This window comes from Acinetobacter sp. ANC_7513 (genome assembly GCF_056779915.1).
The window spans coordinates 115,344-576,716 of sequence record NZ_JBWYIW010000001.1 but is presented as its reverse complement, the minus strand read 5'-3'; the positions used below and the strand labels follow the sequence as shown (position 1 = coordinate 576,716).

Below are 461,373 nucleotides of genomic sequence, written 5' to 3'. Positions count from 1 at the left end.
CTCAATCTCAATACCACGTAAGCAAGCAGCGGTATCTGTCGTAAAGAATGGATTACCAGTACCCGCCACAAACACACAAACTTCACCATTATTTAAATGACGAATCGCATCACGGCTAGAATATGATTCTACAACTGTACCGATTGGTAATGCTGACATTAAACGGGTTTTAATATTACGACGTACCAATGCATCTCGTAGCGCCAAACCGTTCATCACAGTTGCTAGCATACCCATTTGATCACCTGTTACGCGACCAACCAACCCATCTTGCTGTAATTGGCTACCACGATAAAGGTTACCACCACCCACAACGATACCAACCTGCACACCTAGACCAACCAAGTGAGCAATAGATAAAGACATTTGATCAAGCACTTGTGCATCGATACCCATATCTTTATTGCCTGCTAGCGCTTCACCCGAAAGTTTTAGCAGAATACGACCAAAGCGTGGTTTTTTAGAATCTAACATTACAAACTCCAATATCCGAATTCATTTATAAGTATTTCTTCAAACAATTATGCGGTTTTAATTTCAATCAATTCTGCATAAAGGTCGTATTCATCCGCATCAGTGATTTTAACAACCAGTAAATCACCTGCTTTAATCATGCTCTTATCAATATCTTCCACAAAGACATTTCCATCAATTTCAGGGGCATCTGCATAAGAACGCGCCACTGCAACTGGAAACTCTTCTTCTAGATCATCAACCAGCACAGTCATGGTTTGACCAATACGCTTTTGTAGTTTTGCAGCAGAAATTTCTTGCTGAACCTGCATAAAGCGTTCGTAGCGTTCCTGTTTAATTTCTTCAGGCACATGATCTGGCAGATCATTTGCAGTTGCACCTTCAACTGGAGAGTATGTAAAACAACCAACGCGATCGAGCTGAGCTTCTTTCAACCAATCTAGAAGTTGCACGAAATCTTCTTCAGTTTCACCCGGGAAGCCAACAACAAATGTAGAACGAATGACTAAATCAGGACACTTTTCACGCCAAACTTTTAAACGCTCTAGCGTGTTTTCACTATGCGCTGGACGCTTCATCAGTTTTAAAATTTTAGGGCTAGCGTGTTGGAATGGAATATCTAAGTAAGGCAAGATCTTACCCTGTGCCATCAAATCGATAACCGCATCAACATGTGGATATGGGTAGACATAATGCAGACGCACCCAAATACCCAATTGACCTAATGCTTCACACATATCATAGAACTTAGTTTTTACAGGCTGACCATTCCAAAAATCAAGCTTGTATTTTGTATCTACACCATATGCCGAAGTATCTTGAGAAATAACCAAGATTTCCTTTACACCAGATCGTTTTAAAGCCGCCGCTTCTTCTAATACAGAACCAACTGGGCGAGATACCAGATCGCCACGCATACTTGGAATAATACAGAAGGTACAACGGTGGTTACAGCCTTCAGATATTTTCAAATATGCATAATGTTTTGGTGTTAATCGAATACCTTGTTCTGGCACAAGATCAATAAACGGATTATGTTTAGGAGGTTCAGGAACATATTGATGCACAGCTTCCATTACTTCTTGATAAGCTGCTGCACCAGTCACTTTAAGTACGTTTGGATGCATTTGACGAATTTTTTCTTCATCTTTACCCAAACAACCTGTTACGATGACGCGACCGTTCGCACTCATCGCCTCGCCAATCGCGTCTAATGACTCTTGTACTGCAGATTCAATAAAACCACAGGTATTAACAACAACTAAATCAGCACCGTCATAATCCGACGCTACATCATAACCTTCAGTTTTTAACTGAGTAAGAATTCGCTCGGAATCTACCAATGCCTTAGGACAACCTAAAGAAACAAAACCGACTTTGGGGGATTTCATGAATCTGCGCTCCACTAGAATCCGCGTATTGTATGTCTTTTCAATTCATAAAAACAGTTGAAAACCCCACTCTTTGCATAACGCACCAAAATATTCCTATAAATTTTAAAAAATATTGCAATCGCACCAATATGATGCATTATTAAATAAACCCAACTTTGCATGAATATTTTGCAATCGCTTCGCGCTTTTTTTCTTAATAAATGAGTTCATTTTAGTTGTATTTAACGATTTCAAACAAAGTTGGCTCATATTTTGCTTTATTTGAGGACGTTAAAATTAAATAACTCCCTCTTTGTGAGCAGTGATGGAAAAACTCATAGATGCAATTGCTCTATTTTAAGACAGGATTTTGAGGTTAATGAATCAACAACCAACGATTGATTACCGTTTACTCGTAGACAACTTGAGCACTGCGATACTTTTAGTCGATAGTGAATTAAATATTTTTTATTTAAATTCCTCATGTGAAGCACTCTTTGATATCAGCTTATTAAGAGCATCAGGTCAATCTGTGCTCAGTATTTTACAATCTCCAGGTGATTCATTTAACACAGAAGAAGCACTCACGAATACATTACTCACGGGGCAAGCTTATACCCGCCGTGAAGCGACTATTATTGTGAACTTTAAAGATGTACATGTTGACTATTCTGTTGCCCAACTTAACACTGGCAAAAGTTATCACCCCCTCCTTCTGATTGAACTCAATCCAATTGATCGAATGTTGAAAATTTCTAAAGAAGAAAATTTTATTCAACAACATCAGGTCGCACGCCAATTAATCAGAGGTGTCGCGCATGAGATTAAGAATCCATTAGGGGGCATACGTGGCGCAACTCAATTATTGGCACGTAGTTTAAATGATCCTGAATATAAAGAATTTACGGACATTATTATTAGTGAAGTAGATCGCCTGAGAAATCTTGCTGACACAATGCTCGGTTCTCGGCAGTTACCAAGCTATGAACCTGTAAATATTCACGAGCCTTTGGAACGCGTTCGTTCTCTGATTGTGAACCAAACAAAAAAGAAAATTAAAATTACTCGTGATTATGATCTTTCTTTACCTGATGTTGAAGCAGATCGGGATCAACTTATTCAAGTGATGTTGAACATCAGTGTAAATGCTATTCAGGCCATGACTGAAAATAAAGAGTTTTTTCAAGACACTCAACCTGAATTAACCCTGCGTACACGTATTCATCGCCTTGTCACGATTAACGGAACTTTACATCGCTCAACTGTTCGAATTGATATCGAAGATAACGGCCCTGGCGTTCCAGAGGAAATTTTAGAGTCCGTATTTTATCCATTAGTCACAGGACGCGCTAAAGGAACAGGCTTAGGTCTGAGCATCGCACAAAATATTATGCATCAACACAATGGAATGATTGAATGCCAATCTGTTCCAGGCAAAACCGTATTTAGTCTTTATATACCTTGGGAGTTAAACCATGTCGCGAAATAAAATTTGGGTAATAGATGACGATCGCGCCATGCGTTGGGTTCTAGAAAAAACATTTAAAGAAGAAGGTTTAGATGTTACCAGTTTCGAAGAAGCTCAATCTGCACTGGATCAGTTACTTGATGATACACCTGATGTAATTTTGACAGATATACGGATGCCAGGAATTGATGGTCTTACCTTTCTCGCTAAAGTCAAAGGTCATTATCCTGATCTACCTGTGATCATCATGACGGCACATTCGGATCTAGAGTCAGCAGTATCAAGCTATCAAACGGGTGCTTTTGAATATTTACCAAAACCATTTGATATTGATGAGGCTTTAGCACTTGTCAATCGTGCCATCATGCACATTAATAAGCTCCAACAACAAGAATCTGCGAAATCATCCGTACAGCCAATTCAATCAACTGAGATCATTGGAGAATCTCCTGCAATGCAGGAAGTCTTCCGAGCAATTGGACGTTTGTCGCAATCACACATTACGGTATTAATTAATGGTGAGTCAGGTACAGGTAAAGAGTTAGTCGCTCATGCATTGCATCGTCATTCACCACGTAGCAGCAAGCCATTTATTGCGCTTAATATGGCTGCCATTCCGAAAGATTTGATTGAAACTGAATTATTTGGTCATGAAAAAGGTGCATTCACTGGCGCTAATACTCAGCGACAAGGTCGTTTTGAGCAAGCCAATGGCGGTACATTATTCCTCGATGAAATTGGGGACATGCCATTCGAAACCCAAACGCGTTTATTGCGTGTTTTAGCTGATGGCGAGTTTTATCGCGTCGGTGGACACATTCCAGTGCGTGTTGATGTCCGCATTGTCGCTGCGACTCACCAAGATCTAGAAAAATTAGTACATGATGGACGCTTCCGTGAGGATCTTTATCATCGTCTGAATGTAATTCGTATTCATATTCCTAAACTTGCTCACCGCTCGGAAGACATTCCGATGCTCGCACAACACTTTCTCGCACGAGCAGGTAAAGAACTTGGTGTAAGTCCAAAGATTTTACGTACAGAAACTATTGAATACATGAAACAGTTACCTTGGCAAGGTAATGTACGTCAACTTGAAAACACATGTCGCTGGCTGACAGTGATGATTACTGGAAGAGAGGTTTACCCAGAAGATCTTCCTTCTGAGTTAAAACAACTACCAATCCAAAAATCTGATGATCCAAATCATCCACACAATCAAGCAGATCGTATCGCTATTCAGCATTGGGATGAGTTGCTTAGTCAGTGGGCTGTACAAAAACTCAAAAATGGCGAAATGAAATTATTGGATATCGCCACGCCTATGTTTGAACGCACCTTAATTAATGCTGCACTACAACAAACTCGAGGAAGAAAACGCCATGCTGCTGAGCTTTTAGGTTGGGGTCGCAATACCTTGACTCGTAAGCTAAAAGAATTAGGAATGGATACTGCTGAAGATGATGAAGATGAAGTTGTAAGCACTACTGCCGAGTAAACTTCTAGATTTAGGTTAATCAACACATTTGATTAACCTATTCTTCATCATAATTCTAAAATTTTAAATCATGCTCAATATAAAATACAAAAAGATGAGTCCAAATGAACAATAATCACTTAAAGCATAAAACTTATCTAGGTATCATCTTCTGCCTTATTTCTTCACCCTCCTTTGCCACAGTCGGCGGTCCGGAGACAATAGAAGTACTAGGTTCAGATATTAAAGATCAGAAAATATATTATTTACGCCATTACCATGATGAATCTGGTCGACTACCAACACTTTATTATTATTTGCTCAACAGCAGAAACCCACATAAAGCGATTGAGGTTCAATCCATTTATACCCCATTAAATAGCCGAAATCACATTACTGAAACTCAGCATACGCTTCGCAAAATTCAAAGTATTCAAGCTCGCCTTGTCAAACCAGCGCCATTAAGCCCTAAGACTGCTAACCTAAAATTAAATAAACAAAGAGAACAGACTGGAAATTTTTGGTTAAACGTGCCTGAAATTAAAGTAAGTAAATTCCAATCTCAGGTACAACTCAGCCAAAGTTCTAAACCTTCAATGTATAAAAGCCAACAATTCGAGAATATTCGATATCATCGTAACTTACCTCAGATCAAAAAACTTTACGCATTTCCTCACACTTTCCCCAATTATCGCGTTGCAGTTATTAGTTATATGGGTATTCCTACTGAAACAGGCTACGAAAAACAAGATGCCATTTTACTCTGCTCAACAAAATAAAAAGCTCCCGAAAGAGCTTTTTATTATGCTTTTCAAGCACGCTGTTCAATTGGTACAACTTTGCGTAATTCAGGTCCTGTGTAATCTGCACTTGGTCGAATAATACGGTTGTCCGCACGCTGCTCCATCACATGTGCCGCCCATCCTGTTACACGAGACATCACAAAAATTGGCGTGAATAGCTTCGTTGGTATACCCATAAAGTGATAAGCAGAAGCATGGAAGAAATCAGCATTACAGAATAATTTTTTCTCTCGCCACATGACTTCTTCACAACGTACTGATACTGGATATAAAACAGTATCTCCTACATCCTTAGCCAAGCGCTCAGACCATACCTTAATAATCCCATTACGTGGATCATTGTCTTTGTAAATTGCATGACCAAAGCCCATGATTTTTTCTTTGCGTTCGAGCATACCCAGCATTTCGCGCTCAGCTTCTTCAGGAGATTTCCATTGCTCAATCATATCCATTGCCGCTTCATTTGCACCGCCATGCAGTGGACCACGCAAAGAACCAATCGCACCTGTAATACACGAATGTAAATCTGATAACGTCGAAGCACACACACGTGCCGTAAATGTTGAAGCATTAAATTCATGTTCTGCATAGAGAATTAAAGAAACATTCATGACGTGTTCATGCAATTCATTAGGTTTTTCGCCACGCAATAAATGCAAGAATTGAGCACCAATTGAGTCGTCATCAGTATTTTCTTCGATACGAACACCATCATGGCTATATCGATACCAATAACAAATAATGGCTGGCAATGTTGCCAAAATACGATCAGCTATATCTTGCTGTTCACCAAAGGACTGTTCTGTTTCTAAGTTACCCAACATAGAAACACCTGTACGCATAACATCCATAGGATGTGAATCTGCTGGGATACGTTCAAGCACTTCTTTTAATGCTTGCGGTAACGCTCTCAGTGATTTTAGTTTTGCTTTATAGTCCGCAAGTTGTTGCGCCGTAGGTAGTTCACCAAAGAAAATTAAATATGCAACTTCTTCAAATTGGCAATTTTCCGCCAAATCCTGAACATCATAACCACGATATGTTAAGCCTGCACCACTTTTCCCAACGGTTGAAAGTGCTGTTTTACCTGCGACTTGTCCACGCAATCCTGCGCCAGTCAATACTTTTCCTTCAGCCATTTTTTTATTTCTCCTGAGTGAATAGCTTATCTAGTGTGTTTTCGAAAGTATGATAATCAAGGAACTCGTATAATTCTTTTCGTTGTTGCATTTTATCAATAACATTCACTTGCGTGCCGTCTTTACGGATTGAATGCATCACTTCTAATGCTGCTTTCTGCATCGCACGTGTCGCAGACAATGGGTATAACACCATTGAAATCCCCTGTTCTGCTAGCTCTTCGGTAGTATAATAAGGGGTATCACCAAATTCAGTGATATTCGCTAGCACAGGCACACCAACAGCATCACAGACTGTTTTATACATCGTTATGTCAGTCATCGCTTCCGCAAAAATAGCATCAGCTCCAGCTTCAACACATGCACATGCACGATCAATGACGGCTTGAAGCCCTTCTTTTTGCAGCGCATCCGTACGTGCCATGACCACGAAATTAGAATCAGTTTTTGCATCAACAGCAGACTTAATACGGTCTACCATTTCTTGTTGTGACACAATTTCTTTATTCGGACGATGTCCGCAGCGTTTTTGCGCAACTTGGTCTTCAATATGAACAGCAGCAGCTCCAGCAGCGATCATTTGCTTGATACTTCGTGCGATATTAAATGCACCGCCCCAACCTGTATCAATATCCACAAGCAAAGGCGTATCTACACGTTCAGTGATACGACGAACATCTTCAAGCACATTATCTAAACTCGTCATTCCCAAATCAGGAAGACCATAGGAATAGTTTGCAACACCTGCGCCTGATAGATAAATTGCTTTATAGCCAACTTGTTTTGCCATCATTGCTGCATATGCATTTACAGTTCCGATGATTTGTAATGGCTTTTCCACTTCTAATGCTTGTCTAAATCTTAAGCCTGCAGACGATTGTTCTGTCATATTCCTTTCCACAGTGTTTACTATAATTATCGAGTTTTTAGTATATCTATAAATTTAGTTTGATATATGACCGTTTAGTATTTTTGCTCTAAAACTTTAGTCATATAAAAATGAATTATCATTCATTTTTTGATTTTGTTATTATTTTGAGTGTCAGGCGTTAAGTGCTTTAATTTGTTATACTCCATCTTCAATTTCATTTTTCGCTATTGTTACTGCATGCAACATCCATTTCCGCATATTGAAACTTCTGGTTGTGATATGCCCCATACTCGCCGTGGTCAAGAACGACGTTTAGCATTATTGCTAAGCGCCAATACGCTATTCTTGGAACGTGGCTACGATGCTGTGTCTTTGGATGATATTGTTCAACATGCTGGAGGCTCCAAAGCATCTATTTATAAATATTTTGGCGGCAAAGAAGGCCTTTTTACTGCTATATGTGATTATCGGCGTGAACTCTTTTTTAAAGATATCTGTGTTGCATATGATCCAGATCATGGCGATTTTAGATCTTATCTGATACATACACTACTTAACTTTCATCGCCACATTAAAAAAGAAGATCATACTGCCTTTATGCGCCTCGTGATTGAGCAATCCCAAAAAAATCCAGAACTTGCTCTTTATTTGCACGAAAAAGGCCCTAAACATATCCAGTTAGCGATCGCAAATGCATTAGAAAATGCGCATAAACTTGGTGTGTTAAAATGTGAAAATCCTTTATTTTCTGCTCAATTATATTTTGGAATCTTAAGAAATTTAGAATGGAAAATTTTAATGGGGATACCAGTACTTGAAACCGATCAAGAAACCATCGAATACATCAGCTATTCTGTCGATCGCTTCCTAGATGGGCACCAAAAAGTCTAGTTTTTTTGCAATTCTCTTTACATATAGTATATTAGTCGATTCTCGTTTTTTTTCATCAACCAACAATTATTGGTCGTCTCATTCACTATTTTGACGAAACAATGATTGTGGAGTAACCATGGCTCTACGACATTTTCTTACTTTACGTGACCTTTCAACTGCAGAATTAAATCGCATTATTGATCGTGCTATAGAATTAAAACGCATGCAGCATAATCATGAAGTCTACCAACCCTTTGTTGGTAAAGTAATGGGAATGATTTTTGAAAAATCGAGCACACGTACCCGTGTTTCTTTTGAAGCTGGTATGACCCAATTTGGTGGTAGCGCAATTTTCCTCTCGTCCCGGGATACGCAATTAGGTCGCGGCGAACCGATTGAAGATTCAGCTCGCGTTATTTCAAGCATGCTTGATATTGTGATGATTCGTACTTTTGGCCACGATATTGTCACACGTTTTGCAGAATATTCTAAAGTCCCAGTTATTAATGCACTGACCGATGATCACCACCCTTGCCAATTGCTTGCTGATGTTCAAACATTCGTAGAACACCGTGGCGCTATCCAAGGCAAAACCGTTGCGTGGATTGGTGATGGTAATAATATGTGTAACTCATATATCGAAGCTGCACATATGTGGGGCTTTAAACTTAAGATTGCATCACCAAAAGGTTATGAACCAAAACCTGAATTTCTCTCTGAATTCGCACACTGCGCCGAAGTTGTAGACTCTGCTGAAGATGCTGCAGTGAATGCCGACCTTATCGTTACTGATGTTTGGGCCAGCATGGGACAAGAAGAAGAGCAAAAAATTCGTGAAAAAGCTTTTGCTGATTTTCAAGTCAATGAACGTCTAATGGATCTTGCTCATCCAGACTGTTTATTTATGCACTGTTTACCTGCCCATCGCGGTGAAGAAATTTCAGAAAATATGCTCGATCACAAAAGTGCTGTGGTATGGGATGAAGCTGAAAACCGCCTTCACGCTCAAAAAGCACTTGTTGAGTTCCTCATCAATGAAAGCTTAAAAAAAGATTAATTTCATCCACTAAAAAAGCACCCTCGGGTGCTTTTTTATTTTCTAAATCTTAATGATCATCTTTTAAATATTTAGGTTCTTTGGGAAGTTGCCAACTACAAAAGAAACATACGATTAAAATAATGATCACGTAAATAAAAAATGAATTTTCAATTCCTGCGGCCTTAAACTGCAAGGCAACAGAAGGTGCAGAACCACCAAATACGGCATTACCTATCGCATAAGAGAAACCTACACCCAACGCACGTACATGCGGAGGAAACATTTCAGCTTTTACAATACCGCCAATAGAGGTATACAAACTAAGCAATAGCATCAGGAAAATCAGTAGCATCGCGACAATGAATGGAGTTTCGCTAAAATATCTCATCCCGATTGCCATGACTGGATAGATAAATATAGCCATCAGACTACTAAATAACAGCATAGAATTTCTGCGACCAATACGATCTGACAATGCACCAAAGAATGGTTGCGCCACCATGAGTACAAAAATGCAGGCTGTCATCATCAACCCTACCGTTTTAGGATCTATTCCAATATTGGTAAGGTAAGTTTTTGAGTAAACTGTAATCACATAGAAACTAAGAGAGCCTGCTGAAGTATAACCAACCACCAAAAGGAAAGTTTTCCAGTGATTTTTAAAAAGCTCACGAAGTGTACCAGAATCTTCTTTATCACTTTCATCACTGGATAAAGTCTCTTCTAATCTACTTCTCGCTAATAAAGATAAAATTGCTGCAACACCACCAATAATAAATGGAATTCGCCATCCCCCATCATAAAGCTGCTGTTCAGACATAAAAGCTAAGAATATTACACCCAATAAACTTGCAAGGAGTTGACCACCCGTGAGCGTTACGTATTGAAATGATGAAAAAAAGCCACGTTGACCTTTTAAACCCAATTCACTCATATAAGTCGCCACAGCACCATATTCACCACCAACGGATAAGCCTTGAAGCAATCGAACCATTAATAATAAAAACGGTGCAGCCATACCCACTTGCTCATACGTTGGTAACGCTGCAAACATGAAAGAACTTATAGCCATCAATATAATTGAGATGACCATTGATTTTTTTCGACCGTGTTTATCTGCAATTCGACCAAAAAGCCAACTACCGATAGGTCGCATAAAAAAGCTTGCTGCAAATACACCCCACACATAGATGGCTTGGGTAGAACTATCCATATCTGGCGCAGTTAAAGCTTGGGTAAAATATACAGCAAATACTGCATATATATAAAAATCAAACCATTCAACTAAATTACCAGAAGCTGCACCAATAATTCCTTTGATACGGCTGGTTTTTTCTTGCTTGGAATATGTTGTAGACAAATGAAAAATCCTTATTCTAATTACATTGTTTATTGTCGAATAATGATGAAACTCTGAAGTATTTCAAAATTATAGGCGGAAAATATATGCCTATTTCATGCCAATTTAAAAAGCCTTTATGTAAATTTTATTAAATAGGCTTCTAAATTTTTCTCAAAAATATTCAAGGTCGATTTATTATTAATTTAATTAAACAGACTTTCTCCTATAACAACTCACCGAATTAAGCCTTGTGGCTGTAAAATGATAATCAGCGCCCCGAAAACAACCACTCCGCCACCAATGATATCCCATTTAGTAAGATCCATTTGATCCACAAACTTTAACCACAACAATGCCGAACAAATATAAATACCTCCATATGCAGCATATATTCGACCTGATGCTGCTGGATGCAAAGTCAATAACCACACAAAAGCAGCGAGTGCGACAAAAGTGGGTAGCCACAACCAATGCGCACGCCCTTGATTTAGGATCAAATATGGAAAGTAACACCCTAATATTTCCATCAGTGCAGTCAGAAAAAATAAAGCTGTCGTAGATATTACTTTTGTAACTTGTATGTCCATACTTTCACCCAAAAATTAAAGCCCGTTTAAATAAACGGGCTTTAATACAATTAATAACACACTATGCTGGTTCAGCTGCAGAATCTTCAAATACTTCCAACTTTAATCCAACAGCTTTGCCATCTTCTTTTTTAACTGTTACTGCTACATTACCGCCGTTTTCAGCCAGCTCACCAAATAAAATCATTTCAGCAAGCGGCTTTTTCAAATGCTCTTGAATCAAACGCTGCATTGGACGAGCACCCATCAGACGATCATAACCATTTTCACTTAACCAATCTCGTGCAGACTGATCTACTTCTAAAACAACTTTTTTGTCATCAAGTTGAGCTTGAAGTTCTGTAAGGAATTTATCTACTACAGAATCGATTACTGTCGTAGGTAGAGCTTTAAATTGAATAACCCCATCTAAGCGGTTTCTAAACTCTGGTGTAAATGCCTTCTTCATTGCTTCCTGATTATCACGACTATTATCTTGCTCTGTAAAACCAATACTTGTACGGGAAATACTTTCAGCGCCAATATTCGTTGTTAACACTATAATGACATTTCTGAAGTCTGACTTACGACCATTATTATCAGTTAATGAACCATGATCCATGACTTGCAGCAATAAATTAAACACATCAGGATGTGCCTTTTCAATCTCATCCAATAACAATACACAATGTGGATTTTTATGTATTGCGTCAGTCAGTAAGCCACCTTGATCAAAACCAACATAACCTGGAGGTGCACCAATTAAACGTGAAACCGCATGGCGTTCCATATATTCAGACATATCAAATCTGACTAGTTCAACACCGAGTAGTTTTGCAAGTTGTTTTGTTACCTCAGTTTTACCTACACCAGTAGGTCCTGCAAATACAAAACTACCAACTGGCTTATCTGGTGCTTTAAGCCCAGCTCGTGACAATTTAATTGCAGAGGATAATGCGGTAATCGCCTCATCTTGACCAAATACAACTCGTTTAAGATCACGCTCTAAGTGCTCAAGTACAGATTTATCATCTTTAGACACAGTTTTAGGTGGAATTCGTGCAATTTTCGAAACAATATCTTCAATATTTTCAACTGTAATCAAAGTGTTATCTTGATCAGCTCTCAAACGTCGTTGTGCCCCTGCTTCATCTATTACGTCAATCGCTTTATCTGGGAGGAAGCGATCATTGATAAATTTAGCCGATAACTCAACTGCAGAAACAAGAGCTGCATCATCATATTGAACTTTATGAAATTCTTCAAATTTAGACTTGAGTCCACGAAGAATATCAATTGTTTCATTAATTGATGGCTCATTAACATCAATTTTTTGGAAACGGCGTGATAATGCATGATCTTTTTCAAAAACTTGACGATATTCTTGAAACGTTGTTGAGCCAATGCAACGTAAAGTACCATTTGCCAATGCAGGTTTGATTAAATTCGATGCATCCATAGTGCTACCCATACTTGAGCCTGCACCAATGATCATATGAATTTCATCAATAAATAAAATTGCTTCGGGCTTCTTCTTTAGGGCATTTAACAATTGCTTTAATCGTTTCTCAAAGTCACCACGGTATTTTGTACCTGCAACAAGTGCACCGATATCTAAACTATAGATTTCCGCATTCAGCAGTGGCTTTGGTGCTTTATTGTTAACAATCAGCCAAGCCAAACCTTCTGCTATGGATGTTTTACCCACACCTGGATCACCCACCAAAAGCGGATTGTTTTTACGACGTCGACATAGAATTTGAGCTGCACGCTCAATTTCTTTTTCACGACCAATCAAAGGATCGGTTTTACCCTTTAAAGCTTCTGCATTGAGATTTAGGGTATAAAGTTCTAATGGACCTGCATTTGCTGAGGCTGAGTTTTCACCATCTAAGTCATCCGTTTCTTCTTCAGCTGGAACATCTTCCTTACGCGCACCGTGTGAAAGATATTGAGTTAAAGTAAGACGATTGATTTGGTGGCGTTTTAGCAAATAAACCGCAAATGAATCTCTTTCTGAGTACATTGCAACCAGTACATCTGCACCTTCAACTGTCCGATCTCCACCACTAGACTGAACATGGAAAATTGCACGTTGCAATATACGATCAAAGCTTTCTGTAGGATGAGGCGCTTGCTCAGCATTATCGCCTAATTTAGGCGTATGTTGCTCTACATACTCTTCAAGTTCTTTACGCAAACTGACAATTTCTGCACCGCAGGCTTTTAGTGCATTCACTGCAGAATCATTATCTAAAAGTGCGAGTAACAAATGTTCAACTGTAAGAAACTCATGTCTCTTTTGACGAGCCATGCTAACAGCCAAACGCAGTGATACTTCTAATTGACGACTGAGCATGTGATCCCCTTATTCTTGTGGCTCGATCTGGCAAAGCAATGGATGACTTTGAGAGCGCGCATAATTGTTGACTTGATTCGCCTTGGTTTCAGCAATGTCTCTAGGATAGACACCTGCGATACCTTTCCCTTGATAATGTACTGTTAGCATTACTTCGGTAGCTTGGTCAAGATTCAATGCAAAGTATTGTTGTAAAATTTCAATTACAAAATCCATTGGCGTGTAATCATCATTCAACAATACCACATTGTATAAGGGAGGTCGCTTAAATTGCGGTGGTGCTGTTGCTACAGCTAAATCGCCATCGGCTTCATCATTTTGTGCATCACTCAATCGTGGATTGAAGTGCCAATCCACCAATCCAGATTGTTGAAATGATAATTTAATGTCATTGAGACATTTATGACGTTTATTACTTCGCATAGCACTCTATAATCTATTATTGAGAATTTGCCGCAGCTTGCGGTACTTCAGCTGCAAATGCAGCAGTTGATTCGATTGCTTCACCACGTTGCCAACTAAAGCGCTTGGTTTGAGCACTTGAGCCTTTTACACGGATTTCAATAAATTGGGGCGTAAAGCCTTTTGGCATCGTCCAACGACCAGTTAATCGCTGATAATGGTCGAAATTGAATGATTTTTCTGAAATTGGAACAACCAAGACTTCCGTACCTTGAATTAATCTGATTTCAATTTCACCAGATGCTTTACGTTTATTCGGACTGACTTGAACTAAATCAACCTGATATTCATATACATTTTCTGGAAGCGACTTAACAGCTAAATTTTGCACTGTTAAACTTAATCCACCACGTTGTCTCAGCACTTCTCGGAAAATCGCGCTCTGACCTTCAATTTGAAGTTTTTCAGCATTGGCTTGATTTAATGCAGCATACATATCATTTGAGTTAGTTACAGCAACATCACGTTCTTGAACTGAGGTATTTAATTTCTTATTCAGCTCAGATAATTCTTTTTTTTGTTTTTCGACAACTTCAACCAATTGTTCCGCGTCAGCATCATAACCAACTACAGTTAGACCTTGACGATGACCAACCGTATAGCCCAGAAGTAAACTGCCTGCACATAAGATGATTCCACCCGCCATAAGGGGTTTATTCGATTGAAAAAAACCGATATTTTTTTCATCTTTATGCTGTGACGTATTATTTGATTCTGAGTTTTGCATCGTCATCTCTAATTTATAAAATCAAAACACACATTTAACTGCAAAGTTAAATGTGTGTGAAGTCAAAAAAGGTTTTTTATGGTAATAAACCAATCACGTTAAGGCCTGCATTCTCCGCAAATCCAAACATTAAATTCATGTTTTGAACAGCTTGTCCTGCTGCACCTTTCACCAAGTTATCTTGGGCAACTAAAATGACTAACTTTGTTGGTTGTGGTTTATACAACGCAATACGTAAATCATTTGATCCACGAACAGAACGAGTTTCTGGTGAACTTCCTGCCGGCATAACATCAACAAACTGCTCGTTTTGGTAGAACTGTTCGTAAATTACTTGCAAATCGGCTTGCTGACCTGCTTCTGTTAAGTCGATATATATTGTAGATAACATGCCACGAATCATCGGCACCAAATGCGGAACAAAAAGGATATTGTCAAATACACCTTTCTGTCCCGATATATTTTCAAGCGCTTCAACAATTTCAGGATGATGGCGATGCCCTGCTACACCGTAGGCTTTGAAGTTATCAGCATTTTCAGTATAGATCATGCCTAAACTTGCTTTGCGTCCAGCTCCAGATACACCAGATTTTGCATCAATAATAATACTTTCAGGTTTTACCAATACTTCTGAAGATCTCAGTACAGGCGCCAAACCAATTTGAACTGTCGTTGGATAACAACCAGGATTACCAATCACTTGAGCTTGTTTAATTTTTTCACGATTGAGCTCAGAAAGCCCATACACTGAATTTTTAAGTAGATCTGGACAAGCATGCTCCATACCGTACCATTTTTCAAATTGCGCTAAATCCTGCAAACGAAAGTCAGCGGCTAAATCGATTACTTTTGTATTCGCTGCTACTAATTCTTCAGCGTGTTTCATCGCTACACCATGTGGTGTCGCAAAAAACACAACATCGCAAGACTTTAATAAATCTAAGCTTAAATCTGAAAACTCTAGATCGGTATGACCACGTAAACTTGGAAACATATCATCGACACGACGACCAGCCTCAGTACGAGAAGTCAGTGCTTTCACTTGAACATTTGGGTGTCGCAGCAAAAGACGCAAAAGTTCAACGCCTGTATATCCTGTACCACCAACAATACCAACTGAAATCACGATATCTACCTCTAAATGACTGTATTCGTTACAGGCAGTAGTATGACAGGAACTTGTGACTTTCTGAACCCTTTCATATGGGAATGCTGTTATTTTATAAGTTTAATAATTTAGATGGCTCTGTTAAGCATCTAATAAAGTCTATCATGTGACTTCATTGATTTACCTGCCAACTCAAATAGCATAAATACAGTGCAAATATAGACCCTGGGAGAGCAAGAAATACGATCGGATCCTGTTTCACAACAAAAGGAATTACTCCCCATACCGAACATAACCCTCCACTCACGGAAAGCAATTTAGAAATCTTTTTTTTGATTTATCTATAAAATTGCCATGATCAATAATATCAACCACGCTATAGCCCCGCCAAAAAGCGATAAATAGTTCGTCCAATGAAAGTGAATAGGATTACTCGGGTTCAGTAGAATATACATGAGGATGCTATAAAGCATTAAAGCAGGTACAGACAAAATTAGAATCAAAAAAACACACACCAATTCGTCTTATGAGCATATTAGAGACAAACTAACCAAACAGAGCAATCATGATAGCCAAAATTTAGAATACCAGTCGCCAGATCAGACTAATTGACTAGCGCTAAACAATTGATTTTTTAATATCGACAAAGCAATCCCAGCATAATAATTAATTATGCATCCACCAATATGGCAACGGTGTTATTTTTAATTTTTTTCGGTTAAGTTTAAAATCTGGATCATACTTCGCCACTTCCGCCCAAAACTGAGCACTATGATTAAAATGCTTTGTATGTGCTAATTCATGCACACAAACATAGCGTGTTATTTCCTGAGGAAAAAGCACCAAAGCACTATTCAACATAATGTCATGACGTGCTGTACAACTTCCCCACCGCGTTTTTGGCTGACAAATCTTACAGCCATGATAAGCTAAACCACACTGATCAGATACTTGAGCCAGATATACAGGCAGATGCTGTTTAGCATAATCAATAACAAAGGCTTTTAAATATTGTTGAGGCTGACGATCACTCACACTCAGCTCATTCATCACTGAATCAAACTTATAGTTTAATTTCTGCTGAATATATTGAATTTTAATAGAATTTTCTAAATTAAATAACTGTAAAGATAAAGGTAAAACGCGATCAATCTGTTGAATTTTACTTTGTTGTGCCTGCCAAGTTTGAACGATCCAAGCTTCTGAATCTTGAACAAACTGTTGTATTTGTTTATGGGTACAAAACCATGGCGCAGTCACACGAATTGACGTTCCATCTATACGTAGACGTAGTCTTTTCGATCGAATACTTTTGGTGATTTCAATATCAGGAAGGTCGGATAAAGTCATTGTTATTCTTTAATTATTAAATCCCCATCTCCCCCTTTAAGAAAGGGGGAAGAAAAGCCCCTCTATTTAAAAAGAGGGAGTTTAGGGAGACTAGCTCGTCAAGGAGTTAAAATTAAATCGCTGTACGCTCTTCAATACCGTTGTTGGTCGCAACAATCGCAATGTCTGCTTTATTCAAAGCAAAGATACCGTTGCATACCACACCAGGGATATCATTCAATGTTTTTTCAAGCTCAAGTGCATTTAAGATATTTAAGTTATGCACGTCTAAAATCACGTTACCATTGTCGGTCACTACACCTTCACGGTACGCTGGGTCGCCACCTAAAGAGACAATTTTACGAGCAACAGCAGAACGTGCCATTGGAATCACTTCAACAGGAAGTGGAAAATCACGCCCCAACTGATCTACCCATTTAGAATCATCTACGATACAGACGAATTTTTTTGCAATCGATGCCACGATTTTTTCACGTGTCAATGCCGCACCACCACCTTTGATCATGTGCATATGACGATCAATCTCATCTGCACCATCTACATATGCATCAAGACCACCCACTGAGTTCATATCTACCACTTCAATACCCAGCTTCTTCAAACGCTGCGCAGTCGCTTCCGAACTTGCAACTGCAGCTTCTAATTGAAGTTCAGGAAGTAAATCAATCAAAAAGTTAACAGTACTGCCTGTGCCTACGCCTAAAATGCCCCCTTTCGGTAAGTGTTTTAAAGCTGCTTGTGCTGCTGCTTGTTTTTTCTCATCTTGGGTTGCATATAGACTCATGACTTCACTCAACTAATTTGGACTTTTGCAGTTATTTTAAACCGCTAAGCCTTATGGTTTGTTACAATAAGCGCCTATTTTAAACTGTTAGATGGAAAATTAACATGCTGTCTCGTTTGGTTCGACAAATTTTACAAGCAACGGTATACGACGTTGCTATCGAAACCCCACTCGAAGCGGCACCACGAATTAGTGAACGTCTTAACAATAATATTCGTTTTAAACGTGAAGACCTACAACCCGTATTCTCCTTCAAACTCCGCGGTGCCTATAACAGAATCAGCCAACTTCCTAAAGCTCAACTAGAACGAGGTGTCATTACCGCTTCTGCTGGTAACCATGCTCAAGGTGTAGCACTCTCAGGAAAAAAATTAGGAATTCGCGCGATTATTGTGATGCCTAAGACAACACCAGACATTAAAGTCCAAGCTGTAAAGCGTTTGGGTGGTGAAGTCGTACTTCATGGTGATTCTTTTGACATCGCAAATAAATACGCAATTCAACGTGCGCAAGAAGAAGGAATGACTTTTATTCCGCCTTATGACGATGAACTCGTTATGGCTGGTCAAGGTACAATTGCCAATGAAATTTTACGTCAATGGCGAGATGTGGATTATGTATTTGTTGCCGTTGGTGGTGGAGGTTTGATTGCAGGTGTTGCTGCTTACCTTGGTGATGTAGCACCGCATGTCAAAGTTATTCCTGTGGAATATGACGAGTCAGCTTGTTTAAAAGCTGCTTTAGAAGCAAATGAACGTGTGATTCTTCCTTCAGTTGGTTTATTCGCCGATGGTACAGCCGTGGCGCAAATCGGTGAAAAACCTTTTGAAGTGATTCGTCTGCAAAAATCTGACAATTCAGGTCCAATCGTAGAACCAGAAGTTGTTCTTGTGAATACTGATGAAATATGCGCAGCAATTAAAGACACCTATGATGAATGCCGTAGTATTGTTGAGCCCTCAGGTGCGATGGCACTTGCTGGTATTAAAAAATATGTGGCTGAGCACGGCTTAGAAGGTAAAAACATCGTTTCAATTGTATGCGGTGCAAATATGAACTTTGACCGTTTACGTTATATTGCAGAACGAACTGAATTAGGTGAACGTAAAGAAGCTATTTTTGCCGTCACGATTCCTGAACAAAAAGGTGCATTCCTCAATTTCTGTCGTGCCCTTCAAGGTCGAAATATTACTGAATTCAACTACCGTGCAAGTAGTGCGACTGCAGCGCAGGTATTTGTTGGAATTAGTTTAAAAAGCGGCGAAAAAGAACGTCAAGAAATATTCGAGACATTAAAGTTTCAGTACGATGTGGATGACTTATCTGATGATGAAGTTGCCAAATTACATATTCGCTACCTGATCGGTGGTCATGCTGATATTGAAAATGAACGTTTATTCCGCGTTGAATTTCCTGAACGTCCAGGTGCATTATTAACATTCTTGGAACGTCTTGGTCCAATGCATAACATTACCCTGTTCCATTATCGTAATCATGGTGCGGCTGAAGGTCGTGTATTGGTTGGACTCGAAGCTGAAGATGCACAACAAAACCCTGATGGTTTAGTTGAAACATTAGAAAGTATCAATTATCCATACCAAGAAATTACCAATAATCTTGGTTATCAACGTTTCCTCAAATAAAATCAATACAGCCTGTCATTTTGACAGGCTTTTTTAATTCAATAATTGATATACAATTAAAATCGAAAGATAGAAAAAACGATCACTTTAAAATTTTAGATATTAAGATAAATCATGCAAATATGGTTCAGTTTTGTAGTAATTCCTTTTCTCATGTGGATCATCTTTTCCGCACTTCTGTTTATTTCGAAATATCTATATCCTGAAGTTACCACCTTAAGCAAATCCCTCGAAGTTTTTATTTTTTTAGGTTATGCAGCACTACCCTATATCATGTTGGGATTAGCACCTATTTATCGTTATCGTATGACGTTGATATATATGATGGCAATTGTGCTCATGACAAGTTTCGTTCATGCTAACTTTATGATCGATCATATTCATTTAACTTATATTTACTTAGCACTTTCATGGACATTGATTTCAATTACGATTTACTATTTTTATAGTGATCACAAATAATCCTCAATAAATGAATTGAATCAACTCAGATCAACAAGATAAACTCACTCAAAGCGAAATTAAAATCAAATCATTACTTTCTGATCTTTAAAATTTTAGGATATTCAATGGCGCTATTTGCAGTAATTGGCTTAGGCAGCTTTGGTGGTACAGTTGCATTAGAACTCACTCAATTAAAACATGATGTGATTGGAATCGATACTGAAAAAAAATACGTTGAAAATATCTCTGATAACATCAGTCATGCTGTCATCGCCGATGCCACAGATGAACATGTACTTCGAGAACTGAATGTACAGAATTGCGATGCCGTCGTTGTCGCAATTGGAGAAGATATTGAGGCCAGTATTCTATGTGTCCTCAACCTTAAAAATTTAGGCGTAGAAAAAATCCTAGTAAAAGCAAAATCGAAAGCCCATCATATGATTTTGACGCATCTCGGTATTGGTCAAATTATTCATCCAGAAGAAGACATGGGTATTCGCGTTGCACAATCATTAAGCTACCCAATGGTTAGACGCTATATGGCGTTGAATGATGACCGTTATATTGTCAAAGTGGAAGTGAGTGAAAAACTACAAGGTGTAGAATTTAAAGATATCATGGAGCACAGCGACGGCGTACAAACATTACTATTACAACGTGGCACACATGTAATTTATGACATCGCACCTGGTACATTGCTGCAAAAAAATGACATTTTAATTGTTGAAGGTCCTGTCAATCTTCTACGTAAACTCTCATCGAGATTTATTTCGAAATGATGAAATTTTATGATCAATTGATCAATAAAAAAACGCAAAGTATTAATTTGAGTCCACCAAGTTTGCTTGCTTTGGGCTTTCTCAGTTTTATTATCATTGGAACATTACTGCTAAAACTTCCCTTTGCACACGAAGGAAATGTCTCTTGGCTAGAAGCCTTATTTACCGCCACGTCTGCTGTGACAATTACGGGACTTTCTGTGGTCAATATTGGCGAGGCATATACGACTTTTGGTCAATTCATCATTATGCTACTCATCCAATGTGGTGGCTTAGGATTCATGACTTTCGCAATTTTGGCTGCTTTGAGCCTTTCCACTAAACTTGGTTTAAAGCAACAAGTGATGGCTCAAGAAACAATTGGTCAAACCAGTTTAGCAAGGGCCTCGTTCACTGTTAAAGCCGTCTTATTGTATTCTCTATTTTTCGAAGGGATTGGAACATTCATCCTGACATTTACGTGGCTTCAATACTACGATTTTAGTGATGCCCTGTTTTATGCAGCCTTTTACAGTATCTCAGCATTTAATAATGGTGGTTTCTCTCTTTTTCCAGACAGTTTAATGAGTTTTTCAGGCCAATATGCTGTAACTCTGACCATCAGCATGTTGTATATCATTGGTGGAATAGGTTTTGTGGTACTTATGGATATCAAACGCGCTCATAAGTGGAAAAAACTCTCAACCAACAGCAAACTGATTCTTTCTACTATCGCGGGACTCAATCTATTTGCCTTTATTATGATTTGGTGTTTAGAAGCAAATAATCCATTGACCCTCGCCCCAATGTCAATTGGAGACCAAGCATTAAATGCTTGGTTTCATGCCACAGTACCGCGATCCTCTGGATTTAATAGTATTGATATGGCCAGTATGAGTGATCCAGCAACCTTGGTGACTATGCTATTAATGTTTATTGGAGGCGGATCTTTAAGTACTGCTGGTGGTATTAAAGTAGGTACATTTATTATTGTAGTATTAAGTGTGATCACGTTTTTGAGACGAGCTGACGAAGTCACTGTTTTTAAACACTCGATTCCTGCAACTGTCACCTATAAAGCTCTTGCGGTCATTAGCATAACTGCTATGCTCATTTTCATTGGTTTCTTTACGCTGTTAATTTTAGAGCCTAATAAACGTTTTCTAGATTTACTATTTGAAGCTGTTTCCGCGGCTTGTACAGTCGGATTATCTAGAGGTATTACTTCAGAATTACAACCTGCAAGTTTATATATGCTCATGATACTGATGTTTGCAGGTCGTCTCGGTCCTTTGACATTGGCTTATTTAATTGCAACCCCTAAAAAAAGCAGGTTGAGTCATCCTAATGCTGAAATCCAAGTGGGTTAGATAGAATTCACTTGGATCTAAGGTGAAGTTGATCGATAAAACACGAACCAATCCAAAAATAGATCAGATGTTTATAGCCATAAGTGCGTTTTATGATAGCCATGATTTCTTTACTCAAAGCATTGAACTTATCATGAATTAACACAAACTTAGAACTTTGCAATCAATAACTCAATACAAAGAAATTAAAAGACTCAAGGTAACCCCAAGTCTTTTCACCATATGCGTGTGATTAAAAAAATTATGATTGGAAACCAATATAACGATTGAGGTTTTCGACACCCAATGCAACTTTATAAATTTTAAACTGAGCTAAATCAGAACGTGTAATCTCAGTAAACACATCCGAGTTTTCATCATCTGCATGAATTTCATCTACTGTGCGAGGCATAGTTGCTTCAAATTCATCTGAAATAAATTCAAATCCCAAGTCCATAGCAATAAACAATGTATGATCACAAGGTTGAATATATTGCTCTTCATTCCAGTCGATAACAGCGTGTTGACAATGCGGGCACTGTACATTTTCTTGAGGATCTTGAAGTTCAATTGTTGTATAAGCCATGTCAACCTTAAGTATTACGTGCTATAAAACATAAGTTTAACCATTGCTTTTAGATTTTTAAATAGCCCTCTTTATTCATTACTACATATAACAACCTTAGATTTTAGAGAAAACACAGCAACTCAATTGACTATTCAGAACAATAATGTATTTTTTAACAAAACGTCGCATATATGGAATGAATCCATGCTTTCAGATTTAGATGATTTTTATTGCTTTGCCCTTGTTGTCGAACATGGTGGTTTTAGCGCTGCCGAGCGAGCAACTGACATTCCCAAATCAAAATTGAGTCGACGTGTTTATAATTTAGAAGAAAATCTCGGTGTAAGGCTTATTCAACGTAGTTCACGTCATTTTGCTGTCACTGATATTGGGATGAACATTTATCGCCATGCGCAAGTAATGATGAATGCTGCCCAATCTGCTCATGATTTGGTAGATCATTTAAGTGAACAACCAAGAGGCTTAATTCGTGTCAGTTTACCCGTATCAATTGCCCAGCATGAAATGACCAAAATACTGCCAAATTTCCTTAAGCAGTATCCTGAAATCAAAGTTCAATTGATGGTTACTAATCGACGTGTCGATATCATCAATGAAGGAATTGATTTAGCGCTTCGTGTTCGCTCAAGTTTGGATGATGACCCAAGTTTGGTCATTCGAAAATTTGAAAATATTGAACAACATCTTTTCGCCAGCCAGGCTTATCTCAATGAATTTGGATCTATCAAAAAACCTGAAGAACTCTCAAATCATCGAATATTAAGTATGGTTGATGAACATACTGATCAACAACTCGTACTACATGATTCAAACAACAAATCGATTAAAGTCAAAGTGAGTCCAGTCGTGATGGGCTCTGACTTACTTATGCTTGCACAACTTGCAAGTGACAATTGTGGGGTAGCATTACTCCCAGACAGTATTGTTGAAGATTATATTAAAGATGGGCGTCTTGTTAAGGTTCTGCCTAACTGGAATGCACCACACGGTATTTTTCATGTGGTTTACCCTTCTCGCCGTGGTTTATTACCAGCTGTACGTGTGTTCATCGACTACTTAGTTGAGCACCTCACCAAAAGATAGTCACAACAGCACAAAGATTTAGAAGAATGTTGGCTTATTATTTGCTACCATTCACTCTGCTTTGTGCTAGTTTTTTTAGATTTTTATGACTTCTATTTATCAACAACAACTTGATGCAAAAATTGAACGTATCCGCAATCAATTTGCTGAATATCAACCACCTGAACTAGAAGTTTTTTCATCTCCTGAAAAACATTTCCGTATGCGAGCTGAGTTCCGTATTTGGCATACAGAAGATGATATGTTTTATGCCATGTTTGAACGCGCGGAAGATGGTATTCAAAAGAAAGTTGTACGTGTTGATGAGTTTCCAATTGCGGATAAATCTATTAATGATTTAATGCCAGTTCTCCTGTCTGAACTAAAATCAAATGCAGTGCTCTCTAAGCGTCTGTTTGAAGTACATTTTCTTTCTACGTTGAACGGTGAAATGCTGGTTTCATTGATTTATCGTTGTCCGCTTGATCAAGACTGGGAACAACTAGCAAAAAATTTATCTTCAAAACTCAATATTAAGATTATTGGTCGCAGCCGTGGTCAAAAAATTGTATTGACGGATGAATATGTAGTTGAAGAATTACAAGTATTTGACCGTAAATTCAAATATAAGCAAATTGAAAGTAGCTTCACACAACCAAATGCACAAGTTTGTCAAAAAATGCTGGAGTGGGCATGTAATGCAGCTCAAACCAGTGATAAAGATCTTTTAGAGCTTTATTGCGGTAATGGTAATTTTACCCTTCCATTATCGCTAAAGTTTAATCGCGTTCTAGCAACAGAACTGGCTAAATCATCAGTTTATGCAGCGCAATGGAATATTGAGCAAAATCAAATTAATAATATTCAAGTTGCTCGCCTTTCAGCTGAAGATTTTACCTTAGCATTCAATGCAGAACGTAAGTTTAGACGTTTACAAGAAGCCAATATTGATATTCAAAGTTATGACTTCGATACTGTATTTGTAGATCCACCTCGTGCAGGCATTGATGATGATACCTTGAAGCTACTTCAACACTTTAACCGTATTATTTATATTTCATGCAATCCAGATACTTTGCACGACAATTTAAAGATGTTATCGGGAACTCATAAAATCACTAAATTTGCGCTGTTCGATCAATTTCCTTATACCCACCATGTCGAGTCAGGCGTTCTTTTAGAGAAAATTTAAACAATTTATTTCTTACTAAATGGACAGTTCTTACACTGTCCATTTTTTATTCTTTTTGAATTTCACTTAGAAATCATATAAATAAAGAAATATTTAATTTTTCAATGTCATAATTTCGTTAAACTTTATGTTTATCATCGAAATATTTATTTTAAAATGTGCCTTAAATCACGGTTACAAACTTGCATTAAATTTTAAATCGACTATATTTCGACCTATCTTTGGTTGCAAATGAAGGCTCTATGAGTTTTTGGCAAAAGCTGTTTTCATCAGATTCGCAGCAGAACGAGCATAAAAATCAAATTGCTTGTGTTGAAAATGATTGTTCATGTAAGACTAACGATCAGTTGATCGAGGCTTTACAAAAGGCATCAGATGAAGATGTAATCCGCGGAATCAAAAAAGTTCTTATTTCGCGTGGCTATTCAAAAAAAGATCTTACTGATTTATTGAGTAACAAAATCACCCTTCAGTAAAGAAAAAAAGCACTGCATAGACAGTGCTTTTTTTATGATAAATTTTCTGTTCAATTTAAAAATGTTCAATTAAGATAAACTCATAGGATAATTAAAAATACATTTGGGGATTCAATGAAAAATATTCTATTCATTATTTTAGGGGCGACTTTCATATCGCTTAGTGGTTGTAATAAGCTACCTTCAGCATGTGAGGAAGTTTGGGGCAACATTGAAAAATTAGCGAAAGAGAGCGGTATTCCTCAAACTGCCATAGATCGTCAAAAAATCGAGTTTGAAGAGCAAATTAAACAGCTTCCTAAAGAAGATGCAATTAAAAATTGTGAAGCACAAAATGCTTTCTTCTCATAACTTCATTTGACTTGAATAAAAAATTTAGGCACCTTTTTTAGGGTGCTTATATTGTATTTATACCTCATTATTTATTTCCAATTCGGTTATACTGTGGACTCTCTTTCAATAAATGTACATCTGTAAAGTTATTGGAATATTTTATAAATGCGGCATAAACACGTCAAAACATTCCCTCTTGGTGCTCACTTAATTGTTAAGCATTTTGGTTATTCACATCATGGTATTTATGTGGGTAAGGGTCGTGTTATTCATTATTCAGGTTTTGCTCATCTCTTTAAAAAACATCCGATCGAAATTACATCTCTGCAAAAATTTGCACATGGCAAAAAAATTACGATTCGGCATTATAGCACCCCCAAATATTCAGGTCGTGCTGTCGTAAGACGAATGCGCTCTCGAATGCATGAAAATAACTATCATCTCATTATTAATAATTGTGAACACTTATGTTCTTGGGCGATCACGGGCATCGAAAGTAGTCCACAAGTCATCAAAATGATGAATAGACTCACCACTATTGGTTATATCAGCTCACTCATGAGCTACTTAAATAGTCTTCTTTTAACTTTAGCAACCACCTGTTTTGCTTTGGTATTTTATATTAAAAAAAAGTTAAATGATCAGCGCAAACTGAAAGGCCCTGTGTATATCGCTTTACAGCAACATCAGAAACTAAAGCAAAAAAAAGCCCCGCTTAAGCAGGGTTTCGAGGAAAACAAAGTTTCAAATTAACCTTTCGGTTGAATTAAATATGCGCTTGAAAATCCAAATAGTCAAATATATATTTGAAATATAATGTTATTTTAGTTTTTATTTATAAATTATTAAATTATTAAATTATTCTTAAATACTCACCTTTATCTAATCATGTGAATTTAATCACAAAAATTATTTATTAACCTAAATTTGAATAAAAAAAAGCCTGAATCAATCAGGCTTTTTTTGATATTACCAAACTTTATTTTGCAGGCTTAAAACTATCTTTTAAATCCAAAATACGGTTAAAGACAGGTTTTTCAACAGTATGATCAAATTGATCAGCGACAAAATAACCTTCACGTTCGAATTGGAATCGATCTTCAGGTTTCGCTTGAGCTAAAGCAGGCTCAATTACCGCTTGAACAATTTTTAGAGAATCTGGATTTAAATTCGCTAAGAAATCATCGTCCGCATCAGGTGCGGCTTCAGTAAATAGACGATCATAAATACGAACTTCAGCAGGAATCCCTTTATTTGCAGATACCCAATGAATAACACCTTTGACTTTACGACCTTCTGGATTCTTACCTAAAGTATGCGGATCGATAGAGCATTTAAGTTCAACAACTTCGCCATTTTCATCCTTAATCACTTCATCACATTTAATCACATAAGCATGACGTAAACGGACTTCACCACCAGGAATTAAGCGTTTAAAACCTTTAGGCGGCTCTTCCTCAAAATCTTTACGATCAATATACAATTCAGAAGTCAGTGGAATTACACGATCACCCATATCAACATTTGGATGGCGTGCATGGGTTAAATCCATATCCTCTGGAAGGTTGGTCAATGTCACTTTAAGAGGATTCAATACCGCCATACCACGTGCAGCAGTATTTTCTAATGATTGACGAATGCAGAATTCAAGCATTGCAACATCGACAATACCATCAGTTTTAGATACGCCCACACGCTTGCAGAAATCACGTAAGCCTTCTGGAGTAAAGCCACGACGACGCATTCCCACGACTGTAGGCATACGTGGATCATTCCAACCATTAACGTAACCACCTTCGACCAGCTTACGTAATTTACGTTTTGAGGTGATGGTGTAATCAATATTCAAACGGCTTGATTCGTACTGGCGTGGAACTGCTGGAGAATTTACCTTAGCGACAACCCAATCATAGAACGGGCGATGGTCTTGGAATTCAAGCGTACATAACGAGTGCGTAATGCCTTCAATCGCATCAGACAAAGGATGAGCATAGTCATACATTGGATAGATTTTCCACGTATCGCCTGTTTGATGATGCTCAGAATGTAAAACACGGTAAAGAATTGGATCACGCATATGTACGTTCGGTGATGCCATATCAATCTTGGCACGAAGTACTGCTTGGCCTTCTCCAAGCTCACCATTACGCATTTGTTCAAAACGTGCTAAGTTTTCTTCAACCGTTGCATCACGTTGCGGAGAATTTTTACCTGGTTCTACAAAATTTCCACGATTAAGCTTAATTTCTTCAGGAGATTGCAAATCGACATATGCATCACCTTGTTTAATTAATTGAATCGCCCATTGATACAATTGATCAAAGTAACTTGATGCGTAGCGTGGTTCACCATTCCAGTCGAAACCGAGCCATTTAACATCGTTCGCAATACCATCTACATATTCTTGTTCTTCTGCATCTGGATTTGTATCGTCAAAACGAAGATTACATAAACCAGAAAATTCTTCTGCAATACCAAAATTCAGGCAAATCGCTTTAACATGTCCAATGTGTAAATAACCATTAGGCTCTGGTGGAAAGCGCGTCACGACTTTATCTGTACGCCCTGCTGCAAGATCTTCTGTAATTACTTGACGTACAAAGTCTAAGCCCGGTTGTTGTTCTTGCTGCGCAGCATCGACTGATGGATTGTTAGTCGTCGGGGTATTTGGCAGGGATGAAACAACATCATTCGGCTTCATAGTTGATAAATCACTTCTATAAGATAAAATAGGATAATTAAAACGCTATCTTCATATTATTAACAAAGAAAATAACGTTTTTGCTTGCCTTGTAGTTTACAGTTTGCTTATGCTTCTCTCAACCACAAACCCATGGCTTTTTGTCCATGATCAGGAGATTATAGAATGAGTTTTCCTCAAGTCGAATTAAACACCAATAAAGGACGTATTGTTCTAGAGCTTAACTCTGAAAAAGCACCTAAAACTGTTGCTAACTTTTTAGAGTACGTTCGTGATGGTTTTTATGATGGCGTAATTTTCCACCGTGTAATTGACGGTTTCATGATCCAAGGCGGTGGCATGGATGAAAACTTCAAAGAAAAAGCAACTCGCGATTCTATTGAAAATGAAGCTGACAACGGTTTAAGCAATGACGAAGGTACGATTGCCATGGCACGTACTCAAGCTCCTCACTCAGCATCTGCACAATTCTTCATTAACGTGAAAAACAATGCTTTCCTTAACCATACGGGTAAAACAGCTCAAGGCTGGGGTTATGCAGTATTTGGTAAAGTTGTAGAAGGTATGGACGTTGTTAATGAAATCAAAGGCGTTCGCACTGGTAACCGTGGCTACCACGCTGACGTTCCACTAGAAAACGTTGTGATCGAATCTGCTAAAATTATCTCTGAATAAAAAACCTACCCCTTAACTTATTAAGTTTTCAAGCACTGCTTTAAAACGAATATCATGTTCAAGGGATTTTTCCCCATCTAAAGTTGATGGGGATGTAGGCAAATAAGGAATATTAAGTGACCTATCTGTTTATTTCAGATTTACACCTGTCACCTGAACACCCTCGACTCGTTCGAGGGTTTTTAGATTTATTAGATCATTATCAAGACCAGCAAACCCAACTCTATATTTTAGGTGATTGGTTTAATGCATGGATTGGTGATGACTATACAGCTCCTTGGCTCGATGAAATCGTTGAACGCTTAAAAAGATTTACTGCTCAGGGAAATCAAGTTTTATTTTCTGTCGGCAATCGTGATTTTGCGCTGAATCAAATTTTTTTAAATAAATTTGGTGGCATCTTATTGTCCGAAGTCTCTAACTTAAAAATAAATGACGTCCAAATTCGTATAGAACATGGTGATTCACTGTGTACAGACGATGTCGCCTATCAACGTTTTAAAAAAATAATCAGAAATCCACTCATCATTTGGATACTGCGGAATACCCCACTTTCTTTTCGTACTCAACTTGCAAATGGATTTAGAAAAAAAAGCCACGAATCAAAAGAATTTAAATCTTATGATGTCATGGATGTAAATCAAGATGCTGTCCACGATGCATTGAAAGAAGTTGATTTACTAATTCATGGTCATACGCATCGCCCTCAAATCCATATCTCTCAAGATAAAAGAAGAATTGTTTTAGGCGACTGGCGTTTGGATCAAGCTCAAATTTTGGAAATTAATCAATCGAAATTCTCTAAGCAGTCAATCAATGATCTGACACTGAAAACATGGTCTTATTAGTTCCTCTATTTTTATAATGATCTCATCAACCTTTAAATTGAAATTTCACTCAATGTTTGAATATTAATCAGTATGTTTTGCTTTAAGTTTTTTTGCATATGATAATAACGACTCAATTCAATTCGTGAGTTTGTCATGTCTAATTTCAGCAATATTACTGTTCAACACCATGAAGATGATAAAGTGTCATTATTAATCGATGGTAAAGCAATCTCTGAACGTTATGATGTACGGCTAGATGCCACAATTATTGATGAACTCAAAAATCTTGCTGATGGCGCCGCATTGACAATCTTTGAACAATTTATATTTTCCCATCAAGATCTCAACTTTGAGCATTCATATCAATATGTGACTAACATCGTAAACCATAATAACGATTACGAATTGATCACCCACCTTGTCTACAAAATTAAGGCCGCAGACCAAGCACCGATCGAACATAATATCAGCAAGAATGGTCAACCTATGACTGAAGAAGATGTGCGCGCATTTATCAACCAACAAATTGCAATGTCATTAGAAAAATATACTGATTTAAAATATGCCTATTGATTTAAAGACAAGTCAGATTTTTCATATCATTTAGCATCAACTATAGAAAATATTTAAGTTCAGAGTCATTTAAAATTATTAGATGAATATATTGTGAATAATCGGAGGATAATATGGATTTGTTAAACATCTCCCAATCTCGCTACACCACCAAAGCATACGATTCTTCAAAAAAGATCCCTCAAGAAAAGTTTGAAAAATTATTGGAATCTTTAAGGCTCGCACCTTCATCTATCAATATTCAACCGTGGCATTTCTTTGTCATCGAAACTGATGAAGCCAAACAGCGCATTGCTAAAGCACTGGTTGGTAAGTATGTTTATAATGCACCCAAAGTCCTTGAATCTTCACACACAATTCTGTTTTGTACGCATAAAGACATTACAGACTCTCATCTAGATCGATTATTAAATCAAGATGAAATCAGTGGTCGTTTTAAAGATGACCAAGCAAAACAAGCTCAAAAAGATACGCGCTTAGGCTATGTTGATTATTATCGCAACGAAAAAGGCGATATCCAGCGCTGGTCTGAAAATCAAACTTTTATTGCACTTGGGCAAACCTTATTTGCTGCAGGTTTAGAAGGTATCGATGCCACTCCAATTGGAGGATTCGATGAAAAAATTATCGCTGAAGAGTTAAATCTTGACGCAAAAGGCCTGATTCCATCAGTGCTATTGGCACTTGGTTATCGAAGTGAAAAAGATTTTAATGCCAAATTACCTAAATCTCGTTTGAATGCAGATCAAGTTTTCACTCGACTATAAATGTATTTGCCACAATAGTTTTCACGCTATTGTGGCTTTTCATTAAGCCGCTATTTTCTGTGAAATTTCTAAACTGATCATTGCAGCAGTTGCAGCTGACAGCGTCCAACCCAGATGCCCATGACCGGTATTATAAAAGACTCTCGGATGCTTCCCTTGTCTTACCACTGGCATCATATTCGGCATCATCGGTCTTAATCCAGCCCAAGGGACACAATGCTCAGTTGAAATATCAAAATTACGATTCACCCAATGAACCAAAGGTTGTATGCGATCCATACGGATGTCTCGGTTATAGCCATTAAATTCTGCAGTACCAGCAATTCTTAAACGATCTCGACCTAATCTCGACGTCACAATTTTTGCACTTTCATCCAATAAACTTACCCATGGTGCATGTTGTTGGCTATGTTCATCATTCAACTGAACTGTAATCGAGTACCCTTTCACTGGATAAACATTGACACGATCTCCAGCCTGTTGTGCTAAATGATAGCTTCCAACCCCACCACAAATGACCATTGCATCAGCTTGAATAAATCCATCGGGTATATCTCTACTTTTAGGATCACAAGCGCGATATTTAGCTGAAACTTGTTCTGTTGAATGATCCAGATTTAAATCTTCAACTTCTACACCGTATAAAAATTTCCCACCTTTATTCGCCACCACTTGGGCTAAATGCGTGGTGTATTTGTGTATATCTCCTGTGGCATCGTCAGGACAATAAAAACCACCGTAATATTCTCCCTTCAAACTTGGTTCAATACTGTGAATTTCTCCATTTGTAACAGCGTGACGCTCTAATCCACCTTTGCATAACAAATCATTCACTCTTATTGCGACATCATAATCCTGCTGATTATGATAAAAGTGCAAAATTCCACGCTTTTCCAAATCGAATTGAATATTTTCTTTCTGTGCAATTTCGAATAGCCGTTTTCTTGCCAATAATGCCAGCCTTACCGTTTCTTGTGTGTTGGCTTCGTAATGCTTGATATTACCCATAAATTCAATCAGCCAAGCGTATTTATGCAAATCAAAAGATGGGTTGAGTAATAATGGTGCATCTTTTTGGGTCATCCACTTGATACCCTTCAGTACCGTTGCTTTCTGATTCCACACCTCTGCATTACATGCAGAGAGTTGACCTCCATTCGCAAATGAAGTCTCCATTGCTGGGTATAAGTTTTTATCCAAAATCGTGACTTGATAACCAAGTTCTAACAATTCGTAGGCAGTGGTTATTCCTGTAATGCCAGCACCAATCACCATAATATGTGACATAAAAGCTCCTTGAAAATTTTATATTTTCAATGCCCCATCTGTCACGGTACCTGAGAGCTTCGGAAATCTTCATAACATATGATTATTTCCATCCCCTTCGGTGAGTCTAAACATCATTAGACTTCTCTCCAGATGATTGAGAATAATTACAGTCCTTTTGCCTGAGAGATTCCGGGGTCGTTGCTCCTTCGGCGGATCTACAGAAGACCTCTCTCCTGCAATATTCGTTTAATTCTTATTCAGCAATTAATATGCCATAGTTAATTTTTTTATACATCTACGAAAATCAATTTTAAAAAATATTTTTATACAAATGGATCACCAAGTTTAAGACAACAGCTAAGACAGGAATTTTTAGCTTGGGAAACGTTACAAAGATCATTGTTTAGCTCAAATTTTCTCTACCATCGATAAAAATTTAGTTATTACAAAAAAATGAGGAAATAAGTTAATTATTTTAGAGTTACTCTCTCAAATAGCATAGATCAACTTCCATCTACACTTTCATCTTCTTCAGCATAAAAGTGTAATGACTGATTAGAGCAATCATTGAAGCTCAAAGTTTCAATAGATGTGAGAGTAAGCAGAATGTGAGTTGAAAATTTGCTGTCAACCCTAGATGTTTTAGCGATGAGTATGTATAGACATTACAATGCCCATACCTGCAAGCGTTGCAATGACTGCCGTACCACCATAACTCATGAGTGGCAATGGATCACCCGTTACTGGAAGTATTCCACTCACCATTCCACTGTTCAAAAACACAAAGAAAAAGAAAGTTAAACCTGCCGCACCGGCATAAAGACGTCCAAAATTATGGAAGCTGTTCATGGAAATAATCAAACAACGAATAATGATCGCAGCAAAAATAACAAATAATACGAACACACCAAAAAAGCCAAATTCCTCTGCATAAGCAGACATAATAAAGTCTGTATGATGTTCGGGGAGATAACCTAAATGAGACTGTGTTCCTTCATTAAAACCTTTACCAAATAGTCCACCAGAACCAATCGCAATTTTAGACTGAATGATATTCCACCCTGCACCTAGCGGATCTGATTCAGGATCAAATAAAGTTAAAATTCGCTTTTTTTGGTATTCCTGTAGAAAGAAATTCCATAATAATGGTGCAACCACTGCAAACCCAGCGACCACAGCCCCAATCAAACGCCAAGAAATACCACTTAAAAAAATGACAAAAATTCCGGGAATAATTAATCCAATGTTTAAGTCAGGCTGTAATGCGACTAAAACAAAAGGAATCATCATCAGAAATAATGCAAAGAGAATATGCATAAATTTGGGTGGTAAAGTCCGCAGACTGAAAAACCAAGCCATCATGAGTGGCATCGTAAATTTCATAAATTCACTGGGCTGCACACTCCCTAATCCAGGAATAGAAATCCAGCGTTTTGCGCCTAAGCGGACATCACCAATTAGCAATACCAAAAGCAGAAGCACAATCGAAAATGCATACAGATAAGGACTGACAATTTGATAAACTTTTGGAGGAATTTGTGCACAAATAAACAGCAAAATAAAACCGATACCAAAACTGGTCGCCTGACGAATCACCATGCTTGAATCATGATTGGTTGCACTATAAACAACCATGAGTCCAAAAGCTGCGTTTAATATCAAAAAACCAAGTAACCATGGATCTAAATGTAATTTAGTCCAACGTGACGAATCATGTTTGATTGTTCGTCCATCTCTCAAGGCATGACGCAAAAAACGGTACTGTTGTGAAGGTATCATTGGCTGAATTGCATATTCTAAGTGGCGTTATTATAAGACAATGTTTTGGCTATTTAAGCAAAGTCCCAAACATAAAACTAAATTATTTCGAGTCAGACTGTGACTGAAGAATCAGACGAGCAAGTTCTAAATCTTCAGGATAAGTAATTTTAATATTATCAGATCGTCCAATCACCACATCTACTGGATGATGAGCATATTCAAGCGCACTCGCTTCATCCGTGATTGTGATCTTGTAAGTTAATGCATGTTCAATCGAGGTTTTTAGCAATTTAATGGTCGACAATTGTGGAGTTTGTGCTTGCCACAATGCACTTCGATCAACAGTTTTTTCAATGGCACTCGACTGATCTACTCTTTTTAAAGTATCACGTACAGGCGTTGCTAAAATTGCGCTATGCTTAGATTCGATAACATGGCGAATCAAAGATTCTAAATTACTCAAGCTCACACAAGGTCGAGCAGCATCATGCACAAACACCAGATCATTTTCATCTGCAATATTGGTTAAATAATTTAAACCATTAAGTACAGAATCAACCCTCTCCTGACCACCTAAGCAGAAATGAAGGATTTCTGATTTAGCAAATTGAAGTGTCTGAGCAAATTGGTCATGCTCTGAGATTGCCAACACATAGCCAGCAATAGGCAATTGAGCAATACGTTCTACAGTATGCTCAAGTACAGTTTTATTCTGGATAATTTGATATTGCTTTAACGCTGATTTGGAAAATCGACTACCAGAACCTGCTGCCGGAATAATAGCCCATAATTTACGGTTGTTCAGATTCAGGTTGTCTAGACTCATTGGTTCTTAAATCTACGTTAGCATTTGGGTCGATGTAAATCGGCTTGTAATTCGTACTGATTGTACTCATTTGAATAAACGTTTCATGAGGCTTAATTAAGCCAAGATCTAAACGTGCATGTTCTTCAATCGCCTCTACACCATTTTTTAGATCATATACTTCAGCAGCCAGAATACGATTACGCTCTTTTAACTCTTCATTTGTTTCAGCTTGTTGATTCATTTGCTGAAGTAGCGCCTGATGAGGGAAATATCCTCCTTCACCGAGCCAAAAGCGATATTGAAAGATGGCAATTAAAATTATTGCCACCAGCAAAATCACTTTACTTGAAGTAGTTTTAAAGACGTCTAACATTATATTTGAGGCTTAGTTAACATCATGAAATTAGAGCACTAATATACCCTAAAACAAAGAAAGGTAGTATGTGTAACTGTGTTAAATATGCAAATGTTAAACAAATTCACATTGATTGATTTCTTTTAAAAATATGTACTGTTAAATATCAAAAGTTATTGAATATTCTAGAGTCATTATATTTACACTTTTTATTTCATAGCTTAATAACAAAAAAAACCACTCTTTACAGAGTGGTTTTTTGAAATTCAAAATAATCTAAACGATTAATTTAAACCTTTAAACTCAGCTTTACCGCGGTAAATAGCATTCGTTAATTCTTCAATACGAAGTAATTGGTTGTATTTCGCTACACGGTCAGAACGGCAAAGTGAACCAGTTTTGATTTGACCAGCACCAGTACCTACTGCAAGATCCGCAATTGTAGAATCTTCAGTTTCGCCAGAACGGTGAGAAATCACTGTAGAGTAACCATTTGCTTTAGCAAGATAGATCGCATCTAAAGTTTCAGTCAACGTACCGATTTGGTTATACTTAATCAGGATAGAGTTACCAACTTTTTCGTTGATACCACGTTGAAGGATTTTAGGATTTGTAACAAACAAATCATCACCAACCAATTGAATCTTGTCACCAAGAATCGAAGTTAGGTAAGACCAACCTTCCCAATCAGATTCATCTAAACCATCTTCAATAGAGATAATTGGATATTGGTTTACAAGACCAGCAAGGTAGTCAGAGAATTGGTTGTTTGTGAATGCTTTATTGCCTTCACCAGCAAGGATGTACTGACCATCTTTGTAGAATTCTGAAGATGCACAGTCAAGCGCAAGCATAATGTCAGAACCCGCTTTGTAGCCAGTTTTTTCAATCGCTTCAAGGATAACTGTGATTGCTTCTTCGTTTGAACGTAAGTTCGGCGCGAAACCACCTTCATCTCCAACAGCAGTATTTAAACCTTGTTTCTTTAAAACTGATTTTAAAGAATGGAAAATTTCTGCGCCTGCGCGAAGTGCTTCAGAGAATGAAGTGAAGCCAACTGGTTCAATCATGAACTCTTGGATATCAACGTTGTTGTCCGCATGTGAACCACCGTTTAAGATGTTCATCATTGGAACAGGCATTGTTAAAATGCTGTTGTTACGAAGGTCTGCGATGTATTGGAAAAGAGGAATTTTCTTTTCGTCAGCAGCAGCACGCGCAGCAGCCAAAGACACTGCCAAAGTTGCGTTCGCACCTAATTTTTCTTTGTTTTCAGTTCCGTCTAAAGCGATCATCGTATTATCGATGTCTTTTTGTTCGAATACTGATTTACCCACTAACGCGTCACGGATTAACGTGTTTACGTTGTTCACAGCAGTTTTAACACCTTTACCTAAGTAACGTGCTTTATCGCCATCACGAAGTTCTAAAGCTTCACGAGAACCAGTTGAAGCACCAGATGGTGCACATGCACGGCCAACTACGCCAGATGCTAAGATAACGTCTGCTTCGATGGTTGGGTTACCACGAGAGTCCAAAATTTCACGTGCACGAATGTCAACGATTTGGCTCATGAACAATTCCTCAGTTGATTAATAAAACGATGCGTCTAACGCTGCATCAGTGTGTATCTAATTTTTTGAAACCTTTAACCAAGGTATCCAATTCTTTAAGCTGAGCTAAGAATGGCTCAAGTTGAGACATTCGAAGAGCGCAAGGTCCATCACATTTTGCTTTTTCTGGATCAGGATGTCCTTCCAGAAAAAGACCTGCTAGACCTGTAGCCATACCCGCACGCGCTAATGTCGTAATTTGTGCGCGACGACCACCTGCTGAATCTGCACGACCACCTGGGGTTTGAAGTGCATGTGTCACATCAAAGAAGACTGGCACATTCATTTCTTTCATGATGTCGAAACCAAGCATATCGACAACTAAGTTGTTGTAACCAAATGCTGAGCCACGCTCACATAAAATCAGCTTGTCATTCCCGGCTTCCAAACATTTATGCAGGATATGACGCATTTCATGCGGTGCTAAGAATTGCGCTTTTTTGATATTGATAATGGCTTGAGTTTTTGCCATTGCCTCAACAAGATCTGTTTGACGGCTGAGGAAAGCAGGTAATTGAATGATGTCAGCCACTTCAGCCACAGGTGCTGCTTGATATGGTTCATGAACATCTGTAATGATGGGTACATTAAAATGTTTTTTAATGTCAGCTAACCACTCAATTCCTTTTTCAAGACCAGGTCCGCGGAAAGAATTTAAGCTCGAACGATTTGCTTTATCAAAGCTTGCTTTGAAAACATATGGAATATCCAAACGTTTGCAAATATCAACATAAGTTTCTGCAATTTCAAAAGCTAAATCTTTTGATTCAAGTACATTCATTCCGCCGAATAATACAAATGGCAAATGATTTGCCATTTGTATATCGCCTAAACGTACAATTTCTTGTGCTTTTAATTGTGACATTTAAACTTCCTAGTTATGTCCTAAGACATTCATTATTTCGATTTTTGATACTGTTTTTTAGCAGCATCAATAAAACCAGCAAATAATGGATGACCATCACGTGGAGAACTTGTAAATTCCGGGTGGAATTGTACAGCAATAAACCAAGGATGTTGAGGAATTTCAACAGTTTCAACTAAACGTTGGATTGGTGAATAACCAGAAATTTTCATACCTTTTTCTTCTAAAGTAGGAATATAACGATTATTCATTTCGTAACGATGGCGATGACGTTCAATAATTTCTACTGAACCATACACTTCTGCAGTTTTAGTGCCTTCAACCAATTCTGATTTTTGAGCGCCAAGACGCATTGTTCCACCAAGATCAGAATCTACAGAACGTTGTTGTACTTCACCACGTTCGTCTAACCATTCCGTAATCAAACCAATTAAAGGCGATTTAGTTGAACGGTTAAATTCAGTTGAAGTTGCATCTACAATACCAGCAACATTACGTGCGTATTCAATGACCGCAAGTTGCATACCCAAGCAAATACCAAGGAATGGAATTCCATTCTCACGTGCGAATTTAATCGCTTGCATCTTACCTTCAGTACCGCGCTCGCCAAAACCACCAGGAACTAAGATTGCGTCAGCATCTTTCAACACTTCTGCTACATCTTGGCTTTCAAGTTCTTCGGCATTGACATAATCAATTTGAACTTTAACGCGGTTTTGGATACCCGCATGTAAAAGTGCTTCGTTCACAGATTTATAAGCATCTGGAAGTTCAACATATTTACCCACCATCGCAACACGAACAGTGTACTCAGGGTTTAATAATGCTTCTACGACATTATCCCAATCTGAAAGATCGGCTTCTGGTAAATCGTTATAACCAAAACGCTCGCAAATTAAATCATCAACGTCTTGTTCATAGAACGTACGTGGAATTTCGTAAATTGTGCGTGCATCTTTACACACCACAACTGCACGAGCTTCTACGTTCGTGAACAACGCAATTTTACGCTTTGTATCAGCATCAACATCGTGTTCAGTACGACAGATCAAAATATCTGGTTGAATACCGATTGAGAGTAATTCTTTCACCGAGTGCTGAGTTGGTTTTGTTTTCAACTCTGCAGCTGACTTGATATATGGCAACAACGTTAAATGCATCAGCATTGTGCGTTTGTGACCAAGTTCAACCATTAACTGACGAACAGATTCCATGAATGGGAGAGATTCAATGTCACCTACTGTACCGCCAATCTCAACAATAGCAACGTCATAGCCTTCGCCAGCGCGAAGAACACGTTCTTTAATATTGTCTGTAATGTGTGGAATAACTTGAACTGTTCCACCAAGGTAATCACCGCGACGCTCTTTATTTAAAACGTCTTGGTACACGCGACCAGATGTAAAGTTATTAAGCTTGGTCATTTTCGCACGACGCAAGAAACGTTCGTAATAACCCAAGTCTAAGTCAGTTTCCGCACCATCCTCTGTGACAAAAACTTCACCATGTTGGAACGGGCTCATCGTCCCTGGATCGACATTAATGTATGGATCCATTTTCACCATGGTTACTTTTAATCCACGGGCTTCTAAAAGTGCAGCAACTGAAGCAGCTGAAATACCTTTACCTAGTGATGAAACAACACCACCAGTAACGAAAATAAAATGGGTCATTGGGTTTCTCGTACAATCGAGCCTAAATCGGCCTGCAATGTTGCGCAATTTTACTTTACTCTGTACCTATAAAGCAAAGTCAATCCGCATCAATTCAAAGAACAATAAACAATTGGTTATTCTATCATCATTTCCAATAAAGATTCACGCACACTTTCAGTGATTTTCATCTGTTAATTTGCTGTTATACTACGTTAGTCGATCTAGCTAGTTTGTTTTGAGCAACTATGAATAAAAAACTTTTAATCGCTGGTGCAATCTTATCTGCACTCCTCGTTACTGCATGTGTAAAAAAAGAAGCGCCTAAGGAAGAAGAACAGGAACAAACTGTTGAAACAACTGAACAGGCAGAACAAATTGAGAACATTGAGATTTCTGAACCAGAAATCGAACCTGAGCCACCAACTCAAGTTGAAATTGAGCATCAGGAAACAAACAATACGTCAGCGACTATTCGTCGTGAATACCGCGATGCTCCTGCACAAACGAATCCTGCCCCAGCACCAGCTGTTGAAAATGTAGAACGCCCTACACCTTCTCCAAGTGCATCAACAGGTGGTTCTCAATCTGAAGATGATGCTGTTGCCGCTGCTATTGCTGCTGCTACCCCTGCTTTAGAAAACTAATTTTCGAATTTAAAAAAACCGAGTGACAAGACTCGGTTTTTTTATGTCAACATGAATGAAAGTCAAATTGTTATTCATTTATAAAAAACAAAAATTGTCAGGCTTTCTCTAATTCTAAAAAAAATTCTGCAATTAATTTGTGTGCCCAAGATTCTGGATTTTTATTACCTTCATAGAAACAGCAATGGCTTCCTTTTTTTGTGGTCACTACTGCCATGTTCGGCATATGTTGAATCACTTCTTTATAAGGCTCTAAATTGCGGATATGGCATACTGGATCGTCTTCCGAATTTAAAATCATCAACGGCACTCTAATCTTCTCAAAGACATAGATGGGATTTGTCGCTTTACAATATGCGTCATAATTTTCAAATCCAGCGAACTGATAATATTTTTTTTCAAAATCAAATAAATCTTTAGCAACACTCAGTTGCTTAAAACTTTCTAAATTTCGCCAATGTTGCTCATATGGTTTTAAAAAATGTGCATTTAACTTTTTTGCCATCAAACGGCTATAAAAAGGATGAACATTTGAAAAACCAGTTTCCGTATTGTATCCAGGACAAAGTGCGAAAGCCGCTTGAATCGGTGTGGAACTTTCTTCCTCCCCTAAATATCTGACCAATAATCCAGTTCCTGCTGAAGACCCAACTGCATACAATTTAGAATATGGCAAGCGCTGTTGAATATGTTCAATCTGCTCTCTTAGATCTTGCGTGTTTCCAAAAAGATTAATTTTAGGAACTGAAAGTGGTAGACCTGCATGCCCTCGTCTTAAACACAATGCGATACGCCAACCAGTTACTTGATGTAAGTCTCTGACCAATTCTCTCATACTGGCTGGACTTCCAGTAATGGTATGTAGCACTAAAATAGTAGGTGTTTCCGCAGGCAGATGCATACCATACCAAGCAATACCCGTCGTTCCCCCAGCAGACATTGTTAACTGTTCAATGAAGTCATATTCTAATTTTACGGTTTTCTTTCGAATTTTATCAAAATATACCAAGTGAGCATGCGTATTCGAGAGCCACGGCGTTGGTCTATATTTATAATGCAGACGTTTCAAGTTTGAAATCACATGCGCTAACTCACCTTGCGGATTAAAATAGATTGAAGGTATAGCTGCACCAGTAAAATGATCAAGTTGGGTTTGAGTGAATTCCTGCACCCACTTGAAACGCTGATTAAGATTCATACAGACTCCGAATTTACTTACTCCAACTCATAAGCCAAAAACATGCCTAATTTATTTTGGTAGAAATTGAGCCATACGTTGGCCCATTTGCAACGCCAAAGCTTCTAAACCACTTTTAGGCCGAATCATCACCTCAAAGTCAATAATTTGACCTTGCTCATTAAACTGGATCATATCAATCCCTTTTAATGTTTTTTCACCCACATTTGCGGAAAATTCAAGCACAACACTGAGCCCATCTGCTGTGTAGAACTCACGGTGATAACGAAAATTTTCAAAGATCTCAATCACATTGGTCAAAATAAAAGTAACAACTTGTTTGCCTGGATAAGGCTTAAATGCGACGGGTGATTTAAATACGACTTCTTCAGACAAAAGCTCTTTCAATAGACTTAAATCATGCGTTTCAAGCATGTGGTGCCAACGTTGAATAGATTTTTGTGTGGTTTCGAGTGTCATTTTTATGTCCTTTTTGTTGTATCAGTTCAACCTTTTAGAAGAAAAGGGAGAATACTACGTCAAGGAGAGGTCTCATTTAATTAAGTACCCTCTCCAAATCCTCTTCTTGCACTTTCATCTAGAATACAAGAGAGAAATTTTATGGCTTAAATTTTGGCAGCCAATTCAGCGCCTTGACGAATCGCACGTTTTGCATCCAGCTCACCCGCTTCTTTCGCCCCACCAATTAAATGAACTTTTTTACCTGCCTGCTCAAGTTGATCAAACATAGCCGTATATGATTCTTGACCTGCACAAATCACCACATGATCCACGTCTAAGACGGTTGTTTGTTCGTTGATTGTGATATGTAAACCTTGGTCATCAATCTTGTTATACGTTGCACCTGGAACCATTTTTACATCGCGATTTTTTAATCCAGTACGATGAATCCAACCCGTCGTTTTACCCAAGCCTGCACCAACTGAAGTCGCTTTACGTTGTAATAAGTAGATTTCACGTGATGGCTGTTCAACTTGAGCAGGTTTTAAACCTCCTACATTAGAATATGATGTATCAATTCCCCATTCATCATAAAATTTTTGAGGATTCAAGCTTCCACTTTCCCCCTCATGGGTTAGATACTCAGCAGTATCAAAACCAATACCACCAGCACCAATAATCGCAACACGCTGTCCGACTGGTTTTTTCTCTCTTAAAACTTCGATATAAGACAACACTTTTGGATGATCAATTCCTTCAATATCTAAATGTCGAGGTGTCACACCTGTAGCGACGACAATTTCATCAAACTGATCTGTATTGAGCTCTTCAAAAGTTACAGTATGATTAAGTTTTAATTGAATTAAAGGTTGCAGCTCAATTTTTCGCTTAAAGTAACGCAATGTCTCATAAAACTCCTCCTTTCCTGGAATCGTTTTTGCAATATTAAATTGCCCCCCAATTTGATCGGCTGCTTCAAAGATGGTGACTTGATGACCACGGTCAGCTGCATAAGTAGCAAAACTCAATCCTGCAGGACCTGCACCAATGACAGCAATTTTTTTAGGCGTATGGGTTTCTTTAAAAATGAGTTCAGTTTCATGGCATGCACGTGGGTTAACCAAGCATGACGCAATTCTGAGTGAAAAAATATGATCCAAACACGCTTGGTTACAGCCAATACACGTGTTGATTTCGTCACTTCTACCCTGTTCAGCTTTTAGTACAAATTCTGCATCTGCAAGCATTGGGCGAGCCATAGAAATCATATCTGCATGACCTGAAGCTAACACGTGTTCAGCCATTTCAGGGGTATTGATACGATTTGAGGTAATCAATGGAATATTAACTTCACCTTTTAGCTTTTCTGTCACCCATGTAAATGCTGCTCGAGGTACTTTCGTTGCAATCGTGGGTATACGCGCTTCATGCCAACCAATCCCTGTATTAATGATAGTCGCTCCGGCTTTCTCAATTTCTTTTGCAAGATGGATGACCTCCTCAAGCGTTGAACCGCCCTCAACCAAGTCGAGCATCGAAAGTCTATAAATGATAATAAAGTTTTCACCCACCTCTGCACGGGTACGTTTTACAATTTCAATCGGCAAACGAATGCGGTTTTCATAACTCCCACCCCATTCGTCATCACGGTGATTGGTACGTGCTGCGATAAATTCATTGATGAGGTAACCTTCAGACCCCATAATCTCAACACCATCATAACCTGCATATTGAGCCAGCTTTGCACAGTTAGCAAAATCGTCAATGGTTTGATGAACTTCAGCCGAGCTTAAAGCATGAGGTTTAACTGGATTAATTGGTGCCTGAATTGCTGATGGTGCAACGTTTTCAGGCTGATATGAATATCGACCAGTATGCAAAATCTGCATTGCAATCTTACCACCAGCATCATGTACCGCTTGCGTAATGATTTTATGTTTCTCAGCTTCAGCAATCGAGTCTAATTTTGACCCTCCAGCAAAAGTCACACCAGCATCGTTGGGTGAAATTCCCCCCGTCACGATAAGACCGACCTGTCCTTGAGCACGCTCAGCATAAAATGCGGCCATACGTTCATAGCCACCTTCAACCTCTTCTAAACCTACGTGCATTGAACCCATCAATACGCGATTTTTTAAAGTGGTAAAACCTAAATCTAGTGGTGCAAGTAAGTTTGGATAATTTGACATTCTGACCTCATGGCTCGCGTTTGCTTGCTATTATTGTGTGCTTCATGCAACTTGTTGCATAAATATATATTCTAATTTTGCATTTTATGCAACATGTTGCATAATAAAGTTGATTCAACATTTTACGATATATGATTTATGTCTTTAGCACATGTTTTGTTGACCAGTCTCATCGAAAAACCAAGTACAGGTATTGAACTTGCGCGTCGCTTTGACCGTTCTATGGGATTCTTTTGGAATGCAACTCATCAACAAATCTATCGTGAACTCAATGCTATGCAAAAAAAAGGTTGGATTTCGACTATTGATGAAGGTGATTCCAACTCGAGAAAGAAAAAATATAAAGTTGATGCTCTAGGTCGAACTGAACTTGCCAATTGGATGGTACAGCATAGTGAGCCTGCCCAACTCAGAGAAGAATTGATGGTGCGTTTAAGAGCTGAAGCACAACTAGGTGGTAATAATGTGCTGACAGAATTGGAGTCTCATTTAGAAATTCATAAAAATAAGTTAAAAATATACCAAGCGATTTACGACAAAGATTTTGCCAATAAAAATAATGATGATCGTACACTCTATATTCATAAAATGATTCTTCAATTAGGCATTGAATTAGAGCAAGGTTGGATCAGTTGGTTAGAACGTGTAATTCCACAATTGAAAATAATGAATACAAAATAAAGGATATATCTATGCCATTTTATACCATGCAAGATGACGAAAAATTATATGTTCGTGAAATAGGTCAAGGTGAACCTGTTTTGGTGCTATCTGGTTTAGGAATGCAAAGTTGGCAATGGATTCCTTTTTTTGCATTTAATTTAAAGAAATATAAATTTATTATTCCTGACTGGCGTGGTTTTGGTGGGTCTAAGCATTGTAAAATTCCAGATGCTGATGCTATTTCAAGTCACTGGAACGATATTCAGGCATTGATCAGTCAACGCCCTAGACAACAATATAAAGTGATTGCTTATTCTATGGGGGCAACTACTGCCATGCATGGTATGCAATATGGTCAATTTGCTGATCAAATCCAAGCATACTTGCATATTGATCAAACCCCTAAAATACCTTCTGATGAAACTTGGAGTTTCGGGCTATTGGGCGATCGCTATCCAGAGTTCAAAAAGCTACTCATCGAACTTTCTTCTTTTTTACATCAACATGAAAATTATCAAAACCTGAGTGAATTACCTACTCACTTAAGCCGCGAATTAGTCGAGCTTTGGGTTAAATTTTTATCTTTACAAGATAATCATCAATTGAGCGCTAAAATTTTTAAAACAACACTCAATCAACCGAAAATTCAAAAGTTAATCCTCCCTATGCAACGTCTCGACTATATGCGTTGGTACATTGACAACTATCTAAACCATAAAGAAGATTACAGAGCCGCGATCTCAAAGTTAGAATGTCCAGCAACTTTTTTTATCGGCGCTAAATCCGCACTCTATCCAGCGCAAGGGCAAAAGCTCATTGCTGAATCGGTTAAAAATCATCGTATCGTACTGTTTGAGCGCTCAGGGCATACGCCTTTGATCAATGAACCCATTAAATTCGCACAAGAAATTTCTAAATTTCTGAATCAAACTATATAAGCTCTAATGAATATTTGAATATTAAGTTGATCCAGACGTCATACGTGGGCATAAAATCAATAGGATGGAGATTGGATGAATCAGTCTAAAAAAAAGCTTGTGATTTTTTCGGGTGCTGGTATGAGTGCTGAAAGTGGTATCAATACATTTCGAGATAGCGATGGACTTTGGGAAAACCATCGCATAGAGGATGTCGCAACGCCCGAAGCTTGGCGTAACAATCCTGTTTTAGTACAGCGCTTTTACAATGAACGGCGAAAAAAAATTTTAGCATCTGAACCTAATGCAGCACATCTTGCGATTGCAGCACTTGAACAACATTATGATGTACATGTGATCACGCAGAATATTGATGACTTACATGAACGCGCTGGAAGCAAAAAAGTACTACATCTTCATGGAAATATAAGACTGGCCAAAACCTCAGGGCCAGATGCTCAATTCGCAGACAAATTTTACACAATTGAAGGTACTGAACTGGATATTTCTCGTGACTTCTGTGACGCTGGATATCCGCTTCGTCCACATGTCGTATGGTTTGGTGAATCCGTTCCCGCTTTTGAAGAAGCAGAAGTGATTTGCCAGCAAGCTGAAATCTTTGTTGTGATTGGAACAAGCTTAGCTGTTTATCCTGTTGCAAGCTTAGTACACAGTATTTCACCAAGCTGTGATGCGTATTATATCGACCCTAAAGCCGATCTCGGCCGTGTGCCACAACACTATACATGTATCTCAAAATCAGCAACCGAAGGAATGCAAGATTTGGCTAAACTTCTTTCTTCAGTTCAGCCAAATTGAGGCATGGGCTTATTTGAGTTTATCAAAATAAGGTTTTAACCATCGATATAACCAGAAGCCAATTAAGACAATCAAATAAAAAGGCCAAATCATTAATAAAAACACCAAAAGATCGAGCACAAATTGCCAGCCATATTTGATGCTATTCCAAGCACGCTGAATAAAGTGATCACCATTTAATCGCGCCACTGCATCAATATCAATATCAACCCTTTCTCGGACCAGTGTTGGTTGATTCAGTTGTAAACTGATCGTACTGAATTTAACACGATCTTGAACTTCGAGTTGAGTGAGCCGTGTGATTTCATTCAAATGAGCTGGTCGTGCTTGACTTGAAATAGTCTGTGCTTGATTCATTTTTTCTTGAAGAAGCTTCAATTCAAAACGTTGTGCACTATAGCGTTGCTGATTCAGAAAAAACATTAAAGGTAAAAGTTGATTAACAACATGTGGGGCACGCTCACTCGGTACACGTAGCACCATAAAAGATATAGGTTCAACTTTTTCAAATACTTTTACTTTACCTTCTGAAATATTCTGACGTTTAAGATCAACCACATTGAAATCAATATCTTTTCTTTCAATAAATCCGCCTGCTTCAAGGGTTATTTTTTCAATCTCTAAACTGCTTTTCACCACATCTTTAACGGTAAAGTTAACTTGCGCCTCTCGAACCATACGACGAGTAAGTTCAACCGGATTAACCTCTTGATTTAATATGACCTCAGGTTTTTGCTCCTGGACGGGCAAAGTATTTGGTTCAGCCGCTTCTTGCATATCAACTTACGTATCAGCAGTGTTTTCTTGAACTGCTTCAGCAGAGTGTTCCTCTATTTTTTTTGAACAGGATGCCAGCAACATCGAACACAGCAGCGTGCTTATTACTATTCTTTTCATTCACTTTCTCTAAATTATAATGTTTGTATTGATGGCTCAAAATTTTAATTATTATAAACATTCAATTAAGAAATTATACTTAAAAGTTTCAATGAAAATGGCATACCTCATTGAATGAAATATGCCATCAATTCATATTCAATTGATTTTCAGATTCTATCTACTCTATTAGCTTACTTTGTCCATGTTCATATCATCGACAACATGACCCGCGATCTCAGACACTAAATTTTCAAAAGAGAAAATTTGATTTAACTGCTCTTGCGTCAAAAGATTCTGCTCAATGACAACTTGCTGAATGGTTTTATTTTCTGCAAGACAAACCTTCCCAATTTCATCACATTTGGCATGACCTAGAATCGGATCTAATAATGTGACGATACCAACACTTCGCATCACTGCATCGTAACAAGTCTGTTCATTTGCAGTAATACCTTGGATACATTTGTTTTCTAGTGTTTGCATTGCTTGAATTAATAAATTGGTTGATTCATTCATGGTCAGTGCAATTACAGGTTCCATGACATTTAATTGTAATTGCCCCGCTTCAGCTGCCATGGTCACTGTCAAATCATTACCAATGACTTTAAAAGCAATTTGGTTCACTACTTCAGGAATAACTGGATTGATTTTCGCAGGCATAATGGATGAGCCGGCTTGTAATTCAGGTAATCTAATTTCAGCTAATCCCGTACGAGGCCCTGAACTTAATAAGCGCAGGTCATTACAAATTTTTGAGAGCTTGACGGCTAAACGCTTTAAAGTGCTTGATAGAATAATAAATACGCCACAGTCACTGGTGGCTTCAACATAGTCTTCAGCACCTTGTAATTTCAATCCAGTAATTTGAGAAAGCGTTTGAACCACTTCTAGTGCATATCCATGAGGTGTGTTCACACCCGTTCCAATCGCAGTCGCACCCAAATTTATTTCTAGCAGTAAATGACGCATCTTTTGGATGAGACGATAGTCTTCTTTTAATAGCGTCGCAAATGCACGAAACTCTTGTCCGAGTGTCATGGGTACAGCATCTTGGAGTTGAGTTCGCCCCATTTTAATTACGTGTTGAAATTCAGATGCTTTGATCTCAATAGCAGCGATTAATGAGCGAACTTGAGACAATAAATCTTCTAAACTGTAATATGTTGCTAATCTCAATGCAGTTGGATAAACATCATTCGTCGATTGCGATTTATTCACATGGTCGTTTGGATGAATTACATCATATTGACCTTTAGGCAAGCCGAGATACTCGAGTGCAAGGTTAGCCACCACTTCATTACTATTCATATTAATAGAAGTTCCAGCCCCACCCTGATAAATATCAATTGGAAATGATGATTTCCAACTTTCAGGCTGCTCAATCAGTTGATCACAAGCCCATTGAATCGCTTGGCTGACATCTTGACTCAATTTGGAAAATTTTAAATTTGTCTGTGCTGATGCTTTTTTTACCTGTGCCAATGCACGAATAAAATGTATGTTTTCACCTATTTGTTGATGCGAAATCTGAAAATTCTCCATCGCACGCAGGGTATGAATCCCATAGTAACGATCGAAAGGAACCGCTTTTTCACCGAGCAGATCATGCTCTATTCTTGTTTTATCAAATTGAACCGTAGACACTTTTATTACTCAACAATAATGCACCATTATCGTGCAATATCGATGATAGGCTTCATGCTTATTTTCACTATTGATTTAATACTTCTTTATGCAATAAAAAATTACAACTTCGCTGTTTAAGTGACAAATGTAACTTTATGTTAAAAATAATCATTTATAGAATTGTTTTAACCCTCAAAGTAAACTTTTCTGAAAAAATAGTCTTTGTAACCAAAATTACATTCAGTTTCACTAAACAACTATAAATCTCACTCAAATGTAACAGAGCGTAATTTTCAAAACGTGCTTGAATCAGCTCCTCGAATAATTCGATTAAAAATTCATCTCGGAAAGATGGTCATTTAGGACAGACAAAGGATGGCATAGCAATGAGCCAATTAAATCCTACGCTAATCACATTTATTTTTTATATTGTGGCGATGCTTGGCATTGGGCTTTATGCCTACAAAGCCACGAATAATTTTGATGATTATATTTTAGGTGGTCGGAGTTTAGGCAGTGTCGTCACTGCATTATCCGCAGGTGCATCAGATATGAGTGGCTGGTTACTCATGGGCCTACCTGGTGCAATTTATCTCTCAGGTTTATCCGAAGCTTGGATTGCCATTGGTTTAATTATCGGTGCTTGGTTGAACTGGCTGTTGGTCGCGGGTCGTCTACGTGTTCACACCGAAATACAACATAACGCATTGACTCTCCCCGACTATTTCACCAGCCGCTTTGGTGATCGGAAAAAAGTTCTTCGTATCATCTCAGCTTTTGTAATTTTGATTTTCTTTGCAATTTATTGTGCCTCTGGCATGGTCGCAGGTGCACGTTTATTTGAAAGCCTATTTGGTTGGGATTACAACACAGCCCTATGGATTGGAGCAGTGGCAACGATTAGTTATGTCTGTATTGGCGGTTTCTTAGCCATCAGTTGGACAGATACATTCCAAGCAGGCTTGATGATCTTTGCGCTTTTACTTGCTCCAGTAATGACCTATTTAGCCATTGGTGAAAATGCTCAGCAAGTTAGTGTCATTGTGGAATCCGCACGCCCATTAGCGAATAATTTACTTTCAGATCTCAGCACTGTAGCAATTTTATCTTCAATGGCATGGGGACTTGGCTACTTTGGTCAACCACATATTCTTGTGCGCTTTATGGCAGCAGATTCCGTGAAGTCTATTCCAGCAGCACGTCGAATTGGAATGACATGGATGATTCTATGTCTTGGTGGTGCAGTCGCTGTCGGTTATTTCGGAATCGCTTACTTTGATACGTTTCCTCAACTCGGTGCTGCAGTCAATGCAAATCCTGAAACTGTTTTTATGGAATTAACTAAAATTTTATTTAATCCATGGGTTGCAGGAGTGATTCTCGCCGCGATTCTTGCAGCAGTGATGAGTACCCTCAGTTGCCAGCTATTGGTATGCTCTACCACGCTTACAGAAGACTTATACAAAGCATTTATTCGTAAATCTGCATCACAAACCGAGCTGGTTTGGGTAGGTCGTTTGATGGTATTAATCGTTGCGATTATGGCGATCTTCCTTGCAATGAATCCGGGCAGCAAGGTACTCGGTTTAGTTGCTTATGCGTGGGCTGGCTTTGGTGCAGCATTTGGACCACTGATTATCCTTTCTCTCTTCTGGAAGCGAATGACCATCAATGGCGCATTGGCAGGTATGATTGTTGGTGCTGTTACCGTCATTGTATGGAAAAACACCATGGCTGATACAGGCGTCTATGAAATCATTCCTGGGTTTATTTTATCTTGGGTGAGTATTATGGTGGTGAGTTTATTAGGCCGCCCGCCAGCGCAAGATGTGACTGACCGTTTTGATGAAGCTCAACAGAAATATGAAATTGAAATGCAAGAAATCAAAAATGGAAGGTAATGAGAAATAAAAAATTAAGGGGCTTATAGCCCCTTTCTTATACATTTACTTTTTAAATGTTTGCTTAAGTTGCACTTGCGACGATTCCTTAATAACTTCCATCACTGGATAGCTACGGGTTTCTTTGATGCCTGGCAGTTGCCATAAAACCTGTCCAGAAATCTTGCGAAACTCTTCCATGTTGGCGCAACGGATTTTAACCACAAAATCAAACCCTCCGCTGATCATGTGACATTCAACAATCTCAGGGTAACTTCTGACTGCATCAGAAAATTCTTCTAATACATTTGGAGTTGTTTTATCTAATAAAATTTCGACAAATACCACAAAACTTCGATTCAGCAGATCTGGATTTAACTTGGCTTCATAACCTGTAATATATCCATCTTTGGTTAGTTTTTGTACTCGAGCAAGCGCTGCTGTGGGAGAAAGATTGACCATTTCAGCAAGTTTTATATTTGATAGACGCCCATCTTTTTGCAAGATATCTAAAATTTTTAAATCTGTACGATCCAAGGTCATCATTTGAGTCTGCATGCGAATTATTCTCTAAATTTAACTCTAATTATAGTGAGTTATGCACCATATTTTCTGTAATCATAAATTAAATAAACCTTAAAGATAAATCTATTTCATTGTCACAGGACGCTGGCGTATATCTCATGGAACAACTTAGCTCACCCCTTTCTCGCCCATTAGACATTCAAGACATTACTGAATTTAAAGATAAATCAGATCTAGAATTAGAAATAAATCGTGCATGGCGCCGTGATGAATCTGAATGTGTCGAAACACTTCTCGAAGAGACCGAGATTGATCAAGAAATTTCAGACAAAATTTATCAATTAGCCTTCAATTTAGCGCATTCATTACGTGAACGTAAAGGGTCAGCGGGCAAAGCAGGCATTGTACAGGGTTTATTACAAGAATTTTCATTATCTTCACAAGAAGGTATTGCGCTCATGTGTTTAGCTGAAGCGCTCTTACGTATCCCTGATAAAGCAACACGTGACTTATTGATCAAAGACAAAATCAACCAAGGCAATTGGAAAGATCATTTAGGTCAAAGCAGCCTAATGTTTGTAAACGCGGCAGCATGGGGCTTAATGTTGACCGGTAAGTTAATGGAAACACCTAAAGCAAATAGTTTATCTGGTCTACTCACAGGCATCTTGGCACGAAGTGGCCGTGGCATTATTCGCAAAGCCGTTGATGTTGCTATGCGTATGATGGGTGAACAGTTTGTGACAGGTGAAACCATTGATGAGGCGTTAAATAATGCCGAACGATTAGAAGAACAAGGCTTTCGTTACTCATATGATATGTTAGGTGAAGCAGCGCTTACAGATCATGATGCAGAGCGCTATTATCAAGATTATACAAATGCGATTCATGCGATTGGTAAGGCATCGTCTGACAAAGATGTTTACGAAGGCCCTGGTATATCAATCAAACTTTCAGCACTTCATTCACGTTATCAACGCTCCCAAATTGACCGTGTACACGATGAGCTTTATCACAAAGTCTTTAATCTAGCGGTTCTAGCGAAACAATATGATATTGGTCTAAATATCGATGCTGAAGAAACTGATCGTCTGGAAATTTCATTGGAACTTCTTGAACGCTTATGTTTCGAACCAAAATTGAATGGCTGGAAAGGCATTGGATTTGTGATTCAAGCTTATCAAAAAAGATGTTTTTACGTGGTCGATTACATCATTGATTTAGCTAAGCGTAGTCAAAAACGTTTAATGATTCGTTTAGTCAAAGGCGCCTATTGGGACAGTGAAATTAAGAAAGCACAAGTTGAAGGCATGACCGATTATCCTGTCTTTACTCGAAAAGTGCACACAGATTTATCTTATATTGCATGTGCTCGCAAACTTTTAGCCGAACCAGACTTTATTTATCCACAATTCGCAACACATAATGCACAAACCTTAGCCACTATTTATCATTTGGCAAATCCTGAACAATATTATAAGGGACAATACGAATTCCAATGTTTACATGGCATGGGTGAACCACTTTATGAACAAGTCGTCGGTTCTAAAGCAGATGATAAACTTGGCGTACCTTGCCGAATTTATGCACCTGTCGGAAATCACGAAACCCTTTTGGCTTATTTGGTTAGACGATTGCTTGAAAATGGGGCAAACACGTCTTTTGTAAATCGTATTGCTGATAAAACACTCAAAATTGATGACTTGATTGAAAATCCACATCAAACCATTGATGTCACAAGTCGAATCGAAGGCAAAGTTGGATTAAAGCACCCTGCTATTCCATATCCGAAACATTTATATGCTGATCATCGCCCTAACTCTCTTGGAATTGATCTTGCAAATGACCAAGACCTTGAACATTTGAATCATACTTATCAACAATGGTCTAAAGTTCAAATTAAAGCCACCCCAATGGGTCTGAGATTAGATGAATCCGTACACGATACAGAGTCAATGGCAATTCTCAATCCTGCGAACCATCAAGATATTGTCGGTGAAGTGACGGAGACTCATGCCATGCAAGTGGAAATGGCGTTAGTTAATGCGACTGAAGCACAGCAGGATTGGCAAAATTTAGAAAAAGATCAACGTGCAGAATATTTAATTACAGCATCCAATGTGATGGAGTCTCGACTTGAAGAGCTAATGGTTCTGCTCAGTCGCGAAAGCGGTAAAACATTTGCCAATGCGATTGCTGAAGTACGCGAAGCAGTAGATTTCTTACGCTACTACGCAGCACAAGTGAAAGATCTAGAACACAAAGCCGTTATTCAACCCTTAGGTACAGTACTGTGTATTAGTCCTTGGAACTTCCCATTGGCAATTTTTACAGGTCAAATCGCGGCGGCACTTGTAACAGGGAATACTGTAATCGCCAAACCAGCGGAGCAAACTCCTTTAATTGCCTCAATTGCAGTTCAGATCCTTTGGGAATCTGGCGTACCACAATCTGTCTTACAGCTCTTGCCAGGACGTGGTGAAACAGTGGGTGCACAACTCAGTAGTGATCATCGTATTCAAGGTATTATGTTTACAGGGTCAACTGAGGTTGCGAAAATTTTGCAGAAAACCGTTGCAAAACGACTGAATCAATTTGGTCAATCAATACCTCTCATTGCAGAAACTGGCGGTCAAAATGCCATGATCGTAGATTCTTCTGCCCTGACTGAACAGGTGGTATTAGATGTTGTCAGCTCAGCATTTGATAGTGCAGGTCAGCGTTGTTCAGCACTGCGAATTTTATGTGTTCAAGAAGATAATGCACATACCGTGATCAAAATGCTCAAAGGTGCAATGAAGCAATTGCGTGTCGGCATTCCAAGTTTATTGAAAACTGATATTGGACCTGTAATTGATCGAGAAGCAAAACAAACCATTGATCAACATATTAATAAAATGAAATCTCTGGGTTATCCCGTTCAACAACTCATGTGGGATGAAGATGACTCTCATCTCAAGCAAGGGACATTTGTTAAACCGACTTTAGTTGAGTTACCACATTTAGATGATCTTGAACGTGAAGTTTTTGGTCCAGTACTGCATGTCATTACTTATAAATATGGCGAACTTGATCGACTTATTGATCAAATCAATGCCAAAGGCTATGGTTTGACTATGGGCTTACACACGCGTATCGATGAAACCATACAAACCGTAATTTCAAAAGCAGAAGTTGGAAATCTCTATATTAACCGCAACATTGTAGGTGCTGTTGTCGGTGTACAACCCTTCGGTGGAGAAGGTTTATCTGGTACAGGTCCCAAAGCTGGTGGACCGATGTATATTTATCGGTTAATGCATGAATGTACACATAAAAAAATTGAACAACCTTATGCAACGAGCAAAGGCGTTGAATTGACTGAACATCAAAACTTATTGAATCAATATAAAGATTGGGTCAATAAGTCATTTCCTCATTATCAAATGAAGGTGTTGCAACCAAGTTGTGTCGGACATAGCTATGAATTACAAGGACCAACAGGTGAAAGCAATCAATATGTTGTGTTACCGAGACATCGTGTTTTAAGCTTGGCAGATCAAGAAATAGATCAGATTCATCAACTTCATGCCATTCTCGCGGTTGGCTCTCAGCCAACTGTTCTAGGTGAGAATACGTTTGTTTTAAAATACTTACAGTCTATGCCTAAAGAGGTCGCTCAACGTATCGCCATTATTGCTGATATTGAGACAGGTAGTTTTGATGCAATTCTACATCATGGCACCAAAAATCAACTGTTAAAATTGCAAGATAAAGTGGCTCAGCGACAAGGTCCGATCATCGGAATAACACATCTAGAGCCTGGTAATTATGACATTCCTTTAGAACGCTTCTTTATTGAACGTGCAATTAGTATTAATACCGCAGCTGCAGGTGGTAATGCGAGTCTAATGACCATGCAAGCTTGATTCTGTTGAGTCAAAAAAACCAGTGCATTGCACTGGTTTTTTATTTGTGATTTAAACAGCAAGCATACTATTTAAAGTTTCAGATACATTTTTAGATTTCACGATAGGTTTCAATGCTTCGAGTTTCGCTTTGACTTCGGCTTGTTGAGGATGGGCTAACGTGTACCAACGTGATAAAAGTTGTAACAAACGTGAGCCTACAATCGGATTCTTTTCATCCAAATATTGAGCCAACTGAATAATATGATCTACCCCAAAACTCCAAGTATTGACAGGGTTTGAATTTAAACCACCAGTTACAGCACGGATTCGATTAGGTACTTTAAGATCGTAATCAGCATGTGATGTCAGTTTTTGAATCGTTTCTGCTGTCGCTTTCGGATGAGCTGCTTGGATCATAAACCACTGATCCATTGATAGAGCCTCATCTTTAAAACGCGTATAGAAATCTTCTAAAATCTCAACAGCTTGCGGTGCATCATTCCACACCAACACTTTTAAAGCACCTAAACGTTCAGACATATTACGTGTTTGACGATACTGTTGCTCAGCTAAATCAAATGCAGCCTCATCTCCTTGACGCGCAATAAATGAAAGCATGATGTTCTTTAAAGCACGTGTACCCATAGCTTGGGAAAAATCTGACTGTATTGCTGGATCTAATGATAAATAAGTCTCTTTAGCAAAATCAACTAAACGGCGAGACAAAGTATCTAATAGAGCATTACGCTTTTCATAGATCGCTGTCGGTTGATAATCGTGGTCAATACGACTACCCAAATAACCTTCACTCGGAACATCAAATAAACGTGAAGCTAACAGCGGATCTTGCTGAATTACTCTAGGTAGCGTTTTTAACATCGCTTCAATATATATGTCAGCAGGTTGGTCATTTAATAAGATGCGCTCAAGCAATGTTTGCGTCGCTTGCCACTGATTAAAGCCATTGGTTTCGTACTGTAATAAGAACGCAAGCTGTTCATCAGTATAATTAAACTCTAAATTCACAGGTGCAGAGAAATTTCGTAATAGTGAAATTACAGGCACCTTCGCCACGTTTTTAAACTCGATCGTTGCTTCATCAGTCGTGAATAAGTAAACACCATCTTTGACTTGATCTTCAACTAAAGCTGAGCATTCAAGTTGAAGTTGCTCACCAGTGTGTTCATCAAACAAAGCCAAAGCGACAGGAATTGGAACCGCTTTTAAGTTTGGATATTTTGGATGTGGTTTTAAACTTTGCTTAAAGTTTAAACGATAAGTTTTCTGCTCAGCATCATACTCACCTTTGGCTTCAAGCTTAGGTGTACCCGGTTGGTTATACCAAGTTAAAAATCCTGATAAATCCACACCAGAACCTGCTGATAATGCAGCAACCCAATCTTCCACAGTCACAGCTTGACCATCATGGCGACGGAAATACTCATCCGTTCCTTTACGGAATTTTTCTTTACCTAATAAAGTCGCCATCATTCGGTTAATTTCTGCACCTTTTTCATACACAGTCGCTGTATAGAAGTTATTAATTTCTACGAAATGATCTGGACGTGGAGGATGAGACAATGGGCCTGAATCCTCAGGGAATTGATGCGCTTTAAGCACTGCCACATCATCAATTCGTTGAACAGCAGCAGACTGCAAATCCTCAGAAAAAGATTGATCACGGAAAACGGTTAAACCTTCTTTCAGACAAAGTTGGAACCAGTCTCGGCAAGTAATACGATTACCCGTCCAGTTATGGAAATATTCATGAGCGATAACAGATTGAACACGCATAATCGCAGCATCAGTCGTGTATTCTTCATCAGCTAAAACACATGATGTGTTAAAAATATTGAGCCCTTTGTTTTCCATTGCACCCATATTGAATGCACTGGTCGCGACAATCATATAATTGTCTAAATCATAAGGTAATCCATAGTGCTCTTCATCCCAACGCATAGAATGTTTAAGTGCTTCCATGGCAATATGGCACTTAGGAATATCTTTTTCTTCAGCATAAATTTCTAGAGCTACATCACGACCTTCAGAAGTGACGTAACGATCTTTTAATACCGCTAAGTCTCCAATGACACATGCAAAGAGATAGGCTGGTTTCTTGGTTGGATCTTGCCAAATGGTATAATGACGTCCTTCGCCCACTTCACCCGCTTCAATTAAATTACCATTCGCCAGTAGGACTGGAAATTTCTTATCCGCTTCGACACGTGTTGTGAAAACAGACAGCACATCTGGACGGTCTGGATAGAACGTAATTTTACGAAAGCCTTCTGGCTCGTTTTGAGTTACAAACAGATCAGATGCTGCTTGGTATAAACCTTCAAGTTGTGTGTTTGATTCAGGATGAATTTCAACGACTGTAACGATGCATGCATCATCAGGTGCATCTTTAATCACTAACTGTTCATCATCTAGATGATATTGCGAAGAATCTAACTCTTGACCATTCAGTGTAATTGACTTCAACTCAAGCTCACTACCAAGCAATACCAAATCACCTTCAGTCTGACGTTGCATTTTTAGTGTGCCTGTCACCATCGTATGATCGTCATAGACTTGGATATTTAAATCAATCGAATCCACGACAAATGCTGGCTTCTGATAATCTTTCAAAAAAATCGTTTGATCTGCTTCGATCACTGGATTTGCCGCGATATTCATAACTCGTCCTATAAGCTGTTCTTTACAGCGATTATGCTTTTATGTGAAGTCAATTGATCATAGGTCAAAATTGACGAATTGTCTGTGTTTGACGCTCTATTTAATATGGGTCTATTCATGTTTTTTTCAATTTAATTTATTTGTAGTAACAACAGTTTGCTTCTTTATTACCCGTTTCAAATATCTTGTCTAAGTACGATAGAAATGTAACAAAAATTCACTTCTTTATTTTCAAGCATAATTATTGCTTCAGTTTAAGAGCGGTAATCATCAAAAAACTTATAAATCATAAATGAGGTGAAATATGCTCATCAGGGACCACATAGTCAGAGTAGAAAACATCAAAACCATGCAGATGATGGATGCTGCTAAAATTGATCATCGTGTGATTGCAGCATTTTTAACCAGCGAGGGAATGCCTATTGAAACATCAGAAGTCACAGCTGTATTGAAAAACTATGATGCACTCGGAATCAAGAGATTATCTCAAAAGAAATCTCAGGTACTGATCCAAGCTAAAATGCAACATTTTTCCGATTCAGAGCTCCCTTGCCCTTTAACCTATTAAATCCTCCATCTAGGTCGATCTAACACTTGAGGAAATGATTTTCCGGTTCGATCTATTCATATATTTCACATAAGCAGGCATTCACCTGCTTATTTTATTGATCGCAACACCAGTCAGATTTGTTTTCAATACTGACTCAATCAAGCGATGTTGAACAATCGTGTGTATAATTCTTTCATCTTGAAATTAAAGTGCTGCCATGTTGCAAATTCTCCAAAAAAATGCTGATGAAAGTAGTTTCTGTCCACTTTGTCAGGCCAGTATGTACTTTATTGAAGCAGAAGAATTTGATAGAGAAATCCTATTCCATCAATGCTCTCACTGCCATCATCAAGTCTTTCAAGATGAAAACCGCAACTGCCATTGTGAGCGCTGCATAGCAAAACGAAAGAAAATGATGCAAGAAACTCGCATTCAAGAACAACGTAAGATTGCATCGAAGAATAAGGACATACAAGAACTCGATTTGCATCAACTGAGCTTTATGCACAAGTTGTTTTTACTCTCAATATTAGATCAACAAGTCCATGAGCATACCCAACATCAAGAATTCATTGATTGGGAAAATATTAAATATCACACCATTACCCCAAGTTATTTATTTCAGAATTATTTGATGAAACAACTTTTGAAAGACAATATTCTTGTCCCGCGTGACTTTTCGAGCGAACTCAGTCAATACTATATTAATGTCCGTCTTGACGGCTATTCCGAGCCGAGCTTGTTTAGTATTACTCAAGCGTTACGTCAGCTCTTTTATGAAAATCTGAGTCAAGGTGTACCATTTAAAAATAGTGATGAAGTCAAAAGTGCACTCTACACTCTGTTGTACCAAGAAATTATTCAATTTGCGCAATACTACTGTCGTACTTGGGGCGTTCAAATTGCTGGAAATCAGAGTTTTCAAACCTTTTGTTTTAGATTATTAGACTCTCTTGCTGTGGGCCAAATCTATTATTTAGTTCAAACTGCGCTTGAGTATTTACACCATCAGAAAGCACTCCAAGCCCGTAATGAAAATTTTATCAATACCAACCTTTTAAAGAAGACTTTACAGCAATATCGTGAACGTTCTTTAGCTGAAAAATGGGAAACCTCAACACTGCCAAGGCTACCTAACTTGCCTTTAAGTAAAATGAGCGAAATCTTATTTTTTCATTTTCTAGGCTATGATGAATCAATCTTTTTTCAACCTGTTTGGCGATCGTGGAGTAAAATCGAGCCACGTTTAAATTTCTACTCACAAAAACGTTGTATGAATTGTGGCTCGAATGAACTTTCTGTGGATTATGACGCAGATGACTATGTCAGTTTAATTTGTCGTAATTGTAATCACCAAGACCACTATTTTACACGCTAGCGAACGACTATGAATCATCCAGAAAACTTGATAGCAAATGCTCCAAAAGATATTGTGGTTCAAACCCAAGAGATTCTTAAACAGGTCATTGAAGCATGGCATCTGTTAAAAACCACTCAACCTTTAGTGCATTGTATGACCAATCAGGTTGCTGCCAACTATGTCGCAAATGTACTGTTAGCTGCTGGTGCCTCACCTGCCATGATTGATAATCCTTTTGAAGCTGAAAGTTTCGTGAGTATTAGTCAAGCTTTAAGTATCAATTTAGGGACTCCTCATACAGAACAAGTTGCCGCAATGAAAATTGCCACAGAAACTGCTCACAAAAAAAATATACCTTGGGTATTAGATCCTGTTGGCTATAGTGCTGTTTTGCCATGGCGTACTGAAATTACAAATGATTTATTGCGGTTTAAACCCACCATTATCCGAGGTAATGCTTCAGAAATTGGGAGCTTAGCAGGACAACAAAATCAATCTAAGGGTGTAGACAGTACCCTCGATAGCGCTGCCGTAGTAGAACAGGCAAAAACTTTATTAGATTACTCTGAATGTATCGCAATTTCTGGCGAATCTGATTTTATTCTTTCTAAGTCTTATGGATGTATGGTTAAGATTAATGGAGGTTCACATTTACAGCCAAAAGTTACCGCTACAGGATGCGCCTTAGGTGCATTAATTGCTGCTTATGCTGGCGTAACAAACCCAACCATTGCATGTATTGCTGCCCATGTACACTTTGCCATCGCAGGTAAGCTCGCTTATACGCAGGCTCAAACTGTCGGAAGTTTTAATGTCGCTTTCATCGATGAACTCTATAGCTATTCGGCTGAAAAAATTCAAAACAGTGCAGATATCGAAATACTGACTTTTGCTGCATAACGATAGGCTGAAGATCACTTCAGCCTTTTTAGTCTTACTTCTGAACTCTACCTTTACGATAATGCTCTTTTGGCATTTCCGCTAACTCAATGATCAATTGAACCGTTAAGCCTTGAGCATGATAACCATTAAAGCTATGAAGATACTCATTTAAGCGATCTGAAATAAGATTCTTTTGCTCTTCATTACGCCCCGTCATGATCCCTAAACGAACATGAATATAGGCTTGAGGCTCTTCGCCAAAACCAATCAGGAAATCACTATTAGCACGAATACGTGATTTGATATCAGAAGGATGCCCCACTAGACCTGTATCAAATAAAGCGTGGTTTAAGCCTAAAAGTAACGCTTGCGCATCTAAATTTTGGATATTATCCGAATACTCAACGATCATCTGTGGCATCTTAATTCCCTTTGCTTGTGTGTTAAAAAATCAATTTCAAATGCGTAACTCATTATTCAATGAATAATAAGGCTAATCTCACTTGGTCATAGCCCATACGCGGATTGGTATTTTCCACGATCGGACGCAACTTGATCGCACCATCTTCACCGAAATGTTCAGGACTCTGTCTTTTAAGTAATTTTTTATAGATTTTACGTACTTGTTCAACGACTTCATCCCCAGGATGAGCAACCGAGATATCTAAGCCCTGCTCACGATGGAGTTTGCCTAAGTGGTTAATAATGGTTGCTGGCGTTAAACCACGCTCAACCGCAATATCCTGAATTTCATAACCATTTTCAAAGAGTTCGCGAGTTTCATCGAGAGTCGCGGTGGCATAATTGGCTTTGCCTGCATTTTTGGCAATTTTTTTCTCATTACGACTAATCTCAAGCTCATTGAGTGTGCCACCACAGTGCCGAATAAATGCCTTATGTTGCGCTTCTAAATCAGCATCACCAAAATGCGCTTCTGCTTCATCAGAGAGTTCTTGAAATCTTCGGTCGGCTTTAATTGCTAAACTGTCTAATTCTAATGCTTGCTCATTGAAGCCGAGCAACCTCAGACCATCAATAGATTTCAAACGAGATAAGGCGACATAGCCCTGACCCTTTTCAAAGGTATTCGCCAAATTGATTTCCGCCGCCGATAAAGTCATCCCTTGAGACTTATGAATAGTAATCGCCCAAGCTAACCGCAAAGGAACTTGGGAAAAACTCGCGATTGTCTTTCCTGCATCATTATCAACAGACCAGGTTTCAGGTTCGACCACCAGAACAGTGCCGTCTGTTAATTTCACTTTAGGTAATACCCCGTGATCATCTACTTCTTCAAAGCCAATGACTTCACCAAGGCTGCCATTGATATAACCCACATCAAAATTGTTTTTTACAAACATGACTTTGGCATGTTTCTTTAAGGTCAATTCTTCTGGTGCACGAACGGAAGATTTTAATGTCTCAATTAATTTTTCATTACCATCCATTTGTGCACAAAATTGATGACCATCCCCATCAATCTCATTTAAATGACGGTAATTAATGGCATCAACATCCATATTATGGGTATACAAACGTGTAAATGTTTCACCAATATCTTGCTCACGCGTTTGTTGTAAAGCTTGAATATGCTCAGCTTGAATATTTTGCGCACGGATTGCATTCAAAATATCATTTAAGACTGAGTCATCTTGTCGATGTTGTTCGGTTAAATAACAAACACGAAATTTCGCCTCTACCCAAGCTTGTGACATAAAACAGAATTTATCTCGATTTTTTTCGTCATTGCGTCCGACTGGTGGTAACTGGAAGAAATCTCCAGCGGCAATCACCTGTATGCCACCAAATGCTTCATCAGACTCTTTAAAAAACTTGAGCACTTGATTAACTAAATTAAGCTGCTTCGCATGTAGCATCGAAATTTCATCAATGATCAACACCTGCGCATTTTCTAAATGCTCTTTGAGATATTTACGCTCTTTCATGCGCTTTAGATCATCATCTGATAAAAAATCTTTGATCCCGATCCCCGCCCACGTATGAATGGTCATCCCATTCATGTGTGTGGCTGCAATGCCTGTAGATGCGGTAATGGCGACTGAAACTTTTCGTGCCTTAAGATAATTAATATATTGATTAAGCGTATACGTTTTTCCTGCACCTGCAGAACCTGTCAAAAAGACATTTTCTCCTGCTTTCATTAACTTCAGTGCAGTTTCTTGTTTCATATGTGCTTAACCTAATTTGAACGCTCATAGCCTAACGACATTTCATAAAAAAGTTAAGCCAAAAATCAGCCTTGTGATCATGTTAACGCGTGAATACGTCAATTTAAGGCGCATCAGTTGTTGATTTGTTCAGGATCTCCAAAATTCCAAATCAACATTTCATTGACTTGATGTACAAACTCTTTGGCTTCCCTCACAACCTTTAGATCAGCAACTTCGTTATTGGGCAAACGCAGTTGGTCAAAATGAAGCTGATCGAATTTAAAAAAACAACCGAGTGTCAAATGCTGTGAGGGATCATGTAAATTTGACATATGGAACGCCACATATTCACCATCAATAATTCTTTGGGTATAAGATAAAGCCAGACAATGTTTATAATTTACAGACTCTTGAATAATTTGCTCTAATTCATTCAACTCCACAAATTTCCAATTCTCTGTATACATGACTGCTTGAGGTGATACTCGTTTCCAATGACTTTCAGCATGTCTCAATTTCAAAGTCGTCAATGTATCCACATAATGTAAATGCTGATGCCAACGTATTGCTTGCTGATACCATGCGGGCCATGTCATATTTTTCGAAATAGTTCTATCTTGTTGGAAAAAATCAATGAGATAATCTGCGACATAAGAGTCAAAAATACTATTGCTTCGGTTATATTGAGAGTTTGGATGTTTAAAGCGCTGCCTAAACTCATCTAGATTGATATGATACTGCTGCATCAAGAAATGAAAATGCGTTTGATGTTGTGTTGAGGGCTCAATAAATTTTATGATTTCATCAGGTAGATCTTTAACTAAGTCATTTAAAAACAACATATAAGACTGCATCACTTGAGAAATACGTTTAAAGACATATTTCACTGAACTCAATCCTTGCTGATCCAATGACCATAACAAGTCCAACCATTCATTAAGATATAAAATAGAAGCCGTGAGAGGTTGTGATTTTTTAGAATATTGAACATTTAGCGGCTCATGCTCAGCAGATAGTTCAAACCATGATTGTTGCTGTGAAATACGTAGACACTCAGAAATAAATAAACGACCGATAACCTGTTCAAAATATTGAATCGAGAGTTGTATGACATGCGGATGTACTTTAGAGCAATCCACAAAACTTAAAGCGGTGACGGCCAATCGAATATTGGGATCTTTTAAATTTTCACTTACCCAGTCGATGACAAGATAATCTTGTTTAAATAACCAATTCACTGCTCTTTTGTGTATAAACAGTGGCGACTGTTGCGCTATATCTTCTACCCAATACTGCACATCTTTATTTAAAAAATTTTGTTTATTGAAAATATCTTGATACTGCCAATACCCTCGTTTGATCCAACGTGTAAAACCTAATAAATGCGGTGTTTGCTCGTTATGCTGTTTGAGTAAATTGAAATCAGGCTCTAAGTCTACCAATTGAGATAAGCTAAATTGTTCTTCGAAAGAAATTTGTGCCATACGATATAACCGTTTTGGCAACATTAATTCTGCTGAAGTGCTTAACCGATCGTATACTGGAATCAATTTTTGCACTGCAAGAAAATTATCTCCCATGACTGAATTGACCAAACACAGATGTTTAAAATTTAGTTCAACTTCCAGAGGTATTTCAGCACCAAATCGACTGAAATTCAGCAAATGAGGTTCATCATAATACTCACTTTGCATCATGATTCGATCTAACTGCATCGCTTGCTGATCGGTCAAATTATAGAGGGACTGTTCAACACGATTTTCTCCATCGACCCATTTAAAGACTTCTTCAACCAGCATTTGACGAAATAACTGCACTTTCGTTTTTAAATATAAAGAATGATGTGAGGCCTTATGATTAAAGATAAAACTAAAATCATTGAACATAAAATCCGCAATTTTTTGAATCTCGACATTTGAGTGGGATGTATAAAATTGAATTTTATAATCATCGATACACTCAACTGTGAGCAGTCCATCTGCGATCACTAAGCTATTATTTTCCTGATCAATTACGAATAAATTTTCAGGCGTAATCGTCCATAGATATAACCACTGATCCTGAAATACGGCTTTGAGTGTATCGCAATGATCAATTAATGCCTGTGCAGTATATTGATGACGTTGCTTTGGATTTTGCGGAGGACACGCCAGCATACAGTTTGCCTAAATAAGAAAGACTGGAAGAATTTTAAAAATAACAACGATATAACTATATTATTCTATCTTAAAATGAGTTGTGCTATTCAGATTCTGTAACTTTTGTATGAGTCAGATAAGCAGTTCGTATCATGCAACAATTATATGAAAATTTCTTGAAAGTAGGTTTGACTCACTGCTCTGACTGTATTAAAACAATCTCATACTAAGAACTTTAGAGACAATAATGAAAACAGTGGTGATTACAGGTGCAAATACAGGAATTGGATTAGCGACAGCAAAAAAATTTGTTGAAGATGGTCATCATGTCGTACTTGCCTGTCGTAATTTGGATAAAGCTCAGAAAGCTAAAGCAGAAATCAGCACCAAAGGTCATGGTCAAATTGATATTTTAGAATTAGATTTAAATGATTTAAATCAAGTCAAATCTGCAGCACAAACTTTAAAAGAAAAATATTCACAGATTGATATTTTGGTCAACAATGCAGGTCTAATCACGCCTAAATTAGAAGAAACGGCTAATGGTTTTGAAAAACAAATAGGTGTCAATTATCTAGGACATTTTGTGTGGACAATACAATTGTTACCTTTACTTCAAAACGCGCCTTCAGGCCGTATCATTCATCTTGCATCCATGATGCATGTTCTGGGTAAAATTGACACACATCAATTTAAATTTCATTCTGTTAAAAAATATAACGGTGTACTCAGCTATGGAAATAGTAAATTAGCAAATTTACTATTTAGTCATGCCTTAGCTGAAAAGCTCAAAGGCACATCTATCACCAGTAATGCAATTCATCCAGGTGGTGTGGATTCCGAAATTTATCGCGAGCTTCCTAACTATCAATATCGCGCTTTAAAATTGTTCTTAATCTCACCCAACAAACCAGCAAATCTTATTCATCAAATTGCGTTATCACCTGAATGGTCTAAGAAAACAGGTCAATACAAAAGTTTGCAAACACCAGCTTTTCAATCTGCACATGCGAAGAATCGTAGTTTAGCTCAGCGATTGTTTGACGAGACAGAACAACTTTTAAAAGAATATTTATAGTCAATATAAACAATTTTGAATCAGGGAATGAATCAATAGATGATCGAAAAAATGAGTGCTGAGACCACGCTACAATACCAACCCGACATTTTAGGTGAAAAATTTGAGCAACATATTTTCAAATTTTCGCCTGATTATGATGGTGAGGTTATTGCAACATTAGTACGTCGTCCATCAGATATTCCATCAACTAAAGCTGTACTGTATATCCATGGCTTTATTGATTATTTCTTTCAACAAGAAATGGCGAAAAAATTTAATGCCCAAGGTTTTCAGTTTTACGCCATTGACCTTAGAAAATACGGTAGATCACTACTTCCGCATCAAAAACCTTATTTTGTGAAAGACCTAACCGAATATGATGAAGATATTCATGCCGCATTGAATACAATTCAAAGTGAAGGAAATGAATCGGTATTATTATGCGGTCATTCTACAGGCGGTTTAACTGCCACTTATTTTTCAATTCGACACCCTGATCATCCATTGATTAAAGCAATCTGGGCCAACAGCCCATTTTATGATTTCAATATGAATGTATTAAAAAAGAAATATGCGCTTCCAATGATTGCAAAATTAGCTCAGCAATTTCCGTTGATGCAATTACCAAGTGAATTAAATAAGTTTTACGTGAAGAGTTTGCACGAAAATTTGAACGGTGAATGGAGTTTTGATCTCAAGCTTAAACCTAAAACCTACACCAAAGTGTATTTGAGTTTTATTGGTGCTGTTGTGAAAGCACAACAGAAAATTCAATCTGGTCCTAAAATTTCAGTTCCGCTCCTTGTTATGCACTCAAGTCGCACGACCAATCCGAAGAAATACAATATTGATGTTCAGACCTCTGATGTGATTTTAGATGTAAAAACCATCGAAAAATATGCAAAAGGATTACAAGGTGATGTCACTGTAATGACAATTAAAGATGGCCTGCATGATTTGGTTCTTTCAAAAAAGCTGGTTCGTCAGCAAGTGTATGACCAACTCTTCGCTTGGCTTGCTTCAAAAAATCTCTAAATTCTGTTCATCTAAGACCTCATTTTACTGGTCTTGATTGTTAATGTGTATTGATCAAGCTGAATGGACTTTCTCTTGGTCATACAATATTTCTATTCTTCAACCTTCCCATCTCTTCACAGACCTTTGCGACCAATCTCCTTTTCACCCATTTGAAATATTATTTCTTGCTTTCTGTTTCTTGTTTTGAGCCATGGAGAAATTGGGTTGGTATTTGGTAGGTACACATCTTCTCAAGCGTGTCCAATACTGCAAACACGGTAAATATCGCCGAACACAACAATAAATGGTAAAAGGAATCTCACCATGGCTTTTAAAAATATTGCAGACCAAACAAACGGGTTTTATATCCCTTGTGTTTCACTTTTCGGACCAGGTAGTGCTAAAGAAGTTGGAAGCAAAGCTCAAAATTTGGGCGCTAAAAAAGCACTGATTGTGACTGATGCAGGTTTATACAAATTTGGTGTCGCAGATATCATCGCTGGCTATTTAAAAGAAGCGCAAGTGGAGAGCTACATATTTGCAGGTGCTGAGCCTAATCCGACTGATATTAATGTTCACGATGGTGTGGAAGCCTACAATAATAATGCTTGTGATTTTATTATTTCTTTAGGTGGTGGCTCTTCACATGATTGTGCTAAAGGTATTGGTTTAGTGACTGCAGGTGGTGGGCACATTCGCGACTATGAAGGAATCGATAAAAGTACCGTTCCGATGACACCTCTTATTGCAATCAACACAACTGCAGGAACTGCTTCGGAAATGACGCGTTTCTGTATTATTACCAATACAGAAACTCATGTAAAAATGGCAATCGTCGATTGGCGTTGCACTCCACTCATTGCCATAGATGATCCTAAACTGATGATCGCAAAACCTGCAGCATTGACAGCTGCAACAGGTATGGATGCGCTTACTCATGCAGTCGAAGCCTATGTTTCAACAGCAGCAAATCCAATTACAGATGCCTGTGCTGAAAAAGCCATCAGCATGATCAGTCAATGGCTGAGTCCTGCGGTTGCTAATGGTGAGAATATTGAAGCACGTGATGCAATGAGTTATGCACAATATTTGGCAGGCATGGCATTTAATAACGCCTCTTTAGGTTATGTACATGCCATGGCTCACCAATTAGGCGGTTTTTATAATCTTCCGCATGGTGTGTGTAACGCGATTTTACTCCCACATGTCTGTGAGTTCAACTTAATTGCCTGCCCTGATCGTTATGCCAAAATAGCTGAATTAATGGGTGTAAATATTGAAGGATTAACCATTAATGAAGCTGCATATGCAGCAATTGATGCGATAAAAATCCTCTCTCAATCTATTGGCATTCCAACAGGATTAAAAGAGCTTTCGGTTAAAGAGGAAGATTTAGAAGTGATGGCTCAAAATGCACAAAAAGATGCCTGCATGCTCACTAACCCACGTAAAGCAGATCTCCAACAAGTCATCAACATTTTTAAAGCTGCAATGTAAACTTTTGAGTTGCTAGATCTAAAAGAGAATCTGGATACACTTCAGATTCTCTTTTTTACTCTTTGATTCTCAATCGAATCTGATAGTGCATTACATCAGGAACGGCGGCGTTAAATTTTTGTAGGTATAAATAAATGAGGATAAAATACGTTAACAATACGAAGAATATGCTTTAGGCCGTTGTGTTTTACTTTAATTCGGCTCAATTACGATAGTGCTGTAAAAGTTGTTGCGTTGAATAATCTTGCGGTGACAACTCCATTAAACGCTCCATTGCATCAACTGCATCAGGATTTCGTGCAATGTATTTTAAAAGCACTTCAACATCACAATAGTTAAAAATTGCTTCACTCAAACGCGAATCTAAACAATTTCGCCAAGAACATAAGAATGGGCTTTCTGTTTTTGCGAGCATTACACCATTGACCTGCTGTAAAGCTTTATCAATAAATCCAACGTCTAAAGCATTTTCGATTCGGAGGAAATCAGCCTCAATATGAGCCAGTAATTTATAGGGTCTTGAGCCTAACATTCCACCCAATAAATCCCGAAGCTGCGACATTTCAGCTTTTAAAGTTCCCATGCTTACCTTTCGCTCCCCATACAAAGCTTGATGAAGCGAATCTAAGCTAAGCCCTTGAGGACATAATGCCAATATTGTCAAAATTTCAATCTGTCTAGGTGTAACCACCAAGGTACGTCCGTTAAATATGACTTGAGGAATTCCAAAGGTACGAATAAATAAATGTTGGCGTTGATAATTCAGTAATGCTGATTGTATTAAAGATGCACAACGTTCTGCTGCGAGTAGTCCAAAACTATTGTGATGATCCCATGTCGTTGATAAATCTAATACACCAATGAGTTGCTTCGAAAATGGATCAACAATTGGTGCTGCATAGCACACCCAATCATGAATAGACTCCATATAGTGTTCATTTGAAAACACACAACTTGATTTTTCAGTTTTCAAGGTTAATGCTAAAGCATTGGTTCCAACCACTTCCTCCCGCCATTGACCGCCTTCAATAAAGTGAACACGTTCTGCAGCCTTACGCATTTGTTGACTAGCTTCCGTCCAAATAATGGTGCTGTTGATATCGCCTACCGCAAGTACCATAGATGATTGTTGTGCAACATGTTTTAACTCTTGTTCACATATTTTCAATGCTTGATTTAGGCTGTTACTTTCAACAGTACTCGTTGTGATCAACGGCGCTACCATTCGCTCTTTCGGAATTTCTGCCAACTTCGATCTTTGCCAAGACTTTAAAATATGCTGACCAAGTTGTTTCGCCTGTACAGTTGAAAGACTGATTTTCTCTCTAAGTGTTTCTATTTGTTGTCTTTGCTTGATAAGAGTCTGCATTGAGTTCATTCCTTATTATCTCAACATTTCCCAATATGCATATGTTGTACTTATTATAGTTATAGTATTTGTTGATCAGTTGTAAACCTTCATCATTCCAACCTTTTTCCAACCTTATTGTGGTTATGTTAACTCATCAATAATAGAAGATATCTAATACCAAAGACGAAGATATTTTCCATAACTTTACAGCACAACCAAAGGATGGACACTATGCGCTACGCTGATCCCAATCAACCAGATTCTAAAGTTCAATTTAAAGCACAATACGAAAATTTCATTGGTGGGAAATGGGTTCCTCCAGTAAAAGGTGAGTATTTTGATAATCTTTCTCCCGTAGATGGGAAAGTTTTTACTCGAGTTCCCCGTTCTTCAGTCGAGGATATTGAACTCGCTTTGGACGCAGCTCATGCCGCTAAAACTGAATGGAACAAAACGTCTGCAACAACTCGCTCTAACATTTTATTAAAAATAGCAGATCGCTTAGAAGAGAATCTAGAATTACTTGCTGTGGCAGAAACATGGGACAATGGTAAACCTATCCGTGAAACCTTAGCTGCAGATATTCCACTGTGTATTGACCATTTCCGCTATTTTGCTGGCTGTATCCGCGCACAAGAAGGTGGTATTTCAGAAATCGATGAAGATACTATCGCTTACCATTTTCATGAGCCGTTGGGGGTCGTTGGACAGATTATTCCATGGAACTTTCCGATTTTAATGGCGGCGTGGAAACTTGCGCCTGCATTAGCAGCGGGGAACTGTATTGTCTTAAAACCAGCTGAGCAAACTCCTGTCAGTATTCTAGTTTTAGTTGAACTGATACAAGATATTTTACCACCAGGTGTGCTGAATATCGTCAATGGTTATGGTGTTGAAGTAGGACGCCCTCTTGCCACAAATCCACGTATTTCAAAAATTGCATTTACTGGCTCAACTGCGGTTGGTCAATTAATTATGCAATATGCCACCGAAAACATTATTCCAGTGACATTAGAACTGGGTGGCAAATCTCCAAATATTTTCTTCGAAGACATCATGGATAAGGATGATGAATATCTAGATAAAGCGCTTGAAGGTTTTGCCATGTTTGCCCTGAATCAGGGAGAAATTTGTACTTGTCCATCACGCGCTTTAGTCCAGGAAAGTATTGCTGATAAATTCTTAGAGATGGCTGTAGAGCGCGTGAAGCGAATTAAAACAGGACATCCACTTGATACAGAAACCATGATTGGTGCTCAAGCCTCGCAAGAGCAACAAGATAAAATTTTAGGTTGTATTGCGACAGGTCGTGAAGAAGGTGCTCAAATTCTTACAGGTGGTCAAGCACGTGAAGAAATTGGACAAGGTTTTTATATTGAGCCGACGATTTTCAAAGGCAATAACAGCATGAAAACATTCCAAGAAGAAATTTTTGGACCAGTTTTGGCTGTGACAACATTTAAAGATTTCGACGATGCTATCAAAATTGCCAATGACACCATTTATGGATTAGGTGCTGGTGTTTGGTCACGATCAGCGCATACTTCATATCGTGCAGGACGTGCAATTCAATCAGGTCGAGTCTGGACAAATTGCTACCATATCTACCCTGCTCATGCTGCTTTTGGTGGTTATAAAAAATCAGGGATTGGTCGTGAAAATCATAAAATGATGCTGGATCATTACCAACAAACTAAAAATTTATTGGTGAGTTACTCTACTAAACCAATGGGTTTCTTCTAAAACAAAAGCTAAAGAAGCGGCAGATTGCCGCTTCTTTTCTGCTACAGGAGTTTAATGGATTAGCTGGCTTGTAGACTTTTCATATCAATCACAAAACGATATTTCACATCACTTTGAAGCATTCGCTCAAATGCCTCATTAATATTTTGCATATCAATGACTTCAACATCTGACACGATATTGTGCTGACCACAAAAATCAAGTAGTTCTTGAGTTTCTTGAATCCCACCGATCACCGATCCAGCGATTGATTTTCTTCCCATAATCATGGGTACGGAATTGCTGCTAAATTCTCCTAGATAGCCTACCAATACTAGTGTCCCACTCAATGCAAGTGTCGGAATATAAGGCTTTAGATCATGATCATAAGGCACAGTATCAATAATTAAATCAAACTGATTTTTCACTGATTTCATTTGTGTTGGATCTGTTGATAACACGACATGATCTGCACCTAAATCACGTGCATCCTGTTCTTTATTTGCTGATCGTGTAAATAAAGTCACTTCTGCACCAAGCGCATGAGCAAGTTTAATCGCCATATGACCTAAACCACCGAGTCCAACAACAGCCACTTTAGAGCCTTTACCGACATTCCAATGTTTTAACGGCGACCATGTCGTGATCCCTGCACATAAGATGGGTGCAATGGATTGAGTATCTAAATTTTCAGGTACTTTCAATACAAAATCTTGGCTCGCAATGATCGTTTGTGCGTAGCCACCATAAGTAGGTGTTTGATCATGGCGATCTAAACTACCATACGTTTGTGTATTGCCAGCTTCACAATATTGCTCCAAACCTTGGTGACAAGCTGAACAAGTACGACATGAATCTACCATACACCCGATTCCGACGAGATCTCCAACCTTAAACTTCGTTACCGATGCTCCGATGCTTTTTACGCGACCAATTACTTCATGACCAGGTACAATTGGGTAACGACTAAAACCCCAATCATTACGCGCTTGATGTAAGTCAGAATGACATACACCGCAGTATTCAATATCAATAATGACATCATCGGGGCGAGCTTGACGTTGCTGAAACGTATATGGAACCAATGGACTTTTAGAATCAAGCGCTGCGTAAGCTAAAACATTATGGATCATCGTGACTCCCTCAAGCTGTTAATTTCGTACTCTCTTATTCGTTATATCACATCAATATTTTTAATAAATTTAGCTGAGTCTCAATTTAATTTCTTTTTCACTTATTTTTGTAATTCGCGCTCTACAAAATGCAAGCGATCTTGCCCCCAGTACATATTTTCCCGCAAAAAAAATGTAGGTGCTCCGAACACCCCTCGTTGTACGGCATTGTTTGTTTCATCAATCAATTTTTGTTTTACCACCGGATCTTGGCTTAAATCCAAAAGTTGCTGACCGTCGATTGCATCACCTTGAAATAAATTTATCAGAACTTCTGGATCGGCTAAATTCAAGGGCTTTCTAAACATCGCATCAAAAAGCTTGGTCAAAATCACTTCAAAATATTCATCATGATAGATTTTCACTGCCGTTAATATACGCATTAAAGTCAATGTATTCATTGGAAAATATGGATTCATCTGCATCGGGATCTGATAATAATCTGACCAACGATTTAAGTCTTGCATTGAATAGATCCCTTTAACAGGCACCTCAATTGGACTCTTGTTACCAGTCGATTTAAAAATTCCACCCAATAAAATTGGTGTGTAATCAATCAATGCATTATATTTTTTGGTGATTTCTTGTAGCTTATAAAAAGCCAAATAACTAAATGGACTGCCAAGATCGAAATAAAATTCAACTTTTTGTTGTTGTGTAGTCATGTCTTATCCTTATTAAATATGATTACCACTGTTCAGACCATGGTCGCAAATCCAATTCATGTGTCCAAGCATCTCGTGGTTGATGAGCAATATGCCAATAGTTATCAGCTATATGTTGAGGATTCAAAATACCGTCATGCTGTTTTTTTTCATACAAATGAGGGAAAGTATCTTTAATAAAATCAGTATCAATCGCCCCATCAATAATGATGTGCGCAACATGAATATTATGAGGCCCTAACTCTTTTGCCATACTTTGGGCTAAGGCTCTTAACGCATGTTTAGCGCTAGCAAAAGCGCTGAAATATGCTGAACCACGGATGCTTGCTGTTGCACCAGTGAAAATGATAGTGCCGCGCTGCCTTGCTACCATATGTTTAGCGACTTCACGACCATTTAAAAAAGCACTAAAACAAGCCATTTCCCAGATTTTAAAATATTTACGTGCTGTTTCTTCTAGAATGCTACACGGCACATTTGCTCCAATATTAAAAACCAATACTTCAATCTGACCAATGTCACGTTCAATTGTGTCAATCAGTTGAATCACTTGATCTTCTTTTCTTGCATCTGAAGCAAATCCATAAGCTTTACCACCGTGTGCTTCAATCTCTCGGATGACAGGTGCAAGCTTGTCTGCATTGCGTCGAGTCATACAAGCAGTATATCCACCTCGTGCAAAGCGTTTTGCGATCTCACTGCCTGTGGCATCTCCTGCACCAATGATCAGTGCGACCTTGTTATGTGTTGATTTTTCTTCTGAATAATTAATTTTTGACTGCTGATCGCTCATCATTGCTCCATTAAATAACGCTCGTTATTATAACGATCACTATGTTATAGTTTTGATGCACAGTCAATGGTTATTGAATATTCAATATGAGATATAAAGCAGGATATAAAGAAGAAAAACGTCGTGATATTTTAAAAACCAGTGGTGAACTTGCAAAAAAACAAGGTTTTAACAATACTGGGGTTGATGGTTTTATGCACGCTGCAAATATGACCAGCGGTGCTTTCTATTCTCACTTTTCTTCAAAAAATGACTTATTTAAAGCCTTAATCGAATCTGAAATTGGAGCAAGTATTCAACAGTGGGAAATGAATCCTCATCAAGATCCAGAATCTTGGTTAGATTTTGAAATGAACCGATATCTTTCTCTATTACACGTTCAACACCCAGAAAAAGGCTGTGTTTTACCCTCGCTTGCTGCTGAAGTTTCACGCGCTGATGCTGACATTAAACAATGTTTTGAAAACGAACTTCAGCGTGGTTACAAACTATTTGCGCAGCATGCTCCAGAACCTGATTTCGCTTGGGCAATACTCTGTCAAATGGTGGGCTCCGTACTATTAGCGCGTGGAGTTCAAGATGAACGCTTAAAAAAAGATATTCTCAATTCTAGTCTAGCGATGCTTAAGAAATTATTAAAAAAAGAGATTGCGAAATAAATCGTTTTATATTGTTTTATGGACGAAACCTTAGTCCCAAAAGCTCTATAATTTCCTTATCATTCTTTTAAGAACGTCACATCATGAGAAAGCTTCCTGAAACAGTATATGCAATACAGCATTTAGCCTTTGAAGATCTAGGTTCTTTTGAGGAGACACTATATCAACTGGGTTATCGGGTCAGATATTTTGATGCAGGTGTGGATGATCTTTCAGTAGCCTTAAAGTACGAAGGTCTGACCATTATTTTGGGTGGACCGATTGGTGTTTATGAGACAGAAGATTACCCTTTCCTACAAACAGAAATAGACTTACTTAAAGAAAGATTAAAACTTCAACGCCCTACGCTTGGCATCTGTCTAGGTGCTCAACTCATTTCAAAAGCCTTGGGCGGTGCAGTATATGTTGGCCACACTAAAGAAATTGGCTGGAGTACAGTAGATATTATAAATGAACAAGACAACGTTCTAAATTCTTTAAATGGTGTACCAGTTTTGCATTGGCATGGTGATACCTTTGATCTTCCCGCGCAATCGAAACTTCTGGCGAGCACTCAAATTTATAAAAATCAGGCTTTTCAAGTTGGATCTAATATTTTAGCACTCCAGTTCCATCCTGAAGTGACCTCAGATAGTTTAGAGAAATGGTTGATTGGTCATACTTGCGAATTGCGTAAAGCGGGTATAGATATTACTCAATTACGTGCAGATAACCATCGTTATGCTGAAAAACTTGAATCTGTGGCAGGCTCAATCTTAAGCCGTTTTATTGAACAGATTAAATGATTTTGATTTGATTGCCTTCAACCCAACTGTAGATCAGGATATTGGATTGTGCTATACCTAAATTCAATATCCAAAAATTATAATGAAGATATAAATGTCACCACTGTTCAGTTTAGCCATCATTCATTTCTTTGCACTTATTAGTCCTGGACCAGATTTTTTATTTGTCACGCAAAGTGCGGTTCGACAGTCTCGCATACATGCACTTTTTGCAGCATTAGGAATTTCTCTTAGTATTTTAGTTTGGGCAATTTGTGCTATGAGTGGATTACACTATCTATTCCAAAAAATGGCTTGGCTCCAAACAATTATGATGATTTTAGGAGGGGTTTATCTCATTTATTTAGGCATTCAACTCTTTAAATCAGGGCTAACGAAATTAGAACCTGCTTCAGCTTACGTTACAAAAGCCATAGTCAAGAAAAAATATAGTTCTTTACTCATTCAAGGCTTTCTCACCAATATGGCAAATCCTAAAGCATTAGTTTACTTCAGTAGTGTTTTTGCGCTTGCGATGAATAGTGATGTAACTCTGATACAGCAGAGTTCACTGTTAATATTAATTTTTATTGAAAGCTTGATTTGGTTTGCGATAGTTGCTTTTATTTTTTCTGCTAAACAAGTAAACATAATATATCAAAAAATCAGCAAGAAGATTGATCTTATAACAGGTAGTATTTTTATCAGTTTTGGATGTTTCTTAATTTTTAATCGTGATTAAAAAAGCACCCGTAGGTGCTTTCTAAAATGTACTTTTTTGAAGAATATTATTTCTTATCAGTTGCGACTGAAGCTTCTGTTGTAATATTCACCGTGATTTTGTCGCCTACATTAGGCACATATGCGCCTACACCGAATGCAGAACGGTCAAATGAAGTCGTTGCATTGAAACCAATAGACTGCGCTTTCGTCATAGGATGTTCAGCTTGTTTATTCAAAACAGCATCTAGTACGACAGGCTTAGTAACATTTTTAATCGTTAGATCACCTGTGATCTTATACTTGTTCTTACCATTTGGTTGAACTTTAGTACTTTTAAAAGTGATATTCGGATATTTTTCAGCATCAAAGAAATCTGGTTTCAATAAATGTTCATCTAATGCTCTGACATTTGTATTGATACTTGAAAGTGGAATTGTGACATTCACCGCTGAATTCGCAGGCTTTTCATTGTCTACTTTGATCGTTCCTTGGATATCGCTAAAATTACCTGATGGTGTAGAAAAGCCAAAATGATCCCAAGTAAATACTGTCGCTGTATGAGTTGGATCAATTTTATACTCAACTGGTTTAGCAAATGAAACTGTTGCTACAGAAAGCACTACGGCACTTAACGCTATTGTTTTAAAGTTCATCAATTTTTCCTCAAATTTTTTAAAACATTTATGAAATGGATAGTGAATAATGTATAGCATTCTGAAATTCTTGCATCAGTACAGATAGAACAGTTTGTTGCAAGATTAGAACGCACCTTAAGAAGGTGTCACTTTCATCAAATCAATTTGATCAGATTATGACTATCACTTGTGTATAGATCATGTTTTTCATCTTTAAGCTTTCTCCTAATAAGCAGTTAACATCAACACATATCTTAAATATGAGATTAAATTAAACATTTATACAATATACTAATATTTTGTCTCATTTATAATACTAAAATTACCACTTTGAACTGGAGAATAATGATGAGTGAACAACAACAAGCGATTGATAAAGCGCTTAAAACTAAAGCACCTAAAGATGTCGTATTGGCTTTTTTATATAATACTGATAAATCAAGAGTAGCGATTGCTTCAGAAAAGTTAGTGGCTGAAGATGCCATTTATACTTCGCTAAATTTTAATAATCCTGAACTTAAACAAATTGAACCTTGGGCTGGTACTTCTACAGGTCGTGATGTCTACATTTATACTTTTTCTAATGTCGGAACTTATTGGACGATCGATGATTTTCAAATCACAGATATTTTAGCTGAAGATGAAACAGTGGCTGTATTCGGTCAATTTACTTATACATCTGTTTACGCTAAGCGCACTTTTACTTCACCTTTTTCAATTAAAGCAATAGTTAAAGATGGCTTAATCACGTATTTCCAGTTTATGGAAGATACTTATGCTTCAGCAGCATCTTTCAGAGTAAGTGGTGAATGGACAATTCAACAAAATGCTGATCCAAAATTAAATTTTACCGTGTCAGAAACTACGGCTAATTAACTGTAAAATAATAAAAATAGGATAATAAAAAAGCCTCATAAGAGGCTTTTTTATGACTGTTAAAGCTTTTCAATCAGAATACGATCAATCTGTTTTAATCCTGAAGTTTTTTCACGATTTTTTCGACGTACTTTAATGATTTTCTCTTCAGCCATATCTTGTAGCAATAATTCTACTGCTACCATCGCTTCAAGTGGTAAGTCTTCACCAATCCACTTTTGCTCACCCGCATCCATTAAAGTAATTTCATCACTAATTTGCTCATACAAACTCATTGCGCTACTCACTTCTAATTTGAAATTTAGGGAATGAATCTATCTATCTAGATACATAAAAATAAAAAGACGCCCCACAGTTGGGACGCCTTTTAAAACACTTAATTCTAAGAATTAAGCAGTAATTTCTTTCACTGCTGCGACAACTGCTTCAGTCGTAATACCAAAGTGTTGGAACAAATCTTTCGCTGGTGCAGATTCACCATACGTAGTCATACCAATCACACGACCATCAAGACCTACAAATTTCCACCAGTAGTCAACATGCGCCGCTTCAACCGCTACACGCGCACGGATATTAGATGGAAGAACTGACTCACGGTAAGCAGCATCTTGCTTAACAAATTCTTCAGCACATGGCATAGACACAACACGCACACCTTCAAGCTGTGCATAAGCTTCCATTGCCAATGCAACTTCCGAACCTGTTGCAATGATAATCGCTTTCAATTCGCCTTTTTCTTTAGCCAATACATAACCACCTTTCGCAACATCAGCAATTTGTGCTTCTGTGCGTGTTTGGAATGCTAAGTTTTGACGAGAGAAGATCAACGCAGTTGGACCTTCAGAACGTGTTAACGCAGATTTCCAAGAAATTGCTGCTTCAACTGTGTCACATGGGCGCCATGTGTTGAGGTTTGGTGTACCACGTAAAGATGCGATTTGTTCAATTGGTTGGTGTGTTGGACCATCTTCACCCAAACCAATAGAATCGTGTGTGTAAACATGAATCACACGTTGTTTCATCAATGCAGACATACGTACTGCGTTACGTGCATATTCCATAAACATGAGGAATGTTGCTACGTAAGGAATGAACCCACCGTGAAGTGCAACACCGTTTGCGATTGCAGTCATACCGAACTCACGTACGCCATAGTGTACGTAGTTACCTGCAGCATTGTCTTGAACGCCTTGTGCGCCTTTCCAAAGTGTTAAGTTAGAACCTGCTAAGTCAGCAGAACCACCTAAGATTTCAGACAGCATTGGGGCAAATGCTTGGATTGCATTTTGGCTTGCTTTACGTGTTGCGATGGTTTCAGCTTTTGCGTTTACTTCAGCAATATACGCATCCGCTTTTGCAACGAAGTCAGCAGGTAATTCACCGCTTAAACGACGTTTAAGATCAGCCGCTTCAGTTGGATATTTTGCTTCATATTGTGCAAATACTTCGTTCCAAGCTGCTTCTGCTTGTTGACCTTTTTCTTTCGCGTCCCATGCAGCATAAACGTCAGCAGGAATTTCGAATGGACCTTCAGTCCAACCCAACGCTTCACGTGCTAATGCGATTTCGTCGTTACCCAGTGGTGCACCATGGCAATCTTCTTTACCTTGTTTGTTTGGTGAACCTAAACCAATAATCGTTTTACAGATAATGATTGTTGGTTTCTTCGTTTCAGCTTTCGCTTCTAAAGTTGCCGCACGTAATGCATCTGCATCGTGACCATCAACTTTCAATACTTGCCAGCCATAAGCTAAGAAGCGTTGTTCTGTATCGTCAGAGAACCAACCTTCTACTTCACCATCAATTGAAATACCATTGTCGTCATAGTAAGCAATTAATTTACCTAGCCCCAAAGTACCTGCCAATGAACATGCTTCATGAGAAACACCTTCCATTAAACAGCCGTCACCTAAGAAACAGTAAGTGAAATGATCAACGACTTTAATGTCTTCTTTGTTGAATTGCGCTGCTAAGGTTTTTTCAGCCAAAGCAAAACCAACAGCATTCGCGATACCCTGACCCAATGGACCAGTGGTTGTTTCGATACCAGGTGCATAACCTAATTCTGGGTGACCCGGTGTTTTTGAGTGCAATTGACGGAATGCTTTTAAATCTTCAATTGAAAGATCATAGCCAGTCAAATGTAATAATGCATATTGAAGCATTGAGCCATGACCATTTGATAATACAAAACGGTCGCGGTTAGCCCACTGAGGGTTTGTCGGATTGTGATTTAAGAATTGACGCCATACAACATCAGCAATATCAGCCATCCCCATTGGTGCACCTGGATGTCCAGAATTTGCTTTTTGCACAGCATCCATTGCAAGTACACGAATTGCGTTAGCAATGCGACGTTCATTCAGCGGGGTTGTCATAGATCAGTGTCCGATAAATTAAAGATGGGAAATGAATAAAATTCAAAAACTGGGTGTATTGTCTTAAAAAAATCAAACAGCGTAAAGCCCAGAAACGTATATTTCAGCCCTAAAGCGAAAAAATTCATACAATGCGAGTCGGTTTTATCAATATTCAATTCAATCCAATATTTTTTAGTGGCTTGGCCTTTTTTTAAAGTACTGATGTTGAATCATGTATTCACATTCTTTCGTACCCACTTAAGCTGTTTTTTATTTCAGCTCAGTCTTAAAAAGAATAAGTCTTATACAAAAGTTTTCACTTATCAATTTAACAGATGATGATATCAATTAAAAAAACACAAAAATGACATAAATTCATGCTTTTTAGTCAGGTTAAGCTAGTCCTTAACGTTAAGTCGATGTACCATATTGCGTCTTTAGAAATAACTGTGATAGGACTTATGCGCGAGTACGCTGTATTTACTTCAGAATCTGTAAGCGAAGGCCATCCAGATAAAATGGCTGACCAAATCAGTGATGCTATTTTGGATGCAATCTTAAAAGAAGACCCATATGCGCGGGTTGCTTGTGAAACGCTTGTAAAAACAGGTGCTGTTGTTCTTGCAGGTGAAATCACAACAACTGCAAATGTAGACTTTGAAGCAATTGTACGCCAAACCGTAAATGGCATTGGATACCATCATTCTGATTTAGGTTTCGATGGTTCAACTTGTGCTGTCATCAACATGATTGGCAAACAATCTCCTGAAATTGCTCAAGGTGTAGATCGTCAAAAACCTGAAGATCAAGGTGCTGGCGATCAGGGTTTAATGTTTGGCTACGCGAGTCGCGAAACAGATGTTTTAATGCCTGCTCCTATTTCGTATGCGCACCGTCTTATGGAAAAACAAGCAGAACTTCGTCGTAACGGAAGTTTGCCATGGTTACGTCCAGATGCGAAAAGCCAAGTGACTTTTGCATACGAAAATGGCGTACCTGTTCGTTTAGATGCGGTCGTATTATCGACTCAACACGATCCTGAGATTTCACAGACTGATTTAAAAGAAGCTGTCATTGAAGAAATCGTGAAAAAAGTAATTCCAGCAGATATGTTCCATGCGGATACCAAATTCCACATCAACCCTACTGGTATGTTTGTGATTGGTGGTCCAGTCGGTGACTGTGGTTTAACAGGTCGTAAAATCATTGTAGATACATATGGTGGTATGGCTCGTCACGGTGGTGGTGCTTTCTCTGGTAAAGATCCATCTAAAGTAGACCGCTCTGCTGCTTATGCTGGTCGATATGTTGCAAAAAATATTGTTGCCGCTGGTCTAGCCGATAAATGTGAAATTCAAGTGTCTTATGCGATTGGTGTTGCTGAACCAACATCTATCTCAATCAATACATTCAATACTGCTAAGGTTTCTGAAGAATTGATTATTGCATTGGTACGAGAGCATTTCGATTTACGTCCATATGGTATTACACGTATGTTGAATCTCATTCAACCGATGTATAAGCAAACTGCTGCATATGGTCACTTTGGTCGTGAAGGTTCTGATACTGCATTCACTTGGGAAAAGACAGACAAGGTTGAAGCGCTTAAAGCATCAGCTGGTTTGTAATTTCCAAATAAAAAAGCCCACATTGATGTGGGCTTTTTTATAGATTCAATTTGCTTTATCACTTTGATGAAGCGTGTCCAAAAACGACTGCTTCACAGGGACATTTTGGTTATCTTGTAAATATAAATGGGCCACTTTAAACACAATGGCTGCGGCTAAACACGCAATGATACAAAATATCCAAAAACCATAAGGTGTTCTGATATTTTGTGATCCGCATTCAGAACACACTTTGTCTGTCGAAGCAACCACCTTGTCGCAACACGCACAATGATACTGATACAGCATACTCATCCTCCCGATTTGACTGTCTTTTTATTTTTATCTACATCACCTTAGAGGCTAATATTTATACTATATAAGCCTTCACCAATAATCAACCTCAGATGTAGCTATAAAACAGCAACCATCTATGTCTTCATTCAATATCTTGTATTATCAGATATCTATATGAATTTTTTTTGACAACCTGCTCTATCATTCTTTTTTCTTCTAGAGATTATCCATATTTTATTCACGCACTCGCCCATCATATCCGCATGGAAATCATAAATTGAAGTAAAATAAACGTAGTTAAAAAATGATGATATGACGATGGTTCAATTAATTAAGAAAGGCGGCTTGAGAGAAAGAGCAAACAGAAGTCGCTCTTATCAAGGTTCTGAAAATACTGAAGCAACTTTGCGACCAAGACGTTATCAGCAAGACACGCTCGTTCTGACTCAAACAGAAGAGTTAGATCAGGATTCAGTTAAGCAAAATAAGCGCATCTATCCACAACCCGACTGCAAAGATCAAAAATAGACCACCCGATGCCATATCTATGTAATGCCCTGAACGCTGGTAGAGCTGTTTAATTTTAGGTCGTGCTAAAACGACCATCAAAAACGTAAAGGTTAAAAACGTTTGAATCGGAATAATGACTGCCAGTTGTATTTTCAACATCTCTGGTGCTGAAGCAGTTAAGGCAAGTGAAAATACACTACTAAAATAAATCAGTGTTTTAGGATTGGATAGGTTTGTAAACAACCCCATCAGAAAGTATTTTTCAGCTTTTAAAGGTAACTGATTTTCATCAATTGCATCAAGTTTGAAAGACTTATAGGTTTGCCAACCACCCTTTAGCATCGCCCAGCCCATTTTTGCCAAAAATAAACCACCGACTAACATTAAGACTTGTTGAATCCATGGGAATTGGGCAATCAAAAGTGCAAAACCTGATAAGGTTAAAATCACCCAAAATAAAATTCCAATAGAAATACCTAAAATAACTTTCAACGTGTTTGCGATTGTGGTTGACGCTGCGCATTTGGCAATCAACAAAATATCAGGTCCAGGACTCAATTGAGCAACAAGATGTAGGACACAGATGGTAAGTAATAGAGACATAAATCAAAAATGAATAAAAATTGTTTGAATTATACTGTTTTTTAGGAAAATCGAGATACAAAAATAAAAAAACCAGACATTACATCTGGTTTTGAACATGCGCAATTTACTTTTGATTAACGTCTTTCATTTCAATTTTCTTTGCTTCAGGTGTAATTTCTCTTGCTTCACCATCAATGATAGTAGAGTCATTTGAACCACGACCGTGCTGCTGGCTTTGCATTTCTTGCATTTGGCGCATTAAATCTGCAAATGGATTCTGACCATTTGCTTGACCACCCATGCCGCCCATATCTCCCATCATACCACCCATCATTTTTTCCATCATGGCTTGCTGACGCTTCATCATGGTTTTCATCATCACCGCTTTAAATGCTGTTTGAACAGGTGGAATTAGAATAAGTAAGGCGAATAGATCGGAAATTAACCCCGGAATCAAAAGGAAAATACCCGCAATAATTTTAGGTAAGTTATTGGTCAAATTCGGATCAGCACTCATATGACCTTGTTGCATTTGCTGCATCTGTGGCATTAAACCTGATGCATGAGAACGAACCATATTTAAACCAATAAAGAATGCAGCAATAAACCAGAAGAATACATACCACATACTTCCGACTAGATCACCCACACCGACCCATACGAAGATTTCAAGGACTATACCGATTAAAACAATAAGAGCTAATTTCATGAAATGTAATCTAATCTCAAAAATTTAAATATAGGGTCGTAATCATCTGCTCAATCTGTATCAAGCTTTTTTCATACGCTTATGTAACAATATGGGCATTATTTTATTTTTAAAGTCATGGAATGTCATTAATTATCGGAATTGATCCTGGTTCACGTCTAACAGGTTACGGTATTATTCAAAAAGAGGGGCAAAAACTCACTTTTGTTGATGCTGGAACAATTCGCACTGAAACACCTGACATGCCTGAGCGTCTAAAACGAATTTTTTCAGGCATTGAAAGAATCGTTAAATTTCATGGTCCTACCGAAGCTGCTGTGGAACAGGTATTTATGGCGGTCAATCCTGACTCTGCCTTAAAACTTGGTCAAGCACGCGGTGCAGCTATAGCGGCATTGGTCAATTTAGATCTACAAGTGGCTGAATATACTGCGCGTCAAATTAAACAATCTGTTGTTGGCTATGGCGCTGCTGATAAAGAACAGGTTCAAATGATGGTTATGCGCATACTTAATTTAAGTATTAAACCACAAGCCGATGCTGCAGATGCACTTGCCGCAGCAATTTGCCATGCACATGCCTCTGGCAGTATGAGTAAATTGGCTGTTTTAAATGCTTTAGGTGGAATGGCACGTGGACGAAGCCGCAGCAGTAGTCGTCGACGTTAAAAGTCTCTCGACACTCAATGCACTTATTGGCGAATTTGAAAGTTATCGAAATCACGCTCTTTGATGTCAATTAAGTCTTCATAGAAGATTTGCTTAACTTTACTATTATGAGGCCCTGCCATGGCCAGTTTGATCATGTCATTTACATCTTTATATGTGCCAACAATGATAGCTTCCACATCCCCATTATCCATATTTTTAACGTAACCAGTTAAATGCAACTTTAAGGCTTGTTCCATAAACCAGCGACGAAATCCGACCCCTTGAACAAGACCTTGTATCGTTAATTTTAAATATCGCATATCTATCCCTGAATTTTATTTTAGATTTACTATTTGATAAATCGCTTGAGCCATATTCTGAGCTAACAAACCACGTTCACCCTGTTGAGCCAATACATCACCTGCCATGGCATGTAAGTTAACAATTTCATGAAGTTGAATAGAATTAGACAATTGTCCTTTAAGACTAGCAATCATTCCTGCAAGGATATCCCCCATTCCACCTGTACCCATTCCTGGATTACCTTGGGTGCAAATCCAAATAGTTTGCTGCGCGTCAATCGTTAAACTTCCTGCACCTTTTAATACCCATTCACCAGCATACAGTGTTTGTAATCGTTTAATTGCTTTGATGCGGTCATGCTCAACTTCCGCCACGCTAGAGTGTAAAAGTTTTGCAGCCTCACCAGGATGTGGCGTTGCGTAAGTTCTCTCATTGAGTCGAATGGGCTTTTCAGATAAGAACCACAATGCATCAGCATCGAGTACAGTAGGTTTGTTCGTAGAGGACAGAATACTCATCCATTGATCATATTGCTCAGCTGCCCAATCATCACGTCCCAACCCCACTCCAAAACAAATCGAATCGACTTGCTGTAGCAAATTTTTTCGTTGTGATGGATCGAAACGATTAATATCCTGCACCATTACATTGGGAGATCGTGACAAAATTGCTGAATGATGTTTAGCATCACACACGATCGTGACTTTACCCGCCCCAGCGGCAAATGCAGCTTCAGCCGCCATAATCACCGCACCTCCCATTTGTGCATGACCGCCAATCACGAGCACATGCCCATACGTTCCTTTATGTCCTGTAGAGTGTCGTCGCGGCAAAATTGTTTTGACTGGGCTTAATCGGGCCACAGGTTTTAAATCTGAGTCACATGGTAAAATGGGAATGAGTTTTAGATGTCCTATAAAATCCTGTGCACGCCCTACAAATTGCCCTACCTTATATGCGAGTGCGGTAAGCGTATGCTGAGCATGAATAGCCATTGGTAATGGTTGACCTGTATTTGCATCTAAACCGCTCGGCATATCAATCGCAATTTTGACGCCGTCTTGCTCATTAATATGATGGATAATTCTCTGCCAGTCTTCACTTAAAGTACGATTAATTCCAATTCCAAACAATGCATCAATATAGACATCATAACCCTTACAATGGTTCAGATCGGTGAACGGCTTAAGTGGTATGGATTGACTCATTTTATAAGCACTCTGCAAGGAGTCAGCCGAGTGATGATCGACTTGTGAAAAAGAAAAAATATCGATTTCTAGATTTTGGTTGAATGAACAATGTCGTGATAAAGAGTGCTGTGCTAAATAGTACGTAACAAGATAACCATCCCCTGCATTATTTCCTTTGCCGCAGCAGACTGCGATACGGATTTTCTTTTTTTCAATACCTTGAAGAATTGTGATGATTTCTTGTGCCATCATCCAAGCAACTTGCTGCATAAGACCAAAAGCACTATTTTGATCGTCAAACCAGCGCTGTTCCCAAGCTTGTATCTCACTGCTGTGATAAACTTGTTGATGCATTATCGTTCCTTTTTTTATTTATGACTCAATCTCTCTCATCTATACCAGCTCGTATTCCAACACAGCAATTTGATCCTCATGCGCTTAAAGCTTGGATTAAATCTCAAGCATTGGAACTGGGCTTCGCTGATTGTGTCATTGCCCGACCTGATGCTCAAGATGAATTACCTCGATTAAAAGCATATTTAGATCAAGGATTTCATGGTGACATGAAGTTCCTCGAAGAAAATTTGGAAAAACGTGCTAATCCAACACTGTTGGTTCCCCATACAAAAAGTATTATCTGCGTCAGAATGAATTATTTGGTTGAACGACCTCAACCTCGAACAGTACCAGATTTCCCCAATTCTGCCGTTATTGCGCGATATGCACGCGGACGGGATTACCATAAAACCATGCGCGGTAAATTAAAAACACTTTCAAACCTTATTCGTGAAAAAGTCGGTCCGTTTGAATCAAGACCTTTCGCCGATTCAGCCCCTATTTTTGAAAAATCACTCGCTGAATCTGCAGGTATGGGTTGGACAGGTAAACATACCCTGCTCATCCACAAAAAATCGGGTTCCTTTTTTGTACTCGGTGAACTGTTTAGTTCTCTTGAATTACCCTTTGACGAGCCTGCCAGTGCACATTGCGGCTCATGTACAGCATGTATTGATATTTGTCCAACGCAGGCGATTGTAGCGCCATATCAATTAGATGCCCGTAAATGTATTGCCTATCTGACCATTGAATACCAAGGGGTGATTCCTGAAGAACTACGCCGTGGCATAGGTAATCGCGTATTTGGATGTGATGATTGCCAGCTGATTTGTCCTTGGAATAGTTTCGCACAAACTACAACGGTTGCTGATTTCCATCCCCGTCATGGGCTGGATCGTCTTTCTTTAATTGAATTATGGCAATGGGACGAAGCAACATTCTTAGCCAACACAGAAGGCAGTCCACTGCGTAGAACAGGCTATGAAAGCTTTATGCGGAATATTGCGATTGGAATCGGGAATGCACCGTATCATCCAAACAATATTGAGCAATTGATACTAAAAAGAAATCAGTCTAGTGAGATTGTGCAAATCCATATTGACTGGGCAGTACAAGAACAACAATCAAAAAGAAATAATTAATTGTACTTTTCCAAGATGACTTGACAGCGCAAAAACACCGTTTTGAGCATGATCTGAAATTTTAAGTACACGTTAGCAACAAGTTCTCAGCATCAAGTTCCCAAAAAATAATTTTGCGGCGAAAAATGCATAAAAATAGTTAAGTTTGTAACTAAATCAACAATGATTAATTTCTATTGAGTTGGCGAATTTGATAATTTTTTTGAGTCATTATTGTCATATTTTACGATTTTGCATTGTTAAAATTACAGTATGATCAAATAAGTAGCTTTTTAATTGATGGATAAATTATGCAAGTACGCAATGATTGGACGCGTGAAGAAATACAAAAACTCTATGAACAACCCTTCATGGACTTAGTTTTCGAAGCACAACGCGTGCATCGTCAATACTTTGATGCAAATACCATTCAGGTCAGCACATTACTATCGATCAAAACGGGTAAATGTCCAGAAGATTGTAAATACTGTTCTCAATCTGCACGTTATGATTCCAAACTTGAAGCTGAAAAAAGAATTGCTGTTGAAAAAGTAATTCATGAAGCCAAAGAAGCTCTCGCTTCTGGATCATCTCGTTTTTGTATGGGTGCTGCATGGCGAAATCCTCATGAACGCGATATGCCCTATGTACTTGAAATGGTACGTGAGGTAAAAGCCCTAGGACTTGAAACCTGTATGACCTTAGGGATGCTTAATCAATCACAAGCGGAACGTTTAAAAGAAGCGGGGTTAGATTATTACAACCACAATTTAGATACCTCTCGTGAGTACTATCCAAATGTGATTACCACACGCACTTATGATGATCGTTTAAATACTTTAGACTTTGTGCGCCAAGCAGGCATGAAAGTGTGTAGCGGTGGAATTGTTGGCTTAGGTGAAGATACTCAAGATCGTATTGGTCTATTACATGAACTTGCGACCTTAGCTATTCATCCAGAATCGGTACCAATCAACATGCTTGTGCCGATCGAAGGCACACCCTTAGCAGATGTTGAAAAACTCGATGTGACTGAATGGATTCGCACCATTGCCGTAGCGCGCATTATCATGCCAAAAAGTTATATAAGACTTTCAGCGGGTCGTGAATCTCTTTCTGATTCTGATCAAGCTTTAGCGTTTATAGCAGGTGCTAACTCTTTGTTCTCAGGTGAAAAGCTTTTAACGACACCTAATGCTGGTGAAGGCAAAGATAAGCAGTTATTCGATAAGTTAGGTCTAAAAGCCGAAAAAGCGAAGCCGACTGTATCAGAGCTGACTATAGATGCAATGGCAAGTTAACTTATAAGATTCGCTCAATCAAAAACCGAAGCTTTGCTTCGGTTTTTTATGATGTGATCAATATGCCATAACAGGCATTAAGATACTGTCCCGGCTTAATTTCATCTGTTCCATTGGCATGGTGTACCGTTATTTTTTGACTAAATGCATCAAACTCAAAGCGATCATAACTATCTTGGTGGTGCATCAACCAATAAATCGTATCTACGACATGATCATCACAAATATAAGTATTCGATTTAAAATCTTTACTCATTTAATTTAAATCCTTTTTTTCAATCACAATATTATTATATCTCAATTCATGTTATTGAATATCATTTTCTATATTTAAGATAATATCTAAATTTCCTTTAATCCAATATATTATATTTACATATCACAATAAATCGATTTCCACACATTTTATAAGCGCTATTATTTTATTTTAATTTAGAATAAAGACTGATTATTATGAGTATTATTGATTTAAAACCTCAAACTGCATTGCAACACCGCCCCAGCGCACTGACCACACAAATTAATGCTGTATGGGGACAAGGACCTTCTTCACGTTATGAAAGCCTCGCCTCGTTATTCAGACCTACATTTGAAAAAATCAAAGCTTCGCGATCTGAACGCGAAAAAAAACGAGTTTTAGCTTTTGAACAGATTCAATGGTTAAAAGACATCGGTTTTACGAAACTTCGCTTACCCAGTTCGCAAGGGGGATTTGATGCAACGATTCCAGAATTATTTAATCTATTAATCGAACTTGCCGAAGCTGATGCAAATTTACCGCAGGCACTTCGCGTACATTTTGGCTTTGTGGAAGATTTACTGCTCAGCCGCGACCCACAGTTTAAATCTGTATGGCTTCCTAGAGTGGCTCAAGGTCAAATTATTGGAAGCGCATGGTCTGAAGGTGGAAATGAGTCCATTCATGAATTTAAAACCAGACTTTCAAAAGATGCTGAGGGACGTACGGTATTGAATGGAAAAAAATTTTATACCACAGGAAGCTTGTATGCAGACTGGATTGATGTGGGTATTACTGATTTGTATGGAGAATCAGCCAGTATTCTAATCCCTCGACATGCTGAAGGTGTTGAGATTGTGGATGACTGGAATGGTTTTGGTCAAATTCTTACAGCAAGCGGTACTACTAAGTTCAATCATGTTGTTGTGAATCAACAAGATGTCATCGGAGACCAACAGCGCTTTAAATATTCAGCAGCATTCTATCAACTGATTCAATTGGCAATTATTTCAGGGCTTACAAGAGCAGCAAGCTATGAAGTATCAGCTGAGGTTTATAAACGTGAAAGAAATTATACGCATGCCAATGCTTCCTTCGTCCGTAATGATGCTCAAATCCTACAAGTGGTGGGTCAAATTCGCGGTGTCGCCTACACCACTGCAGCAATTATTGAAAAAAATGCACAGGCTATACAACGTGCTTTTGAAGCTGGGTTGAATGATAATGAACAACTCGAAGCAGATCAAAATGCCATAGCAGAATTAGAGGTTGCTCAATCTCAAACCATTATCACCACACTTGCATTAAATGCTTCGACCATTATTTTTGATGCTCTAGGAGCATCAGCCACTGATAAAAACTTAGCTTTAGATCGTTTCTGGCGAAATATTCGTACGCTCGCATCACACAACCCAAGAATTTATAAAGATCGAATTGTCGGAGACTTTAGCGTAAATGGTGCATTACCCCCTTATCAATGGCGTATCGGTAAAGTTGATGAATCAGGGCTTCTGCAAACAGATAAGGCTTCTTGAGCTCGCTTTAAATCGTTAAGACACTATTTTTTAGTGTCTTTTTTTAGTGTCTTTTTTTAGTGTTTTTTAAAGTGATCTATCTAAATCGCTTAGGCTATTAGAGCTCTTATTTACGAAGCTAGAAAAAAGGTCCTTAACAGGACCTTCTTAGCAGCATCATAGAAATTACATCAATTAAGCCACTTGAGCTTTCAAGTGTTTCGCCAAAGGACTATTACCAATTTGCCATACAAATGGCAATTCAGTTTGATTCACGACAAAAGCCCCCACCACTTTCTCCTTATAAATAATCGGATTATGTGAGGATACGACACGTGCATTACGCCAGAAACGATCTAACTGCTTCGATGAAGCGCTGGCCGAAGCGCCCAAACTATTGAATAGTTTAGTTGTTAAATCAAGTACAAGATCTGAAATGACGACCTGCCCTTGAGCAGATTCTAGTTCTGCAATTTGGTTAATCTCATGATCTTTTTCAGATGAAGCATTAAAGTGACTTAAATATGCATCATCCAGTGCTGCAGCTGTTTTTAAAGTAATGGCTTGACTGGCAAATGCTTGGGAAGATGCCTTACCAATCACTTGTAGAATCTGAGCATCATCACGGACAAGATCAGCATTCCCGTGGCTAAAGATTCGAGTACGCTTACGCACTTCCTCACTAAAGGTCTCAACCGCAGAAAATGCGATGCCGGTCAGTGTTGCTAGATGTACAACTTGATAAAAAGCTGTTTGATATTTAAAACGCTGATCAAAAGGATAAATATGATCTCGTTCGATCGCCACTTGGTTGATTTTTAGAGTCCCGCTTCCAGTGGTTTTTTGACCAAATCCATCCCAATCATCATGTACTTTAATTCCATTAGCTTTAGTTGAGACCGCTGCAATCACATGCTGATCAGTGGTCTCATCATAGGCAAAAAGATCAATCCAATCGGCAAAAATAGTACCTGTAGAATAGAACTTTTCTCCTGAAACTTCATATTCGCCTTGTTGATTTTGTTTCACTCGGGTAATGACGTCGCCTATCTCAACATTACCGACTTCTGTCCAAGCGTTTCCTGCGATTTCACCATTTACGAATCGCTTAAACCAAAACGCTTGTGATTGATCTCTATGGGCCACTAAACGGTCTTCGACAAATGCAAAATGTCCACGTAAAGCTTGCACAATATTTGAATCCGCTGTCGCCAACTCGATTAAGATTTGGAAAAGTTGCTGTTGGGTAAAACCTGCACCGCCATATTTTTTTGGTACACGTAATGCACCAAAACCTACATCGTTTAACCATTTAATTTGTTCATGAGGCAAATCACGATCGGTTTCTCGTTGAACGGCCCCTTCTGCAATCCGCTTAAAAATCGGTCGAAACTTTGCTGCAACCTCTTCATAGTTGGCACCAAGTGAAAGTTCTTCATTCTGATTTAATATAGTCATAATAAATTTCTCCTTAGCTCCATGGATGACGTGGTGGTGGGACATCATTTAGAAAATAATTTCCTACAATGTTGTATTTCCAACGCACGGGATCATGCAAAGTGTGTGTTCTGGCATTGCGCCAATAACGATCTAAATTTAATTCTGATAAGGTCGAACGCGTGCCAGAAAGCTCAAATAATTTATTCGCTGCTAAAATCGCAATGTCAGTCGTTAAGACTTTTGCTTCAGCCACGAGCAATGTTGCTTCATTAATATGATCTTCGGTCGGTTCAGCAAGTGCTAAATCAATCGCTAATCCTGCCAAATCCAGAACGGCTTCAGCAGCACGCAGCTTAATTTTCAATTCACCAATATTGGCAATGGTATATGGATCTGAACTTGCTTTATCTAAACCTGAATCAATCCATGGACGTGCAAAGTTACGAACGTAATGAATCGTTTCTTGAATCGCACCACGTGCAATCCCAGCATCTACAGCAGCTTGAATAAATTGAGAAATTGCTCCAGCTGCTGTCGGTCTTACAAAAGCTTGATAAATTGGAACGATATATTTTGCATCTACTTTAACGTTGTTTAATTCGACTGATCCACTGACCGTTGTACGCTGACCAAACCCACTCCAATCATTGGTAATTTTTACACCTTCTGTCCCTTGTGGCACGATTGCAGCAAATGGTTTTCCTTCAGCATCAATCGCAACAACTGGAATGCGGTGTGCCAGTAAAGCTCCAGTCGCAAAGAATTTTTGTCCATTCACAATCCCATTACCAAAAGCATCAAATTCTATTTTTGTGGTGAGATCGGCAACCGTCTTAGACCCTTTTTCTGAGAAAGCATTCCCCAAACGCTCTCCACCCAGTACGGCTTTAAAAAAGAATTGTTTTTGTTCTTCGGTGGCATCTAAACGGATATGCTCGAGAAACACCCAATGATTTTGTGCGATTTGACCTAGTGATGGATCAGCGCTAGAAATGGTTTTTACAACTTCAGCTAGAGTCTTGTAACTCACTCCTGAACCTCCATATTGCTTTGGAATGTTAATTGCCCAAAGCCCTGATTGAGAATACTTGTTTATTTCACTCAAAGGTAAACGGCGTTCATGATCACGAATGGAGGCTTCCTTTGCAAAATCTTCAGCGAGCTGTTGTGCGATTTGAATCGCTTCTTCATCTGTCTTAATCACATGCGCTGGCTGATGAATTTGGTAGAATTCTTTTGAAATTTCAGCCTCATGCAATTTTATATCTATTTGTGCAGTCATTTTATTCTCTTCAAAAAAATTGAATAAAATTAAACTAGCACTAATTATTTTAATTTTTTATACGATTATTTTATTTACTAATCTAATTTCAAACAAAATAAATCATTTATTTTTTTATTATGTATATTGCAGTTTTTCTCATTAAATAATAAGTATGACATTTCATATAATCAGAATATAAACATTTAATTATTTTATATTTTCATTATGACTAAACATATACGATTTAATGCTTTTGAAATGAATTGCATTGCACATCAGTCCCCAGGCTTATGGCGTCATCCGCTCGATCGCTCTACGGAATATAAAGATTTGGAATATTGGACTGATTTAGCAAAAATATTAGAAAAAGGTATTTTTGACGGTATTTTTCTTGCAGATGTTTTGGGTATTTATGATGTGTATCATCAATCGGCTCAACATGCTTTAAATGGTGCTGTTCAAGTTCCTGTGAATGATCCAATTCAAATTGTTCCAGCAATGGCAGCAGTCACCCAACATTTAGGCTTTGGCGTAACCACCTCTATTTCATTCGAACATCCTTATCCCTTCGCACGACGTATGAGCACGTTGGATCATCTCACCAAAGGTCGCGCGGGTTGGAATATTGTGACTTCATATCTAGAAAGCGGATCCAAAAACTTAGGTTTAAAAACCCAAGTAAGTCACGACAATCGTTATGATATTGCAGACGAGTATCTGGAAGTTCTATATAAACTCTGGGAAGGCTCTTGGGAAAATGATGCGGTACGACGCGACAAAGCTGCTGGTATTTTTGCGGATCACACCAAAGTTCATCCAATCCTTCATGAAGGTACATATTTTAGCGTGCCAGGTATTCATATCTGTGAACCTTCTCCGCAACGCACACCTGTATTATACCAAGCTGGTGCATCAAAGCGTGGACAGAAATTTGCCAGTCAAAATGCAGAGTGCGTATTTATATCTGCACCAACGAAAGTTGCTGTAAAAAAGTTAGCACAAGGAATTCGTCAGAATCTTATTGAGGAAGGTAAAGATCCAAATGCAGTTCTAATTTATACGATGCTTGCGATTGTGGTCGATGAAACTGATGAGAAAGCGCAGGCTAAATTTGCAGAGTATCAATCTTACGGTAGTTATGATGGTGGATTGACACTCGCTTCAGGGTGGTCTGGTGTAGATTTTTCACAATTCAAAGCTACAGACCAGGTTGAATATATTCATACCAATGCCATTCAATCTATGTTGCAATCATACGTAGAAGCAGATCCAGACAAAGTTTGGACCATAGAAGAAATTGCAAAATGGACCAGTGTTGGTGGAAATGGACCCGTGATTGTCGGCTCACCAAGCACAGTTGCCGATCGTCTTCAAGAATGGGTGGATGAAACTGGCATTGATGGATTCAATTTGGCTTATATTTTGGCACATCAATCTTTTGAAGACGTGGTCGAATACGTCGTTCCTGAGTTACAACGTCGCGGTGTTTACCCTACTGAATATACCAAGGGGACGCTTAGAGAAAAGTTGTTTGGTCATGGACCATTACTTCCAGATGATCATCGTGGTGCTCAATACCGTAAGTCATCAACGAATGGGCTGCACACCACAACCAAAAACGCATCACTTGAATCTGTGTAGATCCATTTAAATTCTCTAAATCTAAAAAAAGCCCCTTTCGGGGGCTTTTTTAATGCTGATGTTCTAGTTCATGGTGATATGCATCATCTTCTATCTGCAAGGTCATTTCAGTAATATGATGATCATGACTTAACATTTCAAAAGCTTGTTGATGTAAACGTTTAGGATCGACATTCGGTGCAACCAAATGAACTGTGAGCATGACTTTTTTGGACGTGATCGCCCAAACTTTTAATTGGTGAATGTCCTTAACTCCTTCAAGCGATAATAAATCTGTACGGAGCTTTTCAATATCAATCTCATCAGGTACACCTTCAAGTAAGATATTTACACTTTGCTTGGCGAGAATCCAAGCACGTGGTAAGACCCAAAATCCGATCAGGACTGCGATAATCGTGTCAATAAGTACCCAGCCTGTAAAATAAATAATCACAGCACCGATGATCACACCTACAGAACCAAGTGCATCACTTAATACTTCTAGATATGCACCTTTGACATTGAGGCTATCTTTACTACTCGAAAAAAGCATCTTCATCGAAATTAAATTAATGATTAAGCCAATGACGGCGACTATCATCATTCCAACACTCTGAATTTCAGGAGGATTACTTAATCGATGAATCGCTTCTATCAAAATATAAATTGCAACGATAAATAACATCACCGCATTAAATAGAGCTGCCAAAATTTCAAATCGCTGGTAACCAAAAGTTCGCTTATTGTCTGCAGGCTTTTGACCAATCTTAATTGCAACCAACGCGATGGCTAGAGCAGCAGCATCAGTAAACATATGTGCAGCATCTGACAGCAAAGCTAAACTTTGAGTAATAAATGCAGCAACAACTTCAATAATTAAAAATGTCGTGGTTAAGGCTAAAGCAAAAGTTAGTTTCTTTGCGTTATCTTTACTGACTTCCACATGACTGTGATCATGATTATGCGAACTACCCATTTTATACTCCTCATCAGAAGCCTCACTTAAAATAAAGTGAGGCTTCTGATTCATATACATAATGTTATTGTTTAATTTATTGTTTTGCTTTTGCTTGATTCATCCACCTATACAATACAGGTAAAAGTAGTAGCGTCAGTATGGTGGATGAAATAATTCCACCGATAACCACTGTCGCAAGCGGTCGCTGTACTTCAGCACCCGTACCCGTAGCAAGCGCCATTGGAACAAATCCTAAAGACGCCACAAAAGCAGTCATCAGCACAGGACGTAATCGCAACATTGCACCTTGCCAAATGGCATCTTTTAAACTGTATTCACTTCTTAGCTCCTTAATAAAGGTCAACATAACCAGTCCATTCAGAACAGCGACACCTGATAAAGCGATAAAACCAATACCCGCAGACATTGAGATGGGAATATCACGTAACCATAAAAATAAGACTCCCCCCGTGAGAGCAAAGGGTACGCCCGTGAATACCAATAAACTTTCTCTTATATTTTTGAATACAGCCATCAGCAGGATAAAAATCGTAATCAAAGCCAATGGAATCACGATAGTCATTCTAGCTTTGGCAGATGCCAAATTCTCAAACTGTCCACCATATTCAATCCAATAGCCACTCGGTAATGCATATGTCGTGAGGCTAGATTGCAACTCTTGGACAAATGAACCCAGATCTCGCCCTTCAACATTTGCCGTCACAATAATCCTACGCTTGCCATTTTCACGACTCACCTGATTCATACCATCAATATTTGAAACTGTAGCCACATCTACCAGTCTTACTGTCCCACCATTGGGGAGTTGTATAGGTAATTGTGCAATCCCTATGACTGTCCGATCTTGATCAGTAAGTCGAATAACAAAATCAAAACGGCGGTCGCCTTGTAGAATTTCACCGACTTGTTGACCACCGATACTTGAAGCGACTAAATTTTGTATTTCACGAACCGAAAGACCATATTGCGCTGCTAAAGAACGATTTACGTCTATATTTAATAAGGGTAAACCTGAAGTCTGTTCTACTTTGACTGCGGTACTGCCACTGATTTTTTGCACAATCTTGGCAATTTTGGCAGCTTCATCGTTTAACACCTGCATATCATCGCCAAAAATTTTTATACCTATGTCACTGCGGACTCCAGAAATGAGCTCATTAAAACGCAATTCAATGGGTTGAGAAAATTCACTATTGTTGCCAGGCAAAGTATCCAAAAAAGTTTCAATACGTGACCTTAAATCATCTAAGCTTTCTTTGGGATTCGGCCACTCTTGACGAGGTTTCAACATAATGAATCCATCTGAGATATTGGGTGGCATCACATCTGTTGCCACTTCAGCAGTACCCGTTCGTGCGAAAACATTTTTAATTTCTGGAAAATTTTGAAGCAAAAGTTTCTCAGTCATTTCCTGCATTCTTAATGATTCTTCTAAGCTGGTACTGGGTGAACGCATTTGTTGAATAGCAAAATCACCTTCGCTTAATTGCGGTGCGAATTCACTTCCTAGACGTGTCGCCAACAACCCTGTTAAAACCAAAATACTAACTGCGAGTGTTAACATGACCATTCGATATAAATAAGTCATGTCTAATGCTTTTAGATATTTTTTCTTTAACCATAACATCCATCTACTTTCATTTTCTTTTACTTCACCTGTTACAAATAAAGCCACTGCAGCAGGAACAAAAGTGATGGATAAAATGATCGCAGCAATAAGAGCTAATACTACGGTGAGTGCCATAGGGTGAAACATTTTTGCTTCAACACCACTTAAAGCAAATATGGGCAAGTACACCACTAAAATAATCGTTTGACCAAAAATTAAAGGACGGCGCGCTTGACGAGCAGCAAGGAATACTTCTTTAAATCTCTCTGAACGTGTTAAAGGTCGTCTTAACTGTTCTTGGGCATGAGCTAATCGGCGAATACAGTTTTCGACAATCACTACCGCCCCATCTACAATAATTCCGAAATCTAGCGCACCTAAACTCATAAGGTTGGCACTAATTTTCTGCTGTGCCATACCTGATAATGTAAATAACATCGAAAGTGGAATCACGCATGCTGTAATTAAAGCTGCTCGAATATTTCCCAAGAAAATGAATAAAATCACAATCACCAAAATCGCCCCTTCGACTAAGTTCTTTTGAACTGTCTTAATGGCTTTCTCGACTAAGGTGGTACGATCGTAAACAGTTTCAATTTTTACGCCTTCGGGCAGTGTGGTTTGAATTTCTTGAATTTTTTGATCAACAGCTTGTGCAACACTACGGCTGTTTTCACCCATCATCATCATGGCGATGCCGAGTACGGTTTCTTCTCCATTATAGGTAGCTCCACCTGTTCTAAGGTCATGCCCGATCGACACTGAAGCAATATCTGAAACACGGACAGGATTTCCATTTAAGGTAACCACCGTTGTATTTTCAATATCCTGTATCGTATTCAGTGTTCCAGGAACTCGTACTGTCAGTTGTTGACCTCCATCTTCAATAAATCCTGCTCCACGATTTTCATTGTTCTCAGTAAGAACTTGTTGAAGTTGCGTCAAACTGACTTGTAGTTGTTGCATACGATTCAAGTCTGGCGAAACAACATATGTTTTATTGAATCCTCCAATGCTATTCACCTCAGCAACGCCTTTTACGCGTTGCAATTGTGGACGCACGATCCAATCTTGAATTTCGCGTAAATCCATTGCTGTGTATGAAGAACCATCAGGTTTTTTAGCCTTTGGCTCAGCTTTTAGTACCCATTGATAAATTTCACCCAGCCCCGTAGATACTGGAGACATGGTAGGTGCGATATCATCAGGTAATTCGGATTGAACCTCTTGCACACGCTGATTAATTTGTTGACGTGCCCAGTAAATATCAGTTCCATCTTTGAAGACAATAGTGACCTGAGATAAACCATACCTAGAGATCGAACGGGTTAATTCAAGATCTGGTATCCCCGCCATGGCATTTTCAATTGGATACGTAATGCGTTGCTCAACTTCGAGCGCAGTAAATCCATTGGCTTGGGTATTAATTTGAACCTGTGTATTGGTAATGTCTGGAACTGCATCAATTGGCAATTTTTGATAACTATAAACTCCAACAGCAATCCAAGCACAGGCAAATAGCATGATCCAAATCGCATGTTGAATTGAAAACTGAATAATTCGCTCAAATAGCCCTTCAGCCTTCGGCATGTCATGATTAGTGCCCATGGTCAGCTTCTCCTTTTTCTAACTCCGATTTCAGTAAGAAGCTGCCTTGATTGACATATTTTTGCCCCGTTTGAAGACCAGACTTAATTTCTGCCCATTGACCATCTGAAGACATTTCACCTACTTCAATGGGTTGCGCTTTAAAGTGGAGTTTTCCATTTTTTTGTTCTGTAACAATAAATACTGCTGATTTACCTTCGATTTGTTGCACTGCATTTTTTGCAACGCGTAATACATTCGATGCATCAGGACTTTGAAGTTCAACATTTACCATCAAATTTGGTCTTAACTCACTTGCCTTTCCTTGAACTTTAGCGCGAACAATCAAGCGACCAGTCTGCGCATCTGCTTGCGACGTTAACGATTGCACAACTGCTGTATAAGTCTGACCTGACTGTAAAGATTTGAATTGAATATTTTGTTGTGTACCAATTTGATTACTCGCATCTGCAGGTAGCACAAATTCGAGCCATAAATCTTTTAATTGTTCGATGATGAAAATCTGATCTGCAAGTTGCACATTTTCACCTACCACGATGTCTTTTTGGCTGATCACGCCCGAGATAGGCGAACGAATGGTAAAACGACCATTCGAACCTGCTGAAGCTCCCAAAGCTTGTAAACGTGCATTGGCACTTTGCACTGTGATTTGTGCTTGACGATATGCATTTTCAGCACGTTGCAAATCCTGTTTTGCGGAGATCCCCTGCGACCACATCCGTTGTTCACGTTGCAAATCTTGGCGTGCCAAATCTAAATTGGATTGCGCCATTCTCAAATTCGCTTGTTGGTCAATGAGCTCTGGGACACTTAATACTGCAAGTACTTGACCTTTAGTTACTTCTTGTCCCAGTGCTACATTCACTTGTTCAACATGACCAGCAAAATTAGGGGAAATATGCGCTTGTTGATCTGTATTTACCATCAATTTTGCAGGCAAGTTTGTGTATCGCGGAATTGCACCTAATTGAGCTGATTCTATTTTTATACTATGTTCGACTAGCTGTTTAGATGTGAGTTCAATCTCACCTTCTTCTGCATGATCAGCTTCTGCGCCATTCGACGTTTCAGCTTGCTCTTCACTCTCAACAATTGCTGTTTTCTTATTATCTTTGAAAAAAATCCAAATCCCGATAACTACCGTCACCCCAATAATCAGGGCGATGAGGAATGCTTGGTTTATTTTTCCTTGTTGTATAGATCTCATTTTATTCTGCCCCTATATTGATGAAATTTTCTGACTGTGACACAGCCTCTTTGAGTAATTGGGTATAGGCATCCGAACGACTAATTTGTTCATAACTGGTACCAATACTTAATGCCTCAGCAGCAAGTGCGGTTTGCCATGCCTCTCTTAAGAGCTGAATTTGACTGAGCCGAATATTTTGTAATTGTGTCGTTGCTTGTTGCACCTCAGTGATTGAAAGTTTTCCATTTTTAAAACCGAGCAAAGAGCGCGTCTGTACTTTTTCAGACAAGCCTTTTTGTCTCAGTACAGCGTCATACTGTAGTTTTAAGCCACGCACCTGATGAAATGAGTTTGCAATCTCTAAAATTTGTTGTTTGAGTTCTCTTTGTTGTTGACGCTCAAGTAGAGATTGCTGACGTTGGGCAAGCGGAATTTGGTATTGCTGACGATTAAAAATATTGAACGGAATATCGACACCCACAGATAAACTAGTATCGTTTGTCTCATTGGGCGCTTTTGTTCGCGTCATCCCTACATTCAAATTTGGATTTGGTTTTGCTTTTACTTTAAGTTGCTCAATTCGTTGATTAGCCTGCACAACATTGAGTGCATAAAGCTTTTCTAAATAACCTACAGAAATATAATTTTGAACATTCTGTTCAACTTGGTCAGGCCAATAAATCCGATTTGAATCAACCTTCACCTCTGCTTCAGTTTCTCCCCAGAGATTAGAAAGATTACGTTTTGCAATTTCTTTATTTAAAATGGCTTGCTGATAATTACGTTCATTTTCTGCCGCTTCAATCTGCACTCGTTCATACTCAACCAAGGCTATGCTTCCTGCCTGATATCGTTTTTTAGCGCTGTCTAAAGTTTCACGACTGACTTGCAGTTGAGACTTTTGAATTTGTGCTTCAGATTGCGAAATTAAAAACTGTGACCAAGCATACTTCACGATTAATTGGCTTTGTGCTTCCCACAACTTTTCTTGCAATTCATTTTGTTGCCCAGCCAAACGCGCTATATTTTTTTGAATCCGTCTTTGACCAAAAATGTCGATCGGCTGACTAATACCAAGGCTCAATTCTTGATCTTGACTCGAACCAAAACCATCTCGAGAGAGATTGATGGACGGGTTTTGCCAAAGTTCACTTTGCTTGACAGCAAGTTCTGACATTTGTTGTCGTTGCTGCCAAATATGTTCTGATTGTTGATATTGAGACACTTGAACGAGTGCTTGTTCAAGCGAATTGACTGTCATTGCTTGAGCATTTGCACCCAAACTAAGCGAACCTAAAACCAGCCATAATCGAATGGAATGTTTTAATTTAAAAGACATGTGAATTTCCCACTAATTTAAAAATAAGTGGTGGGAAATTTTTAGGCTACCCCACCAATAGCGGGGTTAATTCAGGAGGCGGAGGGATTTTACCTAAATGAGGCGATTGATAGGCATTAATCCAAAGAAAGTGATTTTGGTAAATCTTTTCGATGTGTTGTGATGAAGGCAAATTCTCGTTTACAGCAAGAATAAACTGAGACATTGACGGCAGATGATCTTGATGATCCAAAACATCGATTTGCGCTTTTTCTTCTAGCGTCACGCTTTGATCATCACCAAGCACGAAGCCTTTTTCAATTTGGGACTTCGGACTTTGATTTGAAAGATCGGCTTGGCAAAGTACAGGTTGATGATGACCAAAGTGAAAACTTTGTGTCGATGTTGAGTCGCTTTCATGAACACAAAAAGCCGCCGCCACATTCCAAAGGCTTTGGAACATGAACATACATGCTAAGAATGTCACAAATTTAGCCGATCTCATTTAAGCAGGCTCTCATCTTTTCTATCTGCATTTAAAACGTGATAGTGATCACCATCAAGTGAAGAGTTGTAATTCTCCATCATATTTTAATGATCGAAACCTTGATATTGAAAGAATGTACATAAGAAAAATGAATGAAAACTTAAAAATTTAGCGCTTTTAAAGCACGCTTCGAAAATGGCATCGATTTTGCAACCTAATCATACGAATTTTATTTTTTGTATTACTGAGGTGGCAACGATGAGCTATGTTGCACGAGAATTGAGTCAAAAGCATAAATTTTTGCTTGGTTTTGGATCGTTTTTAATTCCAATTTTAATCTGGTGTGCAGTGAGTTATTTGCCTTTTATTTGGCATCCCCAAGTTCAAATCACAGATTCTGGTAGCACAACATTTTTACAACTCGATAGCCGTGTCAGTAGAGAAGTTTATTATGCTGAAGCGCAATTGGCAGTCGATCAAGGACTGCCACCACCTCGGGGAATTTTGGTCAATCCCATTTACCTACCCGCACCAGATGAAGTCGCTACAGCCTTAGTGACCGCATTTACAACACCACCCGCTCAAGCGAATGCACCATGGTTTCATGAAAGTTTATGGCACAGCATTAAACTGGTGTTTACCGCATTTTTTATTTCTTCTTTGATTGGTATTCCTTTGGGTATTCTTTGCGGTTTTTCTCATAAAATTTCTCAATTAACTGAACCTTTTGTAGAGTTCTTTCGCTATCTGCCTGCACCAGCCTTTGGCGCTCTTGCTGTTGCGATTTTGGGCATTAATGACGCACCTAAAATTGCCATTATTGTGATTGGTACCTTATTCCAACAAATTCTGATTATTGCCAATACCACCCGTCTGGTCGACCGCAGTCTTATTGAAGCTGGATTCACCTTAGGAACCAACAAAATCAAAAGTTTATTTTATGTAGTCATCCCTGCTGCACTCCCAGAAATTTATCGAAACCTTCGTGTACTTTTAGGTTGGGCTTGGACCTATTTAATCGTTGCAGAACTCATAGGAAGTACATCCGGTATCACGTGGTTCATCACTCAACAAGCTCGCTATCAAAACTTTGACAATGTTTTCGCCGCAATTTTGATTATCGGTTTGATTGGTCTGATTTGCGACGTGATTTTAATGAAACTTGGACAGCAATTATTTAAATGGAAAACGGGAGTTCGCTAATGTCTTCAGCACTTCAACCCTCAGATTTTGATGCCCGCGCTTACTTTGACAAAATTTACGCTCGTCCCGTCATTTTAGAAGCAAAAAATCTCACCCAAAAGTTTAGCCACGGAAAAACTGAGCGCACCATTTTAAATGCTTTAGATTTAAAAATTCATAAACGTGAATTTATCTGTGTTATTGGTCCTTCAGGATGCGGTAAATCTACCTTTAGCCGTATTGTGGCAGGTCTTGATCCATATACCAGTGGTGAATTACTGGTAGACGGTGAAACCATCACAGGACCGAGTCCAGAGCGTGGCATGGTTTTCCAAGGCTACACACTGTTTCCATGGAAAACGGTAAAAGAAAATGTCATGTTTGGTCCACTCATGCGAGGTGCCAGCAATGCTACAGCTGAGGCGCAAGCCCGTGAATGGATCAACATTATCGGACTTGAAAAATTTGAGCAGCAATACCCTCATGAACTTTCTGGAGGGATGAAACAACGCGTTGCCATCGCTCGCGCGCTCGTGAATCAGCCAAAAATTCTCTTAATGGATGAACCCTTTGGGGCTTTAGATCCTCATACGCGTCAAAAAATGCAAAAGCATCTGATCGATCTTTGGGCCAATATTGATATCACGATTATTTTTGTGACACACGATATGGACGAGGCGATTTTACTGGCCGATCGGATTGTGGCATTGAAGGCCAATCCTGGCGAAATTAAGGAAATCATTGAGGTTGATCTACCAAGACCACGTCAGCATGAATTGATGCTCACTGAAAAATTTAAATCGTTAAGACAACGTGTAGATGCTTTGGTACATGCTGAAGAAGATGAACTTGATCCAGCACTCGCCGACTTACCTAAAATTCCAAGAATGACCAAGGTCAGTCATTCTAAATAAGTCGCTATATCCTGATCACACAAACGGTCAGGATAAAGCATACAACATCAATCCTTTTGACCACACCATTTTAAATGCAGCCTTGGTTTAATCACGACATCATTTCATCACGTTCAATTCGCCCATCTACCAATTGAATGGTTCGATCACATGTAGCGGATAATCGTGGATCATGGGTCACTAACAATACCGCACAATTTTGTTGCTCATTTACTTCACGAAACAGCTCAAAGACTTCGCTCGCTGTTTGACTGTCTAGATTACCTGTAGGTTCATCAGCGAGGAGTAAAGCAGGCTGAGTGATTAAAGCTCTGGCGATTGCGACACGTTGTTGCTGCCCACCAGAAAGTTGACTGGCTTTTCGTTGTGCAAATTGACTCAATCCTACCGCTTTTAACAAATCATGTGCTCGATCCAAAGCTTGTTGATTGGGTTTGCCATGCGCCAACATTAGAGGCATCAAAACATTCTCAATAACGGTGAACGCTTGAATCAAATGATGAAACTGAAACACAAATCCAATGCTCTTCCCACGCAATTCCGTTCTTTGTTGATCTTCCATTTGACTGGTTGGTTGACCAAGTAAATAAATTTCACCACTGGTGGGTTGATCCAGCAAACCTAAAATATTTAATAACGTACTTTTACCTGAACCAGAAGGTCCAACTAACGCAGCAAAATCTTGACGATGTATGGCAAAATCAATCCCATGCAGCACTTCAATTTCATTGGGTTGTCCAATGTTATAAGACTTTTTCAAAGCCTCTAAACGTAGTACTTCATCATGATTAGACATGACGGATTGCCTCCACAGGATCTAAACGCGCTGCACGACGGGCAGGAATCGCCGCTGCAATTAAACCGCTCAATGTTGCAAGTAATAAAGCGGATCCAATCAAATAAGGTGAAATTGGAATGTAGAATAACCCTGGGCCAAATTCATTAAATGACCAAACCAATGCATAACTGGTCAGGATTCCAACAATAGAACCAAGTAAGCCGAAAATCGCACCTTGAATGAGAAAGATTATCAAAATCTGTTCTCGGCTCGCACCTGTCGCACGCAAGATTCCGATCTCACGTGTACGCTGTACCACTGTAATGGAGAGTACGCTGGCGATCGCAAATGCAACAGATATTCCAACAAATATAATAATCATATTGGTTGAAAGACTTTGCGCTGAAATCGCATTCATCAATTGCGCATTACTTTCAATCCAACTTTCAGCTTTTAATCCAGTGAGACGATGAATTTGCGTTGCGACCTGATCTGCGGAGAAAATATCAGAAATACGAAGATCAATAATGGTAACCCCACCCGGCAAACCCAATAAAGACTGTGCCCGCTTTAGATCGATATACATATAGCGTGAGTCTAGTTCTTTGACCCCGAGTTCAAAAATACCCGTTACATTCATGACGGCGTTAATATCTTGACCGTTATCAACGCGAATTTTACTGCCTACGCGCACACCAAGGTCTTTGGCCAACTCACTTCCGATGAGTACATCATCTGCTTTTAAACGAAGCTGACCAGTTTTTAGATACTCTTGCAAAGGTACAATACGTTGATACCGTGGTAAATCAATCCCCATAATCGCAACTGACTGAATCGCTTCCCCCCGTTTTACCAGTGCAGGCCCTGAAACCATGGGAGAAACGGCATTGAGCGTCTTGATATTGTCTAGATTTTCAAGAACTTCTTGCCAGTTATTGATCGACTTGAGTCTTTGAGCCCTTTGATCTTCATGGATGATGTGTGCTACGCCCTCAGGCACTTTAACGACGCGATTGACCTCATCTGGTGCATGTAAACTAATATGTGCCTGAGTACCCAACGTACGCTCAATCAAATTGGACTGAAGCCCCTGAATTAATGCACTAATAAAGACAATAACGGCAACACCAATAGCAACACCACCAATAATCATCAGTGTTTGACTGCGACCCTCGCGTAAAAACCCAACAGCGATGAGCCAATTGGTCCATAAACGCTTCATCTTCAAAGTGCTTGTACCTGCTTAGTTCTGACACGCTGATCCGCTTTTACTTGATCAGGCTTTATAACGACCTGATCATTGTGATCCAACCCTGATAAGATTTCAGACATGGCAGTCCCACGCAACCCTAATTTTACAGATTGACGTTGGACCTTGCCCTCTCTTACCACCATAACTTCAGCTTGCGTGGTTGAAGGGTCAATAAGCGCGTCATTGGCTATTACTTTGGTTTTATTTCGACGTGCTGTTTCGACATTCACTGAGACTGTCATATCTTGCTTCAAAAAATTGGGTACAGAGTTCACCGCCAATTTGACTTCAACCGTACCACGTTGAGGATCAATATTAGGTGCAATAAAGTTAACTTCAGCTGGAAATGCTTGCTCTGGATAAGCATCTGCAATCACTACCGCTTTTTGACCCAATTTAAGATAAGGTAAATTTTGCTCATCCACCGCCACTTTAATTTGCGTTGGACTATCAACTGCGACTGTAAAGAGCACCTTTCCAGGTTGAATCGCATCCCCTTTTTCGACTTCACGCGTCAAGATCGTACCCGATACTTGTGCCCGAATTTCACTTTTTGCCAATTGGGCACGTAGTGCATTTAATCTTTCACTTAAGGTTTTTTCTTCCACTTGACCTGGAGCAAGGCTTTGCGCCTTCAGTTTTGCCGCAGATAATTGATTTCTCGCTAAGCGTTCAGCTTCTAAGGCTTGTTCTTTTTCCTCTACAGAAAGCACTCCCGGTTCCGTTTGCTGACGACGTCTTGCTTCGCGACTGGCTTGTTGTAATTGGAATTCTGCCGTTTTCAATTCAACCTGCGCTTGTGGATAGCGAATTTTCCGCAATTCCTCTAGCGCAACTTCTGCTTCACGGACTTGTGCTTTTAAATCATCAGATTGAATAATTAACAGTACATCTCCTGCTGCTATTCGTTGACCTTCTTGCACGCGTCGCTCAATCACCACACCCGAAATTTCACTTCCAATTTCACTACGTGCTACATTTTCAGCACGACCTGAAGCGACCACTGTTTGAATCAGTGGTTTTTCTTCGATTAGGTAAGTTTCGACTACAGGACCTTGCCACCAACGGAAAATGAAATATATCCCACCCATCGAAATGAGCAGAATGAGAATCCACCATTTTCGTTGTTTTAAAATACGCAAAGCTTTATCTCCCAATAGGCCTACTTCGGTTTATATTGTCGAGTACAGTAAGCTCTTAAAATATCTGGTGAGCGCTTGTGAAGATGCTTGGTATTCCGCCCCGCAACACGTTTACGCCACATTTCAAAACTACTTTTTTTTAATTGTTGTCGCATCAATCGAATGACTGCACTTTCGTTTAATCCGTATTCCAGCAGAATGGCTTCGAAGGGTGTCCGATCTTCCCATGCCATTTCAATGATTCTAGAAATATCAGCTGTTGTATACAACGCACATGATCCTTTTTTATACGCATTAAACCTCGATGTTAATTGTTCATTCGTGAAAAATATGTGATTTTTTGTTGATTTATAGACACTTCATACACGCTAACGCATTCATTGTATAAAACGATTGATTTTATGATTTTAATCCGTTTCCTAGTTTTTCCATTTTTATCTATTCTTAATCCATACAAGGTAGGCAACTCTGTTGCTCTACCGACCAATCATTCAGTCCAACTTTGTGCCCAGTGCAAGCCCCTCTGCACTGGGCTTTTTTTTATTTAAATGATTCAACCAATTTTGGATAAATCAGCCCATCAATATCTAGTTTTACCGTATAAACTCCATTTTCAAGATTAAACTTATTGACATGATAAGTTGATCCATAAATAGAATCTAAAGTTGAAGAGCGTTTAAATACCTTTTGATTTGCCTCAAGATCCAACAAATGTGTGCCTTGAATAAATTGTTCATATTGCTCAGGTTCAACACCAACACGCTTAGACATAATCATCAAAGCATCGTTTCTCGTCCCAGGGTCTTGAATAAATTTGACGGTTCGATCCCATACTTGAAGCACTTTTTTCCACTCTGCTTGATGCCTAGATAAATGCGTCATATTTACCGTCAACGTATCATAGATCAATCCTGGTTTATCTTGAGAACTATAGATGATTTTGGACCCAGCTACGCTTTTTAAAGCTTGATTTGCTACAGGTTGCCATACAGCGATGGCATCCACATCTGGGCTGCTAAACACTTGGGGTAATTCGTTGGTTGCTGCATTAATCAGTTTGATTTCATTGGCTGATATATTTTGATCTGAAAGTGCGGTATTCAATAAATTATGATCGACCAGCCCTTTTTCGACTGCAATCGTTTTACCCTTAAGATCTGCCACACTATGAATGCCCTCTTTTGCAAGAATGACATCATTCCCTGATGAATAATCAGTTGCTAAAATCATAATGCCCCGCGTTCCACTTGAGGCAATGACCAAATTATCCCCATGAGAAACAGAAACCGCATCCAATTGGTTTGCTGCAAAAGCATTCATAGAGGCTGAATAATCAAACCATTTAAACTCTACGTTTAATCCAGCTTCTTTAAACCACCCTTTCTCAATAGCAACTTGCCATGCCACCCATCCTGGCCAATCACTGTAACCAATACGAATCGGTTGCATTGATTTTTCGGCTTGAGCATGTTGACTTGGTTCTGGAATTTTTGCGGTTTTATCACAACCCACGAATAACAGTGCAGTTCCAATGACTCCCCAGACCATCGTTTTCATTGCACCACCTCACCAATGCTCGTGCACTTAAATTTAGTATTGGTAAAATTTGAGGCTTGAATATAATCACGCCATCCACCAAAGTGACTGATATCAAGTGCATCTGCTAAAGCATGGTTTTCACATATAAAGCCTTTCACCCATGTTCCATCAATGAGTTGGACATTGCCAATACCAAGTGGTGCTGGGACTTCAGCAACAATGTCACCGAACAATGCTCTTGGTACATCCCACACTTCCACTTCAATAGAATGACCTGATGTATCTCGTTGTAGCCCCGGCTTGGGTGGCTGAGTATTTTTTAAAGCAAATAGTTTGTAATACGGCGCAGTACGCGTTTTTTTAACCAAGGTGGCTTGTCTGCTCGTTAACTGAAAATTCAGCGGCATGCCTGTAAGATGTGCTCCCACCACTGCTAATTTAATGGTGTGCTCAGATCCTATTGATTTATGAATTTGATAGCCTTGCTTTGACGTTGCTAAATTTAATCCTGAAGTCGCTTGCCATTGCTGACCGAAGTGTGCCAAAGCTTGATCCATCCAAGCGCCAGCAACTAAAGTGATACCACTTGGCAAACCATCATCACGGATGACATTTGGGAGTGCCAATGCTGATAAATCAGCAAAATTAACAAAATTGGTATAAGCCCCCATATGCGAATTCTTTTGGATCGGATCTGCTTCAACATCTGCAATGCGATAAATCGTAGGAGCTGTTGGCACCATCAACGCATCATAATTTTTTAATTGAAGATTGATCTGCCTAGCCCATTCTGCACGCTGATACTCATCTTGCATCACGTCTACAGCATTGAATTGATCAGCTTGATCAATAATTTGCTTAATTACCGGATGACATTGCTCACGTCGAACTTTGTGTTCGACGGCATGCGTACGCTCCGCAACCCATGAGCGGTTATACAATGCAGCAGCCAATTGATTAAATACTGTGAAATCAATCTCTTCAACTTGAAATCCGAGCGATTTCATTCGAGCAATGGCTGTTTGAAATGCTTGCTCACTTTGAGTATCACCATAAAATTCTAAGTGATCTGGGATTGCAATCTTGCCCTTCGAAAATTGTGTCGGGACTGTTCTCGGATGCTGTCTTGAATAAGCATCGGTCGCATCATAACCTTGGATCAATTGCGCTACCGTCCAAGCATCATCCACTTGAGTTGCAAAAATTGAGATCACATCAATACTTCGACATGCAGGGATTAAACCTGTGGCTGAAAACCAGCCTTTGGTTGGTTTGAGTCCGACAATATTATTGAAACCCGCGGGAACTCTGCCAGAACCTGCTGTATCAGTACCGAGGGCGAATGGTACATACCCATTTGCTACTGCAACCGCTGAGCCAGAGCTTGATCCACCGCTGATATAATCCGGATTGAAACTGTTTTTTACTGCCCCATAGGGTGAACGTACGCCAACCAATCCCGTGGCAAATTGATCTAGATTGGTCTTGCCCACCACGATTGCACCAGCAGATTTAAGCTTAGCCACTACGGTTGCATCTTGCGTTGCTAAATAAGCCGCATCTGGGCACGCCGCAGTGGTATAAAATCCAGCAACATCAATATTGTCTTTGACAGCAAATGGCACGCCATATAACGGAAGATCAGCGATATCCTGATGGACCAATGCATCAATCTGCGCCTGTATTTGCTCAGCACTGGCTATTGAAATCCAAGCGTGATCATCATTGGAGAATTCAGCAACATAACGCTTCAAATCATTCAGTTGAATAGTTTGATTTGCATAAGCCTGTTGCCAATCTTGTATAGTCCATAATGTCTGCACGACGGTGCTCCTTATACGTGTTCCAAATTTTGAGGAATAGGTGGCATGACTGCATCCATCAGTTCTAAATGCCCCTTAATTACCCCTTTTAATGCTTTAAATTGCTCACTTATGGCTTTTAGGTCACTGCTGACCCCTTGCATCAACATCACCTGCATGACTTTGTCATCATCTAATTGGATATGTAGTGAACTAATCACCTGAGTCAAAAACTGTTGCTGTAAATCAATAAGTTGTGTTCTTAATGGCTTTAAACTGACGTCATACAATAAGGTTAAAGTACCGACCATGACTTCATTGCGGCTAACAAGGTCATTGATCAAATGGTGGTTAATCATGTCAACAATGGCTTGAGATCGGCTTTCATAATGTTGATCTACAATTTTTTGATCCATAGCCTGCAATGTATTTTCAGGTAAAGTGATGCTGATCCGCGCCAGCTTCTGTTTAGGCACGTTTGAGCTCCTTAGGTTTTTGAGATTGTTGTAGGTGTAAACCCGCACGGACACTCATCAGTTCAATGAAGAATTGAAGGATGGGATGCTTCGATTGTTTGGATTGATTTGTCGTCATCTGCAGCACCTCTAGGTATTACAAAAAAAAGAATTGGTAATACTTAGTAAATGCAGAAAACGTGCCAAAACTTTTCTTGAGATATATAAAAGAGAGCTAGAAAAAAAGTCGTCGGAAAGATTCAAAAATGTGCATGAATCAAAATTGTGCACTTGATTTGTTCAATGTTCAGAAATGCAAAAAGACCGCCTTTCTGGAGATAGACGGTCAAGTCGAATGGTTATTATTTTGTCTTCTTGTTCTAATGAAATACTTTACTGGATATCAGTGACGAACTCCTCACGCGGAATACGGAATTTCTTCAATCCAATTAACCAATCTTTTTCAGGATTACGGCGACCTAGTGCCAATAGCACCACAGACTTTAAGCCTTTTTCTTTTAAACCTAATAATTCATCCAGACCGTCTTTATCAAAACCTTCCATTGGCGTTGCATCTACACCTAACTCAGCTGCTGCCGCAATTGCCATACCAAAACCAATATGAGCTTGTTTTGCAGTATGGTGGTATTGCTGCTCTTCAGTAAACGTCGAGAACAGGTTCTTTAAGTTTTGCACCACATCCATGGTCGTATCTAAAGGTAAATGACGCTCACGATTCATTGCGTTATAGCGTTCATCGATACGCTCGTCTGGAATCGTATCCCAAACCGTAAATACCAAAAGATGCGATGACTGGGTAATTTGTGGTTGATTCAATGCAACTGGTGAAATTTTCTCCTTAAGTTCTTGGTTGCTGATCGAGATAATATGGAACGGTTGTAAGCCCGCTGAGGTCGGTGCTAAACGCGCAGCTTCAAGAATTTGATCGACTAATTCTTGCGGTAGTTTTTCACCAGTCATTTGTTTGGTTGCATAACGCCACTGTAAAGCTTCTAATAATTTCATGTATTTACCTATAATGTTTAAATGTGAATATTTTTAATTCTTTAAGCGTATAAACTCGCCAACATTGATTTGAGTGATTGGCTTGGACGACCTAAAAGTTGTTCTAAATCTTGGCTTTGAACTTCATACTGTTGATGTTTAATATCTACAACTGTGCCATGTGTGAGATAGATCAGAAATTCGGGCAAACCGATTCTTTTTAAGAACTGCTGATAGGCTTCTTCAGTAAGATCGTGATATTCAACTGGTATTGTTTTGAGTTGACTCAGCTCATCAGCAATATTTTGATAGCTATAAGTTTGGCTGCCGACTAACTCATAGACCTTATTCTCATGATCATTTTGAATTAAGGCATTTGCTATTGCTTCTCCTAACTCTGCTCTTAACACATAAGGTACTTTCCCCGCACCTCCACAGAGCTGGATGCCTGTATCGATAACTCCTTCACCGATAATTTGTGGAATCGCTTCTGCATACATGGTGTTGCGTAGGAGTGTATATTTCAGTCCGCTTGCTTTGAGGTAATCTTCAGTTTGAAAATGACTGATCATCAAATCCTTCACTGCTGAATTTTCAATATTTTGAATGGATAAACCTGTGTAATACACATGTTGAACACCTGCTTCACGCGCAGTATCAATGACATTCTTATGTTGTTCAAAGCGATTCATTTCCATCGTTGAAATGAGAAGTAACTTGTCGATACCCTGAAAGGCTTTGATCAAACTTTCAGGTTGATTGAAATCTCCTTCACGCACTTCAATATGTTCGTTGACATAAGGTTTGGCTTTTTCTAAGTTTCTCGCCAATACAGCAAATTCATTGTTTTGTAGCTGTTGCTTTAATTGTTGCACTACACTTCGCCCTAAATGGCCAGTAGCACCAGTAACTAAAATCATTCAATAACCTTGGATTATTTTTGCAATGATGTAATTTATAGGCGAGTTAAAAAACGAGATCACTATACTGTTGTATAGTGAATTTAGGATTTCATTTGACTAAATTTTATGACGAGATGGGAGGATAGATGGCTGATTTTATGAAAGTGAATGCTGAAACATTAAGCGAAGATGACCAATGTAATTTGATGTTTATTGTAGCGCTTAAAAATGCCATGAACGTCATTAATGGCAAATGGAAACTTGCGATTGTTGCAACCATGATTAAACAGCCACGCCGTTTTAATGAGATTGAACGTCTGCTGCAAGGCATTACACCAAGAATGATTTCTAAAGAGCTCAAAGAACTTGAATTGAACAATGTTGTTGAAAAAATTGAGTCTGTTGATGAAATTACGGGTAAAACGACCTCAATGTATGATCTGACGCCATCAGGTCGTAAGCTTGAAAAATTGATGGTGCAAATGGCGGTTTGGGGACAAGAGCATAGAGAAGCGTGATAGCCTAATTTTCTTTTAAAAGCATAGTATTACTGATAAATTAGCCTCTATATTTAGGGGGCTATATGACAGAAAAACTATATTATTGGGCGGAAAATTTTGAGAATTACACATCAGACAATGATAGAGAAACTGGCTATGATGAAGTTATAGAAATCAAACGACTTAACTTCTTTATTGGTAAAAATAATGCAGGTAAAAGCAGATTTTTACGTGAATTATATAAAACACCTCAAGGCCAGCAAATTTATACTTCTCTTCAATTTAGAAACTTACAGGGTTTCAAAAAAAAGCTTATTCAAAGTAAAAAATATGGTCAAGCAGACACTTACTATATGCATTTTTTGAATGCTGTAAATGAAATTAAGCCCTCGAATATCGGTTCTGCAAAATCCAACTTTTCTAACGCACTTAATTACTTATCAAAATTCGGTCAATTGTCTGGTCTTCTTTCAAATAATAATACACCCCAAGCTGAAGCTTATTTTAGTAAAGAAATTGAGCAAAATTTAAATCCTATTTTTACTAATACCAAATTTTACATCCCTATTCTACGAGGAATGCGCCCAGTAACAGATTTGGACGAAAAATATCCTTATATCGAACGTGCTCAAAAAGACTATTTCAAGTATCAGAATAAATTTAATAAGGAGAACATAATTACTGGGGAGCGCTTATATTATGAGCTTAAAGTCCACTTATTAGGTGAGCCTAAGCAACGTGAGCTGATACAAGCCTATCAAGAAAAATTAAGCCAATATTTTTTCGATAATGAACCTGTAACCTTAATTCCTAAATTTGGTAAAGACGAACTAGGAAGTGAAATTGATGTTGTACATATTAAAATTGGGAAAGATGCTCAACGCCCTATATTTGAATTAGGTGATGGTTTACAACAAGCCATTATTTTGACTTATGAGGCATATATAAAAAGTAAAGATAAAGATGGAAATTTTGAAACTCATGCGTTTTTTATTGAAGAACCTGAACTCCACATGCATGCAGGTATGGTTCGTCAATTGATGAATTTCTACTTAAACGAAACACCACATTATTATTTCTTTACCACACATTCAAATCACTTACTTGATATGGCTGACGAATCTGACCAAGTCATGATTCAAAAATTTGTTAAACAACCTAAAAAAGATAGTTCAGGTGAATTTGAGTTTAAAATTTACCGCTGTGACCGAGATCGTGACTTACTTGCTTCTCTCGGTGTACGCCCTTCTTCGGTTTATTTGGCAAACTGTACAATTTGGGTCGAAGGGATTACAGATCGGCTCTATATCACTAAATATATGGAAAAATATTTATCAGAATTAGAAACATCTAATGAAGCTCTTTATAAAAAGTACCGCCGTTTTATGCCAAACTATCACTATACATTTGTGGAATATGCAGGAAGTAATTTAACTCATTGGTCTTTTGATGATAATTATGTAGATCACTTAGAGGATAAAGGATTAAGTGCTAAAGCAGTTGCCAGTGATATGCTTTTAATTGCAGATGGGGATATCCAAGGTAAAGCTGACCATGTGCAGAAATTAACTGAAGAATTAACCAAAGAAAATTTTTTCAAATTTAGCTGTAAAGAAATTGAGAACACTTTACCTAAAGAAGCTATCATCCGTGTTGCAAATGCTCGTTTTTCTCGTATGCATAGCAAAACGACTCGAGGTTTTACAATTGAAAAACTTAAAGAGTTAACTGATGAAAATTATTTCGATAGTATTGAGTGGGGAATTGGAAAACTTCTCGATAATCAAATTCGCAATTCTAGAACATTAGGTTCTAGAACTGTTTTTGCTGATGGTGAAGGTGTTGGGACAATAAATAACAAACCTGCTTTCTGTCGTGAAATCATCAAATATTTTGATGAAAATCCAAATTGGGAACTAACAGACAAAGCTAAAGATTTGTGTGAACGTATTTTTAAGCATATTGAAAAGTGTAATTCTTAAATCTTCCCTAACCCCTCTTTATGAAAGAGGGGAAATTCCCTCCTTTTTCAAAGGAGGGTCAGGGAGGATTATTTAAGCCACTGGCGCTAACGTAAATAGCACCTGCCCTGTTTTCACAGTTTGCCCTTTTTCAATGCTAATCGCTTCAACCTTCATACGTTCAGGCGCAATAATTGGAATCTCAATCTTCATCGCTTCAATCACGGCAAGCGTAGCGCCTTCTTCCACAATATCCCCTGACTGACATTCAATTTTCCAAATTGAACCCGGCATATGTGATTCCACCGCACAGCCCCCTTCAGGCACTTCCACGCCTTCACTATCATCCACAGTATCAAGGCTTTCAGACACGTATTCTGCAAGTCCTGCCTCATGCCAACGACGACGTTCTGCATCAAAGTTGGCTTGTTGCACAGACTTAAATGCCGAAATGGACTCTTGGTTTTCAGTTAAGAAGTCGTTGTACTCTTTTAAGTTTAATACGCCTTCTTCAATACGCAGTTTTAAGCGACCAGCTTTAAAGTCCTCACGCATCTGCATAAGTTCTTCTTCAGACACTTCATAGAATTTAATTTGGTCAAAGAAGCGTAATAACCACGGTTTACCTTGCTCAAAGTCAGCATTTTTACGGTAGCGTGACCACATTTGTGTAGTACGACCGACAAATTGATAGCCCCCCGGACCTTCCATGCCATAGATACACATGTAAGCACCACCAATACCCACAGCATTTTCAGGTGTCCATGTCCGTGCAGGGTTATATTTGGTGGTGACTAAACGCTGACGCGGATCAAGTGGCGTTGCGACAGGTGCACCGAGATACACATCGCCCAAGCCCATAACCAAATAACTTGCGTCATACACCACGTCTTTCACGGCTTGCTTGTCTTTTAAGCCATTAATACGACGGATAAATTCGATATTGTCCGGACACCATGGTGCATCAGGTCGCACAGTTTGCATATAGCGTTCGGTTGCCAATTGGGTTTGTGAGTCTTCCCAAGCGAGTGGTAAATACACCGTACGTGATGGCACTTGCATTTGCGTCACATCAGGCAGTTCAGCTTCAGCCACTTGCAATAAACGTAGCAAATCAATTTGATCGATTTTTAATGAGTCAAAATGAATTTGTAGCGAACGAATACCCGGGGTCAGGTCGATAATGCCGGCAATATTTTGCTTTTGTACCCATTGCATAAGCGCATGAATACGGAAACGTAAGTTTAGATCAAGCACCAACTCGCCATATTCCACCAACATGTAGTTGTTGCCGGCAGGACGATACACCACATCAGGTGCACCGTTTTCACCTTTTAAGGTATCGAGTACGGCATTTTTCAGAGTCGAAAGTTCAGGATAGAACGATTCATCAAATGCGACGGCTTGTATGTCTGACGCTTCTAGTTGTGCATGATATTTTTCATTCAAAAGTTTGGCTTGGTGATAGCTCACAGGCACAAATTTCACTTTGTCACCAGCTTTCAATTGACCCAATTTCCACAGCTCAGAATTAATTACCACCGCAGGACAGACGAAACCACCGAGACTTGGACCATCTGGACCGAGAATAATTGGCATATCACCGGTGAAGTCGATGGCACCAATGGCATAGGCGTTGTCATGAATGTTGGATGGATGCAGACCTGCTTCACCACCGTCGATACGTGCCCATTCAGGCTTTGGACCAATTAAACGGATACCGGTCCGGCTTGAATTAAAGTGAATCTCAAAAGTATTGGCAAAGAAGGTATCAATATCATTTTTAGTAAAGAAATCAGGTGCACCATGTGGGCCATACATCACTGCAATTTCCCATTCATGGCTAAATGAAGGCACTTGTTCAGGTGCGAGAGCTTTAATTTCATCGCTTGTGAATGCTGTAATTGGGAGCATATCGCCAATCAGTAAGTTACGCCCGGCATGACCACCAAACTGACCCAAGGTAAAAGTCGCTTGTGAGCCGAGATATTCAGGCACATTCAGACCACCTTTGATGCCGATATAAGTACGGCAACCTGTCGCGATTTTGCCACATTTTAAAATCTGACCTTTACGCACATTGACGGTTTGCCACATCGGAACTTGAGCACCATCTAGTGTTGATGGCATATCACCACCGGCAAGCACGATTTGGCTATCACAATGGAATTTTAGAGTTGGACCTTGTAACGTACATTCAAGCCCTGCGGTGTTATAGGCGTTGCCAAGTAATTGGTTTGCAACATTCAGTGATAATGGATCTATCGCACCTGAGGGTGGCACACCGACATCCCAATAGCCCAAACGCCCTGTGACATCTTGCACGGCGGTTTGAATGCCGGCTTGTAGCACTTCAATCTTTTGAGTTTTCCACTCAAAGGTATTGAGGAAACGTGTAGTTTGTGTACCCGCTTTAAATACCTCACAGTCGATGATGTTTTGTAGATATTCAAGATTGGTTTCAATCCCTGCAACTGAGGTTTTCGCCAAAGTATCGGTCATGGCTTGAATGGCAGCTTCACGATCGTCTGCGGTGACAATGATTTTAGCGATCATTGGATCATAGAATGACGATACGTTTGAGCCTGTTTCTACCCATGTTTCATTACGGGCATTAGCATCAAACTCAACATGTGTCAGTAAACCGGCACTGGGTTGGAAGTTTTTAATTGGATCTTCAGCGTATAAACGCACTTGAATCGAATGACCTTTGGATTCGAGTTTTTCAGTTGGCGCAGTCCAGTCACCGCTGGCCAATGTCACCATCCATTCGACCAAGTCCACACCAAAGACTTGCTCAGTCACGCCATGTTCGACTTGTAGACGGGTATTCACTTCCAAGAAATAGAATTCTTGGGTGTCGGTATCCATCACGAATTCAACCGTACCGGCAGAACGGTAGTTGACCGATTGCATCAGTTGAATGGCAACATTTTGGATGTAGGCACGTTGTTCATCATTAATATGCGGTGCAGGCGTTTCCTCAATTACTTTTTGGTTACGACGCTGTACTGAACAATCACGCTCACCGAGTGCGATCACCTGACCTTGACCATCGCCAAAAATTTGCACTTCGATATGACGGGCATTTTGCACAAATTTCTCTAAGTACAAACCGGCATCTTTAAAGTTGGCTTGGGCTAAATAAGACACGGTTGCATAAGCATCTTTCAGTTCAGCTTCATTCCAGACCAAGCGCATGCCGATCCCACCGCCACCGGCCGTACTTTTCAGCATCACAGGATAACCAATACGATTCGCTTCCGTTAAGGCTTCAGCTTCATCTGCAAGTAATTGACTACCCGGTAATAATGGCACATTGGCTTGAATCGCAAGCTCACGCGCCGTGTGTTTCAGACCAAAGGCACGCATCTGCGCAGAATTTGGTCCAATAAAAGCAATACCCTGTGATTCACATAGGTCGCAGAATTCAGCATTTTCAGACAAGAAGCCATAACCCGGATGAATGGCTTGTGCTCCGGTTTGTTTAGCAACCTCTAAGATTTTTTCAACGTTTAAGTAGCTTTGGCTGGCTGGTGCTTCACCGATATACACCGCTTCATCCGCTAAAGTCACATGCAGTGAATCACGATCGGCCTCTGAATAGACTGCAACTGATTGGATACCGAGTTTTTTAAGGGTACGAATGACACGACACGCAATTGCACCACGGTTGGCGATCAAAACTTTATTCAATCCATATTTTTTAGTCATGGTTATGCGTCCTCGCCTTCACGGATGATCAATTGAATTTTGGTTGGGTTATAGGCATTACAAGGATTATTCAGTTGTGGGCAGTTGGAGATCAGCACGATTAAATCCATTTCCGCTTTAATTTCCACATATTTACCCGGTGCAGAAATACCATCATCAAACTTTAGATGCCCCTCAGAGGTCACGGGCACATTCATAAAAAAGTTAATATTTGGACCGATGTGACGCACGTTTAAGCCGTGTTTTTTGGCAATTGGATGCTGAGACAGCGCAATCATGAAATTGTTACGGCAACTGTGCATTGGATATTTGTCATGTGCATAACGAACGGTGTTACTTTCACATGAACAAGCACCGCCTAAGGTGTCATGGCGACCGCAGTTATCATCATGAATGATGGCAATTTTGTTGCCAAAGTTGGTGTATAAAGCTGTACCTTTTTCTAAATAGATTTGTTGATTAATCGCTAAGGTATCAGTTGCGCTATAACGCTCTTCAGGGTTTGAAGCCGAGATAAACAGCGTATCCACCGCTTGGTTGCCTTCTAAATCCACAATACGGAAATATTGCCCTTTTTTGACTTCGCACATCCATGCTTCACCAGCAGGACATACTTCGCTTAAAACTGATTTTTCTAATTTTACGAGTGCAGTCATGTTGTATCCCCCTAATTAAGCACTGAGTGCGTAGTAACGATTGTTGTTTTGAAATGCACGCTGATTTTGCGGACATGAATCACGACATACATCGCTGTCGCTTAAAGGAAGTGCTTTGTATAAAGACAATTTAACATCGGCAGGTGCATATTCCCCACTGTTGTCTAAAGCATGCGGTGCGGATGATAAGAACACCAAGCAATCCATTTCAAAGCGGAGTTCGATCACTTGATTCGTATTGTCAGATGCCACATAGCTGAGATTGCCATGGTCATCCGGTTGCACTTTAGAAAACAGATTTAACGTACTGCTGAGGTCTGTTGCAGATAAACCAAACTTGGTCATTTCAAGCAGTAAAGAATCTTTACCGTTACGGTACATGTCGTTGCGTGCATCTTGAAACGTTTTTGAACCAAATTGTTGTTCAATTTGCTGTGCATTGCATGGTGCACAAAATGCATCATTCCAACCGTGGTCATCTTTGACAATGGAAATCATCGCGCGACCAAGGTCCGATGCAAGGATATGCCCAGTGCTTAAAAATGCCGTATGTTGCCCTTTTAAGCTGTCTGGCATGTTATACCGTTCGAGCTTGTCTTCGCTATTAACGCAGTACAGTGCCACATTGGCATTTTTACCTAAGGCTTTGAGTTGTAATACTGCGCCACGCTGAATGCGTGCTGACCAGTGGTGTCCACCCGGTAAACGTTCTGTCCAAAGGACTTGATCTTCGTGATAGTTTATTGTGCTCATATGCATCCATCCCAATCTTTTACGGTTTACCTCCCGGGCTTTTATCCCTCCGTGTAGCTTGAGCTTGCAACTTAAGCCGTGAACTCTCGGTCGCAGACCTACATGAAACTTCATGTATCGGAACCCTAGATCACTTTATGATTGAATAGATAGATGCAAAGGCTGTGCCAAAGTAATACTCTTTTGTGTTTTAGTATTACTGTCGCTTGATATATAACATTTCTCTTAGAGCTGATTGTATTGAACAGAACTTAATTCAAGTAAACCTGTTGAATCAGTCGGAGTAAAGAATACTCGGTAAGCACCGAAATTAACCTGCGTGCAATTTTCTTGTGCAAAGAAAAAAGCTAACACATGATTCTATTTTGTTTGTTATGAGCGGTTATTTTCTGATTGCTTAAGTAGGTTTAGACTCTGGTTGATATCACGCACAGTGATTAACTTAAAAATCATAACTAAGCTTCCAAGTGCTACGAACAAAAGAAATACAAGTAAAATGATTAAAGTCATCCCTGTGTTTAATGCGCTATCTGAGGTATAACGAGCTAAAAACCAAGTAAAATTTGAAAATATAAAAAAAGCTAAAGAACCGGTGACGGTATATAAGGCACCATACGCTAACCCTTTAAAGACTAATTCCCGATCTGAATAAATACATTGGATTTCTCCATTTTCAACTTTAAAAAACTTCCATGTAGTGCGAAGGGACTTCACTAAGTAAAAATAGTAATCTGCATATTTGCGTATAAGTATATCGGTTAAAAATGAAGGAATCTCGACACCGCCATTGAGTTGATCACTGGCAATTTTCTTCAAAAAAGGATCTATTGTTTTATTCGGGCTTACAGAGATAAATTCTCGAATGTAAAAAGATGCAGCCTCATATAAATTTTTATTTTCATTAAAACTTTTCAGACTCACAAAATACGTTTTTCGACCGTAAAAGACAGCGACGATACCTATAAGCGTCGTACAGATAATCGAAAATAAGCTGAGATAGTCTGAAACTGAAAAAGAAGGTATGAGTTGTATCATGGATATAATCTTAAATTTATAATGTATTGAGTTTTATAATTAAAAAACCACTTAGATAAATGACCAAAATAGTGGACAATGGACTGAGATCAAATCGTTTACTTTCTACAAACAGATGATGAGTCCTATGTCTCGATGTCAGACATCAATCTTAGTTAAAAAGTATAATCAAAAGCAAAAAATTCGTCTTCATACAAATAATAGCGACTATCTAATTTTCATCTTAACTTTGCTCATTATCAATATGAAGATTCATTCGAAGCTCAATCTTCACTTTATTCAGAATGATTAAACTTTCTTACATGTAATAAAGTTTTCTTGATTCTGAAAATTTAGCTAATTTTTTTATAAATGAATCGAAATAATCTTTTTCCTTATCTTCAGTTCGAAAACCTGCATATAAAGTACGCCTTAACCCCTCTGGTGCAACGCAATCTAGGCGACGTGAAGTGACCCACCCTTTGGTTTCATATTCGTTTACCACCCAATCTGGTAAAGCTGCGATTCCACGCCCACTTGCGACTAACTGAATCAGCATCTGGGTCAGATCTGTAGTTCGAATATTTTTTGGAAGAATATTTGCAGGAATGAACAACTTCGACATGATATCTAAACGATGTTTGTCTACTGGAAATGTAATCAGCGTTTCTTCAGCTAAATCTTGAACAGTAATGTTTTTTACACGTACCAAAGGATGTGTTGTAGATAAAACAAGTCGTGATTCATATTCAAATACTGGGAAATATTCAACTCCTTTTAATGCAATTGGGTCTGCAGTAATCAACAAATCAAATTCGCCATTTTGTAGCAATTCATGAGGATTTGCTTCAAACCCTGATGCAAAATCTAAATCAACATCAGGATATTGGTTTCGATACTGATTTAATATCGGCATGAGCCAATCAAAACAACTATGGCATTCTGAAGAAAATGTAATTCTACCAGTTTGCCCATGGATAATACGCGTGATATCGCTTTGAGCAATCTGAACTTGCGGTAAAATTTCATCCGCTAACTGCAACAGTCTTAAGCCAACATTAGAAAAAGTAATTGGTCTCGTCTTGCGGTTGACGACTTCAACCCCCATCCACTGATCAAGCTCACGTAACTGATGAGATACGGCTGAAGGTGTAATGCAGAGATCACTCGCTGCAGCGACTAAAGAGCCATGCTCTCTCAAAGCCAATAGCATTTTCAAATGTTTTAGTTCGATCATATGGGAAAAAACTCAAATCATGATCCCTCTAGGGACATATTAAAATCTTCGCTTTAGCCCACATTAAGTGAGCTATCTAGGCTGATAAGACATTTGGGTGAAATTAAATCAATCCTTTTACAAGGAAGATACTTCCTATGATAACCAACAAGACAGCGAAACATTTCTTTAACATTGCTGGCGATAAGGCATGTGCAGTTTTGGCACCAAATTTTGCTGTTATAAAACTCATCACACTAATGCCAATGAAAGCATAAATATGAACATACCCGATGGTATTCGGCACATTGATCTCAGCAGTCATACCAAAAACCATAAACCCTATAGCACCAGCTAGAGCTATTGGTAATCCACAAGCAGCAGATGTACCGACAGACTTTTGCATCACCACCCCATAACGATTCAGATATGGAACGGTCAGACTACCACCACCTATCCCAAAGAGTGCCGATGCAATCCCAATGACACTACCTGCTGCAACTTGCTGACTTGATGAAGGAAGAGCCATTGTTGAATTAACTGCTTTGTTCGCGCCTGTAAACATAGTATACGCCACCCAAATCAAAAATAAGCCGACCATGATTTGAAGATGTAATCCCGGTAACAAACCAGCAATTCCAGCACCTGCAAAACAGCCGATGGCCATGGGTGGAGCTAAATTTTTAAATACAGGCCATAGCACAGCACCATTTTTATGGTGTGCCATTAATGAGCTAATCGAAGTGACAACGATTGTTGCTAAAGATGTTCCTAGTGCCAGATGCATAATGACATCATGATCATAACCCATTTGGGTAAAGACAATAAAAAGTAGTGGCACAATAATCGTACCACCGCCTACACCAAACAGCCCAGCCGCAAAACCAGCAAATGCACCGATGATTAAAAATGTTATAAGTTCCACAATAGACTAACTTTTAAAAAGATGAAGGGATTAAGGGGTTGAGTTAAGCGTGTTCCAACTGACCCACTTGATGATAAGCACGGTTAAAGTACACCAAACTTTCTTCTTGATTACTTTGCTTTACTGCAGTCACACGGCATAAAAAAATACTATGTGTACCGACTTGTTGAATATTCTCAATCTCGCAATCAAAACTGACTAAAGCATCTTCTAAAATCGGCGACCCAGTTTTTAAATCAATCCAATCACCTAGTCTGAAGCGATCTTCTGAGCTGAGCTTGCTTGAAGCAAAAGCATTCGAAAGCTGTTCATGCTGAGTACTCAGTACGTTTACAGCTAAGATTTTATTTTCAACAAAATGTGCATGTGAACGAGAGGACTGATTCATACAGACTAATAGTGTTGGCGGAGTATCTGTGACACTACATACCGCAGATGCAGTAAAGCCATGCATCCCTGCTTCGCCTGAGGTTGTAATCACATTTACCGCAGTTGTAAGTAAAGACATTGCATTTCTAAAGTCTGTTGCTTCAATCATCTCTTTCATCTCAAATATACATATGACGTGTCGTACATTAGACAGAACAAATGATCTTGCGACGATTTGCCCTGATTAATGCAAGACTACGTTTGATTAAGCTTCTAGCTCTTTACGGACAATGGCAGCTCCAGCACTTAAAGCCTCAAGCTTGCCACGTGCCACTTGACGAGAGAGCGGCGTCATACCACAGTTCGTTGATGGATAAAGCTTATCCGCGTCCACAAATTGCAAAGCTTTACGCAGGGTATTCGCGACTTCTTCTGCGGTTTCAACTTGATTAGTTGCCACATCAATTGCACCGACCATGACTTTCTTACCACGAATCAATTCAATCAAATCCATTGGCACACGTGAGTTTTGGCATTCAAGCGAAATAATATCGAGCTTAGATTGTTGTAGCTTCGGAAATGACTCTTCGTATTGGCGCCATTCATTACCCAAAGTTTGTTTCCAATCGGTATTGGCTTTAATCCCGTAACCGTAGCAAATATGAACCGCAGTTTCACATTTTAAACCTTCAAGTGCACGCTCTAAGGTTGGTACCCCCCAATCATTTACTTCATCGAAGAATACATTAAACGCCGGTTCATCGAATTGGATAATATCCACGCCTACTGCTTCGAGCTCTAAAGCTTCTTGGTTTAAAATTTTGGCAAATTCCCAAGCCAATTTTTCACGGCTCTTGTAGTGACCATCAAATAAAGTATCAATCATGGTCATTGGACCAGGCAACGCCCATTTAATTGGCTGATTGGTTTGGCTACGCAAGAATTTCGCATCTTCTACAAATACCGATTGTTTACGAGAAACTTCGCCCACAACAGAAGGTACACTTGCATCATAACGATTACGAATACGCATGGTTTCACGCTTTTCGAAATCCACACCTTCAAGATGCTCAATAAATGTAGTGACGAAGTGCTGACGGGTTTGTTCACCATCACTCACGATATCAATACCAGCAGTGACTTGCTCATGTAATGATAATTTCAATGCATCACGTTTTGCCTCAAGAAGCTCTTCCCCTTCGAGTTTCCATGCAGACCATAGTTTTTCAGGCTCAGCTAACCAAGATGGTTTCGGTAAACTACCCGCAGTTGAAGTTGGGAGTAATAATTTCGGTGGTGTAAGTGCCATGTCTAATCTTCTTTCTCTAAATTCGTGAATCTGTATATCAATTGGATGTTTTAAGCAGCTGTTTCGACTTCGAAATTTTCAGCCCATTCATTTAAAATGTCTTGATAAGGCTTAATGAAATTTTCTTCTGTCCATTTACCTTGTTTGACTGCTAACTCAGCACGTTCTACACGGTCATACACCACACGTGTAAGTGAATAATCGCCATAGCTTAAACTTGGTTGATACACCACACCTGCAGGAGAATTGGTGTTGTAGATTTCAGGTCGATAGATGCGTTGGAAACTTTCCATGGTCGCAATCGCACTGATCAATTCAAAATCAGTGTAGTCTCGGACTAAATCGCCAGCAAAATAGAATGCGAGTGGTGCGTTACCACCTTCAGGTTTGAAATAACGTACACGTAAGCCCATTTTGGCAAAATATTCATCGGTACGTGAATATTCATCATTTTTGTATTCCACACCCAAAATAGGATGTACGTTGGTGGTACGGTAATAGGTTTTAGAGGTTGAAACACTTAAGCAAATTACTGGTTCTTTATTGAATTCTGCTTTAAATACTGCTGAATTCACCAAATGTTTATACAATTTGCCATGTAGATCACCAAAATCTTCAGGTTTTTCACCCACGCGACAACCCAACTGAGGCAATACCACACTGAAGTCATAATCACGCACATAAGATGAGAAGCTATTGCCAATCATACCTTCAATACGTTCACCTGTTTGGTGGTCAATCACCACACTTTTCAGTGTTTCAATAAATGGGAAAGTTTGTCCATTGCCTTCGATATCAATTTCTGCAGAAATGATGTCGATCTCAAGTGAATAGCGATCACCTTTAGGATTATCGACAGTCGCCAAGTTATTAAAACGGTTGTTGATCATCGCAAGTGTACGGCGCAGATTTTCCTGACGACTTTCACCACGAGCCAAATTAGCAAAGTTTGTAGTCAAACGTGTACTTTCTGCTGGCGTATAGTTTTCATCAAAACGGATACGTTTAATTGAACACTCAAATGCTGTACTCATGGAGATTGCCACCTAAAATTTTATAAAAAGCTAAATTTCTGAATGGCTGTATTTAAACGTGAATAATAAAGTGAGTAAAACGATATAAATTCAGCTTAAGATGAGAATCCCTCATGTTAAAGCATATTCGCTATTTCAAAGCGATTTAGAATAGATGAGCTAACTTATCCATGCAGTTAATGAGTAGATCACTGGTATACGGATGCGATTCCGTTCACTCAAATGGTGCTCAAGTGAATTTATCTCAACCTAACCTTAGAAAATATCAGCTTATTAGAGGTTTAATTATCAACTCAATCTTTAAAATATAGGGTTTAAATTTAAACCTATATAACCATGTCAAACAAACTTGAACGTCAAAAACTGTCTCTCCCAGCAGGTCACGACAAACTTCTACTTCATTCCTGCTGTGCACCATGCTCGGGTGAAGTGATGGAAACCCTGATTGAATCAGGCATCAACTTTTCGATCTTTTTTTATAACCCCAATATTCACCCTGTCAAAGAATATGAAATTCGTAAAGAAGAAAATATTCGCTTTGCCGAAAAACATAACATTCCTTTTATCGACTGTGATTACGATACAGACAATTGGTTTGCACGCGCCAAAGGTATGGAAAATGAACCTGAAAAAGGCATTCGTTGTACTATGTGTTTTGACATGCGTTTTGAACGTACAGCTTTATATGCAGCTGAAAATGGCTTCAGTCTAATAAGTAGTTCGCTTGGTATTTCCCGTTGGAAAGATATGAAGCAAATCAACGACTGTGGTCATCGTTCAGCTTCACATTATGAAGGGATAACTTATTGGGATTACAACTGGCGTAAGAATGGTGGTGCTGTGCGTATGCTCGAAATCAGCAAAAAAGAGGAGTTTTACCAACAGGAATATTGTGGTTGCGTCTATTCCTTACGTGATACTAATCGTTGGCGTATGAGCCAAGGGCGTGATCGCATCAAAATAGGTGTGAAATTCTATTCAAATGCTCTGGATGATCTAGACTGATTACTTCAGTATTTAGCTATAATCTATATAAATAATTAAGCTTATGGCTAAATTTCAAAATCGATGATCAGATTTTATAGTTCTTAACATATGAATGGTATTGTAAGTTTTTAACCACTCACGTTTAATCACGTCGAAACCTTGTAAACGCCAAAATTGCTCCGCTGCAGGTAAAAATGGATGTGTATGCAAATACAAGGTTTCTATGCCGTGTTGCTCGGCATGTGTAAATAATAACTGACACAGTTGCGTGGCAATGCCTTGTCGACGATATTCAGGCAGTACAAAAAGTTTGACCACCTCAACAGCACCTTCAGCAATATCCAAATCAAAACGTCCGTCATAGGCACGGTAAGCAATCGTTGCAATAATTTTGGCTTGATTTTTGACCACGATAAAACAGCCTAAAGGACTGTCCACATAGTACTGCTCAAACTGGGCAATATCTTTTGGAATACAAGCACCATACAGTTCTGGAAATAAAAGCTGCCGTGAATATAAAGCAAATTGAATGACAGATTGATCGGCGGATTGCAGTGTTTCATAGGTTAAATTCATTTTACAACCAAGAATGATCAGGGATAACAATGGTTTTATCTTGAATCATAGCTTCATGAAACTCGACATCGTAGACGCTTTTTAAAAATTTCGGATCGGTGAGACGCGCTTTTGAATCAGGACGAATCACTTCATGTTCACGCATAAAGAACAAATGATCGGCAAATAAAAATGCCAAATTCGGGTCATGCATAATAGCGATCACAGTAAAATTCTGTCGCGACAATTGACGTAGTTTTTTCATCAAATAAGATTGATAATAAACATCCAAATGATTAGTCGGCTCATCTAATAAAATCACTTTTGGTGCTTGTACCAAAATACGGGCAATCATCACCAATTGACGTTCCCCCCCTGACAGCTCGGTATAAGGACGCTCTTTTAAATGTTCGATATCGAGATCCATTAAAGCCTGATCAACCATGTCCCAATCTTGCTTGGATGGTCGAAATCGACTGAATGCAGCCCGACCTGTAATCACCACGTCTTTAACTAAAAATGGGAAAACCGTTTTATGGAACTGCGGTAAAAACCCAAGTAGCGCGGCCCTTTCCTTGCCTTTTATATGTTCTAAAGCCCGACCCGCATAAAGTACTTGCCCATCTGTGGTCTGTTCTAAACCTGCCATCAGCTTAAATAAGGTGGATTTGCCACAACCATTGCGACCTAAAATCACCGAGAACTGATGCGCTGAGAATTCAAGCTGAATATTTTTTAACACGTGTTTATGCCCATAGGCATAGTTCAACTGTTCAATATGAATCATGCCCAAGCCGTCCTTTGTGTTTTGATCAATAATAAAAAAAATGGCGCACCGAGGAGCATGGTGAAAATGCCGATTGGAATTTCAAAGCTCAGTATAACTCGTGAAAAATTATCAATCAGCAGTAAAAAACTACCGCCTAGAATCATGTTGGCAGGAATACTGTAGCGGTGGTCAGGGCCGACCAGCATGCGCACAATATGCGGCATAAATAGTCCGTATAGACTAATGATGCCTGCAGCAGCCACTGAAGTAGAGGTGCATAGCGTCACCAATACAATCAGTATGAGTTGCTCCCACTTCGGATTCACCCCCACAGCTTGTGCTTCATCAGCTCCCAATGCCATCAGATTCAAGCGCCAACGCATGGCGTATAAGCCCATTAAAGCCACCGTAATCGGCACAATCGCATATTGGACTTTCTGCCACGATGCCTGATGTAAATTCCCCATGGTCCACTGCACGATCGCTTGTAATTTAAAAGGATCACTTAAATATTGAATAATGGTCAGTCCTGCTAAAAACAGACCTGAAACAATCATGCCGGATAAAATCACCATCACCAATGAAGTTTGGCTTTCATGCTTTTGCTGGGCAAACACATAGGTTAATGCCACTGCACATACGCCAAAAATAAACGCCGATAAATTGGGCGATAACCAACTCAAAGATAATGCTAAAGCCGCACCAAAGGCGGCACCTGAAGAAATCCCGAGTACGTATGAATCTACTAAGGGATTGCGGAATAAAGCTTGTAAACCATTGCCGGCTGTTGCCAAAGCCGCCCCGACCATAAAGGTTAATAAGATGCGTGGTAGGCGAATATTGAAGACAATATTTTGCATCAAGCTAAATTGTTGCGCATCAAAATACGCTGTACCAAATATCCACTGGATAAACCATAGTGCATAATCCCCTGCGTTTAATGTTTGACTGGGGCCGAGCAACAGCGACACAAAAATCAGCAGAATCGGCAATGGATAAAACCAAGTGTATTTCCATGAGGTATGGCTCATGACATCAACTCCTTGGCAATTTTCTGACCATAGAGCTTCTGTAAAATCTTGAGTTGCAAAGCTTCAACTGCTAAGTCTGAGGTGTCAGGATAAATGTGATGATGTAGATAAATCGCAGTCACAATAATTTTGATGGTATGTGGGTTATAGATAAATGCAGGGCTGAGATTAAATACTTTCTGCTGTTGTACTGCTTTTAGACCTTGCAATTCTTTACGCTGATAAATCAGTTTGGGGTCGGTATTCCACAGCACAATATTGTCAGGATTCCACTCAATCAGTGTTTCAGGATTGACATTCGGTTGACTGGTCTCCGTTTTAACCACGTTGTAAGCCCCTGCCAATTCAATAAAATCATTGGTAATCGATTTGCGTCCTGAAGTTGAATAAATTCGCCCACCTGACCATGCGTAATATATTGATTGCTTATATTTTTGCTTTGAGGTTGTGAATGCCACTTCAGCCAGAAGCGCATCTGAAAATTCGAGAATTTCTTTAGCCCGTTGCTCAGCACCTGTAAGCTGTGCAATTTCATACAGCTCTTCTTTCACCTGATCGTAAGTGCCTGATTCCATCACATAGACCGCAATACCAAACTGTCTAAGCAATTGAATGGTTTGTGTTTGTCCACTGACTAAAATGACCAAATCCGGCTTTAACAGCATTAAGCTTTCAATATTAGTGGCATTTGAACCTTGCGAAGGTGTGGTAAGTTCTTTATTTGCAATACGCGGATCCATTTTTGAGTAGGCATCAAATAACAAAGGCTGTAAATACACCTCAGCAGGAATCCCCACGACCTTTGCACCCTGCCTTAACATATATAGCCCGTCTAAACCTGATTCAAACAAGGACACAATGCGCTGTGCTGGCTGAGCTAGGCAGACTTCGGTCTCTGAGCTATCAACCACACAGTGCGATGTTGGGCTTTGTATTTTTGCTGATATCGGTTGCTCTGTTGCCGTACAACCCAACAGTACACAGCTCAGTAAAAGGACAATAAATCTTTGCATTAGTATTGCCACTGTACCGATAACGCTGCTTTGATCGGCTCACCGGGTTGAATCCATACATGGCTATAACTGGATAGATAATATTCCTCGTTTAACAGATTATGAATATTCAGTTGATAGCGTAAATTTGGATTTGCTTGGTAATAAGCCCCAAGGTTCAATACGGTATAGGCAGGTAAGCTGAAACCATTAGCCGTATTGGTTGGGCTGTCTCCACTCCGTTGCCCGACATAATTGAGGTTGAAATTTAGACCTGCTGCATGTTGCGTATTTTGCCAAAGGTCATAACTTGCCATGACATGTGCACTATGTTTGGGTACGTTGCTCAGTGCTGAGCCTGCAGGCAACACATCATCTTTGCTGACTTTGGCGTCCATATAGGCGTAGCCTGCTGACACCAGCATCTGGTCATTGATACGATGGTTGAAGTCAATTTCAAGTCCCTTGCTTTTCACTTCACCGACTGCAGCTTCAAAGTTTGGGTCAATCGCATCCGTCATCAGAACATTTTTTTTGCCCATATCAAACAAGGCGATGCTAAGCATACTGTGATCTTGCCATTGGTATTTCGCGCCGATTTCATAGCTTTTCGCTGTTTCAGGTGCAAACGTCTCCCCTGTACGACCCATGCCATTATTCATGGAAAATGCTTCACCATAATTGCTATATACAGACAGTGCTGGTATAGGACGGTAATTAAGGCCTATGCGTGGGCTAAACTTTTGTGCTGTACTCTGATCCTTGAACTGCGTGCGATGGTTGATGAAGCGCTGTTCGACACGATCGAATCGACCTCCGAATAACACATTCCATTGGTCATTAAAAAAGACCTGATCTTGTACATTCACAGCCATGTACTGCTGACGTTCATCGGAATCGGTATGTAAAGGTAGTTCAGAGCTAAATTGCCCATAAGTGGGATTGTAAATGTTGATCCAATTTGGCTGAGCAGCCGAGTGATTAAGACGCAATTGACGTTGCATAAAGTCCAAACGCCCTGTTTCTGCACCGAGTACCCATTCATGCTGAACATGACCGAGTTGCAGTTGACCAAGTAATTCACTTTGGAGCAGCATATCCTCGGTCTGATAATCACGATGACGACGCTGACGCTCTAATGTTTCAAGGTCGGCCTGTAATTTGCGTGGTTCTGTTGAATAGCCGACCATTTGCGCATCTTTATAACTGATCGCAGCATTCATCTGCCATGCGTCATTGAGCTGATGCTTTAATCGTACTTGATAGAGATTGTCTTTGACGCGCATATCACCATCAGAAGGCTCACCCGTAAAGGTCTTTGGATCCATCAATAACTGGTTGTTGACAGCCGTGATACCACGGTCAAATGTGCCTAGATGCTGGGTAAATTCAGTATCTAAATCCACTTGGGTATTTTCAGATAATTTCCATGAGAATTGTGGCGCGACAAATAAACGTTGGCTACTGACATGATCACGGAAAGACTGGTTATCTTCCATTGCAGCGGCTATTCGATACGCCAACGCATCGCTGATTGGCGCGGTCTGTTCAAGACTTAAACGATATTCATCTTGTGTTGTCCCACGAAGATTAAGCGTTGTTTCAGACGTCCATTTTGGTTTTTTTGTGGTGACATTCAATGCCCCACCGACCTCACCACGTCCATACAGTGCGGCACTGGGACCTTTTAAAAAATCCAGTGATTCAATATTGACCATATCTTTAGGTGCAGAAATGCCACGATTGACACTCAGCCCATTACGAATGGCATCCACCCCCATATTGGGATTGCCTTGGAATCCTCGGAATGAATAGTTATCCCAAAAGCCCCCACCATAATTATTTTGATGCAATACCCCACTCACGATGCTGAGGGCTTGATCCATGCGCTGAATATCTTGCTGCTGGATAACGTCTTGCGACAAATGGCTTTTATTAAACGGGATATCCAATAGATCATGCTGAAATTTGGTAAGTGCTTGAGCGTGCTGTGTAGATTCTGAGGCTAAAGCTGTGCTGAGATAAATCGTATCTAGGGTTTTGACCTGATCTGTTGCAAACACCCCTTGATTGATGCCAGTTAAACCTATTAATAAAGTTACACGAGATCTCAAAAAAACTATCCTCATTTATACGCACAATATTGATGCGTTTACAAATATTGAATTCAAATTGGTGCACTATTCATTAAATCTATGCACTAAAACTAAGCAAATGTTGTTCTGGCATCGCTGGATTAGTTTTGTGTACATTCTTGTATACAAGATATGAATTAGAGGCAAAAAAAATGCCAATTTTTTAAAATTGGCATTTTTTTAATAATTTATCCTAAACAGTCGAAAATATTTTAAGAGTAATTTTCTTCACGTCCTCAATACTATGTAAGACATGATGTTCTGCTAAATGGATCGCCCCATCAGCATCACGAGCTAAAATACATCTAAGTATTGCAGCATGATCTTGATAAGCATGCTGGATATCGAATTCACGCATGGCGCCTAGACTGAGCACAATTCGGATTTTTTCACTGATTTCATGATGAATCTTGGCGATTTGACGATTTCCTGCAGCTCTAACCAAGGCACAATGAAAATCTTCACTTTGCAGCACCAATGCTTTGGTGTTCTGGTTATAGTCCTGTTCGTCTACAAGCCATAATCGCTTTAAATTCTGTAATTCTTCAGATTGCTCATGATCCATTACGCATAAACGTTTAACAGCCTCTTTTTCCAAGATCATACGTAAATCAAAGAGCTCCTGATAAAAGGTAAAATCTAAAGGCTTAATTTCCCAACCACTGCGGAAATGCACATTCACATAGCCTTCCTGTTCAAGACGATACAGTGCTTGCCGTGTTGGGGTACGGCTGACCTCATACTTTTCAGAAAGGTCCGTTTCAGTAAAACGTTGTCCAGGTTTGAGCTTAAAGCTAAAAATATCATCCTTTATTTGTTGATAAATCACATTAGCTAAATTGCCAGTGCCTGACTTAATGGGCGTTATGCTCATCCTTAATTCTCGTTTTACATCTATGTAATAAATAAATTATAGAGTCATCATGAGAATTTAAGAATCAGTAAATGTTGATATATAGGAAAATAGATTAAATTTTGGCTTGAAGATTTATACGATAATTTAAGCCCCTATATAACGTTAATTAATAATTGCATTTCAATACTATAAATCAACTCATACAAGAAATTGAACACACTTAAACTTTTCCCAAAAACCAATTTTTCCAAGAACTGGTTCCACGAACTTCAACGGGTACGGTTGCAATCAGGGTATCTTTTAAAACGTCAGTTTGTCCTACAGCTTTGGCTAATCGGGCTTTTACAGAGTGAATGCATTCACGATCTCCAAACTCACATCGATCAAATGTGGTGCCACCGCAAGGGCCATTTGCAAGTCCTTTAGGACATGTTTCAGGGCAAATATATAAAGTATCAGCCAATCTACATTGACCACAATTTTCGCAGCCCACAACCATATGTTTTGACTTAAATTCGCTTTTTAACAAAGTTTTTGATGCTAGCTCGTTATTCCAAAAGGACGCTTTAAAAATAAACCTACCTACACCTTTAGAGATTTTGGACTCAAAAAGGGCTTTATGCATGACATGCAAATGATGATATTTAATCAGCTGACCTAATGTCGGTTGACGTGCATCATGAGTTAATTCTGGAACAAACTCATTTCCAGTCTGAATCTGCCAAAGAGATTTCCAGCGTGCTTCTAGTTCCTCTAAATCATCATGTTGATATTGCTCAATATAATTTTGCAGAACCTTCTGTTCTTCTGAATTTTCGCATGCTGAAAGATGAACACCATTAAAACCTAAAAGCTTACACATCAATATTTGTATGGCACACCGCTTATACGCATTTTCAGCCAATCCATTCTGTTTTTCCTCAGCCAACACTCTCAACATATAAGGTGTAATCACAATACCAGTGACTTTATTTTTGACTATAAAATTGGCCCGTGCCAAGCTCAGTGGCATAACGCAAGCCAGTATTTTTTGTTTGTAATGGTAATGATTTAGAAAAGACTTTATCTCTTTTAAGGCATCCATGTCATACCCTAATTGAGTAATAATAAAATCTGCGCCGGCACTAACTTTTTTATGTAATTTTAAATATTGAGCATAATGCTCAGCCTCAGTATATTTAAAGGGATTAAATGCTACACCTATGTTAAATCCACCATAATTCTTTGCGGACATCACAGCATTAATCGATTCTAGATATCGAGTACGTTCAAATTGATCATCCCCATAACTATGCTCTTTAAGCTTATCACCAGTGATCAAAAGTAAATTTCTAATCTGAGCTGAACTAGCCTGATGAAGAAATAACTCGAAATCCTTAATATCACGACCTTTCCCTGAAAAATGCAAAACTTTATCTATTGATTTTGGATAATCCTGACTTGCTTCAAGGGGTGCCATATCGTGATCCGATTGGACACGATCGGCAATGGCTACAAAGGCTTGAAAGCCCGCTATATTACGTGTTATCTGTTGGCTTTTGGTTGAGGTTAAATACTCTACTAAAATACAGAATTTTTGAAGTTCTAAGTGTTGAAAAAAATTAAGCATGTGTCTTTATTGACCGAATTTTTTTAGACTGCAATCATTGTCTAAATCCAAATGAATAGATTTCATACACTTATTCAAAGATTTACTAAATTGGGTGTAACCCATATCCAAATTATCTATTAAATTTAAATAGCTTAGGAAAAATAGGCTTTTGAACAAGATTGTAGAACAACCATTAAATTTGATTAAATCAGGATATTCAATCTTTGAACTCTTTATGCCCTAAAGCTCATTATAAATAATTGCTGATTTAAGCTGTTACCATTTACTTACCAAAATTTAAAAAATAAAAAACCACTTACAATTAATGCATGTAAGTGGTCGTTTTATTTGGTCGGCCCAGACAGACTTGAACTGTCAACCAACGGATTATGAGTCCGTCAACCTATAATCAAAATATCGATAAGATATAAAAATAAAATTTATATTACCAGATACTTATAATTTCAATAAAATCCATTATTCACTATTTTTGTACATTAATATATATTGATTTTGCTTACTAGTTGCTTACCAGAGGCTTACTAGAATGAAATTAAAAAAACCCGCTATTGATAAAATTGATTGTTCAGACAAAACTAAATCTTGTAAACTTTCAATTTCGCATTATTAATCTTCAAAATAAAGATTAATTCTATCGATGACCCACTTAACTTTTTGATTATTTAAATATGAAAAATCATTTCTAAGCACTTCATCATCAAAACAAACATTATTGGATATAATTTTACCATCATCTAAATACCCTATAATTTCATACATTAAACTATCATCAATTTTAATAATATTTGATTCTTCCTCGGTATTTTCAACAATATACTCATCTAAAACAACTGGCTCTAAATCAACTAAATACTCTGCTCCAAAATTAACATCTTTATTCATATAAGGTACAAAAACCTCCAATTCTTGATCAAATAAACTTATATTTAAAATATGCTCAAGTTGATCATTCACTGGAAGTATTCTTACTAAGTATTTCATTTAATTTCCCTTATCACTTTATCATTTGGGTTACCGTTTATAGTGCGCCAAAAGTCTTTACCTGTTTGTGTATGTATTGTGGTTATTTCACCTTTAGGATTTGTTCCAACTAATGCAAATTTAGCATCACCTCTTGAATTATTTCCTAAAAATTCTACATACCCGATACGTTTTTCACCTCTATAATCATATTCTACCTTTTTTCCATTTTTTATAATATTCTGTCCAAAGTTTAAGTACTCCTCAGCAGAATTAACACCATATTGTTTGAACTCTTTGCCATGTTTAGAGTAATGTGATTGTAATAAGTTTTTATTGCTAAAATTAGTTAAGTATATTTTTTCATTATTTAGATATTTTGTAAAATTAGAGCTCTTATTTGCAAGCTGGCTATTTTCAATATTTTCTAATACTTTCTTAGCCTGTTTCGCATCATCAAATTTTGCTATCACTTTACCTGTAGCTTTACTTATTATTCCAACCCCTTTACCAACAGGAATTAATTCATATATTTCTGTAGGAACTATGATCATTGCTAGTTCTTTCGAATTATTTATAATTCGCTGACCAGTCCATTCACTACACTGTCCAGCAGAAATACCACTTTGTTTACAAAGCTCATTGTATTGTTCAGATTTTTTCTTGGCATAAGCACCAGCAATGGAAGCATTATTCTCCACCGCATTCTGAGCACTTTGACCACTTTGCACACTCGAAACCTCATCACCAATACTTTCACCTACGCCAGATGCAACCAAACCAGTAATCGCACTTACCGTTCCCTTTTCATCTGCGGTTAAATCTTTTGATTCTTTACCATACAGGTATTTAGCTAGTACAGGTGCTGATGCTTCTGCTCCACCCGCAGAAACTCCTGCAAGGAGTGCATCATTGCCACCTGCTGCTGCAACTGCCGCACTCAATACAGTATGCGCTAAAATATGCGCTGCACTTCCTTCACTATTATTGGATTTGAAATATTGCCCAATCTCATAGCTAAGCTTAGGACTCACTGTTGCGGCTGCTATACCTAAGCCACTGCTCGTTGGTACAGACAAGCCTGCTGAAATACTATCAACTAAGATACCTAAGGTTTGAAGTTGTTGCTGTTTCTTGTCGAACTCAGCTTGACTCAGTGTTCCTGCTTCCTTAGCTTTTTTAGCTTCATCTAACTTTTTATTAATTTCAGTACGTACTTCTTGGCGGTTCGCATCAAATTGTTTCGTCACATCAATCTGTAAATTAATTTCACTTTGAACTTGATCTCGATCAAAGTTATTTTGCAATGCGCCACTGTTTTCACGTGCTGTATCAGTTGTGACATGTGTGAGGATTTCTGACTTGATCTGCTCAGCAGAGTTTCCTGTCAGCTCTTCTTGACGAACTGTTTCTCTAATCGTGATATTAGACGTATTAATACCACTTTGCGTCACACTACTGTCTTTATCACTGTCCAAACCAAAACCAATCGACTTGCTTACACCTTGGATTGTGGAAGCATGTTGATCAATTTTTTCAGGCGCTGATATGACAGTACCGGGTTTACCCTGATCAGATTTAGTCGCATTTAATCCAGCACTCAGTGAAATCCCTTTAGCATCATATTCGCTGTTATTTTGAATATCAGATTTAGTGAGAGTCCCAGTATTTAGACTATTATTTTTTAAGTTTTCAGCTTTTTGCGTCGATGTGATCAAAGCACCTTTTAAATCAGTATTAGTCTTCACATTGATTTGGTAACCATCATCTCCAGCAAAGATCCCTGATTGCTCATTGACTGAGGCGTAATTGGCATCAACATTCGACTTACTAAAGCTACCCGATGCATTACCGCCATTGGTACCGACACTGAATTGCCCTGAAATATCTTGCTCTTTGCTCTTATAGGTCGCTTTATCTTGTAAGCTTTCAACATTCAGTTCATTGGCATCAATTTGTACACCTTTGCCTTGTACCTGACCACCAATAATATTGGTTGCATTACCGCTGCTAATTGTCGTTAAACTGTCTTTAGAACCGACATGACTATTGACATAGCTTGTATTAGTGCCATCACCTTTGCCTTTTCCAAGATTCCCTCCTGCTGTCACACCCAAACCTGTTTGGTTACTGATAGTTACACCGGCATTCCAACCTGAACTCTTGTTATTTGATTGTTCAATACTACTTTGTTCAGCGGCTTTGATGTTGACATCGTTATCTGCTACCAAGTGGGTACCTTTCAATCCAACAACATCAGAACCAAGGATATTAATGTTGGAATCTCCCCCTGCACCACTTGCTACAATGTTTGTTGTACCTCCAGCGCCCACTTTACTTTGAGCAGCTGTATTACTTTGTGTATGGCTTGTTTCTACACTCTTTTGTTCGCCATAGGTTAAACTCACCCCAACCTCTACCGATTGGTTCAAAGTAGCAGAGCCAGTAAGAACATCTTTTAATTTGCCTATGGACTGTCCTGCTTTGTAGGTATCGAAGCCTGCATTGGCTGCTGCCATTGCATTAACACGATCATTTTTACTTTGACCCACTTGTTTTGATGAATCTAAAACAGATTCAACTTGTTGCACGATTGGCACATTTACAGCAAGTGTTAAGCCTTTTTGTTCCATTTCACGCTTATAATCATTGGTATTTTGCTCGTTGGCTGCTTCTATATTGACACGTTGTGCCAAGATATTTACATCACCTTCTTGTGCTAATACTGTGCTCCCCGTTTGTTGATAGGTGTTACCAGCGATAATGTTTGTATGACCAGCTAAACTTCCAACTGATGAAGCATTGCTTGTGAATTGTTGATTGTTGTTATCTGTACTTTCTTTTATCTGACCTACAGTAACACCTATACCACCACTGCTAAATAGTCCTGATTTTTTCTTACTATAAAAACTCTCTTCAGTAGACTGAGTAAGTGCCGACTCCACTTTTATGTTATTTTTTGCGCTTAAATTGGTATCTTGATCTGCAATAACATGACTACCTTTTACAGAGATATCTTTTTCAGCATTTAAGTAAATATTCTCACCACCAATGACACTAGCTACAGCTTGTGTTTGTTCAGAGCTGTCCTTGAATATTCGAGTCGTTGTACTCGCAAAGCCTTTACTCTTCGTTTTTAAAGCATCATCAGCAACTTTTGTATATTCACCAGATTCAATATTGATATTTTGTGCTTGAGCAACAACATTCCCTGTTGCACTATTGACTTCAGATGCACGTAAATTAATATCATTTCCTGCATTAAGCTGAATATCGTTATTTGCCTGAATCTGACTACCAATTTCTCCAGACTCACTACGTTTAATATAATTATTTGAATCTTTAATATTTTGTTGTTTCTGACTGACTTGTGTCGTTCCCAAGTTAATATTATTTTTGGCATTAAGTTGTGTAATACCCTCTTCACTGGCATTTGAAATAACACCAGCATTGAGTTGTATATCTTTTCCTGCATTTAATGCAAGTATGCCTTGTCCACCTTTAGCTGTTACATAAACACCAGCTTGACGGTTTAAATGCGTGTTTGAACCCTGATCACTTTCTGTTGTATTGGTTTCAGTGACAATATTGATATTTTCACCAGCATCTAAGAATAACTTTTGCTTAGCATCAATGGTCCCACTTAAATTATTAATATCTTTCTTAGCTTTAGCCGAAAGCTGATCTGCTGTTAATCGTCCACCGAGGTTTTGGATACCATCTGCTTGAATCACTAATGCATTTCGACCTGCTATTGTACCGCTGTTAACAAGACTATTTTCAACATTCAGGGCGGTATTACTGCCTGCTAGTAATGCGCCATTGCCATTAATATCTCCATTCTGCAACCTTACATAGACCTGTGGAGCTAGTACAGTTTCAATACTTCCATCACTCAAAGTGATCTGCTTTTCCACCAACCAAATAATATCACTGGTTAATTTAGCAATTTGTTCTACACTTAAAGCTATCCCGACTTTAAGTTGCATTTCTTGTGCAGTTGTTACGCCATTCAGCATCAATTGCTGAAATTGTTCTTCACTGCTATTGAAACCATCTAAAAAGCGTCGACCAGTTAACTGACTCACTTGTTCAGTCGTGATTTTTTGTTCATAGTAACCATCGCCTAAACGTTTATGCAGATTTTGAGGTTCTAAACTCAATAATTTGAGCATATAATCACTGCCTAGCCATTTTTTATAATTTGTGAAAGCTGGATCAGTTTCTATTAAATATTCAGGATTAGCTGGATTAGTATTAAATAAACTACTACTTGGTAAAGACGTATTTACATCAATTGTGCGAACCGTAATATCATTTTCAAGTGTTGAATTTGTATTAAGTTGGGTATTAGGATTCGTCGTTGATAATCCCTGAACATGTTCTTGATAACTCAATACACCTAAATTTAACTCTGTAATCATTGGTGCAGGTCTATATGCAGAAGTATTTGACCCTGTTACATCCGTGCCTTTTTTATGATCTCTCCAAAAATTTGTTAAAGTTCCCTCATCACGTATAATTGTTTGACCTAATGTTTCATGATTGTCTAAATCACCAACCTTAACATCTAGTAATCCCCCAGCCAGTATTTGACTGTCCGAATTCAATAATACGTCACCCGTAATTTTAATATTTCCTCCAGCGAGGATTTGACCAGGGGCAGAATTTACAACTTGTGTTTGGTCTTTAATTTTTTCGTAATTATAGCGATGCCAATTTTCATGCCATTGACCATCTGGTGTCACAAGATGATCCGACTCATCATTGCCAATCTTCCAACCTAGTTCAGCTTGGCTACCTTCTAGATAGCGTTGATTCTGCCCCTGTGCTTCATATTCAACTATATATTGACGATCAACTTCTTTTATTTGAGTTTGGAAATGCTCATTGGTATTTCTCAACAATCGACTTGAAATCGTTAAGTCGGCACCTGCTTCAATTTTAGCACTGTTATTATTGATACTTTGTGCTTGTCCAACCGCATGTTTGTTTTCATCTAAAGTGCCAGCAATCACCATATTGCCTTCACTTGAGATCAATGCTTTTTCTTTATTGACAATATCTTGCGCTGCCAAATCTAATCGATCTCGTGCTGCAATCACAGCAGCTATTGTTTCATCAACAGTTTCTTCTTGGTTGAGCACTTTATTTGCAGCTACTGCAACATGGTCACCATAAATACGACCTGTGCCCATATTATTTAAAGTACTCGTCAGCTCAACTAATGTTTGACCATTACTGTTAATTTCACCACGGTTGGTTAAGTTTTCACTTTGAATAAGGGTACCGTTATTGGCAATGATTCTACCTGTATCTTTATTATCAATATCACTGGCTTTAAGTTCTAATTTTGATCCTGCTTGTAATTCTGTTGTATTTACCAAATTACCCACAGTCTCAATTTTTAAATTGTTTCCTGCTTCAATTTTATTTTTCGTCGTGAAGCTCTCTTTTAACTTCAGCTTTAAATCATTGCCTGCACTGAGTTGCCCATCAGCTGTAATTGATGTTGCATCAATCGCTACATTTTGATTCGCTAAAATTTTACCTGCTGTATTCTGAACATCATTCGCTTGAATCTCTAAGTCTTGTGATGAAAGAAGCTCACCTTCGTAATTATTTAAGTCACCTGTACGAATACTTAATGTTTTACCCGTAAGGATTTGTCCTTGTGTATTTTTAAGTTGTTCACTCTCAATACTCAGGTGCTGAACAACTTTAATTTTACCTGTAGTGTTATCAACATCTTTTGTTTTAGCTCTGGCATCTTGTGCTGTAATCACACCGTGATTATTCTTAAAATGCTGTCCCTGGACATTCAAAGTATTTAAGTTTAATGTCGCATCACTGTTATCCAAACCTTGATTGAGCGTTAAACTTACCCCACCATTTGCCGTGATTTTCCCTGCATCATTTTCAATGCTGTCTGCCTTAATTTTACCTTGGGCAAAACTCGCTGTAATAGACGAATTGGCTGAACTGGTACTACCGCCGCCTGTCGCAGTGCTTGGGGCTTCTGTTTCTGCACCTGAGCCACCTGTATTTCCACCACCTGTGCCTGTACTAGGGTTTGTTCCTGTGTCTTGATCAATTTCGGTATAACCAATTAAGCCTTTGTTTTTATTGTTAAGTGTTTTTGCATCAATCGCTAAGTCCTGTAAGCCTGTTTGAACAACTTTACCTGAACTGTTCTTCAGATCTTTTGTTTCTAGATCAACACGACCTGCATTGAGTTCGCCTTGGTTTTGAATGGTTTCTTTATTTCGAATATTCAATTCAGCAGAAGTTGCTATCAAACCAGTGTTATTCAGGTTTGTCGTTTGTATGCTTTGCTTACCCAAACTCGAAATACTGCCACTGTTATTTAACTCTGTAGCTTGAATATCTAATGTTGCTTGTTGAGGATCTTCTTTATGTTGTGCAACAACTGAACCACTGTTTTGTAGTTGTCCATCTGCACTAATTTTAATACTGCCAGCAGAAGCAAACACTTGCCCTGCATTATTAATACCCACACCTTTGTCTGTACTAATCAGGCTAATCTTCCCTGCGTACATTCCCCCTAAGCTACCTGTATCTATGGCAAATTTTGGTGTGTTGTTCGTTGTACCGCTGCTTGCATTACCTATACTTTTAATATTACTTTGTGCATCAATGTCATTTTGACCTGTGACTATTTGCAAGTCTTTTGCCCATACACCTGCATTAATTTGTGCTGCATGACTAAGTAAACGCGTGTAGTCTGCTGTACTGCTATCTAATCCTTGTCCTGTAATATTGATTAAACCATCGCGAACTTGAAAGCCTGTAACCGCACCATTATTTAGTAACGGATTACCCGTACTTAACGTAACTGCACCAGCATTGATGAATCCACCACCATCAACATTAATTCCAGATGGGTTGGCAATAATTACATCGGCTTTACGTCCACCCACTTCAATATAGCCATTAAGGTGACTGGCATTGGTTGAGTTAACTTGATTCACAATGACTTTAGCTTCACCGACTGCAAGCCAAGGGTTACCTTGGATATAACCACCCAATTGCGTTTGAGCATTTTGACGGCTGTTATTGAGGATCACCCCATTTTTATTCACATCAAATTGTTCGTAGTGATTCATTGAAACACCAGCTTGGCTTGGCGTTTGAATATTCACCTGGGTTGTACCATTAGCGCTGTTAATAATCGTCGGTCTTTGATTCCCTGCTGCATTTGGGTCTGCAATCACATTGGCTTCTGCTAAATCTGTGGTCATACCAATGCTTGCAACGCCCGTCAAAAGCATGATGGAAAATGATAGAACTTTTAAGCCTAAACTTTTTTCAGCTGTAGATTCTGTGTCTAGCTCTAAATGTGTGATGTTTGAATTACTTGTTTGTCCTTCTGCAGACACATTTTCTGCAACAACGACCATTTCACCACGTGTTTTACTGAAAATCGTTTTATAAAAGTTCTTATTCATTTTTCAATTACCTATTCTTTAATCTTTTAAATAAATTATTCAGCAAGTGCGTATTTGTTTTGCCAATCGTTAAAATCTTGCTCACTCATTAAATCGCCTTTGAATGTCATAACTCTTAAACCTGTCTCTCTACCTCTGTGATAAAGCGATCTCATACCATTTTTAGGAAACAGTTGTTGTGCGACTAGATTCTTCATTGTTTTACTACGGCCAAATGGACTAAACCAATCTATAATCCATAAACGATCACCACTGTTACTTTCATTGATTGACAACGGTAGACCTTGGCTTTGTATATATTTTTTTTCAGTTTCATTATTTAAAAATGCCCAACTGACATAGCCAATGACTCGACCATTTTCAACACACACAACAAATTGCTTATTCTGTATATAAGGCACAACTCTCGTCATTAAGTAACTTAAGGGTGCATCCTTTAAGCTGGGCACGTATTGCCATAACCACATCAATGAACCCAATACTTCAGCTTCACTCCAATGCTCATGAGGGTAATGTGATGGTGCAATTAAACTAATATTTCCAATTTTCATAATGGCCTCAACTAGAATGAGTAATTCACACTAAAACCATAGTTCATGTCATAATTTTGAAAGTACTCAGGCTTCTTAATCGGCTTACCTGCAAATACGTCATAATAGAAATTCCCACCGACTTTGAACTGTCCTCTGAAACCCATTGCACCACCAATTAAGGTTTTACCCAGTAGCAATTCTGCTGACTGTCCATCGACATGCCCTGCATCTAATGCAATATAAAATTGGTGTGCTGGGAAAATTGACATCGCTAAATCATTACGCCAGTAATAACCACGGTCAGCAGCTAAAGTCATGTTCCCGTCAAAACCACGTACTGTATAACGCCCACCAATTGACATACGATCTTGCATGGTTAATGGTGTATCGTTGTACTGTGCTCTGATTGAACTGGAGTAGTTATAGTTTTGTTTTTCAAATTGAAATGGGACATTTAGATTGGCATCTAATGTCCAAATTTTCATGCGTGAAGAACCTTCATCAAAGGCTTCTTCCGGGGCACGTAAAGCACTAAAAGCACCTGTCCCGCGTTTATACCCAAGACTCAAATCAAGTACCGATGATTTTATATATTCTCGATGATCTATATTGAATTGCCAGCCTGAAACATCACGTCTTTGAATGCTCACCTCTGCATCATCAATGAAGCTTTTTGATTCTCGATGCCAACCTTTAAAGCTTGCTGAAGTTTTTCTTTTCGCATCGCGATATAACAATCGTGTTACACCTAGATCTTGTGTTTTACTTTCACCATTGTAGTTATAGACGTTATTCGCTCCGGCAACGGCTTGGTCGTAGTTGTATTGGCTTGCATTAGCACTAATGAGCCAGTTTTTATACGGTACTGAGTAATGCAGTGCATAGTTATTAGTACCACTTTCTACAGTCGTACCATGCTGATCTGTGATTTTTTGTTGATCCGCTAAGTTGCGACCAACTGTGATATAAAATAAATCACTTCGGAATAAAGGGTTATCTAACGAGACTGTTATATTACCTTGATATTTACCTGTTTGGCGACTTCCTGCATCATCCGCACTTAGAGTCACACGGATTGGAATTTTTCTTTGTTTCCATTTGACGATGACATCACTCTGATTCGGTGCATCAGCAGGGACAATTTGAATATCAGCCTCTGTAGTAGGCACACGTTTTAAATTTTCTAAGCCTTGTTCTAAATCTCGTAGATTCAGCACATCACCATTTTTAATTGGGAATATGTTTTTCGCATATTGAATTCGGCCGGCGCGGGTATTATCTTCATCACTTAAATCGAGTTTGATTTCTCGAACCAAACCAGGAATAACAGTCAGTTCTAACGTACCCGTACTTAAGTTTTGCGGGGCTACCAAAATACGTGTTGTGGTATAGCCACGACCAATAATGATGTTTTGTGTTTTAGTCATGAGCAAATTAACAGCTTGCTCACCTATACACATGCCAGACTTAAATTCGAGTTCTTTTAAAGCTTGTGTTAAGTATTTACTAAACTTATCACTCATTTCACCATTTAGTTTTACTTCATTAATATCAAAACATTTTTCTTCTTTTATTTCGTGAAGTTTCAAGCTTTCTTTTTGGTGTACAGCATCTAAATTTACATCTGCCGAAGGTTGTATGATTTTTTCTAATTCTGCTTGGCGTTCTTGATTTCGTATAAGTCCATCAATCGCAGGGTCAAAATTTTGTGCATGTGCAGATGAAATAAATATCCCTCCACCAATACTTAGAAGTATCCCCTTGAACAATAATTTTTCTGTAAACATGTTGTCACTTTGTATTAAATTTGCGATAAATCTAACAATTAAAAGTTTATTTTACAACATCTGTAAACCCTTTGTTTAATAGATATTTATAATCAAATGATTCTTATAATAATTTTAAAGCTTTAATTGATTTTTATTCGTAATAGCATCATTTTAAAATATTCTTAGCTTAGAGGGGCTTTATTGCAGAAAGCTATTCTTAAGGGCTTCTTCAGCCATATAATTTTCAAATGAAGAAGCCTACACACAAAATCTACCGCACAACCAATTGGCCCGCATATAACCGAGCACTCATTAATCGCGGAAATATTGCCATTTGGTTTGATCCTACTACGCAATGGTATGCTCTATCAAAAGGCAAACAAGGACGAAATCAAACCTACTCCGACGCAGCCATCCAATTCAGCTTAATGATTAAATCCTTATTCCATCTGTCTTTACGTTTGGTCACTGGCTTTGTGCAAAGTCTGATTAAACTTTGCGGATTAAATTGGACAGCGCCAGATTACAGTACGCTTTGTAGAAGACAAAAGTATATTGATATTGCAATCAGCTACCAAAAAAGTAGCTATGGGCTGCATCTACTCATGGACTCTACAGGCTTGAAGTTTGTAGGTGAGGGTGAATGGAAACGCAAAAAACATGGACCTGAATATCGTCGCCAATGGCGTAAGCTACATATTGCTATAGATGCTGAAACTCTTCAAATACGAGCTATTCAGCTCACAACCAATAATATCAGTGATTCACAGGTACTTAGTGATTTACAGATCAGATTCCACAAGATGAGCAGATTGACTCTGTTTATACCGATAAAACTTATGACACCAAGCAATGCCGTCAGGCAATTGCAGATCGGCAAGCGCATGCGGTGATTCCACCTAGAAAAAATGCGAAACCATGGAAAGATACAAAGAGCAGCTCGCTAGAGCGAAATGAATTACTTCAAACAGTTAACCGTTTAGGTAGGACACTATGGAAAAAATGGTCAGGCTATCATCGCCGAAGTTTGGTTGAGACTAAAATGCAATGCATCAAATTATTAGGAGATAAACTAAGTGCAAGGAGCTTTGATAGCCAAGTCAATGAGGTTCATGCACGTGTAGTGGTCCTCAACAGATTTACGGAATTAGGTCGACCACTTACCCAAGTTACGCCTTAAATTTGGCTCAATTAGGGGCACTTTGCCTTTCAAATCTTTGTGCAACAAAGCCATTTAGGATACAAACAAGGATACACAGAGCGTGTTCCCATATGAAGTTATATGACGTTAAACAAAGCAATAAAAAACCCTTAACTCTTTTAGAATTAAGGGTTTGGATTTCATATGAATGCATATGATTATAAAATTTGGTGGGCCCACACAGACTTGAACTGTGGACCAACGGATTATGAGTCCGCTGCTCTAACCAACTGAGCTATAGGCCCTATAAATACTGATTTCTCAAGTATTTGAGAATCAGAATACTAGCCAATATCAAATTCAAAAACAAGGTTTTTCATTTTTTTATCTTCAGCTTGACCAAAATTTATTCATCGCAGTTTACAAATCACGTACGATCTTGATCATGTATAGAATTTCAGTCACAAATATGTGAAAAATTATGAATTTTTGGTAAGCGTCGAGGATGTAAAGTTTGCAGATAAAATCTAAATTTAGTAGTCAATTTTTCTATAATTTATTACTAAAGGGATTGAATTTTTTAAAATGAAGTAAGAAACTCTGCCATATAAAATTCAAATATCTCTGTGAATCATGAAAAAACACATTGCCGAAATGGCATTTAAACTTGCTGGTGTCAAATATCATGTTGAACCGAATGTTCTTGGTGATAAACAAGTCATTATCGGTTTTGAACATACCACGATGATGGATGCTGTACTCTCAATCGCACTGTTTCAAATCCATGATATCCCGATTCACACACTAATTAAAAAAGAACTATTCAAAGGACCTTTTAAGCCAATTCTAGAAGGGGTTGGTGGTATTCCAGTTGACCGTCACTCAAATAAAGATATCGTGGCGCAAATGGTTGAACTCTTCAACTCCAATGACAAATTTAATCTCGTGATTGCGCCTGAAGCGACTCGTGCGAAAAATGGTGAACAACGTAAACCGATCCGCACCGGTTTTTGGCATATCGCAAAAGCCGCAAACGTCCCTATCGTTTTCTTGTTTGTAAACCAAAAAACCAAACAAGGCGGAATTTTTGGCAAAATCATGCCATCAGAGTTGGATCATGATTTGAAATTGATTCAGGAACTTTATAAGGAACATACAGGTTTAGACATTATTATTCCTGGACCGAAGAATAAAGCCTGATCTTGATCAATTGCTAAAATAAGGGTCTTTATTAAAAAAAAGCCCTTATGGTAGAATTTCGCAGATTTGATTAGGCATAAGGCCAATCTACAAGGAGCATATTTCGCATGGCGGGTCATTCCAAGTGGGCCAATATTAAGCATCGTAAAGCTAAACAAGATGCTAGTCGTGGTAAAGTTTTCACAAAATATATTCGTGAAATTGTTACAGCTGCAAAACTCGGTGGTCCAGATGCAGCAAGCAACCCACGTCTTCGTGCAGTTGTTGAAAAAGCATTGTCCGTTAACATGACTCGTGATGTCATCAACCGTGCCATTCAGCGTGGTGCTGGTGGTGAAGACAATGATGATTTAAAAGAAGTCACATACGAAGGTTATGGTGTTGGTGGTGTAGCCGTTATTGTTGAGACAATGACTGATAACTTAAACCGTACCGTACCAGATGTTCGTCACTGCTTCTCTAAAACAGATGGTAACTTAGGTACTAACGGCTCTGTTGCTTTCCTTTTCACAAAACGTGGTGAAATTACTTTTGAAGATGTTTCTTTAGAAGACCAAATTATGGACGTTGCGTTGGAAGCTGGTGCAGAAGACATTGAAGTGACAGAAGATGAAATTCTTGTGATCACCACACCAGAGTCTTTTGGTACAGTGCAAGATGCTTTAGCGGCTGCAGGTTTAAAATCTGACAATGCAGAAGTGGTGATGAACCCTTCAACTAAAGCAGAAATCACAGATATCGATCAAGCGAAAAAAATCATGAAAATGATTGATATGCTTGAAGATTTAGATGATGTACAAAACGTATATACCAACGTTGAGTTCTCTGAAGAGGTTTTAGCGCAATTGGATGCTTAATCCATATTCAGAATTAAAGAAACGCACCTTCTGGTGCGTTTTTTTAATTGAAAGGCGTCTTTTTTTGCAAGCTTGAATTATGCTTTACTCAATAAACCATGACAGTTAAATACATCATATTCTTTAATGACAAAACTTGAATGCAATGCCACAACATGATCAATTTTACCAATGCGCTGTAACAAAATCTGGCTATAATTTTCCATATCACGAGCAACAACTTCTATAATAAAATCAGCAGATTGCCCTGTGACTAAAAAAGCATTGATCACTTCAGGAATACTTTTAAGTTCATCTAAAAATTTTGCAAAAGTATCTGAGTCATGCTTACTCAATGATACTTGTAACAACACATGTAAATTAAACCCCAATTTTTGATAGTTAATATCACGCTTTAAATTTGTCATGATATTGGTTTCGATGAGATGTTTAATACGACGGTGCACTGAACTTACAGACAGGTTAATACGCTCCGAAAGCTCGTTCAGATTCAAATCTTCATGCGTAAGAATTTCTAAAATTTGTTTATCGTAACGATCTAATTCCATCTTCTTCTCAATATTTTCATGGCACAAAATGATTATGCGTTATTTTTTCAAAAATATCGATTCAAATGAAAATAAATTAACTAATTAGACAACATAACAGAAAATATGCTCTGTTATATCCCGCGCCAATCTACCCGCGCATTTCGTTCATTGGCATAAATACGTTTAACATATTGTCCTATCGGCAAATCAAGCAATTGATTTTGATATTCCACAAATTCAGATGAAACTGGCTGATGATATTCTCTTTCCCAAGGTGTACCAGAAATCTCGAGTAGTGGAGCAAGCATTGAACAAACGGCGATATCTGCCAAACCTAAACGATCTCCTACCAAATATCGAGATTGATTGTGAATCAATTGATCATTTAACTGCAAAATAATTTCATGCATGTTTTCTTTAGCAAGTGAAACTTGTTCATCATCGAGTTGATAGCTGGTTGAAACTAAAGTTTTAATAAGTGGCTTACTGATCTTTTGAAATTTTCTCAGATATCCTTTTTCACCAATCATGATTTCTAGCGGCTCATCACTTTCAGATAAAGCTTGAGCAAGCCCCCACCGCCTCACTGATACGCCCAATTGATTGCTCAGGTCATTAATTTCAATTGCTTTTTTTCTTAACTTTAAATCTGATCTGAGCAATGAATGCTCTGGATAGACATCATCCAAATACAGGGCAATTTGGGTTGAATCTGCAATCCACTTTTCTTTATCACGTAATATCGGCAGAGAGTTTTGACCTGTTTTTAATTTTGCGAATGCACGATGTACGCCCGGAATCATATTTTGAGCAACATAATCCAATTCCTTATGATCAAGTAACCAGCGAGCTTTTTCACAAAAGTGAGATAAAGGAAACTGGTAAAGGATGCGCATAAAATCTCCGAAGTCTTGATCAATCATAGGATTTATTGTTTTGCTTACTTTATGCAACCCTATGCCAAAACACAATGTGATAATGCATCAATTGCAACTTAAATTGTTATTTTTGGAAATATGAATCCGTTAAATTATAAATGTTTAGCAAATCTTTATCTTTTTTATTGCAAAGTCTAAATGAATTCAACGTGTTTAAAGCACTGAAATTTATTAAAATTCATTATTAATCAAAATTTTAAGTTTTCTAATATTTTTCAATCGATATCTATATTTGTCTTAAGCATTTTTTTTGAATAGTTCAACGAAAACCAGCATTTAAAAAAAATATTCTATGGGCGTAGCGTATATCTCCTCAAAGAGGAATTGATCTATGTCTCGTTTAATTACTGAAAATGTTCATGTTATTGAAAATGATCAAGATGCCATTCATGCAGCCTATCATGTTGCTGATTATGCGCTCGAAGGTCGCAATCAGCGTGACCAACAACGAGCTTTACCATTTGCAGAAATTGAATTATTCAGCCAAAAAGGTTTAGGAGGCTTACGCATCCCCCACGTATATGGCGGTGCTGAAGTATCTCATCGTACCCTTGCCCAAGTATTTCGTATTCTAAATAAAGCGGATTCAAGTTTAGGGCAAATTCCACAAAATCAAATTGCATTGCTCAATATGATCAACATCATGGGAAGCGATGAACAAAAGCAATTTATTTTCAACGAAATTTTAAAAGGTAAGCGTCTTGCCAATGGGGGGCCAGAACGACATACCAAAGATACCAAGACTTTAGACACACACCTTGTTTTGGAGGATGGGAAATATCGAGTTTCAGGAAAAAAATTCTATTCTACAGGCAGTTCATTTGCACATTGGTTAGCCATCAAAGCCATACACCCTGAAGGTCACGTGGTTTTAATTTTAGTGAACCGTGAATCCACTGGTATCGAAGTCATCAATGACTGGGATGGATTTGGTCAACGTACCACTTCAAGTGGCACAGTGATTTTAGACCATGTTGAAGTTGATCCATTACTGATTTTTGATGAAAGAAAATTATTGGACGTCCCTAATTTTAGAGGCGCGTTTTCACAGCTGATGCAAGTGGCTATCGATGTTGGTATTGCTGAAGCAGCATTTGAGGACATGTTGTTTGCGATCCGTAAAGCACGCCCAATTGTGGATGCACAAGTTGAGCGTGCCAGTGATGAGTATTTCACCTTACAAGAAGTTGGCAAAGCTAATGTTTTGTTAGATGCCGCCATTCTTTTGCTTGATGAAGCAGCTGATTATTTAGATTCACTCAATGTAGTTGAACAACTCTCTGATGAACAGATTGCTGAAGCTTCGATCAAAGTTGCTGAAGCTAAAGTCTATGCCAATGATGCTGCACTGCATATCTCAGAAAAGTTGATTGAGCTCGGGGGAAGTCGCGCCAGCCTCAATGTCCATAATTTTGATCAACACTGGCGAAATGCACGTGTACATACCCTTCATGATCCTATTCGCTGGAAACTTCACGCGCTGGGTTCGTATTACTTAAACCATACTTTTCCTGCACGTCATGCCTGGATTTAAGGAGTCATCATGTCATCTTTACAAGCTTTAGAGATCCAAGAATCAGGCAGTTATAGACCAGCGCATATTATTCGCTCTGATGAAGAAGCATTAAAAGTCGCACACGAACTTGCAGAAAAGTTTAAGTACCGTGCATCTGAACGAGATTTAAATCGTGAGCTTCCTCATGAAGAAATCGAAGCGTACAGTCAATCTGGCTTATGGGCCATTACAGTACCTCAACAATATGGCGGTGCCGATGTTTCTATTCATACACTGACAAAAATTATCGCATTAATGAGTGGTGTTGATGGCTCTATCGGACAAATTCCACAAAATCATTTCTATGCACTTGAAATTTTGAGGAATACTGGGTCTGAGGCTCAAAAAAGACGTTTATTTACTGAAGTTTTACAAGGTGCTCGCTTTGGAAATGCCTTGGCTGAGTTTAAAACTAAAAATGCAGCACAACGCCATACCTCTTTAAGACAAGTCGAAAATGGTTATGTCCTCAATGGAGAAAAATTTTATTGCACTGGCAGTCTATTCGCTCACCGTATTCCAACCCTTGCTAGTGATGAACAAGAGCGCCAGTTTCTAGTCTTTGTTCCATATGATAGCGAAGGCTTAAGCCTATTAGATGACTGGAGTGGATTTGGTCAACGTACCACAGGCAGTGGGACGGTTAAATTTGAAAATGTACAGATTGACCCAGAGGATATAGTCCCTTTTGATTTGGCTTATTCAACTGCCACCATTTCAGGTCCATTTGCACAAATTATTCATGCCTCAATTGAAACAGGCATTGCTCGAGCTGCTTTTGAAGAAACATTAATACGCGTTCGTCAAGCACGCCCTTGGATAGATGCAAAAGTTGAACATGCCACTCAAGACCCTTTGACACTATACGAAATTGGTCGAATTGCAACAGACGTCAAGGCCACCGAGTTACTACTAAAACAAGCAGCGCAAGCGGTTCAAGATGCCAAAGTCTCCCCTTCAGAACATTCAGTTGCACATGCTTCTATTCAAGTGGCTAAAGCACGTGCACACAGTACCGAGACTGCACTAAAAGTCTCGTCAAAACTGATTGAACTGGCTGGTAGTCGTGGAAGTCAACGACAAGATAATCTTGACCGATACTGGAGAAACGCACGTGTTCATACCTTGCATGATCCAGCGCGTTGGAAATATTTCTTCATAGCCAATTATGTTTTAAATGGCGTATTCCCCCCAAGACGAGGTACGCTGTAATGACAAAAATTCAATCGAAACCTCAAAAACAGATCCTGTTCAATGCATTTGATATGAATTGTGTAGGTCATATCAACCATGGGCTTTGGACACACCCACGTGATCAATCCTACCGATTTAATGAATTAAGTTATTGGACAGAACTTGCTCAAACTTTAGAGGAAGGTCTTTTCGATGGATTATTCATTGCCGATATTACTGGCGTTTACGATGTCTATCAAAATGGCATTGATCTAACCTTGAAAGAATCAATTCAACTGCCGAGCCATGATCCAAGCACGCTGGTGTCTGCAATGGCAGCCGTCACACAGCATTTGGGTTTCGGTATTACAGTGAACTTAAGTTATGAATCTCCTTATCAATTTGCTCGTCGCTTCGCGAGTCTGGATCATCTGACCCAAGGACGTTTGGGATGGAATATCGTCACTGGCTATTTGGATAGCGCAGCGCGATTGGTCGGTCAGCAAGGACTGAAAGATCATGATTTACGTTATGAACAAGCTGAAGAATTTTTAGAACTCTGCTACAAATTTTGGGAAGGCTCTTGGGAAAATGATGCTGTCATCCAAGATAAGCTCAATCGCATTTTTACCGATCCGACTAAAGTACATACGATCCACCATCAAGGACAGTTCTATAACAGTCACGGCGTCTTCCAAGTCTCGCCTTCAGTGCAACGTACACCTGTGCTATATCAAGCAGGAGCATCACCTAAAGGACTACAGTTTGCCACTCGGCATGCAGAAGCCATGTTTATTGGTGGAGATACTGCTGAAAAAATTGCGCCGCAAACACAAAAGATTCGCCAATTAGCCCATTCACAAGGTCGTGATGGTACAGCAATTAAATTATTTGCGGGTATCACTGTCGTTACTGCTGAAACAGATCAACAAGCGCAAGAAAAACTGCAGGACTATATTCAATATGCAAGTCCTGAAGCAGGGATTGCGCATTTTTCAAGCTCAATCGGAACAGACTTAGGTCATCTAAAAGATGAGGATGCTATTCCATATAAAAAAACCAACAGCATCGTTTCTGTAAATGAGCGCTTTAAGGAAAACAAAGTCACTTTGGCAGATTTAAAAGCTCAGCATGTACTCGGTGGACGTTATCCCTTATTTGTTGGCAGTGGAGCAACAGTTGCTCAACAGCTAATCGAATTCATTGATATTTCTGGATTAGATGGTTTTAACCTTGCCCGTACAGTCGCTCCAGAGTCACATCAAGAGTTTATTCGTTATGTCATTCCTGAACTCCAACAACGTGGTCGCTATAAGACCGTCTATGCTGAGGGTAGCTTAAGGCACAAGCTATTCAATGCGGGAGATCATTTACCACTTTCACATCCTGCACATCATTTCCGATGTCCAAGCTCAACACAAGATATACAACAATCAAATTTAAATCCTATACACCAACATTCAGCTTAAGTTTTTAATATTTAGGGGTCTTTCTATGGCACAAGCTCAGTCTTCTCGACTTAAATGGATCGGCGTTGCAATCGCCATTATTGTGATTGCAGCATTTGCATGGTCCTTTTTGAAAAAAAATGATCAACAAGAAATTGTCATTGGTATTAGCCCACCTTTTGCAAAACCACTTCAAGCCGCAATTGAAGAAGCAAAAGCTCAAGGCATTCATGTACGTTTGGTAGAATTTTCAGATTGGAATACACCCAACATCACCCTAAATCATGGGGATATTGATGCAAATTATTTTCAGCATCAACCTTTCTTGAATAATGCATTAAAAGAAACCAACTTTAAGCTCAAACCCTTGGGCATCGGCTCAGGAACACATGTCGGTTTATATTCAAAAAAATATAAAGCGATTAGTGAAGTTGAAAATGGCGCTCGAGTTGTACTCCCAAATGATCCTGTGAATCAGGGTCGCGCCCTACTCCTCTTACAACACGCTGGATTAATACAGCTTAAGGATTCCAACAATCATTTATCCAACTTAAAAGATATTCAAACCAATCCAAAAAAATTGAACTTTATTGAAGTCGAAGGTCCGCAAACTGCGCGTGCCGTAGATGATGCAGACCTCGTATTTAGCTATCCAATGTACCTACGCTTAGCACAAACGATTGACCCGAATGATGCCTTAATTTTGGATGAAATTAACAACACGCTTTATGCCATCTTATTTGTTGTTCGCGATGACTTTGAACAAACTCAACCTGAAAAAGCAGCTCAACTGAAAAAATTTATCCAAATTTATCAAACCTCAGACAAAGTTAAACAAGCATTGAATGAGGATATTGGTGAAAAACTATGGTTCAAAGGCTGGAAATAAGGAGCGTTCATGTCTACTTCAACACAATCATCTAAATTCATCAAAATTGCAGTCATCATCGTCACAGTACTGGCGGCCTTAGTGGGATATCGCTATGTCAGTCAAAACTCAAATGATAAAGTGATTAAAATCGGCATTAGCCCACCCTATGCTGAATTACTGCAAAGTGTCGCTGAGGATGTAAAAGCTCAAGGAATCCATCTGGAGTTGATTGAGTTTTCAGACTGGCAAGCACCCAATGTCGCTGTGCAAAATGGTGATATTGACGCTAATTTCTTTCAACAAAGTGTTTTTCTAGCGAATGCAGTGCGTGAAACAGGCTATGACCTTGTGCCTTTTGCGAAAGGTTCAGGCAGTCATGTCGGACTTTATTCAAAGAAATATCAATCCCTACAAGACATACCTGATCAAGCGAAAGTAGTCGTACCGAATGATCCAGTCAATATGGCACGTGGTTTAAATTTGCTGGCTCGTGCAGGTTTAATTCACGTCAAAGATATTAATAATGAACTTACCAGCACCCGAGACATTATCAGTAATCCTAAAAAACTCAAGATTATTGAAGTTGAAGGCCCGCAAACCGCGCATGCTTACAATGAAGCTGACTTAATTATGGGTTTTCCTCATTATTTGAAAATGGCAAAAGTTGCTGATCCTACGTCTGCACTGTTATTAGATCCGATCAATAAAAAATTTGCGATTTTGTTTGTAACGCGTCGGGATTATCAAGATCAGGATGACAAATTAAAAACTGTGGTTGATACCTTCCAAAACTCTGCAAAAGTCCGTCAGATTCTAGACAAAGATTTTGGGCAAGGTTTGTGGTTTGAAGGCTGGAAATAAGGAGAATAATCATGGTGAGTTTTGGTTCACACATTGAATTTGCAGTACCCCATATTACGATTCGTCATTTAAATAAGTATTACGATGTACAAGGAAAACAAGTTCACGCACTCAAAAACATTAATTTGGATATTCCTGAAGGAAAAATTTTCGGCATTATCGGCAAAAGTGGTGCGGGCAAATCCTCATTGATTCGCACCTTAAATGGGTTAGAAACTATTTCTGATGGTAGTATTCATATACATCAACATGATCTAGGGCAACTTAATCACAATGAGTTAATCGTCCTACGCCAGCGTATTGGCATGATTTTTCAGCATTTTAATTTACTATCTGCCAAAACAGTTTGGGAAAATGTCGCGCTTCCATTGAAAATCGCAAAAGTGCCTGCTGCTGAGATTCAAACTCGTGTGGATGAGGTTTTAAATCTAGTCGGTCTGGCTGAAAAGCATCATCACTATCCATCACAATTATCGGGTGGGCAAAAACAACGTGTTGGGATTGCCCGTGCATTGGTCAGTAAACCTGAAATACTATTGTGCGATGAAGCAACATCGGCACTTGATCCAGAAAGCACATCTGTTGTTCTATCTTTACTGAAGGAAATTAATCAAAAATTAGGACTCACCATCGTTCTCATTACACATGAAATGCAGGTAATTCGTGAAATTTGCGATCAAGTGGTGGTTATTGATCAAGGTGAAATCGTTGAATCAGGGCAAGTTTGGTCAGTCTTCTCTCGTCCCCAGCAAAAAATCACGCAAGAACTCCTCAATTTGGAACAGCTTGATTTGCCATTCCAGTTACATCAAGAGCGAGCTACACATTTAACGCATACCATTTTGAAAATCAGCTATGCAACTGATTTGAAAAATCCTCCCAACTTAAATGATGTACTTTCTAAAATTACACTGCCTGTGCATTTATATCAAAGCCATGTAGACACTATTCAACATCATCTGGTTGGCTCACTCATCGTAGGTATTCCTCAATTAGATGTTGATGTGCATACGCTCCATCAGCAATTCCCCCATAAAACATCACAAATCGAGGTGCTTGGCTATGCACAACCAGCTCATTGATCTTTTAATTACAGGCACTATTGATACTTTATTAATGGTCGGTATTTCTGCATTTTTAGCACTTCTCATTGGCTTGCCTATGGCCGTGATCCTCGTCAACACCTCAGAAAATGGGATTTATCCATCAAAAAAAATCAATCATGCCTTGGGTTGGGTGGTAAATATTACGCGCTCTATTCCCTTCTTAATTTTAATGGTGGCACTCATTCCCTTCACTCGATTGATTGTGGGGACCAGTTATGGGGTATGGGCTGCGGTTGTACCTTTAACTATTGCAGCTACACCTTTTTTCGCACGTATTGCGGAAGTCAGTCTACGAGAGGTTGATCATGGACTCATAGAAGCCGCAGAAGCCATGGGCTGCAATCGCAAACAAATTATTTGGCATGTGCTTTTACCAGAAGCACTGCCTGGTATTGTTGCAGGTTTTACTGTCACGCTTGTAACCATGATCAATTCCTCTGCGATTGCGGGTGCTATTGGTGCGGGTGGTTTAGGTGACATCGCCTATCGATATGGCTACCAACGCTTCGATATGCAAATTATGTTGGCAGTGATCATTGTATTAGTCGTATTGGTGATGCTGATTCAAGCTTTAGGCGATCAATTGGCACATAGTTTGGACAAACGTAAAATCTAATTCACACCATTGAATTGAGTCTCATCTGTCTTTTCGAGAAACATCAAAGCCATGACCTGACTTTGTCATGGCTTTGATGTAAAATCACCGACAATTTTTAAATAACACTGTGTGAGTCTTTTCATGGGTTTTAATTGCGGTATTGTCGGCTTGCCGAACGTTGGTAAATCTACACTTTTCAATGCATTGACGAAAGCTGCTATTGCTGCAGAAAACTTCCCATTCTGTACCATTGAACCAAACACTGGCATCGTTCCTGTTCCAGATCCACGTTTAGATAAATTAACTGCTATTGTTAAACCTCAACGTGTTATTCCAACCACAATGGAATTTGTAGACATCGCAGGCTTAGTTGCTGGTGCTTCTAAAGGTGAAGGTTTAGGGAACCAATTCTTAGCCAACATTCGTGAAACTGATGCAATTGCACACGTAGTACGTTGTTTTGAAGACGAAAATGTTATTCACGTGAACGGCAAAATTGACCCACTTGATGACATTGCAACTATTAACACTGAGCTTGCTTTAGCAGATTTAGAAACAGTATCAAAAGCGGTTACACGTTTAGCAAAGTCTGCGAAAGGTGGTGATAAAGAAGCTGTTGCAACAAAAGCTGTACTAGAAAAAATTCAGCCATTACTTGATGAAGGTCGCCCTGCTCGCGCAGCTGATCTTGATGACGACGAGCGCAAATTAGTTCGTGGCTTTGGTTTATTAACCCTTAAACCAACAATGTATATTGCTAACGTTGCTGAAGATGGTTTTGAAAACAATCCGCACCTTGATGCTGTTAAAAAATTAGCGGCAGAAGAGAATGCTATTGTAGTTCCGCTTTGCAACCAAATCGAAGCTGAAATCTCTTTGCTTGAAGATGATGAGCGTGCTGAATTTTTAGAAGCGATGGGCATGGAAGAACCAGGTCTTAACGTGGTTATTCGTGCAGGTTATGGCTTACTTGGCCTACAAACTTATTTCACTGCAGGCGTTCAAGAAGTCCGTGCTTGGACTGTAAAAATTGGTGCGACCGCTCCTCAAGCTGCTGGTGTGATTCACACTGATTTTGAGAAAGGCTTTATTCGTGCAGAATGCATTGCCTATGACGATTTTGTTCAATACAACGGCGAAGCTGGCGCTAAAGAAGCTGGAAAATGGCGTCTTGAAGGTAAAACTTATGTCGTTCAAGATGGTGATGTTTTACATTTCCGTTTCAACGTTTAAGTCATTAAAAAAACAGCCGAAAGGCTGTTTTTTTTTTGCAAAGATTATTTAAAAGATTGAGATCATGGATTTTGAGTTGAAGTACTCGAGTGATTTACGTGTTTATGGTCCATGTCATAGCGTAATTGTTTAGCTCGAACCAATACTTTCTCTTCCAGTTTCTTACGTAAACCAATAAGAAATATAAATTCTGCTACCACAAATAAAGGACCTATAGCGAGTCCAACAAGATCATCCACAAAAGCTGGTTTTTTCTTTTCATAATAGTGCCCAATAAATTGAATAATCCATCCCACAATAAAAAATCCAGCACTTACCAATACCCAAGAGGATGTCGCTAAAGCTGCTACTTGTGTGGCTGGTTGATAAATTAAAGCAAATAGCACTGCCATTACCACACCAAAAATGAGATCCAAACTCAAGTAATAAATCACTGATGCGACGATCAATAACATTGCAAGATCAATGGAATATCCAGCAACTGTAAATTGCGCTTTGGCTGCAAAACACAAGATCGAAAATACAATCAAGGGAATTCCAATAAAATGCGAAAATACGTTTTTACGATCTAGGTGATAAGCTGCATATTGTCCAAGCAAGCTCTCTAAACGAGTCATGTTATCATTCCTTTTTCTGACTATTTCCTTCAATATATATAAATGTAAACCAATAAGTTGTCGACTAGACGACAAATAAACAGCATAAAAGGGATAATTTTGCTTTCAAATCAATACGTTTATCTTTTAAAAAATAATTGGTGGTTTAGCCAGTTTGATCATGAACTACAACAGCTGATGCTCGAACATGGACAGCTCATTGAATATGGCAAAGAACAACTGATATTTTCTAAAGCTGATCAATTTGATGGCATTTATGCCGTAATTAATGGTGCTGTTCGTTTAGCACATATTGACGTAGATGGTCGCGAGGCGGTGACAGTTATCGCAGATCCCATTATGTGGTTTGGTGAAATTTCGTTGATTGATCAACAACCCCGCTCTCATCATGCGATTACCAGTAAAAAATCCAAAATCCTCAAAATAAGTCGTGTAGGACTTGATCTAATTTTAGAACAATATCCAAAATTTTGGTTTTATCTGGCCCAATTGGTCAGTCATAAACTCCGTTATGCTTTCATGGAGTTGGTGTCTATTCAAACACAACCCCTTATTCAACGTTTAGCTCAAAGATTAATCTTTATCTTAAATGGATACGGTAATCTCAAAGAGATTGAAAAAAACACCATCAACCTATCTCAAGAACAATTGGCACAAATGTTGGTCTGCTCAAGACAGACCATTAATCAAGAACTACAACATTTAGAAAAAATTGGCGCAATTAAAATTGCATTTAAAAAAATTGAGGTGATTAATCTTAATCAACTTAAAGCTTTAGCCGATCAAACTTAATCGATTAAAGATGATGTGCTTCAGTAAAATCTGGATTAATCATTGTATTGGGGTCGCTAGGGTCACTTAAAATAATTTTGTATACGCCTTAGTGTTTCCTAATTCTGGTTGCTCAATTGCAGTTTTGCACTGCGCTTTATCGCGTTCATAATTGGCTTGACGCTGTGCGAGCTGGCCCTCATTTTCCACGATTGCACGTGCCCAAGCATCTATGGTTGTTAGCGCTTTACGACAAAGCGCATATTTCCCTTCAGTCACTGAGTCGGTCATTTTGACATTAATACGCCAATCCAATACCAATTGACGCACAGGCTCGCGTACTTGTGATGGTATAAGCGCTTTATTGGCTTGATACAGAATAGGATCAACCTGATTAATCAATTGCCAAGCATGATTTGCATATTCAGTTGCGTCATTAGTCAGCTTCGGTGCTTCTTTAATTTCAACCTTTTCATCGGCAGTTTCTGCCTGACCACCACAACCGGATAAAGTGAAGATGAGGAATGTAGTCAATGCAGCTAATTTAAAGGGAGATTGAATCGCAAACATGACATCGCTCTAATAAACTATTCGGCACTATGCTAGTAAATTCGGGTAGAATACTCAATCTCGTTTTATACCTTTTGTTCCAATCTCCAATTAGGTTTATCGTGACCCAATCAAGCTCCCCACACATGACACCGGCAGGTTTTTGGCAAGGTGCCAAAGACAGCCAAGCCATCATTTTCACCTATTTGCCTGTTTCATTCGCGTTTGGTGTATCGGCAACTCAATTTGGATTTACGGCGTGGGAAGCATTATTTTTATCCTGTTCGATGTATGCAGGTGCCAGTCAATTTTTGGTGGTTGCCTTACTCGGCAGTGGCACTTCTATCTGGATGACAGCCTTAACTGTAATAGCACTTGATATTCGACATTTGTTATATGGCCCTGCTTTACAAAACTTAATTCAAGATAAACTCAATCTGAAAAAAACAGCAATTTGGTCATGGGGCTTGACCGACGAAGTCTTTGCATCAGGCATGATTAAACTTTCGCAACGCCGTCAAGAATGGTCTGAATCTTGGATGTTAGGTCTGAGTCTGTTTAGCTGGTTGTCTTGGGCACTTGGATCTTTTCTCGGGGGCTTATTTGCAGATCAAGTCAGTCATCTCCCCCAATTTTTGCAAGCAGCGCTCGACTTTCTATTACCTGCACTTTTCTTGAGCTTTTTATTGGCTGCATTTGAGAAAAAACATACCTTTGTCGTGACCATCACCATTATTGTTTCTGCTATTTCGTGTTACTTTATCGATTTATCTGCAGCGATATTCATTGGCATAAGCTCTGGTATTTTGGCTGGTTTGTTTAAACATTATGTACTGAAGCAACATGATCCTTTGCACACAGGTGAACAATCATGAATCTAGAAATTATTTGTGTCGGTATTCTGGTCGGCATCGCGAATTTCGCCTCACGCTTTGGTCCTTTTTTTGTGATTCAGAAACTACAACAAGGTCGCCAGAAACGCGGTGCTCTTTGGCTTAAAATCGCCCTTGGATCTATCGGTATTGCAGCAATCAGTTCAATGCTCGTGGTCGCGACTTTACCGCCGCTCTTAGAAACACCCAATAAGAGCGTTGCCATGTTAATTGGTTTTATTGTGCTCTCGGGTTTGTATTTCAAATTTAAACAGATTGTACCTGCAACACTCACAGCGGCACTCACATACGGTTTGGTGTATACCTATTTCCCACTTTAAAACATTTCTCGCGTATTATTCATTCAGATTCTAAATTTATAAGCCTGATCCTCGGATAAGGCTTATAAATTTTTATCAATAAAAAAATTAAACGATATCAAAATAATTTCTTGCTTTTTCTTGTATTCATCGCGCTCAAGAGGTTTTAGTTCTGATATGCTAAAAGTCCATAATATCAAGCACGGATGAATCAAATGCTTATTACACTCGGTACTCCACTTCAATCTTCGGCGTTTAAAGTTCTATTATTGGGTTCAGGTGAGTTGGGTAAAGAGGTGGTAATATCATTACAACGATTAGGTGTAGAAGTACATGCAGCAGATCGCTATGACAATGCACCTGCCATGCAAGTTGCTCATCATTCCTACACTTTGAATATGGCGGACCCAAAAGAATTAAAAAAACTGATTGAACAAGTTCAACCTCATTTAATTGTTCCTGAGATTGAAGCCATTGCCACTGAAGTCTTAGTGGAAATCGAAGATGCTAAAACTGCCGTAGTTATTCCCTCTGCGAAAGCCGTGAATCTCACCATGAATCGTGAAGGAATTCGTCGCCTCGCAGCTGAGGAACTAGGGCTACCAACCTCGGCTTATCGTTTTGCCAATAGTTTGGAATCATTCCGTGCAGCATGTGATGATATTGGCTATCCAAATTTTGTAAAACCTGTGATGTCATCATCAGGTAAAGGACAATCACGCGTAAAATCTTTTGATGAAGTCGACGCTGCTTGGGAATATGCTCAAACAGGTGGTCGTGTCAATCAAGGTACTGTCATCGTAGAATCGCAAATTGATTTTGATTTCGAAATTACATTACTCACAGTACGGGCAAAAAATCCTGAAACAGGAGAAATCGAAACGCACTTCTGCGATCCTATTGGACACCGTCAAGATGCAGGTGACTATGTAGAAAGCTGGCAACCTCAACCTATGAGCACAGCTGCCCTTGATGAAGCAAAACGTATTGCCAATAAAGTCACAGTAGCGCTCGGCGGTTGCGGTATTTTTGGTGTGGAATTATTCGTTAAAGGTGATCAAGTTTGGTTCAGTGAAGTTTCTCCTCGTCCACATGACACTGGATTAGTCACACTTGCATCTCAATATCAAAGTGAATTTGAACTTCATGCCCGTGCGATTTTAGGTCTTCCAGTGAACACGCAACGTCACAGTGTTGCTGCAAGCGCTGTGATCTATGCAGGTGTTGATGATACGAATTTGTCATTTTCTGGCGTAAATCTTGCTATGCAAAATCCTAATGTCGATTTACGTCTTTTTGGTAAACCTGAAGGTTTTAAACGTCGCCGTATGGGGGTCGCAACTGCACGTGCTGAAACAACTGACATTGCACGCGAATTAGCGACTGAAGCAGCTTCAAAAGTAATTGTAAATCAAAACAAATAATTCATTAGGTAGGCCATCATTTCATGATCAATACGTCTCCATTAGCAAACTATGTTTCGAGTAATCACGACATCAAGGCAATTAATCAATGGCGCTCAGATGTTGAAAATCAATTACAACATGAGTTTGAAAATGGTAAGGCGATACGTGAAATCATCCTCACTCGATCTAACCTGATTGATGAGGCACTTAAATTCCTTTGGCAACATGCTGAGTTAGATCAAACCGATCTGGGCTTGTTCGCTGTAGGAGGTTATGGTCGTCGTGAAATGATGCCCTACTCTGATGTCGACATTCTGATCCTTTCAGAAGATGATCTTACACAAGAACAAGAAAATGCCATTACCATTTTTATTTCCTCTCTATGGGATGTTGGAAATTTTAAACCTGGCGTAAGTGTAAGAACCATTCAACAGTGCTTTGAACAGGCCATGAATGACTTAACGGTAGCAACATCTCTCATTGAGTCTCGTTTAATTATTGGCAATGAACACTTAGCGAAATGGCCTCGTCGTGTTGTTTCACAAACTTGGACGGATAAAACCTTCTTTGATGCCAAGATGGAAGAACAAGCCAAACGCTACGCTCAGCACAACAACACTGAAAGTAATTTAGAACCTGATATCAAAAATGCACCGGGCGGCATTCGAGACATTAACCAAATTGGTTGGATTGCAAAACGGCATTTCCGAGTAAATCGTATATACGATCTTGTACATTTAGGTTTCATTTCTGAGTTTGAACTTGGGGTGCTCGAAGATGCTGAGAATTTTCTCTGGGAAATTCGTCATCATTTACACCGCTTAACTAAGCGTGATGAAAACCGACTATTGTTTGATTACCAACGCGATATCGCAGCAAAATTTGGTTACCACAAAGTCGAAGGTGAACATATCAATTATCCAATTGAACAGTTCATGAAACGCTACTATCGAGCAGCTCAGCAGGTTTCAACCCTGAATGAAATGCTACTCGCCTATTTTAATGAATCAGTCATCACTCCTCGCTTACCCAACTATGAGCGTAAAATTGAAGAAGTGAATGAAAACTTCAAATTGGTGGATGGTAAACTCGCAGTTCAACACCATAAAATTTTTGCAGAGAAGCCTACAGCCATCCTTGAGATTTTCTATATCCTAGCAAATCGCCCTGATATTGATGGTATTCGAGCTCGTACACTTCGATTGCTTACTTTAGCTGCAAAACGCATTGATCAAGCGTATAGAGACAATCCAGTTAATCAAGCCTTGTTTATGGCGATCATCCGATCACCAAATAACTTATATGAAACATTGCTTGCGATGAAACGTTATGGTGTACTCGGCAACTATATTCCTGCATTTGGACAAATCATGGGCCTTATGCAATACGATTTATTCCATATCTATACTGTAGATGCACATACGCTCCTACTCTTACGAAATTTAAATCGTTTTAAAGCGCCAGAATTTGCTAAAGATTTTCCTGTCGTAAGTTCGGTATTCCAGCGTCTGGTGCGCCGAGACATCGTATTCCTCGCTGCTTTGTTCCATGATATCGCCAAAGGCCGTGGTGGAGACCATAGTGAATTGGGCGCGGTTGATGCCATTGAGTTCTGTAGCAAGCACGGTTTTACTGAGCGTGAGTGTAATCTTGTTGCGTGGTTGATCCAAAATCATCTATTGATGTCGATGACTGCGCAGAAAAAAGATATTTCTGATCCAGATGTTGTAAAAGATTTTGCCGAGAAGCTAGGTGATATGGAACACTTAGACTATCTGTATACGCTTACAGTGGCTGACATTAACGCAACCAATCCTAAGCTTTGGAACACATGGCGAGCATCGCTCATGCGTCAGTTATATACCAATGCTCGTGACGTTATTCGTAGTGGTTTGGGACGTCCTGTCGATTACCAAATGCTGATCGAAGATACCAAATTTGCAGCAAGTGAATTACTTGTCAATGATTATGCTTTAGAAGCTGTTGAAAAAGTTTGGCAAGAACTTGGTGACGAATACTTCCTCAAAGAAACTGCAGATGAAGTCGCATGGCATACACGTGCAATCCTAGATCATGGTGATAATTCAGCACCATTGGTGATGATGCGCGCGCACCGTAAATCAGCGCAAGATGCTGTGCAGATTTTTATTTACACTCAAGATCAACCTAATCTTTTTGCCACCACTGTTGCAGTTCTAGATCGTATGAATCTAGATGTACAAGATGCACGCATTATTACAGCAACTAAATCCTTCAGCTTAGACACCTACGTGGTGCTTGATCGTTTTGGCACATTAGTGACAGATCCAGAACGTGAAAATACGGTAAAAGAATCATTGGTGCACGCATTAACAGATTCACAAAATTATCCAGGTTTAATGCAACGCCGTATACCACGCCAACTTCGTCATTTTGATATCGAAAACACAATTGATATTACGTTGAACGAGGCGCTGCAGCAAAATATGGTCGAGATCTCTACCCTCGATCAGCCTGGATTACTTGCCCGTATCGGTGGCTTATTTATGATGCAAGGTCTCGATATCCATTCCGCGAAAATCGCCACCTTGGGTGAGCGCGCAGAAGATATTTTCTTTGTAACCAAAAAGAATGGCGAACCTATGAATTTAACTGAAGCTCAGGCTTTTGCTGAACAATTAAAAGCAGCATTAGATGAGGCTTCAAATCAGGTCTGTAATCATCATTAAAATTTAGATTTAACCCGACGGTAACTGTTTCATGAACTCTAGTTTAAACCTATTACATCCTTATCCATTTGAAAAGTTGAATAAACTTTTTCAGTTTGTAAAACCTGCAAATCTTCCGTTAATTCCATTGTCAATAGGTGAGCCAAAACATCCTGCACCTGAATTCGTAAAACAAGCTATTGTCGATAACTTCAATCATCTTTCGACATACCCAAACAGTAAAGGCTTACCAGAATTACGTGAAAGTATTGCGCAATGGCTCACACGCCGTTTCAAATTAAATGCTATTAGCGCAGAAGATCATATTTTACCTGTGACTGGCACACGTGAAGGAATTTTCTCATTCGTACAAGCGCTGATCAATCGTGATGAAGCGCCTTATGTAGTTATGCCGAATCCCTTTTATCAAATTTACGAAGGTGCAGCTTTACTCGCTGGCGCTCAACCCTATTTCATCAACTGTACTGAAGAAAATGGTTACCTTGGCGACTTCGATGCTGTCCCTGCGGAAGTATGGGAGAAGACAGCTTTGCTCTTTGTCTGCACCCCCGGAAATCCGACAGGTGCTGTGCTTTCAAAAGAAAAGTTCAAAAAATTAATTGCGCTCTCTGATCAATACAATTTTGTCATCGCATCTGATGAATGTTATTCAGAACTATGGTTTGATGAAGCACCAGTTGGCTTATTAGAAGTTTGTGCAGAATTAGGTCGTGATGACTATAAAAACTGTATCGTATTCCACTCTCTGTCTAAACGTTCTAATTTACCAGGTATGCGATCTGGCTTCGTTGCAGGTGATGCTAGTCTATTAAAACCTTATTTAAAATTCCGCACTTACCACGGTGCTGCAATGCCAGTACAACATCAATTGGCATCGATTGCTGCATGGAATGATGAGGCACATGTTGAAGAAAACCGTAAACAATACCGTGCTAAATTTGATTTATTCCAACAAGAATTAGGTCATTTGCTACCACTGAAAAAGCCTGATGCGGGTTTCTATTATTGGTTAAAGGTCGATAATGATGAAACTTTTGCCAAAATGCTGATGGAAAAAGCACATATCAAAGTCTTACCGGGTCGTTATTTATCTCGTGATACTGAACAAGGAAACCCAGGTGAAAGCCATGTTCGTCTTGCTCTCGTAGCAGATTTAGACCAATGTAAAGAAGTTGTTAAACGCTTAAAATCAATTCTCTAATCGTGCATGATCTTTAATTTTAAGCCCTCTTTTTAGAGGGCTTATTTTTTTTATTGATGATTCTAGGCATAGTTTGAGCGGAAATTGATATTTTCTAACAAACCTCTCTCTAACTCTCTCCCAAAGGGAGAGAGAACTAAAAAGAATGGATTGCCCATGATAAAGTTTGGATCACTCTCAAGTGTGAGTTGTATTATGCCTATGGGATTTAATAAATTAGTACTTTATGCATGATGGTAACCTTTTAATTTACTAGTTATTTTACTTTTTATAGAACCATTTTTATACAAGGCATATATGAGTAAGTGTTCAATGAGTAAATATACATCATTCGGATGTGGTGTATCTTTAATGTCATAATTCTTCTCTACCTTAATAAAGTTTATATATCTTATACATGGAGAACCATAATTTGAGCTTAAGTTACTTATAAATCCTTAGAACATGCTTTTCCGAGAAAATTTGAATGTTTAGATGCTTTATTTTTATATAAAATATATTCTTCTAATAGTTCCTTCCTTCTTTTTGCTGTAGTGCTTTTAGTTTCAATTTCGTTCTGTATTAATTCAAGTTTATTTAAATTATAAATATATTCTTTTGCTTCATTTGCAATAACCTCACTGCCTTTTGATTTCTCCATTCATTTGAAATACACCATGCAGTAGTAGATGCTATTCCAGCTCCTATTAAAGTAGTAATTGCTCCCCAATCCCAGTTACAAACTTGCATATTTTTTTCCTTTCGTACCTTTTATGCAGCAACAACACCATGCTAAACAGCTTTTCCAATTTCTTTATTTGTTAAACCTTTTATCCAACTCTTTGATTTTATCATGTTATTAAGTTTTAACTGTCTTAGCACAAGGCTTCTTCTCGCTTCTTTATAAACCTTGTTTATTACAATCTTAATCCTAGTTAAAAAAAAGCCATGAACATTCATGGCTTTTTAAAATAGTTCAAGACTGTAATTTGAAAATTACAAAGTCGCTAGAATATCTCTTAAAGTCCGATTTGGATTTTCTGATTTAGTAATCGGGCGACCAATCACCAAATGTGTAGAACCATCTAACATAGCTTGCTTAGGTGTAACAATACGTTTTTGATCATCCGCTGCAGAACCTTCTGGACGAATTCCCGGAGTGACGAGAGCAAAGTTCTGACCTAGAGTTTCACGTAACATTTTTGCTTCTTGCGCAGAACATACAACACCGTCCAAGCCACTTTCTTGAGTCAAAGTCGCTAGACGTTTCACATGTTCAAAAGGCTCGATATCCAAACCAAGATCACGTAGATCTTCTCGCCCCATTGAAGTTAATACAGTGACTGCAATCAACTGTGTTTGATAGTTACCTGCTTTTAATCTTTCTACACAAGTTTCCATCATTTTTCGTCCACCAGATGCGTGAACATTGACCATCCATACCCCTTGATCTGCAGCAGCGCAAACGGCTTGTGCTGTCGTATTTGGAATATCATGAAATTTTAAATCTAAAAATACTTCAAAACCTTGATCATGCAATGCTTTTACAACGGTCGGACCTTCATGTGTAAAAAGTTCTTTACCCACCTTTACACGACAAAGTTTAGGATCCAAATTTTCAGCAATTTTCAATGCGTCGTATTGGCTTTTTGCATCTAAAGCAACAATGATACTCAAGGTTGTTCTTCCGTCCATCTAAAGTTGCGTCATTATAAAGATGTTCAACTTAAGCTGCAAAATTAACTTTCAAAAACTCAGCTTAAAATTCAACAGTTTATTTTCAATAAAAAAAACCTCTAAAATAAATTTTAGAGGTTTTTTAAATATTTATAAATTACAGCGGATTTGAGTTACGCGGATCTGAATGCACATCTAGTACTGTCTTTTCATGACGTACATTTGCAGCAGCTTCAGCAGCAGCTAACTGAGCATTTTGGATTTGTTCTTTACGAAGATATTCAATATCTTTGCGAAGACGCTTAATTTCCCAACTATTTTGGAATACACGGAAAACTTGAACTCCGAGTAATAATCCAACGATGATCCCAAGTGCCAAAGTCAACAAAAGCAATAAACCTAATCTCATTGCCGGTACTTGAGTGAATAGAAGATCAACAGTCAGTTCTGTACCATTTTGCAGAACCAATGCCAATGCATATCCGAAGATTACAACTAACAGTGCAACTAATACGTAACGCATAACCACCCCTGAGTAATTTATTATTTTCCTGCTGATTCGTTTACAGCATCTCTTAGTGCTTTACCTGGTTTGAAATGAGGTACAGCTTTAGCAGCCACTTCAACTGACTTACCTGTTTTAGGATTACGCCCAACTCGCGGTTCGCGATGATGTAAAGCAAAACTTCCAAACCCACGAATTTCAATACGATTATCAGCTGATAATGACTCAATCATTTGATCGATCATAATTTTAACAGCTTCTTCGACCAATGGCTCAGCCAAATGAGGGTTTTTGATAGAAATACGTTCTATTAAGTCAGACTTATTAAGTGCTTCAGTAGTCATCTGCGACCTCTTTAATTATCAAGCTACTCTGTGCATAGCGAGATAATAACCTGTTTAAATACAAAACGGTAGCGCAGTAAGTCAATACTACGCTACCGTTTACAGTATTTGTGTAAAAAGTATTAGTTAAATTACATTAACAATACATTGAACACGAAAGACTTAGTGGTTCATTTGAGCTTTGATCAAATCACCAATTGTCTTAGGACCGTTGTCTTGACCTGCAGAAGCAGTTTTCAAGTTAGCAACAGCTTCTTTCTCTTCAGCTTCGTCTTTCGCTTTGATAGACAAGTTGATTGCGCGTGATTTGCGATCAACATTGATGATCTTAGCTTCAACTTCTTGACCAACTTCTAAGAATTTAGTTGCATCTTCAACGCGGTCACGGTTGATTTCTGAAGCTTTAAGAGAAGCTTCAACTTCGTCAGCCAACTTAATTGTTGCGCCACGAGCATCAACTGCAACTACAGTACCTTTAACAAGAGCACCACGTTCGTTAGCAGCTAAGAAATCGTTGAACGGATCGCTGTTCATTTGCTTGATACCAAGGCTGATACGGTTGCCTTCAGCGTCTACAGAAAGGATAACCGCTTCAACAGTGTCACCTTTCTTGTAACGACGAATCGCTTCTTCGCCTTGTTCATTCCAAGAAATGTCAGATAAGTGAACTAGACCATCGATACCGCCTGGTAAACCGATGAAGATACCGAAGTCAGTGATAGACTTGATTGTACCTGAAACTTTTTCACCTTTGTCGTGAGCCTTAGCAAACTCTTCCCATGGGTTAGCACGAGTTTGTTTGATACCAAGAGAAATACGACGACGCTCTTCATCAACTTCAAGAACCATAACATCAACTTCATCACCAATCTGAACAACTTTAGATGGGTGGATGTTTTTGTTTGTGTGGTCCATTTCTGAAACGTGTACTAAGCCTTCAACGCCTTCAGCGATTTCAGCGAAGCAACCGTAATCAGTTAAGTTAGTTACACGCGCTTTAACGATAGAACCTTTAGGGTAACGGTTCATGATCGCTAACCATGGATCTTCACCTAGTTGTTTAAGACCTAATGATACACGGTTACGCTCTTTGTCAAATTTAAGTACTTTAACAGTAACTTCTTGACCAACTTCAACAACTTCTGATGGATGTTTGATACGTTTCCAAGCCATGTCAGTGATGTGAAGAAGACCATCAATACCGCCAAGGTCAACGAAAGCACCGTAGTCAGTAAGGTTTTTGATTGTACCAGTAACTGTTTGACCTTCTTCAAGTTGAGAAAGAAGAGCTTCACGGTCAGCTGAAGATTCAGCTTCCATAACTGCACGACGTGATACAACAACGTTGTTACGTTTAGCGTCAAGTTTGATAACTTTGAATTCTAACTCTTTACCTTCAAGGTGAGTCGTGTCACGGATAGGACGAGTGTCTACCAAAGAACCTGGTAAGAATGCACGTACTGGACCGATGTCAACAGTGAAACCGCCTTTAACCTTACCAGAGATAACACCAGTAACGATCTCGCCGTCTTCAAAGATTTTTTCAAGTTTAGTCCAAGTTTCAGCACGTTTAGCTTTTTCACGTGATAAAACTGTTTGACCCATACCGTTGTCAAGCGCTTCAACAACTACGTCAACTGTGTCACCAACGTTAACTTCAAGTTCACGTTGTTCGTTTAAGAATTCAGAGCGAGCTACTACGCCTTCAGATTTAAGGCCAGTATCTACAGTTACCCAGTCAGAATCGATGCTAACAACGATACCTTGGATGACTGCACCCTTTTCAACGTTGAGGTTTAATTCGCTTGCTTCAAAGAGGGCTGCAAAAGATTCGGTCATGATATACCTAGAAAAGTCAGCGGTCTTGGATCAGACAAGGCCGGTTTAGTTAAGTATCGACATAGTCCATATAGAACTGATCAAGCTATGCTTCCACTAATATTCATTAATTTATCTTATTGCGCATCAATATATGCGGTCATCAGGTTAAATACAGCGTCAATGTCCAGATCTGAACTATCGATAATGTAAGCCCCTTCAGCCGGCTTAAGCGGCGCAACGGTTCTTTCCATATCACGCTTATCACGTGCTTGGATATTAGATAAAATGTCGCTTATTTTAACATTTTGCCCCATGGCCTGCAACTGCTTTACACGTCGCTCAGCACGCGACTCAGCAGAAGCCGTCAAATATATTTTTGCTTGGGCTTCTGGGAAGATTGAAGTCGCCATATCACGGCCATCGGCAACAAGACCTGGTGCTTGAGCAAATGCACGTTGTCTTTCGAATAATGCCTGTCTTAATTCAGGTACAACTGCAACCTTGGATGCAAACTCACCGACTTTTTCAGTGCGAATTTCATCCGTTACATCATGCCCGTTAAGTAAAATTTTTGTTTTTAAATGATCACTAACAAATTGAATATCGAGATGAGTCGCTATTTCTACGCATTTAACCAACACATCTGGATTGTGAATTGAATCAATTAAATTCAGCTGATGTAATGACAATCCCAACAAACGATACAAAGCTCCAGAATCTAGTAAATGAAACTGGTAATGCTGTGCCAATTTTGCTGCCAAAGTTCCTTTGCCTGAACCGCTTGGTCCATCGATCGTGATAATTTGAATTGTCATTACTTTACCAACTTCGCCTTAAAGGCGTTTTGCTAATTTCTTAAAACCAAGTGTAATAGCAAGTTTGAGTTGTGCAAGAATTAATTTGCTCACAAACGGTGCTCTTGCCTGTAATTCGATCGTGTATGTGACTAAAGTTTTAGCTGTTGAAAGCTCTTTAAATTCAATAATTCCAAGATGATGTTTGATTAATGGATTCTTGATAATTTTGTATTCAATACGCTTATTTGGCTCTAGTACAGTAATTTCTTCTTGAATTGGCTTTATTGGGCCTAATCCCATTTTTCGTACTGATCCAATCCCATCAGGACGACTCGGATCAGCTGCATCTTTAATGCGTACAACCTGAATCGGTGCAAATACATCATTATAAGTCGCATGTTTTGACAAAACTTCAAATACACGATCTATAGGCTGGTTAAATTCTTGTTTAACTTGGATTGAATTCATTTTTATTCCTTTTCATTGAGTCCGCTTCATACTGACAATACATTATGTCAATTTTTCCACAATCAACAATAGCAATCATTCCTGATTATTTTCTATTTTTTGTCGTACACGCTGTTGTTTTTTTTGTTCTCGTCTGAATTTAAAAAATTCTGAAAGTTGATGAGCACACGCTGATTGCATGCAGCCCCCTTCAAATTCAAATATATGGTTGTAGTAACCTTGATTATTCAATAGCTGTCGCGCACTGACTAGAGAACCCGCTTTCGGCTCTAAAGTACCAAATACAACACGGTGAACTCGAGCATGAATTAAAGCCCCCACACACATCGTGCATGGCTCAAGGGTTACATAAAGGGTTGCATCTTCTGGTAGACGATAGTTCTGAATTTGATTACATGCTTGGCGAAGTGCGACCACTTCAGCATGAGCAGTCGGGTCATGACTCTGGATGGGTTGATTATATCCTTCACCAATTACTTTTCCTTGACTCACAATCACAGCTCCAACAGGGATTTCTCCCAATTGAGCTGCAAATGCAGCCTGCTCATAGGCACGCTGCATCCATTTTAGATCTTCGGCATCAAATTGAATTTCAGTCAAAATTAAATAATACCGTACTGTTTTAACAAGTTATTCCAGCTCTCGATATTTGTAACTGGTGGGTGCGCACCTAAAATTCCTTTTAAGGACATAGATTCTGCAGGTGTCCATTCAGGAGATAAATCTTTATCCACTAAACGTGCACGTACGCCTTCAACAAAATCAGGATGTCTAATTTTCCAATCAGAAATTTGAGTTTCAAGTTCAAATACTTCTTGCCAAGGATGAACTTGACGCCCCCATTGCCATAACAACCAGGTAATCGCAGCTGTACTTGGTGATCCTTTTGCCAGATTTTCACTCGCTTGTCTTAGCCAATCACTTCGTGCATCACTTAAACCGATAATTGCTTCGTAGTCATTTTCAAAGTTTGCACCACGACAGACACTGTGAATCACGTCTAACGAGATTTGCAGTGGCCCTGGAGAAACTGGTCGATGCAAACTATTTAAAGTGTCATCTAATGCCCTAAAATCACCAGCAGGATAATGATCCCAATCGATATTGATCAACTTTTGTAAAACAACATCGCGCTGAGCATCACAAATATGAGTCGCCCAGCCAATACCATAAGCTCCTGCCGCAGTCATGATCGATCCAGTTAAACCTGTAAATAGACCAATTGGGCCACGATCTGCCAAGAAACGACTAGCACCAACATCTGGATATAAACCAATATTTACTTCTGGCATTGCAAGACGCGAATAAGGTGTAACGAGTCTGAATGGTGCAGCCATAAATAAACCAAGCCCACCACCCATCACATAACCTTCTCCCCAAACGACAATCGGCTTAGCGTAGTCATGCAACAAAAGATCTAGCGCGTATTCTTGTTCAAAAAATTTATTTGCCGCATCAACCTCATTATTGATGACCAACTGACGGAGTTTGCGTACATCCCCACCGGCACAAAAAGCTTTAGGGGTTGTTGAATCAAACCAGATCGCTTTAACCGCATCATCATGATGAAACTTTTCAAAAACAGCCAATAAAGCCGTCACAATAGATTCATCAAGTGCATGTAAGGATTTTGGACGATTTAATCGAACCACTCTCCATCCATTCTGTGCTTCTTCAACAATTAAGTCAGGATGATATTGATTCGTCTCAGGAGATATTGTCATGCTTCCAGCTGCCATTTAATTGGCTCAATGCCATTTTGTTTAAGATAATTATTTGTTTTTGAAAAAACTTTACACCCAAAAAAACCACCTCGGTTTGCTGCCAATGGTGATGGATGTGCTGCTTTTAAGACCAAATGCTTATTTTGGTCAATTCGTTGACCTTTCTTATGCGCGTACGCACCCCAAAGAATGAAAACGATCTTTTCACGTTGCTCATTTAGAACATCTATCGCAGCATCGGTGAAATCTTCCCAACCTTTCTTTTGGTGTGAAGTCGGCTGGCCCGCTTCAACAGTCAATACACTGTTCAGCAACAAGACACCCTCTTCAGCCCATTGGGTTAAATCACCATGCTTGGCAGGTGCTATTCCAAGGTCAGTGCTGAGTTCGTGATAGATATTACGCAAAGACGGCGGTAATGCAACACCCTTTTGCACTGAAAAACTCAATCCATGTGCTTGATTTGGACCGTGATAAGGATCTTGACCGAGAATCACGACCTTTACACGATCTAAGGGTGTGGTGTTGAAGGCATTAAAAATAAGAGAATTAGGTGGGTATATCACCTTATTCGCCTGTAATTCAGATTTGAGAAAAGCTTTCAGCTGATCCATTTTATCGCTGAGCAAAAACTCTGCTAAAGCATACTTCCAACCATCCTCTAACCGAACTTGATTCAGTTGACTTAATTCTTGTTCGGTGAGTTGCATTGTGTTCATCCCTAAATCAATCACAGCTTTAAAGTTTTACTTGTAAATCTACACTTGGGTTCTTAAAAGTTAAGCCTTGTTTCAATTGTTCGTACATTTTAGGATCAGACCATTCATTTTGAATTTGTTCTGAGAATACGATTTGATCAAGCGCCAATAAGCCCATCTGTTCATTTACGATATCTTCAGCAAAACTTTGCGCATAGCCTGTGTCAGTTTCATGCACGATCACTGAATAGACTTCAACATCACCTTCACCATTTTGCGTGACAGTTGATTTCAGTACTTGTTCTGCCAAATAAAAGAAAATTCGAGAAAATTGTTCAGCAGAAGGTGAAACGGGTAATGAAACCCAACGCGCACTAAAAGTTTTACATGCTTGAATATATTCAGCTGAATCTTCTTGCCAAAAACAAATCGCATGATCAAAACTATCATAAAGTTCTTTGATCACACCTTTCAGCAAACCAAAATCATAGACCATTTGACCATGGTCTAGCTTTGAGGCTCTCAATAATAATTCGACTTTATAGCTATGACCATGAATTGAACGCTTACAGCGGTCTGATGTGCAATTTCGCACAATATGCGCGTTTTCAAACTTAAATAATTTTCGAATTAACATATGTCAGAGCAATAAAAAATCATGGGTTAAAATAATTATAGTGCATATTCACACAACTCATCATTAATTTTAACGTTTTAAGCAATTGGCAAAACGTATTAAAAACAAAAAAAATATAAAGCCATCATTCAATTTGTTTAAATTAATAGTTTAGCAATTTAATCAATTGGTTTGAAGAGGTGCCAAACTTCTTGAGAAGACATAAACCTTATCTTCATCACGCATCAGATAACTCGAAAAATATCGCTTTCGATCAGATAGCATGATTTCAATATCTGCTCGATAGAATGCAGATTTAACATCAAAATTATTTTTTGCTGTGCTTTTTGCTTCTTCACTTAACTGACTTAGAGTGTTGAGTTCCCAGAGCTGATCTACGGACTCAAAAAACTCACCATTGGCTTTTTTCTGATCCAAATCACGCTGCACATTTTGCACATCCAAACTTGGGTCTATAGCAGCAATAATCATCGCTGGTGCTGTATTAATATTAATTTTAATTTCTTTTAAAGGAATCGCTGTAACATAAGGTTTTATCAATAAAAACTTATCACCTTCAAATCCTCGCACTTGCTTCAACTCTTCAACGCTATGAAAAGGACCATTCGCTGGCAAATAAGGACGCGTTAAACTTAAATAATAATTACTCTCTGCCCCCATCGCACCAATCGTCAAATCATCTTGATCTTGCCAATCAATTACCGCTTCATTCAATTCTTCTGGCAAACCAAGCTTTGTTAATAATCCCTTAAAGTAATTCACCGCATTATCATTCGGCACGCCATCATCTTTGACCAAACTGTTTAAATTAAACTTACCCGTTTCATCAACAATTCGCCCTGCGACATAACCACCATCAATTGGAAATGGTGGCATCGGTTGAGCCCAAGTTTCTTGAAGATTATCTGATTTTGAATTGGACTTAGCATCTTGAACCAATAATTCTAAGAAAAAAGCTTCAGCACTTTTTGCATAATACAGTGCTTGGTTTTGACGAATCACATAAGCCGTATTTTCACTGGTATTGTATTGACGATGGGCAATCGTCGCAGCAATGATAGTTGCCAAAGCGACTAACATTAAAATCGTAATCAGGGCGATTCCTTTTTGCTGCTTCATGCATTTTCCTAATGATTAACTAGATGCCGGTTTTAAATAGTCAGTATTAAGCAAACTAAAAATCCACTCATATTCAGTATCTTGTTGCTTAAATCTAATTCGCATACCTTTAGGCAATAGCCGAGCAACACCATCTTGAGCATCATTACTATTAGAACTTATTGTTGATGCTTCCGGCCACGAATTCAATTCATTCGGGTTTAAAAGCGTGATTTGAAAATCATCCACATTTTCTAGGATCGTACTGGATAAAGGTTGAGTTGTTTGAAGAACATTCAGATTGGGATACTTTAAACGATAAACTTTTCGATCTTGCGCATTATAACGATATTCTATTCTCTCAAATGGAGACAAACCCTGTTTCAGCGGGTCTGTGACCCCTGCCTTACTAAATTGTACAGACTGATCATCCAGTAAAAATGCAGGTTGGATTTGTCCTGCGATATTTGCAGTCAGCGGTACAATTTGCAAAGCATCTCTTTGCATTTGTAAATAACTATCTTGCAAACTGAGAAGTTGCTGTTCATGCACCGCATTGCGATCTTTGACTTTATTTAAATAATCAAAAATTTTCCATCCTAAAGCAGACAATACTGCAAAGATGGCTATGGCAACCAAAAGCTCTACCAAGGTAAAACCTTGTTGTTTACTCTTGATCATGAGTTGGATTGCTCTCTGATAGGATAGTTATAAAACACCATGGTGGTGACACCTGATTCAACTTTACCTAAATCATTGTTATATAGACTCACTTGCACTTCTATTTTCTGAACATCTGGGCTAATAGTCGCTTCTGATTTTTTATCAATTTGCCAACTTAACCCTTGAGAGGTAATTTGCTTCGATTGAGTTCCCTCTAACCATTCACCACTAATTTGCATTGCAGCGACTTCATTTTGTGCGACGAATTGTGCTTTTGTTCGTAAAATTGCATTCGCAGTCGCCTGTGTGTACTGCATAGCTACCTTCGTCAATGACATTGCTGCTACAGCGAAAATAGCCAAAGCCACCACAACCTCAATCAAGGTAAATCCTTTAAGCGCCCGCATCGATTTTACCCAAGTAATCTATTTGAATAAGATCACCAATTGCTTTTTGTTCATAATACATTTGAATTGTGACAGGTTTAACCTCGCCATTGCCCAACCAAATTAATTTCGGTGCATTATTATTCATCAAGTCTGCATTAGTTGCATTTTCAAAACTATAGTCGCTACTTTCGATCTGAAATGAAACCTTTGCAGGTAGCTCTCTCGCAGAAAACTCTGGCATTTCAACCCAAGTGGAAGGTTGACGATTATTATTCGATACAAGCGTCTGCTCTGGACGAGTTAAATCATTATATTTTTGAAATGTATAGCGAAACTGATCACCATTCCATTGTGGCACCAATGCAACCACTAACGATTGATCAACAGCCTCTCGATGAATACGTTTTAAATCTAATATTAAAGCCTCTCTAGCTTGCATTGCTTTACGTTGATCAATCCCACCAATATTCATCACCACCAATGCCGCCATGATGCTGATGATCACAATGACCACCATCAATTCGATTAAAGTAAATCCGCCTTGACGGTGATCTAGAGATTGCATATTAGGCCACTGATTCTGTCAAATTTATCTGTTTAGGCATCATCAATGCTTGATCAATTAAAGCAACCCTTAACGTATCTCGACAGCCTAAATAGCGTTGATAGAAACTCGAATTTAATATCGCAGCACCACCATGAGTAATCGACCAAATGGATGCTAGATAATCCCGAGAACTCATCTTACTTTGAATGGATGCTAGATGATTTTCTGTCATACGAATGATAATTCTGAGTCTACTTTTGCGGATCTGATACATTTCATTAAATAAATGATTAATACCCTGACCAGTTGTAGATAATCGTTCTTCAATTTGATGAAAGAGTACAGTACGTTCTGGATGATGCAAATGGTGCAACATAAAAAAAGCTAAATGTTCAGGAAAGCCTTTTTCAGTATCTCGAACCATTTCTAATAACATGCGCTCATTACGAATAATAAGCAACATGTACAATTCATCTTTACTTTGGAAGTGCTTATAGAGTGTTCCTTTTGCTAAATCTAACTCAGCGGCCAATGCATCCAATGTCATGCCCGCTTCGCCGTTTTCCAAAAGAAGTTGTTCTGCGACCTGAAATATTAATGCTTCTCTCGCTCTAAACTGAGCCTGACGATCCATCTTCACTCTATAAACTCTCTTCTTTCTATTTTCCGTATTAAATTTTTACTGCATTCGTAGAAGATTCTCGAAATTTTGCGTTGTAATAAAGGCAATCTCCTCGACTGACTTATCATATACATCACTTAATGCTTTGGCTACATATGGGACATACTTTGGTTCATTAGACTTTCCTCTATATGGCATTGGTGCTAAATAAGGGCTATCAGTCTCAATTAATAGTCGATCTAATGGAACTTGCTTGGCCACATCACGTAAATCCTGAGCATTTTTAAACGATACTATTCCTGAAAATGAAATGTAATAACCGCAATCTAGAACCGCTTTTGCCGTATCCCAATCCTCAGTAAAACAATGCAAAATTCCGTGTGTCGACTTTTCAGCTCTTATAATATCTATCGTATCCTTTTTAGATGAGCGTGTGTGTACGACCACTGGCTTTTTCACCATCTGTGAAGCTTGAATATGTCGTGCAAAACATTCTTTTTGTTCTTTAACAAATTCAGTACTGTGATAATAATCTAGACCCGTTTCACCAATTGCCCAGACCTTATCTATACTCGCCAATTCAACCAAAGTTTCAACAGTAGCACGCTGCATGACTGCTGGATCTTCACATGGATGCACCCCAACACTGTAACCCACTCCTTCGTGTCGAGCTGCAATTTCTGACAGAATAATATGATCATCCAAATCAACCGATATCCCCATCATTTTTGTGACACCAGCATCAATCGCTTGCTGAATTGCTAAATCGATATTTCCCTCGTAAGGTTCAAGATTAAGCATGTTTAAATGACAGTGTGTATCTACAAACACAAGGACACCTTTTAATTTTTTAAGTCAGAGCCTACATTGTAAAGCTTGCACGTGCTGTTGACATACTTCCAGCGAGTATTTTTTCTGCTTCCATCTTGTAATAGGCTCCTTTATCTCCAGTTAACTGCAATCCAAAACCTTGTGGTTTAATGCCCGATTGCTTATAGGAAATCCAAATCACCTTACCCGTAATTGGTATTTTTTGGGTTTGATTAGGAAGTGTTGCCAAGATAAAAATTTCTTCACCCATTTTGACTGGATGTTTGGTTGGAATAAATAATCCACCACCCTCAACAAAAGGCATATAACTGGATTGCAGAGTTTCGCGATCATTAATATTGACTTGTAATAAACCGCCCGGACGTGGCTGCATCTCTATCCCCTGTATTCAAACATGATTATTGAACATTCATTAATTTTATAAAAAGCTGATCAACAATTAAATTTGATTGAACATTCTGCTCAACCATTTGTTTTGCTTGATGCACATCATTATAAATATCAAATAATTGCTCTAATTGATATTGCTCAGCCAACAAACTAAAGTCTAAATCGCTATTTTTTACATTTTGTTCCATTTTATAGGCAACAAGATCAGCTAATAAGTACTCAAACATAACAATCAACTCGGAAAAGTTGAGTTGCTTATTCCATTTAGAGGCGTACTGCATTGGCATATTTTTTTGACTGACTAAATGATACCAATCATTTATAAACGCACTTCGCAGAGTTAACCATTCACTTGAGGCCAACTCAATAGCAGCTAAAGGCATATCATTCGAAAGGTTAAGCAACAGTGAGCTCAAAGTCTGCTGCTCTGCATTCAAATGTTCATTCAAATATGCATTGGCTTGATCATCAGTCAGCCGATCTAAGGCGTAATGTTGTAGGCGACTTCGTATAGTGGCAGGTAATTTTAAATAATGATCCGCCAAAAGAATAATCACAACACGCTCACCTGGTTCTTCAAGTGTTTTCAATAAAGCATTTGACGATGCGATATTGAGCGCTTCCGCCGGTTCAATCACAATAACCCGCCAACCATCGACGGTTTGTTGCACGAATGGCTGTAATTCACGAATTTTCTCAATTTTAATTTTAGCGTTTTGTTTCTTATTGTCCTCATCCGTCGTGACGTAAACATAATTTGGATGAGTATCTGATTTTAGCCACAAACAACTCGAACACTGACCACAAGGTTGATTTGGCTGCTTATCTAAACATAGCAGCCAAGTAACAAATTGCTGGGTAAAAGCTTCTTTACCACAGCCTTTTTTGCCATAAAAAAGTAATCCATGACCTACTTGAGGAAACCGCTGAGTCAGTGTGCTCCATACATTAAGTTGCCAAGGATAAACATGCTGAGTCTGAGTCATTGACTAATCTATACTATTGGAAATGAGAAATAGGCATTGCATTAAGACGGTCTAAATCTTGTTGCGTATCCACACCTGGTGGTAAGCACACCTCTGCCACATCAATTGCGATTCGATGACCATTTTCTAAAACACGCAGTTGCTCAAGGCTTTCTAAAACCTCAAGCTCACCCTGATCCCATGTCACGTACTCTTGCAGTAACTTCACTCTATAGGCATATAAACCAAGATGTCGGTAGGCTTTAGGATGTAGTATATGTGGTTGTTGCTTTGATCCATCACGATCATATGGAATGGTTGCACGACTGAAATAAAGCGCTTCATTGAACTTACTCATGACGACTTTGACAATACTATCGCGTTTAAACTCTTCTAATTCTTGGATCACTTCACACAAAGTGGACATTGAACATTCAGGCTTTTGCTCTAACAAAGAAGCAACCTGTTGGACTAACGAAGCAGGTAATAATGGTTCATCACCTTGCACATTTACAATAATATCTTCACTCGCCCAACCTTTGATTCGTGCAACTTCACTCAATCGGTCGGTTCCAGAAGGGTGTTCTGCACTGGTCAACACAACATCAATTTGTTCTGCCTTACAAAGATCAACAATTCTTTGATCATCAGTAGCAACACATAAATCATCAAACCCAGTCACTTTTCGCGCCTGATCTACCACACGTAAAATCATTTCACGCCCGTGTATTTTAAGTAGTGGTTTTCCAGGTAACCGCGAACTTGCAAAGCGAGCAGGTATTACAATATGTTTCATGGATATTCCTTATGTGTTTACGATACCGAGTTTTGCAAGCTGCTTATCCAGCAAATCATAACAAGCTGATGATAAAGCTGCTTCAACAGGAACCACCCAAATTTCACGACTAAATTCTGGATGTTGTTTTAACAAAGGGAGGAGTTTCACAGCATCTTTTTCAGTGGTGATGATTGGATTTGAATCTTCAAATTGTAAATCATCAATCTGATAATCATAATGATCAGGAAATTCATGACACTGAAAATGCTTTAAGCCCATACTTTCAAGGGTTTTATAAAAGCGTTGCGGGAACCCAATACCTACGACCGCATAATAATTCAAATCAGTGGCAAAATATTCAACTTGATCTTCGACTGGATTTAACAAGTACGGCGCTGCGACTTGTAATTGCATATACAGATCTGAACTTGGTTGTTCAGCATGCTCAATTACTGTACCACTGCATAACCGTGCTACTGGCTCACGCAAAAAGCCTTCTGGCAACAGTTTCTGATTACCCAAACCACGATTGTTATCCAGCACAATCCATTCTAATTGACGATCAAGTGCCCAATGTTGCAAACCATCATCACTAATGATCAAATCAAGTTGATGCTGAGAGAGAAGTAACTCTATACTTTTCTGTCGTTGCCCACCTACGACCATCGGCACGCCAGTCGATTGCACAATTAAACAGGGCTCATCACCCACTTCATTTGGCTCAGAATCGAGATTCACGCTTGCAGGAAAAGGACCTTTACCACCATAGCCTCGACTAATTACTCCAACTCGAATATTTTTTTGTTGAAGATATTTAACCAATTGAATTAATAACGGTGTTTTACCACTACCACCTACCGTTATATTGCCAATGACCATGACAGGAACTGGTGCAGTATAAATAGGTTTTATACCACGTTGATACAAGGCTTTGTTCAGGAAAAATCCTAATCGATAAAGCAATGACAGGGGTCGCAATACAATCAACCACTTGGATTGCTTATTCCAAGCGTTTTGAATGACCTGCGCAATAGACATGACTTATTCCTCAAAATTACGTTGATGCAGTTGGAAATATGCACCACGCAAATCGAGTAATTCCTGATGTGTTCCCTGCTCTAATATTCGACCTTTATCCATTACCACAATAAGATCTGCATTCTCAATCGTTGATAATCGATGTGCAATGACAATCGTTGTCCGATCCTGCATAGCTGCATCAAAAGCACGCTGAATAAAGTATTCAGACTCATTGTCTAATGCGCTTGTCGCTTCATCAAGAATTAAAATTGGAGCATTTTTTAAGATTGCGCGAGCAATTGCAATACGCTGTCTTTGTCCGCCAGATAAATTTAAACCTTGAGCACCTAATGGTGTGTCATAGCCTTGAGGCAGTGCCATAATAAAGTCATGGGCATAAGCAGCTTTCGCAGCAGCAATAATCTGCTCTTCCGAAGCATCTTGTAACTGACCATAAGCAATATTCTCACGAACAGTTCGGTTAAACAGCACGACTTGCTGATTGACCATAGCCACTTGTGAGCGTAACGCTGTAACTTCGATATCTTGAATATCATGGCCATCGAATTTGATTGACCCTGAACTTAATTCTTGAAAACGAACCAATAAGTTAACTAAAGAAGACTTACCAGCCCCCGAACGCCCCACCAACGCTACAGTCTGCCCAGCTTTAACATTTAAATTGAAATCATGGATGGCATGGAAACCATCGCTATATGTTAAATTTGCCTGATTAAATTCAATATTGCCTTTGAGTTGTGGTTTTAACTGCCCTTCATTTTTTTCTTCAGGCATATCCAATAACTCAAATACTGAATGTGCTGCAGCCATTCCTCGCTGTAATTTTTCATTGATATCGGTTAAAGCTTTAATCGGCTTACTCAACATACCGGCTGCAGTAATATACGCAACAAACTGACCCGCTGAAGTATCCTGTAATATCTCAGGTCTTAAAGCAATCCAAATCACAATACTTAAAGCGATCGCCATAATAAGTTGTACAACAGGACTATTTAATTGTTGTACTGCAACCATTTTTAAACCACGACGCAAGTTTTCGAGTGAGGTTTCTTTAAAACGAGTTTGCTCGTATGCCTGTCCACCAAACCCTTTAACAACCAGATTACCATTCACGGTTTCTTGCACTACATGGTTTACATCACCCATCGTATCTTGCACTTGAGTAGACAGCTTACGCATACGTTTAGCAGCTTTTCTAATCAACAAACCGATTAATGGCGCAAAAATCAAAATACATAAAGTCAAGCGCCAGTTGGAATAGAACAAATATCCTAACAGCGCAATGGTGATCAAACCTTGTTGTAATAAGGTTCTTAATGACTCCGTTGAGGCAGCTGTCAGCTGTTCAACGTTGTACATAATTTTGGCAGTAATATGACCACTAGTGTTATCTAAATAATATTGCGACGGCAATCGCATTAATTTAGCAAAAACTTCTTGGCGAATATTAAAAATTAGATTTCGAGAAATTACCGAAGTGTAGTATCCACCTAGAAATAGCCCCACTCCTCGTACAAACATCAAAACAACAACCAAAAATGGGAATAAGTTCGTGAAACTTCGATCCTGTTCTTGAATGGCATTGATAATATGCTCTAATAATTTCGCAACAGAAACTTCAGTCGCGGCATTCAGCACAAAACCAAATACAACAATCAATGCAATCGTCCAGTACTGTTTTAAGTAACTCAACAAACGCATATAAACTTTAAAATCTTGCTTCACTCACAACCTCTAATTGGTACGGTATCCTTAAACACCTAAACAGATTCAGCACGTATGCAATTTAATCATACATAATTCGAACATCGAATGCTAAAGTCTGCCCCACTCTAAAATCAATGACCTGATTGTATGGAATGATCAAAGTAAACCTTAGCTCAATTGGAGTATTGAGACCTAAATGACTTAAATCTCAAACTCATCTAAATAAATCACATTTACTGCTTTTAAATTAATTATTTTTCATCTAAACAGATATTTAGAATACCATCTAACTCATCAAGTGAATGGTAATGAATCACAAGCTTACCTTTACCTTGCTTATTGTGATCAATTTTAACATCTGCACTGAAACGTTCAGAAAGACGCTGAGTCAGTTGCTCTAAATCAGCTGAAATTGATGGTTTTGGCTTATCCTGTTTTGGTGCATTAAAATCACGCACTAACTGTTCTGTTTGACGAACAGAAAGGTTTTTTTCAATGACAATTTTTGCAATTTCAATTTGGTCTTTTGCACGCAAAGTCAATATTGCACGCGCATGCCCCATATCTAATTGACCTTGTTGGATATGGTCTTTAATCGGATCCGCTAAGCTTAATAAGCGCAATAAATTACTTACTGTAGTACGTGCCTTGCCCACCGTTTCAGCAATTTCTTGGTGACTTAATCCAAACTCTTCATGAAAACGTTGCAATGCCATAGCTTGATCAATTGGATTTAAATCTTGGCGTTGAATGTTTTCAATTAATGCCAACGCAATTGCAACTTGATCTGACAAATCACGAACAATTGCAGGAACTTCATTTAGTCCAGCGATTTGAGCTGCTCGCCAACGGCGCTCCCCTGCAATAATTTCATATTGATGCACATCATCCTCAATTGGACGAATGACAATCGGCTGCATGATGCCATGCTTTTTAATAGAAGATGCTAATTCCTGAAGGTCTTCTTCATGAATAAAACGTCGCGGCTGATAATTACCACGTTTAAGAAGTTTGACATCTACTTGTTTGAGCTGACCATGATCTAATGACTGTGCTTCTAATTGTAATTTTTCTTTTTGAATAGAGCCCAATAACGCATCTAAGCCACGACCCTTTGCTAAGCCTCTTTTCTTCACGGTCATGCTTTACTTCCTTTTTTCACTTTGGTTTTTTTTAACATTTCAGCAGCAAGATTCAAATAAGCCACTGCACCCTTAGAACTTTTTTCAAAATAAATAATCGGTAACCCATGTGCTGGCGCTTCCGCTAAACGCACATTTCGAGGAATAACCGTTTCGTATAATTTTTTACCAAAATACTGCTCCAACTCATCCGACACATCACGTGTCAGCGCATTTCGAGCATCGTACATGGTACGCAATACACCAATGATTTCTAAATCAGGATTTAACGCTTGTTGAATACGATCAATCGTTTGTGTTAAATCCGCCAAACCTTCCAAGGCATAATATTCACACTGCATTGGAATGATCACGCTTTTAACAGCAGCCAATGCATTTACCGTGATCAAACTTAAGCTTGGCGCACAATCCACAATGATGTAATCAAACTTATCTTCAATTTGTTGGATCGCATCACGCAGAATAAATTCACGACCGTCTTGCTCAGCAATGGCTAATTCAACACCTGCTAAATCACGATTGGAGCCAAGTACGCGATATCCAACTTCAGCTTTAGCGATGGCAGTTTCAATTGGCACTTCACCCAGTAAAACATCAGTTACTGAGTATAAGAGATCATTCTTTTGAATACCCGAACCCATTGTGGCATTGCCTTGAGAGTCCATATCAATCAACAATACTCGCTTTTTAAGCACTGCTAATGATGCAGCCAAATTTACAGCAGTCGTGGTTTTACCTACGCCACCTTTTTGGTTCGCAATAGCAATAATTTGAGCCATGGTAACCCCAATCCCTAGAATTTTTAAATTTGTTTAAGTAGCAATAAATGACGTTGTTCATCTAAACGAGGAACGTGAAGCTCAATAATTTCGCAACTCAACTCATCTTTATGGTTTTCAATTTCCTCAGCAGGAATTAAACCTTTCATAGAAGCAATAATACTGTTTTCATGCATAAAAGGACGAGAAGCAGTAATAAAATCTGTCAGTGAGGCGAAAGCACGACTGGTAATTACATCGAATTTACCCAGTTCATTAATACTCTCTTCATTCTCTACTCGAGTTTGAACTGCCACAACATTTTTTAGTTTTAGATCAGCAATAAACTGTTTGAGAAAACGAATTTTTTTTCCATTCGAATCCAGAAGCACACAGCTTCGCTCAGGTTGACATAGCGCGATGATCATCCCCGGCATACCACCACCGGTACCGATATCAAGCAATCGCCCTTGAGGCAAGTCTTTCAAGATGCTGAGGCTATCCAATAAATGCTTAACTAACATTTCTTTAGGATCACGAATCGCGGTCAAGTTGTACGCCTTATTCCACAATACAAGCGCATCTTGATATTTTAATAATAAACTCAACGCCTCATCACTGAGTGATAAACCTAGTTTTTGACTACCTTGTTGTAACTCATGAAAAAAAGGATGCATAAACAGTAAACATCTCAATAAAATTAATCAAAGTATACCGTTTTATGCATCGTGGAACACTATTTAACGCTTAGTGAATACTCAGTTAGTTAAATTGTCCTTCTCGAATGTGCTGATCCAACTGCATCAACCTTTCTGGAGTACCCACATCCACCCACATTTCTGCCATTTTTGCAGCAGAAATTCTGTGGTTGTGCATAGCATCTTTAAGCAAAGGTGCTAAAGGACGCTTGCCCCATTCTAGACCTTGAAATAAACGAGGATGAATCACCGCAATACCACTATAAGTCAGATTTTCGCCCTCTTTTTCTTGCTCAAAAGTATAAGCACGACCATCTAATAGTGTGAAATCACCTTGAGGATGTTGTAGCGGATTTGGCACAAGTACTAAGTGTGCTAGATCTTCTTGTAAATCAAGCTCAAGCAACTGAGCAAAATCAAACTGAGTCCACACATCCCCATTGACGAGAATAAATGGTTCTTCACCCAACAAGGGCAAAGCATTGATGATTCCACCAGCTGTTTCCAAACCCTCATCTTCACGCGTCCAGCGAATGTTCACACCAAACTGAGAACCATCGCCTAAAGCACCGATCAATTTGTCTGCCAGCCATGCCGAATTAATAATAATTTCACTAACACCAATCGACTTTAATTTTTCAATATGCCATACAATTAAAGGCTTTCCACCCACTTCCAACAGTGGCTTTGGTTTATAAAGCGTCAAGGGACGCATACGGTTACCCAGACCTGCTGCTAAAATCATGGCTTTCATGCAGCTACTACCTCATAGTGACCATACTTGGCTTCAAATGCATGAAGCACTTTATCTTCAACCCATTGAATAAATGGAGTGAGTTCAGCGTAAGGCTTCGACTCTTCGAGTAAATACCACATGACACGAGGCAGGTCTTTTAAATAGCCCGACTTTCCATCACGTTCAAACAATCGCACAAAAATACCTAAAATCTTTAAATGGCGTTGAATCGCCATGAAGTCGGCATCTTTAATAAAGCGCTCTAAATCACGATCAATTTTTGAATCATCTGGTAATAATTCATAGAAGGTTTTAAACCATTGTTTTACACGTGCTGGAGGCCATTGCACGTATGCATCACGTGTAATTGAAATCAAGTCGTAGGTATCCGCACCGATTACCGCATCTTGAAAATCAATTACGCCTTGTTCTTGTTCATCATTCAACAACATGAGATTACGACTGTGAAAGTCTCGATGAACAATCACTTGGGGTTGAGCTAAAGCCGCATTTGCCAATATCGCAAAAGTGCGCTTAATCAAACCTTGTTCATCAGCATTTAATCGAATATTTAATGATGGAAGCAACCAATCTGTGAATAACTCCATTTCACTGATTAATTTTTCGTAACTATATTCTGGAAACTGATCCACACCACGAATAGACTGTAATTGAATGAGTTGTTTAAAACTCTGTAAATAATGCTGATCTACCGTGTCATTGTTTAAATGGTTCGCTAAAAGCTCATCCCCAAAATCTTCAAGAAGCAACAACCCTTGCTCTAAATCCTTTGCAACAATATGTGGAACACGAACTCCATGACGATCAAAGAATTCGTCAATCGTCACAAAAGGTACACAATCTTCTTTTTCTGGAGGTGCATCCATTAACATAAATGATTTATTATTCAAGGTGATTCGCGCATAGCGACGGAAACTGGCATCGCCTGCTAAATATTTTATTTCGAACTGCTCTGATTGAAGTACAGATTGCACCCACGTATGTATCAATTGTTCACGTTGTGTATTCATTTGCTATAAATTCTAGTACAGGCTGAATATTTAAAGTGCTAAGTGTAGCCACTAATCCGTTTTTTCTCTATGATGCGACAATAATTAATTGCAATTTGCATACTTGGTTAATGATATAAATGAAGCATCAGTTTACTTTCAGCCCTTTGGCGACTGCTATTTTAACCTTATTGTGTGGTAGCACAGTCTCAAGTTATGCCGACTCTAAAGACAGTACAACTGAGGTGGACAATCAAGCACTTCAAACTGCAATTAAAGAAAGCTACCCTGGTCAGCGCTTCTTTGATCAATATTATGTCAATAAAAATTCAGCCGAAGCGCAACAACGTAGCACGTTCTCCCCAAGCTCGAAATTTTGTGCTCAAACTTGGTTGACACCAATCAGCCCTGATACTAAAGCAGTTGATCCTGAGCAAGCAACATCGATCATCACCGCTGATCGTGCATATTACAATCCAAATGGCGATTCAGAATTAGAAGGCAATGTCATCATCGATCAACAAGGTCGTATGGTTCGTGCGGATAAAATTAAAATTGACAATACTCAAACTCATGCCAAAGCTTCTGGCAATGTACAGTTGGCACAAGCGGGTTTATTGGCTCAAAGTGATCAAATTGACTACAATTTAAAAACCCAAACGGGACGCCTCAATAACAGCTTTTATATTTCAGAAGCGACACATGGGCATGGTCGTGCAGAAAATATTGAGCGCACCTCACCCAATATTTTACTCCTTCAGAATGCAACTTATAGCACGTGTCCACCTGAGCAAAGCCCAACATGGAAGATTCAAGCCAATTCGATTGAGTTAAATCAAGACACTGGGCGTGGCGTGACCAAAGGCACTAAACTATATATTAAAAACACACCAGTGCTGGCTGTGCCATATTTCAATTTCCCTATTGATGATCGTCGTACCACTGGCTTATTAAACCCAGGTTTTGGTTATACAAACGATGGTGGTTTAGAACTTGAAGCGCCAATTTATCTCAATTTAGCACCCAATTATGATGCGACTATCACTCCACGTTTCATTGGCGGTCGTGGATTGATGGCTGAGGGTGAGTTCAGATATCTGACTGAACAATATGGTGGCGGTCGTATTTGGGGTGGTTATTTAGCACAAGATCGTAAATATGATGATGAAGATCGTAAAGATTTACACCTCGTGCACAATTGGAAAATCAATGACCAATGGACGACCAACCTAGAATATAACTATGTTTCTGATAAAGACTTCTTTGCAGATCTAGATAGCAATCCGAATACAAGAACAGAGTTAAACCAACGCCGCGCTTGGGATCTTAATTACGCGAATGGAATTCCAGGGTTACGCGCGCAACTCAAAGTTGAAGACTTCCAGACGCTAGACCCTGATGTTGATGATGTTGATCGCCCCTATGCACGACTACCGCAATTGCTCGTCAATTATATCACTGGTAATCCGCAAGGACTGGAATATGAATTTAATAACGATACAGCATATTTCCAAAAAGATATTAATGACTTAAATGCTTCAGACAACTCAAATATGGACACCATTTATCAACCAAGTGGTACACGTCTTTATAATGAGTTTTCTGCTCGATATAACTTCCGCAATCAGTGGTCATTCTTTATACCACAAGCATCAGTTCGCTCTATAAATACTTTCTTTGATCAAAATACGATTGATCGTATCACTGAAGAACAAAGAAAAAACACCAAAGATAATGCAGTTATAGTTCCAGAGTTTACTTTAGATGCTGGTCTTATCTTTGAAAAAGATGGAAAATTCTTACAAACCATCACACCACGTGCATTCTATGCTTATGCACCACACAGAAATCAAAACAGTTCACCGAACTTTGACTCAACCGCAGCGTCCCTGAATTACGATCAACTCTTTAATCCACGTCGCTTTTATGGCCACGACCGCCTAGAAGATAATAACTTCTTATCACTCGGGGTAAGTTACAGCCTCTTTGATACAATCGGATTAGAACGTTTACGTGCCAGCATCGGACAAAGTTACTATTTTGAAGACCGTAAGGTGACTTTGAATAATAGTCAAAATGACCCATTTAATACTGAGCGTCAAACTGGTCCTGTGATCAGCATTGCCAGCCAGCTTTCTCAGAACTTTACTGTGAATGCAAACTCAATGTGGATGTCTAACGGAGATAATGCTCAACGTGATCTACAAGTGTATTACACAGGTGATCAAGGTAACCTATACAACTTTGGTTATTTTAATCGTAAGCGACTTGAAGATCGTCAAGACCACTATGACCAAGTTACAGCATCCTTTATACAACCTGTGAAAGGTAATTGGAATTTGATGGGTCATATGCAATATGATCTAGACAACAGTGTTGCACGCGAGTACCTTTTAGGTATTAATTATGAGTCGTGCTGCTGGGGTGTTTCGGTCTATGGTCGCTCTTATTACAATGACTTAGATGATGTTAATGCACCAGACACCAAACAAAAACGTGCTGTAATGGCAGAGTTTACACTTAAAGGACTTGGTGGCTTAAACAGTAAGTTAAGCTCTTTACTGGAAAATCGAATCTTGGGTTTCGATAAAGTTAAACAAAATTGGACGAATTAATGAAGATGCAAAATTTAAAACAACTCTTTAAAGCTTCAGCGTTAGCACTTGTTATTTCTGCATCAGTGTCAAGTTATGCAAACCCATCAGATCAAATCGTTGCTATTGTTGGCAAAAGCGCCATTTTAAAAAGTGACATTGCACAAGGTGTCGCTGAGCTACAACATCAGCTTAAAGCTCAAAAAAAGGATGTACCACCACTTCAGGTACTTGAAAATCAAGCTCTGAATAAACTTATCATCCAAAATGCGCAACTTGAACAAGTAAAACGCTATGGCATTCAAGTTGATGAAAAAACTTTAAATGATGCTGTACTTAATGTTGCTCGCCAGTCGAACAGTAATAGCCTAGAAGACTTCCAGCAAAAGCTTGACCGTATGGCTCCAGGCACTTATGAAAACCTACGTGCTAAAGTCGCTGATGATCTTGCTATTCAGCGCTTACGTCAACAACAAGTGATGTCACGCATCAAAATCAGCGACCAAGATGTTGAAAACTTCCTCAAATCACCGGAAGGTCAAGCTGCTGTGGGTACTCAAGCTCACGTGATTCACTTCAGAATTTCTGGTGAAGCCTCTCAACAAGAACTCACTCAAGTCGCGCAACAAGTTCAAGATGCACTTCAAGCTTCGAATGATGTAGATGCGATACAGAAACAATTTTCTACATCTACAATTAAAGTCGAAGGTGCAGATATGGGCTCGCGCTCAATCGCAGATATTCCAGAAGAACTTGCATCGAGTATCGCTTTAGTTTCACCAGGCAATACTACTGATTTAATTCAGGCTCGAGATGGCATCCACTTGTTGAAACTCTTAGAGCGCAAGTCAAATCAGAAAAAGACAATTGTGCCACAATACCAAACTCGCCATATTCTGATTAAGACTTCTGAAGTGGTGAGTCCTGAAAATGCCAAACACACTATTGACAGTATCTATAGCCGTGTAAAGGCAGGTGATGATTTTGCAGTCCTTGCTGCAACTTATTCTAATGATCCAGGTTCTGCACGTGATGGTGGTAGCTTAGGTTGGGTTTCACCAGGTATGATGGTGCCAGAGTTTGATCAAAAAATGCAGACTGCGAAAATTGGCGAAGTCAGTGAACCTTTTGAAACACAGTTTGGTTGGCATATTTTGCAAGTTACTGATGCACGTCAGCAAGACATGACTCAGGAACAGCAAAAACGCATAGCGCGCCAAATTCTTGGTGACCGTCAATTTGATGCAGAGTTAGATGGCTGGTTAAGAGAGCTTCGCGCAAGTACATACGTTGAAATTAAACAACCCAACCAAAACTAATTTTTTCTTAATTGAGAGCCTCCACTATGGGGGCTTTAATTTTAATTTTTAGGCTGTTCATATAAAAAAAGGCACCTTCATCAGGTGCCTTTTTGATTACTCAAAAATTAACGATTGTTATCGTCTTCTTGAGCATCATCAAATTTTGTTTCGCCATCAAAGTTTGGTGTAGAAGTGGCACCAAAGCCACCTTGACCACCGAAGCCACCTTGACCACCGAAGCCACCTTGACCGCCAAAACCTTGACCGCCACCGAAGCCACCTTGACCGCCAAAGCCACCTTGACCGCCAAAGCCACCTTGACCACCGAAGCCGCCTTGACCACCGAAGCCACCTTGACCACCGAAGCCACCTTGTTGACCACCGAAGCCGCCTTGAGCACCAGCAGGAGCGCCTGCAGGAGCACCAGCAGGACGTGGATTACGTGCAGGTACAACTGTTGAAATAGCGTGTTTGTAAACCATTTGGCTTACCGTGTTTTTTAATAATACAACGTATTGGTCAAATGATTCGATATGGCCTTGTAATTTAATACCGTTGACTAAAAAGATTGAAACTGGAATACGTTCCTTACGGAGAGAGTTTAAGAACGGATCTTGTAAAGTTTGACCTTTAGACATGTTATACTCCAAAAAATAAAATCAGCGCAAAAAAACTATCTTTATTTTTCAATTAAAATTTATAAAAAAGATAGTGAGTAAATTTTGCTTTATCCATATAAGTTTCGCAAGTCTTCTTGAGCTTGCTTTATCGTCAAAAAAGTTTGAAAACTGTGCGCTTCTTGCAAAGAACGTAACCAAGTGTATTGACGTTTAGCAAGTTGTCGTGTTGCAAACAAACACTTGTCTTCCATATCTTGCTTAGATTTGAGACTTCTATCACTATTTTTAAGAAAATCTAAAGCTTGGCGATATCCAACAGATCTCGCCGATGGCAAATTATCGTTTAAATCGTATTTTTCAATCAGATACTCCACCTCATTTAAAAAACCGATATCCCACATTATTTTTAGGCGCAGTTCAATTCTTTTGTGTAATTCTACACGATCAGGTAATAGCGCATAATTATTAAAATTGTAACGATATGGCTGTTTTTTAGGCTGTTCAGCTTGAAGCTCAGTGATAGGTCGACCTGTCAGACGATAGACCTCTAGCGCGCGTATAATGCGCTGACGATCACTCACTTTAAACTTCTCACCTGCCATAGGATCGACACGTTTTAACTCTTCGTAGACGCTGTCCCAACCGAATGCCATGGCTTCATTTTCAATTTGTTGACGTACCTTTTCATCAGCATTAGGGAGATTCGTTGCCAAGCCTTCCAACAGTGCTTTGTAGTACAACATCGTCCCACCCACCAAAATTGGGGTCTTACCGCGTGAATGTATTTCATCAATCAGCAGCGATGCATCTTCAACGAATTGAGCTGCCGAATAAACCTCGAGCGGTGTAATAATATCAATCAAGTGATGTGGATATCGTTCCTGCTCTTCTTTTGATGGCTTTGCCGAACCGATATCCATGTCCTTATAGATTAACGCAGAATCCACTGAAACAATTTCAAAATTACCGCGCTCATATAGCTCGCATGCCAAAGCAGTTTTCCCACTCGCAGTCGGCCCCATTAAGTTGATGACTGGCATTTGATTTGACATGTACAATTACTCTCCTCGAGCAAATAATTTATCTAATTGACTAAGTGGAAAAGCTCTCCAAGTCGGTCGTCCATGATTACATTGACTTGCAAACTCAGTTTGTTCCATCTGCCTCAACAGTGCATTCATTTCAGAAATACTTAACATTCGATGCGCACGCACTGCGCCATGACATGCCATCCCTGCCAAGATATGGTCTCTTTTTTGTTGTAAAGCACTGGCCTCATCATTGGGATCAAGATCATTCAAAAGTTCTGGGATTAATGCATTAAAATCAGCTTTGTGCAAAATAGCAGGCACACCTCGCACTATCACTTGCTCATCGCCATATTGATCAATTTCTAAACCAAGCCGCGCCAACTGAAGCTTAAGGTCTTCGATACGCGTGGCTTGCATGCGTGTAATTGAAATCACTTTTGGAATAAGCAACTGCTGTGATGTCCAAAATTCAGGTTTATCCCAAGCAGATTTCATTTGCTGCAACAAGATTCGCTCATGCGCAGCATGCATATCCACAATGATCAAACCTTCAGAATTTTGCGCCAGAATATAAATTCCATGAAGTTGTGCAATTGCAATCCCCAAGGGGAACTCATCAACTCTAGACGATGTTGATTCTATCTCAGCATCATGAGGAACTTCAAAATTAGATGACGTTTCTTTCAAAGGTGCCAAATAAGATTTGAGTGCATTACTGATATTAGAATTTGAATAAGGCTGGCTCGGCGCACTATATTGAACTGACTGAGGCTGTTTAACACTAAAATCTGTTAAATAGCCCTCATGACTCGATTCCTGCAACGTCTGGGACATAGGGGGCGATGCTGGAGCATTTTGATGCAGATTAAATTGCTCTTGATAACGTGGTAACTGTACTGATGGTGCGATGACATCTTGATCAAGCTTTAAAGCCTGGGCTAAATCCGCAGTCGCAGTTTGAAATTGCGACAAAGTTTCTTTGGCAAAATGACGTACAAATTCGTGTACTTCACGTTGATTCAAAAATCGAATTTCATGTTTAGTCGGATGCACATTCACATCAATAAATTCAGGATCAACTTCTAAGAACAACAAATAAGCTGCATGTTGATGCCCATGCAAGATGCCATCATAGGCCATTCGCAAAGCATGAGAGATTGTTTTATCTTTTACGATACGACCATTCACGTACACATACTGCAAATCACTTTGTGCTCGAGCATCAGAAGGATGACCTAACCATCCTGATAAGCGCATATTGACACTATCAGCATCGATCCAATACGCATTTTCCGTAAATTGTCGACCTAAAAGCTGCTGTACACGTTGAAATCTGAGTTGACCACTGTCTGCGACAGGCAAATTTAAACGAATAGCACCATTATGTTCCAGCACAATCCGAATATCGAAATGCGTTAAGGCTAAGCGCCGTACGATTTCTTCAATGTGACCAAATTCCGTATTTGGCTTTTTTAAAAACTTTCGTCTTGCTGGCACATTAAAAAATAAATCTTGTACACGTATGTGTGTGCCTTGCTGAGTAGCAACAGCTTGAATCTCTTGATGATCAAAGGCCGTGCCGTTTACTTCGACCTGATAACCAATTCCTGAATCATCACGACTACTGGTCAAGGTCAAGCGCGAAACAGCAGCAATGGAAGCCAAGGCTTCTCCGCGAAAACCTAAGCTCACAATTGCATGTAAATCTTCAGCAGTTTGAATTTTACTGGTCGCATGACGCATGACCGCAAGCGGAAGATCCTCAGGATGAATCCCTTTGCCATTATCGATAATCTCAATCAGCGTACTACCGCCTTGTTCGACTCGAATGATTAATTCAGTCGCATCTGCATCAATGGAGTTTTCTAGAAGTTCCTTCACCACTGATGCAGGACGTTCAATTACCTCTCCCGCAGCAATTTGGTTTGCTAATGCAGGAGATAAGGTTTGAATTCGATTCAAGCTAAGATCATGCGCCATAGATTTATTTAAAACTGTGTCTTTAATTTTGCGAGTAAAACTTCATCATTTGAAGAAATCGTGACATGACGCACTGATTCATCATCAGATTTCTCAATATTCAAGATAACATCTGCTTCTGGAATTTCGTCACCACCTTTAGAGGGCCATTCAAACAAGAATAGCGCATCAGCAATATCCAGATAATCACGAAGACCCATCAACTCAAGTTCATAAGGATCATTCAAACGATACAAATCAAAATGAAAGACATCCTGCTGATTGATTTTATAGGGTTCAACCAGTGTATAAGTCGGGCTTTTAACCGCACCACGATGACCTAAATTTTGCAGCCAATAACGCGTCAGGGTGGTTTTACCCGCACCCAAATCTCCAATGAGGTATATGACACCCTTTTCAATACACTGCCCTAAACATGCAGCTAATTTTTGAGTATCTGCTTCATCATTTAAGTTGAGTTGAAAAGAATATTGCATCTGGATCACATTAGACATCTGTTGAAGAGGTATAATAGCATGCTCCTGAACAGTGCCTATCTAGACTTGTTCAAAAACTCATTCATCTGATCATTTTTTTATTCTGTTGTCTTGTTATGCCAAAATCAAATTCAGAAAGTGCCCCAAGTTTTACGCCACCGATGATCAATGGTGTAACAGCCAGCAAAGTATTTCTTCCAAATCTACAAATCTCCCCAATTACGATTTATGATTTTCTCATTCAAGCCTTTTCTCATATAGACGCACTGGAGTGGCAACAACGTTTTCAAGATGGTCTTATTTATAATGCAGATGGCAACAAACTTTCAATCAACTCGGCGTATCAACCTAATTCTCATATTTTTTATTATCGTTTTTTAGCAAACGAAATTCATGTTCCGTTTAAGGAAAAAATTTTATACGAAAACGATGATCTGCTCGTGGTGGATAAACCTCATTTTTTAACCATGAGTCCGACAGGTCAATATGTTCAAGAAACCTTATTGGTGAGATTAAAGCAGCTCACTGATAATCCTCATCTCACACCGATTCATCGTTTAGACCGCGAAACAGCAGGTGTTGTTTTATTTTCAAAAAAAGTCGAAAGTCGCGGAGTCTATCAACAACTTTTTGCAGATCGAAAGGTATCCAAAACATATCAAGCCATCGCACCTTACTCAAAAGATTTAGTCTTTCCACAAACAGTCGAATTGCGCATGGAAAAGGGAAATCCATTTTATATAATGAAAGTATGTGAAGGCGTCACCAATTCTGTCACTGAAATTGACCTGATAGAACACAATTCACAGTGGGGACGATATATTTTGAAACCACTGACCGGTAAGCAACATCAACTCCGCGTTCACCTCAATGCGCTCAACATTCCAATCAAACATGATCCTTTTTATCCGGTAATCGCGCATAAAGCTGAGGATGATTTCAGTGCTCCGTTGCAATTACTTGCTGATGAGCTTCAATTTATTGATCCGATATTAAATATTGAAATGCACTTTAAAAGCACGCAAACACTGACATTGTAGGTTCATTGTAATGACAAATTTATATAATTTTCACGTTCAGACATTGAAATTACATTTACTTAGATTAAAATAAGCACTTAAATTTAGAGTCGTTTGGTTTTAATTCATGAGAAAAACAGAAGTTTATCAAGTCCGACTTGACTCACAAGAAAAAAAACAAGCCTTTGCAGTTTTTAAGCAATTGGGGATTACACCAGCGCAAGCAGTGCGTTTATTTTTCAAACAAGTTGTACTGACAAAGTCCATTCCTTTTGCAATCGAAAATCAAACGATCAACATGGATCAATTGTTGAAACTTAAAAAGCTTAAGCAAGAACATCAAGATTCCAACACTACAACTTCGAGTTTAGATGACGACGATTTTTTTGCAGAATTGAATGCACTTTTGGGTGAAAGCGATAAAGATTAATTTTTGACATAAGTTAACTTTGTCGTATTTTTAAACAATTTAATTTACAGCACTCTGCGCAAATATGTTTAGCTCTTCATCATAACAACATTAAAAATAATGATCTGAGGAGAGCTTAACAGTGATAGTACGGAAAGCCACAACAGAAGATCTCAATCAACTCGCTGTACTTTTTGATGAATACCGACAGTTTTATGGTGCATCATCCAATATTCAACAATCCTATGATTTTCTAAAACAGCGATTCGAAAACCAACAAAGTGTTATTTTTATTCACATCAAAAATGATGTAATCACTGGGTTCGTGATTCTTTATCTAGGTTTTTCGTCCCATGCTTGTTTAAGCTACTACATTTTAGATGATGTATATGTCACTCCAATTTATAGAAGACAAGGTTCAGCTAAACAACTCATTGACACTGCAATTTTGTTTGCACAATCCGAAAAAGCCAGTCGAATTTCATTAGAGACACAACGAAGTAACTTTCAATCTCACCAACTTTACGAAAAGATGGGCTTCGTCAAAGACAATGAATTCCAAACCTATCATTGCTTTCTATCTTAAGGCATTACATAACATATCGTCTTGAGAATAGAGTCTTTAGCATTGATGATTTAAATCTCAAGGAGTTGAGCATCAGGACTTTGATTTTTGGCAGCGAGTATTTGCTGTTCAGTGAGATAGCAATATTCACCTTCAGCAAGCTGATCTAATTTTAATTGTCCAATTTGCAGTCGATGCAATGATTCAACACGATTTCCCACAGCAGCAACCATACGCTTTACTTGATGATAAACGCCTTGATGCACTGTAAATTGTAGGTGTTGTTCGCTTATGAGTTGAATGTCTGTTGCTTGAAACAATCCTGTTTCATTGCGAAGCTCTACACCTTGACCCAATTGAATGATTTGCTGCTCAGTGACTAGATCTACTGTATGCATTTGATAAACTTTAGGAACATGTTTTTTAGGATGAGTCAGCGCTTGCAGAAATTGTCCATCATCTGTAAGTAGCAATATACCAGTCGTGTCTTGATCTAAACGTCCGACAGTTTGCACTCCCCTTTGCAACAATATGTCATCGATTAATTCAAACACGCTGAAGTGATGCGTCGCTTGATGCGAGCATTCATAGCCTACAGGTTTATTGAGTGCTATATAAACTTTTTCACGATAAGTATATTCATCGTTATACACGTGGAAGCTAAGACCTTGAAGCTTCAGTTTATATTTCGGGTCCGTGATCACAGTACCATCAATGACCACTGCACCAGCTTTAATTAATTGTTGACAATATTTTCGTGATCCAAAGCCTTGAGACTGTAACATTTTTTCCAGAACCATGAATCACTTCCATTACTTACAATATTCGTTGAAATTTAAAGGATGCCATCTGAATGCAGACTTTAAATCAGTTAAACTATTATAACTTTCAAGTACTGTCCTGATAAGCACTGGATCTTCTTTATGTCTCAATTAGACCTCAATTTAATCGTTCTAATCATTTTATTGGCATGTGGAATATTCAGTCAAAATACAGCTGTCACAATTGCAGTCGCAGTACTTATTGTATTTCGTATCACCCCTTTAAACGAGTATTTTCCATTGCTTCAACAGCATGGTTTAAACATCGGCATTATTATCCTCACCATTGGCGTACTCACGCCAATTGCCAGTGGCACCATTCCAGGTAAAGATATCCTCAAGTCATTCTTGAGCTTAAACTCAATTTTAGCCATTGGAATCGGATTATTGGTTGCATGGTTAGGTGGTCGTGGCGTAACGCTTATGGCGAATCAGCCAAATATTGTTGCTGGACTTCTGATTGGTACTGTAGCAGGTGTGGCTATTTTACGTGGTGTCCCTGTTGGACCTTTAATTGCAGCAGGAATACTTTCCATTATTATTGGCACTTCTTGAAACAGGTTGTTTTCACGACTGAACAGTCATTTCACAAACGCAACAGTCATTATTTGTTGGTTTGATCTTTTAGAACTGCAGTAAAGTATTTTGATTACGGATACTTGCACAGTTTAAATTATGCAAAAAATTAAAATTATTCGTCAGGATCAATACGAACTTGCTGCTACCTTTTTTCCTGCCGAGCATTCAAAGCGTCTTCCCGTCTTGGTGTGCCCTGCCACTGGAATTACTCAAAAGTTTTATCATCGATTTTGCGAATGGCTTAACCAACAAGGCTATGCCGTAATGGTGTTTGATTTTAGTGGTATTGGTGCTTCTCTTTATGGCCCATTGAAGCAATCCAAAGCAAGTATTGTGCAATGGGGACAGTTAGATATTCCCGCTGCGATTGATCAACTCTTACAACTTACCCATGCCAAGCAAGTTATTCTTGTCGGTCACAGCGCCGGCGGACAACTCATTGGGATTACCCCCAACCATGATAAAGTTGCAAAAGTCGTTGCAATTGCAGGTTCGACTGGGCATGTAAAAGGGCTCAAAGGTCGTACGAAACTACTTGCCCCTGTGATGTTTAAAGGTATTTTTCCTCTCGCACGTATGATGCTCGGTTACGGCCCTACCCAAGCCATTGGTATGGGGGAAAATCTACCGAAAGATGTTGCACGTGACTGGGCTCAATTTTGTAGTCAACCAGGCTATGTTATTAATGCAATTGGCAAAACGGTTACCCTAGATCAAGATTATCACAAAGAGATACGAATTCCTGTCACGGCCATTTGGGCAAGTGATGATGAGATTGCAACCGAAGCAAATGTTCAGGATTTACTTCGTTTGTATCCTAATGCACCTACTGAAGCGATCGAACTCAAACCCAAAGAGCTTGGCCATAAAGCGATTGGACACATGATGATGTTCAAACAGTCGCATCAAAATATTTGGCCGATGATCGAATCTCAACTGCATATATAAGTCTCCATAAGTAAAAAGCCGCCTTTAAGGCGGTTTTTTTAAACTTGCTCTATCCCAATATCCCAATGGAGAGCTGGATCACTATCGCATTTACAATATCGATGAAAAATGCACCTGTCAGTGGAATGAGTAAGAATGCTTTGTGTGAAGGACCATAGGTATTGGTTACTGCTTGAATATTGGCAATAGCCGTTGGCGTCGCACCCATACCAAAACCACAGTGACCTGCTGATAAAACTGCAGCATCGTAGTTACTCCCCATCACCTTAAATGTCACAAAAGCAGTGTATAAAATCAATACCAGCATTTGCACAATCAGAATCGTGACTAACGGACCTGCTAAATCTGCTAATAACCACAGTTGTAATGATAACAATGCCATAGATAAATAGAGCGATAACGATGCATTTCCAAACACATCAATCGCACGATCAAAGATATTTACTTTGAATACATGTTCAAGCAGATTTCTCAAAATCACACCTGAACCTAGCGCCCAAACAAAGGTTGGAAGCTCAAACCATTTACCCTGACTAAAATCTGTCATTAAGTTTGCCGTGAATATACAAAGTGCAAACATACCAAGGGTCGAAACCGCATTACTTGCAGTAATTAATCGTGTCTTTTTTGGATATTCAAATGGTGCAGATTTTAACTGATCATCCAATTGTGATTCGTTTTGATCATTGTCAATTTTGTCAGCCAGTTGATGACGTTTAATTAAAAATTTAGCAACTGGACCACCCACGATACCACCAATAATCAAACCAAAGGTCGCACTTGCCATACCTAATACAATAGCACCTTGAATGCCATGCTGGGTTTCAAGCACTTGCCCCCATGCACCTGCCGTGCCATGACCACCCGTTAAGGTGATTGAACCTACAATTAAACCAATGAGAGGATCTAAGCCTAAAACCGTCGCTAAACTCACCCCAACAATATTTTGAACGATCACAAATCCGATCACACAGAACAAAAATATAAATAGGGCTTTCCCGCCATCTTTTAATTTAACAAAATCTGCACCTAAGCCCACAGAGGTAAAGAACATCAGCATTAAAATGCTTTGAATTTGCGCATCAAATGTGGCACTGATATTAAAGAATTTAAATAAGATGAATGCTGTAATTGCTGCGACCAAACCGCCAATCACAGGTTCAGGTAAATTGTAGTTTTTAAAGAATTGGACTCGGTTGACAAGGTATCGCCCAATAAATAGAAAAAATACGGCAATCACGATGGTGCCAAAGGCATCAACTTCAAAATTCATTGTATTTCCCTAATATTTTAATTTTAATCAATTTTCACAAAGATTTTTGCTTTATTCAGCTACTGAAATGTAATTTTTCAATGATTTATAGGCAGTACATTTATTTGTACTGCACTGTTGGTTTATTGCGATTGTTTTCTTCTTTGTTCTCGAATTGATTCGCGAACTCGATCTGGCTCGACTACACCTAGGTGGTGCTGATTGTAATAGCGCTGCTTATCGTATTCAGACATGTTTACTGTTTCATCTTTATATTTCTGATAACGTGCGTCTTCTTCTGAATCAGAATTTTTAATCTCCACGCTTGAACATGCAATGAGCGATAGACTGATTAAACTTAAGGTAAGTAGCGTTTTCATTATATTCATGCTGTGTTCATTTTTTGCTTATTCTATTTATTTCACATTTTTAGATTGTTGCTGTCTGTTTTATTTATGGTTACGTGCTTGTAAGATTTTCGCAGTAGTCAATTTGAATTTATATTCGATTCAGCATGACGAATCTGTGTGAATATGTTTTAATGCAGGCAGTATGAGATGAGCCTTATATGAGTATCACGAGAGTGGTACGACTAGCCCCGTTAATTTAATGATTACGGGGCTTTTTCATGGGCTTTCTTTTTCGGTAGATGACGGTTTCTCCATATTTTTGAAACACCCACTCTTTGGCTTGTTGATCAGTGATGTTTTCAAACACATAGTAGTCATGATCCCATGCTTCTTGATGGAAAATGACCTTCTTCGTATAAGTTTCATTCTTTCCATTGGTGATACAAACAAAGCTGTCGCCTTGGTCTTTGACTTGTGTTCCGTTGAGAAAACCACCGATACAGAGGAAGCGGGATTGTGGGAGCATACTATTAAACCGAATTTCAATTTATCAATTATATTCTAAATACTTTTATAACTTGATTGCTTACTCACTCTAAAGCTATACTTTCTATGCAGTCTTTCTCAATGCTTGTTCAAGAATTGTCCTATAAAGACAAAATTGCGTGTAGTCTTTTCAAAAACTATATTCGTTTTAGTGTTACCCGTTGGGATTTACTGCATCTCTCCTCTTCTTTTTTCAAAAACTGAATAAAACCAAATTTTTTCACTTATTATTATCCCTTTCATATCTATAATCTTATCTCTTCTTAATATTACTTGTACTAAACTACTATCTCGGTAGGTGAAAGATACCAATGCTTTTAAACTTAAATAATCTCGAACCAAAATTAAACCATCACCTTTATGGTAGGAAATCTCAACTCTCTCCTAATCGCTGATAATCTTTTACGCTTCTAATCATCTTTCTCGCAACCGGTAATAACAACCAAGATGCTACTATCCTATTATTCGCACGTCCTTTACGTGTAATATGTTTCCACCCTACTCGATTAACTAAAATACGTCCCAATTTAGAATGAAAATGCTCATTAGTATTTAAAGCCCAATTTTTATAATAACTCCAAGCATCCTTTTTTAAATAAGTATTTCTACCTAGTGCTACTGGTAAACAATCATCATTTTTGATAAATAACTTATCTAACTTGTATTCATTAACCTTGTCACCACATAATTTATGAAATTCACTTTTAGTGTGTAAATTTAATTTATTTTTCTTAGGTACTCTTATTAAATTCTTATTAATCTGACAATAAGCATTATTATGTTTCAAATTAACCCAGTAACCGTCCAACGATTTATTATCAGGATTATCAAAATTATAATTATCAGCATCAATAAAAATTAAGATTGATGGTGAATCAACTTTATTCCATCTTTCACGATGAGATTCAATATAGTCTCTACCAACTTTAACTCCTATATGGTCTGGATCTTTATTTCTAAGAATTTTATAACCTCCTGTCCGACCACATTTTATTTGAACAAAAATCACACCTCCTGTTTCAACAACTTTACTTCTACCCTTTCGCATTATTATCATGCCATCAAAAGCATTATCATTTTTTGCAAAATAGTCTTGCCATCCACAGAATATACGATTCTCAATAAAATTAGTTACAGTTTGCACACCCAAATTATCTAAGATTTTATTGTCTATTCTCATAAAAAAAGCCCCACCTAAGTGGAGCTTTTATAAACTACCTTTGCTTAATTATCAATTAATTAAGACAATTGAGCAGCAGCAATTTTCTTGGTATCAACGTCTTTAGCAGCGTCTGTATAATCGTTCATTTGATCGAAGTTCAAGTACTTGTAGATATCCGCAGACATGCTGTCGATTTGAGCAGCATACTGTTGGTATTCTTCAGGAGTTGGCAACTTACCAAGTACCGCAGCAACAGATGCAAGCTCAGCAGAAGCCAAGTAAACGTTTGCACCTTGACCTAAACGGTTCGGGAAGTTACGAGTAGAAGTAGATACAACAGTTGTATTTGGAGCTACACGTGCTTGGTTACCCATACATAATGAACAACCTGGCATTTCTGTACGCGCGCCAGCTTTACCATAAGTATTGTAGAAACCTTCTTCCATCAATTGGCGTTCGTCCATACGAGTTGGAGGAGCTAACCAAAGACGAGTAGATAAAGAACCACCAGGTACTTTGTCTAAAAGTTTACCAGCTGCACGGAAGTGACCGATGTTCGTCATACAAGAACCGATGAATACTTCATCAATTTTGTCGCCTTGAACGTCAGAAAGAAGTTTTGCATCATCTGGATCGTTCGGGCAGCAAAGGATAGGTTCTTTGATGTCAGCAAGGTCGATTTCATACACTTTCGTGTATTCAGCGTCAGCATCAGCTTTAAGAAGTGATGGATTCGCTAACCATTTTTCCATGTTCTCAACACGGCGCGCCATAGTACGAGCATCGCCATAACCTTCAGAGATCATCCACTTCAACATCGTGATGTTTGAACGAAGGTATTCAGCAACTTTCTCTTCAGAAAGTGTGATCGCACAACCAGCAGCAGAACGTTCAGCAGAAGCATCAGAAAGCTCGAACGCTTGTTCAACAGTTAAGTCAGTTTCCATTTCTGATAAGTCGATCTCTAAGATACGACCAGAGAAGATGTTTTTCTTACCTTTCTTCTCTACAGTTAAGTCACCTTCTTTAATTGCGTAGTAAGGAATCGCATGTACTAGGTCACGTAAAGTGATACCAGGTTGCATTTTACCTTTGAACTTCACAAGAACTGATTCAGGCATATCAAGTGGCATAACACCAGTTGCTGCAGCGAACGCTACAAGACCAGAACCCGCTGGGAAAGAAATACCGATTGGGAAACGTGTATGTGAGTCACCACCAGTACCAACTGTATCTGGAAGAAGCATACGGTTTAACCAAGAGTGGATAATACCGTCACCTGGACGTAAAGAAACACCACCACGGTTCATGATGAAATCAGGAAGCGTGTGTTGCATTTGAACGTCAACTGGTTTTGGATACGCAGCAGTATGACAGAAAGATTGCATTACGAGGTCAGCAGAGAAACCTAAGCAAGCTAAGTCTTTCAATTCGTCACGCGTCATTGGACCTGTTGTATCTTGAGAACCAACAGTTGTCATCTTAGGTTCGCAGTAAGTACCTGGAAGTACACCTTGACCTTCTGGAAGACCACAAGCACGACCAACCATCTTCTGAGCAAGCGTGAAGCCTTTGCCAGTTGCAGCTGGTTGAACTGGAGTACGGAACAAGTCAGAAGCAGGAAGACCCAATTCTTCACGTGCTTTAGTAGTCAAGCCACGACCAATGATCAAGTTAATACGACCACCCGCACGTACTTCGTCTAGAAGTACTGGAGTTTTTAACTCAGCTTCAGCAATTTGAGCGCCATCTTTGAACGCTGTAACTTTTGCAGTCGCTTTGTCAATCTTCAACGTGATTTCGTCGCCCATGTTCATGTTTGCAACGTCGATCTCAACAGGTAACGCACCAGCGTCTTCCATAGTGTTGAAGAAAATCGGAGCAATCTTAGAACCTAAGCAGTAACCGCCTTCTTTCTTGTTTGGAATGTGAGCGATTTCGTCACCAAAGAACCAAAGCACGGAGTTTGTTGCAGATTTACGAGAAGAACCTGTACCAACAACGTCACCCACGTAAGCAACAGTATTGCCTTTCGCGATTAAGTCTTTGATTTGGCTTAATGGACCAACTTCACCTGGAACTTCGGGCTTAATACCATCACGTTCGTTTTTAAGCATCGCATTCGCGTGTAACGGAATGTCTGGACGGCTCCAAGCGTCTTGTGCAGGTGACAAGTCGTCAGTGTTAGTTTCGCCAGTAACTTTGAAAACTGTAAGTTTGATTTCTTCTGGAACATCTTTACGGCTAGTGAACCATTCAGCGTCAGCCCAAGATTGAAGAACAGCTTTCGCGTTTTCGTTACCTGCTTTTGCTTTATCAGCAACATCATGGAACGCATCGAAAACAAGAAGTGTTTTCTTAAGCGCTTCAGCAGCTAAAGCACCAAGCGCTGCGTCTTCTAATAATTCAACTAAAGGAGCAACGTTGTAACCACCAAGCATAGTACCTAGTAAGTAAACCGCACGCTCTTTAGAAACTAATGGAGAAGTCGCTTCACCTTTCGCCAAAGCAGCCAAGAAAGCAGCTTTCACGTAAGCAGCTTGGTCAACACCTGCTGGAACACGGTTTTCAAGCAAATCAACTAAGAATGCTTCTTCGCCAGCTGGTGGATTTTTTAATAATTCAACTAATGCAGCTGTTTGAGCGTCATCAAGTGGCTTCGGTGGGACTCCGAGTGCGGCACGTTCTTCAACGTGTTGGCGGTAAGCTTCTAGCACGGTGTTATTCCTCTTCTTTAAAAAATTACTTGCAATATCCTGCTTATAAAGCCTGCAAATAATATGGACTGCTAAATTTTACTAAAATTCCGGTTAAAAGTTAATGCAAGAAGAGTGTTTCTTTGTGATGACCATTATTTTCTTACTAAATGATCTCTCTTCTGATTACTCATTGTTCAATATGTTGTTTTATCGAACAATTCTGACATTAACATGAAGCTTTTACGGATCTGAAATAAATAAAAGGCAACAAGATGTTGCCTTTTAAATCCTTTTTTGACTATTCAACCTTAGTGGACAGTCGTGCGATCTAAATATTGTTGCAGACTTTCTCGTGTTCCTTCGAATCTGACCAATATTTCATCATCATGTAGCATGCGGTGTTCGGCACAGGCAAAACTAATGTGTACCTGATAAATTTTGGCATGTTCATTGATCATATTTTTAAGATAGACTCGATCCCCTAAACTTAGGACGTAATGGCTGCCATTAATTACAGCAACACCATTGGCATCTTCAAGCAGAAGATCGGCATTATTCAGGTATGCGACCACTTCCATTGTTTCGCTCCTTTTGTTTTATTTATCTTATTTTTATATAAGCTTTTCTATTTTAATGCTAATCAAAATTTGTAATTAATTTCGACAAAAAAGGGAAACTTACGCTTCCCTCTTATTTATGGTCAATCTTATCGAAGCACCTTAAAACTGTTTGTAGTCAGGCAGATTATCTTTATCGTAAGGAGTGGCTAAACACTCATCCGTTGCTTCTTTTTTGAATTTAGCCATTAATGCATCACGATCCACTTCTAATTGATTCGCAGGATAAGCATAAACCTTCTCAATTTGAGCATCTACAAATTTCTTCGTCGTCGGATCGGTCAGTTTAGAAGCATGTTCGACCGCTGCAGTCTTCTCGATACCATTTTGACGATCTAGCAAAATAGAGCGTGCAGCATTACCAATACTGGTACAGTAACCATGCCAGACTTCTTCAGGGGTTAGTGGCTTTTTTTCTTCACAAGCACTGAGCAAAACGGCTGAACCAAGTACAGCACCCAGAATCACGAATTTGTTCATACATCTCTCCTGTTGCGGCTATGATAATCGAGTTAAACCGAATAGGAAATCGTGTAATGACATTTCTCGTTCATTAGCCACAGCTTGAGCGAATAATTTTATTCTGATCATCCACGGTTACTGTAATACGATCATTTCGATAATCCATAGTAACCAGATCATTTGGTCCGACACGGCGAATAATTTTGGCTTTGGTTTTATTCAAAATCTGTTGATCATCAAGATTATGAATGCCGACTAATTTTTTCGCTTCTTCAGGCTTGCAAATATTTTGATGATGTCTAAATAGTTCCCATTCCTCTACCACAACACCATCTGGCAACTGGCAATAACCCACTTGACCATTTGCCTCATCGCGTATTTCTAATTTTCCACCTTGTTGAACACAAAATTTGCTTGCAGGATTAGCCATTCCAATTTTTGGAGTAAGTTGCTCAGTTTGAGTGGTTTGACAGCCCGCCATGAGTGTTGCCGCTATCATCGCGATGAATATTGCAATTGTTTTCATTTTTTAATTCTTTCTTGTCCGATAAATTTTAAGTCTAGCATTTTAACAATAGGGCTTAAATTTAATTTCGGTTTATACAGTGAATTAAAAAAGGCTTCGATTGAAGCCCTTTTACCTTTTAGAATCGCCAGTTGTAGAAAATATCAATGGCTTTTTCTAAAGACTGACTTGCTTCCAGATAGAGTCTTTGGTTCATCTGATATCGTAGTGTCAATTTATTGACTGGCGTAAAGACACCTACACCATATCGAATATATAAATCAGGGGTCAGATAACCTGTCACACTCACTTGAGTATCATCACCTGTTCCTTGCGCATCAAGAGCAAGACCACTTAACCCAAATGTCTGTCCAATTTGATTGGTCAAAGCACGTGTACCACCAAGCCCTAAGCTAATCCCCGCTGCAGCAATGGTATTGTTCACATCTGACTTAAAGCCTTCTGCTTGACTCAAGCTACTTGAACCTTCATTGATTCGACCTGTAATCAAGGCATTCATTGCTTCTTGTTCAGATAATCCCGCATCATTAAAGACTTGGATATTTGGACTGCTTGCAGTTCCAGTAACACGCACACCAACTGTACTGCCTGAAATGAGTTTACTTGCTTCAACCTCAAGGGTTGGGTTAGACAATGCACCATTGAAACGCGCAATTGCACGACTTAGTTCTAAAGACTGCCCATAAGCTTCAATGGTAACGCGTTTACTTACACCAATCGCACCATTGGCACGCATGGCAGTTTCTAATCCGCGTTGCGTTAAATAAATTCGCCCAAGCAATGGAATACGACTATTAAAGCCTTGGAAAATCACTTGGTTTCCTAAATTTAATTCTAAGTCAGCGCGGATATCCCATGGCTTTGCAGCCTTAAGTACCGCGAGTTGATTATCACCTTCACGTACCACTCGAACATCGGCTGATAAAGGCACTACGGACGCGCTCGATTCTGGCATTGAAATCAGCGCACGCGGCACTTCAACTTTACCATTCAAAGTTAACTGCTTACTGACAGGACGTGCATCTAAATCCATTTCAGTGTTCACAACAGCTGTGATTAATGGTGCTTGGCGAATAAATAAATTATCACCTTTGAGTTTTAAACGAATTCTAGGATCATTTTTCCAATCGATATCACCCGTTAACTTACCCACACCTCGACCACTATTGAAAGCGCCATCGATCGTCGCTTGGTTTTGACGAATAGATGAATACAGCTGAATATTCGTGAGATTAACAGGTAACGAAATCATGCTGATTGAACCATTTTTAAGTCGCATTTCGCCGTTAAATAACGGTTGAGTCAATGTCCCACTGATTTTACCCGCAAGGGATAAATTACCATCGATTTTACGCACATCCGAAATGAATGGTTTTAAAATTTTCAGTTGTACTTGACTCAGAGCAACTTCACCACGCATTGGTTTCGAATCAACAAATGGATTCACCACAACATTTGCATATCCAGTCCCAATATTCGGAGCTTTCAAATCAGCACGAAGTAATAATCCTTCACGAATACTTCGCGCAATAAGACTTACTTCATCGTAGTTCATTGTAGTGCTGATATCATCAGGATCGGCAGCTGCTAGACCGACAACACCATTACGCGTAACAAGTTTGGCATCGATTTTTGGTTGAATGCCTTGCCCCCAAGACGCTTTAGCATAACCATCCAATTTACCTGTAATTGCGAAACCTTCAGGCATAAATGCGGCAAAGTCACCAAGATCTAAATTCCGACTCATAAATGAAGCGCTACCTTTGGTCTTACTCACACGTAAGGGCTGATCAAAGCAAAGTTGGCTTTGATTACTGGTCCAGCAATGAGCACCCACAAATAATTCTGTTTTCGCAGTATTATAAATCACAGGGGCAGATTGGGCCTGTTTTAAATGCACCCGTGCAGAGTCAAAGTCACCTTTTTGAATTTGACCTAACCAATCATTCGCAGGATTAAATCCACCTGCCAGTTGCACATAAAATTTAGACAGCTTGTTCGAGGCTTGCACTTTCAATAAATGTGCTTTTCGTGTACCAGCAATTGAGACTTCAGCGTTTTGAATCTCACGATTGCCACTTCTTAAACTGTCCATTCTTGCAGTTAATGCAGTAGGCACTGTGTCTGAAGTTGGTAATTCCCCTTGGATGTTGAGTGATTTGATACTGACAAGATCATTGAAACCAAAGTTATTCACCCTCACATTCGCAGTTGCAGACAATCTCGGTTGAGACTGCACGTTAACAAAACCTTGCGCACGACCACGTAAACCAGGATAAAGCTCAAATAATGCAGGCGCGTCAATCTTAACGCGAAGATTCTGAGCATTCCCTTCGGCTTGAATCTGATTCTGCGCATACACAAAATACAAATTATTGGCTTCAAACTGTTGTGGTAGGAAACCTGTCTGATTCGAATTAAGAATAACAGCAAGATTACCTTTTGCTCTCAGCGGTTTTTTATTGATCATGCCAGCGAGATTGAGTCGATCAATATTAATTTTTTTCAAACGATCTGACCAAACACCATCCGTTTTGACATTACCTGAAATTTCCCCTTTAACACTTGAAACAAAATAATGAGGCTTAAAGCGTATTAAAGAAGCATTAATGTCCCATCCGATTCCATTGGCTAAATTGACTAAACCATTGGCATTGATCTGACCCGCAGCACCCTGATGTTTAAATTCGGAAATATTGATGCGCTGAGGTGTACCTGCTACACGTATTTTAAGCTGACCATCCCCTTGTGGCAGTTGGCTTGCATGTAATGCACCATCATAATTTACTGCGAAGCCTTTAAAGCCACCACCCGACTTTTCATCATGTAGAAGAATGGCTGCTGTACTTGAGCCAGTCAGCTTAATTGTTTCCGGTGGATTTTGATTGGCAAGTTGACCTGAAAGATTGATCTGATTTAACTGAATAATTTGCTGGTTAGGTCGAGCAAAGCCACTCGCTTGAATTTGTCCATTTAATAAATTTACAGGAGCAGCAGAACTGATGGTTTGCGGATTAAAGTCTTTTGCATTAAGCACCGCATTCCACTTCAACTGTCTTTGATCAGATGGTAATTCAACCTTGGCATTTGCTTGTAAAGATCCTTTTCCATCTGCTTGATAGATAAATGAAGGAACATGAAGATCATTCCCTTTAAGGTCTAATTGGGCATTGTATTTGCCAGCAGGTAAAGTTCCTTTTTCATTTGCACCAACTACGGTTGCCACATGAATATTTTGTTGACCTTCAACTAAAGCAAGTTTTACATCCCCAGATTCACTACTTAACCAACCAATGTACGGAACAGCACGATCAATATTTTTCCAAGCGACATCTAGCAACATCGGATTCGGTTTATTATTTTTTTGTTCAGCTTGATTAAGATTTAAATTCCATGTTTCATATTGGTCAAAATCAATAAGTGCTGTGAGAGCTAATCCCTTCTCTAACGACCCAGCTGAGGCGATTTTGGCATCCAAACGTTCTGGCAGAAAATCTTGCACTACTTGTGGAATCACTTTATCTTTTGGATTGATTTTATCTAAGCGACCTTGCACATCCCAAGTGACTTTATCCTTCCATCCTAAGACACCCGCAAGATTCAGCGCCCCATTCATCAATTGGCCATTGAGGTTTGAAATATTCAATTGATTGACGAGATCTGTATGCGCCAGCGCAGTATATTGTCCTTGAGGAATATTTTTACCAGAAATATCGGTATTAATATCCAAATTCAAACGTTGGATATCTCCAGAAAACTTAGCAACTCCTTGTTTAGATAAGAGCTCCTGCTCTAGCATTAAAGGCCAGTGATAATCTTTAAAGTTTAAAGCACCTTGCATTGGTACATTTTTTCGAACTGGATGTACCACTGCCCAACCTGTTAATAAATCAGGGGTACGTGTGGCAATGCCCGCTTGAATGGTATCTAAAGAGCCTTTTGCATGGACATAAATATCCTCAACGTTGATCGACTTTAAAGATGGGAGTCTTACAACCGCTTGCGCATCTAACGGATATTTACCTTTAAAATCCATCTGACCTGTTGCTTTTTTTACAGACAAATAACCCATATCAAACTGCGAATCTTCAAACTTAAGCTCAGTACCTGACCATAGTGCTTCGTTTAGGATAATGTCATTAAATTGTACTTTAGAACTTGAAGTCTGAATGACCAATTGATCGATATCGGCTTGATCAACACGTAAAACAAAAGGGAGTTTAATTTCACTAAACTTAAATGGCTCATCACTTGGCGGTGACTTGTTAATGACACGCAAATTTCGGACATCGGCACGATTCAAATGAATTTCTTTATCTAATATGGCACGCCAACCCAAAGTGACATCAGCTCTATCAATTTTCACATCAACTGATTTCAGCGTCACCAATACATTTTTTAGAATAATGCCTTGAAGTAAATTTCCACCTTCATATTCATACTGAATAATCTGTTGAGTGGACAAAGCACGGTCAAGTAAGAATTTACTGCCTTTGTCTGTTGAAAACATTACGGCAAGCGAAGCCACAAAAAAGATCAGAATAAATAAAATGATCAGCAATACACGGCGCAATAAACTTCGCTGTGGCGTCACGTTTTGATCAGGTTGTTGCTCAGGTTGCTGCTCGATGTCTTCAGCCATACTTATTCCAAAAAATGATTGAGTACTTTTATTATCTTAAATATTAAAGTTGCGGCCCGATAAAGAAATGTAGACGAATCGGTTTACCAGGATCAGATATCCCCGATGCCACATCTAGACGAATTGGACCAATTGGAGAGTTCCAGCGGATTCCTGCTCCTATGCTATATTCAGTATCATTGGTAAATTTTTCATCATAAGCATTACCAAAATCACTAAATAACGCGGCGCGCCAGCCTTCTTTAAATTGGTAATTGTACTCTAAAGTCCCAATCGCACGCGCTTGACCTCCGACTTTATATCCAAATTCCATAGGGGACAAACTCTTATAGTCAAAGCCTCGTAGACTTTGGTCACCCCCTTCAAAGAATCTCAAGTTATAGGGCACTTTTTGAAAATCTTCTGTGATGATATAACCGAGGTTTGCCCCACCAATGAATTGATGATCATTGTTACTGCCTAATGAATATAAAAATTTCCAGTTCGCATTTACAATCGCCATATCAGCATCGGATAGCAGGCTTTCACTCCCCAATTGGATTTTGTAGTTTTGTTTAAATCCTTTTGTCGGATTTAATCGATTATCACTGGTGACTTTAGTGGCTTCATAACCAAGTAATAAAGATTGCTGCTCATCATTACCCGTTGCAACGACGAACTCTGGAATTTCATCCCAATTGGTATCTGGGTCAAGTGTCTCAGGAATATCACCTTCAATCGTCATACGATCTAGACGATAACGCACACCAAAAATATGCTGCCAATCACGACGCGCACCTTTAATAATTCTGTCAGCTCCGGCAACGGCGGATTCCACAATGAGATTTAATCCATTCCCAATTTCATCACGATCTTCACGCTCGTAACCACCAACTAGACTGACATAATCATTTAATGGGTGTTTATATGGAATATTATAGCGACCATCAATCGATTGTCTGACTTGTGACAACTCCAAGTTTGCATCAAATGAATGACCACGTTCATTCACAATAGAACGGCGGTACTGACTTCGTAAGCGCACACCGGTATCAGTACCATAACCAATACCCGCTTCAACACTATTTAATTTATCCGCATTCAATGTCACGATGACAGGGATTTTTTTCTCTTCACGTGCTAAGGCTTGTAAACGCTCAGTTTCTTCCTGCTTGGCTTGCGCTTGATTATCAGCATCATTACGCTCTTGCAAAGTACGACGTTCATTTCCACCCGCAAATTGAGTTTCATCTGCTACATTCTGCGTGACTTCTTCTGATGAACTTGTTTGTTGTTCAGCCTTTTCTTGACCTGTTAATAAACTTCGATCGATTTTTTGCTCATCCACCAAAGCCTGCAAATCAGGTGCGAGTTCAAGCGGCTTAATAATTGGATCAGGTTTAACAGCGTCAACGAGGCTATAGTTAAAATAACGTGAATTGGTTAAGTTGTTGGCTAATACATTTACACGCCAAGCGGTAAAGTCTGCGCCTTCTTGCCAAGGAGCTAATGTTCTTAAAATATCTTCACGAATCGGTAATTTTTTTGATGGATCACTCATTCTAAACTGCACATCATCCAGCTTATAACGTTCACCTGTTTCCATCTTCAAATTTATATCTGCTTGATTTTGAGGGCGGGCCAACATGACATCGTGCATTCGCCAATAATAATCAAAGAAACCGTTGTTATTCGCCGCTTCAATGATTCGAGCTTTTGTCGCTTCGTATTTACCATGATCGAAAATATCACCCACCTCCAAATCAGGAAGCACTCGAATCACTTGCAATTGAGCAAGATTCTGCCCAGGCCCAGTAAATTCAATATTTTGTTCTCGCACCACTACTGGATTATGAGGTGTGACATTGACACGCACTCGGTTATCACTGACTTTTTCAAACTTAAATTCAGCATCGTAATAACCTACGGCTTGTGCAGCTTGGACAGTCATATTACGGAGTTGCGGGACGGCAGCATTGAAATCTGAAAATGACTCAACTGTGAATGATGATAACTTTGCTTTGATATTGTCCGCGAGTGGTTTAGGTGCGCCTGTAACATCTGCGGTAATACGTGGCACAGCAGCGGGCTGATTAAGACGTGGAGGACGTATTTTGTAGAAAATGCGTTTAAACACATTTACTTTTTCTGGTTCTTTATTTTCAGGTTCTTGGGTTTGAACGGATAATGAACGTCCTTCCACATTTTCAGACACCTCAATCTGACGATCAGACTGAATATTTTGCATCAACTGATCAATGTTGACTGGCGCTTTTGTTAACTCAGCTTCTGAAATGTAATTCGCAGGTAGATCTTGTACTTGAATGGCTGGAGTCGTCGTCAAACCTGATCTGAAATTTTGCGCTTGCTGCTTGGCTTCTTCAGCGACTGATAAAATTTCATTTGCAAGTCGGGGGTCCACACTCTCCTCAGGCAGCAACTCCAAATCATCAAATTCTATCGGCTTGAATTGCTCTTGTGGACTCAATTGCTCTTGCTGCTGAAGCATTTCATAACTATTAAAATCATCTTGCCCACTCAACTGATCTATTTTTTGATCAATACTTTCAATTTTTTCTTTTGACAATCCCTGTTGCTGCGCAACGTTTTCTATTTTTTGTTTATTATTTTCGATGGCTTGTACGGATGTCGCAGGCTCAAGCTCCTGACTTGAAACCACTGTATCGGCTGCAAATAACACAGGTGAAGAAAGAGCACCTAAAAAAACACTTGCATAGAACCATTTATTGATATCATTTGATATCCATGTGTGCTGTACACATTGGGAAAGTAATGATTTTTTAAATTGTGTTTTCGATGGCATACTGCGCTCTGAATACTTTATATTTTAAATAGAAAATACGGATTTTTCACTCAAGCTAACTGAATCAAATTTCTAGTATTTTCGAAATTTTTAGGATGAAAATATGATACATGATTTTCCGATATTGTTACTAAATCATCACATTTCTTAATAATTTTTAAAAAAGCTGAATTGTCATGCAAAAACAAGAGCATCTACTGAGTTCGCGCCGTTTTTTACCTATGTTTTTGACTCAATTTTTTGGAGCCTTAAACGATAATGTCTTTAAACAATCCTTATTGCTTGTCATTACCTATGGTTGGATTCAACAACAGACCGCAAGCGTAAGCACACTGAATAATCTAGCTGCACTTCTCTTTATTCTACCTTACTTCATTTTTTCAGCGACTGCAGGACAAATTGCAGACAAATACGAACGCTCTTTCTTGATTCGTAATATCAAATTGCTTGAAATCTTGATTATGCTGATTGGTACTGCTGGATTTTTACTCGGCAATTTATGGCTATTGTTATTAGCATTGTTCCTCATGGGTACTCACAGTACCTTCTTCGGACCGATTAAATACGCCATTCTCCCTGAAATATTAAAACCGAATGAATTGATGTCGGGTAATGCTTTATTTCAGTCAGGTACTTCCATTGCAATATTGATGGGGATGATCTTGGGTGGTGTAGTGATTTCAAACTCTGAAGGCAACTTAGTTTGGATCAGCCTGACGGTCTTGACCATCGCGATACTTGGTTATAGTTGTAGTCGCTTCATTATCAAACAAAAAGTCCGTGAAAATCATATCAATGTCGATTGGAATTTCTTTCGAACCAGTTTTCAAACCATACGTTATGCAAAAAGTTTACCCCTCATCTTTACCATTTTATTGGGTAATTCTTGGTATTGGTTTTACGGCGCGACTTATTTAACTCAAATTCCTCAAATGACTCAGCAAAATCTACACGCCAATGAAAATGTGGTCAGCCTCCTCCTTACCTTTTTTTCTGTGGGTATTGGTGTAGGTTCATTGCTATGCCGAAAAATTGGTGGCTCAGAGGTCAATATTAAAATGGTGCCTATTGGTGCAGTAGGCTTAACCGTTTTCGCCTTCTATTTAGCAGGAAGTTTAGCCTTTGTTCCTGAAAGGACTGGCGATTTTATTGGCATATCAGACATGTTTAATTCTGGTGTGATCTATTATCATGTGATGATTGCAGTTACATTATTAGGGATCAGTGGCGGTTTTTATATTGTTCCGCTATATGCCATGATGCAAGCCTATTCACCGTGTTCACATCGTGCTCGTGTAGTGGCTGCTAATAACATTATGAATGCAGTATTCATGGTGTCTTCTGCTATATTCTCCATTATTATTTTAAGTATCTTAAGTATTGATATTAAGATTCTATTCAGTATTACAGCGATATTGAGTGCTATGTACACGATTTGGTTATTAACACGCTTAAAACCAATGTTAAAAAATGCTCAAATTGATTTAGAGGATTAAGGTTATGCGTCACTACACAGGTCTAGATAAATTTATCCATTCATTTGATCAAGCACTGCGTAGTTTGGTTCCAGGCACCACCACCTCACAACGTGAAAATCCAGCAAGTCAAGCAGAGACTCATCTCGCAGTGAGTGAAGCAAGGCATGTTGCTGGACTCATGCGTGTTAATCACAGTGGTGAAGTCTGCGCTCAAGCGCTTTATCACGGTCAAGCATTGACAGCTAAATTACCTAATGTTCGTCGTGAAATGGAGCATGCCGCGATTGAAGAACAAGATCATTTAGCATGGTGTGAAGATCGTTTAAAAGAGTTAGATAGTCATACAAGTCTACTCAATCCTGTATGGTATGGTCTTTCTTTTGGTATGGGTGCGATTGCAGGTATTGCTGGTGACAAATACAGTTTAGGCTTCGTTGCAGAAACTGAACGCCAAGTGAGTCTGCATTTGCAACACCATCTTGACCAACTCCCACCGCATGATGAACGCTCTCGTCAAATTTTGACACAGATGAATCAGGATGAACTTCAGCATCGAGATACTGCACTAAATGCAGGTGGTGTAGAATTACCAGCTGCGGTCAAAATCGCAATGACGGGTATATCCAAACTCATGACCAAAACAAGTTATTATATTTAAAAAAAACGCGGCTCATGGGCCGCATTTTTTATAGATGATGGAATCGTCTAAACTTATTTAATTCACGCTCAGCATGATTAAAATTCAAATTTAACCGCAATTTATCCTGCTTTAAGGACTTTATTTTCTTAAGATACTCTTCCCTCTTTTCTTTGGTGATTTTGTCATCCAGTAAGTAGTCTCGATAAGTTTCAATTTCTTTATCTTTAGCATCTTTGTCTTTCTTAGAACGATAGTACTGATCGGCCACATTATAAAAGGGTGCTAATTGGGCATGTAACTCTGATGGACAAACCCTATACCCACCTCTTCCATCCAAAGCTCCATCGAAAATAACTTCGGGTTGACAATATGAACGAAGCCCAATTTGGTAACCTTGTTCATATAACTTGTGATCAGGTTCAATATTCACTTTTGAACAGGCTTTTTGATGTTTAACAATGCGATTCGAATAACCACTGCTTCCATCTTTTTCACCTATTTCCGACCATTGAGCAGTTCGACACTCTTGAGGGGAAAGCGTTGCACAACCTGAGAGGAACGCCAAAATTGCGCTTAACACAATAATTTTATACATCTTCTTGATATGGAGCTTATTTATTTTGAAGTGGCGTATTATAAAAATTAGTCCATTTAAAAGAAGCTGATTATTGTTACATCACAGCCTATTTCCGTATCAAAGACATATTTGATCAATGCTACCGATGGACTATTCGGCGAAACTCATCCTATTTTAGAAAATGAACCATCTAGTGACACTTGAGGAAAATGATGCGCTTCATGCTCAAATAATGGATTTTCCCAAATATCAAACATTGGAATTTTAACATCTAAGGCTAATGGCATTTTTTTTGGATTAAATTGCATATTTTGGAGCGTATTTCCCCATGCAATGAGATCTACATCCAAAGAAATATCATGTGACGGACGGACTCGACCAGAAGCTTTTTCCAGCGCTTTTAAAAGATTGGTAATTTCATTGACTTGCCGCTTTGATTCTAATAAACATGCAGCATTCCAATAATCTTGTCCAACACCATCTCGACAAGGTATGACATAGATAGGAGAACGCGTAATACATCCCAATGACGCAATTTGTTTTAATGCATTCACCAGATGATTGTGCGGTTGGCTATTACTCGCCAATGCTAGCGCATAAATCATTACGGTGTCTTTCAAGACGAATTCCTACTGAATTAGCTTGTGGAATAATAGCAGGCTTACGCACAGTAATTTGGATAGACTCAATTGCTGGATATTGTTCAAACAAAGCTTTGAGGACAATTTTTGCAGCAAATTCAATTAATTCAGGTTGAGCTTTTTGAATCGTCTGAGTAGCGATTTCACAAATTTCAGCATAATTTAAAGTATCAGCGAGAAGATCTGAATTTGATGCCTGCTCTAAATCAGTCGCAATATGAAGATCAAGCAATAATGGCTGAATGATTTGCCGTTCCCAGTCAAAACATCCGATGACTGTTTCAACTTTCAATCCTTCAATTAATATGGAATCCATCTTCAATCATGACCTTTTCGTAAACTATCAAACAGTGATAGCACGCTTGACGGGAGGCGATAAAAGCAAATCCTCTTCTATTGAGGATTTGCTGTGATATTTTAACACTTGTTTAAGATTTAATGTTTCAACAAAAGATTAGGATCGATTGTTTGTACCATTTGTAAGCGCTGATCTGCATAAATATCAGTGTACGGCGCAAGAATTCTCATAAAACGATCAAAATAAAGCATTTGTTTAAACAGCAATGCGAAATCCCGTGGAAAACGGATGCCATGACGCTCACCTACAGCCACCATATCCATCATGATGTCATTTAGGTCGGCTGGATTAGATGACAGAATTTGCTGAGGGTCAGCTGTGAGCACGCCACTGAATAATCGTTCTAAATCGTTTGCCAAAACTGTTGTATCAATTTGCGTATTGGTCATGCCCATTTTCAGCATATTTTCTGCCATCAATGGATAATTGGTATTTTGCAATGCATCCATGAAAGCAATACATGCCGTCCATACTTCAGGCTTTAATTGTCCCACAATACCAAAATCAATGAATCCAATGCGACCATCATCCAAAAGCATGAGGTTGCCAGCATGTAAATCTGCGTGGAAACTTTCACACATCATCAAACTACCAAACCATGTGTTCATGGCAGTAATCAAAACCTGTGATGGGTCTTTAGAAACTTGACGAACCACATCGAAATCCGTCAACGGCACGCCATAAAGACGCTGCATTGTCAGGACACGACGTGTTGAATATTGATGATATACCTTTGGTGCAGTCGCTTTAGTATTTTGAGTAATGTGCAGATAATTAACAAAATCATCAATATTTTTTGCTTCTTCAATAAAATCAACTTCACGAACCATACGTGTTTTGATTTCTTCAACAATATCCGCAAGTGAAGCAAATTTTACTTTAGGAACTGCCTTCTCTAGAATCTTGGTCGCCCAATGTAGGACATTTAAATCCGTATAAAGGATAGTTTCAACACCAGGTTTTTGGACTTTGATCACGACATCTTCGCCGCTCACCAATTTAGCAGCATGCACTTGTGCGATCGAAGCAGAAGCTAATGGCGTTTCATCAATAGATGCGAAAATTTCACCTAAATCGCGACCGTCAAACTCAGCATTCAAAACACTTTCAATATAGCTAAATGGGAGTTTAGGTGTCTGATCTAAACACCCTTGAAATTCCTCAACATATTCACGTGGAAATAATGAAGGCGTACTGGCAATAAACTGTCCCAACTTAATATACGTTGAACCAAGTGACTCGAAAGTTTCGCGCATTAATTTCGCATTACTCGGTTTTTCTGTCGCGTATTTAATCCCTGCTCGCGCAGCAATGACCGCAGTTTCACCTACACGGGCCACTGAGCGTAAACCATCTAACCAAATATTATTTTTCATAATGTCGATATTAAATTTCGATATGTTGAGTGTAGCAAATTAAATTGTCTTTGCGGATTGACTGATGTGACAGATTTGACATTCTTTATCCTTGTCAAAATTCAAAATTCGCTGTTGCATGTTCCTTCCATTCCATAGAAGGATCTTCTGTTTTAATGGTGTTAAATTTAACCCCAGATATAATAGCGCATGATGTGCTTGCATACTTGCCATCAGGTTAGGAGTTGTTGCTAAAACTCCTGAATCTGCACACCTTAAACTCTCATCTGCATGATCTTCTTTAGGAAAAAGACATTCATAACATGCTGATTCACCATCCACCATAAATAACTGCCCCTGCAAACCAATCGCAGATGCACTAATGAGTGGAACATTCGCATCCTTACACATTTGATTGACCAAATAACGGGTTTCAAAATTGTCACAACCATCTAACACAAGATCTTGCTGTGTAATCAGTGCGGCAGCATTATTAAAATCAAATTTAGTATTGATGTATTCAATCTTAATATAAGGATTAATTTGAGAAATTTTCTTGGCTAACACTTCAGCTTTGTAAAAACCCACATCATGATGATCAAAGGCAATTTGTCGCTGTAAATTACTAATTTCTACAGTATCAGCATCGATGAGTGTCAATTTACCCACGCCTGCTCTCGCCAATAACTCTGCAGTCAAACACCCTATTCCACCACAACCAATAATAAGCACATTGGACAGCTTTAATCTTTCTTGTGCATCAATATCCCAATCCTCTAGTAATATTTGTCTTGCGTACAACTGTAGCTCAACATCACTCAGTTCAATGCTATCACTCACCTAAACACCCTGATTACATGCTTGTATAAGCCTATGATACCGAATAAATAAGCAGTCTATTCATACAATTCTGAAGATAATTTTTACCCTAGAAGATCTGTACCTTATTGTTACAATTCGAATAGGTTTGTTTAATTTTTCTTATTTTATTTTGTACTATTAATAAACATAATCTCAATAATTGCTTCACTAGCAATTAATTTTAAAAACATCTAACTCCAATAAATGACAGTCATACTTATGAATAAAAAAATTTTTGCACTCGCTACATTATTAGTTTCGAGTTTATTCCTGACGGCATGTAAAGATGAAAAGATCACCAACATTACATACGTCAATCAAGGTTCGGATACCCAACCAGAATATATAGAAAGCACGCTTTATGATCTGGACGAAGAGAATGCTTCACCCAATCAAGACAATCGGCAAATGTTCTTGATTCTGCACTACACAGCAGTATCTAAAGACGAAACATTGGCTTTGTTTAAAGATCCTAATTTCCCTGCCAGTAGTCACTATTTTGTACCCGAATTACCAACCAATGGTAAATTTACTGTGTACCGTCTTGTGCCTGATGATAAAAGAGCTTGGCATGCTGGCACGAGTTCTTGGCAGACCAACAGTAGTTTGAATGCCTCAAGTATCGGCATTGAAATTGAAAATCTCGGTTTCCCTGCAGACGATGAACAACTCCCTTTGATGCAACGTCGATGGTATCCATTTTCATCAAAACAACAAATCGAAGTCCTTGCAGATATTATTTTAAAAATTACTAAAAAATACGAGATCAGACCCGACCGAATTTTGGGGCACAGTGATATTTCTCCAGGTCGTAAATTTGATCCAGGTCCACTATTTCCTTGGAAACGTTTATATGAAGACTATAACATTGGTGCTTGGTACGATAACGACACTGTAAATTATTATCGTACCTATCATCCTTGGAAGAATGATATTGCTTCGTTACAAAGCAAATTGGCATTATACGGTTATAACGTTCCTGTCACTGGTCAATATGATCAAGTCACTCAAAATGTTGTATCTGCATTTCAAATGCATTTTTATCCTGAGAAATATGATGGTATGGCGGATATTGAAACTGTAGCCCGCCTTGATGCATTACTTGAGAAGTATCGAAATGTAGCTCGTCCGGCGATTTCACCATAAAACATCTGAGATCAGTTTAGTCGTCTATTTAAGTGAAGACTAAACTGATTTTCATATATTATTTTGGCGCCATACGAATTGCGCCATCCAATCGAATCACTTCACCATTTAAATACGAATTTTCAAAGATATGTCCAACCAGTTTCGCAAATTCTTCAGGTTTAGCTAAACGTGGTGGGAATGGAACCATCTGTCCCAATGCATCCTGCACATTTTGCGGAAGACCTTTAAGCATCGGAGTTTCCATGATCCCAGGTGCAATAGTCATAACACGGATCTTTTCGCGTGCTAACTCACGCGCCAATGGCAAAGTCATACCAACAACAGCGCCCTTAGATGCAGAATATGCAGCCTGACCAATTTGACCATCAAAAGCAGCAACTGAAGCCGTGTTCACAATGACACCGCGTTCTTCCTCTTCCCCCGAAAGCGCATACTGTGACATTAATTGCGCAGCATATCGCAACATATTAAAGGTTCCACTGACGTTGATATTCAGTACTGTTTGGAACATATCTAAGGCATGCAGGCCATCACGACCAAGCACTTTAGCTGATGGTGCAATACCAGCACAGTTGATTAAACCATTTAATTGTCCATATTTTTCTTGTATGTGTGCAAAGAATGATTCAACTGCTTTTTCATCAGTAACATCTAGTTGAATAAATTCTGCACCAATTTCTTGACCAGTTTGCTCGCCCAAAGATGCATTCATATCAACAATTACGACTCGAGCACCCTGCTGTTGAAGATAAGCTGCTGTCGCCGCACCTAACCCAGAAGCGCCACCTGTAACAACAATCACTTTTCCTTGAATATTCATAAATCCCATTATCCATTTTTAGTTTTAGGTTGGCTTTAGGGTAATCTTCCTCCAATACGGATTCAATTTATTCAGTGACCAATTGGTCTAAATAATTCAAAATAGATATAATTTAATATTTATTTAATATAAAAATAAATCACCCATGACAATTTTTTTTGCCTTAATGACATGATTTAAAAACCATGCAGTCATCGATATTCTTTTGAATTCGGCTAATATTTAGACTATTTTAATCTTATTCATTTCGGCATTTTGCCATATCTCCTAAAGGTTCAATCATGTTTAAAATGATCGATGTCTTAGAGCAAAATTTTGCTCAAACTTTCACCCATGCACTTAATCAAGATTCAGATCAAATTTCAGAGCAGCTTCAAATGAGCATTCTGAATGCATCCGAAATAGATTTAAAAAATGCAATCAATCAATTCCTAGACACTCAAGATGCAAGTGAAACTGCACTTGCATTAGATATTTCAACTGATCGTCTTAATGAACTGAAATCTGGTATTGCGTTAAAAGATGCTTCCAAAATTTCGGACACTTTAAAGGTAGTAGCGCTATGCTTGGCTTTGGAGTCAGACTCATTAGACCTTCTTGAAGTGAGCGATATTTCAACTGAGTATTTCGTATAATGTAAGTATTGAGATCAAACTGATATGGTTTGGTCTCATTTTCACTCTTAGCCTTGCTATATTAAATTATGTGACCTTCATCTCATTGCATTCATTTATATAAAGTTCTGATAAATCACTATATTTTCACAAAACCACAATATTTATAAAATATTGATTTGATTTCAATGTGTTAACTCATAATTTTAACTTTATCAAAATTTGTTCTTTTAATATCTCATTTTCTTTTTTGTCACAAATCACCTGAAAGGCTATTTATATCGAAAATTTAGCGAATTAAATCAGGTACTTCAATGAAAAAATCGATATCTCCATTGAAATTAGGACTGTTGGGTTTAGTAATTAGTGTTGTTCATAGTGGAGCTAATGCTGCCCTCCCTAAGGAAATCAAACTGGATTATGCCTATTATGCTCCTACGAGCTTAGTGGTTAAAAATCAAAAGTTATTAGAAAAGGCTTTACCCAATACCAAAATCAAATGGGTATTTAGTCAAGGCAGTAATCGCTCCTTAGAATATCTCAATAGCGGCAGTGTTGATTTTGCTTCAACAGCTGGTCTTGCCGCTGTATTAAGTCGTGCCAATGGTAGCTCTGTTAAAACAGTTTATATCCAAAGCCAACCTGAATGGACAGCTTTAGTCGTGCCAAAAGACTCCCCGATTAAATCCTTAAAAGATCTAAAAGGTAAAAAAATTGCCGCAACAAAAGGAACTGACCCATTTTTATTGACGCTACAAGCTTTAGATACCGTTGGATTGAATAAAAAAGATGTACAGCTTGTTCATTTGCAACATCCAGATGGCAAAACAGCATTAGAGCGTAAGCAAGTGGATGCTTGGGCTGGCTTAGACCCTTTGATGGCATCAGCTCAAGTTCAGTCGGGTGCAAAACTGCTTTATCATAATGTAGGCTTTAATAGTTATAGCGTGTTAAGCGTCAAAGAGCCATTTACTCAATCTAGCCCAGAAGCAATTGAAGCCGTAATTAAAGCGTATGAGCAAGCACGTAAATGGGCAAAAGCCAATCCAGATAAACTGGCGCAGTTACTCGCCACTGAAGCTAAACTACCTTTAGAGGTTGCAAAACTTCAGCTTCAGCGTACTGACTTTAATCAAAACATTCCTACAGCCCAACACATTAATGCACTACAAAAATCCGGCAAAATCTTGACTGAAGAAGACTTAGTTCGTAAAGGAACAAATGTAAATCAAGTTGTTCAACAGTTATTTAATGCCTCATTCGCTCAAAAAGTGGTGACAAAATAATGGCGATCAGTGAAAAAGTGATTGAACATCGGAATATCGATGTCCATTCACAACTGTCGACAAAAGGGAATAAATGGTTGAAAGGTATTTTCCTCCCTGTATTACTGGTATTGCTGTGTGAAATTTTGGTTCGAGGTGGTGTAGTTGAACCTTATCTGCTACCTGCACCAAGTAGCTTATTAGTTTCCCTGCAAGAACTTGCTAAGAATGATTTAGGTCAACATATTTGGGCAAGTACATGGCGAGTGTTTTTAGGGTTTGCTATTGGTAGTGGCTTAGCACTATTTTTTGCAGTTTTGGTAGGACTCAATCACCATGCAGAAGAGTTTATTGAACCGACCTTTTCTGCAATTAAGTCAATTCCTAGTCTTGCGTGGATTCCTCTCCTTTTGTTATGGCTTGGTATTAATGAATCCTCAAAAATCACCCTTATTGCGATTGGTGCTTTTTTTCCAACCTATACCAATACTGTGGCTGGTATTCATGGTGTCGACCGAAAATTGATTGAGTTGGCTCAAGTGTATAGACTGAATCGCTGGCAACAAATCTACCAAATCGTTTTACCCGCAGCTTCTCCATCTATCCTTACAGGCTTGCGCAATAGTTTGAGTTTAGCTTGGATGTTCATGATTGCCGCTGAACTCATTGCAGCAACGCAAGGTATTGGATATTTATTAAGTGATGGACGTGAAACATCGCGTCCAGATATTGTGATCATTGCTATTATTTTATTGGCAATATTGGGAAAAATCACGGATACCATAATGAAAGTATTTGAATCAAAATTATTGTTATGGCGTGATGTCATCAAAAGATGAATCAATAAAAAAGCGACCTAAAGTCGCTTTTTTATTTCTAATGAGGCCATTGTGCTAAAGTCACGCGATCGTTACCACCATAATCTTTAACGGTTCTCACTTTCTTATAACCTGCTTGACGAAATAGATGCTGAACAGCGTCTGCTTGATCATATCCATGTTCAAGTACCACCCAACCTTCAACAGTCAGATGCTTCTTGGCTTGTAAAATAATTTGCTCAAGATCAGCTAAACCTTTTTTATCAGAGATTAATGCACGTTGAGGCTCGGTCGCCAAATTGTGCATATGTTCATCTGCTGGATCAATATAAGGCGGATTAGATACAATGACATCAAAAAATTGACGCCCAAACGGTTTTAACCAACTGCCTAGTACAAATTGAACCTGATCTAAGTCATGTTGCTCAGCATTAAATTTAGCGACTTCCAATGTAGGCTCATAAATATCGGTTGCTGTTAAAGACCAATTAGGACGTTCGGAAGCGAGTGACAATGCAATGGCGCCTGTCCCAGTTCCTAAATCTACAACGCGCGCATCCTCAGGCAACTCTAACTTTAAAACTGTCTCCACCAAAACTTCGGTGTCCGGTCTAGGCACCAAAGTATCGGACGTCACTTTTAAGTCCAATGTCCAAAAAGGTTGCGAACCTGTGACATAAGCTAAAGGCTCACCTGCTTCAATCCGAGCAATCGCCTCTCGATACGCCTGCTCTTGTTCTGCAGTGAGCTCTTTATCCTTCTTCATCACCAAATCGAATGAATCGATTTTAGTGATATGTTCGAGCAACCAAGCATTTTCTTGACGCTCATAACTTTCAGGCTCACCACGCAGTGCAAGCGCTTGTTGAATGTTCATTAACCACCATTCTGCTGTGCAAGCATTGCCAATTGATCCGCTTGATATTCACGATGTAAGCTATCTAAAAGCTCAGTCAAATCTCCCTCCATCACTGCATCCAACTTATATAAAGTTAAGTTAATACGATGATCAGTCATACGACCCTGAGGATAATTATAGGTACGAATACGTTCTGAACGATCACCTGAACCCACCAAATCACGGCGCATTTCAGATGTAGCAGCATCAGCTGCTGCACGTTTAGCATTCTCAAGACGAGATGCCAATAATGCCATTGCCTTTGCTTTGTTCTTATGTTGTGAACGCTCTTCCTGACATTCAACAACAGTACCTGTCGGAATATGCGTGATTCGTACAGCAGAATCCGTTTTATTGACGTGCTGACCACCCGCCCCAGATGCACGATAAGTATCAATACGCAAGTCTGAAGGGTTAATATCTACAGTCGTATCAACATCAATTTCAGGAAGAATTGCAACGGTACAAGCTGAAGTATGAACTCGCCCCTGTGATTCAGTTGCAGGAACGCGCTGAACTCGATGAGCACCGCTTTCAAATTTTAAGCGTCCGTAAACACCTTCACCATTAATTAAACAAATAATTTCTTTGTAACCGCCATGTTCACCTTCATTTTCAGAAAGGATTTCGACACGCCAACCCTGTGATTCAGCATATTTACTGTACATACGGAATAAATCACCAGAGAAAATCGCAGCTTCATCGCCACCTGTCCCTGCACGTACTTCCAGATATGCAGAGTTCGCATCATTTGGATCTTTCGGAATCATCAGAATATTCAATTCTGCCTCTAAAGATTCAATTAATGCTTTATTTTCTTTAATTTCTTCTTGAGCCATTTCCTTAAAGTCAGGATCTGACAACATTGCTTCAGCCGTTACAATATCTTCTTCCGCTTGGGTATATTTTTTCCAAACAGTGGTGATTTCAGTCAAATCATTGTGTTCACGTGACAAATTACGGAAACGCTTATTGTCGGAAATGACTTCAACATCAGCCAATAGCGCTTCTAATTCTTCATGACGATCACAAAGTTGGTCTAATCGTAAACGTAACGATTCTTTCATGTTAAATAAAATCTCTAATACTGGATTAACTTAAGGACTGCCTTAAATTAATATTTCTAAAATTGCGAGTAGTTTAACGACTCTGACATTCAATTAACATATTTATATAGAATGACTTTGCAAAACCATTTTTTAAATCCTTGTCACACCCAATTAATGGATAATCAATAATTAGCCCCATAACTGCCAAGTTTAAAAACTGTTTACTGAATCAACTCTCCATAGTTTCTTCTTAATCAGCCCAATAATGTATATTGAATGATCAGTTGTAATATAAAAACAACATTGTGCAACCAAAACGTAAAACTCTAGGTTAACTTCTACATATTTAGCGCTTCAATTCTTGTTACATTGTGCTCAACGAATTATTACTCGTCCACGAACAAGGACATGGAGTCACACATGAAATTAAATACCCTATTAATGTCAGCCACCTTAGCCACTGCATCAATGTTCACGGTATCTGCACATGCAGACAGTACAGCGCGTGTCGCTGCTGCGAGTGCTTTAGGTAGTGTAGCCGGTACAGCAATTGGTAAAAACATGGGTGGCACAACAGGTGCAACTTTAGGTGCAGCACTTGGTGGTGCTGGTGGTGCTGCTGTTGCTAGTAATAAACGTAACCGTACTGAATCTGCCATTGGAGGTGCATTAGGTGGCGGTGCGGGTTATACCGTAGGTAATAGTATGGGTGGAACCAATGGCGGTTATATCGGCTCTGCTTTAGGTGCTGCTGGTGGTGCTGCTCTTGGTAACAAAATTGCGAAAGACAAAGCATATGATTCACGTCAAGATCGTAAATGGAAAAAGAAAAAACATAGCCGCCGTTAATATAATCTGATTGTTAGTTTCCCCTTTGAATACTCTGTATTCACCTCGATGCGCCTTAGGGCGCATTTTTTTATTAACAAATTAATTATGGATAAATTAGGGAGAGAAAAATACAAACCAGCAACTTGCTCTCCAAAATGATTGCAGAAATTTGGATTAAATTAAAACCATCAAATATAAGACTTCGACAAGGAGTTCACCATGAAATTCAATTCAAAGTTATTTGCTGCTGCGATCGCAACTGCGGCCTTGAGTACAACAACTGCTTATGCTGATAGTTCGTCTAGAGTTGCCCTCACATCTGCTTTAGGTGGAGTCGTTGGTGCTGCGATTGGTCAACAAATGGGTGGCTCGACTGGAGCAATGATCGGATCAGCGATTGGTGGTGCTGGTGGCGCAGCTGCATCAGCGAATAAAAAAGATCGTAATGCTGCTGCAATTGGTGCAGCATTAGGTGGTGCTGGTGGTTACACCGTTGGTAATAATATGGGCGGAACAAATGCTGGTTATGCTGGGGCTGCATTAGGTTCAGCTGGTGGTTCAGTTTTAGGTAAAAAAGTGGCTGAAGATCGTCGCGAAGATGACTATAGAGATCGTTATGATCGCCGTGAAAGCGGTTATCGCAATTCAAACTATCGTTATAATGACCGTAATTACAGAAGTGACAATGGTCGTCATTTAGGCTGGTATAAAAACGGTAAACGCTAATTCCAAACTCTTAAAATTCAAGCGCTCAACCTAGAGCGCTTTTTTATTTACACTTATATCGTTTTTTTTCAATATACAAATACTCGAGTTCGTATTAACATCTTTATGAGTGTTCAAAAGAGTAGAAAGTTATGCGAAGCTTAAAAGATATCGAGTTTTCAGTATTGGAACTCGCTCCTGTACGTGATGATAAAACGATTGCTTTTTCACTACAGCATGCTTTGGAGTTAGCACAAAAAATCGAACAATTGGGTTTTAAACGACTGTGGCTTGCAGAGCACCATAATATGGATGGTATCGCTAGCTCAGCTACAGCTGTGTTATTAGGCTATATCCTTGCTAACACCTCCTCTTTAAAAGTAGGTTCTGGCGGAATCATGCTGCCTAATCATGCACCACTTGTTGTAGCAGAACAATTTGGAACACTAGCAACGCTTTATCCTGATCGAGTTGAGCTCGGACTAGGACGCGCACCAGGTACAGATCAATTGACCATGCGTGCCTTACGCCGAGGTCGTCAAGAGACTGAAGATCAATTTCCACAAGACGTGCTCGAAATTTTGAGCTATTTGGGGGAACCATCGCCACATCAGAGAATCAAAGCGACACCAGGTCAAGGAACACATGTTCCCGTATGGCTGTTAGGTTCTAGCTTATTTAGCGCACAATTGGCTGCTAAACTTGGCTTACCTTATTCTTTTGCTTCTCACTTTGCCCCTCGTATGCTGGGTCAAGCGATTCAACTTTACAGAGAAAACTTCGAACCTTCTGAATATTTGGATCGTCCTTATGTATCTATGGGCGTTCCAACTGTTGTAGCTGATACTGATGAAGAAGCTGAATACTTGGCTACTAGCGCTTATCAACGTGTATTAGGCTTAATGCGTGGGCAAAGCTTAAAACTCAAACCTCCAGTTAAATCAATGGATGGAATTTGGTCTGCTCCAGAAAAGATGTCAGTTGACAGTTTTTACGCAATGGCTCAAATCGGATCACCAGAAACAGTGAAACAAGGTCTTGAACAACTACTGGTGCCTTATGATGTAGATGAGTTTATTTTTACCTGTGATATCTACGATACAGACAAACGCATTCAAAACTTTGAGTATTTAATGCAAATTAAGCAAAATGCTTAGATCAAAAAAATCCTGAAATGATTGAGTAATGGTTTTGATTTCAAATCTATAATTAATTACTCTTTCATTTCTTGAGTTTGTCAAACAACTATTGGCAATAAATGACATCAAATGTCCCTAAAAGACTATTCCAATGAAAAAATTCTTTTAACCAACAATATTAGTTATTCATAATCAAATACTTAAAATTTGGCATTTTATATCAAACTAAAATAAGCACTTCTGCAAAACACATCACATTTTTAAGCGATAAAATTTCATGATTAAAAAATAAATACGGATGTATAACATGGCCTCTATCGACTTAGAAAAAATGTTGGATAAAGTAAAACATACTCAATGGACACTCTCGGATATTGCCTGGGATGCTCCTGGCAAAGAATTAGTCACCGCAGAACAGTGGCCCAAGCTTAAAGATTTTATGGCTGATCTAATGTGGATCGAACATGTAGGTGCTCGTGCATTTTCTGCGATGTCAAAAAAAGCACCGACAGATACGCTTCGCGAAATGTATGCCATTTTCCACGCTGAGGAACAGCGTCACGCCAATGCCGAAATGGCACTGATGAAAAGATGGGGTATGCTTGAAGGCGATATTCCTAAACCCAATAAAAATTTAAGACTGATCATCGAATGGCTCGACACTTATGCTGATGAAATGCCCTTCTATATTCTAGGTGCTGTCATTCCGATGCTAGAAGTCGCTCTTGATGGCGCACTTTGTACATTCCTATTGGATACTGTAGAAGACCCAGTTTGTCATCAAGCTTTTGAACTAATTAATGGTGATGAAGCTCGTCATTTAGGTGTTGGATTTAGTGTCATGGAAGATCAAGGCTACAATAAAACCTTTATTGAGCTTTCTAAAATGGCAGCGCGAGTTGTAGATCCACGTTTATTACTTGGTATTCTTGCCTACTTACCACTCATTAATAAAATGCGTGATAATGTGATTAAACTAGGCTTGCCAGAAGAAAAGCTCTATGCAGCGATGCACAAATTTGCTCGAATAGGTGGACGTACTGCAGAAGGTCGTCGTAATCCTTGGTATCAAATTATTAACTTCCATGCACGAAGTGCCATGAACCGACGTAATAAATGGTTTCATATCCCTGTCGACACTATGGTAAAAATGACTGATAAGATTCCAGAAAAATCTTTACCTAAAATCCCATCTTGGATATATGAATTAACTGCAGAACCAAAAGCAACCCACTAAAACAATAATTAGGTACAGAAATGAAAAAAAGGAATAAAGCCCACACGGATTCGTTCTTTCATAATGAAGCTGAGTATTTTTCCAACTTTAAAGGAAAAATTATCTCAGCTGAGGACATCAAACAAACCGATTTTTCAGGATTAAAGGTCGCGATTATTGGTGCCAATCAAATGTCAGTTTCACATTTAGATGTGGTTTGTCAAAATGCGCTATTCGTCAAAGTATTTCAAATGACACCTCATTTCGTTTTGCCACACACTGAAAAAGGGATTCAAAAAATTATTGCTCATCCCCTCATCGCTAAAAATAAACGATTATTTAATCAGCGAATTAAGACGACTTTGGCAATTCGATATTTAGATTCTCAGATTTCAGATACTTGGTTAAAAAGACAATTGATGCCAAATCCAGCTTCGTCGCAAAAAATATTTTTTAAATCCGATCATTATTACAACGCCTTACAGCGAGAAAACTGTAAATTGATCACATGGCCAGTCGTGAAAATTACTGAAAATGCCGTTCAAAGTATGGAAGGAATCGAACACTTAGTAGATATTATTATTACAACGTACGAATAGTGATCATCATTTTGTAGATAAATGCGATTCTAAATGACATTTTATGATGAAATTATAGACACTTGAATTATATAATTTTTGAATTTTATGATTATTTATGACGATTAATCGCTTAATAAAAAAGAAGCACAGCTAGTGCTTCTTTTTTTTAAATTAGATTTATAAATTTAACCAATCCGTCGTTTTAAGCCAGTCATTTGCAATACTCGTGTTGAAATTTCTTCGATCGACATTTCTGAAACATTTAGATATTTAATCCCTTCAGAAATATAAATACCTTCGATTGCACGCAATTCCATCTGGCATTGGCTAAAACTTGCATAACGACTGTTGGCTTTGCGTTCAGATCGAATTGCCACCAAACGATCAGCGTCAATCATTAATCCAAACAATTTATGCTTATGTGGACGTAAAACTGCTGGCAAACGGTTGTCATCCAAATCTTCTTCAGTTAACGGATAGTTCGCAACTCGAATACCAAATTGTAATGACAAATAAATTGAGGTCGGTGTTTTACCAGAACGCGAAACTCCAATCAAAATTAAATCCGCTTTATCATAGTGTCTTGTACGTGCGCCATCATCATTATCCAGCGCGAAATGTACAGCATCAATACGTGCCTTATAAGACTCAGAATCAGTCACAGCATGTGTTTGTCCGACTAAAGTTGTAGGGGCTGTTCCAAGCACCTCAGATAGCTTACTAATTAACCCTTCAAACACATCTAAATTAACCGCATTTGCCGTATTGATGATATCCCGAACATAGGGATCCACAAGAGTATCAAAGACAAGAGGTTGTTGGCCATCAGACTCTGCGCGCGCGTTAATCTCTGCAACGACGTTCATTGCGGCTTCTTCTGTAGTGATATACGGAATGATATGAATATCAAAATCGACATGAGGAAATTGAGCCAATAAAGAATGCCCGAGTGTTTCAGCCGTAATGGCAGTACCATCGGAAATAAAAAAAACACTTCGTTTAATATCTTTACTTTCTGCCATTAAATTAATCCTCAAATATTTGTCTAAGTACTATATAATCTTTATAGTAAACCGATCTTACATGACTGTCGCTTAGTAATGAAAGTTTGCTAAGTTTTCACAGAAAAATATCATGCCAAGATAGTGATTAATACTGCAAAAGTGGAGTAACAACTTTGGAAGCACGCGTAATCGGTCTGGAAAAATTAGGTAAACACGACGTAGAAATCGTGGGCGGTAAAAACTCATCTCTAGGCGAAATGATCAGCCATTTAGCAAATGCTGGTGTATCAGTTCCAGGTGGTTTTGCAACAACTGCTGCAGCTTACCGTGAATTCCTTGAGCAAAGTGGTCTAAATGCCAAAATTTCAGCCGAGCTCAAACAACTCAATGTTGACGACGTAAATGCACTTGCTGAAACTGGTGCTAAAATCCGTCAATGGATCGTTGATACTCCGCTTACTCCAGCACTTGAAAAAGAAGTTCGTGATGCATTCGCAACTCTTTCTAACGGCAACCCTGAGATCGCGGTTGCCGTTCGTTCATCTGCGACTGCAGAAGATTTACCAGACGCATCTTTTGCAGGACAACAAGAGACTTTCCTAAACATCCGCGGTATTGATAACGTCTTAATCGCGATTAAAGAAGTTTTTGCTTCACTTTATAACGACCGCGCAATCGCTTACCGTGTACACCAAAACTTCGATCATGACATCGTTGCTCTTTCTGCTGGTGTGCAACGTATGGTTCGTTCAGAGACTGGTGCTGCTGGTGTAATGTTTACACTGGACACTGAATCTGGTTTCCGTGACGTTGTATTTATTACTGCATCTTACGGTTTAGGTGAAATGGTCGTTCAAGGCGCTGTAAACCCTGATGAATTCTATTTATCTAAGCCACTTTTAAATGCGGGTAAACACGCAGTATTGCGTCGTAACCTTGGCTCTAAGCACCAAAAAATGATCTACGGTGAAGAAGGCTCTGCAGGTAAATCAGTTGTTGTTGTGGATGTTGAAAAAACTGAACGCCAACAATTTGCTTTAAATGATCAAGAATTACAAGAACTTGCTAAGCAGGCGTTAATCATTGAGCAACACTATGGTGCGCCAATGGATATCGAATGGGCGAAAGACGGTGATGATGGTCAAATTTACATCGTTCAAGCACGTCCTGAAACTGTGAAAAGCCGTGAGAATGTCGGCACAATGGAACGCTACCTATTAAAACAAAAAGGTACAGTTCTTTGTGAAGGTCGCTCAATCGGTCAACGTATCGGTTCTGGTAAAGTCCGTATTGTTAATTCAATCAAAGAGATGGACAAAGTCCAAGATGGTGACGTTCTTGTTTCTGACATGACCGATCCTGATTGGGAACCAGTTATGAAACGTGCTGCTGCGATCGTTACAAACCGTGGTGGTCGTACTTGTCATGCCGCGATTATTGCACGTGAACTCGGTGTTCCAGCAATTGTTGGATGTGGTAACGCAACAGAAGTACTTGTTGATGGTCAAGAAGTAACTGTTTCATGTGCTGAAGGCGATACAGGTTTCATTTACGAAGGCGCTTTAGATTTCGAAGTTCAACGTAACTCGATTGAATCTATGCCAACACTTCCGTTCAAAATCATGATGAACGTTGGTAACCCTGATCGTGCATTTGACTTCGCTCAAATTCCAAACGAAGGTATTGGTCTTGCACGTCTAGAGTTCATCATCAACCGTATGATTGGTGTTCACCCTAAAGCATTACTCAATATTGACAGTTTACCTCGCGAAACACGTGCAGCTGTGATGACCCGTACTGCAGGTTACTCTTCACCGATCGAGTTCTACGTTGAAAAACTCGTTGAAGGTATTTCTACACTTGCTGCTGCATTTGCTGATAAACCTGTCATCGTACGTATGTCAGACTTCAAATCGAATGAATACGCGAACTTAATCGGTGGTAAGTTATACGAACCTGAAGAAGAAAACCCAATGTTGGGCTTCCGTGGTGCAAGCCGTTATGTTTCTGACAACTTCCGTGACTGCTTCGAATTAGAATGCCGTGCATTGAAGAAAGTTCGTGATGAAATGGGTCTAACTAACATTCAAATCATGATCCCATTCGTCCGCACAGTTGCTGAAGCAAAACGTGTTATTGAACTTCTTGCTGCAAATGGCTTAAAACGTGGTGAAAATGGTCTTAAAGTGATCATGATGTGTGAATTACCAACCAATGCCCTACTTGCTGAACAATTCTTAGAACATTTTGATGGCTTCTCAATCGGTTCAAATGACTTAACTCAGTTAACGCTTGGGCTTGACCGTGACTCAGGCATCGTTTCTCATTTATTTGATGAACGCGATCCAGCAGTAAAAGCTCTTCTTTCAATGGCGATTCACGCATGTCGTAAAGCAGGCAAATATGTAGGTATTTGTGGCCAAGGACCATCAGACCACCCAGATCTTGCTCGCTGGTTAATGGAACAAGGTATCGAATCTGTTTCACTCAACCCAGACTCTGTTTTAGATACATGGTTCTTCTTATCTGAAGAAAAGACTAAACAAGCTTAATAAACTATGTTAAAAAAAGACCCATTCGTGGGTCTTTTTTTTACCCCATTATTTTTTAGTAATTTTTGAGAAATTAGGTTTATGCAAATTTACTTGGCGAGAAATAATCAACAAGCTGGACCGTATACGGTAGAGCAGTTAAATCAAATGCTCTCGAGCCAACAAGTTTTACTCACAGACTTGGTCTGGCATCAAGGTATGACTGAATGGAAAGCTTTAGGTGAACTCACTCAAGGAAAATTATATTACCAACCTGAAGGCTATCAACCGACTCCACCAGTACAACAAAGCTATTCAAATCCTTCAATTGCGAGTGTAAATATTCAAAAAAATACTGCTCAGCAAGAACTTGCCTCAATTGGATCTCGATTTTTAGCTAAACTCGTTGATCTGGCGCTTTGGTTGCCAGCCATGGTGATTCCTTCGTTCTTTATGCAGGAAGAACAAGTTGCTCAATTGACTGAACTTCAGCAAAAAATGCAGAATGCTAGCTCATCAGATCAAGCAATCAAATTACAGGAACAGTTATTTACACTGATTCCAATGGAAGCTTGGCAAGCAATGTTGGTTTACATTGTATTAATGCTAGCTGCTCAAGCATTTTTAATTGCGAAAAGTGGTCAGAGTTTAGGAAAAAAAGTAGCAAAAATTCAAATTGTTGATGCTGAAAATGGACAGCAAGTAAACTTAATGCGCGCATTCACATTGCGTAGTGTGATTTTTATTGTATTGAATTTACTCTTTATGCCATTCATTACCATCATTGATCATGCCTTCGGTCTAAGTCAAAAAAGACAAACTTTGCACGATAAATTAGCAAAGACTAAAGTCATAAAACGATAATTTTTATCTTAGGGGAGCAAATGCTCCCCTTTGTTTTGCCTCTGTTTTCATACCAAAAGTAATTAATTCTTCAACCAATTCCGACCAAACAAATTGGGTTTAATCCTTATATTTAAAGGCACTTTACATATAGCTTAGTTGGTCGTTATAGGGCATAATGCCCTACAACGTAGCGGTGTCATATGACTGAAATTCAGTAAATGTAATTTTCTGTTTTTCAATCATGTGACACTATAATCGCTATCCCATAATTTTATTAGGGAATGGGACTCTTCACCGAGGTTGTAAAATGAGACAAACAATTTTAGCTGTATTGTCTTTATCAACGCTTGCCGTGCTCTTAACAGGGTGTGGCGGTGATATAGTACTTCTAAACTCAAAAGGTCCAGTAGCACAAGGTCAGTCTGATCTTATGATGACTGCGATCTACCTCATGCTATTGGTAGTAATTCCATCAGCATTGATGGCTTTATGGTTTAGTTGGAAATATCGTGCGTCAAATAAAGATGCAGACTATAAACCTACATGGGCGCACTCTACTATTATTGAAATCGTAGTGTGGGGTATCCCGTGTATTATTATTGGTATTTTAGCGTATTTAACATGGTGGGGCTCACACAAGTATGACCCTTATCGTCCGCTAGAATCAGAGAAATCACATTTAACTATTCAAGTTATTGCTGAACAGTTTAAATGGGTTTTTGTTTACCCTGAACAAGAAATTGCAACAGTTAACGAAGTTCGTTTCCCAGAAAAAACTCCGATTAATTTCAATATCACCTCTAACTTCACGATGAACTCTTTCTTCATTCCTCAGTTAGCGGGTCAGATTTATGCAATGGCGGGTATGCAAACTCAACTTCACGTCCTTGCGGATAATGAAGGTGTATACCGTGGTTTCTCTTCGAACTATTCAGGCTATGGTTTCACACAAATGCGCTTCCAAGCTCATTCTGTTTCAGAAACTAAGTTTGCTGAATGGGTGTCTGCAGTAAAAGCTGGTAACGGTACTTCAATTAACCCTGAAGCTGTTCAAAAAACAGTTTTAGACCAAGCTGAATTTGCAACCTTGCGTGATGGTAACCGTTCAGAGAAACAAATCGCTGCGATGGTTCGTAACGCTAAAACCGATCTAGAGAAGCAACAAGCTGAAATTGCTCAAAAAGAAGGTCCATATAAGGCACATCCTCATCCTGTGACTTACTACTCTTCTGTTGAAAAAGGCTTGTTTGAATCAATTATCAACAAATACATGGCAAACTACCACGGTGCGGATCACTCAGCTAAAGCTGAAGGTCATGCTGTAGCTGCTGATGTAAATGCTGAACCTGCTTCTTCAGTTGTAGGGGAATAAGACATGAGCTTCTTAGGTAAGTTAAGTGTAGATGCTATCCCGTACGATCCAATCGTACAGGTAACAGTGTTAATGATGATTTTAGGTGGTATTGCAGTATTTGCCGGTATCACTTATTTCAAAAAGTGGGGCTACTTGTGGAACGAATGGTTCACATCTGTAGACCATAAAAAAATTGGTATTATGTACCTTATCGTTTCTGTGATCATGTTATTACGTGGTTTCGCGGATGCGATTATGATGCGTCTTCAATTGTTCCTTGCAAAAGGCGGCGGCGAAGGCTATCTGCACCCTGAACACTACGACCAGATTTTCACCGCACACGGTGTAATCATGATTTTCTTCGTAGCGATGGGTCTTGTAGTGGGTATGATGAACATTTCTGTTCCACTACAAATTGGTGCGCGTGACGTAGCATTCCCATTATTAAACTCTTTAAGCTTCTGGTTATTCGCTGGTGCTGCTGGTTTGATGATGGTTTCTCTTGCGCTTGGTGAGTTTGCTGCAACTGGTTGGATGGCTTACCCTCCTCTTTCAGGTATCGAATACTCTCCTGGTGTTGGTGTTGACTACTATATCTGGGCACTTCAGATCTCTGGTCTTGGAACACTTCTTACTGGTGTTAACTTCTTCGTTACCATCATTAAAATGCGTGCTCCTGGCATGGGTCTTATGGATATGCCGATCTTTACGTGGACATCTTTATGTACTGCAGTATTGATCATCGCATCATTCCCAGTGTTGACTGCAACAATTGCAATGTTAACGCTTGACCGTTATTTCGGTTTCCACTTCTTTACAAATGACATGGGTGGTAGCCCAATGTTGTATGTAAACTTGATTTGGACATGGGGTCACCCAGAAGTTTATATCTTGATCCTACCTGCATTCGGTCTATTCTCTGAGATTACTTCTGTATTCTCTCGTAAGACATTGTTTGGTTACAAATCAATGGTATATGCAACGATCGCGATTACAGTTCTTGCATTCGTAGTATGGTTACACCACTTCTTTACAATGGGTTCAGGTGCCAACGTTAACGCGTTCTTCGGTATCATGACCATGATTATTGCGATTCCTACAGGTGTGAAAATCTTCTCTTGGTTATTCACAATGTATAAGGGTCGTATTACCTTCACATCACCAATGTACTGGACAGTTGGCTTCTTAGTGACTTTCGGTATCGGTGGTTTGACTGGTGTACTTATGGCGGTTCCACCTGCGGACTTCCTTGTACACAACTCACTATTCTTAATCGCTCACTTCCATAACGTAATTATTGGTGGTGTTGTATTTGGTATGTTTGCTGGTATTACTTTCTACTGGCCGAAAATGTTCGGTTGGCAGTTAAGTGAATTCTGGGGCAAAGCATGCTTCTGGTTCTGGTTCTTCGGTTTCTACTTCGCGTTCATGCCATTGTATATCCTAGGTTTCATGGGTATGACTCGTCGTCTAAACTCGTATGACAACCCAGACTGGGATCCATATGTTGGTATCGCATTATTCGGTGCTGTATTAATCGCAATTGGTATTGCTTGTTTCATCATGCAAATCATTGTTGGTTTCTTACAACGCGAACAAACTCGTGACGTTACAGGCGATCCATGGGATGCACGTACGCTTGAATGGGCGACTTCATCTCCAGCTCCATTCTATAACTTTGCAGTATTGCCTCAAGCGAACGGTATCGACCGCTTCTGGACTGACAAAGAAAATGGTGTAGCTTACGCACGTCCTGCTAAATATGAAGATGTTCATATGCCAACTAACCGTGCTGCGGGTGTACTTATTGCACTGATCATCACTGTTATGGGCTTTGCACTTATCTGGCACATTTGGTGGTTAGCGATTGTTTCTTTCGTTTCTGCAATCATTGGCTTTATCTGGAGCTCATTCACGAAGAAAGTGGATTACTATGTTCCAGCTGCTGAAGTAGAACGTATTGAAAACGAACGTTATGCGTTACTCGAAAAACACTTGAAGAAGGACTAAGGATATGGCTGAAGTACTTCATCACGAAAACCACGAGCATGATGAACATCATCACGATGATACAGACATCACGGTCTTTGGTTTTTGGACTTACTTGATGAGTGACTTGATTTTATTCGGTACACTCTTCATCGCGTTCGCTGTATTAAGCAGTCATATTCCACCTGGCACTCCAAGTGCAAAGGATCTTTTTGCAGATTCTTTAGGTTTCGTTTTAACTGAAACTTTCGCACTTTTGATTTCATCAGTGACATTTGGTTTTGCGGTACTTGCTTCTTACAAGAAAAATGTTGGTCAAGTTCTAGCTTGGTTAGCAGTTACATTTGTATTCGGTGCAATCTTCATCGGCATGGAACTTTATGAATTTAATCATTTAGTTCATGCTGGTCATGGACCAAGCGTTAGTGCGTTCTTATCTGCGTTCTTTACTTTAGTTGGTACGCACGGTATTCACGTTACTTCTGGTTTGGTATGGATGATCGTGTTGATGATTCAAATCAAAAAATATGGTTTGACTACAATCAATACTCGTCGTCTTGCTTGCCTAAGCTTGTTCTGGCACTTCCTTGACATCGTATGGATCTGCGTATTCAGCGTAGTGTACTTAATGGGAGTATTATAATGAGTCATGATCATAATGCTGCTGGTGCATCACACGGTAACGTAAAGCAATACACAATCGGTTTTGTACTTTCTGTTTTATTGACTGTAGTTCCATTCTACATGGCAATGAATACTGATAGCTTCAGCCGTGGTGCAATTATTGCTGTTATCGGTATTACAGCTGTTGCTCAGGTACTTGTACAATTAGTTTACTTCTTGCACATGAACTCATCTTCAGAGCAACGTTGGAACGTGATTGCATTTATCTATACAATTCTAACTATTGCTGTTCTTTTAGTTGGTTCTGTATGGATCATGAACTACTTACATTCAAACATGATGATCTAAACTGATTGTCATGTTTAAAAAGTACTTATTCCTGACTAAGCCAGGAATTCTCTTTGGTAACTTTGTTACCACTTTGGGTGGCTACTTTGTAGCTACCCAAGGTTCAGTAGATTTCCTTCTCCTGCTTCTTACCCTCATTGGCACTACCCTCGTAGTTGCATCTGGATGTGTGGTTAATAACGTTATTGATCAAGACATCGACCAAAAAATGCAGCGCACTCAAAATCGTGCGTTAGTTAAGAAAACCATTTCTGTTCAAATTGCATTAGCTTTTGCTTTGCTGTTAGGCATACTCGGTTTTGGTATTTTATGGTTTTGGGTAAATGCGTACGCTTTTTTATTCGCAGTTATTGGTTTTGTCGTATATGTTGGTTTTTACAGCTTATGGACAAAACGAACAACGATCCACCAAACTGTGGTCGGTAGTATTTCTGGTGCAGCCCCCCCTGTCATTGGATATACAGCGGTCGCGAATCAATTCGATTTAGGTGCGCTACTCATTTTCTTGGGTTATGCATTTTGGCAAATGCCTCACTCATGGGGAATTGCAATTTATCGTTTTGATGATTACAAAAATGCGGGTATTCCGATTCTTCCTGTTGCGCGCTCGATTGTTCGCACCAAGATCGAATCGCTGATTTACATTGTGCTATTTGCAATCTCAATGAACGCTTTATTTGTATTTGGCTATGCAAATTGGCTTTATTGTATAATTCTCAATGTATTGACTGTTTATTGGCTATATTTAAATATCATTGGATTTAAAGCTGAAAATGATCAATTATGGGCAAAGAAATATTTTTTATTTTCTGTTCTCCTAATTACGATTATTAGTATCTGCTTTAGTTTTACTGCTACTACACCAATAAACAATCTTGTAATTTTTTAAAAGATAGAGAAGCCTCTATCTTTTTTTTATCTTCGCTTTAAGCAGTCTATAAATATCTATACTCAACACTACTTTCAAATACTTTGTAAAAGTAAGTTAATTTTCAAAATTGAATAGTCCAATTTATTTTCTTCGTCGTTATATTTTGCTTTATTTTTCTTGTAATCCCCTGCCGACATCCTTACAATACAGCTTCGCATTTTTTTGCGACACATTAAGTTTTTTTGAAACCAATAAAATTTATTTGTGACTCCTTGCTTCTAACAAATGCGTTAGGGGCTGCATAAAACCGTAAGGAGCTGACAATGCGTCACTACGAAATCGTAATTTTGGTACATCCAGACCAAAGCGATCAAGTGGTAGGTATGGTAGAACGCTATATCTCTCACATTAAAGATGCTGAAGGTCAAATTCACCGTCTTGAAGATTGGGGCCGTCGCCAATTGGCTTACCCAATTAACAAAATTCACAAAGCGCACTACATTTTAATGAACGTTGAATGTAACCAAACTACGCTTAATGAATTGGAAGAATTATTCCGTTACAACGATGCTATTCTTCGTAACGTTATTATTCGTCGTGAAAACGCAATCACTGAAGAGTCTTTATTGGCTAAGAGTGCTGAAGAAAAACGTGCGCGTAAAGCTCAACGTGAAGAAGCACAACAAGCTCAAGACTCTGCTGAAGCATAAGGAGAACATCAATGGCACGTTTCTACCGTCGTCGTAAGTTCTGCCGCTTTACAGCTGAGAACGTTACATATATCGACTATAAAGATATCGATACTTTAAAACAGTACATCACTGAAAACGGCAAGATTGTTCCTAGCCGTATTACAGGTACTAAAGCTCGTTACCAACGTCAATTAGCTCTTGCTATCAAACAAGCTCGCTACTTAGCGTTGATTCCTTACACTGACAATCATAAGTGAGGTTGAGCTGTGGATATTATCTTATTACAACGCATTAAGAACCTTGGTAAATTAGGTGATAAAGTTTCAGTTAAAGCTGGTTACGGCCGCAACTACTTAATCCCTCAAGGTAAAGCAGTTGCTGCTACTGAAGCTAATACTGCTGCATTTGAAGCTCGTCGTGCTGAACTTGAGAAGCAAGAAGCTGAAGTATTAGCTGCTGCTCAAGCACGTGCTGACCAATTGAACGAAGTAAATATCGTAATCACTGCGAAAGCTGGTGACGAAGGTAAACTATTTGGTTCTATCGGTACTCGTGACATCGCTGACGCGTTGACAAATGCTGGTCTTGAAGTTGACCGTGCTGAAGTTCGTTTACCGAACGGTGCACTTCGTCACACTGGCGAATTCAACATCGCAATCCAATTGCACCATGATGTTGTTGCTGAAGTTCTCGTTACTATCGTATCTGAGTAATTTTATGCAAAGAAAAAGAGCATGCATCAGCATGCTCTTTTTTTATCCCTAATAATTATAAAATTTGATTTAGCAAGCTGAAATTTAGACTTAGTTTTTTATTTGTTATCGATATTATTTGTTGCACTGTCTTGCTTGTGCATTTTGCATTAAGATAAGTCTCCCCTATTCATTTTCGTAATTATTGTAAATCAAGGTTTTATATGTCTCAGGCGACTGCCAAAAAAAATACGAATAACACTGAGTTAGATTTGCTAAAGAGTGAATCTTCAGCACTCAAAGAGTTTCGTACGCCTCCGCACAATCTTGCTATTGAACAGGCTGTTCTTGCCGCACTCATGACAGTAGCTGAGTCATTCGAACAGGTCAGCGATATATTAACCGAGAATGATTTTTACGCGACTCGACATAAATATATTTTTAGAGCAATTGAAAAACTTTCTAAAGAAAGTTCACCTTATGATGCCGTATTGGTCAATGATTGGTTAATCAAACAGAACCTGCTTGATGCGATTGGCGGTGAAGAATATTTAATGCAATTGATGGCGGATTCTCCATCAAGCTTTTATAACCTTGAAACTTATGCCAATAAAATACGTGAATTTGCAACTTTGAGAAATATGATCAAAGTTGGTAATGAAATTCTACAAAATGCGTATGACACGAAAGGTCGAGAAGTCAGTGAAATTTTAGATTTAGCTGAGACCAGTATCTTTTCTTTGGCTGAACAACACAATAACAATGCAAAAGCTCAAGGGCCAAAAGCAATTAATACCGTTGTCGCAGATGTATTCGATAAACTCAACGAATTATCACAACTTGATGGGAATATTACAGGTCTGACCACAGGATTTGTGGAGCTTGATAATAAAACATCAGGTATGCAAGCTGGAGATATGATCGTTGTTGCTGCCCGTCCATCAATGGGTAAAACAACTTTCGCAATGAATTTAGTCGAAAGTGTGCTATTCAATTGCAACCTTCCTGCTCTTGTATTCTCCATGGAGATGCCTGCTGACTCTATTGCCATGCGTTTAATTTCCTCGTTTGGTAAAGTGCATCAAGGACATTTACGATCTGGCAAATTAGATGGCGAAGAATGGAACAAGGTCACAGGAACGATTCTTCAACTGCAAGAGAAGCATCTCTATATTGATGATTCTTCTGCCCTTCCACCGACTGAAATGCGCGCACGTGCAAGACGTATAGCCAAACAACACGGTGGTAAACTCGGTTGCATCATGGTCGATTACCTGCAGTTAATGAAAGTACCAGGTATGGGTGATAACCGTGTGGGTGAAATTGGTGAAATTTCTCGAAGCTTGAAAGCATTGGCGAAAGAGATGCATTGCCCTGTGATTGCACTTTCGCAGCTTAACCGCTCACTCGAAAACCGTCCAAATAAACGTCCTGTGATGTCAGACTTACGTGAATCTGGAGCAATTGAGCAGGATGCCGATTTGATCATGTTCATTTACCGTGATGAGGTATATAACAAAGAATCTAAAGAAGCAGGAACTGCTGAAATCATTATCGGTAAACAACGTAATGGTCCAATTGGTACCGTTCGACTCGCTTTTGAAGGTCAATATACGCGTTTTAGTAACTTGTCACCTGAATATTACGCGCAGAACCAAGAAGAAGAGTAATTTTGCTTTGATCAATTCTTAGTTAAGAACGCACGAATTGATCGACCACAATTATCTTTTTTCAGTTTAAAAGATTTAACCTTTCCACATGCCTCTAGGAGTAAATTAGAGTGCGCCAAGCAACGGTTTGTATTGACACACACGCATTGCAATACAATTTAAATCGCGTGAAACAACTTGCACCAAACTCTAAAGTTGTAAGTATGGTAAAGGCAAATGCTTATGGTCATGGAGTCTCAGACTGCTTAGCCGCATTGAGCCAGTCTGATGCTTTTGGCGTTGCATGTTTAGAAGAAGCACTTGAAATACGTGAATTAGGTTTTAAACAACCTATCACCTTAATTGAAGGTGTTTTTTCTGAAGGTGAAATGCAAATTGCGATTGAGCAACATATTGAAGTAATCGTTCATCATCATCAACAACTGCAGTGGTTGTTGCAAGTTAAAGATGCTTATATCGCCCGAAATCTAAAAGTATGGGTTAAACTAAATAGCGGAATGAACCGTTTAGGCTTCAAAATTGATGTAATCAAATCGATTATTCATCAATTAAAAAATGAAGGTTTTACCTGTGTACTTGCAATGCATTTTGCTAATGCAGATGTTGATCACCCTTTAAATGAACAACAAATATCTCAATTTCTTGAAGTAAAACAAGATTGTGCACCAATTTTAGCTTCATGTTGTAATTCAGCGGCAATTTATAAATACCCTGAATTGCATTTTGACTATGTTCGTCCTGGTATTATGCTGTACGGCGCAACGCCATTTGCAGATCGTGACGTCCACGCTCTAGATTTAAAACCTGTCATGACATTTAGTGCTGAGATTATTGCACTTAACGCCATTCAATCAGGTGAAGCTGTAGGTTATGGCTCAACCTTTGTTGCACAGCGACCTATGCAATTAGCAATTGTCTCGATCGGATATGGTGATGGGTATCCAAGAGCTTTTATTCGTGAGAATTCGGTTTCACTAGATGGTCAATTAACCCCAGTGATTGGCAGAGTTGCCATGGATATGATTGCCATAGATGTCACTGATCTCAACGCAAAAATTGGTGATCCAGTAGAATTATGGGGTAAACATCGTTTAGTGGATGATGTTGCTGAAGCGAATGGTACGATTGGTTATGAGTTGTTATGTCGATTAAGCCAACGTCCGAAGCGTCTCAAAATGTAATGAGCAAATTAAATCAACGTAATGCTAAACAGCATTACGTTGTAGTTCATTAAAATCCGTATCCTGAGCGCGTGTCAAAAATCGAATTAAATAATCAGCTTGATCTTGTGTAAACTGTGTAGGCGTAAATTGACTAAATCCCATATCTATTAAAGCCTGCTTCACTGGACTTTGTCGTCCTACAAACTTCATAGACCATTCTTGAAATTGTTTTTTTTCAATATTTTTTCGCTGGAATAGGCGAATTTGATGATGGCGTTTATCCTTGTGAAGCTTTTGCAACAATATATCTAGTGTGGTTTCATCACCCTCTAGACATTGAAAATAGTGCCCATCTGCATAATATAGCGCTCCAGAAATTTTATGCTCAAAATTGAAATGACGGGCTTCATTCAAGATTTCACGAACATCAATCAATAAGCGACTTGCATCTGCAGTCGACACACTCGCATAACTGAACTGTTGCATTGCTTCCCCTAATTTTTATAGTAATGATTTAATATTCAATGCAACTCAATTTAATCTAAACTCAATCATAAAGCAAAATTATTGCCAATAGTCTTCTGTTGGCCGTGGCAAACCGTTCAATCCTTGACGCAAAGTATCTGACCAAAGTTTACTAATTGATGAGAAATATGGATCATCATCATGAATACGTTTAGACAATGGAATTGCAAAACTATCTTTTTTATAAATACATGCATCTAGTGGTAAGCCCACAGAAACATTAGATCTAAGGGTTGAATCAAATGAAATTAAACCGCATCTTAATGCTTCATCTAATTCAGTATTGTAATTTAATGCACGATCTAAAATTGGTTTACCGTATTTACTTTCCCCAATCTGAAAAAAGGGCGTATCTGACGTCGCATTGATAAAATTACCCTGAGGATAAATATTATATAACTGAATATCCTCCCCTTGAATTTGACCAGAAAGTAAAATCGTACAGTGATAATTACTTTGCTCTAGTTGATCAGTAGTCACATCCATAATGACACGCTTTAAAGTATGACCAACCAATTCAGCCATCTCGAACATGCTATTCACACTATACAAATTAGGTTCGTGTTTTAAATCTAGCTGATTCTGTAAATGTCCTATAACGGCTTGTGTCGTCGCCAAATTACCCGCAGTTTGTATACTGATAAAACGCTCACCCTCAACACCGAAAAGATAGAGTTTACGAAAGACAGAGATATGATCTACACCTGCATTTGTTCGCGTGTCACTGATACAAATTAAGCCATCACGTAAACGCATAGCACAACAATAGGTCATTGAAATCTCTCTTCTAAATTTTGTTCTAACACGGTAATACCTGAACGATGGTCGTCATACTCTCCACGCCACCAGCCTCTCGCACACCTCTGATAGGTGCAACGTCCCAATAATCACGCCCTAATGCAATATAAATGTGTGAACTTGGCGTATAGAGCTGATTGCTAACATCAAATGTATACCAAACTCCATCTATATAAGCTTCAGCCCAAGCATGGCTCGCCAAATGACTCATTTCTGGAACGTAAAGATATCCAGAAACATAACGCGCAGGAATATTTAACTCTCTACACATACCTACAAATACATGAGTATGATCCTGACATACCCCTTGTTGATGATGGAATGCATCTATTGCCGTAGTATTCACTTGAGTAGAATCTGAAATATATGGCATATGCTCAAGCAATGCATAACTTAAATGTTTTAATTCATCACGAGTCTTTTTACTCACATGCTGAGCTGCAAAAGCTTTCATTTCAGCATCACATTGAGTCGCTGGGGTAATTTGTAGAAAAATACCGACTGGCACTTCTGACTCAATAGCTTGTTCTGAAACTGTATCGATTTCAATAATGCCCTGCGCCATAATACTTAAATTTTGATATGCATAGCGTTGAGTCGAAGTGATCCAAATATTATTAAAGGCATCTTTTGCTTCGACCGTATGACCAGGAATACTCACTGACCAAGCATCTACTTTTTGGTGAGCATTACATTGAGGACACATTCGTATATATTGGATACTATTTTTTGCCGTTTCCGTATATTGATAATGGGTTTGATGATTAATCATCAATTTCATGCATCCACCTCAAATAAACATTGCACCTGATCATTCAATTGGTAAAAGCTATTAGCATTTGGATGCGCTAAAAGATGTTGCCAAGCCTCATCTAAGCTGTCCCATCCTTTAGACTTCAACAGTTCAATCACAACACTTAAAGAATTGATTGTAGAATTAACATCCTGATTCAATCTTATTTCACGATCAAGATTTTCGAAATATTGTCCTAGACTAAAAAACAGAAAAATGTCTTCATTTTCAGCTTCTAGAATATCGCTACACTCATCAACAACAGTACAAATTAATCCTGCATTTTGTGTCGCTGTATCCACCATCTGTTTTAATTCTGAATAAGCCTGAACTGACAATACACCACGTAAATCTTGAATATTATTTTTCACATATTCAAATTGTTGAAAAAAAGAAGCTGGCTGATCATTACTCAGAATCAGCTCATTGAGCGAACACGCATTAAAAGCAGGTAAGCAAAAAGCATGGGCATACTGCAATGCTTGAACATCATCTTGAAATGGAAACTGACCACATAAATGTTGAATACGAGATAAATAACGGCCAACCCAGTAAATATTTTGTGCATTGCTGTTTAATATAATCATGACAAGCTCCTGGTTGTATATTTATGAATGTAGCGGATCTATAACCCACGTATCTTTAATGCCACCACCCTGCGATGAATTTACAACTAATGCCCCTTCTTGCATCGCAACTCGGGTTAAACCTCCCGGCACGATTTCTGTACGATACGGTGAACTTAAAATAAACGGTCTTAAATCAATATGGCGTTCAGCGATGCCGAATTCAGTTAAAGTGGGAGCGACTGAAAGCGCTAAAGTTGGTTGTGCAATGTAAGCATGCGGCTGTGCAATTAACTTTAATCTAAATTGTTCAATTTCTTGTTCGGTCGCTTTAGGACCAATTAACATGCCATAACCGCCTGAACCTTGCGCCTCTTTAACCACTAACTTTTCTAAATTACAAAGTACATAATCGAGTTCTTCACGTTCACGACATTGGTAAGTCGGTACGTTATTTAAAATTGGCTTCTGGTTTAGATAGTAATCGATCATTTTATCGACATAAGGATAGATTGATTTGTCATCTGCTACCCCCGTGCCAGGCGCATTTGCAATCACGACATTGTGTTGTAAGTATGCAGACATTAGGCCAGGTACACCTAATGTACTGTCTGGCATAAAACACAATGGATCAAGAAATCCATCATCTAGGCGTCGGTAAATTACATCGACTTGTTTTTTACCCCAAACGGTTTTGGCATAGACCTTAGCATTTTCAACAAATAAATCCTGACCTGTAACTAGAGGAACATCCATCTCACGTGCGAGGAAGCAATGCTCATAATATGCACTGTTATATCGACCCGGTGTAAGCACCACGATAAATGGATTATCTACTTCAGCATTTTCCTCGAGTATTTGTCTTAAAAGTTGTGGGTATTGCTCTACACCTTGTAAATTTGATGACTTACAAAGTTCGGGCATCATTTTTTCACTAATTTTTCGACTTTCCAACATATAAGACACGCCTGATGGTGTTCTTAAATTGTCTTCTAATACAAAGAAGTCACCTTGCTGATCACGAATAATATCGATTCCGCTAATTTGACTATAAACTTTACCTTTCAATGAATGTTTATACATCAATGGTTGGTATGCCTCATGAGTGAGCACTTGCAGCTCAGGCACTAAACCATCTTTTAAAATCGCCTGATTATGGTAAATATCATCTAAAAAAAAGTTCAATGCTTGCACTCTTTGTGCACAGCCTTGCTCTATTTTGTGCCATTGTTGTTTGGCAATTACACGTGGAATTAAGTCATAAGGAATAATACGATCTGTACCCTCAGCATCACCATAGACTGTAAATGTAATGCCCTGATAGAGGAAATGTTCCTTCGCTTGATGATTTAAAGATTTCAGCTCATCCAAGCTTCTTTCACATAACCAATTTTCGATTTTGCTAGATGCCTCTAATCCAATAGTTTTGTCATCTAAAAGTTCATTATAAAATTCAGATTTAAGTAGATCGAACAAGTACGCAGTGCTGTTTTGTTTAACTTCGATCTGCTTAGATTTTTCAAAAGCTTCGACGGTATGATCAGCCTTAAAATTTGCGAGAATTGAAGTGTTATCTTTTTCCTCATTTAGCATACATACCTCTTAATTGTTATCAATTGTAAACAAAATTAAGCAATTTCAATGCCAAAAATTTACCTATTCATCTATTAATGCCCCATTTTTGAAGCATTCACAACGAAAAATGGCCTAAAGATGTATCGAAATATACTCAACAGCTTCACTTTCCATGCTTGCTTATCTCTTAAAGATTTTTTATTGTGTGTTTGAAAAATATTTTCTCTTTATTCATTAGTTGATTATGTCCTCTCAAGAAAAAGAAACATCGAATAGCTTATATCGACAGTGGCAAATTCTTTCACGTTTAACCACTGGCAAATGGATGGGTACACGAGAGTTGCAAGAGACCCTGCAAAGAGAAGGTATTGAAATCAGTTTAAGAACCATTCAACGTGATTTAAATCAAATTTCTCAAAGATTTCCTATTGAGAGTAATAAAACTGTACCACAAGGTTGGCGTTGGCGATCAGATGCCCCAATTCAAAGCTTGCCGCATATGACCAGCTCACAAGCCGTCACCTTCATGATGGTTGAAGAGCATTTGAAGCATTTGCTTCCTCCAAGCTTAATTGAGGAAATGAACCCTTGGTTCGAGCTTGCAAAACGCAGCTTATCTACACAAAACAATGTACGTCAGTGGATTAACCGAGTTCGTATTGTCCCAGCAAGCCAGCCCTTGATCCCTCCTGTTGTAGAGAAACATGCGCAGCAAGCTATTTACGAAGGTCTATTACAAGATAAACAGATTGAATGTATATATCGTGCGCGTGGACCTGAAAGTGAAGAACGTGGTTATACCTTAAACCCGCTTGCACTGGTTCAAAAGGGCTCGATCATTTATTTGATTTGTACTCGACATGACAAATCAGAAGTTCAAACTTTTGCTTTACATCGTTTTAAATCTGCAAAAGTTCTAGAACAACGCGCCTTACACCCTGTTGACTTTGATATTGATGCTTACATTGAATCTGGTGCGCTTGGCTTCAGAGTTGATTTCAATAAACCCACTGAGCTCGTTCAACTCGAACTCTTTATGAATAAAGCTGATGCACTTTACTTTTCCGAAAGCCAACTCAGTAAAGATCAATCCATCACACAAGTATCCGATGATCTCTTTAAAGTGGTGGCTAATGTGCCATTTACTTCACAATTGGTTTGGTGGCTCAGAAGCTTCGGCAAAAAAATCATTCGTATTGAACCGCTCGATGTATTTAACGCCGTTCATGAAATTGAAAATTAAAAAAGAGCCAAATTGGCTCTGAAGATTTTTTATTATCATATTTTCAGTATTGCGCTGGTTTCTGATTGTGTTGAGTTTAAATACGTGAACTAAACTCCCCTTTAGCCCACGTACACTTTTCAATGTCGTTGGATTATGATTTACATCGTGCAGCATGCAATTTCATAACCATTATAACGAATACGCTTCATCGTCATGGCCTTTCCTCTTTGTTGTGAACGTAGAATCAATATAACGACATCAACTTGGATTGAGAAATAATCATAATTTCTTTATTAATCTCTATTCTTGTTAAACGTAAATAATAAATTATTTATCTTATTTATGAATAAATCGTTATATGAGGATCAAAAAAACCCGCATCAAGCGGGTTTTTTGGACTGCAACAGGCTTAAGCAGATTTTTTAGTTTGTGCATTCTTACGAATCGTAATCATCACCAATTGAACAGCAGCAGGTGTAACGCCCGGAATACGACTTGCTTGAGCGAGAGTTTCAGGGCGAACTTCTTTGAGTTTCAAAGTAATTTCACGAGATAAACCAGATACCACGTCATAATTAAAATCAGCTGGAATCTTAGTCTCTTCTAAGCGCTTCATTTGCGCTACATCCTGATGCTGACGGTTAATATAACCCTCATATTTAACTGCAATCTCAATTTGGTCACCCACTTGAGCAGAAACATCAGAACCAGTGAGTTCCGCAATTTGAGCAAAAGTAATGTTCGGACGTTTCAACAAATCAATCGCAGAACATTCTTTAGAAAGATCCGCACCTGTCATTTCAACGAATTTTTTACCCATTGGATTGTTAGGTGCAGCCCAAAGATGTTGTAAACGACCTGTTTCACGCTCAACCGCTTCCATTTTTTCGCAGTACGCTGCCCAACGCTCGTCATCCACAAGACCCATTTCACGACCGATTGGTGTCAAACGTTGGTCTGCATTATCTTCACGAAGCATCAAACGGTATTCCGCACGTGAGGTAAACATACGGTAAGGTTCTTTCGTACCTAAAGTGATTAAGTCATCGACCAATACACCCATATACGCTTCATCACGCTTCGGTGTCCATTGTTCTTGATCCCACGCACGGCGTGCAGCATTCAAACCTGCAAGTAAACCCTGTGCACCGGCTTCTTCATAACCTGTCGTACCGTTAATTTGACCCGCAAAGTACAAGTTATTAATCGCTTTAGTCTCTAAAGTGAATTTCAAAGCTTGTGGGTTGAAATAATCATACTCAATGGCATAACCCGGGCGCAGGATATGCGCATTTTCCATACCACGGATTGAGCGTACTAATTCAAACTGGACATCAAACGGTAAAGATGTAGAAATACCATTTGGATAAAGTTCATGTGTATCTAGGCCTTCAGGCTCTAAGAATACTTGGTGAGAATCTTTATCGGCAAATTTATGAATTTTATCTTCGATTGACGGACAGTAACGTGGTCCTACACCTTCAATCACACCAGTATACATCGGTGAACGGTCTAGGCCGCCACGAATAATATCATGAGTTTTTTCGTTGGTATGCGTGATATAGCAGTTGACTTGCTCTGGGTGCATAGATGCATCACCCATAAATGACATCGTTGGTGATGGGAAATCACCCGGCTGTGGTGTCATCACAGAGAAATCTACAGAACGTGCATCAATACGTGGTGGCGTACCTGTTTTTAAACGACCTACTGGCAATTGAAGCTCACGTAAACGGTGCGCTAAAGAAATTGAAGGTGGATCACCTGCACGACCGCCGCTTGATTTCTCAAGACCAACATGAATCACGCCACCCAAGAATGTACCAGCAGTTAACACGACAGTTTTCGCATCAAAGCGAATCCCCATTTGTGTTACCACACCTTTAACGGTATCGCCGTCAACAATGAGATCATCTGCTGCTTGTTGGAAAATATCAAGATTGGCTTGGTTTTCTAATGTTTCGCGAATAGCCGCTTTATAACGTACACGGTCAGCCTGCGCACGCGTTGCACGAACTGCAGCACCTTTACGTGAGTTCAGAATACGGAACTGAATACCACCCTTGTCTGCTGCAAGTGCCATCGCACCACCTAAGGCATCAATTTCGCGAACAAGGTGTGATTTACCAATACCACCAATCGCTGGGTTACAGCTCATCTGCCCTAAAGTCTCAATATTATGAGTTAAGAGTAAAGTCTGTCGACCCATACGTGCCGCAGCAAGCGCTGCTTCTGTACCAGCGTGTCCGCCACCGATAACAATGACATCGTAAACTTTAGGATAATGCATAGTGGTATATGAGGAGATAAAAATAATGACAGAAAATTATAGCAAATTTTGTTTGCCTTGAGACAATCGAGAACGATTTAATTCTAATTTTTTTGAAGTCCAATAATATAAACCATTTTGATATAAAAATTTATAAATTTTGCAGATTTAAGTGATTTTTTAACAATTTAGAAAATTTATTTACAGCATTGCCCTTCCATTGATTCGACTATTTTTTCAACATATTCAAGTCATATTTTTTAACAAGAGTATACGAACATGAAAGTCCAGTTATTTACGATGTCAATGTTATGTTGTTTGGGTCTAAGCGTAAGTAGTATGAGTATTGCGAATGACAAAGTTGATAATGCCTATAATGCCAAACAATTCCAAAGCGTATGTAAGGGTAAAAGCGAAGGTGATGCTGTCAGTTTCCCGTATAAAGGAATCATTTGGAATGGTACTTGCCAAACTCAATTTTTCCCAACCCAAAGTAAAGATTTGAAAGGAAATGAAGAGCAGCTTAATTCAGCTTGTAAGTCTGATGCAGCGAGTGTTTCAGTAAATATCGAAGGTCAAGAATATAAAGGCAAATGTGCACTCGGATATGCGCCACCGATGCCAAAAGCGTCTTAACCCAATTTTTTAAATTCGACCATTTATGCAACCAATTGAAAAATTGGTTGCTTTTATTTATTGATAACGATAAAACCAAATTAAAAATAACGATCTATTTACAAATAACACAACCAAATTCAGGATGAATTTATGGACACAGGGATCCTTACGATTTTTTTACCTTTAGCACTTGCAATTGTGATGGCGGGTTTAGGACTTGAACTCACTGTTCAAGATTTTCTACGCGTTCGTAAACACCCTAAAGCAGTGCTCATCGCATTATTTTCCCAACTCATCATTTTGGTTGGCGTTGCATTTATTATATGTAAAATACTCAATCTTTCGCCTTACTTGGCTGTCGGCTTAGTGTTGCTTGCTGCCTCACCAGGGGGTGCGACAGCCAATCTATTTAGCTATTTATACAAAGGTGATGTTGCGCTCAACATCACCTTGACTGCGATTAATGCCATTATTGCTGCAGTGACCTTGCCGCTGATCGTGAATTTTGCAATCACACATTTCATTCAGGATTCAACTCAAATTGGTCTACAATTTAGTAAAATTTTACAAGTGTTCGCCATTATTCTTATTCCAGTTGCCCTCGGTATGTTTGTGCGCTACAAATTTCCAAATGTTGCAACTAAACTAGAAAAACCTGTGCGTATTTTTGCCGTTGTATTCTTAGTGTTAATTATTGTCGGTGCAGTACTTTCTGAACGTGCCAACATTATGAATTATCTTGCTCAAATTGGTTTGGCAACAGCGTTATTTTGTATCGCAAGTCTTAGCGTTGGTTATTTTCTACCACGCTTCTTTGGTGTACCGAGCTTTCAAGCAAGAGCGTGTGCTTTTGAAATTGGTATCCATAACAGTACTTTGGCCATGGCGATTGCAATCACGATAATGAATAGCAGCGAAATTGCGATGCCAGCAGCTGTTTATTCAATCTTTATGTATATCTTCGCTGCTATTTTCGGCATGTTGCTGAATCGTTTTGCACCATTAGACCATCCGGCTGAGTTAACTCGAAACCACTCATAAATTAACTGATATTAATTGAGTTAATCAACTCATCTTAAAGGCACTGTAATCGTGCCTTTATTTATGCTTCAGGTTTTATCTGCATTCTTAAAGCGAATACAGTACAATGCTAACTCTCGTATTGCATATTTAGGTTTTTTTACTGTGAAGTGGTTACAAATCCATATTACTGTCGATCAAGCACAAGTTGATTTTACTGAAACATTATTATTATCTCTTGGTGCAGTCAGTGTGACGCTAGATGATGCAGAAGATCAAGCGTTATTAGAACCACTTCCAGGTGAGACTCCGCTTTGGAACAAAGTCATCGTAACGGGTATTTACGCTCAAGAAGATGATGAAGAAATCGATGTCGTCGCACTAGAAACTTTCATTAAAGACCAGATGCCTGAAGCGCCTTTACGTTATGAGTTTATCGAAGATCAAGAGTGGGAACGCACTTGGATGGATGCATATGAGCCAATTCAAATTGGTGAAAAATATTGGATCGTACCTGAGTGGATGGAAGCACCTGAAGCGGATGCGGTCAATATTAAATTAGATCCAGGCTTAGCTTTTGGTACGGGTAATCATGCTTCAACATTCCTCTGCCTACAATGGTTGGGTAAAACCGATGTAAAAGACAAAATCGTCATCGATTACGGCTGTGGTTCTGGCATTCTAGGTGTTGCTGCCCTATTGCTTGGTGCAAAAAAAGTATATGCGACGGATATTGATCCTCAAGCTGTACTCGCTACACAACAAAATGCTGAATTAAATGGCGTTCTCGAAAATTTATATGTCGGCTTACCTGAAGAATTTAATCAAGCACTCGGTGAGCAAAAGGCAGATGTATTTGTCGCAAATATTCTTGCTGGCCCACTGATGGCACTTGCTGAGGAGTTTTCAACACTCATTCAACCTGAGGGTGAATTCGCACTAGCTGGTATTATTGAAGAGCAAGTTGATGATGTTTCTCGTGTTTATGCTGAATTTTTTGATATATTAGACAAAGAAAAGCGTGATGAAAATTGGTACCGTCTTTCTGGGAAACGCCATAAATAAGTAGAGCTTAATTTAAGATATGAGTGATAAACAAACCCGCTGCCCAAATTGCTCCACAATTTACAAGGTATCAGTCACCCAGTTAACTGTTGCCGAGGGTATGGTTTGTTGTCCTAAATGTTCTGCTGAGTTTAATGCGCTTCTACATCTATTCAATCCTCAACCGAAAGTGGTTGAGCCTTTAATCAAAGAAGTCCAAGACAGTACAGCACCATCTGAAGATGTGATCGAACCCAAACAAGAACAACACCTATTGGATATTTTCGATCGTAAAGTTGCACATTCAAATATTACCTTGCGTACGTATTTAAATAACTTAAATACGTTCAATCATGATCCGATTACCAACTACCCTTCTTTAAATCTTTCATCATCAATCCATGCCAATAGCCAATCGAAACCAAGAACTAGGATTTATATTGCGATATGGGCGATCGTAAATACAATTTTAGCGTTATTACTGGTTTTTCAATTTTTATGGTTTAACCCAAATGTACTGCAACGCTCACCTGCGCTAAATCAGGCATTTATATCAGCATGTAATTTATTTAATTGTGACACGCTCGATAAACGCTATACCCATATAAAAGTACAAGACCTCAATATTGAGTCAACATCAGCGATATCTACTGTTTTTTCAGGTCACTTGGTGAACCAATATAGCAAAGGTTTAAAACTGCCTCTGTTGAAAATAAGCATTTATCAACAAGGGAAGCTGATTTCATCTTCTATTAAAGCACCCAATGAATATTTAGTAGAAAGTTTGCATGGAATTACACGAATTCCTCAAGACAGTCCATTTGGTTTCAAATTTAGTATAAATTTTTCTCAATCTGAGTTTGACAATTATAAATTGGAAGTTATACGACCATAAGATCAAAAAAAACGATAAAAAAATTAAAAAAAATGTAGTTTTCTTGCTCACTTTTTCATAGACAATGGTATGATACGCGCCACGAAAGCTTTGTACCGCAAACTCCTCGCAATTTCTCAAAATAAATACAGTTCTGTTCATGTGCTTAATTTTTTTATTCAGCGCATCAGGGATGTTTTTTGTTTTATGTGGAACCGTAACAAATATTAAACTATTGTTACGCTTATTTTTCACTCAATTGCTCTAGTTGTGGCAAGCTAATTGTTCTTGTTTTAGAGTCGACCGTTTTAGGACCTAAAACGGAGCTCGTTTTTTTTATTTTGACCACAAAATCACTTTTACCCTAAGTGATTATTGATTCTCGGATTAACTCGCATGAATAGCAAATCTCCTATTTTTACTGCACAATCTGATGTCGCTCTTCGTATTCACGTAGATCGCGCAGTTCGCCATTATTTTGCACAATTGCAAGGCGAGCAACCATCTCAAGTTTATGACATGGTTTTAGCAGAAATGGAGAAACCTCTTTTATCTGTAGTGTTAGAATATACACGTGGCAACCAGACTCGCGCTGCTGAGATTCTAGGCCTTAACCGTGGTACTTTACGTAAAAAGTTGAAAGCTCACGGTTTAATGAGTGAATAAATGATAAAATGCTTGCGGCTTCCGCGGGCATTTTTTTTACCTGCTATTTAGCTTTTTTGTTTTAATTCTTGATAACTGTGACTAAATCATGACTATTAAACGCGCATTAATCTCTGTTTCTGATAAAACAGGCATTGTTGAATTTGCCCAAGACCTTGTTGCTCTAGGGGTAGAAATTTTATCTACTGGCGGTACTTATAAGTTGTTACGTGACAACAATATTGCTGTAGTCGAAGTTTCAGAGCACACTGGTTTCCCAGAGATGATGGACGGACGTGTAAAAACACTTCATCCGAAAATCCACGGTGGTATCTTGGCTCGTCGTGGTCTAGATGAAGCTGTGATGGCTGAACACAACATCGATGCGATCGATTTAGTTGTGGTAAACCTTTATCCATTTGCTGCAACTGTTGCAAAACCTAACTGCTCACTTGCTGATGCGATTGAAAATATCGACATCGGTGGTCCAACGATGGTTCGTGCTGCTGCGAAAAACCATGCGTCTGTAGGTATCGTTGTAAATGCATCTGACTATGCGACTGTAGTTGCTGAGCTTAAAGCTGAAGGCTCACTTTCTTATGCAACTCGTTTTGACTTAGCAGTTAAAGCATTTGAACATACTGCTCAGTACGACGGTATGATCGCATCTTACTTAGGCGCTCGCGTTGGTAAAGAAGACGGTCAAGCTGATCAATTTGCACGTACATTCAATACGCAATTAAATAAAGCTCAAGATTTACGTTACGGTGAAAACCCACATCAATCTGCTGCATTCTATGTTGACCCTGCTGCAACTGAAGCCTCTGTTTCTACTGCTAAACAGTTGCAAGGTAAAGAATTATCTTATAACAACATTGCAGATACTGATGCAGCACTTGAATGTGTTAAATCATTTGCGAAACCTGCATGTGTAATCGTAAAACACGCTAACCCATGTGGCGTTGCAGTCTCTTTAGATGGTATTAAAGCTGCATATGACCTTGCATATGCAACTGATCCAGAATCTGCATTCGGTGGCATTATTGCGTTTAACCGTGAATTAGACGTTGCAACTGCACAAGCAATTGTTGACCGTCAATTTGTTGAAGTGATTATTGCACCAAGCGTTGCTGAAGGTGTACTAGAAGTTACAGGTGCGAAGAAAAACGTACGTGTACTTGTATGTGGCGAATTACCTGCAATTGACGAACGTGCTCCACAAATGGACTACAAACGTGTAAACGGTGGTTTACTCGTTCAAGATCAAGACTTAGGTATGATTACTAAAGATGATCTTAAAGTTGTGACGAAACGTGCCCCAACTGAACAAGAAATTGATGACATGATCTTTGCTTGGAAAGTTGCGAAATACGTTAAATCAAACGCGATTGTTTATGCTAAAAACCGTCAAACGATTGGTGTGGGTGCAGGTCAAATGAGCCGCGTAAACTCTGCTCGTATTGCTGCGATCAAAGCTGAACATGCAGGCTTAGTCGTTGAAGGTGCAGTAATGGCATCTGACGCATTCTTCCCATTCCGTGATGGTATTGATAACGCCGCTAAAGCAGGTATCAAATGTATTATCCAACCGGGTGGTTCAATGCGTGATGAAGAAACGATTGCTGCTGCTGACGAAGCAGGTATTGCAATGGTGTTCACTGGCATGCGTCATTTCCGTCATTAATTAATGGTTCGTGTCATGATGACTTCTCATAAGTCACCTATAACACTGATAAGAGATTTTTAATCTTGCCTAAAGTCCTCTTCTATTCATTTAGTTGAGGACTTTATGTCATTTTCGATTCATGGAGTATGAACCGATGAATATTTTAGTTTTGGGTAATGGCGGTCGTGAACATGCGTTAGCATGGAAAATCGCTCAAGATGAAAAAGTAACTAAAGTTTTTGTTGCACCGGGTAATGCGGGCACAGCAACTGAACCAAAATGTGAAAATGTAGCACTTAACATTTTAGACAATCCTGCAATCATCGAATTTGCTAAAAACAATGCAGTTGAATTGATTGTAGTTGGTCCTGAAGCACCACTTGTAAACGGTGTTGTAGATGCTTGTCGTGAAGCTGGCGTAAAAATTTGGGGTCCAACTCAATTTGCAGCGCAATTAGAAGGCTCTAAAGCATTTGCGAAACACTTCTTAAAACGCCATAACATCCCAACAGCTTTTTATGACGTATTTACAGAAGTAGATGCAGCTAAAGCATTTGTTGAGAAAAATGGTGCGCCGATCGTGATCAAAGCTGATGGTCTTGCTGCTGGTAAAGGCGTGATCGTTGCGATGACCAATCAAGAAGCATTCGATGCAATTGATGACATGCTTGCAGGCAACAAATTTGGTGATGCAGGTTCACGCGTTGTCATCGAAGAGTTCTTGGCAGGTGAAGAAGCATCTTTCATTTGTATGATTGATGGCGACAACATTTTACCTATGGCAACTTCACAAGATCACAAACGTATCTTTGAAGGTGACCAAGGTCCTAATACTGGTGGTATGGGTGCTTACTCTCCTGCTCCTGTTGTAACGGCTGAAGTTTTTGAAAAAACCATGAATGAAGTGATGCGTCCTACCGTTGAAGGTATGAAAAAAGACGGTCACGTTTATACAGGTTTCTTATACGCAGGTTTGATGATTGATGAACAAGGTCAGCCTAAAGTAATCGAGTTTAACTGTCGTTTTGGTGACCCTGAAACTCAACCGATCATGATGCGTTTGAAATCATCTTTAGTTGATTTAGTTGAAGCAGGTATTGAAGGTAAACTTCCTGCAGAAGCTGAATGGGATGAGCGTAAAACTGTCGGTATCGTGCTTGCCTCGAAAGGCTATCCTGAAACATCAAGCAATGGCGATGTAATTTCAGGTTTAGATACGGAAATGGCAGATGCGAAAGTGTTCCATGCAGGTACGAAAGCCAATGAGAATGGTGACATCGTAACTGCTGGTGGTCGTGTACTTTGCGTGACTGCTCTTGGTAATACCATTGGTGAAGCACAAGCAAAAGCGTTGGAACTTTGCCAAAAAGTGACTTTCGACGGCGTTCAATACCGTAAAGATATTGGCTACCGTGCGATTGCTCGTGAAAATTCTTAATATTAATTTAGATTAATAAAAACCCCGCTAAGTGCGGGGTTTTTTGATATATTCAATTAAATATCAAACAAATACTTTATAAAAATGCGCTTTAATTTATTTAATCAACCATCTGAAGAAATACAATATTTAGGGACACCTCATACGCAAGATTGCATTGAAGCAATTGCCTTAGTTCTAAAATTTGAAGAACAAGTTGAACGAGCACTTGTTTTAACTAATGATCACAATCATTGTTTTTTAATTAAAGGTTATCGAACTGTTTATCTCATTAGATATGGCTTTAGATCAGATTATATCTCAGAAGGTTATAAAGGTTTTGTTAAAGCTTTAAAACTATTGCAAAGGCATAAAATTGAAATCAAAGAGCTGCTTATATCAACTAAAGAATTTGAAATCATTAGGCAAAATGCGTTAAGTGATAGTGACGTAGAGTCTTTCTTAAATAGTTCTTATAGACGGACTAACACAATTTATGATTACATTAGCAATTTAGATTTTATGCTTAATGAACCTTTAAAAATAAATGACTATTATCCTAGCGAATTGCCATTAAATTTAATTGACAAGAGAATTATAGATTTAGCTTTTAAGTTTAAATTAGATGCTGATGCATCAATAATGACTGCGTATACTCGATTAGAAGATATTATTCGAGAAAAAATAAATTCGCAAAAATTCTCTAGCTCACTAATGGAAGATGCATTCTGTTCAGACGTAAAAAAAAAATAAGTTATCTCCCTTCAAATGGGAGTCAGAAAATGAAGAGTCATCTACGGCTATTGGCAGATTATTTGTGAATACTTTTAAAGCCTATCGTAATCGAAGAGCACACAGTGAAGTAGAAAAATCACTAAATCAACTACAAAGAGAATTTTTACTCATCAATGAACTTTATTTACTAGAAAGTGAAGCGGTTCAAAGATAAAGATCAATCAATATGAAAAATTATATTGAAACCCTTGCCTGATCCTCCGCCAATGGCAAGATGCTGACACCGCCCCATTTATCCAAATTTATATAGCTGCTTGAGTTATAATTTATGATCAAATCCTATTTCTTTTCACGGCACATAAAAACATCCCTCATCTAATATGAGGGATTTTGGACTATTTAGATTCTGACTTTGGATGCAGCTTTACCATCATCTTAGAATACCCACGAACAAAATTAGACTGAACAATTTCGGGTTCTTCAAGCACTTCAATTCTGTCATAACGTTTGAGAATCTCCTCCCAAAGAATGGTCAATTGCAACTCAGCTAAACGACTACCCATACAGCGATGAATTCCATAACCAAATGATAGATGTTTTTTCACATTTTCACGGTCAATACGAAATTCATCCGCATTTTCAAACACAGTTTCATCACGGTTAGCAGACGCATACCACATAACAACTTTGTCACCTTTACGGATATACTGACCTTTATAAATTAGATCTTGAGTCGCTACACGGCGCATATACGCCAATGGTGTCTGCCAACGAATAATTTCACTAACCATATTAGGCAACAGATCAGGATTATTCTTCAGCTTGCCTAATTCCTGAGGGAACAAATGCATTGCGTAAACCCCGCCCGACATCGAGTTACGAGTCGTATCATTCCCGCCTACGATTAATAATGCCAAATTCCCCAGAAACTCTAATGGTCGCTGAATCAGATCATTTGTCTCATCACTCCGAATAAGCATACTCATCAAGTCAAAACTTGAAGCCTCACCTGCTTTTATACGTGCAGCCTTATCATGCCAAAGTTGAGACAAATCTCTCACCATCTCTTTTAAACCATCAAAAGTATTTTCAATAGTCATCGTACCGCCTGTCGTACCTGGTGATGAGGATGCAATTTCAGACCAATAGACCAATTTACGGCGTTCTTCGTAAGGAAAATCTAACAATGTCGCCAACATTCTTGAGGTCAGTTCAATTGATACTCGATCTACAAAGTCGAAAGCTTCATTTAAAGGCAAGTGATCAAGTACGTCTTGGGTACGTGTCCGAATCAAGCTTTCCATGTCTTTCAAGTTTTTTGGTACGAAAACACCCTGCACAGCTTTACGCTGAATATCATGCTTCGGTGGATCCATCGCAATAAACATTTCAAGCTCTAAACCTTGCGGTTGCTCACCCAACATAATGATCGGTTCTGAAGAGAAAAGCTGATGATTTTTATCAACGTACATGACATCTTCGTACTGTGTCATCGACCAAAAAGGACCAAATAAACTGTTTGATTGATAATGTATCGGTGCATCTTTCCGTAATCGTTTAAAAGCATCCTTCCATACACCTTGCTTGTATAAAAAAGGGCTACTGACATCAAGCTCTTGTAAGGTGCAAACATTTGGATCTGGAAGTCGAGTTTCTTCAATTTGATCAAAATCAGGATTCTTAAATAAGCTACTTTTTAATTTATGGTACACATGGGCAGCTTTGATATGATTTTCTAAGGGAATATAGCGAGCGCTAAAATTCACCAAATCTACTCGAACAGCATTCATTTTTTTGACTAAATTATTCATGACAATGTGTCCTATGTGATCTCATCTTTAAATTTATATTCAGCCTTTATTCCATTAAGCTGATGATCTGTGTTTGAGCATAGAATTTTAAAAATACACAATCAGGTCATTTTTTGACATTAATAAGTCATTTTTTGACATTCTTTTTATTCAAATTAGCAGCTCTAATGAGGCTAGATTTAAGAAAGATAAATATCACGCTATCTGGACTTGAGTATGATTTCTAAAGGAATAGAACATAGCAATCAGGACAATAATGCAATTCGGGCATTGATTCCCTGCGCCTATGTCAGAATTATTGCGCAACAATTGGGAGGTGGGCTGCGTGTATTCCCAACTTTATTGAATGGCACATCACTGACTGCTGAATTTATTCAACAAGAAGATTCTCGGATTTCAGCATCTGATTTTATTCGTATATTTGAAAATGCATTGAACATGACAGATGTTCCCGATTTCGGTTTAGAACTTGGGCATCGCCTTAAACCCACGACTCATGGCGCAATGGGCTTTTTGATGCACAGTTGCCCGAACCTTTATGCTGCACTTGATGCGATTCAACATTATCTACCTACTCGAATTGGATTTGCAGAGGTCATTCTCGAAAAACGTGATCAGCAGATGAATTGTAAAATTCACTTTAATATCGATTGCTCCACCCTTGTATATCAAAGCATGATCGAGTCTTGCATGGTGGTATTTAAAGAGTGTGCTGAATTTATTTTAGGTAAGCCATTAACTGAGGCGAAGTTGCTTTTTAGCTATCCTAAACCTGCTTACCATGCTGCTTATACAGAAATTTTTCAATGTGATTTCGCATTTTCACAATCTTTTGATGGCATTCAGATACCTTTATCTGTGTGTAAAATCCCGAATGCTTCAGCAAGTCAGGAGAACTATCTGATTGCAAAAAAACAATGTGAAAATGTACTTAAGGATCTTCTTACACCCCAAAATACTTATCAATTTCGTGTCAAAAAAATACTGATTGAGCATTTATCAGATCCCAAAAATGAATCCGAGATTGCCGCTTCATTATTCATGAGCAAACGAACCTTAGCTCGTCATTTAGAAAAAGAAGGTTTAACCTTTAAAGAGGTCAAAGATCAGGTACTTGCACAACAAAGTGCTTATTTTCTTGAGCATACGCAACTCACGATTGAAACAATTGGTATGCTTCTTAATTATCACGATGCCTCAAATTTCAGACGAGCATTCAAGCGTTGGTTTGGTATGACCCCTAGCCAATATCGGCAGAAATACAATAATGATCTTACCAAGCAAATTTCTAAATTAAATTAAATCCATATTTTTCATATTGATATATTAAATCATTATAAGGTGTTCGACTGGTAACAGATCTTGCTAATTTTAAACACTCAAATTATAAGTATGATATTTAAAGTTTATTTATACATTCTCATAAATTGTATATGACGCTTTATGCTAAGCTAGTTCATTAACATCACTATATTGAATAAAAAAAAATTGTTATCATCAACCAACTTTTTTGTTATCAATGCTTAAATAATTGATAGCTAAATACCGAATTATCTCTAACAGATGAATAGGTTGAAATGCTCTTTAAACAAGGACAGTTCATTTCACTATTCACCTCACTGCATATGTAAGTTGAAGATTGTTTCAACATACTCAGGAAATATCATGAAGAAAATTCTTGGTTTAGTTTTGGGCCTATCAGTGGGTATCGCTGGATGCTCAAAACAAGATGCTCCAGAAACCGCTGCAAACAACACGAATAAAGATTCAGTTCAAACCATTACAATCGCTTCTACAGGTTCAGATGCAGATATCTGGAAGTTCATTGCAAAATTGCCAGAAACTGAAGCTGCAGGTTTAAAGTTAGATGTTAAAAACTTTACTGATTATGTTTCAATGAACACTGCGGTAGCCAATAAAGAGATTGATATCAATGCCTTCCAATCATATGCATATATGGTTGCATACAATGATGCTAATACTCAAAAAATTGCGCCATTATCTACGACTTATCTTGAGCCAATGGGGATTTACTCAAGCAAAGTTAAAAATCTAAATGATTTCAAAACAGGTTCGACCATTGCAATTCCAAACGATGGTGCTAATGAATCACGTGCCCTTTTATTATTGCAATCTGCTGGTTTAGTAAAGTTAAAACCTCAATTTGACAATGTCAAAGGCACAACTTCTGATGTAACTGAGAATCCTAAACAGATCACCATCAAACCGATTCAAATGGCAACTGCGGTACGTGTGAAAGATGAAGTGGATGCCATTGTATTAGGCAACACCTTAGCAATGGAAGGTGGTTTGAACGTATTAAAAGATGCGATCTACTACGAGCCAATCGATCAAAGTACAAAAATGAATGTGAATGTACTGGCTGTAGCTGAAGGCCGTCAGAATGATCCTGTATTGCAAAAGGTAGGTCAGCTATATCATACAGATGCGGTTAAGCAATATGTGAAAGAGAACTTTGGTGGCACTAAAGTTAATGTTGATAAACCAACGACATATCTCACAGAAGCTCAATAATTCTAGACTTCTGTATTTTTAACAGGCAAATTTAATTTGCCTGTTTTTCATTTTTAATAGTTCTTGACGTTATGATTGAATTTAAAAATATTAGTAAACATTATCAGCTTAAAGGCCAAACTATTCACGCCTTAGACAATATTAATCTGACGATTCCAGATGGAAGTATCTTCGGAATTATAGGCTATAGTGGTGCAGGTAAAAGTACACTGATCCGTTTGATCAATTTACTAGAAAGACCCAATCAAGGTCAAATGATCATCCACGGTCAAGATTTCACTGCTTTGAGCGCTTCAAAATTACGTCAAGAACGCGCCAATATTGGTATGATTTTCCAGCATTTCAATTTACTACAAACCAAAACCGTTGCAGCCAATATTGAAATGCCAATGAAACTCCTTGGCTGGAGTAAAGCTGAGCGTCTAAAACGCTTAGATGAGCTACTTGAGTTTATCGATTTAAAACATAAACGCGATGCTTTTCCAGATGAGCTTTCTGGTGGTCAAAAACAGCGTGTAGGTATCGCTCGGGCACTTGCCAATCATCCAAAAATTCTACTCTGTGACGAAGCAACATCAGCGCTTGATCCTCAAACGACAAAGTCTGTACTTGCCCTTTTGAAAAAAATTAATCAAGAGCAAGGAATCACCATTGTTATGGTTACGCATGAAATGGATGTTATTGAGTCGATTTGCGACTTTGTTGCAGTTATGGAGCAAGGCAAAGTGATTGAACACGGCAGTACTCTCGATATCTTTAGTCAACCTCAACACCCGACGACCAAAACATTTATTCAAACTGTTTTACAGCAGCAATTACCTATCAATATTTTAAATAACTTAGAAAATCAAAATCACCACAGTATTTATAGCTTGCAGTTCTTAGGTACTTCGGCCCAAGAAACTGTTGTGCAAGCTGCCATTAAACGATTTGATATTAGTCTCAATATTTTATTTGCCAACATGACCGAAATTAATGGCGCTGTGATTGGGCAAATGTTTGTGCAATTACTGGGTGATCCAGACATTATTCAAGAAACCATCAGCTTTTTCCAACAACATGGCGTTAAAGTTGAGCAATCAGGAGTACGTGCATGAGAGATATGATTGTTCAATGGCTAACAGAAATTACTGAACCTTTTTGGAAAAGCTCGCTTTCAATTGATCAATTTGTGACAGCCCTACAAGAAACCTTTCATATGGTTTTATTTGCAATGCTATTCGGTACGATTTGGGGTTTAATTCAAGGGATAACCCTACTTGTTACACGACCAAACGGGATTTTAGCCAATCGTGTGATTTACTACGGATTAAACCCTATTGTGAATGCATTACGTTCCCTCCCGTTTATTATCCTCCTGATCGCGGTTATTCCACTGACAAAAATGATTGTGGGTACTTCGATTGGGACTTGGGCAGCTATTGTTCCTTTAACCATTTATGTAGGCCCTTATATTGGTCGTCTGGTTGAAACTTCACTCCTTGAAGTCAACGAAGGTATCGTGGAGTCAGCGCAAGCTATGGGCGCAACACCCCTACAAATTATTTTCAAGTTTATTCTACCTGAGGCACGCAGTTCCCTCATTCTCAATTTAACTACAGCTGCAATCAGCTTAATTGGTGCAACAGCCATGGCTGGCGCGGTCGGTGCAGGCGGCATTGGTGATCTTGCAATCTCCTATGGTTATCAACGCTTTGATACCAGTGTCGTTATACTCACCGTCATTGTTCTTTTAGTATTAGTACAATTGGTGCAAATGACAGGCGAAAAGCTCGCCAAAATGCGGTAGTAAATTAAAAAAAAGATCTCAACTGAGATCTTTTTTAATATCAATCCATCCAAAGTGAAGCGATTTTTTCCATTAATTGCGCACGTAACGCCGCAGTCGGATTGCATGGATTACGCTTTGCTTCATGCGTATAAAACGCTTGCCATTCGCGTATCATTTCCAAACTAACACCTTGTGCTTTTAACTGATGGATGTCTTGCTTGGATATACTTTCTAAGCGTGCTTGAGCACCTTCTGGCCCTGTCGCCCAACCGATAACCCCTTGCCCAAAACTCGGAAGGCTCTTTTGGTTGGGTGTTTGAGGAACCGCTTTACGTTCGATTGTCTCATTGACCTTACAGCTGCTTGGACGCTCGTATAATTGAGACTTTTGCAGTTGACCAACTTGAGAGTTCTGCATACAACCAACAAGAACAATCGAACTCATCACTGCGCTGATGCAAGCACTCAATCTCACTTTTATCATCATTTACTTTTTACTCGAAATTAGTTCATCAGATCAGATAATCTTAAGCTAACAACAATGCACCTCATCAAATTCGAAATCAATATTTACAATACATCGCTCTTTAAAATTTGGGTGAATTTTACAATTTGATAAGCTTGATCTAGGATGAGATCAAATAAGTCACATGCTTTAGGATCGTTTAGGATGCGTTATCAAGTTCGCGTAATTGATGTTAACAATGCGCTACAAAACTATATATGGATTATTGAAGATACTGAAACCCAAGAAATTGCAGTGGTAGACCCTACAGAAGCCAATTTGGTGGTCAACTATTGTGACTCGAATTGTTTAACACTTAAGCAAATATGGCTTACCCACTGGCATAAAGACCATATTGGTGGTGTGCCAGAGTTAATCGCGGAAAAAAATATTGAAGTTTATGGTCCACGTGAAGAATTATCTAAAATTCCATTTATCAGTTGTCCACTCAATCATGATGATGAATTTTATTTTAATGACTTAAAACTTGACGTCATCGCTGTTCCTGGCCACACCTTAGGTCATATCGCAATATTTGCAGATGAAATTGACAGTTTATTCTGTGGAGATACCTTATTTGCAATGGGATGCGGACGCCTTTTTGAAGGAACGGCTGAACAAATGTATCAATCACTTAACCGACTGTCAGCGCTTCCTCCAAGAACTCAAGTCTACTGTACCCATGAATACACGCTCTCAAATGCACAATTCGCTTTGCAAGTAGAACCTGAGAATAAGGCACTGCAAGAACGATTTGAGCAAGTTCAGAAACTTCGAGATCAAAATCAAATAACCTTACCTTCCACCATTGAAATTGAACTTGAGACCAATCCTTTCTTGCGCGTCAACAGTGCTGAAGAATTTAAACGTATTCGGGAAATGAAAGATAATTTCTAAATTTAGCATTATCTATTCAAAATACAGGGGTTTATTACTGAGCGATATTCGCTCAATAATAAACCCTTCAGACAATACATTCTCTTCTTTACCTTAAAGCTTTAACAATATGATCAAATTCTGTCTTGTAATTGCATGAAATATATACTTATTTATAGAATTAAAATATATTTACATTAATTTAGGTTAAAGCCCTTTAAAAAGAACATCATTAACCTTATTAATATTTCATTAGTCAAAGGAGTTGTCTCATGAAGAAAGTGGTCAAAGCAAAAAATTTAATTGCATTCAGAATTTGGTTAGAAAAATTAGGTTATTCCGTTCGAAATTTAAAGGATAACCAAGGCTTCACTTTCAGCTTTAAAAAAGAATATGGTTTAGTGACATGTGACTTATCTGGAAATACTCTGGCAATGCAATTAGGTGAAGAGTTCGAGGATCACTTAAAAGCTTAATCTCACCTTAATTCAACGGAATGAATACTAAATAGATCATCTAAATATTAACATCGCCTCTTTGTAGGCGATTTTTTTATATTTATATATTTCAGTCTGTATTGATATAAAAATATAGGCAATAAAAAAGCAAGGTATCAAACCTTGCCTTAATATGGTGGGGACGGAGAGACTCGAACTCTCACACCTTGCGGCGCTGGAACCTAAATCCAGTGCGTCTACCAATTTCGCCACGTCCCCTTTGAATACTCAATCATATTACTGAGCTTCATAAAACTTGGCAGAGGATCAAGGATTCGAACCTTGACGAACGGTTTTGGAGACCGTCATGCTACCATTACACCAATCCTCTATTTCACCTACTTCGGTCGTTCCACCTAGTAAATTACTTGGTGGGGACGGAGAGACTCGAACTCTCACACCTTGCGGCGCTGGAACCTAAATCCAGTGCGTCTACCAATTTCGCCACGTCCCCGATGGCTGTGTATATTATAGAGATCATTATCTCATGACAAGCCCTTTTTTTGAAAAACCTTATTGTTTGACTAAATATAAAACAATTATCCATTTTACTGGTTTTTGTTTAAACAAATTCGCTTAATAACTGTTTTAATTGATAAATATTGTTCAATCTTTGTGATTTATTTTTCATCAACATCTGCTGCAGTACTGGTGTTAAGTCAGAAAAAGGCCTAATAATTTCAACTTTTAATTGCTGACAATGCCATTTTGCCCAATCTATATAGCTTTTTTTACGGATTGAGTACTGATTTAACCATTCTAACCAAATAATACCGAGTGCATATATATCTGATGCTTGTGATTTTGACTCACCATGAAACAACTCAGGCGCCATATACCTTGGTGTTCCATGCGTAGAAACTTGAGGATGGCACTCAAAGTGAAACATCTGTTCAAAATCAATTAATTTGGGTTGACCATTGAATATTCTAAAATGTTCTCTTTTGAGATCTGCATGGACCAATCCTTGCTCATGAATCGATAGTAATGCATCTAGACTATGTAATAATAGATTGACCACATTTGAAAACTCATTGTGTGGGAAGGTCTGCATTTGAGTATAGACAGAATTTTCTACTTCAAATAGCGGCGCCGCATTTTCAATCAGAATCAATGATGAAGAATCATGTTTTGATGTAGGTGTATCGAATCTACTGTTTTCGTCATACACGATCTCAAACGGCACTAAGATCTTTGAAGAGCGAGTACTGAGTGATTGGTAGTGTTTTATCTCATTGTCGAACCACTGCTCATGCTGTGAACTGATACCCTGCTGTTGTCGCTTAACCCAATACGTTTGGTCGTCTATTTCGATACAATAAATTAGACGACCATACTGCTGACTTTGTTCAAAATTAACTGGTTGCCTGAGCAGAGGCTGAATGGTTTGCCACTGTAGATTGTTTTTCAAGAGATTCATTTTGCTGTTTCAGTTGCGTCAGCATATCCAAACAGTGTTCAATGGTTTTTCCTATACGCGCATGTGTTTCAATACTGGACAGTTTTGACCAAGTTGCCCGTTCCCCTTCTCTTTGAAGGACTTTAAACAAATGAGGTCGCGGATTTTGTAACATATAATGATAATGTCGCAGACTATAATTACCTACAATATTTAAATCCCCATAATAACGCTGATCAACAATACCATAACCGTGATCCAATAGTCGTCTAATCGTCGGCACACTGCCCATTCGGTCACGAGTGAAATTCATGACATCCATCGCAATCGTTTTACCATGTTTACGCACTAAACGTTGCGGCCAGCTGAGCAGATCTGTTCTAAAACGCTCCGCATCACTTTGCATGAATGGCACAATATGTGGATTCACCTGACTGGCAATGGTGTAATTAATATTGTAGAGACGAGCCATTTTCTCTTGTGGGAAATCACTTCTTACACTGCCATCCACCCAACGAATACTTGCCAAGTATGGTGTATGCACCCCATCATAACGCTTACTGGTCAGTCGAACTGGAGGGAATAAGATAGGAACGGCGCATGATGCCAATACTGCACTCCATACCAGTAAATCTGGCGCAGTATATTTATTCATGATACGAGCATCTTCCTGAGCGACATCATAAGGTGCGACACTGATATTAATATCAAGTCCAGACTTTTCATACGCTTCTTGAAATGTTAAGTCCCCTAAATTTTCCACTAAAAATTTCTTAAGATATCGCACATCAGCAATACCACCATTTCCTCTAAGCAACTCTTTGAAACTTCTGAAATGGAATGCCTCGCTATAAAAGCTCTCTCCTGTCAGCAGCTGATCAATATCTTTTTGATCAGAAACGCCTAACATCGCCGTCATTAACGCACCAGCACTCGAACCTGATAAAACTTTCGGCATCAAATCTTGTTCCATCAGCGCCTTACACACGCCTGTATGAAACAAACCTAATGAGGCCCCACCCGAAAACATCATTGCTGGTTGACCATAGGTCAGTTGACAATTTTTAAAAAAATCAAATTTTTCTTGATGTGTCAAACCTGAACATTCATCCGAAGCGATATAAATTAAACTCTGTGAAACCTCTTCGATATAGTCCTCAATAAGTTTTTTAGTGCCAATATATGTTTGTGTGAACAGCATAGGATGACCAATATTGGCGACATCATGACTCAGGCCTTCTCGCAAAATATAGATAAGATCAATTACACGATGATTCAGCTTGTAACGGCGTAAAAGATTTAAACGATGCGATATAATTTCAGCATCAAAATACGGTGAAGTATTATTAAACTTCCATTCCTGAGCGCCCGTTTCCTCATCCAGCTTTAAGGCAATGTCTTTCCACTCTTCATAGCTCTCCGCACGTTCAAGCTCATGTTGCATTTTTTTAATTCGATACGCTTGATGCGGATTAATTTGACTACGATTGCCTAAAATCATTGAGCTAGTCCTTTGATTTTTATTAGTTCAATTAGTTTTTGTTCAGTTTTTAAACTATGCAAAAAAAGTACAAAATAATCAACTTAATAAAATTTATTTCTTGTATCGACCAGTCACCCTAGATTTATCCCTTAGATCAGTTCACATCACTGTCGTCATCATGTAGATTAAACTTGATTTTATTGAATTGTATTTCACAAACAACTATGGCGACTCTAGAACTACCAGATCAACTGTTAACAAAAATTTCTCAACTTATTGATCAACTTAATCACACATTATCTGAACCGAGTCAGGAAATTGATTTCTCAGCACTAGGATACAAATGGCAAAATAAACGGCTGATCCCCATTCAAAAACCTAAAATAATTCATCTTGATGATTTAAAAGGTATCGAAAAACAAAAAGAAAAAATACTGCAAAACACTGAACAATTTTTACAAGGTTTACCTGCAAACGATATTTTATTGACTGGATCTCGTGGAACCGGAAAATCATCTATTGTAAGATCTTTACTGTCAAAATATGCTGACCGTGGTTTACGCATCATTGAAATTGAACGTGATAATCTGTCAGACCTACCAGAAATACAAAAAATTATTGAAGGTCGTCCTGAAAAATTTATCGTGTATTGTGATGACTTAGCCTTTAATGCTGAAGACGAAAATTATCGTAGTTTAAAAAGTGTGTTAGATGGTTCACTAGAGTCAGGTTCTGGCAACTTTATTATTTATGCGACCAGTAACCGCCGCCACCTACTTCCAGAATTTATGCATGAAAACACCCCGATCACTAAAGTAGACGTGCCTCAATATACTGAATTACATCCGCAAGAAGCGATCGAAGAAAAAATCTCATTGTCTGATCGTTTTGGTCTTTGGCTTTCATTCTACCCAATGGATCAAAATCTTTATTTAGAGATTGTAGAGCACTACTTAAAAAAATCTGATATTGAAATGACACCTGAAGTACGTGCTGAAGCGCTACGTTGGTGCCAAGCCAGAGGTCAACGCTCAGGTCGTTCTGCATTCCAATTTTCAAAACATTGGATCGGCTCTACTCAATTAAAGCATGATTAAGCATTTACATCTGCTTCTGCAATAAGAAACTAAGATGGAATGACGTCTTAGTTTCTCGACTTTCACTCTTTAAGCTAAGTAATTAGCTTTTATTACGATAAAAGTTAATAAATTATTCATGAATAATTATAAAGATAAAATTAACAATTTAACTCATTGCTCTCTATCGATATCAAAAAATTTTAAATAAAAAAAATCTCAAATATTACTTTAAGCTATTAATTTAAATAAAATTTATTAACTAAATAAGAATTAAAAAAATAATTTAAATTTAAAACAATATAACATAACAACCATTTTTTGTTTTTCGAAAAAATTAATGTAACCCAAACTTAACAATTCAAAAATAGTATGAGAGACGCAAATAATTATAGAAAAAGGCTGCATCCATGCTCCAAATTAAAAAATATAGTAACCAACATACACAATCCCCAGATGTTCAAAATATATTAAAAACGCTTCATCAAGCGATCTTCATGACACCTGAGGGTTGTGATTTGAATGATATTGCTCAAGCCTATGCCCCCGATGATGCTGCAAGCAAACGGGTTTTGATCTATTTTGATGAAGAAAAACCTGTTGGATTTTTATGTATGCAACGTTATGAAGTCAAAAAGAATGACCAGACAATGAATGTTTTTCGTGGTCAAGCAGGTCTTCTTAGCGCCTATCGAAAATCAAATCTATTAAAATTCCAATATATTTACTTCATCATTTCTCAAATGATCCGCCACCCAGCACCATCATATTTTTTTGCTGTGTGTTTACATCCCTCAAGTTATCGTGCAATTACACGTTATGCTTTCAAAAAAAATACATGGCCTACTCGCTTAAACCTCGATAACAATACAGAAATGCAAGACCTTTGCACCCTATTCTCTCAGCAATTCAATTATCAACTTTCAAAATCTGGCCATGTTTTTATTTATAACGATGGTCTTGGAGGAACACGTGGTTGTAAGCATGAACACAATAATATGAATGAGGATGCTGCATTTTTTTTGAATCACAATGCCGGATATATCAATGGTGATGGTATGTTAGTGATTGCCAAAATCACTGTCTTTGAGGTGTTTTACCGTTTAATTTGTCACACTTTGGGTAAAATCAATCGCAATAAATATATTCAATGGACAAAACAGCGACAACAATAGTCCCGCTTTAAACGCATCTAGCACATATTGCTCACCACAATGTTGCTTAATCATCGGTAAGAATGCATCACAGGACAGTACACCTGTGGTGCTAATTGCTGCTTGTGGTTGATGTCTTCCAAAAAGCTGTAGAAAAATGATGGAAATCAATCCTCGAATCATATCCACAATTAAAGCTTGAACTGCCAATAAGGGATTTAGTTTTTGTGAAATCATCGCAGCAGATAGACTTGCCCAACCGAATCCAGAAAGCAATACAGCACTTTCCTTCCAAATTATCAGCATAAAGCAGGCAAATATTGTATTTGCCAATACCATGATGATTGGGAGTTTTAAATCATGCCATTGCAATGTTTTGATGTTAGAGGCTGATATAAAAACTCCGATCAAAAATAGAATAATGTAGATAAGCACGTTTTGAATACTTAAAGCTATTTGCTCATCTATTAAATCCATTCGATAAGTGAAGATACCTCCTACAAATACCAAACTAAGCAAAAGATAAACTGTCAATATTTTAATGATGTCCTTAATTTGGATTGTGCCTCGTTTACTGTTTTCCTGCTGTTTCTTCTTATAAAATAGAGAACTAAACCAGTAAGTAAATGCGCATACCCCGAGTGCGAGAATAACTAGCTTGCTCAAAACAGCTCTAGGATTTTCTAATGCGAGTAGGTTTGGCGCTGCGTAAACAGTGCAAAAAAATATAAATAAAATCAGGGCTAAAAAAAATACTTGTTCAATGTACTTGTTGGGATGAAATTTACGACCATATAGATAGCCAAAAATGATGATGATAAGATCCAATCAGACTTCCAAAATTATTTTTATACGTATCGCTTAGATTAATTCATAGATATAAAACTTATATGACAAAATGTTTCTTATTGAGCATCGTCATATCTCATCACTTTTGGTTGCTAGGTTTTAATTTTAAAACTTAATTTCGCCCCGCTATCGTCAATAGTCTAATTCGTTGTTTTGATTTCTCGTACAGTTCAATTTCAATCTTTCGGCGTGTTTAGCGCATCTCTTTAAAACAACTAATCACAATTTTAAAATATCACTCACAATTCTATAATCGTTTTTCATTTCAGATCACCTAATATATTTTTTAAAAGTACAAAAGAGAACGTGATGACTCGCAATCATAACGACCTTGATACCATCCCACATAGAAGCACTCGTGTTTATTCTCAAAGTTTTGATTACTCATTGGACTTTGCAAAAATTAACTTCAGAGAAAGGCCAGAACTCTATCGAATTGGTCGTGGTGAACAGGGTGTATTACTCGTCGAACCCTACAAATCTGAAATTCTGCCCTTTTGGAAATTTGCAGATGAAGATAAAGCTAGAGAGAGTTCTAATAAGATTTATCAACTCTTTCTTGAATATTTAGCAGTCGATGATTTTGTCGGTGCAGATATGGCTCGTAAATTTTTACAAATGGGTTATACCCGAGCGAGACGTTATGCAAACCATAAAGGTGGAAAAAAATATAAAGGTCCTGTACCTAATGACAAAAAAGGTTTAAGTGGTGCTCACGGGCGTGAAGAACTACCACGCCAACAAGAAGACCCTATTAAAGCTGCAGCAGCACGAATTTTTAAAGTGAAATGGGATGAAGCTAAACAGCATTCCCACTATATTGCATTAAAAGAACGATTTAAAAACTCAATTGCGAGTCAATAAATACATTCTCACACCATTTATAATACAAACAAAACTATTTCTTTAATTTTTATTTACAATAGAAAAATAGAAAGTACAATAGCATTTACCAAAAAATGATCACCATTTTTTGCATTTAAAGATAAACAAATCACAAATAATGAGCATGCGCCATGATAACTAAATTTTTAAAATTGGGTTTAATCCTCTCGATGACCACTTTAACAACGACAACTTTTGCCCAACAACACACCGTTTCATTGGGTTATGCTCAGTCTGAAATTGAAAATGCGTTTGATATTCGCGGTGTTCACGCTCAATATCGCTATGAACTCGAGACTCCTTTAAGCGTTATGGCAACAATGTCGTATCAAACTGGTGATGAAACTTGGATTGAACCAGGTGAACGCCAAGATACAGATGTAAAGCATTTTTCTTTGCTAGCAGGCCCTGCATATCGTCTTAATGAGAATTTCAGTGTTTATGGTGTTGTCGGGATCGCGCATTCAAAAGTTGAAAGTTCATATCGCGCCTTGAACATATACGAAAACATGGATCTAAGTGAAACAGCGTTTGCATATGGTGTTGGTATTAATATTAATCCTGCTCCGCAATATGCGATCAATATCGGTTATGAAGGTACTAAAGTTGATGGGGCTAAATTTGATGGGTTCAACATCAGCGCAGGTTATCGTTTCTGATTCTGCTTGAATACATAGAGAATTAAAAAAGAGGCTTTTTGCCTCTTTTTTTGTCAAAATCATTGGATAATGTTTATACATTATTTGGATAGCGAGAAATAGACGAATCCTATATAGCTAGAATAAGTCGTATTATTCTACCTAGGATGTTTCATGCAAAAAAGAAAACTTGGACAAACTGATTTATTCATCGCACCCATCGTATTCGGAGGAAATGTATTCGGTTGGACGGTTGATGAAAAACAAAGTTTCAAAATTTTAGATGCACTGTATGAGCGTGGATTTAACACCATTGATACAGCAGACTTCTATTCCATTTGGGCACCAGGCAATCATGGTGGCGAGTCAGAAACAATCATTGGTAATTGGTTAAAACAAAATCCAAGTAAACGTGAAGACATCGTGCTATTTACTAAAGTCGGTTTAGATATGGGGATTCCCGGCCATCAAGGTTTATCTGAACGATGGATTATGCAAGCAGTTGAAGACTCTCTAAGCCGTTTGAAAACAGATTATCTTGATCTTTATTTTGCACACTGGCCTGATGAAAACACACCTCATGAGGAAACATTATCAGCATTTTCAAAGCTCAAAGATCAAGGAAAAATTCGTGCCTATGGCACTTCTAATTTTTCAGCTGATCAATTAGACGCTTCTATTCAAGCTGCACAAAAGATTGGTGTGCAACATTATCAGGTTCTTCAACCTGAATATAATCTTTACGATCGCGATGTATTCGAACAAACACTGCAACCCATTTGTGAACGCCATCAAATTGGTGTCGTAAGTTTTTATAGTCTGGCTAGTGGATTTCTATCTGGGAAATATTCGTCATTAGACAATATTCAAGGGCGTCAACGTGCAGATACGCTTGTAAAATATTTTGATGAGCGAGGCTTAAACCTTTTAGATAAGCTCAGAGAAGTGGCATCGCGCCACAATGCGGCACCTGCTGAGGTAGCTTTGGCTTGGTTACTTGCGCAAAAGCATATTTCAGCACCAATCGCCAGTGCAACAAACCTTGAACAAATTACCCAATTTTCAAATGCAGTGAATCTTCAACTCTCACCAGAAGACATGCAAATTCTTTCAATAATGTAAATATAAAAAAAGAGGCTATAAGCCTCTTTTTTCTCGTGACCAAACATCTATGCTTCAGTAGGTTTTTTGAGTTCCGTCATCGGCCAACGTGGCGTCGTTGTCACGGCTAAGCCATCATGCTGTCCTGCTTTTAAGCGTTGATATCCAGCAAAAGCAATCATGGCGCCATTATCCGTACATAAAGCCGGTTCAGCATAATATACTTGAGCTTTTATTTTAGCTAAATCTGCTTCAAGACGTTCACGAAGACGCTTATTGGCACTCACACCACCAGCAATAACCAAACGCTTAAGACCACTTTGCTTTAATGCTTTAACTGATTTTTTGACCAATGTATCAACAATAGCCTCTTGAAAACTCGCAGCAATATCAGCGTCTCGGTTTTCATCACCTAATTTTTTCATTTGGACAGAAACCGCTGTTTTTAAGCCACTAAATGAAAATTCCAAACCTTGATGCAACATAGGGCGTGGAAATTCAAAAGCAGTGGCATCACCTTGCTCAGCAAGTTTAGAGATATTTGGACCACCTGGATAAGGCAGCCCCATCATCTTAGCAACTTTATCGAATGCTTCACCCGCTGCATCATCGATCGATTCACCTAAGATTTCATAATGTCCAATATCATATGCCGCCATTAATTGTGTATGCCCACCCGAGACTAACAAGGCGACAAACGGAAATTCCGGAGGAGTGGCTGATAAAAGAGGCGCCAACATATGCCCTTCCATATGATGCACACCAATCGCTGGTTTATTTAACGCAAATGCAAGCGTACGACCAAATAATGCTCCAGTCATGAGTGCACCCATTAGGCCTGGACCACGTGTATAAGCCACCGCATCAATCTCAGATTTTTTGATTTGACTTTCTTCAAGCAATTGATTGATTAAAGGAATTAATTTACGAACATGATCGCGTGATGCCAATTCGGGTACCACTCCACCATATTCAGCATGCAATTTAATCTGACTATATAACACCTGTCCTCTTAAGCCGACTTCGCTGTCATAGAGTGCGAGACCAGTTTCATCACACGACGTTTCTAAGCCTAAAACGATCATTAAATTGCCTTTAACCCATTTCAAAATATTGCTAAAGCTATTATAGACTTGTGATATGAGATGTAAATGAGTAAAATACTGACCTTCACTTGTGACTCAGCGCAATTCGGCGCTTAGTCTTATCCATAAACTAGAGGATTCTTCATGCCACAAGTTAAATTGAAAGAAGGCGAACCAGTAGACGTAGCTATCCGTCGTTTCAAACGTTCATGCGAAAAAGCGGGTGTTTTAGCTGACGTTCGTAAACGTGAATTCTACGAGAAACCAACTCAAGAACGTAAGCGCAAAAAAGCTGCTGCTGTTAAACGCTACCAAAAGAAATTGGCGCGTGAATCAGTACGTACTACTCGCCTTTACTAAGATTAATTTGTGATTGACTGCTCGGATATATAAATGACTACTTTAAAAAACCAAATTACTGACGTTTTGAAAGCAACAATGCGTGCTAAAGAAATGGATAAGTTAACGGTGATTCGTAGTCTCCAAGCAGCAATTAAGCAAATCGAAGTCGATGAACGCGTAGAACTAGATGATAGTCGAGTTCTCGCGGTCATTGAAAAACAAATCAAGCAACGTAAAGAATCGATTAAAGCTTTTGAAAGCGCTAATCGACAAGACTTAGCTAGTAAGGAACAAGCCGAGGTTGAGGTTTTATCTCAATTTCTACCAGCAGCTATGACTGAGGAAGAACTTGATTCAATTATTGCGCAAACGATTGCTGCGCAACAAGCTACTAGCATGAAAGATATGGGTAAGGTGATGAATTCTCTACGTCCGATCATAGCCGGACGTGCCGATCCTGCACAAGTTTCGAGTAAAATTAAAGCTCAACTTTCTTAACTTTTCGTATTATGTTTGATTTGGTCTATTTAATAATGTCATTAAATAGTCCAGTCTAAATCACGTATCCCCGATTTTATTACAACAATACTTTTAGTTTTTCACTTTCTGATTATTTAAATTCACATTGAATATTATATCTTTGTAAAATCTGCATTTCTTTAGATCGCTTAACTTTCTCAACAACATCCTGTTTACTCATTCTAGAGTAGGAAAATGGTAAATCCTTTCGATATTTATCCACCACCTGATAAAAACCATCGACATAAGTTCCAACAATGACACAATATCTTTGAGTCTGATCAAGGCTAAAATGTGTTGTATTTGGTGCTAGCATTTTTAGAAAATGCCTCATATCGGCATTATATTTTTGTGATACAACTTCAATTTCTTGTGTAAATTTAACAGGAAGTGTTTCCGCATGAGTGAACACACCTGCCCCAAACAACATCATAAAAAATAGTGGCAATTTCATTATTAGATTCAATCACATAATTTAAAATATTTATTCATTCATCATTCTAAAAGAATCTAATCACTAAGAATGAATAGTTTCAATAAAGTTAGGTTTGTATTCCTGGAAAAACTCTTCATAAGGTGGCGGTATTTTCCCTTCAACCACAGAACCGAGCCTTAAACGTATAATTCCTGGTAAATCAAGTCGATGTGAATATAAAGGACTTCCACATTCACCACAAAATACTCTTGCCTTTAACTCGGTATGAAAATAAGACTTAAGCACATCTTCACCAGAAATTAACTCGAAGTTTTCAAGCGGGATCGGGCTATTCCATGCAGTAAAACCGCCTTGAGCCAACTGACATTGCTTGCAATAGCACAAGATACTTTTCTCAAGATCACCATGATAAATATATTGCACCTTTTCACATAAGCATTGACCTTTTATCATTTAAACCTCTTATAATTTTTGTTGACGTTCATCCTGCATCATCCGCAGTCTTTGATTGATGATTGCACTCATAGAGTTATTTTCCTTAGCTAAACGCTGAGCATGAATGAGTGAGCGTATCGCATTCTCTTCCGCCCCCTTCCAATATTCAACTTCAGCCCGATATCGCAAAACATTTACAGTACGTAAAGGATTTTTAATATCTAAATTTGCCGCTTGTTGTCGGATGAACCATGCTTGCGCATCACGATTATTGATTTGGATAAATTTATTCGCCAACCTTTCAGCAGCAACAAAATTTCCCTGTCGAATATAAATTTCAGCTAATTTATAGCTTAGCGCGCGATTTTCAGGCGTTATTCGTTGACGCACCAATATCGTTTCCTGCGCAGAATCAAATTGATTGGTCGCCAAGTAGATATCTGCTTGAATAAGCGCGATAAGCTGATGATTTGGCTGGACTTTCTTAGCAAGCTCAATTTCTTTTTGTGCTAGATCAAAATCACCACGCTTTAAATAAAAAGCAGACAGTGCAATTCTTCCAGCCAATGCATTTGCTCTCACCACTCCCTTTAACTGTTCCTCGTTGGTTTGATTGGTCACAACTGCGGTATACCACTTGATCTGATCAAACTCAGAGAGTGTGTTGCTATATGGAACTTTAGGAAGTTGATCTGCACGTAATCGAGCCTCGCTCATACGCTGAGTAGTCAAAGGATGTGTTAACCAAAAATCAGGAAGATAACTAATTTTTGGAGTCGCACGATTCATGGTTTCAAAAAACTCAGACATACTGTACGGGTTATATCCAGCACGATACATCAATTGCATTCCAATACGGTCTGCTTCACGCTCTTGATTACGACTATAACTTAACTGTCGATCCACCAATGCAGCTTGAGTTCCCATCATCAGGGCAGCACCTGCATTACCATCAGCTTGTGATGCAATTGCAGCACCCACAATGATACCAGCGAGTGCAAGCAATCCCTGCCCTTTAAAAGCCTCTTGAGAACGGCTGTAGTGTCTTTGCGAGACGTGTGCCACCTCATGAGCAACCACACCCGCAACTTCATCCATGTTCTTTGCCGACGTAATTAATCCGCTATTCAATGCAAATAAACCGCCAGGTACAGCAAAGGCATTAATTTGCGGATCGTTTACAATCACCAAAGCAATTGGTTGACCCAACTGTGTTTGCGCAATAATTTTTCGGAATACAGCCATAAATTGATCTTCCAACCAAACATTGTTTAACACTGGAAGTTGCTGCTGTACTTGACGATAGACTTTTTCACCGATCATTTTCTCTTTTTGTTGATCGATAAATCCAACACCACTATTAATATCAGGCACTTCAAATTGAATTTTATTGGCATTGTAGAGTTCATCAGCCGCGGCTGAAAAACTCGAACTCGCTATCAATAAAGCCAAAATGATCTTCTTCAAACCTGTATTCCTAAACGTGTACTCTATCGACTATAACACTGAATAATGTGAAGATTAATGATGAACTGTTACGTTTATTATCACGCTCAAAAGACTTTACTTATTCACAATATATTGAGGCTCATCCCCATCTAAGGCTTTTACCAGATTATCATAAGCAAGATTTGCCATTTTCATTCTGGTTTCTGCTGTCGCCGAACCTACGTGCGGCAATGTCACTACATTTTCCAATTGAAACAATGGTGATTCTTGGAGCGGCTCTTTCTGATAAACATCTAAACCAGCAGCAAAAATTTTGTGATTTTCAAGCGCCTCAATCAAGGCCGACTCATCCACAACTGATCCTCTGGCAATATTCACAAACACAGTATGTTTTTGCATTTTCTCAAATTGAGCTTGACCGATCAGCGCTTTCGATTGCTCATTTAAATCGACTGCCATGACGATAAAATCAGACGTTGAAAGTAAAGTATCAAGATCACAATATTTCGCCTTTAAAGGCTCAGCTCGCTCTATACATGGCTTCCGGTTATGGTATTGAATATTCATATTAAAACCGTAAAAACCACGTCTAGCTATCGCAGCACCGATATGACCTAAGCCAATGATACCGAGCGTTTTCCCATAAATATCTTGACCAAATTGTGCTACACCGGCGGTACGTGTCCAATGTCCATGCTTTGTCCAAGAATCTAAATGTGTCACTTTACGAGCCGCTGTCATCAATAAGGTAAAAGCCAAATCAGCGGTCGTCTCTGTCAACACATGAGGCGTATTGGTCAACCAAATACCCTGTTGTTTTAGATATTCAACGTCGTAATTATCATAGCCCACACTGACCGAAGAAATAATTTTAAGTTTTTTTGCGGTCTGTAAGTTGTCTTGATTTAAACGACGCCCAGCGCCTATCATCCCATCTGCATCCGCAACCTCTCTTAAAAGTTGCTCATTAATGTCACCCTGTTTTGGATTAATTTGAACGACCTGATATTTCGATTCTAATTGATTTAATATTTTCGGATCTATCTGACTAAATACCACAACCTTTTTTTTCATAAAACTCCCTCTTTAGATCCAGTATCGATTTAATTTTTAATTAAGTTCCACAAGCGACGCTTTAACAATGGCTGCTCAATCATGTCTTGTAAGCTTGCAATCTGCATATGCTGCGTCGTCGATATATGCGGCAAATACCCTAAGCTAAATATTTTTTTATCAACAGATAATGCATCGATAAAACCCTGTATAAATACTTGAGCACCTCTTCCATCTTGGAATTGTGCGAAATTAAATGGCCATTTTAAATCGTAAAACTGTGAACTCACACTACGCTGGATATTCACCCATAAGTTTTCTTGTTCTGTGGTGAGCGCTGTAGCATCTAGCAGAATAGTATGTGTTTTAGTGATCATCGCTTGAATTTCAAAAGCATCGATTACAAGCGGTTGACGCTCAACAACTTCATCTTGAGACTGTTTGTCATTTTCCACAAACTCTCGAGGAAGCTGCACACCGTCTGGATTACTTTTTAACTGAAGCGAAGAATCATCTTTATTTAGCTGTTCAGCTTGTGAAGCTGGTTTTGTGATGAACTGTTCTAATTGAGCTTGCGCAAATTCAGGAAAAGATACATCTGTTGGATGATTTTCTTCAACTTGATCGCGATATAAGGAAGGTTTGTAATGACGTGTTTGTGCCGTATTTTGTGGAATCCATATATCGATTCCCATCACAGCTAAGAGGCTTCTTTGATGCTCTAACATATTCACATTCATTACAGATGGACTGGCATGAGGGCTGGGTATTCTACCCACTTTTTTAATCTTTTACTGAACTTTTAATCCGCAAACAATCATAACTTAATTTCATTTCTGACGCATTAATATCCTTGCACCTTTTAAATTCAGAATGCATTGATAGCTAAACAATAATGACGCTATTTTTCTTATGCATTTGATCCACAATTTCATCACTTTCAAATCCAAGTCGCCAATATAATAATTCAAGTACATCTAACTCATCTTGTGTAATGATTCTATCATTCCATAAACATAATTCAGCAACACCCAAAATACTCAACCGATCTCTCAGCAACAATCCAGCAATATCATTAAGAATTTCACCTAAGTCGATAGGTTCATCTGAAATTTCTTCATAAAACTCAATTTCATCACGAGTTAAAATTCGTTCTAAGATTTGGGTTCTAACTTCAAGCTGATTAGCAGTATTTAACTGCTGAACATGTAATAACGCATCTATTAGCCTAACAATTTGCGGCTTAGCATCCTCAATTGAGGTTGGACGATGTATTGGCAATAAATCCAGTTGAGACTTCACCTTTTCAATCAGTAAAGCATCCAAAAGCCCAATTTCACCATCTTCTTGAATAATTTTAGCCAATTTAGTAATAAACTGACGCGCACTTGTAGCAGGCATATTTCCCAACTGCTTACATGCCTCATGAAAAATTTGAATATGCACTCGACCATCTATATTTAACAGTGAGTCGACAATTGCACGACTCACAGGCGCATCAGAAGGAATAAATTCACGGTACTGCCGAATCATTAAAATCGCAACCATCACTTCACGCGCACCAGTCGAAGTTTGCAAAGCCCTTTGAATGAGTTCTGGACGTTTCATCTGCTGTCTAACTTCACTATTTAAGGGTTTGATGGCATCCTTAATTGCAAAGCTGATCGGTGATAATCTTAATAATGGAAGTGGCTGTGGTGACATCCATGGATTATATTCTTCAGCAATAGATTCCTCTAAAGAACGCATTAAACTAAATAGTGGTTGATTGCGTAATTTTTGTAAATTTTCTAATTGAATATCCTCAAGTAAATTCGGATTTAATTCATATATACGATCTTGAATACAAGGTTGGATATTCAACCAACTTTGAGGACTAAGTGAGTTAGCAAAGCACATATGAGAAATAGCTTCAGAATATTCACTATGAATCTGTGATCCTGCGTGATGAACATAGATTCTTAATAAGGTTTGAATATTTGCATTACTACTCAATAATTGTCTTGTCATTGCATCGTTATACAATGTTCGACTACCCAAAGTAATATATTTCATCAGACGCGTAATAAAGACGCCTAAACTACCAATTAACCATATGACTCCACCGATCGCCACAAAAGTTGTTTCCAAACTATCTCTCAATTGATCCCGATTACGTCGAAATCCCTGCTTCGCGATTTTACTACCCCATTGACTAAAGGTAATTAACCCACTGTATAAAATTTTAAGACGAGTATTTTCTCGAGTTTCACCCGATAAAATTTTATGGAATTCATGACCCAACAATCCATAAAGCTCTAACTCATCGAGATTTTGTAGCGCCCCCCAAGTCAGAATAATCACAGTATCTTTGGGATGAAAACCCGCAGTCAGTGCATTAACCCCTATTTCATCGGGTAAGACATAGAGTGTAGGTGTATCAATTGAGAAACGATGTGCTAATTTTTCAGCAAGCCTAAGCGCTGTACTTTCTTCTGGAGTACTTTCAATAAAAGTGAGTTGTCGTGCTTTCAATTGTTTTGCGAGCGTATGACCACCAGAGCGGAAGACATAAAACTCATAAACGACAGAACCACCGATAATGCTAATCAATAGCACCATCATATATGGACTGAGAAAATGCCACCCAATGGACTCAGAAGGATCAATATAATGAACCAACAATCCGAGCGTCGTGTTTAAAATGATAATTGCGAGCACAATAACAATTAAACATACGCTTAATGACCACAGCATATTTTTGTTTTTAATTAAGTAACCACTCACATCTTTCAATGTAAAATTTCCTCATTACATTGTCTTGTGATCATAAATTAAAAAAGCGGGAAATACCCGCTTTTTCAAATAGAAAACTATAAATTAATTTTCTTTAATACCACTCAGATCAACTGAGGCTGCATCAATATTTAGATCGATATAACCATCTTTGATTTTCTTGGCAGAGTCATTACGCTTGCGCTCTAAACCATCGAGATACGACTCATCAATGTTACCCGCAACGTAAATACCGTCAAATACTGAGCAGTCAAAGTCAGTTAACTCAGGTACTTTTTTCGTACGAACAGCTTGCTTTAAATCTTCCAAATCTTGGAAAATCAAACGATCAGCACCAATCATTTCACGAATTTCTTCAACATCACGATTTGAAGCAATTAATTCGTTTTTAACTGGCATATCAATACCGTAGACATTCGGGTATTTCACCATTGGTGCAGCAGATGCAAAGAAAACTTTTTTAGCACCGGCGTCACGCGCCATTTGAATAATCTCATTACACGTTGTGCCACGCACAATTGAGTCATCTACAAGCAATACGTTCTTATCTTTAAACTCTAATTCAACTGGATTGAGCTTTTGACGTACAGACTTTTTACGCAACTGCTGACCCGGCATAATGAAGGTACGACCGATATAACGGTTTTTCATGAAACCTTCACGGAATTTCACACCGAGTGTATTGGCAAGTTCTAAAGCGGATGTACGCGAAGTATCTGGAATAGGAATGACAACATCAATGTCATGGTCCTCACTCCATTCACGCAGGATTTTCTGCGCCAACTTCTCACCCATTTTCAAACGTGCTTTGTATACCGAAATTCCATCAATGATGGCATCTGGACGAGCAAAATAAACATACTCAAAAATACATGGGCTATGGTGTGGGTTAGCCGCACATTGCTTCGTGAATAGATTACCCGCATCATCAATAAAAATTGCTTCACCTGGCATCACATCACGTTCAACTTTAAAACCAAGCGCTGTTAAAGCAACTGATTCGGAAGCAAGAATATATTCAACACCATCATCGGTATCACGCGATCCCAAAATTAAAGGTCGAATACCATTTGGATCACGGAAGCCAACTAAACCATGACCTGTGATCATCGCAACAACAGCATAACCACCTTTACAACGCTCATGCACACGAGTGACTACATGGAAAATATCATCCGCAGTCGGTGTAAGTTTGCCGCGTTTTTGTAATTCATGTGCAAAAACGTTTAATAACACTTCTGAATCTGAATCAGTATTCATGTGACGTAAATCTGTTTTAAACAGATCATCATGAATCTCGTCAGCATTGGTTAAATTACCATTGTGCGCTAAAGTAATACCATAAGGAGAGTTTACGTAAAATGGTTGTGCTTCAGCGCTACTCGATGAGCCAGCTGTTGGATATCGGACATGACCAATTCCGTAATTACCTAACAATGCACGCATATGACGTGTATGAAATACATCACGCACCATGCCATTGTCTTTTCTCAAAAAGAGACGACCATTATGGCATGTCACAATCCCTGCAGCATCTTGTCCACGATGTTGTAACATCGTTAATGCATCAAACAACATTTGGTTAACAGGTGATTTACCAGCTATACCAACAACTCCACACATAGCAACCTCGCAGACAAGCTAGGATTAATAAAAAGGATTATTCGTTGAATGAGATGACGAATCATCTTGTTCAGAAGATGATTGACGAGAAGAATCTGATGATTGATTCGACTCTTCTGATTTCATATGACTTAAAGCTTTTGACGCTGTCTCTTTGGTGTACTCAGTCGCTAAAGGCGCGTAAGGCAATAAAGTTTGAATAAACTTAGATTGTTTCCAATGTGGAGAGCTCTCTACAAATGAACCAATCCCTTGCATAGTAATGAGGACGATTAAGAGACCTTTCAAGGTGCCAAATGCACCACCTGCCAATCGATTTAATGGACCAAGCTTTAAGCTTTTCAGCAACCGATTTAATATTGCAGTGACGATCCAAGTCAAAACAACAATAATCAGAACAATAAAAGCAAATGCCGCTATTTTTTGAACCACAGGATCTTGACTGAGTGCGGACATTGAAGGCGCAATTTGACCCGCAAATTTTGCACCCATAATGAGTGCAAAAATCCATCCTACCAAGTTCGCAAAGGCTTTAACGAATCCTTGACGCAAACCGTTAAGCCCTCCAATGAGCAGAATAATCAGTATAAAGATATCGATGGTATTCATAGATTAGGTCATAGCTTGTACGCAATCTTTAATCAGTTTTGGCCCTGTATAAATTAGACCACTATAAATTTGAACCAATTGCGCACCCGATTGCTGTTTAGTCGCAGCTTGGTCACCACTAAGAATACCACCAACACCAATCAATGGGATTTGACCTTGAAGTAATTTTGAAAATGCAGATAGACATTGTGTACTTTTTTCAAATACAGGCGCACCAGATAAACCACCTGCTTCATCACCATGCACTAAATTTTCTACACCCTCACGTGACAAAGTCGTATTGGTCACAATCAGACCATCAATTTTAAATTGAATTAATTGAGATGCAATAAATTCAATATCTGACTCAGTTAAATCTGGGGCAACCTTTAATACCAGTGGAACATAGTGTTGATATTGTTCAGCAAGTTCAAGTTGACGATTTTTTAAAGTTTCAAGAAGTTCTGTTAATGCATGTCCACTTTGTAAACTACGTAAGTTCTTGGTATTCGGAGATGAAATATTAACAGTAATATAAGATGCATAATTATAAACTTTTTCTAAACAAATTAGATAATCAGTTACAGCATCTTCAACTGCTGTATCGGCGTTCTTACCGATATTGATGCCTAATACACCTTTATAATTTGCTGCTTTAACATTCTCAATCAGCTGATCTACACCATCATTATTAAAACCCATACGATTAATAATCGCTTGAGCCTCTGGAAGGCGGAATAAACGCGGTTGAGGATTACCAGACTGAGGTCGAGGGGTAATGGTTCCAATTTCGATAAAACCAAAACCTAAACTCGCAAGTGCATCAATATATGCACCATTTTTATCTAAACCTGCAGCCAAACCAACTGGGTTTGGAAATTGAATACCCATACAAGTCACTGGCTTTGGGTCTATTTTTTGACGCATTATGCCAAACTTATATGTCGATTTAAGCATTGATAATGTCAAATCATGTGCACGCTCAGGCGCCAATGAAAATAGAAATGGACGAGCAAGCGAATATAACATATCTCAAAAACTGCGGTTTTTTAAGTTGCCACATTATAGGCTGAGTATGCCCAAAACGCTATGCCTGTCATAGGTTTATTTTCACCACTTACTGTACTGATGCTGTTAATTTAATCGCAGCTCCAGACTTAATAAGTTCCAATTTTTCAACACTTAAACCCATTTGAACCAATTGGGTAAGAAAATTTGCGAGGATCGCGTAGTTTTCATGCTCAGCACTGATCATCAATTTATTATCGCTTGGTTGTGTGACCACAGATAATCCTGCTTGTTGTGCCACACGCTGAATTTTATCCGAAGGTGTTAGGCTTAAATCTGTTGAAGATTTCATTGTCACCACATTGGATTGCATCCACACCAATGTGTCTTTCAGTTCATTCAATCTTTTTTGCTGATTATCTGCTGCTTCATGCATTTTCCACAAAGCAGAACCAATCAATGCGACGACAACGATAATCGTTGCAGCGATGACAAGTACACGCTCACGTACACTCAATGACGATAAATAGTCATCAATCTTTTCAAATAATTGATCAAATTGATTTTGAAATTTTTCTAAAGTTTTCATTATTGTACTTTCACCAAACCAACGACCATTTTATCCTGAGTTTGCACATTCCCAAGTTCAGCTTTGAAGCCTTGCTGATTCATTTGCTGAATTAGATTTTGTAATTTTTCGGATGAGTCCGCCACCAAATCCATACTTAAACCAGATGCTTCATAAGAAACACGATTTGCGATAATTTGATGTTGCATTAAAATCGGACCTACACGGCTGATTAACTGTAAGACCTCAGTATTTGCAGGTTTACTCATCCGCAAATTACTTTCAAATTGGCTTCGCAAATTTTGCTCATTGAGACGACTATTGGGTCCAAACCAAGATTGATATTGCTCTACCGCAACCAAAGCCGTTTGATCAGATACTTTTTTTAACTTTACCCAACGCACTAAATCATAACTGAATTGCACTACAAGCAAGCCCACAAGCAGTGCTGCACATGCTTTCCAATAGCCTGAGATTCCACCCTCTGTGTTTTTTGCTTTAGGCAAAACATTGAATGGATGATTCTTTAATTTTTTTTCAGCTTTAAATACATAATTAAAGCTTTCCCGCTCATTTTGTTCCGTTGCATGAATCAAACTCATCATCTGATCATCATTTAACCGATTATGCAAAATATGTATAGGCTTTGGCAATAGATCCAAAAACAATGCTAAATCATCAATCGCAAAACCTTGATTTGATCCTGTTCTCGCCAATAAATGCCCATAAATATTGGCTAAAATAGTTTGCCCCTGTTCTGGCACTGGTAAGACCAAAAAATCGGGTAATAGCGCAACCACTTTCACCGGAATCAAGTTCAGAGCATGTTGCATTGTCTGGACTTGGTATTGACTGATCCCCATTACTGACAATTGATCTGGTGCCTCAAATTGAGTAAGCACTTTCATCTGATCAATGGAGTGAATGGTATATTCTTCAAGTAAATATTTAGCGCCTTCGCTTCCAATTTGCTTGAATTGCGCTTTGGGCATATTCTGTTCAATAATTTGTACATCATGGCTTGAAAAGAATACAACAGCTTCTTGTCCATGATACGGTTGAGTATCTTGAATTAACTCTTCTAGCGTTGTTGATGAATTCCAATTTTCACCATTTGACCAGAGCCAAACCCCATTCGACACTGGCATCCATAAATACAACATTAATTTTATTCTGCCGTTTTATTCATTAAACACTTATGGTTATTAAGCTGACGGTACAAAATGTTTTAATTTTGTGGAAAGTCCCGCAGCAATGACTGTCTGATCATAAATCCGCGCTTCAGCAAGTGCAAAAGGATTAAAAAATTCAGACGTAATAATTTCTTCAATATATGCCACAACATTCATATGACATACAACCACAATATTCTCAAAAGGTAGTTGAGATAACCACTCAACTGCAACTTTAGCATCATCGTCAGGTTTAATTTTATCACATACTAAAACTTCAACATTTGGAAAGAATAGCTGTATATGTTTTAAAGTTTCCTGCGCCCTGAGCAAAGTACTCACTACAAATATATCAGGTGCAACCATGTCTTTTAAAAAGTGTGCAGTTTGTTCAGCTTGAATATGACCCCGCTCGGTCAGTGGTCGTTTCGAGTCATTACCATTAATTGGTGGAGCGGCTTCACCATGACGAACTAAAGTGAGTTGCATTTGTTTTCCCTAAACCATGTGTCATCCATCATATCTAAACATTATGACAATGATGATAAACCATTCATTAATCTTAAACTTTATGATGCGGCAATACGAATTCAACATCACTTCGATGACCATTCTTCATCAAAGATAATGCAATATGTAATGGTGGTGCACCTTCATAAATCACTTCATAGAGTGCTGTGGTGATTGGCATATAGACATCAAGCTCTTTGGCTCTTGCATTCACTTGCACAATGGTATTAATCCCTTCAGCTGTTTGACCCAGTTCCGTCGTTGCCTGCTCTAAGGTTTTACCTGAACCTAAAGCAAATCCAACTTGATAATTTCGACTTAAGGGACTATTACACGTTGCGAATAAATCGCCAACACCAGACAAACCTAAGAATGTCAGTGGATTTGCACCTAGCTGTACAGCGAAGCGACTCATTTCCGCCAACGCACGTGTCAAAATCATGCTTTTGGTATTTTCGCCAACGTTATAAGCTGCAGCCATCCCCATTGCGACAGCATAGATATTTTTAAGTGCACCTCCAAGCTCCACGCCATGTACATCATCGCTTCCAAATACACGAAATAGTGCACTGTGTAATGCTTGTTGCACTGCATATCTCACCAATTCAGAATGGCTGGCAATCACTGTTCCAGCAGGCATTCCTGACATAATTTCTTTCGCTAGATTTGGGCCCGAAAGGACGCCATAAGGCACTTCTGGAAGCTCTTCACGAATAATATCACTCATGAAACTAAAGGTTTTAGCTTCAATCCCTTTTGTGAGTGATACAACTGCCTGAGCGGTGATAAAGGGCTTAATCTGTTTGAGTACATCTCGGAATGAATGGCTCGGAATAGCAACCAAAATAATGTCTCGATCTCGAACAGCTTTTTCAAGATTGGATTCTGCTTTTAATGCTGGCTCAAGGTTATAATCTGGCAAATATCTTGAATTTACATGTGTTCGATTTATTTCTTTCGCAATTTCCTCATCACGGATCCAAATCATGGTATCACAACCATTTCGTACTGCCGTATTCGCCATGGCTGTACCAAAACTACCACCACCAAGAATCGTAACGCGCAATGCTGTTTTATGATCAATTGCAACTGGCTCGACCAAATCTGAAAACTTTAATTCCGACATTCTTTTAAATCCTAAACATTCTTTTTCTAATCGTTAAATTTGCAATGTTGCAATTACGGCTGCCAAAAACTGACGAATGCATCTATTTCAATCTCAGCGCGTGGTGCAATCGCCTTAAAAGCAGTCCCTACATAAATGATACCTGAAATTAAATCATGCGTTTGTAGCCCAAGCTTTCTTTTAAATAGATCTGACTCCACAACAGCACCACTGCGCCACATGGTATTGAAACCCTGAGCTTGTAAACTGAGCAAAAGATTTTGTATTGCAGCGCCTGAACTTAAAGTTTGCTCAAAATATGGAACTTTCGCATGATCATGAAATCGTGTTACAGCGATAATCAGCATAGGTGCACGCATAGGATGATGACGTACGCGTTCAATTTGAATTGAATCAGTTTCACCAAGGTCTGCTACTGCTTCACTGAGTAAAACACCAAATGCTTCACGTTGCTCTCCTTTCACAACAATAAATTGCGTCGGTTTCAGACGATGATGATCGGGTGCGGTTAAAGCGGCTTTAAAAGCTAATTCTAATTGTTCTGCGTTAGGATGAGGTTCTACCAAATGACCAACGGATTGACGCTGATGAATATTGTCATGCACTACTTGAGAAAATTGATCTGACATTTGAAGACTAATCTTTAAACTAACACTATGTACTTAAGCTTAGCATAAACATTGAAAACTACTCTACAGTTATACTTATACACGAGGCATCCAGCATAATTACAATCAAACATAAATAAGGCATTTTACTTCAAAATCGATACAAAACATGCTTAATTCTTTGGAATTTAAGCCCTAGCATACATGACTGAGCTCCAAACTTAATATTGCAACGCTAGAGGAAAAATAAAATGAAAAAATTAATGACATTGGCTTCTGTAGCTACTGCAACAATTCTCCTGAGTGCTTGTGCATCAACACCTACTGAAACACTTGCTATTCAAAAACCAAACAATCAATATGAAGTGTCAGGATTAGGCAAAACCCAAGTTCTTGCAAAAAATAATGCAATTTCTGCCGCGAACAAAACTTGTGGTAAGAATTCTGCACCTGTCTTAATTGACGAAAAAACTGAATATAACGGCGCACTAAAAGGTGTTGTGGATGAACAGACTGGTAAACTCATTACTGCAGCTTCATCAGTTCTTGGCTCTGTTATTGGTACTAAAAATACAATCGAAAAAGACACTGACTATGAAACAACAATCACCTTCAGCTGTAATTCAACCCGCTAAAATTTCCTATAAAAAAGTCCCTTTGATGGGACTTTTTTTTATTGAGCAATTAGCAATAACCATCTAAACGTGTCAATGGAATCTTTTGACCAATCGCTTTTTCGATCTCAGGTAAATAAAAAGCATCATCTTCTGACAAGAAACTGATACTCACCCCTCTTGTTCCTGCTCGACCTGTACGACCTATACGGTGTACATAATCATCAGACTGCTCAGGCAGAGTAAAATTAATCACGTGTGACACACCATCCACATGAATACCTCGACCAGCCACATCTGTTGCGATCATAATGTTGTGTTTGCCATTTTTAAATTGATCCAACATCTTTAAACGTTTATCTTGCGCGATTTCACCAGATAACATCACTACCTTGTAACCATCATGCTTAAGATGATCATACAGCTTACGGACTTGATCACGGCGATTTGCAAATATCATGACTTTTTCAATTGGCTCATCACGCAATATTTCTTGAAGCAATTTGTATTTATCTGATTTCCCAACCACATAAACACGTTGCTCTACGTCAGCATTGGTTTTTTTCTCAGGCTCAATTTCGACAGTAACAGGTTCAAATAACCATTGTTGAGCAAGATTGAGTACATCATAACTAAACGTAGCAGAGAACATTAAGGTTTGACGTTGTTCTTTGCGTGGAGAGAATCGCACAATGCGTTTAACAGAAGGAATAAATCCCATATCCAGTAAACGATCTGCCTCATCAATGACTAAAAATTCAATTTGATCCAACCAAATTTCTTTTTGTTCAGTAAAATCAATCAAACGACCTGGTGTCGCGACAAGAATATCTACGAAATTTTCATCCAGTTGTTTTTTTTGCTTATCAAAATCTACGCCACCCACCAAAGTCACAACATTTAAGTCGGTAAATTTAGTCAGATCACGTGCATCGTTTTCAATTTGAATCGCAAGCTCTCGCGTTGGCGCCATAATTAAGGCACGGGGTTCACCACGATAACGCTGTGTTTGTATCGGATTGTTCAATAAATCATTAATAACACTAATTAAGAATGCTGCGGTTTTTCCTGTGCCTGTTTGTGCACGTCCAATTGCATCATGCCCTGCCAACGTATATTTCAATACTTTCTGTTGAATGGGGGTCATTTCATTAAACCCTAAAGCATCAATCGCTTGCTTAAGTTGCGGATGTAAATTAAGGGTTTCGAAACCTGATGACATATAAGGGGCTCTACAATCAATATTTGATAATGGTCTATAGTATAAACAAAAAACGCCCCAATTTATCAAAATTGGAGCGCAACCTAATTTTCAGTGAAAAGTAGGATTAGTCTAAAGGCTGAACTTCTTCAGCTTGAAAACCTTTTTGACCTTGCACAACGCTGAATTCTACGCGTTGACCGTCACGAAGTGAACGGTGGCCTTCACCTTGAATAGCACGGAAATGAACGAATACGTCATCACCGCCTGCGCGTTGAATAAAGCCAAAACCTTTAGTATCGTTAAACCACTTAACAACGCCTTGTTCGCGAGCTGTCATAAGTTAATCCTCAGTTGGTAAGAAAAGGGACCACCCGGTGTTGCAAACAGCAGAGCAAACAAATTTTAAAACATTTTTTATTTCAAAGCTTGTAATCATTCTGTAAAACTATTAACAAAATCCCGGTTATATCCATTATAAATAAGGCCTAGAGAACAAATTTCTCTACGCAATCCTTAAGTACGCATTGAGCTTAACATGGGTACAACACAATTAATAGAAAAATTTTAGCTAATTATCTAACTAAAACTTGTATATTAATCACACAAATTTAGTGCAAAAATTGCACTTTATTTGAACAGTTCATCTAAATCATTTAATTTTATTCTTAAGTCACACTTTTGCTAGAATAATGCCCAACTTTATTATTCAATCTCGTGTTTTACTATGTCTCAAGTGTTAATCGATGCGATGGGTAAACCTTGCCCTTTACCTTTACTGCTACTTAAGAAATCGATGAAACAAAATAGTGCACCTCAGCAATTTTTATTAAAAGCTTCAGATCCGAACAGTCAAATCGATATTCAACGTTATTGTCAGCTACATAAATTGACATGCGCATTTAAACAAGTTTCGGATTCTGAATTTCATTACGTGATTGAATCTTAGGTGTTTTCATCTAAATTAATCATGGATAAATATTGTATTTAAATTTACATTTCACTACCCAAATTCGCTTAATTCTGTATGCTATAAGGATTAAGATGAATGTAATTGGTTTTTTAAACTATTTTCCTATAAGGAGTACTCATGACTGACAGCAGCAATCAATTGATGCCCCTGTCATTGTCTGCGCCCGGGGTCAATTTAGGTGCTTACATTAGTACTGTAAACCAGATCCCTATTTTGACAGCTGAACAAGAAAAAGAGTTAGCTGAACGTTATTTTTATGACCAAGATCTAGACGCAGCTAAAATGCTGGTGATGTCCCACCTTCGTTTTGTTGTGCATATTGCCCGCAGTTACGCAGGTTACGGCTTACCTCAAGGCGATTTAATCCAAGAAGGTAATTTAGGCTTGATGAAAGCCGTAAAACGCTTCGATCCCAATATGGGAGTACGCTTAGTTTCTTTTGCAGTACATTGGATTAAAGCTGAAATCCACGAATATGTGATTCGTAACTGGCGTATTGTTAAAATTGCGACAACTAAAGCTCAACGTAAACTGTTCTTCAACTTAAGAAGCTTAAAAAAATCGAGCAAGAAATTAACGCTCGAGGAAGCGCAATCTATTGCGGCTGATTTAAATGTAACAGCCGAACAAGTTCTTGAAATGGAAGGTCGTTTAACAGCTTATGACGCAGCCTTCGAAGCTCAATCCGATGAAGATGATGAAAGCTCAGTTCATGTCGCTCCTGCGCTTTACTTAGAGGATAATCGTTATGACCCTGCTCGTTTAGCAGAGGAAGAAGATTATGAATCTCAGAGCACCTCTGCTTTACATGAAGCAATGGATCAGCTGGATGATCGTTCACGCAATATTTTACAGCGCCGCTGGTTAGATGATGATAAGTCTACGTTGCATGAACTAGCTGCCGAATATAATGTTTCCGCTGAACGTATTCGCCAGCTTGAAAAAAATGCCATGGACAAGATCAAGATCGCCATGTCATCAAATTAATACGATTACCAAAAAAGAGCTATAAGCTCTTTTTTTGTATTTACGCTATGCAAGTTTAAAAAAATCGTACGTCATGTATGCTATCGTATGACGCAATTTTCGATTGGGAATAACCTGATGTGGATCTCAATATCAGCCATTAATTTAGCGCTTGCCGTAATGCTAGGTGCTTTCGGCGCTCATGGCCTTAAAGCTCGTGCAACCGAAGCCCAACTGACATGGTGGCAGACTGCAACTGATTATTTCTTTTATCATGCAATTGGATTATTAATACTCGCCCTCATACCAAAAATAATTCCAAACTTTTCAACTCAATTCAGCTTTATCTTCATCCAGTTCGGTATCATTTTATTTTGTGGATCTCTATATCTCATGGCTTTAGGGCTCCCGCGCGGGTTAGGGGCAATTACGCCTCTTGGTGGAGCATTGATGATTATTGGCTGGCTACTTTTAGCATGGCAAGCATTCAAAATTCAACATTAATTTGAAGGTCATCTGATGAATATTTTTTTAAATGGCGAGTCGATTCAAACGCAATGCCAAAACTTATTAGAACTGATTCAAGAATTATCGCTAGAAGGTAAACGATTTGCTGTTGAAAAAAATGAAATGATCATTTCAAAAAGTAAACTAGCAGATACCCCTATTTCAGATGCTGACCGTATAGAAATAATTCATGCTGTTGGCGGTGGTTAACTCGGAGTAAATATGGAAGATAGTCCGTTGATCATAGGATCACGTTCATTTAGTTCACGACTATTAGTGGGCACTGGAAAATATAAGGATATGCAGGAAACTGACTTAGCCATCCAAGCCAGTGGTGCTGAGATCGTTACTGTTGCAATCCGTCGCGTAAACATTGGTCAAAATCCAGATCAACCTAACCTACTCTCAGTGATTCCACCGGAAAAATACACCATTCTTCCCAATACAGCTGGTTGCTTTGATGCCAATAGTGCCATTCGCACTTGTATGCTCGCACGTGAACTTTTAGATGGTCACAATTTAGTCAAGCTTGAAGTATTAGGTGATGAAAAAACGCTTTATCCTAATATTACTGAAACCTTAAAAGCTGCAAGAACATTGATCGATGATGGTTTTGAAATCATGGTTTATACCTCTGATGATCCTATCGTCGCGCAAGAACTTGAGAGTATGGGCTGTGTCGCTATTATGCCTTTGGGGAGTTTAATTGGTTCTGGTTTAGGTATTCTTAATCCACATACCATTTCTATCATCAAAGAAAATGCCAAAGTCCCTGTATTGGTGGATGCTGGGGTTGGTACAGCTAGTGATGCTGCTATTGCGATGGAATTAGGTTGTGATGGCGTACTCATGAACACTGCAATTGCTGCTGCACAGAATCCGATTCTAATGGCTTCTGCTATGAAAAAAGCCGTTGAAGCTGGACGCGAGGCTTATCTTGCTGGTCGTATGCCACGTAAACGTATGGCAAATGCAAGCTCTCCAGAAACTGGATACTTTTTTAAATAAAAAAAACCCACTTTTAAAAGTGGGTTTTTTCTTAACTCACTCGTCGACGATACAAAGGATCATCCAATCCATCAATTTTGATAAAGTTAGGTAAATTTTTTATTCTTTCAATCCAAGCGCGTACATTTGGATAAGGCTCTAGAGAAATATCACCCATAGGTGCTAACGCGACATAGACAAACACTGCGATATCCGCAATAGTTGGTCTATTATTCGCAAACCATTCACGGTCTTTGAGCACACCATCTAAAATAGCCAAAGATTTGTGACCACGTATTTTCGCCTCTTTAAGTGTTTGCTCAGTACTTTCTAATCCCAAACCATTGTATGGACCTTTGAAAGACAATATCGCGCGTGCCGTGAAAACCCCGTATTGAACCCAACTGGCAGCAAAAGCAAGCCAATCTACAATTTTAGCTTGTTCTACTAAATCCTCAGACCACCATGTGTTTTTATCTGAATATTTACCTGCTCAATACACCAAAATTGCGGCAGAATCAGTTCAAACAATATCGCCATCTACTAATGCTGGCACTTCGCCTTTTGGATTAATTTTTAAAAATTTCTCACTATGCTGTTCATCACTGAAATAATCTAGTTCTACAATTTCAAGATCCACTTTCAATAATGCTGCTAACAGACGTACTTTATAACTGTTACCTGATTCGTTGTAAGAATATAATTTCAAACTCATTTTTTAGTCCACCGTTTTAAATACAAAATATAAATATCAGATTTAAATCAGCAACTTAAATAATGTTTAGTTCAAAAAATATCATGAATAACGATATCTTATTTAATGGATTACCACTGAATCTGAAACGAATTATGATGAAAAATTTGTCTTTTTAATGCTCTCTATTTCTAAATAATCTTTGTGAAATTACTCTGAAAATTTTAGAGTAAAAAAAGAGCCTTTCGGCTCTTTCTCGAAACAAACGGAACGAAACCTTACCTGTTAAGGAATCAATCCTTCATCTCGCATCGCAATCTGTACAGACTGACGCTCTGCAACTTTATTGCGTATATGAATAATATTTTTATAAGGACTCAAGTCATGTTCAATATGATTAGACCAATTGGTGAGTACAAATAAGTACGCATCTGCAGGTCCAAAATTATCATCTACCAAATAATCATTATTAGATTCACCAATTGTTTTATCAATGAATGTCAGTAAACGATCAACTTCGGCATACGCTTTTTGTTTAGCATCGTCCGTGAGCGGTGCACCGAAAAACACTGCATAAGCATCGTGTAATTCAGAATTTAGATAACCAAGCCACTCTAATACTTTTGCTCGACCTAATCCAGAAGGGGGGATTAAATCTTGAGCAGGATCATGCTGTGCCAAAAATGGTAAAATTGCGACATTTTCCGTTAAAATTAAGCCAGGATTAATTTCTAGCGCCGGCACATAGCCTTTAGGATTAATTGCGAAGTAATCTTCGCCTTTTTCAGTGGTATGAGTTTTAAGATCAACACGAACCAAATCAAAATCAACATTAATTTCATTTAAAATAATATGCGCTGCGAGTGAACATGCACCTGGCGAATAATACAACTTCATACTTTTTCCTTGTTATCTAACTACTATCATTTTTAAATTGCTTCACGCTTTTTTTCAATAAGAACTGTTTTTTAAATTGCAAGCAAGCGTAAACATCGATGATCTCCTTATGAATATTGTGCAGATTGAATTAATTTTCAAGCTTTTTTCAGCTTTTATTTGTGTGATGTTTTACCATAGCGCTGCTACATCTTTGTGAAAGGCAAATTGTGATTTATTTAAAGAAAGATCAGTGGTTTTCTAACATTCGAACTGACGTACTTGCAGGCTTAGTCGTAGGCTTAGCTTTGATTCCAGAGTCAATCGCATTTTCGGCGATAGCTGGCGTTGATCCTCAGGTAGGTCTGTATGCCTCATTCTGTATAGCTGTTACGATCGCCTTCTTTGGTGGTAGGACTGCTATGATTTCGGCTGCTACAGGTGCGATGGCGCTGCTGATGATCACTCTTGTTAAAGAACACGGATTACAATATTTATTGGCAGCTACGATTCTGACAGGTGTAATTCAAATTATCGCTGGATATCTCAAAGTCGCAAAACTCATGCGTTTTGTTTCCCAGTCAGTGGTCTATGGTTTCTTAAATGCTTTAGCGATTCTCATTTTTATCGCTCAATTTCCAGAAATTGCTCAAATGAATAGCTTAGGCTATATATTTTTAGCGATTGGTTTATTGGTCATTTACGCATTTCCCTATTTACCCAAAATCGGAAAAATCATACCATCGCCATTAGTGTGTATTATTGTACTCAGTGTATTGGCACTTCTACTTGGCGCTGACATGAGAACAGTTAGTGATTTAGGTGCATTCCCAGATACCTTGCCTGTATTTTTAGTTCCTGAAATTCCATTCAATCTCGACACTTTACTTATTATTTTACCGTACTCTCTCACGCTCGCCACAGTTGGTTTGCTTGAGACCATGATGACTACGACTGTGATTGATGAAATGACTGAGTCTGAAGGAGATCGTCATCAAGAATGTCGCGGTCAAGGGATCGCGAACATGGTAAGTGGCTTTATGGGGGGTATGGCTGGATGTGCAATGATCGGTCAATCCATCATCAATGTCAGCTCAGGTGCAAGAACAAGATTATCGACATTAGTGGCTGGTGTTTTTTTACTATGTCTCGTGGTCTTCTTTAAAGATTGGTTGGCTTATATTCCTATGGCTGCTTTAGTCGCCATTATGATCATGGTCGCGTTCACGACATTTAATTGGGATTCAGTAAAAAATTTCCGCAAACATCCCGTGCAAAGTAATGTTGTCATGCTTACTGTCGTGGTGATTGTTCTTGCAACACATAACCTTGCTCTAGGCGTATTGATTGGTGTAGTTCTGTCAGCCTTATTTCTCATTAATAAACTCGAGAGTGAAGTAAAAGTTCAATCTGAATTAGAAAATCACGTGCGCTACTATACGGTGAAAGGTCAAATATTTTTCAGTAGCGCAGAAATTTTTTATGCATTTTTTGATTTCAAAGAAGATATCAAGCAAGTAGAAATAGATCTCAGCTATGCTCATATTTGGGACATCACTTCTGTCAATATGTTAGCGAATGTCGTGGCTAAATTTGAAGCCCAAGGAATTCAGGTACGTGTGATTGGTCTAAACCAAGCGAGCGTAACATTGATAGAACGTATCTCAAATACTTAAAAAAAGAGCCAAATGGCTCTTTTTTACTGTTAAGTTTTAGGAATGGTTTCTGCGTCTCCAACCAACCAAGGCTAACAGGCTTAATCCTAAAATGGATAGCCAGTTCAACGAACCACCACCTGACTTAGTGTCACGCTGTGGCTGCTCAGCATTTGTTGAGCTATTGAGCTCTAAGTCGACAATCACTGGATCATGATCAGATGATCTAAATGCATGATCAGCATAAAAGAGCGACTTCTGCTCTGTAGTCTTAAATTCTTCGTTATAATCTAGATTAGTTGGCTCATCAGCGTTAATGTGCCATACAAATGCACGCTTAACCGCAGGAAATAGCGAAGCATCAGCTAAAGCATGATCCAAATTACCTGCTCCACCAAATCCAGCTTTGTTACTGTCGACACCAAATACATAGGTATACGCCTGTTCGCCGAGCCCTACAACTTTGTCCGCCAGTACATTCGTATAATTAGCACGCTCTAAAGCCAAGATAGGATCTTCTTTTGCATAACTGTTTAAATCACCAATCAAGAGCGTATTCGGATGACCTGTAATTTGCGTTGGATTCTTTGCAATCCACTGCATGAGTTGTTGTACCGCTTTAACTCGTGTCGCATTCCAACATCCCTGACCATCACCTTGATCCGCATCAGCAGATTGATCATTTGAAGGACAACTTCCTTTAGACTTCAAATGATTCGGAATAACCGTAAAGATTTTACCGCCACTCACTGGTTGAAAACTTTGAGCAAGGGTCACTCGATTTCTTTGTGACTGGTCATCAAACACTGCAGCAGCGTTAACAGGTTTTACACGCTTACTGTTGTAAATAATCGCAACAGCAATCGCATCATCACCTAATCGATTTGAATTTGGCGGAGTGATATATTTCCACTCCGATCCAAGTGCTCGTGTTAAATATGCAATAGCACTATTTTCACCATATCCATTATTCGCAATTTCCATTAAACCAACTACATCAGCATCGATTTCTTTCATTGCACTGACAATTTTGGCATGTTGCTTCTCAAACTCAGCTTTGCTGCTAGCACCTCGCTCAGTTGGAAAACCATTTAAACCATTATCATAGTTCAAAACATTGAAAGCCACGACACGGGTTTGGTTTGAATTTTTCTGAATCATTGGTGGCCGCGGGTTATTCGCTTTAATTTGGATTTGAGTACGACCTTGTACAGGTTGAATACGCCAAGAATTGAATCGATATTCTAGAATACCCTCAACAGCATTTAACTGATCACCTGCACGTAAAGTATTTAAAGCACTAAACTGACTTGGCAATGTAGGCGTTAAATTTTGTGCATTATATCCGTCATCAAGTTCAATTTTGGACAAAAGATTTTTTTGCGCCAATGCCGTTGCTTGTGCTGATTTAGCTGGATAAATATTGGTCGGCATAAACAAACGTCCTAGACTTAGTGACAGTTGTCCGTAGCGACCATAATTGTAATTTTCACTTACCGTTAATGTTTGAGGGATTTTAACCAACATACCTTGATAACGCTTTGGCGCATGCCCTGACGCGTTAGCTAAACTCTCAAATGGTAACTCGATTGATAATGGCGTTATCCAAGCGCTTGCCGCTTGATTACAAGTTAAAATATTTTCGGATAAATTATCAATCTGTAACTGATTTTGATATTCAGTTAATCGACCTTTAAGAACGACTTCTTCTCCGACTTTTCCTCCTTTTATAGGACTTGAAGCAGGAGCATATACAAAAATCGCGTTAGTTAGATCGGGTTTTGCTTTAGCATCAGGGGTTTGGATATAGAAACCTGAGAATCCATTCGCATAACGATAATCCGCAGTAATCACCCCCTTCACAGTATAGTTTTGATTCTTAGCTGCTTGTGAGAGTTCAGCGATAGGTGTATTCGCAGAGTTACAACTTAGAGTCGTCGGAGATGGCTCTATTGGTTCATTTGTACTAATCGCTAAATACTGGTTAAAAGCATTGCGATCCGACCATTTAGCCCACTCTTTTTGAATTTCAAAGGGTGCAGATGGATCTATCGAAACGACATCATGTGTTTTCTTTGTACGTTCAAAGCTTAAACCGGTTGCCCAGTTTTGCTGTATTCCAATCGCACCAAAACGGTCGACAGCCACATTGTTTTTATAGAGAACAATTGCATCATCGCCATTAAATGAAAGGTTAGCAGTTTGCTGAACAGCTTCACCCAATTCAGTTTTTAAATTTGAATGTCCAATTAAAAAGTGCTGCTGAGCTGTTAAAGTTCCTTGCAGCTTAACCGTCAAATTCGCGGTGGTTAGACCATTCGGAAATATTTTTAATTGATACGCGGATAAATCAACAACACCTCCATCTGGATTGTATAGTTCAATACCTTTCTTGTTGTTATTACCATCCACATACTGGCTGATCATGAGTTCAGCATAGGGCGTTGAACTAAATCCGATCAAACATAAAGATAATGTGAGTTTATTGAACACCCATTTATTTAGCGTTATTTTATTCATTTTAAGTCTTATTCATTGTTCATATTATTTTCCAAGCCTAGTGTACAGGCATGACAAGTAGATGAACAATTCATGACATTTTGAAAAAGTTCATGAATAGATCGACAAATCATTGATAGCTACGTAGCGCTTTCAGGTAGAAAAAGGTTTGACTTAGGAGACTCAGGTCTTAAAATACCGCATTCGAATTTTTTCTCATTTGCCAAAGTTATGTCGAACGATCAATTAGACCCGCAAGTTGTAGAATTAGACAACTTGAACGAGCATCGCGAAATTGTCACATTTATGCGCCGTTCATCTCCGTTGAATACTTCTCAACGAACTGCGCTTGAACAATATGGTCACTTAATTTTGGAATATCCTGTTGGTGATTTACGTCAGCAATTTGAGCATCCTGAACGTCCATTGACGGTTGAAATCGGTTTCGGTATGGGGCGCTCTCTTGTACTTATGGCAAAAGCCAATCCTGAACGCAATTATGTCGGCATTGAAGTACATGTTCCTGGCATTGCACAATGTGTATATGAAGCGGGTATGGCTGGTTTGACAAACTTACGTTTACTTGATGCGGATGCAATTCAAGTTTTGCGTGAAATGCCTGATAACAGTATCAATGCAATTCAACTTTATTTCCCCGATCCTTGGCAGAAAAAACGTCACCATAAACGTCGCTTTGTCTCACACGATCGTATGCCTTTAGTTGAAGAAAAACTTGAAATGGGTGGAACATTCCATGCTGCAACCGATTGGGAACCCTATGCAGAATGGATGTTAGATGTATTAGATAACCGCCCTCGTTTAGAAAATATGGCGGGTAAAGGTAACAGTTATCCTCGCCCTGACTGGCGTCCTCAAACTAAGTTTGAACGTCGTGGAATTGAAGAAGGCCACAAAATTAACGACTTCTTATTTAAAAAGATTCAATAATAAAAAACAGGACTTAAGTCCTGTTTTTTATTCTGATTGTCTTTTATAAATTTGGTCACTCACCACACTATACACTTGGCTTAAATCCGTACGTCCAGCCTGCGCCAGCATCTCCTGATGCATATGGATAATGTTTTGATCACCACGCATCGCCGGACCAGTTTGCACCTGCTTTGGGGGATTCAAAGTCGCTTTTTTCGCAGTTTCCAAAATCAATGGGTACAATAAATTAAAATCGACTTTTTGTGCATCTACGAGCTGCTTAGCAACGTCATAGCAATAATTGGTAAAGTTACACGCGAATACTGCTGCTAGATGTAAACTCAAGCGCTGTGTTGAGTCATATTGATAAACCTTTTGACTTAACTCTTTTGCCATTTGAGTCAAGGATGCTAAATCTTGGTCGCGCATCGCTTCAATAAATATTGGCGTACTAAACCAATCAATTTGACTTTCAAAGCTAAAGGTTTGTAGGGGGTAAAACACACCCGCACGTTCATGATATTGCGTGATTTTAGAGATATGGGTACTGCCAGACGTATGTACAATTAAAGCCTGAGGAAGCTGTTTTGCAACTTTTTGAGCAACTTCTTCAATTGCCTTATCACTCACCACCAATAATGCAATATCAACAGTGTCTTCGAGATCTTCAATCGCATTGCATGGTCTAGCTCTTACTAAAGCCGCCAACAAATTGGCTTTAGATTGCTCTCGACTAAACACTTGGACAATCTCATGATGCTGACTCAATACCTGAGCCAAATGATGAGCTACGCGCCCTGCTCCAATCACACTAATACGCATATCGCTTCCACATATATTCTGTATACCTAAGCATGCCGATAAAAAAAGGGCGAATCAATTCGCCCTTTTGCTATATTGTAATGAATTAATTAAACACATTGTTTAGGTATACAATTCTCTCATTGGTCTTTTGAATGAAACATTTAGAATATTGCATCTCAACATTCATTTGATTCATTTCATTGTCCCAATATTGATAATGTTGCTGATAAGTTTCGCGTTCTTTTTCTGGGATACTTTCAATTGACTTTTGAGAGACCACTTTACAGTCCACGTCACGACGTTCGAACCATTCAGTTTGATCGCTCTTTAGCTGCTCTTTTTGTTCGCCGCTCAAATTATCCCAAGTTAAATTAAGTCGCTCGACAGCTCTTGCTTGCTCTTTATCTAAATCAGATTTTCTCAATTGCATAGCTTTGAGTGCCAAGGCCTTTTGTTTTTGTTGAACAGCCTCATACTCTTCGTAAGCTTTTGATTCATTCTGATTTGCTTTACGAAATGCTTCAAATTGAACAGCATATCTCGTCATACTTGCAGCAATATCTAACAATGCATTATCAGGTTGCACACTCAGCATTAAACCTTCTTTATCCGTCTTGGTAATCTCATAATTCAAAGTGCCTGTGAGCTTATCTTGCCCATAACTGATATTGCCATGAACATCATTAATCCAATGTTGGAGCGTATAACTACCTTCGTCATGTTCACATTCGTATTCGCAAGGTTTTTCAAGGTATGCATTTTCAGCACGACGTTGAAGCCCCTTCGGCAGGTGGATAACCAACTGGCTTGAACACGTCAATTTGTTTGTTGCATTTGAAGGATCACTCGTTGTTGTAATCGACTTGAGTTCAAATCTAAGCGATGAGTTGATTTGGGAAAGTAATTTTAAATCTGACTCATACTGATCTGTTGCTTTTAAACGACGATCTAAAATGTTGTTATATTCCTGTTGCGCAAAGCGTTCAATTTCTTTGACATTCGTAGGAGAAGTACAACTCCAATCAGCAATTTCTACATTCTGTGAGGTGTCTTTGCTTTTCTTATTCAGATCACAACCTGCAACGAAGATGGTAGAGATAATCAAAGCCAATTTAATCTTATACGTCATTTTTTATACCGCATATTTATAATTTTGACATATTTAATCAAATAAAAAACAACAACTCCATCACATTTTTATTTTTTTAAAATTTGATGTGTAAAAGCTAACGCTCAACAACCCTGTTTAATCAATGCCTAACTTAGAGTGAAAATTTTTTGCTGTAATTCAGATGTTCGACTAATCGCCATATTTGTTTCGCAATTCAATCGAAAAACTTCAGGATTATCGGCGCCTTCACTATTTAATTTACATTCTAAATTACGCTTTTTTGCCCACAGTTCTTGCTCGTATTGTATTTTTTGGCGTGCTTGAAGTGAAGCTCTACTCCATACAGAATTTAGATCTTCATTGGCTTGATCTAATTTAAGTTGTGCTTCAGCAATAAGAATGGATTGATAATCATCTGATGTTTTATTTTGCTGATTTAAAAGTGCTTGTTTCTTTTGACGATCTAACACTAAAGCCGTCAAACGTGATGGTTTCAAATGGGCATCTATTAGAACTTTTTGCATAAAACTGGTGAAATGTAGTGCATTCACCAATTGTACAGTTACTTCATGCTCTGAAATTCGTACACTATAATTTAACTCAGTAGAAATCTGATTGTTCTCAAAGTTTAATTGAGAAAGTGCAGCTGATTCTAAAACATTTGACTCTCGATTTAATGCGCGCGATACATCAGCATCCGTCAGATAATTTGATGGTAGTTCAGCAGTGACTCTTGCTGTACACATCGTCTGATCAGAGGATCTCATTTTCTTTATTTTATCAATGTTTTCAATTTTAAATTGAACTGGTTTCAAACTACGCTGTAAGAGTTGACCATCTATAATAACTTGATCATTTTCTATAATACTTTTGAGTTGAGTCGCTGAGATATTCGCGATGTCTTTATGGATGACTTGTTCGAGTTTTAATTGCACTTCAGGTTGATCACAACGATTAAAAGCATACATGATTGAATACACTTGTTGGCATCCTGACAATGCACCAACCATGCACAATGTGGTCAATGTTTTCATCCGAAGTTTCATGCTACTCCCCCAATCAAACTCAAGCTCTTGATACCAAACCTCATTGGTTTTGTTTTGATTCTTATTAAAGCTCTCAGTTAAATTTTATTAAAAAATACAGATCTTCATAAAATATACTGAATCATGAATTATTCAATCATCCAAAATAAAAAAGGCCGATATTAATCGACCTTTAAATGATTGAATTCACATTATTTTATGAAAGTACGAATTACCTTACCTTTGACTTTTTGATTAATCAACGGTGTATTTTTACCTTGAGAAATAATAGAAGATTTATCAAGTGTCCATTCCAAATCTGGATCAACCAGCACCCATCCAGCCTGTGCTTTCCATGTCTCAGTCATTTGTGCAACAGCAGCTGGCGCACTCGTTACTTTTTCAACCCACTCTAATGGACTAAATAAACCTTCTTCAATCAATTTGATTCCAAAAGGAACATATGAATCAAAAGCAGTAAAACCTGGCAAAGTCTCTGCAAAAGGTGCCATTTTTGCAGAACTACTGAGTGGTTCATGATGCGTACAAATCGCGTCAATTACTCCAGATTTCACTCCCTGACGAAGTAACTCTTTATCAGACTCTGAACGCAAAGGTGGACGTACATGTGCCAAGGAATTGAATCCATCAATTAAAGATTCCGTAAGATGTAACTGATGCATTGCAACATCACACGTGACTGGCAATCCTTTTTCCTTCGCGATACGTATTAACTCAACCGAAGCACCACAAGACAGTAATCCGAAATGTGCGCGGACTTTTGTCGCCTCTATCATTAATAGATATTTTGCGATCGCGACCGTTTCTGCCAAAGCAGGAATCATTGGTAAACCTTGGCGTGAAGCAATAAAGCCTTCATGCACACAGCCATCTTTCGCAATTTGAGGCTCTTCAGCATAGAATACGACAGTTAAATTCAAACCTGCAGCATATTCAAGCGTACGAAGCACCACATCGTCATTCGCAAAAGGTGCATTTGCATTTGATACAGCAGTACAACCACCCTTTTTTAAACCTGCCATGTTGGCTGGTTGATTTCCTTGAAGCCCTTGTGTTTGTGCACCTATCACTTCAAGGTAAATCCTGCCATCTAACATTGCCTTTTCAACAAGACCATGAATTAAAGCACCATTGTCCTGAACGATAGGTTTTGAATCTGGTGGGGTAAATACATGTAAAATGCCATTTTCACGTGCTGCTTTACCTTCAGATTTCAACGTTCCATGTTGTTGTTGACCTGGCTCTCGTAAACGTGCACACAAATCAACCATCGTTGGCATCAACCATTTGCCTTGCCCATCGATGCTTTCATGCACATCTGAAGTCGCTTCGATGCGTTTTCCATCTTGAATAAAAATAGTTTGTATTTGATCAGTTTGAGCAATTGGATCTAGGACGCGTACATTTTCGACTTTAACAATAGACATGACTGATTCCTTATACCGCAACTGCTTCAATTAAACCTTGTTCTTGTAACTGACCCTGCATCGCCAGCGCGAGAACTGCCATACGCACCGCAATACCATTGGTCACCTGATTCAAAATCACTGATTGAGGACCATCTGCAATACTTGAATCAATCTCAACACCACGATTCATCGGCCCTGGATGCATCACGATACAATCACGTTTGGCCAAAGCCAAACGCTCTTTGTTCAAACCATACATTTTGTAAAATTCAGCTTGTGAAGATAATGCAGGTGAATCGATACGTTCATTTTGAATACGTAAAGTAATGATGACATCACAATCCTTAATCCCAGCTTCCATATTGTTAAATAGGCGAACACCTTCACCATATTCATCGAAGCCATAAGGAAGTAACGTATTCGGCGCAATCACACGAATATCTTTACAACCTAATGTTTGCAATGCAGCCACATCAGAACGTGCAACTCGTGAATGTTTAATATCCCCAATGATTGCAATGGAAATATCTTCAAATTTTTTATTGGTTTCACGGCGAATCGTAAGCATATCCAACATTGCTTGTGTTGGATGCGCATGACGTCCATCACCCGCGTTGATAATCGCAACAGTTGGACAAACATCCTTCGCAATAAAATGTGCAGCACCCGATGAAGAATGTCGAACCACAAAGATATCAGCCGCCATTGCTTCTAAATTCCACAGTGTATCTCTCAGTGTTTCGCCTTTAGAAGTACTTGAGCGAGCAATATCAATATTGAGCACGTTGGCAGAAAGACGTTTTGCCGCTGCTTCAAATGTCGTTCGTGTACGTGTCGAATTTTCGAAAAACAGGTTCATTACCGTTTTGCCTTCAAGCATATTATTGGTAATGAGCTGATTTTGGTCATTAAAAAAGGACTGTGCAGTGTCCAATATTTTTGTAAGAGTTTCTTTTGAAAGGCCTTCGATGGTGAGGAAGTGTTTGAGATTCCCATCTTGGTTGAGTTGAATCTGGCTCGGTGTATGCAATGCAGCGAAGTGCATGAGAGATTCCTTATACGTTAAGTCAACGTATTATACAGATTCTAAAATGATTTGGCAGTGACCCACACTGCAGCTGATCAATATCTAACTTAATCACGACTTATGACGTTTCATAAAATTTTTCAGAAACTTAATTTAACCAAAAGTATTCCGTTGAAATCTTCTAATTCCCTCAAAATTAGGCTCCTAACTCCTACATAAAAGCTTGTTTATCTTTATTTTGATACATCTGTTCAATCAAATTTCCTGAAATAGTGAGTTAGATTATAAAATTAGAAATTTTTAATAAATGATCCACTCATAGTTTTATGGATATGTTAAAAAATGAGTGAGACACATCTGTATAGCAATCACGATTAAAAGACTTCCCATCACCCTATTCAAAATTCTTGCTCGATTTCCCACATTAAGAAACTGGGCCAATTTTTCCCCTGCATATCCCCAAAGCCATAAAGAGACATAGCAGACCATAAAATAAATCAAAACAAAAAGCGCTAAAGAAACACTATTCTCTGAAGCTGAAAATAGGGCTGTACCTGAAACGGCGGCAATCCAAGCTTTTGGATTCAGCCACTGCATTAAAGCACCTTGCGTAAAATTTGGAATTTTCTCTAGATCTTGTTGATCCGTTTGAATTTTCTCGCCTTTAGCACTTAAAATATTCCAGCCAATCCAAACCAATAGAGCCGTTCCTAACAGCGCAATAGCATCCAAAAGAACCGGATACAATAAAATAATCTGATATAGACCAAAGCAAACTGCTGCAAGTAAAGCAGTAAATCCAATGGTAGCACCTGAAATAAAAGCAAAAGTTTTTCGGACACCAAAGTTCATACTGCTACTGAGAATAGTTAAATTAACAGGTCCAGGAGAGATAGACATCGATAATGAAAAGGTAAACATAGAGAAAATTAAAGCCAGCATATTTTTTTATCTTTTAGTGTTTTTTAGTTTTATGGGGCCATATCAACCAGTTTCAATCAATCTTTAAATTTAAATTATTTTTAAAATGGTTGGATCAACGTATTAAAGCAGTTTTAAAATCAAAAATAAGTTAAAATATGCGATTGCTTTATTTGTCTTTGGGAATGTTCATGAATTCTAAACCTCGTCTTTCTACATATTGGGTTACCTGTGCAGATGGGCTTGAAACCTTACTTCAAGAAGAAATTGAAGGTTTAGGAGTACAAAACGTTGAACGTTTCCCTGGGCGATTGGTTTTCAAAGGTCAATTGGCTGATGCCTACCGCATTTGTATGTGGTCTCGTCTTGCATCACGTGTTTTGACGCCCATCCATACATTTGAAGTAGAATTTACTCACGATGCACGCGATGTAGCTGAAGAACTCTACGAAGGTGCAAATAGTTTTGACTGGTCGCTTATTTTTGCACCTCAAAGTACATTTGCTGTGCGTTTACATGTTGAACGTGAGATCAAGGTCAATAGCCAGTTCGCCACATTACGTGTAAAAGACGGTATCGTAGATTCCTTCATGGAGGCTGTCGGTAAACGTCCAAGCATCGATATCAAACAACCTGAAATAACCATTTATGCTTTGGCTGGTAAGAAAGAACATACTTTCTGTTTAGATTTGTCTGGTGATTCATTGCATAAACGTGGCTATCGCCACTATATGACTGATGCACCCATCAAAGAAAACTTGGCTGCAGCCATCCTTCAACATGCAAAATTAATTGAAAAGAATCCAGATATTGTTCTTGATCCAATGTGTGGTTCAGGAACATTCATTATTGAAGCTTTGATGATGTTAACTGACCGTGCTCCTGGTTTGGTTCGTCGTTTCGGCTTTAATGGCTGGAATGGTCATGATCATGATCTTTGGATGCAAATTAAAGGTGAAGCTGCGGAACGTCACAAAGTTGCCTTAGAAAAACCGCTTCCAAAATTCTATGCCTTTGACGCAGATTGGGAAGCAGTAAAAGCAACCAAAAATAATATCCGCGCTGCAGGATTTGAGGCATTGCTAGATCAAATTCAAATAGAAGAGCGCACCCTTTCTGATTGGCCAGATTTTAAGGCAGAAGGTAAATCTGTGGTCGTTGTCACTAACCCACCTTATGGTGAGCGTCTTGGTGATAAAGGCTCTAGCCGTTCATTCTATCTTGGTCTATCTGGCTTACTTCAAAAGAACTTTGCCAACCAAACTGCCGCAGTTATTGCAGCTCAAATTGAACAAGCAGACGTGTTGGCATTTAGCGAAACTCAAACGCTTCGCTTAATGAATGGTAAGCTACCTATTTATATTCGCTCAGGTAAGATTAAGCCACCTGTTGTGACACAACCTTTCTTAGCCAATTGGCAACCACTTCAATTCGATAAAATTGAAGGTGCTGAAGATTTTACAAATCGTTTGCAAAAGAATATGCAGAATTTGAAAAAATGGGCTGTAAAAGAAAATATCTATTGTTTGCGAATTTATGATGCTGATCTACCAGACTTCAATGTCGCCGTAGATCTATATGGTGACCGATTGCATGTTCAAGAATATGCCCCACCAAAATCAATCGATCCTGAAAAAGCGAAAAAACGTTTTAATCTTGCTTTACAAGCAATCCGTGCTGTCACAGGTTTAGGTCGCGATGCCATTTTTATCAAGACTCGTGCTCGTCAGGAAGGTAAAAACCAATACACTAAACAAAGTACTGCCTCTAAACGCTTTATCGTTCAAGAAGGCAAAGCGAAAATCTTGGTTAACCTCACAGATTATTTAGATACTGGTCTTTTCCTCGATCATCGCCAAATTCGCTTACGCATCGCTGCTGAAGCGAAAGGTAAACATTTCCTTAATCTATATAGTTATACCTCAACTGCAAGTTTACATGCTGCGTTAGGTGGTGCTGCGAGCACGACCAGTGTCGACCTTTCAAATACTTATTTGAACTGGTCTAAAGAAAACTTTGTCTTAAATGGTTTAACGGTTGATCATGCTGACCAACAACACCAGTTCTTTGCCAGTGATTGTTTTGAATGGTTAAAAGAAGGTCATGAACAATATGACTTGATCTTTATCGATCCGCCAACGTTCTCGAACTCTAAAAAATTCCATGGTACGTTTGACGTTCAACGTGATCACTTATCCCTGATTAAACGTGCAATGAATCGTTTAACCACTGGTGGTACGCTGTATTTCTCAAATAACTATCGTGGTTTTGAATTAGACGACGAAATCAAAGCGTTTTATGACATTGAAGAACTCACCCATGAAACAATTGGTCTAGACTTTAAACGTAATACTAAAATTCACCGTTCATGGAAAATTAGACATCTTCAAGCCTAATGATTTGAGAGCTTGACTAATAAAAAACAGGGCAATTCGTTTGCCCTTTTTTATTTTCTTAAATTTTTTGAAGATGAATATTCCTTTGTCACAATAATGGTTGGATCTGTTGAAACATAGACAGTACGTGGTAGCGTATCATAAAGATAATACGTCAGTGGTTTAATGGTTTTGCTAATCTGCTCAGGATCTGCTTTTTTGCTCAATTCAAAATCAGAAACTGCATTTGAAACCAATTGCTTCTGATTAAATTCTTCTGCTTGAGTCTGAGCCAAATGTTGTTGATTTTGTATTTGTACCTCAGCGCTCTGTGATACTTCTTTTTTTAATTCTTGCACTAAATTTTCATTCAAATTCTGATCAATCACTTGCTGTTCGATAAGTTCAGATTCTTCTAATTGCTGTGCAGTTGCCCATTGAAAACCACACATCAGCATGCAAGAAATTAAAATTGACCGTCGAAAAGTAACACTTATGAATTCCATTTTTTATCTCGAGAATTATTATTGTAATTTTATTTATATATTTATTAATTACAGCTAATCAAGTGCGTTCACTCGCATTCCGATGAACGCACCATATTCTTAAATACGACTCACTTCAAAGTAAGAGTATTTAGAACGATCAATCACGTCATAGGGTTTACTTTCATAACTATGAAGCGTGTGAACTGCTTTCATTTTATGTGATGAACACTGCTCTAGAACTTGCTTACGTGGGTCATTCTCAACCACAGTCACACAAAATGATGTTTTACCCTGAGCTTTCACCAATGTATTTACTTTGGTCAGCATAAACTTTAGTACGTCTAACGCACTTGGATCACAGAGGAAACTATGCGTCATGAGATAATCAAAGGATTGCCCTTCTTCGGGAAGCGTTAACTGTCCAGTAATTCGAGCATAAGTGTTATAGACAGGTTTTAACAGTTTTAACGTTGTAGAATAACTCGCCACTTTAGTTTGTTTGAAATCTTTTTGATCCCACAAACCAAATAAACCTACGATTTTATGATCTGAATTGAGCACTAAATGAAAGTCTTCTAATCTCAGCCCATACCAAAAAGGATGATTAGCTTCCAATAACTGTCTAAAGTCATAATCAGGTAAAAAATTATAATGGGAAGCCATTTCTTGTATAAAACCATTGACCGCATCAATCTTATCTATGGTCATTGTTTCAAGGCGAAGTTCAGCAGACTGCTTAAACTTAGGCACCTTAGAAATGGTAAAAGTGGTCATCGAATCAAAGATATAAGGTAAAGCATATCCTTCTCTTTCACGATGCATCATATTACGAGCTACTTTATTATCTTCTAAAATCACACTTTGAAAGATAATTTCACGAGGGAAACATTCAAAAATGTATTCCATAAATACATTAAACGCTTTTTTACCCCGAGCTGTAAGTTTGATTCGTAAATCTGATACATAGCGTAATTGTTCAGTGACGCCATTGATCCAATACGATTTCCAACCGATGTTCATCATGGCAATAATTTGATCAGGCTGATCTTGATGTACGACAACCAAAATTTCAGGCTTATTATATTGTGCATGTGTAGCACGAAAATAACTCGGTTTCCGCTCAAATGAAATCACCATACCGTTACTCGGCATACTTTCAGAAATCAGCTCAATCAATTGAGGATCATCTTGCTCCGCAGCATAACGTAGATAAAATTCAGGCGAGGTTTTTGATCGATATAGTAAATTTTGCTCTGTCATTTTTAAATTCTTAAATAAATTTCATTTTCTTCAACGGTTCTGGCTTGATATTCCCCTCAATCATGCCATTGCGCATTGCGATTGTCTTATATTCATGCCATGCATCTTCCACATGCATCACGCGTGCTTCATCTAATTGCCCTAAATTACGTGCCAACTCATAGTGAAAATTTTGTTTTAGCAATTGATCTAACTGTTGATCGGACGGCTGCCCACTCACACTACCCTCAGAAAGCAAAACATAATAAGGTTTCGATTCAGTCTGTTCTATTCCGAGTAAACTAATGGGTAAAAAACCGTTTTGTTTAAATGTATCGATCACACGCAAAGCAACAGATTGATCAATCTTTTCTCCGACCAAATCAACTGTCATCTTTCGACCAAGAAATTTAAAGCACGGAATGCCCTGATAAAAAGAATCAACCAATAATTCATCATCAATAATGTAGCGTTTTAGGCCAGAACCTGTCGTAATAATCGGACTCACGATTTGACCTGGCTTAAGCTGCCAAGCAGGGTAAATTTGCTGAGTATCTAAATCTTGAAACTCATAAAAATGAGCTTGATACATCAAGGGATAATGATCATCTAAAGGTATAGTCACTACGCCTTCAGTGGCCCAAAGCCCTTTACCTTCAAAATTTACACCCTTAATTTTGGTTTTTAAAATTTGTGCCCAGTGCTGTGCGCTTGCGGTATCCCAAGATGAAATTAAAAATAGCTTTGGCCACAATTTTTTCCAACAAGTCGGATCTTCCAAATCTAATCGTTCTAGAATCTGGCTACGTTTTACTGATTTTTTGATTTTTAAAAAATCTAAACTTTGACGACTCCACTGACCAGTCGATAAAACCTCAACGATTTCACTCTTATTTTCTTGGATAATTTCGATCAGTTGCAGTGCAAAAGTTGGGCTCCACACTGAAATCATGCCGAGATTTTCATCTCTGACTAAATATACAGCCGTAGCGAACATCGCATCTTCAGCAGTTTCTGCCAAAGCAATGTCAGCAGGCACGGCCTGCGTAATTTGAGTTAAAATTCGTTTTGAAAAAGAAAGTAAGGCACTATCATCATTTAAATTATGAGTGGTCGTCAGTTGACGCTGGCTTTCAGGCAACCAAGATACAGACCAATAGTGTGTTGTACGTTTTAGTTCAGGATAACGACGATATAAACTCGTGAGCCATAAACCAATCGCCTGATCTATTTCACCTAAAAATTGTTGGGTATATGGAATAAATTTGAGTGCTTCACTTGAACCACTTGTAGGCTGGAATCGGATAATTTTACTTTTATTAAGTAAATTTACGCCTTGATTACGTGATGCTTCAACTTTCTGCTTCCAATCAGCATAACGTGTTACTGGAAAATGTTGAGCAAACGACTCATATTCCATCTTTGGATCATCACATATAACTTTTAATTTATCACGCTGAACTTTTTCCAATTGATCAGCGTATTGATAAAAGTCTTTAAATGATTTTTTACAGGCCAAATTTAAAACTTGATGAGCTGCAAATATCACAGACATTAGGCCACCTTAGAATCTTGATCTTGATCTTGATCTTTGGTTTGAGCCGATTTAGATAATTTATCTTTATTCAGATTCGACTTATTTTTTTTGAGCGATGATTTTTTCACAAACCTTACCGCTGTTTGCAAAATATCAACCCAACGCAGCTCACCAATACACGGTAATTCAGTACCTTGAACCCAAGATGGATTGCATTCCTCAAAAAACTCAATTTTACGATTTTTCTGGCGCATTTCTTCTGTTATTGGGGCCACATCAGGTTTCAGACACTGATAGTTTTCTCCAAAATCAATCAGCTTTGATTCATCATCATAGTATTCTGCAAAATACTCACGACAATACGCTTCAACATAATCTTTTAAATATTCATCTTTATTTTCTGGATTTGGATAATAGTGATAATAATTATTTGCAAGAAGTAAGTAGGTCTTAAAGCCCTTTGAGATCAGCATCCAATAAATCGGTACACCCGTATGACGTAATTTGAAGGTCATTACATAACGAAACATCGCACGTTGTAATGCTCGACTACCCCAATACGCCTCCTCAATAATGGTATCACCACTAAAAAAAGCATGGGCAGTTTTACCATTCACGGTAAAATTTCGCTCCATTACAGTTGAGAAACCCACTAAAAAATCTTTTTTGGGTTCTCGAATGATAAACACACCAGTCTTTTCCAGAAGGTCTCTTTCAAAAATTTCAAAGACTGTATTTGAATAATAGTTACTGTAAATATTGAACATCTTTTCAATATCACGGGGTTTTAAATCTTTTACCTTAACAAACTCACTATAAGGTTCTTTTTTTAATTTTCGGAGTCGTTTTAATTCTAGCATATTGATCCCATTAAGCTAAACAATGAATTCCTTTTGTGAATCAATAAACAAATTAAACATTTATTCACAAAAATATTGAGTGCAATCTTATACTTAATAGATTTGAGTAGCAATTTTATTAAAAAATAAATTTATTATTTTTAAATCACTTAAATGAAAAAAAACCTGAAAGAATTCAGGTTTTCTAAGTTTGTTTATTAAATTCTAATTTAATTTAAGTTTACTAAAACTCAAATTTCCATCAGTGCTTTGTATAACAATTGTATCTCCTGGCAAAAATTCTCCCGCCAAGATTTTTTGAGCCAATGTATTTTCAACCTTTTGTTGAATAGCACGTTTAAGTGGTCGAGCCCCATAGATTGGGTCATATCCTGCCTCAATTAATTCATCGAAAGCAGTGTCATCTACAGTCAAACTTAAATCACGATCAGCCAAACGAGCACGTAAGCGATCTAACTGAATATCCGCGATACCTCGAATCTGCGATTTTTTCAGTGCATGGAAGATTACAAGTTCATCAATTCGGTTAATAAACTCTGGTCTAAAATGCTCAGAAACAGCAGCCATCACAACACTGCGTACATCTTGTTCCGTCGCCATGTCACCTAATTCGCGCACTTCATTTGAACCTAAGTTTGAAGTCATGACGATCACTGTATTTTTAAAATCCACCACACGCCCTTGCGAATCAGTCAAGCGACCATCGTCAAGTACCTGGAGCAGAATGTTAAATACATCTGGATGAGCCTTCTCTACTTCATCAAATAACACCACGCTATAAGGCTTACGGCGTACTGCTTCAGTTAGCACACCACCCTCTTCATAACCAACATAACCAGGAGGTGCTCCCACCAAACGACTAACAGAATGTTTCTCCATAAATTCAGACATATCGATACGGATCATGGCATCGTCACTGTCAAATAAGAAGTTTGCTAAAGCTTTAGTTAACTCAGTTTTACCGACACCTGTTGGACCTAAAAATAAGAATGAACCACTTGGGCGATTTGGATCTGAAAGTCCAGCACGTGAGCGTCGTACAGCATTAGAAACTGCAACTACCGCTTCATCTTGGCCTACGACGCGGTTATGTAAAAATGTTTCCATACTGAGTAATTTTTCACGCTCACCCTGTAGCATTTTTGCTACAGGAATTCCTGTAGCTGCACTTACAACTTCGGCAATTTCATTGTCCGTCACTTTATTACGCAATAATTTAGGTTCAACTTTCTCTTCAGATGCTTCTTCACTGAGTCGTTTCTCCAAATCAGGAATTACTCCATATTGAAGTCGTGCCATTTCAGCTAGATCATTTTCACGTTGTGCCTTTTGCATCGCGATACGTGCTTGATCAAGCTCCGCCTGAGTTTGTTGATCGCCTTGCACTAAACGTTTTTCAGAAATCCACACTTCTTCAAGATCGCTGTATTCCTTCTCTACTTCAGCAATTTGTTTTTCTAAGTGTGAAACTTCAGCTTTACTTCCTGCATCTTCATCTTTTTTTACAGCCTCAAGCTGTAATTTCAGTTGAATAAGACGACGTTCTAATTTATCTAGAGACTCAGGTTTTGAATCAAGCTCCATCTTAATTCGAGATGCCGCTTCATCAATCAAATCAATCGCTTTATCTGGTAGTTGACGATCTGTAATGTATCGATGCGACATTTTAGCTGCAGCAATGATGGCAGAATCTAAGATTTTAACACCATGATGTACTTCATAGCGCTCTTTTAATCCACGTAAAATCGCAATCGTGTCTTCAACACTAGGCTCATCAACCAATACTTTTTGGAAACGACGTTCAAGTGCTGCATCTTTTTCAATGAATTGTCGATATTCATCTAATGTTGTAGCACCTACACAACGTAATTCTCCACGTGCTAAAGCAGGCTTCAACATGTTACCTGCATCCATTGCACCGTCGCCTTTACCTGCACCGACTAGAGTATGCAACTCATCGATAAAGAGGATAATTTCACCATCATGTTTAGCAAGATCTTTTAATACAGCTTTTAAGCGCTCTTCAAATTCACCACGATATTTTGCACCAGCTAAAAGCGATCCAAGATCAAGTGATAAGACACGTTTATTTTTTAAACTTTCAGGCACTTCTCCATTAACGATACGCTGTGCTAAACCCTCAACAATGGCAGTTTTACCAACACCCGGCTCACCAATCAAAACAGGATTATTTTTTGTACGGCGTGATAAAACTTGGACTGTTCGACGAATTTCATCATCTCGCCCAATCACTGGATCAAGCTTGCCAGAAAGTGCTCGCTCAGTGAGATCAATGGTGTATTTGTTTAATGAATCACGTTGATCTTCATGATTGTTACTCATGACTTTTTCATCACCTCGAACTTTAGTTATCGCCGCTTTTAAACCTGCGGATTGAACACCAACCGCATTTAAAATAGTTTTGGTTGCACCTGTTTCTGCTAAACCAAGTAACACCCAATCTGTTGAAAGAAACTCATCACCCGATTTTTGTGCATAACTATCTGCCAAGTTAAGCGCTTTAACCGCATCTGGACTGAGATTGATATCCCCAGTTGGATGGGCAAGTGTTGGTGCATCAGCAAGCGCCTGTTGCAACTTTGTGCTCAATTCTCGTAAATTCGCCCCTGCCTGCTGCAACAAACTCATATTTGATGGCTCTTCAAGCAGTGTCGATAGTATATGGATGCCTTCAATCGCTGTATGATCCTTGCCCATTGCTAAAGATTGCGCATCAGATAAGGCTTGCTGTAAGCGATTTGTAAATTTTTCAAAACGCATTATTATTTTCCTCACAACAAATTTGGTACTTGCTTAGTTAATGGGTGAGAAGCGTCATATTTCAAGTCGGTTTTTTAATTATTTTCTTAAATTTCAATTATTTAAAAAATAAAGATAGATTATAATTATAATATTTGTGCTGCTCATACATTTTTCAATACCACTTCACAATTTTTTCATGGTGATTATGATATTTATCTACTATTCACTACATATGACAAAGAAAATATATTCTCAGTAAACGGTGATTATTGTTCTCAAATCATCACATAGGAGTACGCCGAACTTATATCGACCTAATCGGTACATGTTGTGCAAAATCATTCAATATGAATTTATAAGATAAACAATTAATTTTATATTTATTTAAAGAATATAGATAAAACTTATAATAATCACCGTTTTCCATAAACGGATGATTTAATCATTCAGGCATACTTACATGAATCATTTTATAAATCTCTCAGAAAATAAAGTCCATCAAGATAAAATTAAATTTATTTTATCTGAAGCAAAAAAAAATGTAGAAGATCATACACTCCTCTTTGCAGGCTCTTTAAAACCCCAAGATGCGTGGCTTTTATTTCAATCCCAGCAAGCGATCATTATTGATGTCAGAACACATGAAGAGCGAAAATTTGTAGGTTATGTCGAACATTCAGAACATATTCCTTGGCTGACAGGCATCTCACTTGAACGTAACCCAGAGTTTTTAGAGAAGTTACAATCTTTTGTTAATGCATATGACATCATTTTGCTCATGTGCCGTAGTGGAAAGCGCTCTGCTGCAGCAGCGAGTGTGGCGTATAACGCTGGTTTCACGAACGTATACAATATCGATCAAGGTTTTGAAGGTGATTTAGACCCTAACTCACATCGTGGTACTTACAATGGCTGGCGATTTCACAATCTGCCATGGGTACAAGAGTAAAATTGATTCGCTCAACTTACATAAAAAAAGCAACCTTAAGGTTGCTTTTTTCAACTCGATAAAATCAAGCTTCGGCTTCAATGATTTCAAAATCATGTGTAATTTCAACACCGCCATCTGAAAGCATTTTACTTGCTGAGCAATATTTTTCTGCAGATAGCTCAACCGCTTTAGCGACTTGCTTTTCTTTAACTGCTTTTCCTGTAACCACAAAATGCAAATGTATCTTCGTGAAAACCGCAGGAATCGTGTCTGCCCTCTCAGCTTTCAACTGACATTGAACACCAGTCACATCTTGTCTAGATTTTTTTAATATGGTCACAATATCAAACGAAGCACACCCACCAAGCCCCATTAAAATGAGTTCCATCGGACGTGGACCACGGTTTTCACCACCGTAAGCTTCAGCACCATCCATGATAATTTGGTGACCGCTTTCAGATTTTGCTTCAAAAGCAACATTCTCTAACCAATGTACGCTAGTATGCATTGCAACTACCTAAAAAAAACTATAAATTTACTTAGGACTGTACACTAGCATATATTGAGCTGATAAGGAATTTCACCTCTTATGCTTCACGTGGCAAGTTTATTTAGGTCTAAAGATCTAGTTACTATCCAAATCGGAATTTAAAAAGCATGACTTCTAATTTTTCACAACTTAGTACAGATGCTTTGTCGCCAGGTCAATTACCTGAATCTGTCAAAGCTTTGCTCAAGCGTGCGCACATCAATAGATTTCCAAAACGAACTTCAATTATTGATGCGGGCTCAGAGTCGAAATCTCTGTATCTAATTTTAAAAGGGTCGGTTTCAATTATTTTACGTGAAGATGATGAACGTGAAATTGTTGTAGCCTATTTAAACCCAGGGGACTTTTTTGGAGAGATGGGATTATTTGAAAGTAATCCTCAGCGTACTGCAGAAGTACGTACACGTGATGTATGTGAGATTGCTGAAATTTCATATGCTAACTTCCATGAAGTAAGTAAGCAGTATCCAGATCTTAGCTATGCGGTGTTCGCACAGCTCGTTCGTCGCTTAAAAAATACAACTCGAAAAGTAACTGACCTAGCATTTATTGATGTATCGGGTCGTATTGCACGTTGTTTAATCGACTTGTCAGCTCAACCTGAAGCAATGATTCTTCCAAATGGACGCCAAATTCGTATTACTCGTCAAGAAATTGGTCGTATTGTAGGTTGTTCACGTGAAATGGTTGGTCGTGTTCTTAAAACACTTGAAGAACAAGGCATGATTGAAACTGATGGTAAAGCTATCTTAATTTTTGATTCATCATTAGAAGCAGTAAATTCTGTTGAAGAAGACTTTGACAACAATGATGATGAATAAATTTTCATCTGATCTACATTCAAAAAAGCAAATCTGACGATTTGCTTTTTTATTGCCTTTTTTCTGAAAACTTTCGAATTTATTTTACATACGTTTTGAATCTTAGATTAGGTATGATTTAAATATATCAACTTAAAAAATACAGCAAGGATGTTGAGCATGAAATTTAATCGACTTGGGCAAACAGATATACACGTTCCCGAAATTTGTTTAGGAACAATGACCTTTGGTGAGCAAAATAGCCAGTCCGAGGCTTTCCAACAACTGGAATATGCACTCGAGCGGGGGTTAAATTTTTGGGATACTGCAGAGATGTACCCAGTACCACCTAAAGTCGAAACTCAAGGAGCGACGGAAGAAATTATCGGCAATTGGATTCAGCAGCGCGGCCAACGTGATCAACTTTTTCTTGCTTCAAAAATTGCAGGTCCAGGTCAAGGTGGTAGCAATATTAGAGGCGGCACAACTCGCTATACTGCCAGCGACATCAGCTCAGCCTTAGACTCAAATCTTAGACGCTTAAAAACTGACTATATTGATCTTTATCAGCTGCATTGGCCTCAACGCCCAACCAATATGTTTGGTCAATTGGGTTATACCAATCACCATGCTCACAGTACACTAGATATCACACCACTCGAGGAAACCTTATCTGCCCTTCAAGCGGAAATTAATAGAGGTAGAATTCGTTATATCGGACTCTCCAATGAGACACCATGGGGAACCATGAAATTTCTACATTTAGCTGAAAAGTTAGGGCTGTCTAAATTTGTTTCTGTACAAAACCCCTATAACTTATTAAATCGTACCTATGAAATCGGCATGTCGGAGATTGCTAAATTTGAAGGCATCGGTTTACTGGCCTATTCACCGCTCGCTTTTGGCTATTTAACAGGAAAATTTAGACATGGTGCGAGACCTGCAAATGCCAGAGTCACCTTATACTCTAGATTTGTGCGTTATAGTAATCCTGAAAGTGAATGGGCAACTGAACAATACGCCCTCTTAGCAGAAAAACATGGACTGACATTAACGCAATTGGCGTTAGCTTTCATTAAGCAGCAGTTCTTCGTGACCAGCACAATCATTGGTGCAACCGATTTAAATCAACTCAAAGAAAATATTGATGCTTTTAATGTGTCATTGTCAGCAGAAATACTTCAGGAAATTGAGATCATCCATAAACAACAGCCAAATCCAGCACCTTAAGTGTCTAATAAATTCGATTTCAATACATTTGAATCAAAGCCATACTGTGATAACAATTTACTAAGTGGTGAATATAAAAAAAAGGATGCTAACGCATCCTTTTTTAGCTTTATTCTTTTAACGGCGACTTTGGTTATAAATCGCTTGAGCTGCAGGTAAGTTTTTACGCATCGCCTCAATTCGTTGAGCATTTGAAGGGTGTGTTGATAAGAAAGATGCATTGCCACCATTACTTGCTTTAGCCATTTTCTCCCATAATGTAATCGCTGCTTGTGGGTTATAACCAGCTCGAGCCATTAACATTAATCCACCCTGATCAGCACGGCTCTCCAAGTTACGTGAATAAGGCAACCCTACACCCAGTTGAGAACCAATTTGTGCAACTGCTGCGCCACCTTGACCTACCCCAGCTGCACTTAAACCAACACCTAAAGCCAAGTCAGTTAAAGCTTGAGCACCCAATTTACTTTTTGCATGCTCTTCCAAAGCATGGATCATTTCATGTCCCATGATGGCCGCAATTTCAGCATCTGTTAAATTTAAACGTTCCACAATACCTGTATAAAAAACAACTTTACCACCCGGCATGACAGAAGCATTTAATTCACTTGATTTAATTACAGATACCTGCCATTGGAATGGCTGACCCGTTTGATTCATTTGATCAGCATATGGACGCAAACGATTGTAGACATTGGTAATACGCTTATAGGTATTTGAGCTTGTATCCAATAAGCCCTTGCTGCGAGCTGTATCAATGGCTTGCGAGTAACTTTGTGCAGCAGCTGCATTTAATGTCGCTGAGTCCGCACCCGCCATATCCGCAAATGTTGTACACCCTGAAATCGAGATCACCGCAGATGCTGTAAGACCGAGCAATAATTTGTTCTTCATTATAATGTTCCAATCTACTTGAAAGTACTTGTTCATAATTATAGACAAACTCAACTAAGCTTAATATCTCATTTTTCTTCACTTTTTTATTTGTTATGTAATTTAGTAAACAAATTGATAGCTGATCCAAAAGACCAAACAAAAAATATTAAGCACGAGATATGTTTGACTCCACGGTTTTAAACAAGTTTCAAGCTTCTCATCTTTACGTTTAAAAAATAAATAGGTGTTCTGAATTAAAATAATAGGGACCAATATGCAAGCGATCATAATCGACAGCCCAATAAAGACTTGGTAGACCACATCTTCGGCTACTGTTTGAGATCGAATTATCATCATCGCAATCGTGGGTGCCCCCCCCATTGCAAATAACAACGAATAAAACATTGTTCCAGAAATATTTTTATGCATCCTGCACACTCTATTATTTTATACATTCGATTTTAACAATCTCTAAGATTCAGCACAGCCAATTTTTATACAACTTTGGTCGTTGTTTAGATCAAAAAAAGCCCTGTGATATCACAGGGCTTTTTTAAAACTTTTAATTAAGCTTCAAACGGGTGACGAAGAATAATCGTTTCATCACGGTCTGGACCAGTTGATACGATGTCGATTGGACATTCGATTAACTGTTCAAGTCGCTTAATATAGTTGATTGCTGCTTCTGGCAATTGGTCTAAAGATTTAGCACCAAAAGTAGACTCAGTCCAACCAGGCATTGTTTCGTAAATTGGTTTTAAAGTTTCAAATGCAAGTGCATCAGAAGAACCTACGCAGCCCGAATCTGCAGCTTCATAACCTACACAGATTTTGATTTCTTCTAAACCATCAAGAACGTCAAGTTTAGTCAAGCAAATACCCGAAAGTGAGTTTACTTCTACTGAACGACGAAGGATTTCAGCATCGAACCAACCACAGCGACGTTGGCGACCAGTAGATGCGCCAAATTCTGAACCTACAGTACCAAGGTGCTTACCAATTGCATCACCAACATCGTTTGCAGCATCATAAACCAACTCAGTTGGGAATGGACCTGCACCTACGCGAGTTGTATAAGCTTTGGTAATACCCAATACATAGTCAAGGTGTAATGGACCAAGACCAGAACCAGAACTCACACCACCAGCAGTCGTATTTGAAGATGTTACGTATGGATAAGTACCATGGTCAACATCAAGAAGTGAGCCTTGAGCACCTTCAAACATGATGTTGTCACCATTCTTACGATATTTATGCAATTCGCCAGTAACATCAACAACCAGTGGAGCAACAACTTCACGCCATTGATCACATAACGCAAGCACGTCTTCAAGCTTAACCGCTTCTACACCGTAGAATTGTGTTAATTGGAAGTTATGGTATTCAAGTAACTCTTCAAGCAATGCTTTAAGATGATCACCACCACGCACTAAATCAGCGACACGAACCGCACGACGTGCAACTTTATCCTCATACGCTGGACCAATACCACGACCTGTTGTACCAATCTTGGCATTCCCACGTTTTTTCTCACGTGCTTGGTCTAATGCAATATGGTTTGGCAAAATTAATGGACAGTTTGGAGAAATACGTAAACGTTCTTTAACTGGCACACCTTGCTCTTCAAGAATCGTCATCTCTTTGATTAACGCTTCAGGAGAAAGCACTACACCGTTACCAATTAAGCAAAGTACGTTTTCACGTAAAATACCAGATGGAATGAGGTGTAAAACAGTTTTCTTACCACCTACGACGAGAGTATGACCTGCATTGTGTCCACCTTGATAGCGAACAACTGCAGCCGCTTGATCTGTGAGCAGGTCAACGATTTTACCTTTACCTTCGTCGCCCCATTGGGTACCAAGTACCACAACATTCTTGCCCATAATAGCCTCATTGCATCATGCTGTTAAAATTGAAGAACATGATTTGAAATTTAGTATTCAAATCAGGTGATTAAATCTGTTCGAGTTTCCACTCACCCGCTTGATTCACCAACTGGTGAGTCGCGTTAGGTACTGAATTCAACTCATCTTGACCAAGCAACTGCACAACGCTTTTACCTTGATCACGTAATCCTTGAATTGCTTTGACTAGGTCAGCATTATTGCCCTTAGGTGCAACGATCACTTCCAATGCTTTAAATTGACCAGCGCTTAAAGCGTATAAGTCACATGAAAAGCCAGTTGCTGGACGTGCACGACCAAAATGCTCACCAATACCATCATAACGTCCACCTTGAGCTAATGGCGCAGCACGATTTGGTGCATATACTGCATACATTAAGCCAGTGTGATAGTGATATGAACGAAGCTCTACTACATCGATACCAATATGCAGATTTGGCCAACGTTGCTGAATCGCATCTTGTGTGCTTTGAACTGCATTAAATGCTTCTTGGAATGCCGAATCTTCTAAGATTTCTTGGCTTAAATGTGATTTTAAAGCGACTAAATCACTTGCATAACGACCAAGCGAATAAAAATCAGATCCGAATTTAAGTTGTTGCGTATATTCAGCAAGTTCTGGCAATGCTTTACGCTGATATAAATCAGATAGATGCGACTCTGTAGCTTTGTTCAATCCTGCATGTTTAACTAAGCTACGGAATAGACCAACGTGTCCAATATCTAAATGGATCGCCTCAGTTACACCTGTATTTTTTAATAATTCCAACATAACATCGATCATTTCGACGTCAGCATCGATACTGTCTGAACCAAACAACTCAGCACCGAGCTGTAAAGGCGCACGTGTGGTATTGAAACCTTGTGGTTTGGTATGAAGTACCGTTCCAGCGTAGCAATAGCGTGCAACACCTTCAACTGGATACACGTGTGCATCAATACGCGCCACCTGAGGCGTCATATCTGCACGCACACCAAGTAAACGACCTGAAAGTTGATCGATTACTTTAAATGTGGCTAAGTCTAAATCTTGATTCGATTCTGAAAGAGAAGATAGAGATTCGATGTATTCAATAAATGGCGTGTACACCAATTGATAACCTCGAGCTGCGAGGAAATCTAACGCGGTACGACGCAAAGTTTCAATAACTTGCGCTTGCTCTGGTAATACATCAGCTACACCATCAGGTAATAACCATGTCTCTGAAATGGGCATGTTGTAAACCTAAATTCTGTCAGCGCGGAACAAATCCGCATAAAAAAATCGGGAACACACCCGATTTCTCCTAGTCTATCACGATCAACCCCCATGTGCATCAGACTTTTAAATAATTAAATCGGAATTTTAGATTATTCATAAGCTTCTATTGGTAATTCTGAACGCACTAGCAGTTGATCTATGTTATAGACTTAAGCCTTTATAAAAGACACAGCATTTCAGTTTCATGACTGATCTGGAAATGAATGACATAAATCCAGTAAACGATTGGTATATCCCCATTCATTATCATACCAAGCATAGACTTTAGCTTGCTTCCCGACCACCATGGTTTGAGTTAAATCAACAATGAGTGAAAACGGAGAATGATTAAAGTCAGATGATACTAAAGGCTCATCTGTTACCGACATAATTTCCGAAAATTGCTCTCGTGCTGCTGAAATTAACGCTTCATTTAACTGATGGTCTGTAATTGGCTGTTGCGCTATAAATGTCAAATCAATAGCTGCCACATTAATGGTAGGAACACGAATTGAGTAACCGTCTATTCGCCCTTCCATTTTTGGCATGACACGTTTGATTGCACCTAGAGCAGATGAAGTCGTTGGAATAATGTTTTGCCCAGATGCCCTCGCACGACGTAAATCGCGGTGAACATGATCTAAAACGGATTGATCCGCTGTAACAGCATGAATTTCTGTCATTAACGCACTTTCTATGCCAAAGGCATCGTCAATAATTTTGACCAGAGGAACCAATGCTTGTGTCGTACATGAAACACTCGAAATAATCTGATCCGTAGTTTTAACCTCTGTATGATTTACCCCGTAGACAATTGCAGCATCAACCGTATCAAAAGGTGCAGCCCCAATTATCACACGTTGAGCGCCAGCATTGAGATGGCGTGTCGCTTCTGCTCGAGATCTAAATAAACCAGTACACTCTAAAACAACATCAACGTTTAAACGCTTCCATGGCAGTTGATCAGGTTCTGTTTGACAGTGGACTTCAATAGATAATTTTTTTTGATAGGCATAAATATTGAGAAATACTTGCTCTGCAACATAACTCAACTCCACTTCCCCATGAAATCTTCCATGTGTGGTGTCATATTTAAATAAATGAATTAAAGTTTCTACATCAGCCACATCATTAATCGCAACGATTTCAAAATTGAATTGTTTTGGATTTTCAAACCAAGCTCTTAAAACATTTCGCCCGATTCGTCCAAATCCATTAATTGCGATACGCTGCATATGTAACCTTCAACTCTTTAATACAAGTTCTTGAAAGCTCTATGTTAAAGTATTTCTAAAATATTCAGTAATAAATAATGGTCTTATGACTACTCAATATTTTTGATTGATCTTCGTGCGAGATACGCTGCTTAAGCATTTGAAAATGATCTCAACACCAATAATGATTAAAATTTCACCTAAAATCAGAATTAAAGAGAATTGTCATTAAAACACTTTAAAATCATTGGTACAGGTGGCAAATTCCGTTATAATTTGGCGTTTTTAAACTTTTAGCCCGGTATGCTGGGGTGAATTTTTTTGTGAATTCGCACTTTATTTCCCAGACATATTATTTGCCAATACAGAATTAATGGAGTGACTTGGTTGTGAGTACTCGTTTTATGACATCAGCTGAAATTCGTGAAGCATTTTTGCGTTACTTTGAATCGCAAGGCCACACACGTGTCGCGTCGAGTTCTCTAGTTCCTGCCAACGACCCAACTTTGCTCTTTACAAATGCTGGTATGAACCAGTTCAAAGATTGCTTCTTAGGCCTAGAAAAACGAGATTATGTACGTGCAGTGTCATCACAAAAATGTGTTCGTGCTGGCGGTAAACATAACGACTTAGATAACGTGGGCTACACAGCTCGTCACCATACGTTTTTTGAAATGTTAGGTAACTTCTCTTTCGGAGATTACTTTAAACGTGACGCGATTAAATTCGCTTGGGATTTCTTAACCAATGAAAAATGGTTAGGTCTACCTAAAGACAAATTATATGCAACGGTTTATCACACTGATGATGAAGCATTCGACATCTGGAACAAAGAAATCGGTCTAGATGAGTCTCGCATTATCCGTATCGGCGACAACAAAGGCGGTCAATACGCTTCAGATAACTTCTGGGCAATGGGTGACACAGGTCCTTGTGGTCCATGCTCTGAAATCTTCTTTGACCATGGCGATCACATTTGGGGTGGTTTACCAGGTACACCAGAAGAAGATGGCGACCGTTTCATCGAAATTTGGAACAACGTATTCATGCAGTTTAACCGTACTGCTGATGGCGTACTTCACCCTCTTCCAGCGCCATCAGTAGATACAGGTATGGGCTTAGAGCGTATTTCTGCAGTTTTACAACACGTAAACTCAAACTACGAAATCGACCTATTCCAACATTTGCTTAAAGCTGCAGCTGAAATTATTGGTTTAGATACTGCTGAACTTGAAGCGAAAGCACAAGCTGAAGGCAAACCAGTTGAATACCCTGCGTCTTTAAAAGTGGTTGCTGACCATGCACGTTCATGTTCATTCTTGATTGCTGATGGCGTAAACCCTTCAAACGAAGGCCGTGGTTATGTACTACGTCGTATCATCCGTCGTGCAGTACGTCACGGTAACAAATTGGGTGCGACAGGTTCATTCTTCCACAAAATGTTAAAGCCTTTAATTGAGGTGATGGGCGCTGCCTATCCTGAACTTGAAGCACAACAAGCGCGTATCGAAGCGCAACTTTTAAAAGAAGAAGAGCAATTTGCTAAAACCTTAGAACAAGGTTTGAAATTGCTTGAAGGCGAACTTGCGAACTTAAAAGGTTCTGTAATTCCAGGCGAAGTGGTATTCAAACTTTACGACACGTACGGCTTCCCAACTGACCTTACAGCGGATATCGCACGTGAACGTGATTTAACCATTGACGAAGCTGGTTTTGAAAAAGAAATGGCTGCACAACGTCAACGTGCACGTGATGCGGGTAAATTCGCAATCGACTACAACAGCGTTGTAAAAGTTGAAGGCGAAACTCAGTTTGACGGCTACGATGCTACTGCTGGTGAGGGTCAAATCATCGCAATCTATAAAGATGGCGAACAAGTTGATGAAGTCGTTGAAGGTGATGAAGCTTTAATCGTTCTAAACCAAACACCTTTTTATGCAGAAAGCGGTGGTCAAATTGGTGATACAGGTATCTTTAAAAACGATACAGGTATTTTCGAAGTTCAAGACACGAAAAAATCTGGTGGTGCGTTCGTTCACCAAGGTATCGTGACCATGGGTAACTTTAAAGTTACTCAAAATGTAGAAGCAACAGTTAAAGCAGACATTCGTGCAGCAACAGCACGTAACCACTCTGCGACTCACCTTCTACATGCTGCACTTCGTCAAATCTTGGGTTCACATGTTCAACAAAAAGGTTCATTGGTTGCTTCTGACGTGTTACGTTTCGACTTTGCCAATGATCAACCCGTGACATTTGAACAGATTCAAGAAATTGAACGTCTGGTAAATGCTGAAGTGATTGCCAATACGCCTGTAACAACCGAACTCCTTGACATCGAATCTGCAAAAGCTAAAGGCGCGATGATGTTGTTTGGTGAGAAATATGGCGAAGAAGTTCGCGTACTTTCTATGGGTTCAATCATTGAAGAGAAAAACTTCTCGATCGAACTTTGTGGCGGTATTCACGTAAAACGTACAGGTGACATTGGTCTGTTCAAAATCACTTCTGAAGGCGGTGTTGCTGCAGGTGTACGTCGTATTGAGGCAGTTACAGGTACGAAAGCAATTGAGGTGGCTCAAAAAGCTGATCGAGACATCAACACGATTAATGGCTTATTGAAAGCACAAAAAGATCAAACGATTGAGAAAGTTGAAGCCTTAGCGGACACAGCATCAAGCTTACAAAAGCAAATTGATCAATTGAATCAAAAACTTGCACATTTACAGGCGGCTGAACTACTTAGCCAAGTTAAGGAAATTGCAGGTCGCAAAACGTTAATCACGACTGTTCAAGGTATGGATGCGAAATCACTTCGCAATCTACACGACGGCGTGAAATCAAAATTAGAAAATGCTGTGATTGTCCTTGCAGGTGTAGAGGGTGACAAGGTGAGCTTGATCGCATCTGTAGCTAAAGACTTCACAGCTTCTATAAAAGCAGGTGACATCATCAAACACTTAGCAACTGAGCTAGGTGGTAAAGGTGGTGGTAAGCCTGATTTGGCACAAGGTGGCGCGCCACTTAACGAGAAGTTTGCTTCTGTCATGGCAGAATTAACTGCTTGGCTAGCTGCAAAATAAAACTTCACCTTTTGTGTAACTGACCTTGAACAACTCTTCAAGGTCATGGTTTATATGGAACAACTATGGCATTAATCGTTCAAAAATATGGCGGTACTTCAATGGGTACTCCTGAGCGCATTTTAAATGTTGCTCGTCGTGTAAAGCGTTGGCATGATCACGGCCACAAGGTTGTGGTTGTTGTATCAGCAATGAGTGGTGAAACTAATCGCCTACTCGCTTTAGCGAAAGCCATTACCGACACCCCTGACCCACGAGAATTAGACCAAATGGTTTCAACGGGTGAACAGGTAACGATTTCAATGTTAGCAATGGCACTGAACTCTATCGGTGTGGAAGCGAAATCTTTGACTGGACGCCAAGTTGGTATTAAAACTGACAGCTCATTCACAAAAGCACGTATTGAATCAATTGATACAGATGTCATGACTGAACAATTAGATGCTGGTCGTGTCATCGTTGTTGCAGGTTTCCAAGGTTTTGATGCTAATGGAAACACAACAACTTTGGGTCGTGGTGGTTCTGATACTTCTGGTGTTGCATTAGCAGCTGCACTCAAAGCGGATGAATGCCAAATTTATACAGATGTGGATGGTGTATATACAACAGATCCACGTGTTGCACCAAAAGCGAAGAAAGTTGATCGTATTTCTTTTGAAGAAATGCTTGAAATGGCTTCTCTTGGTTCTAAAGTTTTACAGATACGTTCTGTTGAGTTCGCGGGTAAATATCAAGTCCCTTTACGCGTACTCTCTAGCTTCGACAATGAAAATGATGGCGCATTTGACGAAGAATTTAAAAACAACGTCGGAACACTTATCACTACTGAATTGGAAGACAACATGGAACAGCCAATTATCTCTGGTATCGCATTTAACCGTGACGAAGCTAAATTAACTATCTTAGGTGTGCCTGATCTTCCTGGTATTGCATCTAAAATTTTAAAACCGATTGGTGATGCTAATATCGAAGTGGATATGATCATCCAAAACGTTGAAGAAGATGGTACAACTGACTTCACATTCACAGTCAATCGTGGCGAACTTGCTAAAGCTAAAAAAATTCTTGAAGAAACTGCTCAAGCAATCGGTGCTCGTGAAGTTGCAACACGTGATGATATTGTAAAAGTATCTATCGTAGGTGTTGGTATGCGCTCTCATGCTGGTGTTGCAAGTAAAATGTTTACAGCACTTGCTGATGAAGGCATCAATATCCTGATGATTTCAACTTCTGAAATCAAAATCTCTGTTATTATTGAAGAAAATTATTTAGAGCTTGCTGTTCGCTCACTTCACACTGCGTTTGGTCTTGACCGCGAACATGGTGAGTCTAGCGCACGTGCTTAATTTTCTGCCATGAGTTAGCAGAAACAATGCATACTTGATGAAGAAATATTCAGAGCCACTATAGTTTTTCCTATAGTGGCTCTGTTATATTAGGTCTAGAGGTTTATGGGATAATTTCAATAGTCCTGTGCGAATGGTTAAATTCGTCACATTTATCTATTAAAATATTTCGTGGTGCCGAGGTTGTTATTTTCACTTTTTGAAAAAACTATCGCAGGTTTAGCGTTTAAGCAAGGAGATAAACATGCTGATTCTCACCCGTCGTGTTGGTGAAACATTAATGATTGGGGATCAAGTCAGTGTCACTGTACTTGGTGTAAAAGGTAACCAAGTGCGAATTGGTGTGAATGCGCCTAAAGAAGTATCTGTACATCGTGAAGAAATCTATCAACGAATTCAGCATGAACGTGCGATGCATGAGCACTTGCAACATCTTGACCAAGATTACCAACCTTCTTACGAAGAAGAGAATTACACTCAAAATGATTTCAATCGTTGATTAGAAATGATTTTGTGACTAAAGCGGCTAAATTTAGCCGCTTTAAATTTTTGGTGTTTAAGCTGTTTAAAGTCCCAATGATTTGCGTACTGGACCAAAACTACGCCTGTGCTCTTCAACCACGCCAAACTGTGCAATAGCTTCAAAATGAGCTTTGGTCGGGTAGCCTTTATGTTTTGCAAAACCAAACTGAGGATATTTAGCATCAAGTTCTAACATTTGATGATCACGTGTCACCTTAGCCAGGATACTGGCAGCAGAAATTTCTGGATGTAATGCATCTCCTCCAACTACAGCATCACAACTCATACTCAATCCTTGGGGAATTTTATTACCATCAACCAATACATGTTGTGGTTGCACAGTCAATTGTTCAACGGCACGACGCATTGCCAACAACGAAGCATTCAATATATTGAGTTCATCAATTTCGTGATGACTCGCTTCAGCGATAGCCCAAGCTAGTGCTTTTTCTTTGATCTCTATAAATAATTTTTCACGTTTCTTTTCACTGAGTTTTTTAGAATCATTTAACCCAAGAATCGGATTGTTAGGATCCAAAATTACAGCAGCTGCAACGACCGATCCCACCAGTGGACCGCGCCCTGCTTCATCAGCACCAGCAATCAACATCATTTTCCTAATTTATCCTTAAAAAAATAGGCCGATCAAAATCAGCCTATTCATATATCTTTAAAATTAACGTACAGCTTCAGCTACACATTCATTAATAGTTTTAGTCACGATATTGCTGACGATTGTTGCACGTGCTGTTGGATCAATCGCTGCTGTAGCCAAATCAACCGTAGTTACGCTTTGAGGAGCTTTTTCACTTACACATCCACAAATTTCACCTTGGATATTTTCTTTCTGCTCTGCAGTCATTAATTTCGTTGCAGTTTTCCAAGCAGAAATATTGTTCAATTCAGTTGTGCATTTTGCATTGATCGCAATTTTAAGTGCAGCCGAACCTAACTGTTGAGTGGTATTTGCGGCAGGTGATGATGTCCCTGTTGTACCTGTAGCACAAGCTCCGAGCACTAATGTCATTGGTGCGAGTAAAGCGATTAATTTTTTCACAGTATTGTCCTTATCATCTTACGAATTGAGCTATTTTGCCTAATGTAACATCATGAAGAAATAGATTTTTTGTATTTCCCGACTATATGTTCAGTTATAAGTCGCATTCCGTTGCATATTTTCAACACTGTGTCCCATTTCAATACTTATAAATAATTTATGCTTAAATTATTATGTGCGAAATTCAATCATAAGTTTATATCATGAATAATAAATCCAAATATTACACACGTACAGCTCAAGTCTTGCATTGGGTCATGGCGATTATTTTTATCACGGCGTGGGTGATCGGCTTTTATAGCGGCAATTTTTTAAGTTATGAAGTAGATGGTAGCTTCAAAGGTGACGTCATCACGCTTCACAAAAATATTGCAACCACAATTATTTTTCTGGTCGTGGTTCGTATCTTTTGGCGCTACACTCATCCTGCACCCGAGTTACCAGAGACAATGTCTCCCCTCATGAAAAGACTCGCACATTTAGGGCATCTTGGACTTTATTTTATGCTTCTGGCTTTACCAATTACGGGTTGCTTATGGAGTTGGAGTCTCGGCTACCCTGCACCAGTATTATTCTTATTTGATCTACCCGCTTTAATAGGTGAGAATCCTCAAGTAACTGAAATTGTAAAACCACTTCATATTTGGATTTCTTGGGCTGCAGGTTTACTTTTACTCGGACATATTGCTGCGGCATTAAAGCATCACTTTATAGATAAAGATCATGTCTTAGACAGCATGACCAAACAACCTAAAGATTGATTGAGTACGGCTCTAAATTTCTGAGTGAGATTTAGAGCTAATCACACATGCTTTTAGGCTATTCAACATGGCTTTTCGAATGACTTCTTGCTTGATATCTTCGTTAACTGTTGCTTTGGCAAGTTCCTGAGCCGGAATATCTTTTAAAGCATGATTTGATACACAATCACAGGTTTCTAATTTTAATTTCTTTTTGTTTTCTTCATTCATTAAATATGTCGTTATTTTCCATATTTTTGAATGGTCGACTTCACGCTCACATTGATACTGGATGACAGGCTTTAATATACGCTGTGTCAATGTCGTATTTGCATTCGCGATAACTACGGGCAACATTAGCAGACTCAAGCAAAACAAAGACTTCAATTTCAACATCACATTCGGCTCTATTGTTTAAAGCATATTAAACCAAAGGTGGGATTTTGCCCCCACCTTCCAGTATTTCATATAAACAAGTTTAACTGTTTTAAATTGCGAGAATTTTATCTTTCCACTTTTGTTTTTGCACATCGGAAATAAACGATGCTTCAAATGAATTTATAGCGAGTTGCTTTAATTCATGATTTGTTAAATCTAAGGCCTCAGCAATCGCAATAAAGTTATCATTCATATACCCACCGAAATAAGATGGATCATCTGAATTGACGGTTACATGCACACCCTGCTGTAACAAACGGAGAATATTATGATCTGCCATATCATCTACAACACAAAGCTTTAAATTTGATAATGGACAAACCGTTAAAGGCATTTTTTCAGCAATCAAACGTGCCAACAACTTTGGATCTTCTTCAGAGCGTACGCCGTGATCAATACGATTCACTTTAAGTAAATCCAAAGCTTCCCAGACATATTCTGCTGGACCTTCTTCACCTGCATGAGCAACAACCAAAAATCCTTCATCACGTGATTTTGCAAATACCCTTTCAAATTTAGAAGGTGGATGCCCAACTTCACTTGAATCTAACCCTACCCCAATAATTTGGTCTTTGTAAGGTAAAGCCTGTTCAAGTGTTTCAAATGCTGCCTCTTCACTCAAATGACGTAAGAAACACATAATCAAATGCGTTGTGATGCCTAATTTTACCTCAGCATCGTGGCAAGCTCGTTTTAAGCCTTTAATTACCGTTTCAAATGACACACCACGATCCGTATGGGTTTGCGGATCAAAAAACATTTCAGTATGAACCACTCGATCTTCTGCACATTTTTCAAAATATGCCCATGCAAGATCATAAAAATCTTGCTCATTGATTAATACATTCGCACCTGCATAGTAAATATCTAGAAATGATTGCAGATTGTGAAAATTATAAGCCTGTTTGACTTCTTCAACTGATTGATATGGGATTGCAATTTCATTGCGCTGAGCAATGGCAAACATCAACTCAGGTTCAAATGTCCCTTCAATATGGACATGAAGCTCAGCTTTAGGTAAAGCTTTAATTAACTCAACACGGTTCATTGCTACTCCTCATGAAACCAAAAATAAAAAGGGTGCAAACTGAGTTTACACCCTTTTAAAAACTGTTAAAAATTAGCCGCCAAACATTGCAAATTTTAGCGCCCATAATACTGCGATAATCCATACCATATATGGTACTGTAGATGCTTTACCTGTAAGTAACTTCACCAACGCATAACTGATAAAGCCCATGGCAATACCATCAGCGATTGAGTAAGTGAACGGCATAAACACGATCGTTAAGAAAGCAGGAACCGCTTCAGTAATATCATCCCAATCAATATGTGTAATACCCTGAATCATCAATACCCCTACAAAGAGTAAGGCTGGTGCAGTTGCAAATCCAGGAACAGATTGAGCCAACGGTGCTAAGAACAAACAAGCAATAAAAAGTAAGCCAACTATTACCGCTGTAAGACCTGTACGCCCCCCTGCTGCTACACCCGCAGAAGACTCAATATATGGTGTCGTTGATGATGTACCTAATGCAGCACCAGCAACAATCGCTGAAGAGTCGGCAAACAGAGCTTTCTTCAAACGTGGTAATTTACCATCTTTGAGTAAACCAGCACGATGTGAAACACCAACCAGCGTTCCTGTTGAATCAAATAGATCAACTAAGAAGAACACAAAAATTACACCGATTAAACTTGCGGTAAATAAGCCTTCAAAATCCATTTGCATGAATGTTGGTGCAATTGAAGGAATTTGACCAATCACACCTTTAAATTCACTCAATCCTAGGAATGTTGAGATTGCAGTCAGCACTAAAATACTAATGATAATCGCACCACGTATTTTAAAGTGATGCATAACAACAACCATCAAAAAACCGAATAAGGCTAAGAGAACGGTTGGTTGTTTTAAATCACCTAAACCCACTAGAGTCGCAGGATTATCCACAATGATGCCAGCATTTTTCAAAGCGATTAATGCTAGGAATAAACCAATACCACCACCAATAGCCAATTTTAAAGACATTGGAATGGCATTCACGATAGCTTCACGAATTTTAAACATACTGATCGCGATGAAGACCAGACCAGACACAAATACCGCAGCTAAAGCGGTTTGCCAAGGCACACCCATTCCTAAACATACCGAATAGGTGAAATATGCATTTAAGCCCATACCCGGAGCCAATGCGATTGGGTAATTGGCAATAATACCCATGACAAAACAACCAATTGCTGCTGCCAAACATGTCGCAACAAATACCGCACCATGATCCATTCCTGTTTCAGACAGAATCATTGGATTGACAATGATGATGTAGCACATTGTCAGGAATGTCGTCATCCCTGCAATCATTTCAGTTCGAAAAGTTGTTTTGTTTTCGCTTAGTTTAAATAAGCGTTCAAGCAAACCCGCTGAAGAATTTGGATTTGTCATTGTCGAGCCCCTGCTTAAGATCGAGCGAGTCGTAAAAATTATTTAGATCATTTATTCAATGATTCATTGGCAAATGTAGCTCAGATGACGCATTCAATAAATGTACCAAAATGACATTTCCGATAAATTGAAGCACAATTAAAAAAGCTGCAATAAAGCAGCTTTGATATGATGATCTATCAATTGAACAGTCGCTAGACAATTCGATCTATCGGGATATATTTTTAATTATAACATAGACTGAATTTGAAGGGCTGAATACACAGTCATAGGTTATAAAACGCTAAAATTTAATCTTTATTTAAATCACGTTAAAAAATATAAATTTAAATATACCCCTTAAAAAATCACTGATGATTTTTAGATCATTTAATTTTAAATGGTAGAGTAAATTAAGCTTGCTAACAGTGTATACTTTCTAAATTTGCACTCTTACCGATCAATATGAACATTATTTCATTTGGAGGTATTCCCAAATTAGGTAACCTAATCCAAAGCCCAAACAGGAATACGCAGTAATAATAAAGAAAACGAAACTTGCTTTATTCTTTTTTTTCAAGAAATTCATAATGCTCGCCTTAAGTTAACTCGTCATGCACTATGATAATGCATTTAGCTAATAATACCAGTTAAATAGAATTATTTCCCTTAAATATCAATAAATTACTATTTTTAATAAATACTATCAGTACTTTTCATAACAACTTCATTTTATGATAAAAAATTGAGCACTCTAACTAGATGCATCGATTTGCTGATCTTTAAAATAAAAAGACCACTCTTCATAGTGGCCTTTCATTCGATCAGTTTTGTTGAGAAACAAAACGTGCTCTGGCAGCATGAAGCTTCTTATAGCTCTCAATAAGTTTTAAATGACGATCGAGACCTTCAAGTTGCATATTGGTTGGCGTCAATCCATAAAAACGCACATCACCTTCGATTGAGCCTATTGCAGCATCAACTCTCTCATCACCGAACATACGTCTAAAATTCGGTTCATAGTCTTCAATTTCCATTTCTTCATCTAACAATACTTCTAAAACGACATCCATGCATTGATAGAATAAACCGCGCTCTACAGTATTGGTGTTGTATTGTAAGAACTGTTCTACTTGGTCTTTCGCTTCTTCGAAATTTTCCAAAGCTAAGTTAATTAATAGTTTTAATTCAAGAATAGTTAACTGACCCCACACCGTATTATCGTCAAATTCAACACCAATCAAGGTAATAATATCGGTATAGTCATCCACTTCAACTTCTTCAAGTTTCTCTAGCAAAGCTTCGAGCTGTTCATTATCTAAACGATGTAAGTTAAGAATATCTTCTCTAAAGGCTAAAGCTTTATTGGTATTGTCCCAAATCAGATCTTCAACCAAATACACCTCAGAATATCCTGGCACTAGAATTCGGCATGCAGTTGCACCTAAATGTTGGTATACAGCCATGTAAACCTCTTTACCCATCTCTTTTAGGATATTGAACATCTTTTCAGCTTCTTCAGCATTTGTATTTTCACCCTGACTGGTGAAATCCCACTCTACGAAATCATAATCAGATTTCGAACTGAAGAATCTCCAAGATACAACGCCCGATGAATCAATAAAGTGTTCCACAAAGTTATTTGGTTCTGTCAGGGCATGGCTATTGAAAGTAGGACGTGGTAAGTCATTTAAACCTTCAAAACTACGACCTTGTAAAAGCTCTGTTAGGCTGCGTTCTAATGCAACTTCAAAGTTTGGATGAGCCCCGAATGATGCAAAAACGCCACCCGTTCTTGGATTCATTAATGTCACGCACATGACTGGGAATTTCCCACCTAATGAAGCATCTTTGACCAGCACTGGAAAACCTTGCTCCTCAAGTCCCTTAATACCCTCAACTATTTTTGGGTACTTTGCTAGAACATGTTCAGGTACATCTGGCAGGGTAATTTCACCCTCTAAAATTTCGCGCTTAACCGCACGCTCAAATATTTCAGATAAACATTGTACTTGTGCTTCAGCCAAGGTATTTCCTGCGCTCATACCATTTGACAGATACAAATTTTCGATCAAATTTGAAGGGAAATATACAATCTCACCGTCTGACTGGCGCACAAATGGTAACGAACAGATACCTCTCTCAATATTGCCAGAATTTGTGTCGTACAGATGTGTGCCTAATAACTCATCTTCGGGATCGTAAATTTCAAGTGTATATTCATCTAAAATTTCTGATGGCAATTCACCATTTGGACCTGGTTGGAACCACTTTTCATCTGGGTAATGCACAAATTCAGCATTTGCGATTTCTTCACCCCAAAATTGGTCGTTATAGAAGAAATTACAATTCAAACGTTCAATAAACTCGCCTAATGCAGATGCTAAGGCACTCTCTTTCGTTGAACCTTTACCATTGGTAAAACACATTGGCGCTTGTGCATCGCGAATATGTAAAGACCATACGTTTGGCACTATATTCCGCCAAGACGCAATTTCAATCTTCATCCCTAAGCCCGCCAAAATTGCAGACATGTTGGCAATCGTTTCTTCAAGCGGCAAATCTTTGCCCGGAATAACAGTCACATTTTCCTTGGCAATATTTGGCATAAGTAAAGTTTGAGCATCCGCATCAATGCTTTCAACTTCCTCAATAACAAATTCTGGACCTGTTTGAATGACTTTTTTTACAGTGCAACGGTCGATTGAACGTAAAATACCTTGTCGATCCTTCTCAGAGATATCTGAGGGTAATTCGACTTGGATTTTAAAAATTTGTTTATAACGGTTTTCTGGATCAACAATATTATTTTGGGATAATCGAATATTTTCTGTAGGAATATCTCGTGCAGCACAATACACCTTTACAAAATAAGCTGCACATAATGCTGAAGACGCAAGAAAATAGTCAAATGGGCCTGGTGCAGATCCATCACCTTTATAACGAATAGGTTGATCGGCAATAACCGTGAAATCGTCGAACTTTGCTTCCTGTCGAAGATTGTCGAGATAATTGACTTTGATTTCCATGCGGGCACCTACAGAACTTATCCAAACAGCTAGATAAGTTAAAAATAAATTAAAACGCATTGTAATCAGAAATGCATGCAAATTGAATGAAAGTTTTTTTGCCCCTCCCCTTAAGCTCTCTCTAATTGGGCGTTATCAGTGTTTTATTTACAAAAATTTTAACAAAAAAAAGCTGGTACCGAAGTACCAGCTTATTTAATCCACCAAACTGAAATTCAGTTCAACTTAAGTGTTATTAGATGCTTGCAATAGCAGCATTTAAAGTTGCACTTGGACGCATAACTGCATTTACTTTCTCTGGATCGATTGCGTAGTAACCACCGATATCAACAGATTTACCTTGAACTTCTGCAAGTTCAGCAACGATCTTCTCTTCATTTTCAGCTAAAGTCTTCGCTAAAGTAGAGAATGTCGCTTTTAATTCAGCATCTTCGTCTTGAGCTGCTAATTCTTCAGCCCAGAACTTCGCTAAATAGAAATGGCTACCACGGTTATCTAACTCACCTGTACGACGTGATGGAGATTTGTCGTTGTCAAGTAATTTACCAGTTGCAGCATCCAATGTTTTCGCAAGAAGTTTAGCTTTAGGGTTGTTTTCTTTAATACCAAGCTCTTCAAGTGAAACAGCGAGTGCAAGGAACTCACCTAAAGAATCCCAACGTAAGTGGTTTTCTTCAACAAGTTGTTGTACGTGTTTAGGTGCTGAACCACCTGCACCAGTTTCGTACATACCACCACCCGCCATTAAAGGCACGATAGACAGCATTTTCGCAGAAGTACCAAGCTCCATAATTGGGAACAAGTCAGTGAGGTAGTCACGTAGAATGTTACCCGTTACAGAGATTGTATCTAGACCACGAGCAACACGTTCAAGTGTGTAACGCATTGCACGTACTTGAGACATGATTTGAATGTCTAGACCATCTGTATCGTGATCTTTTAAGTATTTTTGAACTTTCTTGATCAATTCGTTTTCGTGTGGACGGTATGGGTCTAACCAGAAGATTGCTGGCATGCCAGAGTTACGTGCACGTGTTACAGCTAGTTTTACCCAGTCGCGGATCGGTGCATCTTTCACCTGACACATACGCCAGATATCACCTTCTTCCACGTTTTGAGACATTAAAACTTCGCCAGTTTCGATATCTGTGATGTTAGCTACACCAGCTTGCGCGATTTCGAATGTTTTGTCGTGTGAACCGTATTCTTCAGCTTTTTGAGCCATTAGACCAACGTTAGGTACAGTACCCATTGTGCGTGGGTCGAAGTTACCATTCCACTTACAGAAGTTGATCATTTCTTGGTAAATACGCGCAAATGTAGATTCAGGCATTACTGCTTTACAGTCGTAAGGCTTACCGTCAGCACCCCACATTTTACCACCACCACGGATCATTGCAGGCATAGAAGCATCTACGATCACGTCGTTTGGAGAATGGAAATTAGTGATACCTTTTGCTGAATCCACCATTGCTAAAGCGGGACGGTGTTCTTGACATGCGTGTAGATCTTCGATGATCTCTTCACGTAAAGAAGTCGGTAAAGTTTCGATCTTCTCGTAAAGACCAGCCATACCGTTGTTTACGTTAATACCTAGTTCGTCGAACAGTTTACCGTGTTTTTCGAACGCTTCTTTGTAATAAATCTTCACACAGTGACCGAATACGATCGGGTGTGAAACTTTCATCATGGTTGCTTTAACGTGTAAAGAGAACAAGATGCCCGCTTCTTTACAATCATCTAATTCTTTTTCATAGAAGTCGCAAAGTGCTTTCTTGCTCATGAACATAGAATCGATGATTTCGCCGTCTTGCAGTGCAACTTTGTCTTTAAGAACGATGGTTTCACCAGAATTGGTGATCAGTTCCATTTTCACATTGCGAGGACGATCTAAAGTCATAGACTTTTCGCCGTGATAGAAGTCACCTTCATCCATGTGAGAAACGTGAGTTTGTGACCACTGTTTCCACTCACCCATAGAATGTGGGTGTTTTTTCGCATAGTTTTTAACAGCAGCAGGCGCACGACGGTCAGAGTTCCCTTCACGCAATACTGGGTTTACTGCTGAACCTAAGCATTTACCAAAACGTGCTTTGAGTGCTTTTTCTTCTTCAGTCGTAGGATTCTCAGGATAATCTGGAATTGCATAGCCTTTTGATTGAAGCTCTTTGATACATGCAGTCAACTGAGCTACAGATGCACTGATGTTTGGAAGTTTGATGATGTTTGTGTCTGGATCTTGTGTAAGACGACCTAATTCTGCAAGATTGTCTGATACTTTCTGCTCTTCGCTAAGGTATTCAGAGAATTCAGCGAGCACGCGTGCTGCAACTGAGATGTCAGTTTTTACAATCTCAACACCAGCAGGCTTAGTAAAGGTCTCAATGATCGGCAGTAGTGAGTAAGTCGCCAGTAATGGCGCCTCGTCGGTCAGTGTGTAGATGATAGTTGACTTTCCACCAGCCATATATAGCCCCTTGCTTTGGATTGAGTTACAGAGCACCGAACTTTTGGTCCAGTCTCTTAGAACCGATTTGCTTAAATTAAAACGTTGAGAGTATCGTTCTTCGTCGCATTTCAGTCAATGAAATAAGCTTTTAGTACGCTATTTTGATGAAATAACATACAAAATAGTATCCATCTTTAGTTTGATAATACTGTATGAATTTCATTACTTCTGAATGAAAAGTGAAGAACTGGTAATGAACGTTGATCTCAACTTCCCTGTAATATGAACATTATACGTGTCTCATATTTAAACAGGATGGCAAAAGCGTACATTTCGGACGTTATTGTAAGTGTTAATGTACGGGTATATTAATAAATTACGGAAATACCCAATATTTAGATTAAAGCATTTTGGGTATTTATACTTAAAATATATAATTTAATATCAAATTTAGAGATTTTTGAAACGCAATTTTTCTTGATAGAGCAAGTGATAACGAATACTTTACTTTTAAATAAAGAAGTAATATCTTGCTTACGAAAAAAGGGCTTAAGTAAAATACTTAAGCCCTTTTTTTTAATCTTGGTAGGTATATCCAGACTCGAACTGGAGACCTCTACGATGTCAACGTAGCGCTCTAACCAACTGAGCTATACACCTAGAATGCTTCGCATCTTATGCAAAAATCACTTGGCTGACAAGCCTTTTTCATATTTAACCAAAAGATATGAACAAGTTTTAATCATTGACTTAAAATTTGCGAACTCTTGTTTAGAAATACTCGATTGTGAATAACTTAAGTGCTCGTACAGAATGATAATTTCGAGGAAAACAGCTCTATCATTTTGACTTAAAGGTGATGAAATTCTTTCCAACCATTGTCGAACCGTTTCGTAAGAATAACGGCGATTGTGAAGTCCTAATTTTCTATTGAAAACATGAAGTACCCAATCGATTTGTGAATAGTGTTTTCTCTTTTTTCTCAACATCCATAGCGCATAACATCCTAATATGATTAGTGAGCCTGCAAGGATAATCACAAACACTGAAGCAACTGAATGAATTCCAAATTTTGTCATCCAACTCTGCTGTTGATCAGCATTATATCCAACAACTTTACTTTGCCATTGATAACTTGCGTAATCACTCCATACGCGAACTTTTGTCAAAAAAGGATATTTTGCAACTGACCAATTTGTATTCTCAGAGTAGAGTGTTTGATTATTTTGAATTAAATTTTGCATTCCCTGATCAATACGTTCAGGAGCAATCATTGCAGTGGGATCAATCCTCTGCCATTGACCTCCAAAATATACTTCAGTCCAAGCATGTGCATCTAACTGCCTCACTTCCCAACTTTTCTGGTCTGGCGCAAATTGACCTCCTTGATAACCAGTCACGACTCGGGCAGGAATACCGACATAACGCATCATCATGACAAAACTAGAAGCAAAATGCTCACAAAATCCTTGTCGTGAATTAAACATAAATGCATCTATCCGATCACCACTCAAAACACCGGGAGATAAAGAATACTGAAAGCTATTTTGCTTAAACCAGTCTAAAACTTGCTGGATATAACGCTCTGGCTGCTCTCCACTTTTAATAAATAAGTCCCACGCTAAACTTTGACTTTTGATATCACGCTGATGGAGATACTGGGTGTAATACTGAATTTGAAACTGACTAAGTTCATGATTTATTTTCATCCCACGCCCTAACCAAACTAAGTTTATAGGTTGAGCCGTTTGAATAGGTCGTTGAGCTGAAATACCACCGTCATAACGGAGATAATAATTTCGTTGTTGAGGTACAGATTGCTCTAATCCCATAATCCATTCTACAGAAGGATCTTTAGCCAAATACTGATATTCAACTTTTTGATTTAAATTAGAAAGTTGATAAGAGTTTAACTCGTTTAACCCTCTATTAAATCCATGACTCGTCCATTTTTGACCATCATATTGATCTAAAACCAAAGCTCGCCAATACATTTCTGAACGAGGCGGTAATTTTGTGATATCACCAATAATACGAAATGCTAATTCATTTGACTGAGACAGCTCAGCAATGTCACCTGGGGACATGGAATCACTGATTCCTGTCATCCCCTTATTTTGTTGAATCGGGATATGCCAAAGCGGAGGTAATCGTGGGAAAAAAATAAAGAGCAATATAAAAAAAGGAATTGCCAATCCGATGAATTTACCGACATGAATGACATCGTGCTTTAAGCCATTTTTAGTTTCAGGAGTGGACAGAAACTCCGCGGTTTGAATTCTATACAGTCCTACAAAACAGCTCACTAAGCACAGTACCACTCCCAAAGCAACATACAACGTTTGACTGTATAAAAACGTACTTGCCGCCACGAATAAGGCAAAATTAAAAACGATGATCAAATCACGTTTTTTTTGGGTTTCTAATGCTTTTGCAAATAGAAAAGTTGTCAGCGATGCTACCCCAGCCTCAACACCAACAAAAGTATGGTAATGCAGATAAATCGCGCCAAGTGCAATTGCTGTAAAACTAAATTTTATTGCTTTGGAGACATTTTTTTTACTTTTTTGAATATGCCATAAATATATAAGCTCAATACAGAGCACCAAAATTAAAGCATAAGGTAGATAAATAATCTGGATAAATAAAATGAGTGCCAAACTCAATAGCATGGATTGTGAAACTTTAGGATGTACCATATATCTAAACCTATTTTCTATTTCACACTTTATGCCTGAGCAAGCAGAATTTTAGCCTGCTTGATATGCTCAGCTCCAAATCCTTGATTCAGTTCGGCATGAGGTAACACCAGCTTAAAAGGAATTTGTAATTGCTCACACTGCTCCACCACACCCATCATATATTTGAGCTTTTCTTCATGCTCGACTGACGGCATATGATGATAATGAATATCAACACATCGATCCTTTTGATGCTCTTCAAAAACTTTAATATACAAACCTTGTCCACGAGCAGCCTGCTTCCAAGATACACTTTGTAATGAGTCGCCGACCTGAAAACTTCTTAATTCTTTAAACTCATCTTTTTCCTGATCCAATACAAATTCATTTGAAAAGCTTGTATTCGGATTTATTTTGGCTTGTGGCGCAATCCATGCATGTCGACCATGAAAGATATAAGTCCAAGCTCGAACAAGTCCAAATGGATACACTGAAGCAATGTGTATATCGGGATAGTTATACTGTCCTCGTTGATCAACATGAATCGGTATAACACATTCAGACTGTTTTTGGTCAATGTGAATGTGCTGTGTCTCAGAATCGATGGAGATCGATAAATAACGTGAATATGAATAAGGTTGATTCAAGTAGATTTTAAATAAAATCGAGTGCCCTACCTGTCCGACTTCATCAGTAATGATGTCTATCTCAAGACCATGCAATTGTTTAAAGGTGATATAAAAACTAATGCATAAGATCGCACTAATTAAAAAGCAGAAACCTAATATCAAATTATTGGCATAGTTAATACCCGCAATAAATGTGATCAAAATCAACACAAGATATAAGAAACCTTGCTGATAAATAAAAATCAAAATATCGCGTTGACCAATTTTTTTACTCTGCTCAAACCGAAATCTTTTTTTTAACCATTGCTTCCAGATACTGGTCACCTGCATACCCTCAAATCAATTTAACCTGATTCATTAGGGAGACCGTCTCATCCTCACTCAAGTTTAATCGATGAGCGCATACTGCTGAAAATACAGCTTTTACATCATCAGGAATGACAAAGGCTCTGGCATGCACGATCGCTCTCGCTTGTGATGCTCGTTTTAAAGCCAATAATCCACGCGTCGATAAACCATGCGAACTTTTTCGTGTTACCGCAGCCAAATCCAATAAATAGTCTTGAATTGCATCACTTAAATGGACTTGATGAGTCAAGGATTGCAATCTTAGTATTTCAGTCTCATTAAATACATGGATCAACTGTGCGATTAATTTTGCACGTGATTCTTGTTGAAGAAGTATTTTTTCTGCATGGCGAGATGGATAGCCAAGAGATAACCGCATGAGGAATCTGTCTAACTGAGACTCTGGTAGTGCATAAGTCCCGCTTTGAAAGAGTGGATTCTGAGTCGCTATCACCCAAAAAGGCTGAGGTAAAGCATAACGCTGTCCATCAATCGTGGCGTAGCCCTCTTCCATCGCTTCTAGCAATGCACTCTGTGTCTTAGGACTACAGCGATTAATTTCATCTGCCAAAAGAACTTGGGTAAAGACAGGTCCGTACTTAAATTCAAACTGATGCTCTTTTTGATTAAAAACATTCACGCCAATTACATCACTGGCGAGCATATCATTGGTAAATTGGATTCTTTGAAATGATAAACCTGATAATGATGCCAAACTACTGGCCAATGTGGTCTTACCCAATCCAGGTAAGTCTTCAAATAAAATATGACCACCTGCAATTAAACTACATAAAGCCAATTCAGTTTGCGTATTTTTATCCAAAACAATTTGATTGATTTGTTCTAGAAATAATGAAATTTTGGGAGTAAATGATTGAATCTGAGATTCTAACTCAGGCTGTATAATATCTTTTGATTGAACACTCTGCTTCATTCCCCAAATCATCATCTACATTTCCAAAACTATATATTTCTACCATACAGGTTTTTTTTATTTTCTCAAATATTTCTAATAATCAGTGTATTAAAGAATCAGTATCAAACTTAATGCTGAATAAGCTTCAACTGTGTGAGCATCTCTTTAGGTCCAATTTGAAGGCTTGAATTATTGTTTTCCGCCAGCTTGATCTGTTCAATAAAATAGCTGTTGATCGGTGCATTCACCCCGAGTGTGTTGGCAAGTCTGACCACTTCACCATTAATCCAATCAACCTCCGTCGTGCGCCCTAAATTCAGATCATCCTGCATAGATGAACGAGCTAGTGGATCAATGGCTAACATTTTGCGACTGATCAACTTAAACAACCAATTAGGAAGTCGAAGAATATGAGGAATAATGTTCGCTGGTACAGGCGTTAATTGTGCGGGTTGAATATTTGCCTGCTTTAAAATTTGAAGCGTCTCTAACTGTGCCTGAGCAAGGCACTTTCGATACATTCGATTAGTAAGTTGATTTCTTAAAGTTAGACCAGATAAAGCGTTAATCGAATTGTTCAAGTTGAATAAGACTTTAGCCCACTGTACCTCTAACATATCATCACGGAATTCAAATTGTAGTTTCGCCGCATCTAACACTATTTTTAGCTGATTATTTTCTGCAAATTTTTTTATCATTAATATTCCATCAGAACCTTGATGAAAATGAGACGGTTTGAGTTCTGCGACATTAAATGGAACCATTCCTTCCATAATTTCCGATTCTGGCAGCATTTTTTTTAACCGTGGAACATTACTCACCCCATTTTGAAAACTGATGAGACTCGGTTTATTGACTGTGTCACAACTTCGTATTTCAGATGCCACTTGCTCTGTCGCTGCTGATTTTACACAAATCATGACTAAGTCCGTGTCTAGGACTTCTGCTAGATTTGTTGTAAGTCTTAATTGATCTGGAGTGAGCTTATGATGGTAGCCGTTTAAATCACTGAGCTCCAACCCATTTTGGCTTAATTTTTGATAGCTTCTTTCTCTACAGTAAAATGTCACCTGATGGCCTGCTGCGACCATTCTTCCACCGATATAACACCCAATCGACCCAGCACCATAAATTCCAATTTTCATGTTTTTATCCTTTGTTATTGATCAAGAGTATACGAGTTTCAGAACAATAAATTTGTCAGGTTTTATACAATTAAGACAAATAAAAAACGACACCTCAGTGCCGTTTTTTATGTAAAGCTAGAAAATTAACATGGACATTTCTTCATACCGCCTGCTGCACTTGGATAGCGTGCATCGACACAATAACGATGAAAAGTTTTTTCATCCATTGGCTCTAAGTCAGGGTGATGCTTTTTCATATGTTCTACATAGTTTTGGTAATCTGGCACACCCACCATTAAACGAAAACTTTGTTGTAGCCGCTGCCAAATCAGTTGAACTGTTTTGATTCCATTCAACATTAAAAACTTCTTCGGCTGAGCCAAAATCGTGAATTTAATGATTTTACCCAATGCTAGCTTTTGACGAATTTGTTCTTTCAAACTCATTTGGTCTCTCCTGCAGGGATTTGATCAGTATAAATTGCTTCAGCTTCTTGAGCCGTTGGCTGCGGATTTGCTAAAGCACGACGAATCACTTTAATAGCAGCAAATAACATCACCACGGCAACAATCATAAAGAATGCACACAACGCAGCATTAATCTGATTAGATAAAGCAACAGTTTGCATTTCCGCAATTGATTTCGCAGGCGCTAAAATTTCGTTTCGCTCAATAGCCGCATTGAAACGATCTGCTTGTGCCAAGAATCCGATTTTTGGATTTTCATGGAAGATTTTTTGCCAACCAGCAGTCATCGCTGTAATGAATAGGAAAATCGTTGGAACAATGGTGACCCACACATATTTTTCTTTCTTCATCTTGAACAAAATGACAGTACCTAGCATCAGCGCCATCGCAGCTAAAATTTGGTTACCAATACCAAATAATGGCCACAAACTATTGATACCGCCCAGTGGATCAACTACGCCTTGATATACAAAGAAACCCCAGCCTGCGACTGCAACGGCAGTACCAATCAAGTTGCCCACAAACGACTTAGAGTTTTTAACCGATGGGACAACGATACCCACAGTATCTTGAACCATAAAACGGCAAGCACGTGTTCCTGCATCAACAGCAGTTAGAATAAATAGCGCTTCAAACAATATTGCAAAGTGATACCAAAATGCCATCATTTCACGACTATTAAAAATTTCAGTGATGATGTGCGCCATACCAATCGCAAACGTCGGTGCACCACCAGTACGAGAAAGAATTGTGCTTTCACCAACCTCTTGAGCAAGTAGTGTTAAAGCTTCAGGTGTAACCACAAATCCTAAATTACGTACCGCCTCTGCGGCACTTTCAACCGTCGTTCCTATCACCGCAGCTGGTGAGTTAATGGCAAAATAAACGCCTGGATCCAAGATCGTTGCACAGATCATCGCCATGATTGCGACAAATGATTCCATCAACATACCGCCGTATCCGATCATCCGGATATCGCGTTCATTATTTACGAGCTTAGGTGTAGTTCCTGATGAAACCAATGCATGGAAACCTGAAATTGCACCACAGGCAATGGTAATAAATAAGAATGGGAAAAGTGATCCAGAGAATACAGGTCCCGTGCCATCTACGAAGTGGGTAATTGCAGGCATTTTTAATTCAGGCATCGCAAATACGATACCCAATGCTAAACCTGCAATCACGCCAATTTTCAAGAAAGTCGATAAATAATCACGTGGAGCCAATAACAACCATACTGGTAATACAGAAGCGATGAAACCGTAGATAATCAATGCCCATGTTAACTCTGTACCCGATAAAGTGAATAATTGCCCCCAATAAGGATGTTGAGCAATATTTTCACCGTAGATGATACCGAGCATCATCAGTACAAAGCCAATGATTGAAACTTCGGCAATCTTTCCTGGACGGATATATCGCATATATACGCCCATAAATAATGCAATTGGAATGGTGGCGGCAATACTAAACACACCCCATGGACTATTGGTTAATGCTTTAACCACCACGAGTGCAAGCACAGCTAGGATAATGATCATTACCCCTAATGCGCCAAGCATCACAATAATTCCTGCAAATGAACCCAGTTCTTGTTTTGCCATTTCACCCAGTGAACGTCCGTCACGGCGTGTAGAAATAAATAAAACTAGAAAATCTTGGACTGCACCTGCCAGTACAACACCGACTAACAGCCAAATCGTTCCTGGTAAATAACCCATTTGCGCAGCAAGAATAGGCCCAACTAACGGACCAGCACCTGCAATCGCAGCAAAGTGATGACCAAACAGAACACTTTTATTTGTAGGCACATAATCTAGACCATCCGCTAGACGGTGCGCAGGTGTTAAACGCCGAGCATTTAACTCGAATACTTTATTAGCAATAAATAAACTATAAAAACGATATGCAATACTGTAAACACAGACTGCAGCGAGTACGAGCCAAACTGCGTTGACATGTTCTCCACGACTAACCGCTAATATTCCAAAGGATACTGCACCGATTATGGCCACAATAATCCAAATCAATTTCGAAGTCATGGATGACTTCGGTTGTATTTGATCCATATCAAACCCTCATTATTTCGTATTTGCAATCAGCTCAATTTTATTATTCGTGTTACTGCTGTTTTCCCTTGCGACTATACTCCTCAATAATTCTTCTTTACCTTAGACCTTGGCATTAAAAAAGGGATGATTGTCATCATCCCTTTCGATAATAGTATAAATTTACACCATTATGCACGTTCTAAGTATTCACCAGTACGTGTATCAACACGAACGCTTTCTTCTTGTTGAACGAATAATGGAACACGTACTACAGCACCTGTTTCAAGTTTCGCTGGTTTACCACCACCGCCAGAAGTATCACCACGTACGCCTGGATCAGTTTCAACAATTTTTAATACCACGAAGTTAGGTGCATTCACTGTTAAAGGAACACCATTCCATAACATGATTGTGCATTTTTCGTTTGAATCGTCTTTCAACCATTTCGCAGCATCACCCATTGCAACTTTATCAGCCGCAATTTGCTCGAAAGTCACAGGATCCATGAAGTTCCATAGTTCGCCGTCGTTGTATAAGTAGTCCATTTCTACTTCTACGATATCTGCTGCTTCTAAAGAATCACCAGATTTAAATGTTTTTTCTAATACTTTACCTGATTTAAGGTTACGTAATTTAACACGGTTGAACGCTTGGCCTTTACCTGGTTTAACGTATTCGTTTTCCATGATTGAGCATGGGTTACCATCAAGCATTACCTTAAGGCCAGACTTGAAATCGTTCGTAGAATAATAGGCCATGAGAGGCTCACTCCAAACTTACTAACTTTAATCTATTAATGCGATGGGCTGCTACACTGTCATTTAGCAAGTCTGACAGGTGCATGATATGCCACATGCACATGCATTTATGTTGCGTATTCTAAATGACCAACCTACTCTGCCGCAATGATAAATTCCGAAATACAACGTTTAAGCTGTCTAAGTTCCATGCAGAACTACTGTTGTAGACTTAATTTGATCATCTTTAGGCTTGAGTATTTTCATCCCAACATTCAATAAAGAAGGCTTAATCAGGACACAACTGAGTTTTTCAATGGGTTTTGATTTAAAATGAAGCCTTTCATCTCCCTCTAAATTTAAACTGTATGACCCACTATTTGTATCAAGAGCAACATTGGCAAAATCAACTCAGCGATTTAATCACTGACCCACATGAGCTCATTGAACTCTTGGAATTGCAACCTGAAGATTTAATACATGGTGCAATTTTGGCATCAGCCCAATTTAAATTAAGAGTCCCTCGCGCCTTCGTCGCGAAGATGCAAAAATCTAATCCTGATGATCCACTGTTACTTCAAGTACTCCCTCATCATCTGGAATTAAATGAACATCCTGATTTTGTGACAGACCCCCTTGATGAGGAGGCTGCCAATTTAATTCCAGGTGTATTACATAAATATCAGTCACGTTTTTTACTGACTTTAACAGGTGCATGTGCTGTTCATTGTCGTTATTGTTTTAGACGTCATTTTCCATATCAAGAAAATTTACCTAAAAATGACGACTGGAAAAAAATACAAGACTACTTACTCGCTCATCCAGAAATCAATGAAGTGATCTTAAGCGGAGGGGATCCCCTAACACTTTCAAATCGTAAACTTGCCGTTTGGATCGATAGATTAAGTTCAATTCCACATCTTAAAATTTTGCGTATTCATTCTCGAGTTCCAATCGTTATCCCAAATCGGCTTGATGATGAACTTATTTCTCTGTTAAAAAACAGTAGGCTACGTATTATTCTAGTGGTACACTCAAACCATGCTACTGAAATTGATGACTTTACCGCTTCGAAATTAATGCAAATTTCACAACAAAATATTTTGGTGTTGAATCAAGCTGTGTTATTAAAAGGTATTAATGATCATCCTGATATTTTGGTTGATCTAAGTCATCGATTATTTGATGCGCGTGTGATGCCTTATTATTTACATGTGTTGGATAAAGTGAAAGGTGCTCAGCATTTTGATTTACCAAGTGAATCTATTGATTCAATCTATAAAGAGGTTTTGGCAAGGTTGCCTGGATACTTGGTTCCAAAGCTGGTTAGAGAAATTGCGGGAGAACAGAATAAAACACCGCTTTATGGAGTTGCCACTTTTTAGAGACTCATTCACATGCTTCAGGCTCAGATTTCAGAAATTTTTCACTATCCTACTGCCTTGACTCGAGATCAACTGAGTTTTGCAAATGCAAATGTTCATGACTTAGGTTTTTGGGCATCTCAACTTTCAATTATGCAATTAGGTGACACCTCTGAAGCGGTGTTGAAAGCCCTATATGAAATCGCTGAACTCAAATGTTCGGAAACATTGCGCTTTGATCTTATTCAAGCGCTACACCCTTTGATCGAAAATATTTTAGAGAGACTTGAAAAAAACTTTTTAAATCAAGGTCTTTTTCTATCTGACCGTAACAAAGATATTATTGAATTAACCACTCGCTTGAGAACATTATTTGCTGATATCTACATAGATATTGCACAGCGCAGTGAAATGCAGCTAAAACAACAAAAGTTTTCTATTTTGAAGTTTGCTCAAAAGCGTAATCTGAAAACTGCACGACTCCTTTCCAGTTATTACGCTCTTCAACAATTGGGTTTATTGCTAGTACAACAACAGATGCTTTATCGTTCTGCCTTGTCTAAGCAATGGTTAATGACCCATTATCTGTATGATTTGGCATTAAAAAACCAAGAACACACGGTCAATATTAATTTATTGCAAGGCACTCATCACGCTTTAAAAAATATTCAACAGTGCTATGCCCAAGTCTTATTATTAGAAATATTTAATACTCACCAAATTCGTCCTTCTGAGATCTACGCGCTCTATCAATGCACAGCGGATTGGGCACAATTAGTGCAAGTTTTACCACGCGAAACCGCTTTATCTCGTTACGTCATTGATACCACTAAAGATCATCCGCCAGTTTACAACCGAAAACACCATGAGAGTTTTAAACCAAACATTTTCGTGGCGACACAATCGTTGCTTGAGCATGTCAACTTAACCATTCAAAAGGACAATGAATATTTATCTAAGAAAGAGAAAGCATATTTAACTGCGCCTCTTAAATTTCATGTACAAAATGTTTTAGGCTCGACCATTGAACGCCGACATGAACGTTATGAACATTCCGCTCAGTTACAACTCTGTTTCAGTTTACTTACCGCTCATTATTATCTCTCTAAAACCAAAACTTTTAGCGAAACCTTACGACTAACACCGCCTAAATCAAAATCAGAAGACGAGTTTGCATTTACATATTTAAATGACTACCCAGATGCCTATACAGACAAATCAAACAAGGTTCTAGATAAACAGACACGTCAAATCCATGCGGCTCAAGTTTTAGATATCAGTTTAAATGGTTATCGCGTACGTTGGTTAGAAGAAGAAGCACCTCCAAATTTAAGAACTGGTGAATTTATCCTGATCAATGAGGGAGTGAACAGCAAATGGAAAGGTGGTGTAATTCGTTGGATCAAACAATCTGTTAAAAAAAGCTATGAACTTGGGCTTGAAGTGATTGGACCCGACATCCACCCTTGCGCCGCAAAAGTTTATACAGATCGAAGTTCTTTTAATTATCATCCATGTTTATTTGTACATACCTTGAAGATTGATGCTCCACAGCATTCTCTTATTTTGCCAAATTTACAGTTTTTCAAAGAACAACAATCTATTTATTTACGCTTAACTGATCAAGATATCAAAGTAGAATTGATAAAGACCATGCTCATCACACAAAGTTTTGTTCAATTTGAATTTGAATTATTTAATGATGAGCAGCAATATCTGATTGATGAATTTTTACAACATCAAAACCTTGAATCAAATCGTTTTCAAGACGTATGGGAAGCATTGAAGTGAAAAACCTACTTCTATCAACACAATTAAAGCAATCTGGAATGCGCTTACTCATTGTCGATGATAATCAGATTCGTTATAACCATATTATCTCTTTACTCGAAAAACGCGAGTACAAGGTAGAAGCAGTGCTACTCGATGATCAAGTGAGTCTTGAAAAGCAACTTCATTTAGATTGGGATTTAATTCTGTTTGGTCGTGCCTATGAACTGACCTTAACTCATTTTCTTCGACTGCTTGCAGATTCTGATAAAGCTTTTACCCCAACACTTTATCTAGCTCCAGAAGCGCTAGAAATGTCTGAAGTAAAACTCATTTCGATGGGCATCTACGATGTTTTAAATATTGATCAACCTGAACAATGTTTACTTAAAATTATTCGAGCATTGGCTTTTAGTCGCTTACAAAAAAATCAGATGCAATTAACGGATGAACTGAAACACAATGTTCAAATTAAACAAAATTGGATCGAAGAGCATAAAAAAGCAGTTGCAATCATAGAAGAAGGGATTGTCGTTGAATGCAACCATGAGTTTACGCATTTATTTGGCTTCAACACGTTTGATGACGTTATTGGATCCCCGCTCATTGATTTAATACAACCTGAGGATATTCAATCTTTTAAAGCACGATTTAAAAAATTAGCTTTCGGTAAATTTGAGTATGGACCTTTTGAACTGATTTCTCTTAATCCACAGTTAACACATCAAAATCCAGTCCAAATTGAATGTAATCCTACAGATCAAAATCAAATCATTGAAATTACGATTTCAACGCATTTTCAACAGGATGATCAACCATTTAGTTCTCAACTTGAGACTGCACCTCACCAAGACAGTAGAATTGCACCACACACAACATTGGCAAAAATTTTACAACATCTTGAAGAACACCCTGCTCAAGAAAATGCTTTGGTCATCTTCAGCTTAGCCAGTTGTCCAGACTATATCTTGAGTTCTGATTGGGATACTTTTAAAGGCTATTTCGGCAAACTTTCAGACTTTATTCTCGAACAGACCAATGGCGCTGTATTTAAAATTGAAACAGCCCTGTATGCCACTATCATTCAAGCTGAAACGATTGAAGTTCTAAAATCAAGACTCTCTGCACTACATGCGCTTGAAAAACCTAGGCTCGTCAATCTGGGAGATCAAACCTATCAACAGCATGTCAAAATTGGTTATAGTCTCTTCAAACTGTCAGATTTAAATGTAGATAATTTTGAACAGCTCATTGCAAATGCTTATAACACACCCCTACCCAATTTATTGAGCAATGATGCTGCTTTAGAGACAACGCTTGAAGAAATTGAAGAGATTCATTTTGAAGTTACTCAAGCAGATGAGCCGACCTCTATTCAGTTGAATACACCTTCTTCTGAAGTAGAGCCTGATCATTCAACAGAATTTGTATTTCAAGCAATTGAAGAACCTGTACAGTCAGACGAAGTTCACGGCGATATCCTAGTACATCTTCGTAAAGTTCTTGAACGCGATCAAATTACGCTAAAGTTCCAACAAATCTATGATAAAGAAGACACTAGTCTTAATACCTATGAAGTAAGCAGTGGGTTTATTTTTGAAAACCAATGGATTCAATTGGACGATATTGAAGAATTGGTGGATGACCCTGAGTTGTCTATTAAAATTGACCGATGGATTTTGGTTGAAGCAGCAAAGCAACTGCACAATTTTTTAACACAATATCCTGAAGCTAAACTGATTATTAATTTACGACACCATGTTCTTTTAAAGCATCATCAATTGGCAGAATTAATTTCAAAACTGCTCATGATTGTAGGCGCAAAAGCACCTCAACCACTGATTTTACAGTTTAAAGAAAAATACATTGCTCAACATTTAAATGAAATTCTGCCTGCGATTGAGGTATTGAGAGCACAAGGTGCAGATATTGCCGTTTGCGAGTTTGGATTAAGTAAATGTAGCGATCTCATTCTCAAAGTTGCCAATATTCAGAATTTCACGCTGCATGAAGAATTCACAGATGATTTAAATACTGAAGAAGGTATTGAACGTTTTAAACAAGCGATTGAATACTTCAATAGTCATCGATCAGTCAATTTATTACTCAAAAATCTCAATGATATGAATAGCTTTGCCAACGCGTGGAATGTCGACGTGAGATTTTTACAAGGTGATTATTACCAGCGTAAATTGGATCAGCTCATGAATGTTCAAGATCAAAGTTAATTCCAAATTTTGGACATAAAAAAACAGGCTGAACGCCTGTTTTTTTTATTTTGGGTATTAACGTTTGATAGAACGTGACATACCAGCAAAACGTTGTTTGAACTTGTCGATACGACCGCCAGTGTCAACGTTCTTTTGCTTACCAGTATAGAATGGGTGGCAAGCTGAGCATACGTCTAGGTAAAGTGTTTCTTTACCAACAGCTGAACGAGTTTCGATTACGTTACCGCAAGAGCAAGTAGCAACTAATTTTTCGTATTTTGGGTGAATATCGGCGCGCATGGTCGATTCTCCATAGAGTTAAGAAGGCTTTAGCTGTCATCGCAATTGATCACTCTCTTCATCCATTACAACAGACGCAGAGGAAAGGCTGAAATACAGCAGATCAACACCACAACAGACCATTCTTTTGGCCCACCGAGACGGCTTCCGTCAGAGCTAAGCACAACAAGTGGACGACATTATACGCCACTTTATTTCAGATAGCGAATTTTTCCTTTAAGACTTTTCAATTTGCTTGGACCAATGATTTGCAATAATTCCGCACACCATTAATTGGATTTGATGGAAAATCATAATTGGCAATATGATCATCCCCATAGGTTGTCCAATGAAAAGAATTTGCGCCATAGGCACTCCACTTGCGAGTGTTTTCTTAGAACCACAAAAAAATACAGCAATTTGATCGGCACGATTAAATCCAAACCACTTTGGGGCGTGATAGGCTAAAAGCATAATCAAAGTCAGAAGCACAGAGCATGCAATAATTAACCACATTAAGGTCACCCCACTGACTTCATTCCATAGACCTGCTACGACTGCACTACTGAATGCGCCATACACCACCAAAAGAATTGATCCTTGATCAAAAGTTTTGACAATGCTCGGGGCTTTTTGAATCAGAGGAAAAACGATAGGACGCAATAATTGTCCCAGAATAAATGGAACCAATAAGAGCAGAATAATTTTGACTATCGCATTGGTTGGATCGAACCCATGATCAGACTGACCTAAAATAAATAAGGTCACTAATATAGGAGTGATAAACATACCAATAATATTAGAGAATGAAGCACTACACACAGCACTTGCGACATTACCACCTGCTACAGAAGTAAATGCAATAGAAGACTGAACTGTTGAGGGTAAAAAGCACATAAACAAGAAGCCCCAATACAGTTCTTGTCCAAGTAGCGGTAGCAATACAGGTTTAGCTATTAATCCTAGAATTGGGAAAACTGCGAACGTCAGTGCAAAGACCAAACTGTGTAATTGCCAATGTTTAATGCCTTGAATCACCGCCTCACGTGATAACTTTGCACCATGTAAAAAAAATAGGATTGCAATTGCAATCGTGGTGAAATAAGAAAAATAGTGAGCAGCAACACCTGAAATTGGCATCACTGACGCTAAAATCACCATAACAAACAGCAATATCGTGAAACGATCTAACGCTAAGAGCTTTAGCACCCCATATCCCTCTTTTTATTCTATCTGAATTGAAAATAAGCCCAATACACATTGATTGGGCTTATCTTTAAAATTTTACTCACCAATCAGCGAGTGAAATTTAATTATTTCTCGCGTTACTGTCTTGTTGAATAAGTTCAATCTTGTAACCATCTGGATCTTCCACAAAAGCGATTACGGTTACGCCGCCTTTCATTGGTCCAGCTTCACGGACAACGTTACCACCACGTGCTTTGATTTCTTCACACGCTTTATACGCATCATCCACTGCGATCGCAATATGACCATACGCATTACCCAGCTCATAGCTGTCTGTATCCCAGTTATGCGTTAGCTCAAGAACAGTATTGTTTTCTTCATCACCATAACCCACAAAGGCTAAAGTGAATCGACCTTCTTCATAATCGCGTTTACGAAGCAAAGTCATACCGAGTACTTCAGTATAGAACGCCAATGAACGCTCTAAATTGCCTACACGTAACATGGTATGTAACATTCGCATAAAATTTACCTATTGATTGAAAGATGTACTTTTCAACTGATTTAACAATTTCGCCACCCAAATAACAAGTAACAAAATAGGTAAACCCATTAAAAAAGTCATAAAGAAGAATGATGAATAACCGAAGTTTGTCACTATTGTACCTGAATAGCCACCAATCATCTTTGGAAGTAATAACATCAATGAACTAAAAATTGCATATTGCATTGCTGTAAATGAAACGCTAGTCAAACTTGATAGGAATGCAATAAATACTGCACCAGCAAGTCCTGATGCGAGATTGTCAAATACAATGCCCATCACCAGCCACACCTTGCTATAAGGGACAACCACTTTACCTTTGAGTTCGACTATTTGATCACTATCAACTTGAACAGCTGGAAGATCAGATAAAGTCATACGTGACTTCGGTTGGATCGCTGAAACTGTTTTATAAATATGATCTTGGATTAATTCATGCGCCTGACCTGCATGCTGCACAACCGCTTGAACCGTAAATTTATTGTGGTCTTTTAGACTGTCTCCCGGGACGACCACGCTCCAATTATTTTGATCCAACTTCGCAGGTATCACTTGCTGATTTGAAATACGAATATTCAATGTTTGTAGTGTGCTGTCAGCTTTTAAGTTCGAGAGTTGACCGCGAATAATGACATCCTTGCTTAACTCATCTTGGTAGAGAACATTATCCCCTCCAATGGCTTGGATGAAAATCTGAGAATCATCTTGACTCGAATAGCGTTGAAGCGGGATTTCAACATTCAGGGCTTTATCATAACCATCAGGGGTGGATAACACTTGAATACTATGATGTTCAGCAAAATTAGATGCAGGGAGCTTTAAAGACCAGTTCCCCACTTCATCAGGAGTCACTTGATGCTGTTGACCTCCCATTTGTACCAAGACTTGATTCATCGTTGGTCCAGATTTTACGAGCCCCACAAAGATGAGATTGGTCGTGCTGGCAACAATAGCGCCCACCAACATCATTTTCATAATGTTATAACGCTGAGCTAATAAGCCTCCAAGGAAGCCACCTAAAATTACAAAAAAAATGGCGAAAAACTTGTTAAACCAAGCGATTTCTTCTTTATCAAAATTCAAATCAAGATAAAAAAGATTGGCAACCACTCCAGCGACAATATCTGAAATTCGATAAAAACCAATGAGTAATAAAATAGCTAACGCAACTTTCAAACCATAACGTTTGAAGAAATCTAAAATCGGTGATAGCCATGTCTCGACGACTATTTTTTCATCAATGAGTTTTGCTCGGATTAATCCAAATACGACTAGCACAGCCAACGCCACACTCGCGAAGAAACGTAAAACTTGCCCGATAAATGACAAAAAATTACCATCAATATGTAACTGTGAAATCCAAGCACCAAATTGGAGAAACCCACAAACGAAAACTACTGTTGAAATCACAAAGACGATAAATAACTGAAAATAATCCTTTGCTTGATATTGATGAGGTTCTTGATTTACTACCGGTTCATGAATCACTAAAGTCGTCACAATCCCAATCATCATCAATCCAGCCATGAGTAAATAGGTGGACTGCCACGCCTCATAAATATAGTTACCCATGGCTGTACCAAGTGATGCAGCGAAGAGTAATGCACCGAGCTGAGTTACAATGGTCGCAATTCGATAACCTGCGTTATAGGTCGAAGCCATAACCGTCTGAACACTCGTATCTTGTGTCAACTCAATACGATAAGCATCCACGATAATATCTTGTGTCGCTGATGAGAATCCTAGAAAGATTGCGGATATCGCCATGAACGTTAAACTTGAAAATGGCCCTACACTTCCTCCATGAATACTCGGATCAGTAAATGCCATTGAACAAATAGCAATTGCAACCAAAATCTGTGAAACCAACAACCACCCTCGTCGTTTACCCAATTTCCTTGTTAAATAAGGTAATGGTAATCGGTCAATCAAAGGTGCCCAAATGAACTTGAAGGCATAAGCTAAGGCTGCCCATGAAAACATGGTAATGGTACTACGTTGAATACCGGCTTCACTCAACCAGAAAGATAGAGTTGAAAAAATCAGAAAAATTGGGATACCTGATGAGAAACCCAAAAAAAGCATAATGATCGCGCGTCGATCAAGAAAGGCTTTAAATGCCGAAGTCCATCCAGCTGATTCTGGTGACGAAGATTGTGATGTCATTGCGTTGTTATTTTCAGTGAAAAGTACTCTCGCTATTCAACTCTGTAATGCGCTTGGTTTCAATATAATTTACGCAAACTTCACCGAGTATTTCATCAATTTGATCTATCTCAACTTGATATTTTTGGCTAAACCTGTATACCTTAAACTATCAAATGTAAATTATAGTTTTGGATTTCACCTGTGACCCAGAGACACGATCAAATTAGTTCCACCGCAGTAGCTTTAACCACGACATCCACAAACTTAGAACAAAACTCGCAAAACAAGCTCCTATCCGTATTTGAACTTGAAGCCACGCAAAACACCTTGAATGCAACAGCACTCAAACCAGAACAACTGACGCATATTCCAAATTATGACAATATTCCTGCGTCTACAAAACGTATCAAGCCTCTTAATAATTTTTTAGGACAAGATCGTGCTAAAGCATCTGTAGAAGCAGGCATTGCCCTTCCATACTCAGGCTATAACATCTTTGCTGTGGGTACGGCAGGGTTGGGTAAACGCACCATGATTAAGCGCTTACTCCAACAACATGCCAAAGATATGCCTACACCGGATGATTGGGTTTATGTATACAACTTCAAAAATGCACGCAACCCAATTGCGCTTAACTTTCCTGCAGGACAAGGCGCAAAGTTTCAAAGTACGCTACATCAAACATGGCAAACCATTTTCAAACAGCTCGAACGTCGTTTTAGTGCTGAAACGTATCACAATCGGATAGAAAAAATTCGTTTAACGACAGGTCATGAACAACAACAAGCTTTGATTGAGCTCACCAAAGAAGGTGAAGAGCTTGATTTAAAGTTGATCAGTCGTAATGAAGAACACTGCTTTATCCCTGTTCATATTAAAGACAATAAAATTCAAGAGATGTCTCAAGATGACATCAATGCACTGAGTAGCAAAGAACGTTCTGAAATTGCGTCCAATATCCGTTATATGGATAAAAAGCTTGAGCGTTTAGGTTTACAAATTGGTGATCTTGAAGATGAAGCACGTGATATGGTGTCTGAGTTGAATCGTGACATTGCCAAACAAGTCATTATTCCTCGCATGGAACATATTTTAAATAAATTTCCAGATATCAAACATCTTGAACAATACTTAAAATTATATGCTCAAGATATTATCGACAATGTGGAAACCGTACTAGAACAGGAAGAAAGTGATTTTTCACCTGCATTATTTAACCGTGTCCCTGCGCGTTACCAAGCAAATTTAGTCATTAGCAACAAGCCAAATTCTGGGGCACCAGTCATCTTTGAAGATTTCCCCACACATTACAACTTACTTGGCCATGTTGAACAATTAACGCAAAATGGCACTATCAGCACTGATTTCACTTTAATACGACCTGGTGCACTGCATCGTGCCAATGGTGGTTTTTTAATGCTTGAGGCTGAGCAGCTTTTAGAACAACCTTATGCATGGCAAGGACTCAAACGAGCGATTAAGTCTGGTCAAATTAAACTCTCATCTCTAGAGCACATGCTAACGCTGACGGGCAGCATTTCAATTGAGCCAGCATCGATTCCATTACAATTGAAAGTCATTTTAATGGCTGAACCAGAAATCTATTATGAGATTCTGGAGGTGGAGCCTGAGTTAGGAAGTATCTTTAAAATCAGAGCTGATTTTACTGACACATTACAACGTAATGACGAAAATGAACAAGCTTATATGCATTTGATTGCAGACTATGTTCAATCCTCTAAACTACTTCCATTTGATCGTTCTGCCTTGGCTGCTTTACTGACCGACTCAAGTCGTCAAGCAGAGGATCAGAGTTCGTTGTCACTACATGCCTTAACTTTAGGTGATCTGATTCATGAATCTCATCACCATGCATCCAAATCTAATGCAACTATGGTGACAGCAGAACATATCGGCACTGCGCTCAAACACCGCCAATATCGTCTAGGTTATTTACGAGAGTTGTACTGGCAAGATTTATCTCGTGGTACACAGCTTATCGAAACGCGTGGTCATCGACTCGGTCAGATTAATGCTTTGTCTGTGATTCACTACGCAGATGTCGAGTTTGGCTTACCATCACGATTGACTGCTTCAGTGTATCAGGGTGGCGGCGATATTTTAGATATCGAACGTAGCGTGGAGTTAGGAGGTTCACTTCATGCTAAAGGTGTACTGTTAATGTCATCTTTCTTGAAAGCACATTTCGGACGTGAACAAACCTTGCACTTCTCTGCCGCTTTGGCTTTTGAACAAAGTTACGGTCAAGTCGATGGTGATAGTGCAACCGTTGCAGAACTTTCCGCTTTAATTTCTGCGATCAGCCAACTGCCGATTGATCAGTCATGGGCGATTACGGGTTCAATGAATCAACTGGGTCAAGTACAACCGATTGGTGGCGTCAATGCCAAAATCGAAGGTTTCTTTGATGCATGTAAACTTCAAGGTTTAACAGGCAAACAAGGTGTCATTATTCCACGTCAAAACATGCAGCATCTAATGTTACGTCAAGATGTGATTGATGCTGTCGAGGCCGGTCAATTCCATATTCATGCCATCAACACAATTGATCAAGCACTTGAGATTCTCATGGCGCGTCCTGTCGGAGAATTAAATAAAAAAGGTCGCTATTCCAAAGGATCAATTTACGCTGCTGTCATGGAGCAGCTAGAATATTGGCAAGCCATTGAAGATGGCGCTGAAATTGAAGAAGAGCCAAAGAAAAAGAAAAAAAAGAAGAAAAAAGACAAAGCTAAAAAAGATAAAGCGATCAATGCTGAAGAACAACCTTCTCAACTCGCTGATGAAACTTCAAACTAGTTTGAAGTTTTCAAAATAAAAAAAGCACCCATCGGTGCTTTTTTTATTGCGCTCAAATTAAGCTTCAGGCGCTGGGCTATATTGCTCCACGAGCGTTTTTAATTCGCCTGTTTGGAACATTTCTAGCATAATATCACTACCACCGATCAACTCACCATTGATCCATAATTGTGGGAATGTTGGCCAGTTTGCAATTTGTGGCAAAGTCGCACGAATGTCTTGGTTTTCAAGAATATTTACATAAGCAAATGGGCGACCAATTTGGCTCAATGCTTCAACTGCACGTGCAGAGAAACCACATTGTGGGAACTGTGGTGTGCCTTTCATATAAAGAAGAACTGCATGTTTTGCAATTTGATCACGAATTAACGCTTCTGTATCACGCACTTGTTCAGTCATTGATTAAATCCTCAACTATTCTGCCTGCATTATACCTAAAACCGCCGTAAAGAGTATGGATTGGTAAATTTTTCCAGTTTAATTTGCAATTAGGCTTTTAATCTTAAGCAGATTTTGCTTAGATAAACTTTTATTTTCCACCTAACAAATACGAGTTAGACATGAACAATATCACCCTCGCTCCAGTTCAAACTGATCAACCATCTCATTTGATGCCTGTATTCAGCCGTCAACCGATCAGCTTTGTGCGTGGCCGAGGTTCGTATCTTTATACAGCTGAAGGTACAGAATATTTAGATGCGCTGACTGGCATTGCAGTATGTGGTCTAGGTCATGCACATCCAGTTTTGGCAGAAGCAATTGCAGAACAAGCGGCGACGCTTATTCACACCAGTAATATTTATGAAGTACCTTGGCAGACTGCAGCTGCGCAAAAGTTAGCTGAAGTATCTGGTATGGAAGAAATTTTCTTCTCGAATAGTGGTGCTGAATCAAATGAAGGTGCAATTAAAATTGCGCGTAAATATGGTCATATGCAAGGTATTGCTCTTCCGAAAATCATTGTAGCTGATCATTCTTTCCATGGTCGTACAATGGCAACACTTTCTGCGACAGGCAATAAAAAAGTACAAGAAGGTTTTGGCCCGCTCGTTGAAGGTTTTATCCGAGTACCTTTTGGCGACATTGAGGCAATTGAAGAAGCAGCAATCAACCATCCAGATATCGTCGCGATTCTCGTTGAACCGATCCAAGGTGAAGGTGGTGTAAATACTGCCCCTCAAGGTTTTAGTTATCTTGAAGAAATTCGTCAAATCTGTAATCAACATAATTGGTTGATGATGCTAGATGAAGTTCAAACAGGTAACGGTCGTACAGGAAAATATTTCGCGTATCAACATACCAATATTATTCCTGATGTCATGACGACAGCTAAAGGCTTGGGTAATGGTTTCCCAATTGGTGCAGTGATGACTCAAGGTAAAGGTGTAGGTATTCTTACTGCAGGTAACCACGGATCAACTTATAGTGGTACTGCATTAGGTTCGCGCATTGTCTACACGATTATCGATTTGATGCAAAAAGAAAATATTGTTGAAAATGCAGCAACAATTGGCCAATACTTAGTTGATCAATTCCGTACACAACTTGCAGATCAAAACGTTATTGTTCGCGGCTTTGGTATGATGATTGGTATTGAATTACCAAAACCATGCGCAGAGTTGGTGGATATTGCACGCATAGAGCACAATCTAATTATTAATGTCACCGCAGGTAATGTCGTTCGTTTGTTGCCAGCGTTGAATATGAATCAAGAACAAGCTGATGATTTATTAAAACGCTTAGTTCCAGCGATTAAAAACTTTTTGGCTTAAGCCAAGATCAATAAAAAAGCCGCATATTGCGGCTTTTTTATTAAGAAGAACACTTAAGATGCTTCTTGGAATACTCGACCACCAGGCAACTGGCTGAAATATTGTTTTAAAGCATCTAGGCAGCGATGAATTTTCATTGGTTGTTGTTCACGTTTTAATGTCATTGCATTCAAAGTGTATGCAGGTAACTTCCATTCAGGTAAAACTTCAACCAATGTGCCATTCATTAATTCTTTTTGCACATCCAGATATAATAATCGCGCAATGCCGTGACCATTTTGGCACAGTGATTTAGCGACATAAACATTGTTTGTCTGTAAACGATTTTCCATGGACACATTTACCAATTCACGCGATGTACTGTGTTCAAATGTCATCATTTGCTGATTTTTTACAATATTTACTGGAATCAAATCATGCTGTGCTAAATCTTCAGGTCTTGAAATAACTGCATTTTGATTCAAATAACTTGGTGAAGCCACCAAGACTTGATCCACACGTGCAAGCGGCAGACAAGATAAGTGATTAGACTCATCCACGCGAGAACACATTCTCACTGCAATATCGATTCTTTCTTGAATCAAATCGACAAATTGATTTTCAACTTCAAAGTGAACGGTTAAACCACGATGTGCCGAAATCCAATGCGACAACGCAGGAACTACATGGGTTGCACCGAGTTCTGGCGTTGTTGCAATACGTAAATCACCAACTAAATCGTCTCGTAACTCATTAATTCGAATTTTACCGCGCTCTGCTGCAGCAAGCATTTCTTGACAGCTATGAAAAAAGGCCTGCCCTGCTTCCGTTAAACTTAGTTTTCTTGTGGAACGGTGCAGAAGTGTTACTTCCATTTCTTGTTCTAGTGAACGAATTTGCTGACTAACCGCACTCGTCGTAATGCCTAAATCTCGAGCAGCACCACTGAAAGAGCTTTTTTCAACAACACATGCAAATACGCCCATCGAGCGAAGTTGATCTAACATAAATTTCCCTCTGAAATTATGAGATGCTTCTCTAATTAACAAAAATTAACAAAAGCAACTCATTGTATTATACGAAGAAATTGTTAAATTGCACTAAATATCTTCAGTTGATTGGCAAAATATTTGCTGGATTGATTGGCTTACCATCTAAACGAACTTGAAACTCAAGCATCGTACGGGTTGCACCACTCGAGCCCATTTCTGCAATTTGTTGCCCTGCACTTACGTTTTGCCCACTCTTCACTAACATCCGGTTATTGTGCGCATACGCAGTGATATAACCATCAATATGTTTAATGAGCACCAAATTACCATATTCTTTTAAACCATCAGCAGCGTAAACCACTTGACCATCAGCTGCTGCAAAAATTGGATCACCAACATTGCCACCAAAACGTAATCCCTTGACATTACTTGCCACATTGAAGTTTTCAATGACTGGACCATTCGAAGGTTTCACCCAGCGTAATGAAGTTGCTTTAGTCGAAGTCGTCGGTACTGCAGCAGTTACCGCTGGTACTGGTGTGGTTTGTGGTGGTGGCGTAACCACAGCTGGTTTTGTTGGTAACTGAATGGTTTGACGTTGAATCTGAGTTTCAGTCGCTGTCAAAGGACGCGTGGTCGAACGTGTCACTTGTCGATTGCCAGAGGGTTTTAATCTTAAAGATTGATTTACATAGATGCGATAAGGCGGTGCAATATCGTTCATCTCCGCAATGCTCAAATAGCTCAATCCATAACGTGCCGCAATTTTACTTAAAGTGTCGCCAGAACGAACTGTATAGAAGTCAGGAGCGACCGCATAACGAGCAGAATTGTGGATTTGGGGTTTCGATGCACAGCCCGACAAACCAAGAAAAGAAGCGACAGCAACCGCGATCAATGCTGAGTGAATAGATGGTTTAGACAACTTCAAAACTGTTTTGGGTCTGGCCAAAAGCATGATTTCCCTCTCTGACAAAAGATTAAAAAAGACTGAATTCGGCTTAAGAGTAGCAAAATTAATGCTAAATTCACCGTTTCAAATATATTTTTCACAAAGTTATAACACATCCTACCTGTGGTCGTTCAATTAAAGCCCTAACTGAGATTCAAGTGAAGCCAACACCTGATAATTGGTAGCATCCATTTGGATCGGTGTCACACTGACATATCCATTTGCAATGGCATAAAAGTCTGACTGATAACCCAGTTGGCTTTTTTCGGGATCTGTTACGGCCTCTCCAGCCAAACCAATCCAAACAACTTGACGGCCTCTCGGGTCAACTTGTGTGGTAATCGGTTTCGTTTGTTTTCTTCTTCCTTGATAAGTCACCAATGTCCCTTTTATTTCAGCCGTATCTGGAATATTAATATTGAAAATATGACGCGGTGGTAAATCAGGCACACCATTTTTAATAAATTCATATACCCAATTTGCAGCTTGTGCATAATCTTGAGCATCTTGATACGAACGAACATTTGGACCAGCCAATGAAACTGCGATTGCAGGTTGTTTCATGAGTCGGCCTTCAAACGCGGCCCCAACTGTACCCGAATACAACACATCATCGCCTAAATTCGCACCACTGTTGATCCCGCTTACAACTAGATCAAATTCAAAATCAAATAGACCATTCATGGACAGATAAACACAGTCCGCTGGTGTGCCATTAATTGCCCATACATCTTCTGAAATTTGCACGGGTCGCAATGGACGATCAAGCGTTAATGCACTTGAAAAACCACTCCGCTCACTTTCTGGAGCAACCACGACTACTCGACCCAAAGGTTTTAATGCTTGTGCTAATGCTTGTATTCCTGGTGCGAACACACCGTCATCGTTGGCAATCAAAATATTCAAAACAATTCACTCAATTCATGTAATCCCATCTGTTCGATAGCCTAATCAAAATCCCCCAACACAACAATGAGCACACGCATAGATGTTGAGGTTTTAAACGCCTTTAATCTTGAAAATCTGCTTACCCTTTAATCTTGAAAACTCGGCATGTAGTCATCCCCCTGTTCATACCTGAACTTTTCTTCTTTACTTTCTGAGTTCCAACAGCATTAATACACTTTCTCTATTTTTTAAACACGAAAAAAGATTATTCTATTCTTATAACTAACTTACTAATTTTTGAGTCATTTATGCAAAACCGTTTTTTACAATTGATTTCAACCGCATTTATCAGCAGCTCAATGTTATTTTCAAGTTTCACTTTCGCCAATGCTCAAGACTTAAAAGAAAATATCGAAGTTACTCAACAAAAAGTGACTAAAGATGAACTCGCTGCAATCTATGTCTTTTCAGAATCATGCCCAAGTTTAGTGGAAGAAGATGCGGCGTTTAAAGCAGGCTATCAAAAGCTATTAAAAGACTATTTACCTAACGAAAATTCACCTCAAACCACGCTGAACAATCTAATTAAACAACAGGATTATCAGCAAGCATTAGCTCAAGCGAGACAAGATGCGAAAAACGCTGGAGATAAAGCAAATCAACAAGTGTGCGAGGATATAAAAAAATATCAGTCTTCAGTTAAATAGAGCACGAAATAGTTACAATTCGATTGAAATAAGCCGACTCCACTGCTAGAAGTCGGCTTTGCTTTGTCCTAGAATGCAAAGCTGATTTTTGCGTTCATACAAGATTGGAACTACATAGAATGACCCGAAAAAGCGCCATTGCTGCATTATTACTATTACCTTCATTTACTTATGCAGCAACTGTTTTATCTTCACCACCAGAACTCAATAACAAGTCTTACGTTTTGATGGATTATGAAACAGGTCAAATTCTCGCAAGTAAAAATGAAAATGAAAAACTTGCTCCTGCTTCAATGACCAAAATGATGACCAGTTTCATTATTGAACAAAAGTTGTTGAACGGTGAACTCACGGAAGATGAAAAAGTTCGGATGAACGAGTCTGCTTGGTGTCGTGGTAGTAGTACAGAATCTTGTATGTATGTACCTCTCAACGGCACAGCAACCGTATTGGAAATGTTACGCGGGATTATCATTCAATCTGGTAATGACGCATCTAAGGCGATGGCTGAGCATATTTCTGGTAATGAAGGTACATTTGTACACAGCATGAACCAAGAAGCAAAGCGTATTGGCATGACCAACACGAACTTTATGAACTCAACAGGTATGCCTGCTGAAGGTCATTATTCTACAGCGAAAGATATGGCTACCCTTGCGAAGCACATCATTCATGACAGTTCAAAGTATTATCCTATTTACTCTGAAAAAGAGTTTACTTTTAATGGGATCAAGCAAGGTAACCGTAACGCGTTGCTATATACAGATCCGAGTGTAGATGGTCTTAAAACAGGTCATACTTCTGAAGCTGGTTATTGTTTAACGACTTCAGCTAAACGTGGCCCAATGCGTTTAATTTCAGTGATTTTTGGTGCTCCATCAATGCAAGCACGTGCAACACAAACACGTGATTTGTTATCTTGGGGTTATGCAAACTTTGAAACTGTCAGTGTTCAACCCGCTCACAAAGAGTTGACCACTTCTAAAGTTTGGTTTGGTCAATCTAATCAAGTGAGTGTGGGGCTTGCTGAGAACTTCAACGTGACTATGCCAAAAGGTCAAGCAAATGCCATTCAGACTCAAATCGCGGTTCAACCGAACTTAAATGCCCCTCTTCAACAAGGGCAAGTTGTAGGTAAATTAACAGCGACACTTGACGGCAAAGTTATTGCGGAGAAGCCGCTTGTTGCTTTGCAAGCTGTTGAAGAAGCTGGTTTCTTCTCGCGTATGATTGATCATATCAAACAGTTCTTTAGTAATTTGTTTTAAGTCACAGCTTGACTAAAGATATAAAGGCACTCAAATTCTTTTGGGTGCTTTTTTGTTTATAATGAATAAAAACAGGCAATTTTTTATGACTGAAAATATCCGCAAATACTTAGAGACTTACCCAAAATTTGATACAACAAATTATATTGATCCAACTGCGTTAGTGATTGGTGATGTTGTCTTGGCTGAGAATGTTTCGGTCTGGCCTTATGCTGTGATCCGTGGTGATGTTAATTTTATTCGGATTGGTAAAAATTCCAATATCCAAGATCATTCCATGTTGCATGTTAGTCATAAGAAAGCGGATAAACCTGAAGGCTCACCGCTCATTATTGGTGAGGACGTCACCGTGGGTCATCATGTGAAATTACACGGTTGTACGATTGGTAATCGTGTTTTAGTCGGGATTGGTACGATCATTTTAGATGACGTCGTTGTTGAAGATGATGTGATGATTGGTGCAGGTTCGCTTGTTCCGCCAAATAAAGTTTTGGAAAGTGGTTATTTGTATGTGGGTAGCCCAGTGAAAAAAGTGCGTCCACTGACTGATAAAGAAAAAGCGTTTCTGCCGTATTCAGCGCAGAATTATGTAAAGGTTTCGGGAAATTATAAATAATTTTGAATTCGCATAACACCTATTATGTTAAATGGAAGATGGAAATGTATGGAATATAAAAAATTTTACTACCTAAATAAATAAAACATCAAAAATGTAAATTATTTACCATAAATATTTTTTATAGCTTAGATACTTGACCCTCACGTAACGTTAGCCTCTAGCATAAAACATGCCTAAGGGATAAAGGAGTCAAAAGATGTTATTACAAGTCGGTGAATTGGCGAAGCGAACAGGGTTAACTATTCGTACCCTTCATCACTATGATGATATCGGTTTACTTCAGCCTTCGGCCCGCTCCGACGCCGGTTATAGACTTTACAGTCGTCAAGATATTACTCGCTTATACCAAATTCAGGCATTGCGAGGGCTTGGAATGACATTGGCAGAAATTGGCGCGGTTCTTAATAGTCCAAACCTTGCACTCGCCCCATTAATTGATCGGCAGATTCAGGCAATCGATCAGATGATCATTAAGCAGACTCAACTGCGCTATCGTTTGAGCAGTCTCAAAAATCAACTGATGAATGGTGAAGAGCTGGAACTGGACAATTGGCTAAAAACATTGGAGCTTATGTCTATGTACGAACAATATTTTACAAAAGAGGAACTTGCAGAACTGACTTTTTTACAGGCAGATAGTAAACAACAAAAAAAATGGGAAGCGCTTGTCATCGAAGCCAATGCACTCTTTAAGGCCGGAGAATCTTCTAGTAGTGAAACTGCCCAAAACCTGGCTTCACGCTGGATGCTGACCCTCGAACAGAATACGGCTGCTAATCCTGAATGGTTGGCTAAATTGAATAGCATGCATTCAGCTGAATCGGCATTTCAGGAAAAATTGGGTGTGCGTCCGGAAGTGGTTGAGTTTCTACTTGAAGCATTTGCCGAGAGTAAGCTGAACGTTTTTGCACGTTATTTATCCGAGCAGGAATTTGCTTTTATGAAGCAACATTATGTACGTGAGATGAAAAATTGGCCCCAGTTATTGATTGGATTGGAGAAGGCCATTCGTGCTGGGATTGAACCTGACAGTGAACAAGCAAAATGTTTAGCACAGCAATGGCTCTCCATGTTACAGGGTTACGCAGGCAAAAATCCAGCGACACATGCGAAGATTCGCAATGCCATGCAAAATGAACCAAGTCTTGCCGAGGGAACCTGGCTCAAACCTACCACTTTGCAATTTTTAGAAAAAGCAGTAGCAGCTTTGATGCGTTGTGCTTAGTACATGCTTACCTCTATTCAAATAATCAAAGTAGTGTGGCTATCCCATAATACGGGGTAGTCATCAAGTTTATGATTTCAAAATATTTTATATAGAGAAAGTAGATTAAATGGTATTATCACAAACTTATCCAACTACACTATATAAGTTGGTTATTTTCGATTTTGATGGAACCTTAGCAGATTCATTTCCTTTCTTTGTTTCAACTATAAATCATCTGGCTGACATGCACTCTTTCAAGAAGATTCATTTAGATGAAGTGGAATCTTTTAGAGAAATACCTTCCCGAGAGCTAATGAAAACTCTTGGAATACCAGTATGGAAACTACCTGCGATTACTCAGAATTTTATAAAACTCATGAAGGTAAATCCTTCAAAGATTCCTCTATTCGACCATACCGATGAAATGCTTTCCCACCTTAATGAACATGGAATTACAGTGGGCCTGGTTTCTTCAAATGGATACGAAAATGTGACCCGTATTCTTGGTTCAAGCTGTCGATACTTTAATTACTTTGAATGTGGTGCATCTTTTTTTGGAAAAGCATCTAGGTTAAAGCAGCTTTTAAAAAAAGCAGGCTATAAACCCTCAGAAACTATCTATATAGGTGATCAGATTACCGATTATGAGGCAGCTAGATCGGTAGGAATTGCTTTCGGTGCAGTTTCATGGGGTTACAGCACAGAAAGACTTTTAAAGAAATTGTCACCTGATGAGACATTTGAAAATGTGTCTGCCATAAAGAGGATTACTGTCAGCAAAAAATAACCCTACTAAATTATGCTTATAAGCAGAGAATCGCCATTCTAGATACCCGAGGTAAATTATGCTTTCTTTAAAGATAACTACACATATTGATATTCATGCGACACCGGAGCAAGTTTGGCAGGTACTGACTGATTTTAAATCGTATGAGAGTTGGAATCCCTTTATCCGTAAAGTTTAAGGAAAGTTAAACATAGGTGAAAAACTAAAGATTAGGATTCAACCAACTAAGCAAAAAGCAATGGAATTTAAGCCTACACTATTGGAAGTTAAAAATGCTCAGTCTTTAAGCTGGCTAGGTCACTTTCTAATCTCTGGTCTTTTAGATGGTGAGCATCATTTTAAACTTTGCTCCCAAGAAGATGGCAGCACTTGTCTCATACATTCTGAGACATTTAGTGGTCTACTTGTACCTATGATGCGTAATAATTTGAAATCTATAAGGAAAGATTTTGAATACATGAATCAATCTCTAAAATTATTTGTAGAATCAAAACTTTAGATTTGAAATCATAGGGTAATAAATTGTTATTTTTATTAAAACAGATCCATGTAGGCACTTCGCTTCTTTATTCTTTCAATTTTTAAATTCCCCTAAAATTAACATAATACACCTTATGCGAAATTATCTTTTTTATTTCATATAAATCATAATCTTAAATTACATTCAAAAGCCCAATTTACTTAAATTGGGCTTTTTTGTTGATTCTTCATGTTCCACGCCCTTTATTAAATTATTGATCCAAAGAACTTCTTAGTTAAACTTAAGATAGAACGCCTTCAAAGAAATCCCCTCCCATCATAGCCACACACCTCAAAATTTTATACAATATGCCTTCCCTTCATCTGGTGCTTTTTTATGACCGCTTGGACTGCTCACGTCACTGTTGCAACAGTGGTTGAAAAAGATGGTAAATATCTGTTTGTAGAAGAACAAACGGAAGGTGTCATGCACACCGTTTTTAATCAACCTGCAGGTCATGTAGAAGCTGGTGAAACCCTTATTCAAGCCGCGGTTCGTGAAACCATGGAAGAAACAGGTCACCAAGTTGAAGTCACAGATTTATTGGGTATATACACCTATACCCCACCTATGTTTCCGGATCGTACCTATTACCGCTTCTGTTTTTTAGCAAAATCAACACAGTATTTTGCCAATGCAACATTAGATACAGGTATCGTAGGTGCAGTTTGGATGAGCCTAGATGAGCTATTAGAAACGGCTCGCGCGCGTAGCCCATTGGTCATCAAAGCCATTCAAGATGCCCAATCAGGACAAAAATTTCCTTTATCGCTCGTTTATGAGCACCAAAATTCTCCCTTAATTTCAAATTTGGATGCCTAATCCTATGCAACAACGTGTCATCGTCGGTATGTCAGGTGGTGTAGACTCATCTGTCTCTGCGGCTTTATTACTTCAACAAGGATATCAAGTTGAAGGTCTTTTCATGAAAAACTGGGAAGAAGATGACGGCACAGAATACTGCACGGCTATGGATGATCTTGCAGATGCGCAAGCCGTCTGTGATCGTATCGGCATCAAATTACATACAGCCAACTTCGCAATGGAATATTGGGATCGTGTATTTGAGCACTTCTTGGCTGAATATGCTGCGGGGCGCACCCCAAACCCAGATATTTTATGTAATAAAGAAATTAAGTTCCGTGCATTCCTCGATCATGCCATGAAATTAGGTGCTGACTTCATCGCAACAGGACACTATGCTCGTCGCGGTGAAACCATGACCAATTCTAAAGGTGAGCAATATGCGCCTTTACTCCGTGGCGTGGATAACAACAAAGACCAAACTTATTTCCTACATGCCGTTCATGGTCGTGAAATTAACAAGACCTTGTTCCCTGTCGGTGAGATCGAAAAGCCTCAAGTTCGTAAAATTGCTGAAGATTTAGGTCTTGTAACAGCGAAGAAAAAAGACTCTACAGGTATCTGTTTTATTGGTGAACGCCGATTTAATGACTTCTTGAAGCAATATTTACCTGCTCAACCGGGTAAAATTGTCCTTGAAGATGGTAAAGAGGTTGGTGATCATCACGGCTTAATGTACTATACGCTCGGTCAACGTGGTGGTATTGGTATCGGTGGAATGAAAGGCGCTGAAGAAGGTGCTTGGTTCGTATTACACAAAGATATCGAAGGCAATCGTTTAGTTGTTGGCCAAGGTCATGAGCATCCCCTCATGCAAAGTACCATGTTATGGTCTGAAGCGATTGATTGGGTTGCAGGTGAGCAAGAGATTCCAGAAAATGGTTTCCGTTGCACAGCGAAAACTCGCTATCGACAACCTGATCAAGCATGTGTCTTATTTAATGACCCAAATGCACCGCAAGGTGTACGTGTAGAATTTGATGAACCTCAACGTGCTGTTACGCCAGGACAAAGCGTTGTGTTTTACGCGGATGAAGTTTGTTTAGGTGGCGGTGTGATTCATCATACTAATGCGCCTAAACCTGATTTTATTTAAAGGAATTTTCAGGCATGACAGAGTTACCGTTCCAGCAGCTTCAGACTCTGAATGATCGTCAAAACAGAGCTTTGGCTTTGGCAGCAGTATTTCAATCGACTCAGCTGACACATATGACAGCCATTGCAGGTCGACAAAATATTGGCGAAAACGGTAACTTCTATTTAGAACAATTAATTAAGGCGAGTTTAAATATTCGCCCTACTTCCAATAAGAATTGTCAAACCTTAGATTTTTTTAACCAGCTTGCAGATATTTCTCTGGGATTAAAAACATTAGAAAGTAGCATCACCCAACCATTCAATACTGCACCAAAATCAAGAATACCTAAATTTGCCAATGCAAAACTTCCAATGTCCTATGCAATGGCATTATTACATTTAGAAAAGAAAGTATATAGCAACCCAAAATTCGTTGAAATTATTGAAAAATCACAAGAAAAAATACTAAAACAACTCTCCTTTTTTGATCATAATTATCTACATCCAAGTATTCTTGCAAACCTTGCTCAAACCTATGTCGAAACTGCAGGACAGATTAATCCTCGCATTATGGTGAAAGGCAATGCAGAAGCTTTTAAGGATTCTTCGCACACCAATCGTATTCGTGCTTCATTGTTTACAGGTTTACAGATGGCGCATTTATGGCGTCAGTCAGGTGGAAGTTCATGGAGCATGATCTTCACCAAACGCAAGTTACTGAAAGATATTCAAGATCTCGCTCGTTTACAGTTTCAGGTGGTTTAACCTGATGTATATCGAGTTCTGTTTTACGTTTCATTCCAAAGTTTAAGGAATTGCTATGAACGCTTTAACCGCACTTTCTCCATTAGATGGTCGCTATGCAAGCAAATGTGATGCTTTGCGCCCTTTCCTCTCTGAGTTTGGTTTAATCCATGCTCGTGTGACTGTTGAAGTGCGCTGGTTACAAGCACTTGCAAATCGCCCAGAAATTACTGAAGTGCCAGCTTTTTCTAACGAAACAAATGCAGCTTTAGATGCAATCGTTGCAAATTTCTCTGAAGACGATGCTAACCGTATCAAAGAAATCGAACGCACAACCAACCACGATGTAAAAGCGGTTGAATATTTCTTAAAAGAGAAAATTGCAAACATTGATGAACTTAAAAATGCGGGTGAATTCATTCACTTTGCTTGTACATCTGAAGACATCAACAACTTGTCTCATGCACTCATGCTGAAAAGCGGTCGTGAAGTACTAGCTACGTCTATGCAACAAATCGTGGACTCAATTGTTGCACTTGCAGAAAAACACGCTGATCAACCAATGTTGTCTCGTACACATGGTCAAACTGCAAGCCCAACAACATTGGGGAAAGAAATGGCAAACGTGGCATACCGTCTTGCACGCCAAATCAAACAATTCAACAATGTTGAGCTTCTAGGTAAAATCAATGGTGCAGTAGGTAACTATAATGCTCACCTTTCTGCTTACCCTGAAATTAACTGGCCTGCTCACTCGCAAGCATTTGTTGAATCTTTAGGTCTCACGTTTAACCCGTATACAACTCAAATTGAGCCACACGACTACATGGCTGAATTGTTTGATGCGCTTCGTCGTTTCAACACAATCCTTATCGATTTCAACCGTGATGTTTGGGGTTATATCTCTCTTGGTTTCTTCAAACAAAAATTAAAAGAAGGTGAAGTTGGTTCTTCAACAATGCCACACAAAGTGAACCCAATCGACTTTGAAAACTCTGAAGGTAACTTGGGTATTGCTAATGCAGTCCTTGCTCACCTTGGTGAAAAGCTTCCAATTTCTCGCTGGCAGCGTGACTTAACTGACTCTACTGTTCTTCGTAACATGGGCGTTGGTTTTGCACAAAGCTTGATCGCATTTGAAGCTTGCTTGAAAGGTGTGGGCAAACTTGAATTGAATGCCGACCGTATTCTTGAAGACTTAGACAATGCTCAAGAAGTTCTTGCTGAACCAATTCAAACAGTAATGCGTCGTTATAACGTTGAAAAACCATACGAAAAACTTAAAGCCCTTACTCGTGGTCAAGCAATGACTCGCGAAATGATGGTGAATTTTGTGAATGGTAACGAATTAGAAGCTGTTCCTGCAGCAGATCGTGCGCGTCTTGCTGAAATGACACCTGCATCTTATACAGGTAATGCTGCTGAGCAAGCGAAACAAATTAAAGATTTGATTGCTAAAATCTAAATAGCATTGAATAAAAAAGCGAAGCTTAGGCTTCGCTTTTTTGTATGAGACTCATCAAATGTTTCAATAAAAATCATGCTTCATCAGGACAGTAACGTATAAAGTCAGTTCTGAGCTTTTCTAATTCATCACCAGTTAAAACATCGCTATAGTAAATATAATGAGTCACTTGAGCATATTGAATGTCATGCCTAAACATCATTCCTCGGAGTGATACTGAGATCTCTTCAGGAAAGTCATTCAGAGTAAGCTCTTCAAACTCATAATGAAAATATGCATTTTGCTGTGCAAGAAAAGCAGCTGAAACCGTCATAATAAAAACTCAAAATAAATCATATTCTAACTCATCATCCTGATTGCAATGAGCTATTGATATAAACAACTATTTATAAAAATAATGCGATTTATAAAAATAATGCGATCTGCAGCTTATTCTCAGGATTGATCCATTACAATCATATGAAGAAATTAATCAAATCAACATATAACAAAATGCACTACAAAAAATTTACTCCTAAACACCACCTCGTATTCTTCATTTTCATAATGGTGCTGATCTTGGCAAGTATAAAGCCTCTTGAATATGCTTCTTATGGCTTACATCAACTTGGCACAGCTTTAATGCTGGTGTTTTTGATCTATATACAAAAGAAAGTTGGTTTGAGTTTTATCGCATTTTCTCTCTATATTGGATTTCTGATCATTCATATTCTTGGGGCACACTATTTATATTCGTATGTTCCCTATAATGAATGGTTGATGCACAACTTCGGCATAGATTTAAATGCACAGATGGGTTGGGAGCGAAATATGTATGATCGCTTGGTCCATTTTGCCTATGGTCTACTTCTCTATCCTTTTTTCCTGAGGATCATTCAATTCTATTTACCCCAATTATCTGAACGAGTACTTTTTCTTATTGTGGTTCAGTTTGTCATGGCCACCAGTCTCATTTACGAATGGATTGAATGGTTAATTGCGATTAATCTTTCCCCTGAGGCAGCAGAAAATTATAATGGTCAACAAGGTGATATTTGGGATGCCCATAAAGATATGCTGTTCGCAACACTTGGGTCCATGATCACAGGAATAGTGATGTTATATCGAAAATTAGACTCTCGACCATAGAAATGATAAATCATAAAAAAAAGCCAATCATTAGATTAGCTTTTTTTTATTTCATCGAATTTAAAATTTAGGATCACGTAGTTGCACTAAGTTCGCATTAGTTTTGACTAAAGTGTCCATAACTTTATTCATCACAGCAGGAATCAAACTGTCCGCCATTTGTGCCGCTTGCAGTCCTAATTTCTCACCTAAGGTAGGTTTACGGCGAGTTTGAATCAAGTAAACATCATGCACTGTCAATAAACTTAATAAATACTCATCCGAGGTTTGAAGCTTATCAACCAAATTCAAATCTAATGAATCTTGACCGTACCAATGTTCACCTGTTGCTACTTTTTCAACATTTAACTGTGGACGATATTTTTCAACAAAATGCTTGAACAATGCATGCGTTTGTTGCAACTCTTCTTCAAACTTTGCTTTACCCTCTTCCGTATTTTCACCAAACATGGTCACGGTACGTTTATATTGACCCGCAGTATAAAGCTCAAAATCAACATTATGTTCTTTAAGTAAACGATTAAAATTAGGCACTTGAGCAACAACGCCAATTGAACCAATCACTGCAAATGGAGCAGAAATAATTTCGTTACCGATACATGCCATCATGTATCCACCACTTGCTGCGACTTTATCAACACAAATGGTTAGATGAAAACCAGCATCGCGCAGACGCACCAGTTGAGCAGCCGCAAGTCCATAACCATGTACCATCCCACCTGGACTTTCCAAACGAACTACGACACGATCACGCCCTGCTTTAGCAGTCGCCAAAATCAAAGTAATTTCTTCACGAAGATTCTCTACAGCTGAAGCTGCCATGTCACCTTTAAAATCAATTACATATACTTTCTGATTATTCTTTTTACGCGTGCGTGCTTCTTTTGAAAACTGCTGAGACAACTGCAGAAGTTCAAGTTTAGATGCAGTACTTTGCGCAATTTTTTTTCGTTGTTCATTAATACGCGCATTTAAGTGAGTGACTCGAATTTCGGCAGGAAGTTTCGGCAAATGAAATAACATATAAATTCACATCTCTATAATTCATCTTTATGAGGATAACATGAGGTCAAAATAGACAAATTTCAATAGCTTTATTGAAATGTTATGCCAATCGTAGGATCAATTTGATCAACAATCGGCATAAAAAGTAGATACATTATGCATACTATCTCGATAAAAAATTATCGAACCGATGAGCATCCACGCATCATCTCATGATTGATATCTATCTTTAAAATCAATTAGAGACTCTTATATGATTTGAAAGTGAAGAAATTGAATTATATTAGGATAATAATTCTTAAAATCAATATCTTAATACTCATTATTTTACTTCTTAAACTTTTCTGAAATGCATTTTTAATGCGCCAAATTATGTCGTGTCAGCATATATTTTTCACTATTTTTTTGGCATGATGGTTCCATACAGTAATGATGAATAATGATAAATGACTCAAATGCGTTGGCTGGAACTGTTATCAACAGTTCGATTTGGTAGTTCAAAACAAAATACAGAACAAGCACGTAGCCCCTTCCATAAAGATTACGATCGTATTATTTTTTCTCAGAGTTTTAGGCAACTTAACCGTAAAACTCAAGTTCACCCCCTGACTCAACATGATGGCATTCATACGCGTCTAACACATTCCCTTGAAGTTTCTTGCATCGGACGCTCTTTGGGAATGCTGGCAGCTGAAAAAATTCGTGATGAGTTACCTATGTGGATCTCTCCTGCAGATGTCGGTGCAATTATTCAAGCAGCTTGTCTTGCACACGATATTGGTAATCCTCCTTTTGGTCATGCAGGTGAGTACGCTATTCGTGAATGGTTTGATGATGCATCACACGGCGATTTTTTATCGAGTTTAACCCCTGAACAGCAGGCCGATGTTCGCCAGTTTGAGGGCAATGCTCAAGGTCTTCGTTTACTCACGAAAATTGACTATCACCCTAATGACGGTGGAATGCGCCTCACTTACGCAACCTTAGGAGCTTACTTAAAGTACCCATGGCTTTCTAAAACCATTGACTCTCAGGGAAATACGCCTGCCAGTAAACGAGCTAAGTTTGGTTGCTATCAATCTGAAAAAGAAATTTTGCAACAAATTGGTCACCAATTAGGTCTTATACAATATGGTGAATATCATTTCTGTCGCCATCCACTCACCTATTTACTCGAAGCTGCGGATGATATTTGTTATGCCCTGATCGATTTAGAAGATGGCATTATTCTTAACATGCTCAGCTATGAGCAAGTCGAACCTATTTTTTTAAATCTGCTCGGTGACTATGGCACGCCTGCTGAACTTGCAATGCCATACACCACGTGGCAACAAAAGATTGCAGCATTGCGTGGTCGTGTGATGAAACGCTTGGTTGATGAAGTCACTTCCGCTTTTGCTAAACATCATTTTGAAATTTTGTCAGGACAGCTTAAAGGTAGTTTGCTCCAATATTGCTCGCCCGATATCGAAGCAGGAATTGATTGTGCAAAGAATTTAGCGCGGGAAAAAATCTTTGAGCATCCTCAAAAATCTGGTTTAGAAATCATTGCACATCAAAGCTTACAGCACATACTAGATGCCTTTATTCCGCTTACGACCCCCAATAAAATTCATAATTTTAAGGAAGGACGTTTACTGTCTATTATCTCAGGCTTAGGTGTACGTTTTAGTGATGATCACTATGACAATATCATGCAAGTCTTAGATGTGATCTCAAAATTTTCGGATCATCAGGCTTATCATTTGGCACAGGAACTTCAAGGGAATAAAGTTGGATTTTTATAAACCTTAAATTTAGTGTTCAGGAAAAGAGCATAAAGTGTTTTTTGATTTTGCGTTCTGAAGCAATGAACACTACTATGCTGACATAGTGAATTTAACATCGACAAATAAGTGAAATAATTGAATGATTGGATGTCTTATTGGTGAAGTGCTTGCTTTGGAAGCACCAACAGTTTTATTGAATGTAAATGGTGTTGGCTATGAGGTTGATACACCTCTTTCAACATTTTGCCAATTACAGAAAGGACAAAAAGTCACATTGTGGACGCATTTGGCTGTACGTGAAGATGCCCAATTACTGTATGGATTTTCCAACGCACAAGAAAAAAGTATTTTCCGCACTTTACTTAAAGTGAACGGCGTTGGTCCCAAAATGGCATTGGGTATTCTCTCAACACTCAGCGTAGACATGCTCATTCATACCGTTGAACATGAAGATGTAAACACTTTAGTCAAAGTTCCAGGTGTTGGTAAAAAGACTGCAGAGCGTTTGATGATTGAACTTCGAGATCGCTTTAAAGCGCTTGCAGCTCAGCCATCCACATCAAACTCTACAACAGCGCAAATTCAGTTTACGGGTAACTCTGCTGTCGCTGAGGCTGAAGCTGCTTTACAGTCATTAGGTTACAAGCCACTAGAAGCACAAAAGTTAGTCAATGCCGTTAAAGGTGACTTCACTGAGGCATCCGATATTATCCGTGCTGCTTTAAAATCGATGAATAAATAAGATCTCATATTATGCAAGACCGTATTATCAGTGGTTCTGAAAAACCAGAAGATCATTTTGATCGTGCCATTCGACCAACATCATTAGATGATTATATTGGTCAGCCTGTTGTGCGTGAGCAGATGGAAATTTTCATTGGTGCAGCTCGTGGACGTGGTGAAGCTTTAGACCATACCTTGATTTTTGGTCCTCCGGGTTTAGGTAAAACCACACTTGCCAATATTATCGCGCGTGAAATGGGTGGCAATCTCAAATCCACCTCAGGTCCTGTGTTAGAGCGCGCTGGTGATTTGGCAGCAATGCTCACTAACTTAGAAGAAGGTGACGTTTTATTTATTGATGAGATTCACCGTCTCTCTCCAGTGATCGAGGAAATCCTTTATCCTGCAATGGAAGATTACCAACTGGATATTATGATTGGTGAAGGCCCTGCTGCGCGTTCAATTAAGTTAGATTTACCGCCATTCACTTTAGTCGCTGCGACTACTCGTGCCGGTTTATTGACCTCTCCGCTTCGAGATCGTTTTGGTATCGTCCAGCGATTAGAGTTTTATTCAGTTGAAGATTTGACCCATATCGTGACTCGTTCTGCAAATCTGATGGATGTTCCAATCACTGAAGCTGGTTCGAAGGAAGTGGCTCGTCGTTCTCGTGGTACGCCTCGTATCGCAAACCGTTTACTGCGTCGTGTACGTGACTATGCTCAAGTGAAAGGTACAGGTGAGGTCACACAAGAAATGGCGCAACGTGCGCTTGATATGTTGAATGTGGACAAGGATGGTTTAGATACACTCGACCGCCGTTATTTATCCATGTTATTAGAACGTTTTGATGGTGGTCCTGCAGGTGTTGAAGCTCTAGCAGCGGCAATGGCAGAAGATTCAGGCACGCTGGAAGATGTGATTGAACCTTACTTGATTCAGCAAGGTTATGTGATGCGTACCGCACGTGGTCGTATTGCAACAAATCAGGCGTATTTGCAGTTTGGGATGACACCACCTGAACCGAAAGAGAAGTGATTTATAAAAGCAGCTTAGGCTGCTTATTTATTGAGAATTTTTTTAAACTCATCTGCCAACTGATCACCCAAATTTGCAATGTCAGTCAAGGATAATAAATCATTTGATTCATCCCACTTTCTAGCATCTATTAATATCTTATTAACTTTTCTTATTAAACCCTCTTCAATAATAAACTTACTCACATAAATGTCTTTGGTATCGGTCTGTTTTATTAATTGATTGTTAAAATGCATTATTGAGATGATCAAAAGTTTCCCAAGTTGAGAAATTATTTTTTCTTTTTCATGCCCAACACTAAAATATAAATTTAGTTTAGTTAAACAAGCATTAGTATTTTCTGTAACGTCTAAAATTTCTTTTAATTTTGAACCAACTAATGTTGAATAATCACTTTTATCAGCTACAGGAAAATTAACAAAATTATCCTTAAATATCATAACTTTTTGAATATACTTAGCTAAAGAGTTAAGACAATCCGATGTAATACTTATGATCTCATCTTCCCATTTAAGTTGCTTAGTGTACTGAAATTCTTGTTTTCCTAACTCTCTTTGTTGCTCAAATAATTTTTGATTTAGATTAAAAGCAATTTGTTGTGAACTTTTTATTTCTAGTACTACTGTATTAAAAGACATTTCAGTTAATTTAAAACTTCTGACACCATACCAAATTGCAATGATTGTCGCTGAAATTCCTAGTATAAAAGCTATCGCCATTGCAATCATAAAAGACCAAATTGCAGTCGTATCAGTTGAGCTTACATTCAAATCCAAAGGAATTTTCTGCGTTTCAGGATCAATTTGAATACTCGCCGTATATAAAGGTTGTTGAGGTACAGTCCATGGAAGTTGAATCATGACATCTTGATTATGCTTTAGTTCTTCTTCAACGCCCATTAGCTCCCCCACAACTATTAAAATAATTATTTAAAATGAATAATTTACAAATAATAACAACTTTAAATCTATGGATAAAGCATTAAAAATCAATGCTTCATGGTCACTATACTTTTCATGTATTTCGATATACCTGTTAAGTTTTGCAACCATCAGAAGTGAATGAGAAGCTCCTAAAACTTTAGGATTTTTAGGACATTGAGTTTATGATCTCACTTAGGCTATTTTTTGCTTGTACCATCTTGCCCCTTTGTTCAACCTTGAGTTTTGCAGATTGGGTTGATGACGGTGTGAACGCTGTTGAACAACATACCATCAAATTAAGACAGCACATTCACCAACATCCCGAACTCGGCAATATGGAATTTAAAACCTCGGCTCTGGTTCAAAAAGAATTAAAAAAATATGGAATTGAAGTCCGCACAGGCTATGCCAAAACAGGTGTAATCGGAATTCTTAAAGGTGCAAAACCTGGCCCAGTGATGGCATTACGTGCAGATATGGATGCATTACCGATTGAGGAAAAAACAGGACTTTCTTTTGCGAGTAAGGCAAAGGCAATCTATCAAGGTAAAGAAACGCCAGTGATGCATGCCTGTGGACATGATGCTCACACAGCAATGTTACTCGGCGCTGCAAAAGTGCTTTCGGAAAATAAAGATAAAATTGCAGGTACTGTTGTGTTTGTCTTCCAACCAGCTGAAGAAGGTGGAGCAGATATTGATAACTTTAGCCATGGTGATCAAATTGGTTCACGTAAGATGATTGCAGATGGGGCTTTAAAAAATCCTAAGCCTGAAGTGATCTTCGGTATGCATGTTATGGCAGGTATGCCAAGTGGTCATATTTTTTATAAAGATGGCACTATTTTAAACAGTGCAGATCACTTGCGCATTCAGGTCAGTGGAAAACAAGTTCATGGTTCTATGCCATGGCTTGGACGCGATCCCATTTACGCTTCATCTCAAATGATTAGTAATATGCAGAGTTTGATCAGCCGTCGTGCAGATTTAACCAAAGGTATGGGGGCAATCAGTATTGGCAGTATCCAAGGTGGAACGGTAGGAAATGTGATACCAGAGCAAGTCAATATGGTTGGCACGATTCGATCAAATAATGAAGAGGTCCGCCAGAATATTCTCAAGGATTTACCGAAATTGATCGAACATAATGCTCATGCAAATGACGTAAAAGCCAAAGTAGAAATTGCCGCTTATGCCCCCGTTACCACGAACGATAAAACGCTAACTCAACTCATCGCGCCATCACTTGCGAAAGTTCACGGTGAAGATAAATTACATGTGCTTGAAAACAATGCAAGCGCAAGTGAAGACTTTGCCTATTATGGTCAACTTATGCCTTCATTGTTCATTTTCATTGGTGCAACACCTCAAGATCAAGAGATCAGTAAGGCTGCACCCAATCATAACCCTAAATTTATTGTAGATGATGCGACATTAAAAACTGGCGTTGAAAGCCACATTCGTTTTGTGATGGACTATCCGACTAATGCACAACAAGTTCAACAAGATTGGAATAACAAATCTTAAGCATCATAAAAAAATCCTCCTTGATAGAGGATTTTTTTATTTCAATAATTTATTTCTGCTCGACGAACTCTTTAAAATCTGCTTTACGAATCATCGCATGGATGCCTTTGGTTTTATCTACAACTTGAGAAACTTCAAAATCAGTCGCAGCGCTGAGATAAGCATATGCAATTTCTTCACTTATGCCATATTCATTTACTAAGAAATTGATTGCTTCACGCGTAGATTTGCGCATTGCTTCATCCAAATCTTCATCTAAGCCAGGTGTAATCCAAAATTGATCATTTTCACCTAATGGCTGAGAAAGTTGCTTACCTGGAATATAATCTTTACCCGCTTTTAACACACTAATTTTAAACGTTGCACGCGCTGAACCTTCTAAAGCAGTTAATGCAACCTCACCATCACCTTGAACAAAATGACTATCACCTGTGTAGAATAATGCACCTGGAACTTGAACAGGATAATAAGCGGTTGCCCCAGCAGTTAAATCATTAATATCAATATTTCCACCATAAAATGAGGGTGGAACTGAGTGAACAGGTTCGCTGGTATTTGGTGCAACACCCATTGTTCCCATAAACGGATTTAATGGAAAACGAATCGCTTTACCAGATTCTGTTTGAATCACCCCCTCCCATACACCCTCTTTTTTTGCGCAATGGGTGTAAATACTGAAACATTGCCATAAGCATCTGGATTTTCTGGCGAAGCATGATCATGTTTTTGTCGTTTAGGGAATTCAGGCAATGTACCTTTACCATGGCGGTTCGAAATAACACCATAAGGAACACGTGGTTCTATTTTCAATATTTCAACTTTAAGCACGTCTCCCGGCATTGCACCTTCAACGTAGATCGGACCAGTAATAATGTGTGGACCATCTTTATGGAAATCATGCTTTAAATTAGAGCGGGTGATCAATTTCGCTTCATCTAAAATGTGCTCTTTTTTAACACCTTTAGATGTAAAGTATTTTTTCAGCATCACGCCCTTGATCCTCTAATAAACCTTCATGTGACACTGTATCAAAAGTCACATGACTCCCCGATGGAACCGTTAAAACTGGCTTAGTATCTTTATTCGGTAGATAACCCCATTGAATAGTATTGAGTGTGCTTGGAATATAATAGTGTCCAGCATATTCCCCTTTTTTTAGTAAAATTGGCTTGCTTTCAATCTGTTTTAAAATTTTAAAATCTTCAGCCGAACTAAAAGTCGAAAAACTTAATATTGATGTAGCAATCGAAATCGATAAAGCTAACTTTTTTAACATGCACTCAAATCCAACTATAAATTTCATGTGAATTTATTTAATCAATCCCTATGCCAAACATGATTAAAATTCAATTAAATCTGCATTTTCATCTTAAAATATTTCGCCCAATCTACAGCTATTTTTGAAATCTTGTGCCATTGGTCTGTAAAAATGGAGTGCTAAACTTCAAGCCTTTCAAACATTGTACAAATCAGCGTTTCGCATTCTTTGTCAAGAATGTTGCAAAACACTGGACTATTTAAAGTAATGGAACACCTGTATGGCGAACAAATTTGAATTTCAAATCCGAGTGTATATTGAAGATACAGATGCAGGAGGCATTGTTTATCATGCCAATCATATTCGCTTTATGGAACGCGCACGTACAGAATGGTTACGCGCTTCAGGGATTTCACATTACTGGCATCAAAAAGATTACAACTTTGTCGTGCATAAATTAGCGCTTAAATATTCACGTCCAATATTAATGGATGACTTAATTACTGTTACAGCAAGTGTAGTTTCGTGTAAAGCAACGTCTTTTGTATTGCAACAAAATATTTATCGTGGTGAAATCATGCTAGCTTCAGGGGAAGTAGAATTGGCGTGTATTAGCGCCGAAATGAAACCGCTGAGAATTCCAAATGAAATCCGTGATCTAATCGAAAAAGAATTAGCCCACGCATAAAAATATGATTGGCACATGTAACTATGGCAACACAACTCGAATCTTCACTTCACGTCACAGATTTAATTCTTCAAGCGAGTCCAGTCGTACAACTGGTCATGCTGGTGTTGGTACTAGCTTCACTCTTTAGCTGGTACCTTATTGCCAAGTTACATATGACGTTTAAAAAAGCTCGCCAAGGTGATGATCATTTTCAAAAGATTTTTTGGTCTGGTGCAGAACTCAACACTTTATATAACAATGCACAAGTCAACTCTAAGCGTGAAGGCTTGGAAGATGTTTTTTATCTTGGTTTTGCAGAGTTTCTCAAACTCAAAAAAACCAAAGCTGAAACAGCACAAGTCATTGATGGCACAGAGCGTATTCTTGGGGTGGGTTTAAGCCGAGATCAGAGCCGTATGGAGCAAGGCCTCAGTGCACTTGCCAGTATTGGTTCAGTTGCGCCCTATGTTGGTTTATTTGGTACTGTTTGGGGCATTATGAATGCTTTTATCGGCTTAGCCCAAGTCGATCAAGTGACGCTAGCAACTGTCGCACCAGGTATCGCGGAAGCCCTCATTGCGACTGCCATTGGTTTATTTGCTGCGATTCCTGCAGTACTTGCATTCAACCACTATACGGCCAAAAGTGAAGAAATTTACTCAGATCGTTCCTTGTTTGCTGAAGAAATGGTGGCGCTTTTACAACGTCGTTCTGTGGGTTCTACACAGGAAGCTGAATAAATGGCCGTTCGTCGTTCAGGGCGTTTCCAACGCATCAAAAAGCCACTTAACAGTGACATGAATGTAGTTCCTTATATTGATGTCATGTTAGTACTTTTAGTGATTTTTATGGTGACCGCACCAATGATCACAAGTGGCATAAAAGTTGATTTACCTGAAGCAAATAGTGTACCGATTGAATCTAAGGATGCACCAGCTATGGTTACTTTAGATCAACAAGGACAATACTTTTTAGAATACAAGGGTAGCCAACCAAATCCACTGAGCTTGCAGGAATTACAACAGACACTTCGTGATGCACAACAAATTGCTGAACGTGAGAATAAACAATTTAGTGTCGTCATCAATGGTCATAATACTCGACCTTACGGTGAGGTGATGACGCTCATGTCTAACTTACAAGATGCAGGGATCAATCAAGTTGGCTTGCTGACCAAACCGATTCAATAAGCTATGAAAGAATCTAACTCCCGCTTTTCAAAAGAAAAGAAAATTGCAATCGGATTCACTGTTGCGGTCCATGTGATTGCGATCACAGGCTTATTGTTTCTTGGATTGACTCAACCTCCTGAGCCAACTAAAACTGTTAAAACAGTTTTAGTGAAACCTGAGGATCTAGTACCACCTGAACCCACGCCATTGGTTGAATCTGATCATTCAGATACAGCGCACCAGAACGTTCAAGAAAATGTTCAACAGACCAATGAGCCGATTCAAAATGCACCAGTGATTCCTGTTGCACCTGCTGTACCTCCTCCAGCTCAACCAAAAGTTGAAGAGCCAAAATCCGACCGTAAAGCTGAGCAAGCGGCTGCGGTTAAAGCTCAACAAGAAGCCGAACGTAAAGCAACGGCTGAAGCACAACGTCAAGCGACTCAAGAAGCGAATCGTAAAGCTAAAGCTGAGGCCGATGCTAGAGCTAAACAAGAGGCCGCCCAAAAAGCCAAAGCAGAAGAGCAAAGTGCAAAACAGGAACAACAACAAAAAGCGAAAGCTGATGCTGCTTTAAAAGCGAAACAAGAAGCTGATCGAAAAGCTAAAGCTAAGCAAGAAGCTGATCGAAAAGCTAAGGCAGAGGCCGATGCTAAAGCCAAACAAGAAGCCGATCGGAAAGCTAAAGCTGAGGCAACTCAAGCCAAAGCTAAGCAAGAAGCTGATCGAAAAGCTAAGGCAGAGGCCGATGCTAAAGCCAAACAAGAAGCCGATCGGAAAGCTAAAGCTGCTGCTGAAGCCAAAGCCAAACAAGATGCTGATCGGAAAGCTAAAGCGGAAGCTGATGCGAAAGCTCGTCAGGAAGCACAAAGAAAAGCGGATGCCGAAGCCAGAGAACGTGCCGAAGCTGAAGCTCGAGAATCTGCCGCTGAAAAAGCTAGACAAGAAGCAGCCAACAAAAAAGCTGAATCTAAACGCATCGCTTCTTCAGCAAAAAGAGACTTTGAGCAAAAAATTAAAGGTGCTTGGAGAATGCCAATAGGCTCTTCAGGTCAAAAAGCGACAGCACGCGTGACATTATCTGACAGTGGTTCTGTGACTTCAGTCATCGTCAATGCATCAGATCCAGATGTCAAAGCCAGTGTCGAACAGGCTGTTCGTGCAGCAGCACCATATCCGATGCCATCCGATCCTGATGCAAGGCGTGAAGCTCGTAGTTTCACTTCTTCATTCACCGTGAAATAATAAAAAACCTTTCGATTCGTCGAAAGGTTTTTTCATGAATTGCGGATAATTACACGCTTTATATAGATTCGGTACGGAGCTATATGCTAAAAAGCTAGAATATTCGAAAAATTAGTATCTTGAGTACGTGACCTCTCATGAAAATGATCTCAAAACATCTTCTCGGTTTAGCAATTTTGGCAGCATTTAGCCCTGCTCTCATTACGACCTCTTATGCACAGCTTCATCTTGAAATTGCCAAAGCACCTGAAGAAGCACCAAAAATTGCTATCGTGCCATTCGTAGGTGATCAACGCTTATACCCTGTTGTAGAGCAAGATTTAAACCGTTCAGGTCGCTTTACCAGTTCATCTAAAAATTTACCTGCAACAGCAACCATCAATCAAGCCAATGGTGCTGCTTGGCAATCTGCAGGCGTACCTTATGTTGTGAATGGTGAAGTTAAAACCAATCCTGATGGTTCATTGGCTGTTCATTACCAACTCTATGATGTCCAAAAACAACAATATTTGCTCAATGAACTATTAACTGTACCACCATCGCGCATTCGATCTGCAGCACATATGATCAGTGATGCGATTTACCAAGCATTAACAGGTATTCCTGGTGACTTTAGTGGTCGCATCGCTTATGTTTTGCGAAATCCTGCGACTCCTGATAATCGCTACACTTTACAAATCGCAGATACGGACGGCGAACAACCACGCACTGTATTGAGTTCGCGCGATCCAATTTTATCCCCTGCTTGGACGCCTGATGGCAAAAAAATCGCTTATGTTTCATTCGAAACCAAACGTCCAGCGATCTATGTTCAAGATTTAGCGACTGGACAACGTGAAAAATTAGCTGGCTTCCGTGGCTTAAACGGTGCGCCAAGTTTTTCCCCTGATGGTAAAAGCATGTTGTTCACTGCTTCAATGCATGACAACCCTGAAATTTATCAAATGGATTTAAATACGCGCCAAGTGAAGCGTATGACAAATAATACAGCAATTGATACAGAAGCTCGCTATACCCCAGATGGTAAAGGTTTTATCTTTACCTCAGACCGTGGTGGTTCAGCACAGATCTACCATTACACGTTTGCTGATGGTTTAACAAAACGTTTAACTTTCCGCGGAGCATTCAACGCACGTGGCAGTTTAAGTGCCGATGGTAAATATGTTGCTTTAGTACATCGCCCTTCTGGTAGCAACTATAAGGTAGCAATTCAAGAAATCTCAACTGGAATCACGAACATTTTAACGCCTACCAGTTTAGATGAATCACCAAGCTTTTCACCAAATGGTCAAATGGTCGTGTATGCGACACGTGAAGGCAGCCGTGGATTGTTATCGATTATGTCTACAGACGGTCGCTTCCGCATGAATTTACCTAGCGAACAAGGTGAAGTTCGTGAACCTGCTTGGGCACCTAAATAATCGAATTTTAATCTTTCAAGGAGATGAACATGAACGCGATTAAAACGTTTGCTCTTCCACTCATTGCTGTAAGTTTAGTAATGACGGGTTGCGCAAGCCGTAAACCAGCAACTACAGATACCACTACGATGACACCACCATCAACATCAACCTCTGTGAATACGACTGGTCTCAGTGAAGATGCAGCATTAAATGCTCAAAACTTAACGGGTGGTTCTGCTAAAGGGGTAACTGAAGCCAATAAAGCTTTCTTGGCTAAACGTGTTGTTCACTTTGATTATGACAGCAGTGAGCTATCTACTGAGGACTATCAAACCCTCCAAGCACATGCACAATTTTTATTGGCAAATGCAAACTCTAAAATCGCATTAACTGGTCATACCGATGAACGTGGAACGCGTGAATACAATATGGCTTTGGGTGAGCGACGTGCCAAAGCAGTTGAAAGTTATCTAGTTACAAATGGTGTAAATCCAAACCAACTCGAAGCTGTGAGTTATGGTAAAGAAATGCCAATTAATACAGGTAATAATGAAGCTGCGTGGAAAGAAAACCGTCGTGTAGAACTCAATTATGAAGCAGTGCCACCACTTCTTCGCTAATGAATGCAAAAAAAGCGCTCAATTCGAGCGCTTTTTTTATATCAGGTTTAAGACCTTTGCGAGTCTGGCATGGGCACTTGCATAGACTCAATCATGTCATGCTTATTAAACTCTTTATATTCAGGTTTAGCCTCGTACTGTTTCCATGCTTCCTTGGAACTCTCTGAACTAATTTCGTTTAAGTCGATTGCCTCACCTGGCGTTGGAGTTGCTTCAAACTTTTGAATGCTCATTTTAAAGCTCCTTTTAAAATCATCCTCCTATCAACATACCATGTTCTAAAACTCTGGCAAGTGCAAAATCACCACAAATAACGCAGGATAATTTCTATTTTGCACTGAACTCATCTAAAATAGCCCAAGATCCAAATTTTATTCTTTTAAAGCTTTTAGGAGCGTCCCTGTAATGTCATACCTCACCTTGTCACAATATCTTGCACAACAACAAGGAAATCTAACGCCTGAACTCTCTAATGTAATTGAAACAATTGCTGAAACGTGTAAAACCATCGATTCAGCATTGCAAAAGGGTGCCTTAGCGGGTGTATTAGGTAGTGCTGGTAATGAAAACGTACAAGGTGAAGCGCAAAAAAAATTAGATGTTATTTCAAATGACTATTTAATTGATGCGCTAAAGAACAACGCAAATGTAGGCGGTTTAGCTTCTGAAGAACTCGATGAGTTTACACCAGCACAAGAGAACGGTAAGTATTTAGTTTTATTTGACCCACTAGATGGCTCAAGTAATATCGATATCAATATGTGTGTTGGCACCATCTTCTCTATCCTACCTGCCAAAAATTCAGTGACACAAGCAGAAGATTTCCTTCAAGCAGGCACTGAACAAGTCGCAGCTGGTTATGTGTTATATGGCCCATCAACTATGATGGCATTAACCGTTGGTGCAGGTACTGTTTTCTTTACATTTGATCCAGAGTCAAAAACATTCCTGTTGACGACTGAAAATATCCAAGTGGATGCCGATACAAAAGAATACGCCATTAATGCTTCAAACCAACGTCATTGGGAAGAACCTGTTCAACGCTATATTGGTGAGCTACAAGCGGGTAAAACATCTGTACGTGAAAAAGACTTTAATATGCGTTGGGTTGCCTGCATGGTGGGTGATATCCACCGTATTCTTTGCCGTAGTGGGATCTTCTTATACCCTTACGATACCAAAGATCCTAAGAAAGCAGGTCGTCTACGTCTTATGTATGAAGCAAATCCAATGAGTATGCTCATGGAACAAGCAGGTGGTGCTTCGACAACAGGTCGCGTGCGTATTATGGAAATCCAACCGACTGAACTTCACCAACGTGTACCAGTCGTTATTGGTTCAAAAAATGAAGTTGAGCTTGTTACTGCTTATCATCAATAATTTTACAATTGAGAGCCTATTGATTTAGGCTCTCATGGAAGTCAAACTGAATGGCCATTATCTTTTTAGAATCTAAAGACAACCCGAAAATTAAACATTTACGTGGTTTAATTGATCAAAATAGTTACCGTAAAAAGCAAGGCCAAACTGTTCTTGAAGGCACACATTTGTGCTTAGCTTGGTTAGAAAAAAATCGTAAGCTGAATTCGATTTTTACCACTGAAAAAGCAATGGAACACGCCGATTTTGACGAAATCGCACAACACTATACAGGTTCAGTGTTTGTTATTAGTGAATCACTCTATAAAGACATTAGCACGCTAGGAACCACCTTAGCATGTTTAGCGATTGTAGATTTACCAACTCAACGTGATGCTCTAGATTACACTCAAGACACTTTAATTCTTGAAAATGTTCAAGATCCAGGCAATGTGGGTACATTACTTCGTTCAGCTGCGGCTGCAGGTATTGAACAAGTTGTTTGCACCAAAGGTTCAGCATCTTTGTGGTCTCCTCGCGTATTACGAGCAGGAATGGGTGCGCACTTTTCATTAAAAACCTATGAAAACGTTGCGCTTGAAGATGTGCTGTCTCAATTCAAAATTCCCGTGTATGTCACGAGCTCACATGAATCAGAAAGTTTATATGCAAAAGACTTAACTCAAGCTTGCGTATGGGTACTGGGCAATGAAGGTCAAGGCGTTTCGGAATATGCCCTAGCGCATGCTTCAGCAATTACCATTCCCCAACCGGGTGGTCAAGAATCATTAAACGTTGCAGTTGCCGGATCGATTTGTTTCTTTGAAATGGTACGCCAACGGATATGATTCGTTAAAATATATTAACGAAGTCACTGAAAATAAAAAAATCTATTAAACTGCTAAAAAATAGTTGCTTAGATTGTCAACCTACCATTATGTTTTGACGTTATATAAGTAACGATTAGAAAATAATGGTGGGTACCCAATGACGGGATTTTCCATCTCTATGGATTTAGCACCAAAAAAAGTCAAGCCTGAAGATTCGAGTGTTCTTTTGAATACGGCAGAACAACGTCTTAAATATTTTATGCAAGACGTCACTGGGCGTGCATTGGTGATGATGGAAAGCGCAACTCAAGGACACAATGGCATTGCCATGGATTTAGTCCAAGAAGCTTTTATATCTTTGCATAAATCATATGCTGATAAATCCACTGCAGAGTGGTATCCCCTTTTCTATACCATTTTAAATAACAAACTTCAGGATTGGCGTCGTAAAGAATCTCGACGGGCTTTTCCATTCTCGTTATTTAAAAAAAATAACCACGATGAAGATGATGACGAAACCATCAATATTGTGGATGAATCAACACCTAATCCGCTGCAATTTCTTGCACAAGAGATGGCTGTTGAGGAGATTCAAAATGCAATTTCTAAGTTACCTGTTCGCCAACAACAAGCATTTATGTTGAGAGCATGGGAAGGGTTTGACACACAAACCACAGCCGAAATCATGAATTGTTCAGAAGGCAGTGTGAAGACCCATTACCATCGAGCTATACAGGGCTTAAGATCTGCTTTGTCTCACTTAAACCCAAATGACGGGGGATCATCGGATGAATCATGATGAATTTACGAAACAAGTGACTGAAAAATTGAATGTACTGGCATCAAAACATCGCAATAAAGCGGTCGTGATGGAGCATGTACTCGATGAGATTAAAGACAAACCGTTATTTTCTCAGTTGATGACTTGGAAAGTTACTGGTTTTGCATTAGCAGCCGCGATCACAGGATTTGTGGTACTTCCAAATGCATTTGATTTGGAAGAAGCTCCAAGCCCACAACAAGTGATTGTCACCCCTAAACTTTCTCCGCAAATGATGGAAGATCTAGAAATGTTATCTGTTTTTGGTGAGGATAAATCAGCTCATGGCAGCTAAAGGCTTAGCGATTGCACTCTGCACATTAGGTTTTTTACAAACCAGTTTTGCAGGCTATGAACGTTTTTGGATCTTCTCGAAAGACAGTAATTCTGAACTTAATGAATCTTGGGAATCGCTTTCTGAAGATGAACAAAAAGCACTGATTAAACGCTATCAAAATTTGAAAGAAATTCCTGAAGAGCAAAGTGTTGTTCTACAACAAAGAATGGATTGGTTTACTAAACTGCCTGAACAAGAAAAAATACAAATGCGCGAAACTTGGCAACAGATGAGCTCAAGTGAACGAAATGATTTGCGTAAAAAAATGATGAACGCGACGACTGCCGAGCAGCGCAAAGAAATACGCGAAACTTATTTAAATAAATATATGCAACAAACCACGATGAAATAATAAACTTTAAAGCCTCCACAAGAGGCTTTATTTTTTAGTTAAAGATATATGCCCTCTCGTTCAGGCTGATAGAGCACTTTATCAATTTTCACTTTCATTGTTTGCCCATCAGGCTGAGGCCATTCAATTTCTTGTCCTTCCGCCAAACCTAGGATTGCTGCACCAATAGGTGCAATCACATTAACCTGCCCCCTTTCACCTTTAAAGTCATGGGGATATACCAGCACAATCTCTGTAGATTCAGTGGACGGTGCAACCGTTATCAGTACTCTAGCATTCATCGTCACTACATTGGCAGGGATATCTTTAGGCTGTACGACTTCAGCACGAGCCAACTCATTTTCTAAATGCTCCATCGTTGGAGTTACCTGCTTCTGATGTTCCAACATGGTTTCTAAACGATTTAAATCCTGTTCAGAAATAATAATATTTGGATGGCTCATTTTCTGCTCCAATTCAAATGTATAACGACAATTGAATAATTAATAGATACATCAGTTATATCAGAACTATCTAAAAATGACAGATTTGACATTCCAACATTCAATAAAAAAGCCCCCTTGAGGGGGCTTTTCTCAAGTCGAAGATTATTTTGCGTAAACTGGGAATTTAGCGCATACAGTCTCAACTTTAGCTTTCACAGCGTTAATGACAGTTTCATCACCTTTAGAATCTAAGATATCCGCGATCCAACCTGCAAGTTCACGTACTTCTGCTTCACCGAAACCACGAGTTGTTACAGCTGGAGTACCGATACGGATACCAGAAGTTACGAATGGAGAACGTGGATCGTTTGGCACAGAGTTTTTGTTCACAGTAATGTGAGCCGCACCTAACCAAGCATCAGCATCTTTACCAGTAATGTCTTGTTTGATGAGAGACAACAAGAACAAGTGGTTGTTAGTTCCACCTGAAACAACATCATAACCGCGTTCGATTAACACTTCAGCCATTGCTTGCGCGTTTTTCACAACTTGTTGTTGATATGCTTTGTATTCAGGAGCCATTGCTTCTTTGAAGCAGATTGCTTTAGCCGCTACAGCATGAACTAAAGGACCACCTTGGTTACCTGGGAATACAGCAGATTGAAGTTTTTTCTCAATCTCTTCGTTTGCTTTCGCAAGGATTAAACCAGAACGTGGGCCACGAAGTGTTTTGTGAGTCGTCGTAGTAGTTACGTCAGCAATTTGAACTGGGCTTGGATAAACACCAGCAGCAACAAGACCAGCAACGTGAGCCATATCAACGAATAGATAAGCGCCTACTTTGTCTGCGATTTCACGGAAACGCTGCCAATCAACGATTTGGCTATAAGCAGAGAAACCTGCAACAATCATACGTGGCTTGTGTTCTACAGCTAAACGTTCTACTTCTTCGTAATCGATTTCACCCGTTTCTGGATTTAAACCGTATTGGATCGCATTATATGTTTTACCAGAGAAGCTAACTTTAGCACCGTGAGTCAAATGACCACCGTGAGCTAAGCTCATACCTAAAACAGTATCGCCTGGGTTAAGAAGCGCTAGATAAACTGCAGAGTTTGCTTGAGAACCAGCATGAGGCTGAACGTTCGCGTAATCAGCACCAAAGAGTTCTTTAGCACGGTCAATTGCCAATTGTTCAATCACGTCTACATATTCACAACCGCCATAGTAGCGTTTGCCTGGGTAGCCTTCTGCATATTTGTTAGTGAGTTTTGAACCTTGAGCTTCCATTACTGCTGGAGAGCAATAGTTTTCTGAAGCGATTAACTCAATATGAGCTTCCTGACGAGCATCTTCACTCGTAATAGCTTGAGCTAATTCTGGATCAAAGTCAGCAATAGAGATATTGGCAAACATTAGCGAGGTCCTATTAATGTAGGGCTTTTAAGCCGTGCTAAGATTGGCGCGTATTGTAACATGAACTTGTTAAATTTCGAGAATGAAGTTTAAAGAGTTTGCAATTAAATTTGATTAATTCTTGTGTGTTTACTCTATTACTATTAAAAACAAATATCTGAATTATGACTATTCTTTTTAAATTTATTCATTTTTAAAAATTATTTTTAACAACCTACAGTCTAAACTTGCAGCGTCAATATCATAGAAAACGAAATTTCTTTAAATGAGCACCTGATCTAAATAATTCCCATAATTTGTTCAATTCAGCATAATTTATACAATTCATTGACTTTATTACTGTGAGCTCAGATTTGAAAATGTTAAATTAATTACATCTTTATCATTTACTTGGACATTTGCATGCAAGCCATTATCTTGGATACTGAAACCCATACATTAAACGGTTTGCCCATAGAAATTGCATATGCTCCTATTCAGATTGAACAAGGCAAATTAAGTCTTGATCGCGAAAAAATCTTTGACCAACTATATAGCATTGGTGACGAAAAAATTTCCTATGCTGCAATGGCGGTTCATCATATTCTTGAAAGCGATTTAGTAGATCAACCCAACTTCAGAACCTTCGAGTTACCTCAAGAAACGACGTATATTATTGGTCATAATATTGATTATGATATTCGAGCTATTCAGCAATGCGGCGTTGAAACAAGTCATATTAAAGCCATCTGTACACTCGCTCTTTCTCGACTAGTTTGGCCTCATGCAGAAGCACACAACATTTCTGCTTTAATTTATATGATTAGTAAAGGCAGTAGCAAAGCTAGAGAGATGTTAAAAGGTGCCCATCGAGCTGACGCAGATATTATTTTGACTGCAAATATCTTAATGCACATTATTCATCATTTGGGTATTCAAAACACTGAAGAACTCTATGAAGTATCTGAAGATGCACGTATTCCTCGTACAATTAACTTCGGTAAACATCGTGGGACAGCCATTGTAGATCTTCCAAGTGATTATGTTTCATGGTTACTAAGACAAGAAGACTTGGATCCCTATTTGAAAAAAGCCTTAGAAAAAACTTTAATTGATACACTTTAAGCAATATTTCATGACTCTCACTTTGAACCTAAAGCTCAAAGTGAGAAATTAACTATTTTTTTTAATACTTTTAAACGATTAAACTAAAATTTACACCAATAATTAAAATAATATAATTACATGATAATTAAATATTTTTTATTATCTTTATTCATTCAACACTGCCCACCTCATCCGCCGTTAGACTAAGGCGAAGTAGAACATCTTTGTCATAAATATATTAATACGATCATACAACAACGGTATAAATAGGTGCCTTATGTCTAAACTCAGCCAAATTCTAGAATTTGATCCTTTAGATAATCCTATGTATCTTAAAAAAGTCGGAAATTGGGTACTCACCTTCTTGCATGCCCATGACCAGGTGGAGAAAATCCAGCTCGCCATTACCAATGTTATTCCGCGTCAAGCAGATGGCTCGTTGCAGCCTCGACGTATTATCATTGAGCAAGCTGATCAAGAACATCAATGGCAAATCAATTACATAGAATGCTTTGATAGCCATGAAAATAAAGAAGTCCTGCTCAATGCTTCAGAACAAACGGGTGGATCGATCATTCAAGAACTGCTCAGTGAATTTCGAAAATATGATGTTGAGGTCATGTTTAAAGCATAATTTCGATATGAAAAAGCCCGCTTTACGCGGGCTTTATGTTGGAAGGCTAGTGTTAGATTTATTGTTCAACTGAACTCAACTAACTGTCATTGATCCGTCCAACTCGTCAGTAGCGTTGAATGTTTACAACCTACTGTGATTTCTAATTTAATACTTTCAATACGTGATGTGAAGTCACTTTAACACTTTTCAACAACTGAATAAAAAAAATACAATTGAATTTTTTTATTGATAGATAAGAATAAGTTTCGCGAATATATACAAAGTCTTACTTCAAAAAAGTCGACCCAAATGGATCGACTTTTAATTCTAACTTCAAGCTCAGAATTAAGCCAAATGTCGTGAACGATTATTTGAATGATTTACACCGAAACGTCCAGCAAAAATCGTCACAATCAATCCAATCTATAAACCAATAAATGACCATAAAGCAGCTTTTGCAGCAGCTTTCGTCGCATCAGCTGCTTTTTCACGTGCTTGATCTTTTAGTTCAGTATATTTCAATTTAGCAGATTGAATATTCGCCTCTAAATCATTAAAGAATTTATCCTGCTGTATAAGGAAATTATTGACAACTTGATTCGCTTCTTGCGGAGTTAGAGATGAATTTTTAGCTAAAGCAGCACTGACTTCATTCTTATTAATAGAAGCAGTCACAGATTGTGCACGATTTTTTAATTGTTCTGATAACTTTTGAATAATAGCATCACTGTTATCTGGATGAATCACCAACTCTTTTGCAGCAACCTGATTTGCTCCTTTGCCCATTCACCCTGCGCTTTTAAGAATTCGGGTTGCAATTCCTCGATCCCTGTTTTGCGTAATGCTTCAGACATCTTTTCATCACTATTTTCAAGCTTTGGTAAAGCAACTAACTCCTCAAAAGCTTGAACTCCGATCTGAATTAAATTAACGCCACCTTGACCAATTCCTGATGCTACACTACCCGCAGCGCTACTGACTTAACTAATCGCACTACCAGTAATTTTAGCCGCGCCGCTAATGGTCATTGCACCAAACCAGATACCTAACAGCAATGAAAGTGACCAGACAATAAAGCCATGGATTGCACCATCAGCTTGAGCCAAGTGACCTGCAACAAATCCACCAATAGCCAACGATACTAACAATGAAATAATTGTCCATACGCTTACTGCTATCCCTGAGCCATTTGTAATATCAGTGGTAGATTGTGGATCTAGGAGCGCAAATCCTAATGCAACGCCTAGTAATGAGAGTAAAATTGAAATAGCTAATACAACAATAACGCCAGCGAAAATACTCGCCCACGAAATTCGATTTTGGATCAGAACTTTTTCTTCGTACATTGTTGTGCCGCTTATTTGAATTATTCATAATTTATGTGATTTATACGACAATACCGAAATTTAAATTTAAAATAAGCCATGTGAATTTTATGTGACAAATTTTACATTTTTATGTTTATTTTGAGAATTATTATATTATCATTTGTCAATATTGGCGCATCTCACGATTCAATCGACTCAGATTAACAATTCAGATTAATCATTAAATTTTGATAAAAATTTACTAAAAATATTTTAATTGACAGACTATGTTTTGTTTGAAAAACATAAAAGAAATGGTGCGCTCAGCGGGACTCGAACCCACGCCACAGGCTTCGGAGACCTGTACTCTATCCAGTTGAGCTATGAGCGCATTTTAGGAAGTGCGCACATCATAACAAAAAAAACTCTAAGGTAAAGCAACTATATATCTTTCCAATTTTTAGTGCTCATGCTTTATACAGCGTTTCAACATCAAAACAGAGAATTCTGATTACAAAGCTTGGTTTATTTTTCAAGATCACTCACAATATCTCAACTTTTCACCATTCGAGATATTCATGACTGATGCATTGACCTTAAGGGATTTGTCGAAGACCTATCGAAATGGTTTTCAAGCACTAAAAGGAATTAATTTAGATGTTCCAGAAGGTGAATTTTATGCACTTCTAGGCCCTAATGGTGCAGGTAAATCAACCACTATTGGCATCATCAGCTCTCTTACAAAAAAAACTGCAGGCACTGTCGAGATTTTTGGTCATAACCTCGATACACATCCTTCACAAGCTAAACAATGCTTGGGTGTAGTCCCTCAAGAGTTTAACTTTGCGCAATTCGAAAAGACTTTCGATATTTTAGTCACACAAGCAGGTTATTACGGCATTCCAAAAAAAGTTGCTGAAACTCGTGCAGAGGAGTATCTGACCAAATTAGGTTTATGGGAAAAACGTTCTACTCAAGCACGTATGCTATCTGGGGGAATGAAACGCCGCCTTATGATTGCCCGAGCAATGATGCATGATCCGAAACTGTTAATTCTCGATGAACCGACTGCTGGTGTTGATATTGAACTACGTCGCTCGATGTGGGACTTCTTAACAGAAATGAATCAGAAAGGTACATCTATCATTCTCACAACACATTATTTAGAAGAAGCAGAAGTACTGTGTCGCAAAATTGCAATTATTGATCGTGGCGTCATTAAAGAAGACACCACCATGAAGAACTTCTTAAATCAATTAAATGAAGAATCTTTCATTTTTGATTTGGCTGAACCTATAGAACCGATACAACTTGACATTATTGGTGTGAAATTTAATTTGGTTGATCCAGTGACCTTAGAAATTACGCTTGATAAAGCACATAGCATGAATGATCTTTTTCAACTTCTAGAATCACAGAACATTCAAGTTCGAAGTATGCGTAATAAATCAAATCGTTTAGAAGAGTTATTCGTCAAAATGGTCGAAAAGAATCTTGATGGAGCTGCGCAATGAATTTTAACCAACTCGCTGTAGCTTTATATACGATTATCCATAAGGAAATTCGTAGATTTATGCGCATTTGGCCACAAACATTGTTACCACCAGCAATTACCATGTCACTGTATTTTGTGATTTTTGGAAATCTAGTCGGTTCAAGAATTGGGGAAATGGGTGGCTTTACCTACATGCAGTTCATTGTACCTGGTCTAATTATGATGGCTGTCATTACTAATAGTTATGCCAACGTTTCATCAAGCTTTTTTAGTTCTAAATTTCAAAAAAGTATTGAAGAACTGATCATGAGTCCAGTGCCTTTACATGCCGTACTTTGGGGTTATGTGCTTGGTGGTGTTGCTCGAGGCTTATTGGTTGCTATCATTGTGACTGCAATGAGTTTATTTTTTACTGACTTATATATTACCAACTGGTTCGTCACAATTTATACCGTCCTGATTACATCATTACTGTTTGCATTAGGTGGATTTATTAATGCTGTCTATGCAAAGTCATTTGATGATATTTCGATTATTCCCACTTTTGTTTTAACACCGTTGACCTATTTAGGTGGGGTGTTCTATGCAATTTCTGCATTAAGCCCATTTTGGCAAAATCTATCTTTAATTAACCCTGTCGTATATATGGTCAATGCATTCCGTTATGGAATTCTTGGTCATAGCGATGTAAATGTATCTATCTCTTTATTAGTAATCACAGCGTGTTGCGCCGTGCTATATGCGGTCGCTTATCACCTACTCTCCCGTGGTTCAGGAATGCGTGAATAATGAGCGTTGAACAATCTCTTTTAGGCAAAGACACCAACTATCCAACTGAATATCAACCTGAGGTGTTATTTCCAATTGCTCGCGCAGAAGCACGAGCGAAGTACGCACATGTAGATGGTATTCAACAAGGAATTGATTGGTGGCATATTTTTGAAATTTCTTGGTTGAATCTGTCAGGGATTCCTCAAGTTGCAATTGGTCGAATGCATCTTCCTGCTTCATCACCTTATCTCATCGAGTCCAAATCTCTTAAACTATATTTCAATAGTCTGAATTTTGCTCAATTTGAATCTCAAAATCAGTTTATTGAGACAGTCGAGCGTGATCTTTCTAAAGCAGCCAATGCAGAAGTCAGACTTGAATTATTCGATGTTGATCAGTTGAATATTGCCCAGCCTGAAGGAATATGCATCGACCATTATGAGCCTGAACGTCTTGAAAACCACCCTGATGCGAGCTTACTTAAACTCGATGCAGCGTCTTCCGAAGAAATCGTTGAAATTCAATTATATTCGCATTTATTAAGAAGTAACTGCCCAGTCACAGGTCAGCCTGATTGGGGCACAGTTTTTTTAAGATATCGTGGCAAAAAACCTTGTTATCGTTCAGTTTTAGCTTATATTATCTCCTATCGTCAGCATAATGGCTTTCACGAACAATGCGTTGAACAAATCTACGCAGATATTTGGGAAAACTTTAACCCTGAAAAGTTGATGGTATATGCGACTTATACACGCCGTGGTGGTTTAGACATTAACCCTTGTCGTGTATCGGACTTTGCATGGATGCCAAGCCCAATTCGATTGGCGCGACAATAAATTGAAGAATAGTTGAGGTTATACGATGTCATATTTTGGTTTTATTCCATCTGAATCTTTGTTAAAGAATATTCAAACTGGAATTGAGAAAAAAAATTCAAACGAACCACTTTACCCTTTGCGTGATCAAACTGCACTCGCTATTAATGATGAAATTATCGATGCAATTTTAGTTGAACTTGTACGTCGTTTCCCTGCAAGTGACAAACGAGAAACAGCTGAAAAACTTGCTGGTTATATTAAATCAACAGTATCGGTACTACTTAAACAGTTATTGGGTAAAGCACCAAATGACGTCGTGAGACAATCGATTGAATTCTCTGAAAAGAGTTTATTCAAAGATCCAGAGGGTAATTATCGTGTCGGTGCTCCATTACCTGCTGATCTAGTGACAAACTTAAAAAATAGCTTTGCAGAAGTACGTGCAGGCAATGATGTCAATCGTGCAGTTCTGTCTGAACAATACAAGCAATTCGGTGAAGCTGCAGTTCGTCACTTTATGAATGATTTTAACAAGACTTTAGATTTGGGTATGATTAAACGTAAGGCGTCTGATATCGCTTCTTCAGCGGTCATCAAAGCAGTTCATATTGCTATTGATAAGCTCATTCCTAACTTTACTAAAGAAGAATTGTTAGCTACAGCTGAATATCATGACACGCTATTTATTCAAGAATAAATCAGACTAATCAAAAACCTAGCTTCTGCTAGGTTTTTTTATGTTTTAAAAATAGTTCATCAATATTGAATAAATAAAAGGCATAATTCATCCATTTTTACACTTTTTATGTAGGTTTTTGTGAATCCATCACGACCTAATGTTATCTTAATAAACATTGCGATTAATCAAATGATGTTGAACTTTTAATCCTTATCAACACTTATACCTTTGCGTCTACCACCGATAATAATTGGATCTTCTGCTGTTATGTTATTTGAAAATTTTAATGTTAAATTACAACGTATTGGTTTAGCACTCAGTGCGTTTATGATCACAAGTTTTGTTCAAGCCAATGACTTCGCTCAACATCCTCAATATCAAAATTTTAAACTAAAAACGATGCAGACCTATGGTTTGAGTGCTGAGCAAGTTGACTGGGCCATGAATGGATCAAAAAACCTACCAAATATTATCAACATTATGAATCGCCCAGGAGAAAGCAAGCCTTGGTACGAATATAAAAAAAATTTTTTAGCAGAAAGTACAATTCAACGTGGTGTGCGTTTTAAAAATCAATATGCAGACACTTTAAATCGAGCAGAACAGCAGTTCGGTGTTCCCCAGTCCATCATTCTCGGTATTCTCGGCGTAGAGACAGGTTTTGGGGCAAATAAAGGTTCATTCATCACACGTGATGCCCTAGCCACTTTAGGGTTTGGATATGAACGACGTGCACAATACTTTCAAGACGAATTAAGCGCTTTGATTGCATGGTCTTATAAGGACGGCATTCCAGCTAATTCAGTCGTTGGCTCTTATGCTGGTGCTGTGGGCTATCCTCAATTTATGCCAAGCAATATTCCGAAATTTGGTGTGGATTATGACGGTAATGGTCATATCGATCTCAGAAACTCTGCTGTAGATGCAATTGGTTCTATTGCAAATTATCTTGCTCAACATGGTTGGCAACGAGATCAACCGATTGCTTTTGCCGCACGCTACCAAGGAAATAATACGGATGCCATCATAGCCAAAGACTTAACACAACCTACCCCATATGGTGCATTAAAAGTTCAAGGCATTAGCCCACTCAATCCTATTGTTAAAATAGATGACTTAGACATGGTCAATGTGATTCAACTACAAGAAAATTATGGGCCTGCTTATTACCTTACATATCCTAATTTTCAAGTCATTACGACCTATAACCGTAGTCGAATGTACGCAACTGCACTGTGGCTTTTAGGGACGGAAATCGCGAGTAGATAAAGATAAATCTACTTATTTTCACAAAAGTCAATGATTATTTTTGTGATTAAGTTCACTATTTGCACACTTTACATATTTTGTTACATTATTGATTAAATATTAACCATTTTTTGTGATAATTTGTCGTTTTTGTAACTAAAGTGAAAATAAAGCTAGACACTTTTGTATCAGGATGAATATCATCCACTACCGTTAAATGCAGTTGCATAAGTAAATTTACAGACCATTTAATTTAATTATCAGCAACTTAGATAATTAAATTAGGGTTCCAAGGAGTTAAACGATGCATGCTTCGCTGAAAATGTTATCAATATTAGGTATTAGTTTGGCTTTGTCTCAAACTCATGCCGAGCTGGTTCAATCCTCTTATCTGAATAATGATGTTGACCAATCAAGTCTTGCTTCACGCGTGATTAGCAAAGACTCTACAAGTTTCAATTCGCACTTCTCGAATTTAAACAGTTTAGCAATTACTGAAAGTTCAGGTGATAAAATTCGTCGCGAAACAATCGCAGCGAAAATTCAAGTACCTGTTGAAGAGCCTTCAGTGATTGATAAACTTAATAATGTTGCTTCAAACACTGTTCGTCGTTTTAGTCAAACAGGTGTTGCTTCTTGGTACGGTCGTCAATTTCACGGTCGTAAAACTGCAAGTGGCGAAACATTTGATATGAATGCACTTACTGCAGCGCATCGTAGCCTACCGCTTAATTGCTATATTCGTGTAACGAATAAATCAAATGGTAAAAGCGTTGTTGTTAAAGTAAATGATCGCGGCCCATTTCATGGTAATCGTGTTGTAGATTTATCTTACGGTGCTGCGAAATCTCTTGGTATTACCAATGCTGGTACTGCGCGTGTAAGCATCGAACGTGTGGATGGTCCAAATTCTTAGGTTCTCATGATTCAGCGAAGCATTTAACGACAAGCCACTCATTGAGTGGCTTTATTATTTTTAATTTTTTTTGATGTGACCAATATACAAAAAAGAATCTTGATTTATCATCTTATGTCATATTGTCGTTTATAGAATAAATAAAATTCAAATAATCAGTGAAGGAAATAGGATGAAGACAATTACAGAATGGTTAGATGAATATAGTGATAGCCATCAAAACCCAACCAATAAAACATTACACTGGATTTGCGTACCCACGATTCTATTCTCGATCATTGGCATACTCGCTCATTTCAGCGCATTACTGACTACCCTTTTACTGGTGTTAACACTCATTTTTTATGCAAGATTAGATCTTGTACTCTCGGTTGCAATGGCAGCGTTATTATTGGTCATGTCTTGGCTTATTATTATTCTTCCATTCGGGAAAGGATTCTATATTGCTCTGTTCGTTTTAGCTTGGATAGGTCAATTTTACGGGCACAAAATTGAAGGGAAAAAGCCATCTTTCTTTAAAGACCTCCAATTCCTTCTGATTGGCCCTCTATGGTGTATGGATGCTTACCTAGATAAGATACTACCCAATTGGAAATCACGCCAAATCAGCGCTTAAATTAGCAAATACAGCACGGGTTAAATTAGAATTTAATTTAGCCCGATGTTCATGCTCTAATTAAGTAATTTATGAGATAGAAAAACAGTAAAGTAAAAACTAAATTACTGATAACTTTTTGACTTATTAGCGCAAGCAGTACACAAAATATTGCTGCCCATAAATAGTGATTACTCGACATAACCCTTAATTCTGCTGCTTCATAAAACACAATCGGTACACATATTGCAGTCAACAAACATGGCGCAGAATATTTCAACATCTTTTTCAAAATTCTAGGAAGTGGCACATTTACCCTTGGCTCCAAGAATAAATATCGATTAATAAAGATCATGATCGACAACCCCAGCAAAAGCATCCAGCTCATTTTTAATCCCCTTCTGTTGTTTGCCATTTTTCAACTATCACACTGGCAAACATTCCACATAGACCAGAAATAATTAACGCTGCATTTACTTGGTAAGCTTCTAAAATTAAAGAAAAAATTATGGTAATCACAACACCAACAAGTATTGTAAGATTTTTTATCATTGGCACTATAATTAATATAAGCAGTGCAACGACTGAGAAATCAAGATGCAAATTTGATAAATTAGGAATGAAGTGAGCAAGCACAATCCCAAATAAACTAAATATCAGCCAAAAAATATAAAAACAAAGTCCTGCTCCAAATAAATATGCGAATGATCGTTGTGATTTATTTTTTACTCCAACCGCAAATAATTCATCCGTCAGCAGAAAGCCAAATACAATACGTTTAAATAGTGGAAATTTACTAACATCATCTCGAAAATTAAGCGCGTAAATTAAATGCTGACTCGTCAGAAAAAATATCGTCAGATAGATTGTCATCAGCGAAGCCTGCCCCGAAACCAATCCTAAGCTCACTAATTGTGCAGCACCAGCAAACATAAACAATGACATTGCAAAAGCTTGTATCGCATTCAATCCAGTCTGTATCGCCAAAGAGCCAGCCAATACCCCCCATGGCATGACTGCAATTGCCAACGGCATAATACCCAGCACACCATGTATAAAATTCTTTTTTGTATCACTCATCTTTTTCATCAATACATCTTAATCTGATTCACTTATCGATTATTATCATCTGATGAGTAATGATTGATCTTGAATAATATTGCGGCGCATATTTAAGGAAAATTAATAGTTCAAAAGATATTGTCTAGGCGTTACACCTATTGCACTTTTAAAATGTCGATTTAAATGACTCTGATCAGAAAATCCAGTGAGTTGTGCAACCTCAGTTATTCACACCCCCTGCTTAAGCAATTGTTTAGCTTTTTGAATTCTTCTTTGAACAAGCCAACTATGTGGAGGCAATCCCGTATGTTTTTTAAATTCACGTAATAAATGCCATGGGCTTGTATCTACATATGCAGACAACTCGTGTAGAGAATAGTCATGTTCAGGAAAACTACTCATAAGTTCTTTTATTAGTTCAACTTTTTTTCTCATTTCTGGTGTGTTGATTGGACTCAATTTCGCCCGCCCATAGCAATAGATCAATCTGGCCAATGTCGTCAAATAGAGGCTTTCTTTAAGCAAAGTATCCTCGCCCTGCTCAAATAAATCGAATAAAAATACTAGTTGCCTCGCCAAACCCAAATCATGAATCACTGCATCCGAGAACCATGGGACTGCATTCTTGGTTGTAAAAAAATCTCGACTCAGATCTAATATCATTTCAGGTGTTGGGTAAATTGCTCGATATTTCCAACCAGTTTCCACAGCGGATGAACCAGTATGTATTTCATCAGCATTCACCAGAATAATATCGCCTTTAGGTGCGATATGAAGCTTTCCAGAGCGGTAAAAACTTTGTGCCCCATCTTCAATGACACCAATACAATAGCCCTCATGAGCATGTTTTGAAAATTGCTTACGTTGAAATTGAGCTTTTAATAATTCCAATCCGCCCAATTCTTTGAAATGAAGATAATTAGCAGACTCTTGCATCTTTTTTCTGGATATTACGCCTATAAAATTGCATAAAAACTATCACGCCTGCATTTTAAATCTAGAATGAAATTGCTCATCTCATATATTTATTTTTATAAAAATTATTGATAACTTCGACCCTGATGCTTTAACCAACCATCAATATGCAGTTTTTTAGGATCATGGTGAGTCCAATGAATTACACCACCCTTGTCGGTATATTCATATTCACCATAGAACTCGACGATATCCCCTTTTTGAATATTCTCAACACGTGGTGCCAAGTCTATATTATGAGCTACCAAAACTGTCTGACCATGATTAAGTTTTAAAATAAATTTCTGATGTCTAGATCCTTCATTATCATCATTTAATATTGCAACAACTTCTCCAGAAGCCCTAACTTGCACATCACTCATCTTTTTTTGAAAAAGTGTCGCTATTTTTGCGGCATCATCATTATCCGCAGAGGATAGTTCTCGTTGGTTAGCATCATTATATTGAGTACTTGCATCTGTAGGATTTAGTGCGTGCTCATTACTCTGTTTTAAATCCTGTTTGAAATCGACACCGAAATATGCTGCGACCAACACTGCAATTAACGCAACAATACTCATTTTTGATTTCTGAGACATATTGATCTCTAAGTTATATTTTTATTTCATCCTAAAGTTTATATCATTTAGACTCATAAAAAAAAGAAAAAGCCCTTAAAGGGCTTTTTCTTTTTCAAAATAATTGATTCAATTATTTTGCAGCAGCTTGAGCAGCAGCAACTTCTTCAGCGAAAGAAAGTTCAGCTTTTTTCTCAATACCTTCACCCACTTCGAAACGTACGAATTGAGCAACAGTTGTACCTGTAGACTTAAGAACATCAGCAACTTTCTTGTCGTTGTCGATAACGTACATTTGACGCTCAAGAACAACTTCATTTAAGTATTTTTCAACTGAACCAGTTACCATTTTTTCAACGATATTCGCTGGTTTACCAGATTCAATTGCTTTTGCTTCAGCAATTTCTTTCTCTTTAGCGATTAACTCAGCAGAAACACCTTCAGCATTTACAGCAACTGGGTTGAACGCAGCAACGTGCATTGCGATACCTTTACCAGTAGCAGCATCACCAGCAAATGAAACTACAACACCGATTTTTAAACCGTGTTTGTAAACTGCAAGGTTTTCACCTTCAACGATTTGAGCACGACGAACTTGAATGTTTTCACCGATTTTTTGAACAAGCGCAATACGAGCTTCTTCTACAGTTGCACCATCTTCAAGTTTCAATTCAGCAATTTGAGCAGCATCAGTTACATTCGCAGCAAGCGCAGCAGCAGCAACTTTCGCAGAGAAACCAGCAAAGTTTTCGTCTTTAGCAACGAAGTCAGTCTGACAGTTTACTTCTAAAAGAATTGCTTTATTGCCTTCTTGAGCAATTGTAATCGCGCCATCAGCAGCAATGTTACCTGCTTTTTTAGCAGCTTTTGCTTGACCAGATTTACGAAGGTTGTCGATCGCTAACTCGATATCGCCACCAGCTTCTGTCAACGCTTTTTTACATTCCATCATTGCTAGACCAGTACGATCACGCAACTCTTTAACCATGCTTGCAGTAATAGCAGTCATGTTATTCTCCTAAATTCGGTCGAGATATGTATCTGTTAACAAAAACGGCCCAAATTAATCATCTGGGCCGTTTTGCTTGATTGATGCTTAAGATGCCACGATTACGTGTCGCAAAAATGACAAATCCGCATCAAATCGCATTAAGCCTCAGGAGCTTCTTTAGCAGCTTCTTCGCCTTTAGCTTGCGCATTAGCTTGAGTTTGAGCGTATTCTTTACCAGCAATAATCGCATCAGCCATCGCAGTAGCGTAAAGAGTTACAGCGCGGATCGCATCATCGTTACCAGGAATAACGAAATCAACGTTATCTGGGTTAGAGTTAGTATCAACGATACCGATTACTGGAATACCAAGGTTCTTAGCTTCTTTGATTGCAATCGCTTCGTGGTCAACGTCGATGATGAACAATGCGTCAGGTAAACCACCCATGTTCTTAACACCGCCAAGAGCACGTTCAAGTTTTTCCATTTCACGAGTACGCTCTAAAGCTTCACGTTTAGTAAGCTTAGCGAAAGTACCGTCAGTAGACTGAGTTTGAAGATCTTTAAGACGGTTGATTGATTGACGAAGAGTTTTCCAGTTCGTCAACATACCACCTAACCAACGGTGATCTACATAAGGTTGACCAGCACGTTGAGCTTGTTCACGGATGATGTTAGAAGCAGCACGTTTAGTACCAACGAACAATACTTTGTTCTTTTTGCTTGCTAGGTTGTTAACAAAGTTCAATGCATCATTTAACGCAGGAACAGTGTGCTCAAGGTTGATGATGTGAATTTTGTTACGCGCACCAAAAATGTATTGACGCATTTTTGGGTTCCAGAAGCGAGTTTGGTGACCGAAGTGCGCACCAGCTTGAAGAAGGTCGCGCATGCTTACGTTGTAATCTGCCATTTTCTTTACCTTAAAAGTTTGGGTTAGGCCTCCATATGTCCGCATTCTCCACCCTTACGGGCACCCAGAGTAATGTGTCGACATATGTGCGGATTTTATTAACCAACATATCATCCGATTAAGTGAATCTATTCACGAAAAGCATTTGATAAATTGGGCGGCTATTTATACCATAGTCACACACAAATTTCCAAAAGTTTTTAAAGATCATGAACAGTACTTATGAAGCACCACGTCGTTTAATTAAATCTGCTGAAGATATCGAAAAGATGCGTGTGGCGGGACGACTAGCGGCAGAAGTTTTGGATATGATCAAACCGCATATCAAGCCTGGTGTGAGTACACTAGAATTGGATACGATTTGTCATGATTATATTGTGAATAAACAAGATGCCATTCCTGCTTGCCTAGGCTATGGTGCTGCGCCTGGTCGTCCTGCATTCCAGCATACGATTTGCACATCAGTAAACCATGTGGTTTGCCACGGTATTCCCTCTGAAAACAAAATCTTAAAGAAAGGTGACATCTTGAATATTGATGTCACTGTGATTAAAGATGGATTTCATGGTGATACCAACATGATGTACATTGTAGGTGGCGAGACTTCTATTCTTGCAGATCGCTTATGCAAAGTTGCACAAGAAGCAATGTATCGTGGTATTGCTACGGTAAAACCTGGTTCGACGATCGGTGATATTGGTCATGCCATTCAAAAATATGTTGAGTCAGAGCGTTTCAGTGTCGTTCGTGAATATTGTGGTCATGGTATTGGCACTGTTTTCCATGATGAACCTCAAGTGCTTCATTACGGTCAACCAAATTCAGGCATGGTTTTAGAAGAAGGTATGACCTTTACAATTGAACCAATGGTCAATGCTGGTGTATGGCAAACTAAACTTCTTGGTGATAAATGGACAGTTGTAACGAAAGATCATAAATTATCTGCGCAATATGAACATACTGTTTTAGTCACTAAAACAGGTGTCGAGGTATTAACTGCTCGCCCTGAAGAGGATTTATCCCGATTTCAATAATTTTAGTTAATTAATAAAGTTAAAAAAGTCAGACCAATTTAAATTGATCTGACTTTTTATTTTGCTAAGTCACTCAATAAGAAATAAATTAACAAACAAACCTAACAAATGTTGGATTTTTAAAATTTAAATTCATGATTTTTAAAAATTTTTTATCACAAAAATGAGTAAAAACGCTTTTCAAACTGATTCATTTTATGTTTATATAACGCTTAAAGAATGTAAAACAACAACTAGCAACAAAATCGGACAGGGAGTCCAAAATGACGAAAAAAGCATTCTGGTGCATGGTCGTACCTATTGTTTTTGCATCTACAACTATTTATGCAGAATCATCATTTTTTAATCTGGATGAAACTGAAGGGTTTAAACGATATTCAATTTCAGTCGGACCATTACATGTTATGCCTCAAGGTAAAGCCAAGGCACCTAAAATTCGTACAGCAGTAAAAAATGGTGAAGTTGCAAAAAATGGTGATATTACACTTTCTACAGTTTTTGAGAACTTAGATCCTGATAAAGAAAAAGAAAATCAAAGTATGCAAGCACTTTTGAAGATCGTTGATGCTTTTAGTGATACTTATCCAGCCAGTCAAAGTGGAACTTCAACTGTAAGCGGCATTGAAAGTTGGAGTATGGATGGTTCTGGAATGACTGCAGATGATGTCACAACACTTGGCATCATGATCAATTACCATTTCAACGATAAGATCTCATTCGAGAGTAAAGCTGGGTTCCCCCCAAAAGTAGATATTCAAGGAAAAGGTAAGATTACAGCACCGTTTACAGCTGAAGCCAATGCAAATTTAGGGTTGATCTCCCTACCTACCATTTATCTGAAGAATGATTTGCCAATTACAGATCTTGAGAGTCATGGAAACTCTATTGCGACAGCTCGTGCATGGACCCCAATGTGGGAATTGCAGTACCATTTTGGACAGACTGGGATCAATAAATTTAGACCCTATGTTGGGCTTGGACTTATGGTCGCATACTTCAATGAATTAGAATTGAATCCAAGCCTTGAAAAAGACTTAATTGATTCAGGTCACATGATTGCCAATATGAAAAATGGACGCGGTGGCGATGCATTAATTAAAGGTAAAAAAAGTACAGCAAATCCCAAGGTTAAACTTGAGTCCGAATTGAGTTTTGCGCCAATAGCCACGCTTGGGTTTACTTACGACTTCAATCAAAACTGGTTTGCAGTTGCCTCTATTAGTTATGCACACCTAACAGGTAAAACCACGATTGAAGTCAACGATGATAAACTTGGAACATTATTTTCATCGGAAGTTGATTTAGAAGTAAACCCGATTATTGGTTATGCTGGTGTAGGCTATCGCTTCTAAAACACTTGAGGCATATTGAAGCCACACCCCAATATGCCCAATCCATCACTAACATAGGAAAAATAAGACAATTAGTATACATTTTAAAATCTAACTTATATCATATTTTTCAATAATTTAACAATTGTAAATTAGGATAATAAATTTGATTTCAAGTGAACAAACTGCTTTGCATTTAGATGATTTAATGAATATAAAATGAACTAAAAATTGGACATGGAGTCCTTCAAACAATGAAGAAGTTTTTAGTTCCTACATTATTCGCAAGTTCATTCTTATCTACTCTGAGTTATGCGGAGTCAGGATATTTCAGCCTTTCTGATGAGGGGTTTAAGCGTTTTTCAATTTCAGTGGGTGCATTACATGTAATGCCGCAAGGTAAGGCCCAACCTTTTAATGTCAAAACAGTCATAAATGACAATTATGAATCAAAAGTTGGGGATATTAATGCTTCAACGGTAATCGATAACCTTGACCCAGATCGTAAACCAAATTATTTAGTAGAAGGTATTGTTAAATTAATTTCTGCTTTTCAAGGCAATGTCTCAGGGGCTATTAGTGGAAAATCCTATATTAATGGATTAGCTGAATGGGATAATCCGAATACTGGCTTGGAGGCTGATAAAGTTACAACAGTTGGCATCATGAGTAGTTATCACTTTACAGATAATTTGTCTGTGGAAATAAAAGGTGGAATTCCACCTAAAGTGGATATCAAAGGTATTGGAAATATTAAAGCCCCCTTCTCAGCTACTGCAGCACCGTTAGGTGGAATTGCGGGGAACTTAGACCTCAAAAATAATATTCATATTACTAATCTAGAACAATCTTCAAAAGCTGCTGAAGCTAGAGCATGGACCCCTGCTTTTGAATTACAATATCGTTTTGGTGAGACCGGGATTAATAAATTCCGCCCTTACGTTGGCGTTGGATTAATGTACGCTTATTTTAATGAACTAAAAATGGATCCAGGTATTGAAAAAGATTTAGTCGCCGCTGGGCATATGATCCAAAATATTATTAATCAAAATGCTGGTGCAGCACTCGATAAGAAAGATACCAATGGAAAAATGAAAGTTAATTTAGAAGCAACTGATGTTTTTGCACCTATAGCTACAGTTGGATTCACCTACGACTTTAATGATACATGGTATGCAGTAGCATCTATTAGTTACGCCCACTTGCAGAATGAAACGAAGATCACAGTCGTCAATGAAAATACTGGACAAGAGTTAATCAACTCAAAAGCTGATATCGAGATTAACCCGATATTGGGCTATGCTGGGGTTGGCATGCGTTTCTAACGCATAGAGTAAGAAAAGAGGCAATTGCCTCTTTTTTTTGTAATCAAACAAAAACCAAACACAATTGGCAAATTATTACTACAATGTGTCTAAAAATAAATTTGATAATAAAAATACAAAAATAATCACTCTTTATTTACAGTTTTGGACATGGAGTTCCATAATGAAAAAAAAACTAGCTTACTTAGTTGCATCCATCAGTGCTTTAAGTTTTCCAGTCTTCAGTTATGCAGATTCACCTTATTTTAGTTTAAAAGATGGCGACGGCTTTAAACGTTTTTCGGTTTCAGTGGGTGCATTACATGTAATGCCTCAGGGTAAAGCTCAACCAATTAATATTAACACTGCTGTAGCTGAGGGTGAAAAAACGAAGGTTGGAAATGTGCAAGTCGATTCTGTATTGAATGCCATTGACGATAGCGTTCCTGGAACTGCAATTAAAAAGCAATTACTCGAAACTGCTGTAGCTGCAGATGTTTTAAATCTCATTAGCTACAAAGAAGATGGCAAGACCTATTTACGTGAAAATACCTCTGGTGAAGCAGTAATCAACGGATTAAACAACTGGGAAGCTAAAGGCACTGGACTTGAAGCAGATGATGTCACAACACTCGGAATCATGACCAACTATTTTTTCACCGACAATATTTCATTTGAAGTGAAAGCTGGAATTCCACCTAAAGTCGACATTCAGGGGAAAGGACAAATTTATGCTCCACTTTCAGGCATCGCTACCCCGACAGGGATTGGTGCAATTCTAAACGATTTGCCTTTAAAAGATGACATCTTCATTACTGATTTATCAGGTCATGGTAAGGTTGCAGAAGCTCGTGCATGGACGCCAGCATTCGAATTCCAATATCATTTTGGCAAAACAGGCGTAAATAAATTTAGACCATATGTAGGACTTGGTTTGATGTATGCATACTTCAATGAATTGGAAATGAACTCCAACCTTGAAGCTGATCTAGTCGCTGCAGGTCATAAAATTGCGAACATCAAATTAGGTGAAGCTGGGAAAGCACTTGATGGAATTGAAAGTACAGCGAATCCTAAAGTTAAACTTGAAGCTAAAGATGCTTTCGCCCCTGTAGCTACTGCTGGTTTTACTTATGATTTCAATGATCGTTGGTTTGCAGTCGGATCAATTTCCTATGCGCATCTTAAAGGTGAAACAACAATTACCGTAAACGATGCTGAACTTGGTGAATTAATCAATGCAAAATCAGATATCGAAATTAATCCGATTCTGGGATATGCCGGTATTGGTTATCGATTCTAATTTCCATCAGTATTCATAAAGCGGCCAAGTGCCGCTTTATTCATTCTAATAACTAAATTTTATTGATTGATAAATTTTTATTCTGTCGTCATGATGCTACTGATCTTTTAAAATTACAAAAAATGCTAAGCGGATTGACCATGTCAGAAACCAAATTTTCAAAACCCCTCATCTTTATGCTCATTGGGAGTGCTTTTATTTTAGCACTCTCCTTAGGTGTCAGACATGGGTTTGGCTTGTATTTAGTTCCAATGAGTCATGAATTTAATTGGAATCATCAAGTTTTTAGTTTAGCAATTGCCTTTCAAAATTTATTATGGGGTGCTGTTCAACCCTTTACGGGAGCGCTAGCAGATAAATATGGGAGTAAAAAAGTCGTTGCCGTAGGCGGCGCTTTATATGCGATTGGACTTGTGATGATGGCATTTAGCTCAACAGGGCTTCTCATCAATCTTAGTCTAGGTTTAATCATTGGTCTGGCTTTATCAGCTACTTCATTTTCTGTTTTGCTCTCTGCTGTCGGACGTGCAGCGCATCCAAGTCGACGTAGTATGGCTATGGGCATTGCCAGCGCAGCAGGCTCTTTTGGTCAATTTATTATGTTGCCAACCACACTTTTACTCTTACAAAATTTTGGTTGGTCATCGGCGCTACTCATCACAGCGATTTTAATTGCATTAATTGTACCCTTGGCTTGGATGCTAAAAGCTCCAATGTATCAAGCGCCTCAAACAGTTGATACGATTGCTAAACCTTCTTTAAGTTTTAAACAAATACTCATAGTTGCCAAAAACCACAAACCTTTTATCTGGTTGGCATTAGGATTTTTAGTTTGTGGATTTCAGGTCGTATTTTTGGGCATTCATTTGCCGGGTTATTTAACTGACCATGGTTTTAGCACCACCACTGGTACTATGTTTTTAGCCTTGGTTGGGCTATTTAATATTGTTGGAACTTACACTGCTGGTTGGCTGGGTGATAAATATTCCAAACCTAAATTGCTCATGTGGTTATATGGACTACGTGGCATCGCCATCATTTTATTCCTCGCATTGCCACTCTCGATCTTTACGATTTATAGTTTTGCCATCATTATGGGGTTGTTATGGTTATCAACCGTTCCCCTTACCAATGGTATTGTTGCCAATATGTTTGGGGTTAAGTATCTCACCATGCTAAGTGGAATTGTATTTTTTACTCACCAAGTCGGTTCATTTTTTGGAGGATGGTTGGGTGGCTTAAATCATGATATGACAGGCAATTACAATATTATTTGGATGATGTGTATTGCGCTCAGTATCTTCGGTGTATTGATTCATTTATTTGTTAATGAGGAGAATGTCGTCAATGACTAATCGCTTCAATCTGCTCAACATCAGCATATTCATCGGAGTCATCCTTCTGCTTAGTCTATCGATTACTTTGTGGATGAACACTCCTGATTTATTTACATATTTTAACCAAGCTTTTTGCGCACATTAATTTATATAATTTCATAGTTTTGACAGCTCAGTTTTTTAAACTCCTCAATTAAATAATCTAATAGACACCTCACGGCAGGCATCATGCCTTGTCGTGATGTATAGGCAACATGAATAACGCCACGTGGCAACTCCCATTCAGGGACTAATTCTACAAGAGTGCCTTGATTAAGCTCTTCATAAACAAACACTCTAGGTAATGATGCTATTCCAACACTGTTCAATACTGCAGATTTCATGGCAGCAAAATTATCAGTTTTGAGTCTTGGAAAGAATTCTATTTCTTGAAATTGACTAACTGTGTCAACTTTAGATTGAAATCTCCAAATCGATTTCGGGACATGAAAACCTATACTCGGAAGTTGTGCAAGGTTATCCAAATGGATAGGCTCATGAATCTGTTTAATTAATTTAGGCGTTGCCACTAAAACATGTTGCCAAGCATCAAGCTCTCTTACAATCAAGTCGCTATCTTCAAGTGGTAAATTTCTCACCCTAACAGCCAGATCAATCCCCTCTTCTATGAGATCAATTTTACGATTTGTTGCGACCAGATGAACTTGAACACGTGGGTAATGTTGCATGAATTTAGCAATCATATTCCCCAATGGAAACTCGACCAAACCAATTGGACACGAGATTCGAATTAAACCTGAAGGCTCGCTCGACAAACTTTGCTCTACAAAATTTTCTGCCGCCTCCACTTGATCCAAAATCTTAATACAATATTCAAAAAATTCTTGACCAACTGCGGTTACGGCAAACTTTCGTGTATTTCGTTGCAATAATCTTACGTGTAAACGGTTTTCCAAATCTGAAATATGACGAGACAACTTAGATTTTGTAATACCTAAAGCTTCACTTGCCTTAGTAAAACCTTGATATTTCACGACTTGCACAAAATAGTAGTAATCATTTAAATTTTGCATAATTGTTTCATTTTTGGAATTATCTGTTGAGAGAATCGCCCTGTAATCTCATCAATATACCTCAATATCATGATTAGAACGATATATAGAGGAATACAAATGACACAAGTTCAGAAAGTCTATACCAGCGATCGAAGCACATGGGTGGGTGATGGTTTTCCAACAAACTCTATGTTACCCATGCATGAAATAGGAAATCATACCAGCCCATTCTTGGTAATGGGTTATACAGGTCAATATCGATTTTCTCCAAGTCACCACCAACGCGGTGTTGGTTTACACCCCCACCGTGGCTTTGAAACGGTGACGATTGTCTATAACGGCGAATTAGAGCATCGTGACTCAAAAGGCAATCATGGAAAAATTGGTCCAAACGAAGTGCAATGGATGACCGCAGGTAAAGGTATTCTGCATGAAGAACACCATTCGGAAACTTTTGCAAAAACTGGCGGAGTTTTGGATATGGTTCAACTTTGGGTAAATCTACCAGAGCATGCCAAGATGACTGAGCCGAGATATCAGGAATTGACTGAGCAAAATATTCCTGAAGTTTTATCTCACGATGAGCAAACCAAGATTCGTGTTATTGCTGGTCAATATCAAATCGGCTCAACTGTTTATCAAGGACCAGCTCAAACATTTAGCAACATGAATGTTTATGACATTAGACTTAATCATGGAGCACGCCTTCCATTAAATCTTATGCCAAACTGGAATCATCTGATTTTCATCCTTGATGGAGAAGTTGAGATTGATGGTCAGATCTATACAGCCATGCAAACGCTTTATCTTGACCCAAAATCAACACAAGTCGAAATATTTGCTCATCGTACGGCGAAAATTCTTTGCTTAAGTGGTGAACCATTGAATGAACCCATTGTTGCCCACGGTCCTTTCGTCATGAATACTCAGGAAGAAATCGTGCAAGCATTTGATGATTTCAGAAATGGAAATTTTGCTTAATTTAACATCCACAAGCCTTATCATTTTCAAGATAAGGCTTACCCCTCATCACTCCTTCATTCATTTCAAATACTTGTCATAATCGCCTATTAGACTTAGTTCAAAAACATCGTACGATTACTAAATGAAATCAGATAATTTTCCTAAAGTTAGCTTATCAGCACTATTTTTTATTTTTCTTAAATTAGGATGTATTTCATTTGGCGGTCCTGCAGCGCATTTAGTGTTATTTCATCGCACTTTTGTTGATCAACTCAAATGGTTAAGCTCTCATGAATATGGACAATTGGTCGCATTAGCGCAATTGTTGCCAGGTCCGACCAGTAGTCAAGTGGGGCTATCGATAGGATATTTATCCAAAGGATATTGGGGGGGCTTTATTGCTTGGTTAGGATTTACATTACCTGCCTTCATTCTAATGACTTCATTTGCTATTTTTGGTCAATATTTTTTTTCCGATGTACCTCTTGAACTCTTTCACGTCATCCATTTGATTGTAATAGCCGTCGTCATTTGGGCTTTTTTACAAATGTTCAAAAGCTTCTGTACTGAAATTTGGCAGTATGTCCTGATGCTGAGTTCTGCTTTTTTTATTTATTTTACACAGTGGAGCTATAGTCAAATTTTCTTAATTTTAGTGTCTGGATTCATTGGCTTAGCTTTTACAAAAAAAGGAAAATCTCAGCCATCACCTCGCTTAAAAACCACTCAGACATCTTCAAAATATCATTATCTCTGGCTCATCCTGTTTGTCGCTTTATTTATTTTTTTTCCTGCGCTGCAATTTATCTATTCATCAAGCTTGCTTAGAAATATAGAAAGCTTTTATCACACTGCTTCAATGGTTTTTGGGGGCGGTCATATCATCCTGCCACTCATGTATGAAGATTTTGTGCTTACTCAACACATCACTGCGGAACAATTTGACTTAGGCTATGCATTTGCTCAACTTATTCCAGGCCCTTTATTTAGCTTTGCAGGATACGTTGGCACATATTTAGGATTTAGCGCATCGCCTTTACTGAACGCTGCGATTGCAACCAGTATAATTTTCCTGCCCTCATTTCTGCTTATTTTCGGCACGCTCCCTTATTGGTCAAAATGGGTCAAAAACAAAAAGATTGCAGCAGCCGTCGCTGCTATTAATGCAGCGGTCATCGGATTATTACTCTGTTTAATTGCTCAAATGGCTGAAAAACATCTACACTCAATTTATGATTTTATTTTTATCGGCATTGTCATTCTTTTACTGAGATCAAAAATCCCTGTCATCATCTCTTTATTAGCGAGCTTTGTTAGCTATGGAGCTTTATTGTATTTTGTGATTTAAAGATCAAACTTAAATGCAAAAATAAAAAACTCGCAAGCCTGAACTTGCGAGTTTTTTGTCATCACGTTGCCTTAGAACAAGCGATTCATCCCGTTTAACGTTGCTACGCGATAAGCTTCAGCCATCGTTGGGTAGTTAAACGTTGTCTCAACAAAATACTTGATCGTGTTGTTCGGACTATTCATCACGGCTTGACCAATATGAATAATTTCAGAAGCATTATTACCGAAGCAATGCACACCTAAAATTTCTAAGGTTTCGCGATGGAACAAAATCTTTAACTCACCCACTGTATCTCCCGTGATTTGTGCACGAGCAAGGTGACGGAAAGACGCCTGACCAACTTCATAAGGAATTTTTTCTTCAGTTAATTCCTGCTCAGTTTTACCAATTGATGAAATCTCTGGAATGGTATAAATACCAGTAGGGATATCAACCACGGGTTGGATACCTTGTTCACCACTCATAATCGCGCCAGCACAGCGACCTTGGTCATATGCAGCTGAAGCTAGAGACGGCCAACCAATTACGTCACCCGCAGCATAAATATTTTCAACCTCAGTTTGATACTGCTCGTTCACTGATAGTTGTCCACGGCTGTTTGGTTTGATACCGACATTTTCCAAGCCAAGACCATCTGTATTACCAGATCGACCATTACACCATAGAATTGCATCAGCTTTAATTTTCTTGCCACTTTCAAGATGCAACACCACATGATCATCAAATGTTTCTAAGTGATCAATCTGCTCATTGTGGCGAATCAATACACCTTGTTCACGTAAGTGATATGACAATGCATCTGCAATTTCGTCATCTAAATAGCTCAATAATTTATGCTGAGTATTAATCAAATCAACTTTGTGATCTAAGCCAATAAAGATAGATGCATATTCACAGCCAATGACACCAGCGCCATAAATAATGATTTTTTGAATTGAAAAATCTAGATCTAAGATTTTGTCAGAATCAAACACACGTGGGTGATTAAAATCTAAAATTGAAGGACGATATGGACGACTACCTGTCGCAATCACCAACTGTTTAAAAATAATCGTTTCTTTCACACCTTCAGGCGTGAAAATCACCACCGTATTTTGATCTTGGATATAAGCACGACCGTGGAAAATATCAATGCGGTTACGGTCATAAAAACGCGAGTGTGTATCCACTTGCTGTTGGATCACTTTATGCGCATTACGAAGCACTTGCTTCATGGTGAATTGTTTCCAATCACCCACTTTTTGGAACATTGGATCACGTTGATAACGGATAATGCTAGAAACCGTTTGACGTAAAGCTTTACTTGGAATGGTTCCTACATGCGTACAGTTACCACCAAGTTGTTCACGCATATCAACTACTGCAACGCGCTTGCCTGATTTGGCAAGTTTCATTGCCGCACCTTCACCAGCAGGGCCTGAACCTAAAACGACTGCATCATATTTGACAAAGGTTCCACTCACGACCTCTTTCTTACGCGGCATTCAATGCTCCTATACAATTATCTCTTCATTTATCTAACTTATATTATGACTGAAAATGCATACATTTGCTGTATTTCAATACCATATATTGCTTGATAGCCACATTTATTTTATGAATATCGTTTTTGCCCAATTTATGCATAAATTCGCTATAATAAGAGACCTATTTTTAATATTTCCTCCCGTCACACATTAGTGGAATCGTTGAATATGTCAGAAAACCGTAAACCAGTACAGGGTGAAAAACTTCGTGGCGCTGAGAAAGTTGCACGTATTCCTGTAAAAGTGATTCCTACGGTTGAAGCACCTCGTAAACCAGACTGGATTCGCGTCAAAATGGCTGCACCAGAAGAGGTTCAACGCATTAAATCAACTTTACGTGAACAAAAATTACATACAGTGTGTGAAGAAGCTGCATGTCCAAATCTTCCTGAATGTTTTGGTGGTGGTACAGCAACTTTCATGATTATGGGTGACATTTGTACACGTCGTTGCCCATTTTGTGATGTGGCACATGGTCGTCCGAATGCATTAGACCCAGATGAACCACGCCACATGGCTGAGACAATTGCAAATTTAGGTTTGAAATACGCTGTCATAACATCTGTAGACCGTGATGATCTACTCGATGGTGGAGCGCAACACTTTGTTGATTGTATTAAAGAAGCGCGTGCTTTAAGTCCTAATACATTATTGGAAATTTTAGTACCTGATTTCCGTGGTCGTATGGATGTTGCATTACGCATCATGACGGAATGTCCTCCAGATGTGTTTAACCACAACATTGAAACCGTACCACGTTTATACAAAGCAATGCGTCCAGGTTCAGACTATCAACATTCCTTAAATCTTCTTAAAATGTTTAAAGAATACTGCCCAGATATTCCAACTAAATGTGGCTTGATGGTAGGCATTGGCGAAACTGAAGAAGAAGTTCTCGCACTTCTTGATGACCTCAAAGCACACGATGTTGACTACGTAACAATTGGTCAATATTTACAACCATCGAAAGAACATGCACCAATTGATCGCTTCGTCACACCTGAAGAGTTCGAACGCTATACAGCACATGGGCAAAAATTAGGCTTTAAAAATATTTGGGCTGCACCAATGGTACGTTCAAGTTATTTTGCTGATCGTCAATACTATGGCGAACCAGTACCAGCAGTTCGTCGTAAAGCTGATCCTGCAAAGAAAATTACTGTTCAAACAATCGAAGCATAATTCTTCTTACTTTAAAGCCCTCGTATGAGGGCTTTTTTGTTTGTGGTTTTTATAATTCTCAATTACTTATTGACACATTTCTTATCTCTCTTCAGCTTGAATTTTGAATATTTTTCAAACAATCTTATCCAATATAAGTATTAATATGCGTCCGTTTTAGAACTCAACGCTTTCGTTTCACATTTCATGATCCAATATCGCTGTAGATCTGATGTTTGTGCTTTGATTAAATTTACTGTGGGTATTGGCTCCATGACCAAATCATAAATGGAGCAGTTCATAATGTTTTTTATACTGAGTTTAATTATTCTATTTATAACACTCTGGGCTATTTTTTATTTCGAATTCTCAAGAACTTCTGGGGCTATCACACTCACAGTCGTATCTATTTTAGTTGCGTTGATCAGCCCTTGGTCGCTGATACTCGGTATTCCTTTTATCCTAATTTCATTGATTGTCAGTATTGATACGTTAAGGATGAAATTTATTACACAACCTGCCTATAAAGCTCTAGCCAATGCAATGCCAACAATGAGTAGTACCGAGCGTGAAGCATTAGATGCAGGAACCAGTTGGTGGGAAAAAGAATTATTTATGGGGGCACCAGACTGGAAGAAATTTGATCAGTATCCGTACCCCACACTGTCTGAAGAAGAACAATCATTTATCGATCATGAAGTCGAACAGCTCTGCCAGATGCTGGATGAATGGGATATTCACCATCATCGTAAAGACCTCCCTGAAGAAGTCTGGTCATTTATTAAATCCAAAGGTTTTCTGGGTTTAATTATCCCTAAAGAATACGGCGGTAAACAATTCAGCTCATTTGCGCAAAGCCGTATCATGAGTAAGATTGCCTCGCGCTCACTTACCACTGCTGTCAGTTGTATGGTGCCTAACTCTTTAGGTCCAGGAGAATTACTCTTACACTACGGTACTGAAGATCAAAAGAATCGTTATTTACCAGGTTTAGCAAAAGGTGAAGAAATTCCTTGTTTTGGTTTAACAAGCCCTGAAGCAGGTTCAGATGCAGGTGCAATTCCTGACACAGGTGTGGTTTGTTATGGTCAATTTGAAGGACAAGAAGTTCTTGGCCTAAAAATGAATTTTTCCAAACGTTGGATTACACTTGCCCCTGTTGCTACGGTGGTCGGTTTAGCTTTCAAATTATATGACCCTGAAGGTTTACTAGGTGATAAAAACAAAACTGAATACGGAATCACATGTGCCCTATTACCAGCTGATCATGAAGGTGTGATTGTAGGAGCACGCCATAATCCAGGTTCACCATTTATGAATGGTACCGTGGATGGTAAAGATGTCTTCATTCCGCTGGATTGGATTATTGGTGGTGTAAAAAATGCAGGTAAAGGCTGGCGTATGCTAATGGAATGTCTGGCAGTTGGCCGCGGTATTTCTCTTCCAGCATTATCAACCGCTGCAGGTGAAATGTGTTATTTAAATGTCGGCGCCTTTGCTCGTATCCGTCAACAATTCAAAATTTCAGTCGGTAAATTCGAAGGTGTTCAAGAGGTTTCAAGTGATATCGCTAGCGATACCTATATGCTTGAAGCATTCCGTTACCTAGTCACTTGTGGCCTAAACCAAGGGGGTAAACCTGCAGTCATGACTGCAATGGCAAAATACTACGCAACTGAGACCATGCGTAAGATTGTTAATCATAGTATGGACATTGTGGGCGGGCGTGCTATTCAAATGGGTCCTCGTAACTTCTTGGCGCTCATGTACCAAGCGATCCCTGTTTCGATTACTGTTGAGGGTGCCAATATTCTGAGTCGTTCACTGATGATTTTTGGTCAAGGTTCGATGCGTTGTCATCCCTATTTATTTGAAGAATTACAACTTTTACAAGCCGAAAATAAAGATGCAGCATTAAAAGATTTTAATGACATTCTTTATAAGCATTTGGGGTATACATTTAATCGAACCGCTAAATCATTTGTTTATGGTTTTATAGGCGGATCAACAGAAGGCTCAGTAAAGGCTGATGATTTCAGTCGCCCTTACTACAAAACCATTAATCGTTTGAGTGCTAATTTTGCCTTAGTCGCAGATATGTGCTTAGGCCTCCTTGCAGGAGATATCAAACGCAAAGAAATGCTGTCTGGACGATTAGCAGATATGCATTCACACTTATTTATTGCGACTGCAATTCTTAAATTTTATGAAAATGGTCAACGTACTGAAGCTGAACAACTGCATGCTAAACTCGCACTTGAGAAAGCATTATATGCATCTCAAGAAGCGTTCTATGGTCTGTTTGATAACTTCCCTGTAAAAATTGCCGCAAGTTTAGTCAAACTTATTTGTTTCCCTTTTGGTCGTCCTATTACTCAACCATCGGATGCCTTGAAACTTAAATTAGGTGAACTAATTCTTCAGGAAAATGCTTTCCGCGATGAATTAAAAAAACATGTCTTCTATAGCACTGATCCCGATGATGTCAATGGACGCATGGAGTCTACATTCCAAATGTTGTTTCAAATTGAGGATTTATGGAATAAGTTTAAAAAGGCTGAATCTAAAGGCCAATTTAGAGGTCTGACTTTCGAAGAGCATATTGAATCTGCTCTTAAGGAGAATTTCATCACTCAAGCTGAAGCTGATCAGTTGCTTACGTATAACGCTAAACGTTTTGACAGTATGTTGACTGATGTTTTCGATACTGAACTTAACCAGAGTTTAGAACTTGAGAACCCTCACGCTCAGGCTCTGTCAAATTCTACACAATACTAGTCACTCAATTGCTTCTGAAAAAACGATCCTAAAGGGTCGTTTTTTATTTTTCATTCCACTTTTTATATTTCATTCCACTATGGTGTTATAGAAAACAATATCAAAATAAGCGAAATTAAATGAAAACAAAATAATGAATCTTTATTCATTTTTTATGATAATGTGATTACAACTAATAAAATAGCTGTCATTAAATTTTAAACATATGAAATTGACACGCATTTGAATCATATAAACTACAGGACAAGGATCAACGCTATGAGTCAAGAAATCGTATTAGTTGCAGGTAGCCGTACCGCTATGGGTAGCTTTCAGGGAGGACTTTCAAGCTTAACAGCCCCGCAACTTGGTGCTGAAGTCATTAAAGCCGTACTTGACCAATCTAAGCTTGCTGCAGACCAATTAGATGAAGTGATTATGGGCTGTGTTTTACCTGCGGGATTAAAACAAGGTCCTGCTCGTCAAGCGATGCGAATTGCAGGTGTACCAGATCATGTAGGTGCAACAACGATCAATAAAATCTGTGGGTCTGGCATGAAAGCCGTGATGCAAGCTGCAGATGCCATTAAAGCTGGCTCGGTAAATATTATCGTCGCTGGCGGAATGGAATCCATGTCGAATGCACCTTATCTCATGGACAAAGCACGCGCAGGTTACCGTATGGGACATGGCAAAGTGATTGATCACATGTTCCAAGAAGGTTTGGAAGATGCTGAAACTGGCTATTCAATGGGTATTCTTGCTCAAGAAATGGCAGATAAGAAAAACTACACACGTGAACAACAAGACGATTTCGCGATTCGCTCCTTAACTCGTGCTCAGAATGCGATTCAAAATAATTATTTCAAAGATGAAATCACCCCTGTTACAGTAAGTTCACGTAAAGGCGATGTCATCGTTGCCCAAGATGAAAATCCATTTACAGCAAAAATTGATAAAATTCCTACGCTACGCCCAGCATTTGCTAAAGACGGTACAATTACTGCAGCCAATGCTAGTTCAATTAGTGATGGTGCATCAGCATTTTTAGTGACTTCTGCTGAACTCGCAACAGCAAAGGGACTTTCAACTTTAGCAACGATTAAAGCTTACGCAACGCACTCTCAACACCCATCAGAATTTACCATCGCACCTGTTGGTGCAATAGAAAAAGTATTAAACAAAGCGGGTTGGACTGTTGAAGACGTGGATTTGTGGGAAATTAATGAAGCGTTTGCGATGGTGACCATGGCAGCGATCGATGCTTTTCATTTAGATCCTGAAAAAGTGAATATCCACGGTGGAGCTTGTGCACTCGGACATCCATTGGGGTCATCAGGTTCACGAATTATTTTGACTCTCATCCATGCACTAAAACGCTTAGGTAAAACAAAAGGTGTTGCCGCACTTTGCATTGGTGGTGGAGAAGCAACTGCGATTGCGATTGAAATCCCAGCTTAATATTTATGCTATAGCGCATCTCAAGATGCGCTTTTTTTATGAGGAAAAAAATGTCAAAACAAGATTATGAAAATGGTTTAAAAGTTCGTACAGAAGTGATGGGAGAAACTTTTGTCAAACGTGCACAAGACAATACAGTTCCATTTACTCAACCACTTCAAGATTGGATTAATGAGCATGCATGGGGTTCAACTTGGCAACGTGAAGGCATTTTACCACGCAAGTATCGTTCGTTAATCACGATTGCATTTTTAACAGCCCAAAAAAGCCCAACAGAACTTAAAGGTCATGTACGTGGTGCTTTAAATAACGGCGCAACTGTTGAGGAAATCCAAGAGGTTCTTTTGCACAGCTTGCCGTACTGTGGTGCTCCAGCTACACAAGAAGCATTTAGAGCCGCGTTAGAAGTCATTAATGAATATCAACAAAGCTAATCTCATTGAGCATTCATAGATGAACCGCTTAATCTACATTAAGCGGTATTTAAGGTATTTGGACGCTAGATTTAACTTAATTCAATTTTAGATTGATGTTCAAGCACCTGAACCACAGCTGAAAAATCAGAATCTTGAGCTTTCACTTTTTCAATTTGCATATACTGATTTTGTATAAGTTGCATCGCTGGCAAATTCAACGCTTGCTCTTGAATTAGATCAGTCGCAATTCCTATATCCTTTTGTAAAAGAGCTAAGGCAAAGGTTTTTGGAAACGCACGACTCAGAACACGTTGCGCCATAATATTTTCAGACATTGAACTTTTACCACTAGAATGATTAATACAATTCAATGCACTATTCAAATCTACTCCTTTTGACTTTAATACCGTCAATCCTTCTGCGAGTGCCCATAGATGGGTTGCCATCAACGTGTTATTCACTGCTTTAACAGCAAATCCAGAACCACTCTCCCCGACATATTCAATTAATCCTGCAAATGTCTGAATAATCGGTTTTGCACGCTTATAAGCATCGACATCCCCCCCAACCATTACCGTCAATGTCCCTTTTTCAGCGCCTATAGTTTGCCCAGAAACGGGGGCATCTAAATATTCAACACCATTAAATTTCAACTGATTTGCAAGTTTTAAAGCACTTACAGGTACACCACTGGTACAGTCGATCCATACGCTCCCCTTGACCGGAGGATTTTGAGCAATAAGCTGTTCGACATCTGCACTGGTGGGTAAGCAACTGAAAATAAAATCTGCTTTCACTGCTTGATCGACAGAGGTCGCTTTAGTACCAAATGTTTGTGCATGTGCTTCTGCTTTTTCAAAATTACGGTTCCAAACTAAAACTTCAAATCCTAGTTTTGGTAAATGGCTCGCCATGTGCCATCCCATAGCACCTAAACCGATAAATGCAATTTTCATTTTTAATTTCACCTTAAATTTGAGTGTTAGGGAGTGCCGTTGCTTCTGCTGAATGCGGTTCGTTTTCGAGCTCTACTGTTTGCGCATTCTTATCTTCTCGATTTAAGAAAAGATTCAATAAAATAGCCGCTAATGTTGCAGTCCCTATTCCACCCAAATCAAAATGGCCAATTTGTAAACTATAATTGCCTGTCCCCATAATTAAGGTGACAGCAGCAATCAACAGAGTACTGTTTTTGGTAAAATCTACGCGGTTGTCCACCCAAATTTTAGCACCGGCCACTGTAATCAGACCAAAAACAACAATCGAAGCTCCCCCTAATAATGCGACAGGAATCGTACTAATAACCGCGCCAAATTTTGGTGATAGACCTAGCAAAATTGCAAATACGCCAGCAAATAAAAATATGGTGGTTGCGTAAATTTTGGTTACCGCCATAACACCAATGTTCTCAGCATATGTTGTCATTCCTGTTCCACCGATTGATGCAGACAAGGTCGTACATACACCATCTGCAAAGAAACCTCTTCCCATATATGGTGATAGATTACGTCCAGTCATTGCAGATACCGCTTTAAAATGTCCTAGATTCTCTGCAACTAAGATGATCGCTATGGGAGCAATAAGCAGCATGGCATTAAATTCAAACACTGGCGCATGAAAAGTAGGTAAACCGAACCAAGCTGCCTCACTGACTTCAGTAAAATCGATCGCTGTACCAAAACCCAAAACATTGGTGAGTAAAAAATAAATAAAGTAAGAAGCCACTAAGCCAATGAGCAATAACAATCTACGGATCATGCCCTTAGTAAATACGGCGATTACACTAATACAAATAATCGTGATTAGAGCCATCCATGAATCAAACTGATTAGCAGAGACACTTTTGATCGCCACTGGCGCTAGATGCAAACCAATGATCATCACAATTGCTCCAGTCACAATTGGTGGCATCAACTTTTCAATCCATGCTGTGCCAGTTTTCATCACGATCAAACCGATCAAGGCGTACAAAATACCGCATGCAATGGTACCGCCAAGTGCTAAGCCTAAGTTTGGATTTAAGCCAACACCGGTATAACCAGTGACTGCAATGACTGCTCCAATGAAAGCGAAGCTCGAACCTAAATAGCTCGGCATACGCCCCCCAGTCATTAGGAAAAATAATATTGTCCCAATACCCGTAATAAACATTGTAAGATTCGGATCGAAACCCATCAGTAATGGGGCAAGTACTGTTGCTCCAAACATTGCAAATGCATGCTGCAGCCCCAATACCATACTTTTACCTGGCGGCAAGTACTCATCTACTTGAACTGCGGTCGTGTCTAGATTTCCTTGGAAAGGTTTAAATTTTGGAAACCATGTTTCTTTTGTGCTCATCGACCTTCTCCTGATCAAGCATGCTGTTTTAGACCATTGGAACTGGCTCGCAATATACGCGGTTAAAATACATGAGGGCTTTTTCACCCGCTTGCTGTTTCATCCCCTTTACATGGCAGAACAAAACATCATGACTGCCTACCGATAAACTTTGTACGACTTCACAATCAAAACTCACTAGCGCACCTTCTAAAATAGGTGCACCTGTGACTAATGTTGACCAGTCCCCCTTTTCGAAACGTTCTGCCATTGGAGTTTTACCCCCAAACACATTCGATAAATGCTTTTGACTACTGCTTAAAGTATTGACACACAAAACCTGATTACTTTTAAATGTTTCAAATACAGATGCTGATCGATTTAGACATACCAGCAATGTTGGTGGCGTATCTGTCACACTACATACAGCTGAAGCTGTGAAGCCAGCTTTTCCTGCTAGACCAGCTGTAGTAATGACATTGACAGCTGCACCTAAATTCGACATTCCTTGTCTAAAAACCTGTTGGTCAATGTTGAGTGTGGCACTCACTGCCTCGGGTAAATTGATTGATTGCACATTTGCATTCATAGTGTTCTCCATCCCTCATCGCCTAAGCAGTCAGTGAGGGACTCATAATAGGGTGATGAAAGCTTTCAAATTAAACATGAGCAATTGAAGCAATTTCGATGAGTGCATCAGGTTTGACTAATCCTGTTTGAACACAGTAACGAGCTGGTTCTGCATTCGGAAAATATTCGGCATATACTTCATTCATTGCAGCGTAGTTTGCCCAATCTGTCAGAAAAATATGGTTGAAAGTAATGTCCGAAATTGTTCCGCCAGCAGTTTCGATGACCTTCTTTATTGTTTCAAGGACATGGCGTGTCTGTGCTGCTACGTCTCCAACATGAACTACATTGTTGTTTTCATCAAAAGGCAAAGTGCCTGAAACATAGACAATGTTGTCTGCTTTAGTTGCTGGCGAATACGGTGCGAGTGGCTTACCTGAACCCACTGGAATAATGACTTCTTTTGACATGACTTATTTCCTAATTTTAGAATTTATAAATATCTATGCGCTTTCAGCGAGTGTTGGTTGATCTGCAAAACTACTGACAAAACTTTCTGTATCCGACACCCATCCAAAGAAGGTTTTTATGTTGTACATACTTGCGACATGGGCTTCTTTTGGCCCTGCTTGATGACAGGCATCGTCTAAAGCCACGCCAAAATATTCTAGAAAGAAGCCATCTCTGAGGGTCGATTCAACACATACATTGGTCGCGATACCGACAAAAACCAAATTACGAATTCCACGCACTCTGAGCATGCTGTCTAGCGCTGTGTTAAAGAATCCACTATAACGAGGCTTTTCAATCACAATATCTTGCGGAGCTGGCACCAACTCATCAATCAACTCAAAATCCCAATCCCCTTTTGCTAACAATTTTCCTTGTAGCTCAGGACGCTTACGCATGGTCTTCAGTGCATTTGATTTATGAAAGTTTGGTGAATCAATACCACCTGCTTCACGATATTGATTATCCCAACCGTTTTTGAAATAGATCACTTGAATACCAGCATCATGTGCTACAGAAACTGCCTTTTTAATATTTTCAACCACAGGTTTTGTCGTCGACACATCAAACCCAGCAAGATCTAAATAACCACCTTTTGACGTATACGCATTTTGCATATCAATCACGATTAGTGCTGTTTGCTCTGGTGCAAGCACAATATTTTCCGGTTCGGCTTTGAGTTTTACACCCGTACCCGCTTGTACAGTAAATCCAGCTTCAACGGTATTTTCTAAATGACTCATGCGATTTTCTCCAACACAGTTTCTGAACTCATTCCTTCAACCACAACATGTTCACGACATTTCATAAGCGGCTGAATCCGTTGTCCAAAACTTTCAACACCTTCAACAAAATCATCAAATGTCAGTAAAATGCCTTCAGTTCCTTTCACCTCACTAATCTCATCTAGCATTTTTGCGATAGTTTCGTAAGAACCCACCAACGTTCCCATATTGATGTTGACTGGTGATACTGATGAAGCCATTTGACGAATATTAGTATCTGCACCAGATTTAGTATCTTTTCCGCCTTGATTCATTAACCAGTTGATCGCTTCAATATCAGCGCCATCGTTGTAATGTTGCCACTTCGCCATCGCTTCTTCGTCTGTTTCAGCAGCGATAATCATGAACAAAACGTAGGTTTGAACATCACGACCCGTAAAATCTGTTTTTGCTTTTAAACGATCGTTGATTTCTGCATATGCTGTTGGTGTATTAAGCCCTTTACCAAAAACAAAATTGTAATCAGCGTGTTTAGCAGAAAGTTCCAAACCTGTATCCGATTGACCAGCGCAGATAATTTTCATCTCTGCTTGCGGGCGTGGGCTAACTCGGCAATCATCCATTTGGAAATGGTCACCTTTAAAATCAGATTTACCTGTTGCCCATAATTCACGCAGAATTTGTACGTATTCAGATAAGTATTCGTAACGCTTTCCGAAATATTCATCACCGGGCCACATGCCCATTTGGGTATATTCTGGCGCTTGCCAACCTGTGACGACATTTAGGCCGAAACGACCATTCGAAATTGAATCAATCGTAGATGCCATGCGTGCAACTATGGCAGGCGGCATCACTAGCGTCGCAGCTGTTGCATAAATTTTTATTTTGCTGGTGACTGCAGCAAGACCCGCCATAAGCGTAAAAGTTTCTAAGTTGTGATCCCAAAACTCAGTTTTACCCCCGAAACCACGCAGCTTGATCATAGACAATGCAAAGTCAAAACCGTAATGCTCTGCGCGTTGGACAATTTTTTTATTTAACTCAAAACTTGGTTTGTATTGAGGAGCATTTTCTGAGAGTAACCAGCCATTATTTCCGATCGGACAAAAGACACCAATTTTCATATCTAACACTCCTAATTTAACGATCAGTTAAATTTTATTTAGTAGGATTAAGCCTTAGAGCTTGTATTAGATATTTAGCAAATGATGTGCCAATTATTATTTTATTATATATTACAACAACTTAATAATTTTATATTTTACCTTATGATAAATTAATCATATAATCCCAATACCCATTACTCCTAAATAACGTCATAAAAAAGTGCACAAGATGTTCCAAAAAATACCATTTGGTAAAATAATTAAAAAAACCACGATCTCAATCGTGGTTTTTTATATGCAATTGAAAAGTTTCAAATGCTAGAGTGATCGAAGAAATTGAATAATTGCCTGATTAGTGATATCTGGCTCAGTCACAGTAGAAGCATGTGCACCTACATCAAAAATTGAGCATTGTGCATGTACAAAATTTTTCTGAAGATCAAGAGTCTTATGTACTGGAACCAAGAAATCATCACGATTTGCAATCAAGTGAATTGGAGTTCGTTGAAGTGCGGTGATATGTTCATTCGTTATTTTAAATTCCTTTAAAGCCTTCAGACGTCTCAATACATTCTCTTTTGGTGGAAAGTTTCGGAGTTGATTATTTTCTGCTTGTTGTATTTGATCGATATTAACAGAGATCCATACAGGTGGATAAAGAAATAATGCTTGAGCTCTAACATATGCCTCTGCACCAGCATTTTGTAATAACGATTCTCGAGCTTCAAAACATTTGAGCGTATGTGGATCTAGTGAGTCCCACGCATTAATACTGGTCAAACTCAACATTTCCAATTTTGTATTTTGAATTAAAACGGCTAACTCCGCTCCAATATGCCCACCTAAAGCATGACCGATAAAATGGAATTCATCGATCTTTAGATCCTCTAAAATCTGTATCACTTGTATTGCCATATCGGTCATTGAATAAGTTGGTGCTAGTAATGCAGCATCTGCATGACATCCTTGTTGATCATATGTAATGACATGAAAAAATCGAGTCAATATATCTAATTGAGGATGCCAAAAATGTCCATGCCCTCCTAACCCTGAAGATAACAACACAAATTGAGCATTAGGATTAGCTTTGCAGTAAAAAACTTGATACGTCATAAATTTTACCTATCGATAAAAAATAACTACAACTCTGCAATTAACATGCCCAAGCTAATTCAATTAAAAATTTATTTCTAAAATGCTAAATTTATAATTCTAAAGATAAACAATAATTGTTATCATTTACAATAATTACATACACTCACACTTTCTTACTTTTATGAACAGTACAGAATTCGAACTACCAGGCGAGTTAACACTTGGGAATCAAGTAAAAAAAATTCGTAAGACTACTAAATCAGTTTCTATCAGTTATCGCCTGATGGTGCTCTATCGTTTTTTATTGGCGGGTATTGGAGGTTATTTGCTTGCATCCCTCTCTGCTATCGTGATTGCACAAACATTTAGCACATATCAATCTAGCGCAGCGATGTCAGCAACGCTCATTGCTTTCTGTTTACAGTGTGCAGCGTTTATTTGGGTTTTTATGGTTCACAAAACCAGAAAAGCTACATTGGGCATCGTCTTACCTAGCCTTGCTTTATTTCTCATCTATAAAATCATGGGGAACTAATTCATGAGAAGTGATGCCAAAGCTGAAGGCCCACGCCAGTCTATGTCATGGTTACATACTTGGGCTAGTTTGATACTAGGATGGTTGCTGTATGCCATCTTTGTAACTGGTACTTTGAGTTTTTTCCAAGCAGAAATCAGTACATGGATGAAGCCCGAGTATCACCAATCGATTCCAAGCCAATCTCAACTCGAGCAGACACAAGTGGCTCTGCAATATTTGCAGAATAATCATGATGATGCAGGGAGCTGGGGAATTCAATTGCCCAATGCTCGTCAAAATTACACCACACTGAATATCCGGAATGTCGGAGAAGATCCCAATGCTCGTCGCGGTGGTAAACGTGTGACGATTGACAGTGCCACAGGTGAAGTATTAGAAGCCCGTGAAACCCGTGGTGGTAGTTTTCTGTATCGTTTCCATTTTGAATTATACGGAATGCCACGTATATGGTCACGTTGGATTGTGGGCATAGCAACCATGTTTATGCTTGTTGCAATTATTAGTGGCATCATCACCCATAAGAAAATCTTTAAAGATTTCTTTACCTTTAGAACAGGTAAAGGACAGCGTTCTTGGTTAGACGCACATAATGCAACAGCTGTATTCGCACTTCCCTTTCATATCATGATCACTTTTAGTGGTTTACTTTTATTATTGTTTACCATCATGCCATGGGGGGTACAGCAAATTTATGACAATCGTGGCGCCTTTCTACAAGACCAACGAAAATCCTTAATTCAAAATCCAGCAGAACCACAAGGGCAGACTCGTACTGATCAACCGCAAGGAAATCAGCGCTCAATGATGAATGCTCGTACAGAAATTGAGGCTCGTGGTACGCAGTCAGCATCAAATGAACATACTAACAAAATGGATGGTGAGAGAAAGAATCGAGGTGAAAGTCGACGTACGCGCAACCAAGATCGAAAAGCTGAACCTGCACCACTTACAGATATTGCTCCGATCCTCACTCAAGCTGAAGCGAAGTGGAAAAACAATCCGATTGGTTCGATCACAATTAAAGCACCAAATACATCGAAGGCGACCATTGAGTTACGTGCTTTACACGGCGCAAGTATCGCTCATCGTGGCGTATATGAAACTTTAGACTTCAATGGTGTGACAGGTCAAAACATTACAGATGATTCCGCTCAACTCAAAAATCCTTCTATTCCCAATGGCATTTACAATGTTGTCACTGTTCTACATGAAGCACGAGGAGTTGATTTAGCCTTACGTTGGATACTCTTTTTTTCTGGTATCGTTGGCACGCTAATGGTCGCAACAGGATTAATTTTATGGTGCGTCAAACGTGCACCTCAACAAGCGAAACAAGGTTATAAATCCTTTGGGTATCGTACGGTCGAGATTACCAACATCGCTGCGATTATCGGCTTACCAATTGCTTGTGCAGCTTATTTTTATGCAAACCGTTTTATCCCTGTTGATATGGAAATGCGTATAAACTGGGAAATCCGTACATTCTTTATAGTGTGGCTCTTCACACTGGTTTATGCTGTTTTTCGCACCCATCGCCAAGCTTGGCTTGAATTACTGAGTCTCGCTACCCTGCTTTTTGCTTTACTTCCGCTTTTAAACTTTATCACAGGTGGTCAACCTTTATGGCGTTCTATAGCTCACGGACAATGGGTTATCGCTTCGTTCGATCTGGCGATGATAGTTTTAGCAGTAGTTTTTTATTTTGCACTTTACAAAGTTCAAAATCATCAAGGAACTCCATTAAAAAAGAGTCAAGTTTTACCTAAGGTAGAGGGGTAATCACCATGAGCTTTTTTCTCCTCATTTGGGCAGTTTGTACTTTAGGTTTTATAGGTTTAGCCAGTGCAATGCAAAAGCATCAAAAACAAATTTTTGGTCAAACATTGAGTATTAAACACCAGAAAATAGCCTCAATGGTTGGATGGGGATTCCTGTCGTTAGGGCTTATCCTCTGCATGAGCAAAGGACAAGTCAGTAATATGATGAGTTATTGGGTTGGTGTACTGACATTCGCTGCGCTTTTTGTTGCACTTTGTCTGACCTATTTTGAGTCACAAATAAAAAAAATCATTTTGGGCGTATCCTTTATTGGATTCATTAGCTTGATCTTCTCAATCATTTAATACTTTACTTGATAAAAACCGACCAATATTTCATTTCAATATGGGTCGGTTTTTTTCTTCTTAAATTAGCTTTAAACGTGAATCACGCTGAAGTTCTAGCAATTCAAACGTATAATCAACCTCATTTATTATGGCGATTAAGGATCGGTACGCATGGAACTTCGACATTTGAAATATTTCGTCTCAGTTGCCGAAGAACTTAATTTTACGCGTGCTGCAGAAAAACTTTTTATAGCGCAGCCCTCTTTAAGTCAGCAAATTAAAGATCTTGAAGCGGAATTAGGTACATCCCTGCTGATTCGTAAAAGCAGAAGCTTATCGCTCACAGAGGAAGGAGAAACTTTTTTAAAAGATGCTCGACATATATTGAAACTTGCTCAAGACGCCAAACACAAGATTCAAATTATGGCGAATACCAAGAAAAATAAATTAAATATTGGCTTTTTACCTGTGGCAGAAATGAAAATTTTTCCCTATGTCATGCCTATTATTCGTGCACAACAGCCTGATTTAGATATTCAATTTCATAGTTTGAGCTGTTTACATCAAATCCAAGCACTTCGTGATCAAAAAATTGATGTCGCATTCACTCGCCAATGTATCGATGATGAACATATTGCCTCTATCGAATTGTTCAGTGAGCCCCTGATCTTGCTGATTCCTCGTCATTCAGCCCATGTGCATTTAGACTGTATTTCAAAACAGGATTTAATTGCCCAAAAATTTATCATGAGCGAGGAAACTGCCTCACCGATTTTGTTCCAAAAAATTCAAAATATTTTTGAAGCCCTAAATACATCTATTCAAGTTGCTCAATACTCGAGTAATATTTTAATGAATATTAATCTTGTAGCGATGCAAGTCGGTTGGACCATTGTTCCAAAATATGTTGAAAGCTTGCTCAGTGAAAATGTCTTAATTAAGTCAACTGAAATTGATTTACCGAATATCAGCTTATATTTGAGTTTCAGAAAACAAGATCAAAGTAAGCATTTGCAAACTGTGAAAAATATTCTAAGCCAACACTTTCATTGTCATATTTTTTAAAACTTTGAACGCTATTTTAAAACTAAAAAACCTGCAAATTTGCAGGTTTTCTTTTAGATTAGTCTTAAACTTTTTGATTAAACGCCAAGTTTATCAAACAGCTTTTGACTGAGCTCTTCGCTCGTCTGAGGAATACTTAAGCCCGCGACAAATTTATCTGGTCTTAAAAATGCCATCGAGTATTGAGTACGACCAAACCATGCACGAATCGCATGCTCTGTATCCCCAAGTGTCAATATTTCATCATCATGAGCATCAGTGTTCAATTGTTCAGGTGGAACGACTTTAATAAATTTCACACCCAAGGCTTTCCATTTTTGAATACTTGTTGGTGTGAGTCCCCAAGTCGGATCTACTCCCCAAGCAATAATAGCAAAGCCTTGACCAATAAAATCATCCAGTAATTTTACCTGACCAGTGCTGTCTTGCATTTTAGGTTGAATAAACATTTTACCGATTGGCGATGTCTTATTGACCTGTCCAACCAAAATACCAGATTTATATTGTGGCATTGGCTTAAAGCGCATTTCCAACAAATATTGTTTAACTGGTTTAATGTAATTTAGAACATATGAAATAGCATCACGCGCAGTACCTTGCCATTTTTTAGGCGGAGCCAGCACATGGCCTGCTGTAACAGATAAATCAATCATCGCTTTGGCATGATCATGACGCTCTTCTTGATAAGAATCTAGAACTTTGGCATCTACTTTACCTTGTACGACCATAGCCAGTTTCCAAGATAAATTGAACGCATCACGCATTCCACTGTTATAACCCTGTCCCTGCCATACTGGCATGATGTGCGCTGCATCTCCCGCAAGTAAGATACGCCCTTCTTTAAATCTACTGGCAATACGTGCATTATGGGTGTAAACACGATTTCGGATCACATCGATATTTTCAGTGTTTGGTAATACTTTGGATAAAAGTTTAGCCATGTTTTCAGGTTGACTCAGTTGCTCTTGCGTCTCCCCTGGCATCACCATAAATTCAAAACGACGGATACCATGTGGTAAAGCCGCTGACACATATGGACGTACTGGATCACAACATAAGTAAATATGTGGTGTCGCCAATGGATCGTTTGCAATATCGACAACAATCCATTGGTTTGGTGCAGTTTTACCTTCAAAAGGAATATTCAACATACGGCGAACGTAGCTATTACCGCCATCACATGCCACAAGATACTTTGCAGTTATATATTCAATTGTTTTATCTTTATTTTGGATTTGAACTTCAACTTGATCTTCAGTCTGCTTAAAACTTTGAAGTTGACGAGAAAAAAGTACTTCCACATCATCAAAACGTTCTAAACCTTCCAATAATTCTGCATCAACATAAGGTTGTACGAATGCGTTACGACGAGGGAAACCAAACTCACGTGTTTTAGGTTGAATATCTGCAAAACAACGGCCAGAAGGCGTAAGAAAACGCATCGCATGATCGGGAGTGGTATGCGGCAATACTTTGTTGATCAAGCCAATCGATTGCATTGTTCTTAAAGATTCATCATCAATACCAATTGCACGAGGATAATCAATCAATTGATCGAGCTGCTCAATCACTTTTACTTTTAAGCCCGCAAGGCCAAGGCCGTTCGCCATCGTTAAACCGACTGGGCCTGCACCAAGTACGATCACATCTGCTGAATAAGTGTTGGTCTGTGACATGGTCAATCTCCTCTAATATTCGCATTAGAGAGGATTTTCAGCATAGGAAAAAGTTATGCTAAGGTCTTATGAAATTTAAGAAATTGTCACTTTTACTTCAATTCCATCAAAAAACCTTAATTTATGTCGCTCATCTATAGCTTTTACCTATAGTTGAATTTGTAATTCATCTACAAAATATCTTAGTAAATAGGCTCGAACCATACTATTCAAGCTTTGAATCAGTTTTACAGTATAATCAGGGAACAACTTTAATATTTTTTGCTTCGCTTTGAAGCCATGGAATCCCACTATGACGAAACGTGTTACCGTCCCGATTGCTCTCGAAAATCGTGCTCATGCAGGTAATGCCGCTGCTCAATTTGAACTTGCTGAACTTTATATGACGAGTGAACACGATGAAGACATTGCGCTTGCAGAAGAATGGGCTTTACGTGCTGGTCAATTGGGTCATGTCGAAGCGATGTACTGGTTAGGGGAAGGTTATACCCATTATGCAAAAGAAGTTTTAGAAGAAGATCCTGAAGATGCAAAATTAAACTTTGAGTACGGTTTTAACTGGCTCACGCAAGCTAGTAAACATCAACATGCTGCTGCAATTTTAGAGCTCGCAGGTTATTACCGTCGTGGTAATGTGGTCGAAAAAGATGTACAAAAATCTGTTGAATTGGTGACTCAAGCCGCTGAACTTGGTGATACTCAAGCAATGCGTGATTTATCTGCCATCTATGCACATGGTTTAGGTGTGGATGTCAACGAGGAAAAAGCTGATTATTGGCAGGAAAAGGCTCAATCAAGCACTTGAGATAAATCTCGTTTTTTGCCTCAAAAGCCTTCATGATTGAAGGCTTTTTATTGAACTACTTTAGATCTTTTTGAAACTATAACACACCTTAAGATAGCAACCCACTATAAGATAGAAACTTACTTTTAGATATTAATTAACTTCAGCGATGATGGCTTGTCTACAGATCCCGTCTACTGCCCTTTGCTGTTCAAATACTTTTTTCGGCATTGCTTCAAAACTATCAAAAAAGCAAATTTCTTCTTCATTAATGTCATATACCAATGAATGATTACCAATGCCTTCTAAAGTATCGTAATACACGATCACGAATTTATTGGCTTCAAATGCGATTTGAATATCTTGATAGCTGATTGCGGGGGATATTTTTAGCGCAAGTTTTTCAGCTTCTAAATAGCTTTGCTTTTCTTGCTCTTGAAGTGCATTGTCTTCATCTGTGGTAAATTCCACATCTAAGCCAAATTTTTTAAGTCCCACCGCTAGACCGATCGTGGTCGTTCCATCACCTTCTACATAACCACAGACTTCTTTTAGTTGTTCAATATCTGGGTCTAACCCAAGATGTTGAAAGAGCATCCATACGGCGTAAATGCCAGCATTAGCTTCGAGGTTAGCGAGTTCTTCGGGAATTTCCATCAAAAATATATATTATTTATTGAGCTATCAATTATAACAAATAATCTTCTTCAAAATTTAAGAAATTAAATACAAAATTCAAGCTCACTCATCTAAAAGTTTCAAAAAGTCTGGACATTGTAAATGGTCATCGTATGGACATTTTTCAACGTGTGTCAAAATTAAGAGCAAGTTATTTAAAGTCTCAATTTTATCTTTGATTTCGTTTTTTGCTTCCCTAACTTGATCTCTTTTAATTTTAATTTTTTCATGATCAATTGCCATATTTTTAATTTGGCTCAGCGTCATACCACCATTTTGGAAGATCTTGATTAATGAGATATTCTGTATTGCTCGGGATGAATACTGTCTTCTAAGCCCTTTCCTTCCAATAGATCGAATAAGTCCTTTTGATTCATAAAACCTAATCGTGGCAGTTGAAGTATTTGTCCGATCAGCTAGATCACCTATATCTATTTCCATTAATGCACCTTGACTTCAAGTTAGCTTTAAGTTGCACACTAGCATGACTTAAATTAGAGAGTCATCCTTTCATGAATATTTTAATTGACATTTTAGCCTTAGGCCTAAGCGCTACTTTAATTATGGATTTTTTTGGTTGGGCAAGAGCGATGATTTTTAAAATCCCCTCATTTAACTATGCTTATTTGGGTAGGTTTTTCTTTTTAGTTAAAAATAAAAAAAACGTATACAGAAATATTACCGAAGCCCCTGTACACAAATTTGAATACATTACGGGTTGGGTATTTCATTATATAACCGGTATTTTTTTCGCTTTAATTTATACTTATATCGATAATTCACATACTACTTTGGAAGCTTTTATATCTTCTATTTTATTTGGACTTTCAACTGCTATTATCCCATTTTTGGTGATGCAACCTATTCTTGGATTTGGTTTCTTTGCGAGTAAAACGCCCAATCAATGGATCAGCATAAAAAATAGCTTAGTGGCACACTTAAACTTCGGAATCGGTTTATTTATAGCCCAAATTATTCAATCCTACATTTTCTCAACATTACACTAATGAAAGCTTGATAGATTGAATGATAAAAATTTTAAATTAAATTTCTAATACGTTGCCAAAATGAATAAATCAATCAAAGACAAAATTATTCGAATTTGTGATGAAAAAATCGATCGGAAGGGAGAATCTGTAGGTTTGTCATTTTATGCTTTCTTTTCAAATAAAAATAATGATCCCGAAGCACTCATGGAAGTAGCTCATTGGTGGATCATGAAACATAAACTTGACCACTTTGAAAAAGCACAGAAAATAAAATCTCTAATATCATCGGAATCTGAAGTTGACGCAATTTAATTGAAATACTTTGAATCACCAATAACCAACTTAACATTGGAAATTCTCAAGTTTAGAAGTACAATACTCCGCTAGTCGAGGGATGCTGCGACGTTTTACAAGTACAAAATGTAAAAGCGCCAGGCTCGACGATCGGTCAATCTGCTCAGATCGACCAACAACGGCATCCGCGAACATAATGATCAATTTTTGTTTTTTATAAGGAGATCGTGATGAACGCGGTTAATGCTTCATTTACAGATTACAAAGTTGCCGATATTTCACTTGCTGACTACGGCCGTAAAGAAATCAAACTTGCAGAAGCTGAAATGCCAGCCCTTATGGGTCTACGTAAGCGTTACTCTGCGGCTAAACCACTTGCTGGTGCTAAAATTTTGGGTTGTATTCACATGACAATCCAAACAGCTGTTCTTATCGAAACTTTGGTAGAGCTTGGTGCTGAAGTTCGTTGGACATCTTGCAACATTTTCTCAACTCAAGACCACGCTGCTGCAGCTATTGCAGCTTCTGGTGTTCCAGTATTTGCTTGGAAAGGCGAAACTGAAGAAGAATATATGTGGTGTCTTGAACAACAAATTAATGTAAATGGTACGCCTTGGGATGCCAACATGATTTTGGACGACGGCGGTGACTTAACTGCGCTTGTTCATGAAAAATACCCAGAAGTACTCGCAAAAATCCACGGTATTACTGAAGAAACCACGACAGGTGTTCAACGTCTTCTCGAAATGTGGAAAGACGGTTCATTGAAAGTGCCTGCGATCAACGTTAACGATTCAGTCACTAAATCTAAAAATGACAACAAATACGGTTGCCGTCACTCTCTAAACGATGCCATCAAACGTGCAACTGACATGCTGTTATCTGGTCGTCGTGCACTTGTAATTGGTTACGGTGATGTAGGTAAAGGTTCTGCGCAATCCCTTCGTCAAGAAGGCATGATCGTACGTGTTTCTGAAATCGATCCAATCTGTGCAATGCAAGCATGCATGGACGGTTATGAAGTAGTTTCTCCATACAAGAATGGCGTACAAACAGGTAACAAAGAAGACGTTAACGCTGACCTTCTTCAAAATACTGACTTAATCGTAACAACGACTGGTAACTACCACGTTTGTGACGCTGCAATGCTTGATACATTAAAAGCAGGTGCAGTAGTTTGTAATATCGGTCACTTTGACACTGAAATCGATACCAACTACTTACGTGGTTATAAATGGGTTGAAGTTAAACCACAAGTTCACCAAGTATATCGTTCAGAAAATGAAAATGATTACCTCATTCTTCTTTCTGAAGGTCGCTTAGTAAATCTTGGTAATGCAACTGGTCACCCATCACGCGTGATGGACGGTTCTTTTGCGAACCAAGTTTTAGGTCAAATGCACTTGTTCGCAGAGAAATTTGCTGATCTTCCTGAAGACCAAAAACAAGCAGCGATTCGTGTTGAACTTCTTCCTAAGAAATTAGATGAAGAAGTTGCTGCAGCAATGGTTGCAGGTTTCGGTGGTGTTCTGACTCAATTAACTCAAGAACAAGCGGACTACCTTGGGGTTTCTGTTGAAGGTCCATTCAAATCTGACGCTTATAAATACTAATCTTTGAACAAGCAGGCTGAACAGCCTGCTTTTCTTTGAATTCTATTTTGCTGAAATAAGTACAAAGGATTTGAACATGTCTAAACAGATTCCAATTTCTTTTGAGTTTTTCCCAACCAAAACTGATGCAGGTGCGGAAAAACTTAAGGTTGTTCACCAAGAACTGCAGTTGCTGAATCCAGAGTTTTTCTCTGTGACTTATGGTGCAGGTGGTTCTACACGTGAACGTACACTTTCGACTTTAGCTGATTTTAATGGCAAAGGCACGCCTGTTGCTCCTCACCTCTCTTGTATTGGTGATAGCAAAGAACGGATCGCTGAACTTTTAGATTTATACAAATCTCAAGGGATTGACCGTATTGTTGCACTACGTGGTGACTTACCTTCCGGTCAAGTTGGCTTAGGTGAATTACCGTATGCTCAGGATTTAGTACGCTTTATCCGTGAACATTCGGGTGACCACTTCCAGATTGAAGTTGCAGCTTACCCTGAAATGCACCCACAAGCAGATAGCTTTGATTTAGACATTAAACGCTTTTGTGAGAAAGCCAATGCAGGTGCAAATGCAGCCTTAACTCAATTCTTCTTTAATCCAGATGCGTATTTTTACTTTGTAGAGCGCATTCAAAAAGAAGGTGTGAATATTCCTGTGGCACCTGGCATTATGCCAATTACCAATGCAAGCAACTTAATTCGCTTTGCAGATGGTACAGGTGCTGAAATCCCTCGTTGGATTCGTAAGCAACTGGCAGCCTATGGTGATGACACTGCTTCAATTAAAGCCTTTGGTCATGAAGTGATTGTGAAGCTATGTGAACGCCTCATTGCTGGTGGTGCGCCAAGCTTACACTTTTATACGATGAACACCACTGATCCAACTCGTCAACTTGTAAAAGACCTCGGTCTAGCATAAGTCTCCTGACTTCTTTTATCGACAGCTTAGGTTCACCTTATTTGATGTAGGGACTGAAGATAAAAGAAGTTTTTATTTTACCGATTTTAGAGTAATGCAGATGCCTCGTTTTTTTATTGAAGCAGACCTTAATGTAAATACAACAGTTGAACTGACTGAAACTGTATTTCATCATTGGGTCAAAGTTTTACGTGCACAAGTCGGTGAAAAAGCGACCTTGTTTAATGGTCAAGGTGGCGAATATCAAGTTGAATTAACTGAAGCCAATAAAAAAACAGGCTCGGTTCTAGTTCAAGAATTTAACCCAACCAATCGCACACCAAACTTTAATGCCTTACTTGGTCAAGTAATGAGTAAAGGTGACCGCATGGATTATGCTATTCAAAAAGCGGTTGAGTTAGGCGTATCTGAAATTCAACTTCTCACCTCTGAACGTTGCGAAATGCGTTTAAAGTACGACCGTGATCAGAAAAAACTTGATCATTGGCAAAGTGTAGCAATTGCAGCTTGCGAGCAGTGTGGAATGAATATTGTTCCAAAAATATTAGCTCCACTCCCTTTGGCACAATGGTTAAATAGCACACTCCCTGAAACGAAATTAGTCTTAGCCCCCAATAAAGATGAGGTCGATGTGTTAAATGATGCCTCCTCAAATATAACGCTACTCATTGGTCCAGAAGGTGGATTAAGTGAAGCTGAAATCCAATCTGCAAATCAGCATGGATTTATCAATTGGTGCATTGGTGAACGTGTTTTACGTACAGAAACTGCACCAGTGGTTGCTTTATCGATCTTAAATTACAAATTTTAATAAATATTTTCTCAAAATTCCGTGATTTAACTCACAATAGAATTGATTTTCTTCCAATTAGACAGTACTTTAATGAGAAAAGAGTTGTCGCGCTAAATTTATATTTTTTTAAGTTCGTACTCAAAAATAATACAAATAAAGTAGAAAGAAAATTAAGGTATTGCCAGTTATGAGTGAAGTTCAGGGAGAGCATGTTTCCAACTCTGTACTCGATAGCCAGATCAAAAGTGCGACTTCTAATTTGCATTTTTTTTTAGCGTGGGTGCTCTTTGCCTGCATCTATAATCAACTTATTTACTTCTTTTATTTCAAAAGCTTTTCAATACCTTATACCATTTGGCTCATTATATTTACCGCCATTCTTTTAATCTGTTTTTGCTTTACCCTCTTTTTTAAAAAATCTAATCAAATTAGTATTTTTAACTTAGACATGTGGGCACAATTGGTTTGCTTAATTACTGGAGCTGGTCTAGCTATTGGTATTTATACCGTATTACAGCTTATCCCCGAACATAATCCAGAAGTCAAAGATATACATATGTTGACTTTAGCTGGGTTAATGTTATCTATTGTTTATACTTTTGCTATTGTATTTTTATCACAGCGGTTACGATACTTCCTTTATGTTTTTTTGCCTTCAGCTTCGGCCATAGTCCTCTCCAATTTCCTTTTTTTAGATAATACTCCTGATGTTTTTAGTTTAATCTTTAATATTTGGTTTGGTGTATTACTTATTTGCGCTCTCCTTACCCATAAGATGTACCGCCGTCTTGGAATATTAAATAGTCACAATAAATTCTATTTATCTGAATCTAGAAAACATCTTATGGAGTCATCACTTCTCCAAGAAAAGCTAAAAAATGAGATTGAAAAATCCAAAGAAATTGAAAGCCAATTACAAATGCATAATCAATTACTCGAACAAAAAGTAATTGAACGAACCTACGATATTAATAAGATCAACGATCGACTGCAGCACCATCAAGCTAACCTCGATTTTGCGCATGAAACTGCTGGAATTTCATCTTGGCTATGGAATATTGAGAAAAGAACCATTGAAATTTCAGGCATTAAATATGGTAATCAGGTTTTACATTACCAAAGTGCAACTGATCAAATTAACGAGTTTATTCACCCAGAAGATCAAGAAAATTATCGTAAAGAGCTCCGTAAACATTTAAGAGGAAATACTGAACGTTTTGAAGCACATTATAGAACTAAAGTAAAAGATCAGTGGTTTTGGATTAAAGATATTGGTCGAGTTATTACACGTGATCCTGAAAATAATAAACCTCTTAAAATGGTGGGTATTTTCCAAGACATTGAAAGTGAAAAAAAAGCACAAGAAAAATTGAAATTAGCTTCGAATGTATTTAATCAAGTGGCCCAAGGGGTTTTCGTTTTAGACAATAACTTGTGTTTTTTAGAAGTTAATCCTTATTTTAGTGAATTGGTCAATATCCCACCGCAAGATATTATCTCAAAACACATCTTTGATATTACCAAATCTTCCACATCCCAACTCAGCCAACATCACGCCGATATAACTCAAACGGTGTTACTCACCGGACAATATGATGCTGAGGTCACTGAAGAATTTATTTCAGGAAAAATATTAACCTTGTGGCTGCATATCAATGCAGTTCGTGATGATAAAAATAGAATTTTAAATTATGTAGGCATCATTTCAGATTTGACTGAACGGAAACAAAATCTTGAAAGAATGGCCTACTTAGAGAATTACGATCTACTTACAGATTTACCTAACCGTGTTTATTTTAATTTACAGTTACACCAGTATCTAATTAGTAAATCTAAAATTCTGAGCCATTTTTCTATTATTCGTCTCAACATTGATCGATTTAGACATTTTAATGAGTTTATTAATCATCAAACTGGAGATGAAGTTCTCAAAGAAGTTTCCCGAAGACTGAAATATACCTGTTCTAAAGCTGTTCTGATTTCATATTTAAATAATGATGACTTTGCTATGATTTACAACTTAAATCATAGTCATTACACGATCCAACAAGTCGTCGATCAGATCCTTGAGGCCTTTGAAATACCCTTTATCATTGATGGGCAAGAACATATGATTCATGTCTCACTGGGTATCGCAATTTACCCCAATCATGGTAGACAAATTGGTAGCTTAAATAGTCACGCGGAAAGCGCTTTAACAGAAGCAAAAAAACTAGGGGGCAGCACAGCCTATTATTATGACAACAAGCCTGAATCCATTTTTGGCAGTGACATTGAGCTCGAAAGAGATTTACGACTTGCTATAAAAAATCAGGACTTAGAAATTTACTATCAACCTAAGATAGAAAGTAAAACGATGCAAGTGAGCGGCTTTGAAGCATTAATCCGCTGGAATCATCCAAAGTATGGCATCATCATGCCAGATCGTTTTATACCGATTGCTGAAATGACTAGTCTGATCTCAGATATCGGAAAATTTGTTATTTTCCAGACATGTAAGCAACTTAAAATATGGCATGAATTAGGATTTGATAAGTTACAAATTTCTATTAATGTCGTGGCGCAACAGATCCATCGTGGGGAATTTCTCAATTTTATTGATCAAGCCGTGCTCAAATACTCACTCAAACCCGAGTTTATAGAGTTTGAACTTACCGAGTCATCATTGTTAGATAAATCATCTCATGTTTTTGATTTGTTAGACCAAATTAAGGATAAAAATTTCTCAATCGCCTTAGATGACTTTGGAACAGGCTATTCTTCACTTGCATATCTTGCCGACTATCCTATTGATACACTCAAGATTGATCGCGCCTTTATTTCAAAGATTGGCACTCGTAAAAATAATGCTATTGTCGATGCAATTATTTCAATGGGTAAAACGATGGGGATGAAATTAGTTGCTGAAGGTGTTGAGGATATCGAGCAAATTGAATATTTAAAAAAACAAGGTTGTGATTATTTCCAAGGTTATTATTTTTCGAGACCATTAAATAGCGCTGATAGCACTCAATTTCTACAAAATGAATATCAATTCTCAAAAATCAAATAAAGGCTAGACCAAAGTCCTAAATATGTATGAAATTTCGACTTTTAACTGTGATCAATGTGCAACTAGTGGTATATTCGAACCGATATAACCAAAAAACCAGCAAGGCTGGAACATTGTAATAACTGGGATTCAGATGGACGATCAATCTTTAAAACAGCAAGCACTCTATTACCACGAATTTCCAACGCCAGGAAAAATCAGCGTTACTCCGAGTAAGCAACTCGTCAACCAACATGATCTAGCATTAGCATATTCCCCAGGTGTTGCAGTGCCATGTTTGGAAATTGAAAAAGACCCTTCTAAAGCAGCGCTTTATACTGCACGTGGTAACTTAGTCGCAGTCGTCAGTAATGGTACTGCAGTACTCGGTTTGGGTAATATTGGTCCCCTCGCCTCTAAACCAGTGATGGAAGGTAAAGGCGTCCTGTTTAAAAAGTTTGCAGGCGTTGATGTTTTCGATATCGAAATTGCAGAAAATGATCCAGATAAAATCGTAGATATTGTTGCTGCTCTTGAACCGACTTTCGGCGGTATTAACCTCGAGGACATTAAAGCTCCAGAATGTTTCTATATTGAACAGAAACTTCGCGAGCGTATGAATATCCCAGTTTTTCATGATGATCAGCATGGAACATCAATTATTGTAGGTTCAGCGCTTTTAAATGCTTTGCAATTGAACGGCAAAAAAATTGAAGATATCAAGATCGTCGCTTCTGGAGCAGGTGCTGCGGCACTATCATGTCTAGATCTTCTTTGTGCGCTTGGTGCTAAAAAAGAAAATATCATTGTTGCTGACTCTCGTGGACTCTTAACAAAAAAACGTGAAGGTTTAGACGAGTCTAAAAAACGCTATGTTCAAGATATCGAAGGTTCTCAGATTGGCGACGTAATTGCTGGTGCAGATATGTTCCTTGGTCTATCAGCTGCGGGTATTTTGACTAAAGAAATGGTCAAAGTCATGGCGAAGGATCCAATTATCTTCGCGCTTGCTAATCCAGATCCTGAAATTCTGCCTGAACATGCACATGAAGTTCGTGATGATGTCATCATGGCGACGGGTCGTTCAGACTATCCGAACCAAGTCAATAATGCGCTTTGCTTCCCATATATCTTCCGTGGTGCACTTGATGTAGGTGCAACAACCATTAACGAAGAAATGAAGATTGCATGTGTACACGCAATTGCTCGTATGGCACATGTAGAAGCTGATGCTGCATCTTATGGTGAAAAATCTGCATCATTTGGACGTGATTACCTAATTCCACGCCCACTAGATCAACGCTTGATTCTTGAAATTGCGCCTGCTGTTGCAAAAGCCGCGATGGATTCTGGTGTAGCAACTCGTCCAATCCAAGATTTCTCCGTGTATCATCAGCGTCTTTCTGAGTTCGTTTACAACTCAGCATTTATGATGAAACCAATTTTTGCTCAAGCGAAAACTGATCCTAAACGTATTGCTTATGCGGAAGGTGAAGATCTTCGTGTTCTTCGTGCTGTTCAAATTGCCGTAGACGAAGGCCTGGCAAAACCGATCTTGGTGGGTCGTACTGCTGTGATCGAAGCGAATATTAAGAAATTAGGTTTACGTTTAGAAAATGGTGTGAATATCACTATCGTTGATCAAGAAACAAATCCTGATTACGAAAAGTTTGCTGATGATTACTATAATCTGATGATGCGTAAAGGGGTAACACCTGAGTATGCACAACGTGAATCACGTCGTCGTTCGACCCTAATTGCAGCGATGTTAGTACGTCACGGCTTAGCAGATGGTATGCTATGTGGTACGTATTCTAGCTACGATATTCATTTAGATTTCGTGAGCAATGTCATTGGTTTAAAAGAAGGTCATAACACTTTCTTTACGTTAAATGCGTTGATGCTCGAAGATCGTAACTTGTTCATTGCAGATACATACATCAATCGTAATCCTACAGCTGAACAGCTTGCTGAAATGACTATTTTAGCAGCAGAAGAAGTCCGTCGTTTCGGTATTACTCCACGTGTAGCATTGTTGTCGCACTCAAGTTTTGGTTCTGACCAGACTGATCCTAGCGCTCAAAAAATGCGTAAAGTGTATGAAATCCTTTCTGAAATTGCACCTGAGCTTGAAGTTGAAGGTGAAATGCATGCAGATGCAGCGCTTGATGAAAATATCCGTAGCTTTGCATTCCCGAACTCGCGCTTCAAAGGTTCTGCGAATCTATTGATTATGCCGAATTTAGATGCTGCAAATATTTCATTCAACCTGTTGAAGTCAACTTCAGGAAATAATGTAACAATTGGTCCAATCTTATTAGGTGCGGCTAAGCCAGTTCATATCTTAACACCGACAGCAACTACGCGCCGTGTTGTGAATATGACTGCATTAACTGTTGCAGAAATTCAAGAAGAGGAAAAAAACGCGCTCTAATCCTTCATTTAGGGCACGTTTTGTGACTTGAGAAAACCTCTATTCTGATGCATGATGGTGCTAAGAATAGAGGTTTTTTATGCAAGTTTATTTAGTAGGCGGCGCAGTGCGAGATCAGTTGCTCGGACACCCCTATCACGAAAAAGATTATGTCGTTGTCGGTGCAACACCAGAACAACTTTTAAACCAAGGGTTCCAACCTGTTGGTAAAGATTTTCCTGTATTTCTACATCCCGAAACTAAAGATGAATACGCCCTCGCTCGTACTGAGCGTAAATCTGGGCATGGTTATCATGGCTTTGAATTTTTTACCGATCCCTCGGTAACCCTTGAAGATGATTTAATTCGTCGTGATTTGACCATAAATGCAATGGCCATGAATGAAGATGGTGAGTTGTTCGACCCTTATCATGGTCATCAAGATTTGAATCATCGCATTTTACGTCACGTTTCTGATGCATTTGCAGAGGATCCACTACGAGTATTGCGTGTTGCCCGTTTTGCAGCTCGCTATCATCAGTATGGTTTTAAAGTAGCTGCAGAAACCATAGCCTTAATGAAAAATTTGGCTGATTCTGGTGAATTGCAAGCGCTTACGCCTGAACGTGTTTGGAAAGAAACTTCTCGTGCCTTAATGGAACGTGATGCTGATATTTACTTCGAAGTCCTTCGCCAGTGTGATGCTCTCAAAATCCTCTTTCCAGAAATCGAAGCATTATTTGGTGTCCCACAACGTCCTGAATACCATCCTGAAATTGACTGTGGTATTCATACCTTGATGTCATTACAACAAGCTTGTAAAGCAGACTATTCGATGGATGTACGCTTCGCGGTATTAGTGCATGATCTGGGTAAAGCACTCACGCCTAAAGATGATTTACCTCGCCATATCATGCATGAGGAACGCGGTGTTCAGCCCGTGACTGATTTATGTGAACGTCTTAAAGTTCCGACCCAAACTAAACAATTGGCAATTGCTGTGTGCAAAGAACATCTTAAATGCCATCAGGCGTTTACATTAAAACCAGGAACACTTTGGCGTCTATTACAACGTTTAGATGTATTACGCCGTCCTGAACGTGTTGAGGCTTTTGTACAAGCCTGTGAATGTGATGCCAAAGGTCGCTTAGGTCTTGAAGACCGTGAATATCCTCAAGCAAAATATGTATTAGATGCAGTACAGATTGTTCGTTCAATTAAAGCATCTGATTTACCGCCTGAGATCAAAGGCCCTGATATTGGTGAAATGCTGATACAAAAAAGAATCGAGGCTTTGGCAACGCACCGAGAAAAACATCAATCCATTGTAAATGCATAATATTTACCTCCTGAAGCTCAGGAGGTAATCCTATTTTAAAAGAATGCTTGTTGAAAATATTTAAAAGAATCAATCATCGGCTTAATGATCGAAGCCACTAATAATAGCGCCATACTGTAATTGAAGATTTTTAGATGCTGTGGCGTACGCACCAAAGTTTGTAACTTTTCTCCGAGTATTCCCCAAGCTCCCGTGCATGGAATACAGACTACACCAAACACAACGCCCAAAATGATATACCAATAAAATTCACTGCCTGCAGCTAAATAAGTCGTCACCGCGCCCATTGCCATAATCCAAGCTTTTGGATTGACCCATTGAAATAATGCAGCTTGCAAAAAAGTAATGGGTTTCGCTTGAGTTTTATCTAATTCAACTGAGCCTGATTGAGCAATCTTAATCGCTAAATAGATTAAATAAGCAATACCGATCAACTTTAGAATTTCGTAAACCAATTGATTTTGACTCAGTAATGTACCAATTCCTAAACCAACCAAAATCACCATGACCCCAAAACCGATCGCTACACCTAAAATGTGTCCATAAGTCGCACGGAGTCCAAAGTTCACTCCTGAGGTTGCGACCATCAAATTGTTAGGTCCAGGTGTTATGGATGTCACAATTGTATAAATTACAAAAGATAAAAATATAGAAAAAGACATATAGTCGCCTATGATTATTGTTTTAAATCTTCACGTTGAAAAAATGAATTAAATCCAATATTAAAAGATAAAATATTAAATTTATCTAAACAAAATACATGAAAGATTAAATTATTTAAACATAGTTCAATTCATACTTATAAATCATGTTTCAATAGCCATGAGAATACTGATTAAACCTGTAAATTTAAACCATGATGTTTCAGCGATCGCTGGATTGACTACCCAAATCGGCTATCCAACTCAAACAAAAGTTATGAAAGAACGTTTGATGAGGTTGGAAGCCCAGGAGCGTTATACAACCCTAGTATTTATCGATTACGGAAAAGTTGTCGTATATATTGGTTTTGTTGAAGAAATATCATGGGAATTTGCTGATCCGTATTTTCGCATTCTAGTACTCATTGTAGATCAGGCGCATCGCGATAAAGGGATTGGTCAAAAACTGTTGGCTCACGTTGAACATATAGCCAGTCAACAAGGTATTCAAAAAATTGTGGTCAGTAGTGGTAATCGTGCTGAACGATTACCTGCACATCAGTTTTATTTAAATCACGGTTTTAAAGCGTATAGCACGACATTTGTCAAAATATTAGCTCCTCAAGATCGTCCGTTATCCTGAGGATAAAAAATCTTATGAGCGATCAGCAGGAAATGTAATCACTTGCTCTAATTTCATTTTCTCTGTTGCCACCATCAGTAAACGATCGATTCCTAATGCGATACCTGAGCATTCTGGCATTTTAGGCAATGCGGCTAAGAGATTTTCATCTATTGGCATAACATCTAAGCCTAATTTTTCGCGTTCAGCATTATCAGCTTCAAAACGAGAACGCAATACATCTGCATCAATCAACTCATCATAAGCATTTGCTAACTCTAAGCCCTCAATGTAAAGCTCAAAACGTGCTGCAACCAATTCCTCATCTTCATCAACTCGAGTTTTTGCAAGAGATGCAAGTTCTGGTGGAAAATCCGTTAAAAATACAGGCGTATCAAAACCTAAGCTCGGTTCCACCATATGCGAAAATAACAAGTCGATATAACCTAGACGATCATCACCCAGATCTAGATTTAACCCAACACGATTACAACAATCCTTTAATTCCTTTAATGTGGATTTAAGTGGGTTGAGATCTAAGCGATCTATAAATGCATGTTTATAACTTAAAATCGTAGGTCGCATCTCGCCAAAACGATGTGCCAAAGTAACATTGAGTAAATCTGTAACTTCAAACATTAACTCTTTGAGACTTAAATCAGGTCTATACCATTCAAGCATGGTAAATTCACTGTTATGTTTACGACCATGTTCATCATCACGAAAAACTTTACAGATTTGATAAATTGGCCCTACGCCTGCTGCTAACAGTCGTTTCATGGCAAATTCTGGTGAAGTTTGAAGATAGTGCTTTTTCAAATGACCATGTACATGACGGCTTGCCTCAACTGACGCCAAGTGGACATCAGTTACTCCAGCATGAGATAAAATTGGAGTTTCCACTTCCAAAACATCACGTTCTAAAAAAAATTGGCGAATCTGTTGATACATCCTCGCTCTGGCTTTCATGGCAGCAAAATCGCAAGTTGGTAGATAGCTCAGAGAGTCAGTCATGCCTGAGGCCCTCCATGAGCAGCCCATTCACGACGTAATGGATAAGTTTTGCGTAATTGATCAAATGAAGCTTGATCTACTTTCCCATCTTTGAGGCATGCTCTTAAGTTCTGATCATCTCTAAAGATATCGTAGATATGATTTAATTGAGTTTTCAGCGTGTGCTTGAGATCACTATTGTTAAAATATTGTTCACATGTAGGCAATTGGGTTTCGAATTTTTTGGAAGGTTGATGGCCGAAATGCTGACAAAAAGCATCATAAATCATCTGAGTACCACGCGCTTTACCCTCAAGACTATACCCCGCAATATGAGGTGTCACCAATTGCACAAGATCCAGTAACTCTTCCGTAATGACTGGTTCATGCTCAAAGACATCTAGTACAACTTTACGACCTGTTGCTCGAATATCTGCAATCAAAGCCTGTTCTTCAATGACTGGACCACGGGCAGAATTAATTAAAATTGTAGATGGTTTAAGCTTTTTTAAGGTCTCAGCATTAAACATATGTCGGGTTTCATGCATCCCTGAAGTGGTTAATGGCACATGGATAGAAATTGCATCTGCTTTTGAAAAAACTTCATCTAAAGTGACTTGCTGAAT

432 protein-coding genes, 6 tRNA genes, 4 pseudogenes and 2 riboswitches (2 of these 444 running past the window's edge) are annotated in these 461,373 nt (G+C 38.7%); of the genes and pseudogenes, 198 read left to right on the top strand and 244 right to left on the bottom strand.

Annotated features, from left to right (window positions below; genetic code table 11):
• Both pyrH and rimO read right to left on the bottom strand, forming a co-directional pair.
• On the bottom strand, nt 1-474 hold the 5' portion of the coding sequence (pyrH, locus tag AC1M9B_RS02740) for a UMP kinase (RefSeq protein ID WP_035263670.1). It extends 255 nt beyond the left edge of the window; the window shows 474 of its 729 coding nt (coding positions 1-474); it begins with the start codon at nt 472-474; the stop codon falls past the left edge of the window.
• A gap of 47 nt (nt 475-521) precedes the next feature.
• Nucleotides 522-1,865 (bottom strand): 30S ribosomal protein S12 methylthiotransferase RimO, encoded by a 1,344-nt coding sequence (gene rimO / locus AC1M9B_RS02735; protein ID WP_481608485.1) that lies wholly within the window; start codon nt 1,863-1,865, stop codon nt 522-524.
• Nucleotides 1,866-2,226: 361 nt separating this feature from the next.
• On the opposite strand from rimO, the gene glnL reads away from it, so the two are divergent.
• From glnL to AC1M9B_RS02720, 3 genes are all read left to right on the top strand, one after another.
• On the top strand, nt 2,227-3,336 hold the full coding sequence (gene glnL, locus AC1M9B_RS02730; protein WP_180027802.1) for a nitrogen regulation protein NR(II): 1,110 nt from the start codon (nt 2,227-2,229) through the stop codon (nt 3,334-3,336).
• The gene (gene glnG, locus AC1M9B_RS02725; protein ID WP_481591044.1) at nt 3,323-4,813 is read left to right on the top strand and encodes a nitrogen regulation protein NR(I); all 1,491 of its coding nucleotides are present in this window, start codon (nt 3,323-3,325) and stop codon (nt 4,811-4,813) included. The genes glnL and glnG overlap by 14 nt, the downstream gene beginning before the upstream one ends.
• Nucleotides 4,814-4,917: 104 nt before the next feature.
• Nucleotides 4,918-5,571, top strand: coding sequence for an aminotransferase (locus AC1M9B_RS02720; RefSeq protein ID WP_481588197.1), 654 nt, complete (start codon nt 4,918-4,920; stop codon nt 5,569-5,571).
• A gap of 32 nt (nt 5,572-5,603) precedes the next feature.
• On the opposite strand, the gene prpC is transcribed toward AC1M9B_RS02720, so the two are convergent.
• Nucleotides 5,604-6,734: a bifunctional 2-methylcitrate synthase/citrate synthase gene (gene prpC, locus AC1M9B_RS02715; RefSeq protein ID WP_481608484.1), complete on the bottom strand. Its 1,131-nt coding sequence runs from the start codon at nt 6,732-6,734 to the stop codon at nt 5,604-5,606.
• Nucleotides 6,735-6,738: 4 nt separating this feature from the next.
• The gene (prpB, locus tag AC1M9B_RS02710; RefSeq protein WP_481608483.1) at nt 6,739-7,623 is read right to left on the bottom strand and encodes a methylisocitrate lyase; all 885 of its coding nucleotides are present in this window, start codon (nt 7,621-7,623) and stop codon (nt 6,739-6,741) included.
• A gap of 219 nt (nt 7,624-7,842) precedes the next feature.
• On the opposite strand from prpB, the gene AC1M9B_RS02705 reads away from it, so the two are divergent.
• The gene (locus AC1M9B_RS02705; protein WP_092766355.1) at nt 7,843-8,496 is read left to right on the top strand and encodes a TetR/AcrR family transcriptional regulator; all 654 of its coding nucleotides are present in this window, start codon (nt 7,843-7,845) and stop codon (nt 8,494-8,496) included.
• Between the two features lie 118 nt (nt 8,497-8,614).
• On the top strand, nt 8,615-9,535 hold the full coding sequence (argF, locus tag AC1M9B_RS02700; RefSeq protein ID WP_481608482.1) for an ornithine carbamoyltransferase: 921 nt from the start codon (nt 8,615-8,617) through the stop codon (nt 9,533-9,535).
• A 49-nt stretch (nt 9,536-9,584) separates the two neighbouring features.
• Here the strand turns inward: argF and AC1M9B_RS02695 are convergent, their stop codons facing one another.
• From AC1M9B_RS02695 to rpiA, 8 genes are all read right to left on the bottom strand, one after another.
• A complete protein-coding gene (locus tag AC1M9B_RS02695; RefSeq protein ID WP_481608481.1) occupies nt 9,585-10,877 on the bottom strand; it encodes an MFS transporter in 1,293 nt (430 codons plus the stop codon).
• A 215-nt stretch (nt 10,878-11,092) separates the two neighbouring features.
• Nucleotides 11,093-11,446: a YnfA family protein gene (locus AC1M9B_RS02690; protein ID WP_481608480.1), complete on the bottom strand. Its 354-nt coding sequence runs from the start codon at nt 11,444-11,446 to the stop codon at nt 11,093-11,095.
• A gap of 61 nt (nt 11,447-11,507) precedes the next feature.
• On the bottom strand, nt 11,508-13,784 hold the full coding sequence (gene clpA / locus AC1M9B_RS02685) for an ATP-dependent Clp protease ATP-binding subunit ClpA (protein WP_481588198.1): 2,277 nt from the start codon (nt 13,782-13,784) through the stop codon (nt 11,508-11,510).
• Nucleotides 13,785-13,793: 9 nt separating this feature from the next.
• The gene (gene clpS / locus AC1M9B_RS02680) at nt 13,794-14,207 is read right to left on the bottom strand and encodes an ATP-dependent Clp protease adapter ClpS (RefSeq protein WP_035263688.1); all 414 of its coding nucleotides are present in this window, start codon (nt 14,205-14,207) and stop codon (nt 13,794-13,796) included.
• Between the two features lie 16 nt (nt 14,208-14,223).
• Nucleotides 14,224-14,973, bottom strand: coding sequence for a DUF6776 family protein (locus AC1M9B_RS02675; RefSeq protein ID WP_035263690.1), 750 nt, complete (start codon nt 14,971-14,973; stop codon nt 14,224-14,226).
• A 76-nt stretch (nt 14,974-15,049) separates the two neighbouring features.
• A complete protein-coding gene (gene argC / locus AC1M9B_RS02670) occupies nt 15,050-16,099 on the bottom strand; it encodes an N-acetyl-gamma-glutamyl-phosphate reductase (protein WP_481589944.1) in 1,050 nt (349 codons plus the stop codon).
• A 648-nt stretch (nt 16,100-16,747) separates the two neighbouring features.
• Nucleotides 16,748-17,431 carry a M48 family metallopeptidase gene (locus tag AC1M9B_RS02665; RefSeq protein WP_481608479.1) on the bottom strand — a complete coding sequence of 228 codons (684 nt, stop codon included), beginning with the start codon at nt 17,429-17,431 and terminating at the stop codon, nt 16,748-16,750.
• A gap of 112 nt (nt 17,432-17,543) precedes the next feature.
• Nucleotides 17,544-18,215 (bottom strand): ribose-5-phosphate isomerase RpiA, encoded by a 672-nt coding sequence (gene rpiA, locus AC1M9B_RS02660; protein ID WP_481591051.1) that lies wholly within the window; start codon nt 18,213-18,215, stop codon nt 17,544-17,546.
• A gap of 104 nt (nt 18,216-18,319) precedes the next feature.
• On the opposite strand from rpiA, the gene ilvA reads away from it, so the two are divergent.
• The 4 genes from ilvA (at nt 18,320) to AC1M9B_RS02640 (ending at nt 22,433) form a co-directional block, all read left to right on the top strand.
• A complete protein-coding gene (gene ilvA, locus AC1M9B_RS02655) occupies nt 18,320-19,858 on the top strand; it encodes a threonine ammonia-lyase, biosynthetic (RefSeq protein ID WP_481591052.1) in 1,539 nt (512 codons plus the stop codon).
• 114 nt (nt 19,859-19,972) lie between these two features.
• Nucleotides 19,973-20,320: a hypothetical protein gene (locus AC1M9B_RS02650; RefSeq protein WP_481587510.1), complete on the top strand. Its 348-nt coding sequence runs from the start codon at nt 19,973-19,975 to the stop codon at nt 20,318-20,320.
• A 107-nt stretch (nt 20,321-20,427) separates the two neighbouring features.
• The gene (locus AC1M9B_RS02645; RefSeq protein WP_092766365.1) at nt 20,428-21,084 is read left to right on the top strand and encodes a potassium channel family protein; all 657 of its coding nucleotides are present in this window, start codon (nt 20,428-20,430) and stop codon (nt 21,082-21,084) included.
• Nucleotides 21,084-22,433 carry a TrkH family potassium uptake protein gene (locus AC1M9B_RS02640; protein WP_035263851.1) on the top strand — a complete coding sequence of 450 codons (1,350 nt, stop codon included), beginning with the start codon at nt 21,084-21,086 and terminating at the stop codon, nt 22,431-22,433. The genes AC1M9B_RS02645 and AC1M9B_RS02640 overlap by 1 nt, the downstream gene beginning before the upstream one ends.
• A 241-nt stretch (nt 22,434-22,674) precedes the next feature.
• On the opposite strand, the gene AC1M9B_RS02635 is transcribed toward AC1M9B_RS02640, so the two are convergent.
• Nucleotides 22,675-22,998 carry a hypothetical protein gene (locus AC1M9B_RS02635; RefSeq protein WP_481592687.1) on the bottom strand — a complete coding sequence of 108 codons (324 nt, stop codon included), beginning with the start codon at nt 22,996-22,998 and terminating at the stop codon, nt 22,675-22,677.
• A gap of 186 nt (nt 22,999-23,184) precedes the next feature.
• On the opposite strand from AC1M9B_RS02635, the gene AC1M9B_RS02630 reads away from it, so the two are divergent.
• The 5 genes from AC1M9B_RS02630 to AC1M9B_RS02610 all read left to right on the top strand — a co-directional run bounded on the left by AC1M9B_RS02630 (nt 23,185) and on the right by AC1M9B_RS02610 (nt 26,817).
• The gene (locus AC1M9B_RS02630; RefSeq protein WP_035263702.1) at nt 23,185-24,084 is read left to right on the top strand and encodes a LysR substrate-binding domain-containing protein; all 900 of its coding nucleotides are present in this window, start codon (nt 23,185-23,187) and stop codon (nt 24,082-24,084) included.
• An 85-nt stretch (nt 24,085-24,169) separates the two neighbouring features.
• The gene (gene trmA / locus AC1M9B_RS02625; protein ID WP_481608478.1) at nt 24,170-25,255 is read left to right on the top strand and encodes a tRNA (uridine(54)-C5)-methyltransferase TrmA; all 1,086 of its coding nucleotides are present in this window, start codon (nt 24,170-24,172) and stop codon (nt 25,253-25,255) included.
• A 242-nt stretch (nt 25,256-25,497) separates the two neighbouring features.
• Nucleotides 25,498-25,731 carry a hypothetical protein gene (locus AC1M9B_RS02620; RefSeq protein ID WP_035263705.1) on the top strand — a complete coding sequence of 78 codons (234 nt, stop codon included), beginning with the start codon at nt 25,498-25,500 and terminating at the stop codon, nt 25,729-25,731.
• Nucleotides 25,732-25,845: 114 nt separating this feature from the next.
• Complete coding sequence (locus tag AC1M9B_RS02615; protein WP_092766368.1) at nt 25,846-26,082, top strand: hypothetical protein; 237 nt, start codon at nt 25,846-25,848, stop codon at nt 26,080-26,082.
• Nucleotides 26,083-26,229: 147 nt separating this feature from the next.
• Nucleotides 26,230-26,817 (top strand): lecithin retinol acyltransferase family protein, encoded by a 588-nt coding sequence (locus AC1M9B_RS02610; protein ID WP_051586486.1) that lies wholly within the window; start codon nt 26,230-26,232, stop codon nt 26,815-26,817.
• Nucleotides 26,818-27,043: 226 nt separating this feature from the next.
• Here the strand turns inward: AC1M9B_RS02610 and AC1M9B_RS02605 are convergent, their stop codons facing one another.
• Nucleotides 27,044-28,765, bottom strand: a complete 1,722-nt coding sequence (locus AC1M9B_RS02605) for a glutamine--tRNA ligase/YqeY domain fusion protein (protein ID WP_481588207.1) — start codon at nt 28,763-28,765, stop codon at nt 27,044-27,046.
• A gap of 165 nt (nt 28,766-28,930) precedes the next feature.
• On the opposite strand from AC1M9B_RS02605, the gene AC1M9B_RS02600 reads away from it, so the two are divergent.
• From AC1M9B_RS02600 to nfsB, 4 genes are all read left to right on the top strand, one after another.
• Nucleotides 28,931-29,440: a peptidylprolyl isomerase gene (locus AC1M9B_RS02600; RefSeq protein WP_035263711.1), complete on the top strand. Its 510-nt coding sequence runs from the start codon at nt 28,931-28,933 to the stop codon at nt 29,438-29,440.
• 116 nt (nt 29,441-29,556) lie between these two features.
• On the top strand, nt 29,557-30,288 hold the full coding sequence (locus tag AC1M9B_RS02595; RefSeq protein ID WP_035263713.1) for a UDP-2,3-diacylglucosamine diphosphatase: 732 nt from the start codon (nt 29,557-29,559) through the stop codon (nt 30,286-30,288).
• A gap of 135 nt (nt 30,289-30,423) precedes the next feature.
• On the top strand, nt 30,424-30,843 hold the full coding sequence (locus AC1M9B_RS02590) for a hypothetical protein (RefSeq protein ID WP_035263715.1): 420 nt from the start codon (nt 30,424-30,426) through the stop codon (nt 30,841-30,843).
• Nucleotides 30,844-30,956: 113 nt separating this feature from the next.
• Nucleotides 30,957-31,610 carry an oxygen-insensitive NAD(P)H nitroreductase gene (nfsB, locus tag AC1M9B_RS02585; protein WP_035263717.1) on the top strand — a complete coding sequence of 218 codons (654 nt, stop codon included), beginning with the start codon at nt 30,957-30,959 and terminating at the stop codon, nt 31,608-31,610.
• 42 nt (nt 31,611-31,652) lie between these two features.
• Here nfsB and AC1M9B_RS02580 read toward each other — a convergent pair whose 3' ends face one another.
• The 7 genes from AC1M9B_RS02580 to AC1M9B_RS02550 form a co-directional block, all read right to left on the bottom strand.
• A complete protein-coding gene (locus AC1M9B_RS02580) occupies nt 31,653-32,897 on the bottom strand; it encodes a D-amino acid dehydrogenase (RefSeq protein ID WP_481607419.1) in 1,245 nt (414 codons plus the stop codon).
• Nucleotides 32,898-33,036: 139 nt separating this feature from the next.
• A riboswitch (glycine riboswitch) is annotated at nt 33,037-33,125 on the bottom strand.
• A 396-nt stretch (nt 33,126-33,521) separates the two neighbouring features.
• On the bottom strand, nt 33,522-34,658 hold the full coding sequence (gene rodA, locus AC1M9B_RS02575; RefSeq protein WP_092766373.1) for a rod shape-determining protein RodA: 1,137 nt from the start codon (nt 34,656-34,658) through the stop codon (nt 33,522-33,524).
• A gap of 82 nt (nt 34,659-34,740) precedes the next feature.
• Nucleotides 34,741-35,466, bottom strand: coding sequence for a 2-C-methyl-D-erythritol 4-phosphate cytidylyltransferase (gene ispD, locus AC1M9B_RS02570; RefSeq protein ID WP_481607421.1), 726 nt, complete (start codon nt 35,464-35,466; stop codon nt 34,741-34,743).
• Nucleotides 35,432-35,821, bottom strand: a complete 390-nt coding sequence (gene ftsB, locus AC1M9B_RS02565) for a cell division protein FtsB (protein WP_035263725.1) — start codon at nt 35,819-35,821, stop codon at nt 35,432-35,434. Before ftsB ends, ispD begins: the two co-directional genes overlap by 35 nt.
• 266 nt (nt 35,822-36,087) lie before the next feature.
• Complete coding sequence (gene eno, locus AC1M9B_RS02560; protein ID WP_180027787.1) at nt 36,088-37,377, bottom strand: phosphopyruvate hydratase; 1,290 nt, start codon at nt 37,375-37,377, stop codon at nt 36,088-36,090.
• A gap of 46 nt (nt 37,378-37,423) precedes the next feature.
• Nucleotides 37,424-38,281 (bottom strand): 3-deoxy-8-phosphooctulonate synthase, encoded by an 858-nt coding sequence (gene kdsA, locus AC1M9B_RS02555; protein ID WP_035263729.1) that lies wholly within the window; start codon nt 38,279-38,281, stop codon nt 37,424-37,426.
• 32 nt (nt 38,282-38,313) lie between these two features.
• The gene (locus AC1M9B_RS02550) at nt 38,314-39,954 is read right to left on the bottom strand and encodes a CTP synthase (RefSeq protein WP_035263731.1); all 1,641 of its coding nucleotides are present in this window, start codon (nt 39,952-39,954) and stop codon (nt 38,314-38,316) included.
• 227 nt (nt 39,955-40,181) lie between these two features.
• On the opposite strand from AC1M9B_RS02550, the gene AC1M9B_RS02545 reads away from it, so the two are divergent.
• Nucleotides 40,182-40,580, top strand: coding sequence for an internalin (locus tag AC1M9B_RS02545; RefSeq protein WP_481608477.1), 399 nt, complete (start codon nt 40,182-40,184; stop codon nt 40,578-40,580).
• 97 nt (nt 40,581-40,677) lie between these two features.
• Here the strand turns inward: AC1M9B_RS02545 and AC1M9B_RS02540 are convergent, their stop codons facing one another.
• From AC1M9B_RS02540 to AC1M9B_RS02530, 3 genes are all read right to left on the bottom strand, one after another.
• Entirely contained in the window at nt 40,678-41,778 is a 1,101-nt protein-coding gene (locus AC1M9B_RS02540) for a YheT family hydrolase (protein WP_481608476.1), read from the bottom strand.
• A gap of 51 nt (nt 41,779-41,829) precedes the next feature.
• The gene (locus tag AC1M9B_RS02535) at nt 41,830-42,237 is read right to left on the bottom strand and encodes a nuclear transport factor 2 family protein (protein ID WP_481608475.1); all 408 of its coding nucleotides are present in this window, start codon (nt 42,235-42,237) and stop codon (nt 41,830-41,832) included.
• A gap of 146 nt (nt 42,238-42,383) precedes the next feature.
• Nucleotides 42,384-44,408, bottom strand: coding sequence for a 2,4-dienoyl-CoA reductase FMN-binding domain-containing protein (locus tag AC1M9B_RS02530; RefSeq protein WP_481608474.1), 2,025 nt, complete (start codon nt 44,406-44,408; stop codon nt 42,384-42,386).
• 138 nt (nt 44,409-44,546) lie between these two features.
• Between AC1M9B_RS02530 and AC1M9B_RS02525 the strand changes: the two genes are divergently transcribed.
• The 3 genes from AC1M9B_RS02525 to AC1M9B_RS02515 all read left to right on the top strand — a co-directional run bounded on the left by AC1M9B_RS02525 (nt 44,547) and on the right by AC1M9B_RS02515 (nt 46,807).
• On the top strand, nt 44,547-45,089 hold the full coding sequence (locus AC1M9B_RS02525; RefSeq protein WP_481608473.1) for a PadR family transcriptional regulator: 543 nt from the start codon (nt 44,547-44,549) through the stop codon (nt 45,087-45,089).
• A gap of 11 nt (nt 45,090-45,100) precedes the next feature.
• Nucleotides 45,101-46,009, top strand: coding sequence for an alpha/beta fold hydrolase (locus AC1M9B_RS02520; RefSeq protein ID WP_481595358.1), 909 nt, complete (start codon nt 45,101-45,103; stop codon nt 46,007-46,009).
• A 75-nt stretch (nt 46,010-46,084) separates the two neighbouring features.
• Entirely contained in the window at nt 46,085-46,807 is a 723-nt protein-coding gene (locus AC1M9B_RS02515) for an SIR2 family NAD-dependent protein deacylase (protein WP_481591066.1), read from the top strand.
• 9 nt (nt 46,808-46,816) lie between these two features.
• On the opposite strand, the gene AC1M9B_RS02510 is transcribed toward AC1M9B_RS02515, so the two are convergent.
• Nucleotides 46,817-47,584, bottom strand: coding sequence for a DUF4349 domain-containing protein (locus tag AC1M9B_RS02510; protein ID WP_481608472.1), 768 nt, complete (start codon nt 47,582-47,584; stop codon nt 46,817-46,819).
• A gap of 288 nt (nt 47,585-47,872) precedes the next feature.
• The gene (locus AC1M9B_RS02505; RefSeq protein WP_481608471.1) at nt 47,873-49,330 is read right to left on the bottom strand and encodes an aspartate ammonia-lyase; all 1,458 of its coding nucleotides are present in this window, start codon (nt 49,328-49,330) and stop codon (nt 47,873-47,875) included.
• Between the two features lie 368 nt (nt 49,331-49,698).
• Between AC1M9B_RS02505 and putP the strand changes: the two genes are divergently transcribed.
• Nucleotides 49,699-51,213: a sodium/proline symporter PutP gene (putP, locus tag AC1M9B_RS02500; RefSeq protein ID WP_481607431.1), complete on the top strand. Its 1,515-nt coding sequence runs from the start codon at nt 49,699-49,701 to the stop codon at nt 51,211-51,213.
• Between the two features lie 45 nt (nt 51,214-51,258).
• On the opposite strand, the gene AC1M9B_RS02495 is transcribed toward putP, so the two are convergent.
• A complete protein-coding gene (locus tag AC1M9B_RS02495) occupies nt 51,259-51,750 on the bottom strand; it encodes an Lrp/AsnC ligand binding domain-containing protein (protein WP_035263751.1) in 492 nt (163 codons plus the stop codon).
• A 125-nt stretch (nt 51,751-51,875) separates the two neighbouring features.
• Between AC1M9B_RS02495 and putA the strand changes: the two genes are divergently transcribed.
• On the top strand, nt 51,876-55,625 hold the full coding sequence (putA, locus tag AC1M9B_RS02490) for a trifunctional transcriptional regulator/proline dehydrogenase/L-glutamate gamma-semialdehyde dehydrogenase (protein ID WP_481608470.1): 3,750 nt from the start codon (nt 51,876-51,878) through the stop codon (nt 55,623-55,625).
• A gap of 51 nt (nt 55,626-55,676) precedes the next feature.
• Here the strand turns inward: putA and pepN are convergent, their stop codons facing one another.
• A complete protein-coding gene (pepN, locus tag AC1M9B_RS02485; protein WP_481608469.1) occupies nt 55,677-58,286 on the bottom strand; it encodes an aminopeptidase N in 2,610 nt (869 codons plus the stop codon).
• Nucleotides 58,287-58,590: 304 nt separating this feature from the next.
• Between pepN and AC1M9B_RS02480 the strand changes: the two genes are divergently transcribed.
• The 3 genes from AC1M9B_RS02480 (at nt 58,591) to thiM (ending at nt 61,096) form a co-directional block, all read left to right on the top strand.
• Entirely contained in the window at nt 58,591-58,854 is a 264-nt protein-coding gene (locus AC1M9B_RS02480) for a hypothetical protein (protein WP_035263756.1), read from the top strand.
• Nucleotides 58,855-59,053: 199 nt separating this feature from the next.
• Nucleotides 59,054-60,214, top strand: a complete 1,161-nt coding sequence (locus AC1M9B_RS02475) for a hypothetical protein (protein ID WP_481608468.1) — start codon at nt 59,054-59,056, stop codon at nt 60,212-60,214.
• A gap of 9 nt (nt 60,215-60,223) precedes the next feature.
• On the top strand, nt 60,224-61,096 hold the full coding sequence (gene thiM, locus AC1M9B_RS02470) for a hydroxyethylthiazole kinase (RefSeq protein ID WP_481608467.1): 873 nt from the start codon (nt 60,224-60,226) through the stop codon (nt 61,094-61,096).
• Nucleotides 61,097-61,130: 34 nt separating this feature from the next.
• On the opposite strand, the gene AC1M9B_RS02465 is transcribed toward thiM, so the two are convergent.
• The 3 genes from AC1M9B_RS02465 to AC1M9B_RS02455 all read right to left on the bottom strand — a co-directional run bounded on the left by AC1M9B_RS02465 (nt 61,131) and on the right by AC1M9B_RS02455 (nt 65,405).
• On the bottom strand, nt 61,131-61,499 hold the full coding sequence (locus AC1M9B_RS02465; protein ID WP_035263762.1) for a 5-carboxymethyl-2-hydroxymuconate Delta-isomerase: 369 nt from the start codon (nt 61,497-61,499) through the stop codon (nt 61,131-61,133).
• A 52-nt stretch (nt 61,500-61,551) separates the two neighbouring features.
• Nucleotides 61,552-63,267 (bottom strand): AAA family ATPase, encoded by a 1,716-nt coding sequence (locus AC1M9B_RS02460; RefSeq protein WP_481608466.1) that lies wholly within the window; start codon nt 63,265-63,267, stop codon nt 61,552-61,554.
• A 113-nt stretch (nt 63,268-63,380) separates the two neighbouring features.
• Nucleotides 63,381-65,405, bottom strand: a complete 2,025-nt coding sequence (locus tag AC1M9B_RS02455) for a hypothetical protein (RefSeq protein ID WP_481608465.1) — start codon at nt 65,403-65,405, stop codon at nt 63,381-63,383.
• A 229-nt stretch (nt 65,406-65,634) separates the two neighbouring features.
• On the opposite strand from AC1M9B_RS02455, the gene AC1M9B_RS02450 reads away from it, so the two are divergent.
• From AC1M9B_RS02450 to mdh, 3 genes are all read left to right on the top strand, one after another.
• Nucleotides 65,635-66,465 carry an SDR family oxidoreductase gene (locus tag AC1M9B_RS02450; protein WP_481608464.1) on the top strand — a complete coding sequence of 277 codons (831 nt, stop codon included), beginning with the start codon at nt 65,635-65,637 and terminating at the stop codon, nt 66,463-66,465.
• A gap of 51 nt (nt 66,466-66,516) precedes the next feature.
• Nucleotides 66,517-67,482 (top strand): alpha/beta hydrolase, encoded by a 966-nt coding sequence (locus AC1M9B_RS02445; RefSeq protein ID WP_481608636.1) that lies wholly within the window; start codon nt 66,517-66,519, stop codon nt 67,480-67,482.
• A 306-nt stretch (nt 67,483-67,788) separates the two neighbouring features.
• Nucleotides 67,789-68,961: an iron-dependent methanol dehydrogenase gene (gene mdh, locus AC1M9B_RS02440; RefSeq protein WP_035263769.1), complete on the top strand. Its 1,173-nt coding sequence runs from the start codon at nt 67,789-67,791 to the stop codon at nt 68,959-68,961.
• Between the two features lie 202 nt (nt 68,962-69,163).
• Here the strand turns inward: mdh and AC1M9B_RS02435 are convergent, their stop codons facing one another.
• Nucleotides 69,164-70,339 (bottom strand): sigma-54-dependent transcriptional regulator family protein, encoded by a 1,176-nt coding sequence (locus AC1M9B_RS02435; protein WP_481595370.1) that lies wholly within the window; start codon nt 70,337-70,339, stop codon nt 69,164-69,166.
• Nucleotides 70,340-70,543: 204 nt separating this feature from the next.
• On the opposite strand from AC1M9B_RS02435, the gene exaC reads away from it, so the two are divergent.
• A complete protein-coding gene (exaC, locus tag AC1M9B_RS02430) occupies nt 70,544-72,055 on the top strand; it encodes an acetaldehyde dehydrogenase ExaC (RefSeq protein ID WP_180027767.1) in 1,512 nt (503 codons plus the stop codon).
• 59 nt (nt 72,056-72,114) lie between these two features.
• On the opposite strand, the gene AC1M9B_RS02425 is transcribed toward exaC, so the two are convergent.
• From AC1M9B_RS02425 to AC1M9B_RS02415, 3 genes are all read right to left on the bottom strand, one after another.
• Complete coding sequence (locus AC1M9B_RS02425; RefSeq protein ID WP_481608463.1) at nt 72,115-73,167, bottom strand: NAD(P)-dependent alcohol dehydrogenase; 1,053 nt, start codon at nt 73,165-73,167, stop codon at nt 72,115-72,117.
• A 101-nt stretch (nt 73,168-73,268) separates the two neighbouring features.
• On the bottom strand, nt 73,269-73,871 hold the full coding sequence (locus AC1M9B_RS02420; RefSeq protein WP_481608462.1) for a 2-hydroxychromene-2-carboxylate isomerase: 603 nt from the start codon (nt 73,869-73,871) through the stop codon (nt 73,269-73,271).
• A gap of 22 nt (nt 73,872-73,893) precedes the next feature.
• Nucleotides 73,894-74,664: an SDR family oxidoreductase gene (locus AC1M9B_RS02415; protein WP_481608461.1), complete on the bottom strand. Its 771-nt coding sequence runs from the start codon at nt 74,662-74,664 to the stop codon at nt 73,894-73,896.
• Between the two features lie 86 nt (nt 74,665-74,750).
• Between AC1M9B_RS02415 and AC1M9B_RS02410 the strand changes: the two genes are divergently transcribed.
• The 3 genes from AC1M9B_RS02410 (at nt 74,751) to AC1M9B_RS02400 (ending at nt 76,829) form a co-directional block, all read left to right on the top strand.
• The gene (locus AC1M9B_RS02410; RefSeq protein WP_481608460.1) at nt 74,751-75,323 is read left to right on the top strand and encodes a TetR/AcrR family transcriptional regulator; all 573 of its coding nucleotides are present in this window, start codon (nt 74,751-74,753) and stop codon (nt 75,321-75,323) included.
• A gap of 83 nt (nt 75,324-75,406) precedes the next feature.
• Complete coding sequence (locus AC1M9B_RS02405; protein WP_481608459.1) at nt 75,407-76,108, top strand: glutamine amidotransferase; 702 nt, start codon at nt 75,407-75,409, stop codon at nt 76,106-76,108.
• A gap of 94 nt (nt 76,109-76,202) precedes the next feature.
• Nucleotides 76,203-76,829, top strand: coding sequence for a LysE family transporter (locus AC1M9B_RS02400; protein ID WP_481608458.1), 627 nt, complete (start codon nt 76,203-76,205; stop codon nt 76,827-76,829).
• 46 nt (nt 76,830-76,875) lie between these two features.
• On the opposite strand, the gene AC1M9B_RS02395 is transcribed toward AC1M9B_RS02400, so the two are convergent.
• A complete protein-coding gene (locus tag AC1M9B_RS02395; RefSeq protein ID WP_481608457.1) occupies nt 76,876-77,463 on the bottom strand; it encodes a YceI family protein in 588 nt (195 codons plus the stop codon).
• A 330-nt stretch (nt 77,464-77,793) separates the two neighbouring features.
• Here AC1M9B_RS02395 and AC1M9B_RS02390 point away from each other — a divergent pair, with 330 nt between their 5' ends.
• The gene (locus tag AC1M9B_RS02390) at nt 77,794-78,321 is read left to right on the top strand and encodes a nuclear transport factor 2 family protein (protein WP_035263788.1); all 528 of its coding nucleotides are present in this window, start codon (nt 77,794-77,796) and stop codon (nt 78,319-78,321) included.
• 59 nt (nt 78,322-78,380) lie between these two features.
• Here the strand turns inward: AC1M9B_RS02390 and AC1M9B_RS02385 are convergent, their stop codons facing one another.
• Entirely contained in the window at nt 78,381-78,596 is a 216-nt protein-coding gene (locus AC1M9B_RS02385; RefSeq protein WP_035263790.1) for a hypothetical protein, read from the bottom strand.
• Between the two features lie 114 nt (nt 78,597-78,710).
• Nucleotides 78,711-80,699, bottom strand: a complete 1,989-nt coding sequence (gene tkt / locus AC1M9B_RS02380) for a transketolase (RefSeq protein WP_481607447.1) — start codon at nt 80,697-80,699, stop codon at nt 78,711-78,713.
• A gap of 443 nt (nt 80,700-81,142) precedes the next feature.
• On the opposite strand from tkt, the gene metK reads away from it, so the two are divergent.
• A complete protein-coding gene (metK, locus tag AC1M9B_RS02375) occupies nt 81,143-82,309 on the top strand; it encodes a methionine adenosyltransferase (RefSeq protein ID WP_035263794.1) in 1,167 nt (388 codons plus the stop codon).
• A gap of 45 nt (nt 82,310-82,354) precedes the next feature.
• On the opposite strand, the gene AC1M9B_RS02370 is transcribed toward metK, so the two are convergent.
• Complete coding sequence (locus AC1M9B_RS02370; protein ID WP_035263796.1) at nt 82,355-82,597, bottom strand: hypothetical protein; 243 nt, start codon at nt 82,595-82,597, stop codon at nt 82,355-82,357.
• 306 nt (nt 82,598-82,903) lie between these two features.
• On the opposite strand from AC1M9B_RS02370, the gene AC1M9B_RS02365 reads away from it, so the two are divergent.
• Entirely contained in the window at nt 82,904-83,113 is a 210-nt protein-coding gene (locus tag AC1M9B_RS02365) for a hypothetical protein (RefSeq protein WP_035263798.1), read from the top strand.
• On the opposite strand, the gene AC1M9B_RS02360 is transcribed toward AC1M9B_RS02365, so the two are convergent.
• Both AC1M9B_RS02360 and AC1M9B_RS02355 read right to left on the bottom strand, forming a co-directional pair.
• Nucleotides 83,057-83,698, bottom strand: coding sequence for a LysE family transporter (locus AC1M9B_RS02360; RefSeq protein WP_481608456.1), 642 nt, complete (start codon nt 83,696-83,698; stop codon nt 83,057-83,059). The genes AC1M9B_RS02365 and AC1M9B_RS02360 overlap by 57 nt on opposite strands.
• 106 nt (nt 83,699-83,804) lie before the next feature.
• Nucleotides 83,805-84,389, bottom strand: a complete 585-nt coding sequence (locus AC1M9B_RS02355; RefSeq protein WP_035263802.1) for an FxsA family protein — start codon at nt 84,387-84,389, stop codon at nt 83,805-83,807.
• A gap of 122 nt (nt 84,390-84,511) precedes the next feature.
• Between AC1M9B_RS02355 and ruvC the strand changes: the two genes are divergently transcribed.
• Nucleotides 84,512-85,057 carry a crossover junction endodeoxyribonuclease RuvC gene (ruvC, locus tag AC1M9B_RS02350; RefSeq protein ID WP_035263804.1) on the top strand — a complete coding sequence of 182 codons (546 nt, stop codon included), beginning with the start codon at nt 84,512-84,514 and terminating at the stop codon, nt 85,055-85,057.
• A gap of 23 nt (nt 85,058-85,080) precedes the next feature.
• Here ruvC and AC1M9B_RS02345 read toward each other — a convergent pair whose 3' ends face one another.
• Together AC1M9B_RS02345 and AC1M9B_RS02340 are read right to left on the bottom strand one after the other, a co-directional pair.
• Nucleotides 85,081-85,359 (bottom strand): acylphosphatase, encoded by a 279-nt coding sequence (locus AC1M9B_RS02345; protein ID WP_092766403.1) that lies wholly within the window; start codon nt 85,357-85,359, stop codon nt 85,081-85,083.
• Between the two features lie 15 nt (nt 85,360-85,374).
• Nucleotides 85,375-86,886, bottom strand: coding sequence for an NAD(P)H-hydrate dehydratase (locus AC1M9B_RS02340; RefSeq protein ID WP_481608455.1), 1,512 nt, complete (start codon nt 86,884-86,886; stop codon nt 85,375-85,377).
• A 20-nt stretch (nt 86,887-86,906) separates the two neighbouring features.
• On the opposite strand from AC1M9B_RS02340, the gene queG reads away from it, so the two are divergent.
• Together queG and bioB are read left to right on the top strand one after the other, a co-directional pair.
• A complete protein-coding gene (gene queG / locus AC1M9B_RS02335) occupies nt 86,907-88,010 on the top strand; it encodes a tRNA epoxyqueuosine(34) reductase QueG (protein WP_481589909.1) in 1,104 nt (367 codons plus the stop codon).
• 290 nt (nt 88,011-88,300) lie between these two features.
• The gene (gene bioB / locus AC1M9B_RS02330; protein WP_481608454.1) at nt 88,301-89,290 is read left to right on the top strand and encodes a biotin synthase BioB; all 990 of its coding nucleotides are present in this window, start codon (nt 88,301-88,303) and stop codon (nt 89,288-89,290) included.
• A 46-nt stretch (nt 89,291-89,336) separates the two neighbouring features.
• Here the strand turns inward: bioB and AC1M9B_RS02325 are convergent, their stop codons facing one another.
• On the bottom strand, nt 89,337-89,546 hold the full coding sequence (locus AC1M9B_RS02325) for a hypothetical protein (protein ID WP_481608453.1): 210 nt from the start codon (nt 89,544-89,546) through the stop codon (nt 89,337-89,339).
• Between the two features lie 197 nt (nt 89,547-89,743).
• On the opposite strand from AC1M9B_RS02325, the gene AC1M9B_RS02320 reads away from it, so the two are divergent.
• A complete protein-coding gene (locus tag AC1M9B_RS02320; protein WP_481608452.1) occupies nt 89,744-91,063 on the top strand; it encodes an acyl-CoA dehydrogenase family protein in 1,320 nt (439 codons plus the stop codon).
• A 174-nt stretch (nt 91,064-91,237) separates the two neighbouring features.
• On the opposite strand, the gene AC1M9B_RS02315 is transcribed toward AC1M9B_RS02320, so the two are convergent.
• Both AC1M9B_RS02315 and AC1M9B_RS02310 read right to left on the bottom strand, forming a co-directional pair.
• Nucleotides 91,238-92,500 carry an acyl-CoA dehydrogenase family protein gene (locus AC1M9B_RS02315; protein ID WP_481608451.1) on the bottom strand — a complete coding sequence of 421 codons (1,263 nt, stop codon included), beginning with the start codon at nt 92,498-92,500 and terminating at the stop codon, nt 91,238-91,240.
• A 13-nt stretch (nt 92,501-92,513) separates the two neighbouring features.
• A complete protein-coding gene (locus AC1M9B_RS02310) occupies nt 92,514-93,764 on the bottom strand; it encodes an SfnB family sulfur acquisition oxidoreductase (protein WP_481596982.1) in 1,251 nt (416 codons plus the stop codon).
• A gap of 207 nt (nt 93,765-93,971) precedes the next feature.
• Between AC1M9B_RS02310 and AC1M9B_RS02305 the strand changes: the two genes are divergently transcribed.
• Entirely contained in the window at nt 93,972-95,387 is a 1,416-nt protein-coding gene (locus AC1M9B_RS02305; protein ID WP_481608450.1) for an LLM class flavin-dependent oxidoreductase, read from the top strand.
• Nucleotides 95,388-95,436: 49 nt separating this feature from the next.
• On the opposite strand, the gene AC1M9B_RS02300 is transcribed toward AC1M9B_RS02305, so the two are convergent.
• From AC1M9B_RS02300 to AC1M9B_RS02280, 5 genes are all read right to left on the bottom strand, one after another.
• Nucleotides 95,437-96,342 carry a cation diffusion facilitator family transporter gene (locus tag AC1M9B_RS02300; RefSeq protein ID WP_481608449.1) on the bottom strand — a complete coding sequence of 302 codons (906 nt, stop codon included), beginning with the start codon at nt 96,340-96,342 and terminating at the stop codon, nt 95,437-95,439.
• Between the two features lie 76 nt (nt 96,343-96,418).
• Nucleotides 96,419-99,562 (bottom strand): efflux RND transporter permease subunit, encoded by a 3,144-nt coding sequence (locus AC1M9B_RS02295; RefSeq protein ID WP_481608448.1) that lies wholly within the window; start codon nt 99,560-99,562, stop codon nt 96,419-96,421.
• Nucleotides 99,552-100,769, bottom strand: coding sequence for an efflux RND transporter periplasmic adaptor subunit (locus AC1M9B_RS02290; RefSeq protein ID WP_481608447.1), 1,218 nt, complete (start codon nt 100,767-100,769; stop codon nt 99,552-99,554). Before AC1M9B_RS02290 ends, AC1M9B_RS02295 begins: the two co-directional genes overlap by 11 nt.
• A 1-nt stretch (nt 100,770) precedes the next feature.
• Nucleotides 100,771-102,090, bottom strand: coding sequence for a TolC family protein (locus AC1M9B_RS02285; protein WP_481608446.1), 1,320 nt, complete (start codon nt 102,088-102,090; stop codon nt 100,771-100,773).
• 46 nt (nt 102,091-102,136) lie between these two features.
• On the bottom strand, nt 102,137-102,574 hold the full coding sequence (locus AC1M9B_RS02280; protein ID WP_481608445.1) for a cation efflux protein, CzcI-like: 438 nt from the start codon (nt 102,572-102,574) through the stop codon (nt 102,137-102,139).
• Between the two features lie 240 nt (nt 102,575-102,814).
• Between AC1M9B_RS02280 and AC1M9B_RS02275 the strand changes: the two genes are divergently transcribed.
• Nucleotides 102,815-103,759: an ABC transporter permease gene (locus AC1M9B_RS02275; RefSeq protein ID WP_481594569.1), complete on the top strand. Its 945-nt coding sequence runs from the start codon at nt 102,815-102,817 to the stop codon at nt 103,757-103,759.
• Nucleotides 103,759-104,652 (top strand): ABC transporter ATP-binding protein, encoded by an 894-nt coding sequence (locus tag AC1M9B_RS02270; RefSeq protein WP_481591101.1) that lies wholly within the window; start codon nt 103,759-103,761, stop codon nt 104,650-104,652. Before AC1M9B_RS02275 ends, AC1M9B_RS02270 begins: the two co-directional genes overlap by 1 nt.
• A 91-nt stretch (nt 104,653-104,743) precedes the next feature.
• On the opposite strand, the gene AC1M9B_RS02265 is transcribed toward AC1M9B_RS02270, so the two are convergent.
• The 10 genes from AC1M9B_RS02265 to AC1M9B_RS02220 all read right to left on the bottom strand — a co-directional run bounded on the left by AC1M9B_RS02265 (nt 104,744) and on the right by AC1M9B_RS02220 (nt 113,545).
• Nucleotides 104,744-105,448, bottom strand: coding sequence for an ABC transporter ATP-binding protein (locus AC1M9B_RS02265; RefSeq protein WP_481608444.1), 705 nt, complete (start codon nt 105,446-105,448; stop codon nt 104,744-104,746).
• Nucleotides 105,441-106,652 (bottom strand): ABC transporter permease, encoded by a 1,212-nt coding sequence (locus tag AC1M9B_RS02260; RefSeq protein ID WP_481595392.1) that lies wholly within the window; start codon nt 106,650-106,652, stop codon nt 105,441-105,443. Before AC1M9B_RS02260 ends, AC1M9B_RS02265 begins: the two co-directional genes overlap by 8 nt.
• A gap of 2 nt (nt 106,653-106,654) precedes the next feature.
• Entirely contained in the window at nt 106,655-107,824 is a 1,170-nt protein-coding gene (locus tag AC1M9B_RS02255) for an efflux RND transporter periplasmic adaptor subunit (RefSeq protein WP_481608443.1), read from the bottom strand.
• Between the two features lie 20 nt (nt 107,825-107,844).
• On the bottom strand, nt 107,845-108,093 hold the full coding sequence (locus tag AC1M9B_RS02250; protein WP_035263835.1) for a TIGR03643 family protein: 249 nt from the start codon (nt 108,091-108,093) through the stop codon (nt 107,845-107,847).
• Nucleotides 108,094-108,364: 271 nt separating this feature from the next.
• Nucleotides 108,365-109,381 (bottom strand): ABC transporter substrate-binding protein, encoded by a 1,017-nt coding sequence (locus tag AC1M9B_RS02245; protein WP_481608442.1) that lies wholly within the window; start codon nt 109,379-109,381, stop codon nt 108,365-108,367.
• Nucleotides 109,378-111,186: an allophanate hydrolase gene (gene atzF / locus AC1M9B_RS02240; protein WP_481608441.1), complete on the bottom strand. Its 1,809-nt coding sequence runs from the start codon at nt 111,184-111,186 to the stop codon at nt 109,378-109,380. Before atzF ends, AC1M9B_RS02245 begins: the two co-directional genes overlap by 4 nt.
• 11 nt (nt 111,187-111,197) lie before the next feature.
• Nucleotides 111,198-111,581 carry a CopG family ribbon-helix-helix protein gene (locus AC1M9B_RS02235; protein ID WP_481591131.1) on the bottom strand — a complete coding sequence of 128 codons (384 nt, stop codon included), beginning with the start codon at nt 111,579-111,581 and terminating at the stop codon, nt 111,198-111,200.
• Nucleotides 111,582-111,633: 52 nt separating this feature from the next.
• Nucleotides 111,634-111,759, bottom strand: coding sequence for a hypothetical protein (locus AC1M9B_RS02230; RefSeq protein ID WP_257219874.1), 126 nt, complete (start codon nt 111,757-111,759; stop codon nt 111,634-111,636).
• 254 nt (nt 111,760-112,013) lie between these two features.
• Nucleotides 112,014-112,646 (bottom strand): NAD(P)H-dependent oxidoreductase, encoded by a 633-nt coding sequence (locus tag AC1M9B_RS02225; RefSeq protein ID WP_481608440.1) that lies wholly within the window; start codon nt 112,644-112,646, stop codon nt 112,014-112,016.
• Nucleotides 112,647-112,687: 41 nt separating this feature from the next.
• On the bottom strand, nt 112,688-113,545 hold the full coding sequence (locus tag AC1M9B_RS02220; RefSeq protein WP_481608439.1) for an SDR family oxidoreductase: 858 nt from the start codon (nt 113,543-113,545) through the stop codon (nt 112,688-112,690).
• 128 nt (nt 113,546-113,673) lie between these two features.
• Between AC1M9B_RS02220 and AC1M9B_RS02215 the strand changes: the two genes are divergently transcribed.
• A complete protein-coding gene (locus AC1M9B_RS02215; RefSeq protein ID WP_481608438.1) occupies nt 113,674-114,045 on the top strand; it encodes a winged helix-turn-helix transcriptional regulator in 372 nt (123 codons plus the stop codon).
• A 65-nt stretch (nt 114,046-114,110) separates the two neighbouring features.
• The gene (locus tag AC1M9B_RS02210; protein WP_481608437.1) at nt 114,111-116,009 is read left to right on the top strand and encodes an AAA family ATPase; all 1,899 of its coding nucleotides are present in this window, start codon (nt 114,111-114,113) and stop codon (nt 116,007-116,009) included.
• Between the two features lie 72 nt (nt 116,010-116,081).
• Here AC1M9B_RS02210 and uca read toward each other — a convergent pair whose 3' ends face one another.
• The 9 genes from uca to AC1M9B_RS02165 all read right to left on the bottom strand — a co-directional run bounded on the left by uca (nt 116,082) and on the right by AC1M9B_RS02165 (nt 126,978).
• Complete coding sequence (gene uca / locus AC1M9B_RS02205) at nt 116,082-119,702, bottom strand: urea carboxylase (RefSeq protein WP_481608436.1); 3,621 nt, start codon at nt 119,700-119,702, stop codon at nt 116,082-116,084.
• A 2-nt stretch (nt 119,703-119,704) separates the two neighbouring features.
• Entirely contained in the window at nt 119,705-120,358 is a 654-nt protein-coding gene (locus tag AC1M9B_RS02200) for an urea amidolyase associated protein UAAP2 (RefSeq protein WP_481589889.1), read from the bottom strand.
• Between the two features lie 15 nt (nt 120,359-120,373).
• Nucleotides 120,374-121,111, bottom strand: a complete 738-nt coding sequence (locus AC1M9B_RS02195; protein WP_481608435.1) for an urea amidolyase associated protein UAAP1 — start codon at nt 121,109-121,111, stop codon at nt 120,374-120,376.
• Between the two features lie 28 nt (nt 121,112-121,139).
• Nucleotides 121,140-121,251, bottom strand: a riboswitch (guanidine-I (ykkC/yxkD leader).
• Between the two features lie 232 nt (nt 121,252-121,483).
• Nucleotides 121,484-122,146, bottom strand: coding sequence for a hypothetical protein (locus tag AC1M9B_RS02190; protein WP_481608434.1), 663 nt, complete (start codon nt 122,144-122,146; stop codon nt 121,484-121,486).
• Nucleotides 122,147-122,444: 298 nt separating this feature from the next.
• A complete protein-coding gene (locus AC1M9B_RS02185; RefSeq protein WP_481608433.1) occupies nt 122,445-123,362 on the bottom strand; it encodes a LysR family transcriptional regulator in 918 nt (305 codons plus the stop codon).
• A gap of 103 nt (nt 123,363-123,465) precedes the next feature.
• The gene (locus AC1M9B_RS02180) at nt 123,466-124,266 is read right to left on the bottom strand and encodes a sulfite exporter TauE/SafE family protein (protein ID WP_481608432.1); all 801 of its coding nucleotides are present in this window, start codon (nt 124,264-124,266) and stop codon (nt 123,466-123,468) included.
• A 43-nt stretch (nt 124,267-124,309) separates the two neighbouring features.
• Nucleotides 124,310-124,804, bottom strand: coding sequence for a flavin reductase (locus AC1M9B_RS02175; protein ID WP_481608635.1), 495 nt, complete (start codon nt 124,802-124,804; stop codon nt 124,310-124,312).
• Between the two features lie 96 nt (nt 124,805-124,900).
• Nucleotides 124,901-125,944 (bottom strand): methionine synthase, encoded by a 1,044-nt coding sequence (locus AC1M9B_RS02170; protein ID WP_481608431.1) that lies wholly within the window; start codon nt 125,942-125,944, stop codon nt 124,901-124,903.
• A gap of 50 nt (nt 125,945-125,994) precedes the next feature.
• On the bottom strand, nt 125,995-126,978 hold the full coding sequence (locus AC1M9B_RS02165; RefSeq protein WP_481608430.1) for a putative oxygenase MesX: 984 nt from the start codon (nt 126,976-126,978) through the stop codon (nt 125,995-125,997).
• Nucleotides 126,979-127,314: 336 nt separating this feature from the next.
• Here AC1M9B_RS02165 and AC1M9B_RS02160 point away from each other — a divergent pair, with 336 nt between their 5' ends.
• Nucleotides 127,315-127,983 (top strand): epoxyqueuosine reductase QueH, encoded by a 669-nt coding sequence (locus AC1M9B_RS02160; protein ID WP_092766431.1) that lies wholly within the window; start codon nt 127,315-127,317, stop codon nt 127,981-127,983.
• A 54-nt stretch (nt 127,984-128,037) separates the two neighbouring features.
• On the opposite strand, the gene AC1M9B_RS02155 is transcribed toward AC1M9B_RS02160, so the two are convergent.
• The 11 genes from AC1M9B_RS02155 to AC1M9B_RS02105 form a co-directional block, all read right to left on the bottom strand.
• Nucleotides 128,038-128,541 carry a GNAT family N-acetyltransferase gene (locus AC1M9B_RS02155; protein WP_481589882.1) on the bottom strand — a complete coding sequence of 168 codons (504 nt, stop codon included), beginning with the start codon at nt 128,539-128,541 and terminating at the stop codon, nt 128,038-128,040.
• A gap of 1 nt (nt 128,542) precedes the next feature.
• Entirely contained in the window at nt 128,543-129,307 is a 765-nt protein-coding gene (locus AC1M9B_RS02150) for an ABC transporter ATP-binding protein (protein ID WP_481608429.1), read from the bottom strand.
• Nucleotides 129,304-130,320, bottom strand: a complete 1,017-nt coding sequence (locus tag AC1M9B_RS02145) for a FecCD family ABC transporter permease (RefSeq protein ID WP_481608428.1) — start codon at nt 130,318-130,320, stop codon at nt 129,304-129,306. Before AC1M9B_RS02145 ends, AC1M9B_RS02150 begins: the two co-directional genes overlap by 4 nt.
• A complete protein-coding gene (locus AC1M9B_RS02140) occupies nt 130,317-131,333 on the bottom strand; it encodes an ABC transporter substrate-binding protein (protein WP_481608427.1) in 1,017 nt (338 codons plus the stop codon). The genes AC1M9B_RS02145 and AC1M9B_RS02140 overlap by 4 nt, the downstream gene beginning before the upstream one ends.
• Complete coding sequence (locus AC1M9B_RS02135; RefSeq protein WP_481608426.1) at nt 131,333-133,426, bottom strand: TonB-dependent receptor; 2,094 nt, start codon at nt 133,424-133,426, stop codon at nt 131,333-131,335. Before AC1M9B_RS02135 ends, AC1M9B_RS02140 begins: the two co-directional genes overlap by 1 nt.
• A 214-nt stretch (nt 133,427-133,640) precedes the next feature.
• A complete protein-coding gene (locus AC1M9B_RS02130; protein ID WP_481589877.1) occupies nt 133,641-134,321 on the bottom strand; it encodes a GntR family transcriptional regulator in 681 nt (226 codons plus the stop codon).
• 202 nt (nt 134,322-134,523) lie between these two features.
• Complete coding sequence (locus AC1M9B_RS02125) at nt 134,524-135,912, bottom strand: methylenetetrahydrofolate reductase C-terminal domain-containing protein (protein WP_481591121.1); 1,389 nt, start codon at nt 135,910-135,912, stop codon at nt 134,524-134,526.
• A gap of 609 nt (nt 135,913-136,521) precedes the next feature.
• On the bottom strand, nt 136,522-136,896 hold the full coding sequence (locus tag AC1M9B_RS02120; protein WP_481608425.1) for a hypothetical protein: 375 nt from the start codon (nt 136,894-136,896) through the stop codon (nt 136,522-136,524).
• Nucleotides 136,893-144,344, bottom strand: coding sequence for a two-partner secretion domain-containing protein (locus AC1M9B_RS02115; RefSeq protein ID WP_481608424.1), 7,452 nt, complete (start codon nt 144,342-144,344; stop codon nt 136,893-136,895). Before AC1M9B_RS02115 ends, AC1M9B_RS02120 begins: the two co-directional genes overlap by 4 nt.
• Nucleotides 144,345-144,379: 35 nt before the next feature.
• Entirely contained in the window at nt 144,380-144,895 is a 516-nt protein-coding gene (locus AC1M9B_RS02110) for a toxin-activating lysine-acyltransferase (protein WP_481596953.1), read from the bottom strand.
• An 11-nt stretch (nt 144,896-144,906) separates the two neighbouring features.
• The gene (locus AC1M9B_RS02105) at nt 144,907-146,664 is read right to left on the bottom strand and encodes a ShlB/FhaC/HecB family hemolysin secretion/activation protein (protein WP_481608423.1); all 1,758 of its coding nucleotides are present in this window, start codon (nt 146,662-146,664) and stop codon (nt 144,907-144,909) included.
• A 230-nt stretch (nt 146,665-146,894) separates the two neighbouring features.
• On the opposite strand from AC1M9B_RS02105, the pseudogene AC1M9B_RS02100 reads away from it, so the two are divergent.
• Nucleotides 146,895-147,826: pseudogene (locus tag AC1M9B_RS02100) on the top strand (IS5 family transposase).
• Between the two features lie 189 nt (nt 147,827-148,015).
• Here the strand turns inward: AC1M9B_RS02100 and AC1M9B_RS02095 are convergent.
• Nucleotides 148,016-148,092, bottom strand: a tRNA-Ile gene (locus tag AC1M9B_RS02095).
• Nucleotides 148,093-148,420: 328 nt separating this feature from the next.
• On the opposite strand from AC1M9B_RS02095, the gene AC1M9B_RS02090 reads away from it, so the two are divergent.
• The gene (locus AC1M9B_RS02090; RefSeq protein ID WP_481608422.1) at nt 148,421-148,987 is read left to right on the top strand and encodes a 1-acyl-sn-glycerol-3-phosphate acyltransferase; all 567 of its coding nucleotides are present in this window, start codon (nt 148,421-148,423) and stop codon (nt 148,985-148,987) included.
• A gap of 107 nt (nt 148,988-149,094) precedes the next feature.
• A complete protein-coding gene (locus AC1M9B_RS02085; RefSeq protein WP_035264495.1) occupies nt 149,095-149,844 on the top strand; it encodes a YebC/PmpR family DNA-binding transcriptional regulator in 750 nt (249 codons plus the stop codon).
• 77 nt (nt 149,845-149,921) lie between these two features.
• Here AC1M9B_RS02085 and AC1M9B_RS02080 read toward each other — a convergent pair whose 3' ends face one another.
• Together AC1M9B_RS02080 and AC1M9B_RS02075 are read right to left on the bottom strand one after the other, a co-directional pair.
• Nucleotides 149,922-150,392, bottom strand: coding sequence for an Lrp/AsnC family transcriptional regulator (locus AC1M9B_RS02080; protein ID WP_035264497.1), 471 nt, complete (start codon nt 150,390-150,392; stop codon nt 149,922-149,924).
• A gap of 113 nt (nt 150,393-150,505) precedes the next feature.
• Entirely contained in the window at nt 150,506-151,270 is a 765-nt protein-coding gene (locus AC1M9B_RS02075) for a glutathione S-transferase family protein (protein WP_481587043.1), read from the bottom strand.
• Between the two features lie 373 nt (nt 151,271-151,643).
• On the opposite strand from AC1M9B_RS02075, the gene AC1M9B_RS02070 reads away from it, so the two are divergent.
• The 8 genes from AC1M9B_RS02070 (at nt 151,644) to ychF (ending at nt 160,157) form a co-directional block, all read left to right on the top strand.
• On the top strand, nt 151,644-152,846 hold the full coding sequence (locus AC1M9B_RS02070) for an SfnB family sulfur acquisition oxidoreductase (RefSeq protein ID WP_481608421.1): 1,203 nt from the start codon (nt 151,644-151,646) through the stop codon (nt 152,844-152,846).
• Between the two features lie 9 nt (nt 152,847-152,855).
• The gene (locus AC1M9B_RS02065) at nt 152,856-154,079 is read left to right on the top strand and encodes an SfnB family sulfur acquisition oxidoreductase (RefSeq protein ID WP_481587041.1); all 1,224 of its coding nucleotides are present in this window, start codon (nt 152,856-152,858) and stop codon (nt 154,077-154,079) included.
• Nucleotides 154,079-155,509: an LLM class flavin-dependent oxidoreductase gene (locus AC1M9B_RS02060; RefSeq protein ID WP_481608420.1), complete on the top strand. Its 1,431-nt coding sequence runs from the start codon at nt 154,079-154,081 to the stop codon at nt 155,507-155,509. Before AC1M9B_RS02065 ends, AC1M9B_RS02060 begins: the two co-directional genes overlap by 1 nt.
• A 25-nt stretch (nt 155,510-155,534) precedes the next feature.
• Nucleotides 155,535-156,377: a MetQ/NlpA family ABC transporter substrate-binding protein gene (locus AC1M9B_RS02055; RefSeq protein WP_481608419.1), complete on the top strand. Its 843-nt coding sequence runs from the start codon at nt 155,535-155,537 to the stop codon at nt 156,375-156,377.
• A 9-nt stretch (nt 156,378-156,386) separates the two neighbouring features.
• Entirely contained in the window at nt 156,387-157,220 is an 834-nt protein-coding gene (locus AC1M9B_RS02050) for a MetQ/NlpA family ABC transporter substrate-binding protein (RefSeq protein WP_481608418.1), read from the top strand.
• A gap of 11 nt (nt 157,221-157,231) precedes the next feature.
• A complete protein-coding gene (locus AC1M9B_RS02045) occupies nt 157,232-158,302 on the top strand; it encodes a methionine ABC transporter ATP-binding protein (protein WP_481608417.1) in 1,071 nt (356 codons plus the stop codon).
• On the top strand, nt 158,283-158,942 hold the full coding sequence (locus AC1M9B_RS02040) for a methionine ABC transporter permease (protein ID WP_481608416.1): 660 nt from the start codon (nt 158,283-158,285) through the stop codon (nt 158,940-158,942). The genes AC1M9B_RS02045 and AC1M9B_RS02040 overlap by 20 nt, the downstream gene beginning before the upstream one ends.
• A gap of 123 nt (nt 158,943-159,065) precedes the next feature.
• Complete coding sequence (ychF, locus tag AC1M9B_RS02035; RefSeq protein ID WP_035264512.1) at nt 159,066-160,157, top strand: redox-regulated ATPase YchF; 1,092 nt, start codon at nt 159,066-159,068, stop codon at nt 160,155-160,157.
• 62 nt (nt 160,158-160,219) lie between these two features.
• Here the strand turns inward: ychF and AC1M9B_RS02030 are convergent, their stop codons facing one another.
• Nucleotides 160,220-160,774 (bottom strand): Mpo1 family 2-hydroxy fatty acid dioxygenase, encoded by a 555-nt coding sequence (locus AC1M9B_RS02030; protein WP_481588338.1) that lies wholly within the window; start codon nt 160,772-160,774, stop codon nt 160,220-160,222.
• Nucleotides 160,775-160,873: 99 nt separating this feature from the next.
• Here AC1M9B_RS02030 and AC1M9B_RS02025 point away from each other — a divergent pair, with 99 nt between their 5' ends.
• Complete coding sequence (locus tag AC1M9B_RS02025; protein WP_481608415.1) at nt 160,874-161,566, top strand: Crp/Fnr family transcriptional regulator; 693 nt, start codon at nt 160,874-160,876, stop codon at nt 161,564-161,566.
• Nucleotides 161,567-161,632: 66 nt separating this feature from the next.
• On the opposite strand, the gene AC1M9B_RS02020 is transcribed toward AC1M9B_RS02025, so the two are convergent.
• Entirely contained in the window at nt 161,633-162,115 is a 483-nt protein-coding gene (locus tag AC1M9B_RS02020) for a hypothetical protein (protein ID WP_035264529.1), read from the bottom strand.
• Nucleotides 162,116-162,240: 125 nt separating this feature from the next.
• Between AC1M9B_RS02020 and AC1M9B_RS02015 the strand changes: the two genes are divergently transcribed.
• The 5 genes from AC1M9B_RS02015 (at nt 162,241) to dapC (ending at nt 168,601) form a co-directional block, all read left to right on the top strand.
• On the top strand, nt 162,241-162,969 hold the full coding sequence (locus AC1M9B_RS02015) for an AzlC family ABC transporter permease (RefSeq protein ID WP_180027874.1): 729 nt from the start codon (nt 162,241-162,243) through the stop codon (nt 162,967-162,969).
• Entirely contained in the window at nt 162,966-163,307 is a 342-nt protein-coding gene (ygaH, locus tag AC1M9B_RS02010; protein WP_179998205.1) for an L-valine transporter subunit YgaH, read from the top strand. Before AC1M9B_RS02015 ends, ygaH begins: the two co-directional genes overlap by 4 nt.
• 185 nt (nt 163,308-163,492) lie before the next feature.
• The gene (gene purT, locus AC1M9B_RS02005) at nt 163,493-164,710 is read left to right on the top strand and encodes a formate-dependent phosphoribosylglycinamide formyltransferase (RefSeq protein ID WP_481591144.1); all 1,218 of its coding nucleotides are present in this window, start codon (nt 163,493-163,495) and stop codon (nt 164,708-164,710) included.
• Between the two features lie 23 nt (nt 164,711-164,733).
• Nucleotides 164,734-167,400, top strand: coding sequence for a [protein-PII] uridylyltransferase (gene glnD / locus AC1M9B_RS02000; RefSeq protein ID WP_481591145.1), 2,667 nt, complete (start codon nt 164,734-164,736; stop codon nt 167,398-167,400).
• A 31-nt stretch (nt 167,401-167,431) separates the two neighbouring features.
• Nucleotides 167,432-168,601: a succinyldiaminopimelate transaminase gene (dapC, locus tag AC1M9B_RS01995; RefSeq protein WP_481608414.1), complete on the top strand. Its 1,170-nt coding sequence runs from the start codon at nt 167,432-167,434 to the stop codon at nt 168,599-168,601.
• A 427-nt stretch (nt 168,602-169,028) separates the two neighbouring features.
• On the opposite strand, the gene AC1M9B_RS01990 is transcribed toward dapC, so the two are convergent.
• The 27 genes from AC1M9B_RS01990 to AC1M9B_RS01860 form a co-directional block, all read right to left on the bottom strand.
• Nucleotides 169,029-169,241, bottom strand: coding sequence for a hypothetical protein (locus tag AC1M9B_RS01990; protein ID WP_481591147.1), 213 nt, complete (start codon nt 169,239-169,241; stop codon nt 169,029-169,031).
• 335 nt (nt 169,242-169,576) lie between these two features.
• A complete protein-coding gene (gene pyrF / locus AC1M9B_RS01985) occupies nt 169,577-170,275 on the bottom strand; it encodes an orotidine-5'-phosphate decarboxylase (protein WP_481591148.1) in 699 nt (232 codons plus the stop codon).
• Nucleotides 170,276-170,414: 139 nt separating this feature from the next.
• Nucleotides 170,415-170,780 (bottom strand): lipopolysaccharide assembly protein LapA domain-containing protein, encoded by a 366-nt coding sequence (locus AC1M9B_RS01980; RefSeq protein ID WP_035264552.1) that lies wholly within the window; start codon nt 170,778-170,780, stop codon nt 170,415-170,417.
• Nucleotides 170,781-170,800: 20 nt separating this feature from the next.
• Nucleotides 170,801-171,106 (bottom strand): integration host factor subunit beta, encoded by a 306-nt coding sequence (locus AC1M9B_RS01975; RefSeq protein ID WP_035264555.1) that lies wholly within the window; start codon nt 171,104-171,106, stop codon nt 170,801-170,803.
• 162 nt (nt 171,107-171,268) lie between these two features.
• Nucleotides 171,269-172,945, bottom strand: a complete 1,677-nt coding sequence (gene rpsA, locus AC1M9B_RS01970) for a 30S ribosomal protein S1 (protein WP_035264556.1) — start codon at nt 172,943-172,945, stop codon at nt 171,269-171,271.
• Between the two features lie 116 nt (nt 172,946-173,061).
• Nucleotides 173,062-173,742, bottom strand: a complete 681-nt coding sequence (gene cmk / locus AC1M9B_RS01965; protein WP_035264559.1) for a (d)CMP kinase — start codon at nt 173,740-173,742, stop codon at nt 173,062-173,064.
• An 18-nt stretch (nt 173,743-173,760) separates the two neighbouring features.
• Nucleotides 173,761-174,192 carry an SRPBCC family protein gene (locus AC1M9B_RS01960; RefSeq protein ID WP_180027685.1) on the bottom strand — a complete coding sequence of 144 codons (432 nt, stop codon included), beginning with the start codon at nt 174,190-174,192 and terminating at the stop codon, nt 173,761-173,763.
• A gap of 75 nt (nt 174,193-174,267) precedes the next feature.
• Nucleotides 174,268-174,792, bottom strand: a complete 525-nt coding sequence (gene tadA / locus AC1M9B_RS01955; RefSeq protein ID WP_481596932.1) for a tRNA adenosine(34) deaminase TadA — start codon at nt 174,790-174,792, stop codon at nt 174,268-174,270.
• Nucleotides 174,793-174,794: 2 nt separating this feature from the next.
• Nucleotides 174,795-175,916, bottom strand: coding sequence for an enoyl-CoA hydratase/isomerase family protein (locus tag AC1M9B_RS01950; protein WP_179998211.1), 1,122 nt, complete (start codon nt 175,914-175,916; stop codon nt 174,795-174,797).
• On the bottom strand, nt 175,913-176,626 hold the full coding sequence (gene ung / locus AC1M9B_RS01945; RefSeq protein ID WP_481589861.1) for a uracil-DNA glycosylase: 714 nt from the start codon (nt 176,624-176,626) through the stop codon (nt 175,913-175,915). Before ung ends, AC1M9B_RS01950 begins: the two co-directional genes overlap by 4 nt.
• Before the next feature lie 28 nt (nt 176,627-176,654).
• Complete coding sequence (locus AC1M9B_RS01940; protein ID WP_481588348.1) at nt 176,655-177,251, bottom strand: 6-pyruvoyl trahydropterin synthase family protein; 597 nt, start codon at nt 177,249-177,251, stop codon at nt 176,655-176,657.
• Between the two features lie 162 nt (nt 177,252-177,413).
• Nucleotides 177,414-178,370: a type II secretion system minor pseudopilin GspK gene (gene gspK / locus AC1M9B_RS01935; protein ID WP_481608413.1), complete on the bottom strand. Its 957-nt coding sequence runs from the start codon at nt 178,368-178,370 to the stop codon at nt 177,414-177,416.
• Between the two features lie 15 nt (nt 178,371-178,385).
• Nucleotides 178,386-179,030 (bottom strand): type II secretion system minor pseudopilin GspJ, encoded by a 645-nt coding sequence (gspJ, locus tag AC1M9B_RS01930; RefSeq protein WP_481608412.1) that lies wholly within the window; start codon nt 179,028-179,030, stop codon nt 178,386-178,388.
• The gene (gene gspI, locus AC1M9B_RS01925) at nt 179,027-179,419 is read right to left on the bottom strand and encodes a type II secretion system minor pseudopilin GspI (RefSeq protein ID WP_481588351.1); all 393 of its coding nucleotides are present in this window, start codon (nt 179,417-179,419) and stop codon (nt 179,027-179,029) included. Before gspI ends, gspJ begins: the two co-directional genes overlap by 4 nt.
• On the bottom strand, nt 179,406-179,966 hold the full coding sequence (locus tag AC1M9B_RS01920; protein ID WP_481595444.1) for a pilus assembly FimT family protein: 561 nt from the start codon (nt 179,964-179,966) through the stop codon (nt 179,406-179,408). Before AC1M9B_RS01920 ends, gspI begins: the two co-directional genes overlap by 14 nt.
• A gap of 1 nt (nt 179,967) precedes the next feature.
• A complete protein-coding gene (locus AC1M9B_RS01915; RefSeq protein WP_035264575.1) occupies nt 179,968-180,582 on the bottom strand; it encodes a TetR/AcrR family transcriptional regulator in 615 nt (204 codons plus the stop codon).
• 45 nt (nt 180,583-180,627) lie between these two features.
• Complete coding sequence (locus tag AC1M9B_RS01910) at nt 180,628-181,401, bottom strand: TatD family hydrolase (protein ID WP_035264578.1); 774 nt, start codon at nt 181,399-181,401, stop codon at nt 180,628-180,630.
• Between the two features lie 31 nt (nt 181,402-181,432).
• Entirely contained in the window at nt 181,433-181,774 is a 342-nt protein-coding gene (locus AC1M9B_RS01905) for a PilZ domain-containing protein (RefSeq protein WP_481587020.1), read from the bottom strand.
• Between the two features lie 25 nt (nt 181,775-181,799).
• The gene (locus AC1M9B_RS01900; RefSeq protein WP_481608411.1) at nt 181,800-182,777 is read right to left on the bottom strand and encodes a DNA polymerase III subunit delta'; all 978 of its coding nucleotides are present in this window, start codon (nt 182,775-182,777) and stop codon (nt 181,800-181,802) included.
• A 13-nt stretch (nt 182,778-182,790) separates the two neighbouring features.
• The gene (kdsB, locus tag AC1M9B_RS01895; protein WP_481608410.1) at nt 182,791-183,552 is read right to left on the bottom strand and encodes a 3-deoxy-manno-octulosonate cytidylyltransferase; all 762 of its coding nucleotides are present in this window, start codon (nt 183,550-183,552) and stop codon (nt 182,791-182,793) included.
• Nucleotides 183,553-183,561: 9 nt separating this feature from the next.
• Nucleotides 183,562-184,572, bottom strand: a complete 1,011-nt coding sequence (gene lpxK / locus AC1M9B_RS01890; protein ID WP_481608409.1) for a tetraacyldisaccharide 4'-kinase — start codon at nt 184,570-184,572, stop codon at nt 183,562-183,564.
• A gap of 3 nt (nt 184,573-184,575) precedes the next feature.
• Nucleotides 184,576-186,300: a lipid A export permease/ATP-binding protein MsbA gene (gene msbA, locus AC1M9B_RS01885; protein WP_035264595.1), complete on the bottom strand. Its 1,725-nt coding sequence runs from the start codon at nt 186,298-186,300 to the stop codon at nt 184,576-184,578.
• Between the two features lie 233 nt (nt 186,301-186,533).
• Nucleotides 186,534-187,424: a ParB/RepB/Spo0J family partition protein gene (locus tag AC1M9B_RS01880; RefSeq protein ID WP_035264597.1), complete on the bottom strand. Its 891-nt coding sequence runs from the start codon at nt 187,422-187,424 to the stop codon at nt 186,534-186,536.
• Nucleotides 187,421-188,203 carry a ParA family protein gene (locus AC1M9B_RS01875; RefSeq protein ID WP_481608408.1) on the bottom strand — a complete coding sequence of 261 codons (783 nt, stop codon included), beginning with the start codon at nt 188,201-188,203 and terminating at the stop codon, nt 187,421-187,423. Before AC1M9B_RS01875 ends, AC1M9B_RS01880 begins: the two co-directional genes overlap by 4 nt.
• A gap of 23 nt (nt 188,204-188,226) precedes the next feature.
• Nucleotides 188,227-188,859 (bottom strand): 16S rRNA (guanine(527)-N(7))-methyltransferase RsmG, encoded by a 633-nt coding sequence (gene rsmG / locus AC1M9B_RS01870; protein WP_092766213.1) that lies wholly within the window; start codon nt 188,857-188,859, stop codon nt 188,227-188,229.
• An 85-nt stretch (nt 188,860-188,944) separates the two neighbouring features.
• Complete coding sequence (gene murU / locus AC1M9B_RS01865; protein ID WP_481608407.1) at nt 188,945-189,634, bottom strand: N-acetylmuramate alpha-1-phosphate uridylyltransferase MurU; 690 nt, start codon at nt 189,632-189,634, stop codon at nt 188,945-188,947.
• Complete coding sequence (locus tag AC1M9B_RS01860) at nt 189,631-190,647, bottom strand: aminoglycoside phosphotransferase family protein (protein ID WP_481589852.1); 1,017 nt, start codon at nt 190,645-190,647, stop codon at nt 189,631-189,633. The genes murU and AC1M9B_RS01860 overlap by 4 nt, the downstream gene beginning before the upstream one ends.
• Before the next feature lie 119 nt (nt 190,648-190,766).
• On the opposite strand from AC1M9B_RS01860, the gene AC1M9B_RS01855 reads away from it, so the two are divergent.
• Together AC1M9B_RS01855 and AC1M9B_RS01850 are read left to right on the top strand one after the other, a co-directional pair.
• On the top strand, nt 190,767-193,241 hold the full coding sequence (locus tag AC1M9B_RS01855; RefSeq protein WP_481608406.1) for an LPS-assembly protein LptD: 2,475 nt from the start codon (nt 190,767-190,769) through the stop codon (nt 193,239-193,241).
• On the top strand, nt 193,241-194,539 hold the full coding sequence (locus AC1M9B_RS01850) for a peptidylprolyl isomerase (RefSeq protein WP_481608405.1): 1,299 nt from the start codon (nt 193,241-193,243) through the stop codon (nt 194,537-194,539). Before AC1M9B_RS01855 ends, AC1M9B_RS01850 begins: the two co-directional genes overlap by 1 nt.
• 107 nt (nt 194,540-194,646) lie before the next feature.
• Here the strand turns inward: AC1M9B_RS01850 and hfq are convergent, their stop codons facing one another.
• The 4 genes from hfq to tsaE form a co-directional block, all read right to left on the bottom strand.
• Complete coding sequence (hfq, locus tag AC1M9B_RS01845) at nt 194,647-195,159, bottom strand: RNA chaperone Hfq (protein WP_035264611.1); 513 nt, start codon at nt 195,157-195,159, stop codon at nt 194,647-194,649.
• An 89-nt stretch (nt 195,160-195,248) separates the two neighbouring features.
• Entirely contained in the window at nt 195,249-196,193 is a 945-nt protein-coding gene (gene miaA / locus AC1M9B_RS01840) for a tRNA (adenosine(37)-N6)-dimethylallyltransferase MiaA (RefSeq protein ID WP_481608404.1), read from the bottom strand.
• A 6-nt stretch (nt 196,194-196,199) separates the two neighbouring features.
• Nucleotides 196,200-198,152 carry a DNA mismatch repair endonuclease MutL gene (gene mutL, locus AC1M9B_RS01835; protein WP_481608403.1) on the bottom strand — a complete coding sequence of 651 codons (1,953 nt, stop codon included), beginning with the start codon at nt 198,150-198,152 and terminating at the stop codon, nt 196,200-196,202.
• Between the two features lie 8 nt (nt 198,153-198,160).
• Nucleotides 198,161-198,628, bottom strand: coding sequence for a tRNA (adenosine(37)-N6)-threonylcarbamoyltransferase complex ATPase subunit type 1 TsaE (tsaE, locus tag AC1M9B_RS01830; protein WP_481608402.1), 468 nt, complete (start codon nt 198,626-198,628; stop codon nt 198,161-198,163).
• 116 nt (nt 198,629-198,744) lie between these two features.
• Between tsaE and AC1M9B_RS01825 the strand changes: the two genes are divergently transcribed.
• The 3 genes from AC1M9B_RS01825 (at nt 198,745) to AC1M9B_RS01815 (ending at nt 200,642) form a co-directional block, all read left to right on the top strand.
• On the top strand, nt 198,745-199,668 hold the full coding sequence (locus AC1M9B_RS01825; RefSeq protein ID WP_481608401.1) for an RluA family pseudouridine synthase: 924 nt from the start codon (nt 198,745-198,747) through the stop codon (nt 199,666-199,668).
• A 106-nt stretch (nt 199,669-199,774) separates the two neighbouring features.
• A complete protein-coding gene (locus AC1M9B_RS01820; protein ID WP_481606985.1) occupies nt 199,775-200,077 on the top strand; it encodes a type II toxin-antitoxin system RelB/DinJ family antitoxin in 303 nt (100 codons plus the stop codon).
• 121 nt (nt 200,078-200,198) lie between these two features.
• The gene (locus AC1M9B_RS01815; RefSeq protein ID WP_481608400.1) at nt 200,199-200,642 is read left to right on the top strand and encodes a GNAT family N-acetyltransferase; all 444 of its coding nucleotides are present in this window, start codon (nt 200,199-200,201) and stop codon (nt 200,640-200,642) included.
• Nucleotides 200,643-200,692: 50 nt separating this feature from the next.
• Here the strand turns inward: AC1M9B_RS01815 and AC1M9B_RS01810 are convergent, their stop codons facing one another.
• Nucleotides 200,693-201,421, bottom strand: a complete 729-nt coding sequence (locus AC1M9B_RS01810; protein ID WP_481608399.1) for a pseudouridine synthase — start codon at nt 201,419-201,421, stop codon at nt 200,693-200,695.
• Between the two features lie 123 nt (nt 201,422-201,544).
• On the opposite strand from AC1M9B_RS01810, the gene AC1M9B_RS01805 reads away from it, so the two are divergent.
• A complete protein-coding gene (locus AC1M9B_RS01805; RefSeq protein WP_092766204.1) occupies nt 201,545-201,997 on the top strand; it encodes a DUF441 domain-containing protein in 453 nt (150 codons plus the stop codon).
• A 120-nt stretch (nt 201,998-202,117) separates the two neighbouring features.
• Nucleotides 202,118-202,969: an alpha/beta hydrolase family protein gene (locus AC1M9B_RS01800; protein WP_481592992.1), complete on the top strand. Its 852-nt coding sequence runs from the start codon at nt 202,118-202,120 to the stop codon at nt 202,967-202,969.
• Nucleotides 202,970-203,018: 49 nt separating this feature from the next.
• On the opposite strand, the gene gltS is transcribed toward AC1M9B_RS01800, so the two are convergent.
• The 10 genes from gltS to AC1M9B_RS01750 all read right to left on the bottom strand — a co-directional run bounded on the left by gltS (nt 203,019) and on the right by AC1M9B_RS01750 (nt 218,028).
• A complete protein-coding gene (gltS, locus tag AC1M9B_RS01795; protein ID WP_035264641.1) occupies nt 203,019-204,242 on the bottom strand; it encodes a sodium/glutamate symporter in 1,224 nt (407 codons plus the stop codon).
• A 122-nt stretch (nt 204,243-204,364) separates the two neighbouring features.
• On the bottom strand, nt 204,365-204,610 hold the full coding sequence (locus AC1M9B_RS01790; RefSeq protein ID WP_481608398.1) for a hypothetical protein: 246 nt from the start codon (nt 204,608-204,610) through the stop codon (nt 204,365-204,367).
• 217 nt (nt 204,611-204,827) lie between these two features.
• Nucleotides 204,828-205,097, bottom strand: coding sequence for a hypothetical protein (locus AC1M9B_RS01785; protein WP_481608397.1), 270 nt, complete (start codon nt 205,095-205,097; stop codon nt 204,828-204,830).
• A gap of 393 nt (nt 205,098-205,490) precedes the next feature.
• A complete protein-coding gene (locus tag AC1M9B_RS01780; protein WP_481608396.1) occupies nt 205,491-206,297 on the bottom strand; it encodes a DUF4365 domain-containing protein in 807 nt (268 codons plus the stop codon).
• A 59-nt stretch (nt 206,298-206,356) separates the two neighbouring features.
• A complete protein-coding gene (locus AC1M9B_RS01775) occupies nt 206,357-208,996 on the bottom strand; it encodes a bifunctional aconitate hydratase 2/2-methylisocitrate dehydratase (protein WP_481587005.1) in 2,640 nt (879 codons plus the stop codon).
• Between the two features lie 290 nt (nt 208,997-209,286).
• Nucleotides 209,287-209,556 (bottom strand): hypothetical protein, encoded by a 270-nt coding sequence (locus AC1M9B_RS01770; protein ID WP_035267100.1) that lies wholly within the window; start codon nt 209,554-209,556, stop codon nt 209,287-209,289.
• A gap of 141 nt (nt 209,557-209,697) precedes the next feature.
• Nucleotides 209,698-210,075 carry a hypothetical protein gene (locus tag AC1M9B_RS01765; protein WP_035267099.1) on the bottom strand — a complete coding sequence of 126 codons (378 nt, stop codon included), beginning with the start codon at nt 210,073-210,075 and terminating at the stop codon, nt 209,698-209,700.
• 73 nt (nt 210,076-210,148) lie between these two features.
• Nucleotides 210,149-210,583, bottom strand: coding sequence for an I78 family peptidase inhibitor (locus AC1M9B_RS01760; protein ID WP_481608395.1), 435 nt, complete (start codon nt 210,581-210,583; stop codon nt 210,149-210,151).
• Nucleotides 210,584-210,701: 118 nt separating this feature from the next.
• Complete coding sequence (locus tag AC1M9B_RS01755) at nt 210,702-215,225, bottom strand: translocation/assembly module TamB domain-containing protein (protein WP_481606990.1); 4,524 nt, start codon at nt 215,223-215,225, stop codon at nt 210,702-210,704.
• A 43-nt stretch (nt 215,226-215,268) separates the two neighbouring features.
• A complete protein-coding gene (locus tag AC1M9B_RS01750; RefSeq protein ID WP_481608394.1) occupies nt 215,269-218,028 on the bottom strand; it encodes an autotransporter assembly complex protein TamA in 2,760 nt (919 codons plus the stop codon).
• Nucleotides 218,029-218,204: 176 nt separating this feature from the next.
• Between AC1M9B_RS01750 and AC1M9B_RS01745 the strand changes: the two genes are divergently transcribed.
• Nucleotides 218,205-219,524 (top strand): MFS transporter, encoded by a 1,320-nt coding sequence (locus AC1M9B_RS01745; RefSeq protein ID WP_481608393.1) that lies wholly within the window; start codon nt 218,205-218,207, stop codon nt 219,522-219,524.
• A 4-nt stretch (nt 219,525-219,528) separates the two neighbouring features.
• Nucleotides 219,529-220,164 carry a 2-polyprenyl-3-methyl-6-methoxy-1,4-benzoquinone monooxygenase gene (coq7, locus tag AC1M9B_RS01740; RefSeq protein ID WP_481588376.1) on the top strand — a complete coding sequence of 212 codons (636 nt, stop codon included), beginning with the start codon at nt 219,529-219,531 and terminating at the stop codon, nt 220,162-220,164.
• 28 nt (nt 220,165-220,192) lie between these two features.
• Here coq7 and AC1M9B_RS01735 read toward each other — a convergent pair whose 3' ends face one another.
• From AC1M9B_RS01735 to AC1M9B_RS01715, 5 genes are all read right to left on the bottom strand, one after another.
• On the bottom strand, nt 220,193-220,741 hold the full coding sequence (locus AC1M9B_RS01735; RefSeq protein ID WP_481608392.1) for a DUF2799 domain-containing protein: 549 nt from the start codon (nt 220,739-220,741) through the stop codon (nt 220,193-220,195).
• A 146-nt stretch (nt 220,742-220,887) separates the two neighbouring features.
• Nucleotides 220,888-221,343, bottom strand: coding sequence for a 2-amino-4-hydroxy-6-hydroxymethyldihydropteridine diphosphokinase (locus AC1M9B_RS01730; RefSeq protein WP_481589835.1), 456 nt, complete (start codon nt 221,341-221,343; stop codon nt 220,888-220,890).
• On the bottom strand, nt 221,300-221,680 hold the full coding sequence (gene folB / locus AC1M9B_RS01725) for a dihydroneopterin aldolase (RefSeq protein ID WP_481589834.1): 381 nt from the start codon (nt 221,678-221,680) through the stop codon (nt 221,300-221,302). The genes AC1M9B_RS01730 and folB overlap by 44 nt, the downstream gene beginning before the upstream one ends.
• 119 nt (nt 221,681-221,799) lie before the next feature.
• Nucleotides 221,800-223,098, bottom strand: coding sequence for an ABC1 kinase family protein (locus AC1M9B_RS01720; RefSeq protein ID WP_481586997.1), 1,299 nt, complete (start codon nt 223,096-223,098; stop codon nt 221,800-221,802).
• A 39-nt stretch (nt 223,099-223,137) separates the two neighbouring features.
• A complete protein-coding gene (locus AC1M9B_RS01715) occupies nt 223,138-223,917 on the bottom strand; it encodes a HesA/MoeB/ThiF family protein (protein ID WP_481586996.1) in 780 nt (259 codons plus the stop codon).
• Nucleotides 223,918-224,157: 240 nt separating this feature from the next.
• On the opposite strand from AC1M9B_RS01715, the gene AC1M9B_RS01710 reads away from it, so the two are divergent.
• Nucleotides 224,158-225,084, top strand: a complete 927-nt coding sequence (locus AC1M9B_RS01710) for an N-acetylmuramoyl-L-alanine amidase (protein WP_481608391.1) — start codon at nt 224,158-224,160, stop codon at nt 225,082-225,084.
• A 58-nt stretch (nt 225,085-225,142) separates the two neighbouring features.
• Here AC1M9B_RS01710 and AC1M9B_RS01705 read toward each other — a convergent pair whose 3' ends face one another.
• A complete protein-coding gene (locus tag AC1M9B_RS01705) occupies nt 225,143-225,907 on the bottom strand; it encodes a 3-hydroxyacyl-CoA dehydrogenase (RefSeq protein ID WP_481596903.1) in 765 nt (254 codons plus the stop codon).
• Between the two features lie 281 nt (nt 225,908-226,188).
• Between AC1M9B_RS01705 and AC1M9B_RS01700 the strand changes: the two genes are divergently transcribed.
• The 3 genes and pseudogenes from AC1M9B_RS01700 to AC1M9B_RS01690 form a co-directional block, all read left to right on the top strand.
• Nucleotides 226,189-226,542 carry a hypothetical protein gene (locus AC1M9B_RS01700; protein WP_481586993.1) on the top strand — a complete coding sequence of 118 codons (354 nt, stop codon included), beginning with the start codon at nt 226,189-226,191 and terminating at the stop codon, nt 226,540-226,542.
• A gap of 293 nt (nt 226,543-226,835) precedes the next feature.
• Nucleotides 226,836-227,807: an aliphatic sulfonate ABC transporter substrate-binding protein gene (locus AC1M9B_RS01695; protein ID WP_481608390.1), complete on the top strand. Its 972-nt coding sequence runs from the start codon at nt 226,836-226,838 to the stop codon at nt 227,805-227,807.
• A 116-nt stretch (nt 227,808-227,923) separates the two neighbouring features.
• Nucleotides 227,924-228,625, top strand: a pseudogene (locus tag AC1M9B_RS01690) (ABC transporter permease); the annotation flags it as partial.
• 37 nt (nt 228,626-228,662) lie between these two features.
• Here the strand turns inward: AC1M9B_RS01690 and prmC are convergent.
• Both prmC and prfA read right to left on the bottom strand, forming a co-directional pair.
• On the bottom strand, nt 228,663-229,481 hold the full coding sequence (prmC, locus tag AC1M9B_RS01685; protein WP_092766184.1) for a peptide chain release factor N(5)-glutamine methyltransferase: 819 nt from the start codon (nt 229,479-229,481) through the stop codon (nt 228,663-228,665).
• Nucleotides 229,481-230,569 carry a peptide chain release factor 1 gene (gene prfA / locus AC1M9B_RS01680; RefSeq protein WP_035267080.1) on the bottom strand — a complete coding sequence of 363 codons (1,089 nt, stop codon included), beginning with the start codon at nt 230,567-230,569 and terminating at the stop codon, nt 229,481-229,483. Before prfA ends, prmC begins: the two co-directional genes overlap by 1 nt.
• Before the next feature lie 402 nt (nt 230,570-230,971).
• Between prfA and AC1M9B_RS01675 the strand changes: the two genes are divergently transcribed.
• The 5 genes from AC1M9B_RS01675 to AC1M9B_RS01655 all read left to right on the top strand — a co-directional run bounded on the left by AC1M9B_RS01675 (nt 230,972) and on the right by AC1M9B_RS01655 (nt 235,041).
• Nucleotides 230,972-231,400, top strand: coding sequence for a glycine zipper domain-containing protein (locus tag AC1M9B_RS01675; RefSeq protein ID WP_092766183.1), 429 nt, complete (start codon nt 230,972-230,974; stop codon nt 231,398-231,400).
• A 201-nt stretch (nt 231,401-231,601) separates the two neighbouring features.
• The gene (locus tag AC1M9B_RS01670) at nt 231,602-232,108 is read left to right on the top strand and encodes a hypothetical protein (RefSeq protein ID WP_092766182.1); all 507 of its coding nucleotides are present in this window, start codon (nt 231,602-231,604) and stop codon (nt 232,106-232,108) included.
• A 131-nt stretch (nt 232,109-232,239) separates the two neighbouring features.
• On the top strand, nt 232,240-233,244 hold the full coding sequence (locus AC1M9B_RS01665) for an LLM class flavin-dependent oxidoreductase (RefSeq protein WP_481608389.1): 1,005 nt from the start codon (nt 232,240-232,242) through the stop codon (nt 233,242-233,244).
• A 289-nt stretch (nt 233,245-233,533) separates the two neighbouring features.
• Complete coding sequence (locus tag AC1M9B_RS01660) at nt 233,534-234,463, top strand: ferritin-like domain-containing protein (RefSeq protein WP_481608388.1); 930 nt, start codon at nt 233,534-233,536, stop codon at nt 234,461-234,463.
• 20 nt (nt 234,464-234,483) lie between these two features.
• A complete protein-coding gene (locus AC1M9B_RS01655; RefSeq protein ID WP_092766179.1) occupies nt 234,484-235,041 on the top strand; it encodes an NAD(P)/FAD-dependent oxidoreductase in 558 nt (185 codons plus the stop codon).
• A 167-nt stretch (nt 235,042-235,208) separates the two neighbouring features.
• Here the strand turns inward: AC1M9B_RS01655 and ppsR are convergent, their stop codons facing one another.
• Nucleotides 235,209-236,045: a posphoenolpyruvate synthetase regulatory kinase/phosphorylase PpsR gene (gene ppsR, locus AC1M9B_RS01650; protein ID WP_035267069.1), complete on the bottom strand. Its 837-nt coding sequence runs from the start codon at nt 236,043-236,045 to the stop codon at nt 235,209-235,211.
• Between the two features lie 155 nt (nt 236,046-236,200).
• On the opposite strand from ppsR, the gene ppsA reads away from it, so the two are divergent.
• From ppsA to alr, 12 genes are all read left to right on the top strand, one after another.
• Complete coding sequence (ppsA, locus tag AC1M9B_RS01645) at nt 236,201-238,579, top strand: phosphoenolpyruvate synthase (protein WP_035267067.1); 2,379 nt, start codon at nt 236,201-236,203, stop codon at nt 238,577-238,579.
• Nucleotides 238,580-238,660: 81 nt separating this feature from the next.
• Nucleotides 238,661-239,422: an RDD family protein gene (locus tag AC1M9B_RS01640; protein ID WP_481608387.1), complete on the top strand. Its 762-nt coding sequence runs from the start codon at nt 238,661-238,663 to the stop codon at nt 239,420-239,422.
• Nucleotides 239,423-239,711: 289 nt separating this feature from the next.
• The gene (gene cyoA / locus AC1M9B_RS01635; RefSeq protein WP_481608386.1) at nt 239,712-240,776 is read left to right on the top strand and encodes a ubiquinol oxidase subunit II; all 1,065 of its coding nucleotides are present in this window, start codon (nt 239,712-239,714) and stop codon (nt 240,774-240,776) included.
• A 3-nt stretch (nt 240,777-240,779) separates the two neighbouring features.
• The gene (cyoB, locus tag AC1M9B_RS01630; protein WP_035267062.1) at nt 240,780-242,768 is read left to right on the top strand and encodes a cytochrome o ubiquinol oxidase subunit I; all 1,989 of its coding nucleotides are present in this window, start codon (nt 240,780-240,782) and stop codon (nt 242,766-242,768) included.
• Between the two features lie 4 nt (nt 242,769-242,772).
• Nucleotides 242,773-243,390 carry a cytochrome o ubiquinol oxidase subunit III gene (gene cyoC, locus AC1M9B_RS01625; protein WP_035267060.1) on the top strand — a complete coding sequence of 206 codons (618 nt, stop codon included), beginning with the start codon at nt 242,773-242,775 and terminating at the stop codon, nt 243,388-243,390.
• The gene (gene cyoD / locus AC1M9B_RS01620) at nt 243,387-243,719 is read left to right on the top strand and encodes a cytochrome o ubiquinol oxidase subunit IV (protein ID WP_171076771.1); all 333 of its coding nucleotides are present in this window, start codon (nt 243,387-243,389) and stop codon (nt 243,717-243,719) included. The genes cyoC and cyoD overlap by 4 nt, the downstream gene beginning before the upstream one ends.
• A 10-nt stretch (nt 243,720-243,729) precedes the next feature.
• On the top strand, nt 243,730-244,608 hold the full coding sequence (cyoE, locus tag AC1M9B_RS01615; RefSeq protein WP_481608385.1) for a heme o synthase: 879 nt from the start codon (nt 243,730-243,732) through the stop codon (nt 244,606-244,608).
• A gap of 305 nt (nt 244,609-244,913) precedes the next feature.
• Nucleotides 244,914-245,300, top strand: coding sequence for a 30S ribosomal protein S6 (gene rpsF / locus AC1M9B_RS01610; protein WP_035267614.1), 387 nt, complete (start codon nt 244,914-244,916; stop codon nt 245,298-245,300).
• An 11-nt stretch (nt 245,301-245,311) separates the two neighbouring features.
• Nucleotides 245,312-245,539 carry a 30S ribosomal protein S18 gene (gene rpsR, locus AC1M9B_RS01605; protein WP_004719336.1) on the top strand — a complete coding sequence of 76 codons (228 nt, stop codon included), beginning with the start codon at nt 245,312-245,314 and terminating at the stop codon, nt 245,537-245,539.
• Between the two features lie 9 nt (nt 245,540-245,548).
• Nucleotides 245,549-245,995 carry a 50S ribosomal protein L9 gene (rplI, locus tag AC1M9B_RS01600; protein WP_035267617.1) on the top strand — a complete coding sequence of 149 codons (447 nt, stop codon included), beginning with the start codon at nt 245,549-245,551 and terminating at the stop codon, nt 245,993-245,995.
• Between the two features lie 203 nt (nt 245,996-246,198).
• Complete coding sequence (gene dnaB, locus AC1M9B_RS01595) at nt 246,199-247,644, top strand: replicative DNA helicase (RefSeq protein WP_035267619.1); 1,446 nt, start codon at nt 246,199-246,201, stop codon at nt 247,642-247,644.
• Nucleotides 247,645-247,754: 110 nt separating this feature from the next.
• Nucleotides 247,755-248,825 carry an alanine racemase gene (gene alr / locus AC1M9B_RS01590; protein WP_481608384.1) on the top strand — a complete coding sequence of 357 codons (1,071 nt, stop codon included), beginning with the start codon at nt 247,755-247,757 and terminating at the stop codon, nt 248,823-248,825.
• A 24-nt stretch (nt 248,826-248,849) separates the two neighbouring features.
• Here alr and AC1M9B_RS01585 read toward each other — a convergent pair whose 3' ends face one another.
• The 5 genes from AC1M9B_RS01585 to AC1M9B_RS01565 form a co-directional block, all read right to left on the bottom strand.
• Nucleotides 248,850-249,293 carry a BLUF domain-containing protein gene (locus AC1M9B_RS01585; protein ID WP_092766172.1) on the bottom strand — a complete coding sequence of 148 codons (444 nt, stop codon included), beginning with the start codon at nt 249,291-249,293 and terminating at the stop codon, nt 248,850-248,852.
• 78 nt (nt 249,294-249,371) lie between these two features.
• Nucleotides 249,372-250,106 (bottom strand): proteasome-type protease, encoded by a 735-nt coding sequence (locus AC1M9B_RS01580; protein WP_035267625.1) that lies wholly within the window; start codon nt 250,104-250,106, stop codon nt 249,372-249,374.
• A gap of 25 nt (nt 250,107-250,131) precedes the next feature.
• Nucleotides 250,132-250,911, bottom strand: a complete 780-nt coding sequence (locus tag AC1M9B_RS01575) for a transglutaminase family protein (protein ID WP_092766171.1) — start codon at nt 250,909-250,911, stop codon at nt 250,132-250,134.
• On the bottom strand, nt 250,908-251,510 hold the full coding sequence (locus AC1M9B_RS01570) for an alpha-E domain-containing protein (RefSeq protein ID WP_092766170.1): 603 nt from the start codon (nt 251,508-251,510) through the stop codon (nt 250,908-250,910). The genes AC1M9B_RS01575 and AC1M9B_RS01570 overlap by 4 nt, the downstream gene beginning before the upstream one ends.
• Before the next feature lie 21 nt (nt 251,511-251,531).
• Nucleotides 251,532-253,082 carry a circularly permuted type 2 ATP-grasp protein gene (locus tag AC1M9B_RS01565; RefSeq protein WP_481608383.1) on the bottom strand — a complete coding sequence of 517 codons (1,551 nt, stop codon included), beginning with the start codon at nt 253,080-253,082 and terminating at the stop codon, nt 251,532-251,534.
• Nucleotides 253,083-253,308: 226 nt separating this feature from the next.
• On the opposite strand from AC1M9B_RS01565, the gene AC1M9B_RS01560 reads away from it, so the two are divergent.
• A complete protein-coding gene (locus AC1M9B_RS01560) occupies nt 253,309-254,307 on the top strand; it encodes a helix-turn-helix transcriptional regulator (protein ID WP_179998271.1) in 999 nt (332 codons plus the stop codon).
• Between the two features lie 391 nt (nt 254,308-254,698).
• Here AC1M9B_RS01560 and mnmG read toward each other — a convergent pair whose 3' ends face one another.
• Nucleotides 254,699-256,579: a tRNA uridine-5-carboxymethylaminomethyl(34) synthesis enzyme MnmG gene (gene mnmG / locus AC1M9B_RS01555; protein ID WP_481588395.1), complete on the bottom strand. Its 1,881-nt coding sequence runs from the start codon at nt 256,577-256,579 to the stop codon at nt 254,699-254,701.
• 258 nt (nt 256,580-256,837) lie between these two features.
• On the opposite strand from mnmG, the gene AC1M9B_RS01550 reads away from it, so the two are divergent.
• From AC1M9B_RS01550 to AC1M9B_RS01515, 8 genes are all read left to right on the top strand, one after another.
• Nucleotides 256,838-257,194, top strand: a complete 357-nt coding sequence (locus AC1M9B_RS01550) for a hypothetical protein (RefSeq protein ID WP_035267631.1) — start codon at nt 256,838-256,840, stop codon at nt 257,192-257,194.
• Between the two features lie 132 nt (nt 257,195-257,326).
• Entirely contained in the window at nt 257,327-258,217 is an 891-nt protein-coding gene (locus AC1M9B_RS01545; protein WP_481608382.1) for a bile acid:sodium symporter family protein, read from the top strand.
• A 144-nt stretch (nt 258,218-258,361) separates the two neighbouring features.
• On the top strand, nt 258,362-259,261 hold the full coding sequence (prmA, locus tag AC1M9B_RS01540) for a 50S ribosomal protein L11 methyltransferase (RefSeq protein WP_035267660.1): 900 nt from the start codon (nt 258,362-258,364) through the stop codon (nt 259,259-259,261).
• A gap of 19 nt (nt 259,262-259,280) precedes the next feature.
• Nucleotides 259,281-260,135, top strand: a complete 855-nt coding sequence (locus AC1M9B_RS01535; RefSeq protein ID WP_481608381.1) for a DUF3426 domain-containing protein — start codon at nt 259,281-259,283, stop codon at nt 260,133-260,135.
• A 375-nt stretch (nt 260,136-260,510) separates the two neighbouring features.
• Nucleotides 260,511-260,780 carry a DNA-binding transcriptional regulator Fis gene (gene fis, locus AC1M9B_RS01530; RefSeq protein ID WP_001086304.1) on the top strand — a complete coding sequence of 90 codons (270 nt, stop codon included), beginning with the start codon at nt 260,511-260,513 and terminating at the stop codon, nt 260,778-260,780.
• Between the two features lie 88 nt (nt 260,781-260,868).
• On the top strand, nt 260,869-262,443 hold the full coding sequence (purH, locus tag AC1M9B_RS01525; protein ID WP_481608380.1) for a bifunctional phosphoribosylaminoimidazolecarboxamide formyltransferase/IMP cyclohydrolase: 1,575 nt from the start codon (nt 260,869-260,871) through the stop codon (nt 262,441-262,443).
• 136 nt (nt 262,444-262,579) lie between these two features.
• Entirely contained in the window at nt 262,580-263,863 is a 1,284-nt protein-coding gene (gene purD, locus AC1M9B_RS01520; RefSeq protein WP_481608379.1) for a phosphoribosylamine--glycine ligase, read from the top strand.
• An 84-nt stretch (nt 263,864-263,947) separates the two neighbouring features.
• Nucleotides 263,948-264,595, top strand: coding sequence for a TIGR02391 family protein (locus AC1M9B_RS01515; RefSeq protein WP_481608378.1), 648 nt, complete (start codon nt 263,948-263,950; stop codon nt 264,593-264,595).
• A gap of 377 nt (nt 264,596-264,972) precedes the next feature.
• On the opposite strand, the gene AC1M9B_RS01510 is transcribed toward AC1M9B_RS01515, so the two are convergent.
• Complete coding sequence (locus tag AC1M9B_RS01510; RefSeq protein WP_481608377.1) at nt 264,973-266,388, bottom strand: cytochrome P450; 1,416 nt, start codon at nt 266,386-266,388, stop codon at nt 264,973-264,975.
• A 216-nt stretch (nt 266,389-266,604) separates the two neighbouring features.
• Between AC1M9B_RS01510 and AC1M9B_RS01505 the strand changes: the two genes are divergently transcribed.
• The 4 genes from AC1M9B_RS01505 to AC1M9B_RS01490 all read left to right on the top strand — a co-directional run bounded on the left by AC1M9B_RS01505 (nt 266,605) and on the right by AC1M9B_RS01490 (nt 270,712).
• Entirely contained in the window at nt 266,605-267,690 is a 1,086-nt protein-coding gene (locus AC1M9B_RS01505) for an AraC family transcriptional regulator (RefSeq protein ID WP_481608376.1), read from the top strand.
• Between the two features lie 363 nt (nt 267,691-268,053).
• A complete protein-coding gene (locus tag AC1M9B_RS01500) occupies nt 268,054-268,923 on the top strand; it encodes a MetQ/NlpA family ABC transporter substrate-binding protein (protein ID WP_035267639.1) in 870 nt (289 codons plus the stop codon).
• 71 nt (nt 268,924-268,994) lie between these two features.
• Entirely contained in the window at nt 268,995-270,020 is a 1,026-nt protein-coding gene (locus tag AC1M9B_RS01495; protein WP_179998301.1) for a methionine ABC transporter ATP-binding protein, read from the top strand.
• The gene (locus AC1M9B_RS01490) at nt 270,017-270,712 is read left to right on the top strand and encodes a methionine ABC transporter permease (RefSeq protein WP_481608375.1); all 696 of its coding nucleotides are present in this window, start codon (nt 270,017-270,019) and stop codon (nt 270,710-270,712) included. The genes AC1M9B_RS01495 and AC1M9B_RS01490 overlap by 4 nt, the downstream gene beginning before the upstream one ends.
• Before the next feature lie 40 nt (nt 270,713-270,752).
• Here AC1M9B_RS01490 and AC1M9B_RS01485 read toward each other — a convergent pair whose 3' ends face one another.
• Nucleotides 270,753-271,139, bottom strand: coding sequence for a DUF4951 domain-containing protein (locus AC1M9B_RS01485; RefSeq protein ID WP_481608374.1), 387 nt, complete (start codon nt 271,137-271,139; stop codon nt 270,753-270,755).
• 225 nt (nt 271,140-271,364) lie between these two features.
• On the opposite strand from AC1M9B_RS01485, the gene gloB reads away from it, so the two are divergent.
• Together gloB and AC1M9B_RS01475 are read left to right on the top strand one after the other, a co-directional pair.
• A complete protein-coding gene (gloB, locus tag AC1M9B_RS01480; RefSeq protein WP_481608373.1) occupies nt 271,365-272,096 on the top strand; it encodes a hydroxyacylglutathione hydrolase in 732 nt (243 codons plus the stop codon).
• A gap of 251 nt (nt 272,097-272,347) precedes the next feature.
• On the top strand, nt 272,348-272,551 hold the full coding sequence (locus AC1M9B_RS01475) for a hypothetical protein (RefSeq protein ID WP_035267651.1): 204 nt from the start codon (nt 272,348-272,350) through the stop codon (nt 272,549-272,551).
• A 155-nt stretch (nt 272,552-272,706) separates the two neighbouring features.
• Here AC1M9B_RS01475 and AC1M9B_RS01470 read toward each other — a convergent pair.
• The 5 genes from AC1M9B_RS01470 to AC1M9B_RS01450 form a co-directional block, all read right to left on the bottom strand.
• Nucleotides 272,707-272,791: transfer RNA gene (locus AC1M9B_RS01470), tRNA-Leu, on the bottom strand.
• A gap of 38 nt (nt 272,792-272,829) precedes the next feature.
• Nucleotides 272,830-272,903: transfer RNA gene (locus AC1M9B_RS01465), tRNA-Trp, on the bottom strand.
• A gap of 38 nt (nt 272,904-272,941) precedes the next feature.
• Nucleotides 272,942-273,026, bottom strand: a tRNA-Leu gene (locus AC1M9B_RS01460).
• 108 nt (nt 273,027-273,134) lie between these two features.
• Nucleotides 273,135-273,983: a protein kinase domain-containing protein gene (locus AC1M9B_RS01455; RefSeq protein ID WP_481608372.1), complete on the bottom strand. Its 849-nt coding sequence runs from the start codon at nt 273,981-273,983 to the stop codon at nt 273,135-273,137.
• Nucleotides 273,928-275,472, bottom strand: coding sequence for a DUF3336 domain-containing protein (locus tag AC1M9B_RS01450; RefSeq protein WP_481596886.1), 1,545 nt, complete (start codon nt 275,470-275,472; stop codon nt 273,928-273,930). The genes AC1M9B_RS01455 and AC1M9B_RS01450 overlap by 56 nt, the downstream gene beginning before the upstream one ends.
• Nucleotides 275,473-275,678: 206 nt before the next feature.
• Here AC1M9B_RS01450 and AC1M9B_RS01445 point away from each other — a divergent pair, with 206 nt between their 5' ends.
• Together AC1M9B_RS01445 and AC1M9B_RS01440 are read left to right on the top strand one after the other, a co-directional pair.
• Entirely contained in the window at nt 275,679-276,551 is an 873-nt protein-coding gene (locus AC1M9B_RS01445) for an ATP-binding protein (RefSeq protein ID WP_481608371.1), read from the top strand.
• Between the two features lie 389 nt (nt 276,552-276,940).
• Nucleotides 276,941-277,705 (top strand): hypothetical protein, encoded by a 765-nt coding sequence (locus AC1M9B_RS01440; protein ID WP_481608370.1) that lies wholly within the window; start codon nt 276,941-276,943, stop codon nt 277,703-277,705.
• Here the strand turns inward: AC1M9B_RS01440 and AC1M9B_RS01435 are convergent.
• Nucleotides 277,634-278,512 carry a LysO family transporter gene (locus AC1M9B_RS01435; RefSeq protein ID WP_481608369.1) on the bottom strand — a complete coding sequence of 293 codons (879 nt, stop codon included), beginning with the start codon at nt 278,510-278,512 and terminating at the stop codon, nt 277,634-277,636. The two genes, AC1M9B_RS01440 and AC1M9B_RS01435, sit on opposite strands and share 72 nt — an antisense overlap.
• Nucleotides 278,513-278,842: 330 nt before the next feature.
• Here AC1M9B_RS01435 and AC1M9B_RS01430 point away from each other — a divergent pair, with 330 nt between their 5' ends.
• From AC1M9B_RS01430 to AC1M9B_RS01420, 3 genes are all read left to right on the top strand, one after another.
• Nucleotides 278,843-279,397, top strand: a complete 555-nt coding sequence (locus AC1M9B_RS01430; protein ID WP_481595491.1) for a DUF4385 domain-containing protein — start codon at nt 278,843-278,845, stop codon at nt 279,395-279,397.
• 152 nt (nt 279,398-279,549) lie between these two features.
• Complete coding sequence (locus tag AC1M9B_RS01425) at nt 279,550-280,077, top strand: Ail/Lom family outer membrane beta-barrel protein (RefSeq protein ID WP_092766154.1); 528 nt, start codon at nt 279,550-279,552, stop codon at nt 280,075-280,077.
• A gap of 153 nt (nt 280,078-280,230) precedes the next feature.
• Nucleotides 280,231-281,178, top strand: coding sequence for an aldo/keto reductase (locus AC1M9B_RS01420; RefSeq protein WP_481596882.1), 948 nt, complete (start codon nt 280,231-280,233; stop codon nt 281,176-281,178).
• Nucleotides 281,179-281,225: 47 nt separating this feature from the next.
• Here AC1M9B_RS01420 and tsaD read toward each other — a convergent pair whose 3' ends face one another.
• The gene (gene tsaD / locus AC1M9B_RS01415; RefSeq protein ID WP_481595493.1) at nt 281,226-282,242 is read right to left on the bottom strand and encodes a tRNA (adenosine(37)-N6)-threonylcarbamoyltransferase complex transferase subunit TsaD; all 1,017 of its coding nucleotides are present in this window, start codon (nt 282,240-282,242) and stop codon (nt 281,226-281,228) included.
• A 144-nt stretch (nt 282,243-282,386) separates the two neighbouring features.
• Between tsaD and rpsU the strand changes: the two genes are divergently transcribed.
• Together rpsU and AC1M9B_RS01405 are read left to right on the top strand one after the other, a co-directional pair.
• Entirely contained in the window at nt 282,387-282,602 is a 216-nt protein-coding gene (gene rpsU, locus AC1M9B_RS01410) for a 30S ribosomal protein S21 (protein WP_001136722.1), read from the top strand.
• Between the two features lie 33 nt (nt 282,603-282,635).
• A complete protein-coding gene (locus tag AC1M9B_RS01405) occupies nt 282,636-283,082 on the top strand; it encodes a GatB/YqeY domain-containing protein (RefSeq protein WP_035268744.1) in 447 nt (148 codons plus the stop codon).
• Nucleotides 283,083-283,194: 112 nt separating this feature from the next.
• Here the strand turns inward: AC1M9B_RS01405 and AC1M9B_RS01400 are convergent, their stop codons facing one another.
• The 14 genes from AC1M9B_RS01400 to AC1M9B_RS01335 all read right to left on the bottom strand — a co-directional run bounded on the left by AC1M9B_RS01400 (nt 283,195) and on the right by AC1M9B_RS01335 (nt 296,475).
• Complete coding sequence (locus AC1M9B_RS01400; protein ID WP_481591206.1) at nt 283,195-283,557, bottom strand: hypothetical protein; 363 nt, start codon at nt 283,555-283,557, stop codon at nt 283,195-283,197.
• Between the two features lie 63 nt (nt 283,558-283,620).
• Complete coding sequence (locus AC1M9B_RS01395; RefSeq protein WP_481608368.1) at nt 283,621-283,992, bottom strand: GFA family protein; 372 nt, start codon at nt 283,990-283,992, stop codon at nt 283,621-283,623.
• Between the two features lie 9 nt (nt 283,993-284,001).
• Nucleotides 284,002-285,441: a M48 family metalloprotease gene (locus AC1M9B_RS01390; protein ID WP_481608367.1), complete on the bottom strand. Its 1,440-nt coding sequence runs from the start codon at nt 285,439-285,441 to the stop codon at nt 284,002-284,004.
• 96 nt (nt 285,442-285,537) lie between these two features.
• Nucleotides 285,538-286,497 (bottom strand): 2-hydroxyacid dehydrogenase, encoded by a 960-nt coding sequence (locus AC1M9B_RS01385; RefSeq protein ID WP_481608366.1) that lies wholly within the window; start codon nt 286,495-286,497, stop codon nt 285,538-285,540.
• 29 nt (nt 286,498-286,526) lie between these two features.
• Nucleotides 286,527-287,255: a hypothetical protein gene (locus AC1M9B_RS01380; protein ID WP_481608365.1), complete on the bottom strand. Its 729-nt coding sequence runs from the start codon at nt 287,253-287,255 to the stop codon at nt 286,527-286,529.
• A gap of 106 nt (nt 287,256-287,361) precedes the next feature.
• Nucleotides 287,362-289,251: a M48 family metalloprotease gene (locus AC1M9B_RS01375; RefSeq protein ID WP_481608364.1), complete on the bottom strand. Its 1,890-nt coding sequence runs from the start codon at nt 289,249-289,251 to the stop codon at nt 287,362-287,364.
• An 84-nt stretch (nt 289,252-289,335) separates the two neighbouring features.
• Nucleotides 289,336-290,874, bottom strand: a complete 1,539-nt coding sequence (purF, locus tag AC1M9B_RS01370; RefSeq protein ID WP_481591212.1) for an amidophosphoribosyltransferase — start codon at nt 290,872-290,874, stop codon at nt 289,336-289,338.
• Between the two features lie 24 nt (nt 290,875-290,898).
• On the bottom strand, nt 290,899-291,483 hold the full coding sequence (locus AC1M9B_RS01365; RefSeq protein ID WP_179998321.1) for a CvpA family protein: 585 nt from the start codon (nt 291,481-291,483) through the stop codon (nt 290,899-290,901).
• A 3-nt stretch (nt 291,484-291,486) separates the two neighbouring features.
• Entirely contained in the window at nt 291,487-292,491 is a 1,005-nt protein-coding gene (locus AC1M9B_RS01360; RefSeq protein ID WP_481596875.1) for a quinone-dependent dihydroorotate dehydrogenase, read from the bottom strand.
• Nucleotides 292,492-292,579: 88 nt separating this feature from the next.
• Nucleotides 292,580-293,059, bottom strand: a complete 480-nt coding sequence (gene gspM, locus AC1M9B_RS01355) for a type II secretion system protein GspM (protein WP_180027608.1) — start codon at nt 293,057-293,059, stop codon at nt 292,580-292,582.
• Entirely contained in the window at nt 293,059-294,201 is a 1,143-nt protein-coding gene (gspL, locus tag AC1M9B_RS01350) for a type II secretion system protein GspL (RefSeq protein WP_481608363.1), read from the bottom strand. The genes gspM and gspL overlap by 1 nt, the downstream gene beginning before the upstream one ends.
• A 42-nt stretch (nt 294,202-294,243) precedes the next feature.
• Entirely contained in the window at nt 294,244-294,699 is a 456-nt protein-coding gene (locus AC1M9B_RS01345) for a SixA phosphatase family protein (protein WP_092766142.1), read from the bottom strand.
• 73 nt (nt 294,700-294,772) lie between these two features.
• Nucleotides 294,773-295,846, bottom strand: a complete 1,074-nt coding sequence (locus tag AC1M9B_RS01340; RefSeq protein ID WP_481588416.1) for an NAD(P)H-dependent glycerol-3-phosphate dehydrogenase — start codon at nt 295,844-295,846, stop codon at nt 294,773-294,775.
• A 53-nt stretch (nt 295,847-295,899) separates the two neighbouring features.
• A complete protein-coding gene (locus AC1M9B_RS01335) occupies nt 295,900-296,475 on the bottom strand; it encodes a nitroreductase family protein (RefSeq protein ID WP_481608362.1) in 576 nt (191 codons plus the stop codon).
• 230 nt (nt 296,476-296,705) lie between these two features.
• On the opposite strand from AC1M9B_RS01335, the gene AC1M9B_RS01330 reads away from it, so the two are divergent.
• Nucleotides 296,706-297,089 carry a hypothetical protein gene (locus AC1M9B_RS01330; RefSeq protein ID WP_481608361.1) on the top strand — a complete coding sequence of 128 codons (384 nt, stop codon included), beginning with the start codon at nt 296,706-296,708 and terminating at the stop codon, nt 297,087-297,089.
• A gap of 49 nt (nt 297,090-297,138) precedes the next feature.
• Here AC1M9B_RS01330 and rhlB read toward each other — a convergent pair whose 3' ends face one another.
• Together rhlB and AC1M9B_RS01320 are read right to left on the bottom strand one after the other, a co-directional pair.
• Nucleotides 297,139-298,290 carry an ATP-dependent RNA helicase RhlB gene (rhlB, locus tag AC1M9B_RS01325; RefSeq protein ID WP_035265921.1) on the bottom strand — a complete coding sequence of 384 codons (1,152 nt, stop codon included), beginning with the start codon at nt 298,288-298,290 and terminating at the stop codon, nt 297,139-297,141.
• Nucleotides 298,291-298,396: 106 nt separating this feature from the next.
• Nucleotides 298,397-298,609 carry a cold-shock protein gene (locus AC1M9B_RS01320; RefSeq protein ID WP_004824348.1) on the bottom strand — a complete coding sequence of 71 codons (213 nt, stop codon included), beginning with the start codon at nt 298,607-298,609 and terminating at the stop codon, nt 298,397-298,399.
• Between the two features lie 387 nt (nt 298,610-298,996).
• Here AC1M9B_RS01320 and AC1M9B_RS01315 point away from each other — a divergent pair, with 387 nt between their 5' ends.
• From AC1M9B_RS01315 to AC1M9B_RS01295, 5 genes are all read left to right on the top strand, one after another.
• Nucleotides 298,997-299,218 carry a sulfurtransferase TusA family protein gene (locus tag AC1M9B_RS01315; protein WP_035265917.1) on the top strand — a complete coding sequence of 74 codons (222 nt, stop codon included), beginning with the start codon at nt 298,997-298,999 and terminating at the stop codon, nt 299,216-299,218.
• A 141-nt stretch (nt 299,219-299,359) separates the two neighbouring features.
• On the top strand, nt 299,360-300,229 hold the full coding sequence (gene rpoH, locus AC1M9B_RS01310) for an RNA polymerase sigma factor RpoH (RefSeq protein WP_035265916.1): 870 nt from the start codon (nt 299,360-299,362) through the stop codon (nt 300,227-300,229).
• A gap of 117 nt (nt 300,230-300,346) precedes the next feature.
• Nucleotides 300,347-300,712, top strand: coding sequence for a DUF423 domain-containing protein (locus tag AC1M9B_RS01305; protein ID WP_035265913.1), 366 nt, complete (start codon nt 300,347-300,349; stop codon nt 300,710-300,712).
• 15 nt (nt 300,713-300,727) lie between these two features.
• Entirely contained in the window at nt 300,728-300,925 is a 198-nt protein-coding gene (gene thiS, locus AC1M9B_RS01300) for a sulfur carrier protein ThiS (RefSeq protein WP_481608360.1), read from the top strand.
• Between the two features lie 12 nt (nt 300,926-300,937).
• Nucleotides 300,938-301,723: a thiazole synthase gene (locus AC1M9B_RS01295; protein WP_092766137.1), complete on the top strand. Its 786-nt coding sequence runs from the start codon at nt 300,938-300,940 to the stop codon at nt 301,721-301,723.
• Between the two features lie 31 nt (nt 301,724-301,754).
• On the opposite strand, the gene AC1M9B_RS01290 is transcribed toward AC1M9B_RS01295, so the two are convergent.
• The 3 genes from AC1M9B_RS01290 to AC1M9B_RS01280 all read right to left on the bottom strand — a co-directional run bounded on the left by AC1M9B_RS01290 (nt 301,755) and on the right by AC1M9B_RS01280 (nt 303,293).
• Complete coding sequence (locus tag AC1M9B_RS01290) at nt 301,755-302,069, bottom strand: glutathione binding-like protein (RefSeq protein WP_481608359.1); 315 nt, start codon at nt 302,067-302,069, stop codon at nt 301,755-301,757.
• A 156-nt stretch (nt 302,070-302,225) separates the two neighbouring features.
• Complete coding sequence (locus AC1M9B_RS01285; RefSeq protein WP_481608358.1) at nt 302,226-302,417, bottom strand: glutathione S-transferase N-terminal domain-containing protein; 192 nt, start codon at nt 302,415-302,417, stop codon at nt 302,226-302,228.
• 264 nt (nt 302,418-302,681) lie between these two features.
• Nucleotides 302,682-303,293, bottom strand: coding sequence for a glutathione binding-like protein (locus AC1M9B_RS01280; protein WP_092766135.1), 612 nt, complete (start codon nt 303,291-303,293; stop codon nt 302,682-302,684).
• A 209-nt stretch (nt 303,294-303,502) separates the two neighbouring features.
• Here AC1M9B_RS01280 and AC1M9B_RS01275 point away from each other — a divergent pair, with 209 nt between their 5' ends.
• Complete coding sequence (locus tag AC1M9B_RS01275) at nt 303,503-304,948, top strand: SulP family inorganic anion transporter (protein WP_481608357.1); 1,446 nt, start codon at nt 303,503-303,505, stop codon at nt 304,946-304,948.
• A 36-nt stretch (nt 304,949-304,984) separates the two neighbouring features.
• Here the strand turns inward: AC1M9B_RS01275 and AC1M9B_RS01270 are convergent, their stop codons facing one another.
• Nucleotides 304,985-307,447: an ExeM/NucH family extracellular endonuclease gene (locus AC1M9B_RS01270; protein ID WP_481608356.1), complete on the bottom strand. Its 2,463-nt coding sequence runs from the start codon at nt 307,445-307,447 to the stop codon at nt 304,985-304,987.
• Between the two features lie 210 nt (nt 307,448-307,657).
• Here AC1M9B_RS01270 and trmB point away from each other — a divergent pair, with 210 nt between their 5' ends.
• Nucleotides 307,658-308,374, top strand: a complete 717-nt coding sequence (gene trmB, locus AC1M9B_RS01265) for a tRNA (guanosine(46)-N7)-methyltransferase TrmB (protein WP_035265903.1) — start codon at nt 307,658-307,660, stop codon at nt 308,372-308,374.
• Between the two features lie 27 nt (nt 308,375-308,401).
• Here trmB and AC1M9B_RS01260 read toward each other — a convergent pair whose 3' ends face one another.
• The 6 genes from AC1M9B_RS01260 to AC1M9B_RS01235 form a co-directional block, all read right to left on the bottom strand.
• A complete protein-coding gene (locus tag AC1M9B_RS01260; protein WP_481608355.1) occupies nt 308,402-309,178 on the bottom strand; it encodes a Rossmann-like and DUF2520 domain-containing protein in 777 nt (258 codons plus the stop codon).
• An 85-nt stretch (nt 309,179-309,263) separates the two neighbouring features.
• Complete coding sequence (locus tag AC1M9B_RS01255; RefSeq protein WP_035265899.1) at nt 309,264-310,289, bottom strand: lysozyme inhibitor LprI family protein; 1,026 nt, start codon at nt 310,287-310,289, stop codon at nt 309,264-309,266.
• 128 nt (nt 310,290-310,417) lie between these two features.
• Nucleotides 310,418-311,317, bottom strand: coding sequence for a lysozyme inhibitor LprI family protein (locus tag AC1M9B_RS01250; RefSeq protein ID WP_481589789.1), 900 nt, complete (start codon nt 311,315-311,317; stop codon nt 310,418-310,420).
• A 191-nt stretch (nt 311,318-311,508) separates the two neighbouring features.
• On the bottom strand, nt 311,509-312,744 hold the full coding sequence (locus tag AC1M9B_RS01245; RefSeq protein ID WP_481608354.1) for a dihydroorotase: 1,236 nt from the start codon (nt 312,742-312,744) through the stop codon (nt 311,509-311,511).
• 10 nt (nt 312,745-312,754) lie between these two features.
• Nucleotides 312,755-313,771, bottom strand: coding sequence for an aspartate carbamoyltransferase catalytic subunit (locus AC1M9B_RS01240; RefSeq protein WP_481608353.1), 1,017 nt, complete (start codon nt 313,769-313,771; stop codon nt 312,755-312,757).
• A gap of 306 nt (nt 313,772-314,077) precedes the next feature.
• Nucleotides 314,078-314,695 (bottom strand): LysE family translocator, encoded by a 618-nt coding sequence (locus AC1M9B_RS01235; RefSeq protein WP_481608352.1) that lies wholly within the window; start codon nt 314,693-314,695, stop codon nt 314,078-314,080.
• Between the two features lie 170 nt (nt 314,696-314,865).
• On the opposite strand from AC1M9B_RS01235, the gene rlmKL reads away from it, so the two are divergent.
• Nucleotides 314,866-317,070: a bifunctional 23S rRNA (guanine(2069)-N(7))-methyltransferase RlmK/23S rRNA (guanine(2445)-N(2))-methyltransferase RlmL gene (gene rlmKL, locus AC1M9B_RS01230; protein ID WP_481589786.1), complete on the top strand. Its 2,205-nt coding sequence runs from the start codon at nt 314,866-314,868 to the stop codon at nt 317,068-317,070.
• A 50-nt stretch (nt 317,071-317,120) separates the two neighbouring features.
• Here rlmKL and AC1M9B_RS01225 read toward each other — a convergent pair whose 3' ends face one another.
• The 5 genes from AC1M9B_RS01225 to clpB form a co-directional block, all read right to left on the bottom strand.
• Nucleotides 317,121-317,501, bottom strand: coding sequence for a hypothetical protein (locus tag AC1M9B_RS01225; RefSeq protein ID WP_481608351.1), 381 nt, complete (start codon nt 317,499-317,501; stop codon nt 317,121-317,123).
• Between the two features lie 153 nt (nt 317,502-317,654).
• Nucleotides 317,655-318,797, bottom strand: a complete 1,143-nt coding sequence (locus AC1M9B_RS01220; protein ID WP_481596863.1) for a GNAT family N-acetyltransferase — start codon at nt 318,795-318,797, stop codon at nt 317,655-317,657.
• Nucleotides 318,798-318,807: 10 nt separating this feature from the next.
• Nucleotides 318,808-320,331 carry a GH3 family acyl-acid amido synthetase gene (locus AC1M9B_RS01215; protein WP_481608350.1) on the bottom strand — a complete coding sequence of 508 codons (1,524 nt, stop codon included), beginning with the start codon at nt 320,329-320,331 and terminating at the stop codon, nt 318,808-318,810.
• Nucleotides 320,331-321,173, bottom strand: coding sequence for a hypothetical protein (locus AC1M9B_RS01210; protein WP_481586668.1), 843 nt, complete (start codon nt 321,171-321,173; stop codon nt 320,331-320,333). Before AC1M9B_RS01210 ends, AC1M9B_RS01215 begins: the two co-directional genes overlap by 1 nt.
• 204 nt (nt 321,174-321,377) lie before the next feature.
• Nucleotides 321,378-323,954, bottom strand: coding sequence for an ATP-dependent chaperone ClpB (gene clpB / locus AC1M9B_RS01205; RefSeq protein WP_481595509.1), 2,577 nt, complete (start codon nt 323,952-323,954; stop codon nt 321,378-321,380).
• Between the two features lie 442 nt (nt 323,955-324,396).
• On the opposite strand from clpB, the gene AC1M9B_RS01200 reads away from it, so the two are divergent.
• Nucleotides 324,397-324,885, top strand: coding sequence for a rhodanese-like domain-containing protein (locus AC1M9B_RS01200; RefSeq protein WP_035265884.1), 489 nt, complete (start codon nt 324,397-324,399; stop codon nt 324,883-324,885).
• A gap of 64 nt (nt 324,886-324,949) precedes the next feature.
• Here the strand turns inward: AC1M9B_RS01200 and AC1M9B_RS01195 are convergent, their stop codons facing one another.
• A complete protein-coding gene (locus AC1M9B_RS01195; protein ID WP_481608349.1) occupies nt 324,950-325,375 on the bottom strand; it encodes an OsmC family protein in 426 nt (141 codons plus the stop codon).
• Between the two features lie 149 nt (nt 325,376-325,524).
• Here AC1M9B_RS01195 and crp point away from each other — a divergent pair, with 149 nt between their 5' ends.
• On the top strand, nt 325,525-326,238 hold the full coding sequence (gene crp, locus AC1M9B_RS01190; RefSeq protein WP_035265881.1) for a cAMP-activated global transcriptional regulator CRP: 714 nt from the start codon (nt 325,525-325,527) through the stop codon (nt 326,236-326,238).
• A 159-nt stretch (nt 326,239-326,397) separates the two neighbouring features.
• Nucleotides 326,398-327,447, top strand: a complete 1,050-nt coding sequence (locus AC1M9B_RS01185; protein ID WP_481595510.1) for an NADP(H)-dependent aldo-keto reductase — start codon at nt 326,398-326,400, stop codon at nt 327,445-327,447.
• Between the two features lie 117 nt (nt 327,448-327,564).
• Here AC1M9B_RS01185 and AC1M9B_RS01180 read toward each other — a convergent pair whose 3' ends face one another.
• The 5 genes from AC1M9B_RS01180 to gap form a co-directional block, all read right to left on the bottom strand.
• Complete coding sequence (locus AC1M9B_RS01180) at nt 327,565-328,341, bottom strand: M48 family metallopeptidase (protein WP_035265878.1); 777 nt, start codon at nt 328,339-328,341, stop codon at nt 327,565-327,567.
• A 102-nt stretch (nt 328,342-328,443) separates the two neighbouring features.
• Entirely contained in the window at nt 328,444-328,752 is a 309-nt protein-coding gene (locus AC1M9B_RS01175) for a hypothetical protein (protein WP_481608348.1), read from the bottom strand.
• Between the two features lie 137 nt (nt 328,753-328,889).
• Complete coding sequence (locus AC1M9B_RS01170) at nt 328,890-330,209, bottom strand: adenylosuccinate synthase (protein WP_035265875.1); 1,320 nt, start codon at nt 330,207-330,209, stop codon at nt 328,890-328,892.
• Nucleotides 330,210-330,279: 70 nt separating this feature from the next.
• Nucleotides 330,280-331,446 carry an ATP phosphoribosyltransferase regulatory subunit gene (locus AC1M9B_RS01165; RefSeq protein ID WP_035265874.1) on the bottom strand — a complete coding sequence of 389 codons (1,167 nt, stop codon included), beginning with the start codon at nt 331,444-331,446 and terminating at the stop codon, nt 330,280-330,282.
• Between the two features lie 227 nt (nt 331,447-331,673).
• Nucleotides 331,674-332,705 (bottom strand): type I glyceraldehyde-3-phosphate dehydrogenase, encoded by a 1,032-nt coding sequence (gap, locus tag AC1M9B_RS01160; RefSeq protein WP_481588434.1) that lies wholly within the window; start codon nt 332,703-332,705, stop codon nt 331,674-331,676.
• A 368-nt stretch (nt 332,706-333,073) separates the two neighbouring features.
• On the opposite strand from gap, the gene alaS reads away from it, so the two are divergent.
• From alaS to csrA, 3 genes are all read left to right on the top strand, one after another.
• Nucleotides 333,074-335,767, top strand: coding sequence for an alanine--tRNA ligase (gene alaS / locus AC1M9B_RS01155; protein ID WP_481608347.1), 2,694 nt, complete (start codon nt 333,074-333,076; stop codon nt 335,765-335,767).
• A 65-nt stretch (nt 335,768-335,832) separates the two neighbouring features.
• On the top strand, nt 335,833-337,113 hold the full coding sequence (locus AC1M9B_RS01150) for an aspartate kinase (protein WP_092766113.1): 1,281 nt from the start codon (nt 335,833-335,835) through the stop codon (nt 337,111-337,113).
• Between the two features lie 244 nt (nt 337,114-337,357).
• Nucleotides 337,358-337,612, top strand: a complete 255-nt coding sequence (csrA, locus tag AC1M9B_RS01145) for a carbon storage regulator CsrA (RefSeq protein ID WP_035265869.1) — start codon at nt 337,358-337,360, stop codon at nt 337,610-337,612.
• A 66-nt stretch (nt 337,613-337,678) separates the two neighbouring features.
• Here the strand turns inward: csrA and rnhB are convergent, their stop codons facing one another.
• Complete coding sequence (gene rnhB / locus AC1M9B_RS01140) at nt 337,679-338,245, bottom strand: ribonuclease HII (protein ID WP_481595669.1); 567 nt, start codon at nt 338,243-338,245, stop codon at nt 337,679-337,681.
• A gap of 66 nt (nt 338,246-338,311) precedes the next feature.
• Complete coding sequence (locus AC1M9B_RS01135) at nt 338,312-338,692, bottom strand: hypothetical protein (protein WP_180027580.1); 381 nt, start codon at nt 338,690-338,692, stop codon at nt 338,312-338,314.
• A 203-nt stretch (nt 338,693-338,895) separates the two neighbouring features.
• Here AC1M9B_RS01135 and AC1M9B_RS01130 point away from each other — a divergent pair, with 203 nt between their 5' ends.
• Nucleotides 338,896-339,453, top strand: coding sequence for a cytochrome b (locus AC1M9B_RS01130; protein ID WP_481608346.1), 558 nt, complete (start codon nt 338,896-338,898; stop codon nt 339,451-339,453).
• A gap of 12 nt (nt 339,454-339,465) precedes the next feature.
• Here the strand turns inward: AC1M9B_RS01130 and AC1M9B_RS01125 are convergent, their stop codons facing one another.
• The 14 genes from AC1M9B_RS01125 to efp form a co-directional block, all read right to left on the bottom strand.
• Nucleotides 339,466-339,789 (bottom strand): hypothetical protein, encoded by a 324-nt coding sequence (locus AC1M9B_RS01125; protein WP_481608345.1) that lies wholly within the window; start codon nt 339,787-339,789, stop codon nt 339,466-339,468.
• A 130-nt stretch (nt 339,790-339,919) separates the two neighbouring features.
• Entirely contained in the window at nt 339,920-340,918 is a 999-nt protein-coding gene (locus AC1M9B_RS01120) for an adenosine deaminase (protein ID WP_481608344.1), read from the bottom strand.
• Nucleotides 340,919-340,990: 72 nt separating this feature from the next.
• Nucleotides 340,991-342,310 (bottom strand): NCS2 family permease, encoded by a 1,320-nt coding sequence (locus AC1M9B_RS01115; RefSeq protein WP_481589776.1) that lies wholly within the window; start codon nt 342,308-342,310, stop codon nt 340,991-340,993.
• 451 nt (nt 342,311-342,761) lie between these two features.
• A complete protein-coding gene (locus AC1M9B_RS01110; RefSeq protein ID WP_092766106.1) occupies nt 342,762-342,878 on the bottom strand; it encodes a hypothetical protein in 117 nt (38 codons plus the stop codon).
• A gap of 235 nt (nt 342,879-343,113) precedes the next feature.
• The gene (locus AC1M9B_RS01105; protein ID WP_481608343.1) at nt 343,114-345,318 is read right to left on the bottom strand and encodes an OsmC domain/YcaO domain-containing protein; all 2,205 of its coding nucleotides are present in this window, start codon (nt 345,316-345,318) and stop codon (nt 343,114-343,116) included.
• A 235-nt stretch (nt 345,319-345,553) separates the two neighbouring features.
• Nucleotides 345,554-347,785 (bottom strand): NADP-dependent isocitrate dehydrogenase, encoded by a 2,232-nt coding sequence (locus AC1M9B_RS01100; RefSeq protein WP_481586658.1) that lies wholly within the window; start codon nt 347,783-347,785, stop codon nt 345,554-345,556.
• Nucleotides 347,786-348,350: 565 nt separating this feature from the next.
• Nucleotides 348,351-348,427: transfer RNA gene (locus tag AC1M9B_RS01095), tRNA-Val, on the bottom strand.
• Between the two features lie 26 nt (nt 348,428-348,453).
• Complete coding sequence (locus AC1M9B_RS01090) at nt 348,454-350,466, bottom strand: transglutaminase TgpA family protein (protein WP_481608342.1); 2,013 nt, start codon at nt 350,464-350,466, stop codon at nt 348,454-348,456.
• A 29-nt stretch (nt 350,467-350,495) separates the two neighbouring features.
• Nucleotides 350,496-351,401 (bottom strand): DUF58 domain-containing protein, encoded by a 906-nt coding sequence (locus AC1M9B_RS01085; protein WP_481596853.1) that lies wholly within the window; start codon nt 351,399-351,401, stop codon nt 350,496-350,498.
• Nucleotides 351,402-351,411: 10 nt separating this feature from the next.
• Complete coding sequence (locus AC1M9B_RS01080; protein WP_481608634.1) at nt 351,412-352,371, bottom strand: AAA family ATPase; 960 nt, start codon at nt 352,369-352,371, stop codon at nt 351,412-351,414.
• Between the two features lie 98 nt (nt 352,372-352,469).
• The gene (locus tag AC1M9B_RS01075) at nt 352,470-353,486 is read right to left on the bottom strand and encodes a 2-dehydropantoate 2-reductase (protein WP_481608341.1); all 1,017 of its coding nucleotides are present in this window, start codon (nt 353,484-353,486) and stop codon (nt 352,470-352,472) included.
• A 125-nt stretch (nt 353,487-353,611) separates the two neighbouring features.
• Entirely contained in the window at nt 353,612-353,914 is a 303-nt protein-coding gene (locus AC1M9B_RS01070) for a YbdD/YjiX family protein (RefSeq protein ID WP_481588442.1), read from the bottom strand.
• Complete coding sequence (locus AC1M9B_RS01065; protein WP_481608340.1) at nt 353,911-356,004, bottom strand: carbon starvation CstA family protein; 2,094 nt, start codon at nt 356,002-356,004, stop codon at nt 353,911-353,913. The genes AC1M9B_RS01070 and AC1M9B_RS01065 overlap by 4 nt, the downstream gene beginning before the upstream one ends.
• A 170-nt stretch (nt 356,005-356,174) precedes the next feature.
• On the bottom strand, nt 356,175-356,744 hold the full coding sequence (gene efp, locus AC1M9B_RS01060) for an elongation factor P (protein ID WP_035265851.1): 570 nt from the start codon (nt 356,742-356,744) through the stop codon (nt 356,175-356,177).
• A 347-nt stretch (nt 356,745-357,091) separates the two neighbouring features.
• Between efp and epmB the strand changes: the two genes are divergently transcribed.
• Genes epmB through AC1M9B_RS01045 form a run of 3 tightly spaced genes read left to right on the top strand, consistent with a single transcriptional unit; the run spans nt 357,092 to nt 362,085 of the window.
• Complete coding sequence (gene epmB, locus AC1M9B_RS01055) at nt 357,092-358,108, top strand: EF-P beta-lysylation protein EpmB (RefSeq protein WP_035265849.1); 1,017 nt, start codon at nt 357,092-357,094, stop codon at nt 358,106-358,108.
• Between the two features lie 12 nt (nt 358,109-358,120).
• Nucleotides 358,121-359,878, top strand: coding sequence for a GTPase (locus AC1M9B_RS01050; protein WP_481608339.1), 1,758 nt, complete (start codon nt 358,121-358,123; stop codon nt 359,876-359,878).
• Nucleotides 359,875-362,085, top strand: coding sequence for an EAL domain-containing protein (locus AC1M9B_RS01045; RefSeq protein ID WP_481608338.1), 2,211 nt, complete (start codon nt 359,875-359,877; stop codon nt 362,083-362,085). Before AC1M9B_RS01050 ends, AC1M9B_RS01045 begins: the two co-directional genes overlap by 4 nt.
• 57 nt (nt 362,086-362,142) lie before the next feature.
• On the opposite strand, the gene rpmE is transcribed toward AC1M9B_RS01045, so the two are convergent.
• The 4 genes from rpmE to AC1M9B_RS01025 form a co-directional block, all read right to left on the bottom strand.
• Nucleotides 362,143-362,367, bottom strand: coding sequence for a 50S ribosomal protein L31 (gene rpmE / locus AC1M9B_RS01040; protein WP_004971624.1), 225 nt, complete (start codon nt 362,365-362,367; stop codon nt 362,143-362,145).
• Nucleotides 362,368-362,583: 216 nt separating this feature from the next.
• The gene (locus AC1M9B_RS01035) at nt 362,584-363,555 is read right to left on the bottom strand and encodes a bile acid:sodium symporter family protein (protein WP_481608337.1); all 972 of its coding nucleotides are present in this window, start codon (nt 363,553-363,555) and stop codon (nt 362,584-362,586) included.
• 100 nt (nt 363,556-363,655) lie between these two features.
• Nucleotides 363,656-364,057, bottom strand: a complete 402-nt coding sequence (gloA, locus tag AC1M9B_RS01030; protein ID WP_481588447.1) for a lactoylglutathione lyase — start codon at nt 364,055-364,057, stop codon at nt 363,656-363,658.
• A 9-nt stretch (nt 364,058-364,066) separates the two neighbouring features.
• A complete protein-coding gene (locus AC1M9B_RS01025) occupies nt 364,067-366,244 on the bottom strand; it encodes an AmpG family muropeptide MFS transporter (protein WP_481608336.1) in 2,178 nt (725 codons plus the stop codon).
• Between the two features lie 183 nt (nt 366,245-366,427).
• Between AC1M9B_RS01025 and AC1M9B_RS01020 the strand changes: the two genes are divergently transcribed.
• Nucleotides 366,428-369,046 carry a Lon protease family protein gene (locus AC1M9B_RS01020; protein WP_481608335.1) on the top strand — a complete coding sequence of 873 codons (2,619 nt, stop codon included), beginning with the start codon at nt 366,428-366,430 and terminating at the stop codon, nt 369,044-369,046.
• A 57-nt stretch (nt 369,047-369,103) separates the two neighbouring features.
• On the opposite strand, the gene grxD is transcribed toward AC1M9B_RS01020, so the two are convergent.
• Complete coding sequence (grxD, locus tag AC1M9B_RS01015; protein WP_092766094.1) at nt 369,104-369,445, bottom strand: Grx4 family monothiol glutaredoxin; 342 nt, start codon at nt 369,443-369,445, stop codon at nt 369,104-369,106.
• 161 nt (nt 369,446-369,606) lie between these two features.
• Between grxD and AC1M9B_RS01010 the strand changes: the two genes are divergently transcribed.
• Nucleotides 369,607-370,818: an aspartate aminotransferase family protein gene (locus AC1M9B_RS01010; RefSeq protein WP_092766093.1), complete on the top strand. Its 1,212-nt coding sequence runs from the start codon at nt 369,607-369,609 to the stop codon at nt 370,816-370,818.
• A gap of 53 nt (nt 370,819-370,871) precedes the next feature.
• Here AC1M9B_RS01010 and AC1M9B_RS01005 read toward each other — a convergent pair whose 3' ends face one another.
• The 3 genes from AC1M9B_RS01005 to surE form a co-directional block, all read right to left on the bottom strand.
• Nucleotides 370,872-371,804, bottom strand: coding sequence for a LysR family transcriptional regulator (locus AC1M9B_RS01005; protein ID WP_179998372.1), 933 nt, complete (start codon nt 371,802-371,804; stop codon nt 370,872-370,874).
• A gap of 103 nt (nt 371,805-371,907) precedes the next feature.
• Nucleotides 371,908-372,747, bottom strand: a complete 840-nt coding sequence (locus AC1M9B_RS01000; RefSeq protein WP_179998373.1) for a peptidoglycan DD-metalloendopeptidase family protein — start codon at nt 372,745-372,747, stop codon at nt 371,908-371,910.
• A 129-nt stretch (nt 372,748-372,876) separates the two neighbouring features.
• Nucleotides 372,877-373,647, bottom strand: a complete 771-nt coding sequence (gene surE, locus AC1M9B_RS00995; protein WP_481608334.1) for a 5'/3'-nucleotidase SurE — start codon at nt 373,645-373,647, stop codon at nt 372,877-372,879.
• A 290-nt stretch (nt 373,648-373,937) separates the two neighbouring features.
• Here surE and AC1M9B_RS00990 point away from each other — a divergent pair, with 290 nt between their 5' ends.
• The 11 genes from AC1M9B_RS00990 to purB all read left to right on the top strand — a co-directional run bounded on the left by AC1M9B_RS00990 (nt 373,938) and on the right by purB (nt 382,887).
• The gene (locus AC1M9B_RS00990) at nt 373,938-374,336 is read left to right on the top strand and encodes an MCR_0457 family protein (RefSeq protein WP_092766090.1); all 399 of its coding nucleotides are present in this window, start codon (nt 373,938-373,940) and stop codon (nt 374,334-374,336) included.
• Between the two features lie 119 nt (nt 374,337-374,455).
• Nucleotides 374,456-375,604 (top strand): D-alanyl-D-alanine carboxypeptidase PBP5/6, encoded by a 1,149-nt coding sequence (gene dacC, locus AC1M9B_RS00985; RefSeq protein ID WP_035270478.1) that lies wholly within the window; start codon nt 374,456-374,458, stop codon nt 375,602-375,604.
• An 85-nt stretch (nt 375,605-375,689) separates the two neighbouring features.
• Nucleotides 375,690-376,220: a gamma carbonic anhydrase family protein gene (locus AC1M9B_RS00980; protein WP_035270475.1), complete on the top strand. Its 531-nt coding sequence runs from the start codon at nt 375,690-375,692 to the stop codon at nt 376,218-376,220.
• Nucleotides 376,221-376,419: 199 nt separating this feature from the next.
• Nucleotides 376,420-377,448, top strand: coding sequence for a MerR family transcriptional regulator (locus AC1M9B_RS00975; protein ID WP_481608333.1), 1,029 nt, complete (start codon nt 376,420-376,422; stop codon nt 377,446-377,448).
• Between the two features lie 109 nt (nt 377,449-377,557).
• Nucleotides 377,558-378,217, top strand: a complete 660-nt coding sequence (locus tag AC1M9B_RS00970) for an HAD-IA family hydrolase (protein ID WP_035265744.1) — start codon at nt 377,558-377,560, stop codon at nt 378,215-378,217.
• A gap of 58 nt (nt 378,218-378,275) precedes the next feature.
• The gene (locus tag AC1M9B_RS00965; RefSeq protein ID WP_481586643.1) at nt 378,276-378,395 is read left to right on the top strand and encodes an SRPBCC family protein; all 120 of its coding nucleotides are present in this window, start codon (nt 378,276-378,278) and stop codon (nt 378,393-378,395) included.
• A 60-nt stretch (nt 378,396-378,455) separates the two neighbouring features.
• A complete protein-coding gene (locus AC1M9B_RS00960; protein ID WP_481608332.1) occupies nt 378,456-378,716 on the top strand; it encodes a hypothetical protein in 261 nt (86 codons plus the stop codon).
• A gap of 357 nt (nt 378,717-379,073) precedes the next feature.
• Nucleotides 379,074-379,559: an NUDIX hydrolase gene (locus AC1M9B_RS00955; RefSeq protein ID WP_035265740.1), complete on the top strand. Its 486-nt coding sequence runs from the start codon at nt 379,074-379,076 to the stop codon at nt 379,557-379,559.
• A gap of 4 nt (nt 379,560-379,563) precedes the next feature.
• Complete coding sequence (gene mnmA / locus AC1M9B_RS00950) at nt 379,564-380,697, top strand: tRNA 2-thiouridine(34) synthase MnmA (RefSeq protein WP_481588454.1); 1,134 nt, start codon at nt 379,564-379,566, stop codon at nt 380,695-380,697.
• A 14-nt stretch (nt 380,698-380,711) separates the two neighbouring features.
• Nucleotides 380,712-381,443, top strand: a complete 732-nt coding sequence (hflD, locus tag AC1M9B_RS00945) for a high frequency lysogenization protein HflD (protein WP_092766084.1) — start codon at nt 380,712-380,714, stop codon at nt 381,441-381,443.
• A gap of 55 nt (nt 381,444-381,498) precedes the next feature.
• Nucleotides 381,499-382,887, top strand: a complete 1,389-nt coding sequence (gene purB, locus AC1M9B_RS00940) for an adenylosuccinate lyase (RefSeq protein WP_092766083.1) — start codon at nt 381,499-381,501, stop codon at nt 382,885-382,887.
• Nucleotides 382,888-382,960: 73 nt separating this feature from the next.
• On the opposite strand, the gene AC1M9B_RS00935 is transcribed toward purB, so the two are convergent.
• Nucleotides 382,961-383,200, bottom strand: a complete 240-nt coding sequence (locus AC1M9B_RS00935) for a hypothetical protein (RefSeq protein WP_035265735.1) — start codon at nt 383,198-383,200, stop codon at nt 382,961-382,963.
• 179 nt (nt 383,201-383,379) lie between these two features.
• Here AC1M9B_RS00935 and AC1M9B_RS00930 point away from each other — a divergent pair, with 179 nt between their 5' ends.
• Entirely contained in the window at nt 383,380-384,015 is a 636-nt protein-coding gene (locus tag AC1M9B_RS00930) for a DUF2238 domain-containing protein (RefSeq protein WP_481586640.1), read from the top strand.
• Between the two features lie 60 nt (nt 384,016-384,075).
• On the opposite strand, the gene sohB is transcribed toward AC1M9B_RS00930, so the two are convergent.
• The gene (gene sohB / locus AC1M9B_RS00925; RefSeq protein ID WP_481586639.1) at nt 384,076-385,038 is read right to left on the bottom strand and encodes a protease SohB; all 963 of its coding nucleotides are present in this window, start codon (nt 385,036-385,038) and stop codon (nt 384,076-384,078) included.
• A 428-nt stretch (nt 385,039-385,466) separates the two neighbouring features.
• On the opposite strand from sohB, the gene AC1M9B_RS00920 reads away from it, so the two are divergent.
• From AC1M9B_RS00920 to ruvB, 3 genes are all read left to right on the top strand, one after another.
• Nucleotides 385,467-386,807, top strand: a complete 1,341-nt coding sequence (locus AC1M9B_RS00920; RefSeq protein WP_035265731.1) for a deoxyguanosinetriphosphate triphosphohydrolase — start codon at nt 385,467-385,469, stop codon at nt 386,805-386,807.
• 121 nt (nt 386,808-386,928) lie between these two features.
• Entirely contained in the window at nt 386,929-387,531 is a 603-nt protein-coding gene (gene ruvA / locus AC1M9B_RS00915; RefSeq protein ID WP_035265729.1) for a Holliday junction branch migration protein RuvA, read from the top strand.
• Nucleotides 387,532-387,542: 11 nt separating this feature from the next.
• Nucleotides 387,543-388,550: a Holliday junction branch migration DNA helicase RuvB gene (gene ruvB, locus AC1M9B_RS00910; protein ID WP_035265728.1), complete on the top strand. Its 1,008-nt coding sequence runs from the start codon at nt 387,543-387,545 to the stop codon at nt 388,548-388,550.
• A 23-nt stretch (nt 388,551-388,573) separates the two neighbouring features.
• On the opposite strand, the gene AC1M9B_RS00905 is transcribed toward ruvB, so the two are convergent.
• A complete protein-coding gene (locus AC1M9B_RS00905; RefSeq protein ID WP_051586525.1) occupies nt 388,574-389,449 on the bottom strand; it encodes a hypothetical protein in 876 nt (291 codons plus the stop codon).
• 206 nt (nt 389,450-389,655) lie between these two features.
• Here AC1M9B_RS00905 and AC1M9B_RS00900 point away from each other — a divergent pair, with 206 nt between their 5' ends.
• Complete coding sequence (locus AC1M9B_RS00900) at nt 389,656-390,999, top strand: amidohydrolase (protein WP_481608331.1); 1,344 nt, start codon at nt 389,656-389,658, stop codon at nt 390,997-390,999.
• Between the two features lie 49 nt (nt 391,000-391,048).
• On the opposite strand, the pseudogene AC1M9B_RS00895 reads toward AC1M9B_RS00900, so the two are convergent.
• Nucleotides 391,049-392,275: pseudogene (locus AC1M9B_RS00895) on the bottom strand (acetamidase/formamidase family protein).
• A gap of 262 nt (nt 392,276-392,537) precedes the next feature.
• On the opposite strand from AC1M9B_RS00895, the gene ybgC reads away from it, so the two are divergent.
• From ybgC to pal, 6 genes are all read left to right on the top strand, one after another.
• The gene (ybgC, locus tag AC1M9B_RS00890; protein ID WP_035265725.1) at nt 392,538-392,945 is read left to right on the top strand and encodes a tol-pal system-associated acyl-CoA thioesterase; all 408 of its coding nucleotides are present in this window, start codon (nt 392,538-392,540) and stop codon (nt 392,943-392,945) included.
• A 23-nt stretch (nt 392,946-392,968) separates the two neighbouring features.
• Nucleotides 392,969-393,667, top strand: coding sequence for a protein TolQ (gene tolQ, locus AC1M9B_RS00885; protein WP_179998400.1), 699 nt, complete (start codon nt 392,969-392,971; stop codon nt 393,665-393,667).
• Nucleotides 393,668-394,117: a protein TolR gene (gene tolR, locus AC1M9B_RS00880; RefSeq protein WP_481608330.1), complete on the top strand. Its 450-nt coding sequence runs from the start codon at nt 393,668-393,670 to the stop codon at nt 394,115-394,117.
• Between the two features lie 3 nt (nt 394,118-394,120).
• Nucleotides 394,121-395,344, top strand: a complete 1,224-nt coding sequence (gene tolA, locus AC1M9B_RS00875) for a cell envelope integrity protein TolA (protein WP_481608329.1) — start codon at nt 394,121-394,123, stop codon at nt 395,342-395,344.
• 137 nt (nt 395,345-395,481) lie between these two features.
• Nucleotides 395,482-396,765 (top strand): Tol-Pal system beta propeller repeat protein TolB, encoded by a 1,284-nt coding sequence (tolB, locus tag AC1M9B_RS00870; RefSeq protein ID WP_481608328.1) that lies wholly within the window; start codon nt 395,482-395,484, stop codon nt 396,763-396,765.
• A gap of 29 nt (nt 396,766-396,794) precedes the next feature.
• Entirely contained in the window at nt 396,795-397,367 is a 573-nt protein-coding gene (gene pal, locus AC1M9B_RS00865) for a peptidoglycan-associated lipoprotein Pal (RefSeq protein ID WP_481608327.1), read from the top strand.
• Nucleotides 397,368-397,414: 47 nt separating this feature from the next.
• On the opposite strand, the gene AC1M9B_RS00860 is transcribed toward pal, so the two are convergent.
• Nucleotides 397,415-397,600, bottom strand: a complete 186-nt coding sequence (locus tag AC1M9B_RS00860) for an NF038105 family protein (RefSeq protein ID WP_035265716.1) — start codon at nt 397,598-397,600, stop codon at nt 397,415-397,417.
• Between the two features lie 172 nt (nt 397,601-397,772).
• On the opposite strand from AC1M9B_RS00860, the gene AC1M9B_RS00855 reads away from it, so the two are divergent.
• The 5 genes from AC1M9B_RS00855 (at nt 397,773) to AC1M9B_RS00835 (ending at nt 401,065) form a co-directional block, all read left to right on the top strand.
• Nucleotides 397,773-398,747, top strand: a complete 975-nt coding sequence (locus tag AC1M9B_RS00855; RefSeq protein ID WP_035265714.1) for a class 1 fructose-bisphosphatase — start codon at nt 397,773-397,775, stop codon at nt 398,745-398,747.
• A gap of 50 nt (nt 398,748-398,797) precedes the next feature.
• Nucleotides 398,798-399,574, top strand: a complete 777-nt coding sequence (locus AC1M9B_RS00850; protein ID WP_481595542.1) for a TrmH family RNA methyltransferase — start codon at nt 398,798-398,800, stop codon at nt 399,572-399,574.
• A gap of 160 nt (nt 399,575-399,734) precedes the next feature.
• The gene (locus AC1M9B_RS00845) at nt 399,735-400,355 is read left to right on the top strand and encodes an RNA polymerase sigma factor (RefSeq protein WP_171260669.1); all 621 of its coding nucleotides are present in this window, start codon (nt 399,735-399,737) and stop codon (nt 400,353-400,355) included.
• Nucleotides 400,345-400,671, top strand: coding sequence for a hypothetical protein (locus AC1M9B_RS00840; RefSeq protein WP_481595543.1), 327 nt, complete (start codon nt 400,345-400,347; stop codon nt 400,669-400,671). The genes AC1M9B_RS00845 and AC1M9B_RS00840 overlap by 11 nt, the downstream gene beginning before the upstream one ends.
• Nucleotides 400,661-401,065 (top strand): DUF3106 domain-containing protein, encoded by a 405-nt coding sequence (locus tag AC1M9B_RS00835; protein ID WP_481608326.1) that lies wholly within the window; start codon nt 400,661-400,663, stop codon nt 401,063-401,065. Before AC1M9B_RS00840 ends, AC1M9B_RS00835 begins: the two co-directional genes overlap by 11 nt.
• Before the next feature lie 38 nt (nt 401,066-401,103).
• On the opposite strand, the gene rnk is transcribed toward AC1M9B_RS00835, so the two are convergent.
• Both rnk and glyA read right to left on the bottom strand, forming a co-directional pair.
• A complete protein-coding gene (rnk, locus tag AC1M9B_RS00830) occupies nt 401,104-401,508 on the bottom strand; it encodes a nucleoside diphosphate kinase regulator (protein ID WP_035265705.1) in 405 nt (134 codons plus the stop codon).
• 144 nt (nt 401,509-401,652) lie between these two features.
• Entirely contained in the window at nt 401,653-402,906 is a 1,254-nt protein-coding gene (gene glyA / locus AC1M9B_RS00825; RefSeq protein ID WP_481608325.1) for a serine hydroxymethyltransferase, read from the bottom strand.
• 402 nt (nt 402,907-403,308) lie between these two features.
• Between glyA and AC1M9B_RS00820 the strand changes: the two genes are divergently transcribed.
• Nucleotides 403,309-404,010, top strand: coding sequence for a putative quorum-sensing-regulated virulence factor (locus AC1M9B_RS00820; protein WP_481608324.1), 702 nt, complete (start codon nt 403,309-403,311; stop codon nt 404,008-404,010).
• Between the two features lie 259 nt (nt 404,011-404,269).
• Nucleotides 404,270-404,626, top strand: coding sequence for a hypothetical protein (locus AC1M9B_RS00815; protein ID WP_481608323.1), 357 nt, complete (start codon nt 404,270-404,272; stop codon nt 404,624-404,626).
• Nucleotides 404,627-405,031: 405 nt separating this feature from the next.
• Here AC1M9B_RS00815 and AC1M9B_RS00810 read toward each other — a convergent pair whose 3' ends face one another.
• From AC1M9B_RS00810 to AC1M9B_RS00800, 3 genes are all read right to left on the bottom strand, one after another.
• Nucleotides 405,032-405,394: a hypothetical protein gene (locus AC1M9B_RS00810; RefSeq protein WP_481608322.1), complete on the bottom strand. Its 363-nt coding sequence runs from the start codon at nt 405,392-405,394 to the stop codon at nt 405,032-405,034.
• A gap of 194 nt (nt 405,395-405,588) precedes the next feature.
• Nucleotides 405,589-405,954 carry a hypothetical protein gene (locus AC1M9B_RS00805; RefSeq protein ID WP_481608321.1) on the bottom strand — a complete coding sequence of 122 codons (366 nt, stop codon included), beginning with the start codon at nt 405,952-405,954 and terminating at the stop codon, nt 405,589-405,591.
• 276 nt (nt 405,955-406,230) lie between these two features.
• Nucleotides 406,231-406,306 (bottom strand) — tRNA-Arg (locus tag AC1M9B_RS00800).
• A gap of 187 nt (nt 406,307-406,493) precedes the next feature.
• Between AC1M9B_RS00800 and AC1M9B_RS00795 the strand changes: the two genes are divergently transcribed.
• From AC1M9B_RS00795 to AC1M9B_RS00765, 7 genes are all read left to right on the top strand, one after another.
• On the top strand, nt 406,494-407,429 hold the full coding sequence (locus AC1M9B_RS00795) for an ABC transporter ATP-binding protein (protein WP_180027530.1): 936 nt from the start codon (nt 406,494-406,496) through the stop codon (nt 407,427-407,429).
• Entirely contained in the window at nt 407,426-408,199 is a 774-nt protein-coding gene (locus AC1M9B_RS00790) for an ABC transporter permease (protein WP_092766033.1), read from the top strand. Before AC1M9B_RS00795 ends, AC1M9B_RS00790 begins: the two co-directional genes overlap by 4 nt.
• On the top strand, nt 408,199-409,017 hold the full coding sequence (gene queF / locus AC1M9B_RS00785; protein ID WP_481596810.1) for an NADPH-dependent 7-cyano-7-deazaguanine reductase QueF: 819 nt from the start codon (nt 408,199-408,201) through the stop codon (nt 409,015-409,017). Before AC1M9B_RS00790 ends, queF begins: the two co-directional genes overlap by 1 nt.
• A gap of 25 nt (nt 409,018-409,042) precedes the next feature.
• Nucleotides 409,043-409,696, top strand: coding sequence for a hypothetical protein (locus AC1M9B_RS00780; RefSeq protein WP_092766031.1), 654 nt, complete (start codon nt 409,043-409,045; stop codon nt 409,694-409,696).
• A gap of 309 nt (nt 409,697-410,005) precedes the next feature.
• Entirely contained in the window at nt 410,006-410,947 is a 942-nt protein-coding gene (gene mltB, locus AC1M9B_RS00775) for a lytic murein transglycosylase B (RefSeq protein WP_481608633.1), read from the top strand.
• Between the two features lie 283 nt (nt 410,948-411,230).
• A complete protein-coding gene (locus AC1M9B_RS00770) occupies nt 411,231-411,842 on the top strand; it encodes a septal ring lytic transglycosylase RlpA family protein (RefSeq protein ID WP_035265690.1) in 612 nt (203 codons plus the stop codon).
• A gap of 172 nt (nt 411,843-412,014) precedes the next feature.
• Nucleotides 412,015-412,458 carry an Mpo1 family 2-hydroxy fatty acid dioxygenase gene (locus tag AC1M9B_RS00765; protein ID WP_092766029.1) on the top strand — a complete coding sequence of 148 codons (444 nt, stop codon included), beginning with the start codon at nt 412,015-412,017 and terminating at the stop codon, nt 412,456-412,458.
• Nucleotides 412,459-412,507: 49 nt separating this feature from the next.
• On the opposite strand, the gene AC1M9B_RS00760 is transcribed toward AC1M9B_RS00765, so the two are convergent.
• From AC1M9B_RS00760 to rpsB, 6 genes and pseudogenes are all read right to left on the bottom strand, one after another.
• Nucleotides 412,508-412,825 carry an AzlD domain-containing protein gene (locus tag AC1M9B_RS00760; protein WP_092766028.1) on the bottom strand — a complete coding sequence of 106 codons (318 nt, stop codon included), beginning with the start codon at nt 412,823-412,825 and terminating at the stop codon, nt 412,508-412,510.
• A gap of 2 nt (nt 412,826-412,827) precedes the next feature.
• Nucleotides 412,828-413,526: an AzlC family ABC transporter permease gene (locus AC1M9B_RS00755; RefSeq protein WP_481608320.1), complete on the bottom strand. Its 699-nt coding sequence runs from the start codon at nt 413,524-413,526 to the stop codon at nt 412,828-412,830.
• 93 nt (nt 413,527-413,619) lie between these two features.
• Nucleotides 413,620-414,435 (bottom strand): annotated as a pseudogene (locus AC1M9B_RS00750) (AraC family transcriptional regulator).
• Nucleotides 414,436-414,539: 104 nt separating this feature from the next.
• Nucleotides 414,540-415,052 (bottom strand): DUF3465 domain-containing protein, encoded by a 513-nt coding sequence (locus AC1M9B_RS00745; RefSeq protein WP_481608319.1) that lies wholly within the window; start codon nt 415,050-415,052, stop codon nt 414,540-414,542.
• A 112-nt stretch (nt 415,053-415,164) separates the two neighbouring features.
• Nucleotides 415,165-416,040, bottom strand: a complete 876-nt coding sequence (gene tsf / locus AC1M9B_RS00740) for a translation elongation factor Ts (RefSeq protein ID WP_035265686.1) — start codon at nt 416,038-416,040, stop codon at nt 415,165-415,167.
• A 140-nt stretch (nt 416,041-416,180) separates the two neighbouring features.
• Complete coding sequence (gene rpsB, locus AC1M9B_RS00735; RefSeq protein ID WP_035265684.1) at nt 416,181-416,933, bottom strand: 30S ribosomal protein S2; 753 nt, start codon at nt 416,931-416,933, stop codon at nt 416,181-416,183.
• 209 nt (nt 416,934-417,142) lie between these two features.
• Between rpsB and map the strand changes: the two genes are divergently transcribed.
• The 5 genes from map (at nt 417,143) to AC1M9B_RS00710 (ending at nt 423,260) form a co-directional block, all read left to right on the top strand.
• Nucleotides 417,143-417,967 (top strand): type I methionyl aminopeptidase, encoded by an 825-nt coding sequence (map, locus tag AC1M9B_RS00730; protein ID WP_035265682.1) that lies wholly within the window; start codon nt 417,143-417,145, stop codon nt 417,965-417,967.
• 263 nt (nt 417,968-418,230) lie between these two features.
• Nucleotides 418,231-419,319, top strand: coding sequence for an OmpW/AlkL family protein (locus AC1M9B_RS00725; RefSeq protein WP_481608318.1), 1,089 nt, complete (start codon nt 418,231-418,233; stop codon nt 419,317-419,319).
• A gap of 233 nt (nt 419,320-419,552) precedes the next feature.
• Nucleotides 419,553-420,623: an OmpW/AlkL family protein gene (locus AC1M9B_RS00720; RefSeq protein ID WP_035265681.1), complete on the top strand. Its 1,071-nt coding sequence runs from the start codon at nt 419,553-419,555 to the stop codon at nt 420,621-420,623.
• Nucleotides 420,624-420,786: 163 nt separating this feature from the next.
• Nucleotides 420,787-421,905: an OmpW/AlkL family protein gene (locus AC1M9B_RS00715; protein ID WP_035265678.1), complete on the top strand. Its 1,119-nt coding sequence runs from the start codon at nt 420,787-420,789 to the stop codon at nt 421,903-421,905.
• A 140-nt stretch (nt 421,906-422,045) separates the two neighbouring features.
• Nucleotides 422,046-423,260, top strand: a complete 1,215-nt coding sequence (locus AC1M9B_RS00710) for an MFS transporter (RefSeq protein WP_035265749.1) — start codon at nt 422,046-422,048, stop codon at nt 423,258-423,260.
• A 128-nt stretch (nt 423,261-423,388) separates the two neighbouring features.
• Here the strand turns inward: AC1M9B_RS00710 and AC1M9B_RS00705 are convergent, their stop codons facing one another.
• Entirely contained in the window at nt 423,389-424,315 is a 927-nt protein-coding gene (locus tag AC1M9B_RS00705) for a LysR substrate-binding domain-containing protein (RefSeq protein WP_481608317.1), read from the bottom strand.
• Between the two features lie 99 nt (nt 424,316-424,414).
• Here AC1M9B_RS00705 and AC1M9B_RS00700 point away from each other — a divergent pair, with 99 nt between their 5' ends.
• Both AC1M9B_RS00700 and chrA read left to right on the top strand, forming a co-directional pair.
• The gene (locus AC1M9B_RS00700) at nt 424,415-425,278 is read left to right on the top strand and encodes a pirin family protein (protein WP_481608316.1); all 864 of its coding nucleotides are present in this window, start codon (nt 424,415-424,417) and stop codon (nt 425,276-425,278) included.
• 124 nt (nt 425,279-425,402) lie between these two features.
• Nucleotides 425,403-426,608 (top strand): chromate efflux transporter, encoded by a 1,206-nt coding sequence (chrA, locus tag AC1M9B_RS00695; RefSeq protein ID WP_481595589.1) that lies wholly within the window; start codon nt 425,403-425,405, stop codon nt 426,606-426,608.
• A 71-nt stretch (nt 426,609-426,679) separates the two neighbouring features.
• Here the strand turns inward: chrA and sthA are convergent, their stop codons facing one another.
• Nucleotides 426,680-428,095, bottom strand: a complete 1,416-nt coding sequence (gene sthA, locus AC1M9B_RS00690; RefSeq protein WP_035265673.1) for a Si-specific NAD(P)(+) transhydrogenase — start codon at nt 428,093-428,095, stop codon at nt 426,680-426,682.
• A 210-nt stretch (nt 428,096-428,305) separates the two neighbouring features.
• Here sthA and lipA point away from each other — a divergent pair, with 210 nt between their 5' ends.
• The 4 genes from lipA (at nt 428,306) to AC1M9B_RS00670 (ending at nt 433,950) form a co-directional block, all read left to right on the top strand.
• A complete protein-coding gene (lipA, locus tag AC1M9B_RS00685) occupies nt 428,306-429,319 on the top strand; it encodes a lipoyl synthase (protein WP_035265671.1) in 1,014 nt (337 codons plus the stop codon).
• Nucleotides 429,320-429,601: 282 nt separating this feature from the next.
• On the top strand, nt 429,602-432,076 hold the full coding sequence (locus tag AC1M9B_RS00680) for an acyl-CoA dehydrogenase (RefSeq protein ID WP_481608315.1): 2,475 nt from the start codon (nt 429,602-429,604) through the stop codon (nt 432,074-432,076).
• 258 nt (nt 432,077-432,334) lie between these two features.
• The gene (locus AC1M9B_RS00675) at nt 432,335-433,516 is read left to right on the top strand and encodes a thiolase family protein (protein ID WP_481607068.1); all 1,182 of its coding nucleotides are present in this window, start codon (nt 432,335-432,337) and stop codon (nt 433,514-433,516) included.
• Between the two features lie 50 nt (nt 433,517-433,566).
• On the top strand, nt 433,567-433,950 hold the full coding sequence (locus tag AC1M9B_RS00670) for a carboxymuconolactone decarboxylase family protein (protein ID WP_481608314.1): 384 nt from the start codon (nt 433,567-433,569) through the stop codon (nt 433,948-433,950).
• A gap of 71 nt (nt 433,951-434,021) precedes the next feature.
• Here AC1M9B_RS00670 and AC1M9B_RS00665 read toward each other — a convergent pair whose 3' ends face one another.
• From AC1M9B_RS00665 to rutD, 7 genes are all read right to left on the bottom strand, one after another.
• Nucleotides 434,022-434,888: an NAD(P)-dependent oxidoreductase gene (locus tag AC1M9B_RS00665; RefSeq protein WP_481608313.1), complete on the bottom strand. Its 867-nt coding sequence runs from the start codon at nt 434,886-434,888 to the stop codon at nt 434,022-434,024.
• A 13-nt stretch (nt 434,889-434,901) separates the two neighbouring features.
• Nucleotides 434,902-436,272 (bottom strand): pyrimidine utilization transport protein G, encoded by a 1,371-nt coding sequence (gene rutG, locus AC1M9B_RS00660; protein ID WP_481595592.1) that lies wholly within the window; start codon nt 436,270-436,272, stop codon nt 434,902-434,904.
• A 28-nt stretch (nt 436,273-436,300) separates the two neighbouring features.
• A complete protein-coding gene (gene rutF / locus AC1M9B_RS00655) occupies nt 436,301-436,840 on the bottom strand; it encodes an NADH-dependent FMN reductase RutF (RefSeq protein ID WP_481595593.1) in 540 nt (179 codons plus the stop codon).
• Between the two features lie 70 nt (nt 436,841-436,910).
• Nucleotides 436,911-437,291 (bottom strand): pyrimidine utilization protein C, encoded by a 381-nt coding sequence (gene rutC, locus AC1M9B_RS00650; RefSeq protein WP_481608312.1) that lies wholly within the window; start codon nt 437,289-437,291, stop codon nt 436,911-436,913.
• Nucleotides 437,292-437,324: 33 nt separating this feature from the next.
• The gene (gene rutB / locus AC1M9B_RS00645) at nt 437,325-438,074 is read right to left on the bottom strand and encodes a pyrimidine utilization protein B (RefSeq protein ID WP_481607070.1); all 750 of its coding nucleotides are present in this window, start codon (nt 438,072-438,074) and stop codon (nt 437,325-437,327) included.
• Nucleotides 438,071-439,183: a pyrimidine utilization protein A gene (gene rutA / locus AC1M9B_RS00640; protein WP_481608311.1), complete on the bottom strand. Its 1,113-nt coding sequence runs from the start codon at nt 439,181-439,183 to the stop codon at nt 438,071-438,073. Before rutA ends, rutB begins: the two co-directional genes overlap by 4 nt.
• A 300-nt stretch (nt 439,184-439,483) precedes the next feature.
• Nucleotides 439,484-440,278, bottom strand: coding sequence for a pyrimidine utilization protein D (rutD, locus tag AC1M9B_RS00635; RefSeq protein ID WP_481607072.1), 795 nt, complete (start codon nt 440,276-440,278; stop codon nt 439,484-439,486).
• A gap of 163 nt (nt 440,279-440,441) precedes the next feature.
• Here rutD and AC1M9B_RS00630 point away from each other — a divergent pair, with 163 nt between their 5' ends.
• The 4 genes from AC1M9B_RS00630 (at nt 440,442) to AC1M9B_RS00615 (ending at nt 443,968) form a co-directional block, all read left to right on the top strand.
• Complete coding sequence (locus AC1M9B_RS00630) at nt 440,442-440,795, top strand: hypothetical protein (protein WP_481595596.1); 354 nt, start codon at nt 440,442-440,444, stop codon at nt 440,793-440,795.
• 3 nt (nt 440,796-440,798) lie between these two features.
• Nucleotides 440,799-442,577: a PepSY-associated TM helix domain-containing protein gene (locus AC1M9B_RS00625; RefSeq protein WP_481608310.1), complete on the top strand. Its 1,779-nt coding sequence runs from the start codon at nt 440,799-440,801 to the stop codon at nt 442,575-442,577.
• Nucleotides 442,578-442,582: 5 nt separating this feature from the next.
• Nucleotides 442,583-442,921 carry a DUF3325 domain-containing protein gene (locus AC1M9B_RS00620; protein ID WP_092766011.1) on the top strand — a complete coding sequence of 113 codons (339 nt, stop codon included), beginning with the start codon at nt 442,583-442,585 and terminating at the stop codon, nt 442,919-442,921.
• A gap of 153 nt (nt 442,922-443,074) precedes the next feature.
• Entirely contained in the window at nt 443,075-443,968 is an 894-nt protein-coding gene (locus AC1M9B_RS00615) for a LysR substrate-binding domain-containing protein (RefSeq protein WP_481608309.1), read from the top strand.
• Between the two features lie 77 nt (nt 443,969-444,045).
• Here the strand turns inward: AC1M9B_RS00615 and AC1M9B_RS00610 are convergent, their stop codons facing one another.
• Nucleotides 444,046-445,644, bottom strand: a complete 1,599-nt coding sequence (locus tag AC1M9B_RS00610; protein WP_035265649.1) for a bifunctional 3-(3-hydroxy-phenyl)propionate/3-hydroxycinnamic acid hydroxylase — start codon at nt 445,642-445,644, stop codon at nt 444,046-444,048.
• A gap of 292 nt (nt 445,645-445,936) precedes the next feature.
• Between AC1M9B_RS00610 and AC1M9B_RS00605 the strand changes: the two genes are divergently transcribed.
• The gene (locus tag AC1M9B_RS00605; protein ID WP_035265647.1) at nt 445,937-446,449 is read left to right on the top strand and encodes a tetratricopeptide repeat protein; all 513 of its coding nucleotides are present in this window, start codon (nt 445,937-445,939) and stop codon (nt 446,447-446,449) included.
• Between the two features lie 132 nt (nt 446,450-446,581).
• Here AC1M9B_RS00605 and AC1M9B_RS00600 read toward each other — a convergent pair whose 3' ends face one another.
• The gene (locus tag AC1M9B_RS00600; protein WP_481595601.1) at nt 446,582-447,085 is read right to left on the bottom strand and encodes a cysteine peptidase family C39 domain-containing protein; all 504 of its coding nucleotides are present in this window, start codon (nt 447,083-447,085) and stop codon (nt 446,582-446,584) included.
• 84 nt (nt 447,086-447,169) lie between these two features.
• Nucleotides 447,170-447,547 carry a MerR family transcriptional regulator gene (locus tag AC1M9B_RS00595; protein WP_092766006.1) on the bottom strand — a complete coding sequence of 126 codons (378 nt, stop codon included), beginning with the start codon at nt 447,545-447,547 and terminating at the stop codon, nt 447,170-447,172.
• Nucleotides 447,548-447,618: 71 nt separating this feature from the next.
• Between AC1M9B_RS00595 and AC1M9B_RS00590 the strand changes: the two genes are divergently transcribed.
• The 8 genes from AC1M9B_RS00590 to AC1M9B_RS00555 all read left to right on the top strand — a co-directional run bounded on the left by AC1M9B_RS00590 (nt 447,619) and on the right by AC1M9B_RS00555 (nt 458,491).
• Entirely contained in the window at nt 447,619-448,113 is a 495-nt protein-coding gene (locus tag AC1M9B_RS00590) for a DUF2938 family protein (RefSeq protein WP_481608308.1), read from the top strand.
• A 60-nt stretch (nt 448,114-448,173) separates the two neighbouring features.
• A complete protein-coding gene (locus tag AC1M9B_RS00585; protein WP_481608307.1) occupies nt 448,174-448,407 on the top strand; it encodes a DUF6500 family protein in 234 nt (77 codons plus the stop codon).
• Between the two features lie 212 nt (nt 448,408-448,619).
• Nucleotides 448,620-450,002, top strand: coding sequence for an adenosylhomocysteinase (gene ahcY / locus AC1M9B_RS00580; protein WP_481608306.1), 1,383 nt, complete (start codon nt 448,620-448,622; stop codon nt 450,000-450,002).
• Between the two features lie 76 nt (nt 450,003-450,078).
• On the top strand, nt 450,079-450,915 hold the full coding sequence (metF, locus tag AC1M9B_RS00575; RefSeq protein WP_035266512.1) for a methylenetetrahydrofolate reductase [NAD(P)H]: 837 nt from the start codon (nt 450,079-450,081) through the stop codon (nt 450,913-450,915).
• A 100-nt stretch (nt 450,916-451,015) separates the two neighbouring features.
• Nucleotides 451,016-451,726 carry a 16S rRNA (uracil(1498)-N(3))-methyltransferase gene (locus tag AC1M9B_RS00570; protein ID WP_481608305.1) on the top strand — a complete coding sequence of 237 codons (711 nt, stop codon included), beginning with the start codon at nt 451,016-451,018 and terminating at the stop codon, nt 451,724-451,726.
• Nucleotides 451,727-451,895: 169 nt separating this feature from the next.
• Nucleotides 451,896-454,760 carry an EAL domain-containing protein gene (locus AC1M9B_RS00565; protein WP_481591307.1) on the top strand — a complete coding sequence of 955 codons (2,865 nt, stop codon included), beginning with the start codon at nt 451,896-451,898 and terminating at the stop codon, nt 454,758-454,760.
• Between the two features lie 133 nt (nt 454,761-454,893).
• Nucleotides 454,894-457,173 (top strand): NADP-dependent malic enzyme, encoded by a 2,280-nt coding sequence (locus AC1M9B_RS00560; protein WP_481591306.1) that lies wholly within the window; start codon nt 454,894-454,896, stop codon nt 457,171-457,173.
• A 79-nt stretch (nt 457,174-457,252) separates the two neighbouring features.
• A complete protein-coding gene (locus tag AC1M9B_RS00555) occupies nt 457,253-458,491 on the top strand; it encodes a multifunctional CCA addition/repair protein (protein ID WP_481608304.1) in 1,239 nt (412 codons plus the stop codon).
• Nucleotides 458,492-458,526: 35 nt separating this feature from the next.
• On the opposite strand, the gene AC1M9B_RS00550 is transcribed toward AC1M9B_RS00555, so the two are convergent.
• Nucleotides 458,527-459,153, bottom strand: coding sequence for a LysE family translocator (locus AC1M9B_RS00550; RefSeq protein ID WP_481596793.1), 627 nt, complete (start codon nt 459,151-459,153; stop codon nt 458,527-458,529).
• A gap of 160 nt (nt 459,154-459,313) precedes the next feature.
• On the opposite strand from AC1M9B_RS00550, the gene AC1M9B_RS00545 reads away from it, so the two are divergent.
• Complete coding sequence (locus tag AC1M9B_RS00545; RefSeq protein WP_481608303.1) at nt 459,314-459,775, top strand: GNAT family N-acetyltransferase; 462 nt, start codon at nt 459,314-459,316, stop codon at nt 459,773-459,775.
• A 12-nt stretch (nt 459,776-459,787) separates the two neighbouring features.
• Here AC1M9B_RS00545 and epmA read toward each other — a convergent pair whose 3' ends face one another.
• Nucleotides 459,788-460,768, bottom strand: a complete 981-nt coding sequence (gene epmA / locus AC1M9B_RS00540) for an EF-P lysine aminoacylase EpmA (RefSeq protein WP_481608302.1) — start codon at nt 460,766-460,768, stop codon at nt 459,788-459,790.
• A protein-coding gene (locus AC1M9B_RS00535) for a 4-phosphoerythronate dehydrogenase (RefSeq protein ID WP_481608301.1) crosses the window boundary here: on the bottom strand, nt 460,765-461,373 show its 3' portion. The gene runs 459 nt beyond the window's last position; only the last 609 of its 1,068 coding nucleotides appear in the window; its start codon lies beyond the right edge, outside the window — the gene reads right to left on this strand; its stop codon occupies nt 460,765-460,767. The genes epmA and AC1M9B_RS00535 overlap by 4 nt, the downstream gene beginning before the upstream one ends.

Bases quoted from the DNA above. Each gene is read 5' to 3' on its own strand.
- AC1M9B_RS01110 (WP_092766106.1), bottom strand. From the start codon at position 342,878: ATGAATTTCTTGAAAAAAAAGAATAAAGCAAGTTTCGTTTTCTTTATT.
- lpxK (WP_481608409.1), bottom strand. From the start codon at position 184,572: ATGTCTATTGCGCAGGTCATTCAAAACGCTTGGAATAAGCAATCCAAG.
- AC1M9B_RS01210 (WP_481586668.1), bottom strand. From the start codon at position 321,173: ATGCTAGAATTAAAACGACTCCGAAAATTAAAAAAAGAACCTTATAGT.
- AC1M9B_RS00760 (WP_092766028.1), bottom strand. From the start codon at position 412,825: ATGAGCTGGATGCTTTTGCTGGGGTTGTCGATCATGATCTTTATTAAT.
- miaA (WP_481608404.1), bottom strand. From the start codon at position 196,193: ATGTCAAATCAAATGCCAGTCATCAACTTAATGGGGCCGACTGCGAGT.
- gloB (WP_481608373.1), top strand. From the start codon at position 271,365: ATGCGTTATCAAGTTCGCGTAATTGATGTTAACAATGCGCTACAAAAC.
- AC1M9B_RS02315 (WP_481608451.1), bottom strand. From the start codon at position 92,500: ATGACTATATTAAATCAGAATGAAGAACTTTCACTTGGTGCCAACTAT.
- AC1M9B_RS01360 (WP_481596875.1), bottom strand. From the start codon at position 292,491: ATGTTATATTCGCTTGCTCGTCCATTTCTATTTTCATTGGCGCCTGAG.
- mnmG (WP_481588395.1), bottom strand. From the start codon at position 256,579: ATGCATTATCCTAAAGTTTACGATGTCATTGTTATCGGTGGCGGACAC.
- crp (WP_035265881.1), top strand. From the start codon at position 325,525: ATGACTTCTAATTTTTCACAACTTAGTACAGATGCTTTGTCGCCAGGT.
- AC1M9B_RS01130 (WP_481608346.1), top strand. From the start codon at position 338,896: ATGAATAATAAATCCAAATATTACACACGTACAGCTCAAGTCTTGCAT.
- AC1M9B_RS02620 (WP_035263705.1), top strand. From the start codon at position 25,498: ATGAGTTTTTGGCAAAAGCTGTTTTCATCAGATTCGCAGCAGAACGAG.
- AC1M9B_RS02665 (WP_481608479.1), bottom strand. From the start codon at position 17,431: ATGACTTTATCCGACCTTCCTGATATTGAAATCACCAAAAGTATTCGA.
- AC1M9B_RS00990 (WP_092766090.1), top strand. From the start codon at position 373,938: ATGCAAAACCGTTTTTTACAATTGATTTCAACCGCATTTATCAGCAGC.
- ispD (WP_481607421.1), bottom strand. From the start codon at position 35,466: ATGAGTCTAGACAACCTGAATCTGAACAACCGTAAATTATGGGCTATT.
- rsmG (WP_092766213.1), bottom strand. From the start codon at position 188,859: ATGCATCCTTTTTTTCATGAGTTACAACAAGGTAGTCAAAAACTAGGT.
- AC1M9B_RS02400 (WP_481608458.1), top strand. From the start codon at position 76,203: ATGTCACCACTGTTCAGTTTAGCCATCATTCATTTCTTTGCACTTATT.
- thiS (WP_481608360.1), top strand. From the start codon at position 300,728: ATGAATATTTTTTTAAATGGCGAGTCGATTCAAACGCAATGCCAAAAC.
- AC1M9B_RS01080 (WP_481608634.1), bottom strand. From the start codon at position 352,371: ATGATTTGGGGAATGAAGCAGAGTGTTCAATCAAAAGATATTATACAG.
- AC1M9B_RS00765 (WP_092766029.1), top strand. From the start codon at position 412,015: ATGAAGACAATTACAGAATGGTTAGATGAATATAGTGATAGCCATCAA.
- AC1M9B_RS01485 (WP_481608374.1), bottom strand. From the start codon at position 271,139: ATGAGTTCGATTGTTCTTGTTGGTTGTATGCAGAACTCTCAAGTTGGT.
- epmB (WP_035265849.1), top strand. From the start codon at position 357,092: ATGACCCACTATTTGTATCAAGAGCAACATTGGCAAAATCAACTCAGC.
- mdh (WP_035263769.1), top strand. From the start codon at position 67,789: ATGGCTTTTAAAAATATTGCAGACCAAACAAACGGGTTTTATATCCCT.
- mltB (WP_481608633.1), top strand. From the start codon at position 410,006: ATGATCACAAGTTTTGTTCAAGCCAATGACTTCGCTCAACATCCTCAA.
- AC1M9B_RS01270 (WP_481608356.1), bottom strand. From the start codon at position 307,447: ATGAATAAAATAACGCTAAATAAATGGGTGTTCAATAAACTCACATTA.
- AC1M9B_RS02650 (WP_481587510.1), top strand. From the start codon at position 19,973: ATGCAAATATGGTTCAGTTTTGTAGTAATTCCTTTTCTCATGTGGATC.
- AC1M9B_RS00700 (WP_481608316.1), top strand. From the start codon at position 424,415: ATGACACAAGTTCAGAAAGTCTATACCAGCGATCGAAGCACATGGGTG.
- AC1M9B_RS01580 (WP_035267625.1), bottom strand. From the start codon at position 250,106: ATGACCTATTGTTGTGCTATGCGTTTACGTGATGGCTTAATTTGTATC.
- AC1M9B_RS02175 (WP_481608635.1), bottom strand. From the start codon at position 124,804: ATGATTGAAGCAACAGACTTTAGAAATGCAATGTCTTTACTTACAACT.
- coq7 (WP_481588376.1), top strand. From the start codon at position 219,529: ATGCGTCACTACACAGGTCTAGATAAATTTATCCATTCATTTGATCAA.
- AC1M9B_RS01170 (WP_035265875.1), bottom strand. From the start codon at position 330,209: ATGGGCAAGAATGTTGTGGTACTTGGTACCCAATGGGGCGACGAAGGT.
- AC1M9B_RS01180 (WP_035265878.1), bottom strand. From the start codon at position 328,341: ATGAAGAACAAATTATTGCTCGGTCTTACAGCATCTGCGGTGATCTCG.
- rutA (WP_481608311.1), bottom strand. From the start codon at position 439,183: ATGAAAATTGGTGTCTTTTGTCCGATCGGAAATAATGGCTGGTTACTC.
- AC1M9B_RS01225 (WP_481608351.1), bottom strand. From the start codon at position 317,501: ATGTGTGGTTTTCAATGGGCAACTGCACAGCAATTAGAAGAATCTGAA.
- AC1M9B_RS00705 (WP_481608317.1), bottom strand. From the start codon at position 424,315: ATGCAAAATTTAAATGATTACTACTATTTTGTGCAAGTCGTGAAATAT.
- AC1M9B_RS01490 (WP_481608375.1), top strand. From the start codon at position 270,017: ATGAGAGATATGATTGTTCAATGGCTAACAGAAATTACTGAACCTTTT.
- AC1M9B_RS00935 (WP_035265735.1), bottom strand. From the start codon at position 383,200: ATGACGGTTTCAGCTGCTTTTCTTGCACAGCAAAATGCATATTTTCAT.
- AC1M9B_RS01515 (WP_481608378.1), top strand. From the start codon at position 263,948: ATGCGCTTTAATTTATTTAATCAACCATCTGAAGAAATACAATATTTA.
- AC1M9B_RS01320 (WP_004824348.1), bottom strand. From the start codon at position 298,609: ATGACAGCTCGCGAACAAGGCGTTGTTAAGTGGTTTAACGATACTAAA.
- ychF (WP_035264512.1), top strand. From the start codon at position 159,066: ATGGGTTTTAATTGCGGTATTGTCGGCTTGCCGAACGTTGGTAAATCT.
- AC1M9B_RS02525 (WP_481608473.1), top strand. From the start codon at position 44,547: ATGTCTTTAGCACATGTTTTGTTGACCAGTCTCATCGAAAAACCAAGT.
- dapC (WP_481608414.1), top strand. From the start codon at position 167,432: ATGAACTCTAGTTTAAACCTATTACATCCTTATCCATTTGAAAAGTTG.
- AC1M9B_RS01215 (WP_481608350.1), bottom strand. From the start codon at position 320,331: ATGTCTGTGATATTTGCAGCTCATCAAGTTTTAAATTTGGCCTGTAAA.
- ilvA (WP_481591052.1), top strand. From the start codon at position 18,320: ATGCTGTCTCGTTTGGTTCGACAAATTTTACAAGCAACGGTATACGAC.
- AC1M9B_RS01550 (WP_035267631.1), top strand. From the start codon at position 256,838: ATGAAAGTCCAGTTATTTACGATGTCAATGTTATGTTGTTTGGGTCTA.
- AC1M9B_RS01785 (WP_481608397.1), bottom strand. From the start codon at position 205,097: ATGCTCCCACAATCCCGCTTCCTCTGTATCGGTGGTTTTCTCAACGGA.
- AC1M9B_RS00610 (WP_035265649.1), bottom strand. From the start codon at position 445,644: ATGTCACAGACCAACACTTATTCAGCAGATGTGATCGTACTTGGTGCA.
- AC1M9B_RS00630 (WP_481595596.1), top strand. From the start codon at position 440,442: ATGAACAGTACAGAATTCGAACTACCAGGCGAGTTAACACTTGGGAAT.
- AC1M9B_RS00835 (WP_481608326.1), top strand. From the start codon at position 400,661: ATGGCAGCTAAAGGCTTAGCGATTGCACTCTGCACATTAGGTTTTTTA.
- AC1M9B_RS00755 (WP_481608320.1), bottom strand. From the start codon at position 413,526: ATGAAAAAGATGAGTGATACAAAAAAGAATTTTATACATGGTGTGCTG.
- AC1M9B_RS01475 (WP_035267651.1), top strand. From the start codon at position 272,348: ATGAAGAAAGTGGTCAAAGCAAAAAATTTAATTGCATTCAGAATTTGG.
- AC1M9B_RS02340 (WP_481608455.1), bottom strand. From the start codon at position 86,886: ATGCATCAACAAGTTTATCACAGCAGTGAGATACAAGCTTGGGAACAG.
- AC1M9B_RS01195 (WP_481608349.1), bottom strand. From the start codon at position 325,375: ATGCATACTAGCGTACATTGGTTAGAGAATGTTGCTTTTGAAGCAAAA.
- AC1M9B_RS01800 (WP_481592992.1), top strand. From the start codon at position 202,118: ATGCAAAAAATTAAAATTATTCGTCAGGATCAATACGAACTTGCTGCT.
- AC1M9B_RS02290 (WP_481608447.1), bottom strand. From the start codon at position 100,769: ATGAGATCTATACAACAAGGAAAAATAAACCAAGCATTCCTCATCGCC.
- folB (WP_481589834.1), bottom strand. From the start codon at position 221,680: ATGGATTCCATATTAATTGAAGGATTGAAAGTTGAAACAGTCATCGGA.
- AC1M9B_RS01395 (WP_481608368.1), bottom strand. From the start codon at position 283,992: ATGATAAAAGGTCAATGCTTATGTGAAAAGGTGCAATATATTTATCAT.
- tsf (WP_035265686.1), bottom strand. From the start codon at position 416,040: ATGACTGCTATTACTGCAAGCATGGTTAAAGAGTTGCGTGATCGTACT.
- AC1M9B_RS02195 (WP_481608435.1), bottom strand. From the start codon at position 121,111: ATGAGCACAATAAACTATCACGAAGATCAAGTCCTTTGGACAGAACGT.
- AC1M9B_RS00930 (WP_481586640.1), top strand. From the start codon at position 383,380: ATGCACTACAAAAAATTTACTCCTAAACACCACCTCGTATTCTTCATT.
- AC1M9B_RS01825 (WP_481608401.1), top strand. From the start codon at position 198,745: ATGCCAAAATCAAATTCAGAAAGTGCCCCAAGTTTTACGCCACCGATG.
- AC1M9B_RS02265 (WP_481608444.1), bottom strand. From the start codon at position 105,448: ATGTCTAATCATGATGAAGTACTACGTTTAGAGGCTTTGAAAAAGTCT.
- AC1M9B_RS01770 (WP_035267100.1), bottom strand. From the start codon at position 209,556: ATGGAAGTGGTCGCATACCTGAATAATGCCGATCTTCTGCTTGAAGAT.
- ygaH (WP_179998205.1), top strand. From the start codon at position 162,966: ATGAATCTAGAAATTATTTGTGTCGGTATTCTGGTCGGCATCGCGAAT.
- rutC (WP_481608312.1), bottom strand. From the start codon at position 437,291: ATGTCAAAAGAAGTCATTATTCCAGTGGGTTCAGGTAAGCCACTCGCA.
- AC1M9B_RS01070 (WP_481588442.1), bottom strand. From the start codon at position 353,914: ATGAGTTTGAAAGAACAAATTCGTCAAAAGCTAGCATTGGGTAAAATC.
- AC1M9B_RS02645 (WP_092766365.1), top strand. From the start codon at position 20,428: ATGGCGCTATTTGCAGTAATTGGCTTAGGCAGCTTTGGTGGTACAGTT.
- AC1M9B_RS00545 (WP_481608303.1), top strand. From the start codon at position 459,314: ATGAGAATACTGATTAAACCTGTAAATTTAAACCATGATGTTTCAGCG.
- AC1M9B_RS01345 (WP_092766142.1), bottom strand. From the start codon at position 294,699: ATGCAACTCACTTTAGTTCGTCATGGTGAAGCCGCTCCACCAATTAAT.
- AC1M9B_RS02450 (WP_481608464.1), top strand. From the start codon at position 65,635: ATGAAAACAGTGGTGATTACAGGTGCAAATACAGGAATTGGATTAGCG.
- metK (WP_035263794.1), top strand. From the start codon at position 81,143: ATGCGCGAGTACGCTGTATTTACTTCAGAATCTGTAAGCGAAGGCCAT.
- AC1M9B_RS00970 (WP_035265744.1), top strand. From the start codon at position 377,558: ATGGTATTATCACAAACTTATCCAACTACACTATATAAGTTGGTTATT.
- AC1M9B_RS02435 (WP_481595370.1), bottom strand. From the start codon at position 70,339: ATGAACTCAATGCAGACTCTTATCAAGCAAAGACAACAAATAGAAACA.
- AC1M9B_RS01235 (WP_481608352.1), bottom strand. From the start codon at position 314,695: ATGCTGGCTTTAATTTTCTCTATGTTTACCTTTTCATTATCGATGTCT.
- gspM (WP_180027608.1), bottom strand. From the start codon at position 293,059: ATGAAAACTTTAGAAAAATTTCAAAATCAATTTGATCAATTATTTGAA.
- ybgC (WP_035265725.1), top strand. From the start codon at position 392,538: ATGGCGAACAAATTTGAATTTCAAATCCGAGTGTATATTGAAGATACA.
- queF (WP_481596810.1), top strand. From the start codon at position 408,199: ATGAGCGTTGAACAATCTCTTTTAGGCAAAGACACCAACTATCCAACT.
- AC1M9B_RS02405 (WP_481608459.1), top strand. From the start codon at position 75,407: ATGAGAAAGCTTCCTGAAACAGTATATGCAATACAGCATTTAGCCTTT.
- rpoH (WP_035265916.1), top strand. From the start codon at position 299,360: ATGACTGACAGCAGCAATCAATTGATGCCCCTGTCATTGTCTGCGCCC.
- AC1M9B_RS00980 (WP_035270475.1), top strand. From the start codon at position 375,690: ATGACTGAAAATATCCGCAAATACTTAGAGACTTACCCAAAATTTGAT.
- rnk (WP_035265705.1), bottom strand. From the start codon at position 401,508: ATGAGCCATCCAAATATTATTATTTCTGAACAGGATTTAAATCGTTTA.
- AC1M9B_RS02130 (WP_481589877.1), bottom strand. From the start codon at position 134,321: ATGAGCATAACGCCCATTAAGTCAGGCACTGGCAATTTAGCTAATGTG.
- AC1M9B_RS02055 (WP_481608419.1), top strand. From the start codon at position 155,535: ATGGCACAAGCTCAGTCTTCTCGACTTAAATGGATCGGCGTTGCAATC.
- AC1M9B_RS00840 (WP_481595543.1), top strand. From the start codon at position 400,345: ATGAATCATGATGAATTTACGAAACAAGTGACTGAAAAATTGAATGTA.
- AC1M9B_RS01425 (WP_092766154.1), top strand. From the start codon at position 279,550: ATGATAACTAAATTTTTAAAATTGGGTTTAATCCTCTCGATGACCACT.
- AC1M9B_RS01975 (WP_035264555.1), bottom strand. From the start codon at position 171,106: ATGACTACTGAAGCACTTAATAAGTCTGACTTAATAGAACGTATTTCT.
- prmC (WP_092766184.1), bottom strand. From the start codon at position 229,481: ATGAACATTCAACAAGCGCTTGCACTGCGTGGTGAGCCTGAAAGTTAT.
- kdsB (WP_481608410.1), bottom strand. From the start codon at position 183,552: ATGAAACATATTGTAATACCTGCTCGCTTTGCAAGTTCGCGGTTACCT.
- AC1M9B_RS00795 (WP_180027530.1), top strand. From the start codon at position 406,494: ATGACTGATGCATTGACCTTAAGGGATTTGTCGAAGACCTATCGAAAT.
- AC1M9B_RS01760 (WP_481608395.1), bottom strand. From the start codon at position 210,583: ATGAAAACAATTGCAATATTCATCGCGATGATAGCGGCAACACTCATG.
- AC1M9B_RS01905 (WP_481587020.1), bottom strand. From the start codon at position 181,774: ATGCAGCCACGTCCGGGCGGTTTATTACAAGTCAATATTAATGATCGC.
- rimO (WP_481608485.1), bottom strand. From the start codon at position 1,865: ATGAAATCCCCCAAAGTCGGTTTTGTTTCTTTAGGTTGTCCTAAGGCA.
- AC1M9B_RS02050 (WP_481608418.1), top strand. From the start codon at position 156,387: ATGTCTACTTCAACACAATCATCTAAATTCATCAAAATTGCAGTCATC.
- AC1M9B_RS00590 (WP_481608308.1), top strand. From the start codon at position 447,619: ATGAATATTTTAATTGACATTTTAGCCTTAGGCCTAAGCGCTACTTTA.
- AC1M9B_RS00550 (WP_481596793.1), bottom strand. From the start codon at position 459,153: ATGTCTTTTTCTATATTTTTATCTTTTGTAATTTATACAATTGTGACA.
- AC1M9B_RS02125 (WP_481591121.1), bottom strand. From the start codon at position 135,912: ATGCTTAATTTTTTTCAACACTTAGAACTTCAAAAATTCTGTATTTTA.
- AC1M9B_RS00605 (WP_035265647.1), top strand. From the start codon at position 445,937: ATGACGAAACGTGTTACCGTCCCGATTGCTCTCGAAAATCGTGCTCAT.
- AC1M9B_RS01405 (WP_035268744.1), top strand. From the start codon at position 282,636: ATGACTACTTTAAAAAACCAAATTACTGACGTTTTGAAAGCAACAATG.
- ahcY (WP_481608306.1), top strand. From the start codon at position 448,620: ATGAACGCGGTTAATGCTTCATTTACAGATTACAAAGTTGCCGATATT.
- AC1M9B_RS02200 (WP_481589889.1), bottom strand. From the start codon at position 120,358: ATGACTGCACTCGTAAAATTAGAAAAATCAGTTTTAAGCGAAGTATGT.
- rnhB (WP_481595669.1), bottom strand. From the start codon at position 338,245: ATGTTGATTGCTGGTGCTGATGAAGCAGGGCGCGGTCCACTGGTGGGA.
- ruvA (WP_035265729.1), top strand. From the start codon at position 386,929: ATGATTGGATGTCTTATTGGTGAAGTGCTTGCTTTGGAAGCACCAACA.
- AC1M9B_RS01050 (WP_481608339.1), top strand. From the start codon at position 358,121: ATGCTTCAGGCTCAGATTTCAGAAATTTTTCACTATCCTACTGCCTTG.
- AC1M9B_RS01660 (WP_481608388.1), top strand. From the start codon at position 233,534: ATGGCCTCTATCGACTTAGAAAAAATGTTGGATAAAGTAAAACATACT.
- exaC (WP_180027767.1), top strand. From the start codon at position 70,544: ATGCGCTACGCTGATCCCAATCAACCAGATTCTAAAGTTCAATTTAAA.
- clpB (WP_481595509.1), bottom strand. From the start codon at position 323,954: ATGCGTTTTGAAAAATTTACAAATCGCTTACAGCAAGCCTTATCTGAT.
- AC1M9B_RS02235 (WP_481591131.1), bottom strand. From the start codon at position 111,581: ATGGATCAAAAAATTGTAGATCAACATTATGAAAGCCGATCTCAAGCC.
- AC1M9B_RS01880 (WP_035264597.1), bottom strand. From the start codon at position 187,424: ATGACCGTGAAGAAAAGAGGCTTAGCAAAGGGTCGTGGCTTAGATGCG.
- AC1M9B_RS01280 (WP_092766135.1), bottom strand. From the start codon at position 303,293: ATGAAGTTGTATTATTCGCCAGGTGCATGTTCACTCGCAGCGCATATT.
- AC1M9B_RS01575 (WP_092766171.1), bottom strand. From the start codon at position 250,911: ATGAAATTGATGATTAATCATCAAACCCATTATCAATATACGGAAACG.
- AC1M9B_RS00815 (WP_481608323.1), top strand. From the start codon at position 404,270: ATGTCTAAACTCAGCCAAATTCTAGAATTTGATCCTTTAGATAATCCT.
- AC1M9B_RS01335 (WP_481608362.1), bottom strand. From the start codon at position 296,475: ATGTCAGATCAATTTTCTCAAGTAGTGCATGACAATATTCATCAGCGT.
- AC1M9B_RS02295 (WP_481608448.1), bottom strand. From the start codon at position 99,562: ATGGGCACTAATCATGACATGCCGAAGGCTGAAGGGCTATTTGAGCGA.
- AC1M9B_RS02615 (WP_092766368.1), top strand. From the start codon at position 25,846: ATGAAAAATATTCTATTCATTATTTTAGGGGCGACTTTCATATCGCTT.
- AC1M9B_RS01980 (WP_035264552.1), bottom strand. From the start codon at position 170,780: ATGCGTTACGTATTAGTTGCACTGTTAGTTGTAATCTTCGGATATGCA.
- AC1M9B_RS02365 (WP_035263798.1), top strand. From the start codon at position 82,904: ATGGTTCAATTAATTAAGAAAGGCGGCTTGAGAGAAAGAGCAAACAGA.
- AC1M9B_RS01120 (WP_481608344.1), bottom strand. From the start codon at position 340,918: ATGAACCGTGTTGAGTTAATTAAAGCTTTACCTAAAGCTGAGCTTCAT.
- AC1M9B_RS01005 (WP_179998372.1), bottom strand. From the start codon at position 371,804: ATGTTAGATCAACTTCGCTCGATGGGCGTATTTGCATGTGTTGTTGAA.
- AC1M9B_RS02705 (WP_092766355.1), top strand. From the start codon at position 7,843: ATGCAACATCCATTTCCGCATATTGAAACTTCTGGTTGTGATATGCCC.
- ung (WP_481589861.1), bottom strand. From the start codon at position 176,626: ATGCAACTCACCGAACAAGAATTAAGTCAACTGAATCAAGTTCGGTTA.
- AC1M9B_RS00570 (WP_481608305.1), top strand. From the start codon at position 451,016: ATGCCTCGTTTTTTTATTGAAGCAGACCTTAATGTAAATACAACAGTT.
- AC1M9B_RS02635 (WP_481592687.1), bottom strand. From the start codon at position 22,998: ATGGCTTATACAACAATTGAACTTCAAGATCCTCAAGAAAATGTACAG.
- AC1M9B_RS02540 (WP_481608476.1), bottom strand. From the start codon at position 41,778: ATGAATCTTAATCAGCGTTTCAAGTGGGTGCAGGAATTCACTCAAACC.
- ruvC (WP_035263804.1), top strand. From the start codon at position 84,512: ATGTCATTAATTATCGGAATTGATCCTGGTTCACGTCTAACAGGTTAC.
- AC1M9B_RS02445 (WP_481608636.1), top strand. From the start codon at position 66,517: ATGAGTGCTGAGACCACGCTACAATACCAACCCGACATTTTAGGTGAA.
- AC1M9B_RS01075 (WP_481608341.1), bottom strand. From the start codon at position 353,486: ATGAAAATTGGAATTTATGGTGCTGGGTCGATTGGGTGTTATATCGGT.
- AC1M9B_RS01820 (WP_481606985.1), top strand. From the start codon at position 199,775: ATGAGAAAAACAGAAGTTTATCAAGTCCGACTTGACTCACAAGAAAAA.
- AC1M9B_RS02610 (WP_051586486.1), top strand. From the start codon at position 26,230: ATGCGGCATAAACACGTCAAAACATTCCCTCTTGGTGCTCACTTAATT.
- AC1M9B_RS01025 (WP_481608336.1), bottom strand. From the start codon at position 366,244: ATGACATCACAATCTTCGTCACCAGAATCAGCTGGATGGACTTCGGCA.
- grxD (WP_092766094.1), bottom strand. From the start codon at position 369,445: ATGACTGAACAAGTGCGTGATACAGAAGCGTTAATTCGTGATCAAATT.
- AC1M9B_RS01200 (WP_035265884.1), top strand. From the start codon at position 324,397: ATGAATCATTTTATAAATCTCTCAGAAAATAAAGTCCATCAAGATAAA.
- AC1M9B_RS00790 (WP_092766033.1), top strand. From the start codon at position 407,426: ATGAATTTTAACCAACTCGCTGTAGCTTTATATACGATTATCCATAAG.
- rpsU (WP_001136722.1), top strand. From the start codon at position 282,387: ATGCCACAAGTTAAATTGAAAGAAGGCGAACCAGTAGACGTAGCTATC.
- purF (WP_481591212.1), bottom strand. From the start codon at position 290,874: ATGTGTGGAGTTGTTGGTATAGCTGGTAAATCACCTGTTAACCAAATG.
- rutG (WP_481595592.1), bottom strand. From the start codon at position 436,272: ATGAGCACAAAAGAAACATGGTTTCCAAAATTTAAACCTTTCCAAGGA.
- AC1M9B_RS00855 (WP_035265714.1), top strand. From the start codon at position 397,773: ATGTCATACCTCACCTTGTCACAATATCTTGCACAACAACAAGGAAAT.
- tsaD (WP_481595493.1), bottom strand. From the start codon at position 282,242: ATGATCGTTTTAGGCTTAGAAACGTCGTGTGATGAAACTGGTCTCGCA.
- AC1M9B_RS00965 (WP_481586643.1), top strand. From the start codon at position 378,276: ATGCTTTCTTTAAAGATAACTACACATATTGATATTCATGCGACACCG.
- AC1M9B_RS02605 (WP_481588207.1), bottom strand. From the start codon at position 28,765: ATGAAGCCGAATGATGTTGTTTCATCCCTGCCAAATACCCCGACGACT.
- rlmKL (WP_481589786.1), top strand. From the start codon at position 314,866: ATGAATTCTAAACCTCGTCTTTCTACATATTGGGTTACCTGTGCAGAT.
- AC1M9B_RS02720 (WP_481588197.1), top strand. From the start codon at position 4,918: ATGAACAATAATCACTTAAAGCATAAAACTTATCTAGGTATCATCTTC.
- chrA (WP_481595589.1), top strand. From the start codon at position 425,403: ATGAAATCAGATAATTTTCCTAAAGTTAGCTTATCAGCACTATTTTTT.
- AC1M9B_RS02280 (WP_481608445.1), bottom strand. From the start codon at position 102,574: ATGAGATCGGCTAAATTTGTGACATTCTTAGCATGTATGTTCATGTTC.
- kdsA (WP_035263729.1), bottom strand. From the start codon at position 38,281: ATGTCACAATTAAAAGCACAAGAAATTGTACGTTTAGGCGATATACAA.
- AC1M9B_RS02420 (WP_481608462.1), bottom strand. From the start codon at position 73,871: ATGACTACACAACAACAAAAAGTTGAATTTTATTTCGATCTTGGCAGT.
- AC1M9B_RS00625 (WP_481608310.1), top strand. From the start codon at position 440,799: ATGAGAAGTGATGCCAAAGCTGAAGGCCCACGCCAGTCTATGTCATGG.
- efp (WP_035265851.1), bottom strand. From the start codon at position 356,744: ATGGCCTATTATTCTACGAACGATTTCAAGTCTGGCCTTAAGGTAATG.
- AC1M9B_RS01720 (WP_481586997.1), bottom strand. From the start codon at position 223,098: ATGAAAAATAATATTTGGTTAGATGGTTTACGCTCAGTGGCCCGTGTA.
- AC1M9B_RS01535 (WP_481608381.1), top strand. From the start codon at position 259,281: ATGAGTGATAAACAAACCCGCTGCCCAAATTGCTCCACAATTTACAAG.
- AC1M9B_RS01150 (WP_092766113.1), top strand. From the start codon at position 335,833: ATGGCATTAATCGTTCAAAAATATGGCGGTACTTCAATGGGTACTCCT.
- AC1M9B_RS01700 (WP_481586993.1), top strand. From the start codon at position 226,189: ATGTTTAAAATGATCGATGTCTTAGAGCAAAATTTTGCTCAAACTTTC.
- metF (WP_035266512.1), top strand. From the start codon at position 450,079: ATGTCTAAACAGATTCCAATTTCTTTTGAGTTTTTCCCAACCAAAACT.
- AC1M9B_RS00720 (WP_035265681.1), top strand. From the start codon at position 419,553: ATGAAGAAGTTTTTAGTTCCTACATTATTCGCAAGTTCATTCTTATCT.
- AC1M9B_RS01065 (WP_481608340.1), bottom strand. From the start codon at position 356,004: ATGGATCAAATACAACCGAAGTCATCCATGACTTCGAAATTGATTTGG.
- rpiA (WP_481591051.1), bottom strand. From the start codon at position 18,215: ATGAGTCTATATGCAACCCAAGATGAGAAAAAACAAGCAGCAGCACAA.
- AC1M9B_RS01240 (WP_481608353.1), bottom strand. From the start codon at position 313,771: ATGCACTTCGCTGCATTGCATACACCGAGCCAGATTCAACTCAACCAA.
- pyrF (WP_481591148.1), bottom strand. From the start codon at position 170,275: ATGGACGGAAGAACAACCTTGAGTATCATTGTTGCTTTAGATGCAAAA.
- fis (WP_001086304.1), top strand. From the start codon at position 260,511: ATGAATAGCAAATCTCCTATTTTTACTGCACAATCTGATGTCGCTCTT.
- AC1M9B_RS01330 (WP_481608361.1), top strand. From the start codon at position 296,706: ATGAAAAAATTAATGACATTGGCTTCTGTAGCTACTGCAACAATTCTC.
- AC1M9B_RS01655 (WP_092766179.1), top strand. From the start codon at position 234,484: ATGAAAAAAAGGAATAAAGCCCACACGGATTCGTTCTTTCATAATGAA.
- AC1M9B_RS02580 (WP_481607419.1), bottom strand. From the start codon at position 32,897: ATGTCACATATTATGGTGATTGGTGCTGGCATTACAGGAATAACCACT.
- AC1M9B_RS01790 (WP_481608398.1), bottom strand. From the start codon at position 204,610: ATGAATATAATGAAAACGCTACTTACCTTAAGTTTAATCAGTCTATCG.
- AC1M9B_RS02510 (WP_481608472.1), bottom strand. From the start codon at position 47,584: ATGCAAGAAGCGGCTGAACCAAATACTTTGCCCGTCCAGGAGCAAAAA.
- AC1M9B_RS00900 (WP_481608331.1), top strand. From the start codon at position 389,656: ATGATCTCACTTAGGCTATTTTTTGCTTGTACCATCTTGCCCCTTTGT.
- glnD (WP_481591145.1), top strand. From the start codon at position 164,734: ATGATCAATACGTCTCCATTAGCAAACTATGTTTCGAGTAATCACGAC.
- cmk (WP_035264559.1), bottom strand. From the start codon at position 173,742: ATGACAATTCAAATTATCACGATCGATGGACCAAGCGGTTCAGGCAAA.
- AC1M9B_RS02045 (WP_481608417.1), top strand. From the start codon at position 157,232: ATGGTGAGTTTTGGTTCACACATTGAATTTGCAGTACCCCATATTACG.
- uca (WP_481608436.1), bottom strand. From the start codon at position 119,702: ATGACTAAAAAATATGGATTGAATAAAGTTTTGATCGCCAACCGTGGT.
- dacC (WP_035270478.1), top strand. From the start codon at position 374,456: ATGACCCGAAAAAGCGCCATTGCTGCATTATTACTATTACCTTCATTT.
- AC1M9B_RS00615 (WP_481608309.1), top strand. From the start codon at position 443,075: ATGGAACTTCGACATTTGAAATATTTCGTCTCAGTTGCCGAAGAACTT.
- AC1M9B_RS01385 (WP_481608366.1), bottom strand. From the start codon at position 286,497: ATGAAAAAAAAGGTTGTGGTATTTAGTCAGATAGATCCGAAAATATTA.
- AC1M9B_RS02545 (WP_481608477.1), top strand. From the start codon at position 40,182: ATGAATAAAAAACTTTTAATCGCTGGTGCAATCTTATCTGCACTCCTC.
- AC1M9B_RS01500 (WP_035267639.1), top strand. From the start codon at position 268,054: ATGAAGAAAATTCTTGGTTTAGTTTTGGGCCTATCAGTGGGTATCGCT.
- AC1M9B_RS02460 (WP_481608466.1), bottom strand. From the start codon at position 63,267: ATGAAACAAGAAACTGCACTGAAGTTAATGAAAGCAGGAGAAAATGTC.
- bioB (WP_481608454.1), top strand. From the start codon at position 88,301: ATGCAAGTACGCAATGATTGGACGCGTGAAGAAATACAAAAACTCTAT.
- AC1M9B_RS02640 (WP_035263851.1), top strand. From the start codon at position 21,084: ATGAAATTTTATGATCAATTGATCAATAAAAAAACGCAAAGTATTAAT.
- trmA (WP_481608478.1), top strand. From the start codon at position 24,170: ATGACTTCTATTTATCAACAACAACTTGATGCAAAAATTGAACGTATC.
- cyoB (WP_035267062.1), top strand. From the start codon at position 240,780: ATGAGCTTCTTAGGTAAGTTAAGTGTAGATGCTATCCCGTACGATCCA.
- AC1M9B_RS01010 (WP_092766093.1), top strand. From the start codon at position 369,607: ATGAACAATATCACCCTCGCTCCAGTTCAAACTGATCAACCATCTCAT.
- AC1M9B_RS02415 (WP_481608461.1), bottom strand. From the start codon at position 74,664: ATGAGCGATCAGCAGTCAAAAATTAATTATTCAGAAGAAAAATCAACA.
- gloA (WP_481588447.1), bottom strand. From the start codon at position 364,057: ATGCGAATGTTACATACCATGTTACGTGTAGGCAATTTAGAGCGTTCA.
- AC1M9B_RS01990 (WP_481591147.1), bottom strand. From the start codon at position 169,241: ATGGAGAAATCAAAAGGCAGTGAGGTTATTGCAAATGAAGCAAAAGAA.
- AC1M9B_RS00955 (WP_035265740.1), top strand. From the start codon at position 379,074: ATGACCGCTTGGACTGCTCACGTCACTGTTGCAACAGTGGTTGAAAAA.
- tsaE (WP_481608402.1), bottom strand. From the start codon at position 198,628: ATGCAATATTCTTTTCAACTCAACTTAAATGATGAAGCAGATACTCAA.
- rhlB (WP_035265921.1), bottom strand. From the start codon at position 298,290: ATGTCATCAGGTTTCGAAACCCTTAATTTACATCCGCAACTTAAGCAA.
- AC1M9B_RS02550 (WP_035263731.1), bottom strand. From the start codon at position 39,954: ATGACCCATTTTATTTTCGTTACTGGTGGTGTTGTTTCATCACTAGGT.
- AC1M9B_RS01805 (WP_092766204.1), top strand. From the start codon at position 201,545: ATGTCTCAATTAGACCTCAATTTAATCGTTCTAATCATTTTATTGGCA.
- AC1M9B_RS00555 (WP_481608304.1), top strand. From the start codon at position 457,253: ATGCAAGTTTATTTAGTAGGCGGCGCAGTGCGAGATCAGTTGCTCGGA.
- AC1M9B_RS02455 (WP_481608465.1), bottom strand. From the start codon at position 65,405: ATGCTGGCGTGTCCTCCGCAAAATCCAAAGCAACGTCATCAATATACT.
- purD (WP_481608379.1), top strand. From the start codon at position 262,580: ATGAATATTTTAGTTTTGGGTAATGGCGGTCGTGAACATGCGTTAGCA.
- putA (WP_481608470.1), top strand. From the start codon at position 51,876: ATGGAACAACTTAGCTCACCCCTTTCTCGCCCATTAGACATTCAAGAC.
- AC1M9B_RS02465 (WP_035263762.1), bottom strand. From the start codon at position 61,499: ATGCCACAGATGATCGTTGAGTATTCGGATAATATCCAAAATTTAGAT.
- AC1M9B_RS01675 (WP_092766183.1), top strand. From the start codon at position 230,972: ATGAAATTAAATACCCTATTAATGTCAGCCACCTTAGCCACTGCATCA.
- AC1M9B_RS02150 (WP_481608429.1), bottom strand. From the start codon at position 129,307: ATGATTCATATTGAACAGTTGAACTATGCCTATGGGCATAAACACGTG.
- AC1M9B_RS00715 (WP_035265678.1), top strand. From the start codon at position 420,787: ATGAAAAAAAAACTAGCTTACTTAGTTGCATCCATCAGTGCTTTAAGT.
- AC1M9B_RS01545 (WP_481608382.1), top strand. From the start codon at position 257,327: ATGGACACAGGGATCCTTACGATTTTTTTACCTTTAGCACTTGCAATT.
- AC1M9B_RS01940 (WP_481588348.1), bottom strand. From the start codon at position 177,251: ATGTTAATTCGAAAATTATTTAAGTTTGAAAACGCGCATATTGTGCGA.
- AC1M9B_RS01450 (WP_481596886.1), bottom strand. From the start codon at position 275,472: ATGATTTTAGGCAATCGTAGTCAAATTAATCCGCATCAAGCGTATCGA.
- AC1M9B_RS02310 (WP_481596982.1), bottom strand. From the start codon at position 93,764: ATGACTGCACAAATAGATATAAAATTGCATGAGGCTGAAATTTCAAAA.
- AC1M9B_RS02590 (WP_035263715.1), top strand. From the start codon at position 30,424: ATGTCTAATTTCAGCAATATTACTGTTCAACACCATGAAGATGATAAA.
- dnaB (WP_035267619.1), top strand. From the start codon at position 246,199: ATGTCTCAGGCGACTGCCAAAAAAAATACGAATAACACTGAGTTAGAT.
- AC1M9B_RS01430 (WP_481595491.1), top strand. From the start codon at position 278,843: ATGACTCGCAATCATAACGACCTTGATACCATCCCACATAGAAGCACT.
- eno (WP_180027787.1), bottom strand. From the start codon at position 37,377: ATGAGCCAAATCGTTGACATTCGTGCACGTGAAATTTTGGACTCTCGT.
- AC1M9B_RS01250 (WP_481589789.1), bottom strand. From the start codon at position 311,317: ATGAAACTTCGGATGAAAACATTGACCACATTGTGCATGGTTGGTGCA.
- AC1M9B_RS00665 (WP_481608313.1), bottom strand. From the start codon at position 434,888: ATGAAAATTGCATTTATCGGTTTAGGTGCTATGGGATGGCACATGGCG.
- sthA (WP_035265673.1), bottom strand. From the start codon at position 428,095: ATGCCGCGTAAGAAAGAGGTCGTGAGTGGAACCTTTGTCAAATATGAT.
- AC1M9B_RS01585 (WP_092766172.1), bottom strand. From the start codon at position 249,293: ATGCAACAGTTCAGTTATGCGAGTGTGTCGACTGCAGATGCAAGTCGC.
- AC1M9B_RS02475 (WP_481608468.1), top strand. From the start codon at position 59,054: ATGTTGCAAATTCTCCAAAAAAATGCTGATGAAAGTAGTTTCTGTCCA.
- gspI (WP_481588351.1), bottom strand. From the start codon at position 179,419: ATGCGGGCGCTTAAAGGATTTACCTTGATTGAGGTTGTGGTGGCTTTG.
- AC1M9B_RS02285 (WP_481608446.1), bottom strand. From the start codon at position 102,090: ATGTCTTTTAAATTAAAACATTCCATTCGATTATGGCTGGTTTTAGGT.
- glyA (WP_481608325.1), bottom strand. From the start codon at position 402,906: ATGTTTGCCAATATCTCTATTGCTGACTTTGATCCAGAATTAGCTCAA.
- AC1M9B_RS01765 (WP_035267099.1), bottom strand. From the start codon at position 210,075: ATGAACAAATTCGTGATTCTGGGTGCTGTACTTGGTTCAGCCGTTTTG.
- AC1M9B_RS00860 (WP_035265716.1), bottom strand. From the start codon at position 397,600: ATGAGCATTCAAAAGTTTGAAGCAACTCCAACGCCAGGTGAGGCAATC.
- AC1M9B_RS01445 (WP_481608371.1), top strand. From the start codon at position 275,679: ATGGCGACTCTAGAACTACCAGATCAACTGTTAACAAAAATTTCTCAA.
- cyoA (WP_481608386.1), top strand. From the start codon at position 239,712: ATGAGACAAACAATTTTAGCTGTATTGTCTTTATCAACGCTTGCCGTG.
- AC1M9B_RS01640 (WP_481608387.1), top strand. From the start codon at position 238,661: ATGCAAATTTACTTGGCGAGAAATAATCAACAAGCTGGACCGTATACG.
- AC1M9B_RS01420 (WP_481596882.1), top strand. From the start codon at position 280,231: ATGCAAAAAAGAAAACTTGGACAAACTGATTTATTCATCGCACCCATC.
- hflD (WP_092766084.1), top strand. From the start codon at position 380,712: ATGACAGAGTTACCGTTCCAGCAGCTTCAGACTCTGAATGATCGTCAA.
- clpA (WP_481588198.1), bottom strand. From the start codon at position 13,784: ATGCTCAGTCGTCAATTAGAAGTATCACTGCGTTTGGCTGTTAGCATG.
- AC1M9B_RS00725 (WP_481608318.1), top strand. From the start codon at position 418,231: ATGACGAAAAAAGCATTCTGGTGCATGGTCGTACCTATTGTTTTTGCA.
- gspK (WP_481608413.1), bottom strand. From the start codon at position 178,370: ATGAAGCAGCAAAAAGGAATCGCCCTGATTACGATTTTAATGTTAGTC.
- AC1M9B_RS00960 (WP_481608332.1), top strand. From the start codon at position 378,456: ATGGAATTTAAGCCTACACTATTGGAAGTTAAAAATGCTCAGTCTTTA.
- mutL (WP_481608403.1), bottom strand. From the start codon at position 198,152: ATGGCGCATGATCTTAGCTTGAATCGAATTCAAACCTTATCTCCTGCA.
- putP (WP_481607431.1), top strand. From the start codon at position 49,699: ATGAGCCAATTAAATCCTACGCTAATCACATTTATTTTTTATATTGTG.
- AC1M9B_RS01100 (WP_481586658.1), bottom strand. From the start codon at position 347,785: ATGGCTGGTGGAAAGTCAACTATCATCTACACACTGACCGACGAGGCG.
- AC1M9B_RS02260 (WP_481595392.1), bottom strand. From the start codon at position 106,652: ATGAAGCGTTTATGGACCAATTGGCTCATCGCTGTTGGGTTTTTACGC.
- prfA (WP_035267080.1), bottom strand. From the start codon at position 230,569: ATGAAAGAATCGTTACGTTTACGATTAGACCAACTTTGTGATCGTCAT.
- pal (WP_481608327.1), top strand. From the start codon at position 396,795: ATGAACGCGATTAAAACGTTTGCTCTTCCACTCATTGCTGTAAGTTTA.
- AC1M9B_RS02110 (WP_481596953.1), bottom strand. From the start codon at position 144,895: ATGAAAATTGGAAATATTAGTTTAATTGCACCATCACATTACCCTCAT.
- rpsA (WP_035264556.1), bottom strand. From the start codon at position 172,945: ATGACCGAATCTTTTGCAGCCCTCTTTGAAGCAAGCGAATTAAACCTC.
- gltS (WP_035264641.1), bottom strand. From the start codon at position 204,242: ATGAATTTTGAAGTTGATGCCTTTGGCACCATCGTGATTGCCGTATTT.
- AC1M9B_RS01755 (WP_481606990.1), bottom strand. From the start codon at position 215,225: ATGGCTGAAGACATCGAGCAGCAACCTGAGCAACAACCTGATCAAAAC.
- epmA (WP_481608302.1), bottom strand. From the start codon at position 460,768: ATGACTGACTCTCTGAGCTATCTACCAACTTGCGATTTTGCTGCCATG.
- AC1M9B_RS02675 (WP_035263690.1), bottom strand. From the start codon at position 14,973: ATGCAAAACTCAGAATCAAATAATACGTCACAGCATAAAGATGAAAAA.
- AC1M9B_RS02015 (WP_180027874.1), top strand. From the start codon at position 162,241: ATGACACCGGCAGGTTTTTGGCAAGGTGCCAAAGACAGCCAAGCCATC.
- AC1M9B_RS01125 (WP_481608345.1), bottom strand. From the start codon at position 339,789: ATGTTGCCCGTAGTTATCGCGAATGCAAATACGACATTGACACAGCGT.
- AC1M9B_RS02215 (WP_481608438.1), top strand. From the start codon at position 113,674: ATGGCTGATTTTATGAAAGTGAATGCTGAAACATTAAGCGAAGATGAC.
- AC1M9B_RS02305 (WP_481608450.1), top strand. From the start codon at position 93,972: ATGACTAAACATATACGATTTAATGCTTTTGAAATGAATTGCATTGCA.
- rpsB (WP_035265684.1), bottom strand. From the start codon at position 416,933: ATGGCAGATTACAACGTAAGCATGCGCGACCTTCTTCAAGCTGGTGCG.
- AC1M9B_RS01745 (WP_481608393.1), top strand. From the start codon at position 218,205: ATGCAAAAACAAGAGCATCTACTGAGTTCGCGCCGTTTTTTACCTATG.
- AC1M9B_RS01695 (WP_481608390.1), top strand. From the start codon at position 226,836: ATGAAAAAATCGATATCTCCATTGAAATTAGGACTGTTGGGTTTAGTA.
- AC1M9B_RS02190 (WP_481608434.1), bottom strand. From the start codon at position 122,146: ATGATACAACTCATACCTTCTTTTTCAGTTTCAGACTATCTCAGCTTA.
- AC1M9B_RS02185 (WP_481608433.1), bottom strand. From the start codon at position 123,362: ATGATCGAACTAAAACATTTGAAAATGCTATTGGCTTTGAGAGAGCAT.
- AC1M9B_RS00780 (WP_092766031.1), top strand. From the start codon at position 409,043: ATGTCATATTTTGGTTTTATTCCATCTGAATCTTTGTTAAAGAATATT.
- purT (WP_481591144.1), top strand. From the start codon at position 163,493: ATGAATCAAATGCTTATTACACTCGGTACTCCACTTCAATCTTCGGCG.
- AC1M9B_RS01165 (WP_035265874.1), bottom strand. From the start codon at position 331,446: ATGCCCATTTCAGAGACATGGTTATTACCTGATGGTGTAGCTGATGTA.
- AC1M9B_RS01710 (WP_481608391.1), top strand. From the start codon at position 224,158: ATGAATAAAAAAATTTTTGCACTCGCTACATTATTAGTTTCGAGTTTA.
- AC1M9B_RS02370 (WP_035263796.1), bottom strand. From the start codon at position 82,597: ATGCTGTATCAGTATCATTGTGCGTGTTGCGACAAGGTGGTTGCTTCG.
- AC1M9B_RS00710 (WP_035265749.1), top strand. From the start codon at position 422,046: ATGTCAGAAACCAAATTTTCAAAACCCCTCATCTTTATGCTCATTGGG.
- AC1M9B_RS02275 (WP_481594569.1), top strand. From the start codon at position 102,815: ATGAGCTATGTTGCACGAGAATTGAGTCAAAAGCATAAATTTTTGCTT.
- AC1M9B_RS02480 (WP_035263756.1), top strand. From the start codon at position 58,591: ATGCTCATCAGGGACCACATAGTCAGAGTAGAAAACATCAAAACCATG.
- AC1M9B_RS02245 (WP_481608442.1), bottom strand. From the start codon at position 109,381: ATGAAAACGATGGTCTGGGGAGTCATTGGAACTGCACTGTTATTCGTG.
- tolA (WP_481608329.1), top strand. From the start codon at position 394,121: ATGAAAGAATCTAACTCCCGCTTTTCAAAAGAAAAGAAAATTGCAATC.
- ruvB (WP_035265728.1), top strand. From the start codon at position 387,543: ATGCAAGACCGTATTATCAGTGGTTCTGAAAAACCAGAAGATCATTTT.
- AC1M9B_RS02300 (WP_481608449.1), bottom strand. From the start codon at position 96,342: ATGGGTAGTTCGCATAATCATGATCACAGTCATGTGGAAGTCAGTAAA.
- argF (WP_481608482.1), top strand. From the start codon at position 8,615: ATGGCTCTACGACATTTTCTTACTTTACGTGACCTTTCAACTGCAGAA.
- AC1M9B_RS00810 (WP_481608322.1), bottom strand. From the start codon at position 405,394: ATGGGCAAAGGAGCAAATCAGGTTGCTGCAAAAGAGTTGGTGATTCAT.
- AC1M9B_RS01850 (WP_481608405.1), top strand. From the start codon at position 193,241: ATGAAGATGCAAAATTTAAAACAACTCTTTAAAGCTTCAGCGTTAGCA.
- AC1M9B_RS02140 (WP_481608427.1), bottom strand. From the start codon at position 131,333: ATGCAAAGATTTATTGTCCTTTTACTGAGCTGTGTACTGTTGGGTTGT.
- AC1M9B_RS02385 (WP_035263790.1), bottom strand. From the start codon at position 78,596: ATGAGTTTGTATGAGCAAATTAGTGATGAAATTACTTTAATGGATGCG.
- AC1M9B_RS02060 (WP_481608420.1), top strand. From the start codon at position 154,079: ATGACAAAAATTCAATCGAAACCTCAAAAACAGATCCTGTTCAATGCA.
- AC1M9B_RS02270 (WP_481591101.1), top strand. From the start codon at position 103,759: ATGTCTTCAGCACTTCAACCCTCAGATTTTGATGCCCGCGCTTACTTT.
- AC1M9B_RS00675 (WP_481607068.1), top strand. From the start codon at position 432,335: ATGAGTCAAGAAATCGTATTAGTTGCAGGTAGCCGTACCGCTATGGGT.
- AC1M9B_RS01810 (WP_481608399.1), bottom strand. From the start codon at position 201,421: ATGGTTCTGGAAAAAATGTTACAGTCTCAAGGCTTTGGATCACGAAAA.
- rpsF (WP_035267614.1), top strand. From the start codon at position 244,914: ATGCGTCACTACGAAATCGTAATTTTGGTACATCCAGACCAAAGCGAT.
- AC1M9B_RS01175 (WP_481608348.1), bottom strand. From the start codon at position 328,752: ATGCATAAAAATATTTCTGGAACAATGTTTTATTCGTTGTTATTTGCA.
- AC1M9B_RS01255 (WP_035265899.1), bottom strand. From the start codon at position 310,289: ATGACGTATAAGATTAAATTGGCTTTGATTATCTCTACCATCTTCGTT.
- AC1M9B_RS00585 (WP_481608307.1), top strand. From the start codon at position 448,174: ATGAATAAATCAATCAAAGACAAAATTATTCGAATTTGTGATGAAAAA.
- AC1M9B_RS02320 (WP_481608452.1), top strand. From the start codon at position 89,744: ATGAGTATTATTGATTTAAAACCTCAAACTGCATTGCAACACCGCCCC.
- tolQ (WP_179998400.1), top strand. From the start codon at position 392,969: ATGGCAACACAACTCGAATCTTCACTTCACGTCACAGATTTAATTCTT.
- AC1M9B_RS01705 (WP_481596903.1), bottom strand. From the start codon at position 225,907: ATGAATATTCAAGGAAAAGTGATTGTTGTTACAGGTGGCGCTTCTGGG.
- AC1M9B_RS02165 (WP_481608430.1), bottom strand. From the start codon at position 126,978: ATGAGTACAGCATTTGAGTGTTCAATTAAACGTATCCGTTTTGATGAA.
- rutD (WP_481607072.1), bottom strand. From the start codon at position 440,278: ATGACGTATCAAGTTTTTTACTGCAAAGCTAATCCTAATGCTCAATTT.
- nfsB (WP_035263717.1), top strand. From the start codon at position 30,957: ATGGATTTGTTAAACATCTCCCAATCTCGCTACACCACCAAAGCATAC.
- gspJ (WP_481608412.1), bottom strand. From the start codon at position 179,030: ATGATCAAGAGTAAACAACAAGGTTTTACCTTGGTAGAGCTTTTGGTT.
- AC1M9B_RS02105 (WP_481608423.1), bottom strand. From the start codon at position 146,664: ATGTTTACAGAAAAATTATTGTTCAAGGGGATACTTCTAAGTATTGGT.
- AC1M9B_RS00680 (WP_481608315.1), top strand. From the start codon at position 429,602: ATGTTTTTTATACTGAGTTTAATTATTCTATTTATAACACTCTGGGCT.
- AC1M9B_RS01260 (WP_481608355.1), bottom strand. From the start codon at position 309,178: ATGCGTATTAGTGTGATTGGAGCAGGGCGCGTAGCTCATCATTTGGCT.
- mnmA (WP_481588454.1), top strand. From the start codon at position 379,564: ATGCAACAACGTGTCATCGTCGGTATGTCAGGTGGTGTAGACTCATCT.
- queG (WP_481589909.1), top strand. From the start codon at position 86,907: ATGACTCAATCTCTCTCATCTATACCAGCTCGTATTCCAACACAGCAA.
- AC1M9B_RS02065 (WP_481587041.1), top strand. From the start codon at position 152,856: ATGTCATCTTTACAAGCTTTAGAGATCCAAGAATCAGGCAGTTATAGA.
- tkt (WP_481607447.1), bottom strand. From the start codon at position 80,699: ATGACAACCCCGCTGAATGAACGTCGCATTGCTAACGCAATTCGTGTA.
- AC1M9B_RS01855 (WP_481608406.1), top strand. From the start codon at position 190,767: ATGAAGCATCAGTTTACTTTCAGCCCTTTGGCGACTGCTATTTTAACC.
- AC1M9B_RS02360 (WP_481608456.1), bottom strand. From the start codon at position 83,698: ATGTCTCTATTACTTACCATCTGTGTCCTACATCTTGTTGCTCAATTG.
- rodA (WP_092766373.1), bottom strand. From the start codon at position 34,658: ATGATACCTTCACAACAGTACCGTTTTTTGCGTCATGCCTTGAGAGAT.
- AC1M9B_RS02075 (WP_481587043.1), bottom strand. From the start codon at position 151,270: ATGCGCATCCTTTACCAGTTTCCTTTATCTCACTTTTGTGAAAAAGCT.
- AC1M9B_RS01875 (WP_481608408.1), bottom strand. From the start codon at position 188,203: ATGGCTCAAATTATTGCTATTGCGAACCAAAAAGGTGGCGTAGGTAAA.
- AC1M9B_RS02425 (WP_481608463.1), bottom strand. From the start codon at position 73,167: ATGATCCATAATGTTTTAGCTTACGCAGCGCTTGATTCTAAAAGTCCA.
- AC1M9B_RS02630 (WP_035263702.1), top strand. From the start codon at position 23,185: ATGCTTTCAGATTTAGATGATTTTTATTGCTTTGCCCTTGTTGTCGAA.
- AC1M9B_RS02120 (WP_481608425.1), bottom strand. From the start codon at position 136,896: ATGAAATACTTAGTAAGAATACTTCCAGTGAATGATCAACTTGAGCAT.
- AC1M9B_RS00770 (WP_035265690.1), top strand. From the start codon at position 411,231: ATGCATGCTTCGCTGAAAATGTTATCAATATTAGGTATTAGTTTGGCT.
- glnG (WP_481591044.1), top strand. From the start codon at position 3,323: ATGTCGCGAAATAAAATTTGGGTAATAGATGACGATCGCGCCATGCGT.
- AC1M9B_RS01915 (WP_035264575.1), bottom strand. From the start codon at position 180,582: ATGGATCGTCAGGCTCAGTTTAGAGCGAGAGAAGCATTAATATTTCAG.
- AC1M9B_RS01860 (WP_481589852.1), bottom strand. From the start codon at position 190,647: ATGAATACACAACGTGAACAATTGATACATACGTGGGTGCAATCTGTA.
- gap (WP_481588434.1), bottom strand. From the start codon at position 332,705: ATGCAGCGTATCGCAATTAATGGATTTGGACGAATCGGGCGAAATGTT.
- tolB (WP_481608328.1), top strand. From the start codon at position 395,482: ATGAAAATGATCTCAAAACATCTTCTCGGTTTAGCAATTTTGGCAGCA.
- AC1M9B_RS01440 (WP_481608370.1), top strand. From the start codon at position 276,941: ATGCTCCAAATTAAAAAATATAGTAACCAACATACACAATCCCCAGAT.
- AC1M9B_RS02495 (WP_035263751.1), bottom strand. From the start codon at position 51,750: ATGCAGACTCAAATGATGACCTTGGATCGTACAGATTTAAAAATTTTA.
- AC1M9B_RS02040 (WP_481608416.1), top strand. From the start codon at position 158,283: ATGCACAACCAGCTCATTGATCTTTTAATTACAGGCACTATTGATACT.
- AC1M9B_RS01735 (WP_481608392.1), bottom strand. From the start codon at position 220,741: ATGTATAAAATTATTGTGTTAAGCGCAATTTTGGCGTTCCTCTCAGGT.
- tolR (WP_481608330.1), top strand. From the start codon at position 393,668: ATGGCCGTTCGTCGTTCAGGGCGTTTCCAACGCATCAAAAAGCCACTT.
- AC1M9B_RS02515 (WP_481591066.1), top strand. From the start codon at position 46,085: ATGAATCAGTCTAAAAAAAAGCTTGTGATTTTTTCGGGTGCTGGTATG.
- AC1M9B_RS01510 (WP_481608377.1), bottom strand. From the start codon at position 266,388: ATGAATAATTTAGTCAAAAAAATGAATGCTGTTCGAGTAGATTTGGTG.
- csrA (WP_035265869.1), top strand. From the start codon at position 337,358: ATGCTGATTCTCACCCGTCGTGTTGGTGAAACATTAATGATTGGGGAT.
- rpmE (WP_004971624.1), bottom strand. From the start codon at position 362,367: ATGCGCGCCGATATTCACCCAAAATACGAAAAATTAGTTGCTACTTGC.
- AC1M9B_RS01115 (WP_481589776.1), bottom strand. From the start codon at position 342,310: ATGACAAATCCAAATTCTTCAGCGGGTTTGCTTGAACGCTTATTTAAA.
- AC1M9B_RS02080 (WP_035264497.1), bottom strand. From the start codon at position 150,392: ATGGAATTAGATCGTTACGATAAACAAATTTTAGAAATTCTTACGCAT.
- rutB (WP_481607070.1), bottom strand. From the start codon at position 438,074: ATGAGTCATTTAGAAAATACCGTTGAAGCTGGATTTACTGTACAAGCG.
- ppsR (WP_035267069.1), bottom strand. From the start codon at position 236,045: ATGGCAGAAAGTAAAGATATTAAACGAAGTGTTTTTTTTATTTCCGAT.
- ftsB (WP_035263725.1), bottom strand. From the start codon at position 35,821: ATGTTAGACGTCTTTAAAACTACTTCAAGTAAAGTGATTTTGCTGGTG.
- AC1M9B_RS01105 (WP_481608343.1), bottom strand. From the start codon at position 345,318: ATGGAAATCAAAGTCAATTATCTCGACAATCTTCGACAGGAAGCAAAG.
- AC1M9B_RS01000 (WP_179998373.1), bottom strand. From the start codon at position 372,747: ATGCTTTTGGCCAGACCCAAAACAGTTTTGAAGTTGTCTAAACCATCT.
- AC1M9B_RS02530 (WP_481608474.1), bottom strand. From the start codon at position 44,408: ATGTCAAATTATCCAAACTTACTTGCACCACTAGATTTAGGTTTTACC.
- hfq (WP_035264611.1), bottom strand. From the start codon at position 195,159: ATGTCTAAAGGTCAAACTTTACAAGATCCGTTCTTAAACTCTCTCCGT.
- prpC (WP_481608484.1), bottom strand. From the start codon at position 6,734: ATGGCTGAAGGAAAAGTATTGACTGGCGCAGGATTGCGTGGACAAGTC.
- AC1M9B_RS00560 (WP_481591306.1), top strand. From the start codon at position 454,894: ATGGACGATCAATCTTTAAAACAGCAAGCACTCTATTACCACGAATTT.
- AC1M9B_RS00595 (WP_092766006.1), bottom strand. From the start codon at position 447,547: ATGGAAATAGATATAGGTGATCTAGCTGATCGGACAAATACTTCAACT.
- AC1M9B_RS02395 (WP_481608457.1), bottom strand. From the start codon at position 77,463: ATGAACTTTAAAACAATAGCGTTAAGTGCCGTAGTGCTTTCTGTAGCA.
- AC1M9B_RS02070 (WP_481608421.1), top strand. From the start codon at position 151,644: ATGTCTCGTTTAATTACTGAAAATGTTCATGTTATTGAAAATGATCAA.
- AC1M9B_RS00845 (WP_171260669.1), top strand. From the start codon at position 399,735: ATGGATTTAGCACCAAAAAAAGTCAAGCCTGAAGATTCGAGTGTTCTT.
- cyoC (WP_035267060.1), top strand. From the start codon at position 242,773: ATGGCTGAAGTACTTCATCACGAAAACCACGAGCATGATGAACATCAT.
- AC1M9B_RS02520 (WP_481595358.1), top strand. From the start codon at position 45,101: ATGCCATTTTATACCATGCAAGATGACGAAAAATTATATGTTCGTGAA.
- AC1M9B_RS02345 (WP_092766403.1), bottom strand. From the start codon at position 85,359: ATGCGATATTTAAAATTAACGATACAAGGTCTTGTTCAAGGGGTCGGA.
- AC1M9B_RS02020 (WP_035264529.1), bottom strand. From the start codon at position 162,115: ATGTTTGCGATTCAATCTCCCTTTAAATTAGCTGCATTGACTACATTC.
- AC1M9B_RS00745 (WP_481608319.1), bottom strand. From the start codon at position 415,052: ATGTCTCAGAAATCAAAAATGAGTATTGTTGCGTTAATTGCAGTGTTG.
- AC1M9B_RS01920 (WP_481595444.1), bottom strand. From the start codon at position 179,966: ATGCAATCTCTAGATCACCGTCAAGGCGGATTTACTTTAATCGAATTG.
- rutF (WP_481595593.1), bottom strand. From the start codon at position 436,840: ATGAATGCAAATGTGCAATCAATCAATTTACCCGAGGCAGTGAGTGCC.
- trmB (WP_035265903.1), top strand. From the start codon at position 307,658: ATGTCGAACGATCAATTAGACCCGCAAGTTGTAGAATTAGACAACTTG.
- AC1M9B_RS02325 (WP_481608453.1), bottom strand. From the start codon at position 89,546: ATGAGTAAAGATTTTAAATCGAATACTTATATTTGTGATGATCATGTC.
- AC1M9B_RS02030 (WP_481588338.1), bottom strand. From the start codon at position 160,774: ATGACTCGTTTAGAGAGCTTGCTTGGACAATATGCAGCTTATCACCTA.
- AC1M9B_RS01750 (WP_481608394.1), bottom strand. From the start codon at position 218,028: ATGCCATCGAAAACACAATTTAAAAAATCATTACTTTCCCAATGTGTA.
- AC1M9B_RS02160 (WP_092766431.1), top strand. From the start codon at position 127,315: ATGTCAAACAAACTTGAACGTCAAAAACTGTCTCTCCCAGCAGGTCAC.
- AC1M9B_RS01950 (WP_179998211.1), bottom strand. From the start codon at position 175,916: ATGACAATATCTCCTGAGACGAATCAATATCATCCTGACTTAATTGTT.
- map (WP_035265682.1), top strand. From the start codon at position 417,143: ATGAACAGTACTTATGAAGCACCACGTCGTTTAATTAAATCTGCTGAA.
- AC1M9B_RS01960 (WP_180027685.1), bottom strand. From the start codon at position 174,192: ATGAATTCAATCCAAGTTAAACAAGAATTTAACCAGCCTATAGATCGT.
- AC1M9B_RS01220 (WP_481596863.1), bottom strand. From the start codon at position 318,797: ATGACAGAGCAAAATTTACTATATCGATCAAAAACCTCGCCTGAATTT.
- AC1M9B_RS00805 (WP_481608321.1), bottom strand. From the start codon at position 405,954: ATGTACGAAGAAAAAGTTCTGATCCAAAATCGAATTTCGTGGGCGAGT.
- AC1M9B_RS01365 (WP_179998321.1), bottom strand. From the start codon at position 291,483: ATGAATACCATCGATATCTTTATACTGATTATTCTGCTCATTGGAGGG.
- AC1M9B_RS01295 (WP_092766137.1), top strand. From the start codon at position 300,938: ATGGAAGATAGTCCGTTGATCATAGGATCACGTTCATTTAGTTCACGA.
- AC1M9B_RS02090 (WP_481608422.1), top strand. From the start codon at position 148,421: ATGAAAAAACACATTGCCGAAATGGCATTTAAACTTGCTGGTGTCAAA.
- AC1M9B_RS02410 (WP_481608460.1), top strand. From the start codon at position 74,751: ATGAGATATAAAGCAGGATATAAAGAAGAAAAACGTCGTGATATTTTA.
- AC1M9B_RS01495 (WP_179998301.1), top strand. From the start codon at position 268,995: ATGATTGAATTTAAAAATATTAGTAAACATTATCAGCTTAAAGGCCAA.
- lipA (WP_035265671.1), top strand. From the start codon at position 428,306: ATGTCAGAAAACCGTAAACCAGTACAGGGTGAAAAACTTCGTGGCGCT.
- AC1M9B_RS01090 (WP_481608342.1), bottom strand. From the start codon at position 350,466: ATGGTACATCCTAAAGTTTCACAATCCATGCTATTGAGTTTGGCACTC.
- AC1M9B_RS02145 (WP_481608428.1), bottom strand. From the start codon at position 130,320: ATGAGCCATACCTCATGGAAATACACTTGGTTTTATCCATTGCCGATT.
- AC1M9B_RS01665 (WP_481608389.1), top strand. From the start codon at position 232,240: ATGCGAAGCTTAAAAGATATCGAGTTTTCAGTATTGGAACTCGCTCCT.
- AC1M9B_RS01245 (WP_481608354.1), bottom strand. From the start codon at position 312,744: ATGTCTATTGTTAAAGTCGAAAATGTACGCGTCCTAGATCCAATTGCT.
- cyoE (WP_481608385.1), top strand. From the start codon at position 243,730: ATGTTTAAAAAGTACTTATTCCTGACTAAGCCAGGAATTCTCTTTGGT.
- AC1M9B_RS02085 (WP_035264495.1), top strand. From the start codon at position 149,095: ATGGCGGGTCATTCCAAGTGGGCCAATATTAAGCATCGTAAAGCTAAA.
- thiM (WP_481608467.1), top strand. From the start codon at position 60,224: ATGAATCATCCAGAAAACTTGATAGCAAATGCTCCAAAAGATATTGTG.
- AC1M9B_RS01340 (WP_481588416.1), bottom strand. From the start codon at position 295,846: ATGTCGGAATTAAAGTTTTCAGATTTGGTCGAGCCAGTTGCAATTGAT.
- AC1M9B_RS02355 (WP_035263802.1), bottom strand. From the start codon at position 84,389: ATGAAATTAGCTCTTATTGTTTTAATCGGTATAGTCCTTGAAATCTTC.
- AC1M9B_RS01305 (WP_035265913.1), top strand. From the start codon at position 300,347: ATGTGGATCTCAATATCAGCCATTAATTTAGCGCTTGCCGTAATGCTA.
- AC1M9B_RS00620 (WP_092766011.1), top strand. From the start codon at position 442,583: ATGAGCTTTTTTCTCCTCATTTGGGCAGTTTGTACTTTAGGTTTTATA.
- AC1M9B_RS02220 (WP_481608439.1), bottom strand. From the start codon at position 113,545: ATGATTTTAGTTACTGGTGCTACTGGCCATTTAGGGCGAAGTGTAGTG.
- AC1M9B_RS01670 (WP_092766182.1), top strand. From the start codon at position 231,602: ATGAAATTCAATTCAAAGTTATTTGCTGCTGCGATCGCAACTGCGGCC.
- AC1M9B_RS02170 (WP_481608431.1), bottom strand. From the start codon at position 125,944: ATGGCACTTACACCACCGAAATTATTACTCCCAACTTCAACTGCGGGT.
- AC1M9B_RS01400 (WP_481591206.1), bottom strand. From the start codon at position 283,557: ATGAAATTGCCACTATTTTTTATGATGTTGTTTGGGGCAGGTGTGTTC.
- AC1M9B_RS01570 (WP_092766170.1), bottom strand. From the start codon at position 251,510: ATGATTATATTAAACAGCAATGCACAAAATATTTACTGGGTTGGCCGT.
- AC1M9B_RS01315 (WP_035265917.1), top strand. From the start codon at position 298,997: ATGTCTCAAGTGTTAATCGATGCGATGGGTAAACCTTGCCCTTTACCT.
- AC1M9B_RS02390 (WP_035263788.1), top strand. From the start codon at position 77,794: ATGAGTGAACAACAACAAGCGATTGATAAAGCGCTTAAAACTAAAGCA.
- AC1M9B_RS01285 (WP_481608358.1), bottom strand. From the start codon at position 302,417: ATGAGTTTGAAATTATATTCTTACAACGAATCAGGTAACAGTTATAAA.
- AC1M9B_RS02230 (WP_257219874.1), bottom strand. From the start codon at position 111,759: ATGACGACAAATCAATCCAAACAATCGAAGCATCCCATCCTTCAATTC.
- AC1M9B_RS01780 (WP_481608396.1), bottom strand. From the start codon at position 206,297: ATGAGAATAGACAATAAAATCTTAGATAATTTGGGTGTGCAAACTGTA.
- rpsR (WP_004719336.1), top strand. From the start codon at position 245,312: ATGGCACGTTTCTACCGTCGTCGTAAGTTCTGCCGCTTTACAGCTGAG.
- AC1M9B_RS02535 (WP_481608475.1), bottom strand. From the start codon at position 42,237: ATGACACTCGAAACCACACAAAAATCTATTCAACGTTGGCACCACATG.
- AC1M9B_RS01505 (WP_481608376.1), top strand. From the start codon at position 266,605: ATGATTTCTAAAGGAATAGAACATAGCAATCAGGACAATAATGCAATT.
- AC1M9B_RS00670 (WP_481608314.1), top strand. From the start codon at position 433,567: ATGTCAAAACAAGATTATGAAAATGGTTTAAAAGTTCGTACAGAAGTG.
- AC1M9B_RS01565 (WP_481608383.1), bottom strand. From the start codon at position 253,082: ATGCTAAATGAGGAAAAAGATAACACTTCAATTCTCGCAAATTTTAAG.
- AC1M9B_RS02600 (WP_035263711.1), top strand. From the start codon at position 28,931: ATGAGTTTTCCTCAAGTCGAATTAAACACCAATAAAGGACGTATTGTT.
- clpS (WP_035263688.1), bottom strand. From the start codon at position 14,207: ATGCGAAGTAATAAACGTCATAAATGTCTCAATGACATTAAATTATCA.
- pepN (WP_481608469.1), bottom strand. From the start codon at position 58,286: ATGAATATCGCGGCAAATCCAGTGATCGAAGCAGATCAAACGATTTTT.
- purH (WP_481608380.1), top strand. From the start codon at position 260,869: ATGACTATTAAACGCGCATTAATCTCTGTTTCTGATAAAACAGGCATT.
- prpB (WP_481608483.1), bottom strand. From the start codon at position 7,623: ATGACAGAACAATCGTCTGCAGGCTTAAGATTTAGACAAGCATTAGAA.
- AC1M9B_RS00920 (WP_035265731.1), top strand. From the start codon at position 385,467: ATGACTCAAATGCGTTGGCTGGAACTGTTATCAACAGTTCGATTTGGT.
- AC1M9B_RS01900 (WP_481608411.1), bottom strand. From the start codon at position 182,777: ATGACTCAGACTCAGCATGTTTATCCTTGGCAACTTAATGTATGGAGC.
- sohB (WP_481586639.1), bottom strand. From the start codon at position 385,038: ATGTTATTTCATTTGCCGAAACTTCCTGCCGAAATTCGAGTCACTCAC.
- gspL (WP_481608363.1), bottom strand. From the start codon at position 294,201: ATGTTGTATTTATGGATGCCAGTGTCGAATGGGGTTTGGCTCTGGTCA.
- AC1M9B_RS00975 (WP_481608333.1), top strand. From the start codon at position 376,420: ATGTTATTACAAGTCGGTGAATTGGCGAAGCGAACAGGGTTAACTATT.
- AC1M9B_RS00850 (WP_481595542.1), top strand. From the start codon at position 398,798: ATGGCCATTATCTTTTTAGAATCTAAAGACAACCCGAAAATTAAACAT.
- AC1M9B_RS02210 (WP_481608437.1), top strand. From the start codon at position 114,111: ATGACAGAAAAACTATATTATTGGGCGGAAAATTTTGAGAATTACACA.
- AC1M9B_RS01185 (WP_481595510.1), top strand. From the start codon at position 326,398: ATGAAATTTAATCGACTTGGGCAAACAGATATACACGTTCCCGAAATT.
- AC1M9B_RS00565 (WP_481591307.1), top strand. From the start codon at position 451,896: ATGAGTGAAGTTCAGGGAGAGCATGTTTCCAACTCTGTACTCGATAGC.
- AC1M9B_RS02155 (WP_481589882.1), bottom strand. From the start codon at position 128,541: ATGAATTTAACCTATGAAACACTGCAATCCGCCGATCAATCTGTCATT.
- glnL (WP_180027802.1), top strand. From the start codon at position 2,227: ATGAATCAACAACCAACGATTGATTACCGTTTACTCGTAGACAACTTG.
- murU (WP_481608407.1), bottom strand. From the start codon at position 189,634: ATGAAAGCCATGATTTTAGCAGCAGGTCTGGGTAACCGTATGCGTCCC.
- AC1M9B_RS00820 (WP_481608324.1), top strand. From the start codon at position 403,309: ATGCAAGCCATTATCTTGGATACTGAAACCCATACATTAAACGGTTTG.
- AC1M9B_RS02225 (WP_481608440.1), bottom strand. From the start codon at position 112,646: ATGAAATTATTAGAAGCTTTACAGTGGCGTTATGCAACCAAACAAATG.
- AC1M9B_RS02690 (WP_481608480.1), bottom strand. From the start codon at position 11,446: ATGGACATACAAGTTACAAAAGTAATATCTACGACAGCTTTATTTTTT.
- AC1M9B_RS00600 (WP_481595601.1), bottom strand. From the start codon at position 447,085: ATGGAAATTCCCGAAGAACTCGCTAACCTCGAAGCTAATGCTGGCATT.
- AC1M9B_RS01560 (WP_179998271.1), top strand. From the start codon at position 253,309: ATGTCCTCTCAAGAAAAAGAAACATCGAATAGCTTATATCGACAGTGG.
- purB (WP_092766083.1), top strand. From the start codon at position 381,499: ATGAACGCTTTAACCGCACTTTCTCCATTAGATGGTCGCTATGCAAGC.
- AC1M9B_RS02115 (WP_481608424.1), bottom strand. From the start codon at position 144,344: ATGAATAAGAACTTTTATAAAACGATTTTCAGTAAAACACGTGGTGAA.
- AC1M9B_RS00905 (WP_051586525.1), bottom strand. From the start codon at position 389,449: ATGGGCGTTGAAGAAGAACTAAAGCATAATCAAGATGTCATGATTCAA.